Below are 434,594 nucleotides of genomic sequence, written 5' to 3'. Positions count from 1 at the left end.
ACCTCGGCTTTCTGCGCACCTGCAACCGAGGCGCCGCCGTAGCGGAGGGCGATTACCTCTGCTTTCTCAACAACGACACCGTCGTCACCCACGGTTGGCTGGAGGAGCTGGTGGACAGCTTCCGCCTGTTCCCCGGCACCGGCCTGGTGGGCTCGATGCTGCTTTACCCCGATGGGCGCCTGCAGGAGGCGGGGGGATTGTGTGGCGTGACGGCAGCGCCTGGAACTATGGCCGCGGCAGCGATCCGCGCTCACCCGAGGTGCGCTTCGCCCGCGATGTGGATTACGTGTCAGGGGCCTCGATCGTGGTACCCACGGCCCTGTTCCGGGAGTTGGGGGGCTTCGACAACCGCTATGTGCCCGCGTACTACGAGGACACCGATCTGGCCCTTCAGATTCGCGAACGCGGTCTGCGGGTGATCGTGCAGCCCAGCTCGCGGGTGATCCATTTCGAGGGGGTGAGCGGCGGCCGTGATGAGGAATCCGGCGCCAAGCGGCACCAGGCACGCAACGGCCAACTGTTCCGGCGCAAGTGGGCCGAGCGGCTGGCGGGCCATGCCCCCAACGGCGAGAACCCGCTGATCGAGCGCAACCGAGGCCGCATCGGCCGGTTGCTGGTGCTGGAGATGACCACGCCCACGCCCGATCAGGACGCCGGCTCGCTCTACATGTTCAACATCCTGATGGCGTTGGTGCAGCTGGGCTACGACGTCAGCTTCATCGCCGTCGACAACCTGCAATTCATGCCGGAGTACAGCAGCGCCCTGGAGCGCCTTGGCGTGCGGGTGCTGGTGCATCCCCATCTGAGCTCGGTGGCCGAGCACCTGGAGGTGGAGGGCAGCAGCTACGACGGGCTGCTGCTGGCGCGGCCGGAGGTGGCGGAGCGCTGCCTGGAGGCGATCAAGCGCCACGCCCCCCATGCGCGGTTGATGTATTACACCCATGACCTGCACCACCTGCGCATGGAGCGCCAGCGGGCGCTCGATCCGTCTTCGGTGAGCGAGGCCGCGATGGCGGCGATGCGGGCCCTCGAGAAGGAGATCGTGGATGTGGTGGACGGGGTGCTCTACCTCAGCGAGACGGAGCAGCGGGAGGCGGAGACGCGGCTCGAGCCCCGTGGGAGGGGTTATGTGCTGCCGCCGGTTGTGGAGTCTGAACCGGGGCCCAAGGGCTTCGCGCAGCGCTCTGGCGTGGTGTTCATCGGCGGCTTTGGCCACCCGCCGAACACCGATGCGGTGCTGTGGTTCGTGTCGGAGGTGATGCCGCTGCTGCGGGCTGCCGGGGCGGGCATCAGCTTCCACGTGGTGGGCTCCAATCCGCCCCAGGAGGTGATCGATCTGGCCGGCCCCGATGTGGAAATCCACGGCTATCTGGCCGACCTGGAGCCGTTCCTGGGGGACCGGCGGCTGGCGGTGGCGCCCTTGCGTTACGGGGCGGGAGTGAAGGGCAAGATGCTCACCGCCATGGCGGCGGGACTGCCGATCGTGGCCACCACCATTGCCGCCGAGGGGCTGGCGCTGCGCCATGGGATCACCTTCCTCAAGGGCGACGACGCCGGGGCCCTGGCTGCGGCGGTGCTGGAGCTGTATGGCTCCCAGACCCTCTGGGAGGAAGTGCGGGAGGCGGCCCTGGGCCATGGGCGCAAGGGCTGGGGCGGCGTGGCTTGCCGGGAGGCGCTCTGGCGGATCTGCGCTGATGTGGGCCTGCCGGCCCCCGCGGACGACGCCCAGCTGGGGGAGGCGCTGACCTACAGGCCGGAGCTGGTGCGGCGTCTGGGGGGCGATGAGCTTGTGGCCTGTTACAACCTCCGGCAACTGGCCTGAGGTTGATGGGTCAGGGCAGAAGGGGCAGCCGGTCGGCGGGTTGATCCTTCAGCCGGGGGTTGGCCCGGTCCTTGGCCGAGAGCTGCAGCGGCGCGCCGGCCTCCAGGGTTGGCCAGGCGATCGCCAGATCCGGGTCATCCCAGGCGATGCCCTGTTCCGAAGGGGGTGGTAGTAGTCGCTGCAGAGGTAGCAGAAATCGGCCAGCGCGCTGAGCACCAGAAAGCCGTGGGCAAAGCCGGGCGGCACCCAGAGCTGGTGGTGCTGCAGGTCATCAAGCACGGCCCCCACCCACATACCGAAGCTGGGGGAGCCGTGGCGCACGTCGACGGCCACATCGAAGACGCTGCCCCTGGCGCAGCGCACAAGCTTGCCCTGGGTCTGCACCAGTTGGTAGTGGAGGCCGCGCAGCACGCCGCGGCCGGAGCGGCTCTGGTTGTGCTGCAACAGGGGCGGGATGCCGGCCGCTTCCAGCTCCGATTGGCGCGCCGTTTCGACGAAGAAGCCGCGTTCGTCGCCGAACACCTTGGGCTTGAGCAGCAGCACCTCGGGAATGGACTGGGGAATGATCTCCATGGGGGTGCGCTGTGGGATCTGCTGGTGGTCTCAGCCGAGCTGGCCGGCGTACTGGCCCGCGAGGTAGGTGCCGTATTCGGCAGAGAGCAACGGCTCCCACCAGGAGCGGTTGGCCAGATACCAGGCGACCGTGCGGCGCAGGCCTTCGGCCACGGTGACCTGGGGCTCCCAGCCCAATTCATCACGGATGCGGGAGGCGTCGATGGCGTAACGGCGATCGTGGCCGGGGCGATCGGCGACGAAACGGATCAGCTTGCGGCTGGGGGAAACGGGCAGCGCCATGCCTTGCTCAGGCGCCTGCTCATCGACGAGGTCGCAGAGCTGGTGCACCAGATCGAGGTTGCTCACCTCGTTGTTGCCGCCGATGCAGTAGGTGCGGCCTAGTTCACCCGAGAGCAGGATGCGCTCGAGGGCGCGGCAGTGGTCTTCGACGAACAGCCAGTCGCGCACGTTGGAGCCATCGCCGTAGACCGGAATCGGACGGCCCAGGAGGATGTTGATCAGGGTGAGCGGGATCAGTTTTTCGGGGAAGTGGAAGGGCCCGTAGTTGTTGGAGCAGTTGCTCAGCAGCACCGGCAGGCCGTAGGTGTGCTGCCAGGCCAGGGCGAGGTGATCGCTGGCGGCCTTGCTGGCGGCGTAGGGGAGCGGGGGGCATAGGCGGTGGTTTCGCAGAAGGGCGGATCGCTGGGTCCGAGGCTGCCGAACACCTCGTCGGTGCTGACGTGCAGGAAGCGCCAGGCCGCGGGCGAGCCGGCGGCGAGCCAATGGGCGCGGAACGCCTCCAGCAGCGTGAACGTGCCATTCACGTTGGTGGAGAGGAACGCCCCGGGGCCGCTGATCGAGCGATCCACGTGCGATTCGGCCGCCAGGTGGGCGATGTGGGTGATGGCGTGCTCGGCCAGGAGCGCGTCCACCAGGGCGCGATTGCCGATGTCGCCCTCCACGAAGTGGACGGCGCCGTTGGCAATCAGCGGTTCGATCGTGGCCCGGTTGCCGGCGTAGGTGAGTGCATCGAGCACCACTAACTTGTCGTGTGGATGGGCGGCGGCCCAGTGGTGCACGAGGTTGCCGGCGATGAAGCCGGCGCCGCCGGTGATCAGGAGGTGACGCGTCATTGGGCGACGGAGAGTGGAAGGTTGGGGCTGGCGGGGTTCACATCAACCGACTGCAGCTGGGGCCTGAGCACCAGATCCATGGCCTCCATCGGGATCGCCCCCAGCAACACCTCATCGGCCAGCACCACTTCCCGCTGCTCAAGGGTTTCGAGCTGGAGCTGGATCACCAGGTGCTCGGGGATGCAGAGATGCACCGCGCCCGTGTCCCCCAGGGCGGAGACCGCCACGGGCTGGAGTTCGGGTCTTGTGGGGTTGGCCAGTTGAAGGTCGGCGCGAATCAGACCCATCGAAGCAGGGGTGGTGGATGGGTTCATGGTTCCCCGGCCCAGGCGCTCAGGCATTGGCGCAGATCCTCGCGCCAATCGGGCAAGGGAAGCCCAAAGGTGGTCTGGAAGCGGGTGCCATCGAGGCGGGAATTGGCGGGACGGGCCGCCGGGGTGGGGTAGGAGCTGGTGGGGATGGCGCTGAGTTCGGGGGAGCGCTCCAGCAGGCCCAGCTCCAGCGCTTGCCTGAAGATCTCAGCGGCGAAGCCGTGCCAGCTCACGGCCGGCTGGCCGCTGTAGTGGTAGGTGCCCCAGGGGAAGGGGCGGCCATCGGCGAGAACCCCGGCGCTGGCGGCTTCAGCCAGGGTCAGCAGGGTGCTAGCGATCGCGTCGGCGCTGGTGGGGCCGCCGATCTGATCGGCCACCACCGACAGCGCCGGGCGCTCGGCGCCCAGCCGCAGCATGGTGCGCACGAAGTTGGCGCCCTCGAGGCCAAACACCCAGCTGACTCGCAGCAGCAGGTGCGGCCCTCCGGCGGCCCGCAGGGCCTGCTCGCCGGCCAGCTTGCTGGCCCCGTAGACCCCCAGGGGCCCGGTGGGGTCGTCCTCCTGCCAGGGGCGCTCGCCACTGCCGTCGAAGATGTAGTCGGTGGAGAGGTGCAGCAGGGGGAGGTTGCGCTGGGCGCAGGCGGCCGCCAGCAGGCCCACGGCGGTGGCGTTGATGGCCTCGGCCAGCTCCGGTTCGCTTTCGGCCCGATCGACGGCGGTGTAGGCGGCGGCGTTGAGCACCAGGGCGGGCTGGTGCTGCTCCAGCAGGGCCTCCAGCTGGGGGGCCAGCACAGGAGCGGGGGCGGCCAGATCGAGCTCGGGCCGCCCGGCCATCACCAACGGCCGATCCGGCAACAACTGGGGCGCCAGGCGTTGGACGGCCGAAGCCACCTGGCCGGAGCGGCCGATCAGCAGCAGGGGGCGCTCAAGGCTGACTCTCCTCGATCAGCAAGCTCTCCAGGTAGGCCCCATAGCCGGATTTGCGCAAGGGGGCCGCCAGGGCGGAGAGGGCTTCGCCATCGATCCAGCCCTGGCGCCAGGCCACCTCTTCGGGGCAGCCGATCTTGAGGCCCTGGCGTTTTTCGAGGGTGCGGATGTAACTGCCGGCCTCATGCAAGGAATCGCAGGTGCCCGTATCCAGCCAGGCCATGCCGCGTCCGAGCAGCTCCACCTGCAGCTGGCCGGCGTCGAGATAGAGGCGGTTGAGGTCGGTGATCTCCAGCTCGCCTCTGGCGGAGGGTTTCACCTGCTTGGCCAGCTCCACCACGCGGGAGTCATAGAAGTAGAGGCCGGTGACGGCGTAGTTGGAGGTTGGTTTGGCGGGTTTCTCCACGAGCGAAGTGACGCGCAGATCCCCGTCGAAGCCCACCACGCCATAGCGCTCAGGATCGGCGACGCGGTAGGCAAACACGGTGGCCCCATCACAGCGGGCGCTGGCGGTTTGCAGGCCACCGGAGAAGTCGTGGCCATAGAAGAGGTTGTCACCGAGCACCAGGGCGGCGGGCCTGCCGGAAAGGAAGGCTTCACCGATCAAGAAGGCCTGGGCGAGGCCATCGGGGCTGGGTTGTTCGGCGTAGCTGAGCTCCAGGCCCCAGGCCGCTCCGTCGCCGAGCAGATCGCGAAAGCGGGGCAGATCCACGGGCGTGGAGATGATCAGGATCTCGCGAATCCCCGCCAGCATCAGGGTGCTGAGCGGGTAGTAGATCATCGGCTTGTCATACACGGGCAGCAGCTGCTTGCTCACCGCCTGGGTGATCGGATGCAGACGGCTCCCGGTGCCGCCGGCCAGGATGATGCCGCGGCGCCCACTGGGGTTGGCCTGGGGGAGGGCATCGAGAGTGACAGGGCAACCGGGCCATTGTCGAGTGACGTGGTCCTGCAGCGCGTTTGGGTGTGCTTCTTGCCCTTCCGGACCATCGCAGCTGACCCGACACCCACGCCGTAACGCTTCAGTTCCCCCGCTGGATCATCGCTTCAAAGCCCGAAGTGCCGGCAGATCAACCAGGGAACGATCAGCGCCAGGCCGACCGTGAGTGGCGCCCCGTAGCGGGTCATGTCGAGGAAGCGGTAGCGGCCCGGGCCGAAGACCATCAGGTTGGTCTGGTAGCCGATGGGGGTAAGGAAGCTTTGGCTGGCGGCGAACAGGATGGCGAAGATGAAGGCCATGGGCGGCAGCTGCAGCCCCTTGGCGATCTCAGTGGCGATCGGCATCAGCAGCACCACCGTGGTGCCGTTGCTGAGCGCTTCTGTGAACAGCTGCGCGAGGATGAACACCACCAGCAGCACGCCGTAGGTGGGCCAACCCTGCAGGGAATGGAGCAGATCAGTGGCCATCGCTTCGGCCAGGCCAGTCTTCTGCATCGCGACGCTGAAGGAGGAAAGCGACCCCAGCAGCAGAATCACATCCCAACGCACGGAGCGTTGCAGCTCACCGGGTTTCAGGCAGCCGGTGGCCACCATGATCACCACCGCCAGGGTGACGGCGGCCATCAGGTTGAGCAGCTTGAACAACGGCAGCAGGATCACCAATGAGGCCACGATCACCGCCACCCACTTGCGATCGGTGGTGGGCAGGTCCTTTTCGAGTTCATCGAGCAGCACAAGATCGTTGTTGGCCTGCATGCCGCGGATGGCGTCGATGGGGGCCTGGAGCAGCAGCACATCCCCGGCCTGGAGCACCACCCGCCCCAGACGCTCGCGCAGCACCTGGTTGCCTCTGCGCACCGCCAGCAGGGTGGCGTTGTAGGTCTGGCGAAAGCGCAGGTCACGCACGCTGGTGCCGGTGATGGTGGAGCCATTGGGGAGCAGCACCTCGACCACTCTCTGGGAGGCGATCGGCTGGTTGCCGGTTGGGCCAGGCTCCCCAGCGCCCGCCTTGATCGGGGCGAGGGTCACGGTGTGCTCCTGCTGCAGGCGCAGCAGGTTCTCGCGGTTGCAGCGCAGCATCAGCCGATCGCCGGCCTCAAGGGTGAGATCAGCCAGGGGAGCTGTGAAGCTCTCCTCGCCGCGATGGAGCTCGAGCACATCGACATCGAAGCGCCGCTGCAGGCGGCTGTTGTGCAGCGACTGGCCCACCAGCTCGGATCCTTCTGGAACGAGCACATCAGTGAAGTAGCCGGCACGGGCCAGGTCGCCGAGCAGGTCGTCATGGTCGAGGCCGCGGTCGGGCAGCAGGCGATCAGAGGCCCAGAGCATGTAGAGGGATCCCAGCAGCCAGATCGGGATGCCGATGGCGGAGAAGCTGAACAGTTCCAGCGAGCCGTAGCCCAGCTGACGGCTCACATCACTGGCAAGCAGGTTGGTGGAGGTGCCCAGCAGGGAAATGGTGCCCCCAGCACCGTGGCGAAGGAGAGCGGCAGCAGCACCTTCGAGGGGAGACGCCGCGGCGGTGGCACCAGCTCTCGATCACCGGCAGCAGGGTGGCGACGATCGGGGTGTTGGGGATGAAGCCCGAGAGCGGCGCGACGACGCCCACCATCAGGGTGATCATCCGCTGGGGGGTGCGCACAGCATCGGAGCCGATCAGGGCGCGCAGCCGATCGAGGCCGCCGCTGCGGAACAGCCCGGCCGAGACGGCGAACAGACCGATCAAGGTGATCAGCGCCGGACTGCCGAAGCCCTGCACCGCCTCATCGGGTTTGAGCACCTTGAAGGCCACCAGCAGGGCCATGGCCAGCAGGCCCGTCACCTCCGGCGCCAGCCAGCCGGTGACGAACAGCACGATCGCGCCGGCGAACACGCCCAACGTGATCAGGCCCGCCGGCTGGGAGGCCGCTTCCAGGAAGGCGCTCATGGGCCAGGACACTCCAATGCGGCTGTTGTTGAGTCTTGAGGCTTCTCATGGACCGCCCCTGGAGGCCGAGGAACAACGTACCGCTCGGAGCTGATTCTTCCAGGGGAGGGGAAGATCCCGACGCACCTGATCGTCGCAGCACGGTGGTGACGCGCAACCTCCGGCTTTTCACGCCCCCAGGGGTGCCGACATTGAACCCATGGACACGAGGGCCGCACTCCCCTGTTTGCCGATGGGCAGATCGCGGCGATTGCGGCCACTCAGGAACTGGTGCTGGCCACACGCAACGGGGGCGACTTCAGTGCCTTTGAGGGCTTGAAGGTTGTGAGCTGGCCTTGCAAACCATGAGCACCACTGCCGAGGTGCCTTACAAAGCCAGCGGCACCTGGAGCAAGGCCGAATCGCTACACCTGAACGGTGGCCAGGCTCGAGCGCAGGGGCACTCCGGATGGCTTGACCATGCTTTTGAGCGTGCCTGGAGCGAGGTCGTCGCTTGGCTTTCCAGCAACCGTCATGCGCCCAGGCTGGCTGGAAGGCTTGAACGGCCGGCAGCACCCGCCTGTGGCCCCGGGCCGGCAACGAAGCAGCCCGGCTGCTATGAACCCCTGCGGGGGTTAACTTGGTTTTATGTCCCGTAGGGGATAAGCTGGATCTATTCCTTTCAGGGGATGAGCTTTGTCCCATGTGGCCCGCCTTCCATCACAGCTGGGCGTCTTGCTGCGCAGTCGCCGCAAGGAGCTGGGGCTGTCCCAGCAGGAGGCCGCAGTTCGAGGCGGCTTGCAGCAGAAGACGGTGTCGTCCCTGGAGAACGACCCACAGCGCTGCACGATCGACAGCCTCTACCGCCTGATGGCCGCGTTGACGGTGGAGCTTGTGCTCCAGCCCCGTGAAGCCCCGGTGCGGAGCGCAGGAGACGACTGGTAGCCATGGCACGTCCTCGGTTGGGCCATGGTCTTGACCTGTGGATGAACGGCGAGCTGGTGGGGCACTGGCAGGTGACGTCCACCGGCGGGCACCGTCTCCACTACGCCGCCAGCTGGCTGAGTTCACCCCGTTGCCGCCCGATTTCGCTCTCGTTGCCCTTGCTGCCTGAGGGCCAGGCCCATCACGGGGCCGTGGTGGAGAACTACTTCGAGAATCTGCTGCCCGACAGCCGCGAGATCCGCCTGCGCCTGCAAGAGCGATTCTCCACCAGCAACGGCGGTGCCATGGCGCTGCTGGCGGCGGTTGGGCGCGACTGCGTGGGCGCCCTTCAACTTCTACCGGAAGGTTCGCCAGCGCTGAAGGTGCGTGTGATCGAGGCCGAGCCCCTCGATGAGGCCGGGGTAGCCAGGCAATGCCGGCTCGCGGTGCAGGGCAAGCCCCTGGGCCAGAACGATGGGGAGGCGTTTCGGCTGTCGCTGGCTGGAGCCCAGGAGAAAACAGCGTTCCTCCGCCATGGCGACCAGTGGTGTGTACCACTGCGTGCAACGCCATCCACCCACATCTTCAAGCTGCCTCTGGGCCGGGTGGGAGTGGAGGGGCTTGATCGTTCCCTTTCGATTGAGAATGAGTGGCTGTGCGGCCGGATTGCCGCAGCCTTTGGATTGCCGGTGGCCGCGAGCAGGATCGCCTGTTTCGAGGACCAGAAGGTGCTGGTGGTCGAGCGCTTCGACCGTCGCCTGGCCCGCGATGGCAGCTGGTGGTTACGTCTGCCGCAGGAGGACTGCTGCCAGGCGCTGGGGATACCACCAGGACTCAAGTATCAGAGTGATGGGGGGCCAGGCATCGCTGATCTGATGACGCTGCTGCGCGGCAGCCTGGCCCCCAAGAGGATCGGATGCAGCTGTTCCGTTCTCTGCTGCTGTTCTGGCTGCTGGCCGCCATTGATGGGCATGCCAAGAACTTTTCCCTGATGCTGGGTGCTGGCGGAGCGTTTCGGCTCACACCTCTCTACGACGTGATTTCGGCCTACCCAGTGATCGGCAGAGGCGCCAACCAGCTGGCTCCCCAGAGGGTGACCATGGCAAGACAGTGGGGCATCGACCCTCAGGCAGCGACGCAGGCGATGGTTGAGATGGTGACCGCCACGACCGATGTGATGGCTGAAGTGACCAGCACCATCCCCGCCGGCTTTCCGAGTTCGGTGGCTGATCCGATTCTGGGCGGTCTGGAGGATGCCGCCCAGCGACTCTCCAAGGCCCTGGACTTAGGCACAAAGACGGAGGAGAGCCTCAGCAGCACGCCTGATACGTAACCGGGAGCACCGCGACTCCGGCCACTGGCGGGTGCCGGTGCCGATCGCCCGCTTCGTGGAGAAGCCCGATCTCGCCACGTCCGAGCCGTTCCTGGCGGCGGGACGCTTCACCTGGAACAGCGGCATGTTTCTGTTCCGTGCCAGCGCGATCCTGGCGGAACTGGAACGAAGTGCCCTTGCCCGCCCAACGGGGCGCTGGATCTGACCTCCATCCTCTGGCGGAGACCAGGCCGCCAACGCGAAGGCGGCTTCATGACCATGAGATCTCTCTGCCGAACGGCTGCTGAGCGTGGATGGGGGAGTGGCGTGTCGCTGGGGGCGGCAGCTGGTTCACAACCCGTGGATGCCGTCAGTTTTTGCCATAGGTGGCGACGTGATCTGGGGACATCGTCAGCAGGCCCAGGACGTCACCATCGCGATGGGCCGTAGCGCGGCGTCATGGGCTGATGCGTAGGGAATACACGGCGTTGATGTCATGGGGCGTTTGGATGCTCGTGATCCTCTCCCACCTGATGCCAGGGTGAGGTACGGCTGATTCCACGTCAACTGGCGAATCTTGTTCAGGATGTCCAGTGCGGCCTGGCGTTCAGGCTTCTGCCGTTTCAAATGCTGCAGTGTCAACAGATGCTCTTGAAACACCGGATTGTTCAGATCCAGCCTGACCTTTGCCTCAGGTGGTGTCTTCTGGCTGATGGCTGGCTGACCATGCGATCGCGGTTTCCAGGTCTGCTGCCGCTGCTGCCCCATGCAGCCAGCGTTCATTGTCAGGAATCACAGTCGCGATGCGCACGATCCAGACACCAGGCTCGCTTTCCTCATCGTGCGGCACGAACGGCACGGGTGTGCGTGCGCGTGCGGATCAGGTGGCGTCGACGTCTTTCCGCGGCGGTGAATCCATGGGGTTGTGCGAGCTGCGCTACCGGTATCGGATCCTCCAGCGTCCGCATGGGATGGCGAAGCCGTTGCGTGCTGGTGTTCTCCCGCACGGAGGTGGAGAACGACTTGCCCCATTGCAGCGGCACCGCCAGCCGCTACTCCGCCAGCAAGGCCGGCAGCGGTTACCTCGTAAACGCCTGACTCCACAACGACGGCCTTCCGGTGGTGATCCTCAAGGCGGCGGCCGGTGAGTTGATCCAGCTCTATGGCGACGGCCAGAACGTGCGCGACAGGCTGAATGTGGCCGACCACGTGAATGCCCTGCTGCTGACGGCCACGCAAGGCACTCTCGGACGGGCTTACTTCGTGGGAGGCCATGAGGAGCGAACCAACAAGCAGGTGTTGGAGGCCATCTGCGCTGATCTCGATCAGCTGGTGCCGGAAGATGCACCCCGCAGCCACCTGATCACACTGGTGAAGAATCGCCCCGGCCACGAGTGCCGCTCTGCCATTGACCCGACGCGCATCAAGGATGAGCCTGGCTGGCAGCCGCGCCACAGCTTTGAAACGGGCCTGGCGGCCAAAGTGCGCCTGTCTCTGGAGCACAAGGGGTGGTGCAGCCAAGTGCGTGATTGGGGTCGCTAAAGTGGCTATCGCCTGGGGGTACTGGCGGGTGAGAGCTGAGATGAGTGAGGCACTCCCAAGTGATGTTCCGCGATGCGTGAACTTGGGGGTGACCAAGGCGACCGGCTGGGGTTGACTTCTATGGGCCAACAAGCAGCACGCAATCAGCAGCTGATGGACTGATGCAGTCACCTCTTCCGAGCCAAGCCCTTGCGGGAATCAATCCTGAATTCCTGCGTCGAGGATCGGCCACCAGCGGCCTGTTGCTGGTGTTGTTTCTGCTGCTGCACCTGGCGGGGGTTGCCCTGGCACCATGGGCTCCTGCACGGTTTGAGAGCTACGCAACCAGCCTGCATAGCAGCGGCTGGCTGCCACTGGCGGAAGTTGTGTTGCTCGCGGTAGCCCTGCTTCATCTGGGCCTGAGTGTGGCCCGTTGGCTGATCAACCGCCGTGCTGGTAACACCGCTGTGCTGCGCAGCCGCCGCGTCGGACCTTTGGCCCCAGTGGCAGCGTTCGCGGCCCGCAGCCAGGCAGCAGGTGGCATGGCCCTGTTGGTTTTCATGGCTGTGCACCTCGCCCAGCTGCGCTGGCCACGGCCAATGGCTGGTTCTGAACTGGCAGCCCTGCAGTCCGTGCTGGCGAGCCCATGGAGCTTGGCGCTTTATCTGGCAGGGGCTGTAGCGGTTGCCCTGCACCTGTTCCATGGCGGCGAAGCGGCTCACCGCAGCTTGGGGCTGCTCCAGGCTGCCAATGGCTCCCTCATCCGCTCGGCAGCACGCCTGCTGGCACTACTTGTTGGCGGCGGTTTCATCGTGATCACCATTCTCCTAGCTGTGCCGGCGCTAGCGGGTGGAGGGGCCTGATGGGAGGTCTGCCCGATCCGCGCCTTCCCGCCGGCCCGCTGGCCGGTGCCTGGAGCCGCACCCGCGAAAACCTCCCCTTGATCAGCCCGCTGCGCAAGCGGCAGCTGCATGTTTTGGTGGTGGGCTCGGGTCTGGCCGGTGCTTCGGCGGCAGCCACCCTGGCCGAGCAGGGCTACCGGGTCACGGTGCTCACTTATCACGACAGCCCGCGTCGGGCCCATTCGGTCGCCGCCCAGGGGGTATCAATGCGGCCAAAAACTACGCTGGCGATGGCGACAGCGTGGAGCGCCTGTTTGCCGACACCCTGCGCGGCGGCGACTTCCGCGCACGTGAGGCCGGCTGCATGCGCCTGGCCGAACTGAGCGGCGGCATCATTGATCAGGCCGTGGCCCAGGGTGTGCCGTTCGCCCGCGACTACGGCGGCACCCTGGCAACTCGCAGCTTTGGTGGGGCTCTGGTGAGTCGCACGTTCTACGCCCGTGGGCAAACCGGCCAGCAGCTGCTCTATGGGGCTATCGGGGCGCTGCTGCGCCAGGTGGCAGCCGGCCGCATCACCCTGCTGCCTCGCCGCGATGTGCTCGAGCTGATCACGGTGGATGGGGTGGCCCGGGGGTGGTGGCCCGCCACCTGCTCAGCGGTGAGCTGGAAGTTCACACGGCCCAGGCGGTGGTGCTGGCCACCGGCGGCTATAGCAATGTGTTTTTCCTGTCGACGAACGCGCTCAAATCGAACGCCACGGCGATCTGGCGGGCCCACCGCCAGGGAGCCTTGCTCGCCAATCCCTGCTTCACCCAGATCCACCCCACCTGCATCCCAAGCGGCGATCCCGGCCAGAGCAAGCTCACGCTGATGAGCGAAAGCCTGCGCAACGATGGGCGCATCTGGTTGCCCGCCATCGCAGGCGACAGCCGCCCGCCGGAGCAGATCCCCGAGGCCGAGCGCGACTACTTCCTGGAGCGCCTCTACCCCCGCTACGCCAACATGGCCCCACGTGACCTGGCCTCCCGCCGGGCCCTTGAACTCTGCAACGCTGGCCATGGCGTAGGGCCTGGCGGCCGCTCGATGTATCTGGATCTTCGTGATGCCATCAACGAGCAGGGGCGCGGCGTGATCGAAGAGCGCTACGGCAACCTCTTGGAAATGTATGAGCGCATCAGTGGCGCCGACCCCTACGCCACCCCTCTGCGCATCTATCCGGCGCCGCACTACACCATGGGCGGGCTTTGGGTGGACTACCAGCTGATGAGCTCGATCCCGGGTCTGTTCGTGCTGGGGGAAGCCAACTTCTCCGAACACGGCGCTAACCGCCTTGGCGCAAGCGCCCTGATGCAGGGCCTGGCCGACGGCTACTTCATCGCGCCCGCCACGGTGACGGCCTGGATGTCTGGCCATCCCACCCCTGCAATCGGAGCCGAGCACCCCTCCTGCCGCGAGGCGGTGGTTCGAGCCCAGGCCCGTATTAACAGCGTGCTGGCGGTTCAAGGCCAGCTTCCGGTGGACCGCCTTCACCGGGAGCTGGGGGCGCTGATGATCGAGCGATGCGGCATGAGCCGCACGGCCGAGGGGCTGCAGAAGGGACTGGCGGAATTGGCCGCGATCGAGCAGTGCTTCCACGGCGACGTGCGGGTGCCCGGGGCAGCGGAGGGCCCCAATCCGGAACTGGAGAAGGCACTGCGGGTGGCGGATTTCTTCGGGCTCGCCCAGCTGATGCTGCGCGACGCCCTGGCCCGGGAGGAATCCTGCGGCGCCCACTTCCGCGAGGAGCACCAGAGCGCCGACGGCGAAGCCCGCCGCGACGACGCCCGCTTCGCCCACATCGCCGCCTGGGAGCACCGGGGCGATGACAGCGAGCCGATCCGCCACAGCGAAGCGCTCACCTTCACCGTTCTGCAGCCCAGCGCCCGTAGCTACCGATGACCACCTCCATCTCACTCACACTGCGCATTTGGCGCCAGGAGGCAAGCGAGGTCGCCGGTGCCTTCCAGAGCTACCGGCTAGAGGCCGTGAGCACCGATCTCTCCCTGCTGGAGACACTCGACCAGCTCAACGAGCAACTGGTCGCTGCCGGCGAGCGACCGGTGCAGTTTGAGCACGACTGCCGCGAGGGCATCTGCGGCAGCTGTGGTTTCCTTGTGAATGGCCAGGCCCATGGCCCCCAGGCCGCCACCAGTGTCTGCCAGCTTTACCTGCGCGAGTTCGCCGATGGCGCCAGCCTCACCCTGGAGCCCTGGCGGGCCCGGGCTTTCCCATTGATCCAAGACCTGGCGGTGGAGCGCGCCGCCCTCGACCGGCTGCTGATCGCCGGTGGCTACTGCTCGGTGAACACGGGCCAGGCGCCGGAAGCCAATGCCATCCTGGTGGGCCAGGAGCAGGCCCGCTCGGCCTTCGAAACGGCCACCTGCATCGGCTGCGGTGCTTGTGTGGCCAGCTGCCGCAACGCTTCGGCCAGCCTGTTTGTGGCTGCCAAGCTGGTCCATTTGGGCCAGTTGCCGCAGGGGCAGCCGGAACGGGCGCGCCGCATCGCCGCCATGCAGGTGGCGATAGCGGCCGAGGGCTTCGGAGGTTGCAGCAGCCACCTGGAGTGCGAAGCGGTGTGCCCGCAGCAGATCTCGGCCGACTGGATCAGTTGGATGCACGCAGAATAAAAGTTTTACACTCTAGAGAGTACTTTCGTATACAATGATCCAAAAGCCTAAATTCACAGACATGCACTCCTTGGCACCCAAAATGAACGAGACCCTGCTCACATGGAGAGAATTCGAAGTCTATTCTCAAAGAATGCTTGCCGCAACAAGGGCCGCGTGCTCAGCCTACAGAGAAATAATCAGCATCGGCGAATTTGAATTCTACTGCACTAGTTGCAGAGCCTTAGTCAAGGCAAAGCCAACAACAGACTGGAATCTGAGAAACTGCATATTATGCCCCCAATGCGGCCTGTCAGGCAGAGAGCGACACTTGCTAGATAATTTAAAGTCACTATCAAAGAATATGCGAAGCAGCAATATATCGATTGCATGTTTTGAAAGCATAACGCAGTTTGCAGATGTAATTAGGAAGCTCTATCCAGGCGCCCACATGTCCGAGTTTATAGACCAGAATGCCAAGCCGGGATCAATTCAAATAATAGAAGTACTGCGCGCAGAGTGCATACATCAAGATATCACCAACACAAGCCACGAAGACTCGTCGATTCAGATTATAATACACAGAGACGTCTATGAGCACATCCCAAATATAAAATCAGCCCTAAAGGAAGCGCACAGGATTCTAGCATCGAATGGGTACATGATATTCACTATGCCTCTATATGATAGACAACAGACAGTGTCAAGATGCGAGATCATAGATGGAACGCTCAGGCATCACTTACCAGAGGCTTACCATGGCAACCCCCTCTCACCCGATGGATCACTTGTTTTTACAGATCCAGGCATTGATTTTTTTGAAACATGTGAGTCCTCAGGCTTTGCTATAGAGTTGTTTCTTGGCCTTGACATTGCCAAGGGATACTTCCCGGATTGCAATCCATATGATATATATCACTCGTGGAATCTATGCTTTATACTTAGAAAAGCCTAGGCTAAAACCAAAACCTATTCATCTCAAATGAACAAGCACATCCAAGAGCTTCACGAAAAAGGATTCACCGTTCTACGAAAGTGCATCAGCGAAGATGCAAGGAAAGATGCCTTAGCAGCATATGACTATATCTGCGCTGAACGGGCTGCAGAAGCACTAGCTACATCTAAAGCCAACGGCAGAAACTCCCGCCTTGTCAACTCACACCTCGAATCAGAGAAGATTTCCTCACTATTCTTATCCAAGAGTCTTCTTGACACATGCGACACGTTTTTTGGGGGCCGTAGAAGCGCTATTTATACATCTTTATTCTTTGAGGAGGGGACCAAGCAACCGCTTCACAGAGATGCGCCAGTATTCTGCACATTCCCAGAAAATTTGTTCCTTGGATGCTGGTTTGCGCTAGAAGATTCACGCATCTCTAATGGCGCCTTAATGGGGATTCCCGCATCGCACAAGATATTTTACGACGAGCTGAAAAAGAGATATGAAATCGGAGTAGATAGACTTAAAGATTTGCCTGACATCCCTTACAGCGATAATGTTTCTTGGAATCAATATCAAAACTACGTTTACGATTCTTGTAGCAAGATTGGACTTGCTTGTGAGCCAATTGAAGTAGATGCATGTGACGTGGTGGTATGGCATCCACTGTTCGTGCATGGGGGGCTTCCGCATACTTCAGATGCAACCCGCAAGTCGATTGTCATGCATGTGATCCCAGAGGAAGTTGACGTACATGGATCGTATCTTTTCTTTAGCCCATACAAGACTTTTGCCCCAAGGCGAATGGAGTTTATAAGCATTGGAAGCTCAGAAAGAAAGATGAAGACTGAGTGTGTTCACTTTGGAAAAGATGCATAGAGATGCCACACGGTATGCCCACTGATATATCATTGTTAATCGACAATGGAGAGCTTAGGGACCTAGAGGTTGACAACTACTTGCCTGAACGCATACGCTTAATTGATTTTGAATATTACAGAACAGCTACCCATTGTGGCGACAAGCCAGACTTGCTTCACCTAAGCAGGCAAGAGCTGCTGCTTCATAATATCCGACGAGGAAGATTAGAGGGAAGAGTCTACAATCCACGAATTCTGCAATACCTAGATTCAGGTTTTTATCGTTCAGCCTACCCAGAGCTTGATCTTATGGATAATGCTCATGCACGGAAACATTGGCTTTATGATGGAGCTTTTCAGATGAGAGCTCCTAATTCAGTCACGAAGCAGATAATGGAGTCATACATACACCTTTTTCAAATGGGAAAGGTTGGATCTAAGTCTATTGAAGAGTCATTGAGGATGGCGGGTCATACCAAGCAAGTAATGCATCTTCATTTTGCAAATGAGATGATTACTACATATCCCGACTGCTATTATTCATATCCAGAGATTATAAGGGATTCGTCTAGTGATATTTTTTTATCACAGGAGTTCGCGAGCCAATTAGTCGTATTCTCAGTGGATGGATAGAGTCAATCAAAAGCCATGCATCGTCAATGAGCCTAAGTTATCTAGAGGATTTACTAGATGACCCCATCAGTCTTGAGATGAGCTTGGAAAGAGAGTTAGGTACAATAGCCGATTGGTTTAAACACAATTTTTACTGTGGACTTGATGTTTACTCAAAGCCATTCAATCAAGAAAGAGGATTTGCGATTGTATCAGGGGCGCGTCACAAGGTTCTTGTATATACAATTGATAAACTTGATGGCCTTTGGGGCGACCTGTCAGAATTTTTGGGGCTTGACCTTAAATGTACGAGGATTAATGAAACGAGGCTTAAGGGATCTAGAGAACAAGAGCTTCAGAGCAGGATAAGGATGGTTAAGTTATCACAGAAAATCATAGATAAAGCATTTGATAGTAAATATGTCAGGCATTTCTGGAGCACTGAAGATATTATAAAATTCAAGGGACTGTATGCAGATCTAGACTAAAGTCAATAGGATAATATCCATACAGTGTAGGTGACTATGCTTTCTAGTTTCCTCGTGTCGATAGTAGCTCGTGATTCCTTCATCAGTGATCATTTTTATCAAGCCTTGCCAAAGTTATTGATCACTTTAAAATAAGTATTGCAAACTCAGGCAAAAGATCAATGAATTCGTTATCGAAATTTGAAGCCTCAGATTCATTCCTTTTGCAATCTAGAGTAGTAGGGTCTCTCCCGCAGAGAGGAGTTCGTTCACCCAATGACGTCGCTATCTCAAGCGGAGATCAGTTATTTCTCTATGGTGGCTCGAATAATTACTTTAAATCTTACGACGATGATCCTATTTTAGCTACGACTAAGGCTGATTATTGGGTCTATGCAATTGAGAACTGGAATAAGTTTTGCAGATCTCACGGCATCTTATTTGCATCTCTAGTAGTTCCTAATAAAGCAACTATTATTCCATATGCATATCCTTGTTCTCTGCCAACTCACATAACACCAGTCCTTAAGAGACTGCTTGATTCTGCTAATAAGTTAATTGTGTGTCCCATAGATGACATGAGGCTGTTGAACAGAAGATGCTCAGTTTATCGACTACTTGACAGCCACTTGTCCGAGTTTGGTAATACTGTAATTTTTAACAGAATATTGAAATTTCTAGATATTAGCAACGAATTTGAGTTTGATGCTCAGGTCGTTGAAGTCGCTAATAGTGGTGATCTAGGCGCTCATTTTAATTTAAGTAGCACATTCGAATTGGTAAAACGAATCCAGATAAGAAATGAGCTCAGCATATCATTGGATATCTTATCGGAGCCTATTGGATCACATACAGGCCTTGCATATGACGTAGTGAATAATGAAGCATTAGTTGACAAGAGTCTATGCATTTTTGGAAACTCGTTCATTGATAGGCCGCATGGATGGGGTCTTGCGCCATATTTCTGTAGAATATTTCGGAAGGTTCGTTTTTGCTGGGAATCAGCATTTTACCCTGAACTAGTCGAAGACTTTAAACCTGATATTGTTATTTTTCAGACTTGTGAGCGTTTCTTACAGAGAGCTCCGGGCAAGAAACCATATGGTCATTACCCTCATATCGTTATGAATAGTCAAAGCCTTAATCGTACCTTTTTTCAAATCAAGCAGCCTACCATGATGATACATCCCACTCTTGTTCCTGAGTCTAGTGATTACTTAATAGCTCCAACATTTGATTGTAAAATTTATCTTAAGTCGATCTGTCTTGGGAATTATGGGCCTAAAAATCCATTTTGTCTTTTTAGCCTTGCACAGCTCAATAAATGGGAGATGCCTAGTTCTAATGAAATTCATTGTGTTTGCTTGGAGTCGAGACAGTTTCAGCGCATAGATATATGTCATTTCACGCAGAAGTATATAGATAATGGTATCATAGAGCTGTTGCGAAGCTCAGTGAGCCCAGGTAAATGGGAGATATATAGCTTTTATCCACGTTCTAACCAAGCATTTGAGCTTGCTGTAGGCGTAGTCATTCCTTCGTCATCAAAAGATTTTAAATTGATTCTAAAGTGTGATGGCCGTTTACCAGTCGATCAATTCTACTATCATGACGAGAACCTAGGTCAAGCTCATTGGTTTATGCCTGAAAATAATGTAGTTGGTGCAACATATAATTTTGAGAATATGCCAATGGATCCATATCTGTCATTTACATTGCAAGTTGAGGATGCTTCCTCGGGTGATATAATTGATTATATGCCCATAACCATTCATACAAATTCTGCTATGCTTGACTGCTTGCCGGATTTAGCGAGAATTCGCAGGGTAGCTGGCCCTAACGCGAACGCATGTATGTTCCTGAATAGTGGACGAACTAGCTATGATCGACTAAAATATATAGCAAAAAAATACGGGAAGGACATCGAAACAGATAAAACATCAATCCTTGACTGGGGTGTTGGTTGTGGTAGAGTAGCAATGCATATGGCCCAGCATAAAAACTTGACTCTACAGGGTATTGATATCGATAAGGATAATATTGAATGGTGTTCCAATAACTTACTAGCCGGTATCTATTCGTTTGTAGATCCTTTCCCGCCAACTGTCTTAGAGAGTCAGTCAATAGACTTGATTTATTCTTGTTCTGTTTTGTCGCATCTAACGCAATCAGCTGCGGACGCTTGGATGCATGAGTTAAAGCGGATTCTTCGGAACGGCGGAATTGCTTTGCTTTCATTTAATGGGACTTCTAATACGGCTTCATATCTCTCTAAACGGCCAGAAGAGTTTTTGAATGTAATTCAAGATTCAGGCTTCTTCGATGGTGATACTTGCAAAGAGCTTGATGGATATATACCGGATAGCAGCTACTACAGGGCCTCATTTGTAAACGATGCTTTTTGGGTTAATCTTTTTCAGAAGTACTTCAATTTGTTGGGAATAGAGTACTCAGTGGTTTCCGGGCATCAGCATATTGCAGTGTTGACTCATTAGTATTAAGTAGAGATGAGCCATCTTGGTGCTATCTAGAGTATGCCCTTGTTCTCGCTAAGCGTTCCGGCACCTTCAGCGTTTGATATTACTATCTAACGATAGACTATGATAACAAGCTGTCTGAATTGATCTCTTTCTCGTAGGTCCAGGTATTGACTTGATTGACTATCTTGGGAGGCTTCTTAATTTTGCCTTTGCTTTTATAATAGGTGCAGTTGTCGTCTAAAACAGATTTATTCTGATCGAAGGATTATCATGATGCACTGATTTCAGAAGAGAATGAGGCACGAAGCCATTGGCGACACGCCAATTCAAGAGCGGAAAGCTTGTCCGGATCGCCGCTAAGCGAATACACTAATTTATGAATTTGCTGCGCTTCTTGATAAATAGACTTGGGCCTAGAAAGATTGCGATTAATAACACTTTTATCGTGTCTCCTATGATAATTTAAAGGCCTTGAGTGAAACGCAATTGTTCCAAGTTGTGCCAGCCGAATATATGTTATCCAGTCTGCTGAATACCTATATGAAAGCAACTCTGGCCAATCAATATCGATTAGCTTCTCTCTCGAGAGCAGGCAGGCACTTGAGTTTGGAATCACATTTGTAACACCCAAGAGATTTAAAATAAAATCATTACCGCCAAGCACAAAGTCAGATTTAAATATTTGGCCATCTATGCCAGCAATGCCAGCAAAGTAATCAAAATACGTGGAGCCAACCCTCCCCAACGCATCAGACATATAGCTTTGGCAATAGATAATTGAAAGGTTTAAGGCGCTATTCAAGGATGCCGCACTTGCCAACTCTTGAACTAAGATTGGTTCGCAATAATCATCTGCTTCGGCAAGCCAAACATACTGGTAGCTGGCCGAATCGATACCTTTCTTCCACTGGGCAGCAACTGAGCCTGTATTGGCCTCATTCGCAAGTATTTTAACGGCAATATCAGCATCGATTAATATGCTTGTTGCATAGTCTAAGCTACCGTCTCGCGAGCAGTCATCCAGGAAGATAATTTCATCAACGGCCTTAGTCTGTGCAAGAACAGAAGAAAGCCTGCCACCTAAATACCTTTTATAATTATAATTTGGTATGATAGCCGATACTGTGATGGGATTCCCAGTAACAGATAAGGGCTTGGCGCTAAATGAGTGCGAATAGTTTAGAAGGTTTTCAAGATAAAAAACATAGTCAAAATTAGAGCGTGCAAATTTGTGGTTATCTTCAAAGGCTAATCCATCATCAAGTCGCCTCTTGATATACAGAATTGCTTCACTCATCAACCTCTCATTCATATACGGCACAAGCAATCCTCTTTCTTCATTATCGAGTAGCTCTACAAATCCACCCGCCCCCTCAAATCCGATCACAGGTAGGCCTGCATCGAATGCTTCCATTACGACGCTTGGCAGCGGATCTTCTCGACTCGTAAGGAGAAAGATATCACTGGATAGATAGTGCTCAAATGGGAGTGGAAGATTGCCGGTGATAATGATTCTTTCTTCCAGTCCCATATTTGTGATATCCGAGCGAATATAAGATTCGATCGATGGGTCGAGCCTGCCCACCCAAACAAACCTTGCTTGACCAATTTGAGAAATAATATTCTGCGCAACACGAATAAACACATCTATACCTTTGCGGAAATCGGCAAATCCACAGGCCATAACAACAAGATCGTCATTTCCAAATCCAAGCTTTGTTCGAAGCTCGCGCCGCACCGTATGTTTGTTTTGATAGCTCTCGTTGAAATTAATTCCCTGTGGCAATACTCTTGAATATGATAGAGCAAGCTTGAATTCTTTTTTTATTTTATCCCTTACATAATTAGTAGAAAAAACAATATCATCGGAATGCGACGCAATTTCGTAGAGGTTCTCTTCTAGCTGATAGGACCGAATCAGGCTTGGAAGCTCATGAATCAAATTCGAAACTTTAAACCCATTATCTTTAAGAAACTTGGTGTGTAAGCCCGTAACTATAGTATTGAGAATTGCATGGCCATAGCCTCTAGCCCTGAGTTCTTGAAGAAGAGCTGACAGCTGTGCTTGATCTTTTGAAAAGCCTTCGCTAAGCACTGTTGTTGGTGCTAGCTTCTTATACGCATCGACCAATTCACCGCCATTCAAGAGGACTACATAGACTTTATTTCCCATCTTCTTGGTCAGATTTCTGACCATGCTTAGAAGGTTGATTTGTGCGCCATGCATGTGTGCATCATGGCCAAATACAACAATATTGTGCTGCCCGCGCTGGCCAATTCCTCCCATGGGGAGTCCGTTTTTATAAGACGTGAACGGCTCAATCCATTTAGCTTGTTGGCTAGCCTCAAGAGTCGCATTGAGCAGAGCATAGCCAAAATGCTGATCTGGCTCAAGTGTGCAACCTTCTGCCCACTCATTCCAGGCATTAATAAAGACGAAGCTTTCACTGTATGGGTTCAGATCGTCTCGTGAACAATAGTCGATGCATGATATAAGCCAATCTTGGTATGCCTTAACTGAAAAATTGGCGTAGATGTGCGCAGTTTCCATGCGCCTTGCGGTATTATCCCAGGCGAGCATGCAGCCCTTGTAAAGTAGATATGGTTCTTTCGGCCTGATTGAGCCACATTGTGAGTAGAATTGATAATCACGGATTTCACCTGAGAAGCTAGGATCTACACCAAGCTGTTGCCTCTCCTCTTCGCTGAGCTCTCGGCAGTAGGTCAAACCTTGGTGCTTATGGGGAACACAATGGGGTGGGAACTCAACAGCGGCATCGAACCCCCAGGGCGTGGGATCATCAAATCCGAAACTCTGTACGGCGCAGACGTGAAGTTCTCCTATGCCGGATGTTCGTGCAAATTCACGCCAGTCTTGAACAGTTTCCTCTGGGCTCTCTAGTTTTTGAGCACAGTAGATTAATAGTAAAGGCCGTCCGTCCACACGAATGTAGTTCTCATTCTTAAGCGCTGGCTCAAGATCACGAATAAATGCCTTGGTTCCTTCCAAGCTCTGGTTGGCCTCTACCAGCACCTCTCCAGACATCCCATCCCAGCTTCTCGTCCAGGTTTCGTTCACCCAGCAGATGCAAAACGGGAAAGGATCCGTCTGCCCGTCCATCAGCATCTCAAGGGGCTTCTCCAGCAGCTTCTTGCCGTTGAACCAGTAATAGTAGAAACAAAAACCATCAATGCCATATCGCCGTGCTAACTCAAACTGCTTATTCATCGTGGCTGGCACCCGAAGGTCGTAAAAACCCATCGGTCCCGGACGCCTCGGTTGCCAGTGCCCCGGGAAAAAGGGCTTGGCGCGCGACACGTTGGTCCATTCGGTAAAGCCCTCTCCCCACCACTCATCGTTTTCAGGAATCGGGTGAAACTGTGGCAGATAAAATGCCAGCTTCTTCACAGTGATTGGCCGTCTTGGCAGGATCCCCTTGTCGTAGACATCCCCTGCCGTGGAAGGCACATCGGCGATGGAAGCCGGTTCGGTAGAGGGCTTGTCTACGGGCGTAAATTCCTTTGCACTTATTCCCTCCTCACTGCGTAGGCGCAAGGCTTGGATGAACTGTTTTTCGACGGCACTGAGGCGGGGATAGTGGTGAGATTCCAGCGCTATATCAGTTTCAGCTTTGGCCGTTCGTGGTGAGCCAGTTTCGACTGCAAGCCATGCCTTGAGAATATGGGGCCATACTTCCGTGGGATGGCATAAGCCGAAAGCACTCACCAGAGCCTGGGCAGCATGAAGATCAGAGCCCTCAATCAACTGCTTCCACCTCTGCCACCCAAAGGCTCAGATCTGCCGGGTTAGAGAGAACAGCCTGATTCGCTGATGCCACGTTCAACTTCATACGTATAAGCAAGGTTAGCTTGAAAATTCTGAGTGCCCCTACATCTCCAGCACCTGTCGCGCCACTTCTACTGGCAACGCCTGCCAGCGAGCCACAACCCGCAAAGAACTGCCTGAGCCCAATCGCTCCAGGCTCTCGGCTGGGATCGCCAGCAGCAGCCCTGGATCACCATCCCCAGCAAGCACCAGCCCCTCAGCTAGCACCCGGGTATGGGGATTAGCACCATGCCCCGGTAGATCAGCAGCTCCAACACCCCATTGCCAGAGGCTCTTCCCTGCTATGTCGCGCAGCTCCAGCTGTTGCAAGCTGATCAAGCCAGGCTGCTCGGCCAGATCCAGCCGCAGAGCCTTGGGTTGGGCCGCTGTGTTCGGCAGCACAAACACCACCTCAGCTTTGCTGCGCTCCATCACCACCGCGCGCCTTTGGGAATGCTCTTCGCAGAAGCCACCGCCGGCCCTCGGCTCCCAGAACAATTGCAGCATCGCCCGCTGCGATCCCAGACGTAGTAGCGCCTGCATCCGCTCCTGCAGCTCCAGCCTGGCCCGATCCAGCAGCTCCTGCCTTTCCATAGCATCCATCGACCCATCGCTTAGCGCCCGATACACAGCAGTAGCCAACTGCAGCAGGCCCCGGGTTCCCACGTCCGCAGCCACATCCAGCGGCTTGTTGGCGTGGTTGAGCTCTGGCCGGATCCAGGCGCCCTGCAGCCCAGCCAATAGTGGTTGCTCTGGCAATCCTGCCAATCGCTGGCAGCTGCTCACCACAGCCGCCGGATCCTTCAACAGGGCCTCGTAGCTCACCACCAGCCGTGGCTGCTCACGGCTGTGCAGTTCCGCCTCGAGGGTGTGGCTAACCCACAGCAACAGGGCCCGATCCAGCGGCAACTGATCCCTTCTGCCACAAAGACGCCGCCACGGCTTCCGGCCGCCGCACCACCAGCAGCACCTGCACCACCAGGGCACGGCGCTGCAACAGCTCGCTCCACAGCGGCATCAGCCTGCATTGGCGGGGATCCTTCACCACGGCCACCCCATCGGCGGGGATGCCGGCGAAATCCTCAGCCAACGCCTCCTCCAGCTTATCGATCGCAGGCTCGATCGGATCTGGCAGCCAGGACAGTAGCGGCAGCAGCGGATCCTCCCAGCTGCTCTCACAGGAGGCGATCAACCCATCATGAAAGCGGCGAACATGGCGCGGTTCCCAAAACCCGGTTGGGTTGTTGACATCCCCAGGATCCGGGTTGGCCGGGGCGACAAAACCCGCCTGCCCTAGCAGACCCGCAAGCGCCGACGTGCCGGAGCGATGCATCCCAAGCACTAACAGCAGCCGGCGGGGCCCGTCAGCCCCCGGCAGAGGCATCCCGCCATTGGCTGCAAAGTGGCTCAGATCCAATCGCGCAGCGGTTTCTGCCAGGCCAGCCAGCGCCAGGGCTTCCCTGAGGCTCACCATCACCACCTGGCGTTTGGCAGCGACCAGGGCACCGCCACTGGCCCCCCGCTTCTGCGCCTGCAGAAACGCCAACGCAGCCTGCTGCTGCTGTTTGCCCTGCTCCGGCCCCGGCTCCATTGTGTGCAGCAAGGCCTGCCCGTAGCGCAGCCAGGCCCCAGCATCGGGACTCTCCAGTGGGTGGGCTTCAATCACCGCCTGCCAGTTCCCGCGCTGGAAGGCGTCCCGCGTCATCGCCAGCTTCTCTGCTGTGTTGCAACAGCCTAAAGGCATTGGCTCTGCTGAGCTTGTGGTGGCCAACCTGCAGGCGCATCGGAAATACGCTTGCTGCCTAAATAGTATTTTCGTACTAAGCCGTGATTTGTCTTGGGGATGCGATTTGCCGCTTTGAGGCACCGGAGCTCATAGCCGCAAGGCTCATGCGAAGCAGCAGCGGTGATCCACCGCTTTGATGATGTGTTCTGGCCGCGGAGCAGCGACACGGACGCACCCTGCCGGTGCACAGCGGCACAAGCTCAGGATCGGAGAGCGCTGCCTCAGCGCTGCGTTGTCCAGCCCAGAAGGGCGCCCATCTGCGTCGTCACACCATTGCCGTCGGCTGTCGACAAGGCGCCGAGTCTCTTGAGGATGAAGCGTTCATCCAGGCTGAAAAGCTTGAACCGCACTAGGCAGGGCTGGGGCAGGCCAGCCGCCTCAAGATCGTTGATCGGCCAGTCGAGAGGCCACTGTGATTGTTTCGCCGAAGTGACCATGGCCAGCAACAGATGGCCCGTGGAGCGTTGAAAGCTCGGATCCGAAAGGACAACTGCGGGCCGTCGTTTCTGAGATGTGCGGTCTGTGAACGGGAAGGGCACCAGCAACACGCCATGGCGTTCGATCGATATCACAGCTCGCCAAAGCACTCATCGTCTGCCGCGCTGCACCATTCCTGCAGATTGTCCTCCAGCCCCCGCAGGTAGGCCAGATCCAACGGAGCGATCGCCCGCACCCGCACCGAGCCATCCTCCAGCATCCAGCTCAGTTGATCACCCTGCCGCAGCCCAAGGGCCTCTCTCACGGCCTTGGGCACGGTCACCTGGCCCTTGGCCGTGAGCGTGGCCACCTCCACAGATCGCCCGGTTGCCCCCCTATCTTTGCCACACCTTGACCAGTCGCAACCCCTTGCATCCTACGGGCAAGGCGTCCTTACGGTAAGGAGTCGCCTGCGGCAACCCAGGCCCTTCCCGTAGCCCAGCCAGGGCCAGGCATCCTGACTCTCCAGTGGGTGGGCTCCCATCACCCCCGCGCCAGCACCCGTGGAAACACGGAAGCGCGATTGATGGTACTGGCGTGCTATCGGCTCATCGGGCTTGGCTTGGGGTCGCTAAATTGATTGAAAGCGCATCTGCGGCATCACTATCGGCGCAGCAGCCCCTCCTCGATCGCCAGGCCCTTGCGACGCTGATCGCGGCTGTCCTGCTGATCCTGATCCCGTCTTTCACCAACGACTCCTATGGCGATCTCCCCCATTTCGGCGCCCTCGCCATCAATGACAAGATCGGAGTGGGTCTCCACGTTGCCGCTGTGGCGGCGGTGTTTGGCGACGTTGAACTGGCGACCCGTCTACGACATCGAGCAAGAAACCGAGAGGTTGAGGCAAGAGAACGCGCTGCTGAAAGAGAGCAACGCCAGAATCGCGCGCTTCGAGCAGGAGCTCTTTTCCTCCTCGAACCCAACTCCCTCTACCGGCGATTCCTCGCCTACATAGCCACAGAACTGGCGTCATAACCGTCAGCTCACCGACAGATCATTCAGCACCGCCAACAGCTCTCGCTGATCTTGCGGGTTCGCAGGCTTCACCAGGGGCCGGCCACCGATGCTGAGCAGCAGCCAGGGCGCCGGATCCATCCCTAGCTGCAGATCCCAACCATTCAGGCCTGGCCGCAGAGCCAGCTGCTGTGGCTCCCCTCCGGGCTCCAGCTGCACCTGCACGGCAGCTTCTGACTCCAGCAAGCCCTCCTCTGGCAAAAACAGCTGCAGGCGCAAGACTTCAGCCTGTCGCGCCTCCCCCAGCAGCTCCAGCACCAGCCGGCAGGGTGTTTCCAGCCAGCCATCGGCATGCAGGCCGCTGCTGCTGGCCAACACCCGCAGATCCTCCCGATCCCAACCCGGCAGCGCCGGCAACCGGGGCATCTCGCCCAGCGGTCGCTGCGGCAACTGGCTGGCCTCCGCCACCTGCAACCACCCCGGCGGGAGGGCCGCCCCCGCCGGCGGCTCCCCCACCAGCGCGATCGCGTTCAGCAGCGGCCCCACCAGATGCGCCACCAACCAATCCAGCGGCCACTGGGGCTCCAGCACCAGCGGCGCCCAGCCCCGTTGTTGGCAGATGGCGATCGCCTCTGCATTGGGCTGCAGCAGCAACGCCAGCGGTCGCCCCCGCAATGCCACATCTGCCGCCAGCAGCCAAGGCAGGCCCGCTGGGGGGTGCTGCGTATCCAGTTGCTGTTGCCAGCGTTGCTTCAGTTGCTCCAGGTTGCGGGTCTGGTGCTTTTTGAGGCCTTGTTCCGCTTGGCGTGAATGGCTCAGCCCTTCCAGGTGCAGGATCCTCGCCTGCGGTTGCACCAGCACTGCCTGGCCGGCCTCCGAGGCCCGCAGGCACAGGTCGGTGTCTTCGCAGTAGGCCGGTCGGTAGCGCTGATCGAAACCGCCCAGCTCGTTCCAGAGGCGGCGGCGGATCGCTAGCCCACAGCCGCTCACATAATCCGTCTGACGCTCATCGGCCAGGGCAAACCACTGCTCTGGCCCGAAGCCCCGGCCGTGGTTCCACACCTGGCCGCTCGCCCACACGATCCCCCCACCTCCTGAGGCAGGCCATCGGCTCCCCAGAAGGCAGCCCCCACAACCCCGGCTTCCGGATGGCGCTGGAAGCTCTCCATCAGCCGATCCAGGGCGTGATCGCCCACCAGCGTGTCGTTGTTCAGCAACAGCAGCACCTCGCCACGGGCCTGTTGGGCGGCTGCGTTGCAGGTGTCGAGAAAGCCCTGGTTCCGCTCGCTGCGCCAGATCCGTAGCCAGGGCAGTTGCCGCCCCAGCTGGGTGGTGGCATCGCTGGAGGCGTCATCGGCCACGATCACCTCAAAGCGCGTGGTGTTGGCCGCCACCACAAGGCTGCGGAGGCCATTCAGCGTGATCGGCCAGTGGTTATGCACAGGAATCAGCACACTGATGGCCGGGGGCTCTGCGCTGTCTGCCGGCACCAGATCTGCCGGTGGAGGGAGTGCCTCCAATCCCCGCAGGGCCAGGCCGTAATACAGCGCTCGGAAGGCCCCTTCCGGATCGTGGGCCATGCAGCGCTGGGCATCGGCCCAGCCCGGTCCACCCGGCAGCAGGGCCGCCAGATCCAGATCGGCAACGTGCTCAAGGCGGCCCAGATCGGCCACGGCTGCACCGCCTTCTCCGATGCAGTGGGTCCAGTGGCGCAGCAGCGGTTGCCAGGCCAGCGGGTCGCGGGCCACCGCTAGCGCTGCGCTTCGATCACCAGCACCCCCGGCAGATCCGAACCGAGAATTCCATGTTTCCAGCTGGCCAGGTGGTGCATCACGACATCACTGAATCCGGCCGTTTGGAGTTGATCGATTAAATCCCAGCCCGGGATGCGGTAGACCAGCGATCCAGCCTCGGGTCGGATCGGATCTCCATGGAACTCGGCCTCGGTAAGCAGTTCGTCGTGGCCGCTCGCCTCATTGAAGCGGGCCTTGACAATCGAATCCTGCTGGCCAAAGGCCATGGGGCAGGTGGCGATCAGCCGCCCGCCGGGTCGCAACACCCGGGCCATCTCTCGGAAGGCCAGATCAAGATCCCTGACATGCTCAAACAGTTCATTGCAAAGGATTAGATCGAAGCTGGCATCCGAATAACTCAGGGCGCAGAGGTCTTCGTTGTGGATGTCAGCGAAGTTGTTTTCGGCGTCGTTGAGGAACTCACTGCAGGTGAGATGTTCATCCCCCAGGTGGCGTCTCATCCAGAGGGCAAAGCCGGTGAGAGCCTCCACCAGGTACACATCCAACTGGCCCAGAGCCTCCAGCGAACCGTAGCTCTGCTCCAGTACGCGCAGCACAGCCCGGTTGCGGCTCAGGAGCCCGTTGGCGATCAGCGATTCCCGGTAATTGGGGCCCTGGATTGTGATCGCTTCCGGCGGGATGTGTTCACCGCTCAAGGGCTCCAGGATCCCCAGGGCTTGGGTCACCTGGATGCAATCCTCGATCAGCCCCCTGCTGCAGGAGGCTCATCAGATTCGGCTGGAATTCCGCAAAGCTGGCGTAGGTGCGATGGAGTTCATGCAGGCTCAGCACCCCCTCGCTGGGCATCAGGGTCGAGCGCTCAGGAGCCTGTGCCATCAATTCCTGAGCTATGCCCGTCCACTTTAACGGGGCTCAGGCGCGAGGGATGTCCATGGAGTCAACCCTGCCGCCTCCAGAGGCAGCGCCCCACCCGTTCAATGTGAGCCAGCAGATCGGCGGGTAGCTCCCGCTGCAGAGCGAGATCCACCCTCCAGGGCAGCAGCAAATCCTCTACCCGGTCCATCACCCTGAGCAGATCGCCATGGCTGATCGATTCACCGGCCAGGCAGAGATCCACATCCGATCCAGGTTGGTGCCGTTCCATCGCTCTTGAGCCATACAGCCACACCTGATCCACGCTTGGCTGGTTGCGGAGCACATCCAGCAGCTTCTCTTCCGCCGCTGCGGGCAAGCCAGGAATCAGGGTCATGGGGGGCTTCCTTAAGACGGAGCTTGAGCCGCTCCCTCAGCTGCTGATAGCTAAGGAGGTAGGAGCCTTGGATGTGACCGATGATCTCCAATGCGGTGCTGCTGTTGTAGGTATGTCTCGTGATGTTGCGGTCTTGAATCATCAACATCCAGGCCTCCCCATCGCCGATCAGCCCAAGCCGGAAGGCTTCCCGCAGCGTGTCTCTGGAGCCAAGTAGATCGGCATTGCCTTCGCTGCGCAACAGATCCCTGAGGCTCCCGTTCGTTGAGCTCGGGCGGCTCGAAGAACGATTCAAGCTGCTCTAGGGCCCGGCAGAAATTGGAGTAGCGCTGCTGCCAGCGCACATCTTGTTCGACCATGGATTGGCCTGGATGGAAGCCCTAGAGATCTCTGTTGCCAGATTATTCCTTATCGTTGGTCCAGGGATGGACTGATTTTGATGAATTCTTGACGAGGCCTAAGCGCACCGTGAATGTCCACGTGTCCAAAACCAACTTCTCCCTATGGATGGATGCGGCCCATCCAGGTGAGATGCCCCTTGAGCAGGCCGCCATCCAACGGCGTCAGGGGGTGCTACTTGAGCCTTCTTGAGCCGTGCCCTGCTGCACGACACCCATGCGCTGCTCTGGTGGCTGGCGGACTCGGATCGAGGAACGGCCCGCCCTGCTGGCCCATCAGGGTTTTGAGGTCCTGGCCTTGAGCCTGCGCCATGGCCTCAGGGCCGCGCCGCGCGGGCCACGGCGGCTTCGCAGTGGGCCAGCAGAGCTTCGAGGCGCCCCATCAGCACGGTCCGCTCCGCCGGTAAGGCGAACGGGCCCTCCTCGTAGCGCGCCTCCACGGCGAAAGGTTGCAGCTTGAGCAGTAATGGATCGAGGGCCAGCTCCGCCAAGGCGGCCAGATCCGCCAGTTCGTGGCTCCGGGGCGGACGCTGGTCGCGGAGCACGATCAGGGTCTTCAGCAGTTTCTCCACAGCCTGCTGGGCCGTGAAGCCCCAGTCTTCAGCCGGGCAACTTGGATCAAGGCCAAAGCTCAGGGTCAGCAGGTGACGCCGCACCAGCATCAGCAGCAAGGCAGCATCCTCAGCCGGAGACATAAAGCACCTGGCCCTCCCGGGCCACATCGCCGAGCACATGCCAGCGGGAGCCGGCGAGGCGGCCAGCATCCTCAAATCCGACCACCACCAGATCAACGCCACAGCCCAGCGGCCCGAGGGTCTGGCGGTAGGCGTACCACCGCTCCGCCTTCGTTGAGGAAGTCAGTGTTCCCTCGCGGCAGATCACGGCGAGATCGAGATCGGAATCCGGCCAGGCATCGCCCCTGCCGCGCGAGCCAAACGCCACCAGCGCCAGCACCCCGGGGGCCAGGGCCAGGCGCTGGAGGGCCTGCAGCAGTCGATCGGGATCGAGCCCGGGGCCAAGATCCAGATCGGCGGGCAACGGCCGGGGGGCTGCCCAGGGAAGCGTGCCAGCGGCGGCCACCATTGGTTTGAGCGCCCGATCTGTTCACAAGCTAGCGGCGCTGCCTTGGCGCACCACTTCAACGCACCACTTAGACGCTCCACAATGGCCCCATGAACCGTTCCGCCGATGGCCTTCCCGATGGGGCCCCCACCGACCATTTCGGTCGCTTGCAAAGCGACGACGCCCTTCGCCATGCCCGTGCGCTCCTTGACGCAATCCGTGCTGCGCTGGCCTGAGCCCGAGGAGATCCTGCGCCAGGTGGAAGGCTGGGCCGCTGAGCAGGCCGCTTCCATTCCCTCCCTGCAGCGGGTCGCGGTGTTTGGCAGCTACGGCCGGGGCAGCGCCGGTGTGGGCAGCGACCTCGACCTGCTGCTGATCGATGCGGCCGCCAGCGGCCCCCAGCACGAGCGTCTGCGGGGCTGGCCCCTGGAGCAGCTGCCCCTGAGCTGCGATGCCCTCGTGCTCACCCCCGCGAGCATGCCGACCTGCTGGCAGAGGGATCCCGGTTTGCCCTTGAGCTGCAACGCGACGCCCGCTGGCTGTGGCCGCCGGCGCTCGCCTCCGAGGCGATCTGATTCAGCCCTGCAAATCGGCCAGCAGTCAATGCCGGCAGAGGGAGTTGATGCGTCTCCGTCGGAGCTGGATCATGAAGTCGTTCGAGCAACGTGGCTTTGCCGTCTCCGTACACCATCGTCACCGCCGCCCGCGACCGCAGCGCCCAGCTGCGCCGCACGGCCGCCTCGATCAGCCGCCATGGCACCCATGCTGAGCATCTGATCGTCGATTGGTCTTCGGATCCGCCGATCACGGCGGCCGATCTGCCCGCCGATGCCCGCCTGCGCCTGCTGCGGGTGGAGGGGGAGCAGCAGTGGTGGCTGAGCCGGGCCTACAACCACGGCTTTGGGCAGGCCCGTCATCCCTGGATCCTCAAGGCCGATGCCGATGCCCTTCTGGAGGAGCCGTTTTTTGCGGGCTTCGATCCGGCGGCCGCCACCCTGCAGATCCGTCAGCTGCCCGGGGGGCTGATGGGTCTGGAGGGCCCCAAGGGCGCGGCCAATCTCGACGACCTGGGGCTGTTCGCCGTCGAACGGCTCGCCTTGGTCGACGTTGGTGGTTTTAACCCCTACCTGTTGGGTTGGGGTTTCGATGACATCGACTTGTTCGAGCGGCTGTTCCTGCGCCCCGGAGCCACCTTGGCCCACCTGGCCCCGGCGGGGGTGAGCAGCCTGCCCCATGGGGTGGCCCTGCGCCTGGGGGCACCGGAGCAGCATCCAGAACCCACCTCCCCCTGGCTCAGGACCTGGGCCCGGCGCTGGCAGGTGCTACGCCAGCAGGCCCACTTGGAGGCCAACCGCACCATGGCGGCGCTCACGCGCTTCAGCCCCGCCGCCCCCGCCGCCAGGCTTGAGGCCTCCGCCTCTGTCTTGCACCGTCTGCCGCCGGCTGTGCTCCTGGAACGGCGCCGCGCCCTGCTGCGCGGCTGGCTGCGGCGGCTGATCGGCCGCCATGGGGCCGCCGTGGCCTCGGCCGTGCCCGCCGCCTGGCTTCCACGCCTGTTGCGCTGGCTGTCGATCAGCGATCTGCCCCGCCTTCCTGCAGCCGCACCACCGCACTGATGCGCTCGATCCAGTCCCGGCGCTCGGCCACGTAGGCCGAGGCCTCGCGGCGCAGGCGCACCCCCAGGTGCGGATGTTGGTGGCTGGGGCTGGCCTCAGGCTCCAGCGCTTGCACCAGCGCCAGCAGCGTGCCGGCCTGGTCGCTCACCAGGTCTTCCAGATCGAGGCTGTGCACCGGAGCGATCTCCCTTGTCCCCTGCTCCAGCCAGCTGAGATGGGCCTGATACTCGGCCATGGTCTGGGCGATGGCGCTCCGCTCGAGCAGTTGGCCGATCGGCAGCCCCTGGTGGGTGGTCACCAGCCCCAGATCGAAGGCGCCCGTGCAACGGGAAAAGTGCAGCGAGGCCATGGCCGCCACTTGATCCCGGCGCCGCAGCCGCACCACCAGCGCTGGCTCTGGCCGCAGGCCAAGGGCCTCAAGCGGTGAGGGGAAGTGTCTGCGCAGCACCTGCTTGAGCGACCCACGTCCCTGCTGGGCCTGCAGTTTCAAAGCGAAAAACGGCGTGCCCGTGAAGCTTGAGCGGGCCGAGCGCTCCTTCACCAGGGTTTGGAGCCAGGCCCGGGAGCCCACCTGACCGAAGCGTCCGAGGATCGAGCGGTAGAGCGGGTTGGGGTTGAGGTATTCGGTGGGCCTGCCGTAGCCCAGTGGCCACAGCAACCGGCAGAGGTGGAAGGAGCCGGAACGCGGGGGCGCCACCACCACCAGCAGACGCTTGGGTTCCTCGATCGCAGCCACCGTCGCTTGGGTGGGGGAGGAGGCATCGAACCAGGGCGACAGCAGCTCCAGCTCCCGCAGCGGCTCCCGCTCGATTCCATTGCCGTCGTTCATCAAAAAGCCACCCGCGAACGGGTGGCCGTGACGTGAGCCGATTGTGCCAAAGGCTCAGACGATGAAGTTGATGTCGGTGGTCTGGAACAGATCCTTGCCACTGATCAGCGTGGTTGTGGCGTGGGCTGCCGTGAAGATGATCGACTGACCACCGTTGGTGATCGAGGCGCTGATCCCCTTGTCGACAACAATCTTGTCGACACCACTGGTGAAGTCGGTGACGGTGTCTTTGCCCCCAACGAAGGAGTGAGCACTGAAGAAGAGGGTGTCGTTGCCGGTTCCCAGGGTGATCAGATCGCTGCCCTTCCCTGCCAGCACCCAGTCGTTGCCTGCTCCGGCATCGATCGTGTCCTTGCCAGAACCGCCGAAGATCTTGTCGTTGCCGTCACCACCAAAGATTTTGTCGTTGCCAGCGCCGCCGTAGATGGTGTCGTTGCCCGCACCGCCTTCGATCGAGTCATTACCCTTGCCGCCACTGATCCAGTCGTCGCCGTCGCCGCCACTGATCAGATCGTTGCCGGATTCGCCCAGCAGGATGTCGTTGCCGTCACCTCCGTTGATCAGGTCATTGCCGGAACCACCGAAGATCAGGTCGTTGCCAGCGCCGCCATCGACAAGGTCATGGCCCTTGCCAGCGAGAATGAAGTCGTTGCCTTGGCCGCCGTTGACCAGATCGCTGCCCTTCTTGGCCGTGATCAGATCGCTATCCGTGGTGCCGCTCAGCAGATCGGACTTGTTGGTGCCAAAGAGGAGGTTGGGGTCGCTGTAGTCGCCCCAATTAATGGGTGGAAGAAGCGGTTCTGACATCGGGCTGCAGCGATGGGTAGCGATAAGCTAAAGGAGATCGGCCTGCGAAGTCAAGCGAGTTAAGTTTTGATTTGCTGACATGCGCCGAACCTGGGTTCTTGACTTACCCCAGAAGCCCAGCTAACTGGAGCGTTGTGAAGGCTCTCGTGTCGGGTGCTACGGGTTTCTCCTTTTTTCATGGAACCCTCAGATTCGTTGGTTCACCGAGCCAAAGGAAGCTTGACGTTCGGCCGCCGCCGCGGGCCCTGAGCTGGGTGAATCCCGATTCGAATGGGCCGTTCAAGGCAAAAAAAGGCCTCCAGGGGAGGCCGTTGCTTGATTGGTGGGCTGTGCAGGCTTAGCCGATGAAGTTGACCTGTTGAAGATCTGTTGCTGCGAACAGCCCCGACTGACTGGTGACCGTTGTTGTGGCACCACTGGCAACGATGGAAAGAACAACGGACAGACCGTCAGAGCTGATCGTGGCCGTAATTCCGGCGTCGAAGGTGAGTTTGTCAACTCCAGAGGTGAAGTCCTGCCAGATATCGGTTGAGGCGCCGATTTGGTCAGCCGTGTAGTAAAGGGTGTCGATGCCGAGTCCAGTGAAGATGCTGTCGCTGCCCGCACCGCCACGAACCAGATCGTTGCCGCCACCAGAGCTGATCGAATCGTCTCCAGCGCCGCCACGAATGTAGTCGTTCTGGCTGGAGCCGATGATCGAGTCGTTGCCTGTGCCACCGTGGACGTAGTAAGCAAAGCCACCGCCACCCGAAGGTGCTTGGCCACCGGCTGATTGGGCCACAGTCTCGGTCGAGCCAATGGAATCGCCCGAGACTGCGGCAGTCGTGTCAACGACACCGCCGTTGTAAGGAACGGTGGGATCGCCGAGGGTGATCGCTTTGCCGGCATCAGGAATCGGCACACCGGCCGAATCCAAAAGCTGGACGGATTCAACGATGGCACCGTCACCGATAACAGCAACGTTGGCGGCCCCAGTGCCGAGGTTCAGGGTATTGTTCAGGCCGGAAACAACGACGTTGGCTGTCTGTCCTGGTGCCGCATTGGTTGTAGTGAAGGTCTGGCTGCTGCCGGTCAGCTGAACGGGGGCAGTGGTGGCATCGACCGCATTGACATCTGAGCCCGCAGGAACATCTGCTACAGCTGTGGGATCGGTAAATACTGGTGATGAAGGGAGAGTGGGTTCTGACATATTTAATGTTCGAGAGCAATTTGTTGGTGCAACCTTACCACGGGCAACTTAGGTTTCAAGGCCTCCCCCTCGCATTGTTCAGTAAATTCTCTGAAATAGCCAGGGAATGCACGGGATTGCTGATGTCGTGGGGACAATCTCAAATTCGTCCACTTGGCGCGGGAGTGCTTTGGTGCTGGTGCTCAGTAGGTCGAAAATCCAGTCCTGGAGAGGGGTTTGGGGCTGCTCCTCGCTGGGGGAGGGGGTCCGAATGGCGCCTTGATCCTCTTGAGATCTGGTTCACAAGCGCCTTGGCGTGAATGTCAGGGGTTGCTGATGGGGGTCCTCCAGGCGCAAGAGGGGGGTGATTCGTTTTGAAAATGTATTTTTTACGACGGCAACAGGGCCTCGAAGCGCCTCCGCTCAGGTCGATTCGGTGGCTCGCGCGAACAGCTCCCAGCCGCTGAAGCGCCCCAGCGAGCGGCCTGGCAGTTGGATCAGGCCCACGGGCGCCAGCACCAGGCCTGCGCCCCTCAGTGACGAGCCCAGCAGTGCCGAGCGCAGCAGGAGTGGCAGGTGGCGGCCTGCCGGGCGCTCGATCACGGTCAGATCGATGCGCTCCAGCTCGCTCAGGCGCCGCAAAGGCCGTTCAGCTTGCACCGAGAAGCCCGCGGCACCGAGCGCTTCGGCCACCCGGAATGGATCACGGCTGGCCACGGGGATGACCTCAGGCGGCGTCGTCCAGGCCCCGGCTTCGAGCAGCCAGCGCAGGGCCTCGCCATGGCGCCCCTGGATCAACACCACCCCGGCCTCGACCGTTTTCAGCAGGTTGCGCAACCGAAGCCGCGCATCGAGCGCTGGGGGCTCGGGCCAGCGGCGTCCCAGGCTCGCCCGCCGCTGCAGGCGCAGCCTTTCCCGATCCAGGGAATCCAGGAAGGCCGCGTCGTCGGGCAGGGCTCCGAGTTCCCTCAGGCGTTCGTAGGTGGTCCAGCCGCGGCTGGCCGCCAGGGCGTTGGCGCGCAGCTTGAGGCCCCAGGGGTGGGAGGCCGCGTAGCCCAAGCCGGCTTCAGCGCATTCCAGGGCCTCATCGAGGGCCCCTTGGTCCAGCAGCAGCCTTGCCAGCTGGAACCACATCAGCGGCTGGTCGGGTTGGGCCTTAAGGCTCAGTCGGCTCCAGAGTTCACCCTGGTGGGCGTTGCCACAGGCCCGTTGCACCTGGGCCAGACGCGTGGCGAGCAAGGGATCCTCCAGGGCCTCGCGCATCAGGGGATCGAGGGCCGCCAGGGCCGCCCGCGGGGCCTGGGCCGCCAGCAGCCGCTGGCTCAGCTCCATCAGGGATTGCTTGCCGGGTGAGGGCTCCTCCCGTAGCCGGCGCACCCAGCCCTCCAGCTCGGCGGGGTGGGCCCCCTCATCGAGCCGTTGCTGCAGCCCTTTCCATGTTTCCGACCGCGGCGGCGGCGCGGTCGGGCGTTCGCCCCCTTCGAGCAATTGGAGCGTGGCCTCGCCGATGCCCTCAAGCAGTTGATCGGCGACCGGGGGCAGCAGGCCCCAGGTGCGCCAGCGGGCGGCGGCGGCCGTGGCTCCCACCGCCACCAGCCGCTCGGCCAGCACCTCGCAGTCGGCGGGGTCGGGCTCGCCGGCTAAAGCCGCAGCGGCCAGTCGGTCCAACAGGTCACGGTCGGTGGTCAGGGCGCTCATGGCGTGCTCAGCAGGGCACTCAAGGCTTCGGCGCAACGGAGGGGATCGAGCTGGATGGGTTCCACCAGAGGGCCTTCAAACACCAATTCCCGGTAGAGGTGCGGCGTCTCGGCGGATTGGACGCAGCGGGCATACCGCAACGACTGGAACTGCACGATCCCATGGAAATAGGGCGGGGCGTAACGGGGTTGGTGCAGTTCCAATACCCGTGTTCCCGGCCGAGCGAACACCAGGCTGGCCAGGGCGCCGCCGTGGGGGGCCACCACCAGTTCGCTCTCGGCAAGGGCGGCCGCCTGCTCCTGCAGGCTGAGCGCCCCCAGGTCGATCGGCTCCAGCGCCAGCCCCAGCTGCTCAAGGTGCTCCAGCAGGGCCGCTTCGCCCCATACCGGCCGCCTGGCCGAGGCACCCCGCCCCAGCCACAGCCGCCGCCGACCAGCTGGCCCCTGATCGCCCGGCAGCAGCCGTTGGCGCAGCCAGTGCTGGGCCTGCGCCGAAGGCCAGCCAAAGCGACCGGCGTAGGCAGGCACCAGGAGCCGTTCCGCCCGGATATGGGGATGGACTCGGGCGTCGATCAGCTGGGCGGGATCCAGGCCCAGCAGCGTGCTGAGCACGCCCAGGCGCTGGGGGTCGTTGCCGCCGTTGTGCCAGATGTGCAGTTCCGCCCGCTCCGCGGGATCAAGGGCCTCCAGGGCCAGCCCCAGCCGCGGCAGCTGCTCCAGGAGCCAGTGGTAGTGGATCTCGGCCGAAAGATCCGCCACCGCCAGCACGCTGCCAGCCAGTTCCAGCGGTTCGCCGCCGGGCTCGGGTTCCGCAGCTGCCTCCAGTTCGGCCGCCGGAGCCCAGGCCGCCTCGGCGCAGGCCGGCCAGGCCTGGGGGTAGCGGCGGCAGAGGTCGGCGCGCCGGTTTCCGTCCCGATCCGCCACCACCACCGCTCCGCTGGAGCCCCAGGGGTTGGCGAGGGGCGGCCGCAGCCAGGCCCGTCCGCCGGGCAGGCAGGTGGGAGAAGCGCCGCTGTCGGCCCCAAGGGCGGCAAGGGGATCGGTGAAGGGCGGGATCCAGAGCTCGCAGCCGGGGGCCAGCGGCTGCCGCTCCCAGGCCCCCAGGCTGGCGAGGCCGCAGTCCAGGCAGTTGGGCCCGCGGCAGCGCCGACTGACCGCCAGGGGTTCGGGCCGATCACTCAGCCCGTCGAGGACTGAAGCGGGGAACGCTGCCGGGCCCGGCGGGTGGCTCTCCTCCAAACGGTCGGCGAGTTGTTCGAGCGCCAGCGCCCCGGTGGCCGCATGGGGGCGGTGCAGCCGTGCCAGGGCCCGTAGCAGGCGGGGATCGGGCCGCAGGGCGAAGGCCTGCTCCAGCCGGGCGATGGCGCTGTCGCCGCTCTGGCCCCAGCAGAGCCCTGCCCAGGCCGCCAGCAGCTCCACCAGGGCGTCCACCAGGGCGTCCACACCGTCCTGCCCACCGTCCCAGGCCAGCAGTGCCGCGCACCAGTCCAGCCCCTGGCAACGGACAGGGGAGACCGCATCGCTTTGCGAGCGCCAGGCGTTCGCCAGGAGCTGTGGCCCCCAGGGCGCCCCATCCAACACAGCTAGCTCAGCGCCCAGTTGCCGCTGCCAGAGGGCCAGGCCGGCCCTGGCGTAGCCGAAGGCCAGCAGGCTCCAGCCCCGTTGCTGGTTGGCCGCTGCCGTGGCCAAGGCGGTGGGGGATGGTTCGGGAAACGGCTGGCGGTCACGGCCCCGCAGGTAGCCCGCCACATGCGATTCCAAGCTCTGCCAGGCCGGATGGGCCAGCAGGGTGGCGGAGCTGAACGCTTGGCCCTCCCGCTGGCTTCCCTTTTCCACCGCCTGGGCCAGGTGCAGCCAGGTGCGCGCCGGTCCCTGGGGGCTGGCGCCCCAGGCCGTGCGCCAGAGCTCCTGGGCTAGCGCGTCGTCGCCTTCGCTCCAGGCCTTCCAGGCCGACCACGACCGCGCCCCCAGCAAGAGCTCCGCCTGTCGTTCCGCCAGGGGGTGACCAAGGGGCAGCTCCTTCAGCCGCTGCCCCAGCACCCACAACAGCGCTTCGCTCTGGGGGCGCAGCCGGCGACTGGCCCCGCCCGGATGCACCCGGTAGCCGCACAACACCTCCTCCACCCAGGCCCCGCGCACCCCGGCCAGGGCCAGCCGCAGCAGCAGGTCCACGTCCTCGGCATGGCGCAGGCCGGGATCGAACCCCCACCTGCTCAAGGGCACTGCGGCGCAGCATCCAGGCGCTTGGCAGCACCGCCTTGTGGCGAAAGGCCGCCTCCGGATCGAAGCCGGCCCCCTCCAGCCAGGGCTTCACGGTGTGGAACCCGCTGCCGCTGTTGGCCCCATCGTCAGGGCCGGCGGCTTCCTCGCTGAAGCGGTTCCAGCCACAGAGCACCTGCCCCAGCTCCGGCTGGCGTTCCAGCCGCTGCGCCTGGGCCGCCAGCCGCTGCCCGAGGCAGAGGTCATCGCCATCGAGGAAGGCCACGAGCGGGGCCGTTGCCGCCTGCCAGCCGGCGTTGCGCGCCGCCGAAACACTGCCGGCTCCCTCCATCCGCAGCAGGCGCAGCGGGGCCTGCTGGCCCAGCTGCTGCCAACAGCGCCGCAGCACCTCGGCCGAGCCGTCGCTGGAGCCGTCATCCACGGCCACAAGCTCGTAACTCACCCCCGTTGATCGGCCAGGGACGCCAGGGTGGCGGACAGCCAGGGGGCCGCGTTCCGGAACGGAACCACCACGGAAACCCGTGCAATCATTGGGCCCACTGAGCCATGGTGGCCGCTTGAGCATGGGATACGGAACCACTCCCCCCTGGCAACCCCAACCTTCCCAACCGACGAGGCCCAGTCTGCGCAGGGCCCTGATCCATTGGCTGGGCGGCCAGGGGGCCCCGGTGCTTCGGCAGCACCTGCTTCCGCCCCTTCTTCCGCCCCCACCTATCAACCCCAGGGGATGCCACCGGCTGGTTTTGCCGCCCCCGCGCCTCCACCGCCGGCCGATCCGGCCCAGGTGTTGCAGCAGGCCGAGCGTTACTTCGCCTACGCCGAGCTGCTGGCGCACCAGGGCTCCGGCGATCTGGCCGGAGCGGTCTACCGCCAGGCCTACGTGGGCTTGCGGGCGCTGTTCGGCGCCGCTGCGCCGTCGGGTGTGTTCGCGCAGCCCGTGCTGCCCCCGGCGCGATCGGCTCAGGCTCCCAACGCCGTGGCCCCTGTCCCGTTCCGCGGCGCCCCCCGCGCCGGTGTCCATGGACCAGCTGCTGAGGCCCCTCAAGGAACGGCTGAGCACAGCCACGGCCGTCGAGGTCGAACAGCAGCTTTTGGGGATGCTGGGTCAGGGCCAGCGCCATGAAGACCTCACCAACCTGCTGGGGCTGGCCACCCTGCTGCAGGATCGCCGCGACGAGGCCGAGCGCTGGTTCCGCGAAACCGTGACCATTAATCCCCGCCATTACCGCTCCCTGGTGAATCTTGGCGGCCTCTGCCTCACCACCGGTCGCCCGGAGGAGGCGGTGCAACTGCTCTCCCGTGCCATCGAGCTCACCGATCCCAACTCCTCTGAGGCCCTGGCGGCCCTCACCAACCTCACCCTGGCGAACCAGCAGCTGGGGCGACCGATGGATGCCGCCCAGTTGGCGCTGCGCATCTTCCGCATCAAGCCCGATCACCTCCGCCCCGAGAGTCTGGCCTCCGCCTCACAGACCCTCGAAGAGATGGGCGATGACCAATCGGCGATCGAGTTGCTGCAGTACCTGCGCGGCCGTGGGGCCGGTCCGGAGCTGATCCGGCGCCTGGCGCAATTGCTCGAGCGCCGTGGCGACTTCCAGCAGGCGGCCATGGTCTACCGCGATCTGCTGGCCAACCCTGGAGCGGCGACCCAAGCCCCATGAGCGAGCAGAACCTGCCCCCGGCCGTTCAATCCCTCAGCGATAACCTTCCCCTCCCCAACGCAGATCTGATTCGTTCCCTGGCCGCCGCAGAACTGCTGGAGGCCTACCTGCAGCGCCAGATGCTGGAAGCCCTCTGCGATCAATTGGGCGGACCGGATTCCGACCGCGCTGACGATCCCAGTGAGGCCCTGCTGGCTTACGGCAAACGCCAGGGCCTGGCCTCGTTGGAGGAGCTCGATGACTGGCGCCAGAGCCGTGGCCTTGGCCTGGATCAGCTGGAGCGCCTGGTGGGCTTCGAGGCCAGGCTCCAGCGGGCCAGCGAGACCCTTTGGGCCTCGGAGGTGGCCTCATTGTTTCTGCAACACCGCGCCGACTTCGACCAAGTGGTGATGAGCGTGGTGCGCATCGACGACGCCGACCTGGCCACTGAGCTGTTCTTTCAGATGCAGGAGGGTGAGCTGAGCTTCCCGGAATTGGTGGAGAACTACGCCCAGGGGCTCGACCGCACCAACCGCGGCATCATCGGCCCGATCCGCGTGCAGCAACTCAATCCCCTGCTGGCCAAGGTGGTGCGCCGCTACAAGCCCGGTGTGCTGATTCCTCCCCTCGATGTCAATGGTCGCGTTCACCTGATGCGGGTCGAATCCCTCCAACCCGCCCAGCTCGATGGCCCCCTGCAGGATCAGCTGTTGATTCGCCTGCGCAGCCAGTGGCTCAGCCAACAGCTGCTGCGCTTGCGCCAGCGCCTGTTGGAGGCCGCTTGGGCCAGCCCTGAGGTGATCACGGCGGAGGTGGTGGCCTGATGACGAGCTCCAACAGCCTCGCCCAGATCCTTGCGCGCACGCCCCTTCTTCAGGGCTGCCCCGGGCCGTTCATCGCCGCCTTGGCCGAGCAGTCGCGCATCGTGCAGCTGCCCATGGGCCAGCCCTTTCAGCGGGCCGGCCAGCTGCCCCCCGGGGTCGCCCTGCTGCTGGAGGGCCGCCTGCGCCGGCTGCTCTCCAAGCCCGGCGCCGCCCCCTGGAACCTGGGCTTCGTCGAGCCCGGCGACTGGGTGAGCTGGAGCGCCATCTGGCGCGCCGAACCGGAGGTGACCCTCACCGCCTCCAAGCCCAGCGCCCTGGTGCTGATCCCCGCCGCCGTGGCCCGGGCGGCCCTGCAGCAGGAGCCCACCCTGCGCGCCGCCCTTTCCAGCCCCAGCTTCGAGGAGGTGGCCGTGCTCATGGCCGCCCATTGGGAGCAGCAGGGCCTGCAGCAGCAGGACCCCCTGCCGCGCCTGCGTCAGCTGCAGCGGGAAAGCCGCTTGCTCAGCCCCGAGGAGCAGCTCCCCGAGGGCCATCTGATCATCTACAGCGGTCCCGGTCAGCCCGGCGGCCTGCAGACGGGTGAGCGCCTGGCACCGGAATCAAGCCAGTGGCGCCAGCCCATCGATGGCCTGCCGCCGCGGGTGCTGGCGGTGCCCGAGGGGCCCTGGCGGCCCCCTGCCCGCCGATGTGGAGCCCGACACCACCGGTGCTGCGGCCCTCACCGTGCGCCGCAGCACCTCGCTGGTGGGCACCCCGTTGGAGGCGGAGCCTGTCGAGGATCAGCCCGACCACCAGGCCGCCAGCGATCCGGACATCAGCTTCAGTGCCAGGGCTGGGGCCGCCAGCAGCCGCGTGGACCAGGCCCTGGCCTGCATCCTCCACCTCACCGCCTCCCGCCGGATCTCCTTTTCCGAAGATCTGGTGCGCCGCAACCTCCTCGATGTGGAGGAGCGCCTCGGAGCCCTCAAGTTGCCCCAGGTGGGCCTGCAACTGGAGGCCCTGGGCTTCGAGACCCGCCCCCTGCGCGCTCGCCCCTGGGACCTGGCGCGCATGGAGCCCCCGGCGATGCTCGACATCGACGGGGCCCTGGTGTTGATGCTGGCCGCCAGCGGCGGCGGCGTGTTGATCGGTGATCCGCGCTTCGGCCTGCGCCGCTATGGGCTGCGCCAGCTGGAGCAGCGCTTCCCCGAAGGTCTCGATCTGCTCGTGATCCGCCAGGGGCGCCTGGAGCGCGAGAGCACCGAGTTCGGCCTGGGCTGGTTCCTGCCCGCCTTCCTGCGCTACCCCAACCTGCTCTCGCTCACGCTGCTCACGGGCTTCGTGGCCAAGATGCTCGAAGCGGTGTTTCCGCTGGGAGTGCTGTTGCTGCTCAATGAGGTGGTCAGCAAGAACAACCAGTCGTTGCTGGTGCCCCTAACCCTCATTTTGGTGGTGGCGGCCGTCGCCGCTTCCTTGCTCGGTGGTGTGCGCGCCCTGATCACCGCCGATCTCTCCGATCGGGTCGATGTGCGCCTCGGCTCCACCGTGGTCGAACATCTGTTGCGCTTGCCGCTGCCCTACTTCGAGCGTCGTTCGGTGGGCGCCATCTACTACAACATCAATCAGCTTTACCAGATCCGGCAGTTCCTGGTCGACCAATTGCTCGGCGTGGGCCTCGATGTGGCCTTCAGCGTGGTCTTCCTGGTGGTGTTGCTTGCCATCAACCCCACCCTCACGTTGATCATCCTGGTGATGGTGCCGATCCTGGCCGTGCTCAATCTCACCACCACGCCGGTGCTGCTGCGCCTGATCAACCAGAGCACGATGTATGCCTCTTCGGCGGGTTCCTATCTCGTCGAAGTTCTGGGCGGCATGCGCACCGTCAAGAGCCAGAACTTCGAGGTGGAGGCGCGCTGGGAATGGCTGGATCGCTACCGCCGCTACACCAACGCCCGCTTCCGCATCACCCAGCTCAGCAGCCTCACGGGCGAAACCGCCAAGCTTGTGAGCCATCTGATCGAGATCACCACGTTCGTGGTCGGGGCGAACCTGATCCTGGCCAACCAGCTCAGCATCGGCGCCCTGATCGCCGTGCGCCTGCTTTCCGGCCAGCTGGTCTCACCCCTGATCAAGCTCTCCTCGCTCTGGCAGGCCTTCCAGGAGATGCGCAACTCCCTGGGCTGCATCGGTGATGTGATGAACGCCATCCCCGAGGTGGGCGAGGAGGATCTCCAAGCCCTGCCCCTGCCGCCCATCCGCGGTGAGCTCCGCTTTGAGGGGGTGAGTTTTCGCTACGGCGACCGCGGCCCGCTGCTGCTCGATGAGCTCGATCTGCACATCGAAGCCGGCCAGCTTGTGGGCATCGTGGGCCTCAGCGGCAGCGGCAAGAGCACCCTGGTGCAGATGATCGATCGCCTCTACAACCCCAAGGGCGGCCACATCTACCTCGATGGCTACGACATCGAGAAGGTGCAGCTCGCCAGCCTGCGCCGCCGCATTGGCTACGTGCCCCAGGAGAGCCTGCTCTTCGGAGGCACCGTGCTCGACAACATTCGCCTCAACAACCCCGACGCCGACATGGAGGCCGTGATCGCCGCCGCCAAGGTGGCCGCCGCCCACGAGTTCATCCTCGAGCTGGCCAATGGCTACGCCACCCCCTCGGGGAGCGGGGCTCAGGCCTCAGCGGCGGCCAGCGCCAGCGCATCTGCCTGGCCCGCACTGTCCTCCAGGATCCCTCCTTCCTGATTCTCGATGAGGCCACCTCCGCCCTCGACGCCGACACCGAGCAGCAGGTGTGCAGCAACCTCTCCCACACCTTCCAATCCACCACGGTGCTGTTCATCACCCACAGGCTCACCACCTTGGTGAACGCCGATCGGATCATCTACATGGAAAAGGGTCACATCATCGAAGATGGCAGCCATGCGGACCTGGTCCGTGCCGGCGGCGCCTACGCCACCCTCTACGCCCAACAGACCAGCAGCCGCGGAGCAACCTGAGCGATGGCCAACGAACCGCGGCGCTGGAACCCCTTCACCAGGCGCACCAAGCCCCAATCCCAGGCCCTTTCCAACCGGGGCGCCGATCGCACCAGCCTGGCGCGGCCCATGGACCTGCGCCTGGAAAGCCGCCCCACCCCCTGTTCCCGATGGTGCTCGGCGGCTCGGTGGCGGTGCTGGTGATCACCGCCGTGGGGGCGGCCGCCTTCGTCAAGGTGGATCAGATCGTCACGGTGCAGGGCACCTTGAAAACCAAGCGCTCCACCCAGGACATCAAACCGGATCAGCCCGGCGTGGTGACCGCTGTGCTGGTGAAGGAAGGGCAGCTTGTCGAGAAGGATGCGCCCCTGGTCACCCTCGACACCACCATCCTCAAGGGGCGCCAGCAGGCCCTCTCCACCCAGCGCACCCAACTCACCACCAGCAGCCAGGCGGAGGTGAGCCGCCTGCAGGGGGCCCTGGCCCAGCTGGATTCCACCGAGATCGGGCTCCAGAGCCAGATCGCCATCAACCGCCAGCAGCTCGAGTCCCTGCGCGCCCTTGAACGCCAGGGGCGGCCTCGCGCTTCCAGCTGCTCGACTACGAGAAAACCGAAGCCCAGCTGGAGGCCCAGCTGCGCCAGAACGCCGACGAGCGCATCAAGCTGCGGGCCGAATCCTCCCAGCGCCAGGCGGAGCTGGCCCGCTCCCGGGCCGACAACCAGGCCAACACCGTCGAGAACACCGAACGGCTCCAGCGGGTGGTGCTGCGCGCCCCCGTGGCCGGCACGATCCTCAATCTCAAGGCCAAGGGCAGCCTCGTGGTGGGTGCCAACGAGGTGCTGCTGCAGCTGGTGCCCAGCGACAGCCTGCGGGCCGAAGCCTTCGTGGCGAATCAGGATCTGGCCTTCGTGCGGCCTGGGCAAACGGCCGACATCGCCTTGGCCGCCTACGACCGCAGCAAGTACGGAACCATCGGTGGCACCGTGACCACGATCGGCACCGATGCCCTGCCCCCGATGCCACCTACAAATTCACCCGCTTCCCCATCGATCTCAAGATCGCCCGTCAATACGTTGAATCGGCCGGCAAGCGCTACCCCCTCCAGGCCGGCATGGCCCTCACCGCCGACCTGCGCCTGGAGAAGCGCACCGTGCTCGATCTGTTCATGAGCTCCGTCCTGCGCAACACCGACGCCGTTCGCACGATCCGCTGAGGCCCCGGTGCGGGTGCTGCTGGTTCACCAGAACTTCCCCGGCCAGTTCCGCCACCTGGCTCCGGCCCTCCAGGCCGCGGGCCATGCGGTGGCGGCAATCGGCAACCGCACCGATGTGCCCCCCTTCCGGGGGTGCGCTATCTCCCTGCAGGCGGCGATGTGGGCGACGAGCTGCGCCAGCCCAGCGCCGAAGCCCGCTGCCAGCGGCAGTTCGCCCAGGGGCGGCGGGTGGCTATTCAGCTCCAGGTCCTCGCCCAGCGGGGCTGGCACCCGGAGGTGGTGGTGGGCCATCCGTTCTGGGGGGATCTGCTTTTCCTCGACGATGTGTTCCCCGGGGTGCCGCTGGTGGCCCTGATGGAGATGGATCTGCTGGGTGTGCCATCTCTTGATGGCGCCCCCGGCCCGCCGGCCCAGGCCTGCTGCAGTGGACCACCCTCCAGGCCGCCCGGCGCATGGCCGCCGGCCTCACGGCCACGCGCTTCCAGCTGTGCACCTTCCCCGCCTGGCTCCAGCCGCGCATCGCCGTGATCCACGAGGGCATCGATCTGGAGCGTTGCCGGCCCAGCCCGGTCAGCAGCCTGCGGCTGCCCGATGGCACCTTGCTGCGGGGCGGCGAACCGCTGATCACCTACAGCAGCCGCAGCCTGGAGCCCCTGCGCGGCTTCGACACGTTCATGCGGGCCCTGCCGCAGGTGCTGGCGCAGCACCCGGCCGTGCGGGTGGTGATCTGCGGCGAGGACCGCAGCGCCTATGGGCCGTCCCCCTCCGCTGGCAGCAGCTGGAAACAGGAGCTGTTGCGGGAGCTGGGATCCCGCCTTGATCCGGGCCGGGTGCACTTCCCAGGTCTGTTGCCCCATGGGGCCCTGCTCGATCTGTTCCGCCTCAGCGCCGCCCACGTGTATCTCACGGCCCCCTACGTGCTCAGTTGGAGCCTGCTGGAGGCCATGGCCTGCGGAGCCCTGGTGGTGGGCTCCCGCACCGCCCCGGTGGAGGAAGTGATCGAGCACGGCCAGGAGGGGCTGCTGGTGCCCTTCGATCGACCGGAGGCCCTCTCCGGCGCGCTGCTCCAGGTGCTTCGCCAGCCGGCCTCCTTCGCCCACCTGCGCCTGGGTGCCCGGCGCCGCATGGCCCGGGAGTTCGACCATCGCCGCTGTCTGGACAGCCAGATCGAGCTGATCGCAGCCGTGGCCAGGGGCGAGGATCCCCTGGCCACGGAACCCGCGCCCTCCCATGGCTGAGCAGGACCCGCGCCAGATCTGGTGGGAGCAGGCCCGCGCGGCCCTGGCGGAGCAGGACTGGCCGCTGCTGGAGGGCAGCTTGCTGCGGATCCTGGAGGTGAGCCCGGGGCAGGCTGAGCTACTCGATCTCCTCGGCCATGCCCTGCTGATGCAGGGTCAGTTCACCCGCTGCCGCGAGGTGCTGGAGCAGGCCCTGGCGGCTGGCAGCACCAGCTTTTGGACGCCCCACAAGCTCGGCGATGCCCACCGTGGCCTGCAGCGCCCCGCCGCCGCCATCCCCGCCTATGAGCAGGCGCTGCAATGGGGCAGCGACAGCCCGATCACCGTGCGCAATCTGCTGGAGGTGCTCCATGGCGATGGGGCGATCAAGGCCCTGGGCCGCCTGGAGCGGCTGGCGGCCGAAGCGCCTCAGCCCTGGAGTTGGCAGGAGCCCGCCCCCTGGCTGCAGGGGGCCATGGACGCGGCCACCCGGGTGCAGGGCACCGCCCTGGCGGAGTGGCTCTGCGTGAGGGGCTGCCCCGATCCGGCCGTGCGGGCGGTGGTCTGGCAGGAGAGCCTGCACCGGCTGGATCTGCCGGCCACCCTGGAGCTGCTGGGTGGCAGTTCCTTCCCCTCGAGCGCGCCCTGAACGCCCGGATCGAGGCCCTACTCCAGGGCCCGTAGGGGGTGATCGGCCGCCAGGCCTCGGGCCAGTTCGGCGCGCCCCGGCTGGCGCAGCAGGCACCCCAGCCGCTGGCGCACGACCGCCGCCAGGGTGTCCGGGGCCAGCCGCTGGCGCACCGCCGAGCGCCCCGCCTGGGCCAGGCGCCGGTGGTACGCGCCATCGAGGGCCAGTCGCCGCAGGGCCGCCGCCGCTCCATCCAGGTCGGGTTCGGCCCAGGGCCAGCCCTCGCGGTAGTCGCCTTCGGTGCGCCGGATCGGCACCAGGCGATGGGGCACCAGCTCGGCGCTGCCCGGAGGCATGAAATCCAGATTGCCGGAGTAGCCCGTGGCCACCACCGGCAGGCCCCCGCCATCGCCTCCGCCAGGGTGAGCCCGAAGCCCTCGGCCCGGTGCAGGCTCAGCAGCACGTCGGCCTCGGTGTAGAGGGCATCCAGCTGCTCCAGGGGCAGGTGGCGATCGAGCACGTGGATGCGCGGGTCGCTCCGGGCCCGCTCCCGCAGCGCCTCAGCGGCATCCGGAAATTGGAGTCCGCTGGAGAGTTTGAGCACCAGCCGGGCGGGGGGAAGCGTCGCGCTCCCACCCGCTTCCGTTCCACGGCCTGGGGGAAAGGCCCGCAGGAAGGCCTCGATCGCCCCCACCGGGTTCTTGCGCCCCACCGTGCTCCAGAAATCGAAGGCGAACAGCACCGTGAACGGCGCTCCGGGCCGCCGGGGGCACCGTCAGCCGCCGCTGGGCCAGCCGATCTGCCCGGCGCCAGTCGATCAGGTGCGGCAGCGCCGACACGGGCACCGGGCTGCGCAGCGCCAGGGCCTGGGCCGTGAAGGTGGAGGGGCACCAGAGCTGGTCCAGCCCCGCGAACCCTGCCTCCCAACCGCTGGGGAACGCCTCCAACTCCCAAGCCCAGTAGCCAATCCGTAGGGGCGCCCGCAGCTCGAGCCGCTCCAGCAGGCCATCGGTCTGTCGCAGCACATTGGGATTGGTGTGCACCAGATCGATCGCCGCTGGCTCCCAATCCCCTGACTCGGGCAGCGGTTGGTCGTTGATGTGGGTGGCGAGGGGGAGATCGCGCCACTGCACGTGCACACCGGCCGCCGCCAGGGCCCGGGCCGTGCAGCGGGCCCCCTCCCCAGCCCGAAGCCCCCGCTCAGGTGGCCCCAAAGGTTGACGGTGAGCGCGATCGCCCTGGCCCAGCTCGGGCGATCATGGCACCGGCGGTCTGAGCGGCGCCCGATCTTGTGACCGTGGTGCCTGAACCTTCCACCACCAACCCCGAACACTGGTACCGCCAGGGGGCCCAGGCCCTCGGTGAGCACCAGCTTGAGGCGGCCGCCCAGGCGTTCTGGAGTTGCCTGGCCATTGACCCCCGCCACGCCAGCGCCCTGCACCTCCTCGGCAAGGTGCGGGAACGCCAGGGAGAATTCGAGGCGGCTTTGGCCCTGCAGCTGGGGAGCTGGCGCGAAGACCCCTCCCTGGGTTGGAACGCCTTCGCCGCCGCCGAGTTGCTGCGCCGTGACGGCCGTTGGGGCGAGGCGGCTGCCGCCTTCCGTGCGGCCCAGGAGGTGCTTCCCGATGAACGCTGGATCGCTCTCCAGGCCAGGGAAGCGGAAGGACTCGGGGTGTTCGCAGGCGAAAGGCTCGCCGGCGGGCTCAGCGCGGCGGCCTACCGGATCTGGTGCCGAAGCTTCGAGCCGGTTCTGTCGCCGCCGGCGGCCCAGGGGTCCGGCGGCGATCGGGCCGTTCGGGAGGCCTGGCACCTCGATTGTTCCCCGGAGGCCGTGCTGCACCCGGGAGCCCTCGACTGGCTGGCCGGCTGGCTGGCGGCCCAGCCCGATCGCGCCGACCTGCTCTACCCCGACGAAGACCAGCTGGATGGCGAGGGCCGGCGCCATGACCCCTGGTTCAAGCCGGGCTGGGTGAGCGAGAGCTTCTGGAGCACCCCCTGGCTGGGCAGCTGCGCCTTCTGGCGCCGCGACTGGCTGCACCAGCAGGGGTTGTCCCCCTACCGCCCGGGGCCGATCCCCTGGAGCGCTGGCGCTGGCAGCTGGCCGCCCTGGAGCGCCGCCCCCGCATCGCCCACCTCGATCGGGTGCTGGTGCACCTCAAGCAGGGCCCGGCCCAAGACCCGGCCCCCTATGCCACCGCCTTGGCCGATCACCTGGGCCGCTGCGGTGAGGGACCAGTGCACGTGGAGCCAGGCCCTGCCACCGGTTTTCGCCTCACTTGGCCTGTGCCCCGCGCCCTCCGCCTCAGCGTGGTGGTGCTCACCCGGGACCGCCCCGATCTGCTGGAGCAGTGCCTCCATGGCGTCGAGGCCAGCAAGGGGGGACTCGATCTGGAGTGGCTCGTGGTCGACAACGGCTCCCGCCTGGAGGCCACCGCCGCCCTGCTGCGCCACTGGCGCCAGCGGCCCGGCAGTCGCTTTCGCGTGCGTTCCCTTGATCAGCCCTTCAACTGGAGCCTGCTCAACAACCGCGCCGCCGCCGAGGCTAGTGGTGAGCTGCTGCTGTTCCTCAACAACGACGTGTTGGTGCCTGCCGGGGTCGATCAAGACTGGTTGAAAATTTTGGCGGGCCAGGCCCTGCGCCCGGCCATCGGCTGCGTCGGTGCCCGCCTGCTCTATCCCGATGGCACGATCCAGCACGCCGGCCTGCTGCCCCTGATGGGCGCAGGCTGTGAGCATCCCTACCGGGGGTTGCCGCTGGAGCGCGCTCCCCACCGCGGTCGGCTCCATCAGCTCACGGGCTGGCCGGCGGTCACCGGCGCCTGCCTGATGCTGCGCCGGGGGCTCTTTCAGGCGGTCGGCGGATTCGATCCGGCGCTGCCGGTCGAGGGCAACGACGTGGATTTCTGTCTGCGGCTCGGGCGAGCGGGCTACCGGCACGTGGTCTGCCCGGAGGCCACGCTGCTGCACCTTGAGGCCGCCAGCCGCTCCCTCTCCACCAGTGCCACCTGGGCCCCAGCCCAGTCGCGGTTGATGCGCCGTTGGCCCGGGGCCATGGCCAGCGCAAGCCCCTGGTGGCCGGAGGCCTCAAGCCTTGAAACCACCGATGGCCGGCCCAGGGAACTGGCCGGCCGGGGCTGGTCCTAGCCGCCTGGCTGTCCCTCGAGGCCATCGAGGAACAGGCGGAACTGTTCGGTTGCCAGGGCCAGTTCCTGGAGTGGGGCCAGCGGCCCATCGAGCCCAGGCGGCGGGCCATCGGGCCAGAGGCTGAGGGCCGCGGCCTGGCGTTCCGCCCGTTGGGCCCGGGCCTCCACGCCCTCCAGCGCCCGCCGGAACAACGTGGTGTTCCCAGGATCCTGGGCCTCTTGCAGGGCCAGGGCCCGCTCGAAGGCCGCCTTGGCGGCGGTGGTTTCCCCTGGGCCAAATGCAGCTGGCCGATCTCGAACCAGCACCAGGGGAAGGCCGGAGCGAGCTCCGCGCAGCGTTGCTGGGCCTGCAGCGCCTCCGTCCGCCGGCCCGTCTGCGCGAGGACACGCCCGTGAATGTGGTGGCTGTAGGCGAAGTCGCTGCGCCCCTGAACCGCCCGGGTGCTCAGGGCGAGGGCTTGGCGCAGATCCCCCAGCTCCAGGCAGGCCTTTCCAGCTAGGTAGCAGACGTGGGTCTCGATGGGCGCACCACGGCTGAGCCTCGGCAGTTGCTCCAACATGATCTGCTGGAGTTCCTGCCAATTTCCCTCGCCCTCCAGCAGACTGCCGAGGGTCCTCAGTAGCCGTTCATCTCCGGGCAGAGCCCGTAGCCCCTCGATCAGGGTCTGCTTCTGCACCGCAAGGGGACGAGGGCAGGCCCATTGTCCCGCCAGGCGCCGGGAGCTGACAACCAACCACGAAGTGACGGCCAAGGTGACCAGCGTTGATCAGCCCCTGGTGCCCCTCTCGGTCCAGGGTCTTTGGATCTATGGCTTGCCTGGCAGCCGCCTGGGCCTGCGGCGCTCCGCCGGTGCTCCAGCTCTCGACTCGCTCGCCCGCGGCCTTCACGACAACGAGACTTGGCGGGCCTGGATCTTCTATGGGCCGCCGGACCAGGCCCTCGCTGAGCTGTCCGATGGGGGCCCTGCCTCAGCCCCGGGAGCCGATCCCCTGGCCGATTGGCTGGAGCAGATGGATCTGGCCGTGCAGATCAAGCGACGGGCCCGGGAGCGCTTGCAGCTGGTGAACCTGGGCCACTCCACCTCGGCTTTGGAGGAGGCCCTGCGTCGGGAGCTGCCCGAGCTGGAGCAGGGCGTGCGTCGCCGTCGCTCCACCCGGGTGAGCAGCCTGCCCGCGGATGTGCTGCGGGCCACCACCTTGGCCCTGCTGCAGCTCAGGCCAGCCCTGCTCAACGGTTACCTCGACCTGGAGAGCTGGGCCGACCGCTACGGGCACGAGGGCGATGGGGACCGGTGGCGGGAGGCGTTCGATGGCACGGAACTGCTGCAGGCCCTGCACCGCTGGGACAGCCACCATGGGGCCCTCGGTGATCGGGATTCACGACTGGTGGGCCTGGAGCGCCAACTGAGCCGGGATCAGGAGGAACGCGACCTGCTGCTGGCCCACTTGCATCAGCTGGAGTTGGAACTGGACCATTACGTGGAGGAGCACGAACGCCTGGTCGATCTGGTGGCCAAGGTCGAGGCGCAGCTGGATCGGGCCCGGCGGTTGCTGGAGCAGGGGCGGTTCGCACGGCCTGCGGGCGGAAGGCCGTGAAGCCGGTGGCAGGGCGTGAACCCCTCTGGCTCCAGCGGGCCCAGGAGGCCAGGCGCCAGGCCGACCGCTTCGCTGCGGCCATGGCCTACCTGGATGGACTGGCCGAGGTCCCCACGGATCAGCGCCCCCTGAACGGTCTCTATTTCCTGGGCCTGGATCTGGAGGAACGGCGCCGGATCCTTCCCCGGCTGCAGGAGCTGTTGGCGCTGGCGCCTGAGCGGCCGCTGGCCCGCTTTCTGCTGGCCCACTGGCTCCACGATCTGGGGGAGCGGGAGCGCTCGCTCTCCATTAGCCGGGAGGTGGCCCGCACCGGCCTCGCTCCCCATCGCCTACGCCCCGACTCGGCCGTGGGAGCCGGCGGACAGCCGGATGCCCTGATCATCGGCGCCCCGAAATCCGCCACCACATCCCTGGCGGCCTACCTCTGCGGCCATCCCGCCATCTGGGTGCACCCCCTCAAGGAGCTGCATTTTTTCGACAATCACTGGGAACGGGGAGAGGAGTGGTACCGGGCCCAGTTTCCATCGCTGCGGCGAACCGGCTCCATCGTTCGCCTCGAAGCCACCCCCGACTACCTGCAGACACCGGAGGCCCCGGCCCGGGTGCAGAGCCTGCTGCCCGAGGTCCGCCTGATCGTGGTGTTGCGGGAACCGCTCGCGCGGGCGATCAGCTGGATCGGCCACATGCGCACCCAGGTGGGACTGGAGGGGGAGACGGAGGCGCTGCTGCGCCAGGAGATGGAAAACCTGGAGGCCCTTGATCCGGCCGAGCGTGCCCAACTGGGTTGGTTCTTTCCCAATGCCCTCAGTGGCAGCCTCTACGCCGATCAACTGGGTCGTTGGCGGAAGCATGTGCCGGCCGAGCGGATCCTGTTGTTGAGCTTCGAGGCGCTGGTGCTCAACCCCGAGCCCGTGCTGCGCCGCGTTCTGGCTTTTCTCGATCAGGATCCAGCGGGTCTTCCCCCGGGCGCACCTATGTGGCCTACAACCGTGGACGCGAGCAGCTCCACCCGATCGATCCCAACCTGGCCCGTCGTTGCAGGGATGGGGTGCTGGCGGAGGCGATGGAGCTCTGGCTGGAGCTCTGAGGTTGCGAGTTGGCTCCATTATATTTCTATGAAGCCGGTGCTCGTCGTACACGTCTGCTTCTGTCGCCCCCTCTGCCAGGAAAGATGACGCCACTCCATTCCTACCACTTTTCCACCATGGGACCCCGGTAGAAGAAGCGAAGCGACCGCATAAGTCCTAATAACATTATAGGAACTCATTGAGTGTAAAGCCCACAGATCGCCAAAGTTGTGATGGTCTCGTGCAATGCCATGAATGGCGAGTGATAGCAGGTGGCTAGAGCTGCATGAAGGAATAGCACTTAGCCAAGAAATGAAAACAACATATTTATGTGGAAATGGCATTCAAACACGCCTCCTTTCTCGGTTATGTAGTCGAACACATCAGCATCATTTTCCCTGCTCCCTTCAACAAGAATATATGAAACGGGAATTTCCCAGTCATAAGACTTCAGCACTTCTAGTTCGTGACCTTCAACATCCAACGAAAGGAGGCCAAATGATGGAATTCGTGAACGTCTAACAATGCCGCCAAGTGACTGCGTAGGCAATATAATCTCCTGTAAATCGTTTTCAATTTGATCAGCAAGCCAATCATTTTCGGCGGTCTGAAGATTCATCCATTGCTTTTCGTGAGACTCTTTCTGAGTGCTCTTGACTGCGGAAACGCATTGCAGGTCTGGATTGTTAAAAAACCTAAACTTTACCTCTCCTTCCTCCGATCCAACGATGCTATTGACGAGCATATTACCAGGCCTATTCAGTTTTAGCTTTTCAAATGCGCTTGGAATGGGCTCAATCAATATGCCCGACCAACCGTGCTCATCTTCGAGTGTTTTAGTGTTTGAATATCTAATACCATCAATGGCGCCCAACTCTATATAAAACTTAGGTATCCCGGGGCGAGATAGAAAATTATCAATCAAAAACTTATCTTCGCCAAATTGCGAATAATACATTTTACTTATCCCGTGAGAATCAATTTATTTCTAACTTTAGCATTATTCGCCTTGGCTCGTCAAGCCACCCATCCCAGGAAGTATTGTTTAGCCCCCTGGTGCCATCATCTCAAGCTTGACTGCCTCACTGTAGGGGCCTCTCCAGGCGCTGCTGCGCGTTTCCTCCATCACTTCTGCTCCCAATCGATCGCCTTAAATAATCGTTTGTGCATTATGCTCAGCGCCATCGAGAATGGGGTATCGAATTTGGTTTAAGCTTGACTCTGCTAATAGTTAAGATGCATGTAAGGGCACCAAGTCTGGGAGAGCCGCCGGGGCATCACTGGGTAGGCCGTAGGAGTAGTTGGTGGTGAAGGAGGTCAGAATCAAAGGAACTGCCGCCAGAAGCTTCGCACTGGCCTGAAGATCGAGGAGGGGCTGCGCTGCTCACTGGATTGGCGCTGATACGTTTTGAATCAAGGGGCTGGGTGATGAACGCAAGGCTTCCTTGCGTGGAGATTCGTGAGGAATGTGATCTGAGCAATTCGGCGATGACCAAGGCGGCCATTAAGCATGCGAATGGGCAGTGGTGATCTAAGACCAATTGCTTGAGAGCCACAGCCTGTTGTTCCAACTGCTCACGTTGCCGACCGGATGGAGGGTGTGAGCAGGGCTTGGCAGTTTTGCTTGAGAAGGTGGATGGCCTCTACCCCAAGTTCCCCTTTGCGGAGTTGCTGGCCGACGCTGGTATGCCGACGGCCACTGATACGGGCCGTGCATCAGGGTTACGGTGGGCCTGCATTGAGGCGCGGGCGGCCGATAGCCTGCCGGCTGGTGGGCGTTTAAGTCGATGGGGCGCGAAACCCTATGGAGGCTGTTGGTGACGCTCAATCAAGGAGGGCGAGTACCTTATCAATCGGGATGATGCTGCGCTCCGGATCGGTTGGATCGGTCTCGCATCCCACGTTTCTCCAGTCGAGGCCAGCGGCTTTACAAGTTAGTTCCAGGGCTCGCCAGCAGCCGCAGGCTGGTCGGATCTCCACAACCCTGGCGCTCTCCTGACCGAGCAGGGCATTGAACAGGCCTGCACCGTGAATGCCCACAAATCCTCGTGCGCCAGCCACAAGCACTTGGAGCTGACGAATGTCGTGACGGCCGGGGTCAATGATCAGAACACCAGCGTTGCTGAGTTGCTCGATCAGCTGGGGGTAGTTGCTGAAAAAGCGACCCTGGGGAGCCTCCGTGGCAACGCCGAGATCGCGGCTGAAGCACACCCAGTGGTCGCGCCATAGTGCTGCCGGATCGGGTGCGAGCCTCTTTCGAAGGGACTGGAGCCCATCGCGAAGGTCGTCTACCGCAAGCCACCAATGGTCATCTGGCTGGGCCAGAAAGCCGATGCCACCATTGAAGGCCAGTGGCTGTAGGGTCAGCTTCTCCACTTGGAGGCGCTGGGCTGGAGGCCTTGGCTGCCAGGCGTCGTCGAGCATCAGCTCCCGGAGGATCCGGAGGTTGGGATACCGCTCAGGGCTGCCGAGCACCTGCAAATTTGGCCAGCGTTGGCGTAACCTCCGGATTGCCATCATCTGGGGCAACAGATCATGGAAGAAATGGCCCAGGTTGCGATGGGCCACGATGTCGTTGAGCACACACCAGCGTCCAGCAAGATGCTGTTGGGGCGTGCCCTGCTTGTCCACCAGGGCCAACCCACCACCTTCGTCGCAGAGGTTATATCCCGCCATGGAGCTCATCCAGTTGGCACTGCTCCATTGCGGAGGCAGATATTGCAAGCAATCACAAAGCCAGCCTTCCTTTGTGATTACACCCACAGGCAGCACTATGGCATCTCGCTCCTCACGCCAGCCGATGCGATAGGTGTGCAACTTGAAATCCCAATTTAGAGGATTGACTGCGGGCCTTAGAGGCAGCTGATCGTCGGTTGGAAAGTCGTGGAGGGGATTTAGGAACGCGTACGGGATCGGGTCGCTTGCGGAGAGGGGCTGGATTGTGTGGTTATGGGCTTTCTGGGCTCCGAGCCTGGATGAAGCGTCGCTGGCAGTGAGAAGGTCTCCTGCCAGAAGGGCCTTGGGATGGTTGGTGTTAACTTCGAGGATCCATGGATGTTGCTCGTAGAACGCAATCGATTCCTCCAACTGCTTCTCGATCGGCAGCGGTTCACCCTGGCGCTGGCCCCAGCTATCGGCCCAGGCATCCAGCCCGAGGGCCTGTCGCACCCAGGGATGCACCGGGATCCTGAGGGCACCAAGGTGCTCGGCTGCATCAAAGAGATTTTCGCTAAGTTCGTGGGGCAGTCCCAGGATCTGCAGAAGCTGGCGCAGCAGCTTATCCAGGGTTGCCTGAGTTGGGTGATTGATCGTGTGGGCGATAGGAAGGCGCCTGTGGTTGTTGCTGATCCAGTCAGAGATGGAGAGGTCGCAGTCGTTTTCCCGTTTTGCCAACTCCGCCAAAGAATGATGGTGATGGGCGCGAAGCTGATCCAGCACGGCGACCGGGCAGGCTGAATCGAGCAGAAGCTCAAGCGGCAGATCGTCGCGAGCGGCCACCATGGCCAGGAAGTCGTGATAGGGGCCGAGGGGTGATTCCTCTTCCAACCTAGAAAGACGACCATCCGGATCCTGGGCGTAGCCGATCCAGGGGTGATGCCCTTCGTAATGCAGGTTGGGCAGCACCACGCTGCGGGCCGATGGGGGTAGCAGGCTTGCCAGGGTGACTGAATCCAGACCGATGTCGTTTCGGTAACCCGGTTGCACGCGGTGCATCACCAGGAGATCGGTATCATTGAGCCGTTGATGCAAATGGGCCACATCTTCGGCCGTGGCGATGTGCACCGAAGGAGTGGCGTAGATGCGGGCCTGGGGTAGGGCCTGCATCAAGCCAAGCGTCAGCGGGTGGGCTTGGCAGTTGCCCACCACCACCAGACGGATCTCATTGCCCTCTACTGCTGGAGCAGCGGAGCGGATGCCCTGTTCCAAGTCCAGGCTCAAGTTGCTGATCCATGGCATCGGCTCAGGAAGGAGCTCTTGGAGGCGCTGCAGCAGGGCAATTCCCCGCAGACTACGTTCACGACTCATGGGCTGGCCCTGCTGCTGCAGGGCGTGGATCCAGAGGGCCCCATAACGGCAGCATTGCTCTTCAAACACCGACACCCAGTCGGGGATGTCGAGACTGTGACCGCTGAGGTTTTGCATGGCCTGCAGCAGATCGGCCCCGGCAATGGCCAAGGCAACAGGCTTTTCGCTGTCGCCGAGTTCGAGCATGCGGCTGTGGCAGGCGATAGCCGTGCTGAGCAGCTCTGAGCGATGGCTGGGCTCTTGCTGCTCCTTTACTTCTCGGGCCAGTAACGCCTGGGCAAGTAGCAGCAGCGGTTCATCTGCTTCCTGGCTCATAGCCCTGCAGGGGTGCTACACATTTGTTCAAGGAAGTCGCCATAGAAAGCCCAGCTTAAGCATCCAAAAGGTAAGTTTGCCCTCAACGGAAATTCAACGTTGAATAGCACAGCTTTCCCGTTCAGCGGTCGGGGCTCGGAGCAACTCATTACGAAAAAGCTGCGTCTGAATCCTTGACATCGGCCTGAATTCGATTCTAATTGATATAGAGATAGACTGCAATGATCACCCCCTCATGCTGGGATTTTAGATGCAGCAGCCATCGCGCCCCGGTGACGACTGGATTGAGGAGGCTCTGGCCGCACTGGCCAGTCTGACCCCAGGCATGGAAGGCGAGGTGGGCCAGCAGCAGGCCGCGATCTGTCTGTTGCAGGCCCGCCGCGACGGCAGGGACGATCAGGAGCTGGAACGGATCATTCAGGGCTTTGCCATCGAGCAATTGGAACGGGCGCTGAACGACCTCAGTCGTTGATCTGCCGCCAGAGCTGCAGGCTGGCCAGGCCGCGGAACACCGCCCCATCGATCGCTGAGCGCCGTTCGCTGGTCAAGGCCTCTTCGTCGGCCAGGCAGCGGCAGGCCTCCAGGAGTTCCTGAAGCTGGTCCGGATCGGCGAGCTCACCCTCCTGGCTCAGCTCTTCCACGCTCAGGATCAGCCGTTCGCGGATGCTGGGCAGCACCCAGTCCCGGGCTTCAGGCAGCAATGCATGCAGCCGCTGCAGCAGGGAAAGGGCTCGAAGGCGCGCTTGGGGACCCTTCCTTCTCATCCAGGTGAGGGCCCCGTAGCGGCAGAGGTGCTCGGCCATCAACGGCAGAGGATCGGGCCGCTCGAAGGGCAGTTGCTCAAAGCGGCGCATCCAGTTGTCGCTGAGCCAGAGCAACTCAGCGCGCCGCTCGTCGGCCATGACCTCCGGAGCTGGATCAGGCCCGGCTTGATGGACCAGGAACTGGTACAAGCGAGGTGTCAGGTCTGCGAGATGGCCGGCCAGCTCCGCCTCGGACAATTGGCCGACCAGGGACTCCAGACGGCTGAACATCTGTTCCCAGCGGTCCTGATCGATCAGGACATCGTGCTGGCTGAGCTCATGGCGCATCAGGGCCTGCTCGAGGGCCTGGCGCTCCTCATGGGCATCGGCAGGAAGAGAGAGCAGAAGATCCCTCCACAGCACCGCCAGGGCCGCAGCGGGCAGGGGCAGGGAAAGGAGTCGAGGCAGGGAGATCCAGATACCGCTTTGCTTTTTCGCCATCACTTCGTTGCCATCGCGGTCTCCGCGCTCACCGCCGGGGCCATCGGGTCAAGGCTAAGCCGCTCGCAAGGGCAACCAGCCGGGCGGAAGGGGCGGCCGCAGCGACCCTTTGGCGTGCCGCTACTTCCTGATCCAGTCGGTCACCCCCGTGGGCCGATCGATCAGTTCGATGCCGTGGTTGCGCAGCTGGTCGCGCAGGCCATCGGCCCTTGCGTAGTCCTTGGCGGCCTTGGCCGTGCGGCGCTGCTCGATCAGGGCCTTGATCTCGGCCTCCGAGGGGCCACCGGCGGGTTCCGCCGCCGCGGGGGCGCTGGGCTCGGCCACAAGGCCGAGCACTCCGGCGAGCTCCACCAGCAACAGCCATTGGGCGCCCAGGCGCTGGTCGTCGGGGAGGGTCGTTCCCCGTGCTCCAGCCGATGGGCCAGCGAGCGCAGGGGCCGGGCCAGCTCGAACAGCACCGCCAGGGCGCTGGAGCTGTTGAGGTCGTCATCGAGGGCGGCGATGAAGGCGTCGCGCTGGCGCGCCAACTCGGGGCTGGGCTCGGGGTCGGGCTCTGCCTCAGGACCGGCTTCCCAACCGAGGGCGGCTGCGCCGCCCACCGCCAGGGCGGCACCGAGGCCCCTCCAGCCCGTGGCGGCGGCCTCGAGGGCCTCGGCGCTGAAATCCAGTGGTTTGCGGTAGTGGGCCTGGAGCACGAACAACCGCAAGGTCATGGCGCTGACGCCACTGGCAAGCAGGGCGCGGATGGTGGTGAAGTTGCCGAGCGATTTGCTCATCTTCTGGCCGCCCACATTGACCATGCCGTTGTGCAGCCAGATCTGGGCCAGGGGTTTCCCTGTGGCGGCCTCCGACTGGGCGATCTCGTTCTCGTGGTGGGGAAAGATCAGATCGGCGCCGCCGAGGTGGATGTCGATCGATTCACCGAGCTCCGCGCGCACCATCGCCGAGCACTCGATGTGCCAGCCGGGCCGCCCAGGGCCCCAGGGGAGGGGAAGCTGGGCTCGCCTGGTTTGGCGCCTTTCCAGAGGGCGAAATCGAAGGGGTGGTGCTTGCGCGCTTCCTGGGCTCCGCTGACGCGGCCGGAGGCGTTGTCTTGCTGGGCGTTCAGGTCGCGGCCGGAGAGCTTCCCGTAGCCCGCGGCCTTGGTGACGGCGAAATAGACGTCGCCATCGGCGGAGTAGGCCGCTCCTTTGGCCTCCAGTTCGCCGATCAGCGCGCGGATGCCATCGAGGCAGCGGGTGGCCCGGGGCATGCGGTCGGGCGGAAGGATATTGAGGGCCGCCATGTCCGCTTGGAAGGCGGCGATGTTGCGCTCGCTCACCGCCTCCATCGAGCTGCCTTCCTCAGCTGCGCGCTGGAGGATCTTGTCGTCGATGTCGGTGACGTTCTGCACGAAGGTCACGGCGTAGCCGCGCCAGATCAGGTAACGCCGGAGCACATCCCAGACGATGTAGCTGCGGGCGTGGCCCAGGTGGCAGAGGTCGTAGACGGTGACGCCGCAGCAGTAGATCGAGACCTTGCCCGGCACCAGCGGCACCAACGGCTCCGTGCGCCGGGTCAGGGTGTTGGTGAGCCGCAGGGTCAAGGGGGAGCGCTCGGCATGGGAAACGGTGGGCCGATCGCAGCAAGCTAGGGCCTGGCCTGGGTTGGATTCGGCACCTATCGTTCCAACGACTTGATTGCCCTGCCTGAAGCGCCCGTGACCCAGCCGTTTCCGCGAACGCTGGTGGCGCTCACGCTGATGCTTGGGAGCCTGACGTTGCTGGCGGCGCCGGGCCGCGCCCACCCCCAGGCCGGCCTTACCGCCAGCCCCCGAGCCAGCGGTGGTGGGCTGTTGTGGGAGCTCGAGCCCGCCGCTCCGCCGAGTGCCCCTACCAGCGGCACGGCCTCCAGCAGCCCCCCACCGCCGCGCCGACACCGATGGCCTTGGTGTGGGAGCGGGAGCCGGAGTTCATCGCCAACCTGGCCGACCAGGCGCCCGCCACCAAGCCCGAGGGCAAGCCCGAAATCAAGCCTGCCCCCCAGCGCCTGGTGGGGGTTCCGATCGAGGAGCCCTTCCCTCCCCCAACCTTGGCGGCGCCTTGCCCACGGCCTACATCGCCAACTGGGGCGATTACTTCATCGGTCTCTCGGGGGCCACCCCAGGCAATCTCCGCGCCGGTCGGTTGGATGGGGCGATGAACATGGGCCTGGGCCTGGGGGATGCCTACCGGCTCGTCGCGGTGGAGCTGAACTGGAACATCGGCAGCGTCAAGAACTTCAACTTCAACGGCGGCTTTGATTTGTCGGTGAGCCGCATGCTGGTGAGCGAACCGCGGCTGCAGGTGCTGGCGGCGGGAGGCACCCAGGGGCTTTATCAATACGGCAATGAGGCCAAGCCGTCGTCCAACCTCTATGGGGTGATCACGATGGCCACACCGCTGCGGACCCCCAACCCCTACTTCAACCAGGTGTTGCAGTGGAGCGTGGGCGTTGGCGGCAACAACTTCGCCGCGCTTGATGAGAACTTCGAGGGCGCGACGACGGCCTTCTTCACGGCCCTGGGGCTGGAGATCACGAGCAATGTGGGCCTGTCGCTGGGCTACAGCGGCCGGGGCACCAACCTCAACCTCTCGTACACGCCCCTGCGGGATCTCCCGTTCACGGTGAATGTGCTGGCGGCGGATGTGTTCAACCAATCGCCGTTTGGAAGGGTGGGGGTGCTGAGTGTGAGCTGGGGCGACACCTTCCGCACTGGACTGTTCTAGACCTCGGTGGTTCGATCTAGATTTGGCTGGATCAGGCTCAGTTTCCGTCCATGGCCCGCCCCGCGATTCCCTTTCTGCTGCTGATTGCTTTAGTGGCTTTGCCTGTGGTCCCCCTGATCAGCGCTGAGCCGGCGGTGGCCCAGAACAATGGCCAAGCCAAGGGCAACCCCGGCGGCGGCAACAACGGCAAGGGCCCCAACCCGTCGCGGGGCAATGCCGGCAAGAACTCCGGCAACAACACCAGCTCAGGTGGGGTGCGCTTCGCTCCCCTTCGCCGGCAACTGAACCTCTCGCCGGCTCTTTGCTCATGGCCTGATCCAGCCAACGACCGCATACTGGCGGAGAGGTCAACCAGGCTGATCGTTCGTTGATGGCCGAGAGTGTTCCGACCAACCAGCCCCGAGCCGCAGCTGCCGGGCTGAGCGGGATCCTGCTGGTGGCTCTTGTGGGCTCCTGGCTGCCCCCGGCCCAGGCCACGCCCGGGGCAATGCCGCTGCAAGCGCCCAGCCGCTCGCCCCAGCTCCAGGAAGACGCCTACATCCTTGGCCCCGGCGATGGACTGGCGCTCAAGTTCCTGGGCGGGGATGCCAAGGATCCGCTCTCGGGGCCGGTGGAGATCCTCAGCGACGGCACCGTGTCGCTGCCGCTTCTGGGCAGCGTGCGCCTGATCGGCCTGACCCTTTCCCAGGCGACCCTCTGGTTGCAGGCGCTCTACAGACGCCAGCTGCTGCGCCCGGAACTTCAACTGAGCCTGATCCGGCCGCGGCCCCTGCGGGTGGCCCTAGTTGGGGAGGTGGAGCGGCCGGGGGTGTACACGCTCACCAGCTCGGAAACCTCGAACACCGAAGCCAAGGTGACGATCAGCGGTCTGCCCACATTGGTGGATGCGATCCAGAAGGCGGGCGGGATCACCCAGGAGGCCGATCTACGCCAGGTGGTGTTGCGCCGGCGGCTACCGGGTGAGGTGGTGGCCTACCGGCGCACCCGGGTGAACCTGCTGGCGTTGGTGCAGGACGGCGACCAGGTGCAGAACCCGCTGCTGTTCGATGGCGACACGATCAAGATCGAAAAGGCCACCGAGCCCGTGATCGAAGCCACCGAGCTGGCCGCCACCACCCTGGCGCCACGCCAGATCAGTGTGAACATCGTGGGTGAGGTGGAGCGGCCCGGCCTGGTGCCCCTGGCAGCGAACACACCGCTGGTGCAGGCGGTGCTGGCGGCGGGGGGCGCCAAGAGCTGGCGAGCGAACACCAACCGTGTGCAACTGGTGCGGATCAACCGCAACGGCAGCGTCACCCGGCAGGCCTTCGCCCTGGATCTGAACTCGCCGGTTTCGGAGAACCGCAACCCGCCCCTGCGCGATCGCGACACGGTGGTGGTGGGCCGCACCAACTACGCCAAGCTCAGTGATGCGATTTCGGCGGTGGGCACGCCGCTCACCGGGTTGGTGAACGTGCTCACGCTGCTGCAGCTGGCGCGCAACAGCTACAACGACTCCGCCAACCCTTAGGCCATGTCCGTTCGATCGCGGTTTCGGATCGACTGGGTGCTGAGGGATGAACTGGCCCTCGGGCCGGCACCCCAGAAGGAGGAGCACCTGGAACTGCTGGAGCGCGAAGGGGTGCGGGCGGTGCTGAGCCTGTGTGATGCCCCTGAGTTGCCGATGCCTCAGGCGTTGGCGGAGCGTTTCCTCTGGGCGCGGCAGGTGCTGCCCGACCACCGCAGCGGCCGCAACCCCACGCGCGCGGAGCTGGAGGCGGCTTTGGCGGAGCTGGCCCGGTTGCGCCACGAGGCCCAGGGGCCGGTATTTGTGCACTGCGTGGCCTCAATGGAGCGCTCACCACTCGTGTGCCTGGCCTGGCTGATGCGCGAGCGGGGCATGAAACGCCTGCAGGCGCTCGATTACCTGATGCAGCTGCACCCCGGCACCAACCCGTTACCCGGGCAGCTGGGGCTTCTGGAGTGAATGCGCTTCGCCGCGCTGCATCGGCGCGCACCTGCCTTGACCGGTGGCTGCCCTTACGTTGCACTGCGCAGGCGTGACGTTGGAGCCCGGCTCACGTTCGCAGGCCAGATCAAGGAATCGTTGTGCCTGCATGGCTTCCGTTGGCCCAGTTCAAAGCCCTTGAGCGCGGCGCTGAATTCCGCTAAAGTAAGGAATCCTTACTGAGTGGGGTGGGCTTTGGTCCTGGCTAAGCGCACGAGCAAGAACCAGCTCACTTTGCCCAAGGCGGTGGTGGAGGCCGCCGGCCTCGCCGATTACTACGACGTGGTCTGCGAGGGCCAACGCATCGTGCTGACACCGGTGCACCTGGATCGAGCCCGGGCGGTTCGAGAGCGCCTCGAAGCCTTGGGCCTCAGTGAAGCCGATTTGGCCGAAGCGGTGGACTGGTCGCGGGGTGTGTGAGGGTCGTTCTCGACACGAACGTGCTGGTGTCGGCCCTGCTGTTTCAACAGGGTCGCCTGGGATGGATGCGTCAGGCCTGGCAGAGCGCTGTGCTGGTGCCAGTGGTCTCGAAGACCACGACCGCTGAGCTGCTGCGGGTGCTGACCTATCCCAAGTTTCGGCTCGCGGAGGTCGATCGCCAGCTTCTTCTTGAAGATGTGCTGCCCTTCGTGGAGGTCGTAGCAGGTGACATCTCCGCCGCACCGGCTGCTTGGCGCGTGCGTGATCCCGATGATCAGAACTTCCTTGATCTGGCCTTGGTGGCCAGGGTTGAGGCACTGGTCACTGGCGATCAGGACCTGCTCGCCATCAAGGAGTTGGTGAGCGGCTTGTCCATCCTTACGCCAGCCTTGCTGGAGGAACAGCTGAGCGGCGAGCTTCGCCAGCGCTGATAGCGTGATAGCAGTTGGGGGGTGCGGATGGCTCAATTGCTGGTGCGCAACCTTGATCCGGCGGTGAAGGAGGCGCTGCGGCGCCGGGCCCGTCGCCATGGCCGCAGCATGGAGGAGGAGGCACGCCTGATCCTGCGCCAGGTGATCGATCAGGAGCCGCTTTCGGAGGATCAGAGGGGGCCGGGCACCCGGATGGTGGCCTTGTTTGCTGAGGCGGAGTTGGATCAACCGATCGGCGAATGGAGGGGCCAGGAGGCCACGCCCGCACGCTTCGTGGGCTGAGTGGGCCCGTGATCCTGCTCGACACCAACGTGGTTTCGGCCGTGATGCAGCGCCGGCCGGATCCAGCTGTTCAGCAGTGGCTGGATGGGCAAGCCCTGGAGGAGCTGTGGTTGCCGGCTGTGGTGGTGTTCGAGTTGCGCTACGGCCTTGCGATCCTGCCGGAATCCCAGCGCCAGCGAAGACTGATGCTGGGGCTCGATCAGCTGTTGCAGTTGATCCAGGAGCGCATTGCACCCCTTGACGGTTTGGCGTCCCAGAAGGCAGCGCTGCTGGCGGCGGAGCGCAAGGCCAAGGGGCGTCCGGTGGACCTGCGCGACACGCTGATCGCCGGCATCGCCATGGCCCGCGGCGCGCGGCTGGCGACCCGCAACACCCGCCACTTCGATGACACCACGATCAGCCTGATCAATCCCTTCGAGCCATGAACCCAGCTGATCCAAAGCACCGACGGCAACGGCGCCTGCTCACCTGACCACCCCCTTTCCCGTCCCCCCGCTTGAAACGCCTGCCCCGAAAACTGCTCAGCCCACTCCTGGGCCCGCTCCTGGGGCCGTTCCTGAACCAGGAGCCGGCGGCGCAGCTGATCCGGGAGACGGCGCGCCAGCAGTGGAAGCTGCTGGCGGTGAACCTGCTCAGCAGCCTGCTGGAGAGTGTCAGCGAGGGGGCCACCTTGGGGGTGATCTTCCTGGTGGTGGAGCTGCTCTCGAACGCTCGCGCCCCCACGGCGGTCAACTGGGCGAGCAAGCCCCTGATCCCCTGGATTCCGGGGGCGCCCGAGTGGCTGGCGGCCCAGCCCACCACGCCGCTGTTTCTGGGACTGCTGGCCCTGGCGGTGCTGCTGCAGCTGATTCAGAGCCTCACGCGCTATGCGGGGGCAGTGAGCGTCGGCTACTTCGCCGCCCGTTGCAAGGCCCAGGTGACGGCAAGGATCCACAGCCAGATCCTGAGCCTGAGCTACCCCTGCGCCAGCAGCTACCGGGTGGGGGATCTCACCGACTACGCCGGCACCGGGCCGGACGCGATCCGCAGCCAGATCGAGGCCGCCAGCCAGATCCTGATCACGCTGCTGCTGATCGCGATCTATCTGGGGATCCTGGTGGGCCTCTCCCCTGGCTGCTGCTGGCGGCGGGGCTGCTGGGGGCGCTGATCAGCTCGGTGCAGCGCTTGCTGCTGCCGCGCTTGCGCTTCGGGGCCGAGCGACTGAGTGGCCTGCAGGCCGAGATCGCGGCCAGAATCACCGAAGACATCCAGGGCCTGCGGCTGCTGCACAGCAGCGGCCAGCGCCAGAGCGCCGATCGGGCGCTGCGATCGCGCATGGGTGAACTGGAGGCCAGCCTGCGGCGCCAGAGCCGACTGCTGAATGTGATCGGCCCGTTCAGCAGCTTCCTGCCGATCGCGGCGATCGCGGTGATGGGGGGCCTCAGCCTGCTGGTGTTCGGCTCGAAGACCTCCGGGGTGCTGCCGAGCCTGGTGACCTTCGTGTTGGCCTTGCAGCGCCTGAACGTACGCTTTTCAGGGCTGGCGGGCCTGTTCAATGGCCTGGCCGACAACAGCGGCCGGCTCGGACGGCTGAATGCGATCCTCAGCCCCGGCGGCAAGAGCTTCGTTCGCGAGGGCGGGGTGCCCTTTGGGGGCCTGGAGCGGGAGATCCGCCTCGAGCAGGTGCAGCTGCACTACGGAGGCGAGGGGCCGGCGGCCTTGAACGGCCTCGATCTGGTGATTGCCAAGGGGGCCACCGTGGCCCTGGTGGGGCCGAGCGGGGCGGGCAAGAGCTCGATCGCCGATCTGCTTGTGGGGCTCTATGAACCGAGCCGCGGGCGGGTGCTGATCGATGGGCTGGACCTGCGCACCCTGGAACTGAACAGCTGGCAGCAACGGCTGGGGGTGGTGAGCCAGGACACCTTTCTGTTCAACATCTCCCTGGCCGGCAACATCGCCTTCGGCTGCCCCTGGGCCACGCGCGCGCAGATCGAGGCGGCGGCGGCGGTGGCGAACGCGGCCGGCTTCATCAACGACTTACCCGAGGGCTACGACACGATCGTGGGGGAGCGCGGCTTCCGGCTCAGCGGCGGCCAGCGCCAGCGCATTGCCCTGGCCCGGGCGATCCTGCGCCGGCCGGAGTTGCTGATCCTCGATGAGGCCACAAGTGCGCTCGATTCCGAGAGCGAGCGGCTGGTGCAGGATGCGCTCGAAGCGCTCGATGGCCGCATCACCAAGCTTGTGATCGCCCACCGCCTCGGCACCGTGAAGCAGGCCGATGTGATTGTGGTGATGGAGGCAGGGCGGATCGTGGAGCAGGGCAGCCACAGGGAACTGAGCGCCCGGGAGGGGAGCTTGTATCAGCAGCTATGGCTCAATCAGGTGGGGGCCGGGGTGGATGACTGATCCAGCTTCATGCCGCCCCTGGCGGCTCCCACAACACCATCCCTGCCCTGGCGATGTGCTCCAACAGGGTGGGGTGGTCGATCAGATGCAGGAGTTGCAGATCGATCCGCCAGGGCAGCAGCAGATCATCGAGTTCAGCGCCAAGCTGCAGCAGCTCGCCCAGCCCCAGGGCCGGGGCCTGAAGGCACAGGTCGATGTCGGATCCGGAGCGGTGCCGGCCCAGCGCCCGTGACCCGTAGAGAATCACTCGCTGCACCGCTGGATGGAGGTGGATCCTCTCCAGCACCAGGGTTGTGGCCTCCACCGGAAGCCCAGGGATGCCGGTTTCAATCGGTTCTAGGGATGCTGTCAACGCTGCCTGGCCCGCTTCGCCATCTCATCATGCAGAGCCTGCAGCTCCAACCCATACGCTTCCACAATCAGGCCTGCGATCTCTTGAGCCAGGGAGGGGTTGTAGGTGTGGCTGGTGAGATTGCGGCTGCGGATCATCGCCATCCACACGTTTTCGCAGCCCGGTCTGAGCAGATCCCTCACCACGGCTTCCCGCACCGCATCCCGCGAACCGCTGATCCCGCTCACGCCCTGATCCACCAGAAAATCCTTCAACAGCTGCCAGCTCAGTTCATGGCTGAATTCGAAAGCTTGGATCAACCCCTGCTCCTCCAGCTCATTGAGAGGGCGAGAGCGGGCCGTGGCGATAGCCCGTTGCAGAGTGGCAAGGGCGCGACCGTAGTTGTCAAGCCGTTGCAGCCAGCGCACATCCGCTTCCGCCATGGCTGCAGCTGTTCCAAACACCTGGGTGAGTCTGGCCCACGCCGCAGAGCCATTCAGAGCGCTTTCGCTACGTTGTACCCACGGCAGACCTGGGGCGATGACTCTCACCACCAGCCCAGCCACCAGCCTCTCGTTTGATGCCCTAATAGCCTGCTTCTGTTCCAGCTGCAGCGCTTTGCTGGAGAGGCGGGCGGCTGGAAGGTGTTCGACAGCTCGGGAGGCTTCCGCCTGCCTGATGGCCCCGTGCTCAGCCCCGATGCCTCTGTGATTCGTCTGGAACGGTGGCAAGCTCTGAGCCCCGAGCAGCGCCGGGGCTTTCCGCCCCTCTGCCCCGATCTGGTGGTGGAACTGGCCAGCCCCAGCGATCAGGGCCCCCGCGGCAACAGCGCCCTGCGGCGCAAGCTCACCACCTACCAGGCCAACGGCGCCCAGCTGGGTTGGTTGTTGCTGCCCGAGGAGCAGTTGGTGGAGATCTGGCCAGCCCATGGTGAGAGGCAGCGACTGGAGGGTGCGTGTGAACTTGATGGTGGCGATGGGCTGCCGGGGCTTCGCTTGAACCTCGCGGAGATCTGGCAGGCCTGAACGACGTCAGCGACGCTGTCACCGATCGGGTGGTGGCGGATACCCAGGCCTAGGAGTTTGTTGCCAATTGAGCAGCGAACCCCTGGCCACAGCGGATCGACCCCTGAGCTGAATAGCTGAGACTCCGTCCTTCTGCTGTCCGGGCCCCATCGATGGGCCTCAGTCAGCCGCTGCTACACCGGCCAACGCTTCTGCTGCCACTCATCCCGATGCTGCCACCAGCGCCTGTTGCTGTGATCGCCTGAACCTGAACAACTTGAGCAGGTTGTGGGTGGCAGCGATCAGATGCCACTCGTTGTTCACCTTCTCCAGACCCCGCAGCAGGAATCGGCGTAGGCCCCGGGCTTCTTTGATCTGCCCATTTACCGGCTCCACGATCGCCTTGCGCTGGGCGTAGATCTTGGCGCCCTTCTTGCTTCTGAGCTTGCGGGCCATGCGGGTTTTTGCATCGGCGTCTCTGGCTAAAGGTCCTCGCTTGGGCGGTGGCGGCTGGCCGTGTGGCAGGCGGCCGGTGGCGATGTATCCATCAATGCCCTGATCGGTGCAGGCGTTGGCGTTTGCCTCGCTCCAGTAGCCCGCATCCATCGTCATCACCGTGGGCAGTGCACCGGCGCTGGCGGCGATGCGCTCCAGCATGGGTTCCAGGTGCTCGACGTCCGGCGGTTGGCTGCTCACCCCGAGCGCCACGATCACCTGGTGGTCGCTGTCCACCGCCAACTGGCAGTTGTAGCCCTGCAGATAGGACCCACCTGACTGCATCAGATGACTCTGGGGATCGGTGAAGTTGCGCTGGGCCTTGGTGGTTGGGGTGCCGTCGGCTTTCCGGGCCAGACCACGGTGTGGCATCGCGTCAGCAGCAAGTGGCTCCAGATCCGGCGGCTCCACGCCAGCGACCTCGGCGGCCTTGATCGCAGCCTCCCGGGCAGCCTTGGCCTTTGCTGCTGCCGCCTCGGCTTTCTTGTTCAGCTCGGCCTGCTCTGCTGGCGATGCCTCCGCGTCCTGCGCGGCAGTGGCTTGGGCCCTGGCCGCTTCTGCCTCCTCGTGCCGCTGACGCGCTGCAGCAGCAGCGGTCTCCGCTTCCATCTCCTTGCGGGCCTGACGGATCCTGGCCAGCCGATCCTGCCGCCGCCGCAGTTCGTCGGGCAGGTCGCTGCCGCGGTTGCTCTTGCCGTAGCGACGATCCTCCTGGGCATCAAGGATCTCGGCCTTGCGCATCAAGGCATTGATCTCCTGCTGCAGCTGCTTCTCCGCCCTGAGCATGCGCTCGTGGCTCATGGCTTTGTGCTTGGAGGCATTGGCCTGAATCTTGGTGCCATCAAGGGCCACATGGCCGAGGCTCACCATGCCGGCCTTCTGGCACAGGCGCAGGATCTGAACAAATAGACCCCTCAGGGCATCGAGGTTGCGGCGCCGGAATTCGCTGACGCGGCTGTGGTCTGGCTGCTGGTTGCCCGTCAGCACCCGGAAGGCCAGGTCCTCGTAGCAGGCCCGCTCGATCTTGCGGGAGGAGACGATGCCCACGCAGTACGCGTAAAGCAGCAACATCGTCATCATCCTGGGGTCAAACCCTTTCTCCCCACGTGGATCTTTGCTCTGAGCGGGGATCAGGACCTGTGATAGATCCAGCTCATCCACCAGATCAAGCAGGAAATACACCTGGTGATCATCCGAGAGCCAATCACTCGGTGATGGCGGCAGCAGGGTGGTCTGCTCCGGCTGCCAGGGGCGGAAGGACTTGGGCTTCTGCATGCCCCATTCTGGTGGCCAGACCCATTGCTGTCACTGGGATCTGGGCAGATTTATGGGCGTCTGTGGAGAGCTCGGCCGCTGATCTACGCGCAACAGGCTCCTAGGCGCAGGCTGATGGCAGGAGCGGTGATCGGGTTGCTGGAGTGGTTGGATCAATCCGCACCGTGAGCCCCCGGGCTGCCTTTTGAATCCCCGACATGCAGAACGCATGCAGTTGGCGTAAGCTTATGGATCAAGTGATGCCCGGCCAACCTCCATGGCCTCCCTGCAGATTCGCGATCTTCCCGAGCCCTTGCATCAGCTCCTGCAGCGTCGGGCCCGGCAGCACAATCGCAGCCTGAGCCAGCAGGCTCTCACGGATCTTGAGGAGGCCTGCGGTGGGGATGCGCTGCAACGACGGCTGGAGGCCTTGGAGCGCATCTCCCGTCGCTGGAGTGAGCGGCCCTCGATTGAGTGGCCCCGTTCGCCGGAAGCCTTGATTCGTGAGGACCGCGAGCGCTGATGGCCCCAGCTTGTGTGATCGATGCTTCAGCGGTTGTGAGAATCATCACGGCCCACCCGGAAGCTCAGGTGTGCATCGAAGCGTTGGCCACCGCCTCCCTCGTGATCGCGCCGGAACTAATGCTTACTGAAGTGAGCAATGTGCTGTGGAAGCTGCAACGGGCTCAGGCTCTTGGGGGCATCGATCCCCAAGATCTGCTTCACGATGCCCGTGACCTGATCAATCATGTGGAGCCTGATCGCGTGCTTCAGGCCGAGGCCCTGGCGTTGGCCTGTCATCTGGATCATCCCGTGTATGACTGTCTCTATCTCGCCCTGGCACGGCGGGAAGCCGCCGTGCTGCTCACGGCTGATCGTCGTCTCCAACGCCTGGCCGAGCAAGTGCTTCCTTGAACCATGGTGGACCTGCCAACCATTCCGCAGGCTCCCCTGAAGCGACGTGATCAACCTTGAGCTCCATTCCCTGAGCCACTGGCGGTGAATCCAGCTGCCGCACGACTTTCGAGCTGGCTGAATCAATAGGACCCCATTAGCGTGATTTGATGCCCATTTCCACCCGTTCCACCTTCGCGAAGCTCCGCGAGGGTGTCCAGGAACGCTTTGAGGTGGCGCTCAGGGAGCGGGTACAGGCGAGCCTGGAGGCCACCCCACTGGAGCCCGGAGGGGGCGTCGAGGTCTTGCTGTTTGGCTCGAGGGCCCGTGGTGACTGGGACGGTTGTTCCGACACCGATCTGCTGGTGGTGGCTGATACCCAGGTGCAGGCTGATGGCGTGGCGGATGCCCTGCTGGACGCAGGGCTCGGTGCCGATGTGATCGCCCTCAGCCGCGGGCGCTGGCAGGCCATGGCCAGGGGCGATTCGCCCCATTGGCGCAGGATCTTCCGGGAGGCCCGTCCGTTGGTGGTCCACAGACCATGAACGCTCGCCCCCAGGCCTGGCTAAGTCAGGCGAACAATGATCTGGCGATGGCCCGTCTGGCCACGGACAACGGATTTCACGCCCAGGCCTGTTACTTCGCCGCCCAGGCGGCGGAGAAAGCACTCAAGGGTGCCCTGTTGGAACTGGGACGGGAGCCGCCGCATACTCATGTGCTTCCTGATCTGGTGGCGGCGCTTCGGGATCAGGGTGTGGACGTGGACGAGCTGGTGGAGTTACCCCTGAAAGCGCTCACGCGGATGACGATCACCAGCCGCAACCCGATCGACGCAACGCCGCCATCGGAGCTGTTCGAGAGCAGCGATGCGGTTCAGGCCCTGGCAACGGCAGGGGCGGTGATTGCGTTGCTGGAGCGGTTGGATCAACCCGCACCCTGACCGCCCGGAGTGGGGTGAGGTTGTTTCTGTTTTCGGTACTGATTACATCTGACCTGCGGTTCGCCACAGGCCCATGGAGTCACCGGTGTGGTTGTTGTCCAACCCTTTCCAGTGGCAGCCGATCGAAAACCGGCATCGATGCCGAACTCACGGATGGGTGGGCTTGGTGATCTCCCTTCTTGGCCCGTTGCCTAGGTGTGCTCGCCGATCTGGTGGAGCGGCATGGGGATGTGCAGCTTGGATTGAGCCGGCTCACCTGGCTTGAATGCCGCGTGGGTTTGATGCCTTCTTTGCAAGGCCTGATCTGCATTGGGTGGAACTCACCCGTTCGGTGGTGGAAGCCGCGACTGAGCTGAGGTTGAGCTACGGCCTGCGCACACCCGACGCCCTGCAGGCAGCCTGCTGTCAGCTGCTGGGACGAAACCAGGCATGGATGCTCACAGGAGATGCGGCGTTCCAGAGGCTGGAGGGGCTTGAGGTGCGGCTGCTGGCTTAATGGTGCCACGCTCTGCCGTGCCCATGGATCGACCCCGCGATCTGAGGCCTTCACCGTTCGTGAGCCAGGTTGGCGATCACAGAGAGGATGTCGAGATACGCTGCCTGATCGGCGCCGGCAGGCAGCGTCGCAGTCTTGCTGGAGCGATCCAAGTCAACCTCGCTACGCTGAAATCCTCAGCCGGCCTTCGGCGATGACGTTCACCACCAGCCCAGCCACCAGCCTCTCGTTTGATGCCCCGGCTCCGCTGCGGTTGCCTGCTGATCTGCCACTCACGCCTGAGCAGTTCGCGCTGGTGTGCTCCGAAAACCGTGAGGCGGTGCTGGAGCTGGCCGCCGATGGCCGCGTGATCTCGATGACCCCGACAGGAAGCGAAACCGGCGCCCGAAACTCCCGGCTGGTGATGCGCCTGCTCCTCTGGGCCGATCAGCACGGCGGCTGGAAGGTGTTCGACAGCTGTGCAGGCTTCCTCCTTCCCGATGGTTCGGTGCTCAGCCCCGACGCTTCCATGGTGCGCACGGAGCGCTGGGAGTCGCTCACCCCAAAGCAGCGCCGTGGCTTCGCGCCCCTCTGCCCCGATCTGGTGGTGGAGCTGGCCAGCCCCAGCGATCAGGGTCCCCGTGGCATCAGCGCCCTGCGGCGCAAGCTGGCCGCCTACCAGGCCAACGGCGCCCAGCTGGGCTGGTTGCTGCTACCCGAGGAGCAGGCCGTGGAGATCTGGCCAGCCCATGGTGAGATGCAGCGACTGGAGGGTGCCAGAGAACTTGATGGTGGCGATGGGCTGCCGGGGCTTCGCTTGAACCTCGCGGAGATCTGGCAGGCCTGAAGGACGGCAGCGCCGCCCCCACGTGCTCGAGGGCATCGCCCGCCGTCTAGATAGGCTAGATCGATCAGCTAGCCAGTCAGGTCCCCGTGAACCGTCCCGTCTGGACGCTCCAGGACGCCAAGAACCGTTTCAGTGCCGTCGTGGAGGCCGCCCTGGCTGGCACACCCCAGATGGTCACGCGCCGAGGGCGCCTGGTCAGTGTGGTGATCTCAGCCGATGCGTTCGAGCGGCTGAGCCGCCTGGAACAGGCGATGGCCCCCTCCTTGCCCGCCCTGCTGATGGAGATCCCCCAGGACGATGAAGCCTTTGAGCGGCTGGAGATCAACGCCCGCGAACTGGAATGTTCCTGATCGACACGATGGTGATCTCGGAACTCAGGCGCCGGGAGCGCCATCGCGGGGTGGTGTCGTGGTTGTCGGGCCAACGCAGCGAGGATCTCTTCCTGAGCGTGATCACCCTCGGCGAGATTGAGCGGGGCATCAGCAGGAAGCGTTCGCAGGATCCGGCCTTTGCCGCACGACTTTCGAGCTGGCTGGATGGATTGTTGCAGGCCTATGGGCAACGCATCCTCCCTGTTGACCTGGCCATCGCCCGGCGATGGGGAAGCTTGTCGGCCAAGCTGGGCCACGGCGGTGCTGACCTGATGATCGCGGCGACGGCCCTGGAGCGGCGCCTCACGGTGGTGACCCGAAATCTGGAGCACTTTCAGCCCACGGGTGTGGCCACCTTGAATCCCTGGCATCAGGACCCCATCAGCGTTGAATAATACCCATTTCCGCCCGTTCCACCTACGCGAAGCTCCGCGAGGGTGTCCAGGAACGCTTTGAGGTGGCGCTCAGGGAGCGGGTGCAGGCGAGCCTGGAGGCCACTCCTCTGGAGACGAGAGGGGGCGTCGAGGTCTTGCTGTCTGGCTCCAGGGCCCTTGGTGACTGATGTCCATCCGCCCCATGGGCGCAGGATCTTCCGGGAGGCCCGTCCGTTGGTGGTCCACAGGCCATGAACGCTCGCCCCTGAAAGCGCTCACGCGGATGACGATCACCAGCCGTTACCCGATCGACGCAACGCCGCCATCGGAGCTGTTCGAGAGCCGCGATGCGGTTGAGGCCCTGGCAACGGCAGGAGCGGTGATCGGGGTGTTGGAGAAGTTGGATCAACCCGTAGCCTGAGCGCCCGGGCAGGGAGTTTGGTTCGGCAGCTGTGGCTCAATCAGATGGGGCCTTGGGTGGGGTGAGGTTATGCCTTAACTCAGTAAGTACGCCCTCAACACGCTCTCGACTGGTGAGATCAAGTGCCTAGTTATGTCGTCGATTGATGGGTGACTACACCCAAAATCCATCCATCAAATCAGTTGAATCAGTCTTTTATTTATAAATCGTATTGAGCAAGAGTACTGCCGGGCAAATGATTGTCAAGGATATCGAGCCTCTAGATGCCGATAGAAGGTCGAGGCCTAGGCTAAGCGAGCTGCTTGAATGACAGACATGCTGGCACTCTCAATTCTTGACAACGCTGAGCGGATTGAGATAGAAGCTAGCCCGATATGTACAAGTTGTGGAGAGCAAAAACATTGAAAAATATTAGTAAAATATGCAACATTAGGAAACGAAAATAATTTGATGTAAGCCGTCAGCCTGCTGGAGTTTTTCTAATGGATCAAGATTACAATGGGCCTGATTTATTATCAAGTCTCACAATCTTAATACCCACCTGGGATCGACCGGCAGAGGTATCAAGCAGGCTGCAAGAGATAAATAAGTTTTTTGGCGCCAATACATGTGTTGTCGTTCAAGTTAATCCTGGACTGTATAACTCAGATGATATAGATGTGCCTGCGTCAATGGCAAACACGGCGATATTTGAAAATGCTGTTAATCACGGATTTGTTGTTAATATATTGCAAGGACTTGGCTCCGTTTCAACCGAATATGTCTGGATCCTTGGGGATGACGATCTCCTGAGGAGTGATGCATATGAGCTAATAAGTATGGCAATAGAGAAATGCAGTACATTCTCGGCTAGCGCTGCAATTTTTAATCATTTTTCTGAACCTTTTGATAGTAAGTGGTTTCATGTAAGAACTTTTCACAACTTTTCTGTTGTTTCTGGATTCTCTGATTGCCTATTTATATCAGCTAACATTTGGAAGGCGAAGTATCTACGGGAAAATCTAGAAATCCTAGTCGACTATTCCTTCACGCGAGTTTCGCAAGCAATTATTCATATCGTTTCACTATGTGAGAGTCGCAACTCATTGATGATATGTAGAGGAAAGTTGATCAACACACGGCCCGAAATTCGATGGAGTCGCTTGGACTATTTGGATCGAATACTGGCAATGTTTGCACATCCGGTGATACATAAAAATAAGATTCTCGTTGATTCATTTGTATGGCCTGGATGCTATTGGGCCTTTTGTTCTGCTCAGGAAGAAGTAGTGGTTGAACATTCATTGGGCTCCAATTGGTGGAATTTGGTGTTTAGGCACGTCAGCCACTCTTGCCAAGTGCAAGGCCCGCTCGTTGCTATGCTGAGGTTTTCTAGCCTGATTCTAGTGCGAATTGATGTTTATAAAAAAGTAATGATAATAAGAATGTCTCTGGGTTGGCTAAGAAGACGCATATTTACTGCAACTAGTATATTTACTGCATAATTTTTCTTGAATAGAGGGATAAAATAGCGGTTTTTTAAAAATATTTTGGTCGTGCACTGCAGCTGCAACAGCATAGACTACTTGCTCAGTAATCGTTGCCAAACTTAAGCACTGATTGAAGTGGCAATTGAAGGCTCCTGGGTAATGTTCAGCGTACTTTTCGAAGCGCAATGTGGGAAAAGTGCCGGTGATGCTGGTTTTTGGGTTGCCAGTGCTGTGTTGATTCAGCGAGATTCACGCAGTTGATAGGATAGCGGTACTTCGCGACCATAGGTGATGGAAGCAACTGACTTCTTCCAAAGACTAGAAGCAGAAAAGCTCGTCAGAGATCGTCTCACATTCCATCGCGAGTGAATTGTGCGCCCTGTCAGCGATGGCGGCGAAGAAGAAGAATGCCATAATGGCAAGCTTCTCGTGTCGGGATTGACCTGTGTCATCGAGTTCGACGGCCGCCACGATCGGCACCTTTTTCTCTGATCCGCGACCTGCCATGCTCGCATAGTATTTTCTGCCAAGGCAAGCATATTCCACCTTTGCTTTTCCCCACAGACGATTGATTTCCTCCCGCTTGCTCATCGCCTACATGATCTATTTCTAAACCAACTCTGCTGTGCAGCAGTTCACCCCGAGGTTGCGCATCAGGGCGAGATAAGAAATGCCGGTCTTGGCCTGTCCAATCAGTTAGAAAGCGAGGAACCAAGGTGGACAGCAGTAACTTGGTCGGCCCTTGGATGGTGCCGGCCGTCAAGGTGGCCTGATGGCGTCCGCTTCTCCATTGGTACCACTTTTTGAGCAGAGTACCGATAAGTCTTACTCCTTGCCCTCGCAACGGTAAAATGGGAACCACTTGGCCTGCGCGCCTGTTCCAGGCCGCAGGCTACCCGGCTATCTCGGCATCTGTAATGGGGCAACAGGTGCCATATGGCTCTTAGTAGCCTCAGCTCTCAGCAGTGCCTCCAGCGGCTGCTGATTGCTGAATAACCAGGTGAGAAAACACATCTAACCGTCATTGTCATTTCCACGCGGGTCTTTCCTCTCTTGAGCTTAGAGACCTTTATCACGATTCAGATCTTTTACTGCTCCCCTTGATTGACACTGTGGCAAACAATGCAATCCTGGAATCCACTGCATGTGGTGTTCCAGTCGTTGTGTCGGATGTTGGATCGGTGCGTGATTATGTGGATTCATCGGTAGGGGTTTTGGTGGAATCTGGATCACCTGAGGCTCATGCTTTTGCAGTGCTGAGTCTTCTTGATGACAGGCATTATCTTGCCGAGCTCGGAAAGAATTGCCGTGCTCATGCGGAAAGGCGATTTGGCTGGGATAAGACTGCTCTGCAAATCTCTGAGTTTATTCGGTAGAAAAGTTTATCGTATGGGCTTGAAATCGATCCTTTCACGCATCGCTCAGACTCTCGCTTCACATGCTGGATATCAGCTTCTGCGAAGCCCCAGTGGCCCATCAGACAGGCTGCTTCTCTCCTGCTACGGAACTCTGGAGGCCTCATCTGAGCCGATTTCAATTCGGTTGGGGCGCGCCGGCAAGGTGTTCAGTGCCTTGTATCTCCAGCAACTTCTACGCCGCTACACCATCGATCTCTGCATTGATGTAGGGGCCAATGAAGGGCAGTTCGTTGCCATGATGCGAGAGCTTAGTTATCGCCGTCAATTGGTTTCGATTGAGCCCATTCCCTGGCTGGCCCAGGAATTGCTCAGGCGCGCCAAGGATGCCCCCTGCTGGAATGTGATTGAAGGATTGGTGGACATCGATCCTGGAGAGCGTGAGTTCCACGTGTTTGGTAGTTCTGACTTTTCATCTCTTCACAGCCCGTCTCCGCTCGGGATGCGGGAATTTGGTGAGTTTCTATCGAGCCAGCAGTTGATTCGGGCCTACGCCCAGCGCTTGGACTCATGGCTTGAGCAGGAAGCGATACCCCTGCCTGAGCCTGGCCGTATCTTGTTGAAATCTGATACCCAAGGGAATGATCTGGAGGTGCTTCAAGGGGCTGGTGGAATTCTCAGCCTTGCTGCCATCGTGCTTGTGGAAGTTTCTTACGCACCGATCTACAGCACTGAAGCAAACGCAAACAAGATCGTCTCGTTTCTTGCCGATCAAGGATTCATCCTTGCTGGATTTTTCCCGATTGCCTTCACAAAAGATGGTCTCGGTTTGATTGAAGCGGATGCCTATTTCATTCGAGCTTAGGTTGGTGTCTGTGATCAGCTCATATGCCATGGCTTTTTCTCTGCTTCTCCACAAGGTTGTTAATATCGCTTGCTCATTAGATCTCATCGATTTGAGGCATTCTCCTGGAACGCCAGGATCGGCCTGCCGTCAAAGCTGATGAGGGTTGTTTTTATTAGCTTTGAGTTTCTTCCCTCATCCATGGGAGGAATCGGAACCTACGTCCACCATGCTTCTCGCATGTTGGCAGATGCGGGCCATGAGGTCACCGTGATCTGTTATGGCCAAGAGCCGATTCTTGGTCCCATTGATGGTGCATATGTCTATCCAGTTGACTGCGCAGACAGGCAAGGATTCCACAGAGCTGCCACTAAGGCTTTGACCACTCTTCTGGACAGCCAGTCGTTTGATGTTCTGGAGGTTCCCGATCTATACGCCGAAGGGCTCTCTGCTCTGTTTGAATTCCCTGCTCTCCCCAGTGTCATGCGCCTCCATACGCCCTTGGTGGTGAGCGCCTGGGTTGATGCGAGTACGTTGCCCTGGGTTGCGGTTGGCCTTCAGATTGTGCGGGTGGGTCTTTCCGAATTGATCCACGGACGCTATCCAGTTGTTGCCCTACGGATGGCCCGAGGACGATGGAATCCAAGCTCTTTCTACGATCCCTTGTTGGATCCTGAACGTCAAGCCGCGTTGCGGGCCACGCTCCTTGTGTCGCCCTCTGCAATGCTAGCGAGGAAGGTGGAGAAGATCTGGCACCTGCCTAGCCAAAGTGTTGAGGTTTCACCAAATCCATTGCGTCAGCATCTTCTGGATGAGGAAACCAACCAGCTTTTGCTTGAATCTGGCAAGACACCTAGCAGTGATCGCACCATTGAGGTGCTTTACTACGGAGGTTTGAAGACTTTAAAGGGGGTTGATGTGCTCGTAAGGGCGATGGCTCCTCTTCTGCGCCGTAACCCAAGGCTTAGGTTGACCCTAGCGGGCGGCTCATCTCCTTCTCCCCTGGCAAATATCAGCTTTTCCGATTTTCTTAGAGGAACCATCTGTCAGTGGCGAGAGATGCTGCCCTGGTTGGAGGCCAAGACAGCCAAGCTCGGGTCCGCTGTGAGGATCCTTCCGTGGCAGACCAGCGGGGAGATTCAGCAGCTGGTGGCAAAGGCCCATCTTTGTGTCTTTCCTAGCCGCTATGACAATTTTCCTGGAGCCTGTTTGGAAGCGATGGCGGTAGGCAAGGCCATCGTGGCTACCCGCAGTGGCGGCATGGCCGAGATGCTTCGTGATGGTCAAAGCGGCTTATTGGTGCCGCCTGGCCGTTATCGGCCTCTTCGAGCAGCCATTCAGCGCTTGATCAGTGATTCTAAGCTTCGCCAACAACTGGGCCATGCTGCACAGCAAAGATATGAGAGCTGTTATCGCTCGGACCGATTAATGAATCATCATGTGGCTCTTTATGAAAAAGCCATTGCGATGAAGCAAGCCCAGATGCCTCTCCATGCATTGTTTGATTCTCCCTGAACTTGTGGCAGTGAATCAATTTATGGTTAATCAAAACCTGTTGTGATTAGCATTGTTATTCCATGTTTTAATGCGTCCCGGTACCTGTCGCGTTTGGCGGAAACTATTGCCCACATTTCTCCTTTTGCCGGTGAGATCCTTCTGGTTGATGACTGCAGCACCGACGATAGCCATCAAAAGGCGGTGGCCCTTGGGCTTCCAATCATCCAAACCCCACGCAATTTGGCCCTGGCGGGGCACGCAACTATGGCGTTGAGCGACTGAGTGGTGAATGGGTTCATTTTCTTGATGCGGATGATGTACTGTCGGCTGCCGTCTTGCGTAAGAGTCAAAGCTATCTCTGTACTTCTGTAGATGTTCTCTTGATTGGTGCCAGCTGGGTCGATGAACGCAGTGATGCTCTCCTCAGCGAATGGTCGTTCAGTCTGGAGGATATTGCCGAAGACCCCTTGCTCTATACCTTGACTTCACCCATTCCCACCTGCTGTTCTATTGTGCGTATTGATAAGTTTCGCGCCGTTGGTGGTTTCGATTCTTCTTGTCGTTGCTGGGAGGATGGCGACCTTCATCTTCGATTGGTCGCGCATGGAGCTCGGATAGCTGTTATGGATGATGTTCTGACGACGGCAATTCGCCATGATCGTGGTGCCTCTTCCAATCATTTGTACTGTCACCGTTGCCGCCTTGCGTTTCTAAAGCGTTACGCCCAGCAGCAACTGCCGATTGAACCTGCGGCCATGGCCAATGAGTTTTTGGCCATCGGCAATTTGCTTCTTGGGGAGCGCCGCTATGGCGAGGCCTTGGAAGCGTTCCAGTTGGCCCACCGTGCTCACCCCATTCAACCCAAATCAAACCGAGCATTGGTCCGCCGCCTTATGGCTTTTCTGCCACCCCCTTGGCCATCATGCTGCAGCAGTGGCTGCGGCAGACGCTGGGGCAATACTTCAAAGTTCAGAAGTGATTTTACGCTTTCGAAATTGGCTATTTGCTCTTCGCAAGCGAATGGATTCCAGGATTCTCCAGCTGCGTTACCCGCAGGCCTCCTTTGATTCTGATGTTCGGATTGGACGCTGGGTGGTGCTGCGAACGCGCCAAGACTCCAAGACAGGATCCATCCGTGTGGGCAGAGGGTGCGACATCCAGGATGGCGCAAGATTGGAGACGTGGGGAGGCAGCATCGAATTGAAAGAAAACACCTTTGTTGGCCCCTACGTGGTGATTTATGGTCACGGTGGTGTACAGATTGGTCGAAACTGCCTGATCTCCATGCATTCCCGAGTTCTTTCTTCCAATCACACCATCCCTCCCATAGGCGTGTCCATCCGATCTCAGCCAGATGTGCTGCAACCCACTGTGATCGGCGATGATGTTTGGCTAGGAGCGGGTGTCACGGTGTTGGGGGGTGCACATTCACACAGGTGCCATTGTCGGCGCAGGAGCCGTCGTAACCCATGACTTACCTGCCCACGCCATCGCTGTTGGTGTGCCTGCTCGTGTGGTCCGTTATCGCCCTGGTGCTGTCGTTGATGCATCGGGGCCATGGCGATGAAGCCCCTGGCGGTATCGGTCGTCATCCCGACCCATAATCCCCATCCCCTCCGCTTTGGGCAGGTCCTCAAGGCACTCCGCCAGCAAACGTTGCCGCTGGAGCAGTGGGAACTGGTGATTGTTGATAATGCCTCTTCAACACCCATCGAGCTGTCAGCGGATCAGGCGAACGACCAGCCCTTTTTGAAACTCATCCGCGAACCACGGCTTGGACTCACCACTGCCCGTTGGCGGGGCATCTCAGAAGCTTCTGCAGGGTTGATCGTTCTTGTGGATGACGACAACGTGCTTGATCCCTCCTATCTCGAGGAGGTGTGCCGTGCCTTTGATCGTTGTCCGAAGCTGGGGGCCGCTGGAGGGAAGGCCCTGCCTGCCTATGAAGTGTCACCACCTCCATGGTTTGAGGAGGGGGCGGCTCCCCTGGGATGTCGGGATCTGGGGAACGAGGAACAAATCATGGACGGCAGCCACTATGCACGCCAACCGGCTTATCCACCGTTTGCACCCATCGGTGCGGGGATGGCATTACGCAGGTCGGCTGTTGACAGCTGGTTGGCCACGGCGTTGGAGTCACCCGTGACGGATCGTCGCGGCAATTCGCTGAGTTCTGCAGGAGATTGCGATCTGGTGTTGCACGTGCTGGAGAGCGGCTGGTCCGTTGGCTATGTCCCTTCCCTCTCGCTGACCCACCTGATGGCTGCTGGTCGTGTCGATCCTGGGTATCTGGAGGCCATTTCTCGAGCGGCCTACCGTGATTTCATTCGGGTGCTCGATCTCCACGGTCTACGGCCCTGGAGCGCCATTCCAGGCTGGTCGATTCCCCTTCGGGCTCTGAAGGCCTGGTTCAGCTACAGGGTCTGGAGCGGCCCCAGGGAACGCCTGCGTTGGCAGTCAGCCATCGGCCAGTACGAGGGCAGGGCTTCGTTGCTCAGGCGCTGAACGGTGAGCGCACGCACCTTGCTGAGCGACCTCAAAACGGCCCTCTACCGCAAGCCCAAGGACGAACTGCGCCGTCTGCGCCGTTGGGGCCCCCACGCCTACCTGCGCCTCGGTGCCTGGCAGGCACGCATGGAGACGGCGGCCCATCGGCTGCCGCCCTTGGTGGCCACGGATCCGGGGGCTCCCCTCTGGAGGTGTGGTACCTCACCGGGGCGCGCTTCTGGTACCAGACGGCGTTCTGCGCCTGGACCCTCGCCCGCTGGAGCGGCCGCCGGCTGGTGCTCAACCTGGCCGATGACGGCAGCCTCAGCATTGCCCAGGAGCAGGCGCTGCGGCGCTTGTTTACCCTTGGCAAGACCATCTGGCGGCACACCAGTAGCGAGCAGTTCCAGCATCTGTTGCCGGAGCCTCGCTACCCCACCCTGCACGCCCGCTGGCACGACTACATCAACCTGCACAAGCTCACCGCCATTCATCTGGGCAGCAGCGGCCCAAAGCTTTTGCTCGATTCAGACATGCTCTTTTTCGCCCGGCCAAACGCTTTGCTCAGCTGGTGGGATGGGACGTTGACGTCAGCGGCGGCCGGGGAACCGGTGCAGCCGTGCCTGATGGTGGATTGCGAGGAGGCCTACGGCTATTCGCCAGAGCTGATGCGGGAGCTGGCGGGGGTGCCGATTCCACCACTGCTGAATGTGGGGGTTTGCGGGCTCTCCAGCGAGACGCTGGACTGGGATGAGCTGGAGAGCTGGTGCCACACCCTTAGGGAATGCGAAGGCACCAGCTACTACCTGGAGCAGGCCCTGGTGGCGATGCTGGCGGCCCGGCTTTCCCCCAACGTGCTGCCTCGGGAGCAGTACATCACCTTCCCCAGCCGCCCCCAGACCCTGGCGCGGCTGGGGGTGCTGCAGCACTACGTGGCTGATAGCAAGCCCTGGTACTTCCGGGAGGCTTGGAGGTTGGCGAGCCGCTGATGGTTCATCAGAACACCCTGGTGTCTGTCTGCATGCCCTGCCGCAACGCAGGGCCCTATGTGGCGGCAGCGATTGATTCGGTGCTGCAGCAGAGCTGGAGGCAGTTGGAGTTGATCGTGGTCAATGATGGTTCCACCGATCACAGCCTGGCGCGGATCCGTTTGTTCAGTGATCCGCGTCTGCGGATTCTTTCAGGCCGCTACGGCTCAGCCGCCCGCGCCCGCAATGTTGCCTTTGCCGCTTCCCAGGGCAGCTACATCATCTTTTTTGATGCCGATGATCTCTTGTCGCCCTCAGCGCTCGAGGCCCTGCTGAATCGCCTGGCTGGCCGTAGCGATGCGGTGGCCATGGCGAGCTGGGGGCGCTTTTTTCGCGACGACCCTGCCAGCTTTCAGCCCAATCCCCAAAGCGTATGGCGTGACATGCAGGCTACGGATTGGTTGGTGGAAGCTTGGCGTGATGCCCAGCCGATGACCCAGCCCGGCATGTTTTTGATCCCGAGAACCCTGCTCGAGCTGGCGGGCGGTTGGGATGAATCGCTCTCGTTGATCGATGATTTTGAATTCTTTGCCCGTGTGCTCTGTCATGCCGAGGAGGTGCGCTTCACTCCTAGTGCTTGCCTCTACTACCGCTCGGGCATTCCCGGCAGCCTCTCATCCTGCAAAACTCAGGTTGCCGCTGAATCTGCCTTCAACTCGATTCTCAGGGGAACTGGCCACCTGCTCATCCGCCGTTCTGATGTCGAAGCCAGATTGTCGTGCGCAAACGTTATGCAGAACTTTTTATACACCTTCTATCCGGAGTATCCCGGCCTGCGTGCCGCCATGAGCATACAGATAGCCAAGCTGGGCGGCAGTCATTTGCCCCCGCCTGGCGGCCCATGGTTCCAGCATGTCCGGCGCCTGTTCGGCTGGAAAGCAGCCCGACGTCTACAGAAGTTCACCTCTAAGTACCGCTTCCAATGAAGCTTCCTGATTCTATTATTGCCGAATCCAAAAGAATATTAGACGTTGGGGGATGGTTTAAGCCAGCATCAATAGCTTCTCATGTTATAGACTTAATGCCGTGGGAGACTAGGGGTGCAAGGCTGTGTGCTGAACAGCAAGCTGATGAAAACTTTTCAAAAGAAACATGGTTCCAAGCCAATTTCTTGGATCCAAATTTTCGTATGCCATTTGAGGATGACTTCTTTGACCTGGTTTTGTGTGGCCATACAATTGAGGATCTGATCAACCCCAGGCCGGTGCTCAATGAAATGACCAGGGTCGGAAAAGCGGGAGTTATTGAATGCCCTTCTCGCCTTGCAGAGCAAACAATCGGCATCTCAGACCGGATGAGTAAAATTGTTGGTTATCAGCATCATCATTGGATTGTCGATGTAACGGCTGAGCAGCTTTATCTTTACTCGAAAGATTCCAGTAAACTTGAGAGTAGCTCGCAAATACCTTTTCGAGTCTCGGAGCGCATGTTCCGAAATGGTCATAAACAAAGCAGCCAGTACTACTGGAAAGGCTCAATCAACTCTTGTATGTATGACCAAGTTGATCTATGTTCAAGTGTTGCTCAAGAGTATGCGGCGCAGGTTGAATTCGAGCTTTGGGACAGGACAACCGATTCTCTCGTGAGGCTGCTTCGACGAGCCAAGTATAATGGTAAGGTTGATTCTGACTGGTGGGAGAAAATTGTAGAGATCTCAAGACCTTATTCATCCATTGAGATTTAGGTCATCACTTGGCAGGCACTTCACGCATGAGTCAATTTCATTTCTCTCTAGAGCAGCCCGCTATAACTTGGCTAGTAAGTATAGGTTTCATCGGTGGTAATGCGCATCGCCCTCACCGCTGATCCTGAGCTGCCGGTGCCGCCCCGGCTCTATGGCGGCATCGAGCGCATCATCGATCTGTTGGCCCGCGAACTCACCCATCGGGGCCATGCAGTCACCCTGTTCGCCCATCCCGATTCGCACACCGCCGCCGAGCTGGTGCCCTGGCCGGGGCGTTCCAGCCGTTCCCGCGCAGACACCCTGCTCAATGCCTCCACCCTTGCGGCGGCTGTGCTGCGGGGCCGTTTTGATCTGGTGCATTCCTTTTCGCGTATCGCCTACCTGCTGCCACTGCTGCCCCTGCCGATTCCCAAGCTGATGAGCTACCAGCGGCCGATCAGCCGCCGCCCGGTGCAGCTGGCCCATCGGCTCTCCCACGGCACACTGACCCTCACCGCCATCAGCCTCTGGATGCTGCAGCCGGTGGCCGACATCGGCCGCTGGCATCTGGTGCCCAACGGCGTGGAGCTTGCCACCTATCCCTTTGTTGCCGATCCCGGCCCCAAGGCGCCGTTGGTGTTCCTAGGCCGTATGGAGGCGATCAAGGGGCCCCACCTTGCGATCGAGGTGGCCAGGCGCGCCGGCCTGCCATTGGTGCTAGCTGGCAATGTGCCGGCTGAGCACCAGGGTTGGTTCGAAGCCACGATCGCCCCGCAACTCGACAGCCAGATCACCTACATCGGCCCCGTTGACGACGTCCAGAAGGCCCAGCTCCTGGGCTCCGCTCGGGCATTGCTGATGCCGATCCTCTGGGATGAACCCTTCGGCATCGTGATGGCCGAGGCGATGGCCTGCGGCACGCCGGTGCTCGGTTTCCCCCGTGGGTCGGTGCCCGAGGTGGTGGAGCACGGCGTCTGCGGTTTCGTGCTGGAGGGCGTGGAGGCCCTCTCCGAGGCGGTTGGCCAGCTGGAGCCCCGCCACCGCCAGGCCAGCCGTGAGCGGGTGGAGCAGTTTTACTCAGCCGAAGCGGTGGCCCAGGGGTATCTGGATGTCTACGGCCAGATGCTGAATGGTGTGGCGATGGCCCAGCGAGGCCAGCCGTGAAGGCCGCCGTCGCCCACCTGAACCCGGCGCCTTTTACCCAGCAGGTGGCGCGGGCTTTTGATGAGCGCGGCGCCCTGGCTGCCTTCTTCTGCACGCTGGTGGATCAGCCTGAAGCCCCCTGGCAGCGCCTGGCCACGGGCCTGGCTGGCGCCGTGGGCGTGGATCTGGGCCGGGATCTCGCCCGCCGCGCGGTAACGGAGGTGCCGGTCGAGCGCGTGCGCAGCCATGGCCGCCGCGAGCTGCTACGCATGGCCCAGGTGCGGTTGCTGGGGGATCCAGTGCTGGGCGATCGGATCTTCCACTGGGCGCGCGATGGCTTCGAAGCCTGGGTGGCGGGCCAGCTGGAGGAACTCCAGCGCGATGGCCTGGAACTTATTTATGGCTATGAATACGGATCGCTCCAGATCTTCAGAGAGGCCAAGCGCTTGGGGATTCGCACCGTCTACGATCTGCCTTCGCCGGAGCACGATTTCGTTGAGCGGCTGCTCGCCCCCGAGTATGAGCGCTTTCCTGAGCTGATCACCCCCTACCGCCGCCACATCGCCGCACGTCAGGCGGAGCGCACCGAACGCCGGCACCGGGAGTGGGAGCTTTCCGATCTGGTGATCGCCAACTCCAGCTTTACGGCTAACAGCTGGCAGGCCGCCGGCTGGGTTGACAAGCCAGTAGCCGTAGTGCCCTATGGAGCCCCCCACTGATCGCCCAGCCTGTGGAGCGGCCAACCGATGGCCCGCTGCGGCTGGTTTGGGCAGGCACCTTCTCAATCCGAAAGGGAGCCCATCTGCTGGTGGAAGCATTAGTGGCGCTTGCCGCTTCGGCTGATCACCTAGTGGTGGAGGTCTATGGCGCCCAGGCTCTGCCCCAAGCCATGCTGGATCGTGCGCCGAAATCGCTGCGCTTCTGTGGCAGCATCCCCCGGTCTGAACTCCTTGAGTACATGGCAAAGGCTGATGCCCTGATCTTTCCCACCCTTTGCGATGGCTTTGGGTTGGTGGTCAATGAAGCCCTCTCATGTGGCCTCCCAGTAATAACAACTGATCGAGCCGGTGCCGCTGACCTGATAACGACAGGTGTGAATGGTTTCCTCATCGAAGCTGGCAGCTGCGAAGCTATTGCAGATGTGATTTACTCCGTTCTTACCAATCGCAGCCAGCTCCAGGCTATGCGAGCAGCTGCATTGATATCAGCTGCTTCATGGCAGTGGAGTGACTATCGCAAGAGCATTTCAAAAGCTGTGCAGGGCTGGATCGCTTTAGCTGATTCATCATGAGGATGATTATCAAAGCGTTAAATGTAGGCTTCTTAATGAATGCCACAAAATGCTGCTTTACTTGCCTGATTGGCTGCAACGGATAGACTCATGAAGAGCGATAGCCTCAATGACTGTTTTACGAGAATGTATTTGCAACACTAACTTAGATTTCATGACTCTCTCCTTGCGAAGAATATGGCTGTTAGGATCTTTTAAGATATTGAATAAGCCTGAAATCGCTTTCGCATGAGATTGGAATCTGTTTCGGGATTGGTGGGAAGTGTGCTTGACAAGCTTTCAAGTATGAAAGATAATACCAAATATTTTCGGTCCAATGCAATGTCGGCTACAGATCCGCCAATTCCAGTAAGATATCATTTTTACTTTTCTATCTAGCACCAAAAATGGCTTATTAAACCATAAAAAATGAAGTTAGTACCCTGCCACCCTGAGGGCAATCTCAAATACTTGCCATCACCCGTCAGCAAAGTTCGTGGATGGCCTTGGTCCGAGCAATCCTCAGCATATAACAATAAAACAAACAAACTACTGCCAGCTATAGCTGTAATAATGCCATCGTACAATCAGGGATGCTATATTGAAGAATCAATACGATCTGTGCTTCTTCAAAATTATCCCAGGCTTTTTTTTGCTGTCATTGATGGGGGATCCTCTGATGAAACCACAGAAGTTTTAAATAGGTATAAACCATGGCTGTCTCACATTCGAATCGGCCCAGATGACGGTCAATCAGCGGCCATTAATGAGGGCTTTGATCTTTTTCTTTCCAGATATCACTCAGCATCAGCTTTGCTTGGCTGGCTCAATTCAGATGATATTTATCTGCCAAATGCACTAAATTATGTTGCGACCTGCTTCCAGCGTAGGAAATATAGTTTAGTTTATGCAGATAGTGTTTTAATGAATTCCGAAGGAACTAAGATAAGCTATCACTTGAATCCTTTGATTAGAGATCGATATCTTAAGGATGGCGGCCTTCTTGCATCCCATGCAACTTTCTGGTCAGCATCTATTCATCAACCGCTTGATGAAAGATACCAGTGTGCCATGGATTATGAGTTGTGGCTTCGTATCGTGCCCCAATCTAACAGACGTTATATTCCTCGCCCAATCGGAGCAGTAAGAATTCACTCTAATGCTAAGTCTTACTCTTCTAGATGGGCAGACTCATGGCAGAGTGATGCTGCTCTAAATGGCATTCTGTACCCTTGGCTTTTTAGCCCGAAACCCTTAGTTGATCTCGAACGTAAGTTTCTAGAATCACTGCATAAGCTCTCTTCAAAGAATCGAATAAGAAAGGCTCTTTATGAACTAAAAATTGCTAGCAGGCGATGGAATTGACATTCAAAATACTTATTAAGTTGAATGATGTGCTTATAGATATACTCATGTACCATTTATGAGAGCCTTGTGTTTTGCTAAACCACCATTGATCTATTCATGGACTGGGTCAAGGCTCCCCTCCAATTGTATTTGGTTGATAAAGTATTCTGCCTTACTAAATCCAGAGACTGAGGTTATTTTACTGATTGATAAGTATTCTGGGCTTAAAAAGCCATTGCATCCAAGAGTGTCTGTACGAAAGATAAATATTGACCAGTATGAGAAGTATCACGATTGGCAGGGTCTACCTTCTGACACTTTTTGGAGGCATACCGCCTTGCGTTTATCGATCCTAGCCGATTTTACAATTCAGAATGGCATAAACTCTTTTTATCATGCTGAAGTCGACAATGTTGTGTTTGACCTTGATAATCTTCACGAGTGCCTAGACTTATTAGGTCAAGGAATCTTTGCGCCTAGAGATTCTCTTAATAGAGCGCTTGCTAGCTTTGTTTACATAAACAAGCCGTCTGTCCTGTACGAAGTGTTTAAGTTTTTTTGCCCCCATTTAATGCATCAAATGAAATGGAAGCGCTTGGTCTTATGGCTCAGAATAGTAGACATTTTTTCAGCCTTCCTACGGAATCATTTTCGATCAGTAGAGATATGTGGAACCAGATCTCTCCACAATATACTCGAGGCATATTTGATGCGGCAGCGATAGGGCAATATCTGCTAGGCATCGATCCTCGTAATTGTCCCTTACAAGTCAAGCGCAATGGTTTTAAAAATGAAAACTGCCTTATAGATTGGAGCAAGTATAATTTTATTGCAGATTACGATTCTCTTTCAATGCTAGATTTGGCTACTTTGAGTACATATAAGTGTTATAATCTTCACGTGCATTCTAAAAGGTTTAAGCTTGCGACAAATATTTTGCGTGGAAATCACAGATTAGTCGAACGCTTAAATAATGGGAGAGCAATTATTATTGGCTCTCGGATTATGGTCATTATGGGTGGACCAATGCGATTCCTGATGAAGCTTTTACGATTCGGTATACGCTATCTTGATCGCTTAACCTTTTTTATGTCTAAGAATTGCTAGGCGGGCAGTCATAACGCTAGATTTGCTCATTTTAGCTAAACGCTTTTTGGAGTATTACAATGAACTCGCTAACGATCTGTGTTCTAGCAAGAAGCCATTCACGCCTCAAGGAATATATTCCACTTATCACTAGAAATATCGCAATTCAAAGGTCTCTTTATGGATCATCAGTTCAGCGTAATCGTATGATTAGGCATATTATTTTTTGTGAGACCTCTATGTTAATATGGCATAAGATGTTGATACAGCTCTTCTCGCTTCCAATGAGACTAGATTTTAGGACAGTTGATCATCTTTTTAAATGGAAGGAGCAATCAAGGACAAGCAAATACTGCTGGGCAACGAAACTTTCAAGGGCAGCTTCGTATGGTTATAGGTGCATGTGTTCTTTCTGGTTTTATGATTTTTTAGCTGAAACGAAAGGCTGCAGATATGTTGCGCGTATCGATGATGATTGCCTTATAGAGTCTTGCCCATGGGATGAAATTCTCGAGGAACTCGATTCAGAGAAATCAGCATTTATATGTTCTTCATTAGGTCCAAGAGACGATTCGGATGTCACGATCGGGCTCAGTGAGTTTGTGGATGACTTCTGCTCCGATAATGATGGCTTGCGAAAACCAAGTTACAACATGAATCCATACACCAATGTAATGATTATAAATCGAACACACTTTGCGCAGGACAGCCTTTTTCATGAATTCGCATCTCGTGTTATTGATTCTGGCTGTATTCACATAAATCGCTGGGGAGACCTTCCATTGTGGGGCGCTTATTTATCTATACAGCCAAGCCCCATTCTGCTAAATGTTAGAAGAGATATTCGATATTTTCATGGATCTCATGACTATCCTGTAAATCTTGAAAAGAGTCACAGCTTAATTCCATTGTCTTTTGGCCTAATTCTTCTTTTCGGAATTTCATATGTTGAGGCTCTGTATCTTAAAGCTTTGGCTCTTGTATTGGCCTTTAGGTCTCAGATTGTTTCATGATTAGTATGATAGCCTTTTTGCCTTAAGGCCCATCGCTGGCAAAAGTTATTGGCGTGCAGAGAGAGCTTATCATGAAGGCAGTGGCTCTGCTTTATTCTGTTCCTAAAAGATATCCCTGGTGATAAAAGTAAAGATTAATTGTTTAAGATATTTATGGCGATGCCGTGAACGACTCTAGCAATCCTTGTGGCTGTAATCTGTGAAAATTTGCCTGATTAGCCCCGGCCATCTCAGCAGCAATCCGCGGCTGATCAAAGAGGCCGATGCTCTCGCGGGTGCTGGTTACCGAGTTCTGGTGATAATTGGGCACTCCTTCCCACCTTATGCCAATGAGATCCTTTCCTACTCGCAACGCTCTTGGCAAGTGGTAGCCAGAGTAAGGTTCGGTTCCTTGGCCCCGTGGTTGATACGTTGGTATCAGCGTCTACGTCAAGAGCTTGCGAAGGTGCTTTACCGCCTAGAGATCGAACCTCAGACCTTGGTTTTACGCGCTTGGCATCCGGCCTGTCCCGAACTCATTCGTGCAGCCCAGAGTGTTCACGCTGACCTCTATATAGCCCACTACCCGGCGGCCCTCCCTGCAGCGGCGCTGGCTGCCCGGGCCCATGGGGCCTGCTATGCCTTTGATGCCGAAGATTTTCATCTTGGTGATTTTCCTGAAGAGCCAGCCTACGACATCCAACGGCAGTTGTTGCACCGGCTCGAAGCTCGCTATCTGCCTGGCTGCACGTTCATCACCGCTTCTTCACAGGGCATTGCAACGGCTTACGCTAATACTTACGGAATTACGCTGCCAGTAGTGCTGCGAAACGTTTCTCCCTTAGCCCACGCTCCTGAGGGCCCTACCCCAAGGGGCAATGCAATACCGGGTCCCTCGCTCTATTGGTTCTCCCAGACCATTGGCCCCGATCGCGGCTTGGAGTGTGCTGTTCGCTCTATTGCTCTGGCTGAGTGTCGGCCTCACCTCTATCTTCGGGGCTTTATCAGTGATGGCTACCGCCAGCGCCTGGCCTCTTTGGCGCGTGCTGAGGATGTGGAGGATCGGGTCCACCTCCTCCCGCCTGCCCCGCCGCCGCAGATGGAGCGGCTGGCTGCCTCCTACGACCTGGGCCTGGTGGCCGAAACTGGAGCCACCCCCAATCACCGCATTGCCCTCGCCAACAAGCTTTTTACTTATGTACTGGCCGGGGTTCCGGCTCTGATCAGCGACATCCCCGCCCATCGGAGCTATGCCGAGTCCGCAGGGGAGTCGGTGCGGCTGTTCGCCACGGAGAATCCCCGCTCCCTGGCCTCCGCCATCGACGCTATCTGGGGAGACGAGGGCGCCCCCTTGGCGCAGGCCAGGCTGGCGGCGTTTCGACTGGGGCAAGAACGGTTGAACTGGGAGCTGGAGCAGGCTCGCCTGCTCGATGCGGTGGAGGATGCCCTGGCTCCAGGAGCCGCTGAAGGTGCGAAGACTCACCCGTGAGCGCCCCCCGGCCTGATGACGACGCCAACCAGGGCGCCAACCGTTCCTACGCCGAGGGCTACCGGGCGCGGCTGGCGGCTGAACCGATCAAGCACCGGCTGCGCGCGGCCCTGTTCCGGGTGCAGTGCTGGCGCTACCGCCGCCAGCTCGCTGCCCTCAAGCGCCAGAAGTCATTGGACTGGGTTGGCGGGATGGTCGACGTGCCCGCCCTCCTGCAGCCGCCCCCTTACCGCTACGGCGCCCTGCGGGGCCCCTGGATCGAGTCGTACTTCTTCGAGCACTGGCTGCGAAACGGAGCCCGATCGGCGGCCACCTACCTGCCGATCTTCTTCGATCCCTTCTTCTTTCAGGTCCAGTCCCACAAATACACGCCCTCCCGGTTCGAGCGCACCCAGCGGGCCCTGAAGGAGACGCTGGCAGGTCTGGATCCCAGCAAGCCCTACTTCACGGTGCTGGGCATGTATGACTTTCCAATCTGGGACTGGCATGCCTTCCCATGCAATGTCGTGGTGTTCAGTGCGAATGGAGGAGGCGACCTGCCGATTCCCCTCCTTCCTGGCTCCATCTCGAGACCTGCCAAAGGCGAGCGTGACATCGCCGTTTCGTTTTTCGGATCTCTTGAAGGGCCAAGCGACTTCAACCAGGTGCGCTCCAGGATGCATGCGGCACTCAAGGATCTCGCCTTCTTCGGCAGGGGGCCCCACTGGCGTGATGGGATGGCCCGCTCCACCTTTTCGCTCTGTCCCCGGGGCCTCGGGCGTGCCAGCTTCCGTCTCTACGAAGCGATGGCCCTGGGCTCGATCCCCATCTACATCTGGGACGACCGCGAATGGCTTCCCTTCCAGGACCGCCTTGATTGGAGTGAATTCGCCATCAGCCTGCCGATCGATGCCATGGATGAACTGCCGGATCGGCTGGCGGCGCTCTCCCCCGAGCACATCCGCGCCATGCAGCGCCGCCTGGTGGAGGTCGTGCCGGCCTACTTCACCATGGAGGCCACCTGCCGGGAGATTGTCGAGCGAAGCAATTGCCTACGCACCGTTGCCGATGCTGAGGCGATCACCCGTGAACGGGTCTTTTCTTGAGCTTCTGACCATCGCCATTCCCCTGTGCTGACCCGCCTGAGCTGCAAGCTCCGCTTCGCTCTCTCCAAGCTCCCCTTCCTTCCAGTCGTCTACACGCTGCGTTGGCGGAACGAGCTGTTCACCCGCCTGGTGTGGACCAAGGTGATGCCCTTCTTCGATGCGTCTAAGGGTCTGCTCAACCATGACCTCTGGGGTTGGGATGTCAACGAGCTGCGCTTCCTGTGGCGCTTCGTGAGACCGGGGATGACCGTGCTCGATGTGGGCGCCCACCATGGGCTCTATGCCCTGGTCGCCGCCCGCAGGAGTGGTCCGAACGGGCGAGTGGTGGCCTTCGAACCGAACCCTTCCGATGCCCGGCGCCTCCGTTGGCATGCCTGCCTCAATGGCCTTGGTCGCCTCCGCGTCGAGCCCCTGGCCCTGGCCGACCGCTCCGGAGAGGTGACCTTCCACGTGCCCGTCAGCGGTGTGCGCACCACGGCCAGCCTGCGCCGCCCGAACGATTCGCGGAGCCGCTTCAAGGCGATTCAGGTGCGGCTCGACACCCTCGACCATGTGGTCGCTGCTGCTCGTATCGAGCAAATCGATCTGATCAAGCTGGATGTTGAGGGGGCTGAAATGCAGTTTCTCGATGGTGCTACCGACACCATCCGGAGATTTCGCCCCCTGTTAATCATCGAATCGATTGATGATGTCTGCAAGGAATGGGGGCACGATGGCCGCCAATTGCTGTTGAGAGTGCAGAATGATTTGGGCTACCGTCTGTTCTCATTCACCGATGAGGGTTATTTGTTGTTCCACGAGGTTGGTGAGGTCTATCCGCTGATCAGCCGATGCAACTACCTAGCCTGTCCGGTGGATGATCTTGGCCGAATCGGGAATTTTGTGTTTATATAAAATTAGGTATAATGCCATGAAGGCAAATCGTTTCCTCAACGGCAGTGATGAATAGGTTCTTCACTTTGGTGCCGCACCACTGGCGCCAGGCGCTGAAGCGTCGCCTGTTCGCCGTGCGCGACATGACCACCCGCCTGCAGCAGCTCAGACGGGCGGGCTTCCGTTGCAGTGGTGCGATCGATGCCGTTGCCTATCGCGGCGACTGGACGCGTGAATTCTGGGATGTGTTTCCCCAGGTGCCGGTGCTGATGATTGAGCCCCAGCCAGAACCTCAATCACAGCTTCGTGATCTGGCTGCATCGGTGGCAGGGAGTGAGGTGCTCGCGGCAGCTCTGTCGGACCAGGCTGGTTCGGTCATCTTTCATCTGCAAGAGTCCAACAGCGGCATCCGACAGGGCGGATCGCCTGATGAAGGGAGCATCACGGTTCCTTGCGCCACCCTCGCGGCGATCCTGCAGGATCGGCCGGGGTTTTTGCCCAATCTGCTGAAGTTGGATCTCCAGGGCCATGAGCTGCAGGCTCTGCATGGAGCCGTAGATCACCTCTCACCCTTTGAGGTGATCATCTGTGAACTCTCAGTGATCCCCATTGGCGATGTGCCGACCTTTGCGGAGGTGAACCGTTTCTTCGAAGAAAATGGCTACCGGCTTTACGACGTGCTGCCTCAGTACGACCGGCCGCTTGATGGGGCCCTGTGGCAACTGGATGCTTTCTATGTACGGCAAGGCTCTGACCTGATTGCCTCGGCGGCTTGGGACTGATGACAACCCAATGGATCGAGAGGCCCGGTCTGCGGGCCAAGCAGTTGTTCGCGCGCTCAACGCTGTGAGCACATCCGGCCGCATCCACTCGCTGGAGGTGCTTCGTTGCGTGGCGGCCCTTGCCGTGGCCTGGTTTCACATCACCCACGGCGGCAAGCTGTTGGCCGGTGCCGCCAGCCCGCTCCTCCAGGCCGCCTCGGCCCTAGGCGCGATCGGCTTTCACGGCATCACGCTCTTCTTCGTGCTCACCGGCTTCGTGATTCCCTGGAGCATCCGCAATGCACCCCCGGTGGATGGTCTGCTGGGTTCGCTTCGCGATCTGCCTTCGTTTCTGATGCGCCGCCTGTTGCGCCTCCAGCCTCCCTACGCCGTGGCCTCTGTGCTGGCGCTGGGCCTCAACTGTCTCTCCACCCTGGCACCGGGGTATCAGGGCAGCTTCAGCGTCACCGTTCCGCAGGCGTTCACGGCCCTGCTCAGCGACAACCTCTACCTCACCGGCCTGCTGGGCGGCAGCTGGATCCTGGTGGTGGCCTGGACCCTCGCCCTGGAGGTGCAGTTCTACGCCGTGGCCGGCCTGATCGAACCCTGGGCCCGGCCCGCCCAGCGTGAGGCTCTTTCACCCTGGCTCTACGCACTGGGGGTGGCGGCCGTTTCGGCCCTGGCGGTGCTGATCCCCCAGAACACGCTGGTGTTCCGGGTGCTGCCGGTGTTCGCGCTCGGCTGGGTCACGGCCCACCAGGCCATGCGGCCCCGGCCGTTGCACTGGCTGGCGATGGCCTGGCTGCTGCTCCTTCTGGCCAGGCTGGCCGGCATCGAGCAGGCCTTGGTGGCCGCGGTGTGCGTTGCGCTGCTGCACCTGGCCCTGGCGGCTCCGGCCTTTGGCCCGGCGCCGTTGCTCTGGTTCGGGGGCATCTCCTATTCGCTCTTTCTCACTCACGTGCCCATCGGCGGGCGCGTGGTGAATCTGCTCAGCCGCTGGCCACTCTCTCCGCTGTCTCAGTTGCTGGTGTGTCTGCTGGCCCTGGTGCTGTCGGTGCTGGTGGCCTGGGGGTTCTGGGCTCTGATCGAGCGGCCAAGCCATCGCTTCAGCCGCCGGCCGCAGCTGCAGGCGTAGGGCCCATCAACAGTAAGATTCTTACACTTGATGGGCGGACATGCGCATCACCAGCAAGGGCCAGGTCACGATCCCCCAGGCCATCCTGGAGCGCTTCGGGCTGTTCCCCCACACGGCCGTTAGCTTTCGGGAAGAGAACGGTCACGTGGTGATCGAAAAGGACGACGACCAGCCCAGTCGTGGCTACGAGGGCATTCGCCGGCTGCGTGAGGCTCGCCTGCGCACCCGCCTGACCACTGAGGAATTGCTTTCCCTCACCAGGGGAGAAGCCTCCTGATGGTGTTGGTGGATTCCAGTGTGCTGCTGGATGTGTTCACCGCTGATCCCAGCTGGTGTTTCTGGAGCAATTAGATATATTAGCACCATCTGAATGCCGGCCCGGTTGTTATCAATGCGATCGTGTACGCAAAAATTTCCTTTGCGGTGCAGCGCATCGAAGAGGTTGAGCACGTTCTGCCCGCCCATCTCTACGACTACCGCCCCATTCCGAAAGAGACCTCGTTTCTGGCGGCCAGGGCCCACGCGGCCTATCTCGAACGTGGCGGCCAGCGGCGAATGATCCTTCCAGACTTCCTCATCGGTGCCCATGCCCTGGTGGAAGGGATTCCCTTCCTCACCCGTGATCAGAGCCGCTACCGCCAGGCCTTTCCTGGTCTAAAAATCATCTGCCCCGCCTAGTGCGCCTCCTGCTGCTGCTGCCCCCCCCGTCGACAGCCAGCGCGTGAGCATGACACTGACCTATTTCGACGCCTGGTGTTCGGTCCACTGAGCTGCGGCCGCTTTCCGCATTGCTAGCACGAAGATCTAGAACGATAATTAACAATCACCTGCTCCGATTCAAGCTTTTGATATTGTCCATGCATTTCTCGTGGGTGTAATTTACATACGTTGCTTGCTTGTTTATGGTAAACATGCTTGTGATGGTTTCTGGTCAATCTCACTGTCTTTAAGAAGTCATTTCTTGGCTTAAGCCAAACTACTGATTTGCTATTTATGGGTCGCTTGAAAACTGGAAAGGGTCAGTTTGTGGGTTGGAAGAATCTTCCGCACTCTCTAACCTCTTTTTCTCAGGCTTTGCGACGTAAGTTTTTCGGGCGTTTTCCTCGACAGCCTTGGATACCTTTTGCCGCCTCCAAGAAATTAGACGAGATTCTGCGGAGTAATTGGAAGGTATGGGAAGTAGGCTCAGGTTTTAGTACTCTTTGGCTCTCGGATCGCGTTCAGTCCTTAGTCAGCATTGAAGCTTCGGAGGAATGGTTTAAGTTACTATGTATAATGATAGAAGGCGAGAAAATCGATAATGTAGATTTAAGGTATGAATGGCGTGGAAGCGTGATGTCGGATTTTTCCGAGCTTCCTGATGGACATTTAGATCTATTGTTTATTGATGGAGGCCCAAGATCAGAATGCTTTACAAAAGGATTTCCAAAGGTAAAGAAGGGGGATTTATTTATTGCGATAACTGGGACAATGATGATTTTTGGGGCAAGAGCCGGGACTATATTCTGGTTGATTTGATCGAGGAGATTTCTTCTTGTCAGAACTTTGTCGATTATGTTCCTGCTCAAGTTGGTGTCTACGAAGGTCTGCTTGTGCGCAAGCGTTGAGATACTTGCCAGTATTCATGTTTGAGATTGTGCATAATTCAGCTTTTGACAATATCGAATCAATTCTTTTAGCTGATCTGGGTTTTCGTCTGCAGTGTCGGAGCACGCATAAACTGTTCGCGGTTGATTCAATCAACGACAAGTGCATGCCGTTACCATGACTGATTTTTGAGATTTTAAGTGATAGAGGCTCGGAGTATTTGACCGGAATTCAGTCTTGCTTGCTGGTGGGCCAATCTTGAGAGTTCTTCTGGTCTCCCCCGCTTTCCCCCACCAGCGCCGCCGACAGCCAGCGTCTGCGCATGCTGCTGCCCCACTTCGCCGCCCAGGGGGTGGAGGCGGAGGTGCTGGCGGTGGATCCCGTCTGCGTGGCCTCCCCAATGGATCCCTGGCAGGCGGACGCTCTGCCGGCCACCGTGCCGATCCACCGGGTCCGCGGCCGCAGCCTGCGCTGGAGCCGTGTGCCCGGCCTGGGCAGCGTCGAGGCCCGCTGCCTCGGGGCCCTGGCTGCGGCCGGTGATCGTCTGCTCAACGAGCGCCCCTTCGATCGGGTGCTGGTCTCCAGCACCGCCTTCGGCTGCTTCCGCCTCGGGCCCCGCTGGCGCCAGCGCTTCGGGGTGCCGTTCGTGCTGGATTACCAGGATCCCTGGGTCAACGACTACTACCGCGATCACCCCCAGATCAGCCCGCCCGGCGGCCGCCTCAAATACGCCCTCGCCGATCGCCTGAATCGCAGCCGCGAACCCCGGGTGCTGCAGACCTGCTCCGGTTTGATCGCCGTCAGTGCGGCCTACCTCGACGATCTGCATCGGCGTTATCCCTTCACCGTTGGGCGGCCCTCCCTTGAGCTGCCGTTTCCCGGTGCGCCCGAGGATTTCGAACGCCTGGAGGCGATCCCCCCGGCGCCCTGCCCTTTGATCCCGGCGACGGGCTGATCCACTGGCTGTCGATCGGCCGGGGCGGCGCTGATCTCACCACGGCGCTCGAGGGCCTGTTCCTCGCCCTCAAGCGCCATGCTTCAGCAAGCCTGCTGAGCCGCCTGCGGCTCCATTTCCTCGGCACCTCCTACGCCGCCGCAGGGTCCGGGATCCCCAGCATTCGCCCCGTTGCCGAGCGCCTCGGGCTGGGCCACCTGGTGGAGGAGCGCACCGATCGCCTGCCCCTCTCGCTCACCCTCGCCAGCCTCAGGGCCGCCGATGCCCTGCTGGTGATCGGCTCCGATGATCCGGCCTACACCGCCTCCAAGCTCATCCCCTACCTGCTGGCCCGCCGCCCCTGCTGGCGCTGATGCACGAGCGCAGCCCGGTGGTGCCCTTGATCAGATGCTGCGGGGGCGGCACGGTGGTGCCGTTCCCCAGCGGCGAAAGCCCAGGCACCCTTGCGGCCGCCATCGACCACGCCTGGCTGCAGCGGGATCAGTACGCCACCCCCGTGCCCCTCGATCCGCAGGCGATCAGACCCCACACCGCCGCCGCCCAGGCCGCCCAGTTGATGGACTTCCTGCGCCGCTGCCGATGACCGGCTTTCCGCCCCTCACCACCGCCACCACGGAAGACCTCTCCCGTTCCTACCGAGCGTTGCAGCAACCGCTGCTGCAGTGGTTCGGTGCCGGCAGCCTCGTGTCGGTGGCCTTTGTGGCGTCCCGCTCCTTCGATCAGGCCCTGGCCCTGGCGCTGATCCTGGCCGCCTGCTGGAGCGTGCTTGTGCTCTGGGAGCGCTCCGCTGGCCTGGAACTACCCATTCTGCCCGTCTATGTCAGCTTCCAGACCCTGCTCTTCGGCCTGCCGCTTCTCCTCAGCACGGCGGCTCTGGATGACTCCAGCGGATCCCAGATCGTGGCGGCAGGCTTTGCGGTGGCCCTCTGGCTCCTGAGCCTCCTCGTGGGCTGGTGGCTGGTGCAGCCCAGCTGGTTCCAGTTGCGCCCGGCTCCGCCCCTGCCCCTCAATGCCCGCCGCCTGGCCCTGCTGCCCCACGGCCTGCTGGCGGCCGGCCTGCTGATCGATCTGCTGCTCAGCTCAGGGATCTACTGGCAGCTGGCGGGTGGCTTGGGAAGCACCCTGCTCTCACCCGTGCGCACCCTGGCGGCAGCCATGGAGCTGATCGGCGGTTTCCTCGGTGCCCTCGAGTTCGGCGCCGGCCGCCTCCAGAACGCTGCCGTCTGGTGGGCCCTGTGGGCGGCGATCGTGGGTCAGAGCCTCTTCTCGCTCCTGCTATCCAGCAGCCAGGCGATGCTGTTGAGCACGATCTTCGGGTTGTGGCTGGCCTCCGCCCGCCGGGCCCTGCCGATCACAGTGGCCCTGCTGCTGCTGCTGGCCTTCCTCAACCAGGGCAAGTTCGTGCTCCGTGAGCGTTACTGGGGCGGCGGACTGCCCCTGCCCTCCAACCCGATCGAACTGATCAGTGAATGGATCGCCGCCAGCACCGCCTCAGAGGCCGCCGGCACCGGCCAGCAGGCCACCGAGCGCCTCAACACGCTGCAGAACGTGATCTTCATCCAGGGGCAGCTGGCCGCCGGGGTTCCCCCGATGGAGGGTGAAAGCTATGGGCTGATCCCCCAGGTGCTGGTGCCCCGGGTGCTGGCCACTGAGAAGGTCCGCAGCCAGGAGGGCCAGGTGCGGCTCAACCTCCACTTCGGCCGCCAGGCCACCCGCGAGCAGACCGAAACCACCTACATCGCCTGGGGGTTTCTGGCGGAAGCGCTCGGCAATTTCGGCGACTTCTTCGGCCCCCTACTGGTGGGCATCAGCTGCGGCGCCCTGCTGCGCCTGAGCGCCAATCTGGGCCGCCAGCAGCTGCTGCTCACCTCTCCGGGCGTGATCAGCCTCACCCTGCTGCTGCTCTGGGTGGTCTCCTACGAATTCGTGGCCAGCACCTTCGCCGCCGCCGCCTTCCAGTGGGTGGTGATGTATTCGGCCGTGATCTGGCTGGTGCGCAAGTTCCTGCCGGCGTGAGCACCCGTCTTGCGATCGTCGTCAGCCATCCGATCCAGTACTACGCCCCCTGGTTTGCCGCGCTGGCGGCTGAGCCTGATCTGGTGATCGAGGTGTTCCACCTCTGGGATTTCGGTGTCACCCAGCAACTGGACCGGGGCTTCGGCCAGAGTCTCCAGTGGGATCTGCCCCTACTGGAGGGCTACACGAGCCGTTTCGTCGCCAACGTCTCCCTCGACCCCGGCACCCACCACTTCGGCGGGCTCCACAACCCCTCCCTGGTGCTGGAGCTGCTGGCCTGGCGGCCCCAGGCCGTGCTGCTCTTCGGCTACGGCTGGCGCACCCACGTGAGCCTGCTGCTCGATCCGCGCCTGAGGACGATTCCGATCCTGTTTCGTGGTGATTCCCATGATCTGGTGGCGCCAAGGGGCTGGCGGCAAAGCCTGGCCCGCCTGTTGCGGCGCCTGCTGTTCCGCCGGCTGGCCGTTGCCCTGGCTGTGGGTTCGGCCAACGTCGCCTGGCTGCGGGCCTCCGGAGTGTCGGCGCAGCGGATCGTGATCGCCCCCCACGCCGTCGACAACGCCCGTTTCCAGGCCGCCGCGCCCCAGGCCGAGCGTGAGGCCCGTGCCTGGCGCGCCGAGCTCGGCATCGCCCCGGGGGCGCCGGTGGTGCTGATCGCCGGGAAGTTCGAACCCAAGAAGCAACCCCTGCAACTCCTGGCGGCCTTTGCCGCCCTGAACCACCCCACCGCCGTGCTGCTGCTGGTGGGCGCCGGGGTGCTGGAGCGCCAGCTGCGGGAGGCCGCCGCCGCCCTGGCACCCGGCCGGGTGGTGATCGCCGGCTTCCAGAACCAGTCGGCGATGCCGCGCACCTATGCCACGGGCGATCTGTTCGTGCTTCCCTCCCTGGGGCCTGGCGAAACCTGGGGGTTGGCGATCAACGAGGCGATGAACCTGGCGCGGCCCGTGCTGGTGAGCAGCCATGTGGGCGGCGGCCCCGATTTGGTGATCCCCGGGGTCACAGGCTGGGTGTTTCCCGCCGGCGATTCCATCGCCCTGCGCGCCGCCCTGGCCGAGGCCCTGGCCGACCCTGCGCGCCTGCGGCGGATGGGCCAGGCGGCCCGCGCCCACATCGAGGGCTTCAGCTACGCGGCCGCCACCGCCGGCCTGCGCCGGGCCCTGGCGATCGCGGGGGTGGCCTGATGGCCCGCCGCTCACCGGCTCCGGTGGTGGACCTGATCGTGCCTGAGCTCTACGCCAGCGACGGCGGCGTGCAGATCTACAGCCGCACCATGATCCGCGGCCTGCTGCAGGTGCTGCCCCCGGCCGTTCGCCTGCGGGTGTTTGTGCGCAACGACCGCCCCCGCCACCGCCCCGCGCAGCTGGATCCCCGCATCGAGCTGCACCTGCTGGGTTCGCCCGTCAGGGGCTGGGCCTTTCTGCGCTTCATCGGCGCCCTTCTGGCGTCGCTCCGGCGCCAGCGACCCGCCCTGCTGATCGCCACCCATCCCAACTTCGCCCCGATCCAACTGCTGCTGGGGCGGCTGGCGGGCTGCCCCACCTGGGCCTCGGCCCATGGCATCGACGTCTGGAACCTGCGGCCGGGGCCGCGCCGCTGGGCCCTGCGCCGACTGTCGCGGCTGCTGCCGGTGAGCCGCTACACCGAGCACCAGCTACGCCGCCAGCTGGGCTCCAGGCGAGTCGGCCCCTGCCCGGAGCTGGTGGTGCTGCCCAACACCTACAGCGATTGGACCTTCTGCCCGGGCCCTCGGCCCCCCATCTGCTCGAACGCTATGGCTTGGAGCCCGATCAGCCGCTGATCTTCTGCCTCACGCGGCTCTCCAGCCTCGATCGCTATAAGCACGTTGACGGCCTGATCGCGGCCATGCCCGAGCTGTTGCTCAGCCGCCCCGCCCTGCGCCTGCTGATCGGCGGAGAGGGCGATGACGTCCTCCGCCTGCGGGCCCTGTTGCGCTCCCTGAATCTCAGCGATTCCGTGCAGTTGCCCGGCCGGATCGCCGCCGCTGAACTGGCCGACCACTACCGCCTTGCCAGCCTGTTTGCGCTGCCCAGTGAAAAAGAAGGCTTCGGCATCGTGTTTCTCGAGGCTGCCGGCTGCGGCACGCCCGTGTTGGCCGGTAACCGCGATGGCTCGGTGGATCCGCTCGCCGATGGCGCCTTCGGCTGCCTGGTGGACCCGCGCCTGCCCCTGGCCCCGCCCATCCAGGCCCTGCTCGAGGGCTACGGCGAGCCCCTCTGGCATCAGCGTGAGGCCCTGGCGGCGGCGGTGGCGGAGCGCTTTGGCTTTGAGGCGTTCTGTGGGCGGCTGCGGACGTTGCTGGCTGATGTGCCGGCGCTTGTGCGGGAGACCTGAGCGATGTGCGGCATCGCTGGCCTGTTGTCTCCCTCCGCCGAGCCATCGGCTCCCGATCTGGTGGCGGCCCTCGACCAGGCCCTCGCCCACCGCGGCCCCGATGACGCCGGTGTCTGGAGTGAGCGGGGCATCACCCTGGTTCACCGGCGCCTGGCGATCCAGGACCTCTCCCCCGCCGGCCACCAGCCGATGCCCTCGGCCTGCGGGCGCTACGTGGTGGTGTTCAACGGCGAGATCTACAACCAGCGCGAGCTGCGCTGTCAGCTGGAGCGCCTGGGCCACCGCTTCCATTCGAGCAGCGACACCGAAGTGCTGCTGGAGCTCTATGCGCGCTATGGCCTCGGCGCCCTGCAGCGGCTACGGGGCATGTACGCCTTCTGCCTCTGGGATCGCCAGGAACGCCGCGCCCTGCTGGCCCGCGATCCCTACGGCATCAAGCCCCTCTACCTGCACCACGGCAGCCATGGCGAACTGCTGTTCGCCTCCGAGCTGCGCGCCCTGCTGGCCACCGGGCGGGTGCCGCGGCGGCTGGATCGGCAGGGGCTGGCCGATTTCCTGAGCCAGGGCAGCCTCCCCCACCACCGCACCCTGGTGGAGGGGATCACCCCGCTGCCCCCGGCCACCTGGGCCTCTGGCAGGAGGGCCGCTGGCAGATCCAGCGCCACTGGCAGCCCAGCTACGCCCCCGATGGGGTGCTGGAGGGCCCCGATCTGGTGGCCCACACCCGCACGGCCCTGGGCGCCTCGGTGCGGGCCCACCTGCTCAGCGATGTGCCCGTGGGCCTGTTCCTCTCCGGTGGTCTTGATTCCGCCGCCGTGCTCGCGTTGGCGGAGCAGCCGCTCACCACCATCTCGATCGGCTTCGCCGAGGCCGGCTTCGATGAATCCGGGCGTGCCGCCGCCCTCGCCCGTCAGTTCGGCGCCACCCACCACAACGTGCAGCTCCGCGCCGCCGATGCGGCCGCCCACATCCCCGGCTTCCTGGGGGCGATCGATCAGCCCAGCGTCGATGGCTTCAACACCTACGGCGTCTCCAAGCTGGCGGCGGGGCTGGGGCTCAAGGTGGTGCTCAGCGGCCTGGGCGGCGATGAATTGTTTGGTGGCTACCCCAGCTTCCAGCGCCTGCCCCGGGCCTGGCGGCTGCACCGCGGCCTGCAGGCCCTGGCTCCGTTGGCCGCCGCCGCCCTCGGCCGCAGCCACCGCGCCGGTGCCCAGCGGATCGCCGACGGCCTGCGCCGGCCGGCCTCGATCGAGAGCAGCTACCGCTCCCTGCGCGGCATCTTCTCCCCCAGCGAGGTGGCCCGCCTGCTGCGCCACTGGGGCCTGGAGCCCCCGGAGCCGCAAGGCCCTGAGGCCTCACCCGTGGAGGATTCCTCCCGCTTCCCCAGCGCCGCGGATCAGATCGCCTGGCTGGAGAGCAGCCTCTACATGGGCCAGCAACTGCTGATCGACAGCGATGGGATGGCGATGGCCCACGCGCTGGAGTTGCGCCTGCCGCTGGTGGATGCGGAGCTGCTGCGGGCCGTGGCCGGTCAGCCGGCCGCCCAGCGCCTGGCGGCGCGTAAGCGCCTGTTGCGCCAGGCGGTGCCCGAGGCCGAAGCGCTGGTGGGCCGGGCCCCCAAGCAGGGCTTCTCCTTCCCCTTCCAGCGCTGGTTCGACGCCAACGACTTCCAACCCCGCGCCTGGGGGCTGCCGCCGCTGCCCCCCACCCCCGCCGACCTCGACCTGCGCCCCTGGGCCCGCCGCTGGGGGCTGCTGGTGCTCAGCGATTGGCTGGAGCGGCACCTGGGGGTGGAGCTGACGTGATGTTCCAAAGGGGCCTGCCCTACATCTGGCGCCATCCGCTCAGCCGTCGCGACCGGCTTCAGGCGACCGGCCGCTATCTGCGCTGGCAGCCCGGCGCCCGGCTCTTGCCCTGGCCCGTGGCCGTGCCCTGGGTCAATGGCACCAGCCTCGTGATCACCCGCGGCATGACCGGCGCCACCGGCAACTTCTACTGCGGTCTGCATGAATGGCCCGACATGGCCTTTGTGCTGCATCTCCTCCGGCCTGCGGACAGCTTCGCCGACCTGGGAGCCAACGTGGGCAGCTACACCGTGCTGGCTTCGGGGGCCGTGGGCTGCTGTTCGCTGAGCTTCGAGCCGGCCCCCGCCACCTTCTCCTGGCTGCAGCGCAATCTCGCCTTCAATGGCCTGCTCGATCAGGTCAGCGCCTATCAGGCCGCCCTCGGCAGTGAGCCAGGCCACCTGCGCTTCAGCCTCGATCGCGGTCCAATGAATCAGGTGGTGGGAGACGACTACGCCGGGCACGCCGCCGGCGTCGAGGTGCTGCCGATCGATGCCATTGCGGGGTTGCGCCAGGCCGCGCTCTGGAAGCTCGATGTGGAAGGCCACGAACGGGAGGTGCTGCGCGGAGCCCGGCAGACCCTGGCTGAGGCGCCGCCGATGGCGCTGTTGATCGAAGACCGCAGCCCGGATGTGCAGAGCGTGCTGTTGGGCCATGGCTACCAGGCCTGCGGCTACGACCCCTGGACCCGGACGATCACGGTTGATCCCCATGCCCGCACCGGCAACCAGATCTGGATCCGAGATCTCACCTGGGCCCGCGGCCGGGTGGCCTCAGCGCCCTGCTTCGATGTGCTGGGCCTTTCGATCTGAGGCCGGCATGAACATCCTCCACCTCATCCCCTCGATTAGCCCTCTGCGCGGCGGCCCCAGCCAGGCGGTGCTGGCGATGACCGCCGAGCTGCGCCGTGAGGGGTGGAATTTGTTCAAGTTAAACTCTTGAATTCATGACCAATAAACAACGAATTTGCTTCAAATGAATTCCCTTAGAAAGTCAGGGCGCATTAAGAGCTTGGATGGTATTAGAGGAGTCGCTATTATTTTGGTATTGATCTCTCACTTCCCTTATGCCAACAATTTTCCTGTGCAAATTGCCAATGCTTATCATTGGGTATTTTCTTTTGGCGATCTTGGAGTAAGAATTTTCCTTGTCTTGTCTGGATTTTTAATTTCAGGTATTTTGTTGGATGAGCTCCAATGCAAGGGGTCTGTGGATCTCCGCAAGTTTTACCTGCGACGTGCGTATCGGTTGCTGCCGGTCTGTGTCGTCTACATTGCCACTCTTATGCTTCTTGATCTCGTTTTGATTTATTCGGACAGTCTTTCTTCGTATGCAGGTGCTTTGAGTCAAACAAGGAATTATCTTGGTGTTGGCAACTCGGCGACAGTTCATTTCTGGAGTCTTTCTGTTGAGTGGCAGTTTTATGCGTTGTGGCCCATGATGTTTATTCTCTTTGGCTTTGGTTCACCAAGGAAAGCCATCGTAGGCATATTTTTAATCGTTTCCGTTGTGGTATTGGTTCGACTGGCCGCTCCAGATCCTGGGGCCGGCGGTTCAGTTATCGCAAGATTGCTGGGGCCCCGCGGTTTGATGCGTTATGCAGATTCTCTTGTAATTGGCGTCGCAGGCGCCTATCTTTGGAGAAGATTAAATAATTCGTCGATTGCTAAATTCTTTTCCGCGGGGGAGGCTCAAGTTGCAGGAATCCTTCTCGTTCCTGTCATGTTCTTCCTGGACTGTTATCATGCGGGGCCACTATTGCTCGATGCACTGAGGCAGCCCCTGATCGGTTTGATCATGTTATTTGAAATATTTTTGGCCTGCTCGGAAACAGGCGGGATTTTGGTAAGGGCGTTATCCGCTAAATGGTTGATCAGTATCGGTGTCATTAGCTATTCTCTTTATGTTTGGCACGTACTTTTTCTCTCGCACTTCTTCTTCGGCCATTCTCAGGATTACTCCATTCCATTCCTGTGGGATTGGAGGATTTGGCTTGTGCCTTCCTTTGTAGTAGCAGTCGCATCTTATTCCTTGCTTGAGAAACCGTTTTTCTCCGTACGCGCCTCGTTGAGAAGGGAGTGATTCAAGCTTTTGGGATTCGATCGTTTCGGCTTGGTACATGTTGCTGAGAATCCTCCACCTCATCCCCTCGATCAGTCCCTTGCGCGGTGGCCCCAGCCAGGCGGTGCTGGCGATGGCCGCCGAGCTGCGCCGCCAGGGGGTGGACGCCCGCATCCTCACCACCAACGACGACGGGCCGGGGCTGCTGGCGGATCTGCCCCTGGGCGAGTGGCACGAACGCCAGGGCGTACCCGTGCTGGCCTTTCCCCGCTGGAGTCCGCCCCTGGGGCCCCTGCGGGAATTCGCCGTGGCCCCTGGGCTCACGCGCTGGCTGCGGGCCCACCTGCGTGAGTTCGATCTGCTGCACGTGCATGCGCTGTTCTCCTATCCCTCCACCAGCGGCATGGCCGTCGCCCGGGCCCTGAAGGTGCCCTACCTGCTGCGCAGCATCGGCCAGCTCAACCGCTGGAGCCTGAAGCAGAGCCCTGGCCGCAAGCGGCTGCTGCTCAGGCTGATCGAGCGCCGCAACCTGGAGGGGGCGGCGGCCTTGCACTTCACCAGTGACGCCGAGCAGCAGGAAGCGGCGGATCTGGGCCTGGCCACCCCGTCCTTCGTGTTGCCCCTGGGGGTGGAGCTGCCGGAGTTGCCGGAGTTGCTGCTGGCGCGGGAGCGTGGGGCGTCTGATCGGATTGTCTTTTTGTTCCTTTCTCGCCTCCATCCCAAGAAGCAACTGCCGCTGCTGCTGGAGGCCCTCGCCGCCCTGCAACTCCAGCGCCCCGAGGCCCCCTGGACGCTGCAGATCGCCGGGGAGGGGAGCCCGCCTATCTGGCCGAGCTCAGGGCCCTCGCTCAGCGGCTGGGCCTTGCCGAACGCTGCCAGTGGCTGGGTTTTGTGGCTGGTGCCCGCAAACTGGAGCTGCTGCAGCGCGCCGACTGGTTCGTGCTGCCCTCGGCTTCAGAAAACTTCGGCATCGCCGCCGCCGAAGCCCTCGCCGCTGGCACCCCCGTGATTCTCTGTCCAGGCGTAGCCATCGCCGCTGCGGTGGAACGGGCTGGGGCGGGTGTGGTGGTGGAGGCCGACTTGGAGGCCCTGGCCGGGGCGTTAAAGCGCGCCCTGGAACAACCACCTGCCGCGATGACGGAGGCGGCGCGCCTTCTGGCCACGAACATTTACTGCTGGGGATCGATTGTTGCTCAGCTGGAGCAGTACTACCAGGAGATCCTCAAGGACTTCTCTGGCGCTGGTGGGCGTCGACCATCGGCCCGATCCCCTCTAAGGACTGAAATCTAAAGGCCTGTGTTTATCTCATCGATCCATTCGTGGTTACCCGACAGCCTGATCAATCCATGGTGAGCCATGCAGGCCCCCAGCTGTCCCAGCGAGAACTCCTGCGTTCATGAACACAACCTTGGTCTCATTGATTGGCCTTTGGCCCCTGCAGCACTCCTGGGTACCCGATTGCGTGCGGTCCTGGGGGCTGATGGAAGGATGCTCGGACGAGATTCTTCTGCTTTCCGATGGGGGCGGCGAACTCACGCCAGAGGCGCTGTCTGTGCTGCCCAGACACCTCCGCTTTCGCATCGAACTGGATCAGGAGCAACGCGTTGCGGTGGCGTTGGAACCCTTTCCTTTACTGCGTCAGATCCGTGCGGAGGATCTCACTTGGCGCAAGATTCTCGATGTCGCGGTGATCGGAGCAGATCTGGAACGGGTGCTGCTGATCGATACCGATGTTCTGATCCGTTGCCCTGTGCGGCTCCCCGAGGGAACATGCCTCCATTACCTGCGAGAGGACGTGCCGGCCTACCGGGCTCATTGGACAATGCCGTTGCGGGAAGCGATGGTGCTGTCGTTTAATGCAGGTTTTGTGCTGCTGCAGCCCGCCGCGATTGATCTCCATTTCCTCGAGCGCACGGTCAGGCGCTACTTCGCGGGTTTACGCAACAAATGGTGGTCCGAGCAATCAGCTTGGTCGCTGCTGGCGGGGCGTGACGTGGAGCCGAGGTTCTTCGATGGTCAGTCGGCCTGCGTTCTCTCAGGGTTCGCCACCCGTTCCGCTGCGGACGTGCGAGCCAATCGGGTTAAGTTCATCTCCTCCAAGCAACGGCTTACGGCTCAGCAACTGATTGCCCAGGCTGGCTCATCACCGGTGTTGCATCTCTCTGGTCTCTCTAAGCAGCATTTCGATGTAATCTATGTCGACAGAAATCGCCCTTTCTCTGCGGACAGCGAACCTATTCTGTTGTGTGCCCATCCGGATCCGCCCATTAATTTAGTGGCTAAGTTGCTGTTGGCCCTGAGATTACTTCTGCTTAATGTATTTCGGCGTGGTTGACTGCAGCTCGGTTCTGGATGGGATCACGCCACTGCTGCTCACTTACAATGAGGAGCCCAACATCGCCCGTACCCTCGAGGGCCTGACCTGGGCGCAGCGGATCGTGGTCATCGACAGCGGCAGCACCGATCGCACCCTGGAGATCCTGGCGCTCCATTCTCGGGTGGAAGTCGTCCACCGCGCCTTCGATTCGTTTGCTGAGCAGTGCAACTTCGGCCTCACACAGATCAATACCTCATGGGTGCTCAGCCTTGATGCCGATTACCGGATTTCCCTAGGGCTCGTTGCTGAAATCCGAGCAGCCTTGGCTGAAGTCTCTGATGCCATCAAAGGTTTCCGCATTCCCTTTCGCTATTGCGTCGATGGAAAGCCTTTGCGGGGATCCATTCTCCCCCTCGACTGGCCTTGTACCGGCTGGGTTCCGGCCGCTACGTCAACGACGGCCATGCCCATCGCTATGAGCTCCAGGGTGCATCAGCTTTGCTGAATCAGCCGATCCTCCACGACGACCGCAAACCTCTTGCCCGTTGGCTGCGTTCCCAGGAGGGTTATCTCCAACAGGAAGCCAGCAAGTTGCTCACCACTCCCCATGGTCAGCTCTCCGCCGCCGATCGCCTGCGCAAGACCCATGTGCTCGCCCCGTTTGCGGTGCTGCTGGTGTGTCTGGTGCTCAAGGGCGGCCTGCTCGATGGCTGGCGCGGCTGGTTCTATGCCTTCCAGCGGATGTATGCCGAAATCCTGCTAAGCCTGATGCTCTGGGAGGCCCGGATGTGACGGCACCCGCGATCGGCGACTACGGCTGGAGCCAGCGGATTCCCTCTGAGGAGGCCTTCCTGCTGGCGCCCCTGGCACAGCTGCTACCGGCCGCCCAGGGGCCGCAGGGTCCGTTGCGGGTGCTTGATCTGGGCTGCGGCAACGGCTGGTTGAGCGGCTGGCTGGCCGGGCGCGGCTTCCAGGTGGTGGGGGTGGACCCGAGCGCCTCCGGGATCGCCGAGGCCCGGCGCGCCCATCCCCAGCTGCGCTTTGAGCCCCTCATCGCCACGCCGCAGCTCCTGGAAACGTTGGGCGAAGCGCCGTTTGATCTGGTGGTGAGCCTGGAGGTGGTGGAGCACTGCTACGCCCCCCGCGACTGGGCGGCGGCGGCCTTCAGCGCCTTGCGCCCCGGCGGCCAACTCATCGTTTCTACGCCGTACCACGGCTACCTCAAGAACCTTGCGCTCGCCGCCACAGGCCAGCTCGACGCCCACTTCACGGCCCTCTGGGATGGGGGCCACGTCAAGTTCTGGAGCCGCCGCAGCCTCGGCCAGCTGCTGGTGGAGGCGGGCTTCGAGCTGGAGGCGTTCCGTGGTGCCGGCCGGCTGCCGCTCCTCTGGAAGTCGATGCTCCTGCGGGCCCGCACCAACGAACCAGCCGCCCTGCGCACCGCCTCCAAACAGCTGGCGGGCAACGGAAATGGCCCCTCCTCGTAGCGGGCCTCCACCGCAAACACCTGGAGAGCGAGCAAGTCAGCCGGTGGCATAGAGCACTTTCCCTTCCCGTGCCACGTCGCCCATCACGTGCCAACGGGAGCCGGCCATGCGCGCAGCGTCCTGCCAGCCGGTCACCAGCAGATCAACGCCCACCGGCACCGAGCCCAGCAGCGACCGGTAGCGGCGCCAGCCCGCCAGCTTCTGCTGGGGCGTGAGCTGGGCGCTGCGGGTGATCACCACCAGATCCAGATCCGAGTCGCTGCGGGCCTCACCGCGGGCTCTGGAGCCGAACCCCACCACGGCCTTCACCTCCGGCTCGGCGATCAGCGCCAACAACCCGGAGCGCAGTCGATCGCCATCCAGCCCAGGGCCCAGCTCCAGCCCCGCAGGCAGGTCGGTGGGATGCTCCCAGGGAAGGGCCGGAGGCGTTGGGATCACAGCCATGGCCTCAGGTTAGATCCGCTTCACTGGGCGTTTCAAGCACCCCCGCTCAGACTTGCAGTACGTCTGTACTATTATGTGGTGAGCTTCGGTGCTGGCTACGGTGTGGTTTCTCGATCGTCAAGCCTGGGCAGCCTTTGGCGGCGCCATCCTGCTGGCTTTGATCACCCTGTTGACGAGCTACGACCATGTCGATGTCCCTGGAGTCGCCACTTCCTTCCCACTACCGCAGCAAGCAGGAATTCCTTGCATCGCTGTCGCCCTGGCGGCGGCTTTTGGCGAACTTAAATTGGCATCCGACGATCGAAAAGCGGATTCAGCTATACGCGCTCGAGCAGAAAGCGATCGAGCGCGAGCAGCGGATGCAGCGGCTCGAGAACGAGATCGCGCAGATCGAGAGCGAGATCGTGCAGATCGAGAGCGAGAACGCTCGTCTCGCTGCGATCAACTCCAGGCTAGAGCGCTTCGAGCGGGAGCACTTGTCTGGCTCGACCCCTCTCCTCTCCACCGGCGATTCCTCGAACTCGTAGCTGCTGAACTGGCTGATCTCCCCGGTGGGCCCTTGCGGTGATTCAACCGCTCGATCAGGCCCCACACCCCCCATGCTCCAAGACCTCGCCGCCTACCGCCTGCCTCCCGACTTCTCCGTCGGGGCCCCCAAGCCGGTGCAGCTGCTGTGGTTCTGCGCCGGCAGCCCGCTGCTGGCGGCGCGCTGGTTGCCGGGTTCGGCCTGGCGTGTGGCCCTGCTGCGGGCCTTCGGGGCGCGGCTGGGGCGGGGCTGCCGGATCAAGCCCGGCCTGCGGGTGAAGTACCCCTGGCAGCTGGTGGTGGGTCAGGCCTGCTGGCTGGGGGAAGCGGTGTGGATCGACAACCTGGCCCTGGTGCGCCTCGGCGACCGAGTCTGCCTCTCCCAGGGGGCCTACCTCTGCACCGGCAACCATGATTTCCGTCAGCCCACGTTTGATCTGCTGCTGGGGCCGATCGAACTGGGCGATGACGTCTGGATCGGTGCTCGGGCCGTGCTCGCCCCCGGCACCCGGGTGGGCGCCGGCACCGTGGTCGCCCTGGCGGCGGTGGCCAGTGGCGTGCTTGAGCCGGGAGCGATCTATGCCGGGCACCCGGCCCGCCTGAGCGGCCCCCGCTGAGCACCCCAGCATTGACGCCCTGAGCAGGGCCAGATGTAATGAAGTGCTCACCGGGGCTTAAGGATGCAGCGACTCCTATCCCCCAGGCTGCCCCCAGCACCCACCGGCCGCCTGAAACCGTGAGCAACGGTCTTTCCCCACCACCCTCCGGCGCCTCTGCAGCCCCCTGTGGGGCCTGCGCCGCCTGAGCGCCCAGTTGCGTCACCGCTGGGCCTGGCGCTCCAGCGTCAGCCGCACCGCCCGGCTCACGGTGGTGAGCCAGTTCTTTCCCCCGATTTCGCCGCCACCGGCCAACTGCTGGATGATCTGAGCGTGCGCCTCGCCCAGCGGGGCCTCCAGGTGCAGGTGGTCAGCGGCCAGCCTGCCTATGCCTTCCGCCAGAAGGACGCCCCGGGCCTGGAGTTCCTGCCCAACCGCTGCATCCGCCGCACGCGCGTCTCGCGGCTCTGGCCCAGGCGCATCCGCGGCCGCGCCGTCAACGGGCTGCTGTTCTGCCTGCGCACCAGCGCCCGGCTGCTGCGCTATGCCCGTCGCGGCGATCTGATCCTCTACACCACCGAACCCGCCTACCTGCCGGTGGTCGGCTGGCTGCTGCACCTGTTCACCCGCACCCCCTACATGGTGCTGCTCTACGACCTCTACCCCGACGTGCTGGTGGAGCTCAAGGTGCTGGGCGAGCGCCACTGGCTCACGCGCACCTGGCGTGAATTGAACCGCTGGGTGTTTGCCGAGGCCGAGGAACTGATCGTGCTCAGCGAGTCGATGAAGGCGCGGGTGACGCGCTTCTGCCCCGAGGTGGCGAGCAAGCTGTCGGTGATTCCCAGCTGGGCGGATCCCGTGCGCATCCAGCCCCTGGCCAAGGCCGACAATCCCTTCGTGCGCGAGCACGGCCTGGAGAACGGCTTCACGGTGCTCTACTCCGGCAACCAGGGCCGCTGTCACGACCTGGTCACGTTGATGGCGGCGGCCCTGCTGCTCCGCCACGACGGGCGCATCCGCTTTCTGTTCATCGGCTCCGGCCCCCAGCGGGAGCGCCTCAGGGCTCTGGTCAGCGACTGGGGCCTGAGCAACTGTGCGTTCCTCCCCTACCAGGATCTGGAGGTGTTGCCCTATTCGCTCACCGCCGCCGATCTGGCGGTGGTGAGCCTGGGCATCGAGGCGGAGGGGCTCGTGGCCCCCAGCAAGCTCTACGGCCACCTGGCGGCGGGCACCCCGATCGCCGCGATCACGCCCGAGGGCTCTGAATTGCAGCAGTTGGTGCGCTCCAGCGGCTGCGGCGCCTGGTTCGCCAACGGCGATTCCGATGCCCTGGCCGATTGGATCCGCCACCTGGTCGACCATCCCGAGGTGGCCCAGTGCCATGGCGAGGCGGCCCGGCAGCTGCTGCTGGCCGAGGCCTCCCCGGAGCTGGTCACCGACAGGTACTGGAGCCTGATTCGCCGTCACCTGCCGCTCGAAAAGCTCGTGGCGATTGAAGAAACCCGCCGCCTGGATGAGGAGGTCGAGGAACGATCTGCAAAGGAGTTTGATGCCCTGGCCGTGTAGGTCAGGGAAGCTCACATGACGGCTTGATCAACCGGACTAAGCTAAGTCAAGTTAGACGTGTCAGTCCCATGCGCACGGTCAACGTTCACCAGGCCAAGACCCAGCTCTCCCAGCTGTTGGATGCGGCCCATGGCGGCGAAACGATTGTGCTGGCCAAGGCTGGCAAGCCCTGGGCCCGGCTGATGCCGTTAGACGGGGAAGCCGGTTGGCGCCAACCGGGCGTGCTCAGGGATCGGATGCCGCTCCCCCCACCGGATGTGTTGCTGGAACCGCTGAGCGAAGCGGAACTTGACGCCTTTGAAGGCGCGCTGTTTCCCCAGCTTTGATGGCTCGGCGTCATTTGCTCGACACCCATGTGCTGCTGTGGTGGCTCGCCGAACCGGAGCGCCTGAGCGCGAAGGTGCTGGCCGTGTTGAACGACCCCGGTTCAGACGTCCTCGTCAGCGCCGCGAGCGCCTGGGAAATCGCCACCAAGCACCGCCTGGGCAAACTGCCGACGGCGGCCGTGCTGTTGGGGGATTACCAGGGTCTGCTGGATCGCCAGGGCTTTCGACATCTTTCGATTTCAGCGGCCCATGGCCTGCGGGCAGGGTCCTACGGCCAGGCCCATCGCGATCCGTTTGATCGCCTGCTGGCCGCCCAGGGGGAACTGGAGCAACTGGTGCTGATCTCGGCGGATCCAGCCCTGGAGCCCTTTCCTGTTCAACGGCTGTGGTGACGTTGCTCTGTTGCCCTCACTCCGCCGTCTTGCTCGCTTGTGCGTTGGATCCTATTTCGGCTCCCCTGGGCGCGTTCTCAGCAAAGGCCAGCCGCCAGGATTCGGGGCCCAAAATGCCATCCACCTCCAGGCCGGCGGCGCGCTGGAAGGCCATGAGCTGCTGGTAGGACACAGGGCCGAAGCTGCCGTCATCGCCCTGGCCGGTGGGGCCGGACGCGCCCAGGTTCCAGCCCAGCTGGATCAGGCGCCGCTGCCAGGCGAGCACGTCCTGGCCGGCGCTGAGCGGACTGGTGAGGCTGCGGTAGATCCCTGGCCAGGCGGGGGCGCCCGTGATTTCCGCCGGCGCGCTGAGCCCATCGAAGCGGGGCCGGCCGTAGCCGTAGACGTTCGCCATCGGATGGCGATCGCGGCGCACGCGGGCGGGGAAGGGGCCGATATTGCCGTTGATGCAGATCACCTGGCCGCTGGGCTGAATCGATTCCACCAGGCCCACATGCCAGGCATCGGAATCGGCCGTTCCCGGGTACCAATCGAAGAAGACCAGATCCCCGGGTTGGGCGCCGGCTCGGGGTTCAATCCACCAGCCCCGTTCTTTGAACCAGGCCACGGCAAAGGGGCAATAACTGAAACCCTTGGCGGTGGTGACCTGTAGGGGCAGACCCGCCTGGTGGAACACATAGGAGCAGAACAGGCCGCACCATTCCGACTGCAGGCCGTACCAGGCGCCGTACTTGGTGATGTTGTTGGAGGCGGTTTCCCCAAAGCCGATCTCCCCGGCGGCGAGGCGCAACACGTCGGCGGCGGTGGTCATGGTGGTGGCTGGGGCGTGAACCGACGGCGGAATCTAGGGGCTGACCTCCATAAAATGTCGACACCAGATCACGTCATTGTGGGCAGCAGCATCGATTGGCCCGAGGAGGAGCGGCGGCAGCTGGAGGCCCTCTGCCAGCAGCCCAGCCACGGCACTGTGTTCGGGCTCTGGAGCGATCGGCCAGGCGATGCTCTGACGCTCGAGGATCAGCTGCGCCAGGAGTGGGCGGATCGGTGAGCTGGCTGCTGCATCGCTACAGGCTGGGAATGGACTGATCAAGGAGCAAACATCGCCTGCAAGACCTCAAGAACGCGTAACACCGTTTCTTCAGGCAGTACGCCCAGCTTCTTGACCAACCGTTCTCGATCGACGGTGCGCAACTGATCGGGGACGAGATGACCAGCCTTGCCCTCGAAGCGGCAGGCGATTCGAAACGGATAGGGGTGCCCTCCGGTTGTCAGGGGCGCAACGATGAAGGTGCGAAGGTGGGCATTCAGTTCATCGGGGGAGACGATCAAGGCGGGCCTGGTCTTGGTGATCTCCGGGCCGCGCGTGGGATTCAAGGCCACGAGAAAGACATCCCCACGGGCCACAGGGAGGCCGCTCACCAGACCCATTCCCCAGCGTCGAAGAGGGTGGCGCTGGGTTCATCCAGGAGTGTTTCGGCCCCCAAGCTGGCCGCCGCCTCAGCCCAGCCGGCACGGCCTGATGCAACGGGCGTGATCGTCAGCAGGCCTGGGGCAGCGTGGATCTCGACTTCATCCGTCAATCCAGCTTCCTGCAGCAGGGGCTTGGAGAGGCGAATCCCCCTCGAGTTGCCGATGTTGATGAGCTTGGCCCTCAAGGCATCCCTCCCTACGACGTAATCACATTGTAATCACGTCGTCATCGCCTGATTGGATCTGCGCCTCTCGATGCCCCCACCTTCGCCCCCGACGGCCGGTTCGTTGTTGCCCGGGCGGTTGGATGGGTGTTGTATACGAGCAGCTCAGCAGGACTCCCCGGGCCGAACGGCAGGGTTTCCATCCAGGCAAGGCTGAGGGGCCTCGATCGATTCAGCCGCTCTGAAACCCGGCCGCTGCGGCCCATGAAGGTCTCAAGACCTTTGCTCTGGTCGTGGGCCACAAGGATCGAGCGGACCTTGAGCTCGAATGCTTCGGGGCTTTCATCGCCTGATTCACGGCGATGGGGAGCCATGGCTTTGATAGCGGCTCCTTGCCAGATCGCTTCAGTGAACCTGGGATTCCCAGCGTTGCCCTGGGTGATGGTGGAGCAACCTCCCGACCAGCTGCACCAGCCGCACTAGCTGCACCAGCTGAATCAACGGCTGGGAGCCTTCGGCACGATGGGCCCATTCCTGGCAGCGGGCCGTGATTTCCCTGGCTCCATGAGGGCGTGCTTCCTACCTATCGGGGGAATCGTGATCTGAAGGGTGCTGAATCGGGCAACAAGATCGTTGGATCGAGCATCCATCCATCGAGGTTTACTGGCCTGATGCATTGATGGGCTGGGCTCAATCGTTGGTGACAACTCCAATCACGAAAGATGCTCTGCCATTGCCCAACAAATCGAACAGGAAGAGTGTGAGCTTTTGACCTCAGCTCAGGCAAGGCCTGGGGAAGAGGCCAGTTTGGTCTTGAGGTCGGCGTAGCGACGGCGAAGGGCAAACAGAGGAGCCAAGACAATGAGACCCAGCCAGGACGTGGGGGCCGGAGCGGCGATCGTGCCGCTGAGGCTGGTTAGTGCAGTTTTATTGCCTTCGCAACCCCCAACAGGTGCATTATCTGTATTGATACCATTGGTTCCGTTGCCTGTGGTTACAGTATTGGCATTTAGGACCTTATTGCCTGACTTATAATCGCTACAAAAGTAAGTATTTGTCAGGGTAGGGGAAAATGTTGCCGTGGGAAGTGCCGTTAGGGGCTGCAGAAAGTACGCCTGTCAGCTGAAATGTGATGCCTGAAGGAGTCTGGCCAGGGTTGTTGAAGAAGGTAAGGAATGAATTTGGTGATACAGGATTGCTGGCGTTGTAGGCAACGTTTGAATACGTTGTACTGGTGCCACCTAAAGGATTGGAGCCGCTAACAGTCAGCGATCCACCGCTGAGCGCAGAACCATCCCAGTCGAAATAGCCACTGAATGTTGGTGCTCCAGTCGAGCCGGAATAGGTGTAGGTTCCGCTCCTGATCCAATAAGTAATCGCCTCCGCCGGGCTGCTCACCCCCAACACCAGCCCCGCCACACAGCCGGCACCGAGCAGGGTTGGCAGGAGGGCCTTCAAGTCAAAATACTTATCGTTGGCTCGAGCTTAGTTCAACCGTCAACCTCCAAGCTTGGGCCCAGGCTCAGAACAACCTGAGCAACGCCTGAGAACCGAGCCGCCATCAGCGTTCAGCGCCGCTCGTTGGTCCGCTCGGCGAGAGCTTGCGATGAGGGATCCCGCAGGCCTCTGGCGCCCCTGCTGCCGCCCCAGCCACGGCTTGAGGCCTGTCAGCTGGGTCGCACAGGCTGAAATGAATTACCATAGAGCCAATTCAGTACTTCACCATGCGCAGCACGATCACCGCCCGTGGTCAGACCGTGATTCCGGCGGCCATCCGCCAGCGGTTCGCGCTGGGGCCTTCCCAGCGGCTCGAGTGGAGCGTGGAGAGCGACGGCACGATCCGGGTCGTGCCGGTGGATCCCTCACCGGTGCAGGCCTTTCGGGGCCAGGGCAAGCAAGGAGGCGCTGTTGCCCGGTTGCTGGCCGAGCGCAGGCGGGACGCTTCGCTGGAGAGCTGATGGGCACGCTGGTGCTGCTCGACAGCTCAGCCCTGCTCGCCCTGCGGGACGACGAGGCCGGCGCTGAACGGGTTGAGGCCCTGCTGGGCGGCCCGCAACGCTGCCTGGCCTGTTTCATGACCCGCATGGAGGTGCTTTACCGGGTCTGGAAAGACGAAGGGGAGCAGGCTGGCCGCCTGGCCTATGAGCAGCTCTGCTCCTTGCCGCTGGGCTGGATCGAGTCCAGCGAACCTCTGCTGAGCGAGGCCGCGCGGATCAAGGCCACCCACGCCCTATCGGTAGTGGATGCCTGGATCGCCGCTGCGGCCCTCACCCAGGGTGCCGTGCTCGTGCACAAGGACCCGGAGTTCAAGGCGATCCAGCGCCTGGATCAGGAGTGGTTGGGCTGATCGGGCGTGGCAGACTCTGTTGCGGTGGTGCGTATCATGGTATCTACCAGCGATCCGCCGATGGACGAAGCCAAGATCGCCAAGTTGTTCTGGACCAGCCGCAGCCAGGCGGTGCGACTGCCGAAGGAGTTTCGGTTTTCCGGCGAGTCCGTGCTGGTGCGGAGGCAAGGTCGAGCGGTGATCCTTGAGCCGCTGGAGGATTGGCCCGAGGATTATCTGGAGTCGTTCCAAGGTGTTGGAGACGACTTCGTTCGGCCTGATCAGGGGCTTCTGGACGAACGGGAACGGCTGGTTTGATCTATCTGCTGGACACCGACACCTGCATCTTCGCCATCAAAGGGAACAGCCTGGTGCTGAAACGGCTCCTTTCGGTGAGCCGTTGGGATGTGGCGATCAGCGTGATCACGGAAGCAGAGCTCAGGTCAGGGGCGTCCAAGAGCAACTCCCCTCAGGCCACCCTGCAGCGATTGGAGGCCTTTCTCTCGCCCATCGCCATCCTTCCGTTCAACTCCGAGGACGCGATGGTCTACGGCGATGTCCGCGCCCGCCTCGAACAACGGGGCCAACCCATCGGGCCCCTCGATACCTTGATCGCGGCCCAAGCCCTCAGCCGGGGCCTCACCTTGGTGACCAACAACGAGCGGGAGTTCAGACGCGTGCAGGAGCTCGCCATCGAGAATTGGAAGGCTGATCCAAGCGAATGAGGCCATGCCCCCTGTTCACCCATCCAGCCAGCGGCTGAGCTTTCGCTTCCAGGAGTCCAGGCGCCGGCTGAGGGGCACCTTGGCCAGGGCCCCTTCGTCGGCGTCGGGGTCGGCGCCCTTGCTCTCGTAGTAGCTGTAGGCCGAGCCGGGATCGAAGCCTCCGTACCCCTGGTAGGAGCGGGCGCTGGCGTAGCCATAGCCGTAGCCGTAGGCGTAGGCCCCCGCCTTCTCGCCCCTGGGCCGCCTTGCATTGCTCACCACCCCCAGCAGCGGCACACCCGCATCGCGGATCCGCTCCACCGCCTCCGCCGGCATCGAGCGATCCACCCGGTTCAGGCTCACCAGCAGCACGATGCCCTCCAGGTGCTGCGCCACCAGGGCCGCATCCGCCAGCCCCAGGGCCGGCGGGGTGTCATACAGGATCAGGTCGAAGTCGCCGCTGTCCTTGAACGTGCGCACGATCTCGCCCATGCGCTCCGAGCCCAGCAGCCGCGGCGGATCGGGGGCGGCGTCCGGCGGTGATCACACTCCAGCCGGGATAGTTGGGCACCTCCTGCAGCAGCTCGCGCCAGTCGATCGCCTCTTCGGTGAGCAGGTTGCTGAGCCCGCGCAGGTTGTCGAGCCCGAGCCGGTGGTGGATCTGCGGTTTGCGCAGGTCGGCGTCCACCAGCAGCACGCGCTGCCCCAGCTCCGAGAGCGTCTTGGCCAGCAGCACGTTCAGCAGGCTCTTGCCCTCAGAGGGCACCGAACTGGTGAACGCCACCGAGCGCAGCGGCGTGTCGGTGTTGAGGAAGCGCAGGCTGGTGAACAGGTTGCGCAGGGCCTCCTGGTAAAAAAGCGCTGGTAGCCACCCACCTCGTCAGTCTGCAAGTCGAGTTCCTGGAGCAGGAAGCGCTTGTCGCGCCGCACCCCGTCGAAGAAGCTCACGTAGGGCATGTGGCCCAGCAGCGGCACCTTGAGGTCTTCGCGCACCTCCTGGGGGCTGTGGAACACATGGTCGAGTCGGTCGCGCAGCAGCGCCACGCCCGCGCCCGCCACCAGCCCCAGCAGCAGCCCCTGGATCAGCCCCTTGTTCAAGGAGGGCTCCACCGGGGTGAGCGAAACGCTGGTGGGGGAGATCACCTTCCAGGGGGTGCTGCGCTGGGCCAGCTCCAGCTGAAACTGCTCGCGCGTGCGCAGGTAGTTGGCCAGGTTGCCGTCGGCGATCTCCAGCTTCTGCTTGAGGGCGTCGAACTCGCGCAGCAGCGCCGGCTGCAGCTGGAACTGCCCCACCATCCGCCCCATCTGGGCGCGGCTGGAGGCCGTCGCGTTGGCGTTCTGACGCAGGGCGGCGTCCACCGCCTCCATCTGCTTGCGCTGCAGCTGCGGCTTGAGCTGGTCGCGGGCCGCCAGCAGGCTCACCAGCACCGGTGAGTTGGGCTGATAGCGGGAGCGGGCTTCGGCGATCTCCTGCTCCAGGCGCTGCAGTTCATCCAGCAGCGCCTGGTTGGGCAGGTTGGCCGCGAGGCTGTTGGCCGTGGTGCCGGTGCCGCCCGTGCTGGCACCGCTTCCATTGGCGCCCGAGCCGGAACCGATCGAGAAGCTGCGGGCGCTGAGCCGGCCGCTGGCCACGTCGCGCTGCAGTTCCAGCAACTGCTTGCGCTCGCTGCCCTGGGTGAGCAGCTGGGTGCTCAGGGTCTCCATCTGCTGGCGCAGGGCCTGGGCCTCCTCGCTGGGTTGCAGCAGGTTGTTGGCCTTGCGGAACTGCTCCAGCTCCAGCTGCACCTCGTTGCTCTTGGCCTGCAGCAGGGGCGCCTGGCGATCGAGGAAGCGCAGACCATCGTTGAGGCGCTCCTGGCGCTGGCTGGTGGCCCAGCTCAGGTAGGTGGTTTCGGCCAGCTTCAGGGCCTTCTCCACCACCTGCTGGTCGGAGCCCTTGCCGCTGATGTTGAGCACCCCGGGGGCGACCAGGCCGCTTTTCTGCACCGCATCCACCGGCACCAGCGACACATTGATGCTCGGCAGCAGCCTCGGTTTGACGCCCTGCTTGCCCAGTTCCAGATACACCGGTTCGAGCACCGCGCCGCTCTCGAGCACCTTGATCAAGGTGGGCACATCGATCGAGAAGCTGTTGCGCGCCAGTGATTCGATCGCGCCGCCGCCATCGCTGCCGGCGCTGCCGCCACTGCCGCCACCGCTGGCACTGGGACGGTCGTTGACTGGATGGGAGATCAGCAGGGTGGAAGCCCCCTGGTACACCGGATCGAAGTAGAGCTTGTAGAGCGTCTGCGACACCTGAAACAGGGTCACCACCACCACGGTGAGCAGGAACGGCCGCCGCCGCCGCCGGATCACCCGCAGCAGAGTGGTGAGGTTGAACGACTCCTTCTCCGCCTTCGGCAGCTCCCGGGGGCGTGCAGCTCCGGGTTCGGCGCGCCGCCGCCCTCCCAGGTCACCTGTTCAGGGGCGCTGCTGCGGGTCATGGGGTTGCCATCGTGGCTGCATCGTATGGGGCCCCGCAAGGCTGGCCGTCTTGATCCGACTGCCATAGGCTCCCGGCCATGACCGACCCTTCCGCTTCGGCCGGGTTCAGCGGGCGCCGTGGCCGCACCTTCGCACGCGTCACCGCCTACACCCTGCTGGCCCTGTTCCTGGTCAGCGCCGTGCCGGCGGCCTTGCCCTTTGCCCTCGCCCAGCCCGAGCGGCTGTTCGGCAGCCTGCGCGAGATTCTGGAGCGCTCCACCTTGCCGGTGGTGGCATTGGTGGTGCTTTATGCAGGCCTTTCCGGTGAGGCGGCGCCGTCGCTGTGGGAGGCGCGCCTGGCCATCTGGTTGCGACCGCTGCTGCGGCTGGTGGCCCTGCTCTATCTGCTCACCGCCGTGGCGATCGTGGCGGTGGCCGGGGAGGTGCAGAGCCAGGGCCTGGCCCAGTTCAAGGGGCAGCTGCAGGCCAACCTCACAGGCCTCGCCGAACTGCGCCAGCAGTTCAACGCCGCCCCCGACGCCACCGTCCTGCGCCGTCTGCTCGAGCAGCAGCCCCCTTCCGCGCCGTTCTGGCCGATCCCAGCTCCCCCTGGCCAACGCCAATGCCACCGTCGCCCGGCAGCGCCAGGCGGCCCTGCTGCTGCTGGATCGGGCCGAGGCCAACCTCCGCGCCGATGACCTGCGCCGTCGCTCCGACGCCGCCGGCAACCTGTTCAAGGAGAACCTGCGCCTCGCCCTGACCGCAACCACCTACGCCTGCTTCTACCTCCTGGTCAGCCTGCTCTGGCCGCGGCGCCTGGGATCGTGGATCGATCAGATCAAGGCCACCCGCCAGGCGCGGGACCTTGCTGAAGCCGAGGCGGATGAAGCCGGCTGATCTGCCCCTGGTTCTGTTGGCTGGGCTGGCCGCATGCCAGCTCACCTTGATGACCCGCAGCGGCCCCGGCGCCGGCGATTACGCGATCATGGCCGCCCTGGTCTGGCTGGGGGAGCCGTGCTGCTGCACGACGACCGCGACCAGCGCCGCTTCCCCCCGCTCCGCCCGCCCTGCTGCTGCCGGGGCTGCTGCTGCTGCTCTGGTGCCTGCTGGTGCTCAGCTTCGCGATGCGGCTCTATGACCCGCTCGTGCACCTGCTGCCCCTGGCGGCACTGTTGGGTCTGGCGCTGGTGTCGGCCGCCGGCCCGCGCGCGCGGCTGTTCCGCCAGCTGCTGCTGCTGGGGCTGTTGCCGCCGGCGATGCTGCTGTTTCAGGCGCTGCTGCCCCCGGATGGCCTGGCGCGGCTCACCGCCCAGTTCTCGGCTTTCCTGCTCTGGCTCGGCGGCCAGCCGGCCCTGGCCGAGGGGATCGTGGTGCAGCTGCCCGGCCGCAGCCTCGAGGTCGGCCAGGGTTGCCTCGGGCTCAACACCATCAGCCTCTGCGTGGCGGCGGTGGTGCTGTTTGCCCTGCTGGTGCCCGCCCACCGGCTCCGCACCCAGCTGGCCCTGGCGGCCGGCGCTGTGCTGGTGGCCTTTGTGGTCAATGGGTTTCGGGTGGCGCTGCTGGGCTTCACCGATCCCGAGCCCGCCCCGGGCTGGTGGAACGAGCTGCGCGGCTTTGACTTCTGGCACATCGGCCTGGGCTCCAGCCTGTTCTCACTCCTGGCCATGGGCGGCACCACCGCCCTGGTGGTGGCCTCCCTGGAGTGGAAGCTGAGCCGCCAGCGCTCCGGAGGCTGAGATGGCCGGTCAGTGGTCGGGTCTGCGTCTGGATCTGCGCTCGGGGGTTTTGGTGCTGTTCACGGGCTGGGCGACACTGCTCAGCCTCGAGAGCTGGTTCCGCCTCCCGGGCGTGGAGGCATCGCCCCCGTTTCCTGCTCAGCTGGTGGAGGGCGGCCGGATCTTCGCCCGGGTGCCCCTGGGCGCCAACCGCAAGCCCTTGCCGGGCCAGCTGTTCGCCCTGGCCGGCGCCGATTACCGCGCCCCCGATGGCGCCCGCATGGCCCTGCGCTGGATCAGCCATGGCTCCTCCGGCCGCGGCGTTGATTTCGAGCTCAGCAAGATCGCCCCGGCGCTGCTGGGGCCCGGAGCCCGGGGCAGCTGCCAGCTGCCGCCAAGGCTTGGCCTGGGTTCCCCCGAGCTGCGCACCAATGCCGAGCTGAGCCGCGCCCTCGGCGCCCGCCAGCCCACGGGCGGCGAGCAGGGGCTCTGGCTGGCGGGGCTTCGGCCTCAGCGAAGCAACGCTTGCCTGTGGATCGGCCGCACGGCTGCCCCACCAACGAGCCTCACTTCGCCTCCATCCAGTTCGGCCCCACGCCCGTCTCCACTACCAACGGCACGCTGAGCTGAACGGCGTTCTCCATCACCGTGCGGGTGAGCTCGCGCACCGTTTCGAGCGCCTCGGGGGCGGCCTCCAGCACCAGTTCATCGTGCACCTGCAGCAGCAGCGCCGCTGGGAGTTGCCGGGCGATCAGCTCGTGGTGCAGTTGCACCATCGCCAGCTTGATGATGTCGGCGGACGAGCCCTGGATCGGGGCGTTGGCCGCCGCCCGCAGCTGCTGGGCCTCCATGCCGCCCCGGCGCGCCACCTCCAGCTCGATCTCCAGCGGGTCCTTGCCCTTGAGCCGCCCGAGGCCGTTGGGATCGAACTCAAACGGGCGCCGCCGCCCCAGGATCGTCTCCACGTAGCCGCGGCTGAGGGCGAGCCGTTCCTGCAACTCCAGGAAGGCGAACACCTTCGGGTAGCGCTGCTTGTACTTGCTCAAAAACTCCTTGGCCTGGGCCTGGCTGAGGGCTGTTTCCCGCGCCAGCCGCTGGGCGCCCATGCCGTAGATCACCCCGAAGTTGATCGTCTTGCCCAGGCGCCGTTCATCGGCGCTCACCTCATCCTTTTCCAGCAGCAGCCGGGCGGTGAGCGCATGCACGTCGTCGCCGCGGCGGTAGGCCTCCACCAGCACCTCCTCGCCCGAGAGGTGGGTTAGGATGCGCAGCTCGATCTGGCTGTAGTCGGCGCTGATCAGGCTCCAGCCCTCCTCGGGCAGGAAGGCCTTGCGGATCCGCCGAGAGTAGGCCGTGCGGATGGGGATGTTCTGCAGGTTGGGGTTGCTGCTGCTCAGGCGCCCGGTGGCGGTCACCGCCTGGTTGAAGTCGGTGTGCACGCGGCCGGTTTCCGGCTCCACCAGCAGCGGCAGCGCATCGACGTAGGTGCTCTTGAGCTTGCTGAGGATGCGGTGCTCCAGCAGCTTGGCCACCACTGGGTGGTCGGCTTCGAGCTTCTCGAGCACGGCCGCATCGGTGCTCCAGCCGGTTTTCGTTTTCCTTGATTTCTTGCGGTCGAGCCCCAGGGTCTCGAACAGCAGCTCCCCCAGCTGTTTGGGGGAGGCGAGGTTGAAGGCCACCCCCGCCAGCTCCTGGGCTTCGTTCACCAGCTTCTCGAGCTGGTCGCCGAGTTCCACGCTCAGCTCCGCCAGGTAGGCCGTGTCGATGCGGATGCCCGTGGCCTCCATCAGCGCCAGCACCGGCTCCAGGGGCAGCTCCACCTCCGCCAGCAGCGCCGGCAGCGCCGGCCCCAGGGCCGCCAGCTCCGCCGCCAGCACCAGCGCGAGTCGGCGGGTGAGGTGCACGTCCATGCCGCAGTAGAGCGCCGCCGCCTCGATCGGCACCGAGGCGAAGGTTTCCCCCTTGGCCACCAGATCGCCGTAGGCGGTGGGCGAAAAGCCGAATTCCCGCTCGGCCATCGCTTCGAGGCCGTGCTTGGCGTTGGCATCGCGCAGGTAATCCGCCAGCAGCGTGTCCATCACCACCCCGGCCAGGGGCAGGCCGTGGCGCAGCAGCACCAGCCGGTCGTACTTGGCGTTCTGAAGCGCCTTGGGGTGCTCGGCGCTCGCCAGCCAGGGGGCCAGCGCCCCCAGCACCGCCTCCAGGGGAGCTGGGCCGGCGCCTCGGGCGGGGCGCTGAGCAGATCGGCGGCCATCGGTGGCTGGTGGCCGATCGGGATGTAGGCGAGCGCATCGAGCGCCTCGCCCCAGCACACCCCGATCCCCACCAGTTCGGCCTGGAAGGGGTTGAGGGCGGTGGTTTCGGTGTCGAGGGCCACGGGCGCGGCGGGATCGCTGGCCGTCAGCAGCCGCGCCACCAGGGCCTCCAGTTGCTCGGGCGTCGAGATGATCTGCGGCCGCAACGCCGGCAGGGCGCCGGCTGGGGCCGGTTCGTCTCCGGAGGACGGTAGAGCGGTGTTGGGCGTTGGGGTGGCTGTGGCCTCAGGCGCCGCCAGCGCCGCCGCAGGGTCGGTGTGGGGGATGTGATCGGCCGAGAAGGCGCGCTCGAACGCCCCCAGCTGCCGCACCAGGCTGTGCAGCTCCAGCTCCGTCAGCCGCCGGGCCAGGGCGCCGCCATCCACCTCCGCCAGCTCAAGCCGCGGTTCGCTCGGCAAGGGGATGTCGATCAGGATCTCGGCCAGGTGGCGCGAGAGGTAGGCGTTCGCCTTGTCGGCGCTGAGCTTGGCCTTGAGCGCCCCCTTGAGCGCCCCCTGGCTGGCCTTTTCATCGCTGAGCGCTTCGAGGGCGGCGTAGACGCCATCGAGGGTTCCGTTCTCCTTGAGCAACGTGATCGCCGTCTTCGGGCCCACCCCCTTCACGCCGGGGATGTTGTCGCTGGAATCACCCGTGAGCGCCTTGAGGTCCACCACCCCTTCAGGGGTGACCCCCAGCTTGGCGATCACCCCTTCGCGATCGATCACCACCGGGCCGGCGGTCTTGGCGTAGGGCCCACCGCCGCCCATGTAGAGCACGGCGATGTCCCGTTCGTCGTCGACGAGCTGGAACAGGTCGCGGTCACCCGAGAGGATGCGCACCCGCCAGCCGTCATTCGCCGCCCGATTCGCCAGGGTGCCGAGCACATCGTCGGCCTCGTAGCCGGGGGCCAGGCACAACGACAGGTTCAAGGGGCCCGCCAGGATCTCGCGCAGGTTGTCCAGGTCGGTGAAGAAGTGCTCCGGCGCCACGTCGCGGTGGGCCTTGTAGTTGACATCCGCCAGGTGGCGAAAGGTGGGTTCGGCCGTGTCGAAGGCGATCACCACCCCCTGGGGTGTCAGCCCCTTGACGTTCTCCAGCAGTGCCTTGAGGAAGCCGTAGGTGACGCTGGTGGGCACGCCCTCGGCGGTGGCCAGGCCCCCATCGCCCCCCTTGGCAAAGGCGTAGAAGCTGCGGAAGGCCAGGGAATGGCCGTCCACCAGCAGCAGCATGGGTGCCTCGGGCTTCTGCTTCGCCGCCATCCGCTCTCCGCGCCATGTCCGAACCGTCGTCACAGCCTGCCACCACCCCCCAGGTGGAGGGCGTTCCCGCAGGCGGGGGTGCCGAGATCAGCCCCTGCGGTGCCTACCGCTGGCAGCTGCGCCGAAGCTGGGACCCCAGCCGGCCAGCTCTGCTGTTCATCGGCCTCAACCCCTCCCGCGCCGATGGCCGCCGCGACGACCCGACCCTGCGGCGCCTGCTCGGTTTCGCCCGGCGCTGGGGCCACGGCTCGCTCACGGTGGTGAACCTGTTCGCCCGCATCAGCCCAAGCCCGGCGGCCCTGCGCCGCTGCGCCGATCCAATCGGCGCAGCCAATGACGACTGGATCATCCGTTCGCTGAACGAAGCCCTGGAAGCTCCTTCCCCGCCAGCCTCTGGCTGGGCTGGGGCAACGGTGGCCGCTGGCGGGGGCGCGATCAGCAGGTGCTGGAGCTGCTGCAGGCCGTCGGCGGCGCCGATCAACTCAGGGCCCTGGGCCTCACCGCCTCCGGCCAGCCCCGCCATCCCCTCTATGCCCCAGGTGTTGGGGCTCTGCAGCCCCTGGTTCTGGCGCAATCCCGTCAGCCTGCGGCATTCTGAGCACGCGTTGAACCGCCGCCATGCCCAGGACCCCCCGACGCTTCGCCGTGCATCTGCTGTTCAGCGGTGGCCATCGCGAGGTGGTGAACTTCGCCACCCTCGAGGCCTTCCAGCAGTGGTATTCCGGTGTGCTCAACGCCGGCCCGCCGGAGGCCTACGTGAACGTGCCGATCAACGACCTGCAGGGTGAATACCTGGTGGTGCGCCCCAGCGCCATCGTCGGGATCCGGGTCGAACCGCAGTTTGCCGTGAACGAGGATTGAGTCTCAGCAGCGACCGCCTCGGCCTGCTCTGGGGCCTCACCGTCTTCGCGGGCTCCATGGCCCAGCTGCTCGCTCAGCTCAGCGGGCTGCCCACGGTGGTGCTGCTGCTGGCCTCGGGCCTGCTGATCGGCCGCGCCGGCTTCGACCTGGTCGATCCTGAGCTGCTCGGCTCCGGCCTCGAGCCGATCGTGGGGCTGCTGGTGAGTCTGGTGCTGTTCGATGGCGGGCTCAACCTGCGCCTGGCGGGCCGCGAGCCCCGCCAGACCCTGCTGCGGATCGTGCTGGTGCGGGGCCTGCTGGGGCTCGTGGGCAGCGCCGCCCTGGCCCACGATCTGGCCGGCCTCGACTGGCCCGTGGCCCTGGTGTTCGGGGCGATCGTGCTGGCCACCGGCCCCACGGTGATCACACCGATGGTGCAGCAGATGCGCCTGAAGGCCTCCCTGGCCCAGGTGCTGGAGGCCGAAGGCCTCGTGCTCGAACCGTTCAGCGCCGTGCTGGCGGCCCTGCTGCTGGAGCTCGCCCTCGGTGAACTGGACAGCTGGGGGATCTCGCCGGTGCCCTGGTCCTGCGGATCGGCGGTGGTGCCCTCGCCGGCGCCCTGGCGGGCTTCCTGCTGGCGGCCGTGCTCCAGCGCCTGCCCGTCACCGGCGAGCGCAGCGGCATGGTGCGCCTGCAGGTCACCCTTGGCGTGCTGTTTCTGCTGTTCAGCGGCGCTGAGGCCCTGCTGCCCGAGGCGGGGCTGCCGGCCGCCGTCACCGCTGGGGTGGTGGTGGGTTGGCGCCTCGATACCGAAGCCGATCAGCTCGATGTCCTAATCCGTCAGATGGCCCAGCTGGCGATCACGATGCTGTTCCCGTTGCTGGCGGCGGATGTCTCCTGGGGGAGCTGAGCCCCCTGGGCTGGGGCGGCGTGGGCTGCGTGCTCGGGCTGATGCTGCTGCGGCTGCTGCTGGTGCAGGTGGCGGGCGTGGGCCTGCCCCTGGGCGGCCGCGAGAAGCTCCTGCTGAGCTGGATCGCCCCCCGGGGTATCGTCACCGCCGCCGTGGCCAGCCTGTTCGCCATCCGCCTCGAGGAGGCCGGGGTGCCAGGGGCCAGCCTGCTCAAGGGCCTGGTGTTCCTGACGATCCTGCTCACCGTGGGGCTCCAGGGCTTCACCGCCCCGGCCCTGGCCCGGCGCCTGGAGCTCGTGGATCCCGAACCCGAAGCCACCGCAGGCGGCTCGGCCAACGGCGCCTCAGAGGCTGCGCCCGAGCCGGGCGAGGTCCTCGCCACTGGGGTGGAGTAGGCACCAGGTGGCCACCAGATCGGGGCCCTGCAGGCTGCCGAGCAGGGCGGCCCGCAGGCTTTTCATCAGCACCCCTTTCTTGACGCCCGCGGCGGTGGCCGCGGCCCCCAGAAGCGCCTGGGCCTCTTCGGGCCCCAGGGACGCCGCCCCCTGGGCCGCCAGCGCCGCCCGCAGCGCCGCCAGCGCCGGCCTGGCCCCTCGGTTTCCAGCTGGGCGCGGGCGGCCTCGTTCAGTTCCGGCCGCTCGAAGAAGGGCCTGGCCTGCTCGACGCCATCGGCCAGCAGGGTGAGTGAGGGCCCCAGCAGCTCCGTGAGCTGCTCCTGCCACCCCGGATCGCTCCCGATCGCCCCGTCAGCGCCCCAACCTTGCGCCTGCCACAGCGGCAGCAGCTGGCGGCGCAACTCGGCGGCCCCGAGGCCGTGCAGCACCTGGCCGTTGATCCAGTTCAGCTTGTCCCAGTCGAAGCGGGCCCCGGCCCGGTTCACGCGCTCGAAATCGAACACCGCCGCCGCCTGCTCCAGGCTGAAGCGCTCCCCCATGCCCTCCGGCGGCGACCAGCCCAGCAGGGTCATGTAGTTGGCCAGGGCTTCGGCGGTGTAGCCCATGGCGCGGAACTCCGACACGGAGGTGACGCCGTCGCGCTTGGAGAGCTTGCGGCCCTCCTGGTTGAGGATCAGGGGCGTGTGGGCGAACTGCGGCAGCGCCAGGCCCAGGGCCTGATACAGCAGGATCTGCTTGGCGGTGTTGGCGATGTGGTCCTCGCCGCGGATCACGTGGCTGATCGCCATCGCCGCGTCGTCCACCACCACCACCAGGTTGTAGAGGGGATCGCCGATGGCGCCAGCAGGGGCGCGCCGGGCGATCACCATGTCGCCCCCAGGTCGGCGCCGGCCCAGCGCATCGCCCCGCGCACCAGGTCGTTCCATTCGACCGTGGCGGCGTCGTCGATGCGGAAGCGGATCACGCTCGGGCGGCCCTCGGCGATGAAGGCCTGCTCCTGCTCGGTGCTCAGGTCCCGGTGGCGGTTGTCGTAGCGCGGGGCTTTGCTGGCGGCGGCCTGGGCCTCGCGCATCGCCGTGAGTTCCGCCTCGCTGGCGTAGCAGCGGTAGGCGTGGCCGCTCTCCAGCAGCTGCGCGATCGCCTGGCGGTGGGCCTCGATCCGCTCGCTCTGGATCACCGGTTCGCCGTCCCAGGACAGCCCCAGCCAGGAGAGGCCCTCAAGGATGTTGGTGGTGAATTCCGGCCTGGAGCGCTCCCGGTCGGTGTCCTCGATGCGCAGCAGGAACTGGCCCCCGTGGCGGCGGGCGAACAGCCAGTTGAACACCGCCGTGCGGGCGGTGCCGATGTGCAGGGTGCCGGTGGGACTGGGGGCCAGGCGCACCCGAACAGGTCCGGCAACCGCCACGTGAGGCTCTCCAACAGATGAGTGAACGGGACTGACGGGATTCGAACCCGCAACTTCCGCCGTGACAGGGCGGTGCTCTAACCGGTTGAACTACAGTCCCAGTCGGGCTTTTGGCCGTCCTGTGTTGCGCTGGCAACTGGATGAGTATCTGTGATCACGGGTCCCGACGTCAACCGAGGGCCGGGGGCTCCAGTCGGTGCAGTTCGCTGACCATGGCGTCGATGCTCTCGGGGTTCGCCGCTTTGGTGGCGGAGCTGAGCAGTTCGCGGCCGATCACCACGGCCCCCAGATGGGCGAACTGCAGGCGCATAGCGCTGACCACCTTCTGGCCGCCGCCGCCGCTGTGGCTGGAGAGGGCCACCGGCACCCCCTGGAACAGGGCGCGGAAATCGGCCGTGCTGGTGGAGAGCCAGGCGATCGCGTTCACCAAGGTGGGGGGCAGGCTGCCGTTGTATTCCGGCGCGCAGACCCAGAGGCGCTGCTGCTGACGCAGGACCGCCGCCAGGATCTCCAGGGGCTCGCCTGCGCCCGCGGCCTGGCGCACCGGGGTGAACAGCGGCAGATCGAGCGCCACCAGATCAATCAGCTCGGAGCCGTGGCCCAGGGCCTGGGCGCGCTCGGCCACCAGCTCCGCCAGGGCGCGATTCTTGCCGTTGCTGGCCGTGAGGATGAGCATGGAACTGCCGCGGGGCTCAGGGGCTGGCCCTCAGGGGCGGAACCCTGCCGGCTCGATCAGCCGCACCTGGTTGCCGCGGGCGGTGAATTCCCGACCCTGGTCGCTCTGGACGACCACACGCCCGCCTGATTTGACCCGGATCACCCGGGCCCGAACCCAGCCGAGGGCGGCGGATTCGAGCACCTTGACCACATCACCGGGTTGTAGATCCAACTCCATATCCGGAACCGCGAAACTGCAGAGGGGGTAGTCGGACGCGCCGTGGAGGACTTGAACCCCCGACATCAGGTTTTGGAGACCTGCGTTCTACCAACTGAACTAACGGCGCAAGGCGAAACCCTTGGGGCGAAACCCTTGGGCCGCTGCTGAGGAAAGAAGCGGCCTGGGTGAACGAGGAGGAAGGCCTCAGCGATCGAAGCGCTGCTTGACGCGGGTGGCCTTGCCCACCCGATCGCGCAGATAAAAGAGCTTCGCTCGACGCACCTTACCGCGCCGCTCCACCTTCACGGAAGCCACCTGGGGGCTGTGGAGCATGAACACCCGCTCCACGCCGATGCCCTGGAAGATGCGGCGCACGGTGATGGTCTCGTTGAGGCCACCGTGGCGCTTGGCGATCACCACGCCCTCGTAGGGCTGGATGCGCTCCTTGTTGCCCTCACTGATGCGTACACCGACCCGCACGGTGTCGCCCACGTAGATCTCAGGCAGGTCGCTCTTGAGCTGCTCGGCTTCGAAGGCGCGGATCAGCTCGTAGGCGCTGAGCTTGCCGGTTTTCACCGCCGTCGCCGGGGGCTCGGCCACGGCAACAGCTGCCGTTTCGTTCAACTCGTTGGATTCCGCTGCCATCTTCCGGTTCCGTATACGCCTGACCAAACAAGGAGTGTACCGGCTCAGGGTTCCGCTTTTCTGGGAGCTGGCTTACGCCACTTCTGCACCAGCAGCCCCGCCCCGGTCGCCAGCATCCACAGCAGCCCGAGGCCGTTGAGCAGCACGTAGACGCTCTCGAAGCGGCTGCCCAGCCATTCCCCCTCGTGCAGCACCATCAGCAGGTGCACCTGGTCGCGGCTCAGGCCGGCCCAGTCCTTGAGCAGGCGGTAGGCCATGCCGCTGCAGACCGTGAGCAGCAGCGGTGTGAGCACCACCGGGGCGATCAGGCCATGGAGGCGGCGGAACGGCGCCGGGGTGGCCATGGGCTGGCGGGAGGTTCAAGCGGTCCAGTGTGGCGGTTGATAACTTGAAGGACCGCTACGGGCGTTTTCGGATGAATCTCTTCGCGGAACTGCTGGCCTCCACCAACGCTGCGGCCACCAAGGCGGCCAGCAGCGCCACCCAGGTGGGTCCGCGGATCCAGAAGAGCCGCCGCGGGGTGGAGATCAAATCGGCCCGGGAGATCGAGACGATGCGCCGCGCCAGCCGCATCGTGGCCACGGTGCTGCGCGAGATCACCGAGTTGGCGGCGCCGGGCCTCTCCACCGCCGATCTCGATCGCCACGCCGAGCAGCGCATCCGTGAGCTGGGCGCCACGCCGAGCTTCAAGGGCTACCACGGCTTCCCCGCCAGCATCTGCGCCTCGATCAACAACGAAGTGGTGCATGGGATCCCCAGCGCCAAACGGGTGATCAAGGCCGGTGATCTGGTCAAGATCGACACCGGCGCCTACTTCGAGGGTTACCACGGCGACAGCTGCATCACCCTCTGCGTCGGGGAGGGCATCAGCGAGGAGACCCGCCGCCTCAGCCGTGTGGCCCAGGAATCACTGATGAAGGGTCTGGCCCAGATCAAGGCCGGCAACACCTTGCTCGACATCGCCGGGGCCGTTCAGGATCACGTCGAGGCCCACGGCTATGCCGTGGTGGAGGACTACACCGGCCATGGCGTCGGCCGCAACCTGCACGAAGAGCCTTCGGTGTTCAACTTCCGCACCAAAGACCTGCCCAACATGAAGCTGCGCGCCGGCATGACCCTGGCGGTGGAGCCGATCCTCAACGCCGGTTCCAAGGACTGCCGCACCCTCAAGGACCGTTGGACCGTGGTCACCGTGGACGGCTCCTATTCCGCCCAGTGGGAGCACACCATCGCCGTCACCAGTGACGGCTGCGAGATCCTCACCGACCGGGATTTCTAGGGCCCAGCGTCCGTTTGGCGCCGGGTGACCAGACCGAAGTAAAGCCGCCGCCACACCGCAGCCAGGGGCATCGTGAGGTAGGTGAGCAGATTGGGGGTGACGATGATCAGCCCGAGGCCGCAGCTGGCCTGGGCCAGCACTTGGCGGGCCACGAAGCCCGCCGGCATCACCCCGATCGGGTTGAGGGCGGAGCGGAACGGCCCCAGCACCAGCCGCCGCAGGCGCCAGGGGCCCCCGGGGCATCCAGCTGACGCAGGCTCAGCAGTTCCCCCAGCAGGCGCTTGCTGAGCTCATAGAGCGGACTCAACGCCGGCTGCACCTCCGCCTCCGAGGTGTTCACCCACACCTCCTTGATCGGCGCGGCCGGATCGGGCCGGCCCTGGCGTTCGCAGGTCGCCACGAACAGCTCCAGCAGTCGCCAGGCGCTCAGGGCATTCACTTCCAGGGAGCGCTCCACCGCCCCGGGGCTGCGCTCCCCATGGACATTGATGCCGTGGTTGATCACCAGGATGTCCACCCCCTCCAGCAGCTGCGCCAGGGCGCTCTCCTCGCCGCAGCGCCAGGGCACCTGCTCGAGAGCCAGCAGCTGGCCTTCGCTGTCCCGCAGCTCCAGGGGCGCCGCCGAACTGGTGAGGGCGATCGGTGTGGCGCCGCGGCGCTGGAGCTCCAGCAGCAGCGCCCGGCCAAGGCTTCCCCCGCTCCGCTCACCGCCACCCGCCGGCCCGCCAGGGGCAGGGCCCGGCCCAGGAGCGCCTCAAGCAGATTCATCGCTGGGCCCCATCGGTGGGCGAACGCCCCACAGGCTGGCAGCATGGGGCATTCTTATAGCGCTCGCGGCGACCGACGCACGGATGGCCTCCAACAACCCCACGGATGTGGCCTCCCATGACGCCGCCCAGGTGGCGCTCTATGCCCCCTATTGCAGTGGGGTCAGCCGGGAGGGGGTGCTGGATCAGGCCATCCATCTGCTCGATCAAGGACGGGTGAGCGGCCAACGGGTGCTGAAGTTCGGGACACCGCACGTGTTCGAGCTGCGCTGGCAAGCCGGCACCTCCCCCAGGAACGCAGCAGCTGTCAGCTGAGCTTTCCCCAGCTGCCCGAAGTGCTCTACAGCTTTTCCGTTCCCACCCACCAGCTGGTGCTCTGGCTGATGGATCTGATCCAGGACCGTGACGGGGGTGCTGAACCCGACCTGCCTGAGAACTTCTGGCGCTGGCTTCTGGTCGGTGAGATCCCCCACAGTCCTGTGCTCTAGATGGCCCCCACGCTTCTGATTGGTTCCTGTCACCCGTTCAGTGGCAAATCGGCTGTGGTGCTTGGCCTGGGGAGGCAACTGGTGCAGCAGGGGCTGGCCTTGCGCTTCGGCAAACCCCTGGCCACCAGCTGCACGCCCGACCCCGATCAGGAGTCGATCGAGCTGATCGACGACGACGTGCGTTTCGTGGGCAGCATCCTTGGCCTGGCTCCCGAGCAGCTGCTGCCCTCCCTCGATCTGCTGGAGCCCGCCACCGCCCTGGCCCGCCTGCTGGAGGGGCGCCGCAGCTCCGGGCCGGGCTTCGAGCTGCTGCAGCGGCGGCTGGGGGCCTTCAGTGACGGGGTCACCCTGCTGGAGGCCGCCGGAACCCTCAGTGAAGGTCTGCTCTATGGCCTCAACCTCAGCCGCCTGGCCGAGGCCTTCGCGGCCCCTGTGGTGCTCGTGCACCGCTGGGAGGACAGCCTCAGCATCGATGCGCTGCTGGAGGCCCAGCAGCAGCTGGGGGAGCACCTGGCCGGTGTGGTGCTCAATTCCGTCAACCCTGACCAGGTGGGCGAACTGCGCGCCGAACTGGTGCCCGCCCTGGAAGCTCTGGGGCTGCCGGTGTTCGGTGTGATGCCGCGCAGCCCGCTGCTGCGCAGCGTCACCGTTGAAGAGCTGGCGGGGCGCCTGGGGGCGCGGGTGCTCTGCTGCCGCGAGCGCCTCGATCTGCTGGTGGAAACCCTCAGCATCGGGGCGATGAACGTCAACTCGGCGATGGAATTCTTCCGCCGCCGCCGCAACATGGCCGTGGTCACCGGCGCCGACCGCACCGACATCCAGCTGGCGGCCCTCGAGGCCTCCACCCAGTGCCTGATCCTCACGGGCGCCAGCGAGCCCCTGCCACAGCTGATCAACCGCGCCGAGGAACTGGAGGTGCCGATCCTCAAGGTGGAGCACGACACCCTCACCACCGTGGAGGTGGTCGAGCGGGCCTTCGGCCACGCCCGCCTGCACGAATCAGTCAAGGCCACCTACGCCTTCAAGCTGGTGCAGGAGCACTGCTCGTTCAACCGATTGTTCGATCGGCTGAGGTTGCCCCAGCGGGCCTGAGGAGAGCGCTGCTAATTTCAACTCGCTGGCAGATGGCAAGCGTTGACTCGGTCCCTTGATCTACCGGCCCTCGACCGGATCGACACCCTGGCCCAGGAGCTGGCGATGCTCCAGGACACGGGCAAACGGCGCATCGCCATCCTCGGCAGCCGTCACGTGCCGGTGGTCTCGATCCACCTGGTGGAGCTGGTGGCGCGGTCCCTGGCCCAGGAGGGGCACAATCTGGTCACCTCGGGCTCGTTGGGGGTGAACGCCGCCGTCATTCGCGGTGTGCTGGAGGTGGACCCCAGCCGGCTGACGGTGCTGCTGCCCCAGAGCCTGGAGCGCCAGCCCAGCGAATCCCGCGACCAGCTGGAGCGGGTGCTGCACCTGGTCGAGAAGCCCGAGCACGACGAACTGCCCCTGCCGATGGCCAGCAGCCTCTGCAACCAGGAGATCATCGGCCGCTGCGACCAGCTGATCTGTTACGCCTTCCACGACAGCGAGACCCTGCTCACCAGCTGCCACGCCGCCGAGGACATGGGCAAGGTGGTCAGCCTGATGTTCTTCGACTGAGGTCGCCGGGCCCGGGCCCTTCAGGATTCTGATCAGGATTCCGAGGCCATCACCTCCAGCCGCGTGCCCACCCGACGCATCACCACCACCTGATCACCGGGCTCAAGCCGCCTGGGTTCATCGAGGCTTTCGGCGGCCCAGCTCTGGCCCTGCCAGCGCACCCGGCCGCGCCCCTGGGCGTCGAAGGCGGCGATCACCTCGGCCCGGTCGTCGGCGGGGGCGAGGCGCTCCAGCTTCGAGGGCTGCCGGCTCGACCAGCGCCACAGCGCCGCGCTGCCCAGCAGGCTGATCAGGGCAAAGACCACCACCTGCATCGACACCGGCAGGCCCACCAGGGCCGTGAGCGCCGACACCAGCAGGGCGGCCACCGCCGCGATCTCGAAGCCCCCGAACCCGGGGATGCTCACTTCGATCAGGAACAGCACCCCGGCCATCGCCAGCCAGAACAGTGGGGCCATCGGGCCAAGGGCGAATCCTGCCAGTCTGCTGTGGGCTGAACGGCAGCGCTGCCTAACCTGGATCGGTTCAACCCATCTGGACTCCCATGGAAGTGCTGTTTTCGCTGCCGGCGCTGGTGCTGCTCGGGTTTCTGGGAGTGGGCAGCGCCAAGATCACCAACGGCGGGCGCTCGATGCTGGTGGAGCGCCTGGGCAAGTTCGACCGGGAACTCAAGCCGGGCCTGTCGCTGGTGCTGCCCGTGGTCGAACGGGTCGTCAGCAACGAGTCGCTCAAGGAGCGGGTGCTCGACATTCCCCCCAGCAGTGCATCACCAAGGACAACGTCTCGATCGAGGTGGATGCGGTGGTCTACTGGCAGCTGCTCGAGCATGCCAAGGCCTACTACGCCCTCGACAACCTGCAGTCGGCGATGGTGAATCTGGTGCTCACCCAGATCCGCTCGGAGATGGGCAAGCTCGACCTCGACCAGACCTTCTCCACCCGCTCGGAGGTGAACGAAGTGCTGCTCCATGAGCTTGATCAGGCCACCGATCCCTGGGGCGTGAAGGTCACCCGGGTGGAGATGCGCGACATCGTGCCGTCCCCGGGGGTGCAGCAGGCGATGGAGATGCAGATGAGCGCCGAGCGCGAGAAGCGCGCCGCGATCCTGCGCTCCGAAGGGGAGCGGGAGTCACAGGTGAATGCGGCCAAGGGGCGGGCCGAGGCCCTGGTGCTCGATGCCAAGGCCCAGCAGGAGGCCCTGCTGCTGGGTTCCGAAGCCCAGGCCCAGCAGCAGAAGGTGTTGGCCATTGCCCGCGCCGAGGCGGCCGCCGAGCTGGCGCGTGTGATCGAAGCCCACCCGGCGGGCGCCGAAGGCCTGCGCCTGTTGCTGGCCATGGACTGGACCTCCATGGGCAAGGAGATGGCCAAGACCCCCGGTGGCAGCGTGCTGATGGTCGACCCCCAGAGTCCCGCCTCCCTGCTCACCGCTCTCAGGGGGCTGCAGGAGAAGGGCTGAGGGCGGACCGCCGCTCGGTGGCCGCGGGCTAGCTGGTTCAAGCCGCCGCCAGCACCGCCTTGAGCCCTTCGGAATACAGCACCGCCGTGGCGAGCAGCGCGCCGATCCAGCAGAGGCTGCGCAGGGGAGGCACGTTGGCCACATAGGCGCCGTTGTAGGCCAGGCGCAGCAGCGGATGGGCCCAGGCGGCCACCAGCGCCGCCGGCGCGTTCACCCCGGCGACCAGGCAGAGCAGGCAGGCCGGGGCATGGAGCGTGAACGCCTCGAAGGCGTTCTGGTGGGCCCAGCTGGCCCGCTGCCCCCAGGCCGGCAGCCGCTCGAACATCGCCCGCGGTGCCGCCAGATCGGCGACGCTGAAATCAGCCCGGGAGCGGCCCAGGGCCAGCGGCACCAGGCTCACGATCACCACGGCGCCGGCCAGCACCAGCGACCAGGCGAAGGGGGCAGCGGCAGTCAGGGGCATGGCAGCAGAGGAGTGGGCGAGGTCCCTTTTCTAGGCTGGAGCCCCTCACCCCTGTCTTCTGGTCCGATGGCCGACACCTACTCCTTTGATGTGGTCTCCGATTTCGATCGCCAGGAGCTGGTCAATGCCGTGGACCAGGTGCGCCGCGAGGTGGGCCAGCGCTACGACCTCAAGGATTCCAAAACCGAGATCGAGCTGGAGGAGGGCAGCCTCACGATCACCACCGCCAGCGACATGACGTTGGAGGCCGTGGTCGATGTGCTGCGCCAGAAGGCCACCAAACGGGAGCTGTCGCTCAAGATCTTCGACTTCCAGACCCCCGAGCCCGTGGGCGGCAACCGGGTGCAGCAGAAAGTGCTGCTGCGCAAGGGCCTCAGCCAGGAGCTGGCCAAAAAGCTCTCCAAGACGGTGCGTGATCAGCTCAAGAAGGTGACCGTCGCGATCCAGGGGGACAGCCTGCGGGTCACCGGCAAGAACAAGGACGACCTGCAACAGGCGATCCAGCTGTTGCGCGCCGAGGATCTGGAGCTGCCGCTGCAGTTCGAGAACTTCCGCTGATGGGCTTGGTCCGGGGCCGGCCGGCTCCCCGGAGCTCAGCTCAGTACAGGCCGACGCAGGTGTCGGTGGGGGTGAGCTTCATCAGCGACCAGAGGGCGCCGTACTGGGCCGCCGTGAGCTTCAGCTCCTGCTGCATCTTGCCGGCCGCCGGTGTGCCGGGGGCCGCCGAGGCCCCCAGGTCCTTGTTGAGGATGACGAATCCCTGGCACATCACATCGATGTCGACGTTGAGATCGGCGGCCCGGGCGGGAAGGCCCAGCATGGGAAGGAGCCCAGCGCTCAAGGCAGCGGCGGTGAAGCCAGTGGCGGTGAAGGCAAGGGCTATCAGTTTCATCTGAACAGAACCATCCTTGAGAGCCGGTGGCGGCTGACTTCCTAGGCTAAGGCTCCCGTTGATGATCGACCTGGGGTTGGCCTGGCGCTTCTGGATCGACCGGGGTGGCACCTTCACCGACCTGGTGGCCCGCAGCCCAGGCGGTGAGCTGGTCGTGCGCAAGGTGTTGTCGGCGGCGGCCGGCGGTGATCCGGTGGTGGCGGCGATCCGAGAGCTGGTGGGGGTGGGCCCTGGGGAACCCCTGCCCAAAGGAGCCATCGCCGAGGTGCGCCTGGGCACCACCGTGGCCACCAATGCGTTGCTGGAGCGCTCCGGCGCCCCCACCCTGCTGCTGGTGAGCTGCGGCTTCGCCGATGCCCTGCTGATCGGCGACCAGCACCGGCTCGATCTCTTCGCCCTGCGGATCGTGAAGCCCGACCAGCTCCTTGGCCGGGTGCTGGAGGTGGGCGGCCGCCTGGCGGCCGACGGCAGCGAGCTAGAGCCGCTCGGGTTGGATGCCGAGCTGGAGGTGGAGTTGCGCCGTGCCCACGCTGATGGCTACCGAAGTGTTGCTGTTGCTTTGCTCCATGGCGCCCGCCATCCCTGCCATGAGCGCGCCCTCGGGGAGTGGCTGCGCCAGCTGGGGTTCAACCATGTGGCCCTCTCCCACCGGGTGAGCCCCCTGACCAAGCTGGTGCCCCGGGCCCAGACCGCTGTGGTGGAGGCCTATGTGGATCCGCCCCTGCGGGCCTACCTGGGCCAGCTGCAGGCTGAGCTGGGGCCCGATTGTGGGTTGCGGGTGATGCAGTCGAGTGGTGGATTGATCGCGCCGGAGCAGCTGAGGGCCAAGGACACGATTCTCTCCGGCCCGGCCGGGGGCCTGGTGGGCGCCTGCCGCATCGCGGCGGCGGCTGGGCTTGGCGCGATCGTCGGCTTTGACATGGGCGGTACCTCCACGGATGTGTTCCATTCGGCCGGGCCTGGGCTGCCCTGGGAGCGCTGCAGCGAAACGGAACTCGCCGGCCTCAGCCTGCAGGCGCCGATGCTGGCGATCCATACCGTCGCCGCCGGTGGTGGCTCCGTGGTGCATGTCGATGGCGAGCGACTGCAGGTGGGGCCCGCCTCCGCCGGCGCCGATCCGGGGCCGGCCTGCTACCAGCGCGGCGGCCCGGCCACGGTCACCGATGCCAACCTGCTGCTGGGGCGCCTGCGGCCCGAGGCCTTTCCGGCGCTGTTCGGCCCCGGCGGTGATCAGCCTTTGGAGGTCGCAGCATCGGCGGCGCGGTTCGAGGCGTTGGCGGCGCAACTGGAGGTTGCCTGGCCAACGGCTCCCGGGTCCACGCCCCAGCCCATCGAGCGTCTGGCGGAGGGGGCGGTGGCGATCGCCGTGGCGCGCATGGCCGGTGCGATCCGGCGGATCTCAATCCAGCGGGGCCACGACCTGCGCCAGGCCGCCCTGGTGGGCTACGGCGGGGCCGGCGGGCAGCACGCCTGTGCCCTGGCGGAGGCCCTGGGCATGGCCCAGGTGTTGCTCCATCCCCTCGCTGGGGTGCTCTCCGCCTACGGCATGGGTCTGGCCGAGGAGCGGCGGATCCGTGAGCGCAGTGTGCTGGAGCCCCTCGATGCAGCCTGCGTGCGGCGCTTGCATGAGCTGGCGGAGCGCCTCGATGGCGAGCCGCTGCCGGGCTCGTCGCGGCGGGTGACCGCCTGGCTGCGGCTTCGGGGCGCTGAGGTGAGCCTGCCGGCAGCCCTGAACTCCTTGGAGGCGATGACGCGCAGCTTTCTCGAGAGCCATCAGCAGCGCTACGGCTACTCCCCCGCTGGAGTGGGCGGCACGCCTGTGGCTCTGGAGGTGGAATGGCTGAGTGTGGAGCGGGTGGCGGCCGGCGCTCCCCTGGCGGATCGCGCGCAACAGCCCGGCGGCGATCCCCAGGACCCGGAGGACAGCCCCGCCACGGCATCCCTGTTCATCGATGGGGCCTGGCAGCCAGCGTCGCTGCTCTCCCGGGGGCGCCTGAGGCCGGGTGATCGGCTCAGGGGGCCAGCCCTGATCACCGAGTCCACCGGCACCGTGCTGGTGGCGCCACGCTGGGACCTCCAGGTGCTGGCGGGGGGAGTTGATGCTGCGTCATGCCCCCTCTGGCCCTGGCCGCGCCGGGACCCATGAGCTCGGTACCCGCTCGGACGATCCGGCGGCTCCCGTGGATCCGGAGGCAGTGGATCCGGTGCTGCTGGAGCTGTTTCACTACCGTTTCACCGCCATCGCCGAGCAGATGGGCGAACGTCTGCGCCTCACCAGCACCTCGGTGAACATCCGCGAGCGGCTGGATTTCTCCTGCGCCCTGTTCGATCGCCGCGGCAATCTGGTCGCCAACGCCCCCCACATTCCGGTGCACCTGGGCTCCATGGGCGAAAGTGTCGCCAGCCTGCTGGCGGCCGTCGCCCGCGGGGAGCGCCCGCCCCTGGCCCCCGGGGATGCGGTGGTCTCCAACGATCCCTACAACGGCGGCACCCACCTGCCGGATCTGACCGTGATCACGCCGGTGTTCGCCGCTGCCGGTGAGCCGTCGTTCTTCGTGGCCAGCCGTGGCCACCACGCCGATGTGGGTGGCCTCACCCCCGGTTCAATGCCCCCCAACAGCTCCAGCATCGAGGAGGAGGGTCTGCTGCTCGACAACGTGCCGTTCCTGGAGCAAGGCGAGTTCTCTGAGGCATCCTGGCGCCAACGGCTCGCTGCCGGAGCCTGGCCAGTGCGCAATCCCGACCAGCTCCTCGCCGATCTCCAGGCCCAGGTGGCGGCCAATCGCCTGGGGGCGGCCGAGCTGGAGCGCCTGGTGGCCCAGGAGGGGTGCGAGCGGGTGCTGGCCTACATGGGCCATGGGCAGGACAACGCCGCCGAGGCCGTGCGCCGGGTGATCGATCGCCTGGAGGATGGGGCCTTCCGGGTGGAGCTCGATGACGGGGCCGCCATCGCCGTGGCGGTGCGGATTGATCGGGCCGCGCGCCGGGCCACGGTTGATTTCAGCGGCACCTCCCCCCAGCACCCGGGGAATCTCAACGCCCCCTGGCGATCACCAAGGCGGTGGTGCTCTATGTGTTCCGCACCCTGGTGGGGGAAGCGATCCCCCTCAATGCCGGCTGCTTCCGGCCCATCGATCTGGTGGTGCCGGAGGGCTGCCTGCTGCGGCCCCGGCACCCCGCCGCCGTGGTGGCCGGCAATGTGGAAACCTCCCAGGCGATCGCCAATGCTCTCTTTGGCGCCCTGGGGGTGATGGCGGCGGCCCAGGGCACGATGAACAACCTCAGTTTTGGCAATGGCCACTGCCAGTACTACGAGACGATCTGCGGCGGCAGCGGCGCCGGTGCCACGTTCGCGGGGGCTGACGCCATCCAGAGCCACATGACCAACTCACGCCTCAGCGACCCGGAGGTGCTCGAAAGCCGTTTCCCGGTGCGGCTGGAGTCGTTCGCCATCCGGCGCGGCAGTGGTGGCCTGGGCCGCCACCGGGGGGGCGATGGGGTGGTGCGGCGGCTGCGCTTCCTGGAGCCGCTGACGGTGTCGATCCTCTCGGGCTCCCGCCGGGTGCCCCCGTTCGGCCTGGCGGGTGGTGGGCCGGGGGCGCTCGGCCGCAACCGCCTCGAGCGCGCCGATGGGTCGATCGAAGCCCTGGCGGGCAGCGTTGAGCTGGAGGTTCAACCCGGTGATCTGCTGGAGATCGCCACCCCCGGAGGCGGCGGCTATGGAACCTAGGTTCAGGCTGTCGACCCTGGCGGCGCCCCTGCTGGCGGCGCTGACGCTTGTGGCCGGCTGCTCCGGTGATTCCTCTGGCCCGCTGGCGGCTGGCCGCCTGGGCCTGATCCAGCAGCGGGGCCACCTGATCTGCGGCATCAACGGCCAGTTGCCAGGCTTCAGCAGCGTGGGCGCCGATGGCCGCTTCCAGGGCCTCGATGTGGAGATCTGCCGCGCCGTGGCCGCCGCCGTGCTGGGGGATCCATCCAAGCTCGATCTCAAGTTGCTCAGCAGCAACGATCGCTTCGCCGCCGTCGCCAGTGGCGATGTCGATCTGCTCTCTCGCAACACCACGCTCAACCTCAGCCGCGATGCCCCCGGCGGCAACGCCCTCTCGTTTGCGCCGATCGTCTACTACGACGGCGGCGGTGTGCTGGCGCCGGTTTCCAGCGGCATCACGCGGTTGGCGGACCTGGCCGGGCGCACGGTCTGTGTGGTGAGCGGCTCCACCAACGAGGGCGTGCTTGCTGATCGCATGGGCAGCCTGGGGCTCGCCTATGTGCCGATCCGCTACCGCAACGCCGACGAGACTTTTAGTGCCTACCTCTCGGGCCGCTGCGAGGCCGTCACCAGCGACCGCTCCGGCCTGGCGGCCCGCCGCACCCTGTTCCCCGATCCCGCCGCCCACCGCCTGCTCCCTGGCATCCTCAGTAAGGAGCCGATGGCCCCCGCCAGCGGCCAGGCGGATCCAGTCTGGGCCGATGCCGTGCGCTGGAGTGTGCGCGCCCTGATCGAGGCGGAGGAGCTGGGGCTGAGCCGCGCCAACCTGGCCGCGCGCACCGCAACGGCCAGGGCCGATCCCCGCCAGAGCCAGCTGCGTCGTTTTCTGGGCCTCGAGGGCGACCTGGGCCGTCAACTGGGCCTGCCCGCCGACTTCGCCGCCAGGGCCGTGGCGGCGGTGGGCAACTACGGCGAGCTGTTCGAGCGCACCCTGGGCCAGGGCTCGCCCCTGGGGCTGGAGCGCGGCCCCAACCGCCTCTGGCGCGATGGCGGGCTGCTCTACTCACCGCCCTTTCGCTGAGCCTTTTCGCTGGGGCCTTTCGCTGAGTTGATGCGCGAAACGTGCCTTGGGAAGCCTGCCCCGGCCGATCGCCCCATAACCTGAGCCGACACATGCAGGCCCTCACGGCACAGGTTTGATGGCCTATTCCCTCATTGTCTTGGAAATCGTGGTGGGGATCCTGCTGCTGTTCGGCGGCGGGGAACTGTTCGTCGCCGGTTCGGTGGCCCTCTCGCTGCTGCTGGGGATCCCCCAGCTGGTGATCGGCCTCACGGTGGTGTCCCTGGGCACCAGCGCCCCTGAATTGTTCGTGAGCCTGCTGGCCACCACCCAGGGCGGCAGCGGCGGCGATGCCCTCGCGGTGAGCAACATCGTGGGCTCCAACATCTTCAACGTGCTGGTGGTGCTCGGCGCCAGCGCCGTGGTCATGCCCCTGCGGGTCAACAGCCGGCTGGTGCGCCGCGATGTGCCGCTGCTGTTCGGTGTCTCGATGGCGACCTGGGGCATGGCCTCGGGCGGACGGCTCACCTGGATCGCCGGGCTGGCGCTGCTCACGGGCACGGTGATCAACCTGATCTGGGAGATCGTCTCAGCGCGCGAGGAGCCTGCTGGAGCGGCCGATGATTTCGATGGCGATGGTGCGGCACCCGCCCCGGTGGCCGCGGCCAAGCTGGCGGGTGGCCTGGTGCTGCTGGTGATCGGCTCCCAGTTGCTGGTGAAAGGGGCGACGGCCGCGGCCCTGGGGCTGGGGGTGAGCGAAACGGTGATCGGTCTGACGATCGTTGCCGCCGGCACCTCGATGCCGGAGCTGGTCACCTCGGTGGTGGCGGCCTACCGGGGCAAGGGCGATCTGGCGATCGGCAACGTGGTGGGCAGCAACCTGCTCAACCAGCTGGTGATCCTCGGCCTCTGCGCCACGGTCTCCGGCGGTCGGGGCCTTGGGGTGGAGCAGGTGATGATCACTCGCGATTTCCCGATCATGGTGATCACAACCCTGGCCTGCCTGCCGATCTTCTGGAGCGGTGGGGTGATCACCCGCTCCGAGGGCTGGCTGTTGCTGGGGCTCTACGGCTGCTATCTGCTGGAGCAGATTCTGTTCAACACCGTTCCAGGCGCCCTCGATGAATTCCGTCTGGTGGTGCTGGTGGCGGTGTTGCCGGCGGCGCTGCTGTTCATCACCTGGGGTGCGCTGCAGTGGCGCAAGCGCCGATTGGTCAGCGGCTGATTGACGCGGGCCGATCAGCCCCCTAGCGCCCCAGATAGGAGGCCTGCAGGCCCTCGTCATCAAGGAGTTCGGCGGCGCTGCCGCTGCGGCTCACCCGGCCCGCCTCCAGCAGGTAGCCGCGGCTGGCGATCGCCAGGGCAGCCCGGGCGTTCTGCTCCACCAGCAGGATCGAGAGCCCCTGGCGGTGCAGCTCCGCGAGGATCCCCATCACCTCGGCCACCAGCTTCGGTGCCAGCCCCAGGCTGGGTTCATCCAGCATCAGCAGGGTGGGGCGGCCCATCAGGGCGCGGGCGATCGCCAGCATCTGCTGCTCGCCCCCCGAGAGGCTGCCGGCCAGCTGGGTGCGCCGCTCCGCCAGCCGCGGGAACAGGCCGTAGCAGCGCTCCAGGTCGGTGGCGATGCCGGCGCGGTCACGGCGCAGGTAGGCCCCCAGCTCCAGGTTGGTGGCCACGCTCTGGCGGCTGAGCACCCGGCGCCCCTCCGGGCAGTGGCCGATGCCCAGGCGCACCGTGGTTTCCGTCGCCACCCCCTTGAGTGCCTGCCCGCGCCAGCGCACGGCGCCGCCGCTGGGGGCGACCAGCTGGGAGATCGCCTTCAAGGTGGTGCTCTTGCCGGCGCCGTTGGAGCCCAGCAGGGTCACCAGCTCGCCGCTGCGCACCTCCAGATCCACCTCCTCCAGGGCGGCGATGCGGCCGTAGCGCACGCTCAGGTGCTCCAGGCTCAGCAGTGGGGCTTGGAGTGGGGCCTGGAGTGGGGCGGCGCTGCTCATGGCTCCTCTTCCACGGCGCCCCCCAGGTAGGCCTCGATCACGGCCGGATCGCGGCGCACCAGCTCCGGCGTGTCCAGGGCGATGCGTTCGCCGAAATTGAGCACCGCCAGGCGGTCGCAGAGGTCCATCATCAGCGGCACATGGTGCTCGATGATCAGCACCGTGAGTGAGAACCGCTCTCGCAGGCGGCGGATCAGGGCGCTGAGCTCGCTTTTTCAGCCGGGTTCAGGCCGGCGGCCGGTTCATCGAGCAGCAGCAAGCGGGGGCCGGTGGCCAGGGCCCGGGCGATCTCCAGGCGCCGCTGGTTGCCGTAGGAGAGGCTGGCGGCGCGCTGCTGGGCCAGGGGTGCCAGCTCCAGCAGCTCCAGCAGTTCGAAGGCCTGCGCCTCCAGCTCCCGTTGGCGGCGCCGGAAGCTGGCGGTGCCCAGGAGCCCCGCCACCAGGGGGTGCGGGCGCTGCCATGGAGCCCCACCAGCACGTTCTCCAGGGCGCTCAAGGGGGCGAACAGGCGCAGGTTCTGGAAGGTGCGCGCGAGCCCCAGGCGGGCGATGCGGTCGGGACGCAGGCCGGTGATCGGCTGGCCGCGCCAGAGGATGCGGCCGCCGCTGGCGGCGGTGAGGCCGGAGATCAGGTTGAACAGGGTGGTCTTGCCGGCGCCGTTGGGGCCGATCAGCCCGAAGATCTCGCCGCGCTTCACCGCCAGGCTCACCCGATCGAGGGCACGCAGGCCGCCGAAGCGGCAGCTCAGCGCCTGCAACTCCAGCAGGGGAGCGTCTTCAAGGTGGGCCTGGTTCATGGCCCGGGGGCCTCTGCGCGTGTCTGCCGGAACGGCCAACGCAGCCTGCGCAGCAGCTCCGGTGTGATCAGGCCCTGGGGAAACAGGATCGGTCCCAGCAGAATCACCAGCCCGTAGACCACCAGCCGCAGGTCGCCCACGGGGCGCAGCAGCTCGGGCAGGGCGGTGAGCGCCAGCCCGCCCACCACTGGCCCCAGCCAGGTGCGCGAGCCGCCGAAGACCACGAAGGCGAGGGTGGTGATGCTGGCGTCGAAGCTGCCCTGACGCGCATTCCAGGTGTTCAGGAAGTGGGCGCTGATCACCCCCGCCACCGCCGCCACCAGGGCGCTGAACAGGAAGCTGAGCAGCTTCACCCGGGCGGTGTCAATGCCCATGCAGTCGGCGGCGAGCTCGTCTTCGTGGATCGCCTCCATCGCCCGCCCCAGCCGCAGCCGCTCCAGGCGGGCGCAGAGCCAGCAGACCAGGGCCAGCACCGCCAGGGTGAGCAGCAGATAGCCCAGCGGGCCCTCGAAGGGCTGCGGGATGGCGAAGATGCCGGTGGCGCCGCCGGTGAACCCCAGGTTGAGGTTGAGCACCCGCAGGATCTCCACCAGGGCGATGGTGGCGATCGCCAGGTAAATGCCCTTGAGCTTCAGCACCGGCCCGCCGATCGCCAGGGCCAGCGCCCCGGCGAGCAGGGCCGCCAGCACCAGCTCCAGCAGCAGCGAGGGCAGCGGATAGAGCGCCCCATCCCCGGCGAGGGCCGGGAAGCGGGTGGAGAGCAGGGCGGCGGTGTAGCCGCCGATCGCGTAGAACCCGGGGGTCGCCAGCGAGAGCTGGCCGCTGCGCAGGGGCAGGTACACCGAGAGCCCCAGCAGTGCCCCCAGCAGCATCTGCACCAACAGCGAAGCATCGAGGGGCATGGGCGCTTCGCTCAGACCTTGGTGATCGTGGGACGCCCCAGCAGCCCCCGGGGCCGCAGCAGCAGCACGGCGAACAGGAAGGCGTAGGCCACGGCGTCCTTGAAGCCTGAATAGTCCGCCGGCACCAGGGCCTCGGCCAGCCCCACGATCAGGCCGCCGAGCACCGCCCCCGGCACGCTGCCCAGCCCGCCGAGCACCAGCACCCCGAGGCCCTTGAGGCCGTAGCCGATGCCGAAGTAGGGCCCGGCGATGCTGACGCTCAACCCCACCAGCCCGCCGGCCACCCCGGCCAGGAAGCCACTCACACCAAAGGCCAGCTGCACCATGCGATCGCTGTTGATGCCGAGCAGCCGGGCGGTGGTGGGATCTTCCGCCACCGCCTGCAGGGCCTTGCCGCCGCGGCTGCGCTCCAGCCAGAGGGTGAGCGCCACCACCACCAGCGCCGCGATCGCCATCAACAGCAGCTGCACCGTGCGCACCTGCGCCCCCCAGGCTCACCGCCGCCGGCAGGGTCCCGAGGGCGGAGGTGGGGATCGCATAGCTCTCGGCCCCCACCAGCAGTTGCAGCAGGTTCACCAGGATCACCCCGGCCCCGAGGCTGGAGATCAACGCCAGCAGCGGGTCGGCGCCCCGCCGGCGCAGGGGCCGGAAGGCGGCCGCCTCCACCAGCAGGCTCACCGCGGCGGCCCCGACGCCGGCGAGCAACAGCGCCAGCGGAAAGGGCAGGGCGAAGGGCAGTTGCAGGCCCGCCAGCAGGCCGTTGGCGCCCACGGCCCCGCCGATCAGCAGGTAGGTGAAGTAGGCCCCGAGGGTGAACACCGCCCCATGGGCGAAGTTGATCACCCCCAGCACCGAGAACACCAGGGTGTACCCGAGGGCGAACAGGGCGTAGACGGCGCCGCTGGAGAGACCGTTGACCAGCAGCTGCAGCAGGTGGTCCAAGTGCCTCCCCCGTCAGTTCAGCAGGGCGAAGCGGCCCGTGCGGCCCCCGGCTCCATGCGCACCTGGGCGACGAAGAACTGCTTCTGCACCACCTCACCGTTGGCGGTGAAACCGATCTCCCCCAGCGGGGTCTGGTAGCGGCCCGAGAGCAGTTCGCTGTTGAGGGCGGCGCGCGCGGCCTTGAGGCTGAGCTTGGCCAGGGGCTGGCGGCGATCGAGGCGATCGGCCGCCTCGGTGATCACCTGCAGGGCGGTGAAGGCCTGGGCCGTGAGCTGGGGCGGGATCGCCCCGCCCTTGGCCGCCTTGAAACGACGCACGAACTCCTTGTTCGCGGGGGTATCGAGTTCGGGGCTGTAGGCCTGGGCGATCAGGATGCCATCGCAGTGCTTCTGGCAGATCGGGTAGATGTTCGGGGTGTTCATGCCGTTACCGACCACGATTACGCCCCGGTAGCCCAGCTCCCTGAGCTGGCGGATCAGGTTGCCCCCGTCCACGGCCTGCAGCGAGAGCACGATCAGGTCGGGCTTCAGGCGCAGGGCGGCGGTGATCTGGTTCTGGAAGTCCTGGTCGTTGAGCTGGGTGCGCTGCACCGTCACCGGAGGCAGCCCCTTGGCGCTCAGGGCCTTCTGGAAGATGGTGGTTTCCGAGGTGCTGTAGGCGTCGTCGTGGGCGTAGAACACCGCCGCCCGCTTGATTCCCGGGTGGAGTTCGAGCGCTTTGGCGATCGAAAGCGGCGCGATCACCGAGCTCTGGGCCGAGACGCGGCTGATGAAGTGGCCGATCTCGGGGATGCCGCTGGCGGTGTTGGAGGGGGCCACCACGGGCACGCCCCGGCGCTGGGCGATCGGATCGGCGGCGAAGGCCTGCTGGGAGAGGGTGGGGCCGATCAGGGCGATGGCGCCGCCCTCGATCAGCAGGTTGAAGGCCGTCGTGGCGCTCTGCTCGTCGCTGCCGCCGTCTTCGAGGCGCAGGGCCACGGGCTTGCCGCCCGGTCCCTTGATGCTCTCCTGGGCCAGCTGCAAGCCGATCTGCTGGTCCTGGCCGTAGACATTGGCGTTGCCGGTCAGCGCCAGGGCCGCCCCCACGGGCAGGCCGGCGCTGAGGTTCAGGGGCTTGGTGTCAGCTCCCGGGCCGCAGCCCGTGAGCGCCGCCAGCAGGGCCACCAGGCCCAGAGCGCGAGCCCCGCTCACGCGATCTGGGCGAAGCTGGAGCGGAAGGCGTCCAGGGTGGCGTCGATGTCGTCGTCGCTGTGGGCCAGGGAGGTGGAAGCCCGCCTCGAAGGCGCTCGGCGCCAGGTAGACGCCACGCTCGAGCATGGCGCGGTGCAGCTGACCGAAGCGCACGGTATCGGCGGCCTTGGCCGCTTCGAAGTTGCGCACGGGCCCCTTGCAGAGGAAGAAGCCGAACATGGCGCTGATCGAACCGCCGCAGATCGGCAGACCCACCTCGCCGGCGGCCGCCAGGATGCCAGCGATCAGCCGGCTGGTGATCGCTTCGAGGCGTTCGTAGGTGCCGGGCACCTTCAGCAGCTCCAGGGTGTGGATGCCGGCGGTCATCGCCAGGGGATTGCCACTCAAGGTGCCCGCCTGGTACATCGGGCCGGCCGGGGCCACCATCGCCATGATCTCGGCCCGACCGCCGTAGGCCCCCACGGGCAGGCCGCCGCCGATCACCTTGCCGAGGGTGGTGAGGTCGGGGGTGATGCCGAACTTGCCCTGGGCGCCGCCGTAGGCGATGCGGAAGCCGGTCATCACCTCATCGAAGGTGAGCAGGGCGCCGTTTTCCGTGGTGATCTCGCGCAGGCCCTCCAGGAAACCCGGCTCGGGCGTGATGAAGCCGGCATTGCCCACCACCGGCTCGAGGATCACGCCGGCGATTTCGCCTGGGTTTTCGGCGAACAGACGCTTGACGGCCTCCAGGTCGTTGTAGGGGGCGGTGAGGGTGGAAGCGGTGGTGCTGCGGGGCACGCCGGGGGAATCGGGCAGGCCGAGGGTGGCCACGCCCGAGCCCGCCTTGACCAGGAACATGTCGGCGTGGCCGTGGTAGCAGCCCTCGAACTTGATCAGCTTTTCGCGCCCGGTGAAGGCGCGCATCAGCCGCAAGACCGACATGCAGGCTTCGGTGCCGGAGTTCACGAAGCGCACCATCTCCACGCTGGGGACGGCGTCGATCACCATCTCGGCCAGCTGGTTCTCCAGGGCGCAGGGGGCGCCGAAACTGGTGCCTTTGCCGAGGGCGTTGCGCAGGGCGCCGATCACCTTCGGGTGGGCATGGCCGCAGATCGCCGGCCCCCAGCTGCCGATGTAATCGATGTAGCGGTTCCCGTCCACGTCCCAGGCGTAGGCGCCCTTGACGTGATCGAACACGATCGGCTGGCCGCCCACGGACTTGAAGGCGCGGACGGGGGAACTGACACCCCCGGCATCAGGGTCTGGGCGGCACTGAAGAGTTCCTGCGAACGCGTTGTGTTCAAGGCAGGAGCAGTCGCAGGGGCCGTAGTCAAGGCGTGTTCCGCAGACGATTGGGGGGCTGGGCCACCGGGTGGTGACAGGCCGAAAGCCATCTTGACCTAAAACAGTACCCACCGGATTCCTCCGTTACCCCGTGCCGCGCCCGTGACCCCGGATTGGCCCCGCCTTGAACGGCGGCTGAGGAACGTTCTGCCGGAGCGGGCCGTGGTGGCCAAGCCCCAGGAGCTGCTCACCTACGACAGCGATGGACTCAGCCTGCACCGCCAGGCGCCGCCGCTGGTGGTGCTGCCCGAGAGCACCGAACAGGTGGCGGCCGTGTTGCGCGCCTGTCATGAGCTGGCGGTGCCGTTCGTGGCCCGGGGCAGCGGCACCGGCCTCTCGGGCGGGGCCGTGGACGAGCAGGGGGCGGTGGTGGTGGTCACCAGCCGCATGCGCAGGGTGCTGCAGGTGGATCTGGCCAACCAGCGGATCACCGTCGAGCCCGGGGTGATCAACAGCTGGGTCACCCGGGCCGTGGCCGGCGAGGGCTACTACTACGCCCCCGATCCCTCCAGCCAGGTGGTGTGCTCCATCGGCGGCAACGTGGCCGAGAACTCCGGCGGCGTGCACTGCCTCAAGTACGGGGTCACCAGCAACCATGTGCTGGAGCTCGAGGTGGTGCTCCCCGACGGCACGGTCACCCGCCTGGGCGGGCCGCTGGCGGAGATGCCCGGCCTCGACCTGCGCGGGGTGTTCATCGGCAGCGAGGGCACCCTGGGCATTGCCACGGCGATCACCCTGCGGCTGCTGCGGGCGCCCCAGTCGGTGGAGGTGCTGCTGGCGGATTTCGTCTCGATGGAGGCGGCCGGCGAGGCGGTGCGGGCGGTCACGGCCGCGGGGGTGCTGCCGGCGGGGATGGAGATCATGGACAACTTCACGCTCAACGCCGTCGATGACCTGTTCGGCGCCGACGAATACCCGCGTGATGCGGCGGCGGTGCTGCTGATCGAGCTCGACGGCCAGGCCCAGGAGGTGGCCGCGGCGGCCGCCCTGACCCGCGACCTCTGCCTCCGCTCGGGGGCGCGCTCAATCCGCCAGGCGGTGGATGCGGCCGATCGGGCCCTGCTCTGGAAGGGCCGCAAGTCGGCCTTCGCGGCCGTGGGCCGCATCACCCCCACTTACTACGTGCAGGACGGCGTCGTGCCCCGCAGCGCCCTGCCTTCGGTGCTGGCGGCGATCGATGCGCTCAGTGCCGCCTATGGCCTGCGGGTGGCCAACGTGTTCCACGCCGGCGACGGCAACCTGCACCCGCTGATCCTCTACGACCGCCACGAGCTGGGGGTGGAGGCGAAGGTGCAGGAGCTGGGGGAGAGATTCTGCGGCTGTGCGTGCAGGCCGGCGGCAGCATCACCGGCGAGCACGGCGTGGGCTCCGACAAGCGCTGCTACCTCGACTGGATGTTCGCCCCCGACGATCTGGCCACCATGCAGCTGGTGCGCCGCGCCTTCGACCCCGAGGGCCGCGCCAACCCGGGCAAGATCTTCCCCACCCCGAAGAGCTGCGGCGAGTCGTCCCGCCGGGCCGAGACGATCAGGCTGGAGGTGCCAGCTACGGGGCGGCCGGTGCTGGAGGTGTTCTGAGCGTTGAGCTCACTCTTGGCCACCACCGGCGCTCCCACCTGAACGGGTTCCAGGCGGGGAGAGCTGCGGAGGTTCATCGCTCACCCCAAACGACTCCAGCAGTCGATTGATGCGACGCGACAGCACCCGCACCTCCCGCAGGGTGTCCAACAGTGGTGGATGGGCCTCAAGCATCAGCGCCAGAGCTTCTTAGGTGGCCTTGCGGGCGGCGGCACCGGCGTTGTCGATCCGTTGGGCGGTGCCTTCGTGTTCCACGACAATCTGGTTGAGGGGGCGCTCCGATCCCCACGAGCCAGCCCTGATGAATTCCTTGCCCAGAAGCGATGAGCCCCTGGTGCTGCGCACCGCGTTCGGCGACGAAACGGCCTGGCAGGCGCTGCAGATGGCCATCCGCAGACCGGTGGACGGCTTTCAGTCTCAGGTGGCGTTTCTGGGCCGGGCAGAAGACGCCGGGGTCAGCACCGACGATCTGCTGGCTGGCGGGGCGACCACTTCTGGCCAGCCGATGGTGTTTCTCCTCGATGCCCTCACCCTCCAGCCACCAGGAATCGACTCTGTCGTTCTTGCTGATCGCCCTGCTGTTCGGCCACGGCGGAAGTCCCAGGGGCGGGTGATGCCGCCGGGCACCTGCCACACGCCATAGCGGCTGCGGGAAGCCCGGTCCTCGGCCTCCAGATACTCCTTGGCGTTGCACTGGCCCAGGTATTTCCGGTTGGCAAAGGCCATGCCGTCTTCCACCAGGGCCAGGTTGATGTTCACACCACTGATCACCTCGGCCACGGTGCTCTCGATCGGTGACGGCGACACCATCCGCGTGCAGCATGGCCGCACCGTGGCGGAAGCCTGTTGGTTGGCCTGCGCGGTGTCGGCGGAGAAAACGTTGCCCCACCCAGCGATGAACGCAGCGGCACCGATCAGCAGCCACCGGTTCAAAGGCTGAGCACAGGCTCGATCTGCTCCAGCAGCGCTGGCAATTGCTCGCTCAACGTGATCCACACTTCTTCGAGGTCCACGCGGTCGTAGGCATGGATCAGCACATCCCGCATCCCCGCCATCTCCCGCCAGGGAATCTGCGGGTGGTTCTGACGGCAGGAGTCGCTCAGGCGCTTTGTGGCTTCTCCAATGATCTCAAGATTGCGCACCACCGCGTCCTGTAAAAGGTCGCTGGCCAGAAACGTCTCTCGATCGGGGATGGGGAATCCTTGAACCCGCCGGATCGCGGTCAGAATGTCGCCCAGGGCATCGCGGTCCCTCGGCTCGATCACAGGGGAATGGCGTCCCGCTCGGCAGAAGCCAGGACGGCTGGCTTGAGATTGCGTCGGCGAATCAAATCCACGCGGCAGTGCAACGTGTCTTCCAAAGCCAACTTCAGGGCGATGCGCTCGAGCAGACCCGTGCGTGCAGGCAGATCCACCAGGAGATCCAGGTCACTGTCGGCTCCAGCTTGATCACGGGCCACCGAGCCAAACGCCGCCACATTGCTTGCGCCGTGCGCAGTCGCGATCTCCCTGATCCTTGGAGCCTGGGCCAGCAGGTCGTCGAGGCGCATGGCAACTCAGAAGCCGTGGTCAGCCTAAGAGAGACAGCTCAGCTCGGCACGTCTACTCGTGGCCTTGTCAGGGCCGAACTCAGTTCCAATGAGAAGGGCGCCCCGTGTCGGGCGCCCTCGGGCCGGTTGCAGGGAACTGGTTGGAACCGCCCTGGTCGAGGCCTCTGATTCATTGATAGATCCGTTTGGCCGTGGTGTCAGTACGGCAAACCTCACTCCTGGGCCCCACCCCATCACCACTGGGGCTCGCAGGGGCTCCAGCCCTCCTGGCGCTTGGCGGCCCACAGCTTGAGGGCGTCATCCCGGCTGATCTCCCGGCGGTTCTTGAGCAACGGCACCGGTTCGCCGGGGAGTAACTCTCCCTTGGTGATCTCCAGCCGTTGGTAGGTGCGCCGCCAGCGGGTTGGGCGAAAGCGCAGCACCTGGCGGCCGTCGCTGAGCCACCCGTCTTTGGGCGACAGGGGTGGTCCCTTGCTGATGGCCATGCCTGATCAGGCCACCTCCGGGCACCAGCCCCGCTGGCGCGTCATGTCGTCGGTCCAGCCCTGACAGCGATGGGTGAGGTGCTCCCCCTGGGTCAGCAGTCCCTGGTGCAACTGACAGGTGAGCAGGGGGATGCAGTTCACCCCGGTGTGGTGGCGAAAGAAGTGGCAGGTCATGCAGACCTTGCGGCTGCGGCTGGGGCGCAGCACAGCCTCATCGAGATAGGGCCACTCCTCGATAGACAGCTCCAACGAACCGTCAGCCTCTTGGGAGGAGCGGCGCAGACGGAAACCCATGCCCTGACCCATGGGTACACGCGTACTGGTATGGCTAGCCGGGCTGCTTGGGCGCGTTCGTTGTCCCAGTTGTGGGCATCTAACCCGGTCGCTTCACTTGATGGGAGCGACCAGGAGGTCGCTGTCCTTTGCTTCAGGAGCGGCACCGGCGACGATCACCCGTGACGCCGCAGTGAAAGCGCTTGATGCCCTGTGCCATGAGTTGAACGCTCATGCCTCCGCTTGATCCTTCGGCTTGAGGTCGTCGCCGCGCAGCACCCTCAGCTCCCCATTGATCCGCACCGCCACCCCTGTCCCCGTCTGGAGGGCCAATTCCCTGGCCCGCTGACCAGCCCGCACGAGGGCCGCTGACACCTTCTGCCTGTCGGGGTCATCGAGCTCATTCTTTCCCACCACCGGCGCTCCCACCTGAACGGGGTCCGGATGGCGAGAGCTGCGGAGATTCATCCTTCACCCCGAACGACTCCAGCAGCAGATTGAGGCGACGGGACAGGGCTCTCACCTCGCGCAGGGTGTCCACCAGTGGCGGGTGGGCCTCACGCATCAGCGCCAGAGCTTCTTCGGTGGCCTTGCGGGCGGCAGCGCCGGTGTTGTCGATCCGTTGGGCGGTGCCTTCGTACACCTGCAGCGTCTGACGGGTGGTGGCGGCGGTACGGCCGGTTTCCAGCTCCAGACGGCTGCTGAGACGCCTGAGGTCCTGCATCGTTGACTGGAAACTGTTGATCGCCCGGGGCACATCGCGCTCGGCGACCGAGGCCGTGCCCTCCAGGGTGCGGTTGAGCTTGAGCCGGGTGGCGGCGATCTCTTCGAGCAGCTGGGCGAGGTCGGGCCCCTGCTCAAAAGGAATCAGCAGACCGCTGCGGGGTGGTTCCTTCCCAGGCGGCAGTACATCCGGGGTGAGGGCGATCTGGCTGGCGCCGATCAGCCCCTCCTGGTAACGCTCGGCACGGCTGGCAGGACCGATCAGGCGGCGGTACGTCTCGGCGATACGCAGATCCACCGCCACCTTCCCGTCCATGCCCAACGTCACCTTCTCCACCCGCCCCACCCGGAAGCCGGAGAGAGTGACGTTCACGCCCGGCCAGATGCCGCTGGCATCGGTGGTGCGAAAACGCACGGCAAAACTGCGGGCCACCCAGCTCTGCTGCTGCCAGGTGGCGTTCAGCATCCAGACACCCAGCAGCAGGGCGCCAACCGGCACCGCCCAGCTCAGACCCGTGCCCACCGCCTCCACCGACCAGCGCGGCAGCCAGGCGGGCCTTGAAGTCGGACGGGGTTCGTTCATGGCCTTCCGTTGAAGCTGGGAGGAACGACGGCGAGCCAGAACACCTCCAGCAACACCACCGAAAGAGCGCAGTTCACGATCGATGTGCTGATCAGGGCGGCCAGTTCCTCCGGATGCTGGCGGCAGCGTTTGCCGATGATGTGGCAGAGGCTGGCCGATGCCGCCGCCATCAGCAGGGTGCGCAGCACGGCGCTGCTCACCACCCATGGAGTCAGCGATCCGAGGAACAGGGGCAGTTGCTCGGTGAGATCGGGCCGGGGAAGCGAGCACGCTGGCGGTGAACGCAGCCAGGATGAAATAGGGAAGCAGCAGCAGGGCCGCCAGCATCGCCGTGGCCAGGCGAGGCCCGAGGATGTGGGCGCCTGGCCTGGCCTGAATCCGGCTGGCCAGTTCCACCCTGGCCGGAACGCAGCAGCCGATCCAGACCAGGTTCACCACCAGCGGTGAGAAGATCTGGGCGGTGACGAAGCTGGTGGTTTCCAGGGCGAAGGTGCTGCCCTGGCGCAGGGGCTCCATCAGCCCGCGGGTGAGCCCGGCGCCGATCACGCCACCGATCACCAGCGCCAGCGGCGCGGCTCTGAGCAGTTCATGCCGAACCCGGTGCAGCATCGGGGTGGGGAAGCGGCTCGGAGCCTAGGCTGGTGGCTGGTAAAAGGCCGCCACTCGATAGGCAACCATTGTGCTTGCCTCTTCGGTATCCTCAACTCCCCCATAAGTTCACACATGCGTCAATCTGCCCTCCTGATCGCTTCCGCTGTTCTTCTCACCACTTCTGGGCTTGGGGTTTCAGCTGAGGCCAAGCAGAACCGCCCAAATATCGACGAATCGAACATGATGCGCTTCTGCCAAGGTGAAGTGGCGGCTAAATACAGCGTGAGCCCTCGCGACATCTCCACCCTGCCAGTCGAGCGCAAGAACGGTAAGTACCTTGTCTATGGACAGACCCCCGCCGAGGGTGACAACGCGTTGTTTTTCTATTGTCAGTACAACCAATATCGCGAGTTCGACGGGGTCAAGATGACCAGTGACAAGCGTTCTTCCAGTAGTGGTGGTTCCGCTAGGGAGAGTGTAGAGGTGGAGAACATGTCACGTTATTGCACAGGTATGGCGGCCGAAAAGTTCAACCAGAGCCCTCGCTACATCACCAGCAACAAACCCAGTCGTCAGTCCAATGGCACCTACATGGTGTACGGGCAGTACAACGTATCAAGCACCTTCACTCAAGTCTTCACTTGCACCTTTAATTCCAATGGTGTGTTCAAGGGCGTCAAGAAGATTTGAAGGAGCAGGTTCGAGGCTGATCGGAACATGACGACCAGCCTCCCAGGAATCCGGCCAATGTAAAGCCGCTTTTTGTGGTTGCGTTCCGTACGAGACAGTAGGCTCTGGATCTGAATTGGCTGGATCGTCATGAAGCGAACCTTCATTCGCCTCTCCTTACTGCTGATTGTTGGTGCCTTGGCCTGTGCCGTGGCCTACCGACTGATCGGGGTCCGGGTCGATGCCGATGGCATCGTCCGGGAGGCTTTTCCTCTGATCCCGATCGGTTTCTTTCTGGGTGGAGCGGGCGTGGTGACGGGGATCGCGGGGCTGTTGTGGCGTAAGGACGACAAGCGCCGTTGATTGCTGCCATGGCCAATCCTGCAGAGCGCTTGATCAACTGCCGGCATACCAGCAAAATTCAAGTGCTCGTTTGTGATCAGCTCATGGGTGGATGATCAGTCAGAGTCTTCCCTCCGAGCCGGTGTACATCACACCCTGTACCCGACCTCTGGGATCGCTGGTGCAGGTCCAGGGGGCCTGGGCGCCTGGTACCCGAATCTTCACGCCGATACCGGCTTCGGCAGTCATCACATCGAGGATGCTGAGACGGTTCTGCGACACTCCCGTCGTCTTGGCGACGGCTGCCAGACAGGCATCTTCCGCGGCGACGGTCGACATCGTTGGTTGTGACGATGGAGGCCGGTTCTGAGCCATGGAATCATCGGCCTGCTGGACGAGGCTCGGGGTACAGGCCGGTGTTTGGATGGTGCGGCGTCCCATGGCGTTGTAGTACACTCGGCAACTCCCGCCAACATGCACCTGATAGGTGCCATCCGAAAGCCGAGCAACTTTGGCGGACTGTCCTGAGCTGGAAGGGGATGAGCTCATCCCAGAGCCTGGAACGGCGCTGCAGATCCCATGGGCTCCATTGGAACGGGTGTAAGAGACATAGAGGGAATCACCGGAATTCTTGCTGATTGAAATCGTGGTGCCCGGGCCCTTGGCTTCGTAATAGGTAGGACTGAACTCCTGAACCATGGCCTCTCTGCCATTGATCCAAACGGGCCCACCACGATCGGCGTGCACATCAATCCCGCCAGGGCAGACATAGTGGAATTGAGGAACCTTGGCGAAAGCATTCCCGGCTGCCATTCCCAGGCTGCCCATGAAGAGAATGCCGGCCATTGCAAGGCTACGACGAAACGATACTGAGAGGTTCATTTTTGGAGCCGGAAATCAGATGGTGAATAGATGAGAGGAGTATGGCAAGGGAAGCGGCTGTAAAGCAAGTGAAGCCAAAAAATCAGGAAGCAGGGCGTGGGTGAAGAACAAGGCGATGCTTGCCATTGGTCCAGCGAACGTACTGACGATCCTTGAGCTTCTGAAGATCAAGCGGATTGTCAGCAAGCTCAACAGGCCCATCTTCCAGCTCAAAGATACCCATCGACGTCATCAGTGCTGTTTTGGTGTCGGGGAAGATCAGAATGCCAAAGTAAAGATCCTTGCGCATGGCCGTTGGCGAAGGATACTTGATTACTGTTCCAGAAACAATAATCGAGGTGCCCTGACCCTTTGTCCAGTAGATTTTGCACTCCGCCTCCAGGACGTTTCGATCCTTTGGGCCCCAGCTCAGGGTGCAGGGCATCTTGACTTCTTGAGATTGCTGGATCTTCTGGGGGGCCGCCATGGCAGATGGGACAACACCGGCGAGGCATGCCAGTGAAAGCATCGCCAACGACTTGAAGACTTTGTTGCTTGCTTGCATAGTCAAAAGGTAGTGCAGGAGTTTAGCATTAATTGATCAAAGAGTCGCTTGCATCTGCAAGGATGGCGCAATCGGAGTGGGGCCTTGGCGTAGCCTTGAAAGCCTGGGAGTGGGTCATTCAATCACACGCCCAAACAGAGGAAGGATTCAATTATACGATTACTTCTGAGTCCCAATACTTCTCCGGTCTCACCAGGGTGCAGCTCTCTCCGTGGCACAGCCTCACCATAGTCGCCTCCTCCATTGGGCGGCCAAATTCCTGGCTGCTCCTGGATGGCGCAACGATGCGTAGTGGCTGAAGTATAGATGCCATCAGCGCAAGGATCCACCCCCTCGTTCATGGTCTCGATGCCACTATTGGGCGGAGCAGGAATGACCCCTTGATGCTCAGCCATGGGTTGTCGCATCGACATCAAGGCTCGCCGAATAGAGCGAACTTTGCTGTTGCATGACGCTGTACTGCTTGAATGGTGGATGAATGTAGTGGCAACATGCTGACGGCCTTGCTGCCATCCCATGATCGCCGCAAGTGCGCTATGGGGCTTGATGGCAAACCACGACACAATCACCTCAATGACCTGGAATGAAAAACACTAAGACTCTCTGGATCGCGTTGGCAGTCTTTGTTGGATGGCTGATGGTCACCATCGGAGGTGGTGCCAGTCGCGGTGGAGGCAGCTCCTCCTTGAACGACATGGTCAGTCGCGGATTGGCCTGGCAATTCGTTGCCGCTATCGGGTTTCTTTGTCTGGTCACGGTGATCTTTGGCCTGAAAGAGATTGGGTTCCGTACCCCGGATTGGGGATTCGCCTTGCGGATCCTGTGGTTGCCTGGCCTGATGATTGTGCTCTTCTTCTCCCTTGCCCTCGTGCTTGGACTTCCGGGTCTGGTCACGACATTCTGGGTAGCGCTGAACACCTTGCTGGTTGGCATTTCTGAGGAATGGATGTTCCGTGGAATCATCTTCAAAGGCTTGACAGACCGTTTCTCTGTATGGAAAGCCGTCTGGTTCTCGTCATTGGTGTTCGGTGGGGTTCACGCGCTGAATGTTTTTGTCACCGGTGAACTTCAGGCAGGCTTGATCCAAGCAGCCGCAGCGAGCTTCAGTGGGATTCTGTTCGCTGCCATCCGTGTGCGTACTCAATCGCTCTACCCGGTGATCCTTACGCACGCCCTATGGGACTTTGCCGTTTTCATGGTGATATCCTCAGGGCACAAGGCCGCAGGCACTGGAGCGCAGTCTTCCGTAGGTCTGAGCATTCTTGCTCCCCTACTCCTCGCTGCACCTGGATTCTTCTATGGACTCTATCTTCTTCGCAGGGTTAAGCAGCTGGACAACGGACAACCTGTTTAGTTGTGACTGCCACCAGGTTCTTCCGGCGGGCATTGGGGTCTGAGTTCGACAGGGTTGAGGTGCGACCCAGCAGCCCCAGATCTCAGACCCGATGCATATATGCCCCAATGCCCGTCTGTCACCCACATCCTCTGCCAGGAAAGCTGCCCAAATGGGGGCAATCATGCCTGTGGCTGCGCGAATTGCGCTGGTGGTTGTCAAGCCAGGCTCAAGGCCGACGACCGGAGAACCGGCGGCTCGGGCGTTCAACGGCCATCTATTGAGCCGATCACAACTACTTCCTCGGGTCGGCGTCGGTGATCGATTGATCGCGCCCACCTGAGGTGCGCACAGCCCCGCGGCTGTTGGTGCGGGGCTGCTGCCGGTAGGGGAAGGAACTGTCTCCGATCTGGTCGCCACCCCATAGGTGTAGCCCTTGCGAGTTCAGCTCGCTCTCGGCAATGGCGCCCCCACGGTGCGGGTTCGCTTCTTTCCTTCATCTTGAGGCCACCAACCCCACTCGGCTCTCGGTTGGCCGGTGGTTCTGAGGCCAGCGTCGCAGATCCGACCACCCATTCCTTGGCAACGGATCTGAGCGAGTCACCGCCAGCGCCGGCGTCGCCGGAGTTGCAGCGATGAACTGACACTCCCTTGCTGCCCACCCCTCCTCCGCTTAGTACGGTGAGCCCCTCCAGCTTGGCGTCAACATGAAAGCCAGTCTCGGCCTTGCTTTGCTTGCTGGTATGGGCCTTGCCCTTTACACCCCAGACGGCTGGGCAGCGGAAGTATCCAGCACGGCCAAATCGGCCTGCATGATGGCGATCAATAGTCAATACGGCGGCAATGTGCGCGACCTCAAGGTGGTTCGCAGCGAATTCTCACAGGCCAACTCCGAGGTGATCGTCAAGGCGATCGGCTTGCGTGGCGGCTCCACCAATGAGAAATTGCGCTGCCTGGTGTTCAATTCCGGAAAGGTGCAGGAGCTGCGGGTGCTCGAGAACTGACGTCCTAGACGACAGCACTGATGGCAAGTCACAGCTAAGAGCTCTGTTACTCTTGACCGACTCAAAGTTTAAGTTTTGCTGCGCACGCCTCTCTTTGCACTGCCCATTGGTTGCGCGATCACCATCGCAGCCCTGAGCGGCATGGGCCCTGCCACCGCCCAATCCCTGCCCTCCGGGGGATTCAGCGTTATGAGCGCGACCAACGCCTCCGCCAGCAGCTGGATGAGCAGAACCGCCAGCAGCTCGAGCGCCTGAGGCAACAGGAGAAACAACCGACGGTTCCCCAGGAGCCTGTGGTCGCACCCACCGACCAGCAGGCCCAGTGGCGCTACAGCGCCGTGCGCCTCGATGGGGTGACGGTGCCCTGGAAGAGCGAGCTGGAGAGCCTGGCGGCCACCTACTTGAACCGGTCGATCAGCCTCGATGACCTTGAACAGCTGCGCGCCTCGATTCGCGACACCTACCGGCGCCACAGCCTGCTGGCGCTCGTCACGATCAACCCTTCCGCTGGTGGTGACGGCTTGCTGGTGATCACGGTGGTGGAGGCCCACATGGGCGAGGTTTCCGTGGACGGCAACCTGCGCCATCACCTCAAGAACGGCATCGCTGAGGCCATGGTGCGGGCCAGCCTGCCGAAGGGCTCCCTGTTTCGCATCGACAAGCTGACCTCCGCCCTGCTCAAGCTCAACGACATGGCAGGGGTGAGGGTGCGCTCCACCCTGCGCAAGGGAACCGGCGCCGGCCTCACCGATGTGCTGCTGAGCATTGAGGACGGCGATCGCAGCAGTGGTGAGCTCCATGTGGGCAATGAAATTAACCGATTCCTGGGCTCAACCAATGTCGATCTCACCCTCACCGCGGCCAACTGGATGGGCCGAGGAGACCAACTCACAGCCAATGGCCAGTGGTGGCTGAATAGTTACAACACGGGCAATCTCGTGGGTTCCCTCGCCTTTCAGGCACCGATCTCTCCAGATGGCCTGCAACTCAATGCCTTTGGAAACTACAACAACTACAGGTTGCTTGATGAGCTCTACAGCTCCGACATCAATGGTTACACCGCAAACCTGCGCATCGGACTGCAGCAACCCCTCTGGCGCCGGCCAATGCAATCCCTTTGGGTTGGCTTGAGCGCAGAAGCCAATACCTATGTCGACAAGGTTCAGGAAGTGGAGATCCGCAATAAAGACAGTCAGGTCGGCCGGCTGTCATTGATTGCCCAGAAGCAGGATTCCATCCTGGGCACGGGCCTCAATACCGCCTTCCTGCAATACAGCTTCGGCAATTTAGATCGCTCCGGCAACAGCGATGACTTTCTGCTCGACCAATTCACTGCCGGCACCGATGGTGTGTTCAACAAGGTCTTGCTGGTGTACAGCCGCTATCAGGTGTTCTCCCCCGTTGGCAAGGCAAGCTGTTCGTTCAGGCCCAGAAGGGCTTCAACAACCTCGATGGTGCCGAGAAAATGTCCCTGGGTTACCCGAACGGCGTTCGCGCCTATCCCCCAGGCGAAGCCCCTGGCGACAGCGGCTTCAGTGGTCAGCTGGAGCTCATCTACAAGGCCACAAGCCAATTGTCTTTCGTGGCCTTCCTCGATGGGGGCTACATCTGGCGCTGGAACGACCCCTTCCCCGGGGCCCTTCAGCCGAATTCCTATGGGCTGGCTGGCACCGGCATCGGCGCCGACCTGGGCACCCCCGGTGAATGGCTGGCCTCGCTCAAGCTTGCCTTCCCCATCGGCAACAACCCCGCATCGCTCAACGACACCGATGCCGACGGATTCAACAAGTCGCTGAGGGTCTGGGGCTCTTTGCGGCTCTGGTTCTGAGGAACTGATCAAGCAACCATGAGAAATCCCACCTCCTCTGCCAACCTGAGACAGCTGCTGCTGCGGCACTCGAAATCTGGCCTGATTCTGCTCGCCCTGGCCCAGGGCAATCCGCTGCTGCAGGCGGCCACAGCCCAGCAATTGCCCACGGGTGCATTGCAGGAGCGAGGAGCTGCCGGAACGGTGAATCAGACGGGCCGCACCTTGACCGTCACCACCCCAGGGCGGGCCGTCTTCAGCTGGGGCACGTTCAACATTGGCCAGGGCGACACCGTCGACTTCCGCAATGGCGGAGCGGTGCTCAACTACGTGCGCTCCGGAGGAATAGCCAGCCAGATCAACGGCATCCTGCGGGCCACCAACCCACTGGTTCTGCTCAACAATCAAGGCATCAGCGTGGGTCGCACGGCGTTGATCTCGGTACCGAGCCTTCTGCTGAGCACCGGTTCGCTGCTCCCGGACAGCCTGGACAAGTTCATGGCTGGAGTCAGTTACGGCAATGGATTGAATGCGCCGCTGATCAGCATTCAGATGAGCAACGGAGATGGTCCGATCCTTGTTGAAGGGCGGATCGAATCCACCAACGGGGGTGGCATCGGCCTGGTGGCCCCCTCGGTGACCATCGCTCCCAGCGCCAGCCTCTTCAGCCGCGGTTTCCGATCGGCCAGCACCGGCACGGACGGGGTGAATCTCCCCTACAACGGCATTGAACCCGAGGGCACCCTCTGGATCGGCACCACGGGCCTACCGATTAATCCCTTCACCGCAGGTGCGGGCCTGCCCACGGGCTTTGGCTTTGCCCAGATCAGCGGCCAACCCTCACCGCAATCGGCTTCGCTTGCCCTCCAGGCCTCCTACGACCTGGAGCGGTTCGTGATCGGCACCGCCGGTGCCCGGGCAGGCCAATTTGACGGCTTGTTCTTCTCGCCCTCCTTCCGGGCCTCCGACTTCTACGTCTATGACGGCATCGAGGCGGTGGAGGAAGGACACAGGTTGGCCACCAACGGCGGACCACTCAAGCGGTTGCTACGCACATTCAACGCCAAAGGCCAGGCTTCTGATCAGGAGATGCTGGAGTCGGACGTGTTGGGACTGCAGCTCCCGGCCGGAGCTGCCTTGATGAACGCCGAGGGTGTTCAAGTCGATCAGGTTTCGGGAAAGATCACAGCTGGAACGCTCACCATTCAGCCGAGCACCGCTGCCCTGGCCAATCCAGATTTCACTGACCAGTTCGGCAGCGGCCCCCTCAAGGTCGCGATCGGTACTGGTGGCTCGTCGGTTGTGGGCAGCAATGGAGTCAAGGCTGCCTACGATCCGCAATCAGGTGTCATCGCTTGGTCCAGGACGATTCCGGGAACTTCCGTTACTGAGACGGTGGCGATTCCTGGAGGAATTACGATCAATCAAGGGCAGACAAATCCTGGGTTCACAAGGCCGCCAGACCCTGGAATCACTCAGTCATTTGAAGTGAAAGAAGGCTATTATTATCATGGAAGCAATGGTTCATATGCTGGATCATCTCCATGCCCTGGCTGTCGCTACGTCAATCCAGTAACAGGCCAGGTGACCTACTGGAGAGGCCACTTCACCACCGATAGTCAAGGCCATCCTCAATTCACGACTTCGGGGGGCGTGCCAGATACCCATGTTGTTTACATGGTGGGTGGTCAGTATTACGTCACATCGGCCTCGGGTTTCAATCCCCAGACCACACCCAAGAACCCGCCGACTCAGGTCGTCAGTCCGACCCTTTATCAACAGGTCACCAGGCCTGGAATTCCGACCCAGCAGCAGTTCCAACAGGTCCTCCCCCTGAGTGGTCAGGCCACGATCCCTCAGGGTTCGGCGACCTCCACCTGGACACGGCCAACGGCCCCCTTGGTACCCACCTTGGCGCCGATCCGCGTTCCGCAAGCCCAGCCGACGGCGGCCCCGACAGCCGCACCTCAGCTGACACCGGCGCCAACGCTGGCACCGATCCTGGTGCCGCAGGCGCAGCCGACACCAGCACCCACAGCCGCCCCCCAGCTGACACCAGCGCCAACGCTTGCTCCGATCCGGGTGCCCCAGGCGCAGCCGACACCAGCGCCGACGGCGGCCCCCCAGCTGACCCCGGCCCCAACGCTGGCTCCGATCCGGGTGCCCCAGGCGCAGCCGACGCCAGCGCCGACGGCGGCCCCCCAGCTGACACCGGCCCCGACGCTGGCACCGATCCGCGTGCCGCCAGTCCAGCCGACGCCAGCGCCGACGGCCGCACCCCAGCTGACACCAGCCCCAACGCTCGCTCCGATCCGGGTGCCCCAGGCGCAGCCGACACCAGCGCCGACGGCGGCCCCCAGCTGACCCCGGCCCCAACGCTGGCTCCGATCCGGGTGCCCCAGGCGCAGCCGACGCCAGCACCGACGGCGGCCCCCAGCTGACCCCGGCCCCAACGCTGGCTCCGATCCGGGTGCCCCAGGCGCAGCCGACACCAGCGCCGACAGCCGCCCCCCAGCTGACACCGGCCCCAACGCTGGCGCCGATCCGGGTGCCTCAGGCGCAGCCGACACCAGCGCCGACGACCGCCCCGACGGCGGCCCCGACGCTGGCGCCCAATGGTCAGCTCCAGCCGACCGCGGTGCCGCCGCGGACGGTCATCACGCCGACGGCCGCCCCGACCCTGCCTCCGACGGCGGCGCCGCAGCGAACGTCCGCCCCGACGGCGGCGCCGACCCTGGCGCCCAGTGGTCAGCTCCAGCCGACCGCGGTGCCGCCGCGGTCGGTCATCACGCCGACGGCCGCACCGACCCTGCCTCCAACGGCGGCGCCGCAGCGAACGACCGCCCCGACGGCGGCCCCGACGCTGGTGCCCAATGGTCAGCTCCAGCCGACCGCGGTGCCGCCGCGGACGGTCATCACGCCGACGGCCGCCCCGACTCTGCCTCCAACGGCGGCGCCGCAGCGAACGACCGCCCCGACGGCGGCGCCGACCCTGGCGCCCAATGGTCAGCTCCAGCCGACCGCGGTGCCGCCGCGGATGGTCGTCACGCCCACGGCCGCCCCGACTCTGCCTCCGACGGCGGCGCCGCAGCGAACGTCCGCCCCGACGGCGGCCCCGACGCTGGCGCCCAAGGGTCAGCTCCAGCCGACCGCGGTGCCGCCGCGGATGGTCGTCACGCCCACGGCCGCCCCGACTCTGCCTCCGACGGCGGCGCCGCAGCGAACGTCCGCCCCGACGGCGGTGCCGACGCTGGCGCCCAATGGTCAGCTCCAGCCGACCGCGGTGCCACCGCGGATGGTCGTCACGCCCACGGCCGCCCCGACTCTGCCTCCGACGGCGGCGCCGCAGCGAACGTCCGCCCCGACGGCGGCCCCGACGCTGGCGCCCAAGGGTCAGCTCCAGCCGACCGCGGTGCCGCCGCGGATGGTCGTCACGCCCACGGCCGCCCCGACTCTGCCTCCGACGGCGGCGCCGCAGCGAACGTCCGCCCCGACGGCGGTGCCGACCCTGGCGCCCAATGGTCAGCTCCAGCCGACCGCGGTGCCGCCGCGGACGGTCATCACCCCGACGGCCGCACCGACCCTGCCTCCAACGGCGGCGCCGCAGCGAACGGCGGCCCCGACGGCCGCGCCGACCCTGGCGCCCAATGGTCAGCTCCAGCCGACCGCGGTGCCGCCGCGGACGGTCATCACCCCGACGGCCGCACCGACCCTGCCTCCAACGGCGGCGCCGCAGCGAACGGCGGCCCCGACGGCCGCGCCGACCCTGGCGCCCAATGGTCAGCTCCAGCCGACCGCGGTGCCGCCGCGGACGGTCATCACCCCGACGGCCGCACCGACCCTGCCTCCGACGGCGGCGCCGCAGCGAACGGCGGCCCCGACGGCCGTCCCGACCCTGGCGCCCAATGGTCAGCTCCAGCCGACCGCGGTGCCGCCGCGGATGGTCGCCACGCCGACGGCCGCCCCGACTCTGCCTCCGACGGCGGCGCCGCAACGAACGTCCGCCCCGACGGCTGCTCCCAAGCTGCCAACGGCCCCAACGCTGGCTCCGATCCGGGTGCCCCAGGCGCAGCCGACACCAGCGCCGACAGCCGCCCCCCAGCTGACACCAGCGCCAACGCTCGCGCCGATCCGGGTGCCTCAGGCGCAGCCGACACCAGCGCCGACAGCCGCCCCCCAGCTGACCCCGGCCCCAACGCTGGCTCCGATCCGGGTGCCCCAGGCGCAGCCGACACCAGCACCGACAGCCGCCCCCCAGCTGACACCGGCCCCAACGCTGGCACCGATCCGCGTGCCGCAGGCCCAGCCCACGGCGGCACCGACGGCCTCGCCTCAGCTGAAACCGGTCCCAACGCTCGCTCCGATCCGGGTGCCCCAGGCGCAGCCGACACCAGCGCCGACGGCGGCCCCCCAGCTGACGCCAGCGCCAACGCTGGCTCCGATCCGGGTGCCGCAGGCGCAGCCGACGCCGGCGCCGACGGCCGCTCCCCAGCTGACACCGGCCCCAACGCTGGCACCGATCCGGGTGCCCCAGGCGCAGCCGACACCAGCGCCGACAGCCGCCCCCCAGCTGACACCGGCCCCAACGCTGGCACCGATCCGGGTGCCTCAGGCGCAGCCGACACCAGCGCCGACAGCCGCCCCCCAGCTGACGCCAGCGCCAACGCTGGCTCCGATCCGGGTGCCGCAGGCGCAGCCGACGCCGGCGCCGACGGCCGCTCCCCAGCTGACACCGGCCCCAACGCTCGCTCCGATCCGGGTGCCCCAGGCGCAGCCGACACCAGCGCCGACAGCCGCCCCCCAGCTGACACCGGCCCCAACGCTCGCGCCGATCCGCGTGCCAGGCAGCGCCGGCAGTGCGCTCGATAGCAAGCCGATCCTGCAGCCGATCAATGTGCAGGCCGCCCTCAATCAGGCCAAACCCACCGGGTTGAACGTGCCGCTCAGTTACAGAATTCCCGCCCACATTCTGGCGAAGCTGGGACCGCAGCCGGCGCTGATTCAGGGTCGCCTCACACTGGCCGATGGCGCTCCCTTACCCCCAGGGGTGAGCTATGTGCCCCGAAGCGCGACGATTTCAATCAGTGATCTGAGGCGGGTGTCGCTGCCTCTGGATGTACGTCTCTCTGTCCCCACCGCCAACGGCGGCCGTGCTTCGGTGGTGCTCACGGTGGGACAGCCCTAGAGCCGATGGATCCCTCCACCAAGCCGCTCATCAGTGTGGTGATCGGCAGTCGTAACGAGGGATCCCAGCTTCAGAGCACCCTCGAACAATTGATGGCGCTCACACCACCAACGGGTGGTCTGGAGTGCTCCTTGCTGGATGACGGATCCAACGACTCCAGCAGTGCCTTTCTCGATGCCGGGCCCTGGCTAGAGCTGCGGCAGCAGGGAATCATCCGCCTGAGGCGACTCAACCATAGTTTGGGGGTGTCGAGGGGGCGAAGGTTCGCCTCCGTGGGTTGCCGCGGCGAGGTGCTGGTCTTCATCGATGCGCATCTGGACTTTCCCCAGAGCGATCTCTGGATCCAGATGGAGCGCCATTTCACGGACCCCGGTTGCCATCTGCTCAGCATCGATTGCTATGACAGCCGTAACGGCAACACCACCGCCGGTTCCGTCTACACCAGTCGTCGACTCTGTCATCAGCAACCGGCCTGGATGCCGATTCAGAGCGACCCCCTGGTGAACTGGGTTGTGCCCTTCGTCAACGGCGGATTCTTTGCGATTCGCCGCAGCGTGTATGAGCAGTTGGGCGGGTTCCCGGATTTTCTGCAGGGCTGGGGGCATGAAGATCGCTTCCTGTCGATGCTGGCGGGTCTGGCAGGTTTCGAATGCCGGCTGGATCAGAGCCTTCAGGTGGGGCATCGCTACAAGGACGTCTTCGAAGATCCAGGCAACGGCGACCCTCCCACCAGTTGCTCCGACCCCCTGCCCGCCGATGGTCTGGTGTTGAACGCTGCCCCCTTTGTGCCCGCGGCGGATGGTGACCCGCCGCCACCCATGCTGATGAACAGCCTGCGCTGCAGTTACCTTCTCTACGATGGGGAGCGGTTCCAGCAGAGCCTCGAACAACTCAGCTTTGACTATGGGGCGGAGTTGGGCACACGAGCGTTGGCCTTGCTCCAACAGGAGCAGCCACAACTTGATGCGCTGCTCGCCCAAGCGGGATTGAATCCATCCCAGAGAGATCAGCGTCTCGAAGCGTTCTGTCAGAAGTTTCGGCCGATGTTGCCGATGCTTGATGAGGCTCTCCTCCACGCCAGCACGGCAATGGGAGATTCGCAGCAGGCGCTGGAGGTGATCCAACAGTTACCGCGGGAGATCGCGTCCCTTCACCAGCCTGACGCCGATCATTACCGAACGGCGCGGCTGTATCGGGAGGCAAGTCGGCACTACGAGCTCGGCCATTTCCCCAGCGTGGCGGCCCTTCTGTTGGAATTGCTCTCCATCGAACCGAACCACCTGCCTTCGATCTGCATGCTGGCCATCGGTCTGCGCAGGCTGAACAGGCCCGAGGGGGCCCGGCACTGGCTCACCCATGGAGTCAACCTGGTGGACCAGCACCGCGCGACCACGGGGCCGGGTCCGCTGGGAGCCTGGCATCCTGCCTGCCAGCAGCCCTATCTCCGGCACCTTTACTGGCCCGGGGCCGACAGGTTTTGTTGGCAGGGGCTGGCAGAACTGTCTGAAGAAGCCGGACAGTGGGCTGAGGCCGTGCGCTGGCTGAGCCGGGTGCTGGAGCAGACGCCCGACGATGAGGAGATCCATGGGAGGCTCCAGCGCTGCCTTCTGAGCCGCCCCAAAAAACCTAAGGAGCACAGGGCAAAGGAAGTCCCTGATCCGGTTCGGGCTTCATCACCAGCAGCGCCGTTCCTTTGAGGGGATGACGCAGGGGTTGGGCTGGGGGCGCACTCGGATTGCTGGGATAGCCCCTGCCATCAAACGAGAGAACGGCATAGCCGCCATGGCCGGCATCCTGACGCACGTTCACGATCAAATCCTTCCAGCCGTGATGCTTCTGTTCACTCACGATCAGGGGTGGCCTGAACAGGGTCATTCGCGAGACCAAGGTGGGGCCCTTCAGCCCATTGCGAAAGACATAGAAGTTGCAGCCACCGGTGCCGCAGGTGTAGGGGCCTTGAACGGTGGCCACGATCTCCGGGCTGCCGTCACCATTGAGATCCACGCGATCGTAGGCATAGCGAAGGGAGCCCACCTGCGCACATGCCCTGCTCTGCTTAAAAGCCTCTGCCTGCTTCCACTCACTTGAACCTGGATCGGGTCCGTGCCCTTGTCCATCCTCCACGCGCACCGGAAACAGCTCACGGCGTAAGGCCGCTTCCAGGCGGGGATCAGGAACGAGCAGGGGCGGCCGTGAGTTCAGGAGCACCGGTTGTGGAGGTTTCTCCGTTGCGCTCCAGGCGGGGCCTTGTGAGAGGCCCATGGTTCCCCAGATGGCCAGGGGGACCAACACGAGCGGCAGGGGGAGATCCATGAAGGATTGGGGCTTGCCAAAAGACGATGCTCTCTATTCACAGCAATCGTAGGGAAGTTCTGGGTTGCGGAGGTATCGCTGCGTCGGTCGAGGCGCATGGATTGATGGCTTCTCAATCATCAGTAGGTGGCCATCGCGATGGCCAAGGTCTGGTTCGCGGCCGAGCCGCTGCAACTAGATGGTGGCCGAATAAAGGCTAAACTTTAGACCTGTTGGCAGGGCTCATGTGGCGCCTTGCCGCAGGAAGTTGGCTAGACTTTCTGTGGCCTCAGTTCAATTTCTTTCAACAACCCAAAGGAGTGTTCAAAGTGAAGCAGAGCAAGCACGTTATTGCCGCCACAGCCGCCACCACGATCCTGTTGATGTGGCCGCTTTCCTCCCAGGCCATTGATCCCGCCTATGCCAAGAAGCTTGATCGCTCTGGCTGCACGCAAGTCACCGAACTGAAGGGCTGCGATATCAACAAGACCAAAGCCGAAAACGCCAGAGCTGGATTTGGCACCACCACCACGGCCACTTCCACCTACGCCGGCAAATGGATCGCCAAAAGCAGCGAAGGACTGACCGTGGCCACAATTCGCATCGACAACAAGAACAAGGTAACGGTGAACGGCAAGTCTGTGGCCAGTAAGCTCAGTGATGGTGCCCTGGTGTTCAAAACGGGCTTCATCACGTATTCGATTCAAGGCGATCCCCGCGTCGTGAATGAGAGCAGTTGGACTGATTTTGACGCAAAAACCACCGGCCCTATTCGACGCCAGTGATCAAGGGTTGATTCCAATGATCAGCAGGGGCTTGGCTCCTGCTGTCTCCGTGCTCATTCCAGTCGTCAGCTGATCTTTTGGGCCACCGTCTGAACACGGTTCGGAGCGAAAGGAAGTTCCCAATTTGTAAGAGCTTTCAGAACGGCGAAACGAACCCTGGCCCGTTGAACGGTCCTGATATGGTCGCGGCTGAGCTCATCATCAATGGGTCAGAGCTTCAGAGCCCCTGTTCACGGAAATAGCGCCGAATGGCGTCCTCCGCGACACCCACCTGGGCCGCGTCACAGGCAGAGGTTTTGCTGAAGGTCTTCCCGGCCTTGTTGAAATTGACCCGACAGGCGCCGTCAAATTTCACCTGACGGATGCCCAACAGGAGGGTGACAATCTCGGGCGGTTTTGCCATGGAGGCCCCGCTGACGGGAGCGGAGCTGCCGCTGGGGGCGCCCTTGGAGTAGGGGGCCGTATCCCAGAAGACGAAGATCGACTGTTTTTCCAGCCGGTAAACCTGTCCGCGATTGGCCTCCAGCATCTCGCGCTTGGCAGGCTCACCACGCTCATCAAAGAAGGCGTTGGGCGTGCTCTCGTTGGGCTTGAGCTCGATCGTCTGGCCGCCCTTGAGCTGAATGCTCACGAAGCCCTGGCGCTGGGAAAAGGTACACAGCCCCGAGGAGGTGGCCTTGTCGTCACCTGCGGGAAAAACATCGCAGCGAGCATCGACAGTGTCGGCCAGCGCTGGTGCAGCGAGGGCCACAGAAGCAAGACTCAGCAGAGAGGCAGTGAGGGTCTGGAGTCGTTTCATCAACACTCTTTGTATTGACATTATTTTTGCATCGTACCCCTTCTTGGTTTCGGTCCGGTTCTCGGTTGTGGAACTGGTACATCTCCTTGGCTGATGGTCAATGAGCCCTCCCGACGAGACGAAGTTGTCCGGGCAATGACTGAATCACTTCGGAATGAACTCACCTCTCAACATTCTGACGCAAAAAAAATGAAAGCCATTTTATGAAGCCAACATTCTCCTCAAGCGGAGGATCAAACCTAGCAGGATCACGGCGATCAACTGCAGCAACGGTACGCCAATCATTACCACGCTTTGCGCTAGCCCAGGCTCGGGCCCTGTGTTTGGGATTGGGGCATGGAGAGCCAGAAGGAACGTACCCCCCAGCGCAAGAAACAGTGTGAGGATGAAAAGAACTCTTGCGTCCGAGCTGCGCTCACGAACGCTTCCAGCCATCAAGCCAAGCAGCAGAAAGGGTGCAACAACCAAGGCCAGAAAGGGAAGATCGATGCCTTGCAATCCGGGCGAGCGAGCACAGACGATGATCAGGCTCGTGATGGCGGCAAACGCGCAGACCACTCTGGTGGCCTGGTCACCCATGACACCCCTTGCCTCCATCATTGGTTCCTGGCATCAACCGCCGTTGCATCGCCAACGACTCCAACTGACGCAACCGTTGCTGCTGGCTGGCCTTCACACAGGACCGCATGTTCTCCTGAGCCCTCCAGCATTGGTCCATGGTTTCCACCCAGCGGCGCTGATCCTCCATCAGGGCCTCGCGCTCTGGCTGCTTGAGGGAAGCATCGTCCCGCAGGTGGCGAAAGGCCTGGCGCAGCTGCGCGTCGATGGCCGTCAGTTCGGCATCCCGACAGATCAGCACCGTGGCGGCGCTGCCCGCGCGCTGACAGCGGATCGTCTCCCCATCGAAGGACTCCGGTGGCGGAGGTATCGCCTGGGCGCCGAGAGTGCTGAAGACCCCTGCCAAAAGCAGCGGCAGAACTGGCAGCGGCCACCTGCCCATGGACCAGAAGGCTTGTTGCAGCGGCGTCCGTGCCGGTGGGCGTAACGGGGTCATCACTTCAAGGCGATCCTCGCCTCACGAATGAGATCAGCTGGTTCAATTCTGACCCTCAAACCACCGGCCCGATCCGTCGCCCGTAATCAAGGACCGATTCAGAAGAAGAACTTCACCCCGGCTTCGATGCCATTTTGGTTGACGCTGTAGGCATTTTCGGGGGTGGCCCCATTGGTGCCGCCCAGGTGCATGTAGCGCCAGGAGAGATTCATCTGGGTGGAGTTCCCGAGCGCATAGCCAACGCCCACCTGGGTGTTCCAGGAGTATTCATCGGCATTGTTCACACCGAAGCCGCCGAGGTCGCCGCGGGCGAAGAGCCTCAGACGGGGAGAGAGAAACACCATCGCCTGGGTGCCGATCAGGGGTTGGACCACGGTGCCGCCGAAGGACTGTTGCCGCTGAAGATTCAACCCCTGCAGCGTCACGGACTTCTCCAGGCTCGGCCCCTTAAACGTCAGGGTCCGGCCAGGTCCCTGGGCTTCCAGCTCCAGGTCGTATTGCATGTTGACGATCCGCAGACCCGCGTAGGGGATGACGCTGAAACTGCCGGCGCGGGCCACGGCCGTTTCGCGGTCTCCGAAGCGGTAGCGCAGGGCCAGGTCGTAGATGCCCTGGATGTTTCCGACACTGGCGTTCAGGCTGGCCTGACAGTCAGGGGTGAGGGTGAGGCTGCGCTGACCGAGAGCGCCTTCGATGCTGCGCGTCTTGATGTTCCGCAGCGTGCCCTCTTGACTCTTGACCGAGACGTAGCTGATGTCGGTGAGCAGTCCGAGGCGGCCATGTTCAAGGCTGCCCCGGAAGTAGGCCGCTCCCGTCAGGGGCCTCAGCACCTGACCGAGGTCCAGATCCAGGTCGGTGCTGAAGCCTCTGACGGTGGTGGTCCCGGTGGTGCGAAGCGGTAAAAAGCCGTAGAGCTCGGTCGTTCCCGCCCAGGGGGAGGCCGCGGTGGGAGCAGCTGCTGCGGGGGCCGTTGAATCTTCGGTTTTTGGGACTTCCTGGCCGGCTGTGCCGAAGAGACCGGCGCCATCGCCAACAGAGCCCATGTGCCTACGGCTGCACCGATCAGCAGGGCCTTGGGAGCCCAACATTTGTTCTGCTTCGTCGGGTGCCCGTACCAAAGGCCCTGAAAATTGACGGAGGGAGTTCTGTTTCGCGCAGAAAAGCACCGGCCGCCGCACCGTCACTCCTGATTCCCGCAGTCATCTACCGCATCGGCGCCGCCACCGACAACCGCCGCCCCACCCGGCCGGGGGCACGGGAAGCCCAGAGCCCGGACTTGGGCAGGGCCCAGCACGGGTTCCGCCCGGTGGCGCCAGCTTCCTGGAAGCTCCTGAACACATCTGGTCATTGCTTCGGGCGCTGGTGACAGGGCCGGCGCTGGGGGACCTTCCTACGCTTGGATCGCTCAGGGCTTGGGGCGGCATGGCCTGCTCAGGCCCGGATTCAGGAGAAATCGCATGAACATTCGATGGCTCGCCGCGTGGCCAGCGTTGCTGATGGCTCCTGCGGTCGCCCAGGTCAATTTCTCGCTCAATTTCGGCCAGCCCGACTATTACGGAAGGGTGGAGATGGGTGACTACTACCCCCGTCCGGTGGTGCTGTACCAGCAGCCTGTGATCATCGAGCGCTCGCCGGCCTATGGCTATGGCGCCCAGCCTGTGTATGTGAATGTGCCTCCATGGCAGGCTCGAAACTGGTCGGGGTATTGCTCAAACTACGGATTGTGCAACCGGCCTGTTTATTTTGTGAACAACAATTGGTATGAACGGACCTATGTGCCCGCCTACCGCAAGTACAAGGGGCAGAACCGATCCTACGGCAACAAGCATTACGAAAAGCATGACGATTAGGACTCGGTTGCGCAGATCCTGAGCCTGTTTTTTCCGACGCAAATCCCCCCCCCGCAAGGGCATGGTCTGAGCTGAAGTTCGCCGGATGCTGAGAGCCTTTGCCCCGAGCAGCCGTTGCCAGAGGGGGCGCATGGCTTTCGATGGGCCGAGGTTTGCTTCCGTTCAGGATGCTGCGCCGTAGGCCAACTGGCAGACGGCCTTAAGCAACTGGGCTTCAGTTGCAACCCTGCACCGAAATCCGGTAACTGAAGCCGAGGGCGCCGGGCTGGGTGCTGGCACCGATCTTGAAGTTCATCAGGCTCGTGCGCCGCCCGGGGATTGAGGGGAAGGGGCCGAACATCCGCCCGGTGCCCTGCGGGGGCGTCAGGTTGACATTGAACAGGCGCAGGCTGTCCCGGTCGGTGAAGATCATGAATCCCTGGACCGGATAGGTGGCCTTGTCGGTGGAGGTGGCCGTGAAGAAGAAGCGGTAGCTGCTGAACGGCCGATCAACGACGAAATCGGTGTTCCAGTTGGTGCGTCCCAGCAGCCGGCCGGGGCCCACCTGTTTGGCGACCACGGGATCCGGGCCGCCGCCCAGTGGTTGGAGGAAGGTGCAGGTCTGGGCCTGGGCGGGGAGGGCGGTGCCCAGAGCGATGGCTGCGATCAGACCAGCCACTCCCCTGCGGCCCGCCCCTGTCCGTTGGTTCGTTGATGTGGTCATGCTGCGTGGCTCCGGTGGGTGCACCCTATGGCGGATAGACCCCAGCCCCGGTCAATAGCCTCCGTAGCCACCCTCCTCATGTTCCTCCTCTTCGGGGAGCTGCAGGTTCACCACCACCGGGGCATGGTCGCTGGGCTTGTCGTTGCCGCGCACGGCCTTGTGGATCACACAGCCCGTGGCCCACACCAACAGGTCTTCCGAGAGGTAAATGTGATCGATGCGCCAGCCCCGGTCCCGGTCCCAGGCGCCACTGCGGTAGTCCCACCAGCTCCAGTGGCCGCTCGCTGGTTCGAAGACACGGAACACATCGCTCAAGCGCCCGTTCAGGGCGCCCGTCAACGCCGCGCGTTCGGCCTCGCTGGCCATGATCCCGCCCGTGAGCCGCTTCGGGTCATGGAGGTCGCGATCCTCCAGGGCGATGTTGAAGTCCCCCACCATGCAGAGGGGATCGCCCTCCTGCTCCAGGGCGTTCAGGTAGCGCCCCAGGCAGTTCAGCCAGCGGAGCTTGTAGACGTACTTCTCTGAACTCAACGCGGAGCCGTTGGGCACGTAGAGGTTGAGCACGCGCACCCCTTCGATGCGGGCACTGATCACGCGCTTCTGCTCCCCGAGAGCTTCGGCTTCGTCGTCACCTGGCAACAGGGCGGCAAAGCCGATGCGCACGTCTTCGAGCGGGTGCAGGCTGAGGATCGCGACGCCGTTGTAGGCCTTCTGGCCGCTGATCACGACCTCGTAGCCCAGGGCGGTGAAGCTCTCGGCAGGGAAGCTGCCGTCTTCGACCTTGGTCTCCTGCAGGCAGACCACATCGGGGCGCTCCTGCTGAAGCCACTCCACCAGCTGATCAAGGCGGCTGCGCACCGAGTTCACGTTCCAGGTGGCGATGCGCATGCGCTTCGACCGCTTCTCGGTTGGAGCCACCTAGCATCGTTCCATCTCGGCATTAAGGGCGATGGGGCGCAACCGAACAGTTCTCGCGATGGGCGGGGCCACCCTCATGGCTTCCCTGGCCATGGCGGTGTCCACCACGGCGGCGCTGGCCCAGGCCAACAATCCCTACGGCGGCAAATCGACGCAGGAGGAGCAGTTCCTGGATTACGGCCCCGGCAACGGCAAGCCAAAAACCATCTTTGATGCCAAGAACCCCGGCGACCTGATCAACACCCTGCGCAAGGGGGCGGCCATGGACGATGCCACCCCTCCCGGGGACGCGGTGGACCAGGCCCTCAGGGCTTTGGAGGCCCAGAATCCGCCGGCTTCGGCTTCGGGGACAAAGCTGAAGGGACCTTAAGGGCCCGCAGGGGCGCCAGACCCCAGTCGGTGGCCACCTGATCCAGCCGTGGGTCGTCCTTGTCAGGGCTGCGCTCCCGCGCCTGGGCCAGGAAGTTCTGGGCCCCCTTGGTGTCGCCGGCCTCCTGCTTGAGCAAGGCCATCGCCAGCAGTGGCCTCGGGTCCCTGGGGTGGTCCGCCGCCAGCTTGCGGTAGAGCGCTTCGGCGGCGCCCCCTGCTTCTGGCGCTGGAGCAGGTCGGCCAGCAGCAATCCCAGCGGCAATGCATTCGCCGAGACCGGGGCGGTGTTGGCCTTGAGGAAGGCCGCCTGGAGCTGGGCCTGGGCCTCGCCGCCGCGTCCCTGCTCCAGCTGCAGCAAGGTGCGCAGTTGCAGGGCCTCCATGCGGCCGGGGGAGAGGTTGAGGATCTGGCGCACCTCCCGCTCGGCCCCGGCGCGGTCGTTCTGATCGCGGCGCAGCTCTGCCAGCAACAACCGCAGCGGCCAGCGCTCCGGGTTCTGGTCCGCCAGCCGCTCCAGCAATTTGGTGGCCTCGGGCTTCTGCTCGAGGGCCAGCAGGATCTGCAGCAGCCGTTCCTTTTCCGCTTCGCTGGCCCGGCCCTGGTCGATGGAGCGCTGCAGTTGCCGGGCCTGGTGCTGCAGGGCGATCTGGGTGGGCAAGGGCCCCCTGGCACCCGCCGAGCGCTGGCCCAGCCACCAGCCTCCGGCCAGGCAGATCCCAGCGAGGGCCACGATCAGCACCCCCAGACTCAGGCTGAGTCGCGGTCCGGTGCCGGAGCCGGGGGCGTGCGCGGGGCCATGGCCTGGGTGTGGTTGGGGGCCAGTCTGGGGCAAGGGAGCGGGACTACATTGACCCCTGGGCCAAGGGTTGCCCCCAGAGACCATGCGTCACCATCCGATTTCCCCGGTCACCGAACCGCTGCAGTACCGGGCCATCGGCGTGGTCCGGGGGCGCTATGTCCCCGATGACGCCGAGCAGCTCACCCGGGGCCACATCCACACCGACGACGGCGCTCGGATCGAAGCGGTGGTGCTGGGGCGGGTGCTGAACCTGATGCGGCGTCACCTGGATCTGGGGCAGCCCCACCTCTGGGTGGTGTACCCCCGTTTTCGCGAAGCCGACTTTCTCCACCTGCAGATGGTGGGGGTGTGGGAACCGAGCACCCTGGCGGCGGCAGAGGCGGCAGCAACTGAGGTCCCCGCAACCGACGCCACCGCAACGGCAGCCACGGCAACCGATGCCCTGCCCGAGGGCGATGACTACTTCTCGGTGCGCGGGGAACTGATCTACACCCGCCCGGAAAGCTCCGATCTGGTGATCAAGGTGCGCCAGATGCCCCGCCCCGACGGCAGCCGCCCCACCCCCTTCAAGCTCCAGCTCAAGGGGACGGTGCCCATGGAGCACCTGCGCCACTTCGTCGCCCTCGACCTGCGCCGCCAGGGCCAGCAGCTGCACCTGGAGCATTGCGAGGTGATCGCCCCCATGCCCCAGCGGGGTAACCGGGGCGGCAAGGCGAAGGGCAAGGGCGACCGGGGCCCCGCCCGTGACGGCTCCCGCAGTGGTCCCCACCGCAACGCGATCAGCCGGCCGGGCCGCTGAGATGGGGCTCTGGGCAGCCACCAGCGGCACCTGGATCAATGGGCTCACCGTTCTGCTGGGCTCCCTCCTGGGCGCCCGTCTGGGCCGATCCCTCGGCGAGGGCTTGCGCCGCCACTGGCGCCGTTGGATTGGTGTGGTGACCCTGGTGCTGGGCCTGCAGATGGTTCAGCCCCTGTTTCATCTGCGGCTCGGGCCCCTGCCGGCCCTGGCGCCGGCGTTGCTGGTGCTGGTGCTGGCCTCGGCCCTGGGGGCTGCCCTGGGATTGGACCGGCGCCTGGCGCGGTTGCTGAACGGGCGCCCGCAGGCGAGCGGCCCTGGTGATCCAGAGCTGGTGGGCGGGGCCTTCGTGCTCTTCTGCGTCGGACCGATGACCGTGGTGGGCTGCCTGCGCAACGGGGCCCTCGGCGATCCCGACCTGCTGCTGGTCAAGGCGGCCCTCGATGGCATCAGCGCCGCCGTGCTGGCCACCAGCGCCGGGGTGGCCCTGGCCTGGGTGGTGCTGCCGTTGCTGGTGGTGCAGCTCTCCCTTTCCGGGGTGGGGGCGCTGCTGGCCGCGCGCCTGCCGGATCCGGCCACCGCACCGCCGGTGCTGTTCACGGCGGCGGTGGGGGGCTGCTGGTGCTGGCCCTGGCCCTCGATCTGCTCGAACTGCCCCATCCGAGCGTCACCGAGGCCCTGCCGGCGCTGGTCCTGGCGCCCCTGGTGGGGGCCGCGCTCACATGAACGGCCCCGATCCCATCAGCCCGGCGGCGCAGGGGGTTTCTGCCTTGGGCGATGACGGTCTTCCCCTGCGGGCGGGTCTGGCGGTGGGGGGCTTCACCCTCGCGGCGTTGCTGGGGCCCCTGGTGGGGCTGGGCCCAGCGCCGATCGCCCTGGGGGCGGCCGCCGCCCTGGGGGCCCTCAGCCTCGACGCCGCCCGCTTCGGGGGCCTGGGCGGCCACCTGCTGGCGGAAGCCCTGCCCGGCGGCCGCGCCCGCCTGCGGCGCATCGCCCTGCATGAAGCGGCCCATGCCCTGGTGGCGGCCGAGAACGGCCTCACGGTGGTTCAGGTGCTGGTGGGCAGCCTGGCCTGCCTACGGGCCGGATTGCGTTGCAATGGCAGCACCGCCTTCGAACTCCCGGCGGCGGCCAAGTTGCCCGCTGAGGATCTGCGCCGCTGGAGCCGCATGCTCCAGGCCGGCATGGTGGCCGAGGAACTGCACTACGGCAGCGCCCGGGGTGGCGCCGATGACCGGGCGCTGCTCGGGCGCCTCTGGGGGCTTTCCGGCTACGACGTGGCCACGGCCCAGATGGAGCAGCGCCGGGCCCGGCGGGAGGTGGAGCAGTGGCTGCGGCGGGAGGCGGGCCGGCTGGAGGCGGAGGCCGAGCGGCTGCTGGCGGGTGCCCCCACCGTGCTGAGGCCCGCGGCCCTGGCGCCATGAGGCTGGCCCCATGACCCTGGCTTACGTCGATTGCCCCACCGGCCTGGCGGGGGACATGCTGCTGGCGGCCCTCTTCGACCTGGGCCTGCCCCGGGAGCGGGTGGAGGAGCCCCTGGCCCAGCTGGGTCTGGCGGGGGCCTACGGGCTGCAGTGGCAGGAGGGCTCCAGCGGCGGGCTGCGGGGCCTGGCGCTGACCGTGGAGGCCCTGGAGGCGCAGCCACCCCATCGGCCACTGGGGTGAACTGAAGGCCCTGCTGGAGGCGAGCCCCCTGGACGGCAACCTGCGCGCTCGGGTGCTGGCGGTGTTCACCCGGTTGGCGGAGGCGGAGGGGGCGGTGCACGGCCACCGGCCCGAGCAGGTGCATTTCCATGAGGTGGGTGCCATCGATGCCCTCGTCGATGTGGTCGGGGTCTGTGCCGGCTTGCTGCACTTCGGCGTTGACGAGCTGATCTGCGCGCCGCCGCCGGCCGGCCATGGAACCGTGCGCACCGCCCACGGGGTGCTGCCTTTGCCCGCCCCGGCGGTGCTGGAGCTGGCGGCCCGCGCCGCCGTGCCCCTGGCCAGCAGCGAAGGGTTCCCCGCCGGAGAGCTCACCACCCCCACGGGCCTGGCCCTGATGGCCACCTGGGCGAGTCGCTTCGCGGCGCCTCCGGCCCTGGTGCCCCTGCGGGTGGGCATTGGTCTGGGCAGCCGCCGCCTCGATCGCCCCAACCTGCTGCGCCTCTGGCTGGCCGAGCCCAGCCCCGCTCTTTCAAGCCCTGGGCCGGGTGGCGGCGAGATCCTCCAGCCCCTGGTTCTGCAGCAGGCCCAGGTGGATGACGCCAGCCCCGAGGATCTGGCCTTCTTGATCGAGGAGCTTCGTGGTGCTGGGGCCCTGGAGGTGTTCAGCCAGCCGATCGCGATGAAAAAGGGGCGCCCGGCGGCGCTGATCAGCGTGCTGGTGCCGCCCGATCGCGCCGGGGCTCTGCGCAAGGTCTGGTGGGCCCACGGCAGCAGCCTGGGGGTGCGCGAACAGCTCCAGCAGCGCTGGAGCCTGCCCCGCCGCAGCCGCAGCCTGGCCACCGCCTGGGGCCCGGTGCGGATCAAGGAGGCGCTCAGCCCCCAGGGGCGCCGCTCGATGAAGCCGGAGTATGAGGATCTCGCGCAGCTGGCCCGCCGCCACGGCCTTTCGCTGCAGCAGCTGCGCGCGGCGGTGCAGGCGGCCTGGGCCAGCGAGGAGAGGTCATGACGGGCCCTGCCATCGGGTTGATCCAGCGCCGCTGGCAAAGCCTTCGCCGCTGGCTAAGGGAGCGCCACTGGCTGTTCCAGCCACACTTGCCGAAGCTTCCGCCTCTGCCGGGCGGATCCCGCCTCTGGGTGGCGCTGGCGAGCCTGGGCTTCGTGCTCGCGGCGCTGCTCAACAACGGCCGCCAATTGGCCCAGCTCTCCCTCGATGGCCAGGGCTGGGCCTGGCTGCTGCTGGGGGTTGGGGTGAGCCTGCTGAGCCTGGTGGCCAATGGGCTGGCCTGGGGGATCTGCCTGCGCTGGCTGGGGTTGACCCCCGCCTGGGGGGCGACGGTGCTGCTGTTTCTGACCAGCAACCTGCGCAAATACCTGCCCGGCGGCATCTGGCACCTGGTGCAGCGGATCCAGGCCCTGCGCGGCGGTGGCGTCGTCACCGCCAGCCCCCTGCCCGCCCATCGAGCGGTGCTGGCGGTGCTGCTCGATCCGGTGCTGATGGCGGCGGCGGCCCTGGCCCTGGTGCCCCTGGGCCTGTGGCCCTTGCAGGGGGCGGATCGGCTGGCGCTGCTGGCCCTGCTGCCGCTGCTGGCCCTGGCGCCCCGCTGGTTCCGGCCCCTGCTGGGGGCCCTGGAGCGGCGGCGCCTGGCCCAGCTGAGCGCCCGGTTTCCGGAGGATGGGGCCCTGAAGCTGGAGCTGGCGAACCAGCAGGGGGCTGAGGCAACCGCGCCAGCCCTGCGCGGCTATCCCCTCGCGCCTCTGCTGGCGGAGCTGGTGTTCGTGTTGCTGCGCTTCGGAGGCTTCGCCTGCTGTGTGCTGGCTTTTGATCAACAGCTTTCCCTGGGTTGGGGCCACTGGTTGGCGGGCTTTGCCCTGGCCTGGACCGCCGGACTGGTGGTGCCCGGGGCGCCGGGGGGCTCGGGGTGTTCGAAGCCACCCTGCTGCTGCGCCTGGGGCTTGAGCTGCCCGAAGGACCCCTGCTGGCGGTCGCCCTCAGCTACCGGCTGGTGACCGTGGTGGCGGATCTGCTGGCGGCGGGCACGGCCCAGCTCGACCAGCGCTGGATGGCCCAGACCCCTGCGCCGGGTTGGCCGCTTAATCGCAATTAGGCCTACTCTTGAGAAATGTCTGCCATCCCCGGCGCCGGCCCCCCACCGCCGGACCACGCCCTGCGCACCAACCTGCATGACCGTGGACGGCGGCTCACCCCCCAGCGTCAACGGGTGCTGGAACTGTTCGAGCGCATCGGCGAAGGCAGCCATCTGAGCGCCGAGGAGGTTCACCAGCGTCTGATTCGCTCCGACGGGCGCGTCTCTTTGGCGACCGTCTACCGCACCTTGCGGCTGCTCAGTTCCTTCGGACTGCTGCAGGAGCTGGAGCTGCCAGAAGGGGGCCGGCGCTTCGAGCTGGCAAGCGACACCCACCGCAACCACCACCACCTGGTCTGCGTGCGCTGCGGCCGCACCGAGGAATTCGAGAGCCCCGCGGTGCTCAGCGCCGGCGAGCAGGCGGCCGCCGGCCATGGCTTCCGGTTGCTGGAATGCGTGCTCAACGTGCGGGGGCTCTGTCCCCCTGCGCCGCGGCGGAGCAGGTCTGAGCTCAGGCCAGCGGGAGCCTGGCAGCTGCAGCTGCTGATCGGCCCATTCGGCGGCGAGGGCGGCCAGAAGGCTGGAGCGGTCTCCGTGCAGGCGAACCATGCTGTTTTGGAAGAACGTGGGTTCAGCCTGGGGGTTCCCATGGCGAGGCCCCGACGGATCACACGGAAGCGTGCATCCGATCGCACAGCCCCTCGGTCCTTGGATCACAGGCGGCCCCGCTGAGGCGATCCAATCTTGCTATTGAGAATCGCTTGCAAAGCGCTCCATACTTGTTTAGGTTGAGAGTCATTCGCAACAGGGCCCATTGGGGCCTGCCCGTCCCCACCGATGAGCTTCCGTTTCCTGCCCGATCAACCCGCCCCTGCCGTACGCATGCCCGTCGGCCAGACCGTGCTGCTGGATCCCGCCCTGCGGCCTTCCGGCAGCTGCATCGAGGTGCTCGAAGGGGTGGCCCGGGTCTATTGCCCCTGCGAGGAAACCGAGGGCATGACCCTGGCCTTCCTGCAGCCGGGCGACCAGCTGCGCACCGATCGTCTTTGCAGTGAAGGCGTCTGCGTCGAAGCGCTCACGCCCCTGGTCTTTCGCAGCGATGCCGAGCCCCTGGCCTCAGACGGCTTCGATCCGGTCAACGAGTGGACCCTGCAACTGCTGCGCATCCGTCACCTGGGCTCCGCCGATCAGCGGCTCCATGCCCTGCTCTCCCTGTTGGTGCGCCGGCTCGGGCGCCGCTGCGGCGTCTGGTGCGAGTTGCCGTTCCGACTCACCCACGAGCGCATCGGTGAACTGATCGGCACCACCCGGGTCACCAGCACCCGGCTGATTTCGAAGATCCGCCAGGCCAGGTTGCTGGAGGCCCCCGCCGGAGAGAACGGCCTGCGGCTGGCCCCGGAACTGGTGGCCTCAGCCCCCCTGGCGGTCGGCTGAGCGGAGTCAGGTGATAGTCAGATCATCACGAAACTGATTGAGACACTGAAGGCGTGATCTCAATGGCTCTTTATGTGACAAGTGTCGGAAAGACTCTTGGTTATGTTTGGCTGGGTTATTCTCTCTTTGCCTGGATTATTTCCTGCTGTTGCTGCTCAAGCCACTGAAGAGGGCAGGCTGGATATTGATTATTTAATATGCCAGTCCGAGGCCAATCTTGCGCGTTTGCAGCTTTGACAGCGAGACAGTTTCTTCCAAGCACATGGCTACTTGGATAGCTTTTGGGATTTTTATCAAGCCCTAGTTATGGGTCAAGAGAAATTGGCCGTTGCCATTGATCTCGCCATCACAGCTGGCAAAGTTTGAAACAAACCAGATTAGATAAAAACGCCAAATACGCCGGAATCGGGAGAAGTCCATGGCGCCATAGTTTAAATCTTTGTTGGTTTCAATGTGGGCGTCAAAATTCTTCAACCACTCTGCAAATGTACGCGAGTAATTATTACCATTCATGTACCAGCGCTGGACAGTCTTCAGATTTCTGTTGTGGCTTGGAACGGCATCGTAATTCCAGTAGCGCCCGTGGGGGAAAATATACTTGTGCGTAAAGGCGCTGGAAATGTTATTCGGTGTGCGTACGGTGATGATATGAAGGAAGAACTTGCCACCTGGCTTTAAGAAGGAAGCCAGCTTCGCAAAGGCATTGGTGAGGTTGCCAACATGGCAAAAAACGCCAATGGAAAGAATATTATCAAACTTCTCTTCAAAGTATGGATCATTCAGGTCGCCTTCGACGAGGGTGAAGCGACCCGATGCCAGATGACTTTGCGGATCCTGCATGCGTTGACGTATAAACTCGCACTGATGATGGCTGAGATTAATCCCGGTCATTCTGACATTGGGAAACTTTGATAGGATATAATTAGGGATGCATCCCCAGCCACAGCCAAAGTCGAGAATGTTATCGCCATCTTTGATATCTAATTTTTCTATGATGTCATCAATCATCTGTATCTGAGATTGCTCGAGATCAGCGGCCCCTTTGTCCCAAAGGCCCATGCTGTATTTGGGATAAATCACTTTGCCGTTGCCTAGCATTGTATTGAGCATTCCCTGTGGTAGGTCATATTGGATCTTCATCAGATCCTTCGAGCCTTCCGCCACTTGGTCGGTTTCCTGCAACACCCACTCATAGGGGGCAAGTAGAGCAGGCACATACTTAAAGAAGAACGGCATGCTTGTATCAAACAGTGCCTTCAGGACTGGATCGGGAAGTTCCAGTCCGTTCGCGTAGGATTCGCCCACGGCCATTTGTACGGCATTCACAACACGGGTGGCAGCTCGTGTGGCGTGATAGGCGATAGGGTGCTTGCGGGTCACATCTCCTACCAAAGGTAGGTAGCGCTGCAGGCCCGTTTCGACAGCGCCTGATTTCGTTTGATCAGTTTCTGGGGTCCGCTGCCCATGAACTTTTAAACTGAGATCAACCATGTTTGTTGGCTGCATGGAGGGAGCTGCGATGGGATCAAGTTGGGCCGACTTGAAAAGAAATAAGTAGAGAGGGACGGTTCAGCGGGGCCCATTCTCTACTGGATCGATAGGATAACTTGACAGCAAATGCAATAAGTTGGAGGCCATCGTTTCAAATATATACAAGCCCCACTCCGGCGGTGGGCGCTTGTTCAGATCGCTGATCAGAAACGGAATTCTGAAGCGCGACGGCGTATTGATCCAGGTACTTGCCCTGTTGCGGACCCTGACTCTCAAACTGATGCGGGGTCATGATATTCAGTCGATCCGAGCCGGCTTGATGGCCATGGCTGACAACATCAGCCGGATGCACTCATCGATCGGGAATGAACCCCAGCAAGAAGAGCTGAGTGGACGTTCAATGAACCCTGCTTCATAACAGCCTCCCGGGCGTTGAGTGGTTGATCATGAACGCTTCCGCCTTCAGAAGGGGGAGCCAGCAGGTCGGCCCCCGCGGGTGAGAGCGGCCTGCGGTTGGCCCCGGAACTGGTGGTCTCAGCCCCCTGGCGGCGGCCTGATTCCAGGCTGGGCACCAGCGCCAGCGAGGCCGCCAGCCCCAGCAGCAGGATCAGCAGCGCCGGCAGCAGCGCCGCCCCCACACGCTCATCACTGGCGTACTGGAACACCCGCACCGCCAGGGTGTCGAAGTCGAAGGGGCGCAGGGCGAAGGTGAGCGGCAGCTCCTTGACCGTGTCGACGAACACCAGCAGGCCCGCCACCAGCAGGGGCTCCTTCAACAGCGGCAGGTGCACCCGGGCCAACACCTGGGGCCAGCTGCAGCCCAGGCCGGTGGCGGCTTCATCGACGCTGGGAGGAAGGCGCTCGAGGGCCGCATCGAGCCCGCCCTTGGCCACCGCCAGAAAGCGGTCGCCATAGCCCCAGAGCAGCAGCAGCAGGGGGCTCAGGGCCAGCGGCCCGCCGATCAGCATCAGAGCCAGGGCCAGCACGGTGCCCGGCACCGCATAGCCCATGCCGGCGGCAAAGCTGAGCCGCTGCAGCAGCGGCGAGGGCAGCCAGCGGCGGGCGATCGACAGCAGCAGCGCGCTGCCCACGGTGATCCCCGCGGCCGCCAGGGCCAGCCCCAGGCTGCGCAGGCTCAGCCCCAGCAGCTCAGCGGCCGATTCCCCCTGGAGTTGGTCCCAGCTCAGGGCGGCCCAGAGCAGGGGAGCCCCAGGGTGGCCAGCGGGGGCAGCAGGGTCAGGGTCTGGGCCGCCAGGGTGCGCCAACCCCCAGGGGCCAGCGCTGGGGGGCATCGCCCCCGTGGGCCAGGGCCCAGCGGCGGCTGCGGCCGCGCAGCTGGCGTTCAGCCCCCACCAGCAGGCTGACAATCACCAGGGCAAACAGGGCCAGGCCCACGGCGCCACGCGGATCCTCTTCCCCCTGCCAGCGCTGCAGGATGCCGCTCGAGAGGGTCGGCACCCCCAGCAGTTCCACGGCCCCCAGCTCATTCACCACCTCCATGCCGGCCAGGGCGATCCCCGCCCCGATCGAGGGCAGCGCCATCGGCAGGGCCACCCGGGCGAAGCTGCCCCAGGGGCCCACCCCGAGGCTGCGGCAGGCCTCCAGTTGGCGCTGGCCGCTCGCCGAAAAGCTCTCGGTTGCCAGCAGAAACACGTAGCTGTAGGTGGTCAGGGTCAGCACCAGCACGGTCCAACCCAGCCCGTGGACGCGCAGCTGCCATTGGCTGCCCAGGTCGATCAAGGTGGCGGCCAGCAGGTAACCGGGGGTGGCCAGCGGCAGCAGTTGGGCGATCCGCAGCCAGCGGCGCCCGGGAAACCGGCAGCAGGCGGTGAGCCAGCCATTGGCGGTGCCGAGCAGGGCGCCCAGGGCACCAACGGCCGCCACCAGGGCCACGGTGTTGAGCAGCTGCTCGCGGCCATCGGCCCCCAGGGCCAGGGCGGCGGGCCCGGAGCCCAGGGCGGTGAAGCCGATCAGCATCGCGATCGGGGCCAGGGCCAGGCCGCAGATCAACAGAACGCCCCCGGCCAGCACCCCGGCTGGGCCTCTCCCGGCTGGGTTCGACCCCTGCTAGAGCCTTGCCAGCGGCTGCCATGGACACTGAGGTAAAGCTCAGTTTAGGAGCCCTACTTCCAGCCCCCCGCCTCCATCAGCTCGACGGCGGCGCGGTTCTTCGCCCCCATCTGCTCCACGGTGACGGCATCGGCCTTGAAGGGGCCAAAGCTCTTCAAGGTGGCGTTGTTGCCATAGCCCTTGAGCGGGTATTCGTTGTTGGCTTCGGCGTAGCCCTTGCCGCCGCTGGGGGAGGCCAGGAATTCGATCAGCCGGATCGCCCCCTGGGGGTTGCGGGCGTGGCGGGTGACGCCGGCGCCGCTGATGTTGACGTGGGCGGGGGTGGGGAAGACCACCTTGAGGTTGCGGGCCAGGGCCTGGTCGCTGGCGCCACCCTGGCCGGTGAGCATCCGGGCGACGTAATAGGAGTTCACCACTCCCACGCCGCACTCCCCGCTGGCCACGGCCCGGGCCAGGGGTGTGTCGGAGCTGAAGAAGGGCTGGCTGACGTTGGCCGTCAGAGCCTTGATCCACTGCCGGGTGGCGGCCTCACCGCGCTGGATCAGTTGATCGGCCACCAACGACTGGTTGTAGACGCTCCTGCGATCGCGCAGGCAGAGCTTGCCCTTGAGGGCGGGGCTGGCCAGATCGGCGTAGGTGCGGATGGCTCCGGGTTTCACTTGCTTGGGGTTGACCACCACCAGGCGCACCCGGCGGGTGAGCCCATACCAGCGGCCCTTGGAATCGCGCAGGTTGAGGGGCACGTCTTTGAGCAGGGCGGCGGAGCGGGCGCTCTGGAACAGCCCCAGGGAGGTGGCCTTCTCCAGGCGGGCGGCATCCACGAGCACGAGCACGTCGGCGGGGCTGTTCTTGCCCTCGCTCCTGAGGCGCTCGATCAGGGCGTCATCCTTGGCCTCCAGCAGATTGACCTTGATGCCGGTGCGTGCGGTGAACTGGCGGTAGAGCTCTTTGTCGGTGTTGTAGTGGCGGCCGGAGTAGACGCCGATCTCGGCGGCTGGGGCGCCGCCGCTCGCTTGCTGAGCCTGAACTGCTAAGCCACCGGCGAGGGCTGCTCCCACCAGGGCAAGACTGATCAGAAGCCGATTGCGAGCGCTGGAGTCAGGTCGCAGCGGAGTCAGCGGAGGGAGCATTCAGGCAGGGGGCCGAAGGGCCCGATCACGGCCTTGAAGCTAAAAACGCGACCGATCGAGTGGTCGCAGCGATGCTTCAAAAGCGCGTAGCAATTGTTACCTCGTAAGAGGAGGTGGCCGTAGGTTCGCCCCAGCGGATCAGCCGCGGCTGTTGCGGCTGATCCGCACGGGAATCGGCACCAGCGCCGGTTGCATCAGGCCACCACCGCCGTTGTCGTCGTCGGAGTCGATGGTGAGCCAGAACGCCAGCACGAACAGGGCGATCACACCGGTGAAGAGCAGCAGTTCAGCCATGGACCCCGGCGCGCAGTGGCCCAACACTAACCAGATCGACAGGCTCTGTTGTGTCGTGCGTGGCTGTTCGGGGCCCCTCAGCCGAATCCTTTGCCCGCATCTTTGGCCACGCAGGCCTGGAGCTGCTGGCGCAGTTTGGCGTGGTCGAGGTCTTGGCCGATCAGCACCAGCTGGTTCTTGCGCTCACCCGGCCAGTCGGAGTCATCGATCGAGAAACGCTTGCCGGCCAGGTGGAACACATGGCGCCGCTCGCTCTCGTTGAACCAGAGCACCCCTTTGGCGCGGAAGACCGATCCGGGCAGCTGGTTGTCGAGGAAGTTCTGGAACTTGCGCAGGGCGAAGGGGCCTTCGGAGCTGAACGACAGGGAGGTGTAGCCCGCGATCGCCAGGTGATCGGCGGTAGCTGGGCTGCCATGGCTGTGGTCATGGTCATGGCCGTGGCTGTGCCCGTGGCCGTGCCCGTGGCTGTGATCGTGGCCGTGCCCGTGGTCGTGATCAGCGTGATCGTGAGCTGTGGCGGGCGCCTGCTGCTCGGCCACCACCCGATCCGATTCGAACAGCCCCACGCTCAGCAGCAGTGGCAGGGGCACCTCCCCTTCACCGAGCGCAGGATGCGGGCATCGGTCTTGATGGCGCGCAGCTTGGCCTCCAGCTCCGCCAGCCGCTCCTCGCTCACCAGGTCGCATTTGTTGAGCATCAGGATGTCGCCGTAGACCACCTGGGCCCGGCCCACCTCGCCCTCCAGCAGCGTGTCGTCGACGTTCTCGGCGTCGATCAGAGTGATGATCGAATCCAGGCGGGTGGAATCCCGCAGGTCGCTGCCCAGGAAGGTCATCGCCACTGGCAGGGGGTCCGCCAGGCCGGTGGTCTCCACCACCAGGTAGTCCACCGGATCGGGGCGCTGCAGGATCCGCTCGACGGCGCCCAGCAGTTCACCGTTGATGGTGCAGCAGATGCAGCCGTTGCTCAGCTCCACCGTGTCTTCGCCCGTGGCGATGATCAACTCGTTGTCGATGCCGATCTCACCGAACTCGTTGACGAGCACGGCGGTTCTGACCCCCTCCTGGTTGCTGAGGATGTGGTTGAGCAGGGTGGTCTTGCCGGCCCCCAGAAAACCCGTGAGGATCGTCACCGGCAGGGGGCCGGGGAGTGGCTTCTCGCCTGAAAAAGGGAGAGCGCTGCTCTGGGGGGCGGTGCTGGTGCTCATCGAGACCGGATCGTTGGCGCCAGTCTGGCGCCTGGGTGCCACGGAGGACTCGGGTTAGGGTCCGACCAACCGTCACCGAGTGCCATGGAGATCGACCATCCAGGTGCCAAGCCCCTGGGGCCCGAGCAGCTGGCCCTGCTCGAGCAGTTCCGCGCCCGCCTGCAGGAGCGGGTCGCCAGCGTCGGCCTCACCTCCGACGACGTGCAGCGTCTGGTGAAGGAGATCCGCCAGCACCCGGACATCAGCGTCGAGCTGCTGCGGGAGCTGCGGGCCGAGAGCGAACAACTGCTGCCCGGCCAGCGCCTGGTGACCTTTGATTGGGACTGAGCCCTGAGCGATCAGCCCAGGGGGCGCCGGTGGGGCTCAGAAGTTGAAGCTGGTCTTGATCAGCCCGCCCAGCTGGTGGAAGCTCGCCCCGGGGGCGGTGGTCTGGCCCAGGGGCCGGCTCAGGTAAAAGAGGGCCGGCGTGATCGAGATCGCGTCGCTCACCTGAACCTTGTACCAGGCCTCCCAGACGTAGTTGCCATCGGCCGGGCTGTCGCCGCCCGTGAGCGCCGTGGCGAACACCGGTTGACCCACCGCCACCCCGGCGGCGTTGCCCTTGGCGAAGGCATCGCTCCAGTTCAGGCCCACCAGCCACGACTGGCTGGTGCTCGGCGCCCCATCGATTGGGCGGGTGTCGTAGGAGGTGCTGTTCACCCCCCAGCCGGCACTGATCGAGGGAAACCAACCGCTCTGTTTGGGCTGCCAATAGCCGCCCAGGCCGAAGGCAAGGGTGCGGCTGGCGGGGTCGGCGAAGGCGGTGGCGGTGAGTGGCGTGGTCCCCGGCACCTCCACCCCCGACTGCACGTAGGAGTAGATGGCGGCCAGGGCCCACTGCGGTTGGGCGTAGCCCAGCTGCACCGTGCCGGTGCCGGCGGAGGCTCGGCTGCCGATGCCCCCAGCGAGGGATCGCCAATGGCACCGTTGTCGGCTACGTAGCTGGCGCTGACGCTGACGCCGCCGTTCTGCCACCAGAGGCCGGCGCCGGGACCGAGGTTCTTGTTGTAGGCCGCCGGTGCGCCGTTGAGGGTCAGCACGTTCAGGATCGTGTCGCTCGGGTACACGCTCGGCCAGAGGGCCAGCATGTCCTCCTGCCCCACCCGGCCGCCGGCGGTGGCGGTGAAGGAGCGGCCGATCGGGAACTGGTAATAGAGCTTGTCGATCCCCAGCACATCGGGGCCGGCGTCCTCCTCGAAGGCCACCTCCAGGCTGGAGAGGATGCCGGTGGGGCCGGCGCCACCGAAGGCGGAGGCCGCGAAATTGCCCGCCCGCAGGATCGTGCGCAGCAGGTCTTTACCGCTGAAGCTGGTGTCGAAGCTCAGCTGCAGGTCGTAGGTGAGGGTGGTCGCCCCCACCTCGGCGCGGGCGGCATCCACAGCAGCGCTATCGCTGCCGCCGAAGGCATTGGCCCCCACCACAAAGGTGGCCAGGCCTGAGAGCTTGGTGGTGGTGGAGAACTGGGTGGCCTCCAGCTCACCAACCTTGGCTTCGAGGCCATCGACGCGGCCGCGCAGCACGGCGAGCTCCTTCTGGAATTCAGCCATGAGCTTCTTGAGCTCGTCGGTCACTTCAGTGATCCGATCGAGGCAGGCATGGAGCAGGGCGGCGGCTTCCCAGCGGGTCAGGGCCTGGGCGCCCTTGAAGCTGCCGTTGGGGTAGCCGGCGACGCAGCCGTAGCGCTCGACCAGGTTCGAGAGCGCCTGATAGGCCCAGGAGGTGGGCTGAACGTCGGAGAATTGAGTGAGGCTGGTGACTTGCTCCCGCGCTTCGATGGGGCCGCCATAGCGCTTGAGGTCGCTGAGGTTCAGCTCGGCGGCCTGGGCCTGGTTTGCGCCGAGGGCCAAGGGGGCCGCCCCGAAGGCCAAGGGGGCCAGGGCGCCGAGCAGGCCCCATGGGGCCGCGGGCAGCAGGGGCGAGCGCGAGCAGCTGGGAAGCGTCATGAATGCAGGCGGCGGCGCGGCGGTGTGAGCTGAAGCGAGTGTGAGGGCGTTGGCAGCTGTTGCGCGCTCAACCAGCACCTCACGGGGTGCCATCGGGCACTCGGGCGATGGCCACGGCCAACCTAGCCCATGGATTGAGAATCGTTCTCGCAGCCTCAGCCCGGCTGGCGTTCCTGGCAGAGCGGGCAGAGCCCAAAAACTCCAGGGTGTGGAACAGCAGTTGGAAGCCGTCCAGCTGCTGGGGGCTGAGATCGTCGCCGTGCATCGGGCAGGCGGGCAAGGGCACGGTGCGGCCGCAGTCGACGCAGGTGAGATGGTGCTCGTCGCGTTCGGTGGGGGCGAACAGGGCCTCGCCGCTGGGCAGGTGGCGGCAGCGCACGAGGCCCTGTTGCTGCAGCTGGCGCAGGTGCCGGTAGACCGTGGCCAGGCCCATGGACTGCGGAGTGCTGCGCAGTTGGGCGTGGAGGTCCTGCCCGGAGAGCTCGCTGCTGGCCAGGCGCAGTTGCTCCAGCAGGTGCTGCTGCTTGCCGTTGAGGGTGGCGGGACGGGAGGCCTCCATGGGGGAATCCTATGGAGCGAGGTGAGACCGGCGGCCCAGGAGCGTGAGGCTCAGGCTGGACTGAGTATCGTTCTCAAACAGCGCTGGCTTCCGGTTGGGCGCACTGCCGAAACGTCAGGCCGTCATGCCCCACCTGAGCCGCACACCGCAAGCGCCGCCCCAGGCCTGGATCCGTGCTCGCGCCCGGTTCATCGCGGGGCTGCTGGCGACGGCCAGCCTGCTGGCGGGATGTCAGCCCAAGGCCACCGCCTCAAAAACAGAGAAGCCCCTGGCCGTGGTCACCACCTTCCTGCCGATCACCGAATTCACCCGGGCTGTGGCGGGCGACTGTGCCACCGTGAACGCCCTGATCCCCACCAAAGTGGGCCCCCATGATTTCCAGGCCACGCCCACCGATCTGGCCCGCCTTCGCCAGGCCGATGTGCTCGTCAAGAACGGACTGGGCCTCGAGGGTTTCCTCGACAAGCTCATCGCCGGCGCTGAAAACCCGCGCCTGCGGGTGATCGACACCAGCCAGGGCATCAGCACGCTGAGCCTCCCTGGGGCGGGCGGCGGCCATCACCATGGTGCGGACCAGATCGAGGCCAAAGGCCATGACCACGGCGAGATCAACCCCCACATCTGGCTGGATCCCCTGCGGGCTGCGCAGCAGGTGACCAGCATCCGCGATGGCCTGATCGCCGCCAGGCCCGCCTGCAAGGCCACCTTCACCACGAACGCGGCCCGCTTCACGGCCGAGCTGGAGCGTCTGAACACCGACCTGGCGGCCCAGCTCAAGCCCTATGCCGGCAAGACCTTCGTGGCCTTCCACGACTTCGCTCCCTACTTCGCTGAGCGTTATGGGCTGAAGGCCAGCTTCGTGGTCAATGTGCCCGAGGAGAACCCCACCCCGGCCGACCTCAGGCGGGTGGCGCGCCTGGCCCAGGCTACCCAGCTCAAGGCCCTGCTCAGCGAGCCCCAGGAGGGCAGCGGATCCTTCCAGGCGCTGGCGAACGATCTTGGGGTGAAGGTGATTGCGTTCGATTCGCTCGAGACGGGCCCCGATTCGGCGGCGGCACCGGGCACCTACGCCAGAACCCTGCGCGGCAACGCCGCGAATCTGGTCAAGGCCCTCGGAGGCTGAGGGCGCCGTTCCCGCCGGTAGGCTGAAGGGATGCTGGAAATGGTTCTCGAAGTCAGGAATCTGTCGGTGCGGCGCGAGGGCGTCCGCGCCGTCGAGAACGTGAGCTTCGAGCTGGCGCCGGAAACCGACACGGCCCTGGTGGGGCCCAACGGTGCCGGCAAGAGCACCCTGGTGCAGGCCCTGCTCGGGATCATTCCCCGCCAGGAGGGCGAGATCCGCGTGCTGGGCCGGCCCATGGGCCGCCAGGGCCAGCTGCCGGCCTCCGTGCGCGCCCAGGTGGCCTACCTGCCCCAGAGCTTCGCGGTGCGCAACCGCTGCCCGCTCACGGTGGCCGAATTCGTGGCTCTGGGCTGGGACCCTGCCGGCCCGCGGCTGCCCTGGAGCGGCAGCGAGCGGCGGCGGCAGGCGGTGACCGCGGCCCTGCGCAAAACAAGCTGCCTGGATCTGGCTGATCGGCTGATCAGCGAGCTCTCCGGCGGCCAGACCAAGCGTGTGCTGCTCGCCTTCTGCGTGGTGCGCCCCCGGCGCCTGTTGGTGCTCGATGAGGCCCAGTCGGGGCTGGATGCCCAGGCCGCCGAGCAGTTCCACGATTTGCTCTTCCAGCTGCGCCGCACCGAGGGCTGGACGATCCTGCAGGTTTCCCATGACCTCGACATGGTGCGCCGCACCTGCGATGGGGTGCTTTGCCTCAACCGCAACCTGCGCTGTGCTGGCCACCCCGACCATGCCCTCAGCCCGGCCCAGCTGGAGGGGGTCTACGGGCGCGGTTACGTGCCCTACCACCACCAGCACCAGCACGCTTCCAGCCCATGACGGAGGGGCCCTTGCTCAGCGATCTGCTGCAACTGCCGTTCATGCAGCGGGCCCTGCTGGGCGGTCTTCTGACCGGCGCCCTCGGCGGCCTGCTGGGCAGCTTCGCGGTCCTGCGCCAGCTCTCCTTCTTCAGTGACGCCCTGGGCCACTCCGCCCTGCTCGGCATCACCCTGGGCATCCTGCTGGGGCTGAACCCCACCCTGGTGCTGATTCCGTTCGCGGTGGTCTTCGCCCTGGTGGTGAACCACCTGGTGGCGCGCAGCCCCCTGCCCACCGATGCACTGCTGAACATCGTCTATTCCTCATCGCTGGCCCTGGCAGTGGTGGCCCTGAGCTTCGTGCGCAGCTACAGGGGCGGCATCCACCAGCTGCTGTTCGGCGACATCCTCGGGGTCTCCTGGCTGGATGTGGGGCTGATCTCAGGGCTGCTCGCCGTGGCCCTGGGCTATCTGGCGCTCACCCGCCGCGATCAGATCCTGCTCACCCTCGATGAGCCCCTGGCCCTTTCCCGTGGGGTGGCGGTGCCCCTGCACCGGCTGTTGTTCATCGTGCTGCTGGCGGTGGTGGTGGCGATCTCGATCAAGGCGGTGGGGGTGCTGCTGATCAGTGCCTTCGTGGTCATTCCCGCCTGCGCTTCGCGGCTGGTGAGCCGTCACTTCAACGGCTATGTGCTGCTGGCCTCCGGGCTGGGCGCCGTCTGCGCGGTGCTCGGCCTGCTGCTCTCGGGCAGCTTCGATCTGCCCTCAGGTCCCTGCGTGGTGATTGTTCAACTGCTGGGATTTCTGGTGGCCCTGGGGGTCTCCTCCCTGCGCATGTCCGTCGCCAGGGCCTGAACCTGCTCAGCCCGGCACCAGCCAGCGGGCCTGGCGCACCGGCCGATCTAGCAGGCGCAACTCCAGGCTGGTGGCGTCGACCAGGGCTGGCATGGCCTGGGTGCGGCGGCCGCCCACCGCCATCGGCCTCAGGGTGAGCAGCAGTTGGTTGCGGCTGGGATCCAACTCCAGACCCGTGCCGGGCTCCAGCTCCCAGCCCGTCAGCTCCCGCTGCCCCAGACGCTTGCCGGTGCGGTCCAGGGCCAGCAGGGTCAGCCGCGGCTGGCCCAGGCCTTCGATCGTCAGCGCCCAGACGCGGGAGCCGTTGCGCTCGCAGGCGCTGGCCACCAGGGCCTGGGGACCGACCCAGAGGGTGCGGGGCGCCTGGCCCGGTTCGACGATCTCCAGGGCGCGGGTGGAAGTCGGGTCGATGCTGCACCAGCAGGGCGCGGCCCCCACCGGGCAGAAACTGCTCAGATCGCGGCTGCCGGGCAGCATCTGGCGCCCCCGCCGGCCCCGCCATCCCCATCAGACTCAGCCCCTCCACCTCCGGCACCACCATCGCGCCCCCTGGGGCACCAACAGCACCGGGCCACTGGCCCTGAGATCAAGGCTCACCGTGCTGCCGTCGCGCCGGTGGAGTTCGGTGTGGCCCTGGCCGGAAGCCTCACGGGATTCCTGCACCAGAAGATCCCCGCGCCGGTTGGAGCTCAGGTAGGCGAACACCAACGGTTCGTCGCTGAGCCCAGTCGGGGGAGCGATCCGTGGCGCGGCCAGGCCGGTGCTGCGGGGGCCAGGTTGCGCTGGCGCAGGTCCACCCGCCAAACCCGTTGGCGTCCTTGCCCATCGGCGCTCACCAGGGCCACCCCGATCCGTCCCCCAGGGGTTCCAGGATCGGAATCGATGGCCAGATCGGGCCCATGGCGCGCCAGCGGCCGTCGTGGTCACGAAGCTGCAGCTGCTCGCCGTTCGCCACGCTCACCACCGCCACGATCCGGGGGCGTGGATCCCAGAGCCAGGTCCGTGGCGCCAGGGCCAGGCCCCGCTGGTCGCGGCCGCCCACCGCAACCTGAAGGGGCCGTTCCACCCGTACGCCCGGGGCCAGCAACAGCCGCTGCCGGTTGCCGTCCCCCAGCCATTGGTGCTCCGAGGTCGGTGTCAGACGGCTGGCGGCCGCCACGCTGGCCTGGTCCATTGGGCGGCTGAAACGCAGATCGAGGGTCCCGGGCCCGGAGCTGGTGTCGGCCGCCTCGATTCCCAGCAGCCGGGGTGGATGCCGCAGCAGCAGCTGTTGCTGCAGGACGGCCAGCGCCAGTCCTGTGGTCAGTGCCAGTGCCCAGGGCGTCATGGTTCGAAGGGCCTGCGGGGGCGCTGGATCGGCGTGATGCGGCCTGGGATCACCAGACTGCGGGGTGGATTGGATGTCGTGTCGAGAGCCATCACCCCCTCGATCGCCAGCCACTGGTCGGCCTGGGGGAGCGGTTGGCCGGCGGGCCAGCGCACGGGCAGACCAAAGGGCGTGGCATCGGCGAGGCAGCAGCGCACCAACAGCCGGGCCAGCTCGGGCGCTTCGCCGGGGACCGGCAGCACGAAGCCGCTGATGCGCACCGGGTCGCCGGCGTAGAGAGCCGGGTCGGGCTGGCTGCGCAGCAGCCGCACCCAGTCGGTGAGGCTGCGTTGGGCGGGCGGCAACACGAAGCTGAGTTCCTGCACCTCCAGTTGGCCGCCGGGTCGGTTGGCCGCCAGATCGGCAAAGGAGGGCACCGGAGGGACCAGCAGCATCGCCAGGGCCAGGGCGAAGCCCAGCAGCAGGGCTGCGCGTTCCCTGCGGCTGGTGCGGTTCCGCCGGGGCGCAGGCCGCTGACGCCCCATGCGCACCCCATCGAGGGCCGCCAGGGCGAGAAGCACCACGCCGCTGCCGATGATCAGGGGTGGAAGACGGCGCGCACCAGCAGATCCAGTCGGCCGCTAAGGCCGCTCTGCACCAGCACCAGGCCCCAGAAGCCCAGGGCCAGGGCCGCAGCAGCGCGTTCAGAGTTTCCACAGGTTCACCCATTGGCCGATCAGCAGGGTCGCCACGGTGGCCCCTGCGGTGGTGAGGGCGATCGCCCGGGGCGCAGCAGCACCCCGAACAGGCCGATGGATTTGAGGTCCACCACGGGGCCCAGGATCAGGAAGGCCAGCAGCGCCCCGGGGGTGACCTGGGCGGCGAAGCCCAGGGCCAGGAAGGCATCGACGCTGCTGCACACCGACACCACCACCGCCAGCAGCATCAGCGCCAGGATCGAGAGGGTGGGGGCGCTGCCCAGGGCCAGTAACCAGCTGCGGGGCAGCAGGGTCTGCACCATGGCGGCGATGGCGCTGCCGAGCGCCAGCAGCACCGCCAGGTTGAGAAACTCCCGCACCCCATGGCCCAGGGTTTCCCCCAGCGGCGCCCGCGGCACCACGGCCGGAGTGGCGGCCGCCGGCGGGGCCCCCACCATCCCGCCGCGGCGCTCCAGCAGCCCGACGGCCCCCAGGGGCTGGCTGAGCCGGCGTTCCTCCAGCAGGGCAGGGGTGAGCAGTTCTGCCTCCGGCAGCAGCCGCAGCAGGCTGGCCAACACGAGGGAAATCACCAGGGCCCCGGCGGGACGGGCCAGCAGCAGCCAGGGGCGATCGGGAAAGGCGGCCCAGGTGCTGGCCAGCACGATCGGGTTGAGCACCGGGGCGGCGAACAGGAAGCCCAGGGCCGTGGCCAGGGGTGCACCCCCGCCAGAAGCCGCCGGGCCACGGGCACGTTGCCGCATTCGCAGGCGGGCAGGGCGAAACCCAGGGCGGCGCCGGTGAGTGGGCCCCCCAAGGGGTGGGAGGGCAGGCGCTGGAGCCAGGCCCCACCGGGGCTGAGCCAGCGGGCGATCGAGGCGATCGTCACCCCGATCAACAGAAACGGCATCGCCTCGATCACCAGCCCCTGAAACACCGCCCAGGCCGTCGCCAGCCGCTCCACGGGCACGATCACGAGGCGTCCGCCTCGTACCAGTCGGGCAGCGCCTGGAAGCGGGCGGCGTTCTTCTCGTTCTCGCGCGCCTCGACCCGCCAACAGCAGGCCCGGCCCTCCTCGCGTTCGCGCAGCAGCTCATTGGCCCAACCCCAGACCAGTTCGGCGCTTGCCTCCATGCCCACGTTCTCCATCACCCGCAGGTCCAGGGCGCCCTGCCCATGCAACGCCTGCCACAGGGGAAGGAGCGGATCGTCGGCGTTGGCCAGGAAGGTGTGATCGAACTGGGCCGCCAGCTGGGCCTCGAGATCCTTGAGGCTGGAGAAATCGACCACGAAGCCGTACGCGTCCAGGTGGTGGGCGCGGAAGTCGACGCTGAAGCTGCGGCTGTAGCCATGCACGAAACGGCAGTGGCCGTCGTGGCGCCATTGGCGGTGGCAGCAGGGGTAGCCGCTGAAGGTCTTGGAGCAGGTGTAGGCGGCTGTCATCGTGGTGCGGGAGGATCGGACCCCGCCGGATCGGTTCCCTGTGGTGGCATCATTTCAGCCCCCCGACCCCCGCTTCAGTGAGCAGCTGATCGATCAGCTGCGCTTCAGCGAAGCCGGATTGATTCCGGCGGTGGCCCAGGACTGGCTCGATGGCGCCGTGCTGATGGTGGCCTGGATGAACCGCGAGGCGATCGAGCGCACCCTGGCCACGGGCGAGGTGCACTACTGGAGCCGCTCCCGCGCCGAGCTCTGGCCCAAGGGGGCGACCAGCGGCCACACCCAGCGGCTGCGGGATCTGCGCTTCGATTGCGACGCCGATGTGCTGCTGCTCACAATCGAGCAGACCGGCAACGTGGCCTGCCACACCGGCGCCCGCAGCTGCTTTTGAACCCGGCCCCGAGCGCAGCGCCGGCGGGTCCACGGCCCTGCCGCCCCCGGCTGATGTGTGCACCGAGCTGGCGCAGGTGATCGAGGGGCGCCGCGACCGGCCCGAGCCCGGCAGCTACACCAACAAGCTCCTCGAGGGCGGCGACAACCGCATCCTCAAGAAGGTGGGCGAGGAGAGCGCCGAATTCGTGATGGCCTGCAAGGACGACGACCCCGACGCCATCGCCGGCGAAGCGGCCGACATCCTTTTCCATGTGCAGGTAGCCCTGGCCCACCACGGTGTCAGCTGGCGCCGGGTGCAGGAGGTGCTGGCCGAGCGGCGCGGGGCGCCACGGCGGGAGTGAGCATTAAGGGCCGTTCTGCACCAGGCCAGGGCCCCCCAGGGCGGACTGCTGCTGCAGCCAGCGCAGGGTGGCCAAGTCGCGGGGGCTGAGCTCCAGCACCGGTTGCGCTCCAGGCACCGCCGCCATCGCATCAGCGGGGTCGTTGCTGTGGCCCCAGAGGCCGAAGGCATGGCCCAGTTCGTGCAGGGCCGTGGCCTGGATCGCCGGTTGGCGCTGGTCGGGGCTGATCAGCACCTCCACCCGCGGCTCCAGCAACCTCTGGCCCAGCGGCTGCCCCTGGCGCTGGGCTTCCACCAGCAGCAGCAGCGCACGGCCGTGGCTGGCCCGCTGCGGGCGGCCTTCAGCGATGAGCGGTGGCCGCCTGCGGTAAAGCCGCACCTGGGCACGGCCTGGATCCTCCACCCGACTGATCGGCATGTATCTCTCCCAGGTGGCCAGGGCGGCGTCCACAGCCCCCAGCCAGCGGCGCTGCCAGATGAGCTCCGCTTCCCTGCCCCCCAGCGGCTCCACCCAGACGCACCAATGGTCCCGCCGGGCCCAGCCGGCGGGCGTTGGATTGATCCGATTGCGGTAGTCGTCGGGGCTGGGGGCCGGGAGTGGGGTGGGCCGAAGCGGTTCCTGGCCGCTTTCGATCACCCGCACCGCAACGGCGGCAGGGCACCGATCGGCCGGCAGCGTGGCTGCGCCGCCCGTGGCCTGGCCAGCCACCAATACCAGCAGGAGCCCCAGCGCCAGGGGCCATCCCTGGACGGGCCAGCGGGGGCGACGCTCGGACACGGCGGTGGTGGGGTGGGGGCTCAGCCCGCCAGACCCACGCCCCGGGCCATCAAGGTGGCCAAGAGGGGGATGGCGGCAAAGCCCGCCAGTTCGATGTTCAGGATCCAGGCGAGGCGGTTGGCGAGGGCTTCGCTCACCTGGGGCAGTTCCCCCTTGCGCAGGGGGAGGGCCCAGAGGATGTAGGTGACCGTGGGATAGAGCGAAAGGGTGCCGATGGCGATGTACAGACCCACCTTCCACCAGAACACGGGATTGGCGGTGTAGAACTCCGTTCCCTGGCCGAAGTAGAGCACCCGCAGGATGCCGCTGACCAGCAGGGTGAGGGCGGCGATTCCGTAGACCACATCGGTGATCACCATCAAGGTGGCCTCCCCCGGCTCGGGTTGGCCTTGATCAGACGCCGCTCCAGCACCAGGGCGCCGAAGCAGAGCATGATGCTCACGTAGTGCGCATAGGCCACCCCGGCGCTGGTGAGCACGTCGGTGGGCAGGACGGCGAAGCCGGGCATCGGAGCTGGATTGTTAGCCCGACGACCGTAGCGGGGGCCTGGGCCTGGCGCTTCGGTGGGCCATGGCCCGAAGGAGGCCGGCTGACGGCCATCACCCCGAGGGTGGGCGGATAACCAGGGCTCGACCCCACCGGCAGGGGCGGCCCACAATGAGGGCGTTCGTTTTTTTCGGCGGGCCAGGCCATGTCATCAGCCAACGGCGCAGCGGATCCGGTCGAGACCGAGGTGCTTGAAAGCACCGTTGTCGATGAGGGGACCCTGCGGCGGTTGTTGCGCCGGGCCGGCCGCCTGCTGGCCCGACCGGCGATCGAGTGCCTGGAGTTGCTGCTCGATGGCGACACCCCCTACCAGGTGCGCTTCACGATGCTGGCGGCGCTCACCTATCTGCTGCTGCCCCTCGATCTGATTCCTGATTTCATCCCCGCGGCAGGCTTCAGCGACGATCTGGTGGCGCTCACGGCCCTGCTGGGCCTCTGCGGCCGGCACCTCACACCGGACATCCGCCTGCGGGCGCAGCGCAAGCTGGATCGCTGGTTTCCCCCAGCCGGTGATGGCCACCCTCAGCACGGAGCAGCTGGAGGAGCTGCAGACCTTCCTCAAGGAATGGCTGCGCCACACCGGCCGCACCCAGGCCGATCTGCGCCGCGCCCTGAGGGCCAGTTCGATCCGCATGCCGGTGCTGCTGGGGGAGCTCGAGCGCACCTATGGCCGCGCCGGTCTCGCCGGCCTGGCCGAGCGTCTCTGTGGCATCGAGGAGCAGTGGCAGGGCGAGGAGGGGCAGGCCGAAGGGGGCACTGACTTCGAGGATCCCCTGGGCCAGCTCGACCTGTTGCTCGAAGAGATTCGCGCCGACCTCAAGCCTTGATGGTCCCAGGCAAACTGTCACCATCACCCTTTTCTCGCCCGCCCATGTCCGCTTCGTCGCCACGGCTGTTGATTGGATCGATGCTGCTGGCCCTGGGGTCCACCGCTCTGGTGCTTGCCGCTCCTGGGGCCCTGGCCCAGAGCCAGCGTTTCCTGCTCAGTCCCGGGAACCGCGGCAAGGTGGGTCCGAGCACCACGGTCACGCCCGAGAACTGCGTCACGGCCGCCGATGGCGCCATCACCTGTGACACCAAGCTCACGAACCCCCCGGGTGACACCCCCGCCAAGCCCCAGTTCAGTCCCTTCAGCCAATGAAGCGGCTGCTGCGGATCCTGCAGGACGACCAGGCTTTCCTGCGGGGGATCGACCAGGGGGAACGCCTGCTGGCCAAGGCCCTCTCGCTGATCCTCGCTTTGGTGGTGGTGGTGGCCAGCATCCACCTGCTGCAGCTGGTCTGGAGCGATCTGCTCAACACGGAAACCACCTGGCTGGGGGATGAACTCACCCGAGTGCTGGGTGATGTGCTCAACGTGCTGATCGCCCTGGAGGTGCTGCAGAACCTCACGGCCTATCTGCGCCGCAAGGTGATCCAGATCGAGCTGGTGCTGGTCACCGCGCTCACGGCGGTGGCGCGAAAGGTGATCGTGCTTCCGCCTGGGTCGGAAGACAAGCCGTTACTGCTGGCCGGGCTGGGCCTGGTGGTGCTGTCCCTGGCCGCGGCCTACTGGCTGGTGCGCCAGCCGGTGGCGATCAGCTCGTCGTCCCAAGGAACAGGGCGAGCCAAACGGTTCCTGGGGAAGGATCGGTTCCCTCGACCCGATGACGCCGATGCGGACTGATCAGCAGCGCATCCCCCACCGCCAGATCCCGGGGCTGGGGCTCATCCTCAAAACGCAGCCTGGCACTGCCCTGGAGCAACAGCACCCATTCCGTTTCGCTCTGGTCGTACCACTGACCTTCGGGGCTCACAGCTGAGCAGGAATGGATCGACTCCAGGCGCAAGCCAGGGGCTTCCAGGAGCACGTCGCTGCGCTCCTGGCCCGGTGAGGGGCATGGCTGGGCGAGCAGGTTGCCGGCCCGTGGACCGTCAGGGCCGTTGGACTCACCCCAGCGCCGGCCGATGCTGAACCCCCAGCGGGCCGCCAGATCCACCACCTGATGGTGGTGGCCGCACTCCCGCAGGGCGCGGCGTAACTCCGGCTGGGTTTCGCCCAGGGCCACGAAGGCCTGCAACTGGCGCACTTTTTCGAGAAAGCGTTGCAGGTCGGCTTCCGCCATGGCTTCGGTTCAAGGTGTGGGGACGCCTGGTTCGTCCAGGAACTTGCCCATGCGGAAGCGGTCGAACAGCACGCCGGCGAACAGCACCTGTTCGGGCCGCTCCACCCGCCAGCCCCGGCGCTCCAGCAGGGGCCTCGAGAGCTGACTGGCTTCGGTGCGCAGGCGCGTTACACCCATTCTGCGGCCATGGTTCTCCAGCGCCTCCAGCAGGGCCGAGGCGCGACCCTGGCGGCTGGAGCGGCCGCGGCAATACAGCAGCGAGAGGCGATCGATCGGCTGCAGCAGGGCGAAGGCCTCGATCGTGGCGCCCCCCTCGGAGCAGCTGGCCAGGCCGAATCCCGCTGACAGTTCCGCCTCCAGCGCGACTCCAGCGCTGTGGCCGGCCCAGGCCGCCACCTGGCGCGGGCTGTACAGCGGCGGAGCCTGATCGAGCACCGCTTGCCGGTAGACCTCGATCAGCTGGGGCAGGTCCTCGGGCAGCAGGGGGCGAAGCAAGGCCATGGGACTAGGTTGACGGGGAGGCTGCGAAGAATTGAAAAGAGTTTCGCTGCTTCCTTGATTGGGACCGGCGCGGGGTGTCGGCTCCTTTTTACGGTTTAGCCAAGTCCATGGATCGGAGTTGAAGGCCATGGCCACACACAAACCCCTCACCATCGGCGAGCTGGAGGCAGGATTCTCCGCCTATTGCATGGCCCTGAGGCGGTTGGTGGGGGAACAACGGGGCCTGGAGACGATCGAGCGCACGTTGTGTTGGCACAACCTTCAGCGACTCCACGATTCCCTCCCCCAGCGCTACAGATCACCAACCGAGCTCTACCAACGCTATGAACGCACCCGCCGCGCCGGTGGAGACAAGCCCGACTAGTTCGTCGACTTGGTGGTCAGAGCTGGACTGCATGGTGTAGTTTGAATTTGTCAAGTTCATCGCAACGTTAATGTCACCCCTTACGGGTTCCGAGCTGCTTTCCAAGGTCAAAGAACTTGGTGATGTGAGCAAGTCCGATATCGTGCGTGCCGCCGGCTACGTCTCCACCAAAAAAGACGGCGGCGAGCGCCTGAATTTCACCGCCTTCTACGAGGCCCTGCTGGAGGCCAAGGGCGTGGAGCTTGGCTCCAGCGGCAAGGTGAGCAAGGGCGGCCGCAAGCTCAGCTACATCGCCACGGTGCAGGGCAACGGGAATCTGCTCATCGGTAAGGCCTACACCGCCCTGCTGGATCTCAAGCCCGGTGATGAATTCGAGATCAAGCTCGGCCGCAAGCAGATTCGCCTGATCCCCGCCGGCTCCAGCGAAGACGACGAGGATTGATTCCCCAGCGGGCGCCAGGAGGGCGTCCCTGGGTGCCGCACCACAGCAGCCCTTGGCTGCGCTTGCGAACGGGCCGAAATGTTATCAAGGGCACAATCTTGGCCCGTGAGTGGGGGCGAGGCCCGTTCAACCCCATCACTGGATGGATTCCAGTCGTCCGCCGTGGGGTGGTTCGCTCAGCTCGAGATAGTCATCGGGGGTGCAGGTCAAAAGGATCACCTGCACCCCACGGCTGACACCCAGGGCCAGCATCTGCCTGATCAGCGGTAGGCGCTGTGGGTCGGTGTTGGTGAAGGCATCGTCGAACACCAACGGCAGGCAACCGTCGTAGGCCGGCAGCAGCACTTCCGCCAGCGCCAGCCGCAGGGCCGAGGCGAGTTGTTCGCGCATGCCGCCGCTCAGCCGCTCGAAGCCGAAACTTTCGCCGTCCTGCCGCAGCAGCAGATCCCCAAAGCCCTGCTGTGGATCGAGCTGCAACTGGGGGCCTCCGCCGCCTGGCCCAGGGCCAGCAGGTAGGGCCCCAGGGCGGCCGTCAACGGCGCGCCGTAGCGGCTGGCGAGATCATCCTGGGCCGCCAGAAAAAGGGTTTGCAGCAGCTGCAGGGCGGCGACCCGCCGCTCGATCGCCGCCCGCTCCGCCCGGGTGGCCTCCCACTCCGCCTGGCGGAACTCCAACTCGGCGCGTGGGTCACTGGAGCTCAAACTCCCAATCAGTTGCTCGCACTGCCCCTTGCGGGTCAAGAGGCCGTCCTTTTCCCCCTCCAGCCGGCTCCTCTCGGCGTTGATTCTGGCCTCGAGGCCTGTGGGGAGTTCGCCGATCGCGCCAGCGGCCTCTCCGGGGGCCGCTGCAGGCGTCACATCCATGGCTGGGTCATCGGCCCGTGGATCCAGTTCAAGCAGCTCCCGCGCCATCGACTCCAGCACCCTTTCCTCGGCCCGCAGCTCCGCGGCCTGCTGGCCGAGGCTGGCGCTGAGGCGCTCCAGGTCGCCGTGGCTGCTGAGCAGCTCCTGCCGCCGTTGCTCCAGGGCCAGCAGGGAGCCCTGCAACTGATCAAAGCGCTGGCGCTGTTCCGCCAGTTGCTGCGCCAGTGCCTGTTCCCGTTCCCGGTCGCTGTCCTGGGCCCGCTGACTCGCCTCCAGTGCGCTGTTGAGGCCTGAGAGCAGCTGGCGCAGATCACCCAACGCTGGCTCCAGGCTCTCGAGCGCGCCCACCTCCTGTTCGCCAAGCTCAGGTTCCGCTTCGGGCGCCTCGGCCCTGGGCGCAGCCGCAAGGGCCGCCACCAGGCGGGCCCGTTGGGGGGCCAGGGCGGCGAGGCGATCACTCAGGCCGCTCCAGGGGATCGTGCTGGCGCTCTGGCGCAGGTTGGCCAGCTCCGTCTCCAACTGACGCCGCTGGCGCTCGATCGTCTCGGCGGCTTCGCTGCTGCTCACCTTCAGTTCCGCGCGCAGGGCGGTGAGCGCAGACTGCTCCTGCTGGCGCTGGCGCCGGGCCAGGGCCAGGGCGTCGCCACCCCCGGGCTGATTCGCAGCCGCACGCCCACGCCGATGCTGAGCTCCGTGGGCTCCAGCAGGGTGCGCGGGGCCCCGGCTTCCAGCGGCACCCCCCAGCTGCACCGTCTGGTCGGAGCTGATTAGTTCCAGGCTGGTGGCCATCGCGTCGCAGCGGGCGCTGGTGCGCTCGGCCCGTTGTTCGGCTTCCCTCAGCTGCCGCACCTGGGTCTGGTCGATGGCCGGCAGGGCCGCCAGGGTGACCTTGGCCTGCTCGGCCTGCTGCTGCAAACTCTCGAACTGCTGGCGGTGGAGCAGCAGCTGGCGTTCGCTGCTCTCCAGGCGGGCCAGCTCCAGCTGTAGCTCCAGCCGTTCCTGCCGCTCCCTGAGGGCCTTGGAGCGCGCCAGCTGCTGAGCGTGGCTCTCCCGGCGCTCGAGTTGTTGGGCCTGGAGCCGGCCCAGGGCGGCGGCGGCCTGATCCAACTCCCCTGGAGCCGCTGCTGCTCCAGGAGCTGGCGCTCCCGCTGGGAGTTGAGTGACTGGAACTGCTGGAGGGTGGCTTCCAGCACGTGCAGGCGCTGGCGCGAGGGCTCCAGCTCCGCCTGCTTCAGGCGCAGGCTGTGGGCGAGGGCCTGGCGTTGCTCCAGGGCCGGGCGCTCGATGCGTTCGATCTGCTCGAGCCGTTGCTGGAGGCCTCGAAGTTGCTCCATCGAGGCTTCCAGTTCCTCACAGCGGGTCTGGGCCAGGTGCACCCGCCGCTGGGCCTCCTGATCGTCCTGGCGGACCAGGGCCAGGGCCGATCCGGCCCGCACGCGGCCCGTGCTGGTGAAGCTGACCTCCAGCTGCTCGGTGATGCGCTCCAGCACCTGCCGGTCCAGGGGGAGTGGAGGGCCTCGGTGCCGCCCCGTCGTTGCAGCTGCTCCACCAGGCGCCCCAGGTCGTAGCGCTCGCCATGGCCCGAGAGGGGGTTGGCGCCACCTTCCCCCTGGCGCACCCAGAGGTGGGCCCAGCGTTCCGGCAACTGGGCGATGCGGCGTCCCTCCACCGGCTGGCCCACCCCCAGCAGTCGGGCCAGGGCCTCCTCGGCGGCGCCACCGGAGAGGGCCAGGCCGGCGTCGTTGCTGAGGTGGCAGGTGCCGCTGGCGCCGGAGAAGCGCTTGCGCAGCTGCCAGCGCTGGCCGCCCGCCTCAAAACGGATCTCCACCTCCGGCTGGCCGCCATGGCGACGGGCCCGCAGCTCCTCCACCCCACGGCCGGTGGCTGTGGCCCGCAGGAACAGACCCTTGTGCAGGGCTTCCACCAGGGTGCTCTTGCCGGCCTCGTTGGGGCCGCCGACCACGGTCAGGCCGGGATCGAAGCTCAGTTCCAGGTCGCTGTGCAGGCGGACCCGGCGCAGGTGGCAGGAGAGCAGACGCATGGGCTCAGGGGCTGCATTCCTGCACCAGCTGGTGCAGTTCACTGAGGGCCAGGCGCACCACGGCGCCCGTTTCCTCGGGCTGCTCCATGGCCTGCTCAGTGGCCTGCTCTGTGGCCTGGGCGTCTTCCAGTTGCTGGTTCAGCGCATGGGCCACCTTGGCGATCAGGGGGTCGCCGGGCCGCAGGGTGAGCTCGGCCAGCTCATCGCCCTCCGGGCTGGCCTCGCAGTGGCCGCGGCGCTTGAGGCGCAGCAGCTGGGCCTCCAGTCGCTCCAGCAGCAGGGCGTGGCGGCGGTGGCCCTGCAGGCTGAGCTGGCCCTCCTCCTCCAGCAGCAGCAGGTCCTGACCGACCCGATCGCCCAACAGGCCGAGCAGTTGTTGCTCGAAGCGCCCGAGATCCTCATCGCCGTTGAAGCGAAACCGCAGCTGATGCCAGTTCAGACGGCCGGTGGGCTGGATCGTGACCGTGGGGGCTCCGCCCCGTTCCACCGCCACCTGCAGCACCTGGCCGGAGCGGTAGTCGCTGGAGCGTGGGAAGCGGTCCTGCTCCGGGCAACCCGCGTACCAGACCTTCTCGGCCACCTGCTTGAGGCCGTGCCAGTCGCCGAGGGCGACGTAGTCGACCGACGCGAGCAGGGCGTCCTCCAGGCGCAGCAGGTTGTTGGCGGCCGGCGGGTTGTCCTCGTCGGCCTCCAGATCGATGGCGCCGAAGCCCGATGTGGCGCCATGGGCCAGCACGATCCGCGGTCGCTCCGCCGGCAGGGTGTCCCAGTCGAGTTCCCGCAACCAGCCGCTGGGGTCCTCGCTGTCCTGGCGCCGCAGCAGGGGGCAGGGGAGCACCACCGCCTGCTCCAGCACCAGCGGCCGACGCTCCAGCAGCACCTGAAGGTTCAGGGCGCGCAGTTCCCGTTCGGCCTGGAAAAAGGCCGAGTGCCAGAGCGATCCGGGTGCCCCGTGGTCATGGTTGCCGGGGATCACCAGGACCGGCAGGCCCAGGCGGCCGAGGGCGAAACAGACGGCGCTCACGTCGCTGGAGCTGGGGGTGGGGGAATCGAACAGATCGCCCGCCACCAGCAGGAAGGCCGCACCGCTGGAGTGCGCCAGGGGCCCGAGGCGATCGATCACCTCCAGGCGCGCCTGCCGCAGTCGTGCCCGCTTATCCGGATCGCTCACCCGGGCATAGGGTTTGCCGATCTGCCAGTCGGCGCTGTGCAGAAACGACACCATCGGCCCCTTGCGCTCCATGGGCAACGTCTCGCTCAGTGTGCCCCTCCTGCCCAGCGACAGCAGGCCCAGGCCCTGGCGGCCCTGGGTCGCTGGGGCCTGGCCCTGTTGCTGGGGTTTGCTCTCCTTGTGGTGCTGTGGCCCCTGCCCGCCGGGGGTTTGAGCGCTGATGACAAATCAGCCCAGGGGGCCTCTGGCCAGGGCGCCCGCTTGTTCGCGAATCACTGCGCCGCCTGCCATATCAACGGCGGCAACATCATCCGCCGCTCCCAGACCCTCAAGCTCAAGGCCCTGGAGCGGCGCGGACTCGCCAGTGCGGAGGCGATCGCCCTGGTGGCCGCCAACGGCCTCGGCCAGATGGGGGGCTACGGCGAGGCCCTCGGACCCGGGGGAGCCGAGGCGGTGGGGGCCTGGGTGTGGCAGCAAGCTCAAAAGGCCTGGATCCAGGGATAAACCTTCAGCTCGGTCCAGATTCCGTTGCGCCAATAGACATCCTGGCGCAGCAGGGTTTCCACCAGTTCCTGCGTGCCGGCTTCGTAGATACCGAACACATGGGTGCTGCCTTCGGTGGGCCCGAGGGTGATCAGAACTCCATCCTGTTGCTGTTGCCGCAGGCCGGCGAGATGCTCTTCGCGGAAGGGGCCTCGCCGCTCAAGGGCGTTGTCGCAGTAGGTGCCCCAGAGCACGAATTTTGCCATGGCCACGGTGGTCGGATCCCCGCGAGGTTAGTGGCGGGGGCTCCTCAGGGCCGCAGGTGTGATCGGTGTCATTCCAGTTCCATCCGGTTTGACCAACCTCGCCGGTTGTTCGCTATATTCTGATTGTCTTTAGCGTTTCAACTGTGGCACTCACGGGTTCCGATCTCCTTGCAAAAGTCAAGGAGCTTGGTGATGTCAGTAAATCCGACCTGGTGCGGGCCAGCGGTTATGTCTCCACCAAAAAGGATGGATCCGAGCGCCTGAACTTCACCGCTTTCTATGAGGCCCTGCTCGAAGCCAAGGGAGTCTCCCTTGGCTCCAGCGGCGCTGCGGTGGGCAAAGGTGGTCGCAAGCTGAGCTACGTGGCCACCGTGCAGGGCAACGGCAATCTGCTGATCGGCAAGGCCTACACCGCCCTGCTGGATCTCAAGCCCGGTGATGATTTCGAGATCAAGCTGGGGCGCAAGCAGATCCGCCTGATGCCGGTCGGCAGCAGCGACGACGACGAGGAATGAGCTAGGCGCCCGGTGCCGGAGGTGGTTCAGCGAACCGCAGTCCGGCACCGACCATTCGCTCCAGCAGCTGCAGATTGATCCGTTGCTGGGCGTCCAGCGACGCCACCAGATCAGCGCCTGGAAGGAAATAGCAGATTTCAAACACCAGCCCCCGCTCAGTCAACTGGATCAGGTGGCAGCGATTGAAGCGGCTCCCCTCCACCGACTCCACGGCCTGGCGCACCAATGTGGCAACGCTGCTCGCTTCCGCGGCCCGGGTGCCGCTGTGAAGGATGAAACGTTGCAGCACGCGGCGTTCCTTCAGATCGGCGTAATTGCGCAGCGTCTTGCCCAGCAGGTCGCCGTTGTTGATCACCACACGCTCACCATCGAGGCTGAGCAACTGGGTTGAGCGCAACCCCACCCTCGACACCCGTCCCCAGACGTCATCGAAGCGGATCAGCTGACCGACTTCGAAGGGTCGATCGAACAGGATCGTGAGGTAATTGATCACATCCTTGGCCGGCCCTTGCAGCGCGAAGCCGATGCCCAGGCCCGCCCCCGCCAGCGCTCCGACCACCGCGGTGAGCCGCACCCCCTGGTTCTGGAGAAACACCAGCAAGCCCAACACCCAGAGCACGAAACGCAGCATCGGAGCCAGGGCGATCAGGCCCTCCACCGCGGTGGAATCGCCCACCCGGGTGATGGCGACCGTGAGCAACTTGAGCAGGATCCGGTTCAGCAGCCGCACCACCAGGACCACCACCAGCAGCTGAACCAGGGCGCCCGCGAGCCGGTCGGCCAGGCCACCGAGGGCCAGGGCGCTCCAGGCCCAGAGCAGCACCCCCAGCGCCCCCAGGCCCAGGGCGGTGCCCTCCAGGCGATCGAGGATGAAGCGCTCGGTGAGTGCGGGGTCCCGGCGGTCCACGCCCCGGATCAGTCGGCGGGCGATCAGATGGGCCAATCCCAGCGCCAGCAGGCCCCCCGCCAGCCGGACCAGGGCCATCAGCAGGGCGGGCATCAGGGCTTCAGTCATTCAGAGCCGCCCGCAGGCGAGCGCAGAAGTGGACGGCGGCCAAGGGGGCCGAGCTTCCTGAATCCACTGCCTCGGCCATCACCTTCACCAGGGCGCTGCCGACGATCGCCCCGTCGGCGCCCCAGGCGCGCACCTGGCGGGCCTGCTCGGGGTCGGAGATTCCGAAGCCCACGGCCACGGGGGTGGGGCCCAGGGCCTTGAGCTGTTTCACCCGCTGCTCAACGCCCTGCTGGAGGTTGGAGCGCACGCCGGTCACCCCTGTCACCGACACCAGATAGGTGAAGCCCCGGCTGGCGGCGGCGATGCGCGCCAGGCGTTCGTCGGGGGTGGTGGGAGCCACCAGCAGCACCAGATCAAGGCCATGGGCCGCGGCGATCACCGAGAGCTGGTCGGCCTCCTCCAGGGGCAGATCCGGCACCACCAGGCCCGCCACCCCGGCGGCGGCGGCGGCGGCGCAGAAGGCCTCCATGCCGCGGTTGAGCAGGGGGTTGCTGTAGGTGAACAGCACCACCGGAATGGTCAGCTCCCCGCAGGCCGCCCAGCAGCTCCAGCACCGCCCCCGGGGTGGTGCCGGCGGCCAGGGCCCGGCCGGCGGCGGCCTGGATCACCGGACCATCCGCCAGGGGGTCGCTGTAGGGGATTCCCAGCTCGATCACATCGGCGCCGGCCCCCTGGAGCCCCAGCAGGGCGGCTCGGGTGGTGGCCAGGTCGGGGTCGCCGGCGACCAGGAACGGCATCAGGGCGCAGCGCTGCTGCTGCTGGAGCAGCTGGAACCGTTGCTGGAGGAGGGTGCCGCCCATCGGCCGTTGGCGCTCGGAGTTGCCAGTGAGCCTATGGGTTGGAGTTCAGAGCTCGGAGTCGGCCTTGAGCTGCCCGACCTCTTTGAGCAGCTTCTCCTGCTCCGCGGGGAGAGAGCATCGAACTGGCGTTGCAGATCTTCGTCGGTTTCGGCGTCGTAGGCGGCGCGGTAGCGGCGGCGCTGCTGCATGTAGGTCATGTTTCCCGTGACCACCCGGAACAGGTAGCTGCCGGTCCAGCCCAGCACCAGCACGATCAGCAGCGCCTCGGCGGCGATGCCGGCGGAGAAGCCCTCAAAGCCCGCCGCCTGGAACCCCAGGTAGCCGAGGCCGCCGAGGCCGAACACTCCGAGCCCGAGCAGGATCGCCATGCCGCGGGTCATGGCTCAGACCTCGCCCTGGCCGGAGAGTCGCAGGTTGAGGAAGGGGGCGAACAGAATCAGACCCGGGAAGAACAGGAACACAAGCCCGTAGACGGCGGTGCGTTCGATCTTGCCCATGGCGGTCCAGCGGCGGTTCATCCACCAGTAGAGGGCCAGGGGCACCACCACTAGGTAGGCGGCGCCGATGGCGCCATAGGCCCCGAGCACCAGAAGGGTCTCAGTGGACATCGAGCTGAGGACACCAGGCAAGGCCACGGAACCAGGATGCTGTGTGAGGGAAATCTAGGATGCGCAGGCCGGGGGCATGGCGAAATTGGTAGACGCAGCGGACTTAAAATCCGCAGACGGCAACGTTGTGGGGGTTCAAGTCCCCCTGCCCCCATCGCCCAGGACGCCCTAGTTGCAGCCCTGCACTGAAATCCGGTAGCTGAAGCCCAGGGCTCCGGGGTCACTGCTGGCGCCCACCTTGAAGTTCATCTGGCTGGCCTGCTTGCCGGGGATGGCGGGGAACGGGCCGAACATCCGCCCGGTGCCGATCGGCGGGTTCATGGTCTCGTTGATCACTTTTAAGTTGGAGCCATCGCTGAACTTCATGAACCCCTCCACCGGGTACTTGGCACCGGCGTCGGAGGAATTGGCGGTGAAGAAGAACTTGAAGCTGGTGTAGGGCTGGTTGACCACGAAGTCGGTGTTCCAGTTGGTCTTGCCGATCGCCTTACCGCGCCCCACCGACTTGGAAATGATCGGGCTCGTCCCGTTGCCACCGATCGGCGCCAGGAAGGTGCACACCGGCGCGGCCTGGGCGGCGGCACCCAAGCCGGCCAGGGCAACCACAGCCGGGAGACTCGCCTGGGCCAGGCGCTGGAGCGAACGGGCGCAGCGGATCGTCAGGCGCTGGGTCATGGGGCCGATGGGTGGGGCCCGTTGAAGTTACGGCAGGCCGCCGGCTGGTCAGCCGTGAACCGCCGCTGAGCTGGCCGGTTCATTCATCGCTGGGAATCAGCACCGTGGTGTGCAGGCTGTCGAGACCCAGATCGCCGGTGATGATCCACACCTGAATCTCGCCGCCCACGTCGTACACACTGCGCAGGCCCCCTGCTGGTGGTAGGCGGCCAGGGTGTTGGCCCGGGCGTCCCGGCCATCGACGAGCCCCCAGTCGCCGCGCCGGTGGCGCATCAACAGCCGATCGAGGGTTTCCTGGCCGATCCACTCCATCACCTCCGGCCTGACGTGGATCGCTCCGATGGCGAGGCGGGCGGCCATGGACTGCTCGGCGATGGGTGGGCTCAGAGCGCCTCGATCAAACGGTAGCGGGCACTCCAGGTGGCAGCGTTCAGCCGCTCGATCGCCTCGTGGTGGCTGCGGGCCAGCCGGGCCAGGCCCTGGTCCACCGCCGCGAAGGCCACGGCCTCGGCCACCGCCCGCGACACCGCCTGAACGGCCGTCAGGGGCGGCATCAACGGAGCCTGCGGATCGTGGGTGGCGGGGATCGCCAGGGCCAGGGCCTCCAGGGCCGCATCGATCATCTCCTCGCTCACCTCCCGCGCCCCCACGGCCACGGAGGCCAGTCCCAGACCCGGGAACAGAAAACAGTTGTTGCACTGCCCGATCACCCGCAGGCCCGCCGCCACGCTCACCGGCTCGAAGGGGCTGCCGGTGGCCACCAGGGCCCGTCCGCCCGTCCAGGCCAGCAGGTCGGCGGGCTGGGCCTCCGCCAGGGCGGTGGGGTTCGAGAGCGGCAGGATGATCGGCCGCTCCACCCCGGCGGCCATCGTCTCGACCGCGGCGCGGTTGAAGGCCCCGGCCACCGTCGAGGTGCCGATCAGCACGCTGGGCCGCACCTGCTCCAGCACCGTCTGCAGGTTGATGGCGCCATGGGCGTCCCGGGGGAAGGACGTCAGCTCCTCCAGCGGCCTGGCGAAGGCCCGGAGGCTGGGGGAGATCGTAGTGGTCGCTGCGCAGCAGCCCCTGGCGATCGATCAGCCAGATCCGCCGCCGTGCCTCCTTGGGCCCCATGCCGCCGCGCTCGAGCAGCCGCGCCAGCCGCTCGGCGATGCCGAAGCCGGCGGTGCCGGCGCCGAAGATCACGATGCGCTGCTCCGCCAGGGTCTGGCCCAGACCCCGGGCGGCGGCGAGCACGGCGGCGCTGGCCACGCCGCTGGTGCCCTGGATGTCGTCATTAAAGCTGGCGAGCCGGTGCCGGTAGGACTCCAGGTTGCGGCGGGCATTGGCGGTGCCGAAGTCTTCCCAGTGCAGGAAGGCGTGGGGTGCCAGCTGCTCCACGGCGGCCACGAAGGTGGCGATGAAGTCTTCGTAGGCCGCTCCACGCAGGCGCGGCTGGCGCCAGCCGGGGTAGAGGGGATCGGCGAGCAGGTCGGCGCGGTCGGTGCCCACATCGAGCACCACCGGCAGCGCGCGTTCGGGATCGAGCCCGGCGCAGAGGGTGTAGACCGCGAGCTTGCCCTGGCAGATGTGGATGCCGCCGATGCCCTGGTCGCCGATGCCGAGGATGCCTTCGGAGTCGGTGACCAGCAGCAGCTCCGCTGGGTGGAGCCCGGTCTGGACCATGCCCTGGGCCAGCAGTTCAGCCAGGCGCTCCTGATCGGGTGCCGCCAGGTAGATCCCCTGTGAAGGGGTGCGGTAGGTGGCGCTGAAGCGTTGGATCGCCGCACCCACCGTCGGTGTGTAGACGATCGGCAGCACCGCCTCGATGTGCTCTTCGAGGAAGCGGTGGAAAAGGGTGAGGTTGTTCTGGCGCAGGGCCGACGCGAAGGTGGAAGCGCTGCAGCGGATCGGCCAGCTCCTGGAACTGGGCCCAGACCCGCTGCACCTGCTGCTCCAGGCTTTCCACCTGGTAGGGCAGCAGGGCTTCGAGGCCCAGGGCCAGGCGCTCGCCGCGGCTGAAGGCGGTGCCCTTGTTGAGGCCTGGATGGGAAAGGAGTTCAGCGCCCCGCAGGCGCGTACCGATGGACCTGGGGAGCTGGGCCGTGGTGCTCAGAAAACTCAGGCCCCAGGATGGCGCAGGGTGCGCCAGTCACCACAAGCGGTGCTCACTTCCACGCCGATGCCGATCGACTCGAGGCTGCCCAACCCCTGCTCACTCCACCACTGCACCGCGTCGCCCCAGGCCGCGTCGGGGGAGTCATAGAGGTCGTCGAGGACGGGGTGGGGGCATCCGTGCTGATCCACCAGGCGGTAGGCCCGGGTGCGGCTGGGGGCTAGAGGAGAGACAACCATCGTCTTGCTGCGCATCGACACAGCAACAGCATGGAGCCTGTGACAGCTGCTGACTGTCACCGTTGTCACTTGTTGGTGTTCAGCCTCCAGGGCATGGTGTCTCCGGCGTGGAACGGCACCAGGGCCAGAGGCTCCCGGTCGGCCGGCAGCGCACTCCCGTTCTCGAACTCCTGCAGCATCGGCACCACCTGCGCTTGCCGTTGCAGTTCGATCGTTCCATCGTTCAGCGGCAGGCCGTAGAAGCGCGGTCCGAATTCCGAGGCGAAGGCTTCAAGGCGACCCAGGGCTCCCTCCTGCTCGAACACCTGGGCGTAGCTCTCGATCGCGACCGGCGCGTTGTAGATCCCGGCGCAGCCGCAGGCCGATTCCTTGGCGCCCCGGGGGTGGGGGGCTGAATCGGTGCCCAGGAAGAACTTGGGGTTGCCGGAGGTGGCGGCCTGGCGCAGGGCCAGCCGGTGCAGTTCCCGCTTGGCCACCGGCAGGCAGTAGAAATCCGGGCGCAGCCCGCGGTGGAACATCGCGTTGCGGTTGATCTGCAGGTGATGGGGGGTGATCGTGGCGGCCAACTGCGGGCCGGCGGCGGCCACAAAATCCACCGCCTCGGTGGTGGTGATGTGCTCCAGCACCACCTTCAGGGCGGGGAATCGGCCCAGCAGCGGCTCCAGATGCCGTTCGATGAACACCCGCTCGCGATCGAAGATGTCCACCTCCGAATCGGTGACCTCCCCGTGGATCAACAGGGGCATGCCGATCGCCTGCAAGCGCTCCAGCACCGGAGTGATGCGGGCCAGCTCGCTCACCCCTGCGGCGGAGTTGGTGGTGGCGTGGGCGGGGTAGAGCTTGCAGGCCGTGAACACCCCGGCGCGGAACCCCCGCTCCAGTTCGTCTGGTTCGCTCGCGTCGGTGAGGTAGGCGGTCATCAGCGGCGTGAACGCGGCCGCCTTGGGAAGCGCCGCCAGGATCTGGTCCCGGTAGGCCGTCGCCGCCGCCACGGTGGTGATCGGTGGGCTGAGGTTGGGCATCACGATCGCCCGGGCGAAAACCCGGGCCGTTGCCCCCACGACCGCCTGCAGCAGAGCCCCCTCGCGCAGGTGCACATGCCAGTCGTCGGGGCGCCTCAGGCGCAGCGTGCCTGGGTCCGTGGCCTGGAGCGGGAGTCCGCTCATTTCGGGCCCCGGGAGCCCGGCGGGCCGCCCGTCACCAGGTAACCGCTCACGGCCAGCAGCAGCACGCTGGCGCAGAAGAAGACCAGCGAGGTGCCATCGGTGATCGGGAAGCTCAGCATCGCCTTGAAGGCGGCCACGATCAGGGCCACCACAATCACCTTGACCAGTTTCTCCTTCAGCCCGTCGAGGCTGCGGATGTCCAGCAATCCGCTGCTGTTCTGGTCGTGGCCCTTGGCCGCCTCGATGTCGGAGATCAGCAGTTCATAGACCCCGTAGCCAAAAATCAGCAGGGCGATGCCGATCAGGTAGAGATCCACCCCCGACACCAGTTCCGCCAGCAGCTTGGCCTCGCCCTTGGGCTCGAACTGGCCGCCGAAAATCTTGAACAGCGCCTTGAAGATCTCCCGCGTACCCAGCACAAAGGAGGCGGCGGTGCTCACCAGGCTCATCACCACCGGCACGATCGCCATCAGGCGGACGCGCCAGAGCCAGCGCTCGAAGCGCTGCTCGAAACGCTTGCGGGGAGTGTTCCGGGAAGGCGCCATCGGGGGACCTTAGGCAGGGGCTGCCTTGATCCGGCGACTCCCAAGGCCTGGCCGAGTCCTGGCCCGTTCGCTCGCCCCTGGCCTCAGGCTTCCCTCAGCTCCTGCCCCGGCACCCGCAGCAGTTGGCGGTGGGGGAGGTTGCCGAACTGCTCGCGGGCGATCGCCAGCAGTTCCCCCTCACCGAGGTCGGCGTCGTTGAGGGTCACCACCCCGACGATCCGCTCCAGCAGATCGCGGCGGTGGGTCTTGAGATGGCGCAGCATCACCTGGCGCAGGTCGCTCTCACCGGTGCCATGGCCCAGCAGCAGCACGGCATCGGCAGCGGCGATCGCCGCGGTGATCCGGCTGAGGTAGTCGTGGTCGAGGGGAGCCCGCTGGCCGGCGACGTCACGGTCGTGGCGATGGGTGAGGCTCTGGCCTGAGCCCCAGATCCCTTCGGGGCGAAGCACGGCATGCTCCACCGCTTCGCCCTCCAGCTGGAAGGCGTCGGTGTGCTGATGGCTCAGGTGCAGCACCAGGCGGTGGCCCTGGTCGCCCCGGGGAGTATCGGCTTCGGTTTCGGGATGCTCTGGACTGACGCCCGCCTCCTCAAGGAAATGGCGCAGCCGCAGCACCGCCTCCGGATCGAGGGTTGTGCGGTGGTGCCCACCGCAGTGCAGCCAGGTTTCAGGCCCCGCCTCCAGCCGGATCTGCAGCCGCCCGCCGTGCTGATCCACCTCGGCGCCCAGGGCATGGCAGAGCGCCTCGGCTTCGCTGAGCCTGATCCCGTGGCTGACGGGGTGGGCGAACAGGGCACGCAGGGTCTGGAGTTGGTGGGCTTTCATGGCGGCACGCCTGTCTCTTTCTGCAATGTATGGCGGTTGATCCCGCTCGGAAGGCAAAGCCCACGCAGTGTTGCTCGCTGGGCCGCCGCCGTCGCAGCGCAGCGGCCCGATCATCAGAATCGAGCGACGACAGGCTTCGGCATGCACCCCTTCCATTGGTTCGCCCAGACCACGATGCTCGGCCTGGGGGTGGCCTTTTCGCCGATCACCATCGCCCTGGTGGCGCTGCTGCTGCTGGGCCAGCAGCCCCTGCTGCGCAGCGGCAGCTTCCTGACCGGCTGGGCCCTGGCCAACGGCGGCGCCCTGTGGGCCTTCGTGGTCTTCGGCCAGCGCTTCACCCACCTGCTGCACCAGGGCGGCCGCGGCCAGGTGCTGGTGGATCTGATCGGCGCCGGGGCCCTGCTGGGGCTGGGCCTGTTCCAGCTCACCCCGGCGGTGAGCATCGGTGAGGAAGGCTGGGCGATGCAGTTGATGCAACGCCTCCCCGATCTGGATCTGGCGCCGCTGCTGGGCCTGGGCATGGGCTGCGCCCTGATCAGCCCGGAGAACTTCGTGTTCTATGTGAAGGAGGCGGGCCTGGTGCTCACCAACCGTCCCGGCCTGATCACCGACCTGGAGATCGGTTCGGTGTTTGTGCTGATGGCCAGCTCGCTGCTGCTGCTGCCGCCCCTGATCTGGATTCTCAGCGGTGGCCGGCTGGAAGCGCCGCTCTCCCGTATCAAGGACTGGCTGGTGCACCGGGCCGAACCGCTGGTGGGCGTGCTGGCGCTGCTGCTGGCGGCCTACCTCGGTTGGCAGGGGGTTGAAGGGTTGCTTCAGATGGGGACTGCTTTGGCCTGAGGGTCGCCCTGGCCTGAGGCCGGCCCTGTCGGCATGGTTACTGGAGCGGTCCGCTGCCGCTGGCACACTGCTGGCACGTTTCCCTGGCCCTGATGGCTCCTCTGCATCGCCGCTTCCTCGCCGCCCCCTGCTGCTGGCCCTGGTGCTGGGCGGCTGCGCCAATGACAGCGGCGGCAATGGGGTTCAGAGCGAGAAGCTCAGCACCATCCGCAGCCGCGGCAAGCTCCTCTGCGGCGTGGATGGCAAGCTTCCTGGCTTCAGCTTTGTGGAATCCGATGGCCGCTACAGCGGCCTTGATGTGGACATCTGCAAGGCGGTGTCGGCCGCGGTGGTCAATGATCCCGACAAGATCGAATACCGCGACCTCAACTCCAGCGAGCGCTTCGCCGCCCTGGCCAGTGGTGAAATCGATCTGCTCTCGCGCAACACCACCGAGACCCTCAGCCGCGACGCCGCCGGCGGCAATGGCCTGAGCTTCGCGCCCACCACCTTCTACGACGGTCAGGGGGTGATGGTGCCCGTGGCCAGCGGTGTCAAGACCCTCAAGGATCTGGCCGGCAAGCCGATCTGCGTGGAAAGCGGCACCACCACCGAGCTCAACCTCGCCGACCGCATGCGCGAGCTCAAGGTGGCCTACAACCCGCTGAAGTTCCAGACCGGCGACCAGACCTACACCGCCTACCTCGGCGGACGCTGTCTGGCGGTCACCAGTGACCGCTCCCAGCTGGCGGCCAAGCGCACCGGCTTCCCCGATCCCAAGGCCCACGAGCTGCTCACGGAGGTGCTCAGCAAGGAGCCCCTCACCCCGGCCACGGTGAACGCCGATCCGGCCTGGGCCGATGCGGTGCGCTGGACCATCTACGGCCTGATGCAGGCCGAAGAGCTGGGCATCACCCAGGCCAACGTGGCCGCCAAGGTGGCCGAGGCCAAGGCCAATCCCAACCTGGCCGACCTGCGCCGCTTCCTGGGGGTGGAGGGAGACTTCGGCAAGCAGCTGGGCCTGCCGCCCGATTTCGTGGTCAAGGCGGTGAGCGCCGTGGGCAACTACGGCGAGATCTTCGAGCGCAACGTGGGGCAGAACTCCAAGCTCAAGCTGGAGCGCGGTCTGAACCGCCAGTGGAAAGAAGGCGGCCTGATCTACTCGCCTCCCTTCCGTTGAGCCAGACCCCTCTTCCCGCGGCGGCGCCCAGGCCCCCTGGTGGCGGGACCGGCGCGTGATTCCCTGGCTGGTGCAGGCCCTGGTGGGTCTGCTGATCCTGGTGGTGATCGCCTTTCTGCTCGGCAACCTGGTGCGCAATCTCAGCGCCGCTGGCCTGCTTTTGAGCTGGCGCTGGCTGGGGCAGCCGGCCGGCTTTGATCTCTCCGAGTCGGTGCTGCCCTTCAACGCCGAGTTGCCCTACTGGCGCGCGCTGCTGGCCGGCCTGGCGAACACCCTGCGGGCGGTGCTCCTGGGCCTGGTGGGCTCCACCCTGCTGGGCACCCTGCTGGGCATGGCCTCCTTCAGCAGCAATGGTCTGCTGTGGCGCCTGGCGGCCGTGTACGTGGAGGTGATCCGCAACATCCCGTTGCTGCTGCAACTGGTGTTCTGGTATTTCGTCGTGTTTCTCTCCTTGCCCAACGGCACCGGCGCCCTGCAGCTGCCGGGCCTGGTGTTGGCCAAATCGGGGCTCTACGGCGCTGGATTCGAAGCCGGCTGGCTCTGGCAGGGTCCGGAGCTGATCAATGGGGTCTGGCACGCCCCCTGCGGCTTTCGGTGGAGTTCACGGCGCTGCTCACCGGACTGATCGCCTATACCGGCGCCTTCATCGCCGAGGTGGTGCGCGGCGGCATCGCCGCGGTGCCCAAGGGGCAGTGGGAGGCCGCCGCCTCCCTGGGGCTGCACTGGGCCACCACCCTGCGCCGGGTGGTGCTGCCCCAGGCCCTGCGGGTGATCATCCCGGGCCTCAACAGCCAATACATCTCCCTGGCCAAGAATTCCTCCCTGGCGGTGGCCGTGGGCTACGCCGACCTCTATTCGGTGGCTGAAACCACCCTCAACCAGACCGGTCGCGCGGTGGAGGTGATCCTGCTGCTGCTGGGCTCCTACCTGGTGCTCGATCTGCTGATCTCGGCGCTGATGAACGGGCTCAACGGCCTGGTACAGATCCGCGAACGCTGATGACCCGCTCCCTTCCCCAACGCCTGCGCCGGGAACTGATGGCCACCCCCTCGATGGGGCGGTGAGTGCGGTGCTGATCGTGGCGATCGTGGCCGCGGCCTTGGCCTTCGGGCGCTGGGCCTTCGGTCGGGCCCAATGGCTGGTGATCCAGGCCAACAGCACCCTGCTGGCGGTGGGCCGCTACCCGATCGAGCAGCAGTGGCGCCTGTGGCTGCTGGTGGGCCTGCTGGCGGCCGCCACCGGCCTGGGCTGGGGGCTGCTGCGGGGCCGCCGCTGGCCCTTCAACGACAGGCTGGCCGCCGGTCTGCTCGTGGCCCTCGGCCTCTGGGCCCCCGCCGCCCTGGCGCTCAGCCTGCCCCTGCAACTGCGCTGGTGGGCGATCACCGCCCTGCTGCTGGCCCTGCGCTGGGCCTTCGGCCGTTGGGGGACCGCCTGGCTGCAGCGCTTGCCCGCAGCCCAGCGGCGTCTGCTGCCCCTGGGCTGGCCCCTGCTTTATGTGGTGGGCCTCTGGCTGATTGCCGGCGGCCTGGGGCTGGGCAGCGTGGCCCCCTCCGAGTGGGGCGGTCTGCTGTTGACGCTCCTTTTGGCCAGCCTGGCGATGCTGCTGAGCTTCCCGCTGGGGGTGCTGCTCGCGTTGGGGCGGCGCAGCGAACTGCCGCTGCTGCGCTGGGGTTCGGTGCTCTACATCGAGTTCATCCGCGGCGCGCCGCTGATCACCCTGTTGTTCCTGGGCCAGAACATCCTCGGTTTTCTCCTGCCGGGGGCCTCGCCCCCGATCGGGTCTGGCGGGCCGCGGCGGTGCTCACGTTGTTCTGTGCCGCCTACCTGGCCGAAGCGGTGCGCTCCGGTCTGGCGGCGGTGCCCCGGGGCCAGGTGGAGGCGGCCCGATCCCTGGGGCTTTCCGTGCTCCAGACCCTCAGCGCCGTGGTGCTGCCCCAGGCCCTGCGCACCGCCCTGCCCACCATGGTGGGGCAGTTCATCTCCCTGCTGCAGGACACCACCCTGCTCTCACTGATCGGCCTGCTTGATCTGCTCGGCATGGCGCGCTCGGTGATGGCCAACCCGGCCTACCTGGGCAAGAACGCCGAGGTCTACCTCACCTTGGCGGTGTTGTTCTGGTGCTGCTGCGCTGCCCTGGGCCTGGGCAGCCGTGCCCTGGAACGCCGCCTCGACACCACCCGCCCTGCCTGAACCATGAGCCAGCCCTCCGCCGAATGCATGATCGAGGCCCGTGGGGTCCAGAAGTGGTACCCGAACGGGTTCCATGCCCTGCGCGGCGTGGATCTCACGGTGCACCGGGGCGAGGTGGTCGTGGTGATGGGCCCCTCGGGTTCGGGCAAGAGCACCTTCATCCGCACCTTCAACGCCCTGGAGGATTTCCAGCAGGGCAGCATCACCGTCGATGGCCGGGCGCTCTCCAACGACCTGCGCGACATCGACGCCATCCGCCGTGAGGTGGGGATGGTGTTCCAGCAGTTCAACCTCTTCCCGCACCTGAGCGTGCTTGAGAACCTCACCCTGGCGCCGATCCAGGTGCGCAAGCGCCCGAAGGCGGAAGTGGAGGCGCAGGCCTACGCCCTGCTGGAGCGGGTCGGCATCCGCGAGCAGGCCGATAAGTACCCCGGTCAGCTCTCCGGTGGCCAGCAGCAGCGGGTGGCGATCGCCCGTTCCCTGTGCATGGAGCCGCGCATCCTGCTGTTCGATGAACCCACCAGCTCGCTCGATCCGGAGATGGTGCGCGAGGTGCTGGAGGTGATGCGCAACCTGGCCGCCGACGGCATGACCATGGTGGTGGTCACCCATGAGGTGGGCTTTGCCCGTGAGGTGGCCCACCGGGTGGTGTTGATGGCCGAAGGCCAGGTGGTGGAGGAGGCCGATCCAGCCACCTTCTTCACCAACCCCAGCCACGAGCGCAGCCGCCAGTTCCTGGCCCAGATCCTCTAGCCCAGCGATTCCAGCAGCAGTCTCAGCAGGCCGACCAGGGCGGCCACCCCGATCACCTTCAGCACCGACCAGCGCCAGGCCAGCAACGCCCAACCGGCCGCCAGCATCAGCGCCAGGGCCGGTGCATCAAAGGCCCCGCCTGCGCCCTCGGGCCAGAGCACGTGGCCGGCGAAAAACACCGCCAGGTTGACGATCACCCCCACCACGGCGGCGGTGATCGCCGTGAGCACACCACCGAGGCGCAGGTCCTCGCGGCTGGCCTCCACCAGCGGCCCGCCCGCGAGGATGAACACGAACGAGGGCAGGAAGGTGAACCAGGTGACGGTGAGCGCCGCCGCGACTGCCGAGCTCCACACCTGGGTTTCACCGAACAGCGGGGTGTTCCAGCCGCCCATGAAGCCCACGAAGCTGACCACCATGATCAGCGGCCCGGGGGTGGTCTCCCCCAGGGCCAGGCCGTCGATCATCTGGCTGGCGGAGAGCCAGTGGAACTGGTTGACCGCCGCCTCGCTCACGTAGGGGAGCACCGCATAGGCGCCGCCGAAGCTGACCAGGGCCACCTGGGTGAAGAAGCGCGCCATGGTCACCAGGCCTCCATTCCAGCCCTGGATCGCCGTGAGCCAGGCCAGGGGCAGACCCAGGGCCAGAGCCGCCGCCAGCAGGGTGAGCGCCAACCGCCGCTGGCTGAAACGGGCGTGCTCCGGTGTGGGCGAGTCATCGCCATGGAGAATCTCCAGGTTCGATTCCTGGACCGCCCCGCCGCTGGCGGCGCCATGGCGCCCCCCACCCCGGAACAGCTCGGGGCGGAGCCGGCCACCGATCCAGCCGATCAGGGCGGCGCCGGCGATCAGGGCCGGAAACGGCAGCTTCAGCAGCGTGAGGGCGATGAAGGCCGCCACGGCGATCGCCCCGAGCACGGCGTTGTGGAGGGTGCGCTGGCCCACCCGCCAGGCCGCCTGCAGCACGATCGCCGTGACCGTGGGCTTGAGCGCCCAGAACACCGCCGCCAGCGCCGGCAGCTGACCCCAGACCACGTAGACCGTGGAGAGGGCGATCAGCAGCAGCAGCGAGGGCAGGATGAACAGGCTGCCCGCCACCAGGCCTCCGGCCACCCCGTGGTTGAGCCAGCCGATGTAGGTGGCCAGCTGCTGGGCCTCCGGCCCGGGGAGCACCATCGCGTAGTTGAGCGCATGCAGAAAGCGGCGCTCCGAGAGCCAGCGCCGGCGGTCCACCAGTTCGCTGTGCATCAGCGCCACCTGGCCGGCGGGACCGCCGAAGCTGATCAGACCCAGCTGCAGCCAGAAACGCGAGGCCTCGCCAAAGGAAACGCTGCGACTCAAGGGAGGGATGCTTTGGGCTCAGCTAACCGCAGCGCCCGTGGCCGCCCGTGTGGCCCTGGCTACGTCTGTGATGGCTGGGCCGGTTCTTCCCCCCTGGGGGCGTGGCAGGATCAATTCAGCCCTGGACGTTCCGATGCGGGGTTCGCTTCGATCGCCATGGTTCCCCCCGAGCCCCCCATCCCGATGCGGATCGTCAAGGCCGATCGTTCCCGCGTCGGGGTCGATGGCGGCCAGGCCGCCTGGGATCTGAGCGACATCGTCGAGGCTCTGGCCCATCCCACCAACAACTCCGGTCTCGACTGGGCCCGTCACCAGCCCTTCCCTCTGCCCTCACCGGAGCTGCTCCAACGGGTGTTCACGGGGTTGCGCTCGGTGCTCTTCCCCCACCATTTCGGTGCTTCTGACCGCTCCGGGGCGGACCTGAGCAGCTTCATCGGCCACACCCTCGATCACACCCTGCAGCAGCTGGCCGAGCAGGTGAAGCGGGAGTTGTGGCTCAGCGGCAGCGCGCTTCACCTTGATCTGGGCGCCCTGCAGCGCCAGGCGAACGAGTTGACGGGGCGCTTCGCCGCCCAGTTGCCCGTGATCCGGCGCCTGCTGGAGGGGGATCTCCTGGCGGCTCACCTGGGGGATCCCGCCGCCAAGAACCTCGACGAGGTGCTGTTCTGCTATCCGGGTATCCGGGCGATCACCACCCATCGCATCGCCCATGAGCTCTACCGGCTCGGCCTGCCCCTGATCGCGCGGATCATCTCGGAGCTGGGCCACTCCGAAACCGGCGTCGACATCCATCCCGGGGCCTCGATCGGCGGTGAGTTCTTCATCGACCACGGCACCGGCGTGGTGATCGGCGAGACCTGCATCATCGGCGAGCGCGTGAGGCTCTACCAGGCGGTCACCCTGGGGGCGCGCAGCTTCCCCCGCGACGAAAGCGGCGCCCTGATCAAGGGTCAGCCCCGCCATCCGATCGTCGAAGACGACGTGGTGATCTACGCCGGTGCCACGGTGCTCGGGCGCATCACCATTGGCGCCGGCTCCACCATCGGCGGCAACGTCTGGGTCACCAAGAGCGTGCCCCCGGGCAGCTTCGTGAGCCAGGCCAAGGCCAGCCAGGACACCTTCGATGGCGGGGCGGGGATCTAACGGCCCCGGTGCTGGCGGATCACCTCGCCGGCGTTCAGCAGCAGCGCCTCACCGGGCTCCAGGGCGCGCCAGTGCTCGTTGGTGGTGAGCGGCGCGGTGCTCACGATCGTGACCACGTCGTCGGGGGTGGTCAGCTGGGAAAAATCCAGCGTGAGGTCGTCATCGGCCAGGGTGGCGGTGGTGAAGGGGGCCCGGCGGGTGAGCGTGTGCAGCTTGGTGCTGGCGTAGGCGAACAGCCAGGCGCCGTTGCTGATCAGGCAGTTGAAGATGCCCATGGCCGCCAACTCATCGGAGCAACGCACCAGCTGCTCGAACAGGCCCTGTTCATTGTTGGGGCTGAGGCCGGCGGCGCTGAGGGTTTCGAGAATCCAGCAGAAGGCCGCCTCACTGTCGGTGCTGCCCAGGGGAGGTAGGTGCTGCCGGGGGGAAGCGATTCATGGATGTCGCCGTTGTGGGCGAACACCCAATCCTGGCCGCCCCAGCGGCGGTGGAAGGGGTGGCAGTTCTCCAGGGCGACCTCGCCCTTGGTGGCCTTGCGGATGTGGGCGATCGAGCAATGGGCCTTGAGGTTGAGGTCCGCCACCTGGGCGGCGAGGGGACAGAAGGCCGCCGCTTCCTTTTCCCGGTAGATGCTCACCCCGCCTCCACTGGGATCGAAGCTGGCCAGACCCCAGCCATCGCCGTGGTCGCCCGTGGCACCACCGCGCCGGGCCAGACCCCGGAAGGAGAAGGTCATGTCGGTGGGGGTGTTGGCGCTCAGGGCCAGCAGTTCACACATGGGTGAGGGTCTGACGCCGACTCGATCAAGCGGGAGCAGGCCTTCATTCTGCGTGACCCTCCACCCGTGCGGCCTTCAACCCGTGCGGCAGGGCCCGGAGTGGCTGGCGGCGAGCTGATCAGCGGCTCCTGGCGAAGATCGAATCCCAGAGGCCTCGTTTGCCGAAGATCTTGGCGTTGATCGCCCTCCAGCCACCGAACTCGCTTGCGGTGTAGGTCGGCACCGACTGGAACCTGCCCTTGGCGGCCGCTTTGCCTTGCGCCGTCACCGGGCGGAAGCCGTTTTCGGAGAAGACTTTCTGGGCCGCCGGGGTGTAGAGGAACCTGGTGAAGGCCTCAGCGACCTTGCGCGTGCCCTTCTTGTCGACGTTCTTGTCGACCACGGCGATCGGACCCTCGATCAGGATGTTGGGGCTGGGGATCTTGTAGGGAACGGTCCATTCGCCGGTCTTTTTGGCGAGGATCGCCTCGTTTTCGTAGTTCAGCAGCACATCGCCCTGCTTGCGCTTCACGAAGATGTCGGTGGCTTCCCGGGCATCCTTGGGCAGCACCTCCACGTTCTTGTAGACCGTGGTCACGAAGTTGCGGGCCTGGGTTTCGGATCCGCCGGTCTGGGTGATTGAGCCCCAGAGACCCAGGAAGTTCCAGCGGGCGCCGCCGGAGGTTTTGGGATTGGCGGTCACCACGTCGACGTTCTTGTTGTCGAGGTCTTTCCAGGAGGTGATCTTCTTGGGGTTGCCCGCACGGGTGAAGAAGACCACCAGCGAGTTGGTGATGATCGAGTTATTGGGGTTCTCCTTCTCCCAGCCTGGCTTGATCAGGCCGGCTTCCTCAATCTTGAGGATGTCGCCAGCCAGGGCCAGCCCCACCACATCGGCCTCCAGGCCATCGATCACGGCCCGGGTCTGGGAGCCGGAGCTGCCATAGCTGGTTTTGACGCTCACGATCTGACCGGTTTGTTTCCTGTAGTCGGCCTGGAACAGGGGAATGATCCTGTCGTAGGCCGACTTGGTGACGGCGTAGCTGACCAGCAGGAGTTCTTTCTTTTGCTGAGCCTGGGCGGGCGCGCCGAATAGGGAGAAGGAGGAGCTGGCGGCCAGGGGCAGGCCGGCGATCACGGCCACGCCCAGGCCAAGGGCAGCGCGCCGCCCGAGGACGGAAAACGATTGAACCACGGTAGTCCGATTGGGTACAAAGACAATCTAGGGCCTGGGTGGACCCGCCCTGTGGTCCGGGCACCATCGTTCGGAGCCTGGATGGCATCGATCCCGGGCTGCGGTTGCTGGCATGATCCGGCTGGTGCGTAGCTCTTTGAGGTCGCCTTGGCGTTCAGTGCGAAGACCGAGTACGGGCTGGTGGCACTGATCGAGCTGGCCAGCATCCACGCCAGCGGCGGGGTGCTGCAGGTGGCCGAGATCGCCGCCCGCCAGAACATCCCGGACCGCTACCTGGAGCAGATGCTCACCAGCCTGCGCCGGGGCGGCATCCTGCGCAGCATCCGTGGCCCCAAGGGGGCTACCAACTCATGCGTCCGCCGGCTGAGGTTCGGGTGTCGGAGGTTGTTCATTGCCTGGAGGGAGAGAACCCTCCCCGCGAGGCCACCGGCCGCCAGACCCCCGAGTTCGAGGTGCTGGACAGCCTGGCGGCCCGGCTGGAGCAGGCGCGCCTGGCCCTGTTGGAGGGCGCCAACCTGCAGCAACTTCTGGACCAGCGTGACGGGCTGCTGCAGGCCCAGGCGATGTATTTCATCTGAAGTGCCCCGCTCAGATCGAGTAATCAGGCTCGAAGGTCCGGGCCTGACGGCTGCGGATGTGCAGGGTGTCGCCCACGGTCAGGGCCCTGGGATCCAGCTGATCGCGCGGGATCTGGGCCAGGACCGTCTGGCCATCGACCAGCACGAGCTCCGCCTGCAGATCCCGGCCCATGTGGCTGAGCCGCCGCAGCCGCGCCGGGATCGCGCCGGCGACCGCCTGGGTGAACACCTCCACGTCGTGGGGCCGGACGAACAGGGGGAACCCGGCGGCGCATCGGTGGAAGGCGGCACCCCCTGATCGGAGAGCAGGCCCCTGGGCAGGATGTTCACCTCCCCCACGAAGCTCATCACGAAGGGGGTCTCGGGGTGGTCGTAGATCTCGGCTGGGGTGCCGATCTGCTCGATCCGGCCCTGGTTCATCACCACGATGCGATCGGCCACCTCCATCGCTTCCTCCTGGTCGTGGGTGACGATCACCGTGGTCACGTGCATCTCGTCGTGGAGGCTGCGCAGCCAGGCGCGCAGCTCCTTGCGCACCTTGTAATCGAGGGCGCTGAACGGTTCATCGAGCAGCAGCACCCTCGGCTGCACGGCCAGGGCCCGGGCCAGGGCGACGCGCTGCCGCTGGCCGCCGGAGAGCTGGGAGGGGTAGCGGCCGCCGTAGCCCTGGAGCTGCACCAGCTCCAGCAGTTCATCCACCCGGCGGCGGATCGCTTCGCGCTTCCAGCCCCGCAGCTCCAGACCGAAGGCCACGTTCTGGCGCACGCTGCGGTGCTTGAACAGGGCAGAAGTGCTGAAAGACGAAGCCGATGTTGCGGTCCTGAACCGAGCGTTCGGTGGCTTCTTCGCCGGTGATCCAGATGCGCCCGACGTCGGGGGTTTCCAGGCCCGCGATCAGCCGCAGCAGGGTGCTCTTGCCCGAGCCTGAAGGACCCAGCAACGCCACGAGCGAGCCGGTCTCCACATCGAGGCTCACATCGTGAACGGCCATGAAATCGCCGAAGCACTTGGTGACGTCGGCGACGCGGATGCCCATGGGTCAGAGGCCAAGCAACTGGTTTCGCCCATGCCGATGGCAGGGGACGCGGGATTTTAGCCTGTTCCCCACCGGTGAACCGTTGAATCCTGGCCTGGGCGATGGTACGGTCCGGCCCATCACCCGTCAGGCCAGAAGGGATGGCACTCGCCTCGATCAAGCGCCGGTTGCTGCCGGCCATCAAGCTGCCCAGCTGGCCCTGGCGGATCACCTGGCTGTATCTGGGGCTGGTGCTGTTTCTGCCGATCGGCGGACTGCTGCTCAAGGCCTCCGGGATCGGCCCCGCCGACTTCTGGGAGGCGGCCACCGCGCCTGAGGCCGTGGCCACCTACAAGATCAGCTTCGGTCTGGCCCTGGCCTGCAGCCTGATCAATGGGGTGTTCGGCCTGGTCATCGCCTGGGCCCTGGTGCGCACCAGTTTTCCCGGCAAACGGCTGCTGGATGCCCTGATCGATCTGCCCTTCGCACTGCCCACGGCCGTGGCCGGCCTGGCGCTGACGGCGGTCTACAGCACCAACGGTTGGCTGGGGGCACCCCTGATGCAGCTGTTCGGCCTCAAGGTGTCGTTCACCTGGGTGGGTGTCGGGGTGGCGATGCTGTTCATCTCGCTGCCCTTCGTGGTGCGCACGGTTGAGCCGGTGCTGCGGGCGCTGGAGAAGGAGCAGGAGGAGGCCGCCTGGAGCCTGGGGGCCTCCCCGCTCCAGACGATCGTTCGAGTCGTGTTGCCCCAGCTGTTCCCGGCCATCCTTGCCGGCGTGGCCCAGGGCTACAGCCGGGCGGTGGGGGAATACGGCTCGGTGGTGATGATTTCCAGCAACGTGCCCTTCAAGGACCTGATCACGCCCACCTTGATCGTGCAGAAACTGGAGGAATACGACATTGCTTCGGCCACCGTGATCGGCACGGTGATGCTGATGTTCTCACTTCTGAGCTTGCTGGTGATCAACTTCATCCAGATCTGGGGGCAGCGCTATTCCGGTGAGCTGAACTCGGCCGGCTGAGCCTCCGTCCCCTTGCCTCCAACCGTCATGATTGTTTCCACGGATCTCCGCCTCCAGCCCCAGAGCGTCCCCGCTCCCGCCCCCAGGCGCCCCGGGGCCAAGGGCCCCCCATGGGCGGGCCTGTTGATCCCGCTGATCGCCTGCCTCTATGTGGGGGTGGTGATTTTGATGCCGGCGTTGAACGTGGTGGTGGGAGCCCTCTCCAAGGGGGTGGGCGCCTTCCTGGCCAACCTGAGTGATCCCGACCTGCTCAGTGCCCTGCGGCTCACCGTGATCGTGGCGGCGATCGCCGTGCCCGCCAACGCCCTTTTCGGGCTGGCGGCCGCCACCGCGATCGCCCGCCGGAATTTTCGCGGCAAGGCGCTGCTGCTCACGATCATCGATCTGCCGTTTTCGATCTCACCGGTGGTGGTGGGCCTGATGCTGGTGCTGCTCTACAGCCCCACCCATGGCCTGTTCGGGGGGCTGGTGGAATCGAGTGGCTTCAAGATCCTGTTCTCCTGGCCCGGCATCGTCATGGCGACGATCATCGTCAGTTTTCCGTTCATGGCCCGGGAGGTGATCCCCACCCTCGAGGAGGAGGGCTGGGATCAGGAGGAAGCCGCCCGCACCCTCGGCGCCACGGATTGGCAGGTGTTCTGGAAGGTCACCCTGCCTTCGGTGCGCTGGGCGGCCCTCTATGGGTTGATCCTCACCACGGCCCGCTGCCTCGGGGAGTTCGGCGCCGTCGCGGTGGTGAGCGGCAACATCGCCGGCAAGACCCAGACGTTGCCGTTGTTCGTGGAGGACGCCTACAAGCAATATCACACCGAACTGGCCTACGGTGCGGCCCTGATCCTCGGTGGTGTGGCGATCGTGTCGCTGCTGCTCAAGCTGCTCCTGGAGCACCTGCTGGAGCAGGACAAGAAGGCGGTGCGCGCTGAGTGATGCGACGTTTGTTCCTGGTCGTCAACCCCGGCGGGCAGCGCTCGGAATCCCTCTCAGGGGGTTCAGGGCTCTGGGCCCCCTGGCCCCGCTGCTGCCCCTGGCTGGTGATCGTGGCCGGCGTGGTCCTGGGCCCCGCCGTGGGCTTCTCCCCTGGCTGTTTCTGGTGATCGGCCTGGGGTGCCTGCTCAGCGGCTTCCTGGGCCGCGCCTGACGGGCCGCGCCTGGGGCGTGCAGCGGGGCGGCTCAGGCCGCCGCTTCGATGATCGCGATCGTGGTGGCTTCCACCTGCCGCGCCACCTCGGCCAGCTCGGGATCACTGGAGAGGGCGCTGAGCATCACGGCGGGGCGGACCATGGCGATCCGGGTCCGGCCGTCCTGGCGGCTCACGCTGATCCGGCAGGGGAGAGCCGTGGCCAGATTGATGTCGGCCCGCAGCACCTTGGCGGCCTGCTGGGGGTTGCAGACCTCGAACACCCGGCACTGCTCCGGGAAGTCGAGACCCTTGGAGCGCAGCGTTTCCCCAGGTCGTGCACCGCGAGCAGCCCGAAGCCGTGGGCGGGGATGGCCGCCTCCAGGGCCGCGCAGGCCGCCTCGAAGGATTTGTCTGTGTCGCTCTGGAAAAAGGGATTCATGGGGGGAGATCAACGCAGAGGGTGTGGAACGCGGAAGGAGGCTGTGGCGGTCGGCATGGGCCGCAGGCTGGCGACCCTGTGTTGCCGTTGCCAGGCTTCGCCGCCGGTGAGCAGGGCCGAGCCCAGCAGCAGGGCGGCAAAGCCGCGCCGCAGCTGACGGTCGGGGAGGTGCGGTGCCAGCCGTTGGCCGATCACCGCCCCGGCGAAGCCGCCCAGCAGCAGGGGCTGCAGCAGGGGCAGGCTGGCGGCGGGCCAGTGCCCCAGGGCGGCCATGGCCACCACGCTGTTGAGGGCGATCAGCAGCAGGCTGGTGCCGCTGGCGATCTGCATCGGCAGGCCGGCCAGCAGCACCAGGGCGGGCACGATCGCAAAACCACCGCCCACCCCGGCGATGCCCGTGAGCAGACCGATCAACACGCCCTGGCTGGCCAGAACCAGCGCAGAACCCGCCGGGCTCGGCTCCGCCGCCCCAGCGGCGGCCCGGCGCCGGGTGAGCAACCAGGCGGCCAGCAGCGCCGCGGCGGCGAACACCCCCAGCTGCACCGGCTCACTCACCAGGCCGGCCTTGACGAAGCTGCCGCCGATCCAGCTGCCCGCCAGGGCCGGCAGGCCGAGGATCAGGGCCGGTTTCGGGGCCACCTGGCGGCGGCGCAGATAGGGCCCCACATTGCCCAGGGCCATCAACGTGACCACCAGCAAGGACAGGGGCACCGCCTCCCGAGTCGGCAGGGCCGCACCACTGATCAGCAGCGGCATCAGCAGGATCGAGCCGCCGGCGCCGAGCACGGCGAGCAGGAAACCGATCAGGGCCCCGCCGGCGGCCAGGAGCAGCAGCACCGGGCTGATCACATGGACACCCTGTTCCAGGGCATGGCGGCCAGCAGCCGGGCCATCCCGCAGAAGCCGCTGACGCCGGCGAACACCAGGCCCGCCCCCACGAAGCCACTCAGCCAGATCCAGCCCGGGGCGACGGCCTGGCTGAGGATCACCCCGAGCAGCACCAGGGAGCCAGCGGCGATCTGCACCTGGCGCATCAGGGGCAGGGGGCGCCTTTGAGCTTGCGCACGGAGAACCCGGCCTGCTGCCAGGCGGGCACGCCACCGAGCAGGTCAGCCACCGGGTGGGGATGACCCTGGCGGAGAAGCTGGCTCAGGCCTTTGGCGCTGCGGTTGCCGCTCTGGCAGACCAGCACCAGGGGGCCGTGGGGCAGATCGGCCTGGGGGAGGCGCGCGAGCGGGATGTTGAGGCTGCCGCTGATGTGGCCGGAGGCGTACTCCATCGGTTCGCGCACATCAACCACCGTTACCTCGCCTGCGGCGAGCTGATCAGCCAGGTCGTGGGCGGAGAGGCGGGTGGGGGTGGTGGTCATGGCAGGCGGTGAATGGGACATCAGCGCGAGAGGGCGACCCTGGGCAACTGTTATGACGTTAACCGCATAAAGGCTATTAACGCAAGTCGTCACCGATCGCATGGGGAATGCATAATGCTTCTAACGTCATAAAACCTTCCAATGCGCCGTTCCGCCGCGGGCGCCCCACCGAGCCCCCAGCTCCTTGAGGAGCTCAGTCAGTTCTTCCGGCTGCTGAGCGAGCCGGCCCGGCTGCAGCTGCTCTGCCAGCTCAAGCACCAAGGGCCCATGGATGTGGCGGCGCTGATCGAGGCCACGGGTTTCAGTCAGTCCCACATCAGCCGTCAACTAGGTCAGTTGCAGCGCGCCGGCCTAGTGCGTTCCGTGCGCGAGGGCACACGCCTCACCTATGAAGTCGCCGACCCGCTGGTGCATGAGCTCTGCAACCTGGTCCAGGGGCATCTCAAGCAAAAGCTGGAGCAGCAGCTGCGGCTGCTCCAGGCGAGCTGACGCGCTGACGCCTCGCGTTGCGCCAGGATCCAGGCCATGGCTGACCAACCTGCGCTCATCCTTCTCTTCGACGGGGCCTGTCCCCTCTGCCGCCGGGAGGTGGACACCCTGCGGGGCCGCGATCGGGGCCGGGGGCTGATTCGCTTCGTCGACATCGACGCAGCCGACTACGACCCCTCGGCCCATGGCGGCATCAGCTACGGCGAGGCGATGGGGAGCATGCGTGGGCTCGCCGCCGATGGCCGCGTGATCAAGGATGTAGCCGTCTTCCGGGAGGCCTACCGGCTGGTGGGGCTGGGCTGGATCTACGCCCCCACCGCCTGGCCGCTGATCGCTCCGCTGGTGGATGCGCTCTATGCCCTCTGGGCCCGCTGGCGGCTGCGGCTCACCGGCCGGGGCGACCTGCAGGGCCTCTGTGATCGGCGAGCGGGGCGCTGCGGAGCAGGGGCCCTGCCGGAGAGCGAGCAGGTTTCCCGGGTGTGATCGGCCAGACGGTAGGCGCACGCCCTGCCCAGAACGCCGAGCCACCCGCTTTCCTGGCCGCCCCCGATAAGCGCGCCGCTGGCGCTGCCGGAGTTCATTCAGCGCTTCGGTTCGGTTTCAGCGCTTCGCGTCCGACTGCAGCAGGGCGTTCTTGCTCTCCTTGAGGGAGTTCCAGATCGCCTTGATTTCGGCGTAGGCCTGCTCCTGGCTCACCTTGCCGTTGCCCTGAAGGCCCACGATCAGCCCCACCCTTTCGGCGAACTGCTCGAGGTTCTGGTGAAAGGCCAGTCGTTCCGGGCTCCAGTCGTCACCGCGGTAACCGCTGTGGCCTTCCAGGGGTGATTGGGTTCCGCCGTTGGCGAGCAGATCCATGTCCAAGGCGTCGTCGTCGGAGGCCGTCACAGGTTCAACCGCGTCGCGCTGACGCTAGTGGAATCATCCAATCTCAGCGTTCAAGCGGTGGGTTCATGTGCGGTGGATCACACCGGTCGATCGAACTAGCCTCAGACGTCCACTGGATTCGGCGACGATGTTGGAGTCGCATGGCATCCGCCTGACCCCCGGCGCCCGGGAGACCCGGCGCCTGGAGGCCCGCCCCGGTGACCTGCCCGCCGCCCTCGCCCGCTACGACGGCCCGGCCCCCACCGAGTTGTCGGTGATCGTGTTCGGCGAGTGGGGGGTCCAGAGCCACAGGCTGCGCAGCGTTGCTGATCTTGAGCCCCTGGCGGCCCTGGGGCGGCCCCTGTGGCTGCGGATTCAGGGTCTCGCGGAGATCGGGCGGATCACCGAGGCCCTGCGGGTGCTTGATGTGCCGATGGCCTTTCACAGCCCGCTGCTGGAGCAGCCCCAGCGCACCCGGGTGGATTCCTTTGGCGATGGCCTGGTGGTGGTGTTGCACCGCATGTCCTTCGCGCCAGGCAGCCTCACGGTGGTGAGCGAGCAGCTGGGGCTGCTGCTGCTCGATCACCTGCTGGTGTCGGTGGAGGAGGTGCCCAGTGGGGAGCCCTTTCCTGCTCTCAGCGACTGGCTGGTGGGCCATGGGTCGTCCGGCGCGGCCGATCTCGACGACGTGCTCCATTACGTGATCGATGAACTGCTCGATGGGATCGCTCCCTTGCTTGAGCAGTTCGCCCTGCGCCTCGACGATCTCGAGGAGCGGGCCCTGCGGGAGCCCACCCCCGCGGTGATCAACCGCGCCTATGAGGTGCGCGCCAACCTGCGGGTGATCCGGCGGCAGATCTGGCCGCTGCGCACCGAGATCCAGTCGATGCTGCGCCAGAACCACCGGGTGCTGGGGGAGCAGGCGCTGCAGGGCTTCCACCGACATGAGTCAGCACGTGGAGATGCTGTTCGGCAGCTGTGAATTGATGCGCTACCACTGCGATGCGGTGACCGATGCCTACATGGCCAGCACCGGCAATCGCATGAACCAGGTGATGAAGACCCTGGCGATCATCACCAGCATCTTCGCGCCACTCACCTTGATTGTGGGCATCTACGGCATGAACTTCCAGAACATGCCTGATCTCAACTGGAAATACGGCTACTACGTCAGCTTGCTGGCGATGGCCTTCGTGGCCGGCCTGCAGGCCTATGTGCTCTGGCGCCGCGGCTGGTTCGAGAACTGGACGGCGAGCCGCTCCACTCGGCGCTCCCCCAGGCGGGGCGGCGGCGATGAGTGCCCCAGCAGCTCCTGAGCCGGCGGCGATCGATCGCCACCTGAGCGCCGGTGCCTATGCCGCCGATCGCCTCGCCGTAGCCCTCAAGCGCATCGTCGCCCTCCACGCCGAGGTGCTCGCCGATGAGGACCCTGAACCCCTGCATCAATTGCGCGTGACCATGCGCCGGCTGCGCACGGTCCTGGTGCAGTTCGAGCGGGCCCTGGTGCTGCCCGAGGCCGTCAGTGAGGAGCGGATCGCCCGGGTGGCCCGCCGGCTGGGGGTGGCGCGGGATCTCGATGTGCTCCGCGATCGCCTCGATCACGACCTGCAACCGTTGCTGAGCGCGCCGGAGCGGGAACGCTTCAAGCCGATCCTCAAGCGCCTGCGCCGCGACCGCCGGCTGGCCTTCCTCGATCTTGAGCACCAGCTCAAGCGCGGCCGCTACCTGGCGATGCTCGGGGCCCTCCAGGGCTGGTTGCGCCAACCGCGCTTCACCCCCTGGGGCAGGAGCCCGCCATCGACTGGCTGGGGGAATGGCCGGCGCCCTGCCTCAGCGGCTTGATGACCCATCCGGGCTGGTGGGCCGCCGATCCCCACCGGGACGCCACGGTGCTCCACGATCTGCGCAAACGGGTCAAGGGGGCCCGCTACGGCCTGGAGAACCTGGCACCGCTGCTCGGGGGGCGCCCCAGCGGTTGGATCGAGCGCTTCAAGGCCGTTCAGGGCTGCCTGGGGGATCTCCAGGATCTGCAGGTGTTGCGAGCAGCCCTGGGTGAGCAACTTGAAAGGCCCCTGGCCGAGGTGCTGCCGAGCCTGGCCGTTGAGCTGGAGCGGCGCGAGGGGCTCAACTGGGGCCGCTGGAGGCTCCTGGCCCAGGAGGCCCTCGATCCCAAGGAGCGGCGAAAGCTCAATCAAATCTTGAGCGCGGGTTAACCAGCCCATAACGATGCCGGGGGGTCCAGCGGCTAGATCTTGTGGGCACCCGCCATGGCTGATCTGATGACCTTCGCCAAGAAGGCCCTGACTCTCTCCACCCTCGCCGCCCTCGGCGTTGGTGCCTCCGCTTCAGCGGGCCCCAACCTCAACGGCGCCGGTGCCACCTTCCCCGCGCCGCTCTACCAGCGCTGGTTCGCCGATCTGGCCAAGGCCAAGGACATTCAGGTCAACTATCAGTCGGTGGGCTCCGGCGCTGGTGTGCGTCAGTTCATTGCCGGCACCGTCGATTTCGGCGCCACCGATGAGCCGATCAAGGCCTCTGACGCCGCCAAGGTGGAAGCGCGGCGTGGTGCAGTTCCCCGCCGCCGGCGGCACGATCGCCATCGCCTACAACAAGCCAGGCTGCAGCCTGAAGCTCACCCAGAAGCAGGTCGCTGGCATCTTCATGGGCACCATCAAGGACTGGAAGGAGCTCAAGTGCGCCCCGGGCAAGATTGCCGTGGCCCACCGCTCCGATGGCTCCGGCACCACCTTCTCGTTCACCAACTCCCTCTCCAGCTTCTCCCCTGAGTGGAAGAGCAAGGTGGGCGAAGGCAAGAGCGTGAACTGGCCCGTGGGGGTGGGCGGCAAGGGCAATGAGGGTGTGGCCGGGGTGCTCACCAACACCCCCGGTTCGATCGGCTATGTCAGCCGCGCCTTCGTCAAGGGCAAGATCCAGGCGGCCGCCGTTCAGAACAAGGCCGGCAACTTCATCAAGCCCGACCTCAAAGGTGGAACGGCCGCCCTCAACAGCATCACCCTGGATGCCAACCTGGCCGGTGAAGATCCCAATCCCGCCGGCGCCCAGGCCTACCCGATCACCACCCTCACCTGGATCCTGGCCTACAAGAGCGGTAACGGCGCCAAGGCTGCCGCCCTTCGCGAGGCCTTCCTTTACACCCTCAGCCCCAAACCCCAGGGTCTGGCCGATGATCTGGGCTACGTGCCCCTGCGCGACAGCATCTTGAAGAAGGCCAAGGCCGCCGTCGGCAGCATCGGTTCCTGAGGACTGATTGCTCTGTTGATCGCAGCTCGATTCTTTTCGATCGTGCTGTGATCTCAAGGTTTTCCAAAGGGTCCCTGGGGACCCTTTTTGATGGGCCAGGTTTCTTTCTGGATCCGTGGGTGAGCCTTAGCCAGAACTTAACCTTCTGGCTAACAAAGCTTTGCCCGTTTCCATGTGCTCCTCCATACGCTGGGCAGGTTCCTTTTGGTCACTCCGATGGTTGCGACACCGCCCCGTGATGCGGGCCGCAGTGATGGCCTGCGCGAGGTTCTCGAATCCAGTTACCAGAAGCGCAATCTTGTTCATCTGAGCACCGGCAGTTCCGTGCCACTGCTCAAGAACACCATCTGGCTGGTGGTGCGGGGCATGGTGAAGCTGGGGGCCGTCTCCATCCATGGCGATGAACTGCTTCTCGGTCTGGCGGGGCCGAATGAGCCCTTCGGTGATCCGCTCACCAATGTGGAGGCCTACGAGGCGATCACCCTCTGTGAGACCGATCTGCTCTGCCTCTCCTGCGCCGAGATCGAGCAGAGCCCCCATCTGGCGATGGCGCTGATGCAGGCGGTCTCCAGCCGTTACCGCCAGGCCGAAGTGCTGCTGGCGCTGCTCGGTCTGCGTCGGGTGGAGGAGCGGGTGCGGGGGTTCCTGGAACTGCTGGCCCAGGAGTACGGCCAGCCCTGCGACACCGGCCTGCGCCTCAACCTGCGGCTCACCCACCAGGAACTGGCCAGCGCCCTGAGCACCACCCGGGTGACGGTGACCCGGGTGATCGGGCTGCTGCGGGATGAGGGCTGGCTCAGCATCGATGCCCAACGGCATCTGGTGATCACCCATCTGCCCCGGGCGGCGACGGCGCTACGATACTGAGATTCAGTTGCAATAAGCCCGCCCATGGGCCTCCCTCCAGCGGGCCAAGCCCTGTCCCTCGCCCGTCTGGCGGTGGGACGGTCGGGACGGATCCTTGCGGTGGCGGCTGAAGCGGGCTTGTCGCAGCGGCTGAGTGCCCTCGGGCTCTGCAAGGGCCGCACGGTGCAGGTGCTGCGGCGGGCCTGGTGGTCCGGTCCGCTGCATGTGCGCGTCGGCATGACCGAGCTGATGCTGCGCCGCTGCGACGCCGAGTGCATCCGCATGGAAACTTGCGAGAATGGAGCATGAGCCGGCGCGCCATGGGCCCCGCCACCACATCGCCACCCGCCTCGCCACCTGCTGCCCCCCGTGCTTCCGGGCCAGGCCCTGAATCGACGGCGATCCCCCAGGGTTCCGAGCCCCAGGGAGCCGATCGCCGCCCCTGTGTGGCCCTGCTGGGGATGCCCAACACGGGCAAATCCACCTTCTTCACCCGGCTCACCGGCGCCCATGCCCAGATCGGCAATTGGCCCGGGCTCACGGTCGATCTGATGCAGGCCCAGCTGGAGCTGGGCGGCCAGATGGTGCGGGTGGTGGATCTGCCGGGGATCTACGACCTGCGCGGCTACTCCGAAGACGAGCTGCTGGTTCGGGGGTTCCTGGAGCGCACCCCGCTGGATCTGGTGCTGGTGATCCTCAACGCCAGCCAGATCGACCGACAGCTGCAGCTTGTGCTCCAGGCCCGCAGCCTGGGGCTGCCGGTGTTGGTGCTGCTGAACATGGTCGATGAGGCCCGCCGCTTTGGCCTCACGATTGACGATGGCGCCCTGAGCAGGGAGCTGGGCCTGCCGGTGTTCCCGATCAGCGCCAAGTACGGCACGGGATTCGCCGCCGTCCGAGCGGCGCTCGAGGCCCGGCTGACGGTGGGGGACCCGCCGGTGTGCTGCCTCGATCCCGGCCGCTTCCTGCTCGATGATCCGGCACTCGATGCCGCCCTGGCGCCCCTGCTGGAGGCCGCCGTGCGGCTGCCCGATCGCCTCAAGGACGCCACCACCCGCCGCCTGGACGCGCTGCTGCTGCATCCGCTGCTGGGGCTGCCTCTGTTTTTTGGGGCGATGTTCCTGATGTTCCAGGGCATCTACGCCCTGGGGGTGCCGCTGCAGACGGGGCTCGCCACCGTGCTCAACGGCCTTGGCGCCCAGCTGCTGCGGCCCTTGCTGGGCGGCCTTCCCCCTTCCTGAGCGGCTTCCTGATCGATGGCCTTTACCAGGGCATCGGCACGGTGGCGGCGTTCCTGCCGGTGATCTTCCTGTTCTTCCTGGCCATGGGAGTGGTGGAAGACAGCGGCTACCTCTCGCGGGCGGCCTTCCTGATGGACGGCCTGATGGAGCGCCTCGGGCTCGATGGCCGCTCCTTCGTGCTCTCCCTGATGGGCTTCGGCTGCAATGTGCCGGCACTGCTCGGTACCCGGGTGATGCGCTCCAGTGGCCTGCGCCTGCTCTCGATGCTGGTGATTCCGTTCTCGCTGTGCTCGGCGCGCCTGAATGTGTTCCTGTTCATGAGCGCGGCCCTCTTTGCCCCGAGCCAGGGAGCCCTGGTGATCTTCAGCCTCTACCTGCTCAGTTTCGTGGCGATGATCGTCACGGCGGCCCTGTTCAAAGGCAGCTTCAGCAGCGATGAGCCGCTGATCCTGGAACTACCGCCCTATCGCTTCCCCACCGCGGCCCAGATGCTCAACCGGGCCTGGTGCGAAGTGCGCCATTTCTGGATCTGGTCGCGGCGGTTCATCATCTTCGGGGTGGTGGCGATCTGGTTGATGAACAACCTGCCCGTGGGGGTTCCCCCGCCAGTGCCGGCACCCTCTCGGGGATGCTCGGCCAGGCACTGCAACCGGTGCTGGCCCCGATCGGCATCAACCCCAAGCTCACCGTGGCGCTGCTGTTCGGCTTCATCGCCAAGGAGATCGTGCTCGGGGGGCTGGCGGTGATCTACACCCAGGCCGACCCGGTGCGGCTGGGTCAGGCCCTGGCCCTGGACCTCGACTGGGCCCAGGCCTATAGCTTCATGATCTTCACCCTGCTCTACACCCCGTGCCTGTCGACGGTGGCGGTGATCCGCAGCGAATCGAAGAACTGGCGGTTCACGGCCTTTGCGGTGTTCTGGTCGCTGCTGCTGGCCTGGTTGAGCAGCTTCGTGTTCTACCAAACGGTGCTGTGGCTGAGGGGCTGATCAGCCGCGATGCGTTTTGAGCTCGAAGCCCTGCTGAGCCCCGAGGCGGCCTCCACGCTGCTGGCGGCGTTGCAGGCCGAGCAAGGGGCCTGGTTGGCGGGGAGCGCCACCGCCGGCTGGCACGCCCGCCAGGTGAAGCGCAACCGGCAGCTGGATCGGGCCAGCGCCCTGCACCGGTCCCTGGCGAATCAGGTGAGCGCAGCCTTGCTGGCCCAGCCGCTGCTGCAGTCGGCGGCTTTGCCGGTGCGGGTCCATGGGTTGCTGTTCAGCCGCAGCGGCCCCGCTGACGGCTACGGCCGCCACGTGGACAACGCCTTCATGGAGGGGGGCCGCTCCGATCTCTCGTTCACGCTGTTTCTCTCCGCTCCCGACCACTACGAAGGCGGTGCGCTGGTGCTGGAGCAACCCCACGGAGAGGAGGCGTTCCGGCTGCCGGCGGGCCATGCCCTTGTGTATCCCAGCACCCTGCTGCACCGGGTGGAGCCGGTGAGCGCCGGTGAGCGGCTGGTGGCGGTGGGCTGGATCCAGAGCCGGGTGCGCAGCGCCGAGCAACGGGAGCTGCTGTTCGAGCTCGATACGGCCCGGCGGACCCTGTTCGCGGGCGGCGGCAAGGGCGAGGTGTTCGACCTGCTCTGCCGCAGCTACAGCAACCTGCTGCGGATGTGGGGAGAGTGAGCCGCCCGTGGCTCAGCCGAAGCGCTGCTGCTCCATGGGCAGATCCAGGCAGTAGCCCACGCCGTACATGGTCTTGAGATAGGTGGGCCGGTGGGGGTCGGGTTCGAGCTTGCCGCGCAGGTGGCGGATCTGCACCCGCAGGCATTCGATGCCGTTCACATCCGGCTCATAGCCCCAGACCTCCGCGAGGATTTCCTCGGGGGGAACGGCCTGACCATGGCGCTGGAGCAGGCAGTGGAGCACCTCCAGCTCCAGGCGGGTGAGGCGGATCGCCCGGTCGAACCACATCGCCTCCATGCGATCCAGCAACAGGGTGAGCGGCCCGTAGGTGAGCACCTCTCCCCGCAGCGAAGGCATGGACTGCCCGCTGCTGCGGCGCAGCAGGGCCCGCAGCCGGGCAATCAGCTCCTCGCTGTCGTGGGGTTTGATCACGTAGTCATCGGCGCCGGCATTGAAACCGCTCACCTTGTCGCTGATGTCCCGCAGGGAGGTGAGAATCACCAGCGGCACAGCGGTGGTGCGCGGATCCCGTTTCAGCCGCATGCAGAGGGTGAGGCCGTCCACCTTCGGCAGCATCAGATCGAGCATGATCAGATCGGGGCACAGTTGGTGTGCCAAGGCCTGCCCATGGATGCCGTCGAGGGCGTAGCGGGTGTCGAACCCGGCCCCATTGAGTTCGGCCACCATCCGCTGGCAGAAATCGAGATCGTCGTCGATCAGCAGCAGACAGGGTTTCATTGCCGTCACGGTTTGGGTCGAGGAAGGCCCACTCCCGTTGTCAATGGGTTGAGTGGGATGGGTCTAACGCTTGGCGCGGGAAAATCGGCTGCCAGGGGATTTTATTTCTGATTGCTTTAATGATTGAGCCAAGAATGATGTTGAAACCTGGATAATTGCTGTTAAAGGCCTCATCAAGGCCGGCGGTCGCTGGCTGGGTGGATCAGCTGGGTGGATCAGCTGGGTGGAGGCTTGGGGGAGGCTCCAGCTGCAGGGTGCTGTGGGCGATCCCCAGGGCCGCCAGCCGGCGTTTGGCCTCATGCAGCAAGGCCATGTCGTCGCCCGCGCCGGGCGTGCGAATGATGTGGGCGGTGAGGGCGTTCTGGGAGGTGCTCATGCCCCAGATGTGCAGGTGGTGCACCTCGATCACCCCCGGCAGCTCCAGCATGGTCGCCTCCACCGTCTGGCGATCAATCTCCCGGGGCACCCCGTCGAGGGCCACCGCCAGGGATTCCTTCAGCAGTGACCAGCCGCTCCAGGCCACCGCCACGCCCACGCCGATCGCGGTGATCGAATCGAGCACCGTCCAACCGGTCAGGCTCACCAGCAGCACGCTGCCCAGCACCGCCGCCGAAACGGCCGCATCGGTGAGCAGGTGCACCACGGCGGCGCGGCGGTTGAGGTCGTGCTGGTGCCCATGGCCGAACAGGCGGGCCGAGAGCAGGTTGACGACGATGCCGGCGGCGGCGGCCCAGGCCACGGGCCCGGTGGACATCTCCACTGGCCGCCCAAGCCGCTGCAGCGCTTCGACGATCACCACCGCGGCGGCCATCAGGATCAGCACCGCATTCACCAGGGAGGCCAGCTGGGTGCTGCGGCCGTAGCCGTAGGTGAAGCGCGCGCTGGCGGGCCTGGCGCTCAGCCGCTCAGCCCCCAGCCCAGCAGCAGCCCGGCCACGTCGCCGAGGTTGTGGACGGCGTCACCGATCAGGGCGAGGGAGCCGAAGCCGAAGCCGATCGCCAGCTGCAGACCCGAGAGGGCACTGTTGAGGACGATGCTCCAGCGGAAGGCCGCCGCTGAACCGGGTTTGTGCTCGTGCTGGCGGGGGTGGGGCTGCTGCTGGATCCCCACGGCGGGATGGCTGTTGTCGTGCTCGTGCTCGTGGGTGTGGGAGGGGGGCATCGGCGGGCTCAGGCGAGGGCTTGGCGCAGGGCCACCAGCGCGAAGACGAGGAACAATCCACCGCTGAGCTGGAACAGCAGCCGTTCGCTGATCCGCTGGCCGATCCAGCGGCCCGCCCCCACCGCCAGGGCGGTGACCAGGGCGTGGCCCAGCAGGCTGCCCGCCAGCAGGGCGGCGAAGCCGAAGCCGGGGCCTGTGGCCAGAAAGATCGTGGCGAACTGGGTGCGATCCCCCAGTTCGGCGATGAACACCAGCGCAAACGACTCGCGGATCACGCCCCAGGCCGTGGCCGAGGGATGACGGGCTTCGGCCTGCTCCACCAGTTCTTCGGCCTCCTCCGCCTCCTGGGCGGCCGCGTTTGCCCCCAGGCCCTGGGCATCGATCAACAGCTTGAGGCCGAAGCCCCCGAACAGCGCCGCCGCCAGCCAGGGCACCAGGGCAGGCGGCAGCAGGCTGCGCAGGCCGTAGCCGAGGGCCAGGGAGATCACGGTCACCACCGCCAGGGCGGCGAAGGCTCCGCTGAACACCCAGCGGGCCCGGTGGCGGGCCGCCAGCAGCAGGGCCACGAAGAAGGTCTTGTCGCCCAGTTCCGCCAGGGTGATGGCGGTGAAGCTGGAGCCGAAGGCCGCAAGAGCCGGGTCGGAGGTCATCGGCGACGCGCTGGGCCGAGCGTTCAGGATCCCACGCAGCTGGGCAACGGCAGACCGTCGCGGAGCACACGCTGCTGGTGGATCCAGTGGCGTTTCAGCAGCACTCCCGCCAGGGGCGCTCCCAAGGCGAGAGCGCAGCGCAGGGCGCCCTGGGAGCGCAGCAGCTCTCCCCGGGCCGCCTCCTGGGCCTGCAGACCCTGAACGCCACTGATCTCAGGGAACCGGGCCGCCTGGATGCTCTCCAGGACCCCATCGAGGGCGGCCGGATCCGGCCCACCGCCTGACCAGAGCGGGGTCAGCAACCGGGCGGCCACCAGGCTGTCCCGCAGGGCCATGTTCAGCCCCTGGGCACGCACCGGACTCATCGGGTGGGCCGCATCGCCCAGCAGCAGCAGCCCGCGCCGCTGCCACAGGGGACAGCGGCCCACCTCCACGTTCAGCCGCACCGGGCCCACCAGGGCCCCGGCCTGCTGGCGCAGGTGTCGGGCCAGGGGTTCGGGGGCCAGTTGGGCAAAGGCTTCGCACCAGTCCTGGGGCCCTCGCTGGTCCGTGGTCGCGGCCGCCTTGCCCTTGCTCACCACCCAGCCCAGCTGCAGCTCCCCCGGGGTGGTGCCGGCGAACAGGCTGCAGATCTGCCCTTGGGCCACCAGGGTGGTGAACCGGTTCGGTCGCTCGAATTCAGGCGCACTCGGCAGCCGGAACCAGAGCACATCGATCGCTGAGCCCAGGGCGTCGAGGGCCAGGCCGGCCCGTTGGCGCACCAGTGAGCGGCGCCCATCGCTGCCCACCACCAGGGCGGCCTCCAGGCAGCGGCCATCGGCCAGGCGCACGCCGCTGATCCGACCCCCATGCTCGATCAGATCGGCCACGGCCGTGCCCGGCAGCCAGGTGAAGCCCGGCAGCGCACGGGCCTGCTCCACCAGGGCCTCCAGCAGGGGCCCCTGGGCCACCAGGGTGCAGGGGCGGGCCGAACCGAGCGGTTCATCGGCGCTGAACAGCTCCCGGCCTTCGATCTTGAAACTCCAGCCCTCCAGAGTGCGTTGCGGCAACTCCGCCAGCAGCGCCTCCAGCCCCATGGCGGCGAGGGCGCCCAGGCCTGAGGGCATCAACGCTTCTGCCGCGGAACTGACGGCTGAACTCCTTGGCAGCCTCGATCAAGGTGACGGGCACGCCGGCGCGGGCCAGTTGCAGGGCCAGGCTGGCGCCGGCCGGACCCGCCCCCACGATCACCACCGGCGCCGATTGAGGGGAGTTCATGGCTGCAGGCGGCGGGGGGCGCGCAGCAGCAACACCAGGGGGATGGCCGCCAGGAACACCAGCGCCAACAGGTGGAAGACATCGCCGTAGGCCAGCAGGGCCGCCTGGCCGTTGATGCTCGTATCCACCAGCTTCAGGGCGCGCCGGGCGGCCAGCTCCGGATCCACCCCCTGCTGCTGGAGCACCAGCTGCAGCTGCTCCAGGCGTTCCCTCAGCCCGATGTCGAGGGCGCCGGCGGCCTCGGTGAGCCGGGCCCGGTGCTGGGCCTCGTGGTGGCTCAGCTGGGAGGTGAGCAGGGCGATGCCGAAGCTGCCCCCCAGCTGGCGGGTGAGGTTGTAGAAGCCGCTGCCGGCGTTGATCTCCTCGGGGGGCAGATCCCCCAGGGCCGCCAGGCTCAGGGGCAGGAACATCAGCACCGTGCCGATGCCCCGGAAGATCAGCGGCCAGAACAGGGCGTCTTCGCCGGTGCCGGGGTTGATCGAGGCCAGGGCGAACATCACCAGGCTGGTGATGAGGCTGCCGGCGGCGATCGCCTTGCGGGGGTCAATCTGTTGCACCTTCTTGCTCAGCACCAGCATCGTGGCGCCGGAGGCCAGGGCCCCGGGCAGCACCAGCAGACCCGTCTGGATGGCCGTGATGTGCAGCACCGACTGGGCATAGATCGGGATCAGAAAGACGGTGCCGTAGAGCCCCAAGCCGACGATCATCGAAAACAGGCTGCCCACCGCCAGGCTGCGGTGGCGCAGCACCCGCAGGTCCACCGCCGGCCGCTCGCGGCTCAGCTCCCAGGCGATGAACAGCGGCAGGGCGATCACAAAGGTGAGCGTCAGGGCGACGATGCCTGTGTCTTCGAACCAGGCGTATTGCTCCCCTGCTCCAGCACCACCTGGAGCGAAGCCATCACGCCGGTGAGCAGGGCGATGCCGATCCAGTCGACGGAGGCCAGGGCCGGTGGCGGTTTGGGTTCATCTGCCGGCAGGGAGCGCAGGGCCATCAGCACCGCCAGGATGCCGAAGGGCAGGTTGATCAGAAAGATCCAGCGCCAGCCCAGCAGATCGGTGAGGTAACCCCCGAAGGTGGGACCCAGGGCGGGGCCGGTGATGATCCCCAGCCCGAAGATCGCCTGGGCGAACCCCTGGCGGTCCTTCGGAACCGCCTCAAACAAGATGGCCTGGGCCTTGGCCAGCAGGCCGCCCCCCAGCAGCCCCTGGAGAATCCGCGACGCCACCAGCACCGGCAGGTTGGGGGCCAGGCCGCAGAGCACCGAGGCGGCGGTGAAGCCCGCCAGGGAGAACACGAAGTAGCTGCGCCGGCCGAAGCCATCGGCAAGGAAGGCGGTGAGGGGGAGGATCACCACGTTGGCGATCGCGTAGCCGGTCACCACCCAGCCCACCTCCGCCAGGGTGGCCCCCAGGTTGGCCTGAATGCTGGTCAGGGCCACGTTGACGATGCTGGTGTCCAGCACCTCCAGGAACGCCCCGAGTGAGGCGGTGGCGATGATCAGCCAGACCGCTGGCGTCAGCGGGGTTTTCCCGGGAGCGGCGGCCAGGGAGTTGGCCAGGGAGGAGGCCATCTCAGGTGTGCACCTGGGCCGTCACCGAGAGCCCCGGTTTCAGCCGCGCCCGCCAGCGCTCCAGGGCGGCGGGCTCGAGGTCGATGCGCACGGTCACCCGCTGCACCACCTTGGTGAAGTTGCCGGTCGCGTTGTCGGGGGGAGCAGGGCGAAGCGGGCCCCGGAGGCCGGCGAGAGACTGCTCACCTGCCCTTGGAAGCTGACCCCGGGCAGGGCGTCGACATGGACCTCGGCCCGGTTGTGCGCGCGCATCTGCCCCACCTGGGTCTCCTTGAAGTTGGCCTCCACCCACAGGCTGCGCCCCACCAGGCTGAGCAGCCCCTGGCTGGGTTGCACCGACTGGCCCGGTTCCACCTCGCGGGCGCCCACCACCGCATCGGCTGGAGCGACCACGGTGGTGTAGCCCAGCTGCAGCCTGGCGCTGGCCAGGGCTGAACGGGCCTGGAGCACTTCGGAGGCGGCGGCCACCGCCTTGCTGCGATCGACCGAGATCTTCGCCTGATCACTCTGGGCCGTGGCGCGGCTGCCGGCGCTGCGACTCAGGCGCCCCTCGGCCTGCAGAAACTGGCTGCGGGCCAGCTCCAGTTGCTGCTGGGAGGCGGCCCCGGCGGCGTGGAGCCGCTGGAATCGCTCCAGATCGGTGCGCGTGCGCTCCAGTTCGGCCTTCGCCTCCAACTGGGCGCCGTCCGCCTGCTGGCGGCTGGCGTCGGCCTCACTGCGGTCGGCGCCCACGGTGACCCGGGCGGCCTCGGCCTTGGCCAGGGCCGCGGCCAGATCGGCCTCCGCCCGGCCCACGGCGGCCCGCTGGTCGGAGTCGTCGAGGCGCAGCAGAACCTGCCCCTTGCGCACCGGTTGGTTGGCCTCCACGAGCACCTGGGCCACGGTGCCCGGCAGGCGGCTCGACATCCGGTAGAGGTGCGCCTGGATCTGGGCGTCGTCGGTGCTCTCGATGCCCCAATGGCTGATCGCCCAGGCGCCTACCCCGAGCAGGGCCACCACGCCGGCCATCACGCCACCGGTGCGTTTGCTGAGCATCAAAGGCGGTTGAATCCTCCATTCTGGCGGCAAGGATCCTTTCCAAGCGGATCCACTGCCGATCCCGCCGTGCAGCCCTACTGGAGCGTTCCCCTCGCCGACCTGCTGGCCTCACTGCAGGTGGGGCCCCGGGGCCTCAGCCAAGAGCAGGCGGCCGAACGCCTGCGGCGCCATGGCCCCAACAGCCTGGCCGCACCGACGCGCTCCGGGGCCCCCGAGCTGTTGCTGCGCCAGTTCACCAGCCCGATCATCCTGATCCTGGCCGCGGCCGCGCTGCTCTCGTTTCTGCTCGACTCCCCGGTGGACGGGCTGATCATCCTGGTGATCGTGCTGGTCAGTGGCCTGCTGGGGTTCATCCAGGAACATGGCGCCGAGGGGCCGTACGTGAGTTGCTGCGCACCGTCGAACTGCGCACCAATGTCTGGCGCGATGGAGCCGAGCTGATCATCCCGAGCACGGCGGTGGTGCCGGGTGACATCGTGCTGCTCTCGGCCGGAGCCAGCATTCCCGCCGACGCCCGCCTGATCGAGGAGCGCGATCTGAGCGTGGATGAGGCGGCCCTTACCGGCGAGAGCTTTCCGGTGAACAAGCAGGTGGGGGAGTACCCCGCCGCAACCCCCTGAGCGGCCGCCTGAACCTGCTGCACCTGGGCACCCATGTGGTCAGCGGCACCGGCCGGGCGGTGGTGGTGCAGACGGGTCGGGGCACCGCCTTCGGAGCGATCGCGGCGCGGATGCGACTGCGCCGCAGTGAGACGGAGTTCGAGCGCGGTGTGCGTCGCTTCGGCTACCTGCTGTTGGAGGTGACCTTGACCTTGGTGGTCGCCATCTTCGCCTTCAACGTCTACCTGCAGCGCCCGGTGATCGATTCGTTCCTGTTTTCCCTGGCCCTGGGGGTGGGACTGACGCCCCAGCTGCTGCCGGCGGTGATCAGCGTCAACCTGGCGAGTGGCGCCCGGCGCATGGCCAGGCGCCAGGTGATCGTCAAGCGCCTGGCCTCGATCGAGAACTTCGGCAGCATGGATGTGCTCTGCTCCGACAAGACCGGCACCCTCACTGAAGGGGAGGCCCAGGTTCAGTTCGCCTGGGGGGTCGAGGGCACTGACAGCGCCCGCACCCTGTTGCTGGCCTACGCCAACGCCACGTTCCAGAGCGGGTACGTCAACCCGATTGACACGGCGATCAAGGGGCGGGGACCCCTGGATCTGGAGGGCTGGAGCAAGCTCGATGAGGTGCCCTTCGACTTCCTGCGCAAGCGTCAGAGTGTGCTGCTCGCCCACCGCGGCCAGAGCGTGCTGGTGACCAAGGGGGCCCTGAACAGGGTGCTGGAGGTCTGCACCACGGCCGAGCGCAGCGATGGTTCGGTGGTGCCGATCGAGGCGGTGCGCGAGGGCCTGCAGGAGCGCTACCGCAGCCTCAGCGCCGAGGGCTACCGGCAGCTGGGGGTGGCCGTTCGCGAGGACCTCACGGGCGCGGTGGCGACGCGGGAGTCGGAGCGGGGGATGCGCTTCGTGGGCCTGGTGGCCCTGAGCGATCCGCTCAAGCCCGCCATCGCCAGCACCGTGGCTGAGTTGCGGGGGCTGGGGGTGCGGCTGAAGCTGATCACCGGCGACAACGCCCTGATCGCGGCCCGCATCGGCCGGGAGGCCGGACTGCTGGAGCCTGAGGTGATCACCGGCTCCCAGCTGCTCTCGATCAGTGATCAGGCGCTGCCGCTGCGGGCCCAGGCCTGCGACATCTTCGCCGAGGTGGAGCCCAACCAGAAGGAACGGTTGATCGCGGCCCTGCGCCGGGCGGGCCACGTGGTGGGCTACATGGGCGATGGCATCAACGACGCCCCGGCTCTCCATGCCGCCGATGTGGGCCTGTCGGTGCAGGGCGCGGTGGACGTGGCCAAGGAGGCTGCAGACATCGTTTTGCTGGAGCAGGATCTGGCGGTGCTCGCCGATGGCATCCGTGAGGGGCGCACCACCTTCGCCAACACGCTCAAGTACGTGTTCATGGCCACCAGCGCCAACTTCGGCAACATGTTTTCGATGGCCGGCGCCTCGTTGCTGCTGCCGTTTCTGCCGCTGCTGCCCAAGCAGATCCTGCTCACCAACCTGCTCACCGATCTGCCGGAGATGACGATCGCCACCGACCGGGTGGATCGCGACTGGATCGAGCGCCCCCGGCGTTGGAGCATTCCCTTCATCCAGCGCTTCATGCTCACCTTCGGGTTGGTGAGTTCGCTGTTCGACTACCTCACCTTCGCCGTCTTGCTCTGGGTGCTGCGGGGGATCCCGCCCAGTTCCGCACCGGCTGGTTCGTGGAATCGGTGATCTCGGCGGCCTCGATCGTGCTGGTGGTGCGCACCCGGGGCCCGCTTCTGCGCAGCCGCCCCTCCCGTCCCCTCATGCTGGCCACCCTGGTGGTGGTGCTGCTGACGCTGCTGTTGCCCTATTCCCCCCTGGCGGCCCCCTTCGGCTTTGTGCCCCTGCCGGCCAGCTTCCTGGCGCTGCTGGCCCTGATCCTGCTGGCCTATGTGCTGGCCGCTGAGGCGGCGAAGGGCTGGTTCTACCGGCAGACGGTGAACGCGTGAGCCCCACGCTGGTCACCTTTGCCGCCGAGTTTCGTCAACTGGCCGCGGATTTTCTGCTGCCGGCCCGCCATCGCCAGCGCCAGCGCCCGCTGCTGGCCTTCGCCGCCCTGCTGCTGGTGGCGGCCACCCTGGCCCTGGGGCTCTCCGCCCTGGTGATCGGCGCCGCGGCCCAGCTGCTGGATGCCGCCCTCGGCCGGGCCCGCCTTGATCTGGCCTTCCCCTACCTGCGCTCGGCCCTGACCCTCTACGGCAGTGCTCAGATCCGCCTGATCGCCGTGGGGCTGACCCTGGCGGGGTTGATCGGGGCCCTGGTGGCGGCCCGACGGCTGGGGCGGGTGCTGGCGAGGCGCTGGCTGGCCCTGGCCGCTCTGGTGCTGGTGCTGGTGGTGGCCACGGCGGTGGATGTGGCCTTCACCGAGGGCAATGGGGCGGTGATGGAGGCCCTCAACGTGCGCAGCGCCGAGCGTTTCTGGGGAACGGCGGCGGGGTTGAGCGCGATCTATCTGGTCACCCTGCCGGTGCAGTACCTCAACAGCTACGGCCAGCAGCGTTTCGCCCTGGCCTGGCGCGATCGCACCACCACGGTGCTCTCTGACGCCTACCTGGGTGGCCAGAACTACTACCACCTGGAGGCCCGAGCCGCAGGCGTGGGGGATCGACAACCCCGACCAGCGCATCGCCGACGACATCCAACGGGCGGTGTTCAGTTCCACCGATCTGTTCTTCGGTTTCTGCACCTCGTTGCTGTCCCTGGCGGCCTACGTGCTGGTGCTGTTCCAGATCAGTGGACTGTTGGTGCTGACCCTGCTGGTGGCCACCGTGCTGGGCAACGGCGTGATCGTGCAGCTGGTGCGGCGGCTGGCTGCTTTGGGGTTTCGCCAGCAATCTCTCGAGGCCGATTTCCGCTTCGCCCTGATGCACGTGCGCAGCCACGGTGAAAGCATCGCCTTCCTGCGCGGCGAGGCCCGGGAAGCGCGGGGGCTGCGGGGCCGTTTCGCCCGGGTGCTCCTCAACTTTGAACGGGTGATCCGCTGGCGGGTGCTGGTGGAGCAGGGCACGGGGCTCTACGGCTTCCTGATGCAGTTCGTGCCCTATCTGGTGCTCTCGGGCGCCTACTTCAGTGGCCGCGTCAGCCTCGGTCAGCTCACGGTGGGAAGCATCGCCTTCGGCCAGGTGCAGGCGGCATTGTCGTTTCTGATCGTGCGCGCCGATGATTTTTCCAGCCTGTTCGCCAGCCTGCACCGGATCGGCGAACTGCGCGGCGCCATGGTGACCCGCCCCCGCAAACCGGCGGTCTCGATGGCCGCACCAAGGCGCGCCGTCGACTCGCCCGAGCTTGAGCTGCACCAGCTCAGCGTCTCCGATCCGGGGGCGGCCCGCCCCTGATCGAGCGCCTTGATCTGCGCCTGCAGCGCGGGGGCGGCTCCTGATCACCGGCCCCAGTGGCTGCGGCAAGACCAGCCTGCTGCGGGTGCTCTGTGGGCTGGCCCCCGCCGCCGGCGGTTCCTTCAGCGGGCCGTCCCCGTCTGAATGGATGGTGCTGCCCCAGGCGCCCTACATGACCCTGGGCAGCCTGCGGGAGCAGCTCCTCTACGGCCTGCCGCTGGAGGCGCCGCCGTTGCCGGATGACGCCCTGCGGGAGGCAATGGTCGAGGCGGGACTCGGTTCCCTGGCGGAGCGCTATCCGGATCTGGGAGTCGAAGACGATTGGGCGCGGCTGCTCTCCGGCGGCGAGCAGCAACGGCTCGGCTTCGCCCGCCTGCTGCTGGCGGAGCGCCCCTTCGTGCTGCTCGACGAGGCCACCAGCGCCCTGGATCTCGACGCCGAGCGACAGCTCTATGGGCTGCTGGAGCGCCAGGGCGTCGCCGTGATCAGCGTCGGGCATCGCCCCAGCCTGCGGGCCTTCCACCAGTCGCTGCTGCGGCTTGATGGCCGGGGCGGCTGGACGCTTGAGCCGGCCTGAGCGATGGGGGCTCAGCCCCCTTGGGGTTCGTTTGCCGCCAGCTGGAAGCGGTTCTGCTCGCGGCTGTAGCGGAACAGGCCGCAACTGCGGGTCCAGCTGATGAAGGTGTCGAACACCGCTTCCGCCTCCTGGCCGGTGAATTGCTCGTTGAGCCGCTCCAGCACGGTGCCTCCCTCCACCTCGCCCCGGGGGCTGGCCTCCAATGCCGCCTGCAGTTGGCCGCTCCAGTCCGGGCCATGGGTACGAGAGCGAAGTCGATTATCGCTGCCGCCTCGGGGTTGATCTTGAGCGCAACAGCCAACTGATCGAGCAGCGGCGGGGGTACTGCCCGCGGGCGATCGTCTGGCCCTACGGCCGCCACAACGCCACGGCCACTTCGGTGGCCATGGAACTGGGCATGCCCCTGGCGTCGCTCCGGCGGGTGCAGATGACCGCCTACATGGGCGGCGCCCAGCGGCTGGAGCGCGAGCTGGCCGTGCGCCGCCAGGACACCGGCGATACCGCCCGGGCGGTGAAGGCGATGCACGTCGATCTCGACAACTTCGACGCCCCCAACCCCGAGCAGATCGATGGGGTCAGAACGGCTCTGGGATCCGCTGGGGCGAGCTGTTCGGGTCGACGTAATCGCCGCGCTTCTGGCGTTTTGGCAGCGTGATCGACGGGGCCTTGATGGGCTCGTAGGGGATCTGATCGAGCAGGTGGCGGATGATGTTCAGCCGGGCGCACTTCTTGTCGTTGGAATCAACCACGAACCAGGGGGCATGGGCACTGTCGGTGGCGGCGAACATGGCATCGCGGGCGCGGGAGTAGTCGTACCAGCGGCTATACGACTCCAGATCCATCGGCGTGAGCTTCCAGGTCTTGCGGCCGTCGTGGATGCGCCCCTCCAGCCGCCGGGTCTGCTCCTCCTGATCCACCTCCAGCCAGTACTTCAGCAACGTCACGCCTGAATCCACGATCGCCTTTTCCACGCTGGGTGCCATGCGCAGGAACCGCTCCACGGCTTCTTGTGAACAGAAGCCCATCACCCGTTCCACGCCGGCGCGGTTGTACCAACTGCGATCGAAGATCACCACTTCGCCGCCGGCGGGCAGATGGGGTAGGTAGCGCTGCACGAACATCTGGGTCTTCTCCCGGTCGCTGGGGGCCGGCAGGGCCACCACCCGAAAGACGCGGGGGCTGACCCGCTCGGTGATCCGCCGGATCGCGCCCCCTTGCCGGCGCCGTCCCGCCCCTCAAACAGGATGCAGACCTTGGCGCCGGTCTTCACCACCCACTGCTGGAGCTGCACCAGTTCGACCTGGAGCCCTTCGAGTTCCCGCTCGTAGTTCTTGCGGGAGAGCTTCTTCTGTGGAGTCTCGGAAGCGCTGCTCTCCGCCAAGGTTCCTTTGTGCTTGTCGTGTCGGTGGCCCATGGGTGCACACTGGATGAGGGGTGGGTGTAGATCGAGGTTGGGTCTGCTCGTTCAGTCAACGGGGCGGCGCTTGAAGATCAGCGAATAGGAGCGGCCGAAGCCCTGGTCATCGAGGTTGCGCAAGGCGCTGGTCACCAGCTCCCAGCCACGGTCGCCCATCAGGTTGAGCAGCTCGTGGAACTGCGCCGTGGGCAACGGACCGTCGCTGGTGCTGGTGGAGATCGGCTGGCCGTTAATCAGTACGCGCTCCAGCACGGAACCGCGCTCCTTCGGGGCGAATTCGACCAGCAGAAAGCAATACTCCCAGCGCTCACCAGTGGGGGCGCCGATGATGGCCTCGATGCTGAGGGGGTGGTCGATCCCATCCGATGGCAGCCAGGAGCGCAGCGCCTCCAGGGGCACCTCGCAGAGCACCGCCCCATGGGCATCGCGGAGCACGTAGCCATCCACGGTGTGTCCACTGTGGGTCTCGTCCGGTTGGCTGTCTCTGGGCAGCAGTCCGGTGCCCTTGGAGACGGCCAGGGCCGTGTGGAAATCGGACAGCATGGTCACCCTTGGAGCATCCCTACGTCCAGCGTAGGGACGGCGCTTGCGGCTGAACGGCGGACGACTGGTTGGTTCAGCAGCGGCGGGGTTTTGCGTTGCTCAGAGCGCAGGCCTGATGCCGCTACCGCCGTGCTGCAGCAGATGGGTGGCGTTGTTGGCGTGGGGCTGGGACCTCAGCAGGTGGGAAGGCCCATGGACGATCATCGTGCTCCCCGTTTCCAGCTCCAGGCCCGCCTGGGCCAGGTTCCAACGGTGGATCGCCGTGGCCCGGGCCGCCCGGGCCACCTGCAGATCACGCTGGGCGATCAGCACGTCCGTCAGCGGTGCCACGGAGCCCCGGTAGCGCAGCTGGGCATCGCCCACGGCCCGCTCGTTGGCGGCAACGGCCCGCCGGGCCGCTTCGAGCTGCAGGCCGGCGGTCTGCTGGGAGCTGAGCCAGGTCTGCACGGTCTGCACGATCAGCTGTTCGGCCTGCTGGCGCGCCACCGCCTTGCTCTCCGCCAGCAGCTGGGCCAGCTCGGCGCTGGAACGGCTGGCTCCGCCGTCGAACAGGGGCTGGCGCAGGGTGAGCAGGACGCCGTAGTCGTAGAAGGAGCCGGAGGCGGTGCCGTTGCTGGCCACCGGCAGGCTTCCAGCGACCCCTTTCGATCCGACGGCGGCGGAGGCGTTGAGGTTGCCTGTGTTGGCGAACGTCAGCTTGTCGCCGTTGATGCCGCCCCCCAGCACCACCCCGAGGCTGGGAAGCAGGGCGGAGCGGGCCAGCCGGGCCCTGGCCAGGTCCGCCTGGCGTTGTAGCTCGATCGCCTCAAGGGCCGGCCGCTGGCGCAGGGCGGCGGCGAGGCTGGCCGCTTCATCCAGGGGCCAGGCGGCCACGGGGCTCAGGAAATCGCTGGCCACCAGCGTCTGCTGGGCGGGCAGGTTCAGCACCCGCGCCAGGCTGATCGAAGCGATGCGCCGCTGGCCGCGGGCCTCGGCCAATCCAGCTTCATCGGTGGCCACCAGGGCCTCGGCCTGGAAGCTGTCGATGCGGGCCGCCAGGCCCTTGGCCCGGATGGCGTCCACATCCCGGCGCAGCCGGTTGGAGAGCGTCAGGGCCGCCTGCCACGCCGGAATCAGGGCATCGGCGAGTTGGAGATTCAGATACCCGGCGGTGATCTCAAAGCGGCTGCGCCGTTCCTGTTCCGCGTTGACGGCCCGGCTCACCCCCAACTCGGCGCTGGCCACCTGGCGCAGGGGCGTCCGGCTGAAATCGAGCAGGCTGTAATTGAGGGCCAGTCCGACGTTGCCGAAGCTGTTCCGGATCACGGTGTAGCCATTGCGTCCCAGGGAGAAGTTGAGATCGCCGACGGTGGCCAGGTTGGAAATGAAGCCGACGTTGCTCCCCACCTGGGCGTAGCTCCCCAGACCGACCAGGTTCAGGTGGGGCAGGAAGCGGCTGCCGGTGATCGCCAGGGCCGCCTCGGCCTGTCGCACCCCAAGGCTGCTCTGGCGGCGCCCCAGGGATTGGTTCAGCCCCAGCTCCCGGGCCTGGAGCAGGCTGAGGGCCAGGGGCTGGGACGCGCCTGGAGCCTGGTCCGCGCGGGCACTCGAACCGAAGCTCAGCGTCAGGGGAGGATCACCAGCACGCCTGCCCAGCTCCCCAGCCCCAGCACGATCCCCGTCAGGTGTCGTCGCAGCAAGGCTTCTGGAGGAGCGGAACCATCGCTAGGGTAGGTGTCGAGCGCAGGACTGTTTTGAACGCAGCGCCTCCTCCACCCGCAGGTTTCCTGGAGCGGGGGGCAGCCCTGCTGCCGATGCTGCTGGTGAGCGCCGCGACCGTGCACTGGGCCACGGGCCCCACCATTCCCGTGGTGGTCCATGGGGCAGCGGTGTTCCTAGATCCCCACAGCCGGGTGGGGATCTATGCCCGTTCAGCCGGCCAGATCCAACGCCTGGCGCTCGCCGTGGGCGATCCGGTGGAACAAGGCCAACTCGTCGCCACGATCAATCGCATCGATGAGGCCGCTCCCGGCGGCGGTGCCGTGGGGCCCAATCTCGGCGCCCTGCAGGAGCAGCTCAAGGCCATCGATCTCCAGCAGGCAGCCCTGCGGGCCCAGATCGCCGCCATCCGGACCAGCAACCAACCGATCGAGAAGCAGGTTCGTGCCCTCGACGACCTGCGCAGGGAGGAGGTGATCCCCCGCTACAGCCCCCTCTGGATCGGTGCCCAGGATCTCTACCTGCGCAATGCGGCCAGCATCCACTCCCTTGAGGGAGCCCTGGCCCAGCTCGACGCCAACCGGAGCGAGATCAAGTCCCGTCAGTCGGCCCAGGTGGTGCTCTCCCCGTAGCGGCGAGCTGCTTTCGCTGGCGGTCAATCCCGGCCAGAGCGTTGCCCCAGGGCAGCGGATCGGCAGTGTTGGTGAACGGGTGGCCCGGGGCCCGCGCATCGCCGTGGCCCTGTTCACCGAAGCGGACGCGGCGCGGCTGCGACGGGGAGACGAGATCGAACTCGAGCCCCAGCTCCAGACCCGCGCCCAGTACGGCGGCACCGAGCAGCGCTACGGAACCGTGCGGGGCCGGATCGTGTCCCTCTCCCCAGCCCCCCTGGGGTTGGAGGCCCTGGCGGCGGCGGTGGGGGGCGCCGAGGAGGCCAGCAGCCTGATGGTGCGCACGCGCCAGGAGGCCTTCGGGGAGGGGGGATCCCCTGGCGGTGCTGGGAGACAAGGCCACCTCACCGTTGGTGCTGGCCCGGGTGGAGGTGGAAACGGCCCCCACCCCCAGCGGCCTGCGCTGGAGCCGGGGCCAGGGGCCCAACCTGCCGATTGAAGCCGGGGCGCCGGGGTTGGTCTCGGCGACGGTGGAACGGCGCTCCCTGCTCAGCTTCGTCCTGCCGTTCCTGCGCTGGCTGGGGGGCGTCTAAGCCATGGCGAGCATCAACAACACCCGCCGTCAGCTACGGCGCTGGCTGAGCCCCTGGTTGACGCCGGCCCCCTGGCTTGCCCTGCTGCTGCTGGTCGTGGCCGCCCACAGCGTGGCGCCGCGGCTCTGGTTCTGGTGTGCCCTGCTGCTGGTCGTGTTGCTGGTGGGCTGGGTGCAGGCGCTCAGGGGCCCACGGCTGTGACGGCGGCGGCCGGCAGCCTCCCCCTGGGGCGGCAACTCAGGCTTGCGCTCACCATTGGCCTCGCCGCGGCCCTGGCCAACGCCGTGGCCCACGCCTTCGCTCTCGGTTCCCATCCCGTGGCCTACGCCACTCTGATCGCCGCCCTGGTGATCCGACCTGACTTCACGCCCTGGCCTTTGGTTTTCTATCCGGCCCTGACCGCCGTGGCCGCCTTGGGGCTGTTCTTCGGCCTGGGCATCAGCGCCGCTTTCAGTGGCGCGCCTGAGGTGTTCCTGTTCGCCATCGCGGCGGCCGGCAGTCTGGTGATCGGCCTCACCTTCCCGGCCAAGCTCGCCCCGCTCGGGGTGCTGCTGCCGGTGCTGGCGGTGTTGCCCCTGCTCAGCGCGGGCCCCACCCTGGATTCCACGGCCCGTCAGTTGGTGGGGGTGGTTCTGGGTCTGGTGGTGGGTTCCCTGGTGCAGGCCCTGCTGGCCCCGGCTGGAGCCGGGAAGGTTGACGGTGTGATCGCGGAGGTGAAACCGGAAGCACCCCCTGATCTCCCCCTGGCCCAGCGTCTGGGCCGGGGCTTTCGCTCCCCCTGGTTCTGGCGCAAGCTCGTGCTGGCCAGCCTGGCCCTGGCGATCGGCGAGGGAATCGGAGCCGTCACCCCCAAATACCTCTACTTCGGTGTGGTGTTGCTGCTTGACGACAGCGTGGGGGCCACCGCCGCCAGGGTGAAGGACCGATTGATCGGCGTGAGCCTCGGGGTGCTGATGCCGCTGCTGGTGTTCAACAGCTTTGGGATGTCGGAGCTGGCGGTGGGCTTGGTGATGGGGGGCACGGCGTCCCTGGTGAACGCCCTGGGGCTCTCCGGCTACCTGCGCACGGCGCTGATTTCCAGCGGCGTGGCCTTCATCGGCTATGGCCCCCTGGTGGCCTGGTACATCCCCCACCGCTGGATCGACTACAGCCTGGGCTCGGCGCTGGCGCTGCTGGCAGGTCTGCTGATCGCGCCCCAGTGGGCCCTGCGCCGCTACCGGGTGTTGGCCGCCCTGCCCGATCCATCCACGCAGCAGCGCCAGGAGCTGTCGGAGCTCACGGCTGCCGCGTCATCGGAGGCGCGGTTGCTGGGCGAGCGGCTTTAAGTCATTGGCCGATGCCGGGCCTCGATCGTTTTCAGCTGTACCCGGCGTAGATGGCTGATCGGCAGTGAGCAAGAACATCAGAAGCGCCTGTGGCTGGGCTGCAGAGTCGCTGCAATCGCCAGGCTGTTTGATTGGCGCGACGAGGGAAGATGTCACAATCGAAGGTAATTGGTTGAACGCGCAACGAACAAGTGGAATGATGACTCAATGAATTGATGCCACAACGGGATATCTCAGATGGGCTTGCTCAAGCATTCATGGGCCTCAATGCTGTTCGCTTCTTTGATCGCCTTACCCATTCACCCCGCATCGGCCTGTAGCCGCGCAGTTTACTTCGGACAGGAGGGGCAGACCGTCACCGGCAGAAGTATGGACTGGCTAGAAGACATGCAGACGAATCTGTGGATCTTCCCTCGAGGGATGAAACGTGATGGCGGCATGGGAGTTAAGGGTCTTCAGTGGGTCAGTCATTACGGCAGTGTGATCGCATCCGTCTATGAAGCGGGTACGGCCGACGGCATGAACGAAAAGGGGCTGGTCGCTAATTTGCTCTTCCTGGTGGAAAGTGAATATCCAAGCGCCAAGAACGACACCCGTCCCCAGGTTTCCATCGCCGCATGGACGCAATACGTCCTCGACCGCTTCGCAACAGTCGACGAGGCCGTCGCAGCAATGCGCAAGGAGGCTTTCCGCCCGATCAGTGTGATCGCCCCGAATGGAGTCGAGGGCAAGATTCACCTGTCGATTTCAGATCCCTCTGGCGATTCGGCCATTTTTGAGTATATCGGTGGAAAGCTTGTGATCCACCATGGTCGCAAGTATCAAGTGATGACGAATTCTCCCGCTTACGACCAGCAGCTGGCCCTGAATGAATATTGGAAGCAAATCGGCGGCACGGTGATGCTGCCTGGTACGAACCGCGCTGCCGATCGCTTTGCCCGCGCCAGCTTCTACATCAACGCAGCTCAGCAGTCGGCCAATCCGCGCGAGGCGGTCGCCTCCGTCTTCAGCGTGATGCGTAACGTCAGCGTCCCCCGCGGTATCAGTACGCCGGGCCAACCCAACATCTCATCAACCATTTGGCGTACGGTCGCGGACCAAAAGAACAGGGTCTACTTCTTCGAAGACACGGCCAGCCCCAGTCTTGTATGGGTCAAGCTCACTCAGATCGATTTCAAGGCGGTTTCAGGCGTCCGTAAGCTCTCCCTCCACACGAATCCCGGTCTGGGCGGGGACCAGACGGCCAACTTCAAGGAGGCCCAGCCTTTTACGTTCTTGGCTCCGCAGTAAGGCTCTCAAGGAAGTCCTGTGAACTCTGTCTCCCAACATCTTGAACCTGCGGCCCTAGGCATGCAGCCTTGATGAGGGCTTTGAGCTTCTTTCCGGTGTTGATCCTGAGCGCCGCGATGGCTTCAAGCAACCGCGAATTCTCGCCTTCGCTTGCTTGACTGATATTGATGGCACAAGGCGGTGAACAGGAATGTCTCTTGGCAAGGGCTGGAGGCTTTGTACTGATCAGCGGCACGGAGTTGTGCGCCCTGGATACGGCCCCAGGTGTTCGATCGCTTCTGGCGCGCCCGCAGCGACCGCCCCGACGGCGGCGCCATTCAGGGCACCAGCGAGCCCGGGGAGGGCAGCTGCTTCACTGTTCAATTGCCGGCGAGCTTCTAGCCAGCAGAACATCGGCCTCCGCCAGGGCCTTGAGCAGTCTACGGCGCAGTTCTCGGCCGCAGAGCCATTGCTCGCCGGCGCTGGTGGTCAGCATCACCGATACGTCGACCCCCAGGGGCATGATCGCCACCACCCCGCGACACCAGGGGGCCTTCAGTAGTTTGCTGGCCCAGTCGGGATCGGTGGCAAAGCCTGCTGCCGCCGCCGCGATGACCGCCAGGGCCCGGTCAACGTCGTCCAGTGGTTGGGCCAGGACCAGGCGCACATCCACGCCAGAGCGGAACTTGGTGTGGTTGACCACCCTGACCACATCCAGGCTGGCGTTCTGGATCACGACCACCCGTTCATCCATGGTGCGCAGCAAGGTGCTCAGAACACCCACATCCACCACGGTTCCCCCCAGCCCAGCGATCTCCACGAAGTCGCCGATGGCATAGCGGTCTTCGATCAGCACCAGCAGACCTGCGACGAAATCCCGCAGCAGGTTCTGGAACACGAAGGCCAGACCACCCAGCAGGGCCCCTCCGGTCACCAGCGCGGAGGCGGAGGCGTCCTGCACTCCGGGGATGCCGATCAGGATCAGCACCGCCACCAGGGTGATGCAACCCAGGTCGATCAGTCGATGGGACACCAGCAGCAGGCTGCGGTAGCGCTGCTCCCGCCGGGCGCGCTGATCGAGTGGTACCCGCAGGCTGGCGGACCAGTGGTGCAGGAGAAAGTCGGCGAGCAGCCGCAGCAGCACCGCCAGCAGACCCACCAGCAACACTTTGACCAAGGCGCTTAACGGCTGAAGAAGCAGCGCCAGTCCCAGGGGGATCTGTCCCGGCACCACCATCACCGCCAGGCCCACCATCACAGTGACCAGGGCAAGCACGATCAGGAACATCAAGCTGTTGGCGCCCTTGCTCAGCTGCAGGGCCAGCCTCTGCCGCAGGTTGAGACTGGTGCTCTCGATCAGCTGCCAACGGGAGAAGAGCCGGCGGCTTTGGGAGAGAAGCCACAGGGTCAGGGCCAGAACCGCCCCCAGCAACAACTCGGCGATCACGGTGATCCCCAGTCGCTGTTGCAGGGCGTCGGCCTGCAGCATGCGGCGCGCGTGGCGCAGTCGCCGTTCCAGCAGACCTCTCCAGCGCCGGGCAAGGGCATCGGAGCTCATGCCGTTGAAGCGAGAATCAGCCGCGGTGACCGTCAGCAGCGGCAGGGGTTCGGCGTGATTCGGCAACCGAGCCTCGAGCACGTTGAGTCCGTCGGCGTCGCGAACGACCTCGATCTTCAGGTCGTCCGGGTGGCCGCCAAGGCCCCAGCCAGCCCCCTGCAGGCCCGGTCGGAGCCTTTCAGCACCAGGCGTTCGAGCAGCTCTTCGCTCAGAGCCTGGGCGCTGCCGCACAGCACCTGGGGGAAGTAGAGGAGGGAGAGATTTCCCTCAATCACCGACGCCCGGCGGAGGGCGTTGGGGCCGGCCCTGCCGGACGTGACCACCGGCGAGGCGACGCTGATGGCGGGGATGCCGAGGATGTGCACGTTGGCCACCTCGTAGCTGCCGGCCGAAGCCGCCGGGGATGGTGCCGATGGAGTGCCATCGCCCGCGGCGAGCAGCGGAGCGGCATGGCTCAGCGGTTGAAGCAGGACCATCACCAGGGCGAGAGCCCCCAGAACCCCGTAGATCCAGCGGCTGAGCCTGGTGCTCATGGAGCGGAGGTGAAGACGCAACTGCCGCTGGAAGTATCGAGCTCATTGCTGACCTGTTTGCTGATCGCCAGGGTCTTGCGGTTGAGGCGGAACTCCACTTCATAGCTGATATCGCGGCTCACCAACTTAGGGTAGATGAACACAATCTGACTGGGGGTATAAAGCGCACTCAGGGTGAATTTTTCTTTGGAGGAGTTGATGAACTCCACGCTTTTCTTGGCTTCCTGGCTCATCATGAACCAGTTCACAGTGTTGCCGGGGTTCGTGGCGGTGGGCTCGTTGAAGCTGCACTTCAACCACGGGGATCCAGCCTGGGACGGTCCCACCAGCAGGGTGGAGAGAGCGGCCAGCACCAGGGCCCTTGCGCGGGTGGGGATCGTCAATGAGGGAGCGGCCTCCAGGCTGGCTCAGGTTAGCTGGAGCGCTCCCATCACTTCTGGACGATGAATGAAGAGGTGGTGGCGATGCGTTTCTCCGAAGCTGCCCTGGCTACCGGCGGGAAGCTGCTTCCAGTGCGGGGCGCGCAGGACTGATGGGCGCTGGCAGCACTTGGTGTTCACCACCAGCCCATCGGCCAGGGCCTTGTCTCCTGCAGCCCCTGAGGTCGAAACGTCGCTGTTTGGTGACCCCTTTTACCTTTGCTAAGGTGGCTCAACAATTTTGAGAATCCAGTGCCTTCAAGAGATTTTCGATCATCTTTAGCGTCCGCGATGGGCGCAACCGGCGGCATCCTGGCGCTGCTGGCGATCGCGCCGAACGCCACAGCCCAGCAGGTTCCGCAGGCCCCGCAGGGCGAAGCTGCGCCAGCCGCTGCAGTAACGGCTCCCGCTCCGGCTTCCACCTGGGCCGGCTCAGTGGAGCTCTACGGCTTTGCCCCCCTGCGCACCACGGGCAGCACCACGGTGAAAGGCATCACCGCCGACCTGGATCTCAGCCTTGATCAGGTGTTGCGCCCCCTGACCGGGATCGCCGCCATCCGCGGCAGCGTCGAGTACAACCGCCTCGGGTTCCTCACCGACCTGAGCTATGTGTCTTTAAAGGGCGCAGAGGGGAGAACAATCCCTGGCCGGGAGTTTGAAAAGGCCTTTGCAGGCAGGGAGTTCACGCGCGGCGGCGTCACCGTCGGCGTCAGTGGGCCCAGCCTCAAGGCCAGCTCGAGCGAAAGCAGCGTGGCCGCCAGCGTGGGGAACATTCAGGGCATCTACGACTTCGCCCTGCGTTACCGCTTCGGAGATCGAGAAACGGCGACCGCCAAGGCCGGCAGTTTCGCGATCATTCCCTACGCGGGCGTTCGGCTCGTCGACATGCGATTCAACCTCGGCTTCGAGCGCGAGACACCGACCCGGACCCTCAGCGTGCAGGGGCCTTCCGTGACGGCCACGGTGCAGGGACCGAACCAGAGTGTCTCGGCGACAAGGCCTGGCGGCACGGCTACCTTCGAGCGGCCATCGCGAACGATCGTGCGCACCGGTGAGTTCGGCGGCACCGTGGTCCAACCCCTGATCGGCACCCAGGCGATGGTGTTTCTCTCACCCCGCCTGAGGCTCTTCGCCCGCGGCGACATCGGCGGCTTCGGTGTGAACAATGCCGATGACTACTCCTGGAACACCCAGGTGGGCGTGGGCTATGCGATCGGGAACTCCACCCAGCTGAATCTTTCCTGGCGCTACATGCACCTGGGCGGCACCAATGGGGCCACCCCTGAAAATGCCTACAACATCGATCAGAACGGTATCGAAGCCGGGGTCAAGTTCTTCTTCTGATCTCCCGGGCTCCAATCCCTGCGGGATTTGGCTCGTGGACTGTCCTGCCGCGACACAACGCGCGCTCCAGCTATCCGCCGTCCTCCAGGCTTGGAGCGCCTTTTGATCTGGTGCCACGGTGTGACGTCCCCCAAGCGTAACAATGGGCACCTGGCCGGTACCGTGAACGAAACTTGCGCTAAATTTGCAAAAAAACACCGCCAGCACAACGAAATTGAGGCCACTGCCCCAGTCATGTTGCGAGGCTGAATCGATCGCAACGTGCAAACTGAGTGCATGTTGAGTTTCAGAACTCGCGGCAGCAGCAGCAGCCAATCACCATCACTGATCAGAGAGAGCAATCAATGGCGATCGATAACAGCTCCGCTTCTGGTTCGAGGAATCCCTACGGTGGCGGGCCAAGTACGGGGATAACGCTGCCGCCGTACTACCGGCCCACACCCTCTGTGGCGAACGCCAACACCTTCTTCCCTGGCGTGGAAGAGCTTGGCAGCGACGAGATGCGCATCACGTTTGTGGGCAGCGCGCCGGTGCCACCCACACACAGGCAGGCGGGCACGTCGATCATGGTCGAGCTGGGCAACGGCAAGCGCTTCTTCTTCGATCTCGGCCCTGGTTGCCTGCGCAACATCGTCGCCATGCAGGTGCCACTCCAGCTGGTGAACGACATTTTCATCACCCACCTGCACGTCGATCACTACGGCGAGCTTCCCTACATCTACGCTTTTTCCCCCTGGATGGGGCGCTGGAAGCCGCTCCGCGTGACCGGCCCCTCCGGCCGCACACCCAAGGATGGCCTCAAAGCCATGATCGAGGGGATGAAGGCGATGACCCACTGGCACACCGACAGCTTCAACCTCTTTCCAATCGGGGATGGTTACGAAGTCGATGTCAACGAGTTTGACTATCGCGATGATAACGGCATCTGCTATGAAGAAGACGGCGTGGTGATCCGGCACTGGCGTCGTGTCCACGGCAAGGACGGAGCCTCGGCCTATCGCCTCGACTGGAATGGCCTTTCTTTCGTTTTCACAGGTGATGGCCGTCCAGATGAAAATACAGTGAAATACTCCCAGGGTGTTGACGTCTTCGTGTCTGAGCTGCAACCCGACACCATGAACATCCAGGCCCTTAAGTTCGGCATTCCACCACTCATGGGCCTTGTCCCCATTGATGTGGCGCATACGGTTCACTACGCAGCGGGCTACCTGTTCAAGCAGGTGCAGCCGCGCCTGGCGATGGCCACACACCTCAGCTACGACGAGGAATTGATCCCTGAAATTCTGGCGGGCGTGCGCACACATTGGGACGGCCTCTTCCAGTTCGGTGCACCGGATGGCGTCGTCGTCAACGTCACCAAGAAGGCCATCTGGACTCGCAAGGCGGCGTTGCCCGAGTCGGCAAACTTCTCTCGTCCATCGGCCAAGGAGGCGATGGAACTATTCGACATCAGCCTGAACAAGACCACCGTCGATTTTCCGAATCCAAGGCGCAGATTGTCGGATATCGAAGATCCAGAGACGCGGCTGGCACTGGAGATCGATCCGAAGAAGTATTATCCTCCGGATGTCTACCGTGAGCCCAATCCGAACTGGCCCAAGGATTTCAAGATTGACATCAAGAGCATTGTGAAAGATAAAATCGTCAAGAAGATCCAGTCAATCTTTTGGGGTGACGAGTAGCCGTCAAACACATTGAATGTAAGTCACAGCTGTACGGAGAAATTACTTCTGAAATGTGCTTCCACTGGGATGGCCTGTTCGTGATCGGCGTTCCAGATGTGAAGGCGGTTAATGTAGGCAATCAAGCCGCAGGGAATCTGGGCTCTGCCTTGCCTTGGTGCTCCAGCCAAGAACACACGGCAGCAGATGCTTGCGGGGTCTGCCGAACCCGGCGGGCAACCGCTACCCAAGGTCACCACTGCCCCCAAGCCCAGGCTCATTCGAGAGGCGCAGCAAAATGAGATCTACCGTTTGATCGAGATCGATCCCGGCAAGTACACGCCGGCATTTGCTAAGAATGATCTGGCCCATAGTTGGCCGGAGGTTAAGATCAACGTTGAGGTGTTGATGAAACAAACCACTGGTGGTCCATGTGATGCTTGATCATCTAACAGCCATTCCGCTGACGATCCTCACCGGGTTTCTCGGATCCGGTAAGACGACCCTATTGAATCGCATCCTCAACGGCAATCACGGGCTGCGCGTTGCCGTTCTCGTGAATGACTTTGGATCCATCAATATCGATGCCGAGCTCGTCGTTGGTGTGGAAAGTGATGTCATCAGCTTGGCCAACGGTTGCATCTGTTGCACGATCCGTGATGACCTGGCCCAGACGGTAATCGAGACGATCAACCGACCTGAGCGGCCCAACTACCTGCTTTTGGAAGCCAGTGGTGTCGCCGATCCCTCTGGCATCATGCTGACCTTTACGGCGGAATTTATCCGCGACCAAGTACGGTTGGACAGCATCATGTGCGTGGTTGATGCCGAGCAGGTGTTTGCAGTTCCCGAAATGATGGAACTCAAGATTCGTCAGATTGCCTTTGCCGATCTCGTGATCTTGAACAAGGTCGACCTTGTGGAGCAATCACATATTGACCGGATCACGGAATGGCTTGATGAACGCTTCCGCCGCTATCGCCTCATCGAATCATGCCAGGGAAATGTTCCACTTGAGGTGCTAATGGGTGCTGGGCGATTTGATCCAGTTCAGCTGGAATCCAAGTTGCATTCCTTGGAGCAACCTGACTGCACCCATGGGCACTGCGAGCATGACCCTACCGATCACTTGCAGGCCTTCACCACCTGGAGCTACGAAACGGATCAGCCGCTTGTTCTGGAGTCTCTTCGTGAGGCACTACGGCAATTGCCGGCGACCGTCTACCGGGCCAAGGGGTGGCCTACGTTGCCGAAGCACTGGATCAGCCTGCTGTGCTCCAGGTGGTCGGCAAGCGCGTGGAGATTTCCTTTCAGAATGAGTGGGGCCAGCGAAGGCCGCACACGCGCGTCGTTGTGATTGGATCCGTCAACGGCATCGAACCGACATCGCTACGTCAGTTGTTCGACATGGCCGTCGTGCTGGATTCCTCTAACACCTGAGTGGGCCCACTTCCTTCGGGTCATGAGGCCCACTTACGGGTGTGGTTCAGGGAAGTAAGAACCTTGGAAGCCTCAAGGGTTGACTTCGTGCCATCGACTTGAATCCAATGAGTGACAGAAACGATGACACCCATTCCTTCACATGCTCCAGCTGGCTGCTGAAATGCCGGTCTCGAGTGTGAAGTTTCCTGATCTGTTGGCAATACAGATTCACAAAGCAGCTGAGTCCGAGTCGGCTGCCTGTTCAGCCGCTAGGCTTGCAACAGACGTTGTGGCATCGATGAAGAATTTTATTTTTATGGGTGGGATTACCCTCAGCTGCATTCTGTTCTTTCCTTTTGGCGCTGAAGCTCGACCCATTCGAGGAGGCGTTGGAGGCCCAGCATCAGGCGTCGGTGTACGTCCGGGCCTGGGTGCAGGTGCGGCTGGCCCCGGTCTGGCGTCTCCTGCCGTAAGGGGTGCCGCTGTAGGTGCTCCTGCAGCAGGAGGAGTGGGTGGTCCAGCCTCTGGGGTTGGAGTCGCCCCTGGCGTTGGAGCCGGTGCTGCAGGCGCAGGCGTTGCCCCTGTTCCCGGGGTGGGAGCCGGTGGAGTGGGAGGCCCAGCCTCAGGCGTTGCTGTTGCGCCCCGAGCGGGAGCCTGGCGTGCGGGGGTGGGCGTTGATTGCTCTCCGCTGCCGCCAACCCTCAGGCAAGACCGGATTCAAGAATTCACCGAAAGAAATGCCTGAACGGTAAGCCGTGCCATAGTTCGCCCACTGGAGCCAGATCTAATCAATGCTCTGCCCCAGATGTGGATACCACTGAATGAATGTCTTACTGGTTTATCCCGAGTTTCCTAAAACATTCTGGAGCTACGAGAAAATACTGGAGCTGGTGAATCGGAAGGTTCTCCTCCCGCCCCTTGGATTGATCACTGTTGCGGCTATCCTGCCCCAGGATTGGACCTTCAAGCTGGCTGATGTCAACATCAGGCCAGTCACCGATCAAGAGTGGATGTGGGCCGATCTGGTGATCATGTCGGCGATGATCGTTCAGAAAGACGACATCATTCGCCAGATCAATCTGGCCAGGCATCACGGCAAGCCCGTGGCCGTAGGCGGTCCCTACCCATCCTCCACCCCCGAGGAGCTTGTTGCCGCCGGCGCCGACTACCTGATTCTCGATGAAGGCGAGATCACCCTGCCCCTGTTCGTGGCTGCCTGGGAGAAGGGCGAGAAGGGAGGTCGTTTCAGCTCCGAGGGCGTCAAGCCGGATGTGACCTCCACCCCCATCCCCCGCTACGACCTGCTTGAGCTTGGGGCCTACGACTCGATGAGCGTGCAGTTCTCGCGCGGCTGCCCGTTTCAGTGCGAATTCTGCGACATCATCGTGCTCTATGGGCGCAAACCCCGGACCAAGTCGCCGGAACAACTCGTCGGCGAGCTTGAGAGCCTCTACAGCCTCGGCTGGCGGGGTGGGGTGTTCATGGTGGATGACAACTTCATCGGCAACAAGCGCAATGTCAAGTTGATGCTCACGGCGCTGGAGCAATGGCAGCGAGAGCATGGTTATCCCTTCCGCTTCGATACCGAAGCCTCCCTCGATCTGGCGGATGATCAGGAACTCATCGATCAGATGCTGGCCTGCAACTTTGCCGCTGTCTTCATGGGCATCGAAACCCCCGACGCCGACAGCCTGGCGGCGACCATGAAGTTCCAGAACATGCGCTCGCCTCTGCTCGACTCGATCGATAAGGTCACCCGCTCCGGCCTGAGGGTGATCGCCGGATTCATCATCGGCTTCGATGGGGAGAAGGTCGGTGCCGGCCAGCGGATCGTTGCCTTCTCAGAAGCGGCGGGGATTCCCACCACCACCTTCGCCATGCTCCAGGCCCTGCCCCACACGGCTCTCTGGCACAGGCTTGAGAGGGAAGGGAGGCTGATCGACAAGGTTGGCAACATCAACCAGACCACCCTGATGAACTTCGTGCCGACCCGGCCGGTGGAAGACATTGCCCAGGAGTATGTCGAAGCGTTCTGCCAGCTCTATGAACCGCGCAAGTACCTCGATCGGGTGCATCGCTATTTCCTCAAACTTGGCCCAGCCAGGGTGAAGAGTGCCTTCAAGCTTCCTGATCCGGTGGTGATCCGGGCGCTGCTGATCGTCTGCTGGCGTCAGGGGATCAAGCGCTCCACCCGCTGGGCCTTCTGGCATCACCTGTTCGACATCCTTCGCTCCAACCCCAAGGTGATTGAGCAATACCTGGCCGTGTGTGCCCACAACGAGCACTTCATGGAGTACCGGGAGATCGTGCGCCGGCAGATCGAAAATCAACTGGCCGCCTATCGCCAGGGGCAGGCCAATCAGGTTGTCGGGGAAGCGCCGCTGAAGGCCGCGCTGACAGCCGCTGTCTGAGGTTGACCGGGAAGCTCACCAGCGAGGAGTTGGGCCCTCGGCTGAAGTGGACGGTTTTCTTCGGCAGATTTAGACTTTGTCTTAATCAATCCTTGGCGTGATGAGCAAGTCTTGATGTCGGATCAGACTTCACGGAGGAATCTGTTTTTTCGCGTGCTGTGTATTGCAGATTTTGTTGGATCCACAATTCGCAGGCTTTTGGCTTTCTAAGGCCTTGCATCCGTCGCTTCTGCAGGCAGGAGAATATACCCTACACAATTCTGGTGTAAGCAATGCATTTTTTGGCTACTGCCCTGGTGGTGCCTTGCGCCTGGTCGGCCGATCTTGGCTTTCTTTACCTCCAGCTTGGCCGCAATTTACTGTTTTTGCTTGTGAGATCCCTGTGAAATGCGTCAACGTATTCTTTGCTTCATTCTTGACTGGCGCTGTTGAGAATGCTTCCTAGTCGATTGAGGATTTGAGTATTTCGGCGAATGCTGAGATCCCCAGGAGCAGAACTACGTGCGGTCATTAATCTGGCGTACAAATCCTACCCCTTGCTCTGGTTTATTCTCTCTCGTTGAAATTTATTGTGTCCGCTTGAAAGATCTGCTTGCCAACCGTTTATTTCTCGAGCATGTGCAGAACGGCGCATCATTCCCCATATAAATAGACAGGAAGGGCGATCTTTTTTGAAATCCTTATTGTTGGCTAGTTCGATGCAGACAAACCCTCGCACGCTGTGCAACACGATCAGTACTTCCTCTTTCGCCGGGCCATTGAACGAATACCATTGTTGCAGCGCGCACATTCGCAGGATTGCTGACCGTTAATCCTGCGGGCGAAAGCATTTCCTGCCAATTTTGAGGTTGTGGGGTTCCATCAGGTTGAGCAGCGCCCGCCAAGGCACCACAACTTTTATCTCGTCCACTAATTTCTCGCGCTCACAGGATCTGCCGCATGGCCTGCTGCCTCGGAAAGGGTGTGCATTTTAGAGCTGCCTTGCCCGTAGTCGGTAGAGCAGTTGCCTTCCGCTCACAAACTCAGACCTGAGCTGCAGTCATGTGACATTTTCAGAATGGCCTGGTTTTTTTGTGTTTTCCTCGTCTAAAAAATATTTATTAAATCGTGGTCACATCATGTACTCCCCCATTGCAGGCACCTGGTGGAGAACCCTGGCCCTGGCTTCCCTGCTGACCAGCTTCTGTGCACCGATCGCTGTAGAGGCACGCGGAGGCGGTGGCGGCAGAGGCGGTGGGGGTCGGAGTTTCGGTGGGGGAGGAGGCAGAGGCGGCGGCGGCTTAGGTGGCGGTAGGGGTGGCGGCGGCGGCTTAGGTGGCGGTAGGGGTGGCGGCGGCGGCGCGGGTCTCGGCGGTGGCGCAGGAGCAGGTGGTGGCTTGGGCGGTGGTGCACGCCCCGGCGGGGGAGCAGGTGCAGGCGGCGGCGCGGGTCTCGGCGGTGGCGCAGGAGCAGGCGGTGGCTTGGGCGGTGGTGCACGCCCCGGCGGGGGAGCAGGTGCAGGCGGCGGCGCGGGTCTTGGCGGTGGCGCAGGAGCCGGCGGTGGTCTCGGCGGTGGAGCAGGGCTCGGTGGTGGCGCAGGTGCAGGCGGCGGCGCGGGTCTTGGCGGTGGCGCAGGAGCCGGCGGTGGTCTGGGCGGTGGAGCAGGGCTCGGTGGTGGCGCAGGTGCAGGCGGCGGCACGGGTCTTGGCGGTGGCGCAGGAGCCGGCGGTGGTCTGGGCGGTGGAGCAGGGCTCGGTGGTGGCGCAGGTGCAGGCGGCGGCGCGGGTCTTGGCGGTGGCGCCGGTGTAGGCGGTGGCGCTGGTCTCGGTGCGGGCGGCGTCAACCGTGGAGGACTGGGTGGCCCGGCCTCAGGCGCTGGGGTGCGCCCAGGCGCGGGCTACGGCGCTGCCGGTGTTGGATTCGCCCGCGCTCCAGGCGCCCGGGGCGCCTGGAATCCCGCCTGGGGGCGGACTGGCTACTGGGGTGCACGCAGCTGGAGCACTGGTTGGTATCGGGTGAATCCCGTGGGCTGGGGCTGGTGGAGACCCAGCTCAGCCGCCTGGGGCCTCACGGGCTTGGCGACAGCGGCCACCATCAATGCTCTGGTCAACCAATCTGTCGCTCAACAATCCACGGTGATCGCCGTGCCCCAGAGCTTCTACCAACTCGACTACAGTTCACTCCAGGCCACTGCGCCCTACGGCGCAAACTTCACCTACATCTCATCAGGGGAGCCCCTGGCCGCCCAGGTGGACTGCCAGCAAGGGTTGTTCTCAGACCAGCCGCCCCAATCAGCGAACGAGGCCCAGTTGCTGAATGCCGCCTGCCAGGTGGCCTACGGCAACGGCAGCTGAGTCCTAAGGCTTTTCTAGCGCTTCAGCCTCAGCCGGCCGAGGTTAATGAACCACGCCATCCGGCAAGATTAAGACCACCGCATCGGCGGCATCAAACCGCCAGTGCCGCGAAAAGCTGCTCGTCAGCTTTGGGAACCCAAAATCAGGGTGTTGAGAATGACGGCATGAAGGGTGATCGGTCAAATTTTGGTTTGAGAAGCTGCTGATGTTCTCTAACAGAAGAACCTGACCCTCCATCCAAGCCACTCTTCTGCAATAAACGTCGATCGGTTTGCGCCACGATGCCAGATAGAAGTGTAACAGTAGTCCAGTTTCCGAGGATGCCTGCGGACAGATTTTTATATTGTGCTAAAATTAGATGAGTTTCAAACTTGGGTAAATGAAAAAACGTGCACTCGCATTCCTTTCCGCAAGCCTTTCTTGTGCACTCGTTGTTGGTTTGCCGGCAAGCGCAAGTGAAACTCTTTCATTTTCCTATGGTCCGCTGATTCGCTCTTTAAAAATCAGCTCTCTCAAAACCTTTGCCGATGGTGGTGTCGTTCCAGATGACCTGGCATTTTTCCTGCAGTTCACCACACCGGAACAGCAGGAACGTCTGCGTACTGTCCTGGTGAAGCAAGCAAAATTGGATCCTCTGCTGGTCAGCAGATTCTTTTACTCTGGTATCGGTGAATCGGTTTTGAAGCGCCTCGGCAATGGCATCACACTCAGCAGTGGTGGTAATGGGATGTATGCCTTGCGCTCAGCGATGATTGGTGCAGCCTTCTCCAAGGAAGGACTGAGCTTGTTGAGCGTGTTCCAGCAACTTCCGACAGGCGTTCGGATCCAAGGAGAGAAGATCCAGGCTGGGGCGAAAGTAGGTAAAAAAATAATTGTGGCAACCGATACTCTCACCAAGCTGCTCCGTTCCCTCACGGCAAAGGAGGCGGCAACTGATTCAAACTTTAACTATGCCAATCTGCCTGATCCGCGCAAGCCGGGCCCCTTCAAGGTTGAAGAAGCGGTATGGAACCTGAATGACAAAACTCGTGATCGAAAGTTTTATGTAAATGTATATCGCCCTGTTGGTGATTCTCAGCAGAAGATTCATGTAGTCGTTTTCTCCCATGGGCTATTTTCTCGCCCAGAAGCCTATGCGGAGGGTCTTCGACAGCTAGCGTCCTATGGTTTTGTTGTTGCAGCACCTCAGCATCCAGGAAGCGATAGCATTCGGCTGAAGGAAACACTACGTGGCCTGCACAAAGACCTTTTTGATATTAATGACTTCATTAATCGTCCGAAAGATCTGAGCTTTGTTCTAGACGAATTGAATCGTCGCAATGCCTCAGACTATGGTGGTAGGCTGGATCTTGCTAGTGTGGGCGTATTTGGTCATTCCTTCGGTGGTTATACCGCTCTAGCCCTTTCTGGGGCCACAATTGATTTTGATTACCTCCAGAAGTCTTGCGATAAGGAGACTGGTGGCCTGGTTCCTTCTTTATTGCTTGAGTGCCGGGCACTTCTCTTGCCTCGTAAGGCCTACCAACTTCAGGATCCTAGAGCCGGTGCTGTTTTTGCAGCTAATCCAGTCAACCGTTCTATCTTCGGTCCGGTGGGGCTAAGCCGCATCGCTATTCCCGTCTTGCTTGCCTCAGGTAGTTATGATCCCGCCGCACCTGCAGCGCTTGAGCAGGCCTCCAGTTTCACCTGGCTTAAGTCCCCCCAGAAGTACTGGATGATGGCTGAGGGGCAGGCCCATGTGAACTTCTCGCAAATCGACCCAGGCATCAAGGAGGCCATTGAATCTGTGGGCACTCTCACCATTCCAAGTCAGAATTTGATTGGTAGCTATATCAGTGGCACCGCTGTTCCATTCTTCACGGCTTACGTTCAGAAATCAGACACTTTCAAGCCTCATCTACGCTCCGCCTACGCCGAGTATTTGAGCAAGGGCCAAACCTTTAAGCTTGACTTCATCACTGGCTCCTCAAGTCCTGAGTTGGTCACTGCAATTGATACTTTTAGGCGCGCCAACCCCTGAAGATCAAAAGCCTTTTGGCGATAACTCGTAGAATACCTCACTCTGGTGATGCAAAATTCTTTCGTTTTTGCATGGATTGGTCGCCAACGCAGCGGCCAGTCCTGTGCAATGACAGCGACGTCAGCTGGCCAATGGCCATTGCCAATTGCCAATCATGGGGTCACGGGCGTCTTCCGCTAGTGGGAGGTACAGCTCGTCGTTCCCCGTTGGGGGAACGACAGCCTGCCATTCAACAACGGCCAATTCAACGGTGGTCTCTACAACGGAGGTGGTTTCAACGGCCATGGCCTCAAATCCAGCTTTTGGCGGCGTTCTCAACCTGATTCAGTCGCTTGTTCCGCTGGTGCTCGTCAGCCCCATCGGCTCGCAACTGGGCAGATCGCTCAGCAAAGACCTTGGGTAGGATTGGATTCGTGCGCTTCTAGTGCCCGTGCGACGTCTCCTGCTCCTGCCCCTGCTCACGATCCCCTTGCTCGCACCTGCGGCCCTGGCCCAGGCCAGTTGCAAAGCCACCAAGGTCTTCAAGGGCGAAGCCCCTCGGCGATCGTGCAGCAGGCCTTCTCCGAGCGCTTCGATCGACCGATCAAAGCGGTGGCCTGCAACGACGACGGCACCTGCACCCAGACCTGGGGCAAGAACTGCCAGTCCTGACCCCGCCAGGACCTGCTGGTCCCCCCATGTTCAGGCGGCGGGAGCGGTGGGTGCCGTGATCAGGTTGATCGCCGAGAAGAACAGGGCCACGCCAAACAGGGTGCCGATCGCCCAGAGGCTGTCGCTCGGCCACTCGGCCACCAGCAGCCCGCCCAGGATCGCCGTCACCACCCCATCGACGATCACCAGTCCCCGCGCCTGACCGGCAATGGAGGCGGCGCCCGCCAGCTCCATCACCCCCTCGAACACCAGCAGCAGGCCCACCAGCAGGGTCAGGCTCACCTCGCTGTCGATTGGGTGGATCAGGATCCAGGCGCCTGTGGCCAGATAAAAGAGGCCCGAGAGGCCACGGAAGAGCTTGCCGTTCAGCTCCGCCTCGCCGGTGAGCCGCAGAAACTGGGCCACCCCGGCGGCGATCGCCACCCCGCCGATGGCGATCGTCAGCGCCGTCGCCGAGACGAACGGCAGCACGATCGAGAAGGCCGGTTGTAAGTAGGCAGCAGCCTAAGAGCCGCAACCGTGAAGCCTTTTGGTGACATTGCCCGCAGTGGCCTGCGACTGCCGACACACTGAGAGAACGCGCGACCAGGCGGGAGCGGTCCATGCTCGAGCTGCTACCGGCCCTCAACGACCACAACCTGCCGTGGCCCGACACGCTGCACCCGATCGTGGTGCATTTCGTGATCGCCTCGGCCCTGATGGTGGTCGTGTTTGATCTGATCGCCCTGGTGGCCAAGCGTCCGGCCCTGCTGGAGGTGAGTTTCTGGAACCTGCTGGTATCCACCGCCACCATCTTCGTGGCGATCATCATTGGCTCGATCGAAGCGGGCTTGGCCAACCCCTACGGCGCCTCGCGGGAACTGCTCAATCAGCACACCACCCTGGGCTGGGCCCTGGCGGGAGTGCTCTCGGTGCTCACGGCCTGGCGCTACGTGATCCGGCTGCGGGATCCCAAGCAACTCCCCGTGGCGTTCCTCGGGGCGGGCGCGTTGCTGAGCGCACTCGTGGTGGTGCAGGTGGTGCTGGGGGATCGACTGATCTGGGTCTACGGCCTGCACACGGTGCCGGTGGTGGATGCCCTGCGACGGGGGCTGGTCTGATGGGTCCTGAGCTGGCCTTCGGCCCCAACGGCCTGCCCTACGGCCTGCCGATTCACCCCAACCTGGTGCATCTGAGCATCGGCCTCTATGCCGTCGCCATCGGCTTCGACATCATCGGCGCCCTCTACCCCTTCGAGAAGCGGCTGTTCCGTTTCCTGGCCCTGCCGGTCACGCGCGCCGGCTTCCACGATGTGGGCTGGTACAACCTGCTGGCCAGCGTTCTGCTCAGCTTTTTCACCGTCGCCAGTGGCTTCTATGAGATGTTGCTGGCCGAACCGCTCGAAGGGGTGCTCAGCCCCTTCGGCCTCGGCAGCCAGGTGACGATGCTCTGGCATGGGGTGGGCGGCGTGGCCCTGCTTCTGCTGATCGCGCTGATGGCGCTCTGGCGCGGCTTCCAGCGCTTCGCCTGGCGCAAGGACATGGGCCGCCAGGTGCAATGGAGCTACCTGCTGGCCGGCCTGGGCATCGCGGTGCTCATGGGTTTGCATGGCACCCTCGGGGCCCAGCTGGCGGCGGAGTTCGGGGTGCACATCACCGCAGTCCAGTTGCTGGCCTCCGGTGCCGACCTGCGGGAGGCGCTGCCGTGATCCGTTGGCTGCTGCTTGGCCTCTGGCTGGTGGTACTGGTGCTCGCCAGCCTCTGGATGGGGGAGCAGTCCTACCGCTGGTTCCCTGTGCAGGCCTCCAATGCCGCGCCGCTGGTGGATGGGCTGTTCAGCCTCGAGACCGCGATCGGCAGCTTCGTGTTTCTCGGGGTGCTCTCGGTGCTGCTCTGGGTGCTGCTGTTCAACCGCGCCGAGAAGTACGACCAGGAGGACGGCCCGCCGATGGAGGGCAACACGCGGCTGGAGATCGTCTGGACGGTGATTCCGCTGGTGATCGTGATGGCGATCGCGGTGGTGAGCATCCGCGTGAACCGTGAGCTCGGGGTGCTGGGGCCGATGGAGCACGTGCACGGCTCTGGAGCTGCGGCTGGGGCTGGGGCTGCAGTTGGCCCTGGGGCGGTGATCGAGGCCAGCGACCGCAGCCCTGGGGCGCCTGAGGACACGGGTCCTTTGCGGATCGAGGTGATCGCCCGCCAGTGGTCCTGGGAGTTCCGCTACCCGCGGGCGCAGGTCTCCTCCACCGAGCTGCACCTGCCCCTGGATCAGCCCGTCACCTTCGTGCTCACCTCCCCGGACGTGCTGCATGGCTTCTACGTGCCCGCCTTCCGCCTCAAGCAGGACGTGGTGCCGGGCCGTGCGATCGATTTCTCGCTCACCCCCACCCGCAGCGGCCGCTACCGGCTGCGGGATTCCCAGTTCAGCGGTGCCTGGTTCGCCGCCAACCAGGCCGATGTGGTGGTGGAGCCCCCGAGGCCTTCGCCTCCTGGCTCGTGGCCGCCGCCCACCAGCCCCTGCAACCGGGCCTGAGCCTGGCCGTTGAGGAGGCCGAGCGGCTCACGCGTCAGCCGGCGGGGGGAATCCGCTGGGCCACGGTGCCCCCCGCGCCGCCGCCCCTGGTGAATGTTCCCGGCTCCGCTTCTCTCCCCCACGACGCCTGAGCGATGACCGTCCTCTCCCCCACCAGCCCCAGCCCATCTCCACCGAAGCCATCGCCGCCGTCGTGGTTGCGGTACTTCAGCTTCTGCACCGACGCCAAGGTGATCGGCATCCAATACGTGGTGCTCTCCTTTGCCTTCTTCCTGATCGGGGGCTTCCTGGCGATGGTGATGCGGGGCGAACTGCTCACCCCGGCGGCCGATCTGGTCGACCGCACGGTCTACAACGGCCTGTACACCATGCACGGCACGATCATGTTGTTCCTGTTCACCTTTCCGGTGCTGAACGGGCTCAACAACCTGCTGATCCCTGTGATGATTGGCGCCCCGGACATGGCCTTCCCGCGCCTGAATGCGGTGGCGTTCTGGATGTTTCCCGTCTTCGGGCTGGTGCTGATCGCCAGCTTCTTCGTCCCCGGCGGACCGGCTTCGGCGGGCTGGTGGTCCTACCCGCCGGTGAGCGTACAGAACCCCCTGGGCCACCTGATCAACGGTGAATCCCTCTGGATCCTGGCCGTGGCCCTCTCCGGTATCTCTTCCATCCTGGGCGCCCTCAATTTCGTGACCACGATCCTGCGCATGCGCGCCCCTGGGATGGGCCTGTTCCGGATGCCGATCTTCTGCTGGACGGCCCTGGCGGCCCAGACGATCCAACTGATCGGCCTGCCGGCGCTCACCGGCGGCGCCGTGATGCTGCTGCTCGATCTCACCGTGGGCACCACGTTCTACGACCCGACCGGCGGTGGTGATCCGGTGCTCTATCAGCACTTCTTCTGGTTCTATTCGCATCCGGCGGTGTATGTGATCATCCTGCCGGTGTTCGGCATCTTCTCGGAGCTGTTTCCCGTCTATGCCCGCAAGCCGCTGTTCGGCTATCCCTTTGTGGCGATCGCCTCGTTCGTGATCGTGGGCCTGGGCTTAGTGGTGTGGGTGCACCACATGTTCCCCAGTGGCGTGAGCCAGTGGATGCGCGATCTGTTCATGGTCACCACGATGCTGATCGCCGTACCCACCGGCGTGAAGGTGTTCGCCTGGTTGGCCACGCTCTGGGGCGGCAAGCTGCAGCTCACCACACCGATGTTGTTCTGCCTGGGGGGCTGGTCAACTTCGTGTTTGCCGGCATCACCGGCATCATGCTGGCCACGGTGCCGATCGACATCCACGTCAACAACACCTACTTCGTGGTGGGCCATTTCCACTACGTGATCTACGGCGCCGCCGTGATGGGCATCTTCGCGGCGATCTACCACTGGTTTCCCAAGTTCACCGGCCGCATGCCCTACGAGGGCCTCGGCAAGCTCCACTGCCTGCTCACGTTTGTGGGCGCCAACCTCAACTTCCTGCCCATGCACCCCCTGGGGTTGATGGGCATGCCACGGCGGGTGTCCTCCTACGACCCGGAGTTCGCCTTCTGGAACGTGCTCGCCAGCCTCGGCGCTTTCCTGCTGGGGGTCTCGATCATTCCCTTCCTGATCAACATGGTCAGCTCGGTGGTGCGCGGCGAGCGCGCCGGCGCCAACCCCTGGCGGGCGATCGGTCTGGAGTGGCTGCTGCCCTCGCCGCCGCCATTGGAGAACTTCGAGGATGATGTGCCCACGGTGATCAGTGCGCCCTACGGCTACGGCACCGGCAGGCCCCTGGTGGAGCACCAGGAGGAGATTGAGCAGGCCCTGGCGCTGCTGGCGGTGAGGGCATGAGTTCCACTCCCGCTCCAGCTGAGGCCTCCGCCTCCCTCGAAGCTGCCCCATCCCATGGCGGCCATGCCGCCCATGGCAATCACACACTCACGGGGTTCATCATTTTTCTGTGCTCAGAGAGTGTCATCTTTCTGGCCTTCTTCAGCGGCTACGCCGTCTTGAAGCTCTCGGCCAGTGACTGGCTGCCGCCGGGGGTGGAGGGGCTCGAGTGGCGCACCCCCTGATCAACTCGGTGGTCCTGGTGTCGAGTTCGGGCACGATCGTTCTGGCGGAGTGGTTCAAGCACCGCGGTTCCCTCTGGGGCTTCCGCGCCTTCTGGCTGCTGACCATGGCCATGGGGGCCTACTTCCTTTACGGCCAGGCGCTGGAATGGCAATCCCTGAGCTTCGGCTTCACCTCCGGCACCTTCGGCGGCACCTTCTACCTGCTCACGGGCTTCCATGGCCTGCACGTGGCCACGGGGGTGCTGCTGATGGCCCTGATGCTGGTGAGGTCGTTTCTTCCCGGCAACTACGACGGCGGTGAGCAGGGAGTGGTGGCCGCCTCCTTGTTCTGGCACTTCGTCGATGTGATCTGGATCGCGCTGTTTCTGCTCCTCTACGTCTGGCGCTGAAGGAGTGATGCCGTGATCATCGACGACCACACCTATGACCTGATCCTGATCGGCACCGGCGCCGGCGGCGGCACCCTGGCGGGAGCCCTGGCTGAGAGCGGCAAGAGCGTGCTGGTGCTGGAACGGGGCGGCGCCATGGCCCTGACCGATCAGAACCTGGCGGATGTCGATCTGATCCGCAACACCCGCTATCACCCCGGCGAGCAGTGGTTCGGCACCGATGGCGATCCCTTTCCGCCCCAGATGATCTACGCCCTCGGGGGCAACACCAAGATCTGGGGTGGGGTGCTCGAGCGCTTCCGCGAGCGGGACTTCGCCCCCCAGCGCCATCTCGATGGTTCCTGTGCGGGCTGGGAGCTCAGCTACGCCGATCTAGCCCCCACTACGACCGCGCCGAACGGCTCTATCGGGTGCACGGGCGCCAGGGCGTCGACCCCACCGAGCCGCCGCGCACGGGGAGTATCTGCATCCACCCCGGCCGCTTGAACCGATCCTCGAGAGCCTGCGCACCGACCTGGCCCGCCTCGGTGTCACCGCCTATGACCCTCCGATCAGCTGGTCGATGTCGCAGCTTGATCCCAGCGGCGACGCCGAGCGCTTCGGGGTGGATGGGGCCGTGGCCTCCCAACGGGTGACCCTGCGCACGGGGGCCCGGGTGACGCGGCTGCACGTCAACCCCAGTGGCCGCGAGGTCAAGGGGGTGCAGGCGGAGATCGACGGCCAGAACTGGCTGTTCAACGGCCATGTGGTGGTCCTGGCGGCCGGTGCGATCAACACCGCTGCTCTGCTGCTGCGCTCCCACAACGACCAGCATCCCGATGGGCTGGCCAACGGTTCGGGCCAGGTGGGCCGCAACCTGATGAAGCCCCAGCTCTCCTCGATCCTGCAGTTGGCGGCCCAGCCCGATTCCGGCCGCTACGGCTGTGGTCTGGCCATCAACGACTACTACTGGGGCGACAAGAACGTGTGCGTGCCGTTGGGGCAGATCCGCAACGGTGGCGGTGTGCTCCAGGATCCGCTGTTCGCCGAATCGCCGCCCCTGCTTTCCTTGGTCACGCGGCTTTTGCCCAAGGCCGTGCTGGAGCAGCTGGCGGTGCGCACGGTGAGCTGGTGGGCCAGCAGCGGCGTCAGGCCCGATCCCGCCAACCGGGTGAGCCTGCGGGGCGAGGGCGTGCAGATCACCTACACCGCCAACAACCGCGAGGCCCACGACCGTCTCGTCTACCGCTGGCTGTCCACGATCAAGGCCCTGGAAGCGGACCCCGCCACCACGGTGGTGCGGGCCTTTCCGCTTCATCCCCGCGGCGAGTCGCCGCTGGCGGTGCTGGGCTTCGCCTGCGGCACCGCCCGCATGGGCAGCGATCCCACCGCCTCCGTGGTGGATCTCCACGGCAGGAGCCATCAGCTGGTGAACCTCTACATGGCCGATGCCAGCGTGTTCCCGAGCTGCCCCAGCGTCGGGCCCGGGCTCACGGTGATCGCCCTGGCCCTGCGGCTGGCGGAGCACCTCAAACGGGTGCTCTGAGCTCCCTGGAGCGGCCTCACCTGTAGAGCCGCAGGGCGGCCAGCAGCCGAAGCAGCCGGTGGGGCACTGTGCGCTCCTCATCGCGGGCGGGGATCAGCACCGAGAGCCAGGGGCTGCCCTGAACCGGCCTGCCAGCGCACCACCAGGGAGATCCCCATCGGATCGAGTCAACACCTGCAACCTAAGGAGGTCGGCGACGCTTCAGCTCTTTTGCTGGATCAGCCAGAGCTCCTCGCCCTCCACCCATAGCAGCAGCAGGCTTGTTCCGTAACTGATCGAGAGGCCGTGGGGTTGCCTCAGACCCTGACGGCGCACGGCGGCCAGACTCAGGCTGCGCACCTCCACCCCTTCGGGCAGTTCCTCCAGGGCCGCTGGGCGCCCGGTCAGGGGACGTGCCTGTTTCCAGAGCAGCAGGAAGGGTTTTTCGCCGCCAGCGGTCAGCTTGAGCTGGCGCCGGGCGATCGCTTCGGCGGCTTTGTCGGGGACCGGGGAGTCGACCGCGCTGTCCGAACGGGCGGCGAGGGCAGCGGCGAGCTTGAAGGCGACAAGCGGATCGCTGGGAAGTCCCTCCAGGGAAGCCCGCTCCGCCGTCACCAGCTCTCCCAGGCGCAGGGGGCGGCGCCGTGGGCGCTGGGGATCCGCTGGCTGATTTGGGGGAAGCGACTCGGGCGCCGCCCTTGGCGGCTTTGCCGCCGGGGGTCCCCGGCCTGGCCCAGGAAGGCCAGGTCGGGGGGCGGTGGCGGCAGGGTGCTGTCCAGGGGCAAGGGCACCAGGCTCAGGTTCGGAGCTTGGCCCTGGCTCGTGAGCTGGCCCGACACCTGGCTGGCACGGCGGCTGAAGCGCAACAGTTCCGGGGTGTCGTCGCCGCTGGTGAGCAGCGCCGGCGTGGGGCGCCTGGACTCGACCAGGGTGGCCCCCGCAAGCCCCAGGGCATGGAGCGCCACGGCGACGCCCACGGGCAGGGCCAGGGCACGCCAGGGCCCGGGCCAACGGGCCATTAACGCCGGTGAGGGCTTGGCCGCCATGAGCCGAGCGGCCCAAGACCGCGGGACGAAGCGCTCAAGGTTGGGCCGGGGATCGGGGAAGTTGAACTTCGAAAGGAAGGACACCGAGTTCGAGCATGGGAAGAACGGACTGCACCACCCCCCAGGGGGTGGCGGGGTCAGGGATCAGCCGGATCCGGGCTTTGGGGCTGATCCGACCAGCCTCCCGCAACACCTGGGGCAGCTGCTGGGGGGTGATCGGGCGGTTCCAGAGCCGCAGGCCGCCGTCAGCGGCCAGGTGCAGCGCCACCACCCCCTGTGGGCGGGCCGCAGGGCGAGGAGCTGGGGCACCACCAGGAGCCCCGCCGCCAGCAGGACCAGGGCCGTGGAGAGGGCCCCGTAGGCAAGGCCATCGAGGCTCCCGGTAGCGCCGGTGGCGCTGTTGACCGTGGGGTTGAAGGGGCTCATCGCGGGTTCTGGGCGAGCTCCAGCAGCACCGGCTGGCGGCTTTGCCGGCGCAGCCAGGCCAGGGAGCGGCTCACCTCGCCGGTGGCCAGGGCCGAGGAGGCCAGGAAGCGCACCGTTCCCCCGGTGGAGCGGTGTTCAGGTTGGCGACCAGGGCCCCAGCCTCGATCGGAGATCCATTGAGAAACCAGCGGCCGCCCCCGGAGCGCACCACCACCCAGGGAGCGCGGGTCTCCTTGGCTGGAGGCAGGTTCACCCTGGGCTCGTTCGCCCGCAGCAGCTCCGGCACGGTCGCCACAGCCGTCAGCAACACCAGGGTGAGGCCGGTGAGGGCGAACAGCGGCGGGCTCACGGCTGAGCCTCCAGGGCGAGGCGCAAGCCGGCGGTTTCGAGCTGCTGCCGCTGCCGCAGGCGCAGGCCCCGGTTGGTGCGCAGCACCACGGTGGCGATCAAGGCCACCACCAGCCCCAGCAGAGTGCTCACCAGCACCTGGGAGTAGCTGGTCAGGCTGGCGCCGCCGCTGGGCAGCACCAGCTGGGGGCCCAGCTCCGCCAGGGCCCGGATCAGCCCGGCAACGGTGCCGATCAGGCCCAGCAGGGGGCCGATCACAGCGGCGGCTTCCAGCACGGCTTCGCCGCTGGCGCCCTGGCGTTCCAGTTGGCGCAGCAGCAGCTCCTGACGCAGCCGTGACTGGCCAGGGTCCGAGCTGCCCTGGAGCGCCTCCGCCAGCAGCCGTTCGGCCCGGGCCGGGCCGAGGCCCTGAACCTTCCAGTAACGGGCCCGATCGATCCCGATGGCCACGACCACGATCGACAGCAGCAGCAGTGGCAGCACCGCCGCTCCACCGTGCTGCAGTGCGCTGAGGCCCATCGCTGGCGACTCCTTGCGGGACCGGAATCGCTGAAATGTACGGCTCCGCAACGCCTGCAGGTGGTGTCTGCCTGACTTGACAGCCGGTCTTGGCCCGAGCCGGAGGGCTCCCTTAGGGTGCGCTCACCTACCACGACCATTTGATGGGCGCCGTCTTCGCTGACAACAGCCTGAGCATCGGCCACACCCCCTGGTGCAGCTCAACCGCGTCGTCGGCGACGCCCAGGCGCGGGTGCTGGCCAAGATTGAAGGCCGCAACCCCGCCTATTCGGTCAAGTGCCGCATCGGGGCGGCGATGATCTGGCAGGCCGAAAAGGATGGGCTGCTCGGCCCCGGCAAGGAACTGATCGAGCCCACCAGCGGCAACACCGGCATCGCCCTGGCCTTCGTCGCCGCCTCCCGCGGCATCCGGCTCACCTTGACGATGCCGGAGACGATGAGCCTCGAACGGCGCAAGTTGCTCACCGCCTACGGGGCCCACCTGGAGCTCACCGAAGGCCGCCTGGGCATGAGCGGTGCGGTCTCCCGAGCCCAGGCCATCGCCGCCTCCGACCCCGATCGCTACGTGCTGCTGCAGCAGTTCGCCAATCCCGCCAATCCCCAGGTGCACCACGACACCACCGGCCCGGAGATCTGGGAGCAGACCGATGGCGATGTCGACGTGTTCGTGTCCGGGGTGGGCACCGGCGGCACCATCACCGGCGTCAGCCGCTACATCAAGCACACCCTGGGCAAGCCCCTGGTGTCCGTGGCCGTTGAGCCGATCAACAGCCCGGTGATCAGCCAGACCAAGGCGGGTGAGCCGATCAAGCCCGGTCCCCACAAGATCCAGGGCATCGGCGCCGGTTTCGTGCCGGACAACCTCGATCTCGATCTGGTGGACCGGATCGAGCAGGTGAGCGACGAGGAAGCCGTCGCCATGGCTCGGCGTCTCGCCCGTGAGGAGGGCATCCTGGCGGGCATCTCCTGCGGGGCAGCCACGGTCGTTGCGGTGCGCCTGGCCCAGGAACCCGCCTACGCCGGCAAGACGATCGTGGTGGTCCTTCCTGATTCCGGCGAGCGCTACCTCAGCTCGGTGCTGTTTGAAGGGGTCTTCAACGAGAAGGGCCTGGCGGCCGTCTGAAAGCCCGTGGTGCTGCCCTTCTCCGATCCCGCCCCCGCCGGCGGGGAGCCTGGCGAGGCCCCGGCTCCCGAACGCTTGATTCTCTCGATTCCCCTGGCGGAGGAGGGTCCCCTGGTGCCCGTCGCGGCGACTCCGGACGTTTTCCCCGAGCCCCCTCGGCGGGGCCGGCCCCTGCCCCTGGGGCGGGGCTGCCCTACCCGGTGGTGCGGGAGCTCCTGCGTCAGATCAGCTCGCTCCAGCTGAGCTCCCTGCGGGATCTCCTGCCGGTCCTGCAGGTGCTGGCACTGGCGGTGGTGGCGGTGCTCCTGTTGCGCATCACCGGGGCCACCCTTTCAGCCATCGATGAGGTTCCCCTGGTGGGGGGCTGTTGGAGCTGGTGGGGGTGGTGAGCGTGCTGGGGTTCCTGGCCCGCCTTGCCCTGCGTCAGCGCAACCGCGCCGAACTGCTGGTGCGCATCCGCAAGTTGCGCAAGCAACTGCTCGGTTGAGCCGCGGCTCCCTCCAGTCGCCCGGGGCCAGTCGCCTGGGGCCAGTCGCCCGGGCTCAGGCCGTGGTCAGGCCGGCTGGTCTGGCCAGCTTCTTGCCCAGGGCCGCGTGAAAGCCTGGGTCCTGCCAGCAGCGGGGCAGGGGCTCATCCGAGAGGAAGCGCAGCTCGGATTTGGCGAAGCCCTGGGGATCCTGCAGTTCCTCCCCGCATGCAGGCGGCCCTGCAGCACAAGGATGAACGGATCCCAGAGCTGGGCGGGCTCCAACAGCTCCACCAGGCTGCCGTCCTGGCTCAGTTTGAGAAACATGGCTTGGGCCTCCAACGCTCTGCTCTGGTTTTACGGACGCCGCAGGGGGGCGAAGGGATTCGAAACCAACCGTTTTATGTCGCGATTGTGACAGCGCTTCCAGTGACACTGTTGCCCCGGTCAGGGGCTGTAAACCTCGATACAAGGAGAACAGAACCGTTCTGGACCTTTCCATGCGTACCTCTCTTCAGGCTTTGCTTCTGCTCGGTGCCGGTGGCGCCCTGATCGGCGGCACCCTCGCCGCCCAGCCCGCCAGCGCCCAGGAATGGGGCACCACTCCCGCGTCCTATTCGAACGTCACCGGCTGGTACGCCACCATTGGCCTCGGTGCCAGCTGGCCCCAGGACCTGAGCTGGGATGCCCGCAATTTCCCCCTGAGTGGCAACATCGAGCAGGGTGGTGGCTTCTCCGGTGAGGCCGGCATCGGCTACGACTTCGGCGCCATCCGCACCGAGCTCACCTATGGCTACAGCCGCAGCAGCGTCAATCGGATCAGCGTGGATGGCTTCGGCAGTGCCGACAGCTCGGGCATCGTCAACAAGAACGACGTGCTTGCCAGCGCCTACTGGGACATCACCACCAACAGCCGTTGGACCCCCTACATCGGCGGCGGCATCGGCTACACCAACCTCAGCACCCCCAGCATCAACACCCCGCTGGGCCGCACCAGCAGTGACAACCAAGGCCTGTTCGGCTATCAGGCCAAGGTGGGCGTCACCTACGCCGCCAGCCGCAACACCGATGTGTTCCTGGAAGGCGTGTATCAGGGCGCCACGAGCTTCGACGGCTCCGACGTCAACTACGGCTCCACCAACAACTGGGGCGCCAAGCTCGGTGCCCGCTTCCGTTTCGGTGGTGCTCCAGCAGCCCCCGTGGCCGTTCAGCCCGAGCCGGCTCCCGCCCCCTACGTGGCTCCCACCCCCCAGCCCGAGCCCTACGTCGCTCCCGCACCCCAGCCCATCCGCGGCCTCTGGTGAATCCAGCCCCAGGCCCACAGGGGCCAGAGGCAAGTTCAGGAGCGGTGCCTGGCACCGCTCCCTTTTTCATGGGCGCTCAGCTCAGCAGGGCTCAGTGGCAGCCCCTGGCCTGTGAACGCTTCAGAGATAGAAGCCCACCGTGGTCACCACCCGGGTGCCCTGGCGGCGCAGGGCGCTGCGCAGGGAAATCGTGGACTGGTTGTGCAGCAGGTTCTCCCAGCGGTGGCGGGTGACGAACACCGGCAGCACCACCGTGCAGAACTTGTCGCGGTCCTTGCGGTGGTCGATTTCGAACTGATGCACGAAATCCAGCACCGGAGCCTGCAGCGACCGGAAGGGCGACTCCAGCACCACGAGCGGCACCTGGGGCAGCTGGCGCTGCCATTGATCGCGGAAGGCGTCGGCCTTGCCCAGCCCCAGGTCCACATGAACGGCCACCAATTCTCCGGCGATGCTGCGGGCGTAGCGAATCGCCTCGAAGCTGCCCCGGTGCAACTGGCCCACCAGCACCACCACCGGAGCCCCGCCGGTGGCCGGCGGATCGGGCAGGTGCAGCTGCACGTCGCCCGCCATCCGTAAACGCTTGGCCACCTGGAGGTAGTGGGCCTTGATGGTCAGAAACAGCCCCACCACCAGGGGCACGGCCACCACCACCAGCCAGGCCCCCTGGGTGAACTTGCTGAACAGCAGCACCGCCGACACCACCGCCGTGACCAGGCTGCCGAAGCCGTTGACCAGGGCCTTGCCCAGCCAGCCCTTGCCTTTCTCCTTCCACCAGTGCACCACCATGCCGGCCTGGGAGAGGGTGAAGCTGGTGAACACCCCCACGGCATACAGGGGGATCAGGCGGCTGACGCTGCCGCCGAAGATCACCACCAGCGCGCCCGCCAGGGCGCTGAGCATCAAGATGCCGTTGCTGAACACCAGCCGGTCCCCCAGCGAGGCCAACTGGCGGGGCATGTAGCCGTCCTGGGCCAGGAAGGCCGAGAGGCGGGGAAAATCGGCGTAGGCGGTGTTGGCCGCCAACAGCAGAATCAGCAGGGTGGCGAGCTGCAGCACGAACAGCAGCGGGCCGTTTCCGAACACCGCCTGGCCGATCTGATAGAGCAACGTTGGTCCGTTCTCCCGGTAGACGACTCCTAATTGGTGCGCCAGGGCACTGATGCCGGTGAACATGCTCGCCAGCAGCAGCACCATCACCGTCAGCACGCGCCGGGCATTGCGCCATTCCACCGGCCTGAACGCCATGACGCTGTCGCTGATCGCCTCGATCCCGGTCAGGGCGGCGCAGCCGGAACTGAAGGCCCGCATCAGCAGCAAGCTGCCCATGGCCAGCGTTTCCTTGCCATGGGCCTGGGCCAGCTTCAGGCTCTGCTCGGCCTCCGGAAGGGCGGCGAGTTCACCCTGGCCCACCTTCACCAGCCCGCCCACGATCAGAACGAAGATCGTGACCATGAACAGGTAGGTGGGCAGGCTCATGAGCTTGGCGCTGGAGCGCAGGCCACGCAGGTTGGCCACCATCAGCAGCACGACCGCGAGCAGGCACAGCGGCACCCGCTCGGCTTCCAGCACGGGGAAATAGGAGGTGAGGGCGGAGATGCCCGCCGCCACACTCACCGCCACGGTGAGCACGTAGTCGATCGAGAGCGAGGCTCCGGCCACCAGACCGGGCAGGGGGCCCAGGTTCTCGTGGGAGACGCGGTAGGAGCCACCCCCTTGGGGGTAGGCCTTGATGGTCTGGCGGTAGCTCATCGCCACCACCACCATCAGCAGCACGATCAGCCCGGTGATCGGCAGGGTGAAGCCCAGGGCAGCGGCGCCGGCCGCGCCCAGCACCAGCACGATCTCCTGGGTGGCGTAGGCCACCGAGGAGAGGGCATCGGAGCTGAGGATCGCGAGCGCTTCGGCGTTGTTGAGCCGTTCCTCGCCATGGGCACTGGTGGGCAGCGGATCCCCCACCAGCGAGCGCTTCAGGCTCTCGAACAGCGACTGCGGCATGCAGATGCGGAGAGCCCGCTGGAGACAAGAAGAGCAACGCTACCTCTGCCGTCGGTTCCCGTTCTTGGCGCCATGCTGAGCCAGCCGGGATGGGGTGGCTGAGCGTGCTGGAGCCCACCAATCTGTTGCTGCTGGCCTGCGCCGTCCTCTACGGCCTGATCGGAGAGCCCACCGATGCTGTGGTGCTGCTGGCGTTCGTGGCCTTCATCTCCCTGCTCGATGGGGTCCAGCAGCAGCGCAGCCGCAAGGCCCTGGCCGCCCTGGCGGCCCTCTCGGCCCCCAGGCGCGGGTGCGTCGCAACGGAGACGAGCTGCGGATTCCCGTGGAGCAGGTGCAGGTGGGCGATTGGCTGCTCCTGGACGAGGGGGATCGGGTGGCGGCCGATGGGGCGGTGGTGGAGAGCCTTGGTTTGAGTCTCGATGAATCCCTGCTGACCGGGGAGTCGTTGCCGGTGCCGCGGCTGGAGCCTGGTGCGCCGGTGCGCGCCGGCACCCTTGTGGCCGGTGGGCGCGGGGTGGTTCGGGTCGAGGCGGTGGGTGGAGCCACGGCCCTGGGGCGCCTTGGCTCCAGCCTGGCCACCTTGAAGGCGCCCCCCACCCGGCTGCAGCGCCAGACCCGGCGCCTGACCCAGCGGCTCACGGTGATGGCCCTGGCCCTCTGCGCCCTGCTGACGGCGTTGAACGGGGCCAGCAGCGGCGACTGGCCCCAGGCGCTGCTGGCGGGCCTGGCCCTGGCGCTGGCGGTCTTGCCCAATGAAATTCCCGTGGTGCTGTCGCTGTTCCTGGCCCTGGGGGCCCTGCGTCTGGCCCGCGGCGGCGTGCTGGCCCGCTGGCCGGCGGCGGTGGAGAGCCTCGGCAGCGCCACGGTGCTGGCGGTCGACAAGACCGGCACCCTCACCGAGAACCGCATGGCCGTGAACGCGCTGATCACCTGGCCCGAGCTGGCGCGATGGCCCGAGCTGATTGGCGGGTCGACGGCACAGGAGCAGCTCGGCGAACCCTTCCATCCGTTGCTGGAGCTGGCGGTGCTTGCCAGTCGGCCGAACCCGGTGGATGCCATGGAGCAGGCGATCGTTCGTCTGGCCCAGGGCCAATTGCAGGGCACCGAGCACCTTCACGGGGACTGGCCCCTGGAGCGGGAGTACCCCCTCAGCCCCGATCTTCTGGTCTTCTCGCGCCTCTGGCGCGATCCCGCCAGCGGCTGGCAGTTGGCGGCCAAGGGGGCGCCCGAGGCGGTGAGTGAGCTGTGCCATCTGGCAGGGCCTGTGGCTGAGGCGTTCCTGCGGGAGGCCGATCGGCTCGCCGCCGGGGGTCTGCGGGTGCTGGCGGTGGCCCGCGGCTTGCAGGGGCTCCCGCAACACCTGCATCCCGATGGCCTCAAGGCGGGGGATCTGCCCCCGGAGCTTCTCCACGACTACCTGTTCGAGCCGCTGGGGCTGATCGGCCTGGCCGATCCCCTGCGCGCCGATGTGCCCGCCGCCGTGGCCCGGGCCCAGGCGGCCGGGGTGCGGGTGGTGATGATCACCGGCGACGGGCCCACCACGGCCCGGGCGATCGCCGAGCAGGCAGGCCTGGGGGCCGGCGCGGTGCTCTGCGGTGATCAGCTGGACCAGCTCGCCCCCTCTGAACTGGCGGCGGCGGCGAAGGAGGTGAACGTGTTCGCCCGGGTGCGGCCTGAGCAGAAGCTGGCCCTGGTGCAGGCGCTGCAGGCCGCCGGCGAGGTGGTGGCCATGGGCGGCGACGGGGTCAATGACGGCCCCGCCCTGCGGGCCGCCGACATCGGTGTGGCCATGGGCCGGCGCGGCACCGCCGTGGCGCGGGAGGCCTCCGATCTGGTGCTGCTCAACGATGCCTTCGCCGACCTGGTGGAGGCCCTGGCCATGGGACGGCGGGTCTACGCCAACCTGGGCCGCGCCTTGGCCTACACCCTGGCGGTGCACCTGCCCATCGCCGCCCTGGGGCTGATTCCGTTGCTGGTGCCGGGCCAGCCCCTGCTGCTGTTGCCGGTGCACATCGCCCTGCTGCATCTGGTGATCGAGCCGGCCTGCACCGGGGCCTTCGAGGCCCAGCCAGGGGATCCTGCGCAGATGCGCCGGCCGCCCCGCTCCCTGCAGGCCCCCTGTTCGGAGCGGCGGCCTGGCGCCTGGCCCTGATCCAGGGCGGTCTGTTGCTGGTGGTGGTGCTGGCCCTGGCCCTGGGCTGGCCCCTGGGGGAGACCTGCTGGAGCGCCGCAGCCTGGTGATCTCGGTGCTGCTGCTCTCCAGTGGCGGCCTGGTGTGGATCAACCGGGTACGCCTTCCCGCGTCCACGGGCCCCTCGCCCGATGGCGCTGAGGGCGGGGACCGCCTGGTCACAGCGGCGGTGGCGGGCTCCGGCCTGCTTCTCTGGGCGCTGGTCCTGGGCTGGGCGCCCCTGCGCCAGCTGCTGGTGCTGGCCCCCTTCAACTGGGGCCTGATGGCCACGGGATCGGCGGTGGCCGCCCTCAGCCTGGCCCTGATCTCCACCGCCTCGGCTGCCACCAGAGCCAGGCCTCATGGTTGATCAGCAGGCCGATCACCACCATCACTCCCATGAGCACGATCTGATCGGCGCGGGCATCGGGGATCAGGATGTCCGCCAACATGTGCCCGAGGTTGGTGAGCGTGTAGAGCACGCTCAGGCCGAAGTGCAAGGCCCGCCAGCGCCGCCACCGCTTTTGGCCCGGGGGCTGCTGGCGCCGTAGGCGATCAGCACCAGCGCCGCCAGGGGCACCAGCATGTAGGCCAGCATCGCCGCGAACAGCGCCGGCAGGTTGGCGCTGGCCACATGGCTTTCGATCTCCACGGACTGGCCGTGGAACAGGGGCATCAAGCCCAGATCGGTGTGGAACAGCATGGCCAGGAACCAGCTGATCCAGAGGCTGCGCAGCCGCAGCGCATGGTCGATGGCGGGAGGGGCGCCTGGCGATTCCACGGGCGAGAGGGCTCAGGCCGGATGCAGGACAGGCGTCAGCTGGCGGCGCAGTTTGCCGAGGGCGTGGCGTTCGATCCGCTGCACCTGATCTTTGGTGTGGCCGCTGAGCTGGGCCACCTTGGCGAACGACTGCTGCTGATCCTGGCCGTAACGAAGCTTCCAGCACGTTGACTTCACGGTCGTCCAGCTGCCGCAGGTGATCAAGCATCCAGTGGTAGTCGTCCTGGGGTTCCAGTTGCTTGGGATCCGCCACCAGATCCAGCAGGGTCATCTCACCGTCGCTGCCGGTCTGCTGATCAAGTGAAATCGTGTGGCTGCGGCGGCTGGCGTGGAGCGCGAACTGGAGCCGGGCCTCGGTTTCCCCCAGCTGCGTCGCCAGCTCCCTGAAGCTGAGCTTGCGGTCGGAGGCCGCCATCAACGACTCGGCCCGACTGGCCAGATCGATCACGTTCACGGGCAAGCGGATCGCGCCACCCTGCTCCTGCAGGTAGCGGCTCACGGCCTGGCGGATCCACCAGTAGGCGTAGGTGGAGAACTTGTAGCCGCGGCAGGGATCGAACTTCTCGACCGCCCGCAGCAGGCCGATGTTGCCGGCCTGGACCAGGTCCATTGGCTCCTGGTTCAGGTGGGCCATGCGGCGCTGGTGGCGCTTGACGACGGCGACCACGAGCCGCAGGTTGGCCGTCACCATCCGGGCCATGGCCCGGCGACCCCGTCGTTCCAGATCGCGGCACTCACCGGTGGCTTGCTGCCAGCGTTGGACAATGGTTCCCAGATGCAGTTCTTCCGCCGGGGTCAGGAGGGGGATACGGCCGATGGAATGGAGATAATCGCCAAAAGTATCTGATGACATACGCACCTGCTTCGACGCTTCGATTATCAGATGGATCGGGGGAATTTGTATGACATTGGCTCAGATGGGGCAGATCTGCCGCAGCGCAAACACATAAAACTTTGCAAAAATTCTTTTCGGCCCTGCAGGGTTGTCTGGGCCTGTGGATCGATCAGGACCTTGTTGTCGTTGATCGAAGGACGCCCGCCGTCGCGTTGAACGTATCAAGTCTGTAATGGACTGCCTTTTTCGGGACATCCCGTTATCCGATTCCCGGCGAATCTTTCGCGCGTAAGCTCCGCCCTGGGGCCCTTTCGTGTGCTGTTCAACACAGACTGAGGGTAGGGGCTCAAGATGATGTTCTTGAGCTGGCCATGGCTGATTCCAAGTAAGATGGAATAGCCGATCTTGTGGATGGGTCTTCGCACCTTGACATCCGCAGAACTCCTCATCTTTTGCCCAGCGAACCCCCAGGCGGCCTGCTGAATGTCTTGCAAAACGTTCTCAACTTGCATCCCTGCGCCTGGGCGCCTGATCGAACGGCCCCAGTGCTGCGCTGATTAGAACGGTGCACAGCTTGCCGAGTTCGCCATGGCTGTTCCTGAAATTTCTGTTCCTGAAACGCCTGTTCCTGAAACGCCTCTTCCTGGGGCCCCTGCGCTGGGTGCCCCCGTGGCCCTGGCCCGGACGCCCCTGAGTTGGGAGGAGCTGGAGGCCCTGGCGCCCAGCGAGCCCGAGCGCGTCAACGGTCCTACTTCTTCCCAGGCGCGCCTGCGGCTGTTCGGTGCCTCCGAGGCCGATGTGCGTGTCACCCTCTACCGCGACAACCACGCCTGGTGCCCCTACTGCCAGAAGGTCTGGCTGTGGCTGGAGGAGAAGCGCATCCCCTACCGGGTCCAGAAGGTCTCGATGCGCTGCTACGGCGAGAAGGAGAGCTGGTACAGCCAGCGGGTGCCCTCGGGGATGCTTCCCGCCCTGGAGCTCGATGGTCGCCTGATCACCGAAAGCGATGCGATTCTGCTGGCCTTGGAGGCCGCCTTCGGACCCCTCGGGGTGTCACTGGAGGATGCCGCGGTGAAGGACGTGCGGCGGCTGGAGCGGCGCTTCTTTCGCGCCTGGTGCCATTGGCTTTGCTCTCCCCACGCCACCGCGGCCGACGGGCAGCTGGCCCAGCAGCAGTTCGAGCGCATGGCGAGTGCGGTGAGCGAGGCGTTGGAGGCCACGGAAGGTCCCTTCTTCCTGCCGGTGTTTTCAGCGGCCGACGGGATCTTCGTTCCGTTCATGGAACGCGCCAGCGCCAGCCTCTACGCCTACAAGGGCTACGACCTGCGGCAGGCCAACCCCGCCATCGACGCCTGGTTCAGGGCCCTGGAGCGGCGCTCCACCTACCTCGGCACCCAGAGCGATTTCCACACCCATGTCCACGATCTGCCTCCCCAGATGGGTGCGTGCCATCCCAGCGGAGAGGCCGGCCAACGGCTCTGCTGGCAGCGGCTGGCCGATGGCTTGGCGCCCAGTGAGACCAGCCTGGAGGAGCCCCCGGAGGCGGCCCGGGAAGCCCTGGTCCGGGTGCTGAAGCACCGCCTCGCGATCGTGCAGGTGAACCCCTTCCGGGACGACGGTTTTGAGCCGGCCCTGCGCTGCGCTCTGAGCAACCTGCTGGCGCCGCAGGCCCTCTGCGTGCCCCCGCCGGCTCCGCCGCCGGCCTGCGCCACCTGCGCGAGCGCATCAGTGTGCCCCGGGACATGGGGCTGCATGCGGCCCGGCGACTGCGCCAGGTGCTGGAGAGTACCGCTGCCCTGGACGGTGATCAGGAAGCTGGCCCGATTCCCACCCGGCACCGCCATGATCAGGATCCCAGGCCCTTTCGGAACGCACCCGTCTGAGGGTTCATCGTGATGCCCATGGACCTGAGCCTCGACCAACTCCAGGAGCTGCTGAGTCGCTGGGGCTATTTAGTCGTGTTCACCGCCATGTTGCTGGAGAACGCCGGGGTGCCCCTGCCCGGGGAGACGATCACCCTGCTCGGGGGCTACGCGGCGGGCAGCGGTCAGCTGAATGTGTTTGGGGTGATGGGATCGGCCACCGCCGGGGCCGTGCTCGGCGACAACATCGGCTACTGGGTGGGCCGCCGGGCCGGCTGGGGCTTGATCCTCAAGGTGGGCAGCTTCCTGCGCCAGAGCCCGGAGCAGATGGAGCGGCGCCGCGTGCAGTTCCTGCGTCACGCGGGTAAATCGGTGTTTCTGGGCCGTTTCGTGGCCGTGTTGCGGGTGGTGGCGGGCCCCATGGCCGGTGCCGTGGGCATGCCGTACCAGCGATTCTTCGTCTGCAACTTCTTCGGCGCCCTGATCTGGGCCTCGACGATGGTGAGCCTGGCCTGGCTGGGGGGCCGTTGGATCCCGATCGAGCGAATGGTCACCGGGGTGGTGCAGTTCGGCCTCGGGGCCCTGCTGATCGTCGTGGTGGTGGCCCTGGTGCCCAAGCTGATCTCGCGTGTTCAGTCGCGGCTGCTCGATGGTGAGAGCGAAGGCTGAACGGGCCCCTCAGACGGACGCCTGCAGGGAGCTTCTCTTGCTGTGCAGGTACTCCACCAGCTCCTCCTGCAGCACCAGCAGCTCATGGGTGCAGCCGCGGAAGGCCGCCCGGTGACGGATCTCATCGTGGCGGGTCTGGAGATCCCTCAGCATCAGATCGATGGCATCGAGCTCAGGGAGATCACCCGGGCGGAATCTGTGCTGCTCACGGGTGACCGGATCACGGATCGAGCAGTTTAGCCGGGGCGTTCGCAAGCCCTTCCTAGGCTTGAAAAGCTTGAGCCAGGTGGAGACGGTGATGGACAGGCACCCTGGGCGGGAGACAAGCGAGGGCCCCGCGATCAACCTGTCCGCTGCCGCCGTCAGCCCTTCAGCGGCTCTGCGGGCGCTGCTGTCAGGGGCCCTGGCGCTGGCGCTTCCCCACGGAACATTGGCCGCAGCACTGTTTCTGCCGTCCCCGCCGGCTCGCGCGCTTGAGCTGCGCGGCCAGACCTACTTCCTTTCGCCCCCTGGAAGGTCCGCCTGCGTAACTACTACTGGTATGCAGATCAGAGCGGTGGTGAGTACTACATCACCATCGATCTGCCCGAGAAGGCCGATGCCTCCCTGGGGGCGCTGCAGATCCTGCAGACCCGGGGCGTCGATCGCAGTTTCAGCTTCGATGAGCGGGCCAGCCGCGCCTTCCTCGGCTTGCCTCGCCGGGAGGGCGCCAAGGTGCCCGTGGTGGTGCGTTTCGATGACAACCAGCGCCTGTTCCGCATCGACTTTCCCGAGCCCGTGCCCCCCGGCTCCACCCTCACCGTGGCGTTGCGGCCCTACCGCAACCCCTCCCAGCCCGACTCCTACATGTTCCAGGTGACGGCCTTCCCGGCCGGACCCGACCCCGTGGCCAGCCCCGTGGGCTTCGTGACCTTGTCGATCCTTCAATCCGTGAGTTTCTGATCGCCGGCAGCGGCCGAGCCCGCCACCGCCAGCGCTAGAGAAGCTCCTGAAGCGCTCCTGCCGGATGGCGCTCGGGGGGCTGGTCCTTCATCAGATCGAAATCGCTGAACTCGAAGCCCGGCGCCACGCAGCAGTTGATCAGGCTCCAGGCGCCGTCACTCCGGGCCGCCTGCCACCAGCCGGGGGAATGCGCTGCACCGGCCTCTGCTGGGGGCGAGATGGATCCAGGGGCCCCAGCCACAGGGCCTCGACCTCGCCCCCTCCGGCGCCAGACGCCACAGCCGTAGCGGGCTGCCGCCGGCGTGGTGCCAGCTTTCCTCCGCCTGCTGAACCCGGTGCCAGCGGCTGCAGAGCGTCTGCCGGCAGCAGATAGTCGATCAGGGTCAGCGCCGAGCGCATGGCCCCATCGGCGCGCCTCACCCGCAGCTCGGAGCGGTGGATCTCTCTGTAAAAGCCCCCTCCGGGTGGGGCGCCAGGCCCAGACGGGCGATCAGTTCGTTCATCACCTGGGGGATCGCCGGCGATCCAGCAGGGCTGCGGCGGCGAACACCAGGGCCATCACCAGATAACCCAGGGCCCAGGGGCCCCCGGTGCCCCAACCCAGATCCAGCACCGTGTCGGCGGGGGTGAACCGCCAGGCGTGGATCAACCCCAGCCAGGAAGCGGCCGCGGCCAGGGCGGCGCAGAGGGCGGCGGCGCTGAAGCGGCGCTCGATCACGTAGACGAGCATCGCCGCCAGCAGCATCGCCGCCACGATCTGGCCTTGCTCGAGGGCGAAGGCCCCGGCCGCCCAGACATCCGCCTGCCGCAGGGGCAGCAGCAGCTCCGGCCCGAAGGGATGGCCTGGGCTGCCCGCCCCGCCGGCGCGCAGGCCCGCTTTCAGGAGCAGGGCTCCCCAGCCCGCCAGCCCCGGCAGCAGCCCCAGCACCACGGCCGGGGCGTGGGCGGCGGGGGTGGCCTGGAAGCTCTGGGCCGTGATCACCAGAGCGATGTAGAGCACGATCGCCATGCCCGCTTCGATCGGCACCAGCTGGCCCACCAGGCCGAACACCCCCAGCAGACAACCCAGACCGATCAGCAGGCCGTTGAGCCAGGAGTAGCCGATCCGCGCCCCCATCGCCTTCCAGCCCGGATGACCGATGTAGATCGTGGTGGGGAAGCAGGAGCCCAAAGCGGCGGCCACCACGGTGCCGACACCGTTGATCAGCAGAGAACTCCTGAGCGGGTAGCGATCGCCGGCCGCCTCGGCGCTCTCCAGGTTCTGCAGCGAGCCCAGCACGTTGAACAGGCCCATGGGCACAATCACCCCGAGCCAGGGAACGAGCTGGTCGCGGCCGGCCCAGAGGGCCCCCAGCTGCAGGGGCGGCAGGTGCAGGCCCACCTGGGCGGCATTGGCCTGCCAGCTGGCGGGATCGATGCGCAGCAGGCCCGTGGGAATGGCCAGGGCGATGCCCAGCAGCACCGCCACCAGCCCCCCGGCAGGGGCAGCTTCACCTGGCCGTAGTAGGTGACCAGGATCACCGCCAGCACCGCCAGACCCACCACCGGGTTGGCGTAGGTGCGCAGCAGGAAGCCCAGGGCGATGTAGCCCAGGGCGATCCCGGCCAGGGTGGAGAGCAGCGCCGCCCGGGGCAGCCAGCGGCGCAGGGCGCCCAGGCAGAAGGCGCCGCCGGCCTCGATCAGCCCCGAGCCCAGGCAGGCCACCAGCCCGGCCCGCCAGGAGAGCTGCACCGCCTGCTCCGCCGGGAGCCCCTGGCCCAGGGCCGCCAGCTTCACTGGCAGCATCACCAGGAACACGTAGGCGAACAGGCTGACGGTGTTGATGCCGTAGGGCAGGGCGGTGCGGTCGTCGCGCTGTTCTCTCTGGCCCAGCCGGTAGGCCTGCCAGGCGTAGGCGCCGTTGCCCACCAGCAGGCTGAGGCCCGTCGCGGGCAGGATCGTGCCGAAGATCAGGCCGTCGGGGTAGCCGAGCACGCCCCGGCAGAGGGCCACGATCAGCAGGATCTGGATCAGGTTGTCGAGCCCCAGGCCCAGCAGCCCGTCCAGGTCGCCCGGCACCAGCCAGCGGGGGCGGCACTCAGCCATCGAACCCCTCCAGGTCAAGGCCCACACTCGGATCGTTGGCAGAGGCAGGCCAGAGCAGCAGCAGCGCTTCCGCCCCGTGGCGGCCGGTCCAGATCCAGCGGCTGGCCCAGCCCGCGCCGCGGGCGCAGGCCACGAAGGCGTCCCGCTCGGCCGGCTCGTCGTGGGCGCTGAGGTGATCGAGCACCCGCTGGCGGTCCGCCACTTCCAAGACCCCCAGCTTTCCCGCACCCGTTGGCCGTAGCGCTCGATGTAGGCCGCGCGGGATTCGCCGTCGCGGCGGAACACATCCGCGATCAGCAGGGCCCCATCGGGGGCCAGGCGCCCGGCCAGGGCGGCCAGTGCCCGTTGCTTGCCTTCGTCTGGCAGGTGATGGAGGGCGTAGCTGCAGGTGATCAGCTCGAAACGGGAGGCGGGTTCCGGCTGCTCCGCCCAGGCCAGCAGATCCCGGTGGCTCCAGCGGCAGGGGAAGGGTACCGGACCGGCTGCGGAGGCCTCCAGGTTCGCCGCCGCCAGGGGCAGCACGGCGGCGGCGGCATCCACCGCCTCGAAGCGGCCCAGGGGCAGGGCGCGCAGCAGCGGCGCCAGCAGGGCCAGATCGCCGCAGCCCAGGTCAGCCCAGGCCCAGCCCGGTCGCACCAGGGCCTCCACCATGGCCTTGAGGACATCGCTGAGCGCCCGATGCTCCATCAGATCGTGGTCGACCACGGCCCGGTAGGTCCGCCAGTTGCGCTCGAACAACTCCAGGCTGCCGTCATGGCTGTTGTGCTGGACCATCGCGATCACGAACCTGCGCTGATTGTGCTCAACCCGCAAGGGCGGCACCGGCGCGGTCCAGCGCGCCAGGATGGGGCCTCCCAGGTTTGTGGTCATGGAAGCGCGTTGGCAGGGGGCGGTGATCGCCGCCAGTGAGGACATCGTGACCGTCGAGGGCAATGCCTACTTCCCCACAGACGCCCTGCACACCGACTATTTGCGTGCCTCGGCCCACCGCACCACCTGCCCCTGGAAAGGCGTCGCCCACTACTACGACGTCGTCGTGAACGGTGAGGTCAACGCCAATGCGGCCTGGTTCTACCCCGAACCCCACCAGGCCGCCGCCTCGATCAAGGGGCGCGTGGCCTTCTGGAAGGGGGTTCAGGTCAACTGAGCTGGATCTGGACAGATCTCAACCGCGCTGATGGCGCGCCAAGGTGGCCTCCGTGAACGGATGGCCGAGCGCCTTGGCGATCGCCACGATCGCCCCGGGGCTCTTGGCGTCGTGCACCTGTTGCTGAAGGGCGGGATCCAGGTCCACTTTGGTGAAGAAGGCTCCGAGCTGGGCTTTGGACATGGGTCAACGGTGCTGGGGCCACTCCAGTGCTAATCGATCGGCGCCGCTGCGGCCGCCGGGGTGAGGATCTCCGCCACCGCATCGGCGTTGAGGGTGCGGATCACGCCGGTGTCCACGCAGGCCACCTGGAAGAAGGCGTTGGCGTCGCAGCGGGCTCCGCCCTCCCGGTGGATCACCCGGCCGATCCACCAGGGGCCGCTGGGGGGGCCACCACCACCGTGTCGCCGAGACGCACCTCGAGGAAGCGCAGCGGTTGGGCCTGGCGCAGGGGCGCCGCCGCCTCCCCGGCGCTGCCCAGTGGGCCCAGGGCGATCTGGTCGCTGGGGTGGGTTCGGCTCGGACTGGGGGCCATGGGCAGGCCGGCGGCGGCAACGGTGGAACCCATCGAGGCTAGTGCCTTTGTACTGATGCGCTGGAGTTGGAGCCGTTGCGATTCCGCAGACACTTGGATCTGTCGGTGTTCTGCCCTGGATCCGGTGCATCATGGCGAGGACCGGGGCCTTGGCCCGCGGCAAGTTGTCGCCGGTCCTGGGCCGGTCTTGATGAGGTCTGACCCTGCACGTGACGCATCCCGACACCGTGGGCTTCTGGTTGCAGCAGGCCGTGCGCATTCCCCTGCTCACCCCCGCCGAGGAGCTTCACCTCGGGGCGATGGTGCGGGAGTGGCAGGACTGGGAAGGGGGCCCCGCCGAGGCGGCGCCCCAGGTGGCCCGCCGGGGCAAGCGGGCCAAGGAGCGCATGGTGGCGGCGAACCTGCGCCTGGTGGTGAGCGTGAGCAAGCGCTACCTGCGCCGTGCCAACGCCCGCGGCCTGCCCCACGAAGACCTGCTGCAGGAGGGCACCCTCGGCCTGAACCGGGGCTGCGAGAAGTTCGACCCCTCCCGGGGCTACAAGCTGAGCACCTATCTGGTGCCCTGGATTCAGCAGGCCATGGGCCGCCTGCTCGACCATGAAGGCGGTGCCGTGCGGCTGCCGGGGCAGGTGGGTTCGGCCCTGGCCCAGGTCAGTGCGGGCTGGGTGCGCTTCGATGAACTGGCGCCGAGCATGCAGGCGCGGGTGACGGCGGCTGCGGCCGTGCGCTTCCAGGCCCGCCTCGACGGTCGCATCGGCGATGGGGAGACCACCCTGGGGGAACTGGTGGCCGCCCCCAGCAACGATCCTCTCGATCGTCTCGACCATGAGTTGATCCTGCAGCAGATGGCAGCCCACGCCCCCCAAGAGCTGGCCCTGCTCAGGGAGCTGCAGGAGCGCACCCCCGCCCAGGTGGCCTCCGACCTGGGCATCAGCCGGCAGGCGGTGAACGTACGTGTGCACAAGGCCCGCAAGCGGCTCTCCGAGCTGGGGCGCTGAGGGCAGGTTCCAACAGAAACGCCCCCGGCCTTCGGGCCAGGGGCGTTTCCGGAGCACCATGGGGGTGAGGGTGCTCGGGTCCGACGGGGTGGAGCGGACGTCGGTGATTCTTTTCTAAGGGTGGCTCCGGAGGCTCTGACGCCAGAGCCAAGAATCGCAACATGCCCAGCGGCACGGCAGCGCCAGCAGCGGCTCCGGCCCTGGCTCCTGGAGCGAGAATGTAAACGCTGGCACCGGGCGGGCCCGATCCATCACGGATTGCCCGGGGATTCATCTAGATGTGATCCAGTTGACAGCATGGAAGAGCTCGATGGTGAAGGCCCTCCAGTGGTGTGTTGCCCTCAAGCCCACCCGGCCGGGGCTGGGGCGGCGCAAGCGCTGGCTCACCGACCAGGGGGTGTTCACCGCCGATCCCGCCAAGACCCTGCGGGTGGTGAATGCCGAGGTGGCGGCCAGGCGTCTGCAGGCCTTCGTCGAGCTACGCGGTTGGCCCCTGCGGGCGGTGGAACGGCTCACTCTGGTGCCTGACCCGAACCTGGCTTGAGGCCCTGTTGAGGATCGAGGCTCCTGGCGACTCCGAGCAGCGGACGTGTGGCGCTTCTGGTTGATGCCGCTGATGCACAGCGAGCCATTGATGGTGCAGGAGCAGGCCTGTGCGCTGTTCGCCGTGTACGTGGATGAAGACAGCACCGCCTTCGCTGGGGCGGGTCTCCACGCCGGAGGAAGCGGCCTTCCTGCTGGAGCCTGGTTCCCGCTTCTGAAGCGATAGCGAATTGGTGATGTTCGATACAGCGCCAGCCCCCTTGCCGCGTCAGGACAGGCACAAGGATTCATATCTCTCCATGACCGCCACCCGCACCGTTTCTTCCGAGGGGCATGACCTGGCCCGGGCGATGCGTCGTCATCTCTTCTACAGCCAAGCCAAGTCACCGTCGCTGGCCACCCACCACGACCACTACCGCGCCCTGTCCCTGGCGGTGCGCGACCAGCTGCTGCAGAGCTGGGTGGACACCGCCGAGGCCTACACGCGCCAGGGCGTGCGCACGGTGGCCTACCTCTCGGCCGAATACCTGCTCGGCCCTCACCTGGAGAACAACCTGGTGAACCTGGGCCTGCGCGAGGCCGCCCAGGAAGCCTGCTTGGAGCTGGGCCTCGACTACGCCTCCCTGCTGGCGGAGGAGCCCGAGCCAGGTCTGGGGAACGGTGGTCTGGGGCGGCTGGCGGCCTGTTATCAAGAATCGATGGCCAGCCTGGAGCTGCCGGCCATCGGCTACGGCATCCGCTACGAATTCGGCATCTTCCGCCAGCAGATCATCAACGGGGCCCAGCACGAGAGCACCGATCCCTGGCTGCATGGTGGCAACCCCTGGGAGGTGATCCGTCCGGAGTGGAGCTTCCCGGTGACCATCGGCGGTCAGGTGGTTCAGGGGGTGGCCTACGACACCCCGATCCTGGGTTACGGCGTCCACACCGCCAACACCCTGCGGCTGTGGTCGGCCCAGGCCCCCGAATCCTTCGATTTCGCTTCCTTCAACGCCGGCGACTACACCCGCGCCGTGCTCCAGAAGATCGAATCGGAAACCCTTTCCAAGGTTCTCTATCCCAACGATGAGCTGGAGCAGGGCAAGCGGCTGCGGCTCAGTCAGCAGATCTTTTTTGTCTCCTGCTCCCTGCAGGACATGTTCCGCATCCTCAAGGGCCAGGGTCTGGCGGTCACCGATTTCCACCGCAAGTTCGCCGTTCAGCTCAACGACACCCATCCGGCGATCGCCGTGGCTGAGCTGATGCGGCTGCTGATCGACGAACACGGCATCGACTGGGACACCGCCTGGTCGATCACCACCGCCAGCATCAATTACACGAACCACACCCTGTTGCCCGAGGCGCTCGAGACCTGGGGGTCGAGCTGTTCGCCTGGCTGTTGCCGCGCCAGCTGGAGATCATCTATGAAATCAATGCCCGCTTCCTGCGCCTGGTGCGCCTCCGCTATCCCGGCGATTCCGAGCGGCTCTCCCGCCTTTCCCTGATCTCCGATGGCCCCGATCGGCGGGTGCGCATGGCCAACCTGGCCGTGGTGGGCAGCCAGAAAGTCAACGGGGTGGCGGAGCTTCACAGCGCGCTGGTGCGCAGCGAGCTGTTCCCCGAGTTCGCCGATCTGTGGCCCGAGCGCTTCATCAACGTCACCAACGGGGTCACACCCCGGCGCTGGATGGCCGTGGCCAACCCCGCCCTGGCGACCCTGCTGGATGAGTCGATCGGCAGCGCCTGGCGCCGCGACCTGGAGGAACTCCATAAGCTCGAGCCGTTCGTGGGCGACAGCGGCTTCCTCGATCGCTGGCGGGGCGTGCGTGAGCAGGCCAAGCAGCGGCTTGCCGCCACCATCCATCAGGAGCTTGGTGTGCTGGTCGACCCGGCCTCCCTGTTCGACGTGCAGGTCAAACGAATCCACGAATACAAGCGCCAGCACCTGGCGGCCCTGCAGATCGTGGAGCGTTACCTGCGGCTGCGCAACGGCGAAGCGCTGCCCCCACGCACCTTCATCTTCGGTGGCAAGGCGGCACCTGGTTACGCGATGGCCAAACTGATTATTCGTCTGATCGGTGGCATCGCCCAGATCGTCAACGTCGATCCGGCCATGGACGGGCGCCTGCGGGTGGTCTTCCTGCCCAACTTCAGCGTCAGCCTCGGCCAGAAGGTCTACCCCGCTGTGGATCTCTCCGAGCAGATCTCCACCGCCGGCAAGGAGGCCTCCGGCACCGGCAACATGAAGATGTCCCTCAATGGCGCGCTCACGATCGGCACGCTCGATGGCGCCAATGTGGAGATCCGCGAGCGGGTGGGGCCAGAGCACTTCTTCCTGTTCGGCCACACCGCCGAGCAGGTCACTGAGCTCGACCGCATCGGTTACCACCCGATGCCCTGGCTGGAGAACGACCCGCTGCTGAAAGAGGCGATCGATCTGATTGGCTCCGGCCACTTCAGCGAGGGCGACCGGGAGTTGTTCCATCCACTGCTGGCGAACCTGTGCAGCAGCGATCCCTTCAAGGTGATGGCCGACACGGCCGATTACCGCCGTGCTCAGAATGCGGTGGACCAGGCCTGGGGCGATCCCCTGGGCTGGAGTCGCAGTTCGTTGCTCAACTGCGCCCGTTGCGGGTTCTTCAGCAGCGACCGCTCGATCGCCGAGTACGCCAGCCGGATCTGGAACGTGGAGCCGGTGCCGATCAATGCCTGCGCCGTGGTCCCCGGGGCCTGAGCGTCGTCAGGCTGAGGGCAGCAGGGCCGCTTGCTGGGCATCCAGCCGGCCGGCCTTCTGGAGAACCTCGGTGATCTGGCCGATGGTCAGCACCGCATGGCTGCGGTAGCCGGCTTCGGCCAGACGGCGGCGGGCACCACTGCCGTGGTCGATGAACACCACCACATCGCTCACCTTCAGACCTGAGCTCTCCAGCTTGACGATGCCTTCGAGCACGCTGCCGCCACTGATCAAGATGTCGTCGACCACCACCGCGGTCTCCCCCTCGCTGAAATCCCCCTCGATCAGCCGCCGGGCTCCATGGGCCTTCACCTCCTTGCGCGGGTAGATCAGGGGCCGGTGCAGCAGCAGGGAGAGGCCCGTGGCCGTGGGCAGGGCGCCATAGGGAATGCCGGCAATGCGATCGAAGCGGAGCCCCTCCAGGCGCTCGGCGTAGGCATGCAGCACCCGGTGGAAGAGGTTGGGGTCGGAGATGATCCGCCGCAGGTCGATGTAGTAGGGGAACACCGCTCCTGAGGCCTGGACGTAGCGGCCGAACAGCAGGCAGCCCAGATCGAACAGATCCAGGATCAGCCCGTGGAGGGAATCGTCTTCAGCGGCATTGGGCGAAGCTCCATCTGTGACTCCTTTTTGGCCCTTGGTTGGCGCTTCCGGGGTGGATGGCGGTGGCAGCCAGAGGGCGCAGCTGTCGCCGTTCTCCACCCTCGAGTCCGCCACCTGTTGCCGCATGGCTTCGATCTGGAGCTTGAGACCCTTGGTCAGCGCCGCGATGTCGTCTTCCACCAGCAGGTTCTGGGGCACCGGCAACAGCAGTCCGTCGGCTGAGGCGCTCAGACCAGCCTCGAGCATGGCTTCGAGCCGCTCCTCCTTGCCCCAGAGGCTGCGCAGGATCAAGAAGCGCTCAGGCGCCTCCCTGCGCACCCGCTCGAGGACCTCCGGATCGCTGGTGCCCACCTCCAGCAGCAGTTGCTCGGGCGTGGCCCAGCGCTGACATTCGCGCACGATCGCCAGGTAGAGCGGGTTGCTTTCATCCGGGTGGTGCTGCACCACCCGGGCGCCGGGATTGGAGCTGTGACAGGTGAGCACCACCGCCTTGTCCCCGTAGAGCAGAAAGGGGGCGGCGATGTCCTGGCCGGCCAGGGGGAGAGAGTGACCGCGTCCACTCCCAGGTCGCGGAAGAGGTACTGGGCCAGGGCGGAGGAGGAATTCAGATCGCCGTGCTTGGCATCGAGGATCAGGGGCAGGTCGCCGGGCACCAGGGAGCGCACCTCATGGAGCAGCTCCAGACCGATCGGCCCCAGCGACTGGTAGAAGCCGAGGCTGGGCTTGTAGGCGCAGACGTGGTCGGAGGTGGCCTCGATCACCGCCTTGATCCAGCGGCGCGCCTGGGACAGAAAGGACCCGCCCCCGGGATGGGAGCGGGCCCAGCTCTGAAGCATCTCGGGGTTGGGATCCAGCCCCGTGATCAGCAGCGACTGTCGGCTGGCGATGGCGTCGGTGAGGGTGACGAAACAGCTCATCGACGCTCAGGTCCTGCGAGGGTGTTGGCAGAGCCTGGCGCACTCAGCGGATGAACAGCATCTCCTGGTAGCTGGGCAGGGGCCAAACGGCATCGTCCACCAGGGCTTCGAGGCCATCGACGGCCTCGCGGATCTTGTGCATCAGTGGCAGCAGGGTGTCGGCGCAATGGCGCATGTGGGCGGTTTCGCCATGGGGGGCTGGGAATCGCGGCTTCCAGGGCCGTGCAGTTGGCGAGCAGATCCTGGTTGAGGCTGGCAATGCGGCCGGCCATGGCGCGATCGGGGGAAGGCCCAGATTCTCCTGGTAGCGCAGCGAATTGGCCAACTGGCCCAGGTACTCCATCACCGCTGGGTACACCTGTGTGCGGGCGATCTGAAGGGCGAGTTTCGCCTCCACCTCCACGGCGAGCACGTACTGCTCGGCGTAGACCTCGAAGCGGCTGTGCAGCTCCACAGGAGTGAGGACTCCGGTGCGGGCGAACAAATCCTTGATGTTGTCGCGCTCCAACACCAATACGGCATCGGCCGTGGTGGGCAGATTCTCCAGACCGCGCTCGTTGACGGCCATCTGGTGCCACTCGCTGGAGTAACCGTCGCCGCCGAACACGACATTGCCGTGCTCCTCCATGATCACCTTGAGCACAGCCGTGGCCGCATCCTGCAGGGAGGCGCCGGCGTTCATTTTGGCCTCCAGTTCATTGGAAACGTATTCCAGTGAATCGGCCATCATCGTGTTCATTGCCACCAGCGGACCGGCCACCGATTGGTTGGAGCCAACGGCGCGGAATTCAAAGCGGTTGCCGGTGAAGGCAAACGGGGAGGTGCGGTTGCGATCGCCCGGATCCTTGGGGAATTCGGGCAGGGTGTCGACGCCGAGCTGCATCATGCCGCCGTGGTCGGTGCTGCCGAGGTTGCCGTTCTTGATCATCGTGTACACCTCCTCGAGCTGGCTGCCGAGGTACACCGAGATGATCGCCGGAGGGGCTTCGTTGGCACCGAGGCGGTGATCGTTGCCGGCGGTGGCCACCACCGCACGCAACAGCGGGCCATAGAGATGAACCCCGCGGATCACCGCCCCGCAGAACAGCAGGAACTGCATGTTCTCCTCAGGGCTGCTGCCGGGATCGAGCAGATTTCCCTGGGTGGCGTTCCCCACGGACCAGTTGACGTGCTTACCGGAGCCATTGATTCCTTCAAAGGGCTTCTCATGCAGCAGGCAGTTCATCCCGTGCTTGCGCGCCGTGTTCTTCAGCAGCGTCATCGTCAACTGCTGGTGGTCGGTGGCCACGTTGGCCGCCTCAAAGAAGGGGCAAGCTCAAACTGACCGGGGGCCACCTCGTTGTGACGGGTCTTGGCGGGAATGCCCAGCTTGTACATCTGCTGTTCCACGTCCTGCATGAACACCTGCACCCGCTGGGGGATGGCGCCGAAGTAGTGGTCGTCGAACTGCTGGCCTTTCGCCGACGGGGTGCCGAACAGGGTGCGGCCGGTCAGCAGCAGGTCGGGGCGCAGGCTCACGAACGCACTGTCGACCAGGAAGTACTCCTGCTCGGCGCCGCAGCTGGAGTTCACCGGCGCCACTTCGGTGTTGCCGAGCAGCTTCAGCAGGCGCTGGGCCTGCTTGTTCATCGCCGCGTTGGAGCGCAGCAGCGGCGTCTTCTTGTCGAGTGCCTCGCCGGTCCACGAGACGAACACCGTGGGGATGCAGAGGGTGACGCCGTTGGGCGTCTCCATCAAGAAGGCGGGGCTGGTGATGTCCCAGGCGGTGTAGCCGCGGGCTTCGAAGGTGGAGCGGATGCCGCCGTTGGGGAAGGAGGAGCCGTCCGGTTCGCCCTGCACCAGCACCTTGCCGGTGAACTCACAGATGACGGAGCCATCGCTCTGGGTGGAGATGAAGCCGTCGTGCTTCTCGGCCGTGGAGTTGGTGAGCGGATAAAAAACGTGGGCGTAGTAGAGCGCGCCGCGGCCCACGGCCCAGTCCTTCATCGCCTGGGCCACCACGTTGGCCACGGAGACATCAAGCTTGCCGCCCGACTTGATGGTGTTCTGCACCGACTTGAAGATGTCCTTGGGCAAGGACGACTTCATCTGCGACAGGCTGAACACATCGCTGGCCCAAAGCTCCTGGAGGGGCGCTGTGGGAGCGGTGATCGCTGCCGGGCGCTCCTGGGTTCGTTGGATGGCGGCGAGGCGTTGGGGGCTGGGCATTGGTTGCGAATTTGTCTGCACCCAGCCAATGAGCAGGTGTGGGCTCTCGGAGACGCCGTTGATACAAAAGTTGGCTTCAGCGCTGGCCCAACAGCTCGATCCAGCTCAGGGGGAGCTCCGGGTTCGCGCTAGCCGACCTCCGGGTCCGCTCAGTCGGTGCCAGGGGCAGCAGGTCGCTCGTCCAGGTGGCCGGGGGGCGTGGGTTGGGGGCGCCGACAGCCCGAAGGAGCCGTGGCGGGGATGCATGGGACATGGTGAAACAAGCCTCCGAGGGAGGGTCAAAAGGGATGGGATGGAACGCAGGACCCCGTTCCTGGGGGCTCCACTGCTTGGTCAGGGTTCGAATGCTCGGGTGGAGCCTTATGACCGATCTCAAGGACGGCATCCCCTGAAGCCTGGGGATGGATCGCGTACGCGCTGGAACTGAACGCCCTAGGGAAGGGAAGGTTCAGAGGAAAGATCCACCGTTGGTTTTCGGGTGGAACAGCCGGTGAGTTTGTGGAGCTTCCACCGGTTGATTCATCTTACACAGTCGACCAGGAATCGAGTGAGGCCTGACTGAGGGCCATCGCTTTTCCCCGCCAACCTTCGTATCTTCGGTCCACACCTGGTGATCCACAGCCCGGAGGGAGTGACTCTGACCACCAACCCCATCTGCCTCCGTCCCGAGTCCTTTCTTCTGTTGCCCAGGGACGGGCTGCTTCTGGTGGACAGCCAGGGAGTCGTGCTGCACGTCAATTCGATTGCCCGGCAGCGCCTTGGGGTCAGCGCCGATGAGGCCACGGGCCAGCCGTTGGTCTCGTTCTGGCCTGAGCTGGCCGAGCTGATCGGGCGACGGAGCGACTGGGAGAACCGAGGACCCGTCGACGCCATGCTGAGCTGGGCCGGTGCCCCGATCACCGTGCGCACATTTCGCACCGACAACGGCGTTGGTGTGGGCGTGCTGGCTGGACTCCATGAACCCGAGACGCCCGGGCCGCGCCAGTCGCTGGTGGAGAGCGTGCTGGAGGCGGTCACCGATTCAGTGGTGGTGACCACGGCGGAATACCTGGATTTCCCAGGGCCGGTGATTCTCTATGTGAATTCCGCTTTCCTGGCCCAGACAGGGTACGAACTCAACGAGGTGCTCGGCCGAAGTCCCCGCCTGTTGCTGGGCGCTGAAAGTGATCCGGCCAATCGCAGCCGCCTGCGCGGCGCCTTGCAGAGGGGCGAGCGGGTGAGCATGGAGCTCCCGAACATCACCAAGGACGGCAGCACCTACTGGGTGGAAATCGACCTGGTGCCCTTGATCGATGAGACCGGCGCCGTGACCCAGTGGGTTTCGGTGCAGCGCAACATCTCAGAACGGCGCTCCAACCAGGAGGCCCTGGCCGAGCAGGCTCTGCGTGATCCGGTGACCGGTCTGCCCAACCGTTTAGCCCTCCACTCCCGGCTCAAAGAGGCCCTGCAGCGCCTGAACCGGCGCGAGGGCCAGATGGCCGTGCTGTTCTGCGATTTGAACCGCTTCAAGGAGATCAACGACATGCACGGCCACCATGTGGGTGACCAGTTGCTGGTGGAAATCGCCTCCCGACTTCGGGAGGCCCTGCGCCCCGAGGACACCCTGGCCCGGCTCGGTGGCGATGAGTTCGTCGCCGTTGCCGAGAACCTGGTGGAGGTGGCCGACGCCGTGCAATTGGCCCTGCGGCTCAAGGAACGGCTAGGGGCCCCCTGGTTGATTGAAGGCCAGTCCTACCGGCCGTCGATGAGCATCGGCATCGCCATGACGACGGAGACCTCCGAGTCGGTGGATGAAATGCTGCGGCGTGCCGATCTGGCCATGTATCAGGCCAAGGAGGCAAAGGGAGCCGGAGTGGCGATCTACGACCGCTCCGTCGACGAGCAGCTGAAGTTGTCGATCTCGGTGCGTCGTCAATTGCACGAGGCGATCGAAGGTGACGGGCTGGTGCTGGAATACCAGCCGATCGTCGACCTCGCCGATGGCTCGATCCACGGCGCCGAGGCCCTGGTGCGCCTGCAGGGAGGCGATGGTCGCCTGATCCCCCCAACGACTTCATCCCCCAGGCGGAGGTCACCGGTCTGGTGGTGCCCCTGGGGGAATGGGTGATCCGTCACGCCTTCGCCGAGCTGAGGGCCTGGCGAGACAGTGGGCACCACTATTCGATGTCCATCAACGTCAGTCCCTCCCAGCTGCGGGTGCCGGGCCTGGGGAGCTATCTACTCAAACAGGCGGAGCTGAGCGGTGTGGATCCCAGTTGGGTGGCGCTCGAGGTCACCGAAACCGTGCTGATCAACCATCCCAAGGTGACCTTCGACGAGCTGGGCTTGCTGCGGGAGGCCGGGGTCAAGGTTCACCTCGACGACTTCGGCACCGGTTACTCCAGCCTTTCCTGGTTGACACAATTTCCTGTGGATGCGATCAAGATCGACCAGACCTTCACCGCCGAACTGGGTCTCGATCCACGCAAGACCGCGATCATCCGCGCTTTCATCCAGGTGGCCCAGGAACTTGAGTTCACCGTGGTGGCCGAAGGGATCGAAACAGAGCTGCAGAAGAGCTTGCTGAAGAAGCTCGGCTGCGACCGAGGGCAGGGCTTTCTGTTCGCCAGGCCCTCCCGCCTGGGGCCCGCAAGCTGGGGCTGATCCCTACCTGGCTTTGCTCAGGCCGCGGACGGCAGGCGGGGCAGGGGACCGTCCCGGTCCGAGCGGAAGGTGATCTGCAGACCCGGTGCTTTCTGGCTCACCAGGGCGATCAGGCGTTCGAAGGCCCGCTGGGTGACGGGGGCGCCTTTGCCCATGGGCTCCCGACTCATGATCACCACATCCAGTTCAGGGCCGCTGGCCTGGGGCTGGACATCGGCGAAGAGTTGCAAGGTCATCCCCTCGGGGGCGGATCGGAACAGGGCGCTGAGGTGGGCTGGAGCCTGTTGATCGATGCTGGCCTCGATCTCCTCGAGCACCGGCATCAGCTGGGGGATCAGCTCCCGGGCCAACGCCGGTTCGGGGGATTTGAGAACCAGAATCAGCCGCGCCATGGGGCTCCTCAGTGAAAATCCATCTTGCCCTGCGGCGGACGCGGCACGATCTTCCAGGTGCTCGCCAGGAGCGTAAGCAGGGCATCCACCGTGCCCATGCGCCGTGGCTTCTGGTACCAGGCGGTGCCGTCGTAAAGCAGGGCAATCAGGGCGCTCAGCTCTGGCTCGCTAAGGGGGGCGAACGCCAGTCGCAGACGATGGGCGCCATCTCCATGCTCATCAGGAAGGGTCCGTACCGGCAGTTCGATGTGCTCTTCCACCAATGTCAGCTGGCCGCTGAGGCCCTGCTGGACGCGGAACGCCTCCTGGTTCAGCACCAAGGAGGCCCCTGATTCGGAGACGTCAGTGGTGGTGCCCCAGAGCTCATGGCCACCGATCCGCAGGCTGGCGATGCGTTGGAGCGGAAAACGATCGCTCTGGCGTTCCACGGGCCGATCGACGCAGGCCAGTAAACAGGTGAGCACCACCCAGGCGTTGTAGAGGTTCCAGGCGAGCATCAGCCCTTCCCCCTCGAAAGACTGCCGGCTCCAGCTGGGGCCCACCAAGGGCAGCCCGTAGAACAGCACCAGGCTCACCACCAGCACCGTGAGGTGAGCGATGAATGGCCAGGCCAGGCCCAGATCCAGCTGGCCGCCGCCGCTGCTCACATCCTTGTTGGTGACCAAGCTGCCCAGGATCCGGAAGGGGCTGACCAGGATTTGGAGGATGCGCCCCACGGCCGGAAAGCAGAACAGCGACTCGTAGACCTCGTTCCAGAACTGGAAGTGATGGTGATTGGTCAGCCAGGTGGTGAGCGTGTACATCAGGATCACGAAAGGCAGCCCATAGGCCAGGTATTCGATCGGCGGGGCGGCGATCAGCGTGAACCCCAACACCAGGCTGACGAGGGGAAATAGCAGATAAACCAGTCGAAAGAATGGTGTGAAAAGACTGATCAGCAGATTGAAATAGAAACTCTTCTGGCCGAGGTTCAGCTTGCTCCAGATCGGCAATTCCTTGCCCGAGTAGTAGATCTGGAAGTTACCCTGCATCCAGCGCAGGCGCTGGTCGAGATAGTCCCGGAAGCTGCGGGGAACTTCCCCGAGGCTGAGGATTTCATCGAGATACACCATCCGCCAGCCCCGGGTGAGCAGCTTGGTGCCGGTCTGGTGATCTTCAATGATGCAACTTGTCACGTATCCTCCCAGCGATTCGATCGCGGTGCGGCGCGCTACGTAGGAGGTGCCGCAACAGATCACGGCGTTGAAGTTGTCTCGAATGACCTGCAGGTAATGAAAGAAATAATCCATGTCATCGGGCATCACCGATTCCAGCCCGAGGTTGCGGTTGTGGAAATCGGAGTTGAAGTAGTGCTGGGGTGTCTGCACCAAGGCGACGCCGGAATCCTGGAAGAAACCGACGGTGCGCTCAAAGAAGTTCCGAAAGGGAACAAAGTCGCAGTCGAAGACGGCGATCAGCTCGGCGGAGGTGTGGGCCAGGGCGTAATTCAGGTTGCCGGCCTTGCGGTGGCTGTTGTCTGGGCGACTGAGGTAATCCACCCCAAGGCGCTCGGCAAGGGCGGCAAGGGCGGGGCGGTGACCATCATCGAGGATCGTGATCGTCTTGTTGGCGTAGCGAATGTTCTTGCTGGCGAGCACGCACCGCTGGACCAGTCGCTCTGATTCGTTGTAGGTGGGAATCCAGATGTCCACCTTGGGCTGATGCTCCTTGGTCCAGCCAGCCAGCCGGTTCGCCTCCCGCCGCCGTTGCAGCGGTTCGTAGACGATCGAGGGAATGAACTGCACAGCGCTGGTGATCAGGTAGACGGCTTCGCAGAGAAACAGCGTCAGGCTGAAGGCCAGGCTGATGGGATGGGCCGTGTTGATCGTGGTGCTGCGCCAGATGAAGTAGCGCAGGCCCATCAGCGACAGCACGGTGAGCACCAGCGCATGGCTCCAGCGCCGCCGCGGCAGCAGGTTCACCCCCAGGGCCATCCCCAGGGCGAGAACCACGGGCAGCACGGCGTCGAGCCAGAGGTCCTTGACCTGCCACTGCTCGGGCAGGGTGCGGTTGCTGAGCGGGTTGAGCTGCAGGGATCCCAGCCAGCCAGGCTGCAGGTTCACGAGCAGCAGGGCGCCGATCAGCAGCAGGATCGAGGCCAGCAGCAGCCACCAGACCCAAAGGGAGATGGTGGGAGTACGCAAGCTGAGCGGGCCGGGCCGCTGGGGGCTCATCGCTCGAAGCTCACCCGCGCCGTGAAACCCACGTAGCAGAACTTCAGGGGGGAGCGGGGATGTCGTTGAGGATCCGCACGCGGACCTGGCTTTCGCGGGCCAGGTTGATCGGGATCGGGTTGGTGTCATCTTTCAGGGACACCCGGCCCAGGCCGGAGCGGATCGTGGCCACCTCACCGCGCAGGTCGAGGGAGTCCCCCACCAGGTCAATGCGGGCCGGGCCGCCGATGCGCACGCGGTTGAGATCACTTTCCTTGACGAAGGTGGTGATAAAGCGGTCCTTGCAATCGATCAGCTGCAGCACGGGCGCCTCGGCCCGCAGCGTGTCCCCCTGGTTGGCCAGCAGCCTCCAGACCACGGCCTGGCGTGGGCTCACCAGGGTGCTTTCCGATTGCAGCCCGCGGGCGACCCCGGCGGTCTCCAGCTGCTTGGTCAACCCCTCCACCCGCTTGGCCTGGGTGCGGCGCCGGCCTTCGAGTCGCTGCAGCTTGAGCTTGGCTTCCTGCAGCCGCACGGCGGGATCGAAGTTGCTGCGGGTGGTGGTCAAGGTGAGGTTCTTGCGGGCGGCCGCCACCACGCTTTTCTGACCGGCCAGGCGTTCCTCGAGAGCCGCCAGTTGCTCCCGCTCACGGGCGAGGTCGGTGCTGGCCCGGTCCACCACCGTTTCCGCCACTGCTCCGGCGCGAAACAGGGTCTGCTGACGCTTGAGATCCCGATCGATGAAGGCCACCTCCTCCCTGGAACGGCGCACCTCCGCTTCCAGGCGTTGCAGCTCCCGGCTGCTGCGCTCGATCTCCAGTGCCTGTTGCTGGTCAGCGTCGTTCCGGATGGTCTCCACCAGCAGACGTTGCTTGGCCACCTCCTCGTCGAGCTCCTCCAGGTCACTTCCAGCCGTGAGCAGGGAAGTCTTGAGGTTGCGCAGCTCCAGGCCGCTGGCGCGGGGTCCTCCACCCGGCCCAGGGACTGGCCAGCACTGACGGCACTGCCGGCCTTGGCCCTGAGCTCCACCAGGATGCCGCTGATGGGCGTCTTGATGTCGATCGGAGTGGCCTCCACCACCGCATCCCGAGAACGGGCCGTGAGGAAGTTGGCGAGAACCGCCACAGCCGTCACAGCCAGGCCGCCAGCCAGGATGAGGATGAATACGTTGGCGGCTCGACTGCGCCGGATCGGTTCTTCCGCCTGTCTGGAGCCGCTCCTGTCGTCGTCGCTGACTCCGTTGATGTCTGCTTTGGCGTCCTGGGGCCGCTCAGGGATCTGGGGGGTCATCCTGAACACTGCCTTGAATCAAGATTAGCGAGCGTCGCCACTGGGCCAACCCACCGCCGCGCCCCCGGGCGCTGAGGATCGTGCCGTTGGCCTCCAGGCCGATCAGGGCAAAGAAGGGAAGCTTGCCCACCGCGGCTGTGTCGAACGGTTCGCTGGCGGCAAGGGTCCGCTCCAGGGCGCGCCAGGAGCCCACCAGCAGCTCCAGATGCTCGAAGCGGAACACGAGCAGGGGGCGCCGGCCCTGCAATCGGGCGGGTCCTTCGAACCGAAGTTGCAGGGCCCCCAGCCGCACCGAATTGAACACCCGCAGTGCGGCACCCTCAGGTGCCCCCAGCGGGTCCGCCGCGCGGATCTCCAGCTGGGCCCCCAGGCCCCTCAGCAGGGCGCCATTGAGTGGCGATGGCTCAGCGCTGCGCCTGGGCCACACCTGCTCCAGGCGCCAGACGCCCAGGAGATCGGCCGCGGTGAGGCCACTGCCCAGCCGCCGGCTGCGGCGCTCCTGATCGGACAACGAAACTCCCATGGCCCCATTCTGGGCGCGGCACCCCAGCTCCGCCGCCGCCCGGGGGTTGAGATGATTGACACGGTGTCACCAACGGCCATGACTCCTTTGACCACCAGAGTGCGTGGCGGCTTCTGGCTGCCGATCCTGGTGCTGGCGGTTCCCTGGGGCCAGGAACTGATTGATCAGCTGGTCTTCGGCGGCCAGTGGAACCTGCCCATGGAGCCCGGCGGCTCGTTCCTCGGTGTGCTCACCGCCCCCTTCAGCCACGCCGGCTTCGCCCACCTGGTCAGTAATTCGCTTTGGTTCCTTCCCCTCTCCTGGCTGGTGCTGCTCCAGGGCCGCCGCGACTACCTGGCGGTCTGGCTGGGGGTCTACCTGATGGCGATTCCCGTCTGGCTGTTCTGGCCCTACGGCAGCCATGGGCTCTCGGGGGTGGTCTATGGGCTGCTGGGCTATCTGCTGCTGGTCGGCTGGCTGGAGAAACGGGTGGGCTCGTTGCTGCTCTCGGTGTTTGCCTTGCTCAGCTATGGGGCCTTGCTTCCCAGCCTGTTGCCCTTCCTCAGCCCACCGGGGGTGAGCTGGATCGGCCACCTTTCGGGCTTCGCCGGAGGCGTGCTGGCGGCCTTCGCCGTGCACAAGGAGTCGACCTAAGTTGGAATCTCTACCCCTCCTTGATGGGCGATGGCGGATTCGGCCCCTGGCTGGCTTGAGCGTGGTTGGCGGGCCCTGGGGCGCACCCCTTCCCTGGTCAGCGCCATGGCGGTGCTGAGCCTGGGGCTGGTGGTGTCCAGTTCGGTGCTGATCAAGGGCTTCCGCCAGGCCAACGACAGCATCACCGTCACCGGCGCCAGCACCGAGCGCATCCGCAGCGACGCGGTGGATTGGACCCTGGAGGTGCGCCAGGGGGTGCCAGTCAAGGGGACTCCTACAAGGCGCTGCTGCCGGCTGTGGCCAGCACCACCGCCTTCCTGCGCGCCCAGGGGTTGACGGAGGCCGAGGTGCAGCTGGGGGCCGTCAAGTCCGACCGCGACGACGTCCGCGACCCGCGCACCGGTGAGCTGCGCTCCAGCGTCTGGACCAGCCGTCAGCCGATCCAGGTGGCCAGCGCCCGGGTGGAGAAGGTGGCCCAGGTGGCCCGTGCCGCGGCCCAGTTGATCGGCGAGGGGGTGCCGCTGACGATCAACGACCCCGCCTACACCTACGGGCGGCTGGCGGAAAAGCGCGTGGACATGCTCGCCAAGGCCACCCGTGATGCCCGGGCGCGGGCCAAGGCCATCGCCGCGGAAGCCGGCGCCAGGATCGGGGCGATCGTGAACGCCGACACGGGCTCGTTCCAGATCACCGCCCCCAATTCCACCGAAACCGGCGATACGGGCTCCTACGACACCCGCACGATCGACAAGGACATCACCGCCGTGATGGCCGTCACGTTCCGCGTGGAGTGATTTGTTGGCTGCGTCTGGGCGGCGTGATGCAGCCGAGCGCTCAGAACGGATCGCGCTCGATTCCCACACCGCTGGGGGCGAACAGGAAGATCAGATCATCGAGCTGCTCCTGGTGGCCATCGATGGCGAACACGCCCCCGGCGACGAAGTCGGCGGCCCGCTGGGCTTCCGAGGGCTCCATGGCGGAAAGGTTGAGCAGCACCGTCTTGCGCTCGCGCACGGCCATGACCGCTTCGGAGACCTCCTCGAAGCGGCGGGGCTGCATCAGGACCACCTCGTGGCCCCCCTCGGCAAAGCGGGTCATGACCTCAGGCTGGCGCGACCGGCTCCTTCTCGCCACTCGGCCCAGGAGTTCCTTGATGGAGCGCCCCTGGTCGGCTGCGGCTCCATCCACAGCGATCTGTGGTCGCAGCCCCAGCCGCGCCGCGAAGCCTTCGGCGCTCACATAGAACACCGGAGTGATGTAAAGCGTCACGATCTGGGAGACCACCAGGCCCCCCAGCACCACCAGGCCCAGGGGGCGGCGGGCCTCGGCCCCGGCACCGAGGCCCAGGGCAATCGGCATGACGCCGATCACCGATGACACAGTAGTCATCATAATCGGCCGGAAGCGTGTCAGTGAAGCCTGGTAGATCGCTTCGATGGGCGTCAGCCCCGTGCGCGAGGCCACGACGGCGAAATCGATCATCATGATGCCGTTTTTCTTGACGATGCCGATCAGAAGAATCAGGCCGATGTAGCTGTAGATGTTCAGCTCCGAGCCAAACAGGATCAAGGTGGCCAGGCCCCCCACCGCCGCCGAGGGCAGGCTGGTGAGGATCGTGAGTGGATGGATGAAATCCTCATAGAGGATCCCGAGCACCACGTAGATCACCAGGATCGCCAGAATGGCCAGCCAGCCCAGGTTGGCGAAGGATTCGCCGAACACCTTGGCGTCCCCCTGGAAGCTGGTGCTCACCCCCGCCGGCAAGCTCTCGCGCGCCAGATCGCTGATTGCTGCGGTGGCCCGATCGAGCGACACCCCCGGGCGCACGTTGAACGAAAAGGTGACCGAGGGCAGCTGCGCATTGTGGTTGATCGAGACGATGCCGCTGCCGCGCTCCAGGCTGGCCACCGCACCGAGGGGAACGAGCTTGCCGGCGCTGTTGCGGATCGAGAGCAGATCCAGATCGGCCGGTGAATTCTGATCCACCAACTTGACGCCACTGATCACGGCGTACTGGCCGTCAGATTTGTAGATCGTTGAGATCTGACCTTCGCCGTAGGCGTCCCGCAAGGTGCTCTGAAGGGTGGCCACGTTCAGGCCCAGGGCCGCCGCCCGGTCGCGGTCGATGTTCACCTTGAGCTTGGGGTTGTTCAGCAGCAGGTCACTGTTGACATCAGTGAGGTCGCCCATGGCGCGCAACTGGCGCTCGAAACCGGGCGCCACCTCCAGCAGCTGGGCCAGATCGATCGCCTGGAGCGTGAACTGATAGCGGGCGCGGCTCTGGCCGCCGCCGATGCTGATCGCCGCCGGCTGGCGCACGAAGCCCCGCAGGCCGGGGATGCTGTTGACCGTGCGCCGCAGGCTCCGGCTCAGCTCCGCGGCCCCCAGGGGGCGCACCGAGCGGGGCTTGAGGCGCAGGAACAGGCGGCCACTGTTGGAGGAGGCGTTGGGGCCGCCGGAGCCGATGGTGCTGTTCACCCCGTCGATGTTGGGGTTGGCCAGCAGCTTGCTCGCCAGCTTGTCCTGGAGGGCCGCCATCTCCGGAAACGAGATGCCCTCGGAGGCCTGGGTGTTGACGGTGAGCTGGCCGGTGTCCACATCAGGAATGAACCCTTTCGGCACCATCTGAAAGAACAGCACCGTGAGCACCAGCAGGGCCACGGAAAACAGATGCACGGCCCGGGGCCGGCGCAGGGCGGTGCCCAGGGTGCTGGCGTAAAGGTTGCTGAGGCGATCGAAGGATCGGTTGAACCAGCGCAACAGCTGGTTGTTCTCCAGCAGCCCGCTCGGCCTGGCGCCGGTTTCGGGCAAAAAGCGGGCCGCCATCATCGGCGTGAGTGTCAGGGCGACGACGCTCGAGAACATCACCGCCACGCTCAGGGTCACGGCGAACTCCCGGAACAGGCGTCCGAGCAGGCCCCCCATGAACAGAATCGGGATGAACACCGCCACCAGGGCCACGGTGGTGGAGATCACGGTGGTGGTGATTTCCTCGGAGCCCAGCAGCGCCGCCGTCCAGCGCCGCTCCCCTTGCTCCTGGCGGCGCACGATGTTCTCCACCATCACGATCGCGTCGTCGACCACGAAGCCCACGCTCAAGGTGAGCGCCATCAGCGAGATGTTGTTGAGCGAATACCCCAACAGCCAGATCACCCCGAAGGTGGCCACCAGCGAAATCACGATCGCCAGGGCAGGCAACGTGGTGGTCATCGGCGAGCCGAGGAACAGGTAGACCACCACGATCACCAGGGCGATGGTGAGCAGCAGGGTGTGCTCCACATCGGTGATCGATTCCTTGATCGCCTCGGAGCGATCAAACAGCACATCCAGGTTGATGGCGGCGGGAATCGAGGCCTTCAGCTCCGGGATCAGCGCGCGGATCTTGGCGGTGATCGCCACCGTGTTGCTGCCCGGTTGACGCTGGATCGCCAGCACGATCGACCGGGTGCCGTTGTACTTGCTGGCGAGGCGCTCATTGGCCACCGAATCGAATACCTCGGCCACATCGGAGAGGCGCACGGGTGAACCGTCCCGGTAGGCGACGATCAGCTGGCGGTAACCGGCGGCGTCATCGAGGCGGCCATTGTCTTCGACGGAGTAGGTCTGCTTGGGTCCGTAGAGGTTGCCCGTGGGCAGATTGGAGTTCCCGCCGCGCACGGCATTGAGGGCTTCGTCGATGCCGATTCCCTTGGCGCCAAGGGCCTGGGGGTCGAGGCGCACACGCACGGCATACTTCTGGGCCCCGAACACCTGCACCTGGGAGACCCCGTCGAGCATCGAGAGCCGTTGGGCCAGTTGCACCTCCGCGGCCCGGTTCACCTCCGCCAGCGGCAGCACCTCCGAGCTGAGCACCAGGTAGAACACCGGCTGCTCGGCCGGGTTCACCTTGCGCAGGGAGGGGGTGAGGGCAGATCGGGGGCAGCTGCCGGCTGGCCTGGGCGATCGCCGTCTGCACGTCCTGGGCGGCGGCGTCGATGTTGCGCTCGAGGTTGAACTGGAGCGTGATCTGGGTGCTGGACTGGCTGCTGCTGGAGGTGATCGTGCTGATGCCGGCCACGGTGGAGAACTGCTGCTCCAGGGGGTGGCGACCGCGGTGGCCATGGTCTCCGGACTGGCCCCCGGCAGGGAGGCGCTCACCTGCAGGGTGGGGAAATCGATCGTGGGCAGATCGTTGATCGGCAACTGGCCGTAGCCGATCAGGCCGAAGATCACCAGGGCCACGGCGATCAGCGTGGCGGTGACCGGCCGCCGGATCATCTGGTTCGCGAGGCTCATGGCTTGGTGCCTCCCTCGCGACTCGGTTGGCGCGGCCCCCCGGGCGGGCCGGACGCTCGGAGAGGCTCGCTCCGGGGCTGAGGGCGAACTGCCCCTTGGTGACCACACGATCACCAAGGCTCAGTCCGCCGAGCACCACCACATCACCATCGGCGGCGGGCCCGGTGCGGATCGGCCTGACCTCGGCCTTGCCGGCCTTGGGCTTGCCGCTGGCCAGGTAGACGTAGCTGCCCTTCTGGCCGATCTGCACCGCCGTCTGCGGCACCAGCAGCACGTTCTCGAGCCGCTCCAGCTGCAGCCGTCCCTTGACGAACTGACCCGGCACCAGCCTCTGGTCGTCATTGGCGAAGCGGCTCTTGATCCGCGTGGTGCCCGTGGTGGCATCGACCGCGTTGTCGATCGAGCTCAGCCGTCCGCGGATCGGTGCCGCGCCGGGGCCGCTGGCCTCCAGCTGCACCGGCAGGCCCGGCCGCAGCTGGCCCAGCAGCCGCTGGGGCACGGCGAAGACCACGTCGATGGGCGAGAAGCTGTTGACCAGCAGCAGCGGTGTGTTGTCCTGTTCGCGCACGTAGTTGCCCACGGTGACGCGCAGTTGGCCGGCGCGGCCGCTGATCGGCGAGCGGATCTGGGTGCGCTGGAGCTGCAACCGCGCCGTGGCCTCGGCGGCCCGGGTCGCCGCCAGATTGGCCAGGGCGCTGCTCACGGCGCTGCGGCTGCTCAAAGCGGTGGCCTCGGCGCTGTCGGCCTCACTCACAAACTGATCCTGCTGGTCGCTGCTCACGGCGCCCTGGCGTCCCAGGTTGCGGTAGCGCTCGGCCCGCACCCGGGCGGTGCGTGCCTGCGTGGCCGTGCGCGTGGCTTCGGCCCTGGCCTGGAGCACCCCCGCCTCGGCCTTCTGGCTGTTGGCACGGGCCTGGTTCAGGGCGGCCTGAAACTCGGCGGGATCAAGGCTGAGCAGCAACTGGCCGGCGCTCACCTGCTGGCCCTCGCGGAAATGCACCTTCTTCAGCATGCCCGACAGCTCGGGGCGAATGGCGGCGGAGGCCACCGCCTTGACCTCGCCGGTGAGCGGGAAGACCACATCGAGCTGGCCGCTGCGCACCTGGGCGGTTTCCACCAGGACAGGGGGGCGTTTGCGTTGCTCGCTCTCCTTCGGCAGCAGCCCTCGAACCAGCACGAGGCCCAGGGCGAGCCCACCGGCGACCAGCAGCCAGCGGGTGGGTCGTGGCATCCGCTGCCAGCGCTCGCGCAGGGGCCGAGTCAAGGGGACTGAATCCGTCACCGGGCCACCGTAGAAGCCGGATATGGGGCTTGCGTGTGCTGGCTACCACCGGAAGCGATCAAGCTGTGACCAGGTCTGTCCTTGGCTCAGGCCTGAGTTCGTCCGTGCAGCTGCCCGGCCGCCGCCCCATCGATCTGGCCGGCGTAGGCGCCGCGCCCCGCGATGCAGGCGGCGCCGCAGCGGGCGCCCAGGGCCAGGGCATCCTCCAGGCTCCAGCCGGCCGCCAACGCCGTGGTCAAGCCACCGGCGAAGGAATCGCCGGCCCCGTAGCTGTCCCCGTCGCCGCCCTCCAGCGCCACGGCGCTTGGCTGCGGCGCCCTGAAGCGTCCCCCGGGCCGGGTGAAACCGCCCCGGGCCCCTTCCGTTCCCACGTAGACCCCTGGCGCAGGCTCCAGGTCGCCGGGGGCATAGGCCTCACCGGGATCGCTGGCGCTGCCCACCAGGGCATCGAGGCAGATGCCGGCGGCACGGATCAGGGGCAGCCCCAGCCGCGGTGTGGCCGCCAGCACCCGCGCCCCACGGGCCCGTCGCAGCGCTTCGACGTCGCCAGCGGTCGCGAACACACCGTCGCAACGCTCGAGCTGCTCCCAGGGCAGATCGTCACTGGCGCAGGGGCTGAGCCGCTCGCCGAAGACGGTGATCGTGCGCTCGCCCCCGGTTCGATGAAGGTGATCGCCCGGCGGGTGGGGGCGTCCCGCCAGGCGATGTGCAGAGTCAGGCCCAGGGCCTTGAGTTCGGCGGCGCAACGCTCGCCGAGGGGATCGCGGCCGAGGGCGGTGTAGAAGCGGGCGCCGCCCGCCAGACGGGCCATCTGGGCGGCCACCACGGCCCCACCGCCGGCCGCCTGCTCGAACAGATCGCTGGCGTGCTGGATATCACCCGATCGCGGCAGGGCCGGCACCCGCACGAAGCTGACCCACTCCACGTGGCCCAGCACCGCCAGTCGCAACTCCTTAATGAGTGGTTTCAATGGCCCCGGGGGTGAATAGAACGGAGGTAGCTCAACCGGAGGCCGCCGTGGGACACCGCCATCGCTCCCCCCATCGCTCCAGTGACCAGCATCGGGGCCGCTCCGCGCCCACGCCGGAGGCCCAGCGGGCGGTGGAGCGGATCCACGCCAGCACCACCGCCCATTGGCGCAGCTTGATCGACGATCCTGACCACCCCGGCAGGCAGCTGGAGTTGCAGGCCTTCGAGCAGCGTCAGCGGGCCCGCTCCCACCGGCTGGAGCTGGGCCGGGTGCCGGCCGAACCCTGGACTCACGACGCTTCGGGAGCCCGGTAGACGAGCACGGGAAGGGTGCCGTGGGTGAGCACCCGCTGGGTTTCGCTGCCCAGCAGGAAGCCCGCCAACCCCCGCCGCCCATGGGACGCCATGAAGATCAGATCGCAGGAGTGGCGTTTGGCCGTATCAATGATCGCTTCGTAGATCACGCTGCTCACAAGGGTGACCCCTTCACTGCTGACCCCCGCCGCCGTGGCCTGCTCCTGGGCCTGGTGGAGCACGTGCTGGGCGTAGGCCACGTTGGAGCGCGCCATCTCCTCGTTCCAGCCTGGGTTGACCACCAGGGCGTCGCCGAAGAACGCCAGGTTGTCGGGGCCGAACAGTTCAGGTTGCACGTAGAGGAAGGTGAGGCGCGACGAGCCCTCACGGGCAAAATTCACGGCCCGCTCAATGGTCTGTTGCGAGAGGTTGGAGCCGTCGGTGGGCACGAGCAGGTGGCGGAACATGGGCGCTCTCGCTGTGGAGCCCAGGCTAGGTTCAACCCTCCAGCAGGTTCAGGTCCTGAAACCTGGGGACCAGCCAGTTGGGAATGCCGTCCACGTCCCAGTCCCAGAAGTTGCCGCGGCCCAGGTAGAGCGGTTCCCGGGCCAGGTAGGACTGAACCAGGGCGGAGAGCTCAAACTGCTGCAACGCGTCCTCCCGGTTCACCTGCCGCAGCCGGGCGGCGGCGGAGCCCTTGCTGACCGTCTTGGAGAAGCGCCTGATGAACATGACCTGAGTCAAGGTCGGGCTCAGGTTATCCGCATGCCAGATTCAGCGCCCGTGGGCCAGCGGAGCCATGAGCAAGATCCTGTTGATCCTGCTGATCGTGGGGGCTTTCCTGGCCTTGCAGAAGGGCTGGCTCAAGCCTGATTGGTCCGTGATCGTGAGGGATTCGGGCTTGCCCCTGCCGGCCCCGCCAGCCCAGCAGAACCAGAAACCGTGCCCGGCTCGCTAGGGCGAACCCCGCCGACCCGGTGGTTCCTGATCGGCAAGCCAACTTTGCATGGCTCAATCGGGGGATCGAGCAGGATCAGGTCCTCCTCGGCCTCGTCGAGACCGCAGTCGACGTAGGCCATGACAGTGGGAAAGTTCAGTTCCCTGAGCCATTCAACGAGGAAGCGGCGATCCATCATGGCCACGGAAATTTCCTCGAAATCGGAGAACACCACCGTCTGGTCGTTGATCGTGTGCTGCAGTTCCTCCAGTTCCCGGCAGATGGCCCGGTAGAGGCTGAAGTCGCGCTCAGTGAGCTGGGAGAGCTCTCTTCGTTTTGACGTCGCCATGGGCGGGCAGCATCGGCATGGAGATCATGGACAGGCTGATCAATCGGCAGGCCCCCCACCACGCTCCTGGGTTGCGCCTCATCTGCGCAGGGGGATTCAGCGCAGGCTGTTTCTGTGGCTGTCGTGGCCCAGGTCGTGGGTTGAGGCGGGGGGCGTGAGCCCAGCGCTCAGCTGGTGCCGACCAGGAGGCCAACGGCGAGACCCTTGACCATGGCCATCGATTAGGGAACGTCTTTCCAAACCTAATCAGCTCCTTCGGGCCTGACGGCATCGCCAGCAAACAGAAGTAAAAGCCTTTCAACTCATCGAGAGATGATCCACCGAGCACGGCTCATCTGCAGCGCCGATGCGGTGATGGTCCCTCAGCGGGGGTGGTCCAGTCTTCGAACCACTGGCGCCGCCAGAGCCAGTACACCTGGATCAGGGCCACCAGGGCCATCAGAGCCATGGCGTAGGCATAGCCATAGCGCCAGTGCAGTTCGGGCATGTGCTCGAAGTTCATGCCATAGACCCCGCCGATGAAGGTGAGCGGCGCAAAGATGCTGGTGAGGATCGTGAGCGTCTTCATCACCTGGTTCATGCGGTTGCCCACGCTCGCCGCATAGGACTGGGTGATGGCATCGCATTGGTTGCGCAGCAGTTCGCAGTTCTCGAACAGCAGATCCACCAGTTCGCCCATGTCCTGGAAGCCGGCGGTGGCCTCCCGTCCCAGCAGCTCCTGGCGCTGACGCAGCAGCACGCGGATCTGGTGGCGCAGGGGCCAGATCTGGCCGCGGATCGTGAGCAGGTTGGAGCGGTGCTGGAAAGTGCGCTTCAGCAGTTTCGGTCTGGGGTCCCGCAGGGCCGCCTCCTCCAGATCGCAGAGCCGGTTGGCGATCAGCTCCAGCATCGGGAACAGTTCATCGAGGATCTCATCCACCAGGAAGTGGAGGATGTCGTCGAGGTCGCGCAAGTCCGTGGCCCCCACCTGGGACTCCAGCCAGTCGGTGAGCGCCGGGAACGCCTCCCCCACGGGCGCTTCTTCAAAGCTCACCAGCAGTCCCGGCAGCAGCAGGGCCCCCACCTGGGAGCTGAGCAGATGGGCGGGGTCATGGGCAAAGCTGAAGCGGTGCAGCACCACCAGCAGCGCTTCGCCGAGGGAATCCACCCGAGGCCGTTGGGGCACCTCCAGCAGCGGCGGCAGCAACATTGCCGGCACCTCCAGCGCCTGCAGCATGGCCGTGATCGGCCGTGGGTCGCTCAGACCCATCACCCGCAGCCACAGGGGCACTCCTCGAGTCTTCAGGGCTGAGAGCTCTTCGGGGTTCCGCAGGGAGTGGAGCCTGGGGCCTTCGCTCTCGAACACCACAACACTGAAGCGGCTGGGCTGACGACCGCCGTGGACATAGAGCTGGGTGGGGATGGCGGCAGGACGTTCCTCCAGTCGATAGGAGCGGAGGGCGCCGGGGGTGGGTCGCAGCAAGGGGGAGGGAGTTCATCCGGCTGATGGCCATCTCAGGCCAGCGGGGTCACCTTCGCCTGCATCAGGGGCGACATGGGCTCAGGGAGGGTTCGCCGCAGTTGGGCCTTGGCGACGCTCACGTAGGCCAGGAAGGCGTCGTATTTGTTGTCGAATTCCCCCAGGGACTGGCGGGTGCCATCGATCAGGATGCGGGCGCGAAAGCGGCCGGTGCTGCGATCCTGGGTGACCCCCTTGAAGCCCGTGCTCAGGTCGCTTGGGGTGACTCGGCGGGGGCGCCGCGGTTGGCCCTGGGGGGTGGCCCTCAGGTTGTTGATGCGGTGGTCGTCGCGGTTGCCGTTGATGGGTGTGATCTCCCGCCCGATTGGATCCACCCCGTGGTGCAGGCACCAGATGATGCGTGTCAGGGCGTAGCGCTGACCCTCGATCGACACCTGCCAGCGACCGTCATGGCCCTTGCTGCCGGCCCGCTCGCCCTGGCGGCTCTGTCCGCTGGGGGCCATGCCGCCCTTCCAGCTGCAGTGGCCGGTGCGGGGGTCGTAGTTGAGCTGCTGACGCAGAAATTCCGGCGGCGGCAGCCGTTTGTGATTCGCCATGCCCCAGGGAGCGCCCCCGTGATAGTAGAAGGCGCCGGAGGGGGCCGCCCACCGGCAACAGCACCCTGCGGCCCCGCCGTTCCAGGTCGCGCTGGACGCTCCAGCAGGTGGGGGAAGCGGGGGTAGACGAGCGGCATGGGCATGGCGAGCTCCAGACCGCTCACAGCTCCTGGGCGTGCGATCGCTGTGGGTTGCGCTGGTTGCACGTCCCTCCGCTTGCGTCAGTGGTGTGGCCCTGGCGGAGAAACGTGTGCTGCCGATCTGCCGCACGTCGGCTCCGGATCACCTCCCTAGCCTTGTGGAACAAAAGATCTTCCATCCCAGGGCCGTTGTGGGGTGGTCAGCTTTTCTGCGGTCGATCGCCGTTGCCTGGTGATCAGCTGTCACCTGGTCGCCCGCGGTTCTGATTCCCCTGCCTGCTGTTGCCATGGCTGGTGGCGGGGCAGGAGCGCGGTGATCGTTCTGTCTTGGAGCCTCAACGATGCGCATCGCCCAGATCTCGCCGCTCGATGAATGTGTGCCGCCCCTGCGCTACGGGGGCACCGAGCGGGTGGTGCACTACCTCACCGAGGAACTGGTGCGCCGCGGCCATGAGGTGGTGCTGTTCGCCAGCGGTGATTCCACCACCAGCGCCGAGCTCTATCCCTGCGTGCCCCGGGCCCTGCGGCAGGCGGGCTACCAGGGTGATCGCAGCGTGCCGGCGTTGATCCAGCTCGATTGCGTGGCCGAGCAGCTGCACCGCTTCGATGTGCTGCATTTCCACACCGGCCACGGCCATTACCCCCTGACGGCGCGCCTGAACGTGCCCCATCTCACCACCATCCACGGCCCGATGTCGGCCGCCTCGATGGCCGAGCTGCACCGCCACTTTGATCAGGTGCCGTTGGTGTCGATTTCCGAGTCCCAGCGCCGGCCGTTGCCCCAGGCCCGCTGGCTCGGCACGATTCACCACGGTCTGCCCGCGGATCTCTACCGCTTCGAGCCCACGCCGTCGCCCTATCTGGCCTTCGTCGGGCGCATCTCGCCGGAGAAGCGGCTTGATCGCGCCATCGAGATCGCGGCGGCGGCGGGGTTGCCGCTCAAGGTGGCGGCCAAGGTCGATGCGGCGGACCGCGACTACTTTCACACCGTGATCGAGCCGTTGCTGGAGCGCCATCCCGCCGTGGAGTTCATCGGTGAAGTCGACGACGCCGGCAAGCAGGAGCTGCTCGGCCATGCCCTGGCGCTGCTGTTCCCGATCGACTGGCAGGAGCCCTTCGGACTGGTGATGATCGAGGCCAACGCCTGTGGTACCCCTGTGATCGCCTGGCGCAACGGCTCCACCCCCGAGGTGATCATCGATGGCCTCAACGGGGTGCTGGTGGAATCGATCGCGGCGGCGGTGGCGGCGGTGGGCCGCATCAAGGAGCTCTCGCGCCCGGCCATCCGCGCCGATTTCGAGCGCCGTTTCAGCGTCGAACGTCAGGCGATCGCCTACGAGCAGCTCTACGGGCGCTTGATGGGGGAGTCGAACGCGCCCCCGGAGCAGGCCAGGTTGGGCGGTGATGGAGCCGACCGCAACCAGGTGTGCCATGCGGCTTGATCAGCTCCCCCGTTCGTGCTCAAGGATGGCGAGACCTTCGCCATGCTCGATCGCCGGGGCGAGATCAGCCCAGGGGCCCATCCCGACTCCGGGGTGTTTCACCGGGGCATGCGCCATGTGAGCCAGCTGGAACTGCTGCTCTGGGGCTGTCCCCCTCCGTGCTCTCCTCCACCGAACGGGAGGAAATGGGGCTGCACATCAGCCATCTCAGCAACGACGGCTTCGCGCCCGGCTCGCTGCCAGCGGGCACGGTGCACCTGGAGCGCAGCACCGTGCTCACTCCCACGGGTCTGCTGCAGCAACTGAGCTTCACCAGCTACGCCGCCTCCAGCGTCACGATTCCACTGGTGCTGCTGGTGAATGCCGATTTTCTCGACATCTTCGAGGTGCGCGGCATCCACCGGGACAACCGCGGCACCCGGGTTTACAGCTGCACCGCCGACAGCCTGGAGGTGGTCTACCGGGGCCTCGACGGGACCGACCGAAGCACGGCCCTGCGGCTGGAGGCGGAGGTGCTGGATGTATCCGAAACGGAGCTGCGTTTCGCCTTCGACCTGGAGCCCCGCTGCACCCGCAAGCTGGCCCTGATGCTGGATTTCCATCCGCAAGCGGATTCCGGGTCTTCCCCCAGGAAGCCTTCGATGCGGCCCTGGAGGCCACGGTGGAGCGGTTTCGGCTCAACCGTCTGCTCAACGCCTCGATCAGCACCGACAACCCCGCTTTCAACGCCTGGATCGACCGCTCCACCTCCGACGTCCATCTGCTTTCCACCCAACTCGACCACGGCCTCTATCCCTATGCCGGTGTGCCCTGGTTCAGTTGTCCCTTCGGACGTGATGGCCTGATCACCGCCCGCCAGATGCTGTTGGTGGAGCCCCGCCTGGCCCGGGGAGTGCTCGGATTCCTGGCCGAACAGCAGGCGCGTCACTGCGACTCCGCCTCCGACGCCGAGCCGGGCAAGATCCTGCATGAGGCGCGCCTGGGGGAAATGGCGGCCCTGGGGGAGGTGCCGTTCGGCCGCTACTACGGCAGCGTCGATGCCACGCCCCTGTTTTTGCTCCTGGCGGGCGACTACCTCCTGCGCAGCGACGACAGGGATTTCATCAACAGCCTGCGCCCGGCCCTCGACAGCGCCATGGCCTGGATCCGCAACGCCGAGGCCCAGAGCCCGGATGGATTCCTGCGTTACCTCTGCGCCGCCCAGGGGGCTTGCGCAACCAGGGCTGGAAGGACAGCGACGATGCGGTCCACCATGCCGATGGCCGGCTGGCGGAGGGTTCGATCGCCCTCTGTGAGGTGCAGGCCTATGCCTACGGGGCCCGGCGGGCGTTGGCGGCGATTGAGCAGCGCTGCGGCCATCCTGAGGCGGCGGAGAGGTTGCAGGAGGAGGCGCGCGACCTGCGCCGTCGCTTCCACGCGGCCTTCTGGAGCGATGCGATCGGCACCTATGCCCTGGCGATCGACGGGGCGGGGGAGCCCTGTGTGGTGCGGACCTCGAATGCGGGCCACTGCCTCTGGACCGGCATCGCCAGCCGGCCGGCGGCGGCGGCGATCGCCCGGCAGTTGTTGGCGCCCACCAGCTTCAACGGTTGGGGCGTACGCACCCTCGATGAACGGGAGGTCCGGTACAACCCGATGAGCTATCACAACGGTTCCGTCTGGCCCCACGACAACGCCTTGATCGGCCTGGGGCTGGCCCGTTATGGCCACAGCAGTGAAGCGATGCGGATCTTCACCGGCCTGTTCGATACGGCCTGTGCCATGCCCCAGTACCGCCTGCCGGAACTGTTCTGCGGTTTCCCCGCCAGGAGGGGAGGAGCCCACCCACTATCCGGTGGCCTGCAGTCCCCAGGCCTGGGCCAGCGGCTCGGTGTTCGGTCTGCTGGAGGCGATCACCGGGATGGGCATCGGCCGCGAGGCGACCACGGGCCGGGTGCAGGTGCTCTTCCGCAACCCCGTGCTGCCCAGGGGCATTGACCGCATGGAGATCTCCGGTCTGCGGCTGGGGGAGGAGGAGATCGATCTGCACCTGCACCGCAGCGAGCACGACACCGGCGTGCTGGTGCGGCGGCGCACTCCAGGGGTGGATGTGATGATCTCGAAGTGAGCTCGGGCCATAAAAAACCCCGGGGAGCGAAGCTCTCCGGGGTTATCTGCCGCAGAACGCGGCGAAGGGACAGGCGCTTGTGTCCCCGGTGAATCAGTAGCGGCCGCCGCCGCCACCGCCGCCGTAACCGCCGCCGCCGCCGCCGCCATAACCGCCGCCACCGCCACGATTACCGCCGCCGCCGCCGCCGCCGGTGCGTGGCTCAGCTTTGTTGACCCGGATGTTGCGACCCATCCATTCAACGTTTTGAAGGTCGTCGATGGCCTTGGCCTCTTCAGCCTCGACAGCCATGTCGACGAAGGCGAAGCCGCGCTTGCGACCGGTTTCCCGATCGAGGGGCAGGCTGCACTGTTTGACTTGACCGTAAGTAGCGAAAAGCTGTTGGAGGTCTTCCACTTCGGCATCGAAGGAAAGGTTGCCCACGTAAATCGTCATGAACTCAGGAACTATGAATCGATTCCTCGACGGCCCTGAAGAGAGGTTGAGCCCACTTCGTAGAGAAATCTTGGAACCATTCACACCCTAGGGCCGCGGGTGGCCCCGAGGGTTCGGTCCTCCGCCGGCGGTGCCGACTTCCTTGCGATCGGCGATAACTCAGCGGCCCCCCAGGCGTTCCGCATCGCCACCGTTCCTCCCGCCGCTGGGGACGAAGTAGACCCTGGGATGCTGCTGGCGTTGCTCCTGAAGCCCGTGGGGCATTGGCTTTGCAGGGCTGCAGCGGCTCTGCTGCGCTGCCCCTGGCGTGACCTGGTGGCCATGGGGCGTGGGGCGGTGAGCCTTTTACCCCTTCGGGCTTGCAAGGGCTGGAGTAACTGGCCGGAGAGAGCGCCCCATGAACAAATGTGAAATCTTGTGCTGCTTGTTTGAAAACCATGGCCCCGGGTGACGGTTGTCAGTGATCCCCCATCGATCGGCCTACGGTCCTGCCTGGCGCCTCCCTTCGCCCCACCCCTCGTCCTTCGCCCCTCCTCCGATGACCCTGATCAGAGCCCCCTATCTGGGTATCGAACGCTTCGCCAACGACCGCAACAAGGAAGGCTGGATCACCGATTCCGACAACGACAAGAGCCTCACGATCCGGGCCGTCTACCAGCAGGTGCTCGGTCAGCAATACGTGATGCAGAACGAGCGGCTCGAAGGAGTCGAATCCCTCTACCGCAACGGCTTTTTCAACGTGCGTGAACTGGTGCGGGCCGTGGCCAGGAGCGGTCTCTACCGCAGCCGCTTCTTTGACAATTGCAATCCCTACCGCTTCATCGAGCTCAACCACAAACACCTGCTGGGCCGCGCTCCCCACAACCGCGACGAGATGCTCCACCACTTCACGATCCTGCAGGAGCAGGGAGTGGATGCCGAGATCGACTCCTACATCGACAGCCCTGAGTACCAGGAGCGTTTCGGCATGGACGTGGTTCCCTACATCCACGGCTGGGACTATTCCGCGGGACTGGAGGGCCGCCAGTTTTCCTGGCTGATGCAGCTCGCCCGCGGTGCCGCCGCCTCGGTCAAGGGGGATGTCGCCGGCACCCGTTTCCGCTTGGGCGGCGCCCTGCACCAGAACCGGGCCGTGCCGGTGGTGAGCCCGAGCGCCAGTGAGGGGCCGTTCCGCTCCGTGGTCAGCACCGGAGCTGCGGCAAGCGACGCCAGCGTCGCCGGTGCCCACACGGCCCGGGGCCCCGGCCAGGCCCACAAGATCCATGGTCTCCAGGGAGCCTCCGGCCGCACCGTGACCCTGCACGTGAGGGGCATCGTCAACCTCGACGCCGAGCGCTGCGCCGATGTGGTCTGGCGGGTGCCGTTCGCGCGCTTCAACGAGGCGATGCAGCGGGCGAACCGGCTCGGCGGCCGCATCACCCAGGTCAGCGTGGGCTGAACCCGGAGCACCAGGGCCTGGGCTTCCGTGGCGCTGGTGCGCCCCTGGAGCCGCAGGCCGGCCAAGGCGGGCCCTTCACTGAGCGGGAGCTGAACCCGCCGAAGCGAAGGGCGTGCGCGACTGAGGCGTTCAACCTGAGCCACCACTAGAGAAAGGTTCCCAGGCGTGCCGCTGCAACGGCCCCGGAATCACCTCAACGTGTGGGAGCCATCACAGGGTTCGGATTCCCGCTGGCACGGCCGCAATCAACCGTTACGGTTGCACTAGTTTCTTCATACATCGATCTGCTCTCCAGGCGCCCCAAGGGGTTTCGTCGTCTGGAGGCTCTCGTGCCGGTTGTCCCCTCGCCTACGTAACCATGACCCTCGAATCAGGTTCTTTCGTTCAGGTCAGCGGCAAGTCCGATGGCACTTATCAGGTGGTCAGCCTCGACGACGCCTCAGAGTCCTGCTGGGTGCGCCGCTGGCCCTGGCCCGCAATGGTTCGCCTCCTTTTTGCGTTCCCCTGAGCCAGGTGACCCCGGCGAAGCCTGCTGGGGTGAACTCTGAACAATCCGTGGCCTGCTGAGCCTCAGGGTTGGCCGGCGTACCAGGAGCGGTACCACTGCTCCATCTGCCTGATCTCATCGCTCTGCACCTTCACCATCCCCTGCTGGAGCTCTCTGAGCTCCGGGTGCTGGGCATTGATCTGGGCCATCGACGCCATCATCACTCCCATCTGATGGTGGGGAATCATCTGCTCGATGAAGGCCCGATCGAAATCCGTGGCCCTGCGCAGCGCGGCCGAGATTCGTCCCCCCGTGGCCCATGCGGCCACCGCCCATCCCCATCCCCATGCCCATGGGGCCCATCCCGCCCTGCCAGCCCCAGAGCGAACCGGGCCCCCAGGAGGGAACGTCCTTTCCGAACCATTGCCTGTACCAGGCGCGCATCTGGGCGTTCTCCCTCGTCTGACTCGCCTGGATGCTCCTCGCGAGGGCCTTGATCTCGGGCCTGCGGGCACGGGTGAGGGCGAGGTCGGCCATGGCGATTGCCCCCTCGTGGTGGGGAATCATCATCACGATGAATGGCCGATCGGAGTAGGCCATCCCCATCGGACCGCCGCCACCCATGGCTCCGCCATCGCCTGTCCTCCCTGAACCACCACTCCAGCCCTGCGACAGCGATGGGAAGCCTGTGACCAGGCCCGCGCTGAACGCCCCTGCGGCGGCCAGGGCCAGGACTGTCGCTCCCCAGGCTTTGGGGTGCTTGTGATTGCTGGCCATCTGAGCCTCTCGTTTCCTTTGAGTTTCTGCTTCCAGGCTGGTCACGCTTGGAGAATGTGAAGCGCGCCGTTCAGCCTGGGCGGCTGTGACAACGCGCAGGTTGGTCACACCTGAAGGTTGGGGCAGATCACCGCGTCATCCTGAAGCGGATCGCTCTGCCAGTTCCCGAGCAGCGTTTGCAGCTCCACCCGCAGCAGGCCCAGCTCCTTGATGCGTTCGTCGATGCGCCCGATCTGGCGGCTGAGTTGCTGCTGGATGTCGTGGCAAGGCAGTAGCCCGGCGTCGTGGGGTGCGAGGCACTCCTGAATCTCCTCCAGGCTCAGACCCAGGGCCTTGAGGCGGCGGATGAAGGCCAGGCGCCTCAGGCTTTCCTCACTGAAGAGCCGGTAACCACCGGGGCTTCGGCCCACGGCAGGCAGCAGGCCGAGCTCTTCGTAGTAGCGAAGCGTCTTGACGGGCAGGCCACTGCGGGCCGCCAGCACACCGATCTTGAGGCCCTGAGGCGGGGACGCGATGATCACGGGGGTTGACTCTCCACCTGAGAGGAGAATCTAAGGTGGTCGGATTCGCTGATGCATGCGTCCCTTGCTGCCCCCAAAGCTGCCTCGTTTCTGGAACCTGTCGGTGGCGGCTCTGGTGCTGCTCGGTGCCAACGGCGCTCAGGCCCAGGCCAATGACATGTTCCCCACCAGGTCCACTGCTGAGACGCACGCCAGGGAGCTCAGGTGCAGCGGCAGCTTCGCCATGGGCCGTGAGTGGATGCCCTGCGCCAGCTTCGAGGCCTACCAGAAGGCCGTGTCGAAGGAAAAGTGAGCCGTTGGCTCCCCCCATGAAAACCCTTCCTTTGAGCCCCCACCGTGGTGGTCATGCTGCCCTGATCCTGGTGCTGGCTGGCGTCCTGGCGGTCTTGATGCCGCCAGGCGCAGGGGCCCACATGCAGGGCATGTTCAAGACCAAAGCCGAGGCCGAGAAGCGGGCCGCTGAGCTCAAATGCAAGGGCGTGTTCGCCATGGGTTCGCTCTGGATGCCCTGCGCCAACGAACGGGCTCTCCATGAGACCCTGCAGAAGAACTGATGACCGGCCCAAGCAGCACCTTGCGCCAGCGACACCTACGGCGACACGTTCGGCGGCGCCTTCATCGCGCCCTGGTGCCGATCGCCGCGCTGCCGCTGATCATCACTGCCCTTTCAGGCTCGATCTACGGCCTGCTGCTGGCCCACAACATCGAGGCCTTCTGGCTCATGAAAATCCATACCGGCAACTTCGGGATCATCAATCTGCAGCCCTATTACTCCGCCATCATGGGGATTCTGACGTTGATCGTTGCCATCACCGGTGTCGGCCTGTGGCTCAGCGGCCGCCGCAGGACAACCCCAGCCGCGAGCTAACGCCAGCAGCCCTCGAATGCCGCTGCGAGCCCCATAGGTTGAAGTCATGCCTTCGGGTGATGGTCCGGCCCCTGATGTCTGCCCCCCCATGAGCGCCCCAGTCCCAGCCCCGTCCTGCTGCCATGGCGACAGCAGCGGCACCTCGACCCCGGACCTGGAGCGGGAGCTGGCCCACGAACTCACGCTCCTGCGCCGCAAGCTCTCCGTGGCGGCTGTGCTGACCGGCCTGGTGGTGCTCTCCAGCCTGCCCCACATGCTCGGCGGGATGCATCTCCCCTTTCTGCCGGACTGGTTCACCAGCCCCTGGGCCCAACTGCTGCTCTCCACACCGGTGCTGTTCTGGTGCGGGCGGGAGTTCTTCAGCGGCGCCTTCTCGGCTTTTCGGCAGCACAGCGCCGACATGAACACCCTGGTGGCCGCCGGCACCGGCATTGCCTGGCTTGCGTCGCTGGTGGCCACCGTCGCTCCGCAGCTGCTCACGGCGGAGGGGTTGCCAGCGGACGTCTATTACGAAACGGCCGCGGTGATCATCAGCCTGATTTTGCTGGGCCGCCTGCTGGAGGCCCGGGCCCGGGGCCAGACATCAGAGGCGATCCGGCGGCTGCTGAAGCTGCAGCCCCCCACGGCCCGTGTGCTGCGCGACGGTGTGGCCCAGGAGATCCCGGTGGCGCAGGTGGTGGTGGGCGATCGGGTGCAGGTGCGCCCCGGCGAGAAGCTGCCTGTGGATGGGGTGGTGGTGGAGGGCCGCTCCTGGGTGGAGGAATCGATGCTCACCGGTGAACCCACCGCGGTTGAAAAGGGGCCCGGCGACACGGTGATCGGCGCCTCGATGAACCGCAGTGGCAGCTTCAGCTTCCGCGTCAGCCGCGTGGGAGCCGACACGGTGCTCGCCCAGATCGTGGAGCTGGTGCGTCAGGCCCAGAGCTCCCGCACCCGGGTGCAGAAGCTGGCGGATCAGGTGGTGGGCTGGTTCGTGCCGGTGGTGATCGCCATCGCCATTGCCGCCTTCGTGGGCTGGTTCCTGGTCAGCGGCAACCCGGTGCTGGCGATGCTGTTCCTGGTAAGTGTGCTGGTGATCGCCTGCCCCTGTGCCCTGGGCCTGGCCACGCCGACGTCGATCATGGTGGCCTCCGGCAAAGGGGCCGAGAGCGGGCTGATCTTTCGCAGTGCCGAAGCGCTGGAAACAGCCGGCGGTCTGCGCACGATCGTGCTCGACAAGACCGGCACCCTCACCCTCGGCCAGCCGCAGGTGACCGATTTCGAACGGCTGAGCGACGGTGTGCTGCCCGCCGGCAGCGTGCTGGCGCTGACGGCGGCCTTGGAAAGCCGCTCGGAACACCCCTGGCCGAGGCGATCGTGACCTATGCCCGTTCCAAGATCCAGGATCCGGACCTCCCCGGCGTGGAGGGCTTCGAGGCCATCGCCGGACGGGGTGTGCGGGGCGCTGTGGCCGGTCAGCAGGTGCTGGTGGGGACCCCCGCTGGCTCACCGAGCTGGGCCTCGACACCGCCACACTTCTGCCGCTGGTCCAACGGCTCGAGGCCGCCGCCTGCAGCGTGGCGGCCGTGGTGGTGGACAACCGGATCGAGGCTTGCTTCGGCGTCGCCGACCCCCCAAGGTCGATGCCCCCGCTGCCGTGGCCGCCCTCAGGCGCCTGGGGCTGTCGGTGGTGATGCTCAGCGGTGATGCCCGCGTCACCGCCGAAGTGGTGGCCGCCCAGGTGGGGATCGAGCGGGTGATCGCCGAGGTGCGTCCCGCCGATAAGGCTGCGGTGATCCGCCGGTTGCAGGAGCAGGGGGAGGGCCCGGTGGCGATGGTGGGCGATGGCATCAACGACGCCCCCGCCCTGGCCCAGGCCGACGTGGGCCTCGCCATGGGCACCGGCACCGATGTGGCGATCGCCGCCAGCGACATCACCCTGATCTCCGGCCACCTGGCCGGGGTGCCGGCGGCGATCGAGCTCAGCCGCCACACGATGGCCAACATCCGCCAGAACCTGGTCTTCGCCTTCGCCTACAACGTGGCCGGCATCCCGATCGCCGCAGGGCTGCTGTTTCCGTTCACCGGCTGGCTGCTGAGCCCGATGATCGCCGGCGGCGCCATGGCGTTCAGCTCTGTGTCGGTGGTGAGCAATGCCCTGCGCTTGCGCCGTTTCAGGCCCACTCCCCTCCCCGTGGCGGCGTCGTGATGGTGCTTGCTGCCCTGATGGCGGGGGTGCCGCCACCCATGGCGGGGCCCATGGTGCCGCCCGCGCTGCGGCCGAACCCCTCTGGCGCACGGTCGAGCAGCCCCTGGGCCTCAAGCTGCTGGTGGTCGTGGTCGGCCTGGCTTTGATCGTCTGGGAGCTCTGGTGGTTTCTGGGGCGCCATGGAGCCGGCGTGGCGGCTCGGGTGGGGGAGCAGGGCCTCCAGGAGATCACGATCACGGTGGATGGCGGCTATGCCCCCGCCCGGATCAAGGCGATGGCCGGCCGCCCGCTCAGGCTCTCTTTTCACCGCCTCGATCCCAGCGGCTGTGTGGCCCAGGTGATCTTCCCCGACTTCCACAAAACCCTCGATCTGCCCCTTGATGCCACCACCATCCTGGAGCTGCCGGCTTCCCCGCCGGGGATCTATCCCTTTCATTGCGGCATGAACATGGTGCGCGGTGTGCTCGAGCTGGAGTGACGTTCTGAGCGCGTCAGAGCGCAAACAGAGCGTCGTACTTGTGGTACTCCGGTTTGCGTAATCCCTCCACCGCCAACATCCGGCGCAGCTCCATGATCTCCGCCCGCTGGGCCACGATCACACCGCGCGCAAAACGACGGATCGTTGGATGGGTGCTTTTGGCCAAGGCGTCGTGGGCCATGATCAGCGCCCCGCCGTGGTGATCGAGCATCCCCTCGAGGAACCACACCACCCGGTTCTCTTTGGTGGGAAGCTCACCCATCATTCGCATGCCGTCGATCTGGGCCTGGCCCATGCGGGTGAGCCCCGAGAGGCTGTTGGGATCGCCGCCGCTGGCCAGGGCCACCGGATAGACCGGCGCCTGGGGGTACCAGGCCTTGCGCCATAGGCCCATGGCGCGGATCTCGCCCGCCTGATCCCGCCAGATCGTCTTGCCCAGGGCCCCGACACCGGGCGCTCCGATGTCGAAGACGAATTCGCTCATGCGCAGCGCCCCGGTGTGGTGCTGCACCATGCCGTCGATGAAGCGCAGGTCGTAGGTGGAGCCCGCTGGGCCCACGTCATGGGCGTGGCCGGCATGGGCAGGATCCGCACCGGTCGGTGCAGCCATGCCGGGCATGACCTCCATGCCGCGATGGCCCGCGTGGGGATCCATCTGGGCCAGGGCCGGGGAGGAGAGCAGCGCCGCAAGGGTGAGTGCGGAGACCCCGAATCGGAACACTGGTCCAGCCATGGGTAAAGGGAGTGAACAGGTGGAGATGTCCACCGTATGGTCTCCTGTCAGGTGGAGAGTCAAGGGGGACGCGAACGTCGCCCCTGCGCAGGGGCCATGGATTCAGAGACCCCTCGGGCGTCCGATTCCAGGGCTTCGTTGTCGACGTGCCCCTGGGCGTGCATGAGGGGCCGATGCGCCTTCCTGCAGGAGGATCAGGCCCTTCCCGCCTCCAGGAGCCGCTCGATCTGATCGAGGGCCTCGTCGAGTGGATCGATCGCCGCAGTCAGGGCCGCGCCGCTCGCTTCCTCGGAGTTCCACTCGCGATCGATCTGGCGCTGAAGCTGTTGCAGCCCCCGTCGATCGCCTCCAGGCGGGTGGCAAGGGCCAGCAGCCGGGCCTCGCGCTCGTCCATCCCCTGGTGGGCGGCGCTGAGGTTGCGGCTGAGTTGATCCACGAGGCGCCGGCGTTCCTGGCGCAGGGGCCCGTCGGCGTCACGCGTCAAGGCCTGTTGCTCGCTGCGCAGGCGCAGGGAGAGATCATCTGTGGAGAGCAGCACGCCGCCACCGGACTGGAGCAGCGGGCGGCGGCTCTCCAACCTCTGGGGCAGGGCCGCGAGGCGCTCGCAGCAGAGTTGCACGCGGCCCAGTCCCTCGAGTTGAACCGTCGCGGTGAAGCGCTCGATCGCCTGCAGCCTGAGGGTCTCTGCCTGGGCCGCCAGCTCGCTGGCCCGCAGCAGGGCCGCATCGATGCCGGCCTCCACCCGACGATCGTGCAGCCGCTGGCCCTGGCTGGGGCGCCGCCGCAGGGATCGGCCCAGGGCCGCCAGCAGCAGGGCGGCCCCCAGGCCCAGCAGCAACCCCGGCCCCAGGGCCAGCCAGCCGAGCCTCACCACGGCCACCAGCAGCAGGCCAGCGGCGGCGACCGCCAGGGGTTCATCGAGGGGATCGATCCAGGCCGGCAGGCGTGCCATCAGAAGGCCAACTGCAGGTCTTCCATCCGTTTGCGGATGCTTTCGGGCGTGCCGGTGGCAAATTCACCGCCGTTGCCCAGGGCGATGCGCTTGAGCACGTCGCCATCGAAATCACCTGTGTTGCCGTAGCCGATCGTGAACACGGCGATGCGTTCATCGGCGCCGAAGCCACTTTGTTTGAGCGCGCTGATCAGGTTCTCCAGGGGCAGAGTTGAGCCGTTGTCCTGGCCATCGGTGAGCACCACCACCGCCAGGATTTCACCGGGCTTACGGCTACTCAGCAGCCAGTCGCGTCCCTGATTCACGGCGTCGTAGAGGCGGGTGCCACCTTCGGCCTGCAGAGAGCTCACGAACTGGCTGCCCTGTGACCCACTGCCTGCAGTAACGCTGCCCGCAGCACCGCTGCCGGAGGCGGCTGCGCCCCCGCGCACCACTACTGGAGGGCGCAGGCTGGCATCGAAATCAAACAGTCCAACCGTGTCCCGGGGGCCGATCTGGGCCAGGTAGGCCTGCAGGCTGCGCTGGGCGGCCGCCAGTTTTTCCCCTTCATCGAGCCGGAGCTGTCCACCACCAGGGCCACCCGCGACGGCTTCTTGGCCAGATCCCGCCACACCTGGATGATCGCCTCGACCACCTCTGGTTTCGGTGCCCGCAGGGAGTCGTAGACGGCGCCCGGATCGGCGCCCAGGGCGGGGGTGACGCGGCTGGCGGGCACGGCGGGATTGGCGGGCCTGAGGCCCTCGGCGGCCGCCAACTGCTGGATCGCCGGTTGTTGGAGCCGTTCGATCAGCAACAGGGCCGCCTGTTTTTCCTTCGCCGACACCCAAGGGGCATTGGGCAGGATCACCCGCATCGTGCTGGCATAGATGGCACGCGGGTAGACGGCCTTCATCGCCTCCTGGTCGGGGCCGCGGCGGCTGTTCACCCCCACCACCGAGGATTCGTACACCGCCCCCACCGAGGCCCAGAACACCCCGTTGCGCTGCATCGCCCGGGCGAGTTCATCGGTGGAGCTGCCGTAACGGGTGACATGGCGCTCGATCGCCGCCAACTGATCGGCGTGGGCACGCACATCGGCAACCGTGAGCTGTTCAGGCCGCTTGCCGGACGCCTCGGCCACCATCGCCACCACCGTCTGCAGGCCGGAGTTGGAGCGGGTCGGGGCGGTGTGCACAAAGCGGATCGGCTGGAAGGGGCCGCTGGGGTCGAGCTGGTGGTGGTCGCTGCTGCGGGCCAGGGCGGTGAAGGGGTCAGGGCGGTTCAGACCCTTCGCCAGCTCAGGCGTGGTCATCAACACCATCGGGCTCGACGCCAAAGCGGGGGCGTCGGCGGGCAAGGGGATCAGCTCCCGGGTCGGGGCCAGCCGCTGCAGCCGGTGACGCAGCAGCTCCAGGTAGATCTCCCCGTCCACCGAGAGCAGGGTGGGAATACGCGGATCATCCGCCGCGCCGCCGCCCTGGAGCACGCCCCGGGCCTGGTCTTCGATCTGCTGCACCACATCGCCACTGCCGGCGGAACGGCAGCGCAGCAGCACGGGGGTGCGGTCGGGGAGCTGGGGTGGGTCCTTGGCGATCGCCGCCGCTGCGCTCTGGCAGAAGCCCTTGAGGGCGCTGCCCACCAGCATCTCCAACTCCAGGGGGAGGAGACCAGAAGGAGCAACCCGCCAGGCTCAGCAGCAGGGAGGCGCAGAGGGCCTGCGGCAGGGGCCGGGCCATGGAGGTTGCCCATCGACAGACCCATTGTGGGGCGATTCGCGCTCCAGCGGTCAGACTGGTTCGACCTTGTGACCGTGGCTGTGCAGGCGACCCTCCGGCGCAGGCGCATGATCTCGCTGTCGTTCGCCGCCGTGGCCGTGGTGCTGGCGGCCGCACCCCTGCCGGGGCTCAGGCGCCCCCTGCTGGTGGCGATCGGCTCCGAACTGGCGCCGGCCATGGAGGCGCTGGAGCCCGCCTTCGAGCGCCAACACAGCGACATCGACCTGGAATGGCAGGTGCAGGGGTCCCAGGAGATGGTGAACCGCTGGCTCGATGGCGGGCCGGAGCGGGCCCGGGTGCTGATCCCCGCCAGCCGCGACCACCTGACGGCGTTGGCCGAGGCGGCGCAGGCTCGCGGGGAAGCCAGCCCGTTTGCAGAGGTTCCTCGAACCGTGGCCCGCACCCTGCTGGTGGCCGTGGTCTGGCCCCAGCGGGCCCAGCGGCTGTTCCCCGCTGGCCGCTTCAGCTGGAGCCGCCTGCGCCAGGCCGTCGCCGCCGGCCAGTGGAAGGCCCTCGGGGCTCCGCCAGCCTGGGGCAGTTTCGACCTGCGCGCCACCGATCCGCTGCGCTCCAATTCCGGCCAGCTGACTTTGGCGCTCTGGTGCGAGGGCGAGGCGAGGCCCGGCTGCGTCGAAAGCCTGCGGAGGGCCCTGTACCGGCCGGCCCGCTCCACCGACATCCTGCTCAAGGAGTTCATCAGCGGCGGACCCAACGAGGGGGATCTGGCGATGGTCTACGAGGCCTCGGCCCTGGCCCGGCAGCCGGAGGCCGCCCGAGTGCGCCCCGGTGGCTACCAGGTGCTGGTGCCCGATCCCACGATCGAGACGGTGCTGGCGGCGGCGGTGCTGCGCGGTGCGGGCCAGGGGCGCCAGGCCGATGGGGCACGCTTTGTGGCCTACCTGGGCGGCGCGGAAGGCCAGGATCTGCTGGCTTCCCGCGGCTTTCGCCGGGCGAACGGCCGGGGAGGCAGCGCCCTGGGCGAACGGGCAGAAGCGCCTGCCGCCACCGACGCCGGCCCAACGCGATGAGCTGCTGCGGCTCTGGCAGCAGGCGGGCTGAGGCAATCAGTCGGCGGCGGCCAGGGGGCGCTCAGGGCACCCGCACCAGCAGCAGCAGCCGGTTGCCCTCGGGGTCCCGCAGCCAGGCCTCGGCGCCGAAGGCTTCAAGCCGGGGTGGTTCCGCCCCGCTGGCGCCGGCTGCGATCGCGGCTGCGATCCAGGCCGTGAGCACCGAGAGGGCATCGTCTTGGCTGGCGGTTCGTTGCAGGCAAAGGGATAGGCGGCCGGGTTGCCTGGGCTGGGGGCGCGAGCGCGAGGGGGCGTAGATCTCCAGCCAGCCGCCCGGCGGCCAGGGCAGCCGCCAGTGGCCAGGGCCCCAGCCCGGCAGCGCTTTCACCAGCAGCAGCTCGCCGTAGAAGCCGGCGAGTGCGGCGGGATCGTCGGCCGCCAGCACAAGCGCTGCACCTGGGGGCCCTGAATCGATCAAGCGTGCTGCGGTGGTCGGATCTCCAGGATGGGTGATCGCCACCCAGGCTTGCTGGCAGCGCCCTGGAGCGCCCTTTGAGGCTTTTGCGCCTAAACCCGCTTGAAACCGCAGGCAGCGCCCTCGCCCGCCAGCATGGGCCTAAAGCTCCGACGACATGGTGTTGCCCTCTCCCTTCTGCCCGCTGGTCGCGGCCCAGGTGGCCGGCCTGAAGGCCACCGTTCTGGTGCTGCTCACCCTGTTGCTCAAGTCCAGGATCCAGATCAAGGCCGCCTCGGCCCTGGGATTGTTCCTCCTGCTGCTCCAGACCCTGGTGTTCCTGGCCGCCGGCGGGGCGCTTGGTGTGGTGGCGCTCCTGGCTGCCCTGCAACGCCGCAAGAGCGCCCTGGCCTGAGCCCCCTTGGCGCTGCCTCGTCTGCCCACCCTGCTCGCTGCGCTGGCCCTGGCCCCGGTCCTGGGCCCGGGCGGGTCATGGCCTCTGCAGGCTCAGGAGCAGGTGCCCGCCACCGTGCTCTCGATCGGTGATGGAGACAGCCTCCGCGTACTCCAAGGCGGCCGGCCGATCAGCGTGCGCCTGGCCTGCATTGATGCGCCCGAACTCTCCCAGCATCCCTACGGCGAGCGCTCTCGCCAATACCTGCGCACGCGGCTGCGGATCGGCAGCCGCGTGCGCCTGCTTCCCAGACGGTTGATCGCTACGGCCGCACCGTGGCCGAGGTGATCGCTGAGGTCAATCTGGGCCTGGCGATGGTGGAGGACGGCCAGGCCTTTACCTACCGGAGGTACCTCGCGGCCTGCAACCAGCAGGACTACCTCGAGGCGGAGTTCCGGGCGAGCCGACACCGCTTCGGGGTGTGGGAGCGTCCCGGCGGCATTCCCCGGCCCTGGGAGGTGCGCTGGGGCCGCTTCAGCAGGGAGATCTCTGATGTCGGGCTGCCATGAGCACACCCACGGGCCCCCGGGTGCGTCAGGCTGAGGGTCTTGATTTCGCTTGAACGGTGCTGGCGGCCCTGCTGATCCTGGTGGTGATGGGGGGTGTGGCCTTCAGCCTCAACCCCAGCCGCGATGAATTCCAGTGGTTCATCCGGCTCAGGCGGCCGGCCTGGCTGACCTTTGAGCGCTTCATCCCGCTGATCTGGATCGGCATCTATGGCTGTTTTTATGCCTCGGCCCTGCTGAGCTGGAACGCCAGTGGCAGCGCCCCGTTGATGGTTGGCTACCTGCTGCTGCTCGTGCTGGTGCAGAGCTACACCCTGGTGATCGTCAGAACCCGCAGCCTGCGCAACGGAACGCTGCTGGCGGCGGCCGGCTGGGCTTGGGGTGTGGCGCTCACGATTGCGGTAGCTGATGTGAGCGGGCCAGGTTGGTGGCTGCTGGTTCCCTATCTGCTCTGGAGCCCGATCGGTACCTTCGTGACCTGGCGCATGCAGCGTCTGAACCGGTGAGCCTGAGCGCTGCAGCTGATGCAGGACCGGAGGAGTCCCTGTGCTGCGCGATGCTTGAACCACTTGATCGGGCGAGGGGCCATGGCCCACCAGCAGCTGAAGGACTTCCTGGCCCTTGTGCAGGACGATCCAGCCCTGCGCCAGCAGGTGATGGCCGCCTCAACCGCGGACGATGTGGCTCAGATCGCGGCCCCCTTGGGTTACCAGTTCTCCGGCGATGAACTGCTGCGCGCCTCAGGCCAGAAGATTGGGCGGGTGACGATCATCAAGCAGGATGTCCCAGGCGAATACAGCTGAAACTTCCCGTGGAGCCCCAAGGAAGATCTTCGATCGGATCTGTGCCGATGCGTTGCCCATTGATCCTGTGAACCGGCACGGAAACGCTACGTTTGCCTGGCTGGGATTCTATGGCAATACCTGCGAATCAAGCAGGCAAGGGAGCATGGAACTCGAGATAGAGAGGGGATCTCTTGATGAGATCCCGTGGCTGCCAGCGTACGGCTAGTCTATTTATGCACTCTTTAATACAGGCGAGCTCATTCATCCTATTTGCGCCTGTGAACGTTTGCTGAAACAGATGAAAGGGTCAACCGTGAAGTCCAGAGATAAGCAAGGCAAACGGTATTTGCATTCAACACAAAGCAGTGCATCTCAGGTGACTGGATGACTGTCAGTGTGATCACTCCAACCAGGCTGCTGCCAGATCGACTCAGCATGTTGGTGGAGTTGAATCAGAGCCTGAAGAACAATGATGGCTCGGTTGAACATGTCATCGTCATTGATGGCGCCAGTCGGGACAAACTCCCTGCTGGGATTTGCGAGGGCGCCACGGTTGTTGCGACGGAACGTCCAATCGGCCAAGCCGCGGCGCGCAATCTAGGCTTGGTCATGGCACGGGGTGAGTGGATCACCAGTGCCGATGATGATGACTGGCTCTATCCACACTCGATTGACCAACGATTGGATGCGATCCGGGGTCGGCATGGGGTACTTTGGTCCGCTGGGTATTGTACGGACGATTACAAGACAGATCCTAGAATTGTCCCCGCAGGCCCCAGTTCCCCTGGGGATATCTGGCGTGCCTGGCCAACACCGAAGGCCAGCATCCCATTGGGTCCAACAACCTTGCTCGTGGAAGCCAACCTCCTGAAGCGAGCCGGCGGTTGGATGGGGTTACCTCAAGGTGAAGATATTGGCATGATGATGGCGGTGACCTGCATGGCACCAGGCATTGTGATTGAAGCCCATGTTTATCACATTCGGCTCCATGGTGGGCAGATGACAAAAACGACCTGGTTTGACGACTTGGAACTTCTCTCACGCAGAAGCGCCTGGGAACGGGGTGAGCGAATTCTCTCCCAGGCCCAGATTGACAGTGCGCCATGGGCTGCTCTTGCCTCCATGGATGTGCGCCAGATTGAGCAAGGTCAGCAGACCATCATGAGCGGTCTGGCTGTTGTGTGATTCTGCGCAGACCTGCCAGGGATGGAATTGCTGGATCCATGCGATGGCAGGTTCCGCTGATGCGCCTGGCACAGGGATGAAGATCATTCCTCGCGTCTTGTCCGTCCGCGCGATTGACGCAGCCCACAGCGGAGTCTGCGCTGCTTGGTTGAGCGCTCCAATCGATGAGGTCGTCAAGGCCTTGGGGTGTTGAGCAGATGTTCAGACATGGCCACCAACAACGGTCTTGGCTAGATCTTCTGCGGCCAGGCGCTGAAGCGGGGTTCCTCATACTTTGCGATGGAAATGCGCCATCCCTGAAGCATTTGTTCCTGAAGGCTGTTCAGCAGGGACTCCGTGGACCCGCCGTTGATCCAGGCCGCTTTCAGGGACGGCAGTTCACTGCTCATCCACTCCAGGGGAAGTTCCAGCAGCAACAGGCTGTCCTCTGCGCAGGCCCGGGCGATCGCCCCTTGATCGCTGCGCTGCCACAGCCTGATCAGGAGTTCCAGGACAAGGCTTCTGGCTTCGGCGCCAGGGGCGTCGCCAGCTGCGGTGGCGTTCTTCTGGGATTTGCCGGCCAAGGGGAGCAGCCGGCGGCCTTCCTGCTCGACGAGCGCGAGGCAGACGAGATAGGGCGCATCGGCCATGGGGACTGCCTCGCATCAAACTCCACCCTGGCACCACGGCGGCGGGTCCATGCCCATCCAGGAGCGCTAAAGGTGATGTCCGATCAGCTCAACCAGCCGGCAGAAGGCATGAACAACCTGGTGGCACCACTCAGCCAGGGGCAGTCGATCCTCAAGTCGACTCCTCATGGCTCTCCTGCTGGCCATTCACCCAGGCACCGGTGATGAAGGTATCGAGGAAGCTGCCCGCCGCCAGTGGCCCCTCCGTGAACTCCACACCGAGAAGGGTCAGGTCATTGGTCGGCGCTGACCAGCAGACCTGGGCGAGCATGCTGAGTTGTTATCCCTCGGCTTCTGGACTGTGGATCACCACCAGACCCTCGGAGTGGGTGGGGATTCGCTGCCGCCCCGCCAGGGCCAGACAGGCTCCGATCACGCTGATGTCCCTGAGACGGCCCAGATGCACATGATTGGGAAGCAGATTGAATTGAGCGACCACGTGCAGCCTGGATGGGACTGGATAACGCAGGTATCGCCGAGGAATCAAACGTCCGGACGCTCGTTGTGCCATCGGCACGGATCAGGTTGGACTTGCGGCAAGGATAGGTAAAGGTTCGGAGATGTCCAGTTAGAGGCCGTCTTCAGACGGGCTACGCACTGAAGCATGCTCCTTGCCAGAGACATGGGTTGAGCGCTTCGTCACGGGCAACCAACAGTTTGGAACGTTTGGAGGAACGCCTATCTCAGCCAGTTCAGAATCGAATAGCACAAGGATTGAAGGACAACAGTTACTCGGAACCACAAGCGCAGGTAGCTGGCGTTCCCCCGGCTCAGGGTTTGGCGGCCTTGGCACAGTTGTACTTCGCGTCCTTCTGGATCGCTGATTCACCCTTTTGCGGCAGGTGTACTGGATCGACTTATCCGCCTTCTTTAGCTTTTGCCAGTAGAAGCCTCCAGCACTGTCAAGCGCCTTCAGCGAGCACCTTCGCTGAGGCAGGCATCGTCACCGAGGTCGCACAGATGAGTGCGATCAAAGTCAGGGCAGCGGTTCGCAAGGTCGATCGAAGAACGGTCAGTCATGGCTATTCCCGCTCGACCGCAATGGCACTGGGCTTCACCTGCTGCCATCAGCAGCCCCCATCCCGCGTGCCAACGTCTGAAGTCCCAGTCCATCAGGGTGGGCTTCGAGGTACCCCAGATCCCATGGGCGCTAAGCCGTGCGGGCCCTCGTCGGCCCCTTACTGCACACGTCGATAACGGCTCAGGTCCATCAGGTGGAGTCGTTCACTGCAGTTTGGTGTAGGGCGAATACGTGCAAGGCGAGTCATGGGGCTGGGGGCGCTTGGTAGGCGTTGACTCTCGAGCTCTGGGGGAGTGCGCACCTCTTGTTCAGCCAGTGCAACGTGTTGGCCTGGCACTGCTAAGAATCAAGACACGGGGGATACAGCTGCGAAGTGCTCGTGCGGTCGATCTAGGGTGAGAATTGTTGGGGCGAAACCAGTTGTACCCTGATTATCCGCTGCCTCGAGACGAGCCATACCGTCAGCGTGATCTTGAGCGCTACGGGGTGCTTGATCAGCCGAGCGACCAGAACTTTGACCGCTTGGTTCGACTGGCTTCCACAGTTCTGGATGCGCCCATTGCACTAATTTCTCTGATCGATCATCAACGCCAGTGGTTCCTTGCGCGTCATGGTCTAGATGCGACTGAAACCCCGCGTGAGATGGCTTTCTGTGCCCATGCCATCGTTGGTAGTGAGCCGTTGGTGGTGAATGATGCGAGAAGCGATCTCCGTTTCTGCAACAACCCTTTGGTGATCGGAGAGCCTGGTATTCGCTTTTATGCCGGCGCACCTTTGGAGTCCTCTGATGGGCACAACCTCGGCACACTTTGCGTGATTGACCGGGTGCCGCGCACCTTCAGCGCAGACCAGGTGAGTGTCCTGCAAGATCTTGCCGACTTGGTGGTTCGCGAAATGGATCTTCGTCGTCAGGCGATGCTGTGCCCGCTCACGGGACTCGCCAACAAGATGAGTTTCATGGAGCTGGGGCAGCGAGAGTTGAACCGTTCACTCGAAAGCGGCAAGCCAATGGCCTTGCTATTGATCGATATCGATCACTTTGCCAGAATAAACAACAGTTGGGGCCATCAGATTGGAGACGAGCTGTTGTGTGATGTGGCAGAGGTTTTCCTCTCAAACCAGCGTCAGAATGATCTGATCGGACGCATTCATGCTGATGAATTTGCAATCCTGATGGTTGACTGCGAACAGGACGAAGCATTAGAGCGGTCTGAGATTATTCGGTATGCCATCACTCGCCTGCCCTGGATCTTCAGCGTCAGCCATTTGGGCGCCCAAGCCAGCAGTGGATTGGCCGAGCTGACACCGACTGACCGAAAGTTCAAGGAGTTGTTGGATCGCGCAGAGCGGGCCTTGTTGGAAGCTAAGAACAGTGGTTTGGAGCACCAAATCGTCCTGGTTTAGAGCAAAGCACCTGTCAACATGGATTCAGCGGCTTGATGGCGAACGGGTCGAGATTGTCGCCCACTGTCCCCACCGACCCAAGCCCCGTCAGCAGCAGCGGCCACGGGGCCACTCACATCGGCGGCTGGTACCCCGGCAGCTCCCTGCCAGGGCAGTCCGGCCGCCAGCCAGTCCCAGAGCTCCACGCTCGGATGGAGCAGCACAGCGGAGCGACACAGGCAGCCCTCCCAGAGGATGTCCCCGGTGTCGACTGTCTAGCGTCGAGCCCCTTAGCCGCCGTCAACCTGATTGTCGCCGGACAGCTCGCGGTTGATCGGCCGCTGCTCCACGGGCTCAGGGCTCCTGGAAGACCTTGACCTCCTGGTTTTCCAGCTCCATCAGATCGAAGCTGTACCAGCCGTAGGACATGGCGGTATCGCTGCAGGCCGGGCTGGGGTTTTGCTCGTAGTCGGGATAGAGCTGGCCGAGCCGATACAGCCCCGGCGGGGTGTCGGTGTTGGTGTGTTTCCAGTCGTTGTCAGCCCCCTGGCCCCGCGCCAGACACGGCACCTTCCACAGGAAGGCACCGGAGTGGTCGTAGGCCTCCATGTCCTGGTCCCGGTCGTTAACGAGCAGATAGGAATCGCCTGGTTTGACCGGTGCGGCGATCTTGGGTCCGGCGAGTCCGGCCTCTTCATCACCACGGGGATCGAGACCTCCGCTGGGAGTTGGGGGAGCCGGTGGCTTCTCGCTGAACTTGAGCGCCCAGGGGGCTTGCTCACTGAGAATCACACCGCCTGTGTCGGCTTGCTTGATCGCGTCGTAGAGGCCCCAGACCCCGGACACCTGCTGGGGCTCATCCTTGAAGGCTTCCCAGCGGTCCTGGAACCGCTCTGGGGTCATTGGGGTGGCCATGGCGGCAAGGGGGTCTCGGGTCCAACCCATTGCCAGGTCCGCCAGCGGTACGGTTCGACATACGTGCCTGACGCTCTGCTCTGGTGGCCAGCATTTCCGCGACAGAAGCCCGCAAGCGGCTGTATGCCCTCATCGATGAGGTCGGCGACACACACGAGCCGGTGCAGATCACCGGCAAGCGCGGCAATGCCGTGCTGCTCTCGGAGGCCGACTGGAATGCCATCCAGGAAACCCTGCACCTGGTTTCGATCCCGGGGATGCGCGAGTCGATCCTCGATGGGTTGGCCACACCAGTGGCGGACCTGCACGAGCTGCCAGGCTGGTGATCCAGGAGCCGTTCAAAGTCCCTGCAGGAATGGTTCCTCCGTCATTCATTCCGGTGCTGTCTCACAGAAGGTGGTTTCCAGGTCACGGGCCCCATGCAGAACCCGCACGATCTGCACCCCATCGGGAACGTTGAGATAGAAGATGACGTAACTGCCCACCGGAAAGCTGCGCAGACCATCGGCAAGCTCGTCCCTTCGTCGGCCGATGCCGGGCTGTTGCGCCAGCACCTGAAACTTCTGGTCGATCACATCGATGAACGCATCGGCATGGGCGTCGCTGTCCTCGGCGATGAACTCCCAGATTTCAGCTAGATCAGCCCTGGCGCGGGGTTGGAGAACAATCACCTGGACGGATCACGCGCCCTGGGCGACGGTGCTGCGGGACGCCTTGCGCCTGCGTCCGTCCTGCTTGATCTCCTCCGCATTCCAGGAGGTCGGCTTCCCGCTACTGAAGCCTTCCTGGATGTCGTGTCGCAGTTGCTGGAGCTTGAGAGAATGCAGCTGGTCCTGTTGCTCCATGAGCCTGAGGGCTTCGCGGACGACCTCGCTGGCGGAGGTGTAGAGGCCAGAGGCGACCTTGGACTTCACCATGGCTTCGAGCTGAGGCGAGAGGCTGACATTCATGGTCATGACGACGTCCAGGGACCACTCTCAAGATTTCGAGCCTAAGGATCCTGGCAAAGACTGTCAATCTTTGCCACGGCGAGCAACGCCTCCGGGCCGACGACGGGAGACGCCCTGTCTGGTCAGCAGCGCCAGCAGCTGCGGATCGATCGAAACCTGCTGGCCCGGGAGCCGCCATCTCCCTACGCTGTAGAACAAATCGTTCAACAGCAGGGGATCATGGCGATCGGGGTGCGGGTGGAGCCGGAACTCGAGCGGCAGCTCGATCAGCTGGCCCGGCAGCTCGGCAAGAGCCGCAGCGCCTGCGTGCGAGACGCCATTGCCCAATACCTGATGCGCCATGGCGATGGCGAGGAAGCCCGCCGGCAGTCCGAGCGGCTGGCCGAACGGGAACCTCAACAGCACTGGAGCGAACAGATGCCCGACTGGAGCGACTGGACCGCGTGAGCCTGCCTGAGCTCCGCCGCGGCACCGTTGTGACCGTGGCCAGTCCGGGGGTGTACTCCGGCGAACCCAGACCAGCGGTGGTGGTCCAGGCCGACCGCTGGCTGCAGGCCCATCCCAGCGTCACCCTCTGCCCGCTCACCAGCACCCTGGTGGAGGCGCCCCTCGTCCGGCTTCCCGTGCAGCCAACAGCACGCAACGGCCTGCAAAAGCCATCCCAGCTGATGGTCGACAAGCTGTTCAGCGTGCCGATCAGCTCCCTCGGCAAGGTGGTGGGGCAACTGGAGCCCCAGCTGCTGATTGACCTGGATCTGGCCCTACGGGGCTGGCTGGAACTCCCCTGAGGTGGCCGCCACTTGAGGCCATCGACGAATCAGAACAACTCCCGTTCGCCTTGATGCTGAGCAGCCCGCTCCGCCAGAAAGTCGCCTGTCACTGTCGGACCACCCAGGAAGAAGCTGTCCCAGCTGCGGCCGAGCGGCGCAATGATCCGCTCCTGGCCGCAGGCACGGACCTCCACCTCCTGGACGGAGTCGGGAAACCGCAGATGGGCCGGGAGGCGGACGGCCTGGCTGCGGTGGCTCATGAACAACTTGGTGACAGAGCGCATCGAACCGGCTGGATCTCCAGCGAGTCTGTCTCTGGGTGGCTTGTCCCGCAGGAGTCAGCAAGAGAAGCCCGGCCGCAGCCTGGCGGGAGCTGGATCAGGAGGCCAGGATGCGCAGCACGATCTCCCGATTGCGCAGCAGCCAGCGCGGAACTTCCCCGGTGGTTTTGACTCCGGCCTCGATCAGCAGATCGAGTAGCGCCTTTCCGGCCCCGGATGAGCCCCGCTGCAGGGCGACGGCGAGGGTGCCATCGATGCGGGCTGATCGAGGAACGGCCAGTGCAGGGAATCGAGCTGGCGTTTCTTGGCCCACTGGCCGCCATGGGCCACTTCAACAGGGCCCACTCGCGTGAATTCCAGCTCCTCTGGCGGACACCCGACCACGCAACTCAGCAGGGTGTGATCGAGATCTGGCGTGGGCGCGATGACCAGGCGGATGCGCGAGAAGGCGTGGCTCGGACGCTCCTCGCGGGAGATCAGCAGAAGATGGATGGACATGCCGAGTGGTCGATGGACACGCAGGGCCACCACGGCGAGGGCAAGGGTCGCGTCAGCGACTCGCGCCGCCCTTGCCCCGCCGTGGACACTGCGGATCCCCTGAGCCCCAACCCTTTTGGGCCAGGGGTTTCACGTCGCGGCCATTGACGGTGACATTGGGGTATGGCCGATTACCTTCATACGGCCTCCTGGCCTAAACAGGACCGGCTTGAGCGCCGGGTTCAGTTGGCCGCCTGCGGCAGCTCCCCATCGACCAGAAACAACTCCCTGGCATAGCGATGGATCCGCCCATCGTCATGGCTCAAGAAGGAGGCGTGATCAGCGCAGATCTCGCAGGTGATCTCCACCTGATCAAAGGGCGGGGAGCCGAGGGCCGCCGGGGTGAACACCCCCACCTGGACCAACGGCTCTCTGGAGCGGGCGCTGAGGTACTCAAACGCCTCGATGGCGGCCTCACGCATCCAGTCCCCCAGCCGTTGGCTGGCTCCGTAGTGACGCGGGTCGCGCAGTGCGGCCTGGGCGCCGGCGACGGCAAGCTTCTGCAGCTGCAGTCCGCGGCTGGTGTCGATCTCCACCGAGAACAGGGCTTGGCGGCGGCGAATCGGTTCAGCGGGGGATTCCACTTGGCCCTCCCAGAACAGCAGGGCGTAGTAAGCCCCTTCCACCAGCGATCCAGAGCGGCTGCGGGAGCCATAAAACATCCCCCTGTGCTCCCGCCCTCCAAAGCGCGAACCATGGGGCAGGGGGGATAGCGGAACGGGGTGGTGAGCAGTGGATGACTGGGAGTGCGCTGTGAGAAGGAGGGCAACGGGGGCTTGCTGGTTTCCACCAGGGCCTCCAGACGCGCCAGCTGCTCGAGGTCATCCACCAGGGGGCCAAGCGTGTCGATGCCCTGCGGCTGCACCAGCCGCAGCACCGTTCCCTTCAAGGGCACAACCGCGGCGGCCTGGGCGATGGCGAGCAGATCCATCGCGCTCAGATCCTGGCGCGCATGGCATCGAGGTACTGCACGATCTCCACCAGCGCCTCGGTGCGCTGCACCTGCTCGGCCGGGACGCCGCCGGTGTGGCGGTTGGCGGTATGAAACCAGTGGCGCATCTGAGCAGGGTCGTTGCCCACCAGCACCGCCAGGCTGCGATAAAGACGCACCACTAACAGCGCCAGCTCGCCGGTCTTGGAGAGCGGGTCAATCCCTTTGCCACGGCCAAAGAGCGAACGGTCACGTCCCAGCACCCGCGCCAGGGCGAAGCGGCTCAGATCCAGTTCTTCCGCAGCCCGCACCACCGCCTGGAGCAGAAGCTGGGCGTCGGTGAGCGGATCCGCTGAGGCGGCGACTGGTGGCGAGCGATCAACAAGGGGCATAGATCTGATGCATTTGCATCAAACCTAGCCCTCTTGAGTCAAAATCGACAGGCATCATGCTTCTGCTTCACCGCCCAAGGCCACCCAGATCAGCCCGAAACGGCAGAAGCTGAGCGCTGCTTCTGGTCACTGGCAGAGCCAGGCCAAGCGGCTGGGCCTGCCATCTCCCTTGCACCGCCGCGAACACGGAGGAAAGCCGATCAGCCTCCAGAGTATGTACACATTGAATTGGAGGTTGGCGATGGCGAGCCGTGTGGGCATCCGGGAGCTCAGGGCACAGCTCTCCTCTCATCTGGAAACCTCGACGCCGATCGAGGTGACCCGCCACGGCCGCACGATCGGCCTCTACGTTCCACTGCCGCAGCACCCTGATCTCAGCGAACGGGAGCAGCTGATCGAGGCCAGCCGTCAGATGCAGGCTGAGCTTCTGCGCCTCGGCCTCTCTGAAGAAGACTTGGCCACTGACTTCAAGGGGTGGCGTCAGCGGCAGACCCGGGGCGCCAGGAAGAAGGCGTGAGCAAGGTGCGCAAGCGCCTGGTGCTCGACGCCAGCATCTTGACCTGAGGCGTTTCAGTGATTGATGTGGACCGTTCAGCTCGTGGACGAATCGGCTCTCGAATCAGCGATCCCCGCGACTGACTCACCACCCTCCAGGCTTGCCCATGGCAATAGCTGGTGACGTGATTCGGCCCGCCCTCGATGCCCTGGAGTTCAACTGGCTCGCTGCTTGGCCCGCAGGGCAGCCCTGGTCCAGCTGGAGCGGCCGGCGCACCCGGGTCAGCCGGCCCGCAAGGGCCATCAGGCCCGCAGGGCACACCCGGCACCGCCGGTGCAGCCGGCAGCACCGGCCCGCAGGGGCCGGCTGGAACGGCAGGCGCAGTCGGCCCGTCCGGCCCGGCCGGCCCGCAAGGCGCGGCCGGCACTGGCATCAACCTCAAGGGCACGGTTGCCACCTACTCGGCGCTGCCGACCTCGAACCGGCAGCAGGGTGACGCCTACATCGTTCAGGACGAGGGCGACACCCTCTACTCCTGGGACGCCACCGGCAACGTCTGGGTCAATGCAGGCGCAATCCAGGGCCCGGCTGGTGCGACGGGGCCCGCTGGAGCCGCCGGCCCGCAGGGACCGGCTGGCGCCGTTGGACCCCAGGGCCCGGCTGGCGCGGCTGGAGCAGCGGGCCTCCAGGGCCCGGCCGGCGCGGCTGGCGCCGCTGGCGCGGTGGGCACCCGTGGCACGGGCTGGTTTGTGGGCAGCGGGCCGCCGCCGGCCAACATCCCCGGCCAGATCGACGGGGACATGTACCTCGACACGGTCTCGGGGACCGTCTACAAGCTGACGGTCACGGCTGGCACTCCAGTGGCCAACCTGCCGGCGATCGGCGGCGCCCTCGAGGGCGGCTACTACGGCGGGCTGATCTCGGCTACGGCGAATGGGGTGGCCACCCATGCGCTGATCATTGCGCCCAAGGCCACCGGTCAGGCTCTCAAGGTGCTCAAAACCGCCAACACGGCCACGGCCGGGGCGAGCAGCACGTTCGATGGCCTTGCCAACAGCAACGCTGCCAACGATGCCGGCCACCCTGCTGCCCAGTGGGCGCGGGCGCTCACGATCGGCGGCTATAGCGACTGGTATGTGCCGGCGCTCTACGAGCTGGAGATCCTGTACCGCAAGTTCAAACCCGACAACACCGACGGCAACACTGGAGGGTTCGGCGCCAATGCTTACGCGGTGCCGGTGACCACGGCGAACTACAGCCTGTCGATCCCGCCGCAGAGTGCGTTCCCGCTGTTTCAGATCGGTGGTGCTCAGGCGTTCTTCGAGGGGAACATGTGGACCTCGACTGAGGATCAAGCCACCACGGCGATCTGCCAGGACTGGTATTACGGCTCCTGGGGGCCGATCAGCAAGACCTTCAGCCAGACCACCCGCGCCATCCGCAAGATCCCTGTGGTGCCCTGATGGGTTGGGTGGCGAGGATCGACACGCCTCGGCGCGTGGAGGAGCAGCGGGTCACGGCGACTGTCACCGCCCCGTCGGTGCTGGATCTGACCTTCGTGGAGCTGGGCACTGATGGCCGTTTCCTGGCGGTGGGCTGTGACATCGCCGCCTGGATCACCTTCTATGCGAGCGCGCAAGCGCGGAACGCTGATACGGCGCGGCCGATCGTGGAGGATCCGCCGCTCTCGGCGGGGGTGCTGCTGGATCTGAGCTTCGATGGCGTGATCCCGTGGCTGCTGCCCGCACCGGGCTCCACCTACTCCAACGGCGAGTCGCCGCTGCGGGCGCGGCTCTTCGCTCGGATCAGGACTGCGCTGAACGTGGCCCATGCGGCGACGGTGACGGTGCGGGCCCTGATCGAGCACGACACGGTGCCGTCCTGATGGCGGCAACGATCCGCGATCTTTCGCGCCGTGGTGACGAGCCAAACGCCTTGGGTGCGCTGAGCGTGATGGCGGCGCAGGTGGACATGGAGCTGGCCACCTGGACCAGTGCGGCCAATTCTCAGAACCTCGGCCAGCTGCTGACCCTGCTCACCAACAGCGCGGGGGCGCCCGGGTTCCTCGGCTGGACGATCCGGGCACGGCTCACGGCTCAGAACCTCGGCTCGCCGGTGGAGCTGATGAGCCAGTGGGTGATGAACACGACCACGGCGGCGGTGAGCACGCATGTGGGGCTGGCCTTGGGCCATAACCCCGCTGGCGGCCTCGGCAGCCACGGGCTGCTCTCTGGTGGCCGGGGCACAACGAACACGCTGGCCACGCTGAATCAGCCCTGCCCGATTGGGGCGGCGACGGCCTGGAGCCTGAAACCGGGCCAGGAGTTCTTTGCTTTTAGCCTCTCTCAGCACAGCTTCTCCAACCGTCAGGCCCTGCCGCTGCTGATCGCCAAGGACGTCACCACCGGCGACTGGCACCTCTCGAACACCGACATGGCCGCTGTGATCAACACGGTGGCCTGGAGCCGCAACCTGCCGCAGCTGCTGCTGTCTGGGGGCTTCCGCCAGGAATGGTTCAGCAGTGGCCCGCCGTTTGTGCTCAGCCGGCCAGCGCAGTGGATCCCGATCACGCCTGGTGTGGGCTACGTGGTGCCACTGCCGCCGGTGCAGTGGTGGGATCCGGTGGTGTTGCCGGAGGACCTGGCGATCTACAACCGCACCTTCTCCAACCTCGGCTATTTCAAGGCGGCTGACGGCAGCGAATGGCTGCAACTCGGCCCCTCGCGCCTGGCGGTGCGGGTCGTTAATCCCACCACCTGAACCCACTACCAGCTCCCAGCGCAGTTCTTCCCCATGGCCCTTGCCACTTCAGCCCTGCAATGGGCCTCCTGGAACTGGACCAGCGCACTGCCCGCCAACCCAGGCCAGAAGCTGACGGAGGCCTTCTCGGCCTTCGCGGCGGCGGTGAACGGCAACGCCGGCAACAACTGCCCGCTGGCCATCGTCAAGGATCACAACTCCGCAACGGGTGCAACGAGCTACGGGTATGTGTGGCGCCTGGGCCATCCGCTCAATCCGGTGCTCTTGAGCTTCTACAACACCAGCAAAGTCCAGGGCTATAGCGCCTCGTCCAGCTCAGCTCTGTTGAGACTGGGCCTCGAGAGCGCCTACACCAACGACAGCAGCAACGGCGGCTACGGCACCTTCGCGACGACCTTGTTCAGCGTCAACGCGGGCCTGTCCCATTACGCGCCGGATGGATCGCCGGCGATTGATTACGGCGCCATGCTGCTGGTGCTGATGGACACGGCGCCAGGCCGTGAGTTCTTCTGCTACTCGATCGCACCGATCGGCGCGGACACCTACACGCAGAACCACACGATGGTTCTGTTCAGGTCACCGGCAACATCAGGCTGGAATGTGTTCTTCAACCGCTCCAACGCCTATGTCGGCATGTTCTACTCGCAGAACAGCTACATCTGGAACAACAACACGATGGTGGCGTCGTCTGTGATTCCGCCGCCACCAACGGGCAGCGAACAGCAACTCATTCGTGGCTGCGGGTTGTATGCGACCACCACCAGCGGTGTGTTCGCTCCTGGCACCATCCAGCCACGGGTTGCGCTGCCGGATTGTCTCTGGCTGGGCAGCAACCAGATCAGTGATCCGCGCCGCCTGGGCCGGGCCGCCTCTCCTGCCGGTGGCGGTACCTTCTACCAGCTGGCGGCGGCGTACAGCGGTGCCACCGATCTCTGGTTCCTGCAGCCAACCGGGACGCCTGCGGCGTTGGCGGGCTGGAGCACGGTGGGCTCGCTGCCGTGGGCGACGATGCCCGATCGGTTGAGCTTTTGCCCGATGGCACCGTTGCAGCCCCTGGCGATGGGGCCGGCTGCTGCACCGGACTTCCTGACGGACTGGAGCATGGTGGCGATCGGCGCCGCTGGAGTGCGCCAGCACCCCTTCTATGCCAAGCAACTGCAGGGCAGTGGCGGGGGCGGTGGTGGCGGTAGGCCTACCACTGGGGTGCTGTGGCCCCGTGGCAACGGTTGAGAGCTGCGGCCCTGCGGTGACATGCGGACTGATTCGGATTCGCTGTGAGCGCCGTTGGCTGGACTCAAGGGGGAAGAACGCCGAGGCGCCGGCCCCCGATCACCGGGTGTTCGATGTGCCGCCTGGGATGGCGAACCAGATCGCGCGTTGGTACCGGCAGCAGGGCTGGGAGGTGATCGAGGAGCCGATCTGAACCGAGAGGACCTGCGGTGAGTTTGCGCTCATTTTGCGCTCACGCTGCCGGAAATGGCGATAAAGAAGGGCCCCCGGAATGTCCGAGAGCCCTTGTTATGACTGCAGTCGGGGCGACAGGATTCGAACCTGCGACCTAGTGCTCCCAAAGCACCCGCGCTACCAAGCTGCGCCACGCCCCGATCAGCCCACCATAGGGCCCAGATGCCCCACTCCCCTTGGCCTGGCTTGAGATCAGCTGCAGTCGAGGCTCTGGGGCGGTGGAGTGGGGTCCCTCCGATTTCGCGGGCACCAATCAGGGCTTCTTTGGGGTGCGTGGCGGTGCAGCCAGGACATGCTGCGCGTCATCGAGCCAGTGGAGATCGCCCACGGAGGTGTCCCGGTGCTGGCTGTCCTGGTCGATACGGAGCAGCCGCTGCTCCGGCTCAACGCTGCTTGGGGCGAGAGCCCGATGGCAGAGCGAGGCTTACAGCGTCGCCTCCATGGAATGACCCAGCGTCAGGTTGGCAACTCTGACGGGAGCACCCTTCGCTTCAAGAGGCCTTCGTCTGCGAAGAACATTTCGTTCCAGCCTTGATGCCAGCCCAGCGCATCGCTCTGGCTTCTCACCTCAACGGTTCTTTGTGATTGATCCTTGGTTGAGTCACCCATCCGGACGGAGGAAATAAAAATTATGAGGGCATGAATACTCATTGTCCGTACCCAAGGCTGATCCGTCCCAGTGAACCCCACTAGCGTTGGTGGTAGATGGAGAGGTACACCATGAACACGCACATGCCATCTGTTTCCACTTCTGCTTCCGCTACCGCCGAGCACGCCTTCACCAATCCGCAGGATGCCCTGCACCGGATCAGGGAGTTGGCTCACAGCAACCGGGATTTTGCCAACTCCCTTCGGCATAGCCATTCCACCGAGGAGGCCGCTGAACTCGCCGGGGCCCATGGGATCAGCATCAAGCCCGAAGTGCTCTGGCGCCATCGCGGCACCTTGCTCAGCGGTGGCCTCCCCACTTGGCCGGGCTGATTGCGATTCAGTTCACCCTTCAGCGGCTTGGATTCTGAGGCTCTTGGCGGATCATCTGCAGGTCTTCCCCATGAATAAGTTCGCCAGGATCACCGGACTTTTTCTTCTGTTCGTCGCAACCCTTCTGCTGCCGACTCAGCATGCTGTTGGGAAAGCAGCAGACGTTGGATCAAAACAGGACAAGGCTTTGATCATGAGTGCCATGTCGGCGGCACCGCTTGCCGTTGCCAAGGGAGCCACGATTGTTGTGATGAAGAAAGGGGGTGAGATGCGGACCCTTCGAGCGGGTACCAACGGCTTCACCTGCATGCCCGACAACCCCGCAACGCCAGGGCCCGATCCGATGTGCATGGATCGCCCTTCATTGGACTGGGTCCAGGCATGGGTGAGTCAGACCGCACCAGCTCGAGGGAAGGTGGGCTTGATGTACATGCTCGCAGGCGGGACCGACGCCAGTAACACCGATCCCCATGCCCAGAAACCCACGGCGTCGAATCACTGGATCAAGACCGGCCCACACATCATGGTGGTCGGTGCCGATCCCAGCTTCTACGCTTCCTATCCCAGTAGCCCCAAACCAGATCCATCGAAGCCCTATGTGATGTGGCCTGGAACTCCCTATCAGCACCTGATGGCGCCGATACGTTGAGCATCGCCAGGTTGATTGGTCTGAGCCACGGAGTTCACGGACGCTCGCTCGATCAGGTCGCTCTGGGGCCGCTCCCTCCCTTCGCTTGTCCATGAACGTTTCGGCTGAGTCGGATCCCTGGGATGGGACCTCTGCAGTGGAACCTCCGCTGGTTCCTGGTGGGACCCCGCTGGATCATTGCCACCATGGCACCCTCTGGTGGAAGCTGAAGGTGCTGGGGGCCATGGCCTTGATCGCCTGTGGTGTTGCCCGGTTCCTGCTGGACGTGCCGCCGGCCGTAGTCGTTCCGATCCCCGCAGCCCAGATCCTGGTGCTCATCGGTGGAGGGACGGTCTTTACGCATTACGGGCTGCTCAAACGGCGGCGGGGTCGATTCGATCACCCTGAGGCGCTGCTCACCCGTGGCGGCCTGTTTTCCGTGGTGCGCCATCCGATGTACCTGGGCGATGCGCTGATGGATCTGGGCTTTGCGCTGCTCGCGGGCACTTGGTTGGCCTTCGGCATCTATGGCCTCTGTCTGGTGGCGCTGGGGCTCCAGGCACGGGTGGAAGATCGACACCTGGCGGAGCGCTTCCCCGAGGCCCACCGTCATTGGAGTCTCCACACCGGCCTCCTTTGGCCCCTAAGGGCCGTCAGAGGCGCATCCCCTTCACCGCCCCGATCGTGATCGGAGGCCGCTGCAGGCAGTCCACGGCACGGATCGCCCTGGTTGCGGGGAGAATCAATGGACCGTTGAACAGCTTGTGGATTCGCAGTCACCCGCTTCTGTCGGCCCCCCGCTCAAGGCGGGCCCCAGCCACCGCCGTGGGGTCCTGCTGGTGGCCCTGGGCTGTGCCTTGGCCCTGGCGGGCTGCGGGGAACCGAAGCCGCCCCGGGAGCTGAGCCAGCTGCAGGCGGTCACTGATCAGCTGCTGCGCGCCAATGCCATCCGCACGACCCCCATCCGCTTCGCGCTTGAGGCCGGGGAGACGGCCCCCTACTGGGCCCAGAAGGCAGGCCTGTGCAAGGCCAGTAAGCAGGAGAAGGAGAGCGGTGACGCCTGCGAGCACTGGGCCCACCTCTCCCCCGCTGAGGCCGAAACCCCGGTCCATCGCCAGATCAACCGTCTCTCCTATCTGCTGGGCACCGCCAGTGCCCGCACCTACGCCCACGGTCTGATCAGCTTCGATCGATCGTTCTTCCTGGTCCACGAAGACGACCCCGGTGCCCTGCGCTGCGTCGTCGCCCACGAACTCACCCACTTCCTGCGCCGCCATGCGTTCCTCAGCTCCCGGGCGGCCAATGGCCTCTGGAAGGACCTGCCGGAGCAGCAGCGCCACAGGGCCCTGGCCCGCCTCTCCCGGCAGCAGGAACTGGCGGCCGATCGCAACGCCATGCTGATGACCGCCATCGCCGGCCACGATCCGGTGATCTGCGTCCAGCAGCTGCAGAACGGTGCCCAGCTCGACGCCGACTACGCCCCCGAGGCACCCCTGGAAACCCATCCCGGCTACAGCCGCCGGCTTTCGGCCGCCAGGGCCTATCTCCAGGGCCCCTTGCAGCGGGATCTGGCCGCCTGGCGCAAGGCCCAGGCCAACCGTGGCGAGCGCACGGCCACAGCCCCGCGCTGGAGCTGGGATCCGGGCGATCAGTTGCTCACCGTGCGCACCCTGCCGGAGCCTGGCCCGTTGCCCTAGCTGGGCTGCGATGGGTTCTGGCGCCGTGGGCGGCCCATCAGCCCAGCACGGCGATGGCGTCGATCTCCACCCGCGCCCCCTTGGGCAGGGCGGCCACCTGCACGCAGGCCCGCGCCGGAGACACCCCCGCGCCAAAGCTGCCGGCGTAGAGGGCGTTCACCTTGGCGAAGTCCCCCAGATCCGCCAGGAACACGGTGGTGCGCACCACCTGCTGGGGCGAGGCGCCCGCCGCTGCCAGCACCGCTGCCAGGTTGGCCAGCACCTGACGCGTTTCCGCTTCCACATCGCCGTCGCCAACCAGCGCTCCGGTGAGCGGATCGAGGGCGATCTGACCGGAGCAGAACAGCAACCCCCGGCCTTGACCGCCTGGTTGTAGGGACCCACCGGGGCCGGTGCCTGGGCCGTGGTGATCGCTTCGAGGTCGGGGGCGGCAACCATGGGGGTGAAGATGGGGCGCTGAGCTTATGGCCGGACGCCCATCGTCGGCACCGATTCCCCACCATCGACGCCCCCAGGCACTCCGGCCACGCCCCAGCTGGAGTTGCGGGATCTGTGGCACCGCTACGGCAGCAGCGCCTCTGGCGCTGACTGGACCCTGTCGGCGATCGATTTTCAGCTGCGGCCCGGCGAACTGGTGGGCCTGCTGGGCCCCTCCGGTTGCGGCAAATCCACGCTCTTGCGCCTGATCGCCGGCTTCGAGCGCCCAGAGCGCGGCAGCGTCTGGATCGAGGGCCGTGAAGTGGCAGGACCGCACCGCTGGCTGGAGCCGGAGCGGCGCGGTGTGGGCATGGTTTTCCAGGACTACGCCCTGTTCCCCCACCTCGATGCCTGGCGCAACACCTGCTTTGGCCTGCGTCCCCATCAGGACCGCAGCCGTGCCGCCTGGCTGCTGGAGTTGCTGGGGCTCAGGGGGCTCGAGCGCCGTTACCCCCATGAGCTCTCCGGCGGCCAGCGCCAGCGCCTGGCCCTCGCCCGGGCCCTGGCGCCGGCCCCGTCCCTGGTGCTGCTGGATGAACCGTTCTCGAACCTGGACGTGGAGGTGCGCACGCGCCTGCGCGGCGAACTGCCCGGGGTGCTCAGCCGCTGCGGCGCCAGCGGCCTGATCGTCACCCACGATCCGGAGGAGGCGCTGGCGATCTGTGACCGGGTGGCCGTGCTCCAGGCCGGAGTGCTGCAGCAGTGCGCCAGCCCCCGGGAGCTGGTGGAGCACCCCGCCACCGCCTTCGTGGGCGGCTTCGCCCTCCAGGGCAACCTCGTGCCGGCCCGGCGCGAGGGAACGCGGATCCACACCGCCGTTGGGGTGTTCGAGCCCGATGGCGAGCCCAGGGCCGAACGGGCGAGGGCCGGTGAGCCCCTGGAGGTGCTGATTCGCCCCAGCGGCTTTGATCTGGCGGCCGACCCCGCAGGTGAAGCCCTGGTGGTGGGCCGGGAATTCCTGGGCCGCGAATGGCTCTACCAGGTGGAGGTGGGCACGCTGCGCCTGCGCCTGCGGCTACCCCTGGAAAGCGAACTGGAGCGGGGGCAGCGGTGCCGGCTGCGGCTCAAAAGCGAGCCGTTGGGTCTGTTGTTTCCCGAGCGAGTGGCCGTCAGGCCCGTGGCAGAATCGGCGGCTGTGCCGTAACGCCAAGGGCGTACATTTCGTGGTGCTCGTTCGGCTGGGAGCTACATCCTCGAGAGAGCGGTGATCTTGGCAAGCTTATTGTGATCGAGACCCTCCAGTTCGCTGATCTCTAGCAGGCCATCTTTCACCATGCCTGCGAATGTGAACAGCAGGGAAGATGGCTTGAAATCATACTTTCCATCGAATTCATATCTCCTGGTGCTGAGATAATCGTGGAGTCCCCAGACCTGATCGAGAGTGACGATGGAGCTGCTCAACTCCTGCACGCTCCGCGTCAGATCGGCCAGATCCCGTTCGTAGGCCAAGGCAAAGGCCACTCTGGCGGTTTCCTGCTCATCATCGCTCCAGTCATCCTCCACGATCTACCTGCCTTCAAGGTCAATCAGTCATCGTAGCGCTGCGCGTGGCGTTTACGCGAGCAGGTTTCGATTGCATGGACCCGTGGCAACAGGTGCCAGGGAACCTGTGGATAGCGATGGTGCTCCCAGTGATAGCCGAAGTGATAACAGCTCAGCAGCGACAGCAGCGGTGGAAGCGCCCAGCTCCGAACCTCGTGGGTCTTCAAGGTGGTCCCCAAGCTTCCCCTGTGGGGCAGGTAGGTTCCGAACAGGAAGAGCTGAACCGAGCTCAACAGCAGGGGCAAGGTCCAGAACAGCAGGATGGAGGCGATCAATCCGCTGCCCGTTGATCGGAGGGTCATCCAGCCCCCCGCCCAGAGCCCGACCAGGAGGGTCATCTGCAGGGGGAAAGATACCCACCCATGAATCTGATGTACCAGCTCAGTGGATGGGAGCGAAGGCCATCGTGATAGTCGGGATCTTGGCGGCTTGCCGGTGAGGCGTGATGGCGCTGATGGTTGGTGAGGCAGAGGTCGTAGTCGAGGCAGCCATAGAGCCCAAGGGCGACCCGCCCGATTCCGTGGTTGAGTCGCCTGTTGCCTGGGAAGAGGCTGCCGTGCATCGCATCATGGGCAACGATGAACAGGCCTGTGTGCAGAAAGGTGCGACACAGCAGGGCGATCACGACCCCGATGGCCGGGAGGTGTTCGGCTTCGATCAGACATCCGCCAAGACTGAGGATCCAGCCGGCGATGATCAAAGCCGCCAGGACGACTCCGGTCAGGTCCGTGGAAGCTGGCCCACCCGCTGAACACAGGGCTCCGCCTGGGCTCTGTTGCCGGTGAAGGGGCCCCGATCGATCGCTTCGGCTCGGCGTTGCGCTCGAACAGGGCATGCGTGCAATCAGCGGATCAGATTGAGCAGTTCCTTGGGGGAAGCGAGCAGATCGATCGCCACGAAGAAAATCTTGTTCTCCGGATTCAGCAGGAATCTCCAGGCCACATCCATGCCCACACCCGCTCCGAACCAGGGCGTCTGGACTTTCCCCGTGACCTTGATCTGCGTGAAGCCGCCATCGGCGGGCTCGCTGACGCCCTTGGTGGGAACCAGCACCAGATTCTGGCAATCCTGCTTGAAGAACTTGAGCACCGCCTCCCTGCCGATGATCGGCTTCTGGAACGGCGGCTGAAGCGCTCCATCGGGAAGAAACAGCTCGATCAGGTTGTCGAAGTCATTGGCGTTCAGAAGATTCATGTATTCGATCACGGTGGGATTATCCACATTCTCGATCGAAACCTGAGTGCGCTCGGAAGCAGCGGTGGGGCTCACGAGTGGCTCGCTGATCGTTTCGGCACCCTCCATCTTCTTGGGGTCATAACCCATGTCCACAACCATGTTCCGAAGAACCGTGATCTGCTGACCAGCCTCCATTCCCTTGATGGTGCTGAGAACGGCGGCGGCGTTGGCGGAGAGCTGGTAGCCCACGGGAATGGGCGCAACGATTCCCTGCTCCATCCACACCCCTAGCTCATACCAGAAGCCCAGCTTGATGTTGTTGGACCAGAGCGCGTAGGTTCGGTTGATGGGCGTGTTGATGTGATTGGCGAGGTCAAACATCACCTTGGTCTGCTCGGCAAAGCTCATCCCGCGAAGCTCGCTGAGGGTGCGCTCGGCGAACTGCATTCTTGCGGCCCCCAGGGCTGCCACGGTGATCGTTTTGCCCATTTCCTTGTAGGCAAACCAGATCAGGGCAAGCTGATCTTCAACCGTGAGCTGGTCGAAGCGCGCGAGGGTACTGGGAACGATGTCGGCCGTGCGGGTCTGCGGGAAAATGCTGCGGGCGGCATCGATGGTGAAAGACATGGCTCCCAGTTAGTGGATGAAAGATGTACCTACTCTAACAGAGTAGCTTCGATGTAATTGAAGCTGATTAGATGTCTGAAAACTTATGATTTGCTCGGATCCCGCCTTATTGAGATCTTAACCGCGCAAGCATCCACTCACCGAGTGGCCAGAGGCCTGCCGGGCCCCCTCGGCCCTAACCGCGCCAGTTGTTCTTGCTCTCCCGCAGGGCCCCCAGCTCAGCGGCATCGGCGGCGCGCAGGAAGAGGTTGGTGGCCAGCTCCGCTCCGATGCTGCTGGGCACCGTGAAGCGCCCGGCGGCCCGCAGCTTCCGCACCTCCTCCAGCCGCTCGCCCAGCGCCGGATCGTGGGGCCGTTCGGCCGCGGCCCAGGCGAAATTTCCTTCGGTGTACTCGTGGGCGCACCACACCCGGGTGTCCGCCGGCAGGGCCGCCAGGGATTGCAACGACTGCTGCATCTGGGCCGGGCTGCCCTCAAACAGGCGCCCGCAGCCCCCACGAACAGGGTGTCGCCGCAGAACAGCTCCCCCGGGCCGCCGTTCCTGGAACAGCTGGCAGGTAGTAGGCGATGTGGGCCCTGGTGTGGCCCGGCACATCCAGCACCTGCACCGGGCGGCCCAGAAGCGTGAACCGCTCGCCGCCCGCCACCGAGCGGGTCTGGATGGGAATGCGGGCGCGGTCCGCGCCGGCGGCGAACACCTCGGCGCCGGGCCAGCGGGCCAGCAGGCCCGGGGTGCCGCCGATGTGGTCGCTGTGGTGGTGAGTCTGGAGGATGGCCACCAGTTCCAGCTGGCGTTGCTCCAGCCAGGCGATCACGGGTTCGGCAACGGCAGGATCCACCACCACCGCCTTCGAGCCCGATCCCCCGTGCCAGACGAACACGTAGTTGTCGTCGAGAACGGGGATCAGGTCCACGGTGTCGGCGGCAGCCATGCCTGCGGCTTCTGGCAGGGTCTCGCGGGGGGCGTTGTCGCGGCCATCGTTAAAGTCCACGCTGCGGTGCAACACCATGATCACCGTCGCCCTGGCCAAAGGCGCCCTTCTCAAGGATTCGGTGCGGCGTTTCGCCGCCGCCGGTCTTGATTTCAGCGCCCTGCTCGATGCCGACAACCGCCAGCTGCGGGTGCCCAGCACCTGCGGCCGTGCCCGCGCCCTGCTGGTGCGTAACGCCGATGTGGCCGTCTACGTGGCCTATGGCCAGGCCCAGCTGGGCGTGGTGGGCTACGACGTGCTCAAGGAGCATCCGTTGCCCGTGGCCCAGCTGGTGGATCTGGGCTTCGGTGGCTGTCGCATGGCCGTGGCGGTCAAGGCCACGAGTGGCTACAGCCGGGCGGCTGATCTGCCACCCCACTGCCGCGTCGCCAGCAAGTTCACCCGTTGCGCGGAGGCCTTCTTCGCCGACCTCGACCTGCCGGTGGAGCTCATCCATCTCACCGGCTCGGTGGAGCTGGGACCGATCACGGGGATGTCCGAGGCCATCGTCGATCTGGTGGCCACGGGCCGCACCCTTCAGGAGAACGGATTGGTGGCGATCGATGAGCTGTTTCACAGCACGGCGCGGCTGATCGGGCACCCCCTGGCCCTGCGGCTCGATGCTGGTCCGCTGCAGGCCCTGGTGGACCGGGTCGCCGCGGCGGGCTCCCCCTTCTGGCCCGTAGCGCTGATGGCCTCCCGCGATCGCCAACGGCTGCGTCTGCTGCTCCCCTACATCGGCCGTGAGCGCCGCCGCCTCACCCTTTCCCTGGTGCTGCTGATTCCGGTGGCCCTGGCGGCCGCCGTCCAGCCCCTGCTGGTGGGTCAGGCGATCTCGGCCCTGCGCCATGAACCCACCATGGCCTGGCTGGCGGGTCAGAGCGTGCCCCAGGCCCTGCGTACCCTCGTGGGGCTGCTGCTCCTGGCGGTGATGGTGCGCCTCGCCCTGCAGGGCGTGCAGACCTACAACATCCAGGTGGTAGGCCAGCGACTTACGGCCCGCATCCGCGATGACCTGTTCGCCCATGCCCTGGCCCTCTCGCTGCGCTTCCACGACCGCACCCCGGTGGGCAAGCTGCTCACCCGGCTCACCAGCGATGTGGATGCCCTGGCGGAGGTGTTCGGCAGCGGCGCCATCGGCGTGCTCGCCGACCTGGTGACCCTGCTGGTGATTGCCTTCACGATGATCTCGATCGAGCACCGCCTGGGGGCCTTGCTGCTGGCGATCCAGGTGCCGGTCACCTTCGCGATCGTCTGGCTGCAGGGCCGCTACCGCAAGGCCAACTACCGGGTGCGGGAGGAGCTCGGCCAGCTCAACGCCGACTTCCAGGAGAACCTCCAGGGGCTGGAGGTGGTGCAGATGTTCCGCCGCGAGGCCACCAACAGTCACCGCTTCGCCAGCACCGCCCAGCTCTATCGCAAGGCGGTGGACGGCACGATTTTTTATGACAGCGCCATCTCGGCCCTGATCGAATGGGTGGCCCTGGCGGCAATCGCCGTGGTGCTCGCCCTTGGTGGCCTGCTGGTGGATCGCGGGGCCATGGGCCTGGGCACGCTCACCACCTTCATTCTTTTTCCCAGCGGCTGTTTGACCCGCTGCGCCAGTTGGCCGAACGCTTCACCCAGATCCAGGGGGCTCACGGCGATCCAGCGCATCGACGAGCTGATGGAGGAGCCGATCGAGATCGCTGAACTTCCTGTGGGCCAGCTCAGTGCCGCCGCCGTGCGTTCAGGCGCCGAGCGCGCCAGCGCCGGGGAGGTGGTGTTCGAGAACGTCTCGTTCGCCTACCGCAGTGACGATCCGATCCTCACTGACCTCAGCTTCCGCATCGCCGCCGGTGAGCACGTGGCCCTGGTAGGGCCCACGGGTTCGGGCAAGACCACGGTGATCCGGTTGCTCTGCCGGCTCTATGAACCCCAGCGGGGGCGGATCCTGCTCGATGGCATCGACATCCGCCAGCTGCCGATCGCCACCCTGCGCCAGCGGTTGGGGGTGGTGCTCCAGGACACCTTCCTGTTCAGCGGCAGCGTGGCCGACAACCTGCGCCTCGATGCGCCGATCGATGACGTCGAGCTGCTGCGGCTCTGCAACGAACTGGGGCTGGAGGGCCTGCTGGAACGGCTGCCCGACGGCCTGGCCACGGAGCTGCGCGAGCGGGGAGGCAACCTCTCCTCCGGCGAGCGTCAGTTGCTTTCAGTCGTAAGGGTGGCGATCCGCAACCCCTCGGTGCTGGTGATGGATGAGGCCACGGCCTTCATGGATCCCTCCACCGAGGCAACCCTCCAGCACGACCTCGACACGCTGCTGTCCCAGCGCACCGCGATCGTGATCGCCCACCGGCTGGCCACGGTGGAAGCCGCCGATCGCATCCTGGTCCTGCGGCGTGGCCGCCTGATCGAGCAGGGCACCCATCGTCAGCTGCGGGCCGCCGGGGGCTTTACGCGCAGTTGGCTGATCTCCAGGAGCGGGGACTGGCCAGGCTCTGAGCTTGCTCGTCCAGCACAGACTCCAGCCAGCGCTCGATCAGGCTGGCCAGTTGGCGGGGATCCTGGCGCATGGGCAGATGGCCCAGCCCTTCGAGCAACTCCACCGAGTGCAGGGGCGCATAGCCCGCCAGGTGGCGCACGTAGCGGGGCTCCATCACCCCATCTCGGCTGCCGCTGATCCACAGACTGGGCACGCCCAGCCGGGCGGTGAGCCCGGGCAGCTGGCGCACGGCGCCGCGGTTGGTGCTGCAGGCCAGGAGCCCCCGGGCCGCCCGCAGATCGGCCACCAGGGGGCTGCGGATGGCGTCGGTGCCGGGCAGGCCAGCCAGCCAGCGGGGGCGCAACCGCAGGAAGGCGGATCCGCCCTGCCGCAGGCGCGCGAACGGCCTCGGCTGGTAGACCCCGCCACCGGCGGCGATCTGCACCAGAGCCAGCAGCTGATCGCCCAGGGCAGCGGCGGCGTGGAGGGCGACGCTGCCGCCCAGGGAATGACCCACCAGAACAATCTTGCGCCCGTTGGCCTCGGCGCGGCTGGCCTCGGCCACCCAGCGGCCATAGCTGGCCAGGGTGGGCTGGAGTTGCCGGGGCCGGGGTCGCTGGCCGAAGCCCGGCAGATCGGGCGCCCAGACCGGCCAGCGGGGGGTCAGGGCCTGCTCCAGGGGCTCCCACAGCCGCCCGGAGAGCAACCAGCCGTGCAGGCAGACCAGCAGGGGCGCCGACGGGTCAGGACGGGCGGGGGTGGGGCTCAGGGGTGCCTGGGGCGTGGATCTCCACACTGCAGCAAAACCAGCGCGATCGGGCAGGATCGTCTCCTTGCATCACTTCACCGCTGATCCCCGACCGTTTGGATTCCCACCCCGCCCTGATCCCCCACTACGGCGAAGGACACCGTCTCTGCCCGGTGGCCAACACCCAGGTGACCCTCGTGCTCAGCCTGGACCGGGAGATCGATCTGGTGGAACTCGAGCAACTCTGCGATGCGGTGGGCTGGAGCCGCCGGCCCCTGCGCCGGGTGCGCAAGGCCCTGGAGCACAGCCTCCTGCGGGTGGGCCTCTGGCGCCACGACGCCCGGGTGCCCCGCCTGGTGGGCTTTGCCCGCTGCACGGGCGATGGGGTAAGCGAGGCCACGGTCTGGGATGTGGCGGTTCACCCCCGCTACCAGGGGGCAGGGCTGGGGAAGCAGTTGATGGTCTACGTGCTCGATCAGTTGCGCGCCATGGAGGTGGAGCGGGTCAGCCTGTTCGCCGATCCCGGTGTGGTCGGGTTCTACGCCGACCAGGGCTGGGAACTGGAGCCGATGCAGCGCCGCTGCGCCTTCTGGTATTCCCCCTAGCGAGCCAGGCTCAGCTGCCGTAGTAGCTCTGCGCCAGCCGTTCCAGGCTCACCCCGCCGCGCCAGGCCCGGCGCAGCTGCCAGTTTCGCCAGGCGGTGCGCGCCACCCCCTGCCGCCGCCAGCGGCGCCCATCCACCCGCAGCTCCGCCCCCAGGCAGCGCACGGGCCCCTGGGCGGCGAGCCGTTGCACCAGATCCAGGTCCTCCATCAGCGGCCAGGGCCGGTAGCCCCCCACCCGCCGGTAGAGGTCACTTGGAATCAGCAACCCCTGGTCGCCGTAGGGGCGATGGAGCAGGCGGGTGCGCAGGGCCACGGCCCCCTCCACCAGCCGCAGGCCGAGACCGCTCCCTTCGATGCGCAGCTGGAAACACCAGGGTGCGGGGGCTGGGCCAGGGCCCGCTGCAGCGCCTCCTGCCAGCGCGGGCCGAGGCGCCCGTCGGCATGGAGCAGCAGCAGCCAGCAACCCCCCTGCCTGGCGCTGCGCTCCCCGCTCTCCCCTTCCCGTTCGCTGTGCACCCGGGCCTCCAGATCCAGCTCCGCCAGGGCGAGCTGGGCCCCGCGCTGCAGCTGGATCCCGCGACCGGGGGCTGCTGATCACCCGGGCCCCGGCCAGGCGCGCGATCGCCGGGGTGCCATCGCCGCTGCCGCCATCCACCACGAGCGGGCGACGGAGCAGATCTGGGGCGGCCGCCAGGTCCGCCAGCAGCAGCGGCAAGCGCAGCGCTTCGTTCAGGGCAGGGATCACCACCTGAACGGACGCCGCCCGGTTCAGCCCAGCCATGGCGAGAGATCCCCGGGTCGATCGAGGTCGCTGAGTTCCCCCAGGAGCAGGGGCTCCAGCCCCTGGTCCGCCGCCGCCTGGCAGGTGAGCTCCAGCACCCGGCCCGTGCCCCAGGGGATGCCGGCCAGCAGCGGCACGCTCGGGCTGTGGGCCCCCAGGCCGATCAGCCAGTAGCCGCCATCGAGCGCGGGCCCCAGCACCAGTGGCTGATGCGCCAGGGCGGCCAGGGCGGCCCCCAGGCCATGGCGATCGAGGCCGGGCAGGTCGGTGCCGATCAGGGCCACCGCCTGGGCCCCCTCCCGGAAGCTGTGGCGTAGCTGGCGCTGCAGGCGCAACCCAAGCCCGCCGGGCCCCTGCAGGCGTACCCGATCGGCCCCCAGCTCGTCGCCCCAGCGCTCGGCGGCCTTCGGGCCGAGCCCGTCGACCGCCAGCACCAGCTGGGCGCCGGCCCCCGCCGCCACCGAATGGGCCGTGGCCATGGTGTGGCGGGTGAGCGCCCACTGGATCCGGGCGGCGGCCTGGGCGCCGATCCCCGCCGCCAGCCGCCGCTTGCAACGCCCCGGCGCCGGCCAGCGGGCCATCACCACCAGCTGCAGCGCCCTGCCGCCGGCGCTCCAGGGCTCACCAGAGCGCAATTCAGCCTTCGCGCGGAAGTTCAGCGGGCTGGAGCTGCAGGTCGAGCCGTTGCTCCCCCGGCGCACCTTCAGGGGTAAGGCAGCCCCCACCTTGCCCTGGTCCACGGCCACCTGCACCTCGGAGGGGCTCTTGACCCGCTCGTTGCCCACCTGCTCGATCAGGTCACAGTTTTTGAGGCCGCCCTTGGCGGCGGGGCTTCCGCCCATCACCTCCACCACCACCACCCCGTAGACCTCGGGCAGCTTGCATTCCGCCGAGGTGGCGTTGATTTCCCGCGCCAGCTGCGGGTTGAGCGCCTGCAGGCGCACGCCGATGTAGGGGTGGGAGGCACGGCCGCGCTCGAGGATCTGGGCGGCGATCTGACGGGCGAGACGGATCGGGATCGCGAAGCTCAGACCTGCGCCCGGGGCCTGGCGGATGGCGGTGTTGATGCCGATCACCTGGCCCCGGTCGTTGATCAGTGGACCGCCGCTGTTGCCGGGGTTGACGGCCGCATCGGTCTGCAGATAGGGCACCCGCTGGCCCTCGCCCACCGCATTGGAGCGGCCGATGGCGCTGATGATCCCGGCGGTCACCGTGTTGTCGAGGCCCAGGGGGTTGCCGATGGCGATCGCCCACTCCCCAGGTCGCACCTTGTCGGAGTCCCCCAGGGGGGCCACGGGCAACTTCGAGGCCACCACCTTCACCACCGCCACATCGGTGACCGGATCGCTGCCCAGCACCTTGCCGTGGAAGCTGCGGCCATCCGGCAGGGTGACCGTCACGTCGCCCGCCCCCTCCACCACGTGGGCATTGGTGAGCAGCACCCCATCGGAGCGGGTGATGAAGCCCGAGCCCTGACCCTGCTGCTGCTGGATCGAGGGGCCACCGCCGAACAGGCCACCGAGCGGGTTGAGCACGCGCTTGACTGTGTCGATCCGCACCACCGCCGGCCCCACCTTGTCGACGGCGTTGACGATGAAGTTGTTGCCCGCCTGCAGCGGCGCTGGCGGCGGCGCGTCGCTCACCTGGGCCGGGTCACCTCCCCGCCGCGCGCCCGGCAGGCCAGGAAACCCGGGCAAGCCTGGAAATCCCGCCACACAGCCCCCCAGCAGCAGCCCGGCGAGTGTGCCTGTGGCCACCCCCGTGACCAGGGCAGAGGCGCGCGGAAGGCGGGGGCGGGGCGGTGTTCAGGGGTCATGCAGGCGGGCTTGTGGTCAGGTCGTCAGGCGCCTCATTCAAGGCGCCCGTGGCCAGCCACTCTGCCTATATTCAGCCCTCGGTGGTGAGCGAACGGTGCAGCAGGGTCAGGAGCTGTGGCACCGGGTTCAGCAGGCTCTCCAGGCGAATCTCAGCAAGCCCACCTTCGAAACCTGGATTCGCCCGGCCCGGTGCGCCGCCTTTGCCAATGGCCGCCTGGAGCTGCTGGCGCCCAACAGCTTCGCCAGTGGCTGGCTGCGCAAGAACTATCTGTCGATGATCGGCGAGGTGGCTTCCGAGCTGGCCGGTGAGCCGGTGCTGGTGGAGGTGGAGACCGAGCCCGCCGTGGAGTCTGCCGACCTGGCCGACCCAGTGGCCGCGGTGCCGTTGCGGGTTGGTGCCGCCATGTCCCAGGCGGGCCCAGGCCAGAGCGCCTTCGAGGCAGGCCGTGAGGCGGCGCTGCTGGCCGCCACGGGTGAGGCGGCGAGGCGGGCGGCCCCGGGCCTCAACCGGCGCTACGTGTTCAATCGCTTTGTGGTCGGCCCCAACAGCCGCATGGCCCACGCCGCTGCCCTGGCGGTGGCCGAAGCACCCGGCCGTGAATTCAATCCCCTGTTCGTCTGCGGCGGGGTGGGGCTGGGCAAGACGCACCTGATGCAGGCCATCGGCCATTACCGCCTGGAGATCGATCCAGGCGCCAAGGTCTTTTACGTCTCCACCGAGGCCTTCACCAACGATCTGATCCAGGCGATCCGCAAGGACGCCATGCAGAAGTTCCGCGACCGTTACCGGGCCGCCGATCTGATTTTGGTCGACGACATTCAATTCATCGAGGGCAAGGAGTACACCCAGGAGGAGTTCTTTCACACCTTCAACGCCCTGCACGAGGCCGGCCGCCAGATCGTGATTGCCTCCGATCGGCCCCCAGCCAGATTCCGCGGCTGCAGGAGCGACTGATCTCACGGTTCTCCATGGGCCTGATCGCCGACATCCAGGCGCCGGATCTGGAGACCCGCATGGCGATTCTGCACAAGAAGGCCGAGCAGGAGCGCATGGCCCTGCCGCGGGATCTGATCCAGTACATCGCCGGTCGCTTCACCTCCAACATTCGCGAGCTGGAGGGGGCCCTCACCCGCGCCGTGGCCTTCGCCTCGATCACGGGGCTGCCGATGACGGTGGAATCGGTGGCGCCGATGCTCGACCCGGCCGGCAACGAGGTGGATGTCACCCCCAGCAGGTGCTCAACAAGGTGGCCGAGGTCTATGGGGTGAAGGTCGATGAAATGCTGAGCAGCAGCCGCAAGCGGGCCGTCAGCCAGGCGCGCCAGGTGGGCATGTATCTGATGCGCCAGGGCACCAATTTGAGCCTGCCGCGCATCGGTGAGGCCTTCGGCGGCAAGGACCACAGCACGGTGATGTATGCCGTCGAGCAGGTGGAGAAAAAGCTCGCCAGTGATCCGGCCGTGGCCCGCCAGGTGCAGCAGGTGCGCGACCTGCTCCAGATCGATTCGCGCAAGCGCAAGTGATCGGTTGGGCGGGCAACAATCCCGCCCAACCGATCAGCCGGTGAGGGGCTGGCTCGGATCGAGGCCCTCCACCTCCCCTGGAACACCCGGCTGGAGATGATGTCGTTGGCTTCGATTGTGATCAGATCGCGCTTGGTCAATCCGCCGCCACTGTGGTTGAACAGACGGTTGGCCTGGCGCATGCGGGCCCGGTCGATGGCGTTGCGGATCGAGCGGGCATTGGCGAAGAACGGCAGCTGCATCCGCCGCAGGATGTAGTCGGCAAAGGCGATGTTGGCCTCGTCGCTAAAGCGGTAGTTCTCGGCCGCCAGAATCAGCTTGGCAATTGATAACAACTCCTCAGCGCTGTAGTCGGGGAAGTCGATGTGGTTGGCCACCCTTGAGGAGAGCCCGGGATTGCTCTGGTAGAACACATCCATGCGATCCTTGTAACCGGCGAAGATCACCACCAGATCGTCGCGGTTGTTCTCCATCACCTGCAGCAGGATCTCGATCGCCTCGGCGCCGTAGTCGCGTTCGTTTTCGGGGCGGTAGAGGTAATAGGCCTCGTCGATGAACAGCACGCCGCCCATCGCCTTTTTGAGCATCTCCCGGGTCTTGGGAGCCGTATGCCCGATGTACTGGCCGACCAGATCATCGCGGGTGGCCGTGACCACATGGCCTTTGCGCAGGTAACCCAGGCGGTGCAGGATCTGGCTCATGCGCTCGGCCACCGTGGTCTTGCCGGTGCCCGGCCGCCCGGTGAACGACATGTGCAGGCTAGGGGCACCTGTGGCCAGCCCCACCTGTTTGCGGGCCCGCTCCACCACCAGCAGGGCAGCAATTTCACGGATGCGGGTCTTCACGGGCCTGAGGCCGATCAGTTCCTTGTCGAGTTGCTCCAGCACCTCATGCACCTGGGAGCCTTCGTAGGCCGCCTTGAGGTTGACCGGCGTGGCGTCATCAAGTTCATCACTGCTGGGCGCCTGAGGGGCGGAATCAGATCCGGGGTCAGCTGAGGAGACCATCGATGGCGGCGGCGAAGGAATGGTCGGCGTCGCTGAGCGCTTCGCCCTCCCCATCCGCCCGCAGGGTGATGTTGACGTAGGTGCGGCCGAAGCTGATGTCCGGGTAGCGGCCCTGCTGCTCGCAGAAGTCGTTGAGGCGATCGAGGAAAGCGCGGTTGCTGGCGTAATCGGCGAATTCCACGCGCCGCTCCAGGCGCACGGCCTGCTCGGGTTTGGGGCGTGGCGTCCAGGGCTGGTCCATGGGATACAAACTAAATGAGGGGCTGTTCGTTGCCTCAACCAAGGCCAGCGGTCACGCCAGGCAATCCGTGCGGGCCACCGCCAGGCGGCCGGCCCAGGCGGCGGCGTAGGCCCGGTTGGCGGCTTGGGCTTCCGGCGCCGTGCTTGTAAGCGGATGGGGGAAGGTGCCCCGAATGGCCGCGTTGGTGACGCAGAACATCGACTTCTGGAAGCTCATGCAGATCTTGACGCGCACGTCGCCCTCGCCCCGGGTGCGCTCCAGGTACCAGGCGTGCAAACGCTCCGGCAGGTGGCGGTACATGTCCTGCATCAGCAGGCTGGGCGGGATGCCGGCCCCCATCGTGGGAAGTGGATCGGCGTAGAGGGCGCCATAGGCGAACTGGGCCTGATCCGGGGAGATCTGCTGGGCCTGGGCGTTGAAACTCACGGTGCCCAGGAACGGCAGGCCCCGCAGGAACACCGCCTCCACATAGGGCACGGCCACATCCACCAGGAAGGTGAGGCCAGCCTCGGGCGGCAGCACCCACAGCTGTTCTCCGGCCACCTCCACCCCGTAGCTGATCGGGTTCGCGGCGGCGGCCACCAGGCCGTCCTTGATGAACTCCACCACCGCGTCGATCGAGGCCACGCGGCCGTCTGTTTCGGCGCGGGCCAGATCGAGGAACAGATCGCTCATCACCCGCCAGAACTGGCCCAGGGCGTGGGTGGTGGCGGCGGTGCGGATCAGCTCGATCAGAAAGCCCGGAAACAGCGGATGCAGCAGCGCCAGCAGCGGATCGCGGCGGGTCTTGCGGCGGATGATCGCGGCGCAGCCTGCGGCGAAGGCCTCCGAATCGAGATAGGCATCGAGGCCGCCGGTGCCGTGCCAGAGCATCGCCCTCATGCAGTATTCGGCGTACTCGAAATTGATCCGGTCGTGGTTGAGGTGGCGCCAGATCTTCCCCGGGCTCCTCTCGCCATCGAGGTATTTGAACAACGGAAACGGCAGCAGGAACTGCTGCTCGGCCTGGAAGATCAGGTTGGTGCTGTAGGCATCCAGCACCTCGCCGTAGCTCTTGAGCACATCCACCACTTCAATCAGGTGATCGGCGCTCTCCGCCAGCAGCGTGGCGCCGGCCAGCAGTTTCGACTGCAGCTCCTCGGCGCTGGGCATGCCGCCGGCGTGGACCAGATCGGCCGAGATGATCGGCATCAGCCCAGGCCTCCGCTCGTCAGGGCGACACCGTGGAGGGCAGCCGCCAGGGCCGGCAACTGCGCCATGGCCGTGGTGGCGGCCTCACTGAGCCGTCCAAGCCCAGCCGGCAGCAGACCGATGCCGACCACCCCGATCGCCAGGGCCATGGCGGGGATCGTTTCGCGGGGGGCCACCGCGGCGAGGTTCACATCCAGCCGGCCATGGACCACCGGATCGGTGATCGCGGTCACGGCCAGACGGCCGAAGAAGGCCCGGTTGACCAGCAACAGGAAGTACACAGCCGTGAGACCCGATCCCACCATGGAGAGCAGGGTGGCCACGGGAAAGGCGCTGATGCTGCCGCGGAACACCATGAACTCGGAGATGAATCCAGCCATCCCCGGCATCCCGGCGCTGGCCATCACCCCCAGAATCATCAAGGTGCCGGTGAAGGGCAAACCCCGCTCGGGGTTGAGCAGCCCATGGAGCACCGCCAGATCCCGGGTGCCGGTCTTGCGGTACACGATCCCAACGAGTAAAAAAGTAGCGCCGAGATCAGGCCGTGACTCACCATCTGGAACACCGCCCCGAGCATGGCGACGGGTGTCGCCGCGGCGGCGGCCAGCAGGATGTAGCCCATGTGGCCCACGGAGCTATAGGCCACCATCCGTTTCATGTCCTTCTGGGCGATGGCCGCCAGCGAACCGAACAGCACCGAGATCGCCGCCCAGATTGCCAGAGCCGGGGCCAGTTGCGCCCAGGCCTCGGGGAACAGCCCCAGGCAGAAGCGCAGCAGGCCATAGGTGCCCAGTTTCAGCAGCACGCCGGCGAGCAGCACCGACACCGGCGTTGACGCCTGGGTGTGGGCATCGGGCAACCAGTTGTGGAAGGGAAACAGCGGCACCTTGATGCCGAAGCCGATCAGCAGCGCCCCCAGCAACAGCAGCTGGCTGCCCATCGACAATTGTTCACTGGTGATCGGCGTGAGGCTGAAATCCACCGTGCCGGTGAACAGAGCCAGACCGAGGAAGGCGCCCAGGATCAGCATCCCTGAAACCGCCGTGAAGATCAGGAACTTTGTGGCGGCATAGGCGCGGTTGGTGCCACCCCAGATGCTGATCAGGGCCCAGAGCGGAATCAGCTCCAGCTCATAGAAGAGGAAGAAGAGCAGCAGGTTCTCGGCCAGAAAGGCACCGTTCACGGCCCCACTGATCACCATCAGGAGGGCGAAATAGAAACGCGGCCGCTTGTCGATGTCGCGGGTGCAGATCGCCGAGACCAGCGTGAGGGCGGAGTTGATCAGCACCAACGGCAGCGACAGGCCATCGATGCCAAGCTTGTAGCTGAGCCCCAGGCTGCCCACCCACGGGAGCGACTCCTGCAGTTGCATGGCGCTGTTGCCGGGGTCGAACCGGGCCAGCACTACCAGGCTCCAGGCCAGCTGCAGGCCCAGCACCACCAGCGTGATCGTGCGCATGCGCCCCTTGGCCGGGTTGCCTGGCCAGAGGGCCAGCAGCAGGGCCCCACCGAAGGGAATCAGCAGCAGCAGGCTCAGCATGGGGTGCACCTCATCCCTGCCACCACTGGAGCGAGGTGAGCAGCAACACGATCGCCACCATCACCGTGAGCACATAGGTTTGCAGCTGGCCGCTCACCCCCAGCTTGAACCCCTCGGCGCTGGCCAGGGTGAGGCGGCCGATGCCGTTCACCAGGCCGTTGACCAGGCTGCGGTCGAGCCAGTCGGTGAGCCTGGCCAGGCCGGCCACCGCCGCCACGATCGTGGCCCGGTAGATGCGATCGGTGTAGAAGTCGGAGGCGAGCAGGTCCTGCAGGACCCGCAGTGGCTGGATCATCGAGCTCGACCAGAACTTGTTCAGCGGCGCCACCGCGCCGCCGGCCATCCCCACCAGGCCGCTGGCGGCCACCGCGGCGGCCACCGTCCAGGGGATGGCGCCGATGCCGGGCAGCGGATCGAAGCGGGCCATCAGCGCCGGAATCAGCGCCACCAGCACCGTGAGGCTCACCATCGGCAACGCCATCAGCCAGTTCACCTCCGGGGCGCGCTTGGTTTTGGGCATCGGCGGGCCAAGGAACACGTGCCGGTACACACGGGTGAGGTTGAAGGCGGTGAGGCCATTGGTGAGCAGGCACACGGCCGCGAAGAAGGGCTGCTGCTGCGCGAAGCTCTGCACCAGCAGGCCAAAGCACCAGAAGCAGCCCAGGGGCAGCAGGCCCACCAGGCCGGCGCTGCCCACCAGGTAGGCGGTGGTGGTGGCGGGCATGCGGGAGCCGAGGCCGCCCAGTTCGGTGAGGTCCTGGCAGCTGGTGGTGGCGATGATGCTGCCCACGCTCATGAAGATCAGCGCCTTGGCCAGGCCGTGGGTGAACAGCAGCAGCAGCGCGATCGCCGGCTGCTGCAGGGCAATGGCGATGAACACCAGGCCCAGATAGGAGGTCGTCGAGTAGGAGAAGGCCCGTTTGATGTCCACCTGGGCGATCGCCACCAGGGCGCCGGCCACGGCGCTGATCGTGCCCACCACCAGCAGAACGGTGGTGGCCAGGGGGAGAAGCGCAGCAGCGGCATCACCTTCATCAGCACCAGGGCGCCGGCGGTGACGACCACCGAGTTGCGCAGGATCGAGGCCGGGTTCGGCCCCTCCATCGCCTCATCGAGCCAGAGGTGCATCGGGAACTGGGCGCACTTGCCCATCGGCCCGGCGATCAGCCCCAGGCCCAGCAGCGTGCCGGCCAGGGGTGAGAGCGCACCGCTGGCATCAGCCTCGGCGGCCCAGACGTAGAGATCCTGGAACTCCGTCGAGCCCGCCCAGGCCGACAGCGCCACCATCCCCATCAGCAGCAGCACATCACCCACCCGCTTGGTGAGGAAGGCGTCGCGAGCGGCCGTGACCACCAGCGGCTGGGCATACCAGAAACCCACCAGCAGGTAGGTGGAAAGGGTGAGCATCTCCAGCAGGAAATAGCTCATGAACAGGCTGCTGCTCAGCACCACGCCTGCCAGAGCTCCCTCAAAGAAACCCACCAGCGCGTAGAAACGCGCCAGCGACCATTCCTTATCGAGGTAGCCGAGGGCGTACACCTGGCCCAGCAGGCTCATGCCCGTCACCAGCTCGAGCGCCGCCAGGTTGGTGAGCGAGAGGTCGAAGCCGATGCGCAGGTTGAGGTCGGCGACCTGGAACCAGGTGAACTCCAGGTGCTGGGGGCCGTACTGCCACACCTGCCGCAGGATCCAGCTGCCGTGCATCACAGCCAGCAGCGTGACCAGCAGGTTCAGATACGCCGCAGGGCGTGGGCCGTTGCGCTTGAACCACCCCGCCGCCCACGGCAGCGACAGAGCCATGCCGCCGAATCCGTAGAGGGGAATCAGCCAGACCAGCTGGATCGGCAGGGGCAAGGAGGGGGGCAAGGGGTGGTGGAGGTGACCCGCATGGGGTTCAGAAGGTGGCGCGATCCATGGCGCCCGCTCGCCCGCCGCCGAGTTCGCCGAGCCACTGGGCCAGGTCCTCTCCGTGCTGCAGCTCGTCGTTCCAGAGCTCGCGGAAGAAGGCCCCGTTGTCGTGATCGCCGATCAGCTGGCAGAAGCGCACAGCTTCAGCGTAGTGATCCACCTGGGCGGCCTCGAGCTGGGCGTTCTGGCGTAACAGTCCCAGCAGATCGCCTGCCGTGGTGACCGGCCGCAGCTGGGAGGAGGCAGGGGCAACCCCCAGGGAGAGCATGCGCTGCACCAGGCGCTCCGCATGCCGAAGTTCCTCCACGGTTTCGAGGCGGAAGCGCTCCGCCGCCTGTTGGTCGCCCCATCGCTCGGCCAGGGCGGATTGGGTCATGTATTGCTGGACGGCGCTGAGTTCGAGACTGAGGGCCCGGCCGAGGAAGGCCAGGACCCTGGCGTGAACGGCGACCATCGTGATCAAAGCCGGCGGATGGCGTCGGTAGGAACGAGCACGGGCTCGACTTCACTGTGGGGCCGGGCAATGATGTGGGCCGCCACCAGGCCGTCGCCCACGCGCTCGCAGGCATCGGCCCCGGCCCGCACGGCGGCGTTCACGGCACCGGTTTCACCGCGCACCATCACGGTGACGTAGCCACCACCCACGAATTCTCGCGCCACCAGGGTGACTTCGGCGGCCTTGGTCATGGCGTCGGCGGCCTCAATGGCAGGCACCAGACCGCGGGTTTCGATCAGACCGAGGGCGATGCCTTGATGGGAGGGAGCCATGGGAAGGGGGTGGGGGAGGAGGAGGGACGGTTGGGGGTGGAGCTGCCGCCTGAGCCCGCGCCGCTGCCCGAGCGGGCGGTGGAGGCCCGGGCAGGAGTGCTGCGGGCGGGCGCGGCCTTGGCGCTGGTGGTCCGGGCCGCTGGGGTGGCCGCTGCCGCCGCTGCTGCGACGGGGACGGCTTTGGCCAAGGCAACGGTGGGCACAGCGGGCTTGGCCTCGGCAGCCGCTTTTGCAGGGGCTGGCTCGGCCGCCGCCGGCAGGGCTTTGGGGCCGCCGGCGGGGGGTGATCGCTTTTCGGGAGCTGCTGGGGCGGGAGCGGGGGTGGCCATGACGGTGAAGCGGTGGGGAATGATTCAGGGAAAACGCCTTCAGCCGTCCGGGGTCCAGTGGTCGATGATGCCGGCGATGGTGAGATCCGTCAGGGTCTCGGGATTGGTGCAGGCAAAGCGGGCGGCGGAACCACTGGCGGTGAACACCCAGTTCCCGGGGAGGCGCCCACCTGGTCCACCGCCACGCTTTCCTTGCCCTTGGTGTTGCGCAGGACGCGCAGGTTCATGTGGCCAAGCCCGTCGACCCGCTGGGTGCACGTGATCGAGCCGGTGACCTGCATGATTTCCATCAGCGCCCCCCGCCCTCGGGCCCATCGACGGAGGTTGGGGTAGCGGTGGAGGTGGTCTTGGGCTCCGCTTTGCCGGCGTCGGGATTCCAGTGGTCGATGATCCCGACGATGGTCAGATCACTGGGGTACGACTTGCTGCCGGCTGCCTCCCTGGCCGCCGAGCTGCCCACGCAGATGACCCAGTCGCCGGGGATGCAGCCCACGGCGTCGACCGCCACTTTCTGGGTGCTGCCATCGAGCACCACCTGCAGATGCTTGTGCTCGAAGCCTGGGATGCGGTTGGTGGAGACGAGCGGTTTGAGAACCTGGCAGATCAGCATGTCAGTGGACCTCCTCGGCGTCGAAGGAGATCGATGAGCCGACGGTCTCCGCCGGGCTGTGACGGTCCCGGTCGCGCACCGTCAACAGGGTGTGCAGCAGCCCGTCGTGGCAGAGCGTCTCGTAGCGCGACTCGATGGCGGAACGCACCCGTTGGCAGTGGCCGATGGCCCGATCCCGGGCCCCGGGCACGCTGCCGTGGTAGTCAAAGCGAATCACCACCGGGATCGGCAACCCCCGCGAGACGTTGAGGCCGCGGAAGATCTTCACCCCCACATCCAGGTCTGGTGCCCCCTCCTCCACGGTGTCCATGTAGGCGAAGTAGGTGAGGTTGCGCAGGTGGATTTCCTTGAAACCGATGCCCACGCCGATGAAGCGTTCGGCATGACCCGCCTGGCCGTAGCTGCCGCCGTGGTACTGGCGCACGTAGTCGATCTGGGAGAGGTTGTTCTCGAGCAACCTGGCGATCAGCCGCACCATGCCGGGATCACTCGGACCCGCTGCCGCCTGCTCCACCAGCGTGAGGATCCGTTGACGACCCTCCTGGGCCCCGAGCTTTGCGGTGTCGTCGTAGACGCTGCGGGCATCGAGCCAGTTGGTCAGATCGGTGTGGCCATCGAGGCTGGGCACGTGAACCCGGATCGCATCGGTGTCGGTGTCCAGGCCGATCAGCAGCAGATCCACCGAGGCCCCGCAGCAGAAACTGTTCTCGACCGCCTCACGGAAATCGTTGAGGCGCCGCAGGCCCGAGGCGGCGGCGGCGCTGTCGTCGCTGCCGTGGGCCGCACAGCCCTCGTGGTGAGGGTCGCGGGAACTGAAGTGATAGAGCACCACCTTCAGGTAGTGGGTGGGTTCGTGGGCCCCATTGGGACGTGCTTCGCGGAAACGCAGGTGCTCGGTCTTCACCCAGCGGTCCACCGTGTTTTCCACATCGAACATCGCTCCGGCATGGGAACGGCGCCGCACGGAGCTGAAGGGCAGACGCAGGACGTAGGCGATGGCGTGGGCCAGGCGACCGTCGGAGCAGGGGGTGATGTCCAGCAGGTGAAAGCCATCGGCGATCAGCTCGGCGTTGAATGCCGTGCCATCACGGCCATGGAGGGGATCGTCAGCGAAGAAACCATCGCTCACGGAGCGGTAGGTCTCGAACACGCACCAGGCGAACAGGGTGCGCATGTCCAGCTGGCTGACCCAGGCCTTCTCCAGAATCTGGACCGGCAACGGAAAGCCGAGGCTCGCCTGGGCCAGTCGCTGGGCCAGGGCGACGAAATCGCTCTCGTGCTGCAGGGCGGAGATCTCCTTGAGCACTGGAACGATGCGCTCAAAGGCGGTCTGCACCCGTGCCTCGTAGGACTGCAGCAGGGCATTGCTCCGCCCGTCGCTGAGCGGATGGAGGCTCCCCCGCCAGGCTCTGGCGGGGGCGGCGAAGGATGGGTCGCTGACCGCTTTGGCGACGATCGACTCTCGAGCGAGGGCCTCTGGCCCCAGTGGCGTGGGCCTGCGGCGGGGCGCCGTGGGGGCCATGGGCCGTGGGGCTGTCGCAGGGCGACGTGGCATCAACCTCGGGCGCCTCCGGAGACGGTGATCAACGAACCCTGGTCGTAGTTGCCGCTGGATCCGGTGACCGGGCTGGTGGGGCGGGGCAGATCCTCGTTGCGCTTGCGCTGATGGGGCGCCATCGCCGCCATCGAACCGATGCGGGTGGGGTTGCGACGGCGTGCGGAGACCCCTTCGGTACCCGTGACCCGTTCACCGCGATCCCAGTCGTCGCCGGTGATCTTCAAGCCGGCCGAGATGCCTTCACCGGTGACGCGCGACACAGGGCGCACATCCTCATCGACGCTCACCGGGGCGTGGCTTGGGCTGGCCTCGATGGTGCTGGGGCGACGATCAAAGCGGAACTGTTCGGTGCCGGTGACAGTGTCACCGGCCAGATCAAAAGGGCCGGTGATCTTCGCGCTGGTTTCGTAGCGGGTGCCGGTGACGGAGCTGCTCCGTTGCTGGTTGTGATGGGCCGCCTGGGCGGGGGACTGCACGCTGAATCGCTGCCAGGCGGCCGGGGTGTCCAGTGGTTGGGGGAAATCCGGTTCCTGGGCGGCCAGGGCGGCCGCAGCTGTGCCGCAGGCTGAGGCGAACTGGTCGCCACCGATGTAGGGGGTGCCGGTGATGCTTTCACAGGCTCCCTTGGCTGCGCCGGTCATGACCCCACCGATCCCCGGCTGGATGCCGCTCATGCGGGCCCCGGGGGTGCCGGCACGGGCCGGGGTGCGTTGGCGGATGGCGCGCAGATCGTCACTGCTGCACCAGTCGCCCGCCTGATCCAGGCCGGCGTAGGGGGTGCCGGTGACCGACTTGCAGGTGCCGGCTTCATCGCCGGTGACGCTGGCGGAACGTCCGGTGCGGGTACCCGAGACCACCTGGGCCTTGTTGGTGATGCTGAAGCCCACCTTGGCGGCTTCCGGTGCGGGCTGGCTGCCGCAGTAGTGGTCGTACTGCTGGCTGCCGATGTACTCGTCGCCGGTCACGAGCTTGCAGGTGCCGGGCTCATTCCCCGTGACCTTGTCGGAGCGACCGACCAGGGTGCCGGTGACACCCGTACCTCTCAGGGTCAGGGCCTCGCCAACCTTGGCAGGGGCCTGGCCCGGCGTGGCGAGCGAGTCGTTGCTGACGTACTGGGTGCCTGTGGGTTGAATCCCGGCTCCGTGCTCATCACCGGTGACCCGCTCGGATCGGCCGACGAGTACGCCGGAGACCTTGCGCCCTCCCACGGTCTGGGCCACTCCCACCTTCCGGGGGAGGGGTTGCTCGCGGTCTTGCTGCCGCACCAGGTGGCGGCCTGGTTGGGGGAGAGGTATTCGGTGCCGGTGACGGTCTTGCAGGTGCCGGGCTCATCGCCGGTGACCTTTTCCGAGCGCCCCACCTCATTGCCGGTGACCCGGTTGCCGTGGCTGGTGGCGCTGATGCGCACCTTGGCGGGCTGGTTGGGGGCTGGATCGCTCTGGCAGAAGCTGCGGAAGATTTCGGCGCCGAGGTATTCGGTACCGGTGATCGTGCGGCAGGTGCTGGCTTCGTTGCCGGTGGTCTTCTCGGAGCGGTTGGCCTGGGTGCCGGTCACCACCTGACCGCGACCGGTTTCGCTCGCGCCCACCTTCCAGGGGGCGTCCTGGGCGGGGGCGGCCGTTGCCTCGGGGTTCTTGCCGCGGCGAGGGCCGCAGGGACGGCAACTGCCACCGGTGTTGCGGGCGATCGCCGAGGCGCCGGTCTTGCTCCTGAGGTCGCGGATGCGGTGGGACAGTTCCCGGCTGTTCATCTCGGGATTGGCCTGACGCATGGCGGCCCCGCCGCTCACCGTGCCGGTGTTGGCTGACTTGCCATGTTTCGAGAGAGCGTCCCGTCGTGCCAGCACAAGGGCTCGGCTGGGGTTGTGCTGGGACAGGGCCCGCTTGCCCGAGGAACGGCTGGGGCTGGTGGTGCGGCTTGGAACCGTCGCGGAGCGATCTTGGAAGAGGCTGTCCTGGGGCGCGCTGGCCTTCTGCTGGACAGGGGCAGCCGCAGGGGGCTTGGCGGCCCTGGCCTGCTCGCTGCGGGTGCGATCAAGGCTCCTGTCGGCGCGTTTTCCTTTCTTGCTCAGGGCCTCTCGGCGTGCCAGGGCCAGGTCACGGCTGGGGTTGGAGAGCGGGCTGCGCTTGATGGTTCTCGGGGCATCGCTCCAGGCCCTTGCCCGGGGAGCGGCGTTGGGCGGAGGGCTGGCCTGGGCAGCGGGTTGGGGAGCGACCGCGGCGGCCGCCTGGGTCCGGCTCGCCCGGGTTTCCGAGCCACTGCGTACCCGGTCGGGGCTGCTGGAGAAACGCTTTTCGGCGCTCTTGCCGGAGTTGGAGAGCGCCAACCGGCGAGCAAGGGCCGCTTCGCGACTGGATTGAGTTGCCATATCCGCCCGATGAAGAAAAGTCGTGGTTGCTCCAACTCCGGGGGTCGTTTCAGCGATCCCCTGGACTGGATGTCGACACCGTGGCTACGGGATCGCGATTGTCATCAATAACAGTGGTCCCGACCGAAGCCGGGACCACTGGGGTTCAGCGTGCTTCGAAAACCACGAAGCAGGAACCCTGACTCTGGGTGTAGGCGTCATAGCCCACAAGACGCACGTGGTGGTCGGGGTAGGCCCGATGGCAGGACTCGAGCTCGTTGACGATCACACCGAGATCTTTCTCACCGAAGAAGGGGAGCTTCCAGTACGACCAGTAGGTCGCCATCGAACGGCTGGGGTGAACGTGCTCGACCAGGGGACTCCAACCCTGGGCAATGATGTAGGCGATCTGGTCGTAGATCTCGTCCTGGGACATCGGCGGGAGGAAGCCGAAGGTCTCCAGGGTGGCGACTGTTTGGTAGTCACCCACGGTGCTCTTGAAGGGCATGGGGATGGTGGGAATGAAGGTTGGTGGGAAACGACCCGGGCCGCTGCGGCAAGGGAGAGGAGCCAGAGAACCCGGCCTCTCTCCTTCAGCTCAGACGATCAGGCGGTGACGTCGAGTTTGTCGACGGTGTCGAACTCGAACTTGATCTCCTTCCAGGTTTCAAGGGCGATCGCCAGTTCGGGGCTGTGCTTCGCAGCTTCCATGAGGATGTCGCGGCTTTCCTTCTCGATCTCACGGCCGGCATTGCGGGCCTTGACGCAGGCTTCGAGGGCCACGCGGTTGGCGGCAGCTCCAGCCGCGGAGCCCCAGGGGTGGCCGTGGGTGCCACCACCGAACTGCAGCACGGAATCGTCGCCGAAGATCGCCACCAGTGCGGGCATGTGCCACACGTGGATGCCACCGGAAGCCACGGCGAAGACGCCGGGCATCGAACCCCAGTCCTGGTCGAAGAAGTTGCCGCGGCTGCGGTCTTCGGGAACGAAGGATTCACGCAGCTGGTCGATGAAGCCGAGCGTGGTCTGACGGTCACCTTCGAGCTTGCCCACCACGGTGCCGGTGTGGAGCTGGTCACCACCGGAGAGGCGCAGACACTTGGCCAGCACACGGAAGTGGATGCCGTGCTTGGGGTGACGGTCGATCACCGCGTGCATGGCACGGTGAATGTGGAGCAGCATGCCGTTCTTCCGGCACCACTTCGACAGACCGGTGTTGGCCGTGAAGCCACCAGTGATGTAGTCGTGCATGATGATCGGCTGATTGAGTTCCTTGGCGAACTCGGCCCGCTCATACATCTCCTCGGGAGTGGCGGCGGTGCAGTTGAGGTAGTGCCCCTTCTTCTCGCCGGTTTCCTCCTGGGCGAGCTGCACGGCTTCGGCCACGAACTCGAAGCGGTTCTGCCAGCGCTGGAACGGCTGGGAGTTGATGTTCTCGTCGTCCTTGGTGAAGTCGAGACCACCGCGGAGGCATTCGTAGACCACCCGCCCGTAGTTCTTGCCCGACAAGCCCAGCTTGGGCTTGATGGTGCAGCCCAGCAGGGGACGGCCATACTTGTTCATCCGGTCACGTTCGACGCAGATGCCGTTCGGGGGACCCGGGCAGGTCTTGATGAAGGCCATCGGGAAGCGGATGTCCTCCAGGCGCAGGTGGCGCAGGGCCTTGAAGCCGAACACGTTGCCGACCAGGGAGGTCAGCACGTTGGTGATCGAGCCTTCCTCGAACAGATCGAGCGGGTAGGCGATGAAGGCGTAGAACGACTCCTTGTCGCCAGGGACTTCTTCGATCCGGTAGCAACGACCTTTGTAGAAGTCGAGGTCGGTGAGCAGCTCGGACCACACGGTGGACCAAGTGCCCGTGGAAGATTCAGCGGCCACGGCGGCGGCCACTTCTTCCCTGGGTACACCTTCCTGGCCGGTGACCTTGAAGCAGGCCAGCAGGTCGGTGTCGAGGGGGATGTAATCAGGAGTCCAGTAGGTGTCGCGGTACTCCTTGACTCCTGCGTCGTACTTCTTGCTCATAGGGAGATCTCCAGTTGGGTCGGTTGGGAATGGATTAAAGGAATGGGCGCTTCGTCAGCTTCGCCTCAGTCCTCAGTCCTTCTGACCGAGAAAGTTGCTGCTGCTCCCCAGAGCCGGTTCCACCTCGCGATGGGGGCGGGCGATGATGTGGGCGGCCACCAGGCCGTCACCAACGCGCTCACAAGCGTCAGCGCCGGCGCGGACGGCGGCGTTGACGGCGCCGGTTTCACCGCGCACCAGCACGGTGACGTAGCCGCCGCCAACGAATTCGCGGCCGATCAGGCGCACTTCTGCAGCCTTGGTCATGGCGTCAGCCGCCTCGATGGCCGGGACGAGCCCCCGGGTTTCGATCATGCCGAGGGCGATGCCCATGATTTCGTTAGCCATTGCCTACTCCTGGAAGAGGGGGTGGAATGTTCGTTCGTCACCATGGTCGGCGGCTTACCCCCCGTCAAGGATTTTTGGTATGCCGAGTCATCACGGTCCGTGCTGGCATCAATAAGTGCGTCTGATCAGTGCGTCACAAAACGTTGGTTTTCCTGTTGGGCCGCTCTGGTCATTTCCCCAAGAAGGCCCTGCAGGAAGGCCTTGGGTCCCACAGCTCAGAAGCTTTCTGCGTCGCCCACGAAAGCCACGCCGCCGTAGTAGTTGAGGATCGGCCTCACGCTGGTGCGCAATTTGTCGAGCACGTCGTGCTCACAGAAGACGATCACGTGGGCGTTGGCTCCGAGGCTGCTGAAGTCCATGCCCTCCGACACCTCTCCATTGGGGCCACGGCCGGTGACGTGACGCATCACCGAGTAGCCCGGGGCACCGGCCCGGTCGATGGCGCTGCAGATCTTGTCGAGTTCCCGTTCGCTGAAGATCAGGTCGATGCGTTTCATGGCTATCAGGTGGCGGGGATCAGGCGTTGGACGATCGCCATGTAGGCAGGAATGCCTACCACGATGTTGAAGGGGAAGGTCAGCCCCAATGAGGTGGAGATATAGAGGCTTGGGTTGGCCTCCGGCACCGTCATGCGCATGGCCGCCGGCACGGCGATGTAGGAGGCGCTGGCACAGAGGACCATGAAGAGCAGGGCGTTGCCCTGGGACAGCCCCAGCAGCAGGGCGATGCCGAGCCCGACCAGGGCATTGACCGGTGGGCAGAGCAGGGCGAAGCCGATCAGGAAGGCGCCCGCCTTGCGCAGCTCCGCCAGCCGTTGGGCGGCAACGATGCCCATGTCGAGCAGAAAGAAGCTCAGGGCGCCGTAGAAGAGCTTGTCGGTGAAGGGCTCCATCTTGGCCACACCGCTGGGGCTGTACTGAGCCACCAAAAATCCGATCACCAGGCTGCCCACCAGCAGGAAGACCGAGCTGTTCAGGAACGCCTCACGGAGCACGGAGCTCCAGGGCATCTCTCCGCCCCCAGGCCGTTGCTGGGGCCCGGCCAGCTTCACCAGCAGCAGGCCGATGATGATCGCCGGCGATTCCATCAGGGCCAGGGCGGCAACCATGAAACCGTCGAAGCCCACCCCCAGCACCCCGAGGAAGCTCTGGGCGGTGATGAAGGTCACGGCGCTGATCGAGCCGTAGGTGGCGGCAATCGCGGCGGCGTTGAAGGTGTCCAGGCGTGTGCGCAGCACCAGGAAGGTCAGCAGCGGCACCGCCAGCGACATCAGCACGGCCGCGCTGATCGTGGGCAGCACCTGGCCGGCCAGGCCACTGTGCTGAAGTTCCAGGCCTCCCTTGAAGCCGATCGCCAGCAACAGGTAAAGAGAGAAGAGCTTGGGCAGCGGCGAGGGGATGTCCAGGTCTGAGCCCAGGAGCACCGCCAGCACACCGAGAAAGAAGAACAGAACCGGCGGCGAGAGCAGATTCTGCAGAACCAGGCTGGTGTCCATCGCAGCCCGCTCGAGGGTTTCAGCGTCTGGCGCAGCCTACGGGCAGCGCTGGAATCCGGGCCAGGGCCGTGGCGAAAAGCAAGGGCCCTGAGGGCTCCATGGCGCCATCGGCGATTCCGTCGATCTTCGGCTGGTCGACGGAACGCCCATCGTGACTGCTCCAAGTGACTCGGCCTCTGGACGGTCGGACTGTGGGTCTCGGCCATTCCTTCGGCCCTTGCAGCCGTTCAACTGGGAGGTCGTGGCGGAGAATGGCTATTGCATGATTCGGTTGTCCTTGGGTGTGTTCGCTGATCGCTCGGCCCCCCGGCCGGTGCTGGTGATCGCCAGCGGCAACCCCCACAAGGTGGCGGAGATCGGCGCCATGCTTGAAGGCCTCCAGCTCGATGTGCGCCCCCAGCCCGAGGGCCTGGAGATCGAGGAAACCGGTGCCAGCTACGGGGAGAACGCCCGGCTGAAGGCCGAAACCGTGGCCCGGCTCACGGGCCAGTGGGCCCTGGCGGACGACTCAGGCCTGGAGGTGGATGCACTGGGCGGTGCCCCGGGGCTCTATTCCGCCCGCTACGCCTCCAGCGATGCCGAACGCCTGGCGCGGTTGCTGCGGGACCTGGGCGATACCCCCTACCGCAGCGCCAGCTTCAACAGCGCCATGGCCCTGGCCGATCCCTCCGGCACCACGGTGCTCGAGGCCCAGGGGGTCTGTCGTGGCGAGATCCTCACGGCGCCCCGGGGTGAGGGCGGTGGCTACGACCCGCTGTTCCGGGTGCGCGAGGCGGGGCTGACCTATGCCCAGATGTCCAGCTACCAGAAGGACCGGCTCGGCAGCCGTGGCAAGGCTGCCCGGGCCCTGGCCCCAGCGCTCCTGGAGTTATTGGACGTTCCGCTCAGGCGTTGATCTGGGCCACGGCGCGCATGGCCGCCGCTGCCGCCTCCTCCACATCTCCTTCACGGCCGGCGAGGATGAGTCGGCCGAAGGCTCCGACGGCCTTGACGTCGACGACGGTGATGTTGGCCGCCTTCTCGGCGTCATTGGCGGCGATCAGCACGTAGCCGGCGGGTTCGGTCTCAAGGATGAACATGCTCATCCCGGCCTGGATCATCGAACCGCGGCGGTTCTGACGGTTGATCAGCACCGCATGGTCGGGGGTGATCGCCCGGATGATCTCCGTCCAGCTGACGTGGCAGTTGTTGCGGCGATCGATGCTGCTGCCGATCGCCTCCAGCACCACCTGGCCGGAGTGGCGGACGTTGCTCTGGTCGCGGTGGTAAAGCGCCAGGGAGCCAAAGGCGCGCTCCACCACCATCTGTCCCAGGCGCACGGTGCTGGCCTTGAGGGCGATGTCGGTGACACGGTGCACGGCCATGCCGGGGGACACCTCCAACCAGAGGCAGGCGTCACCGGGGATCGGCAGGAACCCTTGGGACACCGTGCCCATGTAGGCGGCCAGTTGGGGCTGCAGGGAGTCGATGAAGACGTAGGTGCGCAGCTGGATCGACTGCACCGCACCGCTGCTGTTGGCGAGGCGGTGGCCTTCGCTGTCGGTGGTGATGGTGACGCAGCTCGGACCGCTGGACTCGATGTCGATCTGGGTGCCGGTGATCGGCGTGCCGCCGCTGAGTGAACCGGGTCGTCGCCTCCGTAGGGGGTCGTCGAGGCTGGAGAGACGATCCATGGCTCCGGGGGCTGGGATGGCCGCTCGTCAGGCCATGGGCGAGGAGCTGGAGGCGATCTTAACTTGCGCCCCGTTGGGAACCCCAGACGCCGGCGAGCAAAAGGTACCCATCGACACGACGGCGCCTGGGGTCGTCGCTATCAAGGTTCATCTACGGCGTCTGTTTCATGCTCACGTCCGCCACCCGCCTGCGCCTGCAGGCGATCATCGAGCGCATCGGCAACGACCACCCCGTTTCCCTCGCTGAGCGCATCTACCTGCAGAAGTTCGCCGACCGCGACCAGAGCGTGGCCAGCTGGCTGAGGCGGGCCCGGCGCCGCCAGCTGGTGGGGTGACCCCAGGTTGCTCTCGACCGGCTGGGGGCGGCCCCTTGCGCCACCGGCAGAAGCGGGTACCTTCCGCCCAGGCACCCTGTGGAACCCGCCGTGGCCACGAAACGCACCACCCCGACCCAGCCACTCCGCTCCGAGGCCGAGAGCATCACTTTCTCCGACTGGATTGCCCAGGCCGTGGACCAGGGCGTCAAGCCAGAGCAGGCCCTCGCCTTCATCGGTCTGGGGTTGATGCAGCGTCTGGGGGCCAACGCCAGCGAGGCGCCCCTGGTCTGGAATGACGGTGGCGATGGGGGCCAGCTGGATTCAGCGGCCCTGCGCCAACGCCTGGAACTCACCGACCTGGCCATTCGTACCGGCGCCCCCTTGAGCACGGCCGAGGTGAGCCTGCTGCTGGGGGCAAGGCCCGGATCGGGCTTTGTGGAGCGGGCAGGCCTGGTGGCCCGCCGCCTCAGCCGCAATGTCTGGAAGCTGAGCCGCAGCAACGCTGACGCCGAGCGCAGTTCCTACGGCGACGCCTTCCGCCGCAGACTCTGAACGCGGCGATTCAAAAGCAACAGCCCCAGCACGGTGGTGCTGGTCACCATGATCACCAGCGCCGAAAAGGCGTTGTCATCGATCAAGCCGGCCTTGAGAGCAGCGCCGGCGAACACCAGGCCGGGCAGACCGCGGGGGATCAGGCCGAACACCACCGTCCAGGGGTCAACGCCCTGGGAGCGGGCCGCTTTTCCGATCCCATACCAACAGAGAAGCTTGCTAATCAGGGCCATGGCGATCAGCAGGCCCGCCAGTTGCCAGGCCGCCGGGCTCAGCAGTGATTCCAGCTTCCACCCGCATGCCCACGGTCACGAAGTAGAGCGGCACGAACACATCGGAGAACACCACCAGGTTGTCCTCCACGGCGGCATCGGGCGGGCTGAGCCGAGCCAGCAGCATCCCTCCGAACAGGGCCCCAAGGAGGCCGGTGAGTCCGAACGTCTCCCCCGCTGCGGCGCTGGCGATCATCAGCAACACCAGGGCAAACGGGCCCAGCCTCCTGGGGCCGCAGCGCTGCACGAAGACCTTCACCAGCCCGTAGCAGAGGCCGGCCAGCGCCAGGCCCAGGGCGATCCAGCCCAGTCCGCCGCTGGCGAAGGGGCCGCTCGCGGCCAGCGCGCCTGCTCCGCTGGTGCCTTCTCCGGATCGCCCCGCCACGAAGGTGGCCAGGGCCAGGAGGCCCACCGCCGGAAGATCATCCAGCACCGAAACACCCACCAGCAGCCGCGCCGAGGGAGTGGCCATCGCCCCCAGGCTGCGAAGGGTGCGCAGGGTCACGCCAGTGCCGGTGGCGGCCACCACCGCCAGGAACAGCAGCACCTGGGCGGTGCTGGCGCCGGTGAGGGCCCTCACCGGCACGAAGAACAGCAGCGGCGCCAGGCTGCTGATCAGCACCGTGCGCAGGATGTCAGTGCGGTGATCGGCCAGCAGATCGCCTCTGGTTTCCAGGCCGACCAGAAAGAACAGGCTGATCACCCCCAGCTCCGCGATGCCCGACACCCCGTTGAGGCGCTCGTAGGAGAGCACGGTGTTGCCCAGCAGGAAGCCGACCGTGAGTTCCAGCAGGATCGCCGGCAGGGCGGCGCTGCCCAGCAGGCCCTGCAGACGCCTGGCCACCACGACCGCAAGCAGCAGGGCGAGAAGGCTGATCAGCACCGTGGGGGAGGCCATGGGCTGATGGCAGTTCGCAAAGGTCGCGCCGGACCCTAACCAGGCGGGGGATAATCAGAACTTGGTTGACCGATAGGCAACGCCGTTGCCCCTTCCCACCCAAACACTCGACGCCGTAATTAGTGTTCCGCACCACCGAATGCGGTGACCTTCGCTGGCTCCCTTGATGACCGTCTTTTTCACTGAGACGGCCTGGCTGATTCCCCTCTACCCGTTGCTGGCCGCCGTGGCCTCTTCGGCCTGGTCGCCCGGCCTGATCTGGCGCACGGGGCCACGCCCTGCGGCTACCTCAACCTGCTGATGGTGAGCGTGGCCTTCGTCCACAGCGTGCTCGCCCTGATGGGTCTGCTCTCGAATGCGGCAGCGGGGCCGAGCGCCCTCTACAAACCCCTCACCTTCGGCTGGACCTGGCTTTCGACCGCCGGCCTTTCGATCGGGTTCGAGGGCATCATCACTGAGCCCGCCCTGATCGCGATGACGGTGATCACGGGCCTGCACGTGCTCACTCAGATCTTCGCGATCGGCTACATGGAGATGGATTGGGGCTGGCCGCGCTTCTTCGGCAGCCTCAGCTTCTTCGAGGCCGGCCTCTGCGCCCTGGTGCTCACCGATTCCCTGTTCTTCAGCTACGTGATCCTCGAGCTGCTCACGCTGGGCACGTACCTGATCGTGGGCACCTGGTACAACCAGCCCCTGGTGGTGAAAGGAGCCCGCGATGCCTTCCTCACCAAGCGGATCGGCGACCTGATCCTGCTGGCTGGGCTGATCGCCATCCTGCCGGTGACCGGCACCTGGAATTTCCATGGCCTGGCCACCTGGGCCGCGGGGCAGAACCCCGACGAACTTCCTGCCGGCGTCACCCTGATCCTGCTGGCCCTGATCGCCGGGCCGATGGGCAAATGTGCCCAGATCCCCCTGCACCTCTGGCTCGATGAGGCGATGGAGAGCCCCCTGCCCTCCACCGTGCTGCGCAATTCCGTGGTGGTGGTCGGTGGCGCCTGGGTGCTGCTGCGTCTCCAGCCCCTGATCGCCCTGAGCCCCCTCGTGCAGACAGTGCTCGTGGTGGTGGGCGGCACCAGTGCCGTGGTCGGGGCCCTGATCGCCCTGGCCCAGATCGATGTCAAGCGCGCGCTTTCCTTCCTCGTGACCAGCTGGATGGGGCTGCTGTTCATGGCGGTGGGCCTGGGCGGCATCGACACGGCCGATCACCTTTTGTTGGTGTATCCCCTGCCGATGGCCCTGATGCTGCTCTCGATCGGCACGATCGTGATCACCAACGTGACCCAGGACCTCACCAAGCTCGGTGGCCTCTGGAGCCGCCGGCCCCTGATCGGCCTCGCCTTCCTCACCGGTGCCGCCGGCCTGATCGCCCTGCCTCCCTTCGGAGGCTTCGCCGCCCTGCGCGAGCTGATGGCCCTGACCAGCGCCAGCGACCGCCCGATCCTCCTGGGCAGCCTGGTGTTGCTCACCAATGCCCTGATCAGTGCTGGCCTGATCAGGGTGTTCGGGTTGATCTGGGCCGGCCGCCCATCGCCGTTCACCACCCGCTCACCCGAGGCCCTCTGGCTGATGGTGCTGCCCACCGTCGTGCTGATGGGGGTGACCCTGCACCTGCCCCAGCTGCTGGTGCGCAACGGCCTCTATGCCCTCACGCCCCTGCCTGGCTGGGGTCCGATGGCCTGGCCCCTGCTGCTCTCCACCCTGGTAGGTGGCGGACTGTCAGCGGTCTTCTATCTACGTCCCCATCCCCTGGCCCACCTTCCGACCATCCTCGGCGGACTGCAGGACTGGCTGGCCCATGACATGCAGACCGAGCGCTTCTACCAACGCACCGTGGTGGGCGCCGTGGTGGCCCTTTCCCGCCTCAGCGCCTGGACCGACGAGCGGCTGGTGGACGGATTCAGCGGCGCCACCGGTGGCGCCGCCATGGAGGGGGCCCGCCGACTCAGTTTCACCACATCCGGCCGCACCCAGGCCTATGCCCTCACCCTGCTGCTGGGCGTGCTGCTGATGGCCGCCTGGCTGCTGGTCTCCCAGCCCACCGTGCCCTTCCTTCCACTCCGCTGATGGCACCCCTGGTTCTCCCCCTGCTCGTCGCCTTGCCCCTGCTGGCGGGAGTGCTGCTGCCGCTGCTGCCGGAGAATCGTCCGGTGCTGGTGCGCAGCCTTGCCGCCCTGGCCCCGGGCCTTCAGTTGGTGCTGGCCCTGCTCTGCTGGTGGTACCCCCGGCGGATCTGCACCTGGCCTGGCTGCCGAAGCTGGGGCTCTCCTTTGATCTTGGTCTGGATGGCCTTTCCCTGCCTCTGGTGGTGCTGAGCGGCCTGCTCACCGCCCTGGCCATTCTGGCCTCCCCGCCGACCAGCTCCGTCCGCGGCTCTACTTCCCGCTGATGCTGGCCACCAACCTCGGAGTGGTGGGCGCCTTCCTGGCCCGCAACGCCCTGCTGTTCGTGCTGGCCTTCGAACTCGTGCTGATCCCCACCACTCTGCTGGTGGCGATCTGGGGAGGAAAACGGAGGGCCGGCGCGGCAATCCGCTACCTGATCTATGGCGCGGTGTCGGGCCTGAGTCTCCTGGCCGGTGTGCTCGCCCTGGGCTGGTTCAACGCCAACGGCTTCAGCTTCGCCTACGACGACCTGATGCGAGCGGAGATCACCCCCGGGCCTCCGCCGTGATCCTCGGACTGTTGCTGCTCGGCTTCGGCCTGAAGCTGCCGGTGGTACCGCTGCATGGCTGGCAGCCCCTCACCTATGCCGAGGCCCCCACGCCGGTGGTGATGCTGCTGGGCGGAGCCGTGGCCAAGCTCGGTGCCTACGGTCTGCTGCGCTTTGGGGTGGGCTTCCTGCCCGATACCTGGATGGCCTGGTCCCCCTGGATCGCTGCCGCCGGAGCGGTGAGTGCCGTCTACGGCGCCCTCAACGCCATCGCCCAGCGCGACATGCGCCGGCTGATGGCCTACAGCTCCCTCGGTCACATGGGCCTGCTGGTGTTGGCCCTGGCGGCCGCCACCCCGATGAGTCTGCAGGGGGCCGTGGCCCAGGTGCTGGCCCACGGCCTGATCGTGGCCCTGCTGTTCGCCACGGTGGGGCTGATCGAGCGCCGCACGGGCACCACCTCCATCCCGGAGCTCTCCGGCCTGCTCAATCCTTACCGGGGCCTGCCCTTCACCCTGGGCATGCTCCTGCTCGCCCTGATGGCCGCCGCCGGCATCCCCGGCCTGGCCGGTTTCCCGGCGGAGTTGCTGGTGTTCGAAGGAAGCTGGACGGCCTTCCCCAGAGCCACCCTGATCTGCCTGGTGGCCTCGGGCTTCACGGCCGTCTATGCCGTGCGCCTGTTCAATCGGGTGGGCTTCGGTCGACTCGACAACGAACGGGCCGACTGGCAGAGCACCACCTGGCAGGAACGGCTTCCCGCCATGGTGCTCACCGTGCTCGTGGTGGTGGGCGGGCTCTGGCCCACCTCCCTGGTGGGCTGGAGTGAAAGCAGTACGGCAGCCCTGGCCCTGCGGGCCCAGCAGATTCCTCCCTCCCCCGCCCAGACCTTCCTGGCTTCGGCCACCCTCACCTTCCCCCTGGAGGTCCCCGTCTCATGACTCCGCCTACCGCCGCGGCCGAAACCACCACCCGTCCGCCCCTGATCCCTCCTTCGCAGCATCCCTACGCCGAGGTGATCCATCGGCTGGAGGCCGGCGGTTCGATGTTGCCGGACACGCCGGAAAACCTGATGCAGATCATCGGCATCTACAAGGCCTATGCCGTGCCGATGGACTTCTACTGGCGCGACCTGCTCTACATCGCCGAGCGGGTGTTCCTTGATCCCCTGCCGGCCTTCAAGTACTTCCCCACCCAGGAGTATCTGGATCTGCCCAACTCCTACGCCGGCGACGATTCCAAGCTGCGCATCTGGCGGGGTCCAGCCACGGCCCACCCCGAGCTGCTGGAGTTCATGGCCAAGGGCGAGACCCGCCCGATGTCCAAACTTCTCCACCATTTGTGGCACGACCGCATCAACATGGAGTTCGCCGAGGCCTGCATGGAGGCCATGCTGTGGCACCAGGGCATGGGTGGCCGCTTCTACGACTACCTCGAAACCGACGTCTACAAGGCCAACGCCGACCGGGCGATCAAGGCCTACTTCAAGGGCAATCCCCTGATGCTCGGGCTGCATGCCTTGTTCCCGGAGATGTTCCTGGAGCAGGTTCGCAAAATGAGTTACTACGCCAACCTGGGCTTGTTCTGGGAGGTGATGGCCCCGGTCTTCTTCGAGATGAGCGACATCTACGACGAAGGTGGATTCAAAGGGGTGCCCGACGCCATGGACTTCCTCGTCAACGGCATCTTCGCCGTGGCCGGCCGGCCGATTTACCACCATGTGTACATCGGCGAGGAGATGTTCGAGATCATTCCCAAATCTGAAGGGTTCACCTGGCTGTATGAGGCGGCCCTTCCCTATGTGGAGGCCGTCTTCTACCGCACGGCGCCGTTCCGGGGCACCAAGAGCTACAACGCCCAGGCCGGCCAGGTGCCCGAAGTGCAGGCCGACTTCCACTACGGCATCCTCTATGCCGATGTCTTCCCCGTGGGCTCGGCGGGCATCCCCCCACGCTGCTGATGCAGGACATGCTGCATTTCCTGCCGCCCTACCTCACGGAGCTCTACGACCAGCACAAGCGCGGTGAGGCCGACATCCTGATCCAGCTGGGTGTCACCTTCCAGCGCTCCATGTACAACGTCACCTCTGCGGTGATCCAGGCCCTGCGCTGTGCGCTGCTCTACCCCCTCGACGACACCGATCCGGAGCACCTGATGGCGAACCGGAAGTTTTTCGAGGCTCAGATGGACCGTTTCATTCGGCCCGAGGCACGCTTGCCCCAGATCCAGACCCAGGACTACCGCTAGGAGATCCCCCCATGGCCAACATCATCGAAACCGCCAAGGGAGCCGGCTGCTTCGGCACCCTGCTCACCGCCGTTGAAGTGGCGGGTCTCACCGGTGCCCTTGAGAGCCCCGGTCCCTTCACGGTGTTCGCCCCCGTCGACGAGGCCTTCGCCGCCCTGCCTCCGGGCACGGTGCAGACGCTGGTGGATAACGTGCCCCAACTGGCTCGGATCTTGAAATTTCACGTTCTCTCTGGGGCGCACACGCGCGCGGAGTTGATCGATCAGCCCGAGTGGGAGAGCCTTGAGGGCGCACCTGTGCCGATTCGCCGCGCTGAACCCTTCGAGGTCAAGAACGCCACGGTGGTGTCCGCCGACATCGTCTGCGACAACGGCATCGTGCATGTGATCGACCGCGTGATCCTGCCCGGATGAGACCTGGGCGGCGCCGGTCACGGTTCAGGCGGCACCTGCCGGCCAAGGTGTGGCTCTGGAAGGCCAGGCGACTGCTGCTCTGGCTGTGGCGTCAGGAGGGCAGCCGCGGCCAGCGCACCCGCGGCCTGGCGGCCGGGGTCTTCATCGGTTGTTTCCCCTTCTTCGGTCTGCAGACCCTGCTCGGCATCGCCCTGGCGAGCCTGGTGCGCGGCAACCATCTGCTGGCGGCGGCGGGCACCTGGGTCAGCAACCCGTTCACTTCGCTGCCGATCTACTTCCTCAATTTTCAGGTGGGCAGCCTGTTGCTGGGGCCTGGCCCCGCTTGGCCCGGGGGGACATCCTCTCCCATCCAGATCCAATGTCCCTGGGCTGGGCGTTGACCAGCCGCCTGATGCTCGGCTCCACCCTGGTGGGGTTGGTGGCCGCTCTGATCTGCAGCGGGTTGTTCTGGCGTTGGCTGCGTCATAAGGAACGGCAGCATGCCTCCGTCGCCTTAAATTCACTCAACTGATTCCGAAGACAACGAGAACCTTGAACCGAATGGCCCCGTGCTCCCTTAGTTGTGAACGCTCTCTCCCCCATGGAAGGTCACGCCGATGAGCGTGTCTCCGGCTCAGCTGCCGCCCCCCGAGCTGCTCAAGGAGAGCGGCCAGCGGGAGGTGTTCTGCGGTCTCACCTCGATTGTTTGGCTGCACCGCCGCATGCCCGACGCGTTCTTCCTGGTGGTGGGCTCCCGCACCTGCGCCCACCTGGTCCAATCGGCCGCCGGCGTGATGATCTTCGCCGAGCCGCGCTTCGGCACGGCGATCCTCGGTGAACGCGACCTGGCGGGCCTGGCCGATGCCAACGAGGAACTCGACCGTCTGGTGAAGGATCTGCTGGAACGCCGGCCCGAGATCCGCACTCTCTTCCTGGTGGGCTCCTGCCCCAGTGAGGTGATCAAGCTTGATCTGGCCAAGGCGGCCGAACGGCTGTCCGCCCAGCTGCTCGGCCGGGTGCGGGTGCTCAACTATTCCGGCAGCGGCATCGAGACCACCTTCACCCAGGGGGAAGACAACGCCCTGCTGGCGATGATGCCCCTGATGGCCAGCAGCGACGAGGAGCAGCTGCTGATCGTCGGCACCCTGGCCGATGCGGTGGAGGATCGCTTCCGGCTCATCTTCGAGCGGATGGGCATCACCACAGTCCGCTGCCTGCCGCCGCGGCGTTCCACCGACCTGCCGCCCGTGGGCAAGGGAACCCGGGTGCTGCTGGCCCAGCCCTTTCTGAGCGCTACGGCCCGGGCTCTTCAGCACCGGGGAGCCACCCTGCTGCAGGCGCCCTACCCCTTCGGCGTGGAAGGCAGCCGCGACTGGATGGCGGCTGCTGCTGGGGCCTTCGGGGTGCCTTCCGCCCGCTTTGTTGAGGTGCTCGATCCCCTGGTGGAGCGGGGCCGCCGGGCCCTCGAGCCCCATCGGCAGGTGCTCGCAGGCAAGCGCTTGTTCCTGCTGCCGGATTCCCAGATGGAGATTCCCCTGGCCCGCTTTCTGGCCCGCGAATGCGGCATGGAGCTGGTGGAGGTGGGGACCCCCTACCTTGATCGCCTGCTGATGGCGGCCGATCTGGCCCTGCTTCCCGCCGGCACCCAACTCAGCGAGGGGCAGGATGTGGACCGGCAACTGGAGCGGGTACGGGCCGCCCGTCCCGACCTGGTGCTCTGTGGTCTGGGGCTGGCCAATCCGCTTGAGGCCGAAGGCATCGCCACCAAGTGGTCGATCGAGCTGGTGTTCAGCCCAATCCATGGTTGTGACCAGGCCGGCGACCTGGCCGAACTCTTCGCCCGGCCCTTGCGGCGCCGTGCTCTGCTGCAGCTCTCCTGACGTCCCCATGGAACTCACCCTCTGGACCTACGAAGGCCCCCCCACGTGGGCGCGATGCGCATCGCCACTTCGATGGAGGGGGTGCACTACGTACTCCATGCCCCCCAGGGCGACACCTATGCCGATCTGCTGTTCACGATGATCGAGCGGCGGGGACGGCGACCTCCCGTCACCTACACCACCTTTCAGGCCCGCGACCTCGGTGGTGACACCGCCGAGCTGGTGCAGCGCTCGATCCGGGAGGCGGTGGCCCGTTTCCGCCCGGAGGCGCTGCTGGTGGGCGAGAGCTGCACCGCTGAGCTGATCCAGGACCAGCCCGGCGCCCTGGCCGCCGGCATGAACTTGGGCGTGCCGATGGTGAGTCTGGAATTGCCGGCCTACTCCAAGAAGGAGAACTGGGGGGCGGCCGAGACCTTCTACCAGCTGGTGCGCACCCTGCTGAAAGACCAGATGCCCCCGCCGGGTACGGCCAAACCCTCCCCTCCCGCTGGCGCGCGGAGGGCCGCCGGCCCCGGGTCAACCTGCTGGGTCCCAGCCTGCTGGGCTTCCGCTGCCGCGACGACGTGCTGGAGATCACCCGTCTGCTGGGGCAGCACGGCATTGATGTGGCCGTGGTGGCGCCGCTGGGGGCCCGGCCCGCGGATCTGATTCGCCTACCCAGCGCCGATGCCAACGTCTGCCTCTACCCGGAGGTGGCGGGGCCGGCTTGCAGCTGGCTGGAGCGCAGCTTCGGCCTGCCGGTGGTGCGCACGGTGCCGATCGGCATCGGTGCCACTGCCGATTTCCTGCGGGAGCTGCATGCCGTTCTCGACCTTGAACTTCCGGCCGAGCTTCAGGCCACCGATGGCCGTCCGAGTGAGGCCGAACGAAGGTCCAGGCTGCCCTGGTACTCCCGCTCCGTCGACTCCACCTACCTCACCGGCAAGCGGGTGTTCATTTTCGCCGATGCCACCCATGCCATCGCCGCCGCCCGGATCGCTTCGAGGGAACTCGGCTTCCAGGTGGTGGGGCTGGGCAGCTACAGCCGCGAGCAGGCCCGGGAGGTGCGGGCCGCCGCGGCCGAACTCGGCCTGGAGGCCCTGATCACCGACGACTACCTGGCGGTGGAGAAGGCCATGGGTGAGGCGGCCGCTGAGCTGGTGCTCGGCACCCAGATGGAGCGCCACAGTGCCAAGCGGCTCGGCCTGCCCTGCGCGGTGATCAGCTCTCCGCTGCACGTCCAGGACGTGCCGGCCCGCTACGCCCCCCAGATGGGCTGGGAGGGGGCCAACGTGATTTTCGATTCCTGGGTGCACCCGCTGATGATGGGGCTGGAGGAGCATCTGATCGGGATGTTCCGCCACGACTTCGAGTTCGTGGACGGCCACCGCAGCCACCTGGGGGATGGGGCACCCTCGATGGCCCCCGCGGTGGATCAGCCCCCCTGGGGATGCCGCCGCGCCAGGCCTCGAGCGGGAGGCGACCACGGCCACGGCGGTGGCGATCCAGGCGCCGCCAACGGTGCCCGGAGAGCCCAGCTGGATGCCGGACGGGGAGGCGGAGCTGGCAAAGATCCCCTTCTTCGTGCGGGGCAAAGTTCGTAAGAACACCGAAGCCTTTGCCAGAGAGCGGGGTCTGGCGTTGATCGATGCCGAAACCCTCTACGACGCCAAGGCCCACTTCAGCCGCTGATCCAATTCAGCCGCTGATCCCTTCAACGCCGCCGATGTGTCGGTTTGCGTGTTCCCCCGACAACCGCGATCTGCCTTGATCAGGCTGTTCGCTTACGAGTGATCCGCCGGGTTGTCGGCCTTCCTTCCCCATTCGTTACCCCATGACCTCCACACTCATTCCGCCTGCGACCACCGGCCCCAGCAACCCCCGGGAAGACGGGGAAGGCAGCCTGCAGGTGCATCAGGAGCCCGGCATGGCCATCGAGGAAGGTGCCCTGGTGATCGCCGTCTACGGCAAGGGCGGCATCGGCAAATCCACCACCTCGTCGAACCTGTCAGCCGCTTTCTCGAAGCTGGGTAAACGGGTGCTGCAGATCGGCTGTGATCCCAAGCACGATTCCACCTTCACCCTCACCAAGAAGATGGTGCCCACGGTGATCGACATCCTCGAAACCGTGGACTTTCACACCGAGGAACTGCGACCTGAAGACTTCGTGTTTGAGGGCTACAACGGGGTGATGTGCGTCGAGTCGGGGGTCCGCCGGCCGGCACCGGCTGTGGCGGCTACGTCACCGGGCAGACCGTGAAGCTGCTCAAGGAGCACCATCTGCTGGAAGACACCGATGTGGTGATCTTCGATGTGCTGGGCGATGTGGTCTGCGGTGGCTTCGCCGCTCCTCTCCAGCACGCCAACTACTGCCTGATCGTGACCGCCAATGATTTCGATTCGATCTTTGCGATGAACCGGATCATGCAGGCGATCAATGCCAAGGCCAAGAACTACAAGGTGCGCCTCGGCGGCGTGATCGCCAACCGCTCCGAGGAGACCGATCAGATCGACAAGTTCAACGAGCGCACTGGCCTGCGCACCATGGCCCACTTCAAGACCGTGGACGCCATCCGCCGTTCGCGGCTGAAGAAATGCACCATCTTCGAAATGGAAAGCAGCCCGGAGGTGGATGCGGTGCAGCAGGAATACCTGAGCCTGGCCAGCAAGATGCTCAACGACGTCGAGCCTCTGGAGGCTGAATCACTGAAGGACCGCGACATCTTTGACCTGCTGGGATTCGACTGAATCCCCCAGAGGCAAAGGCAAGGGAGGGGCCGGCTCAGGCCAGCCCACCAGCTTCATCGAAAGAGCCCAGGTGCGCTGGGCGGTGCGGGGATCGCTGGCTTTTTCGGAGAGCTCCTGGAGGAATTGCTTGCCCCCTTTCTTCTGGCGGTTGCCCCAGCTCCAGTGGGCCCCAGAAACAGCAAACTCGGGATCGGCCACCACCTGGGCCACCCGCTCCCCGGCCAGGGCCTGGGTGATGTAGCCGCCGGTGATGTTCTTCTGAAACCAGGGGAAGATCTTCTGGAACAGCCGCGGGGTGTTGCGGAACAGAGGCGTGTCGGCAACGCAGCCTGGGTAGAGCGAGCTGAACACGATTCCCGTGGAGTCGTGCAGCCGGCGGTGCAGCTCCTGGGTGGTGATCATGTTGCAGAGCTTGCTGTCCTTGTAGGCCTTGCCGGGCTTGAAGGGTTGGCCGTTGGCCATCGCGATCGGCGCCCTGAAGCCCTTCTCAAAGCCGGAGAGATCGCCGAGATCGGCAGGGGCGGGGATCGGGATCTTGCCCCCGAGCTCCTTGGAGTTGGCCGTCACCGTTCCCAGAATCACCACGCGCCGGGAGGGGTGGCTTGAGCGCTCGAGCTCTTCGAGCAGCATCTGGATGAGCAGGAAATGGCCGAAGTGATTGGTGGCCATCGAGATCTCATAGCCCTGGGGCGAGCGTTCTGCCTCCTTGAGTTGGGGCTTGTAGACCGCCGCGTTGATCACCAGGGCGTCGAGGGGAAACCCCAGGGAATTCACCAGGGCTTCGACACCGATCCGCACGCTGTTGAGGTCGCCCAGGTCAATGCGCAGGTGATGGAGGTGCTCGGGCGAGATGCCCAGGGCGTTGGCTGCCGCCGCTGCACGGACCGGGTCGCGGTTGGCGGTGACCACCGTCCAACCCCGATCCACCAGGGCCTTGACAGCGTTGAGGCCCACCCCTGAAGTGGTGCCTGTGATGAGAACGTTGCCGGCATCGCCCCCGCCGCTGGCTGCGGCCGTGGAGGGGCTGGTCGATGGCTCGGCGGGCATGGCAACCGTGACAGTGACGGAAGCCTCAACCTAAGGACGCAGGGTGGCCTTCCCGGCCTGGCCGGGAACGTGCTCAACAGACGGAAATGGGCTCCGTTGGAGCTGCTGCCAGACCACCCGCAGACGGTTGGGGGCGATCCACTGGTTCTGCTCGCCGATCAGGCGCTGTTCACCATTGGTGGCAAACAGGCTGTCGAAACGCTCCTGGGCCTTGGTGAGTTTGGCGTTCTCAATGTCAAGAATGGCGGAGAGCTCACCGTTGCGATCCAGGCGTTCCTGGTAGGCGCCGGCGATGCGGAAAAGGCTGACCACCACCACGCAGGACAGTCCCAGCTTCACGGACAATCCGATCACGCTGCAGAGCAGTTCCCGTCGCTCGCTGGAGAGGCCACAGGCGGCCACTCGCTCGCCTGTGGCCTGGGGGCTGAGGGCCACGTCTCCAAAGGCGGGCAGCGCATGCAAGGGCACCGCCCGTGGACCTGACGCCTTGGCGGACTCAACCCGGGATGACTGGCGTCCCCCTTTAGGCCGCTGGGATGAGCGACTCGCGGCGCGAACGGGTGTGCTGGTCAACGCTGGCGCTCCGATCGACCCTGCTTGTAGCAGAGCTTGATCGATGTGCCAAGGGATCCGACCCGCTGGCTGCGGGATCAGGCCTTGTAGAGACTCACCGCCAGGCGCACGGCGAGCACGCCGGCGTGGGCAGCCACCACAAGGGCAATCAGAATTTCGGCCTGGGTAATCGAGGAGATCATGACCCTTGGCAAGTTGATTTTGTCCTGGCCATTGTCCTGGCTCAGAGCGAGAAGTTCATCGCCAGGGCTGTTGCTGTCACAGCTCTTGATGGCCCGAGCGCCATCCCCGCTCAGGGCCCCTTAGGGTCCGCTCGCAGCGATGAGCCCCGCACCTTGCCGGTTTCCCTCCCCACCTTGATCCAGCTCGATCCCGTGGTGATCCGAAACCTTGATCTGGCCCCACTGGCCCCCTGGGCGGAGCTGGGGGCGGCGGATCTGCTGGGCCTCGGACCGGTGCTGGAACTTGAATTCAATTGGCCCCTGCAGGAGGGCGATCCCCGGGAGCGCTCCGAGATCCCTGAGCTGAGGCTCTGGAGCCTGCGGGCGGATGCCCTTTACCCCTGGTTACCCCTGGTGCTGGAGCGCGGCGGCGGCCAGCTGGCCCGCCATGTGGCGATGCTGCTGCCCCATGGCTTCAGTCCCAGCGAGGGGTTGCGCTTCGCCCCGGAGAGTCTGGAGCTCTGGATCACCCACCGGCTGTTTCAGCTCGAGGCCTGGGGTGCCCGCCAGGGCATCGCCACTCGGGCGAACCTGGCCCAGATGGCCGCCGTGCTCGGTTACGAGTTGGATCAGGAATTCTGGAAGCCCCTGGACGCCAACCCATGAACCAGGCTGGCCGCACCACCACCGGGCCCAGGCCTCAAGCGGCCAGCAACAGGATCGACGCCCTTCGGCAGCTGTCCACCGCCAGGCTGATCGCCACCAGCCGCAGCATCCACACCAGCTGCCCCTCACTCACCCGGTTGAGCCGGGACGCCGACCACTGGGAACCAACCGCAGCCATCCCCCCAGCAACAGGGCGGTGACCAGTTCACCCCGGCCATCGGCCAGGAAGGCCGGTGAGGCGGCGGCGGACGCGCAGAACACGGCCAGGGTGCTGAGGCGGATCGCCAGATGAATCGGCAGCTTCAGCGCCCGCACCATCAGCGGCACCATCACCAGGCCGCCGCCCACCCCCAGCATCCCCCCGGCAAACCCCGTCACCACGCCCACCGCCCCCAGGCCCCAGAGGGGTGGCCCCCCGGGGGAGCTGGAGTTCGTGTTCAGGGTCGGGCCGTGCCCCCTTCGGCTGGATCGAGAACGCCACCACCAGGTACATCAGCGCCTGCAGGGCCAGCAGTTGCCAGCCGCTGAGCACGCGGCCCACGTGGCTGAACAGCACGCCGGTGACCAGGGCGCCTGCGCCGATGGCCATCCCCGGCCCCAGGGGAAGGCTGCGGCTGCGCAGGTGGGCCCAGGTGCCCGCCAGGGTGGTGGGGACGATGGCCAGGGTGCTCGTGGCCATGGCCTGGTGGGGATCCAGGCCCAACATCAGCAGCAGCGGCGAGAACACCAGACCGCCGCCGATGCCCAGCACCCCAGAGAGCAGACCCGCCAGGATGCCCAGCGGTAGCAACGGCAGCAGGTGCCAAGGCATGGTCCCGCAGCCTCCCCATTCCACTGCCGCCCCAGCATCCCCCATGGCCCCCACCCCTAGGCCTTGGCGGTGGATTCCACCGCTGACCCTGCCGGGTGATTGGCAGATGGCCATCGACGACTGGTTGCTCGATGAGCTGGTGGCGGGCCGCAGTGGGCCCGTGCTGCGGCTCTACCGCTGGTCGCGCCCCACCCTGTCGCTGGGCTGGCACCAGCGCAGCCTGCAGCCCCACTGGGCTGATCTGCCGGCCGAGGCGGGCATCGAGCTTGTGCGGCGCCCCTCGGGCGGACGTGCCGTGCTCCATGCCGGCTGCCTCACCTATGCCCTGCTCTGGCCCGATCCTCCCGCGTCACGCCCGCTTGCCTACCGGCAGGCCTGCGCCTGGCTGCGCGAGGCCTTCGCCGTGCTTGGGCAACCCCTGCTCCTGGGTACGGCGGCCGCCAACGGCCAGCGCAGCAGCTGCTTTGCCACCAGCACGGCCGCCGACCTGGTGCATGCAGGCGGCGCCAAGCGCGTGGGCAGTGCCCAGCTCTGGCGACGGGGCCGCCTGCTGCAGCACGGCAGCCTGCTGCTGGATCCGCCCGAGACGCTCTGGCGGCAGGTGTTCGGCCAGCCGCCGCCGCTCCTTCCCCGATGCCGTTGCCGGATCAGGAGCTCGAAACGTTGCTGCTCCGAACGGCGGTCACCCACCTGGTGGAAGGTGAGCTGATCAGTCGGCCCCTGGAGAGCCGTGAGCTGGCCCAGATCGAGGCCCGCCGGGAGCGCTACCGCTGGGGCGAAGCGGGGACCTGAGGGCCGGTGGTGGGCTCGGCGACGGTTTCGCCGCTGGCCAGCATCGAGCGGGCCACCTGTCCAAGGGCCAGGCCGAGGGGATAGCCCCCTGGCGTTGGGCGGCCTCCACCAGCGCCTTCGGCAATTTCAAGCCCATGCGCGAAAGCACCGCTTCGGAGAGGTCGGAGCGCTCCAGGGTGCCGCTGGGGAGCCCAGCGGCGCTGAGCACCAGCAGCCGCCTGAGGTCGGGTTCATCCAGTTGCAGGGCGGCCTCCCACAGGGGCGCATCCTCGCGAATGCTGGAGAGGCTGCTGAGCGGCTTGAGATGGTCACCCAGGCGCTCCCCATCCCAGCGCTGCACCGGCAGGGCCTTGAGCGGCTCATCGTCGATCACCCCCTGCCAGCGGCCCCGATCACAGACCAGCAGCCAGTCGCCATTGCCGTCATCGTCGGCCATGCGCACGCGGCTGAGCTCCCGCAGGCTGGTGCTGGATTCCAACACCCGGAAGCGGCGCTTGGCCGCATCCCGCACTTTGAGGTCCCGCAGGGCCTTCTGAAGCGCCAGCACCTGAAGTTGATTGCGGGCGGCACCGAGGCCAAACCAACCCAGCAGGATCAGCCAGAGCCCGCCGATGCCCCCACCCCTCAGCACCAGCACCGTGCCGAATCCCACCGCCAGCAGGGAAAGGAAACGTCCGCAGCCGACCGCCACCTTCACGCCCTTGCGCTGGCTGCCGGTGGCCTGCCAGACCAGCGCCTTGACGATCAATCCGCCATCGAGAGGCAGACCGGGCAGCAGGTTGAACAGCCCCAGCACCAGATTCAGAACCCCCAGCTCAGCGGCCATGGCCCCCAGCAGGGGGAAACATGGGCCAGCAGGTGGGTGGAGGCGATCAGCCCAGCCGCCAACAGCAGGCTGACAACGGGCCCGGCCACCGCCACCACCAAGGCCCCCAGGGAGTGGTCGATTCCCGCTCGACGCTGGCCACGCCCCCCAGCAAAAACAGCGTGATGCTGCGCACCTTCACCCCCTGGGCCATCGCCACGAAGGAATGCCCCAGTTCATGCAGCAGCACCGAGACGAACAGCAGCAGCGCCGTCAGGAAGGCCAGCACCCAGAGGCTCCCGGCGCTGGCGGACCCGGCCAGCTCCTGGCCGTAGCGCTCCTGGAAGCCCAGGGTGGCCAGGGCCAGGATCACGAACCAGCTGGGATGGATGCGCAGGGGGATCCCCCGGATCGTCATCAGCTGCCAGCCCTCACCCACGCGATCTGCCTCGGCGATGCCCCGCTCGCGCAGGGCCCCATGGGACTGATCCTAGAAAGGTCCTGTGCCCCGATCGACCTCCCTTGCCGGCGCCTCGACTCAAGATTTGCGGCCTGCGGCGGCCCGAGCAGGCGGCGGCGGTGGCTCGGCTCGGGGTCGATGCGATCGGTGTGATCGGCGTCGCTGGCACCCCGCGCTTCCTGGAGGCGGCCCTGCGTCCCGCCCTGTATGCGGCGGTGGCGGCCGCCAACCCATCGGTGCTGCGCGTGCTGGTGGTGGCGGATCCAGATTCCGCCGCCCTCGATGAGCTGCGTCCAGGCCGTGGGCATCAGGCGCTGCAACTGCACGGCGAGGAAAGTCCGGCGTTCTGCGCCGAGCTGCGCGAGCGCCTCGGCTGCCCGATCTGGAAGGCCCTGCGGGTGCGCTCGGCGGCTGATCTGGATCGGGCCCTGGCCTACGAAGGCGCCGTGGAGGCGCTGGTGCTCGATGCCTGGGTGCCCGATCAACTGGGGGGCACGGGCCAGGCGATTCCGGTGGCCTGGCTGCGTGATTTCACCCCCTGCCCTGGTGGCTGGCGGGCGGAGTATCCCCGGAGCGCCTCCCTGGGCTGTTGCAACAGCTGCGGCCCGATGGCTTCGATGCCTCCAGCGCCGTGGAGCGCTCCCCCGGCGACAAGGACCTGGCCAGGGTGGAGGCCCTGCTGAGCGCCCTCAGGCAAGGGTCAGAACACGAGATGGGCGAAGATCGCCTCGGTTGATCCTCGATCGATGCGCCGTTTTCGCCCCTTGACTCCGCTGGCCCTCTCGGGCCTGGCTCTGCTGGCCTGCGCCGGTTGGCCGGCCAGGGCCCAGGACATGCTTCCCGGTTGTCAGCTGGTGGGGGGCACCCTGCAGTGCGTGCCGGGGCTGACGGCGGATCCCCAGCAGCAGATCAGCGTGCTGCGCCAGCAGATCGGCGCGGATCAGAAGCTGGAGGGGCGATCCAGCAGACCGCTGACGGGCTCAATGGCGTGGTCTTGTCCGGTCAGGCGGTCGAAGGAGCTCTGATCTGGGCGAGCTTGCGGACCTCCTCCTTGGCGGGCCTGCCCTCCAGGGCCTACCACTGGTACCGGCTGGCCCCGGGCGATCGCCGCTGGAGCCTGATCCCTGGGGCCAACGGTCTCACCTACTCCCCTGGCTCTACTGATCTGGGCCGCCAGCTGGTGGTGGTGGTCGTGGTGCCGCAGGGCGGCGGGGTCAAGCGCGTGGCCTCGGCCCCGATCGGTCCGGTGCTCAAGGCCAACTGAGGCGATCGACGGGCGCCTTTTCCTGCGCCTCGATCAGATTCAGGTGGTCAGCAGCGCCTGCTGTTGGCGCACCAGTTCGAAGAACTCCTGCTTCAGGCTCGGGTCGTGGCGGAAATCGCCGCGCACCACTGAGTTGACCATGCTGGTCTGGGGTTCCTTCACCCCACGCCACTTCATGCAGTAGTGCTGCGCCTTCACCAGGATCGCGAGACCCTGGGGTTCGCAGAGGCGCTCAATCTCGTCGGCCAGGATCATCACCGCCTCCTCTTGAATGTGGGGTCGGGAGAACACCCAATCGGCCACCCGGGCAAATTTCGACAGACCGATCACCCGTTCACCGGGCTTGATCCCGATCCAGCAATTGCCCAGGATCGGCACGAGATGGTGGGAGCAGGCGGAGCGCACGCTGATCGGGCCGACGGTGTAGATCTCGTCGAGCTGCTTGACGTTGGGGAAGCTGGCAATCTTCGGTTGCTTCTGATAGCGGCCCTTGAACACCTCATGGAGGTACATGCGGGCCACACGCTCGGCTGTTTCCTCGGTGTTGTGATCGTTGTCAATGTCGATCACGAGGCTGCGCAGCAGTTCACGCACCTTGCCGGCCACCTCGATCTCCAGCTGGTCGAGTTCACCCTCCTGGAGGAAGTCCGCCAGGTTGTCGTTGGCCATGAAGGGGACGCCTGCCTCCTCCAGCCGCTCACGGATGCGCAGGCTGATTGGTCCGGGAACGGTTTGGGGGGTGCTGACCAGCTTGTGCGCAGCGGTCTTGAGCCCCCTGCTGGAGGGAAGAGTGGTTGTCATGGAGATCAAAAGGTTCCCGTGGCGGGCATGAGGGTGATGTCATCCACCACCTGAGATCGAGGCTGTTGGGCCAGAAACAACAGGGCTTCCGCCGCTTGATCTGGTGAAAGCATGGCACGGCGATCGAAGTCGGCGTGGACGGTTTCCGTCTCCCAAAGGGGTGTGTTGACCGCCCCAAGGGTGAGGGTGCTCACCCGAATGCCGTTGCTCCGCTCCTCCTCGGCCAGACAACGGCTGAACGATTCAAGGGCGGCTTTGCTGGCGCAGTAGGCACCCCATGTGGGGAACGCCTTTCGGGAAGCGTGGCTGTTCACGTTGATGATCAGCCCGCCTTCGGCGGAACGCAAGTGGGGGAGCACCGCCTGGGTGACCTGGAACACACTGGTGAGGTTGAGTTGAAACAGCCATTGCCAGTGACGCAACTCCATGGTTGCCAGCTCTCCGGTGTAGGCCCCGCCGGCGTTGTTGATCAGCACTGACGGGAGGAGCCCCCGTCCGAGCAGATCGTCGAGGGCGGGAACCACCGCCGCCGGATCGCTGAGATCCACCGTGACGGTTTCCACCCTCTGGCCCAGCGGGGCGAGATCCAGGGCCAGCGCCTCCAGGTCGGAAGCGGTGCGAGCCAGTAACAGGAGGTCGTGACCCGCCTGGGCGAATCGACGGGCCGCCGCCGCGCCGATGCCCCGAGAAGCGCCTGTGATCAGAACAGCTGTCAAGGCGAATGCAGTTCAAAGTGAACTCTAGGAATGCACAGGGGAATCTGTGGCGCCGAAATCGGTGGCTCCGTTGCCTGAGCTTCCCGGCCCGTTGTCTTCCGCCTAATCCGGTTCGGCTGGGCAGGACTCCGCCAGCGTCGATGGACCAACAGCTGATTCCCCACCGGCTGTGGCCGCCGATTCCAGGAACTGGCCCATGCGCCGGAACTTGGCGTACCGCTCCTCGAGAAGACGGCTCACGCTGCACCCCTTGAGCTCTTCCAGGTGCCGCAGCAGGGCCTCTCGCAGGGCGGCGGCGGCCTCCAGTGGAGCCCAATGGTTTCCCCCTGAAGGTTCGCGGATCACATCATCGATGACACCGAGCTGGAGCAGATCGCTGGCGGTGATCTTGAGGGCGGCGGCCGCCGCTGGAGCCTTGGCGGCATCGCGCCAGAGGATCGAGGCGCAGGCTTCCGGGCTGGCGACCATGTAGACGCTGTGCTCGAACATCAGCAGCCGGTCGGCGACGCCGATCCCCAGAGCACCGCCGGAGCCCCCTCGCCGATCACCGTGGCGATGATCGGCACCCGCAGGCGGAACATCTCGCGCAGGTTCACGGCGATCGCCTCCCCCTGCCCCTGCTCCTCCGCCAGCACACCGGCGTAGGCCCCCGGGGTGTCGATGAAGCTGAGGATCGGCAGCCGGAAGCGGTCGGCGTGTTCCATCAGCCGCAGGGCCTTGCGGTAGCCCCCGGGGAGGCCATGCCGAAGTTGCGGGCCATGTTTTCCTTGGTGTCGCGGCCCTTCTGGTGGCCGATCAGCAGCACCGACTGGTCGCCGATGCGCCCCACACCGCCGATCAGGGCCTGATCATCCGAGCCGCGCCGGTCGCCGTGGAGTTCGTACCACTCGTCGGTGATCAGTTGGATGTAATCGAGGGTGCTGGGCCGCTGGGGATGGCGGGCCACCTGGATCTTCTGGGCTGGGCTGAGCGCACTGAAGATGTCCTCGCGACGACGGGCCGCCAGGGTTTCCAGCTGAAGCAGCTGCTGGCTGACATCGACTTCTGAATCCTTGGCCAGCTGCCGGATCTGCTCGATCTGCTCCTCGAGTTCCACCAGGGGTTTTTCGAAGTCCAGCAGGGGGCGGCGGGCCATGGGTTACGGATGGATGAACGGCGCGATCAGGAGCGAGCAGACGGGGCTTGTCAAACGCTTGCCAGGGCGCCGAGCTGGGAGGGCGTCAGGCCCAGGGCCTGGAATCCGTGGCGCACGGAAGCCTCACCGATCTTCTCCATGTTGGTCAGGGTGATGTTGTTGCGCCCCCAGCTGAAGTTGGTGTGCAGGCCCTCGAAGTCCAGCAGCATCGCTTCGGCAAAACAGGCGAACAGCTGGCGTTGGGGTTTGTCCATATCGGCGACATCCATCATCTTCCAGCCGATGTCCTGCCAGAACTCGACGATCCCGCCCTTGAGCACGTGCACACCATTGCCGGCCACCTTGGTGTCGAGGTTCTTGGGATAGCCGCCGTCGATCATCAGGCAGGGCTTAGGAATCCGAGCGGCGTCGATCTCCAGGGTCTGGGGCAGGCTCGCCACCCACACCACCACATCCGCTTCCGCCAGGGCCGCCTCCAGCTCAAGAATGCGGGCCGACACCAGTTCGTCCGCCAGGTCGAGCAGGGGCTGGGCCTGGCGGGCCACCAGCAGCAGCTCAGCCACGCCTGTGCGGTGATGCAGCCAGCGGCAGACGGCGCTGCCGATGTCGCCTGTGGCGCCCACCACCGCCACCTTGGCCCGGTTCAGATCGATGCCCAACAAAGGGGCGTTGCATTCCACCTGACGGCAGATCACCCAGGCGGTGTGGGTGTTGCCGGTGGTGAAGCGCTCCCAATGCAGGGTGGTGGAGCGGATCTGCTGGAACTGCAGCAGCTTGAAGTTCTCAAAGATGATCGAGGTGAAGCCCCCCAGGGCGGTGATGTCGATGCCGCTCTTCTGGGCCAGTTCCATGGCGTTGAGCACCTTGCGGCGAGCCGTTTTGAAGCGGCTGAGCATCTCCGGCACGAAGCAGGAGTCGATGTAGGACCCTTTGATCGTGGCGCCCATGGCGCTGGTGACCTGAACCGTTTCCAGCAGCTGGGGTGGGGCACTGCACCACATGTCCAAATCGCCGTCGGCGTAGTCGTCGTAGCCGAGGGTGCGGGCCTTCAGCCGTGCTTCCTGGAAACTGCTGGAGTGACCGATCAGACCAAACATGCGCGGCGAGTGAACGGAAGCTGAATCTGGGTCCAGTGGAGCACGCGACGTTCCCGGCCCCCATCCGGGCACGACCGGTTGAAGGGGAGGCTCAGACCAGGGCCGCCGCAGCCATCCGGGCAATCTCCCGGGTGCTGAAGCCGATGTGGGTGAGGGCCTCTTGGTACGCGATCAGGAAATCCTCGATCAGGTCTTCCTTGTCCATCTGCAGCACAGCCGCGTCGGCGGCCACCCGATCGAGCATGGTTCGCACCAGGGGCAGGTTGGCCCGGTTGGCAAGCTCGAGCTCCTCGCGGCTGGCTTCGAAGTTGGCCTTCAGCCATTCCTGGCCGTAGTTGAGGTGGGTGTACTCGTCCTTGACGACCCCTTCGGTGATCTTGCGGGCGAAGGGATCGGCGACAGGAATGTAGATGTGATACGCCGCGATCGCGAAGGCTTCGATCAACAGGGCCTGGATCAGCAGGCAGGTCACCACCTTGCCGTCAGCCAGGGCGACCTGGAAGTTGCCGTGGAGCGGAGAGAAGAATTCCTTGGCGAAGTCCATGTCGGCTTCCACCTCAAGATTCTTGGCGCAGGCGGTGAAGCCCTTCATGTGCTTGAGCTCCATGCGGGCCAGCCGGCCCAGCTCTTCCGCCTGATCGGGGATCAAGGTGCCCAGGGAGATGTAATTGTCGTGGGCTTCCTGCTCCCCTTCGATCACGATCGCGTTGATGCGGCTGTAGGCATCCTTGTAGCCGGCGCTGCTGAAATCCGGGAGCTCGGCGCCGGAAACCGCGCCCGAAACGCCAAGGGAGGTGATGGAGCTGGCCGCGTCGGATTCGAGGGTCGGCATGGCGTCCATTCAGCGCTGATGAAGCCTTGACTGTAGCCATGGCCGCAGGCCAGCGGCTATGGGCGGCTTCCATGCCATGCCATGCCAGGGCACCGGGCACCCCTCAGCCTGGTTTCGGTCCCTTGACCGCGCGGGGTGGCCAGTCGCTGGTCAACAGGTTGGTCAGCAGCTCGCACCAGCCGTCGACCAGGGCTCGGTGCAGGGAGCCCCCGAGCTGATCCGAGGCATGGGCGGCATCGCCCACCACTCCGGAACGTGAGAGCTCGGCCGTGAGCCAGGCATCGGGCACCGCCCCCTCCAGGCTCCAGCCCGCCGGGGGAGGGAGGGCCAGCTGGCCATCCCGGGGACGCTCGGGCCCCACCAGCTCCGGGGCCAGATGCAGCATCAGGCTGGTTTCCGCCAGGCCCGCGTGCAGGCCCTCGCTGCGCTCGGGTTCCGGCAGCTGGGCGCTGATGCCCGGTGGGCCGCTCCAGAGGAAGCAGGGCAGCACCGCCAGCTCAGGGTGTTCCGCCCGCAGTTGGCGGGCCGCCGCCTGCAGCAGGCCGATCTGACCGCCATGGCCGTTGAACAGCACCACGCGCTCGAACCCCGTGCGCGCCAGGTCCGCGCCCACCGTCACCACCAGTTGGATCATCAGCTCCGCCCCCAGGCTCACGGTGCCGGGGAAGTCCCGGTGCTCGGGGGAGAACCCGAATGGACTCAGGGGCAGCTGCCAGATCGGCAGCTGGGGGTCCAGCCGCTCGAGCACGGCGCCGGCGATCCGCTCGGCGAAGACCGCGTCGGTGCCCAGGGGCAGGTGGGGTCCGTGCTGCTCGAAGGCGCCGAAGGGCCAGAGCACCGTGCTGCCGGGGCGGGCGGCGGCCGCCTGCACCTCGGGCCAGGCCATCTGGGCCAGGGAGCGTTTCATCCGAGGGGGCCTCTCTAGAGTGAAAGGCTGTCACCTTTTCCAGGCCATGGCCGGATCCGGCACCCCTCAGCCGCCTCAACCGGCCCGTTCCCCCGGCCCGTGCCGCCGAACTCCGCCCGTCCCCCGGTGGAGGTGGCGGCGGCTCCCGCCCCCTCCCGTCAGCCCCTGCAGGTGCTGCACATCAGCAAGCGGGAGGAACAGCAGCAGCTCGAGCGTCAGGCCGCCGCCGCCAGGGCCGAGGCCGAGGCGGCCAGTCAGCGGGCGAACGAACTGGAGAACGCCGCCCGGGTCGCCCGCGGCGAAGCCCCCTGCAGGCCCCACTCCCGCCGGCTCCACCCTCGCGGCTGGGGGCTTCAGGTGATGAGGCCCTGTTTGATCTGGGTTCCCTCGAGGGGCTGACCATGGCCGATCTGCTCGGCCCGGCCGACAGCGGGGCCAAGCGGCGCACCGCTGGGGCGCCCTCGGCGGCTCCCGCAGCGGCCAGCACATCCCGCACCGTCGATGAGTTCGACTTCGATGAGGAGGCCTTCCTGGCCGCCCTCGACGAGAACGAGCCCGTGGGGACCACCGGCGAAGTGGTTCGTGGGGTGGTGATCGGCCCCGAGAGCGACGGGGTCTATGTGGACATCGGCGGCAAGGCCCCCGCCTTCATGCCCAAGAGCGAATGCGGCCTCGGGGTGATCACCAACATCAAGGAGCGTTTCCCCAAGGGTTTGGCGATCGAGGTGCTTGTCACCCGTGAGCAGAACGCCGACGGCATGGTGACGATCAGCTGTCGGGCCCTGGCCCTGCGCCACAGCTGGGACAAGGTCAAGCAGCTGGAGAAGGATGGCAAGGTGGTGCAGGTGAAGATCACCGGCTTCAACCGTGGCGGTGTCACCGGCGATCTCGAGGGTCTACGGGCCTTCATCCCTCGCTCCCAGCTGCAGGAGGGCGAGAACCACGAAGCCCTGGTGGGCAGGACCCTCGGCCTGGCCTTCCTTGAGGTCAATGCTGACACCCGCAAACTGGTGCTCTCGGAGAAGCGGGCCGCCAGCGCCGCGCGCTTCTCCGATCTCGAGGTGGGTCAATTGGTGGAGGGCCAGGTGGTCTCGGTGAAGCCCTATGGCTTCTTCGTGGATCTGGGCGGTGTCAGTGGCCTGCTGCACCACTCCTGTGTCACGGGCGGAAGCATGCGGGAGCTGCGCGAGGTGTTCGACCAGGGCGATCGGGTCAAGGCACTGATCACCGAGCTGGATCCCGCCAGGGGTCGGATCGCCCTGAACACCGCCCTGCTCGAGGGCCAGCCCGGAGAACTGCTGATCGACAAGGAGAAAGTCATGGCGGAAGCCGTCGATCGGGCCAACCGCGCCCGCAGCGTGCTGCGCCAGCAGGAGCAGAACGCCGGATGATCACGGCCGTCCTCGCCGACTGGGAACTCGATTACTACTCCAGGCCGGTGCTCGAGCCGGATGGCAAGAAGCGCTGGGAGCTGTTGATCTGCTCAAGCCCCTCCCTGGAGGGAGCAGAGCCGTCCTTTCGCTGGTCCCTGACCTGCCCCGCCGGCAGTGTCAATTCCGCCTGGCTCAAGAGAGCCCTGGACCAGGCCCTGGCCGAGGCGAGCCACCAGGGTTTCGGCCCGCCCCGCCGGCTGCGCTGTTGGCGGGGGTCGATGCGCACCATGGTGCAGCGGGCCGCAGAACAACTGGGCCTCGATGTGGTGCCGTCCCGTCGTTGCTATGCCCTGGTGGAGTGGCTTCAGGAACGTCAGCGCTCGGTCTACCCCCAGGAGCCTGGCTACATGGCCGGTCCCCTGGCGCCCCCCCGCAGCGATTCAGCCCCTGGCGCTGCCCCTGCCGGAGGAGGTGCGCGGGGACAGCTGGGAATGGGCCACGATTCCCCTGGCGGATCTGCGCGAAGCGTCCCAGTGGCCGATCGGCTTCTCCGGCCTGGTGGCGCTGCCGAAGGACCTCGACGGCGATGTGCCGGTGCCGGGGTTGCGCCTGTTCAGCCGCGGCCGGGCGTTGGCCATCGCCGGTTGGCTGGCGGGTCTGGAGCCCGTGAGGCTGGAGATCGCCGGCCAGCAACTGGTGTTGGAGGCGGGAATCGAAGCGCGCTGGTTGCTGGCCAACCTGGCGCCCGATGAAGCGGCGGCGGCGGCGGCGGCCTTTCGCTCCGCCCGCGAGCAGGCTGGCGGGGTCCAGTTCATCGGCGTTCAGGCGAGCGAGAGCGATGCGCGCTTGGAGGGGTTCTGGCTGCTGCGGGATCTCCCCGACCCCTGAGCTCAGCCATGGCTGAAGCCGTCGACGCCCCCTTCGATCGCCCCGATGTGGGCTTCAACGCCCTGGAGGGCTGGAGCTGGATCGGCTGCTACGGCGGGTATTACCTCCAGTGCGATCTGCTCGGCGGCTTCGAGCACGGCTTCTTCACCCGTCAGTGGCAGGGCCGGGGGCCCGAGGTGCTCGCCGGTGTGATCAGTGCGGGCGTGAGTGTGCACCGGCCCAGTCAGATCCACGGCGCCGTGGTGCTGCCGGCTTCCGGGGCCACGGCCGCCCCATGGCCCGAGGCGGATGGGTTGGTGAGCGACCAGGGCGCCCAGAGTCTCTGGGTCTGCGGCGCCGACTGCCCGCCGGTGTTGATCGCCGATCGCTCCAGCGGCCGGGTGGCCGCCTGCCACGCCGGCTGGCGGGGGTGGCGGGCAGGATCCTGCCGGAGGCGATTCGGCAGCTGGAGGCGGCCGGGAGCCTGCGGGGGATCTGTTGGTGGCCCTCGGGCCCGCCATCAGTGGTCCCAATTACCAGGTGGAGCGATCCGTGTCCGAGCAGGTGGCCCTCGCCCTGGGCGGGGATGCGTTGGACCTGAAGCTGGCGGCCCTCGAAGCGGTGTCTGCGATCAGCCCCGACGGGGAACCGGGGCGCGATCGTCTGGATCTGCGCCGGGCGATCCGGTTGCAACTGGAGCAGGAGGGGATCGCCCCTGGGCAGATCAGTTCCTGCCCGCTGTGCACACTGGCCGAGCCCCTGCTGTTCCATTCCTGGCGGCGCGATCAGGTCAAGGCCGTGCAGTGGAGTGGCATCGTCGCCCAGGCTTAGATCGTGATCGTCATGGCGATTCCATGGCTGTCTACGGGAAGCTTTTGGTGCAGCGAGCGCTCAACTCCATTGCCTCAGGAGTGAGCTGTTGGGGCTATTCAGGGCGCCGCTGGGGTGGGAAGATGGTGCTGTATCCACATAGGCGATCATGCTCACAGGTGCCGATCTTCTTACGAAGGTCAAGGAGTTGGGAGATGCCGGTAAGTCGGAGATCGTGCGGGCCTGCGGCTACGTCTCCAGCAAGAAGGATGGCAGCGAGCGTCTGAATTTCACGGCTTTCTACGAAGCCCTGTTGGCGGCCAAAGGTGTCGATTTTTCCACTGGTTCCAAGAGTTCCAAGGGTGGTCGCAAGTTGAGCTACACCACCAAGGTGCAATTCAACGGAAACCTGATGGTTGGCAAGGCCTACACCTCGATTCTCGATCTCTCCCCCGGTGATGAGTTCGAGATCAAGCTGGGCCGCAAGCAGATCCGGCTGGTCCCCCTGGGAAGTGACGACGACGAAGAGTGAGCGCCACCGCTTCAGCCACTTCGATCCCATCCATCGCCGCCGAGAGAATCCCACCGGCATAGCCGGCCTTCCCCCGCCGGATAAAGCCCGGCGGTGTTGGTGCTCTCAAAGGTCTCGCCGCGGGGCAGCCTCACCGGTGAGGAGGTGCGGGTCTCCACGCCCGTGAGCACGGCATCGGCCATGGCGAATCCGGGAAGGCGTCGCTCGAAGGCAGGCAAAGCCTCCCGGATCGCCGCGATCACCTCGCCAGGAAGGCTTTCGCCCAGATCCGTGAACCGAACTCCCGGGGCGTAGGAGGGCTGCACCGCTCCCGCTTCCGCCGAGGGCTGGCCTCTGAGGAAATCACCGAGTCGCTGGCCCGGCGCTTGGTAATTGCCCCCACCGAGGGCAAAGGCTTTGGCTTCCCAGTGGCGTTGAAACGCCACCCCCGCCAGGGGGTCCCCCGGACCGTTGCCGAAGGGGGCCACATCGTCTGGGGTGATGCCCACCACGATGGCGCTGTTGGCGTTGCGCTCGTTGCGGGAGTGCTGGCTCATCCCGTTGGTCACCACACCGCCCAGTTCGGAGGCGGCGCCCACCACCAGCCCCCTGGACACATGCAGAAGCTGTAGGCCGTGCGGCCGTTGCTGGCGTGGTGGACCAGCTTGTACTCCGCCGCGCCGAGCAGGGGATGGCCGGCGCATGCCCCCCAGCGGGCCTGGTCGATCAGGGCCTGGGGATGCTCGAGGCGCAGCCCCACCGCGAACGGTTTGGGCTCCAGGGCCACCCCTTGCTCAAGGAGAGTTGCGAAGGTGTCGCGGGCGCTGTGGCCGATCGCCAGCACCACCTGTTCAGCCGCCAGTTCGCTGCCATCGCTGAGCCTCACCCCCACCACCCGGCGCCCCTCCCCGTCGGCTTCGATCAGCAGCCGCTCCACCCGGCTCAGGAAGCGCACTTCGCCCCCCAGGGCCTCGATGCGTGAGCGCAGACCCCGCACCACCGTGGCCAACTTGAAGGTGCCGATGTGGGGCCGGTGAAGGGTGAGGATTTCCGGATGGGCCCCGCAGGCCACCAGCTCCTCGAGCACCTTGCGGCCGATGTGACGGGGGTCGCTCACCTGGCTGTAGAGCTTGCCGTCGGAGAAGGTGCCGGCCCCCTTCGCCGAACTGGGCATTGGAGTCAGGGTCGAAGGCGCGGGTCCCACGCCAGAAGCCGAAGGTGTCGGCGGTGCGATCCTTCACCGCTTTTCCCCGTTCCAGCAGCAGTGGCCGAAAGCCCATCTGGGCCAGCAGCAAGGCGGCGAAGTAGCCGCAGGGCCCTGCTCCCACCACGATCGGCCGTGGTTCCCCGCCGGTGCCCCAGGGCTCCGGCGCCCTGGTCACGGTCTGGTAGCGCATGTCGGGACTGGGCTGGACCTGGGGGTCGCCGCTGAAGCGGCGCAGCAGCGCTGCCTCGCCCTTCACCTCGAGATCGAGGCCGTAGCTCAACTGGATGGCCTGACGCTTGCGGGCATCGATGCTGCGCTTGACCACCCGGTGGCTGAGCAGATCGGTGGCGGGGATGCGCAGACGCCGCAGCACTGCCGCCACAAGGGCGTCGTCATCGTGGTCGAGGGGCAGCTTCAGCGCGTTCAGCCGCAGCACTGGGGCCCCTCAGGCGCAAGGCCACATTCCAGCATCCAACGGAACACCGGCGGCGGCTCGTGATCGGTGCCACCCTTGGGCGGAAACCACGGCCACCCATGTCGCTGACCCACTGCCCGCTCTGCATCGCCCTGGCGGTGCTCAGCGTCCTGCGTTCGGCGACCCACCTGGTGCTCCTGTGGCAGCGGTACCGCCCAGCTCCCCCTCGATCGCCGCAACCGAGAGGCGCGTGGCCAGCAGCACATCCGGGTTGAGGCTGATCGAGTCGATGCCCTCCTCGATCAGGAAGCGGGCGAACTCCGGGTAATCGCTCGGGGCCTGGCCGCAGATGCCGATCTTGCGGCCGTTGCGCTTTGCCCCGCGGATCGCCAGGCGGATCAGTTCAGTGACGGCCGGGTGGCGTTCATCAAACAGGTCCGCCACCAGGGCCGAATCCCGATCCAGTCCGAGGGTGAGCTGGGTGAGGTCGTTGGAGCCGATCGAGAAGCCATCGAAGCGTTGGGCGAAGGCATCGATCGCTATCACGTTGCTGGGCAGCTCGCACATCACATACACCTGCAGGCCGGCGCGGCCCCGCTCCAGCCCGTGGCGGGCCATTTCCGCCAGCACCCGATCGGCCTCCTCGGGGGTGCGGCAGAAGGGCACCATCGGGATCACCTGATCGAGGCCCATGGCTTCGCGAACGCTGCGCAGGGCCTGGCATTCCAGGGCGAAGGCTTCCTTGAACCCGGGGGAGCCGTAGCGAGAGGCCCCCGCCAGCCGAGCATCGGGTTCTCCTCCACCGGTTCGAACCAGCGACCGCCGAGCAGGTTGGCGTATTCGTTGCTCTTGAAATCAGAGAAGCGCAGGATCACCGGCCGTGGGTGGAAGGCCGCGGCGATGCGGGCCATGCCCTGGCAGAGCAGATCGACGTAGTAGTCGGCGGGGTGCTCGTAACCCCTCGTCAGCTCGGCGATCGCCTGCCGTTCGCCTGGATCCTCCACCTGCTCCGGGGCCAGCAGCGCCATGGGATGGACGCGGATGTGGTTGGCGATGATGAATTCCAGCCGTGCCAGGCCCACGCCATCGCAGGGGATGGCCGCCAGCTTCAGGGCCTCCTCCGGGTTGCCCACGTTCATCAGGATCTGGGTGCGGGTCGGCGGCAGATCACCGAGAACCGTTTCCTCCACACGAAAGTCGAGGGCCCCCGGTAGATCTGACCCTCGTCGCCCTCGCAACAGCTGGCCGTGATCGTTTCCCCATCGGTGATGGCCGTGGTGCCGTCTCCCGTGCCGACGATGGCGGTGAGGCCCATCTCCCTGGCGATGATCGCGGCGTGGCAGGTGCGGCCGCCCTGGTCGGTGATCACGCCGCTGGCCCGCTTCAGGATCGGCTCCCAGTCGGGGTCGGTGCGGGCGGTGACGAGCAGGTCGCCGGTTTCGAAGCGATCGATCTGGCTGGGGTTCGCCAGCACCTTGGCGCGGCCGCTGCTCACCGAGGCGCCGATGGCGCGTCCGTGGCTGAGGCACTCGGCGTGGTGGGGCTCCAGGTGCCAGCGGCGCAACACGGCCCCTGACCGCCGCGATTCCACCGTTTCCGGCCGGGCCTGGAGGATGAACAGCTCGCCCGTGAGGCCGTCCTTGCCCCACTCGATGTCCATCGGCGTGGGGGTGCCCCGCTGACTGGAGTAATGGGCCTCGATGCGGCAGGCCCAGGTGGCCAGGGTGAGGGCCTCGTCGTCGCTGAGGGCGAAGCGCCGGCGCTCCTCCTCCGGCACCGGCACATTGCAGGTGGTGGCCTCCTCCAGGGCCGAACAGGCCCCATAGACCATGCGGATCGCCTTGCTGCCCAGTCGCCGGCTCAGGATCGGCCGGTGCCCCGTGAGCAGGGTGGGCTTGAAGATCAGCCATTCATCGGGGTTCACCGCCCCCTGCACCACGTTTTCCCCGAGGCCGTAGGCGGCGGTGAGCAGCACGGCGTCCCGGAAGCCGGTTTCGGTGTCGAGGGTGAAGAGCACGCCGGAGCTGGCCAGGTCGGAGCGCACCATGCGCTGGATGCCGATCGAGAGGGCCACCTCGTCGTGCCGGTAGCCGTGGAGCTGCCGGTAGGAGATGGCCCGGTCGGTGAACAGGGAGGCCAGGCAGTGATGGCAGGCCTCCAGCAGGGCCTCCTCGCCCTGGATGTTCAGGTAGGTCTCCTGCTGTCCCGCAAAGCTCGCGTCCGGCAGGTCTTCGGCCGTGGCGCTGGAGCGCACCGCCACGGTTGGGGGTTCAAGGCTGTTTCCAGATCGCTCGCCGCTTGCCGCCAGCCGCCCGTAGCCGGCTCGGATCGCCGCCGTCAACTCGACGGGCAGGGGCGCTTCGAGGATCAACCGCCGGGCCGCCAGGCCCGCCGCCTGCAGGGCCCCCAGATCACCGGTGTCGAGGCCCCCCAGCACGGTTTCCAGCCGTTCCGCCAGACCACTGCGTTGGAGGAAGAGGCGGTAGGCCGCGGCGGTGGTGGCGAAACCGCCGGGGACCTTCACCCCCTGGGGGCCCAGCCGTTGGATCAGTTCACCCAGGGAGGCGTTCTTGCCTCCCACCTGGGCGATGTCCGCCAAGCCCACCTGCTCGAACGGCACCACCAGGGACTCAGGGGCATCGACAGCCGAGGGGATCGCCATGGCGCTTCAGGGTTGGGGGGACGGTCGCTCAGCGGCAGCTCGGCGTTGGGGGAAACGGCGGGGGCCAGATCCAGCTTGCTCGCCGCACCGCTGAGCGACAGCTTCTTGCCCTCCCGTCGTAACGCCAGGGCGGCGCAGAGATCCTGGGCCTTCAGGCGAGAGTCCAACCAGAGCAGGTCCCAGCCCTGCTGGCCCGACGCCGTCGGCGGCACCGCGGCCACGGCCGACAACTGGCCGGCGTCGTAGCCAGCGGCCTCCACCAACCCCGGGCCGTAGCCCCAGCGCCGGCGAAACGCCTCGGTAAATCGCCCCCAGCCCGGTCCCTGGCTGCTGGTGTCGATGCCCAGCTGGGCCACGGCCAGGCTGCGCTCGATCGGGAAGGGCCACACCAACGCCAGACCCTTGGGCCAGGGGGCGGTGGTCGCCGCCCGGGCCAGGGGGCTGCCGGGGCGCGTGATCACCACCAGAGCCTGGGGGCCGTACCAGCCCACATCATCGAGCAGCTGGTTCCAGGCCTTGGCCTCGGTGGGATCTACCTGGATCGGAGGCTGCTCCGCACCGATCGCGCTCCCTCCCGCCTGCTGAAGGGCTCCCAGGTAGCGCTCAGCCAGCTGACGGGCTTCGGCAGAGCGATCGCGGATCACCATCACCCTCCGCCAGCCGCGCTCCATCGTGCCGCGGGCCAGTTGGTCGGCGGCCAGGCCGCGCGCCGGCGTGAGTGGCCAGAGCCGGTCCGCCCCCGGCAGTTCCGCCAGGTGCCGCAGCGACAGACCCCGTTGCAGCGGCAACAGCACCGTGACGCCAAGTCGCTCCGCCAGTGGGCCGTAGGCGGCCAGGGGGCGGCTGGCGGGGCGATCAGCAGCGAGAGGCGCGGGCTGGCCTCCAGCGCCGCAACTGGATCGGCCCCTGGGGGCACCCAGCCCAGGCCCAGTTCAGGCGCCAACTGGCCGCAGACTCGGCTTTGCTCTGCCGCCAGCCGGTAGCCCCGCCTCAGGCCATCCCCCAGCCCCGCCAACGGGCCCTCCGAAGGCAGCAGCATCACCACGGGCCGGGGCATGGGGGTGCTGCCGGCCAGGGCCTGCACCCCCAGAACCGCCGCGATGACCCCCAGGGCCACCAGCGCACGCATGCCAGTGGTCATGCCCCGCACCGTCCAGCCTGTGAAGGTTAGGTCCCACCCCATGCCTAGGCTTCGGGTCTTCTTCTGACACAGCTATGCGGGCCGGCTCTCCCCTCTCAAACCCTGGCTTGCGGGCCCGACTGGGCCGCCTGGGTGCCGCCGTGGCCCTGGGCTCCCAGCTCAGCTTGGTTGTTGGGGGCGTGTTGCTGTCGCCCGCCCCTGCCCAGGCGATCGCCGAGTCCGTAGCGGCCAAGAAGCTGGCGGTGATTCCCGTCTTCGTGCTCACCGACGACAAGGGAACTCCCTTACCCATTCCCCGTGACAAGGACCTGATCCTTCCCCTCTACCTCGATCGCGCCAAGGCCGAGGCTGAACTGGCAGCCTTCAGGAAGACCAACCCGTCGGTCAAGGTCAAGCTTCTGCCGATTCCACTCAACGTCGCCAACGACAAGATTCTTGAGCTCAACAAGCAGCTCAAGACCAAGAAACTGTTCGGTGCTGTGATCCCCCGTCCCCAGGATCGCGTTCAGGCCGTGAAGCTGCTCAAGGAGCAGGGGCTCAACGACAAGGCCATCAATGACGGTCTGAGCGTGCCGGTGTTCTTCACCAAGCCGTTCCTGACGCTCAACACCCCCCAGGGGCCACGGGGGTCTTTTCTTCTCCTACGACGCCCTTGAAAGCGCCCTGGCCAAGGTGCCCGATCGCCAGAAGCTCAAGCCCCAGGCGGCCGATCTGTCCGCGGTGCTTCGCGAGATCATCAAACAGAAGGACGACCTCTACGTCTTCTTCCCCACCCCCGACTACTTCAAGCTGGTGCAGGAGCAGGGCGGCTCTGGAGCGGCTCCCAAGCCTGCGGCGCCCAAGTAAGAGCCAGCAGAAGCCAGCGGGAAAAAGCTCGTTGGCGCCGGGGCGCTCAGGGGGACTCCGGCAGGAGCTGAATCAGCAACCCGGCGCCCATCAGCACCCCACCGATCACCAGGGCCACGGGCCGGTTGGCGGCCGCCTCCCCCTGAAGCCAAAGGCCCGCCGAGAGAAATGCACCCCCCAGCAGCAGGCTGGGGACCAGGACGATGCCCTTGGCGGTGCGGTTCAGACTCATCCGCCCTTGCAGGCGCTCGGCCGTTGGTCACCCCCAGGGGAGCCGCCAGGCCGGCCGCCACCAGGGAGCGGCCCAGATCCTCACCGCTGGGCAGGATTTTCACCTGGGCGAGCAGGTCACCACCGCTGGATCCCACGGGCCTGAGATTGATTCGGCTGTGGCGGGGCAAGCGCTGACGCACCAGATCGAGGGCCGCCGCCTCCTGGGGCGGGCTGACCTGGACGCAGGCCAGGCGGACGCCGTAGATCCGGTTTTGGTCCCCCACCTGCAGCTGCGTGGAACCCTGCACGGACAGCACTTCAGCGGCCCTGGCGGCGCCGGGCCAGAGCAACAGGAGGGCGCTGATCAAGGCGGCCAGGATGGGGCGCAGCAGGTTCAGAGCTTGGCCCCGCAACTGGGGCAGAACAGATGGGCGCTCTCGGTGCTGCTGCCGCAGCTGCCGCACTGACGGGTGGTGTCGATCGCGAGTTCGGGATGGCTGGGCAGACCCACCATCTGGGCATTGCTGGCCCCAGGGGGACCATCGGGTAGCAGTTCTCGTTGCGGCGAACTTGCACATCGATGAACACCGGTCCGGGGTGGGCCAGGGCCTCGGCCAGGTCGGCGTGAAGACGCCCCCGCTCCGTGATCGCCATGCCCCGCACCCCGAAGGCTTCCGCCAGGGCCGCGAAATCGGGCATGCCGCCGGTCATTTCGGAGTTGGAGTAGCGCTCCCCGTAGAAGCTCTCCTGCCACTGGCGCACCATGCCCTGCCAGCCGTTGTTGATGACCACCACCTTGACGGGCAGCCCGTACTGGTTGAGGGTGCCCAGCTCCTGGATGTTCATCAGGATGCTGGCGTCACCGGCCACGCAGACCACCTGGGCCTCCGGGTAGGCCACCTGGACGCCCATGGCGGCGGGCAGCCCGAAGCCCATGGTTCCCAGGCCGCTGCTGCTGATCCAGTGGCGGGGAGCGTTATGCAGGAACTGGGCGGCCCACATCTGGTGTTGGCCCACGTCGGTGGTGACGAAGGCGTGGGGGCCAGCTCCTGGAGAGCCACCATCACCTCCTGGGGGGCGATCATCCCCTCGGGGGCGGGCACCACAAGGGGGTAGTGCTGCTTCCAGCTGTCGATGCGCTCCAGCCAGGCCTCGGTGCGGTTGCTGGCGGGCTCCCCTTCGGAGGCCGCCAGCAGGGCTTCGAGGGCCGCGCGCACGTCGGCGACGATCGGCACCTCCGGAACCCGCACCTTGCCCACCTCGGCGGCATCGATGTCGATGTGGATCACCTGGGCCCGGGGGCAAAGCTGTCGACCCGGCCTGTGACCCGGTCATCGAAGCGGGCCCCGGCGGCGATCAGCAGATCACATTCGGTGACGGCGAAATTGGCATAGGCGGTGCCGTGCATGCCCAGCATGCCGACCGCCAGATCCGCCTGTTCGTCGAAGGCTCCCTTGCCCATCAACGTGGTCGTGACCGGCAGCCGGAAGCGCTCGGCGAGGGTCTTGACGGCCGCGTGGGCGCCGGAGCTGATCGCCCCACCACCGACGTAGAGCAGCGGCCGTCGGGCCTGGCGAATCAGCTCCAGGGCCTTGGCGATCGCGGCGCCCTTCGGGGCTGCGGGCAACGTGTAGCCGGCGGGCCTGGCGCTGCCGGGCTCCACCGGCACGTAATCGAATTCTTCGAGGCCCACATCCTTGGGCACGTCGATCAGCACCGGGCCCGGCCGGCCGGTGGAGGCGATCAGGAAGGCCTCGGCCACGATCCGACCGATTTCAGCGGGGTCGCGCACCACCCAGGAGTGCTTCACGATCGGCAGGGTGATCCCGAAGATGTCGGTTTCCTGGAACGCGTCGGTGCCGATCGCGGCGCGGCTCACCTGACCGGTGATCACCACCAGCGGCACCGAATCCATCTGGGCGGTGGCGATGCCGGTCACCAGGTTGGTGGCACCGGGGCCGGAGGTGCCGAAGCAGACCCCCACCTGGCCGGTGGCCCTGGCGTAGGCGTCGGCGGCGTGGGCGCCGCCCTGCTCGTGGCGCACCAGGATGTGGTTGAACCAGCCCCGGCTTTCAGCCTTGTGCAGCTCGTCGTAGATGGGCAGGATCGCCCCGCCGGGGTAGCCGAAGATGTGCTTCACCCCATGGCGGTGCAGCGCATCCATCAGGGCATAGGCCCCACTGACACGGCCAGGAACGCTGAGAGCGGCGGCGGCGGCTTCCACCGCAGGGGAGACGGACGTGAGGGTCACGGCTGCGGCAGAACCCAGTCGGTGAGATCGACCCAGACTAAGGCTCGGTCAAGGCGCTGGTGGATGGGGGCTGCGGATCGTTCGTCCGCCAAGCGGTTCACCGGGACCTGTGGCTGGCTCAACGGCGCCGACTGAGCACCATCGCCTTGAGGATCACACCGGGGTTGAGCCACTCGCCGCGGTAACGGATGCCCCAGTGCAGATGGGGGCCTGTGGTCCGGCCGCTCATGCCCACATGGGCAATCTCCTCGCCGGCCCGCACCCGCTGGCCCTCATAAAGCGCAAGGGATCCGCTGCGATACCAGCCGCCGCTGACCGAGCCGGACAGATGGCAGTAGATGTGCTCGTAGTCCCCGGAACGGATCACCAGGCCGATGCCGCAGGCACCGTCGCTGATCAGATCACTGACGGTTCCACTCCACCAGTTGCGGATCGGGGAGCCCATGGGGGCGGCGATGTCCAGGCCGTTGTGGGGTTCCCTCGAGCCGCTCGGACCGGTGCGGGTTCCGTAATGGCTTGTATAGCCGAGGAAACGGGTCACCGGGAACACCCCTCTGTTCCAGGCAGGGTTGGCCCCGGCCGGGGCCACGGCCAGGGGCACCTGGGCCAGCACCAGGACGGCCATCAGCTGGAAGGGGCGCAGGCGAACCATTGCTTTCAAAGCAGACCGATGGCGTGCAAGGGCCCCTTGCCGCTGATCAGTTCGAGCAGGAAAGCCGAGAAGCCGACCATGGCCAGACGGCCGTTCCAGACTTCGGAGCTGTTGCTCCATCCCCACGACCACTTCTCCTGGGGATAGAGCTTCACCCGGTTGGGCAGCTGGGCCGCCTGGTCCAGGTTCACCTCCGGACCGTCCAGTGACTCCTGCACCAGATCCGCCAGCCCGCGGATGAAGCTGGGGGTCACATCGAGGGCGGGCACCCGCTGGAAGTTGGTGATCCCTGCCTCTGTGGCGATCTCCCGGTATTCGATGTCGATTTCCTCGAGGGTTTCGATGTGCTCACTCACGAAGCTGATCGGCACCACCACCAGCTCCTTGACTCCCGCCTCCCCCAGCCGAACCAGGGCCTCATCGGTGTAGGGCTTGAGCCATTCCACGGGGCCCACGCGGCTCTGGTAGGCCAGGGTGAAAGGATTGCGGCGGCCCAGCTCGGTTTCGAGCCTGGCCATGATCAGCTCTGTGCAGCCCTCAATCTCTTTCTGGTAGGGGTCGCCCGCTTCCTCCACGTAGCTCTTGGGCACCCCGTGGGCACTGAAGAAGATGTGGGCGGTGCTGGGATCCGCGCAGCCTTCCAGTTGACGGGAGATCAGCTCAGCCATCGCGCCGACATAGCCGGGGTGGTCGTACCAGCTGCGGATGCAGCGGATCGGCAGCCGTGAGAAGGCCGGATCCACCTGGCGCAGCCGTTGCAGCTCCCTGAAGCTGGAGCCGCTGGTGCTGATCGAGAAGTGGGGGTAGAGCGGCAGCACCACCACCTCGTCCATGTGGTCGGCCTTGATATCGGACACGGCCGACTCGGTGAACGGGTGCCAGTAGCGCATGGCCACATAGGTAGTGGCCTCCACATCGCGGGAGCGCAGTTCGCTTTGGAGTTCCCGTGCCTGCTGTTCGGTGATGCGCCGCAGGGGGATCCACCGCCGATCGCCTTGTAGGCCTCTTGGGACTTGCTGCTGCGCAGGGTGCTGATCAGCCAGGCCAGGGGCTTCTGCAGCAGCGGTGTGGGCAGCCGGATGATCTCCGGATCGGCGAACAGGTTGTAGAGGAACGGACCCACGTCCTGAATGCGCTCTGGACCGCCGAGGTTCAGCAGCAGCACGCCGACCTTGGCCATGCCCGGGGGTGGGGAGTGCGCCGAGCGTAACGCTGCCGCCGCGCCCCTGGCCGCTTCCGATGTGGCTCGATAGGGTCGAGGCGCCCTTTCGATGCGCCGGTGTCCGCCTCGATCGAGCCGCTGATCCGCGAGCAGAACGCCCTGCTGGCGGCGGGGGATTGTCCTTGCGACTGGAGCTGCGCGGCCAGCGGCTGGGCCTGCGCGGCCCCCTGCCCTGCCGCCGGGGCAGCGGCCGCCATCCGGTGCAGCGCATCAGCCTTGGCTTGCCGGCCGACGAGAGCGGCCTGCGTCAGGCCCAGCAGCAGTTGCGCAAGCTGGTGCAACAGCTGCAGCAGCAGCGTTTCCAATGGTCGGAGTGGGGCCAGAGCAATGGGTTGGCGGCGGCGCCGGTCGTGGGAGGGCTCACCGGCCGCCCCGCGGGCTACTGGTCTGTCTGAACCCGTTGGCGCAGGCGCGTTTGTGCAGCCCGTCCTCGACGCCTTCGCCGGCAGCTTCCACGCCGAGGCCCGCCGCCGCCGAAACCGCGCCGGCACCCACACCACCTGGCGCAGCGCCTACCTGCCCTACCTGCGCCGGCTCGAGGCCCAGGCCGGTGAACGCCCCCTCGATCTGAATCTGCTGCTGCAGGTGCTGGAGAGCTATGGCTCCGCCAGCCGCAGCCGCCAGCAGTGCGGCATCGCCCTGGCGGCCCTGGCCCGCTTCCTTGGGCTGGAGTTGCCGGCCGACTGGAGCCAGCGGGCGGGGGGCTACGGCCTGCATCGGGCCCAGTTCCGCCAGCTCCCCAGTGACGCCCTGATCCTGGGGCTGCTGGAGCGCATCCCCAACCCCCAATGGCGCCTGGCCTACGGGCTGATGGCCACCTACGGCCTGCGCAACCATGAATTGTTTTTCTGCGATTGTTCCGCCTTGGCGCCCGGTGGCGATCGGGTCCTGCGGGTGCTGCCCACCAGCAAGACCGGTGAACACCAGGTGTGGCCCTTCCAGCCCGCCTGGGTGGAGCACTTCGATCTGCCCCGCCTGGGGATGGAGGCCGGCGCCCTGCCGCCCGTCTGCACCGACCTGGCACGCACCACCCTGCAGCAGGTGGGCCGGCGGGTGGCCGAACAGTTCCGCCGCTATGGGCTGCCGATCACCCCCTACGACCTGCGTCACGCCTGGGCCGTGCGCACCATCCACATCGGTCTGCCTGACACGGTGGCAGCCCGGATGATGGGCCACTCAGTGGCGATCCACACCCGGACCTACCACCACTGGATCACCCGCCGCGACCAGCAGCAGGCGGTGGACGCAGCCCTTTCCCGCCAGCGCCAGAGTGCAGCGAACGACTGAAGCCATCCGATGAACGAAACGCCCTCCGATCTCGACCAGCTGGCCGGTGAGATCGGCCCGGGCGGAGCCCTGGCCCCCGAAGCCGATGCCGAGGGTTACCGCCGGCGCATGGAGCGCCGCCGCGAGGTGCAGAGCCAGCGGGTGGGGGAGCGCAACCTGGAGAAGGGGCTGGTGCTGGTGTTCACCGGCGAGGGCAAGGGCAAGACCACCGCGGCCCTCGGCCTGGTGCTGCGCGCCCTCGGCCATGGGCAGCGGGTGGCGGTGATCCAGTTCATCAAGGGGGCTGGCTGCCAGGTGAGGCCAAGGCCCTGGCGGTGTTCGGCGAGGCCCTGCACTGGCAGGCCCTGGGGGAAGGCTTCACCTGGGAGACCCAGGACCGGGAGCGGGACCGCCAGCTGGTGCAGGAGGCCTGGGCCGAATCACTGCGGCACCTTGCCGATCCGGAGCGCAAGCTGGTGGTGCTCGATGAGGTGAACGTGGCCCTCAAACTGGGCTACTTGGGTCTGGAGCAGCTGCTGGCGGGCCTCGATCAGCGGCCGCCCCTCACCCATGTGGCGCTCACGGGCCGCGGCGCCCCTCCGGCCCTGGTGGAGCGGGCCGATCTGGTGACCGAGATGAAGCTGCTGCGCCACCCGTTCCGGGAGCAGGGGGTGAAGGCCCAGGCCGGTATCGAGTACTAGGGCATCGAAGGGCCATCGCTGGCGGTGGAATCTCTGCTGGGGGCAGGCGTTGGCTGCTTGCTACTCTGCGCCCGAACGCAGATGACGAGCGCTGAACCGGATGGCTTATCGGCGTGTCCTTCTCAAACTCAGCGGCGAAGCGCTGATGGGCGAGCAGGGTTACGGCATCGATCCGGCCATCGTCCAGTGGATTGCCGCCGATGTGGCCGCCGTGGTGGCCGCCGGCACGGAGGTGGCGATCGTGGTGGGTGGCGGCAACATCTTCCGGGGCCTCAAGGGTTCCGCCGCCGGCATGGACCGCGCCACCGCCGATTACGTCGGCATGCTGGCCACGGTGATGAACGCCATCAGCCTCCAGGACGCCCTGGAGAGGGCGGGGGTGCCCACGAGGGTGCAGACCGCGATTGCCATGCAGGAGGTGGCCGAGCCCTACATCCGCCGCAAGGCGATTCGGCACCTGGAAAAGGGCCGCGTGGTGGTGTTCGGGGCCGGTTGCGGGAACCCCTTTTTCACCACCGACACCACCGCCGCCCTGCGCGCCGCCGAGATCAACGCCGAGGTGGTCTTCAAGGCCACCAAGGTCGATGGCGTCTACGACAAGGATCCCGCCAAGCACGCCGATGCCGTGCGCTACGACACCCTCACCTTTCAGCAGGTGCTGAGTGGGGAGCTTGAGGTGATGGACAGCACCGCCATCGCCCTCTGCAAGGACAACGACATCCCGATCGTCGTGTTCGACCTGTTCGGCCCCGGCAACATCGGCCGGGTCGTCGCGGGTGAACCGATCGGCACCCGCATCACCCCCTCCACCTGAGCCCTCCTCGCCCCTGAGCCCCCTGCCATGGATCTCGAAGCCAGCATGCAGAAGTCGCTGGAATCCACCCTGCGTACGTTCAATTCGATCCGCACCGGCCGCGCCAACCCCGCTCTGCTCGACAAGATCAGCGTTGAGTACTACGGGGCCGATACGCCGCTGAAGTCATTGGCGACCCTCTCCACCCCCGACGCCCAGACCCTTCAGATCCAGCCCTTCGATGCGGGCTCCATGGCCCTGATCGAGAAGGCGATCGCCACCAGTGATCTCGGCCTCACCCCCAACAACGATGGCCGGGTGATCCGCATCAACATTCCGCCACTGACAGCAGAACGGCGCAAGGAGTTCTGCAAGTTGGCCGCCAAGTACGCAGAGGAGGGCAAGGTGGGCCTGCGCAACATCCGTCGCGACGCCATCGACAGGATCAAGCGCAGCGAAAAGGAGGCTGAGCTCTCAGAAGATCAGAGCCGCGATGAGCAGGACAAGGTGCAGAAGCTCACCGATCGCTTCATCGCCCAGCTCGAGAAGCATCTCGCTGAGAAGGAAGCCGACATCCTCAAGGTTTGAGCCACGCCGATGTGATCGTGATCGGCGCCGGTGCCGCCGGTGCCGCCACCGCGTTCCACCTCGCCCAGCGGGGCCGTTCGGTGTTGCTGCTGGAGAGGGAGCGGCTGCCGCGGAGCAAGCCGTGCGGGGGTGGCATGGCCGCCTCGGTGCAGCGCTGGTTCCCCTTCGATCTCGCCCCGGCGGTGGATCGGGTGATCGAGAAGGTGCGCTTCACCTGGTGTCTGGAGGATCCGGTCACCGCTGAGCTGCCGGGCAGTTCCCCGTTCTGGATCGTGCGTCGCTCGGTGCTCGATGCCTTCTTGAGCAGCCAGGCGGTGGCCTCAGGAGCCGAATTGGAGCAAGGCTGCACCGTGGAGTCCGTGGAACGCGACGGCGAGGGTTGGAGTGTGGGCACATCACTCGGCCGCCAGCTGAACGCCCGGGCACTCGTGGTGGCCGATGGCTCATCCTCTCGCTTCGCCACCTCCCTGGGACTGGGGCCCGCCCGGCCCCGATTTGCCCAGGCCGTGGCGGTGGATGTGGAGGGGGACCAGCTGGAGCCGGACACGGCCCGGTTCGAATTCGGCCTGGTGCGCCATGGCTTCTGCTGGGCCTTCCCGCGCCAGGGCGGCACCAGCATCGGTGTGGGCTCCTTCATCGGCCGCGAACCGCTGCAGGTCGAGGCGGTGCTCGAGCGGCTGTTGCCGGCCCTGGGGTTGAGCGCCGATGCAGGCGCGCTCCGTACCGCTCCGCTGCGCATCTGGGATGGTCATCACGCCCTCCATGGTCCTGGGGTGGTGGCGGTGGGCGATGCGGCCTCCCTGGCGGATCCGTTCCTGGCGGAAGGTCTGCGCCCGGCGCTGCTCAGTGGCACCCGCGCCGCTGAAGCTCTTGATCGCTGGCTTGGGGGCGAGGCGCGGGCCCTGGCGAGCTACAGCGCCACGATGCGCACGGAATGGGGCGATTCGATGGCCTGGGGACGCCGCATCGCCCAGGTGTTCTACCGGTTCCCGAGTGTGGGCTATCAGCTGGGGATCAAGCGCCCCACCGCCCCCCAGCGCATCGCCCAGATCCTCTCGGGAGAGATGGGCTATGGCGACATCGCCCAGCGGGTGATCCGGCGCCTGCTGTTCAAGGGCGCCTAGTTTTTTGTTTAAGTAACAGCTTGTCTGCTCAACAGCCGGTAGCGAGTGGCTCAGACCCTGACGGCGTCCTTGAGCTGGCGCAGGCGTTCGTCGATGGAAGCCAGCAGCTCGATGGCGAACATGGGGGCCTCCTGGACCGCGAACAGGAACTTCTCCCGATTCATCACCAGGATGCGCGAGCGGCTGAGGGCCCGGGCGTTGCCGTAGCGGCGGTGGTCATGGGTCACCAGGGCGCCGGCACCGAACACATCACCTGCCTTGATCTGCTCATGGCCCGCATCGCCGTTCCAGGTCAGCTCCACCGTGCCCTCCAGCAGGCCGAACATGCAGTCCCCCTGTTCCCCGGCCCGGAAGATCACCTCGCCGGCCTCGATGTCACGCACCTCGCCCTGGCTGGCGAGGGATCGCATGGTGTCGAGAGCATTCACGGCAGACGGGTCGGAAGATCCAAATCACTCTTGCGCACGGTGGTTAAGCCCAGATGAACCCCGGACTGGTTGGGGGCCTCTGGAGGCTCAGGAGCTCTGGGCCAGGGCCAGGGCGGCCCCGAGCCCCCGCGCACGTCGTCTGGCACCAGGCGACCATCATGGTCGGTGTCGAGGGCATCGAACACCGCATCGCTCCCCAGCCACTCCTCGCGGGTGATGCAGCCGTCGCCATCGAGGTCGTTGAGCAGGAAGATCTCCTGGGCCGCATGGGTGAAGGCGGAGGCCCCTCCAGTTCCGCCAGGCGGTGGGCCAGCTGGGCTTCGAGGGTTTCGATCGCCTTGCAGAATCCGCGGATCCCCTCGTCGAGTTTTTCGTGGGCCATGGCATCGGCGGCCATGGCCGCGTCGAAGGCCGCTCTGTCGAGATGCACGCGCGCTTCGCTGGGGGCGGGATTGAGCCCATCGAGCTTGCGCTCCAGCACCCCTTCGCTGGAGCGCAGCTGATCGAGCAGCTTCGGGGAAATGGTGAGCAGGTCGCAGCCTGCGAGTTCGAGGATCTCCTCGATGTTGCGGAAGCTGGCCCCCATCACCTCCGTGCCATACCCGTGGGTCTTGAAGTAGTTGAAGATCCGGGTCACCGACACCACACCGGGGTCTTCGTTGCCGGGGTAGTGATCCCGGCCGGTGGAGGCCTTGTACCAGTCGAGGATGCGACCCACGAAGGGGGAGATCAAGGTGACGCCGGCCTCAGCGCAGGCCACCGCCTGGGCGAAGTTGAACAGCAGGGTGAGGTTGCAGTGGATGCCTTCCTTCTCCAGCTGCTGGGCGGCCTGAATGCCTTCCCAGGTGGAGGCCACTTTGATCAGCACCCGGTCGCAGCCGATGCCCGCCTCGCGGTAGAGGCCGATGAGCTTGCGGGCCTTGGCGATGCTGCCCTCGGTGTCGTAGCTGAGCCTGGCGTCCACCTCGGTGGACACCCGGCCGGGAACGATCTTGAGAATCTCGCGGCCGAAGATCACACAGATCTCATCGAGGGCTTCGAGCACCACCGCTTCGGCCGGGGCCTCGGGCCCGATCACGGCCCGGGCCGAGCGCAGGGCGTCATCGATCAGGGGCTGGTAGGCAGGGATCTGGGCCGCCGCCAGGATCAGCGAGGGGTTGGTGGTGGCATCCCGGGGCGTGAACTGCTTGATCGCGTCGAGCTCGCCGGTGTCGGCGACCACCACGGTGATGGCGGCGAGCTGGTCCAGCAGGTTGGCCATGGAAGTGGGCTGGCTCAGTTCGAACCACCGTAGCCAGCCCGCCGGGGCCACCACCTTCAGACCGCCTGGAGAAGGGGCCTGTTTGAGGGTTCCCGCACCTGGTGGCGCGGAGGCTCAGCCGGTGGGCCTGGCCTTGGCTGCGGCCGCGGTCTTGCCCCCGTTCAGCACGGGGCTGGGGGGATCTTCTCCAGCACCAGCAGGGCTTCGACGATCTGTTTGGCCACGGGCACGGCAACGGTGGAGCCGTAGGCATTGCCCCCTGGGGCTCATCCACCACCACCAGCACCACGAAGCGGGGATCCTCGATCGGCAGATGGGCCACGAAGCTGCAGATGCGCGCGCCGGGGATGTAGACGCCATTGAGCGCTTTCTGGGCGGTGCCGGTCTTGCCGCCGATGCGGTAACCGGGGATGCGGATGCCCTTGCCGCTGCCCTTCTGGACCACCGTTTCCATCCAGTGGAGCACCGTGAGCGCCACCTGGGGCTTGATCAGTTGCAGGCCGCCCTCGGGTGCCGGGCCCGCCAGGCCTTCGCCGGAGCGCAGGCCACGGGTGATGTGGGGGCTC

General features: G+C 65.5%; 453 protein-coding genes, 4 tRNA genes and 93 pseudogenes (2 of these 550 only partly in view). 299 read left to right on the top strand and 251 right to left on the bottom strand.

Features of this window, described 5'->3' with window-relative positions; all coding sequences use genetic code 11:
• Both AAF143_RS16045 and AAF143_RS16040 read left to right on the top strand, forming a co-directional pair.
• A protein-coding gene (locus AAF143_RS16045) for a glycosyltransferase (RefSeq protein WP_414027367.1) crosses the window boundary here: on the top strand, positions 1-419 show its 3' end. Its footprint begins 721 nt before the window's first position; 419 of the gene's 1,140 nt are visible here — the last part of the coding sequence; its start codon lies beyond the left edge, outside the window; its stop codon occupies positions 417-419.
• Between the two features lie 206 nt (positions 420-625).
• The gene (locus AAF143_RS16040; RefSeq protein ID WP_414027522.1) at positions 626-1,822 is read left to right on the top strand and encodes a glycosyltransferase; all 1,197 of its coding nucleotides are present in this window, start codon (positions 626-628) and stop codon (positions 1,820-1,822) included.
• 10 nt (positions 1,823-1,832) lie between these two features.
• Here the strand turns inward: AAF143_RS16040 and rfbC are convergent.
• The 6 genes and pseudogenes from rfbC to AAF143_RS16010 form a co-directional block, all read right to left on the bottom strand.
• Positions 1,833-2,395 (bottom strand): annotated as a pseudogene (gene rfbC, locus AAF143_RS16035) (dTDP-4-dehydrorhamnose 3,5-epimerase).
• Positions 2,396-2,425: 30 nt separating this feature from the next.
• Positions 2,426-3,510: pseudogene (gene rfbB, locus AAF143_RS16030) on the bottom strand (dTDP-glucose 4,6-dehydratase).
• A complete protein-coding gene (locus AAF143_RS16025; RefSeq protein ID WP_255009952.1) occupies positions 3,507-3,824 on the bottom strand; it encodes a clan AA aspartic protease in 318 nt (105 codons plus the stop codon). The pseudogene rfbB and the gene AAF143_RS16025 overlap by 4 nt, the downstream one beginning before the upstream one ends.
• Positions 3,821-4,729: a dTDP-4-dehydrorhamnose reductase gene (gene rfbD / locus AAF143_RS16020; protein ID WP_414027521.1), complete on the bottom strand. Its 909-nt coding sequence runs from the start codon at positions 4,727-4,729 to the stop codon at positions 3,821-3,823. The genes AAF143_RS16025 and rfbD overlap by 4 nt, the downstream gene beginning before the upstream one ends.
• 16 nt (positions 4,730-4,745) lie before the next feature.
• On the bottom strand, positions 4,746-5,615 hold the full coding sequence (gene rfbA / locus AAF143_RS16015; RefSeq protein WP_414027520.1) for a glucose-1-phosphate thymidylyltransferase RfbA: 870 nt from the start codon (positions 5,613-5,615) through the stop codon (positions 4,746-4,748).
• Positions 5,616-5,794: 179 nt separating this feature from the next.
• Positions 5,795-7,613, bottom strand: a pseudogene (locus AAF143_RS16010) (SLC13 family permease).
• A 714-nt stretch (positions 7,614-8,327) separates the two neighbouring features.
• Here AAF143_RS16010 and AAF143_RS16005 point away from each other — a divergent pair.
• The 3 genes and pseudogenes from AAF143_RS16005 to AAF143_RS15995 form a co-directional block, all read left to right on the top strand.
• Positions 8,328-8,537 carry a helix-turn-helix domain-containing protein gene (locus AAF143_RS16005; RefSeq protein ID WP_409995663.1) on the top strand — a complete coding sequence of 70 codons (210 nt, stop codon included), beginning with the start codon at positions 8,328-8,330 and terminating at the stop codon, positions 8,535-8,537.
• A gap of 2 nt (positions 8,538-8,539) precedes the next feature.
• Positions 8,540-9,849 (top strand): annotated as a pseudogene (locus tag AAF143_RS16000) (type II toxin-antitoxin system HipA family toxin).
• A 34-nt stretch (positions 9,850-9,883) separates the two neighbouring features.
• Positions 9,884-10,024: pseudogene (locus tag AAF143_RS15995) on the top strand (sugar phosphate nucleotidyltransferase); the annotation flags it as partial.
• Between the two features lie 495 nt (positions 10,025-10,519).
• Here AAF143_RS15995 and AAF143_RS15990 read toward each other — a convergent pair.
• Positions 10,520-10,687 carry a hypothetical protein gene (locus AAF143_RS15990; protein WP_414027366.1) on the bottom strand — a complete coding sequence of 56 codons (168 nt, stop codon included), beginning with the start codon at positions 10,685-10,687 and terminating at the stop codon, positions 10,520-10,522.
• Positions 10,688-10,947: 260 nt separating this feature from the next.
• Here AAF143_RS15990 and AAF143_RS15985 point away from each other — a divergent pair, with 260 nt between their 5' ends.
• The 8 genes and pseudogenes from AAF143_RS15985 (at position 10,948) to AAF143_RS15950 (ending at position 20,210) form a co-directional block, all read left to right on the top strand.
• Entirely contained in the window at positions 10,948-11,370 is a 423-nt protein-coding gene (locus AAF143_RS15985) for a GDP-mannose 4,6-dehydratase (RefSeq protein ID WP_315859642.1), read from the top strand.
• Positions 11,371-11,531: 161 nt separating this feature from the next.
• Positions 11,532-12,212 (top strand): succinate dehydrogenase, encoded by a 681-nt coding sequence (locus AAF143_RS15980; RefSeq protein ID WP_255009976.1) that lies wholly within the window; start codon positions 11,532-11,534, stop codon positions 12,210-12,212.
• A pseudogene (locus AAF143_RS15975) lies at positions 12,212-14,129 on the top strand (fumarate reductase/succinate dehydrogenase flavoprotein subunit). Before AAF143_RS15980 ends, AAF143_RS15975 begins: the two are co-directional and overlap by 1 nt.
• Entirely contained in the window at positions 14,126-14,857 is a 732-nt protein-coding gene (locus AAF143_RS15970; RefSeq protein WP_255009979.1) for a succinate dehydrogenase/fumarate reductase iron-sulfur subunit, read from the top strand. The pseudogene AAF143_RS15975 and the gene AAF143_RS15970 overlap by 4 nt, the downstream one beginning before the upstream one ends.
• A gap of 82 nt (positions 14,858-14,939) precedes the next feature.
• Positions 14,940-15,791, top strand: coding sequence for a methyltransferase domain-containing protein (locus tag AAF143_RS15965; protein ID WP_255009981.1), 852 nt, complete (start codon positions 14,940-14,942; stop codon positions 15,789-15,791).
• Positions 15,792-15,818: 27 nt separating this feature from the next.
• Positions 15,819-16,655: a phytanoyl-CoA dioxygenase family protein gene (locus AAF143_RS15960; RefSeq protein ID WP_255009983.1), complete on the top strand. Its 837-nt coding sequence runs from the start codon at positions 15,819-15,821 to the stop codon at positions 16,653-16,655.
• A gap of 640 nt (positions 16,656-17,295) precedes the next feature.
• The gene (locus AAF143_RS15955; RefSeq protein WP_414027365.1) at positions 17,296-17,736 is read left to right on the top strand and encodes a putative capsular polysaccharide synthesis family protein; all 441 of its coding nucleotides are present in this window, start codon (positions 17,296-17,298) and stop codon (positions 17,734-17,736) included.
• Positions 17,737-18,344: 608 nt separating this feature from the next.
• Positions 18,345-20,210 (top strand): methyltransferase domain-containing protein, encoded by a 1,866-nt coding sequence (locus AAF143_RS15950; RefSeq protein WP_255009987.1) that lies wholly within the window; start codon positions 18,345-18,347, stop codon positions 20,208-20,210.
• Between the two features lie 253 nt (positions 20,211-20,463).
• On the opposite strand, the gene AAF143_RS15945 is transcribed toward AAF143_RS15950, so the two are convergent.
• The 5 genes from AAF143_RS15945 to AAF143_RS15925 form a co-directional block, all read right to left on the bottom strand.
• Positions 20,464-23,961, bottom strand: coding sequence for a glycoside hydrolase family 99-like domain-containing protein (locus tag AAF143_RS15945; protein WP_414027364.1), 3,498 nt, complete (start codon positions 23,959-23,961; stop codon positions 20,464-20,466).
• A 123-nt stretch (positions 23,962-24,084) separates the two neighbouring features.
• Positions 24,085-24,909, bottom strand: a complete 825-nt coding sequence (locus AAF143_RS15940) for a hypothetical protein (RefSeq protein ID WP_414027363.1) — start codon at positions 24,907-24,909, stop codon at positions 24,085-24,087.
• Complete coding sequence (locus AAF143_RS15935; RefSeq protein ID WP_414027362.1) at positions 24,896-25,726, bottom strand: hypothetical protein; 831 nt, start codon at positions 25,724-25,726, stop codon at positions 24,896-24,898. The genes AAF143_RS15940 and AAF143_RS15935 overlap by 14 nt, the downstream gene beginning before the upstream one ends.
• A 302-nt stretch (positions 25,727-26,028) precedes the next feature.
• A complete protein-coding gene (locus AAF143_RS15930) occupies positions 26,029-26,352 on the bottom strand; it encodes a type II toxin-antitoxin system PemK/MazF family toxin (protein ID WP_261359053.1) in 324 nt (107 codons plus the stop codon).
• 23 nt (positions 26,353-26,375) lie between these two features.
• Positions 26,376-26,594 carry an AbrB/MazE/SpoVT family DNA-binding domain-containing protein gene (locus AAF143_RS15925; RefSeq protein WP_255009995.1) on the bottom strand — a complete coding sequence of 73 codons (219 nt, stop codon included), beginning with the start codon at positions 26,592-26,594 and terminating at the stop codon, positions 26,376-26,378.
• A gap of 266 nt (positions 26,595-26,860) precedes the next feature.
• Here AAF143_RS15925 and AAF143_RS15920 point away from each other — a divergent pair, with 266 nt between their 5' ends.
• Positions 26,861-27,259, top strand: a complete 399-nt coding sequence (locus AAF143_RS15920) for a hypothetical protein (RefSeq protein ID WP_255009997.1) — start codon at positions 26,861-26,863, stop codon at positions 27,257-27,259.
• A 3-nt stretch (positions 27,260-27,262) separates the two neighbouring features.
• Here the strand turns inward: AAF143_RS15920 and AAF143_RS15915 are convergent, their stop codons facing one another.
• The 8 genes from AAF143_RS15915 to AAF143_RS15880 all read right to left on the bottom strand — a co-directional run bounded on the left by AAF143_RS15915 (position 27,263) and on the right by AAF143_RS15880 (position 31,722).
• On the bottom strand, positions 27,263-28,318 hold the full coding sequence (locus AAF143_RS15915) for a glycosyltransferase (RefSeq protein WP_414027361.1): 1,056 nt from the start codon (positions 28,316-28,318) through the stop codon (positions 27,263-27,265).
• Complete coding sequence (locus AAF143_RS15910) at positions 28,225-28,986, bottom strand: glycosyltransferase (RefSeq protein ID WP_414027360.1); 762 nt, start codon at positions 28,984-28,986, stop codon at positions 28,225-28,227. Before AAF143_RS15910 ends, AAF143_RS15915 begins: the two co-directional genes overlap by 94 nt.
• Positions 28,987-28,988: 2 nt before the next feature.
• Positions 28,989-29,717 (bottom strand): methyltransferase domain-containing protein, encoded by a 729-nt coding sequence (locus AAF143_RS15905; RefSeq protein ID WP_414027359.1) that lies wholly within the window; start codon positions 29,715-29,717, stop codon positions 28,989-28,991.
• Positions 29,677-29,868 carry a hypothetical protein gene (locus AAF143_RS15900; RefSeq protein ID WP_414027358.1) on the bottom strand — a complete coding sequence of 64 codons (192 nt, stop codon included), beginning with the start codon at positions 29,866-29,868 and terminating at the stop codon, positions 29,677-29,679. Before AAF143_RS15900 ends, AAF143_RS15905 begins: the two co-directional genes overlap by 41 nt.
• A 61-nt stretch (positions 29,869-29,929) precedes the next feature.
• Entirely contained in the window at positions 29,930-30,196 is a 267-nt protein-coding gene (locus tag AAF143_RS15895) for a nucleotidyltransferase domain-containing protein (protein WP_414027519.1), read from the bottom strand.
• Positions 30,087-30,482, bottom strand: a complete 396-nt coding sequence (locus tag AAF143_RS15890; RefSeq protein ID WP_414027357.1) for an HI0074 family nucleotidyltransferase substrate-binding subunit — start codon at positions 30,480-30,482, stop codon at positions 30,087-30,089. The genes AAF143_RS15895 and AAF143_RS15890 overlap by 110 nt, the downstream gene beginning before the upstream one ends.
• Before the next feature lie 474 nt (positions 30,483-30,956).
• Positions 30,957-31,334, bottom strand: a complete 378-nt coding sequence (locus AAF143_RS15885) for a HEPN domain-containing protein (RefSeq protein ID WP_414027356.1) — start codon at positions 31,332-31,334, stop codon at positions 30,957-30,959.
• Positions 31,321-31,722 (bottom strand): nucleotidyltransferase domain-containing protein, encoded by a 402-nt coding sequence (locus AAF143_RS15880; RefSeq protein WP_255010005.1) that lies wholly within the window; start codon positions 31,720-31,722, stop codon positions 31,321-31,323. Before AAF143_RS15880 ends, AAF143_RS15885 begins: the two co-directional genes overlap by 14 nt.
• Before the next feature lie 105 nt (positions 31,723-31,827).
• On the opposite strand from AAF143_RS15880, the gene AAF143_RS15875 reads away from it, so the two are divergent.
• Both AAF143_RS15875 and AAF143_RS15870 read left to right on the top strand, forming a co-directional pair.
• On the top strand, positions 31,828-32,478 hold the full coding sequence (locus AAF143_RS15875) for a nucleotidyltransferase domain-containing protein (RefSeq protein WP_414027355.1): 651 nt from the start codon (positions 31,828-31,830) through the stop codon (positions 32,476-32,478).
• A complete protein-coding gene (locus AAF143_RS15870; RefSeq protein WP_414027354.1) occupies positions 32,373-33,317 on the top strand; it encodes a glycosyltransferase family 2 protein in 945 nt (314 codons plus the stop codon). Before AAF143_RS15875 ends, AAF143_RS15870 begins: the two co-directional genes overlap by 106 nt.
• On the opposite strand, the gene AAF143_RS15865 is transcribed toward AAF143_RS15870, so the two are convergent.
• The 6 genes and pseudogenes from AAF143_RS15865 to AAF143_RS15840 form a co-directional block, all read right to left on the bottom strand.
• Positions 33,274-34,146 carry a Stf0 sulfotransferase family protein gene (locus tag AAF143_RS15865; RefSeq protein ID WP_255010011.1) on the bottom strand — a complete coding sequence of 291 codons (873 nt, stop codon included), beginning with the start codon at positions 34,144-34,146 and terminating at the stop codon, positions 33,274-33,276. The two genes, AAF143_RS15870 and AAF143_RS15865, sit on opposite strands and share 44 nt — an antisense overlap.
• Before the next feature lie 54 nt (positions 34,147-34,200).
• On the bottom strand, positions 34,201-34,953 hold the full coding sequence (locus AAF143_RS15860) for a calcium-binding protein (RefSeq protein ID WP_255010013.1): 753 nt from the start codon (positions 34,951-34,953) through the stop codon (positions 34,201-34,203).
• 337 nt (positions 34,954-35,290) lie between these two features.
• Positions 35,291-36,142 (bottom strand): calcium-binding protein, encoded by an 852-nt coding sequence (locus tag AAF143_RS15855; RefSeq protein WP_255010014.1) that lies wholly within the window; start codon positions 36,140-36,142, stop codon positions 35,291-35,293.
• Between the two features lie 402 nt (positions 36,143-36,544).
• Positions 36,545-37,819 carry a hypothetical protein gene (locus AAF143_RS15850; protein WP_255010018.1) on the bottom strand — a complete coding sequence of 425 codons (1,275 nt, stop codon included), beginning with the start codon at positions 37,817-37,819 and terminating at the stop codon, positions 36,545-36,547.
• Entirely contained in the window at positions 37,816-40,041 is a 2,226-nt protein-coding gene (locus tag AAF143_RS15845) for a glycosyltransferase 61 family protein (RefSeq protein WP_414027353.1), read from the bottom strand. The genes AAF143_RS15850 and AAF143_RS15845 overlap by 4 nt, the downstream gene beginning before the upstream one ends.
• Before the next feature lie 229 nt (positions 40,042-40,270).
• Positions 40,271-40,603 (bottom strand): annotated as a pseudogene (locus AAF143_RS15840) (glycosyltransferase family 2 protein); the annotation flags it as partial.
• 162 nt (positions 40,604-40,765) lie between these two features.
• Here AAF143_RS15840 and AAF143_RS15835 point away from each other — a divergent pair.
• Genes AAF143_RS15835 through AAF143_RS15825 form a run of 3 tightly spaced genes read left to right on the top strand, consistent with a single transcriptional unit; the run spans position 40,766 to position 42,502 of the window.
• The gene (locus AAF143_RS15835; RefSeq protein ID WP_414027352.1) at positions 40,766-41,161 is read left to right on the top strand and encodes a hypothetical protein; all 396 of its coding nucleotides are present in this window, start codon (positions 40,766-40,768) and stop codon (positions 41,159-41,161) included.
• The gene (locus tag AAF143_RS15830; RefSeq protein ID WP_414027351.1) at positions 41,136-41,699 is read left to right on the top strand and encodes a tetratricopeptide repeat protein; all 564 of its coding nucleotides are present in this window, start codon (positions 41,136-41,138) and stop codon (positions 41,697-41,699) included. The genes AAF143_RS15835 and AAF143_RS15830 overlap by 26 nt, the downstream gene beginning before the upstream one ends.
• Entirely contained in the window at positions 41,696-42,502 is an 807-nt protein-coding gene (locus AAF143_RS15825; RefSeq protein ID WP_255010026.1) for a peptidylprolyl isomerase, read from the top strand. The genes AAF143_RS15830 and AAF143_RS15825 overlap by 4 nt, the downstream gene beginning before the upstream one ends.
• A gap of 127 nt (positions 42,503-42,629) precedes the next feature.
• Here AAF143_RS15825 and AAF143_RS15820 read toward each other — a convergent pair whose 3' ends face one another.
• Entirely contained in the window at positions 42,630-42,920 is a 291-nt protein-coding gene (locus tag AAF143_RS15820; RefSeq protein WP_414027350.1) for a hypothetical protein, read from the bottom strand.
• Positions 42,921-43,126: 206 nt separating this feature from the next.
• On the opposite strand from AAF143_RS15820, the pseudogene AAF143_RS15815 reads away from it, so the two are divergent.
• The 8 genes and pseudogenes from AAF143_RS15815 to AAF143_RS15780 all read left to right on the top strand — a co-directional run.
• Positions 43,127-45,082, top strand: a pseudogene (locus AAF143_RS15815) (peptidase domain-containing ABC transporter); the annotation flags it as partial.
• A 191-nt stretch (positions 45,083-45,273) separates the two neighbouring features.
• The gene (locus AAF143_RS15810) at positions 45,274-45,480 is read left to right on the top strand and encodes a hypothetical protein (protein ID WP_414027349.1); all 207 of its coding nucleotides are present in this window, start codon (positions 45,274-45,276) and stop codon (positions 45,478-45,480) included.
• A 3-nt stretch (positions 45,481-45,483) separates the two neighbouring features.
• On the top strand, positions 45,484-45,663 hold the full coding sequence (locus AAF143_RS15805) for a hypothetical protein (RefSeq protein ID WP_414027348.1): 180 nt from the start codon (positions 45,484-45,486) through the stop codon (positions 45,661-45,663).
• A pseudogene (locus tag AAF143_RS15800) lies at positions 45,630-45,863 on the top strand (biotin/lipoyl-binding protein); the annotation flags it as partial. The gene AAF143_RS15805 and the pseudogene AAF143_RS15800, both read left to right, overlap by 34 nt.
• 188 nt (positions 45,864-46,051) lie before the next feature.
• A pseudogene (locus tag AAF143_RS15795) lies at positions 46,052-46,414 on the top strand (HlyD family efflux transporter periplasmic adaptor subunit); the annotation flags it as partial.
• 392 nt (positions 46,415-46,806) lie between these two features.
• Positions 46,807-47,202 carry a hypothetical protein gene (locus AAF143_RS15790; protein WP_414027347.1) on the top strand — a complete coding sequence of 132 codons (396 nt, stop codon included), beginning with the start codon at positions 46,807-46,809 and terminating at the stop codon, positions 47,200-47,202.
• The gene (locus AAF143_RS15785; RefSeq protein WP_414027346.1) at positions 47,127-47,912 is read left to right on the top strand and encodes a glycosyltransferase; all 786 of its coding nucleotides are present in this window, start codon (positions 47,127-47,129) and stop codon (positions 47,910-47,912) included. Before AAF143_RS15790 ends, AAF143_RS15785 begins: the two co-directional genes overlap by 76 nt.
• Complete coding sequence (locus AAF143_RS15780) at positions 47,905-48,540, top strand: hypothetical protein (protein ID WP_414027345.1); 636 nt, start codon at positions 47,905-47,907, stop codon at positions 48,538-48,540. The genes AAF143_RS15785 and AAF143_RS15780 overlap by 8 nt, the downstream gene beginning before the upstream one ends.
• A 17-nt stretch (positions 48,541-48,557) precedes the next feature.
• On the opposite strand, the gene AAF143_RS15775 is transcribed toward AAF143_RS15780, so the two are convergent.
• A complete protein-coding gene (locus tag AAF143_RS15775; RefSeq protein WP_414027344.1) occupies positions 48,558-48,908 on the bottom strand; it encodes a hypothetical protein in 351 nt (116 codons plus the stop codon).
• Between the two features lie 171 nt (positions 48,909-49,079).
• Positions 49,080-49,733 carry a hypothetical protein gene (locus tag AAF143_RS15770; protein ID WP_414027343.1) on the bottom strand — a complete coding sequence of 218 codons (654 nt, stop codon included), beginning with the start codon at positions 49,731-49,733 and terminating at the stop codon, positions 49,080-49,082.
• A 928-nt stretch (positions 49,734-50,661) separates the two neighbouring features.
• Here AAF143_RS15770 and AAF143_RS15765 point away from each other — a divergent pair.
• The gene (locus tag AAF143_RS15765; RefSeq protein WP_414027342.1) at positions 50,662-51,663 is read left to right on the top strand and encodes a glycosyltransferase family 2 protein; all 1,002 of its coding nucleotides are present in this window, start codon (positions 50,662-50,664) and stop codon (positions 51,661-51,663) included.
• On the opposite strand, the gene AAF143_RS15760 is transcribed toward AAF143_RS15765, so the two are convergent.
• On the bottom strand, positions 51,660-51,968 hold the full coding sequence (locus AAF143_RS15760; protein WP_414027341.1) for a hypothetical protein: 309 nt from the start codon (positions 51,966-51,968) through the stop codon (positions 51,660-51,662). The genes AAF143_RS15765 and AAF143_RS15760 overlap by 4 nt on opposite strands.
• Positions 51,969-52,415: 447 nt before the next feature.
• On the opposite strand from AAF143_RS15760, the gene AAF143_RS15755 reads away from it, so the two are divergent.
• Positions 52,416-53,258 (top strand): hypothetical protein, encoded by an 843-nt coding sequence (locus AAF143_RS15755; RefSeq protein ID WP_414027340.1) that lies wholly within the window; start codon positions 52,416-52,418, stop codon positions 53,256-53,258.
• A complete protein-coding gene (locus AAF143_RS15750; protein WP_414027339.1) occupies positions 53,255-54,433 on the top strand; it encodes a tetratricopeptide repeat-containing sulfotransferase family protein in 1,179 nt (392 codons plus the stop codon). Before AAF143_RS15755 ends, AAF143_RS15750 begins: the two co-directional genes overlap by 4 nt.
• A gap of 193 nt (positions 54,434-54,626) precedes the next feature.
• On the opposite strand, the gene AAF143_RS15745 is transcribed toward AAF143_RS15750, so the two are convergent.
• Entirely contained in the window at positions 54,627-55,283 is a 657-nt protein-coding gene (locus AAF143_RS15745) for an FkbM family methyltransferase (RefSeq protein WP_255010046.1), read from the bottom strand.
• 866 nt (positions 55,284-56,149) lie between these two features.
• Positions 56,150-58,666: a WcbI family polysaccharide biosynthesis putative acetyltransferase gene (locus tag AAF143_RS15740; RefSeq protein WP_414027338.1), complete on the bottom strand. Its 2,517-nt coding sequence runs from the start codon at positions 58,664-58,666 to the stop codon at positions 56,150-56,152.
• 250 nt (positions 58,667-58,916) lie between these two features.
• Here AAF143_RS15740 and AAF143_RS15735 point away from each other — a divergent pair, with 250 nt between their 5' ends.
• Positions 58,917-59,138, top strand: coding sequence for a hypothetical protein (locus tag AAF143_RS15735; protein WP_255010048.1), 222 nt, complete (start codon positions 58,917-58,919; stop codon positions 59,136-59,138).
• Here AAF143_RS15735 and AAF143_RS15730 read toward each other — a convergent pair.
• Both AAF143_RS15730 and cysS read right to left on the bottom strand, forming a co-directional pair.
• Positions 59,128-59,910, bottom strand: coding sequence for a hypothetical protein (locus AAF143_RS15730; protein WP_255010050.1), 783 nt, complete (start codon positions 59,908-59,910; stop codon positions 59,128-59,130). The two genes, AAF143_RS15735 and AAF143_RS15730, sit on opposite strands and share 11 nt — an antisense overlap.
• A 120-nt stretch (positions 59,911-60,030) precedes the next feature.
• A pseudogene (gene cysS / locus AAF143_RS15725) lies at positions 60,031-61,495 on the bottom strand (cysteine--tRNA ligase).
• Positions 61,496-61,991: 496 nt separating this feature from the next.
• Between cysS and AAF143_RS15720 the strand changes: the two are divergent.
• The 10 genes from AAF143_RS15720 (at position 61,992) to AAF143_RS15675 (ending at position 68,162) form a co-directional block, all read left to right on the top strand.
• On the top strand, positions 61,992-62,657 hold the full coding sequence (locus AAF143_RS15720; protein ID WP_414027337.1) for a hypothetical protein: 666 nt from the start codon (positions 61,992-61,994) through the stop codon (positions 62,655-62,657).
• A gap of 50 nt (positions 62,658-62,707) precedes the next feature.
• Positions 62,708-63,028 carry a hypothetical protein gene (locus AAF143_RS15715; RefSeq protein ID WP_414027336.1) on the top strand — a complete coding sequence of 107 codons (321 nt, stop codon included), beginning with the start codon at positions 62,708-62,710 and terminating at the stop codon, positions 63,026-63,028.
• Positions 63,028-64,167 (top strand): SLBB domain-containing protein, encoded by a 1,140-nt coding sequence (locus AAF143_RS15710; protein WP_255010058.1) that lies wholly within the window; start codon positions 63,028-63,030, stop codon positions 64,165-64,167. Before AAF143_RS15715 ends, AAF143_RS15710 begins: the two co-directional genes overlap by 1 nt.
• Before the next feature lie 3 nt (positions 64,168-64,170).
• Positions 64,171-64,623: a dual specificity protein phosphatase family protein gene (locus tag AAF143_RS15705; RefSeq protein WP_255010059.1), complete on the top strand. Its 453-nt coding sequence runs from the start codon at positions 64,171-64,173 to the stop codon at positions 64,621-64,623.
• 216 nt (positions 64,624-64,839) lie between these two features.
• Positions 64,840-65,064, top strand: a complete 225-nt coding sequence (locus AAF143_RS15700) for an AbrB/MazE/SpoVT family DNA-binding domain-containing protein (protein ID WP_255010062.1) — start codon at positions 64,840-64,842, stop codon at positions 65,062-65,064.
• On the top strand, positions 65,061-65,495 hold the full coding sequence (locus tag AAF143_RS15695) for a putative toxin-antitoxin system toxin component, PIN family (RefSeq protein ID WP_255010064.1): 435 nt from the start codon (positions 65,061-65,063) through the stop codon (positions 65,493-65,495). Before AAF143_RS15700 ends, AAF143_RS15695 begins: the two co-directional genes overlap by 4 nt.
• Positions 65,496-65,522: 27 nt before the next feature.
• Positions 65,523-65,777 carry a FitA-like ribbon-helix-helix domain-containing protein gene (locus tag AAF143_RS15690; protein ID WP_255010067.1) on the top strand — a complete coding sequence of 85 codons (255 nt, stop codon included), beginning with the start codon at positions 65,523-65,525 and terminating at the stop codon, positions 65,775-65,777.
• An 8-nt stretch (positions 65,778-65,785) separates the two neighbouring features.
• Positions 65,786-66,202, top strand: a complete 417-nt coding sequence (locus tag AAF143_RS15685; protein WP_255010079.1) for a type II toxin-antitoxin system VapC family toxin — start codon at positions 65,786-65,788, stop codon at positions 66,200-66,202.
• Positions 66,203-66,273: 71 nt separating this feature from the next.
• A complete protein-coding gene (locus tag AAF143_RS15680; RefSeq protein WP_414027335.1) occupies positions 66,274-66,924 on the top strand; it encodes a hypothetical protein in 651 nt (216 codons plus the stop codon).
• 8 nt (positions 66,925-66,932) lie between these two features.
• On the top strand, positions 66,933-68,162 hold the full coding sequence (locus AAF143_RS15675) for an ABC transporter ATP-binding protein (protein ID WP_414027334.1): 1,230 nt from the start codon (positions 66,933-66,935) through the stop codon (positions 68,160-68,162).
• A gap of 7 nt (positions 68,163-68,169) precedes the next feature.
• On the opposite strand, the gene AAF143_RS15670 is transcribed toward AAF143_RS15675, so the two are convergent.
• Together AAF143_RS15670 and AAF143_RS15665 are read right to left on the bottom strand one after the other, a co-directional pair.
• Positions 68,170-68,466, bottom strand: a complete 297-nt coding sequence (locus tag AAF143_RS15670) for a nucleotidyltransferase domain-containing protein (RefSeq protein WP_255010082.1) — start codon at positions 68,464-68,466, stop codon at positions 68,170-68,172.
• Between the two features lie 44 nt (positions 68,467-68,510).
• On the bottom strand, positions 68,511-68,936 hold the full coding sequence (locus AAF143_RS15665) for a nucleotidyltransferase substrate binding protein (protein ID WP_414027333.1): 426 nt from the start codon (positions 68,934-68,936) through the stop codon (positions 68,511-68,513).
• Positions 68,937-69,086: 150 nt separating this feature from the next.
• On the opposite strand from AAF143_RS15665, the gene AAF143_RS15660 reads away from it, so the two are divergent.
• Positions 69,087-69,518, top strand: coding sequence for a Uma2 family endonuclease (locus AAF143_RS15660; protein WP_414027518.1), 432 nt, complete (start codon positions 69,087-69,089; stop codon positions 69,516-69,518).
• Positions 69,519-69,719: 201 nt separating this feature from the next.
• Here the strand turns inward: AAF143_RS15660 and AAF143_RS15655 are convergent, their stop codons facing one another.
• Entirely contained in the window at positions 69,720-71,267 is a 1,548-nt protein-coding gene (locus AAF143_RS15655) for an IS1182 family transposase (RefSeq protein ID WP_414026636.1), read from the bottom strand.
• Between the two features lie 256 nt (positions 71,268-71,523).
• On the opposite strand from AAF143_RS15655, the gene AAF143_RS15650 reads away from it, so the two are divergent.
• The 10 genes from AAF143_RS15650 (at position 71,524) to AAF143_RS15605 (ending at position 77,052) form a co-directional block, all read left to right on the top strand.
• Entirely contained in the window at positions 71,524-71,769 is a 246-nt protein-coding gene (locus AAF143_RS15650; protein WP_255007099.1) for a FitA-like ribbon-helix-helix domain-containing protein, read from the top strand.
• Positions 71,769-72,161, top strand: a complete 393-nt coding sequence (locus AAF143_RS15645) for a type II toxin-antitoxin system VapC family toxin (protein ID WP_255007098.1) — start codon at positions 71,769-71,771, stop codon at positions 72,159-72,161. Before AAF143_RS15650 ends, AAF143_RS15645 begins: the two co-directional genes overlap by 1 nt.
• Positions 72,162-72,310: 149 nt before the next feature.
• Positions 72,311-72,685, top strand: a complete 375-nt coding sequence (locus AAF143_RS15640; protein ID WP_255007097.1) for a nucleotidyltransferase domain-containing protein — start codon at positions 72,311-72,313, stop codon at positions 72,683-72,685.
• Positions 72,682-73,080 (top strand): HEPN domain-containing protein, encoded by a 399-nt coding sequence (locus AAF143_RS15635; protein ID WP_255007096.1) that lies wholly within the window; start codon positions 72,682-72,684, stop codon positions 73,078-73,080. The genes AAF143_RS15640 and AAF143_RS15635 overlap by 4 nt, the downstream gene beginning before the upstream one ends.
• 265 nt (positions 73,081-73,345) lie before the next feature.
• Positions 73,346-73,576 (top strand): type II toxin-antitoxin system VapC family toxin, encoded by a 231-nt coding sequence (locus AAF143_RS15630; protein WP_255007095.1) that lies wholly within the window; start codon positions 73,346-73,348, stop codon positions 73,574-73,576.
• Between the two features lie 193 nt (positions 73,577-73,769).
• Positions 73,770-74,402, top strand: coding sequence for a Uma2 family endonuclease (locus tag AAF143_RS15625; RefSeq protein ID WP_255007094.1), 633 nt, complete (start codon positions 73,770-73,772; stop codon positions 74,400-74,402).
• 86 nt (positions 74,403-74,488) lie between these two features.
• Positions 74,489-74,752, top strand: coding sequence for a type II toxin-antitoxin system Phd/YefM family antitoxin (locus AAF143_RS15620; protein WP_255007092.1), 264 nt, complete (start codon positions 74,489-74,491; stop codon positions 74,750-74,752).
• Between the two features lie 8 nt (positions 74,753-74,760).
• On the top strand, positions 74,761-75,168 hold the full coding sequence (locus AAF143_RS15615; RefSeq protein WP_255007091.1) for a type II toxin-antitoxin system VapC family toxin: 408 nt from the start codon (positions 74,761-74,763) through the stop codon (positions 75,166-75,168).
• Between the two features lie 262 nt (positions 75,169-75,430).
• The gene (locus AAF143_RS15610; protein ID WP_255007089.1) at positions 75,431-75,568 is read left to right on the top strand and encodes a hypothetical protein; all 138 of its coding nucleotides are present in this window, start codon (positions 75,431-75,433) and stop codon (positions 75,566-75,568) included.
• A 482-nt stretch (positions 75,569-76,050) separates the two neighbouring features.
• Positions 76,051-77,052, top strand: coding sequence for a glycosyltransferase family 2 protein (locus AAF143_RS15605; RefSeq protein WP_255007087.1), 1,002 nt, complete (start codon positions 76,051-76,053; stop codon positions 77,050-77,052).
• A gap of 303 nt (positions 77,053-77,355) precedes the next feature.
• Here AAF143_RS15605 and AAF143_RS15600 read toward each other — a convergent pair whose 3' ends face one another.
• Positions 77,356-77,628, bottom strand: coding sequence for a hypothetical protein (locus tag AAF143_RS15600; RefSeq protein ID WP_255007085.1), 273 nt, complete (start codon positions 77,626-77,628; stop codon positions 77,356-77,358).
• A gap of 485 nt (positions 77,629-78,113) precedes the next feature.
• Here AAF143_RS15600 and AAF143_RS15595 point away from each other — a divergent pair.
• The 29 genes and pseudogenes from AAF143_RS15595 to AAF143_RS15455 form a co-directional block, all read left to right on the top strand.
• A pseudogene (locus AAF143_RS15595) lies at positions 78,114-78,413 on the top strand (glycosyltransferase); the annotation flags it as partial.
• Complete coding sequence (locus tag AAF143_RS15590) at positions 78,307-79,257, top strand: FkbM family methyltransferase (RefSeq protein WP_255007083.1); 951 nt, start codon at positions 78,307-78,309, stop codon at positions 79,255-79,257. The pseudogene AAF143_RS15595 and the gene AAF143_RS15590, both read left to right, overlap by 107 nt.
• A gap of 138 nt (positions 79,258-79,395) precedes the next feature.
• Positions 79,396-80,751: a glycosyltransferase family 4 protein gene (locus tag AAF143_RS15585; RefSeq protein ID WP_255007081.1), complete on the top strand. Its 1,356-nt coding sequence runs from the start codon at positions 79,396-79,398 to the stop codon at positions 80,749-80,751.
• A gap of 221 nt (positions 80,752-80,972) precedes the next feature.
• A pseudogene (locus tag AAF143_RS15580) lies at positions 80,973-81,800 on the top strand (glycosyltransferase family 2 protein); the annotation flags it as partial.
• Positions 81,801-82,290: 490 nt separating this feature from the next.
• The gene (locus AAF143_RS15575) at positions 82,291-83,238 is read left to right on the top strand and encodes a glycosyltransferase (RefSeq protein ID WP_255007075.1); all 948 of its coding nucleotides are present in this window, start codon (positions 82,291-82,293) and stop codon (positions 83,236-83,238) included.
• 194 nt (positions 83,239-83,432) lie between these two features.
• The gene (locus AAF143_RS15570) at positions 83,433-84,209 is read left to right on the top strand and encodes a hypothetical protein (protein ID WP_414027332.1); all 777 of its coding nucleotides are present in this window, start codon (positions 83,433-83,435) and stop codon (positions 84,207-84,209) included.
• Positions 84,188-85,174: a glycosyltransferase family 2 protein gene (locus AAF143_RS15565; protein ID WP_255007072.1), complete on the top strand. Its 987-nt coding sequence runs from the start codon at positions 84,188-84,190 to the stop codon at positions 85,172-85,174. Before AAF143_RS15570 ends, AAF143_RS15565 begins: the two co-directional genes overlap by 22 nt.
• On the top strand, positions 85,171-85,932 hold the full coding sequence (locus AAF143_RS15560) for a class I SAM-dependent methyltransferase (protein ID WP_255007070.1): 762 nt from the start codon (positions 85,171-85,173) through the stop codon (positions 85,930-85,932). The genes AAF143_RS15565 and AAF143_RS15560 overlap by 4 nt, the downstream gene beginning before the upstream one ends.
• 99 nt (positions 85,933-86,031) lie before the next feature.
• The gene (locus AAF143_RS15555; RefSeq protein WP_255007139.1) at positions 86,032-87,075 is read left to right on the top strand and encodes a glycosyltransferase family 4 protein; all 1,044 of its coding nucleotides are present in this window, start codon (positions 86,032-86,034) and stop codon (positions 87,073-87,075) included.
• Positions 87,072-87,773, top strand: coding sequence for a hypothetical protein (locus AAF143_RS15550; RefSeq protein ID WP_414027331.1), 702 nt, complete (start codon positions 87,072-87,074; stop codon positions 87,771-87,773). Before AAF143_RS15555 ends, AAF143_RS15550 begins: the two co-directional genes overlap by 4 nt.
• Before the next feature lie 11 nt (positions 87,774-87,784).
• A complete protein-coding gene (locus AAF143_RS15545) occupies positions 87,785-88,345 on the top strand; it encodes a glycosyltransferase family 4 protein (protein WP_414027330.1) in 561 nt (186 codons plus the stop codon).
• Between the two features lie 408 nt (positions 88,346-88,753).
• Positions 88,754-89,689 carry a glycosyltransferase gene (locus AAF143_RS15540; protein WP_414027329.1) on the top strand — a complete coding sequence of 312 codons (936 nt, stop codon included), beginning with the start codon at positions 88,754-88,756 and terminating at the stop codon, positions 89,687-89,689.
• A 1,469-nt stretch (positions 89,690-91,158) separates the two neighbouring features.
• Positions 91,159-91,770: a hypothetical protein gene (locus AAF143_RS15535; protein ID WP_255007063.1), complete on the top strand. Its 612-nt coding sequence runs from the start codon at positions 91,159-91,161 to the stop codon at positions 91,768-91,770.
• 1,078 nt (positions 91,771-92,848) lie between these two features.
• Positions 92,849-93,238: a glycosyltransferase gene (locus AAF143_RS15530; RefSeq protein ID WP_414027328.1), complete on the top strand. Its 390-nt coding sequence runs from the start codon at positions 92,849-92,851 to the stop codon at positions 93,236-93,238.
• Positions 93,235-94,323, top strand: a complete 1,089-nt coding sequence (locus tag AAF143_RS15525; protein ID WP_255007059.1) for an exostosin family protein — start codon at positions 93,235-93,237, stop codon at positions 94,321-94,323. Before AAF143_RS15530 ends, AAF143_RS15525 begins: the two co-directional genes overlap by 4 nt.
• 24 nt (positions 94,324-94,347) lie before the next feature.
• The gene (locus AAF143_RS15520) at positions 94,348-95,217 is read left to right on the top strand and encodes an FkbM family methyltransferase (RefSeq protein WP_414027327.1); all 870 of its coding nucleotides are present in this window, start codon (positions 94,348-94,350) and stop codon (positions 95,215-95,217) included.
• Between the two features lie 47 nt (positions 95,218-95,264).
• Positions 95,265-95,978: an FkbM family methyltransferase gene (locus tag AAF143_RS15515; RefSeq protein WP_255007056.1), complete on the top strand. Its 714-nt coding sequence runs from the start codon at positions 95,265-95,267 to the stop codon at positions 95,976-95,978.
• A gap of 10 nt (positions 95,979-95,988) precedes the next feature.
• Positions 95,989-97,092: an acyltransferase family protein gene (locus AAF143_RS15510; protein WP_261358808.1), complete on the top strand. Its 1,104-nt coding sequence runs from the start codon at positions 95,989-95,991 to the stop codon at positions 97,090-97,092.
• A 40-nt stretch (positions 97,093-97,132) separates the two neighbouring features.
• The gene (locus AAF143_RS15505; protein ID WP_255007045.1) at positions 97,133-97,369 is read left to right on the top strand and encodes an AbrB/MazE/SpoVT family DNA-binding domain-containing protein; all 237 of its coding nucleotides are present in this window, start codon (positions 97,133-97,135) and stop codon (positions 97,367-97,369) included.
• Positions 97,370-97,491: 122 nt separating this feature from the next.
• Entirely contained in the window at positions 97,492-97,770 is a 279-nt protein-coding gene (locus tag AAF143_RS15500) for a type II toxin-antitoxin system VapC family toxin (RefSeq protein WP_255007044.1), read from the top strand.
• A 315-nt stretch (positions 97,771-98,085) separates the two neighbouring features.
• Positions 98,086-98,610, top strand: a complete 525-nt coding sequence (locus tag AAF143_RS15495; protein WP_414027326.1) for a hypothetical protein — start codon at positions 98,086-98,088, stop codon at positions 98,608-98,610.
• A 391-nt stretch (positions 98,611-99,001) separates the two neighbouring features.
• The gene (locus tag AAF143_RS15490; RefSeq protein WP_414027325.1) at positions 99,002-99,634 is read left to right on the top strand and encodes a glycosyltransferase family 4 protein; all 633 of its coding nucleotides are present in this window, start codon (positions 99,002-99,004) and stop codon (positions 99,632-99,634) included.
• A 200-nt stretch (positions 99,635-99,834) separates the two neighbouring features.
• Complete coding sequence (locus tag AAF143_RS15485) at positions 99,835-99,987, top strand: hypothetical protein (protein WP_414027324.1); 153 nt, start codon at positions 99,835-99,837, stop codon at positions 99,985-99,987.
• The gene (locus AAF143_RS15480; protein WP_414027323.1) at positions 99,987-100,217 is read left to right on the top strand and encodes a hypothetical protein; all 231 of its coding nucleotides are present in this window, start codon (positions 99,987-99,989) and stop codon (positions 100,215-100,217) included. Before AAF143_RS15485 ends, AAF143_RS15480 begins: the two co-directional genes overlap by 1 nt.
• Complete coding sequence (locus tag AAF143_RS15475) at positions 100,214-101,650, top strand: hypothetical protein (protein ID WP_255007039.1); 1,437 nt, start codon at positions 100,214-100,216, stop codon at positions 101,648-101,650. Before AAF143_RS15480 ends, AAF143_RS15475 begins: the two co-directional genes overlap by 4 nt.
• Positions 101,647-102,831, top strand: coding sequence for a glycosyltransferase family 4 protein (locus tag AAF143_RS15470; protein WP_255007037.1), 1,185 nt, complete (start codon positions 101,647-101,649; stop codon positions 102,829-102,831). Before AAF143_RS15475 ends, AAF143_RS15470 begins: the two co-directional genes overlap by 4 nt.
• Complete coding sequence (locus AAF143_RS15465) at positions 102,831-103,448, top strand: glycosyltransferase (protein ID WP_414027322.1); 618 nt, start codon at positions 102,831-102,833, stop codon at positions 103,446-103,448. The genes AAF143_RS15470 and AAF143_RS15465 overlap by 1 nt, the downstream gene beginning before the upstream one ends.
• The gene (locus AAF143_RS15460) at positions 103,427-104,002 is read left to right on the top strand and encodes a glycosyltransferase (RefSeq protein WP_414027321.1); all 576 of its coding nucleotides are present in this window, start codon (positions 103,427-103,429) and stop codon (positions 104,000-104,002) included. Before AAF143_RS15465 ends, AAF143_RS15460 begins: the two co-directional genes overlap by 22 nt.
• Positions 104,003-104,005: 3 nt before the next feature.
• Positions 104,006-104,449 (top strand): annotated as a pseudogene (locus tag AAF143_RS15455) (asparagine synthetase B family protein); the annotation flags it as partial.
• On the opposite strand, the gene AAF143_RS15450 reads toward AAF143_RS15455, so the two are convergent.
• The gene (locus AAF143_RS15450) at positions 104,360-104,581 is read right to left on the bottom strand and encodes a hypothetical protein (RefSeq protein WP_414027320.1); all 222 of its coding nucleotides are present in this window, start codon (positions 104,579-104,581) and stop codon (positions 104,360-104,362) included. The pseudogene AAF143_RS15455 and the gene AAF143_RS15450 overlap by 90 nt on opposite strands.
• A gap of 113 nt (positions 104,582-104,694) precedes the next feature.
• Here AAF143_RS15450 and AAF143_RS15445 point away from each other — a divergent pair, with 113 nt between their 5' ends.
• From AAF143_RS15445 to AAF143_RS15400, 10 genes and pseudogenes are all read left to right on the top strand, one after another.
• Positions 104,695-105,807, top strand: coding sequence for an asparagine synthase-related protein (locus tag AAF143_RS15445; protein WP_414027319.1), 1,113 nt, complete (start codon positions 104,695-104,697; stop codon positions 105,805-105,807).
• Positions 105,807-106,658 (top strand): FkbM family methyltransferase, encoded by an 852-nt coding sequence (locus tag AAF143_RS15440; protein ID WP_255007033.1) that lies wholly within the window; start codon positions 105,807-105,809, stop codon positions 106,656-106,658. The genes AAF143_RS15445 and AAF143_RS15440 overlap by 1 nt, the downstream gene beginning before the upstream one ends.
• A 7-nt stretch (positions 106,659-106,665) precedes the next feature.
• Positions 106,666-106,788, top strand: coding sequence for a hypothetical protein (locus AAF143_RS15435; protein ID WP_414027318.1), 123 nt, complete (start codon positions 106,666-106,668; stop codon positions 106,786-106,788).
• 33 nt (positions 106,789-106,821) lie between these two features.
• Positions 106,822-107,928 (top strand): acyltransferase family protein, encoded by a 1,107-nt coding sequence (locus tag AAF143_RS15430; RefSeq protein WP_255007026.1) that lies wholly within the window; start codon positions 106,822-106,824, stop codon positions 107,926-107,928.
• 37 nt (positions 107,929-107,965) lie between these two features.
• Positions 107,966-108,532: pseudogene (locus AAF143_RS15425) on the top strand (glycosyltransferase); the annotation flags it as partial.
• Positions 108,533-108,693: 161 nt separating this feature from the next.
• Positions 108,694-109,197, top strand: a complete 504-nt coding sequence (locus AAF143_RS15420; protein ID WP_414027517.1) for a glycosyltransferase — start codon at positions 108,694-108,696, stop codon at positions 109,195-109,197.
• A 106-nt stretch (positions 109,198-109,303) separates the two neighbouring features.
• The gene (locus AAF143_RS15415; RefSeq protein WP_255007019.1) at positions 109,304-110,242 is read left to right on the top strand and encodes a hypothetical protein; all 939 of its coding nucleotides are present in this window, start codon (positions 109,304-109,306) and stop codon (positions 110,240-110,242) included.
• Positions 110,223-110,729 (top strand): glycosyltransferase family 2 protein, encoded by a 507-nt coding sequence (locus AAF143_RS15410; protein WP_414027317.1) that lies wholly within the window; start codon positions 110,223-110,225, stop codon positions 110,727-110,729. Before AAF143_RS15415 ends, AAF143_RS15410 begins: the two co-directional genes overlap by 20 nt.
• Positions 110,723-111,016: a hypothetical protein gene (locus AAF143_RS15405; RefSeq protein ID WP_414027316.1), complete on the top strand. Its 294-nt coding sequence runs from the start codon at positions 110,723-110,725 to the stop codon at positions 111,014-111,016. The genes AAF143_RS15410 and AAF143_RS15405 overlap by 7 nt, the downstream gene beginning before the upstream one ends.
• On the top strand, positions 111,013-111,711 hold the full coding sequence (locus AAF143_RS15400) for a class I SAM-dependent methyltransferase (RefSeq protein WP_255007016.1): 699 nt from the start codon (positions 111,013-111,015) through the stop codon (positions 111,709-111,711). The genes AAF143_RS15405 and AAF143_RS15400 overlap by 4 nt, the downstream gene beginning before the upstream one ends.
• Positions 111,712-111,747: 36 nt before the next feature.
• On the opposite strand, the gene AAF143_RS15395 is transcribed toward AAF143_RS15400, so the two are convergent.
• On the bottom strand, positions 111,748-112,155 hold the full coding sequence (locus tag AAF143_RS15395; RefSeq protein WP_255007014.1) for a nucleotidyltransferase family protein: 408 nt from the start codon (positions 112,153-112,155) through the stop codon (positions 111,748-111,750).
• A gap of 185 nt (positions 112,156-112,340) precedes the next feature.
• Here AAF143_RS15395 and AAF143_RS15390 point away from each other — a divergent pair, with 185 nt between their 5' ends.
• The 5 genes from AAF143_RS15390 (at position 112,341) to AAF143_RS15370 (ending at position 115,560) form a co-directional block, all read left to right on the top strand.
• Positions 112,341-112,682: a hypothetical protein gene (locus AAF143_RS15390; RefSeq protein ID WP_255007013.1), complete on the top strand. Its 342-nt coding sequence runs from the start codon at positions 112,341-112,343 to the stop codon at positions 112,680-112,682.
• 72 nt (positions 112,683-112,754) lie between these two features.
• Entirely contained in the window at positions 112,755-113,297 is a 543-nt protein-coding gene (locus AAF143_RS15385) for a WcaF family extracellular polysaccharide biosynthesis acetyltransferase (protein ID WP_255007011.1), read from the top strand.
• A 312-nt stretch (positions 113,298-113,609) separates the two neighbouring features.
• The gene (locus AAF143_RS15380) at positions 113,610-114,842 is read left to right on the top strand and encodes a glycosyltransferase family 4 protein (protein ID WP_414027315.1); all 1,233 of its coding nucleotides are present in this window, start codon (positions 113,610-113,612) and stop codon (positions 114,840-114,842) included.
• Positions 114,843-114,910: 68 nt separating this feature from the next.
• Positions 114,911-115,168 carry a type II toxin-antitoxin system Phd/YefM family antitoxin gene (locus AAF143_RS15375; protein WP_255007008.1) on the top strand — a complete coding sequence of 86 codons (258 nt, stop codon included), beginning with the start codon at positions 114,911-114,913 and terminating at the stop codon, positions 115,166-115,168.
• Positions 115,168-115,560, top strand: a complete 393-nt coding sequence (locus AAF143_RS15370; RefSeq protein WP_255007007.1) for a type II toxin-antitoxin system VapC family toxin — start codon at positions 115,168-115,170, stop codon at positions 115,558-115,560. The genes AAF143_RS15375 and AAF143_RS15370 overlap by 1 nt, the downstream gene beginning before the upstream one ends.
• A gap of 16 nt (positions 115,561-115,576) precedes the next feature.
• On the opposite strand, the gene AAF143_RS15365 is transcribed toward AAF143_RS15370, so the two are convergent.
• Positions 115,577-116,371 carry a peptidoglycan-binding protein gene (locus tag AAF143_RS15365; protein ID WP_255007005.1) on the bottom strand — a complete coding sequence of 265 codons (795 nt, stop codon included), beginning with the start codon at positions 116,369-116,371 and terminating at the stop codon, positions 115,577-115,579.
• A 78-nt stretch (positions 116,372-116,449) separates the two neighbouring features.
• Between AAF143_RS15365 and AAF143_RS15360 the strand changes: the two genes are divergently transcribed.
• A complete protein-coding gene (locus tag AAF143_RS15360; RefSeq protein ID WP_414027314.1) occupies positions 116,450-116,608 on the top strand; it encodes a hypothetical protein in 159 nt (52 codons plus the stop codon).
• 38 nt (positions 116,609-116,646) lie between these two features.
• On the opposite strand, the gene AAF143_RS15355 is transcribed toward AAF143_RS15360, so the two are convergent.
• The 3 genes from AAF143_RS15355 to AAF143_RS15345 form a co-directional block, all read right to left on the bottom strand.
• Positions 116,647-116,964, bottom strand: a complete 318-nt coding sequence (locus AAF143_RS15355; RefSeq protein WP_414027313.1) for a type II toxin-antitoxin system PemK/MazF family toxin — start codon at positions 116,962-116,964, stop codon at positions 116,647-116,649.
• A gap of 11 nt (positions 116,965-116,975) precedes the next feature.
• Positions 116,976-117,215: an AbrB/MazE/SpoVT family DNA-binding domain-containing protein gene (locus AAF143_RS15350; RefSeq protein WP_255006993.1), complete on the bottom strand. Its 240-nt coding sequence runs from the start codon at positions 117,213-117,215 to the stop codon at positions 116,976-116,978.
• A gap of 1,017 nt (positions 117,216-118,232) precedes the next feature.
• Positions 118,233-118,652, bottom strand: coding sequence for a hypothetical protein (locus tag AAF143_RS15345; RefSeq protein ID WP_414027312.1), 420 nt, complete (start codon positions 118,650-118,652; stop codon positions 118,233-118,235).
• Positions 118,653-118,918: 266 nt separating this feature from the next.
• Between AAF143_RS15345 and AAF143_RS15340 the strand changes: the two genes are divergently transcribed.
• The 4 genes from AAF143_RS15340 to vapC are packed head-to-tail and all read left to right on the top strand — an operon-like array spanning position 118,919 to position 120,245.
• Complete coding sequence (locus tag AAF143_RS15340) at positions 118,919-119,152, top strand: AbrB/MazE/SpoVT family DNA-binding domain-containing protein (RefSeq protein ID WP_255006990.1); 234 nt, start codon at positions 118,919-118,921, stop codon at positions 119,150-119,152.
• The gene (locus tag AAF143_RS15335) at positions 119,152-119,541 is read left to right on the top strand and encodes a PIN domain-containing protein (protein WP_255006988.1); all 390 of its coding nucleotides are present in this window, start codon (positions 119,152-119,154) and stop codon (positions 119,539-119,541) included. Before AAF143_RS15340 ends, AAF143_RS15335 begins: the two co-directional genes overlap by 1 nt.
• Before the next feature lie 6 nt (positions 119,542-119,547).
• On the top strand, positions 119,548-119,838 hold the full coding sequence (locus AAF143_RS15330) for an antitoxin (RefSeq protein WP_255006983.1): 291 nt from the start codon (positions 119,548-119,550) through the stop codon (positions 119,836-119,838).
• Complete coding sequence (gene vapC / locus AAF143_RS15325; protein WP_255006981.1) at positions 119,835-120,245, top strand: type II toxin-antitoxin system tRNA(fMet)-specific endonuclease VapC; 411 nt, start codon at positions 119,835-119,837, stop codon at positions 120,243-120,245. Before AAF143_RS15330 ends, vapC begins: the two co-directional genes overlap by 4 nt.
• Positions 120,246-120,260: 15 nt before the next feature.
• On the opposite strand, the gene AAF143_RS15320 is transcribed toward vapC, so the two are convergent.
• The 3 genes from AAF143_RS15320 to AAF143_RS15310 are packed head-to-tail and all read right to left on the bottom strand — an operon-like array spanning position 120,261 to position 122,579.
• Positions 120,261-120,716, bottom strand: coding sequence for a tyrosine-protein kinase family protein (locus tag AAF143_RS15320; protein WP_414027311.1), 456 nt, complete (start codon positions 120,714-120,716; stop codon positions 120,261-120,263).
• The gene (locus AAF143_RS15315; RefSeq protein WP_414027310.1) at positions 120,658-121,008 is read right to left on the bottom strand and encodes a hypothetical protein; all 351 of its coding nucleotides are present in this window, start codon (positions 121,006-121,008) and stop codon (positions 120,658-120,660) included. Before AAF143_RS15315 ends, AAF143_RS15320 begins: the two co-directional genes overlap by 59 nt.
• Positions 120,963-122,579 (bottom strand): GumC family protein, encoded by a 1,617-nt coding sequence (locus tag AAF143_RS15310; protein ID WP_414027309.1) that lies wholly within the window; start codon positions 122,577-122,579, stop codon positions 120,963-120,965. The genes AAF143_RS15315 and AAF143_RS15310 overlap by 46 nt, the downstream gene beginning before the upstream one ends.
• A 206-nt stretch (positions 122,580-122,785) precedes the next feature.
• On the opposite strand from AAF143_RS15310, the gene AAF143_RS15305 reads away from it, so the two are divergent.
• The 3 genes from AAF143_RS15305 to AAF143_RS15295 all read left to right on the top strand — a co-directional run bounded on the left by AAF143_RS15305 (position 122,786) and on the right by AAF143_RS15295 (position 125,027).
• Complete coding sequence (locus tag AAF143_RS15305) at positions 122,786-123,385, top strand: hypothetical protein (RefSeq protein ID WP_414027308.1); 600 nt, start codon at positions 122,786-122,788, stop codon at positions 123,383-123,385.
• Positions 123,386-123,661: 276 nt separating this feature from the next.
• Positions 123,662-124,423: an archaeosortase/exosortase family protein gene (locus AAF143_RS15300; protein WP_414027516.1), complete on the top strand. Its 762-nt coding sequence runs from the start codon at positions 123,662-123,664 to the stop codon at positions 124,421-124,423.
• Position 124,424: 1 nt separating this feature from the next.
• Positions 124,425-125,027, top strand: coding sequence for a hypothetical protein (locus AAF143_RS15295; RefSeq protein WP_255006970.1), 603 nt, complete (start codon positions 124,425-124,427; stop codon positions 125,025-125,027).
• Here the strand turns inward: AAF143_RS15295 and polA are convergent.
• Positions 124,969-127,955, bottom strand: a pseudogene (polA, locus tag AAF143_RS15290) (DNA polymerase I). The gene AAF143_RS15295 and the pseudogene polA sit on opposite strands and share 59 nt — an antisense overlap.
• A 14-nt stretch (positions 127,956-127,969) precedes the next feature.
• On the opposite strand from polA, the pseudogene AAF143_RS15285 reads away from it, so the two are divergent.
• The 4 genes and pseudogenes from AAF143_RS15285 to AAF143_RS15270 form a co-directional block, all read left to right on the top strand.
• Positions 127,970-128,260 (top strand): annotated as a pseudogene (locus AAF143_RS15285) (DUF1643 domain-containing protein); the annotation flags it as partial.
• A gap of 137 nt (positions 128,261-128,397) precedes the next feature.
• A complete protein-coding gene (locus AAF143_RS15280) occupies positions 128,398-128,553 on the top strand; it encodes a hypothetical protein (RefSeq protein WP_414027307.1) in 156 nt (51 codons plus the stop codon).
• A 20-nt stretch (positions 128,554-128,573) separates the two neighbouring features.
• A complete protein-coding gene (locus tag AAF143_RS15275) occupies positions 128,574-128,816 on the top strand; it encodes a hypothetical protein (protein ID WP_255006966.1) in 243 nt (80 codons plus the stop codon).
• Positions 128,817-128,872: 56 nt separating this feature from the next.
• Positions 128,873-130,100: pseudogene (locus tag AAF143_RS15270) on the top strand (cation:proton antiporter).
• Here the strand turns inward: AAF143_RS15270 and gltX are convergent.
• The 7 genes and pseudogenes from gltX to AAF143_RS15235 all read right to left on the bottom strand — a co-directional run bounded on the left by gltX (position 130,050) and on the right by AAF143_RS15235 (position 133,371).
• A pseudogene (gltX, locus tag AAF143_RS15265) lies at positions 130,050-131,505 on the bottom strand (glutamate--tRNA ligase). The pseudogenes AAF143_RS15270 and gltX overlap by 51 nt on opposite strands.
• A gap of 26 nt (positions 131,506-131,531) precedes the next feature.
• Positions 131,532-131,605 (bottom strand) — tRNA-Asp (locus AAF143_RS15260).
• A 69-nt stretch (positions 131,606-131,674) separates the two neighbouring features.
• On the bottom strand, positions 131,675-132,181 hold the full coding sequence (locus AAF143_RS15255) for an NADPH-dependent FMN reductase (RefSeq protein ID WP_255006950.1): 507 nt from the start codon (positions 132,179-132,181) through the stop codon (positions 131,675-131,677).
• A 30-nt stretch (positions 132,182-132,211) separates the two neighbouring features.
• Entirely contained in the window at positions 132,212-132,400 is a 189-nt protein-coding gene (locus tag AAF143_RS15250) for a hyperconserved protein Hcp (RefSeq protein ID WP_006043540.1), read from the bottom strand.
• Between the two features lie 36 nt (positions 132,401-132,436).
• Positions 132,437-132,509: transfer RNA gene (locus tag AAF143_RS15245), tRNA-Trp, on the bottom strand.
• 77 nt (positions 132,510-132,586) lie between these two features.
• Complete coding sequence (gene rplS, locus AAF143_RS15240; protein WP_255006948.1) at positions 132,587-133,027, bottom strand: 50S ribosomal protein L19; 441 nt, start codon at positions 133,025-133,027, stop codon at positions 132,587-132,589.
• 44 nt (positions 133,028-133,071) lie between these two features.
• Positions 133,072-133,371 carry a peptidase gene (locus tag AAF143_RS15235; protein WP_255006946.1) on the bottom strand — a complete coding sequence of 100 codons (300 nt, stop codon included), beginning with the start codon at positions 133,369-133,371 and terminating at the stop codon, positions 133,072-133,074.
• A 71-nt stretch (positions 133,372-133,442) separates the two neighbouring features.
• On the opposite strand from AAF143_RS15235, the gene map reads away from it, so the two are divergent.
• The gene (gene map / locus AAF143_RS15230; RefSeq protein ID WP_255006944.1) at positions 133,443-134,306 is read left to right on the top strand and encodes a type I methionyl aminopeptidase; all 864 of its coding nucleotides are present in this window, start codon (positions 133,443-133,445) and stop codon (positions 134,304-134,306) included.
• Here the strand turns inward: map and AAF143_RS15225 are convergent.
• Both AAF143_RS15225 and AAF143_RS15220 read right to left on the bottom strand, forming a co-directional pair.
• On the bottom strand, positions 134,303-134,515 hold the full coding sequence (locus AAF143_RS15225; protein WP_414027306.1) for a hypothetical protein: 213 nt from the start codon (positions 134,513-134,515) through the stop codon (positions 134,303-134,305). The two genes, map and AAF143_RS15225, sit on opposite strands and share 4 nt — an antisense overlap.
• Positions 134,473-134,874, bottom strand: coding sequence for a hypothetical protein (locus tag AAF143_RS15220; RefSeq protein ID WP_414027544.1), 402 nt, complete (start codon positions 134,872-134,874; stop codon positions 134,473-134,475). Before AAF143_RS15220 ends, AAF143_RS15225 begins: the two co-directional genes overlap by 43 nt.
• On the opposite strand from AAF143_RS15220, the pseudogene ebsA reads away from it, so the two are divergent.
• From ebsA to AAF143_RS15205, 3 genes and pseudogenes are all read left to right on the top strand, one after another.
• Positions 134,795-135,561: pseudogene (ebsA, locus tag AAF143_RS15215) on the top strand (type IV pilus biogenesis protein EbsA). The gene AAF143_RS15220 and the pseudogene ebsA sit on opposite strands and share 80 nt — an antisense overlap.
• Positions 135,562-136,653 (top strand): phosphotransacetylase family protein, encoded by a 1,092-nt coding sequence (locus tag AAF143_RS15210; protein WP_255006938.1) that lies wholly within the window; start codon positions 135,562-135,564, stop codon positions 136,651-136,653.
• 42 nt (positions 136,654-136,695) lie between these two features.
• On the top strand, positions 136,696-137,208 hold the full coding sequence (locus tag AAF143_RS15205; RefSeq protein ID WP_255006936.1) for a DNA-protecting protein DprA: 513 nt from the start codon (positions 136,696-136,698) through the stop codon (positions 137,206-137,208).
• Between the two features lie 32 nt (positions 137,209-137,240).
• Here AAF143_RS15205 and AAF143_RS15200 read toward each other — a convergent pair whose 3' ends face one another.
• A complete protein-coding gene (locus tag AAF143_RS15200; RefSeq protein ID WP_255006933.1) occupies positions 137,241-137,666 on the bottom strand; it encodes an NfeD family protein in 426 nt (141 codons plus the stop codon).
• An 86-nt stretch (positions 137,667-137,752) separates the two neighbouring features.
• On the opposite strand from AAF143_RS15200, the pseudogene AAF143_RS15195 reads away from it, so the two are divergent.
• Positions 137,753-138,663: pseudogene (locus AAF143_RS15195) on the top strand (SPFH domain-containing protein).
• Between the two features lie 37 nt (positions 138,664-138,700).
• On the opposite strand, the gene AAF143_RS15190 reads toward AAF143_RS15195, so the two are convergent.
• Positions 138,701-139,126 carry an MAPEG family protein gene (locus AAF143_RS15190; RefSeq protein WP_255006929.1) on the bottom strand — a complete coding sequence of 142 codons (426 nt, stop codon included), beginning with the start codon at positions 139,124-139,126 and terminating at the stop codon, positions 138,701-138,703.
• 66 nt (positions 139,127-139,192) lie between these two features.
• Here AAF143_RS15190 and AAF143_RS15185 point away from each other — a divergent pair, with 66 nt between their 5' ends.
• Positions 139,193-139,684, top strand: coding sequence for a YajQ family cyclic di-GMP-binding protein (locus AAF143_RS15185; protein ID WP_255006926.1), 492 nt, complete (start codon positions 139,193-139,195; stop codon positions 139,682-139,684).
• Between the two features lie 40 nt (positions 139,685-139,724).
• Here AAF143_RS15185 and AAF143_RS15180 read toward each other — a convergent pair whose 3' ends face one another.
• Positions 139,725-139,946 (bottom strand): hypothetical protein, encoded by a 222-nt coding sequence (locus AAF143_RS15180; protein ID WP_414027305.1) that lies wholly within the window; start codon positions 139,944-139,946, stop codon positions 139,725-139,727.
• A gap of 133 nt (positions 139,947-140,079) precedes the next feature.
• On the opposite strand from AAF143_RS15180, the gene AAF143_RS15175 reads away from it, so the two are divergent.
• The 4 genes and pseudogenes from AAF143_RS15175 (at position 140,080) to AAF143_RS15160 (ending at position 146,012) form a co-directional block, all read left to right on the top strand.
• Entirely contained in the window at positions 140,080-142,164 is a 2,085-nt protein-coding gene (locus AAF143_RS15175; protein ID WP_414027304.1) for a hydantoinase/oxoprolinase family protein, read from the top strand.
• A pseudogene (locus tag AAF143_RS15170) lies at positions 142,118-143,748 on the top strand (hydantoinase B/oxoprolinase family protein). The gene AAF143_RS15175 and the pseudogene AAF143_RS15170 overlap by 47 nt, the downstream one beginning before the upstream one ends.
• On the top strand, positions 143,738-144,808 hold the full coding sequence (locus tag AAF143_RS15165) for an amino acid ABC transporter substrate-binding protein (RefSeq protein WP_255006923.1): 1,071 nt from the start codon (positions 143,738-143,740) through the stop codon (positions 144,806-144,808). Before AAF143_RS15170 ends, AAF143_RS15165 begins: the two are co-directional and overlap by 11 nt.
• Before the next feature lie 118 nt (positions 144,809-144,926).
• A complete protein-coding gene (locus tag AAF143_RS15160; protein ID WP_255006922.1) occupies positions 144,927-146,012 on the top strand; it encodes a calcium/sodium antiporter in 1,086 nt (361 codons plus the stop codon).
• Positions 146,013-146,034: 22 nt separating this feature from the next.
• On the opposite strand, the gene AAF143_RS15155 is transcribed toward AAF143_RS15160, so the two are convergent.
• The 7 genes and pseudogenes from AAF143_RS15155 to hemL form a co-directional block, all read right to left on the bottom strand.
• On the bottom strand, positions 146,035-146,781 hold the full coding sequence (locus tag AAF143_RS15155) for an ABC transporter ATP-binding protein (protein ID WP_255006912.1): 747 nt from the start codon (positions 146,779-146,781) through the stop codon (positions 146,035-146,037).
• Positions 146,778-147,576 (bottom strand): annotated as a pseudogene (locus AAF143_RS15150) (ABC transporter ATP-binding protein). The gene AAF143_RS15155 and the pseudogene AAF143_RS15150 overlap by 4 nt, the downstream one beginning before the upstream one ends.
• Positions 147,573-148,478, bottom strand: a complete 906-nt coding sequence (locus AAF143_RS15145; protein ID WP_255006910.1) for a branched-chain amino acid ABC transporter permease — start codon at positions 148,476-148,478, stop codon at positions 147,573-147,575. The pseudogene AAF143_RS15150 and the gene AAF143_RS15145 overlap by 4 nt, the downstream one beginning before the upstream one ends.
• An 11-nt stretch (positions 148,479-148,489) precedes the next feature.
• Complete coding sequence (locus AAF143_RS15140) at positions 148,490-148,933, bottom strand: ABC transporter permease subunit (RefSeq protein ID WP_414027515.1); 444 nt, start codon at positions 148,931-148,933, stop codon at positions 148,490-148,492.
• Between the two features lie 97 nt (positions 148,934-149,030).
• A pseudogene (locus tag AAF143_RS15135) lies at positions 149,031-149,339 on the bottom strand (ABC transporter permease subunit); the annotation flags it as partial.
• A 98-nt stretch (positions 149,340-149,437) separates the two neighbouring features.
• Positions 149,438-150,505 (bottom strand): ABC transporter substrate-binding protein, encoded by a 1,068-nt coding sequence (locus AAF143_RS15130; protein WP_414027514.1) that lies wholly within the window; start codon positions 150,503-150,505, stop codon positions 149,438-149,440.
• 101 nt (positions 150,506-150,606) lie between these two features.
• Positions 150,607-151,845: pseudogene (hemL, locus tag AAF143_RS15125) on the bottom strand (glutamate-1-semialdehyde 2,1-aminomutase).
• A 190-nt stretch (positions 151,846-152,035) separates the two neighbouring features.
• Here hemL and AAF143_RS15120 point away from each other — a divergent pair.
• Positions 152,036-153,510 (top strand): annotated as a pseudogene (locus AAF143_RS15120) (FAD-linked oxidase C-terminal domain-containing protein).
• Positions 153,511-153,519: 9 nt separating this feature from the next.
• Here AAF143_RS15120 and AAF143_RS15115 read toward each other — a convergent pair.
• Together AAF143_RS15115 and AAF143_RS15110 are read right to left on the bottom strand one after the other, a co-directional pair.
• Positions 153,520-153,684: a hypothetical protein gene (locus AAF143_RS15115; protein ID WP_255006894.1), complete on the bottom strand. Its 165-nt coding sequence runs from the start codon at positions 153,682-153,684 to the stop codon at positions 153,520-153,522.
• Between the two features lie 15 nt (positions 153,685-153,699).
• Entirely contained in the window at positions 153,700-153,900 is a 201-nt protein-coding gene (locus AAF143_RS15110; protein WP_255006893.1) for a hypothetical protein, read from the bottom strand.
• Between AAF143_RS15110 and AAF143_RS15105 the strand changes: the two are divergent.
• Positions 153,812-154,018: pseudogene (locus tag AAF143_RS15105) on the top strand (DUF6924 domain-containing protein); the annotation flags it as partial. The gene AAF143_RS15110 and the pseudogene AAF143_RS15105 sit on opposite strands and share 89 nt — an antisense overlap.
• On the opposite strand, the gene AAF143_RS15100 reads toward AAF143_RS15105, so the two are convergent.
• From AAF143_RS15100 to AAF143_RS15070, 7 genes are all read right to left on the bottom strand, one after another.
• Entirely contained in the window at positions 153,928-154,320 is a 393-nt protein-coding gene (locus AAF143_RS15100) for a thermonuclease family protein (RefSeq protein WP_409995610.1), read from the bottom strand. The pseudogene AAF143_RS15105 and the gene AAF143_RS15100 sit on opposite strands and share 91 nt — an antisense overlap.
• A gap of 119 nt (positions 154,321-154,439) precedes the next feature.
• Positions 154,440-154,775, bottom strand: a complete 336-nt coding sequence (locus AAF143_RS15095) for a DUF86 domain-containing protein (RefSeq protein ID WP_255006890.1) — start codon at positions 154,773-154,775, stop codon at positions 154,440-154,442.
• Positions 154,772-155,059, bottom strand: coding sequence for a nucleotidyltransferase family protein (locus AAF143_RS15090; protein WP_255006889.1), 288 nt, complete (start codon positions 155,057-155,059; stop codon positions 154,772-154,774). Before AAF143_RS15090 ends, AAF143_RS15095 begins: the two co-directional genes overlap by 4 nt.
• A 233-nt stretch (positions 155,060-155,292) precedes the next feature.
• The gene (locus tag AAF143_RS15085; RefSeq protein ID WP_255006887.1) at positions 155,293-155,544 is read right to left on the bottom strand and encodes a DUF1651 domain-containing protein; all 252 of its coding nucleotides are present in this window, start codon (positions 155,542-155,544) and stop codon (positions 155,293-155,295) included.
• 6 nt (positions 155,545-155,550) lie between these two features.
• On the bottom strand, positions 155,551-155,838 hold the full coding sequence (locus AAF143_RS15080; protein WP_255006885.1) for a galactose oxidase: 288 nt from the start codon (positions 155,836-155,838) through the stop codon (positions 155,551-155,553).
• A gap of 210 nt (positions 155,839-156,048) precedes the next feature.
• Complete coding sequence (locus AAF143_RS15075) at positions 156,049-156,231, bottom strand: hypothetical protein (RefSeq protein ID WP_414027303.1); 183 nt, start codon at positions 156,229-156,231, stop codon at positions 156,049-156,051.
• On the bottom strand, positions 156,218-157,732 hold the full coding sequence (locus AAF143_RS15070; protein WP_414027302.1) for an MlaD family protein: 1,515 nt from the start codon (positions 157,730-157,732) through the stop codon (positions 156,218-156,220). The genes AAF143_RS15075 and AAF143_RS15070 overlap by 14 nt, the downstream gene beginning before the upstream one ends.
• Before the next feature lie 114 nt (positions 157,733-157,846).
• Here AAF143_RS15070 and AAF143_RS15065 point away from each other — a divergent pair, with 114 nt between their 5' ends.
• Together AAF143_RS15065 and AAF143_RS15060 are read left to right on the top strand one after the other, a co-directional pair.
• On the top strand, positions 157,847-158,404 hold the full coding sequence (locus AAF143_RS15065; RefSeq protein WP_255006872.1) for a hypothetical protein: 558 nt from the start codon (positions 157,847-157,849) through the stop codon (positions 158,402-158,404).
• 129 nt (positions 158,405-158,533) lie between these two features.
• Positions 158,534-158,746, top strand: coding sequence for a DUF3955 domain-containing protein (locus AAF143_RS15060; protein ID WP_094554989.1), 213 nt, complete (start codon positions 158,534-158,536; stop codon positions 158,744-158,746).
• 99 nt (positions 158,747-158,845) lie between these two features.
• Here the strand turns inward: AAF143_RS15060 and AAF143_RS15055 are convergent, their stop codons facing one another.
• Together AAF143_RS15055 and AAF143_RS15050 are read right to left on the bottom strand one after the other, a co-directional pair.
• Entirely contained in the window at positions 158,846-159,571 is a 726-nt protein-coding gene (locus tag AAF143_RS15055; RefSeq protein WP_414027301.1) for a hypothetical protein, read from the bottom strand.
• 118 nt (positions 159,572-159,689) lie between these two features.
• Entirely contained in the window at positions 159,690-160,151 is a 462-nt protein-coding gene (locus AAF143_RS15050) for a hypothetical protein (RefSeq protein ID WP_255006865.1), read from the bottom strand.
• Positions 160,152-160,734: 583 nt separating this feature from the next.
• Between AAF143_RS15050 and AAF143_RS15045 the strand changes: the two genes are divergently transcribed.
• The 7 genes and pseudogenes from AAF143_RS15045 to AAF143_RS15015 all read left to right on the top strand — a co-directional run bounded on the left by AAF143_RS15045 (position 160,735) and on the right by AAF143_RS15015 (position 171,177).
• Entirely contained in the window at positions 160,735-161,505 is a 771-nt protein-coding gene (locus AAF143_RS15045) for a CPBP family intramembrane glutamic endopeptidase (RefSeq protein WP_255006864.1), read from the top strand.
• Between the two features lie 686 nt (positions 161,506-162,191).
• Entirely contained in the window at positions 162,192-162,488 is a 297-nt protein-coding gene (locus tag AAF143_RS15040) for a hypothetical protein (protein ID WP_255006862.1), read from the top strand.
• Between the two features lie 293 nt (positions 162,489-162,781).
• Positions 162,782-163,021, top strand: a pseudogene (locus tag AAF143_RS15035) (POTRA domain-containing protein); the annotation flags it as partial.
• A gap of 794 nt (positions 163,022-163,815) precedes the next feature.
• A complete protein-coding gene (locus AAF143_RS15030) occupies positions 163,816-164,316 on the top strand; it encodes a ShlB/FhaC/HecB family hemolysin secretion/activation protein (RefSeq protein WP_414027513.1) in 501 nt (166 codons plus the stop codon).
• A gap of 18 nt (positions 164,317-164,334) precedes the next feature.
• A complete protein-coding gene (locus tag AAF143_RS15025) occupies positions 164,335-166,659 on the top strand; it encodes a filamentous hemagglutinin N-terminal domain-containing protein (RefSeq protein WP_414027300.1) in 2,325 nt (774 codons plus the stop codon).
• Positions 166,660-166,765: 106 nt separating this feature from the next.
• Complete coding sequence (locus tag AAF143_RS15020) at positions 166,766-169,480, top strand: hypothetical protein (protein ID WP_414027299.1); 2,715 nt, start codon at positions 166,766-166,768, stop codon at positions 169,478-169,480.
• Between the two features lie 38 nt (positions 169,481-169,518).
• Positions 169,519-171,177, top strand: a complete 1,659-nt coding sequence (locus AAF143_RS15015) for a glycosyltransferase (RefSeq protein WP_414027298.1) — start codon at positions 169,519-169,521, stop codon at positions 171,175-171,177.
• Here the strand turns inward: AAF143_RS15015 and AAF143_RS15010 are convergent.
• Positions 171,107-171,793, bottom strand: coding sequence for a hypothetical protein (locus AAF143_RS15010; protein WP_414027297.1), 687 nt, complete (start codon positions 171,791-171,793; stop codon positions 171,107-171,109). The two genes, AAF143_RS15015 and AAF143_RS15010, sit on opposite strands and share 71 nt — an antisense overlap.
• A gap of 224 nt (positions 171,794-172,017) precedes the next feature.
• On the opposite strand from AAF143_RS15010, the gene AAF143_RS15005 reads away from it, so the two are divergent.
• On the top strand, positions 172,018-172,557 hold the full coding sequence (locus AAF143_RS15005; protein ID WP_255006858.1) for a hypothetical protein: 540 nt from the start codon (positions 172,018-172,020) through the stop codon (positions 172,555-172,557).
• 217 nt (positions 172,558-172,774) lie between these two features.
• Here AAF143_RS15005 and AAF143_RS15000 read toward each other — a convergent pair whose 3' ends face one another.
• The 4 genes from AAF143_RS15000 to AAF143_RS14985 all read right to left on the bottom strand — a co-directional run bounded on the left by AAF143_RS15000 (position 172,775) and on the right by AAF143_RS14985 (position 175,453).
• A complete protein-coding gene (locus tag AAF143_RS15000; protein WP_255006857.1) occupies positions 172,775-173,308 on the bottom strand; it encodes a hypothetical protein in 534 nt (177 codons plus the stop codon).
• 249 nt (positions 173,309-173,557) lie between these two features.
• Positions 173,558-173,935 carry a hypothetical protein gene (locus tag AAF143_RS14995; protein ID WP_255006856.1) on the bottom strand — a complete coding sequence of 126 codons (378 nt, stop codon included), beginning with the start codon at positions 173,933-173,935 and terminating at the stop codon, positions 173,558-173,560.
• The gene (locus AAF143_RS14990; RefSeq protein ID WP_255006854.1) at positions 173,928-174,410 is read right to left on the bottom strand and encodes a lysozyme inhibitor LprI family protein; all 483 of its coding nucleotides are present in this window, start codon (positions 174,408-174,410) and stop codon (positions 173,928-173,930) included. Before AAF143_RS14990 ends, AAF143_RS14995 begins: the two co-directional genes overlap by 8 nt.
• Before the next feature lie 98 nt (positions 174,411-174,508).
• A complete protein-coding gene (locus AAF143_RS14985; protein ID WP_255006852.1) occupies positions 174,509-175,453 on the bottom strand; it encodes a hypothetical protein in 945 nt (314 codons plus the stop codon).
• A 453-nt stretch (positions 175,454-175,906) separates the two neighbouring features.
• Here AAF143_RS14985 and AAF143_RS14980 point away from each other — a divergent pair, with 453 nt between their 5' ends.
• Entirely contained in the window at positions 175,907-176,260 is a 354-nt protein-coding gene (locus AAF143_RS14980; RefSeq protein ID WP_255006850.1) for a hypothetical protein, read from the top strand.
• A 214-nt stretch (positions 176,261-176,474) separates the two neighbouring features.
• Here AAF143_RS14980 and AAF143_RS14975 read toward each other — a convergent pair whose 3' ends face one another.
• The 3 genes from AAF143_RS14975 to AAF143_RS14965 are packed head-to-tail and all read right to left on the bottom strand — an operon-like array spanning position 176,475 to position 178,989.
• Positions 176,475-176,963 carry a hypothetical protein gene (locus AAF143_RS14975; RefSeq protein WP_255006849.1) on the bottom strand — a complete coding sequence of 163 codons (489 nt, stop codon included), beginning with the start codon at positions 176,961-176,963 and terminating at the stop codon, positions 176,475-176,477.
• Positions 176,964-177,014: 51 nt separating this feature from the next.
• A complete protein-coding gene (gene xth, locus AAF143_RS14970) occupies positions 177,015-177,851 on the bottom strand; it encodes an exodeoxyribonuclease III (RefSeq protein ID WP_255006848.1) in 837 nt (278 codons plus the stop codon).
• Positions 177,852-177,903: 52 nt separating this feature from the next.
• Positions 177,904-178,989 carry a hypothetical protein gene (locus AAF143_RS14965; RefSeq protein WP_414027296.1) on the bottom strand — a complete coding sequence of 362 codons (1,086 nt, stop codon included), beginning with the start codon at positions 178,987-178,989 and terminating at the stop codon, positions 177,904-177,906.
• 142 nt (positions 178,990-179,131) lie between these two features.
• Between AAF143_RS14965 and AAF143_RS14960 the strand changes: the two genes are divergently transcribed.
• From AAF143_RS14960 to AAF143_RS14930, 7 genes and pseudogenes are all read left to right on the top strand, one after another.
• Positions 179,132-179,848, top strand: a complete 717-nt coding sequence (locus AAF143_RS14960) for a hypothetical protein (RefSeq protein WP_255006842.1) — start codon at positions 179,132-179,134, stop codon at positions 179,846-179,848.
• Entirely contained in the window at positions 179,793-180,626 is an 834-nt protein-coding gene (locus tag AAF143_RS14955) for a DUF554 family protein (RefSeq protein ID WP_414027295.1), read from the top strand. Before AAF143_RS14960 ends, AAF143_RS14955 begins: the two co-directional genes overlap by 56 nt.
• Entirely contained in the window at positions 180,616-181,269 is a 654-nt protein-coding gene (locus tag AAF143_RS14950) for a hypothetical protein (protein ID WP_414027294.1), read from the top strand. The genes AAF143_RS14955 and AAF143_RS14950 overlap by 11 nt, the downstream gene beginning before the upstream one ends.
• Before the next feature lie 10 nt (positions 181,270-181,279).
• Positions 181,280-182,498: pseudogene (larC, locus tag AAF143_RS14945) on the top strand (nickel pincer cofactor biosynthesis protein LarC).
• 128 nt (positions 182,499-182,626) lie between these two features.
• On the top strand, positions 182,627-183,499 hold the full coding sequence (locus tag AAF143_RS14940) for a UPF0104 family protein (RefSeq protein ID WP_414027293.1): 873 nt from the start codon (positions 182,627-182,629) through the stop codon (positions 183,497-183,499).
• Positions 183,500-183,612: 113 nt separating this feature from the next.
• Positions 183,613-184,308: a Fur family transcriptional regulator gene (locus AAF143_RS14935; RefSeq protein WP_414027292.1), complete on the top strand. Its 696-nt coding sequence runs from the start codon at positions 183,613-183,615 to the stop codon at positions 184,306-184,308.
• Between the two features lie 105 nt (positions 184,309-184,413).
• Complete coding sequence (locus AAF143_RS14930; protein WP_255006821.1) at positions 184,414-185,010, top strand: Crp/Fnr family transcriptional regulator; 597 nt, start codon at positions 184,414-184,416, stop codon at positions 185,008-185,010.
• Positions 185,011-185,310: 300 nt separating this feature from the next.
• On the opposite strand, the gene AAF143_RS14925 is transcribed toward AAF143_RS14930, so the two are convergent.
• From AAF143_RS14925 to AAF143_RS14905, 5 genes and pseudogenes are all read right to left on the bottom strand, one after another.
• Positions 185,311-186,516 carry a class I SAM-dependent methyltransferase gene (locus AAF143_RS14925; protein ID WP_255006808.1) on the bottom strand — a complete coding sequence of 402 codons (1,206 nt, stop codon included), beginning with the start codon at positions 186,514-186,516 and terminating at the stop codon, positions 185,311-185,313.
• Between the two features lie 527 nt (positions 186,517-187,043).
• Positions 187,044-188,478 (bottom strand): annotated as a pseudogene (locus AAF143_RS14920) (ABC transporter permease); the annotation flags it as partial.
• 146 nt (positions 188,479-188,624) lie between these two features.
• Positions 188,625-189,701, bottom strand: a complete 1,077-nt coding sequence (locus AAF143_RS14915) for an extracellular solute-binding protein (RefSeq protein ID WP_409995606.1) — start codon at positions 189,699-189,701, stop codon at positions 188,625-188,627.
• Positions 189,702-189,839: 138 nt separating this feature from the next.
• Positions 189,840-189,995: a hypothetical protein gene (locus AAF143_RS14910; protein WP_255006799.1), complete on the bottom strand. Its 156-nt coding sequence runs from the start codon at positions 189,993-189,995 to the stop codon at positions 189,840-189,842.
• A 77-nt stretch (positions 189,996-190,072) separates the two neighbouring features.
• Positions 190,073-191,202, bottom strand: a pseudogene (locus AAF143_RS14905) (CobW family GTP-binding protein).
• A gap of 84 nt (positions 191,203-191,286) precedes the next feature.
• Between AAF143_RS14905 and AAF143_RS14900 the strand changes: the two are divergent.
• The gene (locus tag AAF143_RS14900) at positions 191,287-191,529 is read left to right on the top strand and encodes a hypothetical protein (RefSeq protein ID WP_255006796.1); all 243 of its coding nucleotides are present in this window, start codon (positions 191,287-191,289) and stop codon (positions 191,527-191,529) included.
• Between the two features lie 36 nt (positions 191,530-191,565).
• Here the strand turns inward: AAF143_RS14900 and AAF143_RS14895 are convergent.
• Both AAF143_RS14895 and AAF143_RS14890 read right to left on the bottom strand, forming a co-directional pair.
• A pseudogene (locus tag AAF143_RS14895) lies at positions 191,566-193,184 on the bottom strand (iron uptake porin).
• A gap of 79 nt (positions 193,185-193,263) precedes the next feature.
• Positions 193,264-193,743, bottom strand: coding sequence for a Fur family transcriptional regulator (locus AAF143_RS14890; protein ID WP_414027291.1), 480 nt, complete (start codon positions 193,741-193,743; stop codon positions 193,264-193,266).
• Positions 193,744-193,867: 124 nt separating this feature from the next.
• Here AAF143_RS14890 and AAF143_RS14885 point away from each other — a divergent pair, with 124 nt between their 5' ends.
• Genes AAF143_RS14885 through AAF143_RS14875 form a run of 3 tightly spaced genes read left to right on the top strand, consistent with a single transcriptional unit; the run spans position 193,868 to position 196,512 of the window.
• Positions 193,868-194,866, top strand: coding sequence for a metal ABC transporter solute-binding protein, Zn/Mn family (locus AAF143_RS14885; RefSeq protein ID WP_255006785.1), 999 nt, complete (start codon positions 193,868-193,870; stop codon positions 194,864-194,866).
• 30 nt (positions 194,867-194,896) lie between these two features.
• The gene (locus AAF143_RS14880; protein WP_255006774.1) at positions 194,897-195,679 is read left to right on the top strand and encodes a metal ABC transporter ATP-binding protein; all 783 of its coding nucleotides are present in this window, start codon (positions 194,897-194,899) and stop codon (positions 195,677-195,679) included.
• On the top strand, positions 195,676-196,512 hold the full coding sequence (locus AAF143_RS14875) for a metal ABC transporter permease (RefSeq protein ID WP_255006772.1): 837 nt from the start codon (positions 195,676-195,678) through the stop codon (positions 196,510-196,512). The genes AAF143_RS14880 and AAF143_RS14875 overlap by 4 nt, the downstream gene beginning before the upstream one ends.
• 6 nt (positions 196,513-196,518) lie before the next feature.
• On the opposite strand, the gene AAF143_RS14870 is transcribed toward AAF143_RS14875, so the two are convergent.
• The 7 genes and pseudogenes from AAF143_RS14870 to AAF143_RS14840 all read right to left on the bottom strand — a co-directional run bounded on the left by AAF143_RS14870 (position 196,519) and on the right by AAF143_RS14840 (position 199,956).
• Positions 196,519-196,989 (bottom strand): hypothetical protein, encoded by a 471-nt coding sequence (locus tag AAF143_RS14870; protein ID WP_414027290.1) that lies wholly within the window; start codon positions 196,987-196,989, stop codon positions 196,519-196,521.
• A gap of 36 nt (positions 196,990-197,025) precedes the next feature.
• On the bottom strand, positions 197,026-197,217 hold the full coding sequence (locus AAF143_RS14865; protein WP_414027289.1) for a hypothetical protein: 192 nt from the start codon (positions 197,215-197,217) through the stop codon (positions 197,026-197,028).
• A complete protein-coding gene (locus tag AAF143_RS14860) occupies positions 197,202-197,357 on the bottom strand; it encodes a hypothetical protein (protein ID WP_414027288.1) in 156 nt (51 codons plus the stop codon). Before AAF143_RS14860 ends, AAF143_RS14865 begins: the two co-directional genes overlap by 16 nt.
• The gene (locus tag AAF143_RS14855; RefSeq protein WP_414027287.1) at positions 197,345-197,839 is read right to left on the bottom strand and encodes a hypothetical protein; all 495 of its coding nucleotides are present in this window, start codon (positions 197,837-197,839) and stop codon (positions 197,345-197,347) included. The genes AAF143_RS14860 and AAF143_RS14855 overlap by 13 nt, the downstream gene beginning before the upstream one ends.
• Entirely contained in the window at positions 197,836-198,402 is a 567-nt protein-coding gene (locus AAF143_RS14850; protein ID WP_414027286.1) for a TIGR03943 family putative permease subunit, read from the bottom strand. The genes AAF143_RS14855 and AAF143_RS14850 overlap by 4 nt, the downstream gene beginning before the upstream one ends.
• A 120-nt stretch (positions 198,403-198,522) precedes the next feature.
• Positions 198,523-199,477: pseudogene (locus AAF143_RS14845) on the bottom strand (permease).
• Positions 199,478-199,485: 8 nt separating this feature from the next.
• On the bottom strand, positions 199,486-199,956 hold the full coding sequence (locus tag AAF143_RS14840) for a 6-carboxytetrahydropterin synthase (protein WP_255006766.1): 471 nt from the start codon (positions 199,954-199,956) through the stop codon (positions 199,486-199,488).
• Positions 199,957-199,999: 43 nt separating this feature from the next.
• On the opposite strand from AAF143_RS14840, the pseudogene hisIE reads away from it, so the two are divergent.
• Positions 200,000-200,687: pseudogene (hisIE, locus tag AAF143_RS14835) on the top strand (bifunctional phosphoribosyl-AMP cyclohydrolase/phosphoribosyl-ATP diphosphatase HisIE).
• 3 nt (positions 200,688-200,690) lie between these two features.
• Here hisIE and AAF143_RS14830 read toward each other — a convergent pair.
• Together AAF143_RS14830 and AAF143_RS14825 are read right to left on the bottom strand one after the other, a co-directional pair.
• The gene (locus tag AAF143_RS14830; RefSeq protein WP_255006764.1) at positions 200,691-201,464 is read right to left on the bottom strand and encodes a peptidase; all 774 of its coding nucleotides are present in this window, start codon (positions 201,462-201,464) and stop codon (positions 200,691-200,693) included.
• 20 nt (positions 201,465-201,484) lie between these two features.
• A pseudogene (locus tag AAF143_RS14825) lies at positions 201,485-201,972 on the bottom strand (DUF2214 family protein).
• 183 nt (positions 201,973-202,155) lie between these two features.
• Here AAF143_RS14825 and AAF143_RS14820 point away from each other — a divergent pair.
• The 4 genes and pseudogenes from AAF143_RS14820 to AAF143_RS14805 form a co-directional block, all read left to right on the top strand.
• A pseudogene (locus AAF143_RS14820) lies at positions 202,156-202,512 on the top strand (DUF1232 domain-containing protein); the annotation flags it as partial.
• 10 nt (positions 202,513-202,522) lie between these two features.
• The gene (locus tag AAF143_RS14815; RefSeq protein WP_255006759.1) at positions 202,523-202,837 is read left to right on the top strand and encodes a hypothetical protein; all 315 of its coding nucleotides are present in this window, start codon (positions 202,523-202,525) and stop codon (positions 202,835-202,837) included.
• 44 nt (positions 202,838-202,881) lie between these two features.
• Positions 202,882-203,151, top strand: coding sequence for a hypothetical protein (locus AAF143_RS14810; RefSeq protein WP_255006758.1), 270 nt, complete (start codon positions 202,882-202,884; stop codon positions 203,149-203,151).
• Positions 203,148-203,675: a phosphate-starvation-inducible PsiE family protein gene (locus AAF143_RS14805; protein WP_255006757.1), complete on the top strand. Its 528-nt coding sequence runs from the start codon at positions 203,148-203,150 to the stop codon at positions 203,673-203,675. Before AAF143_RS14810 ends, AAF143_RS14805 begins: the two co-directional genes overlap by 4 nt.
• Here AAF143_RS14805 and AAF143_RS14800 read toward each other — a convergent pair.
• The gene (locus AAF143_RS14800) at positions 203,587-204,114 is read right to left on the bottom strand and encodes a Nif11 domain/cupin domain-containing protein (protein WP_255006756.1); all 528 of its coding nucleotides are present in this window, start codon (positions 204,112-204,114) and stop codon (positions 203,587-203,589) included. The genes AAF143_RS14805 and AAF143_RS14800 overlap by 89 nt on opposite strands.
• A gap of 9 nt (positions 204,115-204,123) precedes the next feature.
• A complete protein-coding gene (locus AAF143_RS14795; protein ID WP_255006755.1) occupies positions 204,124-204,615 on the bottom strand; it encodes a GNAT family N-acetyltransferase in 492 nt (163 codons plus the stop codon).
• A 127-nt stretch (positions 204,616-204,742) separates the two neighbouring features.
• Between AAF143_RS14795 and AAF143_RS14790 the strand changes: the two genes are divergently transcribed.
• Together AAF143_RS14790 and AAF143_RS14785 are read left to right on the top strand one after the other, a co-directional pair.
• Positions 204,743-204,979, top strand: coding sequence for a DUF3136 domain-containing protein (locus tag AAF143_RS14790; RefSeq protein ID WP_255006750.1), 237 nt, complete (start codon positions 204,743-204,745; stop codon positions 204,977-204,979).
• A gap of 70 nt (positions 204,980-205,049) precedes the next feature.
• Positions 205,050-205,421, top strand: a complete 372-nt coding sequence (locus tag AAF143_RS14785) for an AbrB family transcriptional regulator (protein WP_255006749.1) — start codon at positions 205,050-205,052, stop codon at positions 205,419-205,421.
• Between the two features lie 135 nt (positions 205,422-205,556).
• Here AAF143_RS14785 and AAF143_RS14780 read toward each other — a convergent pair whose 3' ends face one another.
• The 4 genes from AAF143_RS14780 to AAF143_RS14765 all read right to left on the bottom strand — a co-directional run bounded on the left by AAF143_RS14780 (position 205,557) and on the right by AAF143_RS14765 (position 209,568).
• Entirely contained in the window at positions 205,557-205,811 is a 255-nt protein-coding gene (locus AAF143_RS14780; protein ID WP_414027285.1) for a hypothetical protein, read from the bottom strand.
• Between the two features lie 8 nt (positions 205,812-205,819).
• Positions 205,820-207,391 carry a hypothetical protein gene (locus AAF143_RS14775; RefSeq protein ID WP_414027284.1) on the bottom strand — a complete coding sequence of 524 codons (1,572 nt, stop codon included), beginning with the start codon at positions 207,389-207,391 and terminating at the stop codon, positions 205,820-205,822.
• Between the two features lie 124 nt (positions 207,392-207,515).
• Entirely contained in the window at positions 207,516-208,325 is an 810-nt protein-coding gene (locus AAF143_RS14770; protein WP_414027283.1) for an AAA family ATPase, read from the bottom strand.
• Positions 208,326-208,329: 4 nt separating this feature from the next.
• Positions 208,330-209,568 carry a metallophosphoesterase family protein gene (locus tag AAF143_RS14765; RefSeq protein WP_255006747.1) on the bottom strand — a complete coding sequence of 413 codons (1,239 nt, stop codon included), beginning with the start codon at positions 209,566-209,568 and terminating at the stop codon, positions 208,330-208,332.
• Between the two features lie 78 nt (positions 209,569-209,646).
• On the opposite strand from AAF143_RS14765, the gene AAF143_RS14760 reads away from it, so the two are divergent.
• A complete protein-coding gene (locus AAF143_RS14760; RefSeq protein ID WP_414027512.1) occupies positions 209,647-210,000 on the top strand; it encodes a c-type cytochrome in 354 nt (117 codons plus the stop codon).
• Here AAF143_RS14760 and AAF143_RS14755 read toward each other — a convergent pair.
• Entirely contained in the window at positions 209,976-210,245 is a 270-nt protein-coding gene (locus tag AAF143_RS14755; RefSeq protein WP_255006746.1) for a YciI family protein, read from the bottom strand. The genes AAF143_RS14760 and AAF143_RS14755 overlap by 25 nt on opposite strands.
• 143 nt (positions 210,246-210,388) lie before the next feature.
• Between AAF143_RS14755 and AAF143_RS14750 the strand changes: the two genes are divergently transcribed.
• Positions 210,389-210,760 (top strand): AbrB family transcriptional regulator, encoded by a 372-nt coding sequence (locus AAF143_RS14750; protein WP_255006745.1) that lies wholly within the window; start codon positions 210,389-210,391, stop codon positions 210,758-210,760.
• A 1-nt stretch (position 210,761) separates the two neighbouring features.
• On the opposite strand, the gene AAF143_RS14745 is transcribed toward AAF143_RS14750, so the two are convergent.
• The 4 genes and pseudogenes from AAF143_RS14745 to AAF143_RS14730 form a co-directional block, all read right to left on the bottom strand.
• Complete coding sequence (locus AAF143_RS14745) at positions 210,762-211,775, bottom strand: mechanosensitive ion channel family protein (RefSeq protein WP_255006744.1); 1,014 nt, start codon at positions 211,773-211,775, stop codon at positions 210,762-210,764.
• Positions 211,768-212,575: pseudogene (gene trpA, locus AAF143_RS14740) on the bottom strand (tryptophan synthase subunit alpha). The gene AAF143_RS14745 and the pseudogene trpA overlap by 8 nt, the downstream one beginning before the upstream one ends.
• 45 nt (positions 212,576-212,620) lie before the next feature.
• Positions 212,621-212,955: pseudogene (locus AAF143_RS14735) on the bottom strand (DUF3007 family protein).
• Between the two features lie 3 nt (positions 212,956-212,958).
• Complete coding sequence (locus AAF143_RS14730; protein WP_255006732.1) at positions 212,959-213,183, bottom strand: NAD(P)H-quinone oxidoreductase subunit L; 225 nt, start codon at positions 213,181-213,183, stop codon at positions 212,959-212,961.
• Between the two features lie 70 nt (positions 213,184-213,253).
• Between AAF143_RS14730 and AAF143_RS14725 the strand changes: the two genes are divergently transcribed.
• A tRNA-Leu gene (locus tag AAF143_RS14725) sits at positions 213,254-213,337 on the top strand.
• Positions 213,338-213,351: 14 nt separating this feature from the next.
• Here AAF143_RS14725 and AAF143_RS14720 read toward each other — a convergent pair.
• The 7 genes and pseudogenes from AAF143_RS14720 to AAF143_RS14690 all read right to left on the bottom strand — a co-directional run bounded on the left by AAF143_RS14720 (position 213,352) and on the right by AAF143_RS14690 (position 218,727).
• On the bottom strand, positions 213,352-213,858 hold the full coding sequence (locus AAF143_RS14720) for a hypothetical protein (protein WP_255006730.1): 507 nt from the start codon (positions 213,856-213,858) through the stop codon (positions 213,352-213,354).
• A 96-nt stretch (positions 213,859-213,954) separates the two neighbouring features.
• Positions 213,955-214,218, bottom strand: coding sequence for a hypothetical protein (locus AAF143_RS14715; protein ID WP_414027282.1), 264 nt, complete (start codon positions 214,216-214,218; stop codon positions 213,955-213,957).
• A gap of 23 nt (positions 214,219-214,241) precedes the next feature.
• Positions 214,242-215,715, bottom strand: a pseudogene (maeA, locus tag AAF143_RS14710) (oxaloacetate-decarboxylating malate dehydrogenase).
• 243 nt (positions 215,716-215,958) lie between these two features.
• Positions 215,959-216,252, bottom strand: a complete 294-nt coding sequence (locus tag AAF143_RS14705; protein ID WP_414027281.1) for a hypothetical protein — start codon at positions 216,250-216,252, stop codon at positions 215,959-215,961.
• Between the two features lie 5 nt (positions 216,253-216,257).
• Positions 216,258-217,358: a dihydroorotase gene (pyrC, locus tag AAF143_RS14700; protein ID WP_255006726.1), complete on the bottom strand. Its 1,101-nt coding sequence runs from the start codon at positions 217,356-217,358 to the stop codon at positions 216,258-216,260.
• Entirely contained in the window at positions 217,355-217,903 is a 549-nt protein-coding gene (locus AAF143_RS14695) for a YqhA family protein (protein WP_255006725.1), read from the bottom strand. The genes pyrC and AAF143_RS14695 overlap by 4 nt, the downstream gene beginning before the upstream one ends.
• Positions 217,904-217,986: 83 nt before the next feature.
• Entirely contained in the window at positions 217,987-218,727 is a 741-nt protein-coding gene (locus AAF143_RS14690; RefSeq protein WP_255006724.1) for a hypothetical protein, read from the bottom strand.
• 141 nt (positions 218,728-218,868) lie between these two features.
• Between AAF143_RS14690 and AAF143_RS14685 the strand changes: the two genes are divergently transcribed.
• The 7 genes and pseudogenes from AAF143_RS14685 to AAF143_RS14655 all read left to right on the top strand — a co-directional run bounded on the left by AAF143_RS14685 (position 218,869) and on the right by AAF143_RS14655 (position 223,669).
• On the top strand, positions 218,869-219,567 hold the full coding sequence (locus AAF143_RS14685) for a GAP family protein (protein WP_255006722.1): 699 nt from the start codon (positions 218,869-218,871) through the stop codon (positions 219,565-219,567).
• Between the two features lie 142 nt (positions 219,568-219,709).
• Positions 219,710-220,726 (top strand): amino acid ABC transporter substrate-binding protein, encoded by a 1,017-nt coding sequence (locus AAF143_RS14680; protein WP_414027280.1) that lies wholly within the window; start codon positions 219,710-219,712, stop codon positions 220,724-220,726.
• Between the two features lie 55 nt (positions 220,727-220,781).
• Entirely contained in the window at positions 220,782-221,351 is a 570-nt protein-coding gene (locus AAF143_RS14675; protein WP_414027279.1) for an ABC transporter permease subunit, read from the top strand.
• Positions 221,321-221,725, top strand: a complete 405-nt coding sequence (locus tag AAF143_RS14670) for an ABC transporter permease subunit (protein ID WP_414027278.1) — start codon at positions 221,321-221,323, stop codon at positions 221,723-221,725. Before AAF143_RS14675 ends, AAF143_RS14670 begins: the two co-directional genes overlap by 31 nt.
• A gap of 598 nt (positions 221,726-222,323) precedes the next feature.
• Positions 222,324-222,395: pseudogene (locus AAF143_RS14665) on the top strand (hypothetical protein); the annotation flags it as partial.
• A 128-nt stretch (positions 222,396-222,523) separates the two neighbouring features.
• The gene (locus AAF143_RS14660) at positions 222,524-222,916 is read left to right on the top strand and encodes an ABC transporter permease subunit (RefSeq protein WP_414027277.1); all 393 of its coding nucleotides are present in this window, start codon (positions 222,524-222,526) and stop codon (positions 222,914-222,916) included.
• Between the two features lie 3 nt (positions 222,917-222,919).
• Positions 222,920-223,669, top strand: coding sequence for an amino acid ABC transporter ATP-binding protein (locus tag AAF143_RS14655; RefSeq protein ID WP_315859598.1), 750 nt, complete (start codon positions 222,920-222,922; stop codon positions 223,667-223,669).
• Here AAF143_RS14655 and chrA read toward each other — a convergent pair.
• On the bottom strand, positions 223,666-225,009 hold the full coding sequence (gene chrA, locus AAF143_RS14650) for a chromate efflux transporter (protein WP_255006703.1): 1,344 nt from the start codon (positions 225,007-225,009) through the stop codon (positions 223,666-223,668). The genes AAF143_RS14655 and chrA overlap by 4 nt on opposite strands.
• Positions 225,010-225,192: 183 nt before the next feature.
• On the opposite strand from chrA, the gene epsC reads away from it, so the two are divergent.
• On the top strand, positions 225,193-226,152 hold the full coding sequence (gene epsC, locus AAF143_RS14645) for a serine O-acetyltransferase EpsC (RefSeq protein WP_414027276.1): 960 nt from the start codon (positions 225,193-225,195) through the stop codon (positions 226,150-226,152).
• On the opposite strand, the gene AAF143_RS14640 is transcribed toward epsC, so the two are convergent.
• The 3 genes from AAF143_RS14640 to AAF143_RS14630 all read right to left on the bottom strand — a co-directional run bounded on the left by AAF143_RS14640 (position 226,149) and on the right by AAF143_RS14630 (position 228,053).
• Positions 226,149-226,520: a class II glutamine amidotransferase gene (locus tag AAF143_RS14640; protein WP_414027511.1), complete on the bottom strand. Its 372-nt coding sequence runs from the start codon at positions 226,518-226,520 to the stop codon at positions 226,149-226,151. The two genes, epsC and AAF143_RS14640, sit on opposite strands and share 4 nt — an antisense overlap.
• Positions 226,406-226,930, bottom strand: a complete 525-nt coding sequence (locus tag AAF143_RS14635; protein WP_414027275.1) for a class II glutamine amidotransferase — start codon at positions 226,928-226,930, stop codon at positions 226,406-226,408. Before AAF143_RS14635 ends, AAF143_RS14640 begins: the two co-directional genes overlap by 115 nt.
• 118 nt (positions 226,931-227,048) lie before the next feature.
• Positions 227,049-228,053, bottom strand: coding sequence for a sulfate ABC transporter substrate-binding protein (locus AAF143_RS14630; protein WP_414027274.1), 1,005 nt, complete (start codon positions 228,051-228,053; stop codon positions 227,049-227,051).
• Positions 228,054-228,284: 231 nt separating this feature from the next.
• On the opposite strand from AAF143_RS14630, the pseudogene AAF143_RS14625 reads away from it, so the two are divergent.
• A pseudogene (locus tag AAF143_RS14625) lies at positions 228,285-228,682 on the top strand (Rrf2 family transcriptional regulator).
• A gap of 10 nt (positions 228,683-228,692) precedes the next feature.
• Here the strand turns inward: AAF143_RS14625 and AAF143_RS14620 are convergent.
• Positions 228,693-229,718: pseudogene (locus tag AAF143_RS14620) on the bottom strand (sulfate/molybdate ABC transporter ATP-binding protein).
• Positions 229,719-229,858: 140 nt separating this feature from the next.
• Between AAF143_RS14620 and cysT the strand changes: the two are divergent.
• Genes cysT through AAF143_RS14605 form a run of 3 tightly spaced genes read left to right on the top strand, consistent with a single transcriptional unit; the run spans position 229,859 to position 231,813 of the window.
• The gene (gene cysT / locus AAF143_RS14615; protein ID WP_255006692.1) at positions 229,859-230,719 is read left to right on the top strand and encodes a sulfate ABC transporter permease subunit CysT; all 861 of its coding nucleotides are present in this window, start codon (positions 229,859-229,861) and stop codon (positions 230,717-230,719) included.
• Positions 230,720-230,746: 27 nt separating this feature from the next.
• Complete coding sequence (cysW, locus tag AAF143_RS14610; RefSeq protein WP_255006690.1) at positions 230,747-231,646, top strand: sulfate ABC transporter permease subunit CysW; 900 nt, start codon at positions 230,747-230,749, stop codon at positions 231,644-231,646.
• Positions 231,646-231,813 carry a hypothetical protein gene (locus tag AAF143_RS14605; RefSeq protein WP_414027273.1) on the top strand — a complete coding sequence of 56 codons (168 nt, stop codon included), beginning with the start codon at positions 231,646-231,648 and terminating at the stop codon, positions 231,811-231,813. Before cysW ends, AAF143_RS14605 begins: the two co-directional genes overlap by 1 nt.
• A 76-nt stretch (positions 231,814-231,889) precedes the next feature.
• Here AAF143_RS14605 and AAF143_RS14600 read toward each other — a convergent pair whose 3' ends face one another.
• From AAF143_RS14600 to AAF143_RS14585, 4 genes are read right to left on the bottom strand one after another with little or no spacing between them, the layout of a single operon-like run.
• Entirely contained in the window at positions 231,890-232,291 is a 402-nt protein-coding gene (locus AAF143_RS14600) for a DUF302 domain-containing protein (protein ID WP_414027272.1), read from the bottom strand.
• A complete protein-coding gene (locus tag AAF143_RS14595) occupies positions 232,288-233,115 on the bottom strand; it encodes a sulfite exporter TauE/SafE family protein (RefSeq protein WP_255006685.1) in 828 nt (275 codons plus the stop codon). The genes AAF143_RS14600 and AAF143_RS14595 overlap by 4 nt, the downstream gene beginning before the upstream one ends.
• 8 nt (positions 233,116-233,123) lie before the next feature.
• A complete protein-coding gene (locus tag AAF143_RS14590; protein WP_414027271.1) occupies positions 233,124-233,312 on the bottom strand; it encodes a DUF2892 domain-containing protein in 189 nt (62 codons plus the stop codon).
• Complete coding sequence (locus tag AAF143_RS14585; RefSeq protein WP_414027270.1) at positions 233,312-233,647, bottom strand: rhodanese-like domain-containing protein; 336 nt, start codon at positions 233,645-233,647, stop codon at positions 233,312-233,314. Before AAF143_RS14585 ends, AAF143_RS14590 begins: the two co-directional genes overlap by 1 nt.
• A 141-nt stretch (positions 233,648-233,788) precedes the next feature.
• On the opposite strand from AAF143_RS14585, the gene AAF143_RS14580 reads away from it, so the two are divergent.
• A complete protein-coding gene (locus AAF143_RS14580; RefSeq protein WP_255006680.1) occupies positions 233,789-234,136 on the top strand; it encodes an ArsR/SmtB family transcription factor in 348 nt (115 codons plus the stop codon).
• A 36-nt stretch (positions 234,137-234,172) separates the two neighbouring features.
• Entirely contained in the window at positions 234,173-234,619 is a 447-nt protein-coding gene (locus tag AAF143_RS14575; protein WP_255006665.1) for a thiol-disulfide oxidoreductase DCC family protein, read from the top strand.
• Between the two features lie 117 nt (positions 234,620-234,736).
• On the opposite strand, the gene AAF143_RS14570 is transcribed toward AAF143_RS14575, so the two are convergent.
• A complete protein-coding gene (locus AAF143_RS14570; protein WP_315859597.1) occupies positions 234,737-235,021 on the bottom strand; it encodes a hypothetical protein in 285 nt (94 codons plus the stop codon).
• 127 nt (positions 235,022-235,148) lie between these two features.
• Between AAF143_RS14570 and AAF143_RS14565 the strand changes: the two genes are divergently transcribed.
• The 11 genes and pseudogenes from AAF143_RS14565 (at position 235,149) to AAF143_RS14515 (ending at position 242,011) form a co-directional block, all read left to right on the top strand.
• A complete protein-coding gene (locus tag AAF143_RS14565) occupies positions 235,149-235,982 on the top strand; it encodes a CorA family divalent cation transporter (RefSeq protein ID WP_414027269.1) in 834 nt (277 codons plus the stop codon).
• Positions 235,963-236,316, top strand: a complete 354-nt coding sequence (locus AAF143_RS14560; RefSeq protein WP_414027268.1) for a CorA family divalent cation transporter — start codon at positions 235,963-235,965, stop codon at positions 236,314-236,316. The genes AAF143_RS14565 and AAF143_RS14560 overlap by 20 nt, the downstream gene beginning before the upstream one ends.
• Positions 236,294-236,842, top strand: coding sequence for a CHAD domain-containing protein (locus AAF143_RS14555; protein ID WP_414027267.1), 549 nt, complete (start codon positions 236,294-236,296; stop codon positions 236,840-236,842). The genes AAF143_RS14560 and AAF143_RS14555 overlap by 23 nt, the downstream gene beginning before the upstream one ends.
• Positions 236,842-237,213, top strand: a complete 372-nt coding sequence (locus AAF143_RS14550) for a CHAD domain-containing protein (protein ID WP_414027266.1) — start codon at positions 236,842-236,844, stop codon at positions 237,211-237,213. The genes AAF143_RS14555 and AAF143_RS14550 overlap by 1 nt, the downstream gene beginning before the upstream one ends.
• Positions 237,214-237,279: 66 nt before the next feature.
• Positions 237,280-238,261, top strand: a pseudogene (gene pstS / locus AAF143_RS14545) (phosphate ABC transporter substrate-binding protein PstS).
• A 216-nt stretch (positions 238,262-238,477) separates the two neighbouring features.
• Positions 238,478-239,128, top strand: coding sequence for a Crp/Fnr family transcriptional regulator (locus tag AAF143_RS14540; RefSeq protein ID WP_255006656.1), 651 nt, complete (start codon positions 238,478-238,480; stop codon positions 239,126-239,128).
• A gap of 24 nt (positions 239,129-239,152) precedes the next feature.
• Positions 239,153-239,416, top strand: coding sequence for a FeoA family protein (locus AAF143_RS14535; protein ID WP_255006654.1), 264 nt, complete (start codon positions 239,153-239,155; stop codon positions 239,414-239,416).
• Positions 239,413-240,348: a FeoB small GTPase domain-containing protein gene (locus AAF143_RS14530; protein ID WP_414027265.1), complete on the top strand. Its 936-nt coding sequence runs from the start codon at positions 239,413-239,415 to the stop codon at positions 240,346-240,348. The genes AAF143_RS14535 and AAF143_RS14530 overlap by 4 nt, the downstream gene beginning before the upstream one ends.
• Before the next feature lie 41 nt (positions 240,349-240,389).
• Positions 240,390-241,094 (top strand): nucleoside recognition domain-containing protein, encoded by a 705-nt coding sequence (locus AAF143_RS14525; RefSeq protein ID WP_414027264.1) that lies wholly within the window; start codon positions 240,390-240,392, stop codon positions 241,092-241,094.
• Positions 240,977-241,336, top strand: coding sequence for a nucleoside recognition domain-containing protein (locus tag AAF143_RS14520; RefSeq protein ID WP_414027263.1), 360 nt, complete (start codon positions 240,977-240,979; stop codon positions 241,334-241,336). Before AAF143_RS14525 ends, AAF143_RS14520 begins: the two co-directional genes overlap by 118 nt.
• Before the next feature lie 9 nt (positions 241,337-241,345).
• Positions 241,346-242,011 carry a Fe2+-dependent dioxygenase gene (locus AAF143_RS14515; protein ID WP_255006641.1) on the top strand — a complete coding sequence of 222 codons (666 nt, stop codon included), beginning with the start codon at positions 241,346-241,348 and terminating at the stop codon, positions 242,009-242,011.
• 12 nt (positions 242,012-242,023) lie between these two features.
• On the opposite strand, the gene AAF143_RS14510 is transcribed toward AAF143_RS14515, so the two are convergent.
• The 9 genes from AAF143_RS14510 to AAF143_RS14470 form a co-directional block, all read right to left on the bottom strand.
• A complete protein-coding gene (locus AAF143_RS14510) occupies positions 242,024-242,749 on the bottom strand; it encodes a response regulator transcription factor (protein WP_255007125.1) in 726 nt (241 codons plus the stop codon).
• Between the two features lie 202 nt (positions 242,750-242,951).
• A complete protein-coding gene (locus tag AAF143_RS14505; protein WP_414027510.1) occupies positions 242,952-243,650 on the bottom strand; it encodes a cation diffusion facilitator family transporter in 699 nt (232 codons plus the stop codon).
• Positions 243,647-243,910 carry a cation transporter gene (locus tag AAF143_RS14500; RefSeq protein ID WP_414027262.1) on the bottom strand — a complete coding sequence of 88 codons (264 nt, stop codon included), beginning with the start codon at positions 243,908-243,910 and terminating at the stop codon, positions 243,647-243,649. Before AAF143_RS14500 ends, AAF143_RS14505 begins: the two co-directional genes overlap by 4 nt.
• 8 nt (positions 243,911-243,918) lie before the next feature.
• Positions 243,919-244,560, bottom strand: a complete 642-nt coding sequence (locus tag AAF143_RS14495; RefSeq protein ID WP_255006636.1) for a TMEM165/GDT1 family protein — start codon at positions 244,558-244,560, stop codon at positions 243,919-243,921.
• 23 nt (positions 244,561-244,583) lie between these two features.
• Positions 244,584-245,636, bottom strand: a complete 1,053-nt coding sequence (locus tag AAF143_RS14490) for an FAD-dependent monooxygenase (RefSeq protein ID WP_414027509.1) — start codon at positions 245,634-245,636, stop codon at positions 244,584-244,586.
• On the bottom strand, positions 245,542-245,751 hold the full coding sequence (locus tag AAF143_RS14485; RefSeq protein ID WP_414027508.1) for a hypothetical protein: 210 nt from the start codon (positions 245,749-245,751) through the stop codon (positions 245,542-245,544). Before AAF143_RS14485 ends, AAF143_RS14490 begins: the two co-directional genes overlap by 95 nt.
• A 62-nt stretch (positions 245,752-245,813) precedes the next feature.
• A complete protein-coding gene (locus tag AAF143_RS14480; RefSeq protein WP_414027261.1) occupies positions 245,814-246,632 on the bottom strand; it encodes an MFS transporter in 819 nt (272 codons plus the stop codon).
• An 11-nt stretch (positions 246,633-246,643) separates the two neighbouring features.
• Positions 246,644-247,390, bottom strand: a complete 747-nt coding sequence (locus AAF143_RS14475) for an MFS transporter (protein ID WP_414027260.1) — start codon at positions 247,388-247,390, stop codon at positions 246,644-246,646.
• A 93-nt stretch (positions 247,391-247,483) separates the two neighbouring features.
• Positions 247,484-248,425 (bottom strand): HlyD family secretion protein, encoded by a 942-nt coding sequence (locus AAF143_RS14470; protein ID WP_414027259.1) that lies wholly within the window; start codon positions 248,423-248,425, stop codon positions 247,484-247,486.
• 69 nt (positions 248,426-248,494) lie between these two features.
• On the opposite strand from AAF143_RS14470, the gene AAF143_RS14465 reads away from it, so the two are divergent.
• The 7 genes and pseudogenes from AAF143_RS14465 (at position 248,495) to AAF143_RS14435 (ending at position 252,968) form a co-directional block, all read left to right on the top strand.
• Positions 248,495-248,869, top strand: a complete 375-nt coding sequence (locus tag AAF143_RS14465; protein ID WP_414027258.1) for a cation-transporting P-type ATPase — start codon at positions 248,495-248,497, stop codon at positions 248,867-248,869.
• Positions 248,815-249,048, top strand: coding sequence for a hypothetical protein (locus AAF143_RS14460; RefSeq protein ID WP_414027257.1), 234 nt, complete (start codon positions 248,815-248,817; stop codon positions 249,046-249,048). The genes AAF143_RS14465 and AAF143_RS14460 overlap by 55 nt, the downstream gene beginning before the upstream one ends.
• Before the next feature lie 35 nt (positions 249,049-249,083).
• Positions 249,084-250,745, top strand: a complete 1,662-nt coding sequence (locus tag AAF143_RS14455) for an HAD-IC family P-type ATPase (RefSeq protein ID WP_414027256.1) — start codon at positions 249,084-249,086, stop codon at positions 250,743-250,745.
• Complete coding sequence (locus AAF143_RS14450) at positions 250,733-251,005, top strand: cation transporting ATPase C-terminal domain-containing protein (protein ID WP_414027255.1); 273 nt, start codon at positions 250,733-250,735, stop codon at positions 251,003-251,005. Before AAF143_RS14455 ends, AAF143_RS14450 begins: the two co-directional genes overlap by 13 nt.
• A pseudogene (locus AAF143_RS14445) lies at positions 251,002-251,625 on the top strand (hypothetical protein); the annotation flags it as partial. The gene AAF143_RS14450 and the pseudogene AAF143_RS14445, both read left to right, overlap by 4 nt.
• The gene (locus AAF143_RS14440) at positions 251,612-252,391 is read left to right on the top strand and encodes an SbmA/BacA-like family transporter (protein ID WP_414027254.1); all 780 of its coding nucleotides are present in this window, start codon (positions 251,612-251,614) and stop codon (positions 252,389-252,391) included. The pseudogene AAF143_RS14445 and the gene AAF143_RS14440, both read left to right, overlap by 14 nt.
• Positions 252,392-252,431: 40 nt before the next feature.
• Positions 252,432-252,968, top strand: coding sequence for an ATP-binding cassette domain-containing protein (locus AAF143_RS14435; RefSeq protein ID WP_414027507.1), 537 nt, complete (start codon positions 252,432-252,434; stop codon positions 252,966-252,968).
• 11 nt (positions 252,969-252,979) lie between these two features.
• Here the strand turns inward: AAF143_RS14435 and AAF143_RS14430 are convergent, their stop codons facing one another.
• The gene (locus AAF143_RS14430; RefSeq protein ID WP_255006588.1) at positions 252,980-253,171 is read right to left on the bottom strand and encodes a hypothetical protein; all 192 of its coding nucleotides are present in this window, start codon (positions 253,169-253,171) and stop codon (positions 252,980-252,982) included.
• Between AAF143_RS14430 and AAF143_RS14425 the strand changes: the two genes are divergently transcribed.
• On the top strand, positions 253,171-253,623 hold the full coding sequence (locus AAF143_RS14425) for a polysaccharide deacetylase family protein (protein WP_255006585.1): 453 nt from the start codon (positions 253,171-253,173) through the stop codon (positions 253,621-253,623). The genes AAF143_RS14430 and AAF143_RS14425 overlap by 1 nt on opposite strands.
• Here AAF143_RS14425 and ppk2 read toward each other — a convergent pair.
• From ppk2 to AAF143_RS14410, 3 genes and pseudogenes are all read right to left on the bottom strand, one after another.
• A pseudogene (gene ppk2, locus AAF143_RS14420) lies at positions 253,544-254,382 on the bottom strand (polyphosphate kinase 2). The gene AAF143_RS14425 and the pseudogene ppk2 overlap by 80 nt on opposite strands.
• Before the next feature lie 51 nt (positions 254,383-254,433).
• Positions 254,434-254,928, bottom strand: coding sequence for a hypothetical protein (locus AAF143_RS14415; protein ID WP_414027253.1), 495 nt, complete (start codon positions 254,926-254,928; stop codon positions 254,434-254,436).
• 99 nt (positions 254,929-255,027) lie between these two features.
• Positions 255,028-256,530, bottom strand: coding sequence for a TolC family protein (locus AAF143_RS14410; RefSeq protein WP_414027506.1), 1,503 nt, complete (start codon positions 256,528-256,530; stop codon positions 255,028-255,030).
• 200 nt (positions 256,531-256,730) lie between these two features.
• On the opposite strand from AAF143_RS14410, the gene AAF143_RS14405 reads away from it, so the two are divergent.
• From AAF143_RS14405 to AAF143_RS14385, 5 genes are all read left to right on the top strand, one after another.
• Positions 256,731-257,258, top strand: a complete 528-nt coding sequence (locus AAF143_RS14405) for a hypothetical protein (RefSeq protein ID WP_414027252.1) — start codon at positions 256,731-256,733, stop codon at positions 257,256-257,258.
• Positions 257,259-257,337: 79 nt separating this feature from the next.
• On the top strand, positions 257,338-257,736 hold the full coding sequence (locus AAF143_RS14400) for a hypothetical protein (protein WP_414027251.1): 399 nt from the start codon (positions 257,338-257,340) through the stop codon (positions 257,734-257,736).
• 97 nt (positions 257,737-257,833) lie between these two features.
• Positions 257,834-258,031: a hypothetical protein gene (locus AAF143_RS14395; RefSeq protein ID WP_255006570.1), complete on the top strand. Its 198-nt coding sequence runs from the start codon at positions 257,834-257,836 to the stop codon at positions 258,029-258,031.
• The gene (locus AAF143_RS14390) at positions 258,028-259,155 is read left to right on the top strand and encodes an FUSC family protein (RefSeq protein WP_255006568.1); all 1,128 of its coding nucleotides are present in this window, start codon (positions 258,028-258,030) and stop codon (positions 259,153-259,155) included. Before AAF143_RS14395 ends, AAF143_RS14390 begins: the two co-directional genes overlap by 4 nt.
• Positions 259,156-259,392: 237 nt before the next feature.
• Positions 259,393-260,445 (top strand): linear amide C-N hydrolase, encoded by a 1,053-nt coding sequence (locus tag AAF143_RS14385; RefSeq protein ID WP_255006567.1) that lies wholly within the window; start codon positions 259,393-259,395, stop codon positions 260,443-260,445.
• A 352-nt stretch (positions 260,446-260,797) separates the two neighbouring features.
• Here AAF143_RS14385 and AAF143_RS14380 read toward each other — a convergent pair whose 3' ends face one another.
• Genes AAF143_RS14380 through AAF143_RS14370 form a run of 3 tightly spaced genes read right to left on the bottom strand, consistent with a single transcriptional unit; the run spans position 260,798 to position 262,868 of the window.
• Positions 260,798-262,063, bottom strand: coding sequence for a mechanosensitive ion channel family protein (locus tag AAF143_RS14380; protein WP_414027250.1), 1,266 nt, complete (start codon positions 262,061-262,063; stop codon positions 260,798-260,800).
• Between the two features lie 35 nt (positions 262,064-262,098).
• Positions 262,099-262,515, bottom strand: a complete 417-nt coding sequence (locus AAF143_RS14375) for a hypothetical protein (protein WP_414027249.1) — start codon at positions 262,513-262,515, stop codon at positions 262,099-262,101.
• On the bottom strand, positions 262,512-262,868 hold the full coding sequence (locus AAF143_RS14370) for a hypothetical protein (RefSeq protein WP_255006563.1): 357 nt from the start codon (positions 262,866-262,868) through the stop codon (positions 262,512-262,514). The genes AAF143_RS14375 and AAF143_RS14370 overlap by 4 nt, the downstream gene beginning before the upstream one ends.
• A gap of 357 nt (positions 262,869-263,225) precedes the next feature.
• Here AAF143_RS14370 and AAF143_RS14365 point away from each other — a divergent pair, with 357 nt between their 5' ends.
• The 11 genes from AAF143_RS14365 (at position 263,226) to AAF143_RS14315 (ending at position 274,776) form a co-directional block, all read left to right on the top strand.
• The gene (locus AAF143_RS14365) at positions 263,226-264,278 is read left to right on the top strand and encodes a hypothetical protein (protein WP_255006562.1); all 1,053 of its coding nucleotides are present in this window, start codon (positions 263,226-263,228) and stop codon (positions 264,276-264,278) included.
• Positions 264,279-264,550: 272 nt separating this feature from the next.
• A complete protein-coding gene (gntH, locus tag AAF143_RS14360; protein ID WP_255006559.1) occupies positions 264,551-265,960 on the top strand; it encodes a guanitoxin biosynthesis MBL fold metallo-hydrolase GntH in 1,410 nt (469 codons plus the stop codon).
• Positions 265,961-266,146: 186 nt separating this feature from the next.
• Entirely contained in the window at positions 266,147-266,383 is a 237-nt protein-coding gene (locus AAF143_RS14355; RefSeq protein WP_255006551.1) for a hypothetical protein, read from the top strand.
• Positions 266,364-267,296 (top strand): CobW family GTP-binding protein, encoded by a 933-nt coding sequence (locus tag AAF143_RS14350; protein WP_414027248.1) that lies wholly within the window; start codon positions 266,364-266,366, stop codon positions 267,294-267,296. Before AAF143_RS14355 ends, AAF143_RS14350 begins: the two co-directional genes overlap by 20 nt.
• A complete protein-coding gene (locus tag AAF143_RS14345; RefSeq protein WP_414027247.1) occupies positions 267,221-267,379 on the top strand; it encodes a hypothetical protein in 159 nt (52 codons plus the stop codon). Before AAF143_RS14350 ends, AAF143_RS14345 begins: the two co-directional genes overlap by 76 nt.
• A 470-nt stretch (positions 267,380-267,849) precedes the next feature.
• On the top strand, positions 267,850-268,113 hold the full coding sequence (locus AAF143_RS14340; protein ID WP_414027246.1) for a hypothetical protein: 264 nt from the start codon (positions 267,850-267,852) through the stop codon (positions 268,111-268,113).
• 69 nt (positions 268,114-268,182) lie between these two features.
• Positions 268,183-269,772, top strand: coding sequence for a B12-binding domain-containing radical SAM protein (locus AAF143_RS14335; RefSeq protein WP_255006547.1), 1,590 nt, complete (start codon positions 268,183-268,185; stop codon positions 269,770-269,772).
• A gap of 1,314 nt (positions 269,773-271,086) precedes the next feature.
• The gene (locus tag AAF143_RS14330; RefSeq protein WP_414027245.1) at positions 271,087-271,560 is read left to right on the top strand and encodes a hypothetical protein; all 474 of its coding nucleotides are present in this window, start codon (positions 271,087-271,089) and stop codon (positions 271,558-271,560) included.
• 71 nt (positions 271,561-271,631) lie between these two features.
• Positions 271,632-272,105 carry a hypothetical protein gene (locus tag AAF143_RS14325; protein WP_255006541.1) on the top strand — a complete coding sequence of 158 codons (474 nt, stop codon included), beginning with the start codon at positions 271,632-271,634 and terminating at the stop codon, positions 272,103-272,105.
• 379 nt (positions 272,106-272,484) lie between these two features.
• A complete protein-coding gene (locus AAF143_RS14320) occupies positions 272,485-274,125 on the top strand; it encodes an alpha/beta hydrolase (protein WP_255006539.1) in 1,641 nt (546 codons plus the stop codon).
• 501 nt (positions 274,126-274,626) lie between these two features.
• Positions 274,627-274,776 carry a hypothetical protein gene (locus AAF143_RS14315; protein WP_414027244.1) on the top strand — a complete coding sequence of 50 codons (150 nt, stop codon included), beginning with the start codon at positions 274,627-274,629 and terminating at the stop codon, positions 274,774-274,776.
• Between the two features lie 30 nt (positions 274,777-274,806).
• On the opposite strand, the gene AAF143_RS14310 is transcribed toward AAF143_RS14315, so the two are convergent.
• Complete coding sequence (locus AAF143_RS14310) at positions 274,807-275,247, bottom strand: HdeD family acid-resistance protein (protein WP_315859596.1); 441 nt, start codon at positions 275,245-275,247, stop codon at positions 274,807-274,809.
• 131 nt (positions 275,248-275,378) lie between these two features.
• Here AAF143_RS14310 and AAF143_RS14305 point away from each other — a divergent pair, with 131 nt between their 5' ends.
• The 7 genes and pseudogenes from AAF143_RS14305 (at position 275,379) to AAF143_RS14275 (ending at position 281,250) form a co-directional block, all read left to right on the top strand.
• Positions 275,379-275,876 carry a DUF2231 domain-containing protein gene (locus AAF143_RS14305; protein WP_255006535.1) on the top strand — a complete coding sequence of 166 codons (498 nt, stop codon included), beginning with the start codon at positions 275,379-275,381 and terminating at the stop codon, positions 275,874-275,876.
• The gene (locus tag AAF143_RS14300) at positions 275,876-276,463 is read left to right on the top strand and encodes a DUF2231 domain-containing protein (RefSeq protein WP_255006533.1); all 588 of its coding nucleotides are present in this window, start codon (positions 275,876-275,878) and stop codon (positions 276,461-276,463) included. Before AAF143_RS14305 ends, AAF143_RS14300 begins: the two co-directional genes overlap by 1 nt.
• Positions 276,460-277,287 (top strand): cytochrome c oxidase subunit II, encoded by an 828-nt coding sequence (locus AAF143_RS14295; RefSeq protein ID WP_414027243.1) that lies wholly within the window; start codon positions 276,460-276,462, stop codon positions 277,285-277,287. Before AAF143_RS14300 ends, AAF143_RS14295 begins: the two co-directional genes overlap by 4 nt.
• Positions 277,251-277,418 (top strand): hypothetical protein, encoded by a 168-nt coding sequence (locus tag AAF143_RS14290; protein WP_414027242.1) that lies wholly within the window; start codon positions 277,251-277,253, stop codon positions 277,416-277,418. Before AAF143_RS14295 ends, AAF143_RS14290 begins: the two co-directional genes overlap by 37 nt.
• Before the next feature lie 3 nt (positions 277,419-277,421).
• Positions 277,422-279,112: pseudogene (locus AAF143_RS14285) on the top strand (cytochrome c oxidase subunit I).
• Positions 279,109-279,725, top strand: a pseudogene (locus tag AAF143_RS14280) (cytochrome c oxidase subunit 3). The pseudogenes AAF143_RS14285 and AAF143_RS14280 overlap by 4 nt, the downstream one beginning before the upstream one ends.
• Before the next feature lie 12 nt (positions 279,726-279,737).
• A pseudogene (locus tag AAF143_RS14275) lies at positions 279,738-281,250 on the top strand (GMC oxidoreductase).
• 201 nt (positions 281,251-281,451) lie between these two features.
• On the opposite strand, the gene AAF143_RS14270 reads toward AAF143_RS14275, so the two are convergent.
• The 5 genes from AAF143_RS14270 to AAF143_RS14250 form a co-directional block, all read right to left on the bottom strand.
• On the bottom strand, positions 281,452-281,844 hold the full coding sequence (locus AAF143_RS14270) for a hypothetical protein (RefSeq protein WP_414027241.1): 393 nt from the start codon (positions 281,842-281,844) through the stop codon (positions 281,452-281,454).
• Positions 281,841-282,359 carry a hypothetical protein gene (locus AAF143_RS14265; protein ID WP_414027240.1) on the bottom strand — a complete coding sequence of 173 codons (519 nt, stop codon included), beginning with the start codon at positions 282,357-282,359 and terminating at the stop codon, positions 281,841-281,843. Before AAF143_RS14265 ends, AAF143_RS14270 begins: the two co-directional genes overlap by 4 nt.
• 60 nt (positions 282,360-282,419) lie before the next feature.
• Positions 282,420-282,701: a hypothetical protein gene (locus AAF143_RS14260; RefSeq protein ID WP_414027239.1), complete on the bottom strand. Its 282-nt coding sequence runs from the start codon at positions 282,699-282,701 to the stop codon at positions 282,420-282,422.
• Positions 282,702-282,771: 70 nt separating this feature from the next.
• Positions 282,772-283,050 carry a hypothetical protein gene (locus AAF143_RS14255; RefSeq protein WP_414027238.1) on the bottom strand — a complete coding sequence of 93 codons (279 nt, stop codon included), beginning with the start codon at positions 283,048-283,050 and terminating at the stop codon, positions 282,772-282,774.
• Positions 283,047-283,568, bottom strand: coding sequence for a MotA/TolQ/ExbB proton channel family protein (locus tag AAF143_RS14250; RefSeq protein ID WP_255006508.1), 522 nt, complete (start codon positions 283,566-283,568; stop codon positions 283,047-283,049). The genes AAF143_RS14255 and AAF143_RS14250 overlap by 4 nt, the downstream gene beginning before the upstream one ends.
• A 143-nt stretch (positions 283,569-283,711) precedes the next feature.
• Here AAF143_RS14250 and cysK point away from each other — a divergent pair.
• From cysK to AAF143_RS14235, 3 genes and pseudogenes are all read left to right on the top strand, one after another.
• Positions 283,712-284,691, top strand: a pseudogene (cysK, locus tag AAF143_RS14245) (cysteine synthase A).
• 203 nt (positions 284,692-284,894) lie between these two features.
• Positions 284,895-285,080, top strand: a complete 186-nt coding sequence (locus AAF143_RS14240; RefSeq protein ID WP_414027237.1) for a hypothetical protein — start codon at positions 284,895-284,897, stop codon at positions 285,078-285,080.
• Between the two features lie 577 nt (positions 285,081-285,657).
• On the top strand, positions 285,658-286,461 hold the full coding sequence (locus AAF143_RS14235; protein ID WP_255006500.1) for an outer membrane protein: 804 nt from the start codon (positions 285,658-285,660) through the stop codon (positions 286,459-286,461).
• A gap of 120 nt (positions 286,462-286,581) precedes the next feature.
• Here the strand turns inward: AAF143_RS14235 and AAF143_RS14230 are convergent, their stop codons facing one another.
• Positions 286,582-288,459 (bottom strand): APC family permease, encoded by a 1,878-nt coding sequence (locus tag AAF143_RS14230; protein WP_255006498.1) that lies wholly within the window; start codon positions 288,457-288,459, stop codon positions 286,582-286,584.
• 89 nt (positions 288,460-288,548) lie between these two features.
• On the opposite strand from AAF143_RS14230, the gene AAF143_RS14225 reads away from it, so the two are divergent.
• From AAF143_RS14225 to AAF143_RS14215, 3 genes are all read left to right on the top strand, one after another.
• Positions 288,549-288,872: a hypothetical protein gene (locus AAF143_RS14225; protein ID WP_414027236.1), complete on the top strand. Its 324-nt coding sequence runs from the start codon at positions 288,549-288,551 to the stop codon at positions 288,870-288,872.
• A complete protein-coding gene (locus tag AAF143_RS14220) occupies positions 288,782-290,611 on the top strand; it encodes a cation-translocating P-type ATPase (protein WP_414027235.1) in 1,830 nt (609 codons plus the stop codon). Before AAF143_RS14225 ends, AAF143_RS14220 begins: the two co-directional genes overlap by 91 nt.
• Positions 290,612-290,696: 85 nt before the next feature.
• Positions 290,697-290,999: a hypothetical protein gene (locus AAF143_RS14215; protein WP_414027234.1), complete on the top strand. Its 303-nt coding sequence runs from the start codon at positions 290,697-290,699 to the stop codon at positions 290,997-290,999.
• 114 nt (positions 291,000-291,113) lie between these two features.
• On the opposite strand, the gene AAF143_RS14210 is transcribed toward AAF143_RS14215, so the two are convergent.
• The 3 genes and pseudogenes from AAF143_RS14210 to AAF143_RS14200 all read right to left on the bottom strand — a co-directional run.
• Positions 291,114-291,410, bottom strand: coding sequence for a hypothetical protein (locus AAF143_RS14210; protein ID WP_414027543.1), 297 nt, complete (start codon positions 291,408-291,410; stop codon positions 291,114-291,116).
• A 12-nt stretch (positions 291,411-291,422) separates the two neighbouring features.
• Complete coding sequence (locus AAF143_RS14205) at positions 291,423-291,614, bottom strand: hypothetical protein (protein ID WP_414027542.1); 192 nt, start codon at positions 291,612-291,614, stop codon at positions 291,423-291,425.
• 7 nt (positions 291,615-291,621) lie between these two features.
• Positions 291,622-292,263 (bottom strand): annotated as a pseudogene (locus AAF143_RS14200) (sigma-70 family RNA polymerase sigma factor); the annotation flags it as partial.
• A gap of 651 nt (positions 292,264-292,914) precedes the next feature.
• Between AAF143_RS14200 and AAF143_RS14195 the strand changes: the two are divergent.
• Complete coding sequence (locus AAF143_RS14195) at positions 292,915-294,141, top strand: glutathione S-transferase family protein (protein ID WP_414027233.1); 1,227 nt, start codon at positions 292,915-292,917, stop codon at positions 294,139-294,141.
• 5 nt (positions 294,142-294,146) lie between these two features.
• The gene (locus AAF143_RS14190; protein ID WP_414027232.1) at positions 294,147-294,776 is read left to right on the top strand and encodes a DedA family protein; all 630 of its coding nucleotides are present in this window, start codon (positions 294,147-294,149) and stop codon (positions 294,774-294,776) included.
• Positions 294,777-294,785: 9 nt separating this feature from the next.
• Here the strand turns inward: AAF143_RS14190 and AAF143_RS14185 are convergent, their stop codons facing one another.
• On the bottom strand, positions 294,786-295,031 hold the full coding sequence (locus tag AAF143_RS14185) for a hypothetical protein (RefSeq protein ID WP_414027231.1): 246 nt from the start codon (positions 295,029-295,031) through the stop codon (positions 294,786-294,788).
• A gap of 267 nt (positions 295,032-295,298) precedes the next feature.
• Between AAF143_RS14185 and AAF143_RS14180 the strand changes: the two genes are divergently transcribed.
• Positions 295,299-295,718, top strand: a complete 420-nt coding sequence (locus AAF143_RS14180) for a DUF2808 domain-containing protein (protein WP_414027505.1) — start codon at positions 295,299-295,301, stop codon at positions 295,716-295,718.
• 155 nt (positions 295,719-295,873) lie between these two features.
• On the opposite strand, the gene AAF143_RS14175 is transcribed toward AAF143_RS14180, so the two are convergent.
• From AAF143_RS14175 to AAF143_RS14165, 3 genes and pseudogenes are all read right to left on the bottom strand, one after another.
• A complete protein-coding gene (locus AAF143_RS14175) occupies positions 295,874-296,089 on the bottom strand; it encodes a cupin domain-containing protein (RefSeq protein ID WP_414027504.1) in 216 nt (71 codons plus the stop codon).
• Positions 296,090-296,220: 131 nt separating this feature from the next.
• Positions 296,221-297,803: pseudogene (locus AAF143_RS14170) on the bottom strand (NCS2 family permease).
• 258 nt (positions 297,804-298,061) lie between these two features.
• Positions 298,062-298,454: pseudogene (locus AAF143_RS14165) on the bottom strand (methyltransferase domain-containing protein); the annotation flags it as partial.
• Positions 298,455-298,671: 217 nt separating this feature from the next.
• Here AAF143_RS14165 and AAF143_RS14160 point away from each other — a divergent pair.
• Complete coding sequence (locus AAF143_RS14160; RefSeq protein ID WP_255006477.1) at positions 298,672-298,950, top strand: DUF427 domain-containing protein; 279 nt, start codon at positions 298,672-298,674, stop codon at positions 298,948-298,950.
• Between the two features lie 18 nt (positions 298,951-298,968).
• Here AAF143_RS14160 and AAF143_RS14155 read toward each other — a convergent pair whose 3' ends face one another.
• The 3 genes from AAF143_RS14155 to AAF143_RS14145 are packed head-to-tail and all read right to left on the bottom strand — an operon-like array spanning position 298,969 to position 299,518.
• The gene (locus AAF143_RS14155) at positions 298,969-299,133 is read right to left on the bottom strand and encodes a Nif11-like leader peptide family natural product precursor (RefSeq protein WP_255006474.1); all 165 of its coding nucleotides are present in this window, start codon (positions 299,131-299,133) and stop codon (positions 298,969-298,971) included.
• 29 nt (positions 299,134-299,162) lie between these two features.
• Positions 299,163-299,309 carry a DUF3104 domain-containing protein gene (locus tag AAF143_RS14150; RefSeq protein WP_414027230.1) on the bottom strand — a complete coding sequence of 49 codons (147 nt, stop codon included), beginning with the start codon at positions 299,307-299,309 and terminating at the stop codon, positions 299,163-299,165.
• Positions 299,306-299,518: a hypothetical protein gene (locus AAF143_RS14145; RefSeq protein ID WP_414027229.1), complete on the bottom strand. Its 213-nt coding sequence runs from the start codon at positions 299,516-299,518 to the stop codon at positions 299,306-299,308. Before AAF143_RS14145 ends, AAF143_RS14150 begins: the two co-directional genes overlap by 4 nt.
• Before the next feature lie 176 nt (positions 299,519-299,694).
• Here AAF143_RS14145 and AAF143_RS14140 point away from each other — a divergent pair, with 176 nt between their 5' ends.
• The 4 genes and pseudogenes from AAF143_RS14140 (at position 299,695) to AAF143_RS14125 (ending at position 303,739) form a co-directional block, all read left to right on the top strand.
• Entirely contained in the window at positions 299,695-300,483 is a 789-nt protein-coding gene (locus tag AAF143_RS14140; protein ID WP_255006471.1) for a sigma-70 family RNA polymerase sigma factor, read from the top strand.
• 310 nt (positions 300,484-300,793) lie between these two features.
• A complete protein-coding gene (locus AAF143_RS14135; protein WP_255006468.1) occupies positions 300,794-301,027 on the top strand; it encodes a hypothetical protein in 234 nt (77 codons plus the stop codon).
• Positions 301,028-301,072: 45 nt separating this feature from the next.
• A complete protein-coding gene (locus AAF143_RS14130) occupies positions 301,073-301,252 on the top strand; it encodes a DUF924 domain-containing protein (RefSeq protein WP_255006466.1) in 180 nt (59 codons plus the stop codon).
• Positions 301,253-301,325: 73 nt separating this feature from the next.
• Positions 301,326-303,739: pseudogene (locus tag AAF143_RS14125) on the top strand (glycogen/starch/alpha-glucan phosphorylase).
• Positions 303,740-303,745: 6 nt separating this feature from the next.
• On the opposite strand, the pseudogene AAF143_RS14120 reads toward AAF143_RS14125, so the two are convergent.
• Positions 303,746-305,259, bottom strand: a pseudogene (locus AAF143_RS14120) (bifunctional orotidine-5'-phosphate decarboxylase/orotate phosphoribosyltransferase).
• Between the two features lie 43 nt (positions 305,260-305,302).
• A pseudogene (locus AAF143_RS14115) lies at positions 305,303-307,467 on the bottom strand (glutamine synthetase III).
• A gap of 871 nt (positions 307,468-308,338) precedes the next feature.
• Between AAF143_RS14115 and AAF143_RS14110 the strand changes: the two are divergent.
• Positions 308,339-310,110, top strand: a pseudogene (locus AAF143_RS14110) (putative bifunctional diguanylate cyclase/phosphodiesterase).
• A gap of 17 nt (positions 310,111-310,127) precedes the next feature.
• Here the strand turns inward: AAF143_RS14110 and AAF143_RS14105 are convergent.
• From AAF143_RS14105 to AAF143_RS14090, 4 genes are all read right to left on the bottom strand, one after another.
• The gene (locus AAF143_RS14105) at positions 310,128-310,502 is read right to left on the bottom strand and encodes a hypothetical protein (RefSeq protein ID WP_255006456.1); all 375 of its coding nucleotides are present in this window, start codon (positions 310,500-310,502) and stop codon (positions 310,128-310,130) included.
• Positions 310,503-310,510: 8 nt separating this feature from the next.
• Positions 310,511-312,685, bottom strand: a complete 2,175-nt coding sequence (locus AAF143_RS14100; RefSeq protein WP_414027228.1) for a glycosyltransferase — start codon at positions 312,683-312,685, stop codon at positions 310,511-310,513.
• A 73-nt stretch (positions 312,686-312,758) separates the two neighbouring features.
• On the bottom strand, positions 312,759-313,574 hold the full coding sequence (locus tag AAF143_RS14095) for an HlyD family secretion protein (protein WP_414027227.1): 816 nt from the start codon (positions 313,572-313,574) through the stop codon (positions 312,759-312,761).
• A 390-nt stretch (positions 313,575-313,964) separates the two neighbouring features.
• Positions 313,965-314,507: a hypothetical protein gene (locus tag AAF143_RS14090; protein ID WP_255006451.1), complete on the bottom strand. Its 543-nt coding sequence runs from the start codon at positions 314,505-314,507 to the stop codon at positions 313,965-313,967.
• Positions 314,508-314,558: 51 nt separating this feature from the next.
• Here AAF143_RS14090 and AAF143_RS14085 point away from each other — a divergent pair, with 51 nt between their 5' ends.
• From AAF143_RS14085 to AAF143_RS14075, 3 genes are read left to right on the top strand one after another with little or no spacing between them, the layout of a single operon-like run.
• Positions 314,559-315,140 carry a rhomboid family intramembrane serine protease gene (locus AAF143_RS14085; RefSeq protein ID WP_414027226.1) on the top strand — a complete coding sequence of 194 codons (582 nt, stop codon included), beginning with the start codon at positions 314,559-314,561 and terminating at the stop codon, positions 315,138-315,140.
• Between the two features lie 30 nt (positions 315,141-315,170).
• Positions 315,171-315,476 (top strand): hypothetical protein, encoded by a 306-nt coding sequence (locus tag AAF143_RS14080; protein WP_414027225.1) that lies wholly within the window; start codon positions 315,171-315,173, stop codon positions 315,474-315,476.
• A complete protein-coding gene (locus tag AAF143_RS14075; RefSeq protein WP_414027224.1) occupies positions 315,437-315,934 on the top strand; it encodes an SIMPL domain-containing protein in 498 nt (165 codons plus the stop codon). The genes AAF143_RS14080 and AAF143_RS14075 overlap by 40 nt, the downstream gene beginning before the upstream one ends.
• Before the next feature lie 40 nt (positions 315,935-315,974).
• On the opposite strand, the gene AAF143_RS14070 is transcribed toward AAF143_RS14075, so the two are convergent.
• The 5 genes and pseudogenes from AAF143_RS14070 to AAF143_RS14050 all read right to left on the bottom strand — a co-directional run bounded on the left by AAF143_RS14070 (position 315,975) and on the right by AAF143_RS14050 (position 321,667).
• Positions 315,975-319,025 (bottom strand): efflux RND transporter permease subunit, encoded by a 3,051-nt coding sequence (locus AAF143_RS14070; RefSeq protein WP_414027223.1) that lies wholly within the window; start codon positions 319,023-319,025, stop codon positions 315,975-315,977.
• Between the two features lie 91 nt (positions 319,026-319,116).
• Positions 319,117-319,397 (bottom strand): annotated as a pseudogene (locus tag AAF143_RS14065) (efflux RND transporter permease subunit); the annotation flags it as partial.
• Between the two features lie 91 nt (positions 319,398-319,488).
• Positions 319,489-320,646 (bottom strand): annotated as a pseudogene (locus AAF143_RS14060) (efflux RND transporter periplasmic adaptor subunit); the annotation flags it as partial.
• Between the two features lie 137 nt (positions 320,647-320,783).
• Positions 320,784-321,206: a PfkB family carbohydrate kinase gene (locus AAF143_RS14055; protein WP_414027222.1), complete on the bottom strand. Its 423-nt coding sequence runs from the start codon at positions 321,204-321,206 to the stop codon at positions 320,784-320,786.
• The gene (locus AAF143_RS14050; RefSeq protein WP_414027221.1) at positions 321,170-321,667 is read right to left on the bottom strand and encodes a PfkB family carbohydrate kinase; all 498 of its coding nucleotides are present in this window, start codon (positions 321,665-321,667) and stop codon (positions 321,170-321,172) included. Before AAF143_RS14050 ends, AAF143_RS14055 begins: the two co-directional genes overlap by 37 nt.
• A gap of 11 nt (positions 321,668-321,678) precedes the next feature.
• Between AAF143_RS14050 and AAF143_RS14045 the strand changes: the two genes are divergently transcribed.
• Positions 321,679-321,981, top strand: a complete 303-nt coding sequence (locus AAF143_RS14045; protein WP_414027220.1) for a hypothetical protein — start codon at positions 321,679-321,681, stop codon at positions 321,979-321,981.
• Here AAF143_RS14045 and AAF143_RS14040 read toward each other — a convergent pair.
• The 5 genes from AAF143_RS14040 to AAF143_RS14020 all read right to left on the bottom strand — a co-directional run bounded on the left by AAF143_RS14040 (position 321,957) and on the right by AAF143_RS14020 (position 325,301).
• Positions 321,957-322,427, bottom strand: a complete 471-nt coding sequence (locus AAF143_RS14040; RefSeq protein WP_255006431.1) for a universal stress protein — start codon at positions 322,425-322,427, stop codon at positions 321,957-321,959. The two genes, AAF143_RS14045 and AAF143_RS14040, sit on opposite strands and share 25 nt — an antisense overlap.
• 31 nt (positions 322,428-322,458) lie before the next feature.
• Positions 322,459-322,692 carry a hypothetical protein gene (locus tag AAF143_RS14035; RefSeq protein ID WP_255006430.1) on the bottom strand — a complete coding sequence of 78 codons (234 nt, stop codon included), beginning with the start codon at positions 322,690-322,692 and terminating at the stop codon, positions 322,459-322,461.
• Positions 322,693-322,823: 131 nt separating this feature from the next.
• Positions 322,824-323,246, bottom strand: coding sequence for a hypothetical protein (locus AAF143_RS14030; RefSeq protein WP_414027219.1), 423 nt, complete (start codon positions 323,244-323,246; stop codon positions 322,824-322,826).
• 331 nt (positions 323,247-323,577) lie between these two features.
• A complete protein-coding gene (locus AAF143_RS14025) occupies positions 323,578-324,708 on the bottom strand; it encodes a magnesium and cobalt transport protein CorA (protein WP_414027218.1) in 1,131 nt (376 codons plus the stop codon).
• 32 nt (positions 324,709-324,740) lie between these two features.
• Positions 324,741-325,301, bottom strand: coding sequence for an HNH endonuclease (locus AAF143_RS14020; RefSeq protein WP_414027217.1), 561 nt, complete (start codon positions 325,299-325,301; stop codon positions 324,741-324,743).
• A 481-nt stretch (positions 325,302-325,782) separates the two neighbouring features.
• Between AAF143_RS14020 and AAF143_RS14015 the strand changes: the two genes are divergently transcribed.
• The 4 genes and pseudogenes from AAF143_RS14015 to AAF143_RS14000 all read left to right on the top strand — a co-directional run bounded on the left by AAF143_RS14015 (position 325,783) and on the right by AAF143_RS14000 (position 328,990).
• Entirely contained in the window at positions 325,783-326,883 is a 1,101-nt protein-coding gene (locus AAF143_RS14015) for a glycosyltransferase family 4 protein (RefSeq protein WP_255006405.1), read from the top strand.
• A gap of 42 nt (positions 326,884-326,925) precedes the next feature.
• Positions 326,926-327,728 (top strand): annotated as a pseudogene (locus AAF143_RS14010) (glycogen debranching N-terminal domain-containing protein).
• Between the two features lie 364 nt (positions 327,729-328,092).
• A complete protein-coding gene (locus AAF143_RS14005) occupies positions 328,093-328,860 on the top strand; it encodes an amylo-alpha-1,6-glucosidase (protein ID WP_414027216.1) in 768 nt (255 codons plus the stop codon).
• A 4-nt stretch (positions 328,861-328,864) separates the two neighbouring features.
• Complete coding sequence (locus tag AAF143_RS14000; RefSeq protein WP_414027215.1) at positions 328,865-328,990, top strand: hypothetical protein; 126 nt, start codon at positions 328,865-328,867, stop codon at positions 328,988-328,990.
• 93 nt (positions 328,991-329,083) lie between these two features.
• On the opposite strand, the gene AAF143_RS13995 is transcribed toward AAF143_RS14000, so the two are convergent.
• Complete coding sequence (locus AAF143_RS13995; protein WP_255006402.1) at positions 329,084-329,425, bottom strand: RNA recognition motif domain-containing protein; 342 nt, start codon at positions 329,423-329,425, stop codon at positions 329,084-329,086.
• Positions 329,426-329,963: 538 nt separating this feature from the next.
• On the opposite strand from AAF143_RS13995, the gene AAF143_RS13990 reads away from it, so the two are divergent.
• Positions 329,964-330,863 carry a phycobilisome rod-core linker polypeptide gene (locus tag AAF143_RS13990; protein WP_255006400.1) on the top strand — a complete coding sequence of 300 codons (900 nt, stop codon included), beginning with the start codon at positions 329,964-329,966 and terminating at the stop codon, positions 330,861-330,863.
• A 570-nt stretch (positions 330,864-331,433) separates the two neighbouring features.
• Here AAF143_RS13990 and AAF143_RS13985 read toward each other — a convergent pair.
• From AAF143_RS13985 to AAF143_RS13975, 3 genes and pseudogenes are all read right to left on the bottom strand, one after another.
• On the bottom strand, positions 331,434-331,679 hold the full coding sequence (locus AAF143_RS13985) for a DUF305 domain-containing protein (protein ID WP_414027214.1): 246 nt from the start codon (positions 331,677-331,679) through the stop codon (positions 331,434-331,436).
• A gap of 40 nt (positions 331,680-331,719) precedes the next feature.
• Positions 331,720-331,887, bottom strand: a pseudogene (locus AAF143_RS13980) (DUF305 domain-containing protein); the annotation flags it as partial.
• Positions 331,888-332,231: 344 nt separating this feature from the next.
• Positions 332,232-332,648 (bottom strand): heavy metal-responsive transcriptional regulator, encoded by a 417-nt coding sequence (locus AAF143_RS13975; RefSeq protein ID WP_255006393.1) that lies wholly within the window; start codon positions 332,646-332,648, stop codon positions 332,232-332,234.
• Positions 332,649-332,703: 55 nt separating this feature from the next.
• Here AAF143_RS13975 and AAF143_RS13970 point away from each other — a divergent pair, with 55 nt between their 5' ends.
• The 6 genes from AAF143_RS13970 (at position 332,704) to AAF143_RS13945 (ending at position 336,182) form a co-directional block, all read left to right on the top strand.
• Positions 332,704-332,940, top strand: coding sequence for a DUF3721 domain-containing protein (locus tag AAF143_RS13970; RefSeq protein ID WP_255006392.1), 237 nt, complete (start codon positions 332,704-332,706; stop codon positions 332,938-332,940).
• A 70-nt stretch (positions 332,941-333,010) separates the two neighbouring features.
• Positions 333,011-333,202, top strand: a complete 192-nt coding sequence (locus AAF143_RS13965; RefSeq protein ID WP_414027213.1) for a DUF3721 domain-containing protein — start codon at positions 333,011-333,013, stop codon at positions 333,200-333,202.
• Positions 333,202-333,516: a hypothetical protein gene (locus AAF143_RS13960; protein WP_255006388.1), complete on the top strand. Its 315-nt coding sequence runs from the start codon at positions 333,202-333,204 to the stop codon at positions 333,514-333,516. The genes AAF143_RS13965 and AAF143_RS13960 overlap by 1 nt, the downstream gene beginning before the upstream one ends.
• Positions 333,517-333,604: 88 nt before the next feature.
• A complete protein-coding gene (locus AAF143_RS13955; RefSeq protein WP_414027212.1) occupies positions 333,605-334,876 on the top strand; it encodes an HAD-IC family P-type ATPase in 1,272 nt (423 codons plus the stop codon).
• Between the two features lie 231 nt (positions 334,877-335,107).
• Entirely contained in the window at positions 335,108-335,704 is a 597-nt protein-coding gene (locus AAF143_RS13950) for an HAD-IC family P-type ATPase (protein WP_414027211.1), read from the top strand.
• The gene (locus AAF143_RS13945) at positions 335,649-336,182 is read left to right on the top strand and encodes a cupredoxin domain-containing protein (RefSeq protein ID WP_414027210.1); all 534 of its coding nucleotides are present in this window, start codon (positions 335,649-335,651) and stop codon (positions 336,180-336,182) included. Before AAF143_RS13950 ends, AAF143_RS13945 begins: the two co-directional genes overlap by 56 nt.
• Positions 336,183-336,195: 13 nt before the next feature.
• On the opposite strand, the gene AAF143_RS13940 is transcribed toward AAF143_RS13945, so the two are convergent.
• From AAF143_RS13940 to AAF143_RS13925, 4 genes are all read right to left on the bottom strand, one after another.
• Positions 336,196-336,915 carry a DUF305 domain-containing protein gene (locus tag AAF143_RS13940; RefSeq protein WP_255006382.1) on the bottom strand — a complete coding sequence of 240 codons (720 nt, stop codon included), beginning with the start codon at positions 336,913-336,915 and terminating at the stop codon, positions 336,196-336,198.
• 265 nt (positions 336,916-337,180) lie between these two features.
• Entirely contained in the window at positions 337,181-337,867 is a 687-nt protein-coding gene (locus AAF143_RS13935; RefSeq protein WP_414027209.1) for a hypothetical protein, read from the bottom strand.
• Positions 337,867-338,298: a VWA domain-containing protein gene (locus AAF143_RS13930; protein WP_414027208.1), complete on the bottom strand. Its 432-nt coding sequence runs from the start codon at positions 338,296-338,298 to the stop codon at positions 337,867-337,869. The genes AAF143_RS13935 and AAF143_RS13930 overlap by 1 nt, the downstream gene beginning before the upstream one ends.
• A gap of 2 nt (positions 338,299-338,300) precedes the next feature.
• Positions 338,301-339,491, bottom strand: coding sequence for an extracellular solute-binding protein (locus AAF143_RS13925; RefSeq protein ID WP_414027207.1), 1,191 nt, complete (start codon positions 339,489-339,491; stop codon positions 338,301-338,303).
• Between the two features lie 171 nt (positions 339,492-339,662).
• On the opposite strand from AAF143_RS13925, the gene AAF143_RS13920 reads away from it, so the two are divergent.
• Entirely contained in the window at positions 339,663-340,649 is a 987-nt protein-coding gene (locus AAF143_RS13920; protein ID WP_414027206.1) for a substrate-binding domain-containing protein, read from the top strand.
• 61 nt (positions 340,650-340,710) lie between these two features.
• Here AAF143_RS13920 and AAF143_RS13915 read toward each other — a convergent pair whose 3' ends face one another.
• Complete coding sequence (locus AAF143_RS13915; RefSeq protein ID WP_255006375.1) at positions 340,711-341,148, bottom strand: VOC family protein; 438 nt, start codon at positions 341,146-341,148, stop codon at positions 340,711-340,713.
• A 112-nt stretch (positions 341,149-341,260) separates the two neighbouring features.
• Here AAF143_RS13915 and AAF143_RS13910 point away from each other — a divergent pair, with 112 nt between their 5' ends.
• The 6 genes from AAF143_RS13910 (at position 341,261) to AAF143_RS13885 (ending at position 344,012) form a co-directional block, all read left to right on the top strand.
• A complete protein-coding gene (locus tag AAF143_RS13910) occupies positions 341,261-341,497 on the top strand; it encodes a hypothetical protein (protein WP_255006373.1) in 237 nt (78 codons plus the stop codon).
• Positions 341,498-341,503: 6 nt separating this feature from the next.
• Positions 341,504-341,824, top strand: coding sequence for a thermonuclease family protein (locus AAF143_RS13905; RefSeq protein WP_414027205.1), 321 nt, complete (start codon positions 341,504-341,506; stop codon positions 341,822-341,824).
• Complete coding sequence (locus tag AAF143_RS13900) at positions 341,812-342,045, top strand: thermonuclease family protein (protein WP_414027204.1); 234 nt, start codon at positions 341,812-341,814, stop codon at positions 342,043-342,045. Before AAF143_RS13905 ends, AAF143_RS13900 begins: the two co-directional genes overlap by 13 nt.
• Before the next feature lie 56 nt (positions 342,046-342,101).
• On the top strand, positions 342,102-342,548 hold the full coding sequence (locus AAF143_RS13895; RefSeq protein WP_255006369.1) for a TspO/MBR family protein: 447 nt from the start codon (positions 342,102-342,104) through the stop codon (positions 342,546-342,548).
• Positions 342,549-342,629: 81 nt separating this feature from the next.
• Positions 342,630-342,845, top strand: a complete 216-nt coding sequence (locus AAF143_RS13890) for a Nif11-like leader peptide family natural product precursor (RefSeq protein ID WP_255006357.1) — start codon at positions 342,630-342,632, stop codon at positions 342,843-342,845.
• A gap of 366 nt (positions 342,846-343,211) precedes the next feature.
• Entirely contained in the window at positions 343,212-344,012 is an 801-nt protein-coding gene (locus AAF143_RS13885; protein WP_255006355.1) for a glycosyltransferase family 2 protein, read from the top strand.
• A gap of 230 nt (positions 344,013-344,242) precedes the next feature.
• Here the strand turns inward: AAF143_RS13885 and AAF143_RS13880 are convergent, their stop codons facing one another.
• The 3 genes from AAF143_RS13880 to AAF143_RS13870 form a co-directional block, all read right to left on the bottom strand.
• On the bottom strand, positions 344,243-344,641 hold the full coding sequence (locus tag AAF143_RS13880) for a hypothetical protein (protein WP_255006352.1): 399 nt from the start codon (positions 344,639-344,641) through the stop codon (positions 344,243-344,245).
• Between the two features lie 151 nt (positions 344,642-344,792).
• Complete coding sequence (locus AAF143_RS13875; protein WP_255006350.1) at positions 344,793-344,951, bottom strand: hypothetical protein; 159 nt, start codon at positions 344,949-344,951, stop codon at positions 344,793-344,795.
• A gap of 9 nt (positions 344,952-344,960) precedes the next feature.
• Entirely contained in the window at positions 344,961-345,086 is a 126-nt protein-coding gene (locus AAF143_RS13870; RefSeq protein ID WP_414027203.1) for a hypothetical protein, read from the bottom strand.
• 1,035 nt (positions 345,087-346,121) lie between these two features.
• Here AAF143_RS13870 and AAF143_RS13865 point away from each other — a divergent pair.
• Complete coding sequence (locus tag AAF143_RS13865) at positions 346,122-347,105, top strand: GGDEF domain-containing protein (RefSeq protein WP_255006348.1); 984 nt, start codon at positions 346,122-346,124, stop codon at positions 347,103-347,105.
• A gap of 333 nt (positions 347,106-347,438) precedes the next feature.
• Here the strand turns inward: AAF143_RS13865 and AAF143_RS13860 are convergent, their stop codons facing one another.
• Entirely contained in the window at positions 347,439-347,999 is a 561-nt protein-coding gene (locus tag AAF143_RS13860; protein WP_255006347.1) for a L,D-transpeptidase, read from the bottom strand.
• 83 nt (positions 348,000-348,082) lie between these two features.
• Here AAF143_RS13860 and AAF143_RS13855 point away from each other — a divergent pair, with 83 nt between their 5' ends.
• Positions 348,083-348,325 (top strand): type II toxin-antitoxin system Phd/YefM family antitoxin, encoded by a 243-nt coding sequence (locus AAF143_RS13855; protein ID WP_255006345.1) that lies wholly within the window; start codon positions 348,083-348,085, stop codon positions 348,323-348,325.
• A 45-nt stretch (positions 348,326-348,370) separates the two neighbouring features.
• Here AAF143_RS13855 and AAF143_RS13850 read toward each other — a convergent pair whose 3' ends face one another.
• Both AAF143_RS13850 and AAF143_RS13845 read right to left on the bottom strand, forming a co-directional pair.
• Positions 348,371-348,670, bottom strand: coding sequence for a type II toxin-antitoxin system RelE/ParE family toxin (locus tag AAF143_RS13850; RefSeq protein WP_255006343.1), 300 nt, complete (start codon positions 348,668-348,670; stop codon positions 348,371-348,373).
• 9 nt (positions 348,671-348,679) lie between these two features.
• Complete coding sequence (locus AAF143_RS13845; protein WP_255006341.1) at positions 348,680-348,949, bottom strand: type II toxin-antitoxin system ParD family antitoxin; 270 nt, start codon at positions 348,947-348,949, stop codon at positions 348,680-348,682.
• A gap of 219 nt (positions 348,950-349,168) precedes the next feature.
• Between AAF143_RS13845 and AAF143_RS13840 the strand changes: the two genes are divergently transcribed.
• Together AAF143_RS13840 and AAF143_RS13835 are read left to right on the top strand one after the other, a co-directional pair.
• The gene (locus AAF143_RS13840) at positions 349,169-349,396 is read left to right on the top strand and encodes a ribbon-helix-helix domain-containing protein (RefSeq protein ID WP_255006339.1); all 228 of its coding nucleotides are present in this window, start codon (positions 349,169-349,171) and stop codon (positions 349,394-349,396) included.
• Positions 349,393-349,737 carry a type II toxin-antitoxin system PemK/MazF family toxin gene (locus AAF143_RS13835; protein ID WP_255006338.1) on the top strand — a complete coding sequence of 115 codons (345 nt, stop codon included), beginning with the start codon at positions 349,393-349,395 and terminating at the stop codon, positions 349,735-349,737. The genes AAF143_RS13840 and AAF143_RS13835 overlap by 4 nt, the downstream gene beginning before the upstream one ends.
• A 29-nt stretch (positions 349,738-349,766) precedes the next feature.
• Here AAF143_RS13835 and vapB read toward each other — a convergent pair whose 3' ends face one another.
• The 4 genes and pseudogenes from vapB to AAF143_RS13815 form a co-directional block, all read right to left on the bottom strand.
• Entirely contained in the window at positions 349,767-350,003 is a 237-nt protein-coding gene (gene vapB / locus AAF143_RS13830; protein ID WP_255006336.1) for a type II toxin-antitoxin system VapB family antitoxin, read from the bottom strand.
• Between the two features lie 94 nt (positions 350,004-350,097).
• Positions 350,098-350,313 carry a hypothetical protein gene (locus AAF143_RS13825; RefSeq protein ID WP_414027202.1) on the bottom strand — a complete coding sequence of 72 codons (216 nt, stop codon included), beginning with the start codon at positions 350,311-350,313 and terminating at the stop codon, positions 350,098-350,100.
• A 406-nt stretch (positions 350,314-350,719) separates the two neighbouring features.
• Positions 350,720-351,250 (bottom strand): annotated as a pseudogene (locus AAF143_RS13820) (RES family NAD+ phosphorylase); the annotation flags it as partial.
• A 223-nt stretch (positions 351,251-351,473) separates the two neighbouring features.
• Complete coding sequence (locus tag AAF143_RS13815) at positions 351,474-351,860, bottom strand: MbcA/ParS/Xre antitoxin family protein (RefSeq protein WP_255006331.1); 387 nt, start codon at positions 351,858-351,860, stop codon at positions 351,474-351,476.
• Positions 351,861-352,101: 241 nt separating this feature from the next.
• On the opposite strand from AAF143_RS13815, the gene AAF143_RS13810 reads away from it, so the two are divergent.
• From AAF143_RS13810 to AAF143_RS13785, 6 genes are all read left to right on the top strand, one after another.
• Entirely contained in the window at positions 352,102-352,377 is a 276-nt protein-coding gene (locus AAF143_RS13810) for a prevent-host-death protein (protein WP_255006329.1), read from the top strand.
• A gap of 182 nt (positions 352,378-352,559) precedes the next feature.
• Positions 352,560-353,819: a collagen-like protein gene (locus AAF143_RS13805; RefSeq protein WP_255006327.1), complete on the top strand. Its 1,260-nt coding sequence runs from the start codon at positions 352,560-352,562 to the stop codon at positions 353,817-353,819.
• An 8-nt stretch (positions 353,820-353,827) separates the two neighbouring features.
• Positions 353,828-354,241 (top strand): hypothetical protein, encoded by a 414-nt coding sequence (locus AAF143_RS13800; protein WP_255006325.1) that lies wholly within the window; start codon positions 353,828-353,830, stop codon positions 354,239-354,241.
• Complete coding sequence (locus AAF143_RS13795; protein ID WP_255006324.1) at positions 354,241-355,116, top strand: hypothetical protein; 876 nt, start codon at positions 354,241-354,243, stop codon at positions 355,114-355,116. Before AAF143_RS13800 ends, AAF143_RS13795 begins: the two co-directional genes overlap by 1 nt.
• A gap of 33 nt (positions 355,117-355,149) precedes the next feature.
• On the top strand, positions 355,150-356,346 hold the full coding sequence (locus AAF143_RS13790) for a hypothetical protein (protein ID WP_255006323.1): 1,197 nt from the start codon (positions 355,150-355,152) through the stop codon (positions 356,344-356,346).
• A complete protein-coding gene (locus AAF143_RS13785) occupies positions 356,333-356,539 on the top strand; it encodes a hypothetical protein (RefSeq protein WP_414027201.1) in 207 nt (68 codons plus the stop codon). Before AAF143_RS13790 ends, AAF143_RS13785 begins: the two co-directional genes overlap by 14 nt.
• A 107-nt stretch (positions 356,540-356,646) precedes the next feature.
• Here AAF143_RS13785 and AAF143_RS13780 read toward each other — a convergent pair.
• A tRNA-Pro gene (locus AAF143_RS13780) sits at positions 356,647-356,720 on the bottom strand.
• A 676-nt stretch (positions 356,721-357,396) separates the two neighbouring features.
• Here AAF143_RS13780 and AAF143_RS13775 point away from each other — a divergent pair.
• The 4 genes from AAF143_RS13775 to AAF143_RS13760 all read left to right on the top strand — a co-directional run bounded on the left by AAF143_RS13775 (position 357,397) and on the right by AAF143_RS13760 (position 359,886).
• Entirely contained in the window at positions 357,397-357,561 is a 165-nt protein-coding gene (locus tag AAF143_RS13775; RefSeq protein WP_414027200.1) for a hypothetical protein, read from the top strand.
• A gap of 70 nt (positions 357,562-357,631) precedes the next feature.
• Complete coding sequence (locus tag AAF143_RS13770; RefSeq protein WP_255006320.1) at positions 357,632-358,210, top strand: hypothetical protein; 579 nt, start codon at positions 357,632-357,634, stop codon at positions 358,208-358,210.
• A 211-nt stretch (positions 358,211-358,421) separates the two neighbouring features.
• Positions 358,422-358,877: a methyltransferase family protein gene (locus AAF143_RS13765; RefSeq protein ID WP_414027199.1), complete on the top strand. Its 456-nt coding sequence runs from the start codon at positions 358,422-358,424 to the stop codon at positions 358,875-358,877.
• Positions 358,878-358,953: 76 nt separating this feature from the next.
• Positions 358,954-359,886 (top strand): M48 family metallopeptidase, encoded by a 933-nt coding sequence (locus AAF143_RS13760; protein ID WP_255006318.1) that lies wholly within the window; start codon positions 358,954-358,956, stop codon positions 359,884-359,886.
• Positions 359,887-359,923: 37 nt separating this feature from the next.
• Here the strand turns inward: AAF143_RS13760 and AAF143_RS13755 are convergent.
• Positions 359,924-360,324, bottom strand: a pseudogene (locus tag AAF143_RS13755) (Rid family detoxifying hydrolase).
• A gap of 97 nt (positions 360,325-360,421) precedes the next feature.
• Here AAF143_RS13755 and AAF143_RS13750 point away from each other — a divergent pair.
• Positions 360,422-361,507, top strand: coding sequence for an ABC transporter ATP-binding protein (locus AAF143_RS13750; RefSeq protein ID WP_255007115.1), 1,086 nt, complete (start codon positions 360,422-360,424; stop codon positions 361,505-361,507).
• A 41-nt stretch (positions 361,508-361,548) separates the two neighbouring features.
• On the opposite strand, the gene AAF143_RS13745 is transcribed toward AAF143_RS13750, so the two are convergent.
• The 4 genes and pseudogenes from AAF143_RS13745 to gloB form a co-directional block, all read right to left on the bottom strand.
• The gene (locus AAF143_RS13745) at positions 361,549-361,866 is read right to left on the bottom strand and encodes a hypothetical protein (protein WP_255006310.1); all 318 of its coding nucleotides are present in this window, start codon (positions 361,864-361,866) and stop codon (positions 361,549-361,551) included.
• 23 nt (positions 361,867-361,889) lie between these two features.
• Positions 361,890-362,740 (bottom strand): annotated as a pseudogene (locus AAF143_RS13740) (fatty acid desaturase).
• Between the two features lie 8 nt (positions 362,741-362,748).
• A complete protein-coding gene (locus AAF143_RS13735) occupies positions 362,749-363,708 on the bottom strand; it encodes an orange carotenoid-binding protein (protein ID WP_255006307.1) in 960 nt (319 codons plus the stop codon).
• A 175-nt stretch (positions 363,709-363,883) separates the two neighbouring features.
• A pseudogene (gloB, locus tag AAF143_RS13730) lies at positions 363,884-364,640 on the bottom strand (hydroxyacylglutathione hydrolase).
• Positions 364,641-364,716: 76 nt separating this feature from the next.
• Here gloB and hisG point away from each other — a divergent pair.
• Both hisG and AAF143_RS13720 read left to right on the top strand, forming a co-directional pair.
• Positions 364,717-365,349, top strand: a pseudogene (hisG, locus tag AAF143_RS13725) (ATP phosphoribosyltransferase); the annotation flags it as partial.
• Positions 365,350-365,370: 21 nt separating this feature from the next.
• Positions 365,371-367,166, top strand: a pseudogene (locus tag AAF143_RS13720) (ABC transporter ATP-binding protein).
• Here the strand turns inward: AAF143_RS13720 and AAF143_RS13715 are convergent.
• A complete protein-coding gene (locus tag AAF143_RS13715; RefSeq protein ID WP_255006289.1) occupies positions 367,118-367,942 on the bottom strand; it encodes an alpha/beta fold hydrolase in 825 nt (274 codons plus the stop codon). The pseudogene AAF143_RS13720 and the gene AAF143_RS13715 sit on opposite strands and share 49 nt — an antisense overlap.
• A gap of 68 nt (positions 367,943-368,010) precedes the next feature.
• On the opposite strand from AAF143_RS13715, the gene AAF143_RS13710 reads away from it, so the two are divergent.
• The gene (locus tag AAF143_RS13710; protein ID WP_255006287.1) at positions 368,011-368,499 is read left to right on the top strand and encodes a GNAT family N-acetyltransferase; all 489 of its coding nucleotides are present in this window, start codon (positions 368,011-368,013) and stop codon (positions 368,497-368,499) included.
• Between the two features lie 10 nt (positions 368,500-368,509).
• On the opposite strand, the gene AAF143_RS13705 is transcribed toward AAF143_RS13710, so the two are convergent.
• The 3 genes and pseudogenes from AAF143_RS13705 to AAF143_RS13695 form a co-directional block, all read right to left on the bottom strand.
• On the bottom strand, positions 368,510-369,244 hold the full coding sequence (locus tag AAF143_RS13705; RefSeq protein ID WP_414027198.1) for a glycosyltransferase: 735 nt from the start codon (positions 369,242-369,244) through the stop codon (positions 368,510-368,512).
• A 23-nt stretch (positions 369,245-369,267) separates the two neighbouring features.
• A pseudogene (locus AAF143_RS13700) lies at positions 369,268-369,858 on the bottom strand (TIGR04282 family arsenosugar biosynthesis glycosyltransferase); the annotation flags it as partial.
• 58 nt (positions 369,859-369,916) lie between these two features.
• Positions 369,917-371,049: pseudogene (locus tag AAF143_RS13695) on the bottom strand (trypsin-like peptidase domain-containing protein).
• A gap of 142 nt (positions 371,050-371,191) precedes the next feature.
• Here AAF143_RS13695 and dnaA point away from each other — a divergent pair.
• Positions 371,192-372,620 (top strand): annotated as a pseudogene (gene dnaA, locus AAF143_RS13690) (chromosomal replication initiator protein DnaA).
• Between the two features lie 33 nt (positions 372,621-372,653).
• Here dnaA and cbbX read toward each other — a convergent pair.
• From cbbX to AAF143_RS13605, 17 genes and pseudogenes are all read right to left on the bottom strand, one after another.
• Positions 372,654-373,627 (bottom strand): annotated as a pseudogene (cbbX, locus tag AAF143_RS13685) (CbbX protein).
• Positions 373,611-373,868 carry a 4a-hydroxytetrahydrobiopterin dehydratase gene (locus AAF143_RS13680; protein ID WP_255006267.1) on the bottom strand — a complete coding sequence of 86 codons (258 nt, stop codon included), beginning with the start codon at positions 373,866-373,868 and terminating at the stop codon, positions 373,611-373,613. Before AAF143_RS13680 ends, cbbX begins: the two are co-directional and overlap by 17 nt.
• A 51-nt stretch (positions 373,869-373,919) precedes the next feature.
• Complete coding sequence (locus tag AAF143_RS13675) at positions 373,920-375,059, bottom strand: CO2 hydration protein (protein ID WP_255006255.1); 1,140 nt, start codon at positions 375,057-375,059, stop codon at positions 373,920-373,922.
• Positions 375,059-376,599: pseudogene (locus AAF143_RS13670) on the bottom strand (NADH-quinone oxidoreductase subunit M). The gene AAF143_RS13675 and the pseudogene AAF143_RS13670 overlap by 1 nt, the downstream one beginning before the upstream one ends.
• 10 nt (positions 376,600-376,609) lie before the next feature.
• Positions 376,610-378,465, bottom strand: a pseudogene (locus AAF143_RS13665) (NAD(P)H-quinone oxidoreductase subunit F).
• Positions 378,466-378,493: 28 nt separating this feature from the next.
• Positions 378,494-378,961, bottom strand: coding sequence for a ferritin-like domain-containing protein (locus AAF143_RS13660; protein ID WP_255006249.1), 468 nt, complete (start codon positions 378,959-378,961; stop codon positions 378,494-378,496).
• Between the two features lie 5 nt (positions 378,962-378,966).
• Positions 378,967-379,275 (bottom strand): BMC domain-containing protein, encoded by a 309-nt coding sequence (locus AAF143_RS13655; RefSeq protein ID WP_255007112.1) that lies wholly within the window; start codon positions 379,273-379,275, stop codon positions 378,967-378,969.
• Positions 379,239-379,604, bottom strand: a complete 366-nt coding sequence (locus tag AAF143_RS13650; RefSeq protein WP_414027197.1) for a hypothetical protein — start codon at positions 379,602-379,604, stop codon at positions 379,239-379,241. Before AAF143_RS13650 ends, AAF143_RS13655 begins: the two co-directional genes overlap by 37 nt.
• A gap of 39 nt (positions 379,605-379,643) precedes the next feature.
• A pseudogene (locus tag AAF143_RS13645) lies at positions 379,644-379,894 on the bottom strand (carboxysome peptide B).
• Positions 379,894-380,214, bottom strand: a complete 321-nt coding sequence (locus tag AAF143_RS13640) for a carboxysome peptide A (RefSeq protein WP_414027196.1) — start codon at positions 380,212-380,214, stop codon at positions 379,894-379,896. Before AAF143_RS13640 ends, AAF143_RS13645 begins: the two are co-directional and overlap by 1 nt.
• 1 nt (position 380,215) lies before the next feature.
• A complete protein-coding gene (locus AAF143_RS13635; RefSeq protein WP_255006243.1) occupies positions 380,216-381,736 on the bottom strand; it encodes a carboxysome shell carbonic anhydrase in 1,521 nt (506 codons plus the stop codon).
• Positions 381,737-381,768: 32 nt separating this feature from the next.
• A pseudogene (locus AAF143_RS13630) lies at positions 381,769-384,140 on the bottom strand (CsoS2 family carboxysome shell protein).
• A 145-nt stretch (positions 384,141-384,285) separates the two neighbouring features.
• Positions 384,286-384,627, bottom strand: coding sequence for a ribulose bisphosphate carboxylase small subunit (locus tag AAF143_RS13625; RefSeq protein WP_255006231.1), 342 nt, complete (start codon positions 384,625-384,627; stop codon positions 384,286-384,288).
• Positions 384,628-384,725: 98 nt separating this feature from the next.
• Positions 384,726-386,141 (bottom strand): form I ribulose bisphosphate carboxylase large subunit, encoded by a 1,416-nt coding sequence (locus AAF143_RS13620; protein WP_255006229.1) that lies wholly within the window; start codon positions 386,139-386,141, stop codon positions 384,726-384,728.
• A gap of 72 nt (positions 386,142-386,213) precedes the next feature.
• On the bottom strand, positions 386,214-386,528 hold the full coding sequence (locus AAF143_RS13615) for a BMC domain-containing protein (RefSeq protein WP_255006227.1): 315 nt from the start codon (positions 386,526-386,528) through the stop codon (positions 386,214-386,216).
• A 215-nt stretch (positions 386,529-386,743) separates the two neighbouring features.
• The gene (locus tag AAF143_RS13610; protein ID WP_255006223.1) at positions 386,744-387,025 is read right to left on the bottom strand and encodes a P-II family nitrogen regulator; all 282 of its coding nucleotides are present in this window, start codon (positions 387,023-387,025) and stop codon (positions 386,744-386,746) included.
• A gap of 5 nt (positions 387,026-387,030) precedes the next feature.
• On the bottom strand, positions 387,031-388,023 hold the full coding sequence (locus tag AAF143_RS13605) for a sodium-dependent bicarbonate transport family permease (protein WP_255006220.1): 993 nt from the start codon (positions 388,021-388,023) through the stop codon (positions 387,031-387,033).
• Between the two features lie 277 nt (positions 388,024-388,300).
• On the opposite strand from AAF143_RS13605, the gene rdgB reads away from it, so the two are divergent.
• Positions 388,301-388,918, top strand: a complete 618-nt coding sequence (gene rdgB / locus AAF143_RS13600) for an RdgB/HAM1 family non-canonical purine NTP pyrophosphatase (RefSeq protein ID WP_414027195.1) — start codon at positions 388,301-388,303, stop codon at positions 388,916-388,918.
• Here the strand turns inward: rdgB and AAF143_RS13595 are convergent.
• Positions 388,908-389,696 carry a BMC domain-containing protein gene (locus tag AAF143_RS13595; RefSeq protein WP_255006211.1) on the bottom strand — a complete coding sequence of 263 codons (789 nt, stop codon included), beginning with the start codon at positions 389,694-389,696 and terminating at the stop codon, positions 388,908-388,910. The two genes, rdgB and AAF143_RS13595, sit on opposite strands and share 11 nt — an antisense overlap.
• Before the next feature lie 167 nt (positions 389,697-389,863).
• On the opposite strand from AAF143_RS13595, the gene AAF143_RS13590 reads away from it, so the two are divergent.
• Together AAF143_RS13590 and AAF143_RS13585 are read left to right on the top strand one after the other, a co-directional pair.
• A complete protein-coding gene (locus AAF143_RS13590; protein ID WP_255006209.1) occupies positions 389,864-390,031 on the top strand; it encodes a hypothetical protein in 168 nt (55 codons plus the stop codon).
• Between the two features lie 90 nt (positions 390,032-390,121).
• The gene (locus tag AAF143_RS13585) at positions 390,122-390,565 is read left to right on the top strand and encodes a hypothetical protein (protein ID WP_409995602.1); all 444 of its coding nucleotides are present in this window, start codon (positions 390,122-390,124) and stop codon (positions 390,563-390,565) included.
• Here AAF143_RS13585 and AAF143_RS13580 read toward each other — a convergent pair.
• Positions 390,535-390,798 (bottom strand): hypothetical protein, encoded by a 264-nt coding sequence (locus tag AAF143_RS13580; RefSeq protein ID WP_414027194.1) that lies wholly within the window; start codon positions 390,796-390,798, stop codon positions 390,535-390,537. The genes AAF143_RS13585 and AAF143_RS13580 overlap by 31 nt on opposite strands.
• Positions 390,785-391,735: a cation:proton antiporter gene (locus tag AAF143_RS13575; protein ID WP_414027193.1), complete on the bottom strand. Its 951-nt coding sequence runs from the start codon at positions 391,733-391,735 to the stop codon at positions 390,785-390,787. The genes AAF143_RS13580 and AAF143_RS13575 overlap by 14 nt, the downstream gene beginning before the upstream one ends.
• Before the next feature lie 166 nt (positions 391,736-391,901).
• Here AAF143_RS13575 and AAF143_RS13570 point away from each other — a divergent pair, with 166 nt between their 5' ends.
• The 13 genes and pseudogenes from AAF143_RS13570 to bchL all read left to right on the top strand — a co-directional run bounded on the left by AAF143_RS13570 (position 391,902) and on the right by bchL (position 401,630).
• Positions 391,902-392,036 (top strand): hypothetical protein, encoded by a 135-nt coding sequence (locus AAF143_RS13570; RefSeq protein ID WP_414027192.1) that lies wholly within the window; start codon positions 391,902-391,904, stop codon positions 392,034-392,036.
• Positions 392,037-392,044: 8 nt separating this feature from the next.
• A complete protein-coding gene (locus AAF143_RS13565) occupies positions 392,045-393,802 on the top strand; it encodes a proton-conducting transporter membrane subunit (protein WP_414027191.1) in 1,758 nt (585 codons plus the stop codon).
• Positions 393,802-394,050: a hypothetical protein gene (locus tag AAF143_RS13560; protein WP_414027190.1), complete on the top strand. Its 249-nt coding sequence runs from the start codon at positions 393,802-393,804 to the stop codon at positions 394,048-394,050. Before AAF143_RS13565 ends, AAF143_RS13560 begins: the two co-directional genes overlap by 1 nt.
• Before the next feature lie 73 nt (positions 394,051-394,123).
• Positions 394,124-394,408, top strand: a complete 285-nt coding sequence (locus AAF143_RS13555; protein ID WP_414027189.1) for a proton-conducting transporter membrane subunit — start codon at positions 394,124-394,126, stop codon at positions 394,406-394,408.
• Entirely contained in the window at positions 394,405-395,325 is a 921-nt protein-coding gene (locus tag AAF143_RS13550; RefSeq protein WP_414027188.1) for a proton-conducting transporter membrane subunit, read from the top strand. Before AAF143_RS13555 ends, AAF143_RS13550 begins: the two co-directional genes overlap by 4 nt.
• A pseudogene (locus AAF143_RS13545) lies at positions 395,322-396,631 on the top strand (CO2 hydration protein). The gene AAF143_RS13550 and the pseudogene AAF143_RS13545 overlap by 4 nt, the downstream one beginning before the upstream one ends.
• Before the next feature lie 11 nt (positions 396,632-396,642).
• Positions 396,643-397,044: a fasciclin domain-containing protein gene (locus tag AAF143_RS13540; RefSeq protein ID WP_255006203.1), complete on the top strand. Its 402-nt coding sequence runs from the start codon at positions 396,643-396,645 to the stop codon at positions 397,042-397,044.
• A complete protein-coding gene (locus AAF143_RS13535) occupies positions 397,041-397,424 on the top strand; it encodes a DUF2062 domain-containing protein (RefSeq protein WP_414027187.1) in 384 nt (127 codons plus the stop codon). The genes AAF143_RS13540 and AAF143_RS13535 overlap by 4 nt, the downstream gene beginning before the upstream one ends.
• On the top strand, positions 397,421-397,555 hold the full coding sequence (locus AAF143_RS13530; RefSeq protein WP_414027186.1) for a hypothetical protein: 135 nt from the start codon (positions 397,421-397,423) through the stop codon (positions 397,553-397,555). The genes AAF143_RS13535 and AAF143_RS13530 overlap by 4 nt, the downstream gene beginning before the upstream one ends.
• Positions 397,556-397,661: 106 nt before the next feature.
• Positions 397,662-398,903: a ferredoxin:protochlorophyllide reductase (ATP-dependent) subunit N gene (locus AAF143_RS13525; protein ID WP_255007108.1), complete on the top strand. Its 1,242-nt coding sequence runs from the start codon at positions 397,662-397,664 to the stop codon at positions 398,901-398,903.
• Positions 398,904-398,910: 7 nt separating this feature from the next.
• A pseudogene (gene bchB / locus AAF143_RS13520) lies at positions 398,911-400,293 on the top strand (ferredoxin:protochlorophyllide reductase (ATP-dependent) subunit B); the annotation flags it as partial.
• A 122-nt stretch (positions 400,294-400,415) separates the two neighbouring features.
• Positions 400,416-400,574 (top strand): annotated as a pseudogene (locus AAF143_RS13515) (hypothetical protein); the annotation flags it as partial.
• Between the two features lie 142 nt (positions 400,575-400,716).
• A pseudogene (gene bchL / locus AAF143_RS13510) lies at positions 400,717-401,630 on the top strand (ferredoxin:protochlorophyllide reductase (ATP-dependent) iron-sulfur ATP-binding protein).
• Here the strand turns inward: bchL and AAF143_RS13505 are convergent.
• The 3 genes from AAF143_RS13505 to psaM all read right to left on the bottom strand — a co-directional run bounded on the left by AAF143_RS13505 (position 401,586) and on the right by psaM (position 403,432).
• On the bottom strand, positions 401,586-402,677 hold the full coding sequence (locus tag AAF143_RS13505) for a protochlorophyllide reductase (RefSeq protein ID WP_255006193.1): 1,092 nt from the start codon (positions 402,675-402,677) through the stop codon (positions 401,586-401,588). The pseudogene bchL and the gene AAF143_RS13505 overlap by 45 nt on opposite strands.
• 30 nt (positions 402,678-402,707) lie before the next feature.
• Positions 402,708-403,145, bottom strand: a complete 438-nt coding sequence (locus tag AAF143_RS13500) for a hypothetical protein (protein WP_255006191.1) — start codon at positions 403,143-403,145, stop codon at positions 402,708-402,710.
• A gap of 182 nt (positions 403,146-403,327) precedes the next feature.
• Positions 403,328-403,432, bottom strand: coding sequence for a photosystem I reaction center subunit XII (gene psaM / locus AAF143_RS13495; protein WP_255006189.1), 105 nt, complete (start codon positions 403,430-403,432; stop codon positions 403,328-403,330).
• A 153-nt stretch (positions 403,433-403,585) separates the two neighbouring features.
• On the opposite strand from psaM, the gene AAF143_RS13490 reads away from it, so the two are divergent.
• A complete protein-coding gene (locus AAF143_RS13490) occupies positions 403,586-404,077 on the top strand; it encodes a CRR6 family NdhI maturation factor (protein WP_255006187.1) in 492 nt (163 codons plus the stop codon).
• Between the two features lie 34 nt (positions 404,078-404,111).
• Here AAF143_RS13490 and AAF143_RS13485 read toward each other — a convergent pair whose 3' ends face one another.
• The 3 genes and pseudogenes from AAF143_RS13485 to AAF143_RS13475 all read right to left on the bottom strand — a co-directional run.
• Complete coding sequence (locus AAF143_RS13485) at positions 404,112-404,255, bottom strand: hypothetical protein (protein ID WP_414027541.1); 144 nt, start codon at positions 404,253-404,255, stop codon at positions 404,112-404,114.
• Positions 404,207-404,464, bottom strand: coding sequence for a TSUP family transporter (locus AAF143_RS13480; RefSeq protein WP_414027185.1), 258 nt, complete (start codon positions 404,462-404,464; stop codon positions 404,207-404,209). The genes AAF143_RS13485 and AAF143_RS13480 overlap by 49 nt, the downstream gene beginning before the upstream one ends.
• A gap of 70 nt (positions 404,465-404,534) precedes the next feature.
• Positions 404,535-404,888: pseudogene (locus tag AAF143_RS13475) on the bottom strand (TSUP family transporter); the annotation flags it as partial.
• Between the two features lie 43 nt (positions 404,889-404,931).
• Here AAF143_RS13475 and AAF143_RS13470 point away from each other — a divergent pair.
• Entirely contained in the window at positions 404,932-405,597 is a 666-nt protein-coding gene (locus AAF143_RS13470; protein ID WP_414027184.1) for a lipoate--protein ligase family protein, read from the top strand.
• 55 nt (positions 405,598-405,652) lie between these two features.
• Here AAF143_RS13470 and AAF143_RS13465 read toward each other — a convergent pair.
• Positions 405,653-406,924, bottom strand: a pseudogene (locus tag AAF143_RS13465) (site-2 protease family protein).
• 140 nt (positions 406,925-407,064) lie between these two features.
• Between AAF143_RS13465 and AAF143_RS13460 the strand changes: the two are divergent.
• The 4 genes and pseudogenes from AAF143_RS13460 to AAF143_RS13445 all read left to right on the top strand — a co-directional run.
• A pseudogene (locus tag AAF143_RS13460) lies at positions 407,065-407,394 on the top strand (phosphoribosylanthranilate isomerase); the annotation flags it as partial.
• 140 nt (positions 407,395-407,534) lie between these two features.
• Positions 407,535-407,681, top strand: coding sequence for a hypothetical protein (locus tag AAF143_RS13455; protein WP_414027183.1), 147 nt, complete (start codon positions 407,535-407,537; stop codon positions 407,679-407,681).
• A gap of 10 nt (positions 407,682-407,691) precedes the next feature.
• Complete coding sequence (locus tag AAF143_RS13450; RefSeq protein ID WP_414027182.1) at positions 407,692-407,970, top strand: hypothetical protein; 279 nt, start codon at positions 407,692-407,694, stop codon at positions 407,968-407,970.
• Positions 407,971-407,981: 11 nt separating this feature from the next.
• Positions 407,982-408,209 carry a hypothetical protein gene (locus AAF143_RS13445; protein ID WP_414027181.1) on the top strand — a complete coding sequence of 76 codons (228 nt, stop codon included), beginning with the start codon at positions 407,982-407,984 and terminating at the stop codon, positions 408,207-408,209.
• A gap of 39 nt (positions 408,210-408,248) precedes the next feature.
• Here AAF143_RS13445 and folE read toward each other — a convergent pair whose 3' ends face one another.
• From folE to AAF143_RS13415, 6 genes and pseudogenes are all read right to left on the bottom strand, one after another.
• Positions 408,249-409,010 (bottom strand): GTP cyclohydrolase I, encoded by a 762-nt coding sequence (gene folE, locus AAF143_RS13440; RefSeq protein ID WP_255006176.1) that lies wholly within the window; start codon positions 409,008-409,010, stop codon positions 408,249-408,251.
• A 5-nt stretch (positions 409,011-409,015) separates the two neighbouring features.
• On the bottom strand, positions 409,016-409,726 hold the full coding sequence (locus AAF143_RS13435; protein WP_255006175.1) for an SDR family oxidoreductase: 711 nt from the start codon (positions 409,724-409,726) through the stop codon (positions 409,016-409,018).
• Positions 409,727-409,828: 102 nt separating this feature from the next.
• Positions 409,829-410,861, bottom strand: a pseudogene (locus AAF143_RS13430) (acetyl-CoA carboxylase carboxyltransferase subunit alpha).
• A gap of 50 nt (positions 410,862-410,911) precedes the next feature.
• A complete protein-coding gene (locus tag AAF143_RS13425; protein WP_255006172.1) occupies positions 410,912-411,958 on the bottom strand; it encodes a long-chain acyl-[acyl-carrier-protein] reductase in 1,047 nt (348 codons plus the stop codon).
• Between the two features lie 91 nt (positions 411,959-412,049).
• Entirely contained in the window at positions 412,050-412,790 is a 741-nt protein-coding gene (locus tag AAF143_RS13420; RefSeq protein ID WP_255006168.1) for an aldehyde oxygenase (deformylating), read from the bottom strand.
• A gap of 103 nt (positions 412,791-412,893) precedes the next feature.
• Positions 412,894-413,697, bottom strand: a complete 804-nt coding sequence (locus AAF143_RS13415; protein WP_255006153.1) for a creatininase family protein — start codon at positions 413,695-413,697, stop codon at positions 412,894-412,896.
• A gap of 99 nt (positions 413,698-413,796) precedes the next feature.
• On the opposite strand from AAF143_RS13415, the gene AAF143_RS13410 reads away from it, so the two are divergent.
• The 5 genes and pseudogenes from AAF143_RS13410 (at position 413,797) to AAF143_RS13390 (ending at position 417,279) form a co-directional block, all read left to right on the top strand.
• Positions 413,797-414,096, top strand: coding sequence for a hypothetical protein (locus AAF143_RS13410; protein ID WP_414027180.1), 300 nt, complete (start codon positions 413,797-413,799; stop codon positions 414,094-414,096).
• Positions 414,097-414,188: 92 nt separating this feature from the next.
• Positions 414,189-415,088 (top strand): annotated as a pseudogene (locus tag AAF143_RS13405) (S1 RNA-binding domain-containing protein); the annotation flags it as partial.
• A pseudogene (locus AAF143_RS13400) lies at positions 415,085-415,958 on the top strand (Tab2 family RNA-binding protein). The pseudogenes AAF143_RS13405 and AAF143_RS13400, both read left to right, overlap by 4 nt.
• Before the next feature lie 8 nt (positions 415,959-415,966).
• Positions 415,967-416,768: pseudogene (pgeF, locus tag AAF143_RS13395) on the top strand (peptidoglycan editing factor PgeF).
• Positions 416,769-416,916: 148 nt separating this feature from the next.
• A complete protein-coding gene (locus AAF143_RS13390) occupies positions 416,917-417,279 on the top strand; it encodes an AbrB family transcriptional regulator (protein WP_255006138.1) in 363 nt (120 codons plus the stop codon).
• Here AAF143_RS13390 and AAF143_RS13385 read toward each other — a convergent pair.
• Positions 417,218-418,847 (bottom strand): annotated as a pseudogene (locus AAF143_RS13385) (NAD(P)/FAD-dependent oxidoreductase). The gene AAF143_RS13390 and the pseudogene AAF143_RS13385 sit on opposite strands and share 62 nt — an antisense overlap.
• On the opposite strand from AAF143_RS13385, the gene AAF143_RS13380 reads away from it, so the two are divergent.
• Positions 418,794-418,964, top strand: a complete 171-nt coding sequence (locus AAF143_RS13380; protein WP_414027540.1) for a hypothetical protein — start codon at positions 418,794-418,796, stop codon at positions 418,962-418,964. The pseudogene AAF143_RS13385 and the gene AAF143_RS13380 sit on opposite strands and share 54 nt — an antisense overlap.
• 78 nt (positions 418,965-419,042) lie before the next feature.
• On the opposite strand, the pseudogene ppsA reads toward AAF143_RS13380, so the two are convergent.
• Together ppsA and AAF143_RS13370 are read right to left on the bottom strand one after the other, a co-directional pair.
• Positions 419,043-421,542 (bottom strand): annotated as a pseudogene (gene ppsA / locus AAF143_RS13375) (phosphoenolpyruvate synthase).
• Positions 421,428-422,330: an ABC transporter substrate-binding protein gene (locus AAF143_RS13370; protein WP_414027179.1), complete on the bottom strand. Its 903-nt coding sequence runs from the start codon at positions 422,328-422,330 to the stop codon at positions 421,428-421,430. The pseudogene ppsA and the gene AAF143_RS13370 overlap by 115 nt, the downstream one beginning before the upstream one ends.
• Positions 422,331-422,790: 460 nt before the next feature.
• Here AAF143_RS13370 and AAF143_RS13365 point away from each other — a divergent pair, with 460 nt between their 5' ends.
• Both AAF143_RS13365 and AAF143_RS13360 read left to right on the top strand, forming a co-directional pair.
• Complete coding sequence (locus AAF143_RS13365) at positions 422,791-423,339, top strand: hypothetical protein (protein WP_414027178.1); 549 nt, start codon at positions 422,791-422,793, stop codon at positions 423,337-423,339.
• A gap of 16 nt (positions 423,340-423,355) precedes the next feature.
• Entirely contained in the window at positions 423,356-423,529 is a 174-nt protein-coding gene (locus AAF143_RS13360) for a hypothetical protein (protein WP_414027177.1), read from the top strand.
• A 46-nt stretch (positions 423,530-423,575) separates the two neighbouring features.
• On the opposite strand, the gene AAF143_RS13355 is transcribed toward AAF143_RS13360, so the two are convergent.
• The 4 genes and pseudogenes from AAF143_RS13355 to hemH all read right to left on the bottom strand — a co-directional run bounded on the left by AAF143_RS13355 (position 423,576) and on the right by hemH (position 427,825).
• Complete coding sequence (locus AAF143_RS13355) at positions 423,576-423,761, bottom strand: GIVxVP protein (RefSeq protein WP_255006125.1); 186 nt, start codon at positions 423,759-423,761, stop codon at positions 423,576-423,578.
• A gap of 375 nt (positions 423,762-424,136) precedes the next feature.
• A pseudogene (gene ilvB / locus AAF143_RS13350) lies at positions 424,137-425,993 on the bottom strand (biosynthetic-type acetolactate synthase large subunit).
• 118 nt (positions 425,994-426,111) lie between these two features.
• A complete protein-coding gene (locus AAF143_RS13345; RefSeq protein WP_255006122.1) occupies positions 426,112-426,645 on the bottom strand; it encodes a M23 family metallopeptidase in 534 nt (177 codons plus the stop codon).
• Between the two features lie 5 nt (positions 426,646-426,650).
• Positions 426,651-427,825 (bottom strand): annotated as a pseudogene (hemH, locus tag AAF143_RS13340) (ferrochelatase).
• Between the two features lie 111 nt (positions 427,826-427,936).
• Here hemH and AAF143_RS13335 point away from each other — a divergent pair.
• The 5 genes and pseudogenes from AAF143_RS13335 to AAF143_RS13315 form a co-directional block, all read left to right on the top strand.
• Positions 427,937-429,136, top strand: a pseudogene (locus AAF143_RS13335) (hypothetical protein); the annotation flags it as partial.
• Between the two features lie 27 nt (positions 429,137-429,163).
• Positions 429,164-429,834 (top strand): annotated as a pseudogene (gene cobO / locus AAF143_RS13330) (cob(I)yrinic acid a,c-diamide adenosyltransferase).
• Between the two features lie 100 nt (positions 429,835-429,934).
• Entirely contained in the window at positions 429,935-430,648 is a 714-nt protein-coding gene (gene pyrH / locus AAF143_RS13325; RefSeq protein WP_255006114.1) for a UMP kinase, read from the top strand.
• 27 nt (positions 430,649-430,675) lie between these two features.
• Positions 430,676-431,215: a ribosome recycling factor gene (gene frr / locus AAF143_RS13320; protein WP_255006108.1), complete on the top strand. Its 540-nt coding sequence runs from the start codon at positions 430,676-430,678 to the stop codon at positions 431,213-431,215.
• On the top strand, positions 431,212-432,339 hold the full coding sequence (locus AAF143_RS13315) for an NAD(P)/FAD-dependent oxidoreductase (RefSeq protein WP_255006101.1): 1,128 nt from the start codon (positions 431,212-431,214) through the stop codon (positions 432,337-432,339). The genes frr and AAF143_RS13315 overlap by 4 nt, the downstream gene beginning before the upstream one ends.
• Before the next feature lie 50 nt (positions 432,340-432,389).
• Here the strand turns inward: AAF143_RS13315 and AAF143_RS13310 are convergent, their stop codons facing one another.
• The 3 genes and pseudogenes from AAF143_RS13310 to AAF143_RS13300 form a co-directional block, all read right to left on the bottom strand.
• Positions 432,390-432,767 carry a Crp/Fnr family transcriptional regulator gene (locus AAF143_RS13310; RefSeq protein ID WP_255006099.1) on the bottom strand — a complete coding sequence of 126 codons (378 nt, stop codon included), beginning with the start codon at positions 432,765-432,767 and terminating at the stop codon, positions 432,390-432,392.
• Positions 432,768-432,854: 87 nt separating this feature from the next.
• Positions 432,855-434,028 (bottom strand): annotated as a pseudogene (locus AAF143_RS13305) (transaldolase).
• Between the two features lie 161 nt (positions 434,029-434,189).
• A pseudogene (locus tag AAF143_RS13300) lies at positions 434,190-434,594 on the bottom strand (peptidoglycan D,D-transpeptidase FtsI family protein); it runs 1,340 nt beyond the window's last position.

This window comes from Cyanobium sp. ATX-6F1 (assembly GCF_047395825.1).
Lineage (GTDB): Bacteria > Cyanobacteriota > Cyanobacteriia > PCC-6307 > Cyanobiaceae > ATX-6F1.
This window is presented reverse-complemented; position numbering and strand designations above follow the sequence as displayed.

Excerpts from the sequence above, each read along its gene's own strand:
- AAF143_RS16040 (WP_414027522.1), top strand. The coding sequence starts at position 626 with ATGACCACGCCCACGCCCGATCAGGACGCCGGCTCGCTCTACATGTTC.
- AAF143_RS16025 (WP_255009952.1), bottom strand. The coding sequence starts at position 3,824 with ATGAACCCATCCACCACCCCTGCTTCGATGGGTCTGATTCGCGCCGAC.
- AAF143_RS15980 (WP_255009976.1), top strand. The coding sequence starts at position 11,532 with ATGCAGTCACCTCTTCCGAGCCAAGCCCTTGCGGGAATCAATCCTGAA.
- AAF143_RS15970 (WP_255009979.1), top strand. The coding sequence starts at position 14,126 with ATGACCACCTCCATCTCACTCACACTGCGCATTTGGCGCCAGGAGGCA.
- AAF143_RS15965 (WP_255009981.1), top strand. The coding sequence starts at position 14,940 with ATGAACGAGACCCTGCTCACATGGAGAGAATTCGAAGTCTATTCTCAA.
- AAF143_RS15960 (WP_255009983.1), top strand. The coding sequence starts at position 15,819 with ATGAACAAGCACATCCAAGAGCTTCACGAAAAAGGATTCACCGTTCTA.
- AAF143_RS15955 (WP_414027365.1), top strand. The coding sequence starts at position 17,296 with ATGAGCCTAAGTTATCTAGAGGATTTACTAGATGACCCCATCAGTCTT.
- AAF143_RS15935 (WP_414027362.1), bottom strand. The coding sequence starts at position 25,726 with ATGACGCGGGACGCCTTCCAGCGCGGGAACTGGCAGGCGGTGATTGAA.
- AAF143_RS15900 (WP_414027358.1), bottom strand. The coding sequence starts at position 29,868 with ATGGCACAGGCTCCTGAGCGCTCGACCCTGATGCCCAGCGAGGGGGTG.
- AAF143_RS15885 (WP_414027356.1), bottom strand. The coding sequence starts at position 31,334 with ATGTCTCCGGCTGAGGATGCTGCCTTGCTGCTGATGCTGGTGCGGCGT.
- AAF143_RS15880 (WP_255010005.1), bottom strand. The coding sequence starts at position 31,722 with ATGGTGGCCGCCGCTGGCACGCTTCCCTGGGCAGCCCCCCGGCCGTTG.
- AAF143_RS15875 (WP_414027355.1), top strand. The coding sequence starts at position 31,828 with ATGGCCTTCCCGATGGGGCCCCCACCGACCATTTCGGTCGCTTGCAAA.
- AAF143_RS15865 (WP_255010011.1), bottom strand. The coding sequence starts at position 34,146 with ATGAACGACGGCAATGGAATCGAGCGGGAGCCGCTGCGGGAGCTGGAG.
- AAF143_RS15860 (WP_255010013.1), bottom strand. The coding sequence starts at position 34,953 with ATGTCAGAACCGCTTCTTCCACCCATTAATTGGGGCGACTACAGCGAC.
- AAF143_RS15855 (WP_255010014.1), bottom strand. The coding sequence starts at position 36,142 with ATGTCAGAACCCACTCTCCCTTCATCACCAGTATTTACCGATCCCACA.
- AAF143_RS15850 (WP_255010018.1), bottom strand. The coding sequence starts at position 37,819 with ATGAGCGCCCTGACCACCGACCGTGACCTGTTGGACCGACTGGCCGCT.
- AAF143_RS15835 (WP_414027352.1), top strand. The coding sequence starts at position 40,766 with ATGCCACCGGCTGGTTTTGCCGCCCCCGCGCCTCCACCGCCGGCCGAT.
- AAF143_RS15830 (WP_414027351.1), top strand. The coding sequence starts at position 41,136 with ATGCTGGGTCAGGGCCAGCGCCATGAAGACCTCACCAACCTGCTGGGG.
- AAF143_RS15825 (WP_255010026.1), top strand. The coding sequence starts at position 41,696 with ATGAGCGAGCAGAACCTGCCCCCGGCCGTTCAATCCCTCAGCGATAAC.
- AAF143_RS15820 (WP_414027350.1), bottom strand. The coding sequence starts at position 42,920 with ATGAGCACGGCCACCTCCTCGAAGCTGGGGCTGGAAAGGGCGGCGCGC.
- AAF143_RS15805 (WP_414027348.1), top strand. The coding sequence starts at position 45,484 with ATGGCCAACGAACCGCGGCGCTGGAACCCCTTCACCAGGCGCACCAAG.
- AAF143_RS15785 (WP_414027346.1), top strand. The coding sequence starts at position 47,127 with ATGGCCGCCGGCCTCACGGCCACGCGCTTCCAGCTGTGCACCTTCCCC.
- AAF143_RS15780 (WP_414027345.1), top strand. The coding sequence starts at position 47,905 with ATGGCTGAGCAGGACCCGCGCCAGATCTGGTGGGAGCAGGCCCGCGCG.
- AAF143_RS15745 (WP_255010046.1), bottom strand. The coding sequence starts at position 55,283 with ATGTATTATTCGCAATTTGGCGAAGATAAGTTTTTGATTGATAATTTT.
- AAF143_RS15740 (WP_414027338.1), bottom strand. The coding sequence starts at position 58,666 with ATGAGCCAGGAAGCAGATGAACCGCTGCTGCTACTTGCCCAGGCGTTA.
- AAF143_RS15735 (WP_255010048.1), top strand. The coding sequence starts at position 58,917 with ATGCAGCAGCCATCGCGCCCCGGTGACGACTGGATTGAGGAGGCTCTG.
- AAF143_RS15730 (WP_255010050.1), bottom strand. The coding sequence starts at position 59,910 with ATGGCGAAAAAGCAAAGCGGTATCTGGATCTCCCTGCCTCGACTCCTT.
- AAF143_RS15715 (WP_414027336.1), top strand. The coding sequence starts at position 62,708 with ATGGCCCGCCCCGCGATTCCCTTTCTGCTGCTGATTGCTTTAGTGGCT.
- AAF143_RS15710 (WP_255010058.1), top strand. The coding sequence starts at position 63,028 with ATGGCCGAGAGTGTTCCGACCAACCAGCCCCGAGCCGCAGCTGCCGGG.
- AAF143_RS15705 (WP_255010059.1), top strand. The coding sequence starts at position 64,171 with ATGTCCGTTCGATCGCGGTTTCGGATCGACTGGGTGCTGAGGGATGAA.
- AAF143_RS15690 (WP_255010067.1), top strand. The coding sequence starts at position 65,523 with ATGGCTCAATTGCTGGTGCGCAACCTTGATCCGGCGGTGAAGGAGGCG.
- AAF143_RS15665 (WP_414027333.1), bottom strand. The coding sequence starts at position 68,936 with ATGGCGGAAGCGGATGTGCGCTGGCTGCAACGGCTTGACAACTACGGT.
- AAF143_RS15655 (WP_414026636.1), bottom strand. The coding sequence starts at position 71,267 with ATGCAGAAGCCCAAGTCCTTCCGCCCCTGGCAGCCGGAGCAGACCACC.
- AAF143_RS15650 (WP_255007099.1), top strand. The coding sequence starts at position 71,524 with ATGGCCTCCCTGCAGATTCGCGATCTTCCCGAGCCCTTGCATCAGCTC.
- AAF143_RS15645 (WP_255007098.1), top strand. The coding sequence starts at position 71,769 with ATGGCCCCAGCTTGTGTGATCGATGCTTCAGCGGTTGTGAGAATCATC.
- AAF143_RS15640 (WP_255007097.1), top strand. The coding sequence starts at position 72,311 with ATGCCCATTTCCACCCGTTCCACCTTCGCGAAGCTCCGCGAGGGTGTC.
- AAF143_RS15635 (WP_255007096.1), top strand. The coding sequence starts at position 72,682 with ATGAACGCTCGCCCCCAGGCCTGGCTAAGTCAGGCGAACAATGATCTG.
- AAF143_RS15630 (WP_255007095.1), top strand. The coding sequence starts at position 73,346 with ATGCCGCGTGGGTTTGATGCCTTCTTTGCAAGGCCTGATCTGCATTGG.
- AAF143_RS15625 (WP_255007094.1), top strand. The coding sequence starts at position 73,770 with ATGACGTTCACCACCAGCCCAGCCACCAGCCTCTCGTTTGATGCCCCG.
- AAF143_RS15615 (WP_255007091.1), top strand. The coding sequence starts at position 74,761 with ATGGTGATCTCGGAACTCAGGCGCCGGGAGCGCCATCGCGGGGTGGTG.
- AAF143_RS15610 (WP_255007089.1), top strand. The coding sequence starts at position 75,431 with ATGACGATCACCAGCCGTTACCCGATCGACGCAACGCCGCCATCGGAG.
- AAF143_RS15605 (WP_255007087.1), top strand. The coding sequence starts at position 76,051 with ATGGATCAAGATTACAATGGGCCTGATTTATTATCAAGTCTCACAATC.
- AAF143_RS15600 (WP_255007085.1), bottom strand. The coding sequence starts at position 77,628 with ATGAGCAAGCGGGAGGAAATCAATCGTCTGTGGGGAAAAGCAAAGGTG.
- AAF143_RS15590 (WP_255007083.1), top strand. The coding sequence starts at position 78,307 with ATGACAGGCATTATCTTGCCGAGCTCGGAAAGAATTGCCGTGCTCATG.
- AAF143_RS15585 (WP_255007081.1), top strand. The coding sequence starts at position 79,396 with ATGAGGGTTGTTTTTATTAGCTTTGAGTTTCTTCCCTCATCCATGGGA.
- AAF143_RS15575 (WP_255007075.1), top strand. The coding sequence starts at position 82,291 with ATGGCGATGAAGCCCCTGGCGGTATCGGTCGTCATCCCGACCCATAAT.
- AAF143_RS15560 (WP_255007070.1), top strand. The coding sequence starts at position 85,171 with ATGAAGCTTCCTGATTCTATTATTGCCGAATCCAAAAGAATATTAGAC.
- AAF143_RS15555 (WP_255007139.1), top strand. The coding sequence starts at position 86,032 with ATGCGCATCGCCCTCACCGCTGATCCTGAGCTGCCGGTGCCGCCCCGG.
- AAF143_RS15540 (WP_414027329.1), top strand. The coding sequence starts at position 88,754 with ATGAAGTTAGTACCCTGCCACCCTGAGGGCAATCTCAAATACTTGCCA.
- AAF143_RS15535 (WP_255007063.1), top strand. The coding sequence starts at position 91,159 with ATGTGTTCTTTCTGGTTTTATGATTTTTTAGCTGAAACGAAAGGCTGC.
- AAF143_RS15530 (WP_414027328.1), top strand. The coding sequence starts at position 92,849 with ATGGAGCGGCTGGCTGCCTCCTACGACCTGGGCCTGGTGGCCGAAACT.
- AAF143_RS15515 (WP_255007056.1), top strand. The coding sequence starts at position 95,265 with ATGAATAGGTTCTTCACTTTGGTGCCGCACCACTGGCGCCAGGCGCTG.
- AAF143_RS15510 (WP_261358808.1), top strand. The coding sequence starts at position 95,989 with ATGGATCGAGAGGCCCGGTCTGCGGGCCAAGCAGTTGTTCGCGCGCTC.
- AAF143_RS15505 (WP_255007045.1), top strand. The coding sequence starts at position 97,133 with ATGCGCATCACCAGCAAGGGCCAGGTCACGATCCCCCAGGCCATCCTG.
- AAF143_RS15495 (WP_414027326.1), top strand. The coding sequence starts at position 98,086 with ATGGGTCGCTTGAAAACTGGAAAGGGTCAGTTTGTGGGTTGGAAGAAT.
- AAF143_RS15490 (WP_414027325.1), top strand. The coding sequence starts at position 99,002 with ATGCTGCTGCCCCACTTCGCCGCCCAGGGGGTGGAGGCGGAGGTGCTG.
- AAF143_RS15480 (WP_414027323.1), top strand. The coding sequence starts at position 99,987 with ATGCACGAGCGCAGCCCGGTGGTGCCCTTGATCAGATGCTGCGGGGGC.
- AAF143_RS15475 (WP_255007039.1), top strand. The coding sequence starts at position 100,214 with ATGACCGGCTTTCCGCCCCTCACCACCGCCACCACGGAAGACCTCTCC.
- AAF143_RS15465 (WP_414027322.1), top strand. The coding sequence starts at position 102,831 with ATGGCCCGCCGCTCACCGGCTCCGGTGGTGGACCTGATCGTGCCTGAG.
- AAF143_RS15440 (WP_255007033.1), top strand. The coding sequence starts at position 105,807 with ATGTTCCAAAGGGGCCTGCCCTACATCTGGCGCCATCCGCTCAGCCGT.
- AAF143_RS15435 (WP_414027318.1), top strand. The coding sequence starts at position 106,666 with ATGAACATCCTCCACCTCATCCCCTCGATTAGCCCTCTGCGCGGCGGC.
- AAF143_RS15430 (WP_255007026.1), top strand. The coding sequence starts at position 106,822 with ATGAATTCCCTTAGAAAGTCAGGGCGCATTAAGAGCTTGGATGGTATT.
- AAF143_RS15415 (WP_255007019.1), top strand. The coding sequence starts at position 109,304 with ATGAACACAACCTTGGTCTCATTGATTGGCCTTTGGCCCCTGCAGCAC.
- AAF143_RS15410 (WP_414027317.1), top strand. The coding sequence starts at position 110,223 with ATGTATTTCGGCGTGGTTGACTGCAGCTCGGTTCTGGATGGGATCACG.
- AAF143_RS15395 (WP_255007014.1), bottom strand. The coding sequence starts at position 112,155 with ATGGCTGTGATCCCAACGCCTCCGGCCCTTCCCTGGGAGCATCCCACC.
- AAF143_RS15390 (WP_255007013.1), top strand. The coding sequence starts at position 112,341 with ATGTCGATGTCCCTGGAGTCGCCACTTCCTTCCCACTACCGCAGCAAG.
- AAF143_RS15385 (WP_255007011.1), top strand. The coding sequence starts at position 112,755 with ATGCTCCAAGACCTCGCCGCCTACCGCCTGCCTCCCGACTTCTCCGTC.
- AAF143_RS15375 (WP_255007008.1), top strand. The coding sequence starts at position 114,911 with ATGCGCACGGTCAACGTTCACCAGGCCAAGACCCAGCTCTCCCAGCTG.
- AAF143_RS15370 (WP_255007007.1), top strand. The coding sequence starts at position 115,168 with ATGGCTCGGCGTCATTTGCTCGACACCCATGTGCTGCTGTGGTGGCTC.
- AAF143_RS15365 (WP_255007005.1), bottom strand. The coding sequence starts at position 116,371 with ATGACCACCGCCGCCGACGTGTTGCGCCTCGCCGCCGGGGAGATCGGC.
- AAF143_RS15340 (WP_255006990.1), top strand. The coding sequence starts at position 118,919 with ATGCGCAGCACGATCACCGCCCGTGGTCAGACCGTGATTCCGGCGGCC.
- AAF143_RS15335 (WP_255006988.1), top strand. The coding sequence starts at position 119,152 with ATGGGCACGCTGGTGCTGCTCGACAGCTCAGCCCTGCTCGCCCTGCGG.
- AAF143_RS15320 (WP_414027311.1), bottom strand. The coding sequence starts at position 120,716 with ATGGGCGAGATCGTGCGCACGTTCAAGGACAGCGGCGACTTCGACCTG.
- AAF143_RS15305 (WP_414027308.1), top strand. The coding sequence starts at position 122,786 with ATGACCGACCCTTCCGCTTCGGCCGGGTTCAGCGGGCGCCGTGGCCGC.
- AAF143_RS15295 (WP_255006970.1), top strand. The coding sequence starts at position 124,425 with ATGGCCGGTCAGTGGTCGGGTCTGCGTCTGGATCTGCGCTCGGGGGTT.
- AAF143_RS15275 (WP_255006966.1), top strand. The coding sequence starts at position 128,574 with ATGCCCAGGACCCCCCGACGCTTCGCCGTGCATCTGCTGTTCAGCGGT.
- AAF143_RS15255 (WP_255006950.1), bottom strand. The coding sequence starts at position 132,181 with ATGCTCATCCTCACGGCCAGCAACGGCAAGAATCGCGCCCTGGCGGAG.
- AAF143_RS15250 (WP_006043540.1), bottom strand. The coding sequence starts at position 132,400 with ATGGAGTTGGATCTACAACCCGGTGATGTGGTCAAGGTGCTCGAATCC.
- rplS (WP_255006948.1), bottom strand. The coding sequence starts at position 133,027 with ATGGCAGCGGAATCCAACGAGTTGAACGAAACGGCAGCTGTTGCCGTG.
- AAF143_RS15235 (WP_255006946.1), bottom strand. The coding sequence starts at position 133,371 with ATGGCCACCCCGGCGCCGTTCCGCCGCCTCCATGGCCTGATCGCCCCG.
- map (WP_255006944.1), top strand. The coding sequence starts at position 133,443 with ATGAATCTCTTCGCGGAACTGCTGGCCTCCACCAACGCTGCGGCCACC.
- AAF143_RS15210 (WP_255006938.1), top strand. The coding sequence starts at position 135,562 with ATGGCCCCCACGCTTCTGATTGGTTCCTGTCACCCGTTCAGTGGCAAA.
- AAF143_RS15200 (WP_255006933.1), bottom strand. The coding sequence starts at position 137,666 with ATGGCCCCACTGTTCTGGCTGGCGATGGCCGGGGTGCTGTTCCTGATC.
- AAF143_RS15190 (WP_255006929.1), bottom strand. The coding sequence starts at position 139,126 with ATGCCCCTGACTGCCGCTGCCCCCTTCGCCTGGTCGCTGGTGCTGGCC.
- AAF143_RS15185 (WP_255006926.1), top strand. The coding sequence starts at position 139,193 with ATGGCCGACACCTACTCCTTTGATGTGGTCTCCGATTTCGATCGCCAG.
- AAF143_RS15180 (WP_414027305.1), bottom strand. The coding sequence starts at position 139,946 with ATGCTGGGCCTTCCCGCCCGGGCCGCCGATCTCAACGTCGACATCGAT.
- AAF143_RS15175 (WP_414027304.1), top strand. The coding sequence starts at position 140,080 with ATGATCGACCTGGGGTTGGCCTGGCGCTTCTGGATCGACCGGGGTGGC.
- AAF143_RS15165 (WP_255006923.1), top strand. The coding sequence starts at position 143,738 with ATGGAACCTAGGTTCAGGCTGTCGACCCTGGCGGCGCCCCTGCTGGCG.
- AAF143_RS15160 (WP_255006922.1), top strand. The coding sequence starts at position 144,927 with ATGGCCTATTCCCTCATTGTCTTGGAAATCGTGGTGGGGATCCTGCTG.
- AAF143_RS15155 (WP_255006912.1), bottom strand. The coding sequence starts at position 146,781 with ATGAGCAGCGCCGCCCCACTCCAGGCCCCACTCCAAGCCCCACTGCTG.
- AAF143_RS15145 (WP_255006910.1), bottom strand. The coding sequence starts at position 148,478 with ATGCCCCTCGATGCTTCGCTGTTGGTGCAGATGCTGCTGGGGGCACTG.
- AAF143_RS15140 (WP_414027515.1), bottom strand. The coding sequence starts at position 148,933 with ATGGCGATCGCGGCGCTGGTGGTGGTGGCGCTCACCCTCTGGCTGGAG.
- AAF143_RS15115 (WP_255006894.1), bottom strand. The coding sequence starts at position 153,684 with ATGCTTGAGGCCCATCCACCACTGTTGGACACCCTGCGGGAGGTGCGG.
- AAF143_RS15110 (WP_255006893.1), bottom strand. The coding sequence starts at position 153,900 with ATGGCCATCTGCAGCGCCTGCCAGGCCGTTTCGTCGCCGAACGCGGTG.
- AAF143_RS15100 (WP_409995610.1), bottom strand. The coding sequence starts at position 154,320 with ATGGTGTCGCCGTCACCGATCGAGAGCACCGTGGCCGAGGTGATCAGT.
- AAF143_RS15090 (WP_255006889.1), bottom strand. The coding sequence starts at position 155,059 with ATGCGCCTCGACGACCTGCTGGCCCAGGCTCCAAGGATCAGGGAGATC.
- AAF143_RS15085 (WP_255006887.1), bottom strand. The coding sequence starts at position 155,544 with ATGGCCATCAGCAAGGGACCACCCCTGTCGCCCAAAGACGGGTGGCTC.
- AAF143_RS15080 (WP_255006885.1), bottom strand. The coding sequence starts at position 155,838 with ATGGGTTTCCGTCTGCGCCGCTCCTCCCAAGAGGCTGACGGTTCGTTG.
- AAF143_RS15070 (WP_414027302.1), bottom strand. The coding sequence starts at position 157,732 with ATGCTGCACCGGGTTCGGCATGAACTGCTCAGAGCCGCGCCGCTGGCG.
- AAF143_RS15065 (WP_255006872.1), top strand. The coding sequence starts at position 157,847 with ATGCGTCAATCTGCCCTCCTGATCGCTTCCGCTGTTCTTCTCACCACT.
- AAF143_RS15060 (WP_094554989.1), top strand. The coding sequence starts at position 158,534 with ATGAAGCGAACCTTCATTCGCCTCTCCTTACTGCTGATTGTTGGTGCC.
- AAF143_RS15055 (WP_414027301.1), bottom strand. The coding sequence starts at position 159,571 with ATGGCCGGCATTCTCTTCATGGGCAGCCTGGGAATGGCAGCCGGGAAT.
- AAF143_RS15050 (WP_255006865.1), bottom strand. The coding sequence starts at position 160,151 with ATGCAAGCAAGCAACAAAGTCTTCAAGTCGTTGGCGATGCTTTCACTG.
- AAF143_RS15045 (WP_255006864.1), top strand. The coding sequence starts at position 160,735 with ATGAAAAACACTAAGACTCTCTGGATCGCGTTGGCAGTCTTTGTTGGA.
- AAF143_RS15040 (WP_255006862.1), top strand. The coding sequence starts at position 162,192 with ATGAAAGCCAGTCTCGGCCTTGCTTTGCTTGCTGGTATGGGCCTTGCC.
- AAF143_RS15025 (WP_414027300.1), top strand. The coding sequence starts at position 164,335 with ATGAGAAATCCCACCTCCTCTGCCAACCTGAGACAGCTGCTGCTGCGG.
- AAF143_RS15010 (WP_414027297.1), bottom strand. The coding sequence starts at position 171,793 with ATGGATCTCCCCCTGCCGCTCGTGTTGGTCCCCCTGGCCATCTGGGGA.
- AAF143_RS15005 (WP_255006858.1), top strand. The coding sequence starts at position 172,018 with ATGTGGCGCCTTGCCGCAGGAAGTTGGCTAGACTTTCTGTGGCCTCAG.
- AAF143_RS14995 (WP_255006856.1), bottom strand. The coding sequence starts at position 173,935 with ATGGGTGACCAGGCCACCAGAGTGGTCTGCGCGTTTGCCGCCATCACG.
- AAF143_RS14990 (WP_255006854.1), bottom strand. The coding sequence starts at position 174,410 with ATGACCCCGTTACGCCCACCGGCACGGACGCCGCTGCAACAAGCCTTC.
- AAF143_RS14985 (WP_255006852.1), bottom strand. The coding sequence starts at position 175,453 with ATGGGCTCTGTTGGCGATGGCGCCGGTCTCTTCGGCACAGCCGGCCAG.
- AAF143_RS14980 (WP_255006850.1), top strand. The coding sequence starts at position 175,907 with ATGGCTCCTGCGGTCGCCCAGGTCAATTTCTCGCTCAATTTCGGCCAG.
- AAF143_RS14975 (WP_255006849.1), bottom strand. The coding sequence starts at position 176,963 with ATGACCACATCAACGAACCAACGGACAGGGGCGGGCCGCAGGGGAGTG.
- xth (WP_255006848.1), bottom strand. The coding sequence starts at position 177,851 with ATGCGCATCGCCACCTGGAACGTGAACTCGGTGCGCAGCCGCCTTGAT.
- AAF143_RS14960 (WP_255006842.1), top strand. The coding sequence starts at position 179,132 with ATGCGTCACCATCCGATTTCCCCGGTCACCGAACCGCTGCAGTACCGG.
- AAF143_RS14935 (WP_414027292.1), top strand. The coding sequence starts at position 183,613 with ATGTCTGCCATCCCCGGCGCCGGCCCCCCACCGCCGGACCACGCCCTG.
- AAF143_RS14930 (WP_255006821.1), top strand. The coding sequence starts at position 184,414 with ATGAGCTTCCGTTTCCTGCCCGATCAACCCGCCCCTGCCGTACGCATG.
- AAF143_RS14925 (WP_255006808.1), bottom strand. The coding sequence starts at position 186,516 with ATGCAGCCAACAAACATGGTTGATCTCAGTTTAAAAGTTCATGGGCAG.
- AAF143_RS14915 (WP_409995606.1), bottom strand. The coding sequence starts at position 189,701 with ATGCTCCCTCCGCTGACTCCGCTGCGACCTGACTCCAGCGCTCGCAAT.
- AAF143_RS14910 (WP_255006799.1), bottom strand. The coding sequence starts at position 189,995 with ATGGCTGAACTGCTGCTCTTCACCGGTGTGATCGCCCTGTTCGTGCTG.
- AAF143_RS14900 (WP_255006796.1), top strand. The coding sequence starts at position 191,287 with ATGGAGATCGACCATCCAGGTGCCAAGCCCCTGGGGCCCGAGCAGCTG.
- AAF143_RS14890 (WP_414027291.1), bottom strand. The coding sequence starts at position 193,743 with ATGGAGGCCTCCCGTCCCGCCACCCTCAACGGCAAGCAGCAGCACCTG.
- AAF143_RS14885 (WP_255006785.1), top strand. The coding sequence starts at position 193,868 with ATGCCCCACCTGAGCCGCACACCGCAAGCGCCGCCCCAGGCCTGGATC.
- AAF143_RS14880 (WP_255006774.1), top strand. The coding sequence starts at position 194,897 with ATGCTGGAAATGGTTCTCGAAGTCAGGAATCTGTCGGTGCGGCGCGAG.
- AAF143_RS14875 (WP_255006772.1), top strand. The coding sequence starts at position 195,676 with ATGACGGAGGGGCCCTTGCTCAGCGATCTGCTGCAACTGCCGTTCATG.
- AAF143_RS14870 (WP_414027290.1), bottom strand. The coding sequence starts at position 196,989 with ATGCTGCCCGGCAGCCGCGATCTGAGCAGTTTCTGCCCGGTGGGGGCC.
- AAF143_RS14855 (WP_414027287.1), bottom strand. The coding sequence starts at position 197,839 with ATGACGCCCTGGGCACTGGCACTGACCACAGGACTGGCGCTGGCCGTC.
- AAF143_RS14840 (WP_255006766.1), bottom strand. The coding sequence starts at position 199,956 with ATGACAGCCGCCTACACCTGCTCCAAGACCTTCAGCGGCTACCCCTGC.
- AAF143_RS14815 (WP_255006759.1), top strand. The coding sequence starts at position 202,523 with ATGGCCACCCTCAGCACGGAGCAGCTGGAGGAGCTGCAGACCTTCCTC.
- AAF143_RS14810 (WP_255006758.1), top strand. The coding sequence starts at position 202,882 with ATGTCCGCTTCGTCGCCACGGCTGTTGATTGGATCGATGCTGCTGGCC.
- AAF143_RS14805 (WP_255006757.1), top strand. The coding sequence starts at position 203,148 with ATGAAGCGGCTGCTGCGGATCCTGCAGGACGACCAGGCTTTCCTGCGG.
- AAF143_RS14800 (WP_255006756.1), bottom strand. The coding sequence starts at position 204,114 with ATGGCGGAAGCCGACCTGCAACGCTTTCTCGAAAAAGTGCGCCAGTTG.
- AAF143_RS14795 (WP_255006755.1), bottom strand. The coding sequence starts at position 204,615 with ATGGCCTTGCTTCGCCCCCTGCTGCCCGAGGACCTGCCCCAGCTGATC.
- AAF143_RS14790 (WP_255006750.1), top strand. The coding sequence starts at position 204,743 with ATGGCCACACACAAACCCCTCACCATCGGCGAGCTGGAGGCAGGATTC.
- AAF143_RS14785 (WP_255006749.1), top strand. The coding sequence starts at position 205,050 with ATGTCACCCCTTACGGGTTCCGAGCTGCTTTCCAAGGTCAAAGAACTT.
- AAF143_RS14780 (WP_414027285.1), bottom strand. The coding sequence starts at position 205,811 with ATGCGCGAACAACTCGCCTCGGCCCTGCGGCTGGCGCTGGCGGAAGTG.
- AAF143_RS14770 (WP_414027283.1), bottom strand. The coding sequence starts at position 208,325 with ATGCGTCTGCTCTCCTGCCACCTGCGCCGGGTCCGCCTGCACAGCGAC.
- AAF143_RS14765 (WP_255006747.1), bottom strand. The coding sequence starts at position 209,568 with ATGGAGCGCAAGGGGCCGATGGTGTCGTTTCTGCACAGCGCCGACTGG.
- AAF143_RS14755 (WP_255006746.1), bottom strand. The coding sequence starts at position 210,245 with ATGGCAAAATTCGTGCTCTGGGGCACCTACTGCGACAACGCCCTTGAG.
- AAF143_RS14745 (WP_255006744.1), bottom strand. The coding sequence starts at position 211,775 with ATGACTGAAGCCCTGATGCCCGCCCTGCTGATGGCCCTGGTCCGGCTG.
- AAF143_RS14730 (WP_255006732.1), bottom strand. The coding sequence starts at position 213,183 with ATGTCCACTGAGACCCTTCTGGTGCTCGGGGCCTATGGCGCCATCGGC.
- AAF143_RS14720 (WP_255006730.1), bottom strand. The coding sequence starts at position 213,858 with ATGACCCAGCGCCTGACGATCCGCTGCGCCCGTTCGCTCCAGCGCCTG.
- AAF143_RS14715 (WP_414027282.1), bottom strand. The coding sequence starts at position 214,218 with ATGGCCGCCCGCCTCGCCATCGGAGCGATCCACGTCAGGCCGGAGGTG.
- pyrC (WP_255006726.1), bottom strand. The coding sequence starts at position 217,358 with ATGAGCGGACTCCCGCTCCAGGCCACGGACCCAGGCACGCTGCGCCTG.
- AAF143_RS14695 (WP_255006725.1), bottom strand. The coding sequence starts at position 217,903 with ATGGCGCCTTCCCGGAACACTCCCCGCAAGCGTTTCGAGCAGCGCTTC.
- AAF143_RS14690 (WP_255006724.1), bottom strand. The coding sequence starts at position 218,727 with ATGAAAGCCCACCAACTCCAGACCCTGCGTGCCCTGTTCGCCCACCCC.
- AAF143_RS14685 (WP_255006722.1), top strand. The coding sequence starts at position 218,869 with ATGCACCCCTTCCATTGGTTCGCCCAGACCACGATGCTCGGCCTGGGG.
- AAF143_RS14655 (WP_315859598.1), top strand. The coding sequence starts at position 222,920 with ATGAGCCAGCCCTCCGCCGAATGCATGATCGAGGCCCGTGGGGTCCAG.
- epsC (WP_414027276.1), top strand. The coding sequence starts at position 225,193 with ATGCGGATCGTCAAGGCCGATCGTTCCCGCGTCGGGGTCGATGGCGGC.
- AAF143_RS14635 (WP_414027275.1), bottom strand. The coding sequence starts at position 226,930 with ATGTGTGAACTGCTGGCCCTGAGCGCCAACACCCCCACCGACATGACC.
- cysT (WP_255006692.1), top strand. The coding sequence starts at position 229,859 with ATGGCACTCGCCTCGATCAAGCGCCGGTTGCTGCCGGCCATCAAGCTG.
- cysW (WP_255006690.1), top strand. The coding sequence starts at position 230,747 with ATGATTGTTTCCACGGATCTCCGCCTCCAGCCCCAGAGCGTCCCCGCT.
- AAF143_RS14605 (WP_414027273.1), top strand. The coding sequence starts at position 231,646 with ATGCGACGTTTGTTCCTGGTCGTCAACCCCGGCGGGCAGCGCTCGGAA.
- AAF143_RS14590 (WP_414027271.1), bottom strand. The coding sequence starts at position 233,312 with ATGCGCCAGGTGCAGATCGCCGCTGGCTCCCTGGTGCTGCTCGGGGTG.
- AAF143_RS14585 (WP_414027270.1), bottom strand. The coding sequence starts at position 233,647 with ATGACCACCACCCCCACCCGCCTCTCCGCCCACGACCTGGCTGATCAG.
- AAF143_RS14580 (WP_255006680.1), top strand. The coding sequence starts at position 233,789 with ATGCGCCGTTCCGCCGCGGGCGCCCCACCGAGCCCCCAGCTCCTTGAG.
- AAF143_RS14575 (WP_255006665.1), top strand. The coding sequence starts at position 234,173 with ATGGCTGACCAACCTGCGCTCATCCTTCTCTTCGACGGGGCCTGTCCC.
- AAF143_RS14565 (WP_414027269.1), top strand. The coding sequence starts at position 235,149 with ATGTTGGAGTCGCATGGCATCCGCCTGACCCCCGGCGCCCGGGAGACC.
- AAF143_RS14560 (WP_414027268.1), top strand. The coding sequence starts at position 235,963 with ATGCTGTTCGGCAGCTGTGAATTGATGCGCTACCACTGCGATGCGGTG.
- AAF143_RS14555 (WP_414027267.1), top strand. The coding sequence starts at position 236,294 with ATGAGTGCCCCAGCAGCTCCTGAGCCGGCGGCGATCGATCGCCACCTG.
- AAF143_RS14550 (WP_414027266.1), top strand. The coding sequence starts at position 236,842 with ATGACCCATCCGGGCTGGTGGGCCGCCGATCCCCACCGGGACGCCACG.
- AAF143_RS14540 (WP_255006656.1), top strand. The coding sequence starts at position 238,478 with ATGGTTGCGACACCGCCCCGTGATGCGGGCCGCAGTGATGGCCTGCGC.
- AAF143_RS14535 (WP_255006654.1), top strand. The coding sequence starts at position 239,153 with ATGGGCCTCCCTCCAGCGGGCCAAGCCCTGTCCCTCGCCCGTCTGGCG.
- AAF143_RS14530 (WP_414027265.1), top strand. The coding sequence starts at position 239,413 with ATGAGCCGGCGCGCCATGGGCCCCGCCACCACATCGCCACCCGCCTCG.
- AAF143_RS14520 (WP_414027263.1), top strand. The coding sequence starts at position 240,977 with ATGCTCGGCCAGGCACTGCAACCGGTGCTGGCCCCGATCGGCATCAAC.
- AAF143_RS14515 (WP_255006641.1), top strand. The coding sequence starts at position 241,346 with ATGCGTTTTGAGCTCGAAGCCCTGCTGAGCCCCGAGGCGGCCTCCACG.
- AAF143_RS14510 (WP_255007125.1), bottom strand. The coding sequence starts at position 242,749 with ATGAAACCCTGTCTGCTGCTGATCGACGACGATCTCGATTTCTGCCAG.
- AAF143_RS14500 (WP_414027262.1), bottom strand. The coding sequence starts at position 243,910 with ATGCCCCCCTCCCACACCCACGAGCACGAGCACGACAACAGCCATCCC.
- AAF143_RS14495 (WP_255006636.1), bottom strand. The coding sequence starts at position 244,560 with ATGACCTCCGACCCGGCTCTTGCGGCCTTCGGCTCCAGCTTCACCGCC.
- AAF143_RS14490 (WP_414027509.1), bottom strand. The coding sequence starts at position 245,636 with ATGGGGCTGGAGGCGCTGCTGGCGGAGTTGCCGCAACGCACTCTGGAG.
- AAF143_RS14475 (WP_414027260.1), bottom strand. The coding sequence starts at position 247,390 with ATGGCCTCCTCCCTGGCCAACTCCCTGGCCGCCGCTCCCGGGAAAACC.
- AAF143_RS14470 (WP_414027259.1), bottom strand. The coding sequence starts at position 248,425 with ATGCTCAGCAAACGCACCGGTGGCGTGATGGCCGGCGTGGTGGCCCTG.
- AAF143_RS14425 (WP_255006585.1), top strand. The coding sequence starts at position 253,171 with ATGCCGCCTGCAGTTGGCCGCTCCAGTCCGGGCCATGGGTACGAGAGC.
- AAF143_RS14415 (WP_414027253.1), bottom strand. The coding sequence starts at position 254,928 with ATGCTGTCCGATTTCCACACGGCCCTGGCCGTCTCCAAGGGCACCGGA.
- AAF143_RS14395 (WP_255006570.1), top strand. The coding sequence starts at position 257,834 with ATGGCGAGCATCAACAACACCCGCCGTCAGCTACGGCGCTGGCTGAGC.
- AAF143_RS14385 (WP_255006567.1), top strand. The coding sequence starts at position 259,393 with ATGGGCTTGCTCAAGCATTCATGGGCCTCAATGCTGTTCGCTTCTTTG.
- AAF143_RS14375 (WP_414027249.1), bottom strand. The coding sequence starts at position 262,515 with ATGAGCACCAGGCTCAGCCGCTGGATCTACGGGGTTCTGGGGGCTCTC.
- AAF143_RS14365 (WP_255006562.1), top strand. The coding sequence starts at position 263,226 with ATGGGCGCAACCGGCGGCATCCTGGCGCTGCTGGCGATCGCGCCGAAC.
- AAF143_RS14355 (WP_255006551.1), top strand. The coding sequence starts at position 266,147 with ATGCTTGCGGGGTCTGCCGAACCCGGCGGGCAACCGCTACCCAAGGTC.
- AAF143_RS14335 (WP_255006547.1), top strand. The coding sequence starts at position 268,183 with ATGAATGTCTTACTGGTTTATCCCGAGTTTCCTAAAACATTCTGGAGC.
- AAF143_RS14320 (WP_255006539.1), top strand. The coding sequence starts at position 272,485 with ATGAAAAAACGTGCACTCGCATTCCTTTCCGCAAGCCTTTCTTGTGCA.
- AAF143_RS14305 (WP_255006535.1), top strand. The coding sequence starts at position 275,379 with ATGCTCGAGCTGCTACCGGCCCTCAACGACCACAACCTGCCGTGGCCC.
- AAF143_RS14300 (WP_255006533.1), top strand. The coding sequence starts at position 275,876 with ATGGGTCCTGAGCTGGCCTTCGGCCCCAACGGCCTGCCCTACGGCCTG.
- AAF143_RS14260 (WP_414027239.1), bottom strand. The coding sequence starts at position 282,701 with ATGAGCCCCTTCAACCCCACGGTCAACAGCGCCACCGGCGCTACCGGG.
- AAF143_RS14250 (WP_255006508.1), bottom strand. The coding sequence starts at position 283,568 with ATGGGCCTCAGCGCACTGCAGCACGGTGGAGCGGCGGTGCTGCCACTG.
- AAF143_RS14235 (WP_255006500.1), top strand. The coding sequence starts at position 285,658 with ATGCGTACCTCTCTTCAGGCTTTGCTTCTGCTCGGTGCCGGTGGCGCC.
- AAF143_RS14230 (WP_255006498.1), bottom strand. The coding sequence starts at position 288,459 with ATGCCGCAGTCGCTGTTCGAGAGCCTGAAGCGCTCGCTGGTGGGGGAT.
- AAF143_RS14225 (WP_414027236.1), top strand. The coding sequence starts at position 288,549 with ATGGGGTGGCTGAGCGTGCTGGAGCCCACCAATCTGTTGCTGCTGGCC.
- AAF143_RS14190 (WP_414027232.1), top strand. The coding sequence starts at position 294,147 with ATGGACCTGAGCCTCGACCAACTCCAGGAGCTGCTGAGTCGCTGGGGC.
- AAF143_RS14160 (WP_255006477.1), top strand. The coding sequence starts at position 298,672 with ATGGAAGCGCGTTGGCAGGGGGCGGTGATCGCCGCCAGTGAGGACATC.
- AAF143_RS14155 (WP_255006474.1), bottom strand. The coding sequence starts at position 299,133 with ATGTCCAAAGCCCAGCTCGGAGCCTTCTTCACCAAAGTGGACCTGGAT.
- AAF143_RS14145 (WP_414027229.1), bottom strand. The coding sequence starts at position 299,518 with ATGGGTTCCACCGTTGCCGCCGCCGGCCTGCCCATGGCCCCCAGTCCG.
- AAF143_RS14135 (WP_255006468.1), top strand. The coding sequence starts at position 300,794 with ATGGTGAAGGCCCTCCAGTGGTGTGTTGCCCTCAAGCCCACCCGGCCG.
- AAF143_RS14105 (WP_255006456.1), bottom strand. The coding sequence starts at position 310,502 with ATGGCGCGGCTGATTCTGGTTCTCAAATCCCCCGAACCGGCGTTGGCC.
- AAF143_RS14090 (WP_255006451.1), bottom strand. The coding sequence starts at position 314,507 with ATGGGAGTTTCGTTGTCCGATCAGGAGCGCCGCAGCCGGCGGCTGGGC.
- AAF143_RS14085 (WP_414027226.1), top strand. The coding sequence starts at position 314,559 with ATGATTGACACGGTGTCACCAACGGCCATGACTCCTTTGACCACCAGA.
- AAF143_RS14080 (WP_414027225.1), top strand. The coding sequence starts at position 315,171 with ATGGCGGATTCGGCCCCTGGCTGGCTTGAGCGTGGTTGGCGGGCCCTG.
- AAF143_RS14040 (WP_255006431.1), bottom strand. The coding sequence starts at position 322,427 with ATGTTCCGCCACCTGCTCGTGCCCACCGACGGCTCCAACCTCTCGCAA.
- AAF143_RS14035 (WP_255006430.1), bottom strand. The coding sequence starts at position 322,692 with ATGTTCATCAGGCGCTTCTCCAAGACGGTCAGCAAGGGCTCCGCCGCC.
- AAF143_RS14030 (WP_414027219.1), bottom strand. The coding sequence starts at position 323,246 with ATGGCGACGTCAAAACGAAGAGAGCTCTCCCAGCTCACTGAGCGCGAC.
- AAF143_RS14020 (WP_414027217.1), bottom strand. The coding sequence starts at position 325,301 with ATGGCGAATCACAAACGGCTGCCGCCGCCGGAATTTCTGCGTCAGCAG.
- AAF143_RS14015 (WP_255006405.1), top strand. The coding sequence starts at position 325,783 with ATGCGCATCGCCCAGATCTCGCCGCTCGATGAATGTGTGCCGCCCCTG.
- AAF143_RS14000 (WP_414027215.1), top strand. The coding sequence starts at position 328,865 with ATGGAGATCTCCGGTCTGCGGCTGGGGGAGGAGGAGATCGATCTGCAC.
- AAF143_RS13995 (WP_255006402.1), bottom strand. The coding sequence starts at position 329,425 with ATGACGATTTACGTGGGCAACCTTTCCTTCGATGCCGAAGTGGAAGAC.
- AAF143_RS13990 (WP_255006400.1), top strand. The coding sequence starts at position 329,964 with ATGACCCTGATCAGAGCCCCCTATCTGGGTATCGAACGCTTCGCCAAC.
- AAF143_RS13970 (WP_255006392.1), top strand. The coding sequence starts at position 332,704 with ATGCGTCCCTTGCTGCCCCCAAAGCTGCCTCGTTTCTGGAACCTGTCG.
- AAF143_RS13960 (WP_255006388.1), top strand. The coding sequence starts at position 333,202 with ATGACCGGCCCAAGCAGCACCTTGCGCCAGCGACACCTACGGCGACAC.
- AAF143_RS13955 (WP_414027212.1), top strand. The coding sequence starts at position 333,605 with ATGAGCGCCCCAGTCCCAGCCCCGTCCTGCTGCCATGGCGACAGCAGC.
- AAF143_RS13945 (WP_414027210.1), top strand. The coding sequence starts at position 335,649 with ATGCCCTGCGCTTGCGCCGTTTCAGGCCCACTCCCCTCCCCGTGGCGG.
- AAF143_RS13940 (WP_255006382.1), bottom strand. The coding sequence starts at position 336,915 with ATGGCTGGACCAGTGTTCCGATTCGGGGTCTCCGCACTCACCCTTGCG.
- AAF143_RS13935 (WP_414027209.1), bottom strand. The coding sequence starts at position 337,867 with ATGGCACGCCTGCCGGCCTGGATCGATCCCCTCGATGAACCCCTGGCG.
- AAF143_RS13925 (WP_414027207.1), bottom strand. The coding sequence starts at position 339,491 with ATGCTGGTGGGCAGCGCCCTCAAGGGCTTCTGCCAGAGCGCAGCGGCG.
- AAF143_RS13910 (WP_255006373.1), top strand. The coding sequence starts at position 341,261 with ATGGTGTTGCCCTCTCCCTTCTGCCCGCTGGTCGCGGCCCAGGTGGCC.
- AAF143_RS13890 (WP_255006357.1), top strand. The coding sequence starts at position 342,630 with ATGGCCCACCAGCAGCTGAAGGACTTCCTGGCCCTTGTGCAGGACGAT.
- AAF143_RS13885 (WP_255006355.1), top strand. The coding sequence starts at position 343,212 with ATGACTGTCAGTGTGATCACTCCAACCAGGCTGCTGCCAGATCGACTC.
- AAF143_RS13880 (WP_255006352.1), bottom strand. The coding sequence starts at position 344,641 with ATGGCCGATGCGCCCTATCTCGTCTGCCTCGCGCTCGTCGAGCAGGAA.
- AAF143_RS13875 (WP_255006350.1), bottom strand. The coding sequence starts at position 344,951 with ATGCTCGCCCAGGTCTGCTGGTCAGCGCCGACCAATGACCTGACCCTT.
- AAF143_RS13860 (WP_255006347.1), bottom strand. The coding sequence starts at position 347,999 with ATGGCCACCCCAATGACCCCAGAGCGGTTCCAGGACCGCTGGGAAGCC.
- AAF143_RS13845 (WP_255006341.1), bottom strand. The coding sequence starts at position 348,949 with ATGAATGTCAGCCTCTCGCCTCAGCTCGAAGCCATGGTGAAGTCCAAG.
- AAF143_RS13840 (WP_255006339.1), top strand. The coding sequence starts at position 349,169 with ATGGCGATCGGGGTGCGGGTGGAGCCGGAACTCGAGCGGCAGCTCGAT.
- vapB (WP_255006336.1), bottom strand. The coding sequence starts at position 350,003 with ATGCGCTCTGTCACCAAGTTGTTCATGAGCCACCGCAGCCAGGCCGTC.
- AAF143_RS13815 (WP_255006331.1), bottom strand. The coding sequence starts at position 351,860 with ATGCCCCTTGTTGATCGCTCGCCACCAGTCGCCGCCTCAGCGGATCCG.
- AAF143_RS13810 (WP_255006329.1), top strand. The coding sequence starts at position 352,102 with ATGGCGAGCCGTGTGGGCATCCGGGAGCTCAGGGCACAGCTCTCCTCT.
- AAF143_RS13805 (WP_255006327.1), top strand. The coding sequence starts at position 352,560 with ATGCCCTGGAGTTCAACTGGCTCGCTGCTTGGCCCGCAGGGCAGCCCT.
- AAF143_RS13795 (WP_255006324.1), top strand. The coding sequence starts at position 354,241 with ATGGCGGCAACGATCCGCGATCTTTCGCGCCGTGGTGACGAGCCAAAC.
- AAF143_RS13790 (WP_255006323.1), top strand. The coding sequence starts at position 355,150 with ATGGCCCTTGCCACTTCAGCCCTGCAATGGGCCTCCTGGAACTGGACC.
- AAF143_RS13770 (WP_255006320.1), top strand. The coding sequence starts at position 357,632 with ATGAATAAGTTCGCCAGGATCACCGGACTTTTTCTTCTGTTCGTCGCA.
- AAF143_RS13735 (WP_255006307.1), bottom strand. The coding sequence starts at position 363,708 with ATGTCTTTCACCATCGATGCCGCCCGCAGCATTTTCCCGCAGACCCGC.
- AAF143_RS13680 (WP_255006267.1), bottom strand. The coding sequence starts at position 373,868 with ATGGACCAGCCCTGGACGCCACGCCCCAAACCCGAGCAGGCCGTGCGC.
- AAF143_RS13675 (WP_255006255.1), bottom strand. The coding sequence starts at position 375,059 with ATGCCGATCATCTCGGCCGATCTGGTCCACGCCGGCGGCATGCCCAGC.
- AAF143_RS13660 (WP_255006249.1), bottom strand. The coding sequence starts at position 378,961 with ATGGTCGCCGTTCACGCCAGGGTCCTGGCCTTCCTCGGCCGGGCCCTC.
- AAF143_RS13655 (WP_255007112.1), bottom strand. The coding sequence starts at position 379,275 with ATGGCTCCCTCCCATCAAGGCATCGCCCTCGGTCTGATCGAAACCCGC.
- AAF143_RS13650 (WP_414027197.1), bottom strand. The coding sequence starts at position 379,604 with ATGGCCACCCCCGCTCCCGCCCCAGCAGCTCCCGAAAAGCGATCACCC.
- AAF143_RS13640 (WP_414027196.1), bottom strand. The coding sequence starts at position 380,214 with ATGCTGATCTGCCAGGTTCTCAAACCGCTCGTCTCCACCAACCGCATC.
- AAF143_RS13635 (WP_255006243.1), bottom strand. The coding sequence starts at position 381,736 with ATGGCCCCCACGGCGCCCCGCCGCAGGCCCACGCCACTGGGGCCAGAG.
- AAF143_RS13625 (WP_255006231.1), bottom strand. The coding sequence starts at position 384,627 with ATGCCCTTCAAGAGCACCGTGGGTGACTACCAAACAGTCGCCACCCTG.
- AAF143_RS13620 (WP_255006229.1), bottom strand. The coding sequence starts at position 386,141 with ATGAGCAAGAAGTACGACGCAGGAGTCAAGGAGTACCGCGACACCTAC.
- AAF143_RS13615 (WP_255006227.1), bottom strand. The coding sequence starts at position 386,528 with ATGGCTAACGAAATCATGGGCATCGCCCTCGGCATGATCGAAACCCGG.
- AAF143_RS13610 (WP_255006223.1), bottom strand. The coding sequence starts at position 387,025 with ATGAAACGCATCGACCTGATCTTCAGCGAACGGGAACTCGACAAGATC.
- AAF143_RS13605 (WP_255006220.1), bottom strand. The coding sequence starts at position 388,023 with ATGGACACCAGCCTGGTTCTGCAGAATCTGCTCTCGCCGCCGGTTCTG.
- AAF143_RS13595 (WP_255006211.1), bottom strand. The coding sequence starts at position 389,696 with ATGGATCGTCTCTCCAGCCTCGACGACCCCCTACGGAGGCGACGACCC.
- AAF143_RS13590 (WP_255006209.1), top strand. The coding sequence starts at position 389,864 with ATGCTCACGTCCGCCACCCGCCTGCGCCTGCAGGCGATCATCGAGCGC.
- AAF143_RS13580 (WP_414027194.1), bottom strand. The coding sequence starts at position 390,798 with ATGGCCCTGATTAGCAAGCTTCTCTGTTGGTATGGGATCGGAAAAGCG.
- AAF143_RS13575 (WP_414027193.1), bottom strand. The coding sequence starts at position 391,735 with ATGGCCTCCCCCACGGTGCTGATCAGCCTTCTCGCCCTGCTGCTTGCG.
- AAF143_RS13570 (WP_414027192.1), top strand. The coding sequence starts at position 391,902 with ATGACCGTCTTTTTCACTGAGACGGCCTGGCTGATTCCCCTCTACCCG.
- AAF143_RS13560 (WP_414027190.1), top strand. The coding sequence starts at position 393,802 with ATGGCACCCCTGGTTCTCCCCCTGCTCGTCGCCTTGCCCCTGCTGGCG.
- AAF143_RS13555 (WP_414027189.1), top strand. The coding sequence starts at position 394,124 with ATGCTGGCCACCAACCTCGGAGTGGTGGGCGCCTTCCTGGCCCGCAAC.
- AAF143_RS13540 (WP_255006203.1), top strand. The coding sequence starts at position 396,643 with ATGGCCAACATCATCGAAACCGCCAAGGGAGCCGGCTGCTTCGGCACC.
- AAF143_RS13535 (WP_414027187.1), top strand. The coding sequence starts at position 397,041 with ATGAGACCTGGGCGGCGCCGGTCACGGTTCAGGCGGCACCTGCCGGCC.
- AAF143_RS13505 (WP_255006193.1), bottom strand. The coding sequence starts at position 402,677 with ATGCCCGCCGAGCCATCGACCAGCCCCTCCACGGCCGCAGCCAGCGGC.
- psaM (WP_255006189.1), bottom strand. The coding sequence starts at position 403,432 with ATGATCTCCTCGATTACCCAGGCCGAAATTCTGATTGCCCTTGTGGTG.
- AAF143_RS13485 (WP_414027541.1), bottom strand. The coding sequence starts at position 404,255 with ATGGCTGCGGTTGGTTCCCAGTGGTCGGCGTCCCGGCTCAACCGGGTG.
- AAF143_RS13470 (WP_414027184.1), top strand. The coding sequence starts at position 404,932 with ATGGCCCCCACCCCTAGGCCTTGGCGGTGGATTCCACCGCTGACCCTG.
- AAF143_RS13450 (WP_414027182.1), top strand. The coding sequence starts at position 407,692 with ATGCGCCGTTTTCGCCCCTTGACTCCGCTGGCCCTCTCGGGCCTGGCT.
- folE (WP_255006176.1), bottom strand. The coding sequence starts at position 409,010 with ATGACAACCACTCTTCCCTCCAGCAGGGGGCTCAAGACCGCTGCGCAC.
- AAF143_RS13425 (WP_255006172.1), bottom strand. The coding sequence starts at position 411,958 with ATGTTTGGTCTGATCGGTCACTCCAGCAGTTTCCAGGAAGCACGGCTG.
- AAF143_RS13420 (WP_255006168.1), bottom strand. The coding sequence starts at position 412,790 with ATGCCGACCCTCGAATCCGACGCGGCCAGCTCCATCACCTCCCTTGGC.
- AAF143_RS13415 (WP_255006153.1), bottom strand. The coding sequence starts at position 413,697 with ATGAAACGCTCCCTGGCCCAGATGGCCTGGCCCGAGGTGCAGGCGGCC.
- AAF143_RS13390 (WP_255006138.1), top strand. The coding sequence starts at position 416,917 with ATGCTCACAGGTGCCGATCTTCTTACGAAGGTCAAGGAGTTGGGAGAT.
- AAF143_RS13355 (WP_255006125.1), bottom strand. The coding sequence starts at position 423,761 with ATGAGTCTGAACCGCACCGCCAAGGGCATCGTCCTGGTCCCCAGCCTG.
- AAF143_RS13345 (WP_255006122.1), bottom strand. The coding sequence starts at position 426,645 with ATGGTTCGCCTGCGCCCCTTCCAGCTGATGGCCGTCCTGGTGCTGGCC.
- pyrH (WP_255006114.1), top strand. The coding sequence starts at position 429,935 with ATGGCTTATCGGCGTGTCCTTCTCAAACTCAGCGGCGAAGCGCTGATG.
- frr (WP_255006108.1), top strand. The coding sequence starts at position 430,676 with ATGGATCTCGAAGCCAGCATGCAGAAGTCGCTGGAATCCACCCTGCGT.